Below are 461,373 nucleotides of genomic sequence, written 5' to 3'. Positions count from 1 at the left end.
CAGTGACCAATGTTAATTATGAGCTGTTGTCACAAGCTAATAAGCTTAGCTTTGTGGGTACAGCCACAATTGGCATTGACCATATTGATACGCAATTACTGCATGATAGAGATATCGCTTTTACTAGCGCGCCTGGTTGTAATGCCGTTGCGGTAGCTGAATATGTAATTAGTAGCTTATTTGCATTAAGCCAAGAGAATGCGCGCCCATTGTGTGGTCAAACAATTGGTATAGTCGGGGTGGGTAACATTGGTACGTGTTTAGCTGAAAAATTAAAAGCACTAGATGTTGATGTACTGTTATGCGATCCAATTAAGCACGAACAAGGCTTACTACAAGATCATATAGCGCTTGATGAGTTATTAGCAAAATCAGATGTTGTTACTTTTCACGTTCCCCTTGTTAAAAGTGGCGAGCATAAAACGCTGCACATGATGGGTAAAGAGCGATTAAAAGCACTTAAGCCAGGGCTTACGCTGATTAATGCAAGCCGAGGCGATGTAATTGATAACCAAGCGTTGCTTGAGGTAATGGAAGCGGGAGCTGATCTGGATTTAGTGCTTGATGTATGGGAAAAAGAGCCCAATATTTTAACTGAATTACTAGAACATGTTCGCTACGCCAGTGTGCATATTGCGGGTCATACGCTTGAAGGCAAAGCTCGTGGTACACAAATGCTGTATCAAAAACTGTGTGAACTGAAAAGTGTCGATGCGAGTAAATCGTTGAATGATTTTTTACCTACTCCAGCTATTACACAATCGGTTATTACGTCAAACTTTAATGAGCAGGATGTTGCCCGTTTAGTGCATTTAATTTACGACGTTCGCCGTGATGATGGTATTTTACTTCGCCACTTAGAAAGTGATGGTTTTGATAGTTTACGAAAAAGCTATCCGGTAAGACGAGAATTTAGCACCTTGTCGGTACAAGGTGATAGCTCACAACTAGCTGCACTTAGTCAACTTGGTTTTACCATAGCTAAATAGTTATTTAACTAACGATGTTGTTTTAATGTCGTTTATAGAGGAAGAAATATGTCGCAAAAATATAACGTTGCCGTACTTGGCGCTACTGGTTTAGTAGGCCGTCAAATCATTGAAACGCTAGCAGATCGTAAGTTTCCTGTTGATCAGCTTTTTTTACTTGCTAGCAGCCGCAGCGCGGGTGAAGATATAAAGTTTCGTGGTGAGACCATTGAAGTATTAGACGTTGAAGGCTTTGACTTTAGCCAAGCGCACATAGGTTTGTTTTCTGCTGGTGGCAGTGTATCTGAAAAATATGCACCTATTGCAGCAGACGCCGGTTGTATTGTAATTGATAACACATCACACTTTAGAAATGATTTTGAAATCCCATTAGTAGTGCCAGAAGTTAATGCTTCAAGCCTAGCTGATTTTAGAAATCGTAATATTATCGCTAACCCTAACTGTTCAACTATTCAGATGATGCTAGCACTTAAACCAATTTATGATGCTTACGGAATAGACCGTATCAATGTATCTACTTACCAAGCTGTATCGGGCGCAGGTAAAGAAGCGGTTGATGAACTTGCAAAACAAACTGCTAATTTAATGAATGCTCGTCCTATGGATAATAAAGTTTTTCCAAAGCAAATAGCATTTAACGTTATTCCTCAAATTGATAGCTTTGAAGAGAACGGCTACACACGCGAAGAAATGAAAATGGTAAATGAAACCCATAAAATTTTGGGTGATACGACTATTGCTGTAAATCCTACATGCGTACGTGTGCCTGTATTTTTTGGACATTCTGAATCAATTAATATTGAAACGCGTATGCCTTATGACTTTGAGCATGTTAAGCAACTTTTAAAAGATGCCCCTGGTGTTGAGTTGATTGACGATGAAGGTGATTATCCAACGGCAGTATCTGATGCAAGTGGAAATGACACTGTTTATATTGGTCGTTTACGAGCTGATATCTCGCACCCTCATGGTTTAAATATGTGGGTTGTAAGTGACAACACGCGTAAAGGCGCTGCAACTAACAGTATACAAATTGCAGAAGAACTTATTGCTAATTACATGTAATATTTTATAGCTAACGATTAGTTTAGAAGCGGTAAGCACCAATTGTTTGCCGCTTTTTATTCGGGTTACCGCCATTTTTTTGCCACTTATCTCACGAAGTATATAAACCTACTGATAATCCTCGATAAATTTATATTATTAATAATGTTTTTAGGTATTTATTTTCAATGTGTTGCAATGGATATTACTCCTGAACTGGTTTATAGTTTGTAATTGGAATAGAGCTTGCAACAAAAATAGATTGTAATAACAAATGTGAATCAGTCATTTGACTGATAAAAGCAAGATTAATCAATGTTTATGCACTTAACTTTCTCGGTGCTGCGTTAACATTTAAACATTAAAGGATCAGCATGCGCGGTTTAGCTACACTTATTATATTAGCGTCTGCATTGATAGTAACATCAGTTTACTCTCAAGACAGTACCCAGTTAAAGGGGCCAAAGGGCGCTGACTATGGTGCGCAAGGGCGATCTATTGGGCCAATAAAACCGACGGATACGCTTTGGCGTATAGCGGCTAAGGTACGCCCGGACAACTCGGTTAGCATTTATCAAGTTATGCAGGCTTTGTATAACAAAAATCCTAATTCATTTTTAGAGCAAAACCTTAACCACATGCAAAGTGGTGCCTATTTAAAAATTCCTACTCTAGCTGAAATTAGAAATGTTAATACACAACTCGCTAAACAACGTTCTGAACAAGATGATGCGTTATGGGAAAAGAAAAAAAACGGTACGCTTACGCAAAGTGAAATTAATTCAGCTCAAACTCAAGTTACTCAAGCTCGTAAAGTTGATGTAGATGACGCAAAAAAAGAATTACAAAAAGAAATTAAAGAAATTAAAACAGATCAAACTAGTAAGTTAGTTGAGCTTCAACAACAATTCAAAAGTTCAGTTGATAACGTAGAAGAAATTTTAGTTGAAAATAATAATTTAAAAAAACAGCTTACGGGCATCTCCAAAGAGCTTGAAAATGTGCGTATGCAGCTCGGTCAAGACAGTGAAATACAGCAACAGTTAAAAGAACTAATAATTAAACAAAATGAAATGATAGAACAGCAAAAGGCTGAGAAAATAGAGCCAGAAGCTGAATTTGATCTGGGATCTTTTTTATCTAATCCTTTTGTTCTTGGATTATTGATGGTTATTCCTGGGTTATTGATTGTTTTTGCTGTTGTGATGTTCTTACGCAAGCGGGCTAGTAAAGATGATGTCCAAAGCGACGATGATTTTTTACCACAAACACCTACCTACGCAAACGATGACGATTTAGATACTCAAAATATTGAAGACCCTATCGTCCCGGAACCACTTGATGACTTAAGTATTCAGCTAGATGATAGTTTAGAAAATGATATCTTACCGGACGATGATACCCCATTACCGGATGATGATATTGCTTTTGATGACAGCCTAGAGGACTTTACTGAGTCTGATAGCCTACTTGATCAGGATGAATTAGAAAGTTTATTAAGCGATGATATTGTTTTTGACGATGAAAATATTGAAGACGATGAACTTGATATTTTCATGCAACAAGATTTCGATAAATCACCTGATGATAGCCCAGAAGGTGATATTGATTTAGATTCGCCACTAGAATCATCAAATAGTGATGATATTTTAAGTAATGATGATTTAGATAGTTTATTTAATGAAGATGATGGCTTATCGGAGTTTGACTCACCACAAACAAACGATATAGAAGAAGATAATAGCTTAGAATCGAATGATGAAATGGCCGCCCTTAGCGAAGAACTCGCTGAAGATGATGATTTTGATATTGATGACTTATTAGATCAAACAAATACTGAATCAGATTTAGATAATACAGAAGATAGTCTTTCAAGTGAAAAAGATGATTTTGATTTAGACGATATTGATAGCTTAATTGATCAAGCTACAGACGATAGCGTTGATGAAGTCTTAGTCGAAGAAAGTGATGATTTTGATTTAGATGATATTGATAGTTTAATTGATGACGCTGCGGATGACATTGCACCTGATGCGTTAGTCGAAGAAAAAGATGATTTTGATTTAGACGACATTGATAGCTTAATTGACCAGGCTACAGACGATAGCGTTGATGAAGCCTTAATCGAAGAAAGTGACGACTTCGATTTAGACGATATTGATAGTTTAATTGATGACGCTGCGGATGAAAGTGCTGCTGATGCGTTAGTCGAAGAAAAAGATGATTTTGATTTAGACGATATTGATAGTTTAATTGATGACGCTGCGGATGAAAGTGCGCCTGATGCGTTAGTCGAAGAAAAAGATGATTTTGATTTAGACGATATTGATAGTTTAATTGATGACGCTGCGGATGACAGTGCTGCTGATGCGTTAGTCGAAGAAAATGATGATTTTGATTTAGATGATATTGATAGTTTAATTGATGACGCTGGGGATGACAGTGCAGCTGATGCGTTAGTCGAAGAAAAAGATGATTTTGATTTAGATGGTATTGATAGTTTAATTGATGAATCCGCAGATGAATCCGCAGATGAAGAAGCTGAGACTGAAAAGCGTGACTCTGATATTAATGTGGCATTAGCCGATTCTGCCGATGATTTAGCCGAAGCGCAGGAAGAATTAAATGTTGCTGATGTAGAGTCTCTAGCATCTACATTAATTGAAGAGCCTGAACTTGTAGAAGAGCCTGAACTTGAAGAAGAGCCTGAGCTTGCAGAAGAGCCTGAACTTGAACAAGAGCCTGAACTTAAAGAAGAGCCTGAACTTGAAGAAGAGCCTGAACTTGCAGAAGAGCCTGAACTTGAACAAGAGCCTGAACTTGAACAAGAGCCTGAACTTGAAGAAGAGCCTGAGCTTGCAGAAGAGCCTGAACTTGTAGAAGAGCCTGAACTTGCAGGAGAGCCTGAACTTGTAGAAGAACCTGAACTTGAAGAAGAGCCGGCGCTTTTAGAAGAACCTGAACTTGAAGAAGAGCCGGCGCTTTTAGAAGAACCTGAACTTGTAGAAGAGCCTGAACTTGTAGAAGAACCTGAACTTGTAGAAGAACCTGAACTTGAACAAGAGCCTGAACTTGCAGAAGAGCCTGAACTTGAAGAAGAGCCTGAACTTGAAGAAGAGCCTGAACTTGAAGAAGAGCCAGCGCTTTTAGAAGAGCCAGCGCTTTTAGAAGAGCCTGAACTTGAAGAAGAGCCTGCGCTTTTAGAAGAACCTGAACTTGAAGATGAGCCTGAACTTGCAGAAGAGCCTGAACTTGCGGCAGACCTAGATGATTTTTCAGATACTTCAGAGACCTTACTTGATCCAGAAGATGCACTAGAAGAATACAATGATGACGAACTAAAAAGTGTTGATGAACTCTTAAATGAGTTACAGCAAGTAGAAGATGATTATATTGAAACGCCAGAGTGGTCTTTAGAAGATTTAGATAATGATATTGAAGAAGTTGAAATTGATTTAGGTGATGATCCATTAGCAGATGATGCAAGCACAAATCGATTACCTGAACATTCAGATACCAATATGGTAGTGAGTGATGAAAATTCAGACGAATATACTGAATTAGATATAGACGAACCTTACTCAGGTGCTACTGATGAACAAGATGTTGAGTCTACACAAGATATTGATTTAAAATCTGAGACTAAACAAGTTATAGCAAGTCAAACTGAACAAGATTTAGCGAGTGCACTTGCGCAAGGAAGCGATTTAGATAGCCTCGAGGATGATTTAGACGATGAGCTGTTACTCGATAATGACTTTACTGAACTTGATAAAGATCTAGCAATTGATGCTGAACTACAAAACAGTCAAATAGATGAAAATCTTAACGAATTCGATAACGATGAATTACCGATAAGCTTAGATGATGATATTACGGTTAATGAATCTGAAATTCCAGAGCTTGAAAAAACTCAACCTTTAGAGCCTGACGACGAATTGTTACTTGATAATGATTTTACTGAGCTTGATACAGATAGCGATGAATTACCGATAAATTTAGATGATGCTATTACGGTTAATGAATCTGAAACTCCCGAGCTTGAAGAAACTCAACCTTTAGAGCCTGACGACGAATTATTACTCGATAATGATTCTGCTCAGCTTGATACAGATTTAGCAATTGATGCTGAGCCACAAAATAATTCAAGCGCTGAAATAGATGAAACTCTTAATGTAGAAGATAGCGATGAATTACCGATAAACTTAGATGATGCTATTACGGTTAATGAATCTGAAACTCCCGAGCTTGAAGAAACTCAACCTACAGAGCCGGACGACGAATTATTACTCGATAATGATTCTGCTCAGCTTGATACAGATTTAGCAATTGATGCTGAGCCACAAAATAATTCAAACGCTGAAATAGATGAAGCTCTTAATGTAGAGGGTAACGATGAATTACCGATAAATTCAGATGCTGGTATTTCGGTTAATGAATCTGAAACTCCCGAGCTTGAAGAAACTCAACCTTTAGAGCCGGACGACGAATTATTACTCGATAATGATTCTGCCCAGCTTGATACAGATTTAGCAATTGATGCTGAGCCACAAAATAATTCAAGCGCTGAAATAGATGAAGCTCTTAATGTAGAGGATAACGATGAGTTATCGGTAAATTCAGATGCTGATATCTCGGTTAATGAGTCTGAAACTCCCGAGCTTGAAGAAACTCAACCTACAGAGCCGGACGACGAATTATTACTCGATAATGATTCTGCGCAGCTTGATACAGATTTAGCAATTGATGCTGAGCCACAAAATAATTCAAGCGCTGAGATAGATGAAACTCTTAATGTAGAGGATGATGCTGATAGCGATGAATTATCGGTAAATTTAGATGACGAACCAACACATTCATTACCGAGCCAAACCGAACAAGACTTAATGAATGCGCTCTCAGCTGAAAATGATTTAAATAGCTTAGATGATGATTTTAACGATGAATTATTGCTTGATAATGACTTTGCGGAGCTTAATACAGATAATGATGAATTACCGATAAGCTTAGATGATGATATTACGGTTAATGAATCTGAAATTCCAGAGCTTGAAAAAACTCAACCTACAGAGCCGGACGACGAATTATTACTCGATAATAATTCTGCGCAGCTTGATACAGATTTAGCAATTGATGCTGAGCCACAAAATAATTCAAGCGCTGAAATAGATGAAACTCTTAATGTAGAGGATGATGCTGATAGCGATGAATTATCGGTAAATTTAGATGTCGAACCGACACATTCATTACCGAGTCAAACCGAACAAGACTTAATGAATGCGCTCTCAGCTGGTAACGATTTAAATAACTTGGATGATGATTTTGACGACGAGCTGTTACTTGATAATGATTTTACGGAACTTGATGCTGAATTAGAAAGTACCGCAGGCTCTGAAACTATGATTTCGGAAAACCCAGATGAAGCGCTTTCTAATGAGCTCGCTGGTGAGCAAACGAATGCCGATCGTGAAGCTGAAATAACCCGAACTGAGTTATTTAATGGCAGTGATATAGCATCAGATGATGAGCTTGATGATGAGTTTATGGCTGAGCTAACGGAAACTGATTTTGATTCATTACTTAACGAATTAGCTGAACCAGAAGAATTAAGTGTTGAAGATAGTAGTGAGTTTGACGTTGATTTTGACAGTTTGCTAAAAGAAGACTTAGGAGTTGATGAGGCGTTAGTTGTTGAAGAACCGCTTGTCCAAAGTAACAATGTTGAGCAACTTGATAATGATGAATTTGTAGATATTGATTCATTATTAGAAGAAAGTGACGACGCAGAAATTGAACACGAACCTTACAACGACGTTAATATGGATGTTGGCTTGAGTGAATTTGACGCGTTACTTGCCGGTGATAACCCGACGGATGTTGATGCTGAAAGTGGTGGCTACTCAGCTAAATTAGATTTAGCGCGTGCTTATATTGAAATTGATGATTTTGATTCTGCGCTTAAAGTCATTGAGGATGTTATTAACAAAGGTCCTGAAGAAGTTCAAGAAGAGGCGCTTAGTTTAAAAGCTAAACTAAAATAATTAAAATGTTTATAAGAACCCGTATCTGGCTTAGCTAAATACGGGTTTTTTTATGTGTATTGGTTTGATTACGACAGGTCTCCTTTTATTGCATCGTTAGATAGCATAAAATGCCTCGTTCATTAGCACAGTAGGTAAAGCAGTAATTATGCGAGTAGCACTTGGAGTTGAATACAACGGCGCACGTTATAGTGGTTGGCAACGTCAATCTCATGTAAATAGCGTACAGCAAGAAGTAGAAAAGGCGCTGTCGCGCATTTGTAATCATCCAGTTGAAGTTATATGTGCAGGTCGTACAGATGCGGGTGTACACGGTACAGGCCAAGTAATACACTTTGACACTGAGGCCGATCGCGATATGGTTGCATTTACACTAGGTATGAATACTTTAATGCCTAAAGATATTGCTATTCGTTTTGCTCAACCCGTTGCAGATGATTTTCACGCTCGTTTTAGTGCTACAGCACGTCGTTATCGTTATATTATTTATAACTCGCCTTTGCGAGGAGCTGTACTAAATGAAGGCGTTACGCATTTCCATCATCAACTAGATGAAACCAAAATGCAGGAAGCGTGTCAGTATTTAATTGGCAAACATGACTTTACTTCTTTTAGGGCCATTCATTGTCAAGCGAATACACCGACAAGAACAATTCATCATTTATCGGTACGTCGCCAAGGTACTTACGTTATTATTGATATTAAAGCGAATGCGTTTTTACATCACATGGTGCGTAATATCACAGGCAGTTTAATGGATGTTGGTTTACATAAACACCAACCTATATGGATAAAAGAGCTACTTGATTGTAAAGAACGCGCAAAGGCCAGTGCTACCGCTAAGGCTGCTGGTTTGTATTTAGTGGATGTTGACTACCCTGAGCAATTTGATATTCCTCAAACACCTTTAGGCCCTTTATTTTTGCCGGATATAGATGTTTAATTAAGGTTAGTATAAGTGCTTTTTATGAGCACTTTTAACTACTAAGACCAGTTTTTTATACCGCGTTAGTGTAATTCATGTTTTAATTGAAAAAATTTGTCTGCTAATTGCTATTAGCAGGCTCGCGACACAGAACAGTATTAAGAGAGTTGCAAATGAGTTGGCTAGAAAAAATCTTACCTAAAACGACAAAATCATCAGGTCGTAAAGAAATCCCAGAAGGTGTTTGGGCTAAGTGTACATCGTGTGATTCAATTTTATATAAAGCTGAATTAGAAAAGTCATTAAACGTATGTCCTAAGTGTGACCACCACATGCGTGTTAGTGGCCGTAAGCGCCTAGAGCACTTTTTAGATGAAGGTGATCGTCAAGAGCTTGGTACACAACATGAGCCTAAAGACATTCTTAAGTTTAAAGATTCTAAAAAGTACTCTGACCGTATCAGTGCAGCCCAAAAAGCAAGTGGTGAAAAAGATGCACTTGTGGCGATGAAAGGCCGATTAAAAGGTATTCCAGTGGCAGCGGTAGCATTTGAGTTCTCATTTATGGGTGGTTCAATGGCTTCGGTTGTTGGTGCTCGTTTTGTTGATGCTGTTGATCAATGTTTAGAGCACAATATGCCGCTTATCTGCTTTTCTGCATCAGGCGGAGCACGTATGCAAGAAGCGCTTATGTCGCTTATGCAAATGGCTAAAACAAGTGCTGCGCTTGCAAAAATGACTGAAAAAGGCCTTCCGTTTATTTCAGTAATGACTGACCCAACAATGGGTGGTGTATCTGCATCACTTGCTATGCTGGGCGATATTAACGTTGCAGAACCTAAAGCGTTAATTGGTTTTGCGGGTCCTCGTGTTATTGAGCAAACTGTTCGCGAAACATTACCTGAAGGTTTTCAGCGTAGTGAATTTTTGCTTGAACACGGTGCAATTGACATGATTATTGACCGCCGTGAAATGCGCGATACCCTTGCACGCATTTTAGCTAAATTTATGAACTTGCCTTCTACGGAACAAGAGCATAGAGTAGCGTAAATTTCAGCTTTACTGATTACACGCTATGACAAAAACAATTCCTAGCCAATCATCAAGCCTTGATGATTGGCTTTTTTATTTAGAAAGTGTTCACCCTGCTAACATTGCAATGGGCTTAGAACGAGTTGCTAATGTTGCCAACAATATTGGCCTTTTAAACACTCCAAGTAAAATTATTCTTATTGCCGGTACAAATGGTAAGGGCACCACTGCACGTTGCTTAGAGTCGCTATTACTAGCGCAAGGTTTTAGCGTGGGTACTTACGCATCTCCACATTTAATTCGTTATAACGAGCGTGTACGAGTTAATGGGGAAGAATTAGCAGACCAATTTCATATAGATGCTTTTCACCAGCTTGAGCAAGGCCGTAAAGACACTCCTCTGACTTATTTTGAATATGGTACTTTGGGGGCATTGGCAATTTTTAAACGCTGTAACGTCGATTATGTATTACTTGAGGTTGGTTTAGGTGGGCGCTTTGACGCTACAAATATAGTAACGCCGTATGCAAGTGTGATTACCACTATAGACTTAGACCATAAAGAGTATTTAGGTGATACCCGTGAGTTAGTGGCTTATGATAAAGCCGGTATTTTTCGTGAAAATACGCCCGCTATTATCGGGGATTTAAATATTCCTCATACAATGACTGATTATGGCAAGGAAATTAATGCCAATATGACGTTGTCGGGCAGTGACTTTATTTTCAAAGAAAATGCTGAGAGCTTTAATTGGCAATATAAACAGCATAATCTTGAAATAGATAAGCCAGCAATACCGTGTCAAAATGCAGCCACTGCGCTAACTGCGCTAAGTGTTTTAAACTTATTACCTAGTGTGCAGATAATAAGAGATTGCCTAGCTAATTTAGTTGTAGAAGGGCGGTTTCAGCAGTTAAGTACTGAGCCTTTAGTCTTTACAGATGTGGCACATAACCCTGAGTCGGCGCGTTATTTAGCCAATAAGTTATCAAGCTATAAAGATAAAGGCTTTAAAATTCATGCATTAGTCGCTATGCTTGCTGATAAAGACAAAGTCGGTGTACTTAAAGAAGTAAGCAACCTGGTCGATGAGTGGTCGTTAGCGAGCTTAAGTAGCCCGCGAGGCGACACTGCAAGTAATTTACAAAATGCACTGCAGGAATTGTCTCATCATAATACTATCAATAGCTATGATAGTGTGGCACAGGCACTAAGTGTAATTTTACCAAAACAACAACGTGATACTATGTTGATTGTATTTGGTTCTTTTTTTACTGTGGCCGGCGCTATTAATTACTTTAAAAAATAGAGAGGATGTCGGTGAACTCAAGTTTTATTAATCGCTTAGTCGGAACAAGTATAGTGGTGATCGCAGCAATTGTGTTTATCCCTAATATACTCGATGGCGAAAAAGTGCATTATAAAGAAGGCTTTAAAGCGATTCCTGATCGCCCTGAGTTCAAAACAATCGATCTTCAAGAGTCAATTGATGAAAATGTTGCTAACGCAGAGCCACTAAAGCAAGATGAAATCGAAGATATTCAAGCTGATGATGAGGCTTTTGAGCAGCAAAATGCAATAGTGGAAAGTGATTATGCAGTAGAGGATAAAGTTGTTGAAGCAAGCATAGAGCCTAAAGCAAAACCAACGACTCCTGTTCAAGCTAAACCAAAACCGATTGCACCGCGTAAAAGTGATGAAAACCTAACGAGTATGGCTTATGTTATTCAATTAGGTAGTTTTTCACATGTTGCAAACGTAAAAGCATTACAAGCTAAACTAAAGGTTGAAGGGTTTAAAACGTTTACTAAACCGATTAAAACCCCAAATGGGACATTAACCAAAGTATTTGTTGGCCCTTCACTTGATAAAAGTGAATTACAAAAGCAGCTCCCCCAGCTTAAAAAGCTTACTAAATTAAATGGTAAAGTTACGCAATACGAAGTAACAAAATAATTATAAAAAAGGCTTGTATAACAAGCCTTTTTTATTTATTAATATTTGTTTTTATGATTATCACTCGCCCGCAATACCCATTCTAAAATGTTAATTTTTTGTATTGACTACAACCCAGTATTCTCCCGTTTAAACTTGCATACTAACGATGTTTGGGTATAGAATGCGCCCCAAATTAGCGACTAATTGGTTCTTATGATCTGGGTTGATTACGCCATTATTGGCATCATTGCACTGTCTACCATCATCGGTTTAATACGCGGCTTTGTAAAAGAAGCAATGTCATTAGCGGTATGGGCTGGCGCCTTTATCATCTCTAGCTTGTTTTACCAATATTTAGCTTCCTTCCTAACAACCATTTCTGAACCCCTTTTAAGAAATGCTGCGGCCATAGCCATATTATTCTTTGCGACGCTACTGTTAGGCGGTTTACTAAACTATATTTTAGGTGAGCTTGTACATCGTACTGGTTTATCGGGTACCGACCGTGTTTTTGGCATAGTGTTTGGTGCTCTACGAGGCGTGTTGGTCGTGAGCGCGTTACTCTTCTTTCTTGATGCTTTTACTGGTGCACCCAATACGCACTGGTGGGGCAATTCTATTTTGATTCCAGAATTTGGCTTTGTTGTTGAATGGTTCTTTTCGTACCTAGAAAACAACTCGAGCTTTTTAAATTCAGTAAACCGTTAATCGGCGAGGATAAATTACATGTGTGGTATCGTTGGAATAGTCGGAACATCTCCTGTTAACCAGGCGATTTATGATGGCTTAACTGTTTTGCAGCACCGTGGTCAAGATGCCGCGGGTATCATTACCATTGAGAATAATACGTTTAGCTTACGCAAAGCAAATGGCTTAGTGAAAGATGCCTTTCACACTCGTCATATGAAACGACTACAAGGTACAATTGGTCTTGGCCATGTGCGTTATCCTACCGCAGGATCTTCAAGTTCATCTGAAGCACAGCCTTTTTATGTTAACTCACCGTTTGGTATAGCGCTTGCCCATAATGGTAACCTTACTAATGCAGAAACTTTAAAAGAGCAGTTATTCTCAGAAGCACGTCGTCATGTTAATACAACATCAGACTCTGAAATTTTACTTAATGTTATGGCACATGAATTAAGCAAATCTGATAAGTTGCATTTAGACCCTGAAGATATTTTTACTGCGGTAACCGAAGTAAATAATAAAGTAAGCGGTGGTTATGCAACAATTGCTATGATCATCGGTCACGGTATTGTTGCTTTTCGCGACCCCAATGGTATTCGCCCACTTGTATTTGGTAAACGTGAAACCGAAAAGGGTACGGAATACATGTTTGCCTCAGAGAGCGTTGCGTTAAAGCCTGATGGCTTTGAGTTTATTCGTGATGTTGCGCCTGGCGAAGCTATATATGTTACAGAAGAAGGTGAATTTCATTCGCTTAGTTGTGCTGATAAGGCATCTTACTCGCCATGTATTTTTGAATTCGTTTATTTTGCACGTCCTGATTCAACAATAGACCGTATGTCTGTGTATGCAACACGCGTAAACATGGGGACTAAACTAGGCGAAAAAATTGCACGTGAATGGGCTGACAAAGATATTGATGTCGTTATCCCAATCCCAGAAACGTCATGTGATGTAGCACTGGAAATCGCACGTGTGCTTGATTTACCATACCGCCAAGGCTTTGTTAAAAACCGTTATATTGGTCGTACGTTTATCATGCCTGGTCAAGAGATGCGTAAAAAGTCAGTACGTCAAAAGCTAAATGCAATTGATCGTGAGTTTAAAGGTAAAAACGTATTATTGGTTGATGACTCAATTGTGCGTGGTACAACATCAGCACAAATTGTTGAAATGGCCCGAGAGTCTGGCGCTAAAAACGTTTACTTTGCATCAGCAGCGCCTGAAATACGCTTCCCTAATGTGTACGGTATTGATATGCCTTCAGCAGCTGAGCTTATTGCTCACGGACGTGAAGTAGAAGATATTAATGCAAGTATTGGTTCTGACGGTTTAATCTTTCAATCGCTAAAAGATTTAATTGCTGCGGTTAGCCAAGAAAACCCTGAAATTACTAAGTTTGAAACGTCAGTATTTGATGGCCAATATATTACAGGCGATATTGATCAAAACTATTTAAATCGTATTGATAAGCTACGTAACGATTCTGCAAAAAGCACCCGCGAAAGTGCAATGTCTTCAGGTTTAGAGATACACAACCAAGACGAAAACGAAGCTGATTAATCATTAATAAATATTATACCAATTGCATTAAATAAGTGATCTATTATAGCGCTAAAGAAATAGCACAATAACAAGGCAAAAATTGTGACATATAGTTGTTCTATATGAATAATTTTTAACGCAGTTAGTGAGTTATTTAATGCGATAGAATGATCATGTTTTTAATTAAATTGGTATTATTACACATAAAAAAAGGAGCTAATTAGCTCCTTTTTTGCGAAGGAAAGAAAGGGAACATTTCTATCAAACACGACTCTCTATTAGGTAAACTTTATTAAGTAAACATTGGGCTAACAATCCCATTTGTCCAAAGCATAGCTGTTACAGCTAAAATAATAACCAGTAATATTAATCCACACGTTACTACCGAGCTGGCGTAAATAAAGCCACGCTCTTCTGGGATATGCATAAGTATTGGTACGCCGGTGTAGAGTAAATAAACCGAGTAAGCCAGTGCAATAATTCCAACACACACTACAAACCAAAGTACAGGCCAAAAAGCGGCGAGTGCCGACATAAACACTGGAGTTGCAGTATATGCTGCAAGTTCAAGTGTTTGTGTAAATGTAGGCTTAGAGCCAAATGTAACCGCCATCCAATGAGCTAAATACGCCAATGCGAATACGCCCGCTATTAAAGCAAAATACATCGCGCCTGCAATTAGCAGTGCACTATCATGTGTTAAAAATACCGCATCACCTGCGCCTATACTCCATCCTAAATAAACAGACGAGTAGTAGCCCATTATTGAGGGGAACAGAGCAATTAATAAAATATGTGACAAGCTGTAGGTTAAACTTTCGTGGCGGTTATCGATTGTTTGCCACTCTTCTAGGGGATGAGCATAGATTCCCCAAAGATGGTTTAGTATCATAGTATTTACTCCATAAAGGAACGTATTATTGTTTTGGTTGGTTTATTTTTATACAGTCTATGTACAGTTATGGTTCACTTATTTTGCAAAGTCAAGTTAACTCGCTATTAACACTTTTACGCAAGTTAGGGCTTTGATTTATCCCAAGCAAAATTTCGTGTTAAAATAATGGTCTATCAAATTTATTTAGTAATGAGCAGTCAACGTGCCACACAGCCAACTTTTAGAGCCGATTAATAACTTTTTATTGTGTACCACCCCAGAGCAATGGGTGGAGCAAGCAATTAAAAAAGAAAACCTATCAGTCATTTTAATAGATCACTTAATTTGTGAATTAAAAGCGGCTCAAAGTGCGATGTTTTTAATACGTAAATATGCTGTTGATAAAGAGGGAAGTGATGCCTTACTTGAATGGCTAAAGCCATTTGAAGCACTTATTTATAAGCGTGAAGGTAACTGGCGCGATCTGGCGGCTAAAAATAAACTCACTAAATCAATAATACCTAAATCTAGCTCACAATACGGGCAAGGCCTAATCGATAAAATGGTTTTATTAATAAAAGAAGAGCTGCATCACTTTTATCAAGTGCTCGAAATTATGGACGAGTACGGTGTAGAGTATCAAAGCATTACACCGTGTCGTTATGCAAAAGGTATGCTTCGTCATGTTAAAACATTCGAGCCTGATGCATTAGTCGATAAGCTAATAGTAGGCGCTTATATTGAGGCACGTTCGTGTGAGCGTTTTGCAAAGCTTGCGCCACATGTTGATAAACGTTTAGGTGATTTTTATATTTCGTTATTACGCTCAGAAGCGCGTCATTACCAAGATTATTTAACTTTAGCGCAAGAAATAGCTGATTTTGATATTACCGAACGCGTGAACTTTTTTGGTGAAAAAGAAAAAGAACTAATTTCTACAACTGACACTGACTTTAAGTTTCATAGTGGCGTACCTACAGTGTCAAACTAGTTAATTTTCTTTTAAAAAATTAATGTATTCAGTAATTTTTTCATTGCTGAAATTATGTTTTTTCATAATATCAGCAATACTTCCATTTTCTACTATTGCATCAATCCCCCTATTAAACTTTTGTAAATATTCTTTAGCTCTATAGTTTGATTGAGAAACAACTAAATATAACTTGTGAGTAGCAAGATCGGGTAACAAGTACTCAATTTTATTCTTATCTAAATTAACTTCTGTACTGTACTCAAGCCAATACTTGCCAACCTCTTTAGTGCCTGCGACCAGATCAATACGCCCTTGTTGCAGTAAGTATAAGCTAGTAGGGAGGCTTTTAGTGGACGTGATTGCCAATTCGGTGTTTCTAGTGAATTCTTGGCTTATAAAAGCGCTATCTTCTTTACCAATACTATAAGGTACTAATGATTGAGTGGTGCCATCAAAATTAATTGTACTTTCTTTTCGTTTAAAAATTCCAGTGTGGGCACGTGCAAGTGGACGAGAATAATAAAAAACCTCATTCCGCTTTGCAGAATAAAAAGCGCCTAAAATAGCTGTTTTTCTCTTTTTTTCTAATAATTTTAAAGCGCGATCCCATGTGGTAAATTCTATTTCACTATTAATACCTTGTGTTATAAGGGCCGCGCGGGTTATCTCATAGAGCCAGCCGTTTTTAGGTAAGTCATTACTAAAGTATGGGGGAAAGTTCTCAGTAACAATTTGCCATGTTTGCTCGCATAATGCCTTTGTTGGAATAACAGTCACTAGGATGAAAATTATCAGCTTTATCATTTAGCCCCTCACTTTTATTAAACTTTACTGAACAAGAGTAGTCAGAATTCGAAATTATGCGAAAGGCGTGTTGATTAACTCTTGTGATTTAGGGGTGACCACTAAATAAGAACCTTGGGTATACCAGTCACCTAGCACTGTGCGAGTAAGTGTTTGTTCATTAATTTTATATGTATGAACATTAGGGCGGTGAGTATGACCATGAATCATATTAGTAACGTTATGTTTGGCAAAGGTTGCAAGTACAGCGTCATCGACAACGTCTAAAATTTCGATAGGTTTATCAGCTTGACTTAACTTACTTTTTTCGCGGGCGTTGCGCGCTATTTTTTTACGATACCAAAGCGGCATTGCAAGCATTAGTTTTGGCCACCACCAACCACGGCTCTTTTTTCTAAAGTTTTGATACTCAGTATCTTGAGTGCACATTTCGTCGCCATGTAAAATGACTGTTGGCGTACCATATAAATCAATGACCGTTTGTTCAGCCAGTAATGTCATACCGGCCATGTCTGCATATTGCTTGCGCATAATGAAGTCACGATTGCCATGTATAAAATAAACAGGTGTCCCACCATCATTAACGGCGCTTAAATGCTTTGCTACATCGGCACTCAGCGCTGTAATGTAGTCATCTCCAACCCAAACTTCAAAAAAATCACCTAAAATATAAAGTGCATCTACATTTTTATTTAGTATATGTGTATTTAAAAAGTCAAAAAATGCAGCGCTAATGTCGGGGCGGTTTTCGCTTAGATGTAAATCTGCAATAAAGTAAGTTTGGTGAGTCATAGATCAATCTTTTCGATATAAATAAAGCGGGCGTATACACATTGCGTAAATGCCCGCTGGTACTCCACATTACGTGGGTAAACGTACTATTAGCTAACAGTAACGCTTTCGATGATCACATCTTCAAGAGGTACGTCTTGGTGAAAACCAGTACTACCTGTTGCAACTGCTTTAATCTTATTGACTACGTCCATGCCCTCTACAACTTCAGCAAAAACACAATAACCCCAACCTTGCGATGTTTCGCTGCTGTGGTTTAAAAAGTCGTTGTTGTTCACGTTAATGAAAAACTGTGCTGTAGCTGAATGAGGATCAGGTGTACGTGCCATAGCTAAAGTGCCTATTTTATTAGACAGGCCGTTATTAGCTTCATTCTGAATTGGATCGTTTACTTCTTTTTGTTCCATACCTGGAACAAAACCACCGCCTTGAACCATAAAACCATCGATTACGCGATGAAAGATAGTGCCGTTGAAAAAATCAGCATTTGCATACTCTAAAAAGTTTTTAACTGTGTTTGGAGCTTCTTGCTCAAACATTTTAATGGTGATGTCACCAAAATTAGTGTGTAGAACAACCATGTGTTTTCCTATATCCGGTTTAAATATTGGCGCTATTTTATCGTAGTTGGCTAAGATTAACAAAGTAGATGTTTGGTTTGTTATAAAGCGCTAGAGCAGGGGCTTTTCAAGTGGTAACATAGCTGTTCAAGTAAATAGTCAAGGACTCAAAGTAAATGGTAAATATATACAACACACTCACGCGACAAAAAGAGCAATTTAAACCGATGGTCGAAGGGAAAATCGACATGTATGTGTGTGGTATCACCATTTATGATTACTGCCATATTGGACACGCGCGTACTTTTGTTGGTTTTGACGTTATTGTGCGCTACTTACGTCATATTGGTTACGATTTAAAATATGTTCGTAACATTACAGATATCGACGATAAAATAATTAAACGTGCGAACGAAAATGGTGAGTCAATAAACGACTTAACTGTTCGCATGACTAAAGCGATGCATGAAGATTTTGATAGCCTAAATATGCTACGCCCAGATATTGAACCAACAGTTACAAGCCATATGGATGAAATTATCGTTATGGTTAAGCGCTTGATTGAAAAAGGCCATGCCTATGTCGCAGCTGATGGCGATGTATTGTTTGATGTATCAACGTTTGAGCAATATGGCGCGCTTTCTCAGCAAGATTTAACAATGTTGCAATCAGGTTCTCGCGTTGAAGTGGCGCAAGATAAAGACGATCCACTTGATTTTGTGTTATGGAAAAAAGCAAAAGCAGGAGAGCCATCTTGGTCATCACCGTGGGGAGAAGGGCGTCCTGGTTGGCATATTGAATGTTCGGCAATGAGCTCAAAGCATTTAGGTGAGCATTTTGATATTCACGGTGGGGGGTCTGATTTACAGTTTCCACATCATGAAAACGAAATTGCCCAGTCGTGCTGTGCAAACAACGGCAAGTATGTAAATACATGGATACATACTGGCATGGTACAAGTAAATAAAGAAAAAATGTCTAAGTCGTTAGATAATTTCTTTACAGTGCGTGAAGTTTTAAAAGCATACGATGCTGAATCTGTTCGTTACTTTTTAATTTCAGGTCATTACCGTAGCCAATTAAATTACTCACAAGAAAATTTAGACCAAGCGCGTTCATCACTTGAACGTATTTATACAGCGCTTCGTGATGTTGAGCCAGTAGAATGCGATTTAGAAGGCAATGAGTTTGTTGCTAAATTTAGAAAAGCGATGGATGACGACTTTAATACACCAGAAGCACTACCTGTGTTGTTCGAACTTGCTAAAGAGTTAAACCGCGTAAAAGAAAGTGACGTAGTTCAAGCTGGGCAACTTGCGTTTATATTACGCAGTATTGGTAACGTTTTGGGTGTTGCTCAACAAGCACCGGAAGCCTTTTTACAAGGCGGGCAAGACGATGGCGAAGTTGCGACAATTGAAGCATTAATTGTAAAACGTAATGAAGCGCGTACTAGTAAAGATTGGGCTGCTGCTGATGAAGCTCGTGATGCACTTAATGCGTTAGGTGTAATACTTGAAGATTCAGCCGGTAAAACAACGTGGCGTAAAGCGTAAGCGTTTAAAGTAATTCACGTTCAACTAAAAAAGGGTTGCCAAATGGCAACCCTTTTTTGATTTTTTAACAGCTTAGCTGTGATATTTCTCACACGCTTCAAGTGTGTTTTCAATTAAGCTTGCGACCGTCATCGGGCCAACGCCACCTGGTACAGGTGTAATAAAATGCGCTTTTTGTTCAGCCACACTGTATTGAACATCACCGACTAATTTACCCGTATCTAAACGGTTAATGCCTACATCGATGACTATAGCGCCTTCTTTTATCCAATCTCCAGGTATAAATTCAGGTTTACCGACAGCCACAACTAATAAGTCAGCGCGGCGAACATGCGTTTCTAAGTCTTGAGTAAACTTATGGCATACTGTGGTTGTACAACCGGCTAATAAAAGCTCTAACGACATTGGACGACCCACAATATTTGATGCGCCAACGACAACTGCATGCATACCTTTATAACGTACGCCCGTAGAATCAAGTAATGTAATAATACCTTTTGGCGTACATGGGCGAAGAGCAGGCATACGTTGTGCTAATCGGCCAATGTTATATGGATGAAATCCATCAACATCTTTATGTGGGGTAATACGTTCTAAAATCTTTTCAGCATCAAGACCTTTGGGCAGTGGTAACTGCACTAAAATTCCATCAACTTCGGCATCATTATTTAGCTCGTCAATTAAATCTAAAAGAGTTTGCTCTTGTGTGTCCGCAGGTAAATCAAATGATTTAGAAATAAAACCTACTTCTTCACAGGCTTTACGTTTTGAACCAACGTAAACTTGGCTTGCTGGATCAAGTCCTACAAGTACTACTGCAAGTCCTGGTGCACGTAAACCATTTGCTACACGCTCACTTACGCGTTCTGCTACAGCGCTACGTACTTGTTTTGCGATTGCCTTACCATCAATGATGTTTGCCGTCATGGGTGACCTTTAATTGGGGTTAATTAACTAGATACCGATACTCTAAAAACGAATGCATAATAAAATAGGGGTAAAAATGCTAATAAAGAAAATACAGTCTTTATTTAACTCGTTTTATAATGTGCCTACTATTTTCGCAGAAAAGCATTGCAGCGCCAAGTTGCTTTTAAGTTATATAGTACTTGAGTGGTTAAATAGTTTAAAATTCAGTCTTCTATTATAATATTTAACCATTGTGCACTAAAAATGAACACTTGATTGATTTAATAAAAAAAACGTTTGACCTAACCCCGTCAAATCACTATTATGCACCCCGTTGTCAACGAGGTCACTCGCAAACAATAGTAAGTATCGGCGATTAGCGCAGTTTGGTAGCGCACTTGGTTTGGGTCCAAGGGGTCGCAGGTTCAAATCCTGCATCGCCGACCATTTTTTTATAATTTATTATAATCGAATAGCTTATTGGTAAACTACGAAGTTTTCGATGCGCCCATAGCTCAGCTGGATAGAGCAACGCCCTTCTAAGGCGTGGGTCGAAGGTTCGAATCCTTCTGGGTGCACCATTTGAAAACATGTAAATATAGCGGTGATTGTAGCTCAGTTGGTAGAGCCCCGGATTGTGATTCCGGTTGTCGTGGGTTCGAGCCCCATCAGTCACCCCATTTACAACGAATATCGGCGATTAGCGCAGTTTGGTAGCGCACTTGGTTTGGGTCCAAGGGGTCGCAGGTTCAAATCCTGCATCGCCGACCATTTCTTAAAATGGTCTTAAGCTCTCAGTTTAAGTGTTCAGTATGAAAAAGAAGTTAATTCTTCAATGTCGGCGATTAGCGCAGTTTGGTAGCGCACTTGGTTTGGGTCCAAGGGGTCGCAGGTTCAAATCCTGCATCGCCGACCATTTCTTATCTAGTAAGATTAGTAAATAAAATCCTCTAATATTATAAATCAATACACGTTAACCTATAATTATATTAAATAATTTGTATTTCATTTCATCTAACGCTTAGTTAGTCTGTTTTTTATTCAGTTAGCTTCTATAGTCCCATATCTAGTCCAAATAATTGCGCCCTATACTCGACTATCATAAATATTAGGTTATAATGCCGCGTCTATTGTTTAACATAGTGCCCGAAGGGCAAAGCAGCAATGGTATCTCATGGTAGCGACGGATGCTTTTAAGTGTGAAAAACCGCTTAAACTTTATCAAGACTCATGCAGATCACTTTGTTTGTAAGGAAGGCGAACAATCGCCAAAATTGAATATTGAGGTAAATCATGCAAGTTTCTGTTGAGACGACCCAAGGCCTTGAGCGCCGTATAACTATCACCGTTCCTTCAGAGAACGTTGAGACCGAAGTAAAAAAACGCCTACAACAACTGTCAAAAACACAGCGTATAGATGGTTTCCGTGCTGGTAAAGTTCCAGTATCTGTAATTAACAAGCGTTTTGGCCCTGCAGTTCGTCAAGAAGTTGCTGGCGAAGTAATGCAACGTAATTTTTACGAAGCAATCGTTTCTGAAAAAATCAATCCAGCTGGCGCGCCTACATTCGCTCCTAAATCACTTGAAGCAGGTAAAGATTTAGAGTTTTCAGCAACGTTTGAAGTTTACCCTGAAGTTGAAGTTCAAGGTTTAGATAAGATTACTGTTGAGAAACCAGCGGTAACAGTAACTGACGAAGATTTAGCTAACATGCTAGAAACACTTCGTAAGCAACATGCAGCGTGGGCTGATGTTGATGCAGCTGCTGGCGAAAACGACCGTGTAACAGTTGATTTCGTAGGTACTATCGACGGTGAAGTATTTGAAGGCGGCAAAGCTGAAGACTTCCCATTAGAACTTGGTCAAGGTCGTATGATCCCAGGTTTTGAAGATAACATCGTAGGTAAAAAAGCAGGCGAAGAAGTAGTTGCTGATGTGACGTTCCCTGATGATTACCACGCTGAAAACTTAAAAGGTAAAGCGGCTCAATTCACTATCACAGTGAAAAAAGTTGAAGCGCAAGAATTACCAGAATTAAGCGAAGAGTTTGCAACTAAATTCGGTGTTACCGAAGGCGGCGTAGACGCGCTTAAAGAAGAAGTTAAAAAGAACATGACACGTGAGCTAGACCAAGCGGTTAAAGCAAGTGTTAAAGACCAAGCAATCAAAGGTCTTTTAGCTAACAACGAAATTGAAGTGCCTAAAGCGCTTGTTGATCAAGAAGTTGATGCACTACGTCAGCAAGCGGCTCAACGTTTTGGTGGTGATGCTAAAAATATGCCTGAGCTTCCAGCTGAATTGTTCCATGAGCAAGCTGTAACACGTGTTAAAACCGGCCTTTTATTAGGTGAAGTGATCAAAGCTAACGAGATTAAAGTTGATGATGCTAAAGTTGAAGCATTAATCGCAACAGTTGCTTCTGCATACGAAGATCCAACTGAAGTAGTAGAATACTACAAAGCAAATGATCAACTTATGCAGCAAATGCGTAATGTAGCAATGGAAGAGCAAGCTGTTGAAGCTATTTTAGCTAAAGCAGTTGTAACTGACGTTGAAAAAGCATTTGATGACATCATGAATCCACAGCAAGGTGCTTAATAAGTCATTGACTTAAGCTCTCGCTAACGATTAAATGGCTCGTGCTACTCTGTTTATACAGCGTGCCCGGGCCATTTTAGTTTTTGGCCTTTAATTTGCGAAAAACGATAATTATGCTTTTCTTATAGTAAGGATAAGTATAAGCGCATAAGGAATTAAATAAGTATGAATACTGGTATTACAGATCCCCTAAATGCATTGGTCCCTATGGTTGTTGAACAAACACCTAAAGGCGAGCGCTCGTATGATATTTATTCGAGATTATTAAAAGAGCGTATTATCTTTTTAACAGGTCAAGTTGAAGACAACATGGCAAATCTGATTTTAGCGCAAATGCTATTTTTAGAATCAGAAAACCCTGATAAAGATATCTTTTTATACATCAACTCACCAGGTGGCTCAGTAACTGCAGGTATGGCTATATATGACACTATGAACTTCATCAAACCTGATGTAAGTACAATATGTGTAGGTCAGGCTGCAAGCATGGGTGCTTTTTTACTTACTGCTGGTGCTAAAGGTAAGCGTTTTTGCCTACCTAACTCACGCGTGATGATTCACCAACCATTAGGTGGTTTCCAAGGTCAAGCATCTGACTTTGAAATTCATGCGAAAGAAATTCTGTCTATTAAAGACAAACTAAATCGCTTAATGGCTGAGCATACAGGCCAACCGTTAGATGTGATTTCCAAAGATACTGATCGTGATAACTTTATGAGTGCTTCGCAGGCTGTAGATTACGGCTTGGTTGATTCAGTGTTTACAAATCGCGATAAAAAGTAAGCGCTTGGTGAGCAGGTTATCTGCTTACCACTTAGAGTTACTATGCGAAAACCAATAAATTTTGGTATAGTTAAAGCGTATTGAAATAGCCACCAACAGTTTTGGTGGCCAACGTAATAAAATGAGGTAGCTGAATGTCTGACACTCCTACAGACGGCGACAAAAGTAATAAATTGTTATACTGCTCTTTTTGCGGCAAAAGCCAGCATGAAGTACGTAAATTAATTGCAGGCCCATCAGTATACGTTTGTGATGAATGTGTAGAGTTGTGTAACGATATTATCAGGGAAGAAATTAAAGACATTGCTCCTAAGCATGACACGTCTGATAAACTACCTGTACCAAAAGAAATTCGTAAACACTTAGACGATTATGTTATTGGTCAAGATCATGCTAAAAAAGTATTGTCTGTTGCAGTTTATAACCACTATAAACGACTGCGCAATCAATCGACTAAGCAAGATATTGAATTAAGTAAAAGTAATATTTTGCTTATCGGCCCAACTGGTAGTGGTAAAACATTACTTGCAGAAACGTTAGCGCGTCTACTTGATGTGCCGTTTACTATGGCCGATGCCACTACATTAACCGAAGCGGGTTATGTAGGTGAAGATGTTGAAAACATCATTCAAAAGCTTTTACAAAAGTGCGATTACGATGTTGAAAAAGCACAACGTGGTATTGTATACATCGATGAAATTGACAAGATTTCTCGTAAATCAGATAACCCATCAATTACGCGTGACGTATCGGGTGAGGGCGTTCAACAGGCGCTACTTAAACTGATCGAAGGTACAATTGCCTCAGTTCCACCGCAAGGTGGTCGTAAACATCCACAGCAAGAGTTTTTACAAGTAGATACATCTAAAATTTTATTTATTTGTGGTGGTGCGTTTTCAGGCTTAGATAAAGTAATTGAACAACGTAGTCATAAAAATACCGGTATCGGTTTTGGCGTTAGCGTAAAAGAGTCTGCGGCGAGTCGTTCTTTAAGTGAAACATTTAAAGACGTAGAACCAGAAGATTTAGTTAAATACGGCTTAATCCCTGAATTTATAGGCCGTTTGCCAGTAGTTGCAACGTTAACTGAGCTTGATGAAGCAGCACTTGTACAAATCTTGAGTGAGCCTAAAAATGCGATTACTAAACAGTTTTCAGTGTTGTTTGGCATGGAAGACGTTGAACTTGAGTTCCGCGATGATGCCTTAGCTGCAATTGCCCACAAAGCAATGGAGCGTAAAACAGGTGCGCGTGGTCTTCGTTCAATCGTTGAAGGTGTATTGCTTGATACAATGTACGAGCTTCCTTCAATGGATGATGTAAGTAAAGTGGTTATTGATGAAACCGTTATTAAAGGTGAATCTGACCCAATCTTGATTTATGAAAATAATAAACAAGATAAAGCTGCATCAGAATAGTTTTTAAGCTATTTGAATGAAAAAAGGAGCCTTAGGCTCCTTTTTTTATAATTAATTTAATCGAGTATGGGAAAATTGTTGAACTTTAATTAGGTTATCCCCATATACTTGAGTAATCTTTAAAATAAATGAAGTGCGAAGAGAAATTATAATGACGCTTGAGAGAACCGACCGAGTCGAAATCCCAGTGCTAGCACTGCGCGATGTTGTGGTGTATCCACACATGGTGATCCCGCTTTTTGTAGGCCGTGAAAAATCAATAAAATGCCTTGAAGCGGCAATGGACAAAGATAAACAAATTTTCTTAGTTGCACAAAAAGATGCAACTGTAGATGAGCCAGAACAAGATGATATTTATCGTATTGGTACTATTGCTACTGTACTTCAGTTATTAAAGTTACCAGACGGCACCGTTAAAGTTTTAGTAGAAGGGACGCAACGTGCACAAATTGAAGACTTCGTTGATAGCGAAGACTTTTTTGTTGCTAATGCTCAATTTATTGAATCTGACTTAATTGATGAGCAAGAGCAAGATGTATTTATTCGCAGCGCAATTAGCCAATTTGAAGGCTATGTAAAGCTAAATAAAAAAATCCCACCAGAAGTACTAACGTCAGTTTCAGGTATTGATGATCCTGCGCGGCTAGCCGATACAATGGCTGCTCATATGCCATTAAAGGTACCTGAAAAGCAAAAAGTGCTAGAAATTTCAAGCGTTACAGAGCGTCTTGAATATTTAATGGCGCTTATGGAAGGCGAGATAGACTTACTGCAAGTTGAGAAAAAGATTCGTACTCGCGTTAAAAAGCAAATGGAAAAATCTCAGCGTGAGTATTATCTAAATGAGCAAATGAAAGCCATCCAAAAAGAGCTGGGTGAGCTTGATGATGTACCTGATGAATTTGAAGCACTTAAAAAGCGCATTGAAGAGTCTGGTATGCCAGCAGAAGCACAAGATAAAGCGACCACAGAGCTTAATAAACTTAAAATGATGTCGCCAATGTCAGCAGAAGCGACCGTAGTGCGTTCATACATAGATACATTAATTAATGTGCCGTGGAAAAAGCGCTCTAAAGTTAAAAAAGACTTAGCAGGCGCGCAAAAAATTCTTGATAGTGATCACCATGGCCTTGATAAAGTTAAAGAACGTATTCTGGAGTACCTTGCGGTGCAACAGCGTACTAATAAACTAAAAGGTCCAATCTTATGTTTAGTTGGCCCTCCGGGTGTGGGTAAAACATCACTTGGGCAATCTATCGCACGCTCTACAGGTCGTAAATATATCCGTATGGCGCTAGGCGGTGTGCGTGATGAAGCTGAAATTCGTGGCCATCGCCGTACTTATATTGGTTCAATGCCAGGTAAGTTAATTCAAAACATGACTAAAGTGGGTGTTAAAAATCCATTATTCTTGCTAGATGAAATCGATAAAATGTCATCAGACATGCGTGGCGACCCAGCATCAGCGCTATTAGAAGTGCTTGATCCTGAACAAAACAGCCATTTTGCCGATCATTACCTTGAAGTAGATTACGATTTATCTGACGTTATGTTTGTAGCGACATCAAACAGCTTTAACATTCCTGGTCCATTACTGGATCGTATGGAAGTTATTCGTTTATCGGGTTACACCGAAGATGAAAAACTAAACATCGCAAAAGAGCACTTAATTACTAAACAAGTGAAACGTAATGGCCTGAAAGAGCATGAGATTGAGATTGCTGATAGTGCAATTATTGGCATTATTCGCTACTACACACGTGAAGCGGGTGTACGTAATCTTGAGCGTGAAATTTCAAAACTATGTCGTAAAGCGGTTAGAAATATCTTAATTGAAAAAGACACTAAAACCGTGACTATCAATCAAGATAACCTAGAAGACTTTTTAGGTGTACAGCGTTTCGATTACGGTAAAGCGGAAGATGGCGACCGTATTGGCCAAGTAACTGGTCTTGCATGGACTGAAGTAGGCGGTGACTTACTTACTATTGAATGCGCAGCGGTACCAGGTAAAGGTAAGCTTACTTATACAGGTTCACTGGGCGATGTAATGCAAGAGTCGATTCAAGCGGCCATGACGGTCGTGCGTAATCGTGCAGATACATTTCGTATTAATAGCGACTTTTATGAAAAACGTGATATTCACGTGCATGTGCCTGAAGGTGCAACACCTAAAGATGGTCCGAGCGCAGGTGCTGCTATGGTGACTGGTTTAGTATCTAGTTTAACGGGTAACCCTGTACGTGCGGATGTTGCAATGACCGGCGAAATTACACTACGTGGTGAAGTATTACCAATTGGTGGTTTAAAAGAAAAATTACTCGCGGCGCATCGTGGTGGGATTAAAACAGTCATCATTCCAAAAATTAATGAACGTGATTTAAAAGAGATCCCAGACAATGTGCTGGCGGGCTTAGATATTCACCCAGTTACATGGATTGACGAAGTTTTAAAACTGGCTTTAGTGCATCCGGTTGAGAGTTTTTCAGTCGAAACACCAAAAAAACAGTAAAAAACCGAAAAAAGTGCTTTTTAGGGCTTTTCAAATCTAAACGATATGATAAGTTAAGCACTGGTTTTCAAGCCTAGCCCTTACGGGGCCTAGGCTTAAGAAAAATATAATCATGTGAGCATAATTAGTTTGCTCTAAAATTTTCAAAAAAGTGATGTTAGTTTAAAAAACCATCGCTCTTGATAATAACAATGAAAGAGGATGATATTGTGAATAAATCTCAATTGATCGATCAAATCGCAGCTGATGCTGACATTTCTAAAGCGGCTGCAGGTCGTGCTCTAGATTCATTCATCGAATCTGTATCTGGTGCGCTAAAAGATGGTGACTCAGTTGCACTTGTTGGCTTTGGTACTTTCTCAGTACGTGAGCGTGCTGCACGTGCAGGTCGTAACCCGCAAACTGGTGAAGCTATTCAAATTGCTGCTGCAAATATTCCTGCTTTTAAAGCCGGTAAAGCGCTTAAAGACGCAGTAAACTAATCACTGTTTTCATACAGTTTAGTTATGGCGAATGTAAATTTACTTAATCAATCTAAATGATGAATTAAGTAACTTTACCGCCAATTACTTCAAGTGAAAAAGCGTATCTGGTAAGATACGCTTTTTTTACATGTGACAAGGTAAAAACCTTGATCAAAAAGAGATAAACAAATGCTTGAGAAAATCAGAGAAGGTTCACAAGGACCTGTAGCCAAAATAATTTTAGGCGCGGTGATTTTATCTTTTGCTTTAGCTGGGATTGGTAGTTACCTAGGTCAAACCACGGAACAACCTGTTGCTGAAGTAAATGGAATTAAAATTAGCCAAACTGAATTTAATCGTGCGTTCCAAAATGAGCGTAGTCGATTAGAACAACAATTTGGTGAATATTTTGCACAAATTTCTGCAGATCCAAATTACATGGCACAAATACGTCAAGGTGTAGTTGACCGCTTAGTACAACAAGAATTGCAATCACAGCTAGCGGCTGATTTAGGCCTTCGCGTAAGCGACGAAAGTGTACGTAAAACAATCTTAGAATTACCGTATTTTCAAGTAGGTGAGCAGTTTAATAACGACCGTTACCTACAAGTTATTCGTCAAATGAATTTTCAACCAGATGCATTTCGTGAATACCTTCGTAAAGATATGACGCGCAGTCAACTTGTTACTGCCGTAGCCGGTACTGACTTTGCTCTTGAGAGCGAGCTTAAAAGCGCTATTTCTCTACAGCAGCAAACGCGCAGCATTGATTACTTAGTTGTAAACAAAGAAGCGCTAGCAGCAAGTGTTGAAGTATCAGAGCAAGAAGTATCTGATTACTACGAGCTAAATGCATCACAGTTTTTATCGCCAGAACTTATCTCAGTTAATTATATTGAGCTTAAAGCCACAGATATTACGGTTGAGTCAGTTACTGAAGATGATGTTAAAGCGTATTACGATCAAAATAAGGCACAATACGTTGAGCCAGAAAAACGCCGTGTTTCACATATCTTAATCGATAACAGCGAAGACGATGATGCAGCAAAAGAAAAAGCCAATGCACTTCACGCACAATTAGAGCAAGGTGCAGATTTTGCTGAATTAGCAGAGTCATCATCTGATGATATTGTTAGTGGTGAAATGGGCGGCGACCTTGAATGGATTGAACGCGATGTAATGGACCCTGCATTTGAAGACGCGACATTTGCGCTTAAAAATAAAGGTGACTTTTCAGAGGTTGTAGCATCAGAGTTTGGTTACCACATAATTAAACTTACTGATATTCAGCCGCAACAAGTTAAAGCATATGATGATGTTAAAGCTGATTTACGTGCGGAGCTTGAACAAGCTGAAAAAATAGATGCCTTTTACGAAAAGCAAACTGAAATGGGTGCACTAGCATTTGAAATTTCAGATCGCTTAGACGATGCTGCCGAAGTTGCAGAGGTAGAGATTAAATCAACGCCGCTTTTAGCAATTAACGCATTACCAGAGCCGTTAAATACGCCATCTGTAATTGCTGCGTTATCGTCAGTTGATTTACTGGAAGATAAAGTTAACTCTGAAGTTATTGAGCTTGGCGATGAGCATGCGATTATTGTTCGTGTAAATGAACACAAACCAGCTGCCACTAAGCCACTAAGTGAAGTAAGCGAGCAAATTAAAGCACGTTTAGTTAATGAAAAATCATCTGAGCTTGCTAAAGATAAAGCACGTAGCTTATTTGCAGAAGTAAAAGCAGGTAAGAGTTTAAGTGATGTAGCCAATGAGCAAAGCTTAACACTTCGCCAAGAAGCGCAATTAACACGTCAAAGCTATACTGTTTCGCCAGCAATTGTAACTAAAGCATTTAAAATGGCTCATCCTGCAGGTTCTGCAGTGTTTGAAGTAGTTGATTTAAATAATGGTGATGCTGCAATTGTTGCACTTAAGTCGGTAACAGATGCACAAGTTACAGCTAATATTGACCCACAAGCAAAGCAAAGTATCACTATGGCGCAAGCTAATAAAAACTACATGGTATTTATTGAAGCGTTAAAAGCGAATGCTGAGCTTAACTTACCAACGGTAGCACAACCCGTTGAGTAATTAATTTAGCTCATAAAAAAAGGCGCTTTTAAAGCGCCTTTTTTATTGTCTTCAATATAGTTGGTATTATTTGCCTCTTGCAATAAACTCTATGCGATTACCGCTAGGCTCTCTAATCATCATGTGTTTTGTTGGACCTTTACCTAGGTTTTCGGGTGCAAACTCTATTTCTATATTACTTTGCGTTTTTAGGTGAGTATGTAGTTCAGCTAATTTTTCAAAGCTCTCAACACTCAGTGCTAAATGGTGTAACCCCACATTTTCTGCTCGATTAAACTCCACACGTTTTTCATCATTTTTAACACGCCACAACGTAATCGTTATTTTATCGTTTGATAAAAAGTAAGCTGGGTAACTTGGGTCACTCCCGAGCACTTTAAAACCAAGTACGTCAGTAAAAAAAACTTTAGACGAATCAAGGTCTGACACGGTTAATCCTAAGTGGTCAACTCCGCCAACCCAGTTTTTAACATTTGAACTAGGTGCTACATCGGCGATAACCGTTGTTGATAAAAGTAATAGCGATGAAATGCTAGCGAGTAGTGTCTTTTTTAACATAAATCCTCTTTGTAGTATTAATACCAATTCGCAATAATACTTAATCAGTTTGAGGGATTAAATCTGGCGTTAACAGCGTTAAAAATTTCTGATATAGAACAACTAAATAACGAAATTTTTGCTTTGTTATCGACACGATTTTCTTACTTCAAAATAGATCACTTAATTAAGCGAATTGGTATAACTGTTAAATGCAGTGTATTTAACAAGAGACCTTAATAAACGAGGTTATATTACAAAGCAGAATAGATAACCTGAACGCTGGATAGTAAATCTATCTCGAGCAGCTATTGACGCGTAAATTCGCCTTGTTTTCACTGGAAATTTCTGGCTAGAGAAATTAAATTTAAATATCACCATGATTCAATATGATAGTAAATCTCTTAACCAGAGTTCAGGTTAGATACGAAAAAAATGCTGTTTTAACAGCTTAATAAACGTTGGGTGATTTTCGATTGAGGTGTTTGGAAAACAACTTCAGTGGCGCCATATTCAACGACTTCTCCCTTATCAAGTACAAGAACTTGGTCGCTAATATGACGAACTAAGCTTAAATGATGAGTGATCATCACATATGTCAGGCCTGTCTCTTGTTGTAATTTGAGAAGTAGATTAACTATTTGTGCACGAACAGAAGGGTCTAGTGATGATAGTGCCTCATCAAGTACAACAACCTTTGGATCTAAAATTAACGCACGAGCAAGTGCTACGCGCTGTAATTGCCCCACACTAAACATGTGTGGATAGTAATGTTGGTGATCGACTAATAATCCAACTTTTGACAGCGTAGCGCTAATTTTTTCAGTCCGTTCAGCTTTATCAAAGTCAGTATTATATTGTAGGCAGTCATCAAGCGTATCACCAATGGTTAAACCTGGATTAAGAGAGGCCGCTGAATCTTGAAAAATCATACGAATATAGCGACACTGATTATCACGAATACCGTTATCTTCAATAATATTGCCTTCTAATAAGATCTGTCCGCAGTCTGCGCTGTCAGCGCCTGAAAGCAGTTTGGCAAGTGTGCTTTTACCCGCTCCCGTTTCGCCTATAACAGCAATAGTTTCACCTTTGCCAATGCAAAATGAAATATTTTTAAGTACCGCAAATTTTTTACGACTAAATAAGCCTGCACGAATATTAAATGTTTTAGACAAAGCTTGTACTTTCAATACTGGTTGCATTATCTCATATCCTTAATCAGCGGGAAATGACACGCGTAGCTGTGCCCGTTGTGCTTTGTAAGCTTAGGTGTAACTACGCAGGCTTTTTGAGCCTGTGGGCAGCGTGGCCCTAATCGGCAACCTATCGGTAAATGCTGTAATGTAGGTATGGTGCCTTTTAATGCGTAAAAAGGCTCTTTATGAGCTAGGCCTTGTTCGTAATCAGGTAGGCTTTTTAATAAAGCTTGTGTATAAGGGTGGCGAGGCTGACTAAAAATTTTGTGAGTTGGGCCAGCTTCAACCATTTGCCCGCAATATAAAACATGGATCCCATGTGACCAATGTGCAATTTCTTCGAGTTCATGAGAAATCATCAAAATCGACATGTTTTTTAGTTGGTTTAAACTTTTCAACAACCTAAATACCTGTGCGCGAGTGGTACTTTCTAGTGCCGTAGTGGGCTCATCAGCGATTAAAAGCTTTGGTGTGCGGGCTATGGCCATTGCAATCATTACTTTTTGACATACGCCTTCTGAGAGCTCATGTGGATAGCTATCCAGCACGGCTTCATGATTTTTAATGCCCACTTTATGAATAAGCGCTTTTACTCTGTCTTTTCGCTCGCGGTTACGTTTTAAGAAAAACCCCTTTGTTGGGTTTTCAGGCAAGGTTTCGGCTATTTGATCAAACATTTTTGCTGTAGGGTCAAGACAACGGCTAGGGTCTTGATAGATCATGGCAATATCTTGGCTTACCGTTTTACGGCGTTGTTCGGGTGTTAAGCGCATTAAATCAACACCACGCCAATGCATACGGTCGGCAGTAATATTCCAGCGTTCGTTTAGTACACCCACAATTGCTTTTGCAATTAAGCTTTTACCAGAACCAGACTCACCTACAAGGGCATGTACTTCGCCTTCTTTTAAGCTAAAGCTTACCTTGTCAACGGCTCTAATTATCGTTTCTGAGGTACGCAGCTCAATGGTTAAATTTCGAACATCAAGTAATTGCATTTAATCAGCCTTACGTGCTTTTAACACTTGTCGCAGGCCATCGCCTACTAAATTAGTCGATAACACAGCTAAAAATAACAGTACGCCTGGCAGCGCAACAGTCCATGGTGCCAAATAAATTAGCCCTAAATTTTCGGCTAAAATAGCTCCCCATTCAGTGGTAGGTGGCTGAGCACCAAGCTTTAAAAAACCTAATGCAGAAATATCTAAAATTGCAGTGGAGAGCGCCATCGTAAATATAACTACAATGTGCTCATAAATATTAGGAAAGATACCGCGTGATATAATATGCCAGTTAGACGCACCATCGAGCCTAAACGCGGTAATATAATCTTTGTTTAGTTCATCAACAATTAGGTTTCTGATTGAATGAATAAATTGTGGTAATAGCGCTAAAATAATTGCCCATACCGTGTTCATTAAGCCTGGGCCTAAAATTGCTATGATAATAATAGCCAGTAACAAAGAAGGTATAGAGAGCGTTATATCAAGTAAGTGATTTAAAAAACTTGAGCGAATACCTCGGCTGATACCTGCAAATGTACCTACTAATACACCAATAATAGTTGTAATAAGCGCGGCGACAACAGAGAGGCCAAATGTGTAAGTTGCACCATTCATTAAACGCGAAAGTACATCGCGACCTAAGTCATCAGTACCTAAAATAAAGCGTACATCACCCATTTCCCGCCACGAAGGCGGAATAAGTAATGCATCACTATGCTGTTGGTTAACACCGTACGGTGCTAAAAGTGGAGCACTGGCGGCAAGTAAAGCAAATGCTACAAATATCCACAAGCCAACTAACGCAGGGTGATTATTTTTAAATTTACGCCAAAATCGTGCAAGTGGCGATTTATTCGACTCTTCAGAAAATATATTAAACTTTGCCATGGGCTTGATTCCGCGAGAGTGGATCGAATAGCGTATAAGTAAGCTCTGCAATAATAGTGGCTAATATAACAAATAGTGACACTGCCATTAAGCCGCCTTGTATAGCTGGATAATCGCGTTGATAAATACTATCGATAAGCCAGCGGCCAATGCCGGGCCACGAAAAAATAACTTCAGTAATCATCGCAAGCGTTATTAGCGTACTAAATTGCAAACCAATTTGTTTAATTACCGGTAATAGCGCATTACGCAGTGCATGATGAATTATAAGTTGTCTGCGGTTAAGGCCTTTAGCCCTTGCGGTTTTAATAAAACTTTGGTCCATAACTTTAAGCATAGACTCACGAGTAAAGCGCACTAATACGGTGGTCGGATACATGGCGAGCACAATTGTGGGTAGTGTTAAATGGCGCAGGGCGTCTAAAAATGCCATTCCTTTATATGGAAATCCAGCCAGTGCAATATCAATTAAAATAAAGCCTGTATTGGCGGGGATCTCATAAAGTAACCCCATTCTTCCCGACATCGGAAACCAGCCCAGTTTGAGAGAAAAAACCATAATAAGCAATAGTGCTAACCAAAATACGGGCATGGAATAACCAACCATAGTGGTTGAATTTATAAGTTTATCAGGCCAACGTTTATAGTACGCAGAACCTAAAATGCCAGCGGGTACGCCAACGACAATCGATACAATTAATGCATAAACACTTAGTTCCAGTGTAGCGGGTAATAAATCAACAATATGGCTAAATACATTGTCACCTGATGCAAAAGAAAGCCCCCAATCGCCTTGGAATATTCGTCCTAAAAAGGCTATATATTGAACAAAATAGTTACTGTTATATAAATATTTATCTTCAAGCTCACTGTGTTGAGCAAAGTTACTACTTGGTACACCACTTAAATTACTTAATGGATCGCCTGGGAACAAATAACTAATTGAAAATGTAAAAACACTCAGCATTAGGGTCATAAAAAGCAATAAACCTAAACGACGTAAAATATAATCTAAGATCATTATTTTTTCCTCGCATTAGCTAGTGAAATTGCACCAAATGGGCCAAGCGTTATACCTTCAACGTCTGCGCTACTGGCTTGAAAACGTAAGCCATGTGCAATAGGCAGCAATGGCAACTCGTCAACAATTAAGCTTTGTGCGTCATCGTAGTATTTTTTTCGCATGTTTAAATCAGTCGTATCGAGCGCTTTTGTAAGTAATAAATCAAATTGCGGATTGCACCAGTTAGCAGGATTTTTACCGGTAAAGGTTGCAGTGCAACTTAAAAGAGGGCTAAAAAAGTTATCCGGATCAGGTGTATCAGCGGCCCAACCAAGCAATACACTATCATGCCTGTGCTCGCCAATACGTTGAATAAACGTATTCCATTCATACTCTACAATACTGACATTAACGCCTATTTTACGTAAGTCACTTTGCATTAGTTCTGCCATTTTTCGCGCATTCGGGTTATAAATACGGCTTACGGGCATCGCCCAAATAGTCATATCAAAACCATCTGGTAACCCAGCTTCAATTAATAACTTTTTAGCAAGTTCTGGATCAAAACTTGGCATGTTTGCTTGTGGCTCAAATGCCCATGAGGTTGGCGGTAAAATAGATTGTGCACGTGTACCATTACCATAATATACAGCTTGCATAATTTTATCGATATCAATGGCGTGAGCAAGTGCTTGGCGTACACGTAAGTCGTCAAACGGGGCGCGCTCCGTATTAAAAGCCCAGTAACCAATATTTAAATTTGTTTCTTTTTCAACGTTTATATCGTCGCGTTGCGCTAAAATACTCAATTGCGCACTACTTGGATGAGCCGTTACATCGCACTCTTTAGTCAGCATTTTTGCTATACGCGTAGTGCCGTTAGGCGTTATGTCGTAAACCAATTGTTCAAGTGCGACGTGGTGCTTCCAATAAAGTGGGTTTCGGTAAAAGCGTACGAGGTGATCTCGGCGATATTCTTTATAAATATATGGGCCGGTGCCAATAGGGTACTGATCAAATAAGTTTTCTTGATTATTTTTCTTAAGTTTCATGGCGTATTCTTCTGAAAGCACCACGGCAAAGTCGGTGGCCATATTAGCTAAAAAGCTGCTTTCAGGATTAAACAATTCAAAACGAACTTGATGATCAGTAACACGCACAATTTTACGAATAAGTTGATCAATCCCCACACTTTGAAAATACGGGTAATTGGCATCGCCCACAAAGTGATATGGATTATAGACATCGAATAGTCGGCTAAAGGTAAATATAACGTCGTCGGCGTTAAAATCCCGAGTAGGGGTAAAATAAGCGGTTGTATGAAATTTCACACCTTTGCGCAATGTGAAGGTAATAGATTTACCGTCTTTACTTATTTTCCAATCGGTTGCCAGCTCACTTTGAAACTCTGCCGTAACAGGGTCAATGCTAATTAGGCGGTCGTATAGCTGGTTGGCAATAATATCAATAGTAGAACCGGTGGTCGTAACTTGTGGATTAAACGACACAGGGTTAGCTTCAGCGCAATAAACTAAGCCTTGGTTTTTTTCTTCTATGATTTCTTCTTTGTTATCAATGCAACCTACTAAGGTGACCGCTAGTAAAGTAAGTAATAATTTATGCACCCGCATAACCTCTAACTATTGTTGATCCAACAAATTGTATTTTTTAAGATAACCACGTAATTGATGATACGTTAAACCAAGTACTTCTGCAGTTTTCTTTTGATTAAATTGGCTATGTTCGAGTGCTTTATTAATCATGTTTATTTCAAAGTCGTTTGAACGCTCTTTTAAACTACACGGAAATTGAATATCAACGGCTATATTACTGCTTGCTTGAGCAATCGGCGGCGCAACAACAATAGGCTCGACATTAACAGTTTGGGCCGCTATAGGTGCTTTAATGCGCGCTTTTGGTCTAAATGGGCTATCGAATGGGTCTAAAATAATCTGGTGAACGGGGATATGTTCACTGCCATGGCGATACAAACTACGTTCAACCACATTTTTAAGTTCACGAATATTGCCGGGCCAATCATAACTAAGCAGTGTTTCTGTTGCGCTTCGGGTAAAACCGCTAAACAGTTCCCACTCTAAATCGCGCGCCATATTCATCGCAAACTGCTCAGCAAGAAGCATAATATCGTCTTGGCGTTCGCGCAGTGGTGGCAGGGTAATTACATCAAAGGCAAGGCGATCGAGTAAATCACTTCTAAATTCACCTTGCTCGGCCAAATAAGGAAGATCTTCGTTTGTCGCACACACTAAGCGGGTATCTACTTTTACAGTTTGTTTGCCGCCAACACGTTCAAACTCACCGTATTCTATAACGCGCAGCAGTTTTTCTTGTACCATAGCTGAGGTATTAGCTAATTCATCTAAAAACAGTGTGCCGCTGTTAGCGCGTTCAAAACGACCTTCGTGTCGTTTGCTTGCCCCCGTAAAAGCACCGCTTTCGTGGCCAAATAATTCACTTTCGAGTAGGTTCTCGTTAAGCGCTGCACAGTTAAGCTTTACGTAGTTTTGATCCCAGCGTTTTGATAAAAAGTGTAAGCGTGCTGCTATTAGCTCTTTACCTGTGCCGCGTTCACCAATAATAAGTACCGGTTTATCTAAATTAGCCAGTTGCGATACCTGATCTAATACAGACAGAAAGCTATCTGATTGGCCGAGTAAATTATCCTGTTGGCGATATTGGCTCATATTTCCTAACTCTTGGTCATTTTTACTAACTGTTAGTGTATTTCATAATTAGGGAGAACTAAAGAAATTTGTATATTTAGTTTAACTTAATGAAAATAAAGTGTATTTTATCTTTTAAAAAGTTGGCAAGCATATTGATACTAGTTATAGCAGACTAACTAAGTTTTAATTACAGAGGTAAATGTTATGGGAATTTTTTCACGTTTTGCAGATATTGTTAATTCTAATATCAATGCCATTTTAGATAAAGCAGAAGACCCAGAAAAAATGGTTCGTCTGATTATTCAAGAAATGGAAGATACGCTTGTTGAAGTACGTTCTACATCAGCTAAAACATTGGCTGAGAAAAAAGAAATTGTACGCCGCTTAGATACACTTAAAGCGCAGGTAAGTGATTGGCAAGATAAAGCCGAACTGGCTTTAAGTAAAGACCGCGACGATTTAGCGCGTTCAGCCCTACTTGAAAAGCAAAAGTCGGCAGATGCCGTTGCTTCAGTAGCGAGTGAGCTTGAACATGTAGAGTCTCATATTGAGAAATTACAGCAAGAAGTAACGACGCTACAAGAAAAGCTAGCAGATGCTAAATCTCGTCAAAAAGCGATTATACTTCGCCAACGTTCGGCTGAGTCGCGCCTTGAAGTGAAAAAGACACTTGATAGCTCAAAAGTAGAAGAAGCACTTAACCGCTTTGAACGTTACGAAACCAAAATTGATGGACTAGAATCTCAAATTGAGTCGTACGATTTAGGTAAAAAGACGTTAGCGGATGAAATTGCTAACCTACAAAAAAATGAAAAGATAGATGATGAGCTAGCCGAACTTAAAAAGAAGTTAGCTGATAAATAATTTATAAAGGGGCACTTAAAGTGCCCCACTGCTTAAAAACATCAAAACGGATTGTCAGGAGAGGATTATGTTTGATCCAGAGATATTAGTTGCACCATTTATTTTGTTTATGATTTTTGTTGCTCCGCTGTGGCTAATTTTACACTACCGCAGCAAAAAACAAGTCAACCAAGGTTTAAGTGAACACGAACATCGCCAATTACTTGAGCTTGCACACAAAGCTGAAAAAATGGCTGAACGATTAGAAACACTTGAAGCATTGCTTGATCAAGAGTCACCACAATGGAGACGCAAAATATGAGTGCCAAACGCGAATTATTAAGAGACCCACAACGCGGTAAAATAGCCGGTGTATGTGCGGGATTAAGTGACTACTTTAATATGGAGTTATGGTTAGTTCGCATTATATTTGTTAGTGCGGTACTGCTAACGGGTGGCCCATTATTTGTGGTAGCGTATATTGCAGCCTGGTTCATTTTAGATAAAAAAGAGCCCGCAGCGGCGCAAACAAAAAGCTCAACTAAAACTGACGATCCGCTAGAAGTAAAATTTAAAGTATGGCAAAAAGGCGAGCCACCGCGCCGCGCATTGCAAGATTTAAAAGAGCGTTTAACGCGTGTAGATACTCGCCTTCAAGATATGGAGCGCCATGTAACTTCAAGCGAGTTTACGGTGAGCCGTGAAATTAACAAACTTTAAAGGATTTAATAGCACCTTATTTGCAGCGTGATAAATTACGGCAAATTAGGTGCAAGACACTTTATGAGCCAATCATTTGCAAAAAAGACCTTTAAAAGTATTAAAGGCAAAGCACAAAAAGCCCTTCATCGCAGTTTAGACCAACACGTAAAACTTGCCGTAACAGGCCTAAGTGGCAGTGGTAAAACAGCCTTTATTACCGCGCTTGTTAAACACTTAACAACCCAAGCGGACGATAAAAACTTACCTTTTTTTGATGTAATGCGCGAGCACCGCCATGTGGCCACTAAAGTTGTGCCGCAAGAGGCGTTAAAAGTTCCTACGTTTAATTATACGCGCGCACTAAATTCATTATTTCCAAGCGATGGGATGCCTACATGGCCTGCATCTACCGAGCGGATTAATACGCTGCGCTTGGCAATAAAGTATCAAAGTAATGCAGGGCTGCGCGGCCACTTTTCGCCGCAATCAACGCTTTATTTAGATATTATTGACTACCCGGGTGAATGGCTCCTTGATTTACCTATGCTTGAGCAAAGCTATGCTCAATGGTGCGAGCAGCAATATCCATTATTAACTCAGCCTTCGCGCGTAAACACATCAAGTGACTTTTTAGCGGCCGTTGAGCAACTTGACTTAAACGCTCCCGTTGATGAAAACGCACTTGCTCATATTGCTCAGCTTTATCAAAGCATGTTAGTCGGGCTTAAAAAAGACACCAAACTTGCCATGTTGCAACCTGGGCGCATGCTTATGCCAGGTGATTTACAAGGCGCGCCATTGTTATTGTTTTTTCCGGTATCGGGTGAAATAAACAGTGACGATGTCGTTGCGGGTTCTAATTTAGCGCATTTAATTAAGCGTTTTAACGCCTATATAAAAGAAGTCGTAAAACCATTTTATAATGAGCATTTTAGGCACTTCGATCGCCAAATTGTACTTGTAGATGTACTTAGTGCATTAAACGAAGGGCACGAAACACTCCAAGAGCAAAGCAGTGTAATAAACCAATTACTCGCACACTTTAACTATGGCGAGTCGGGCTTTTTTAAACGTTTATTTAAGCCCAACATAGACAAAATATTATTTGCAGCTAATAAATCAGATCATATAAGTGCAAAACACCATAAAGATTTAGCACTACTACTTGATTCGCTCGTGCATGAGCAAAGTAATCATTTAAAGTTTGATGGTGTAAAAATAGAAACCATGGCTATGTCGTCAATTACAGCAACGCAGCCGCGCCAAGTTACCGACAAAGGCCAAACGCTTGACTGCATTTATGGCAAACCATTACACGAACCTGATTGGCTTACGTATTTACCGCCGCAACCTCCCTCGCGGATGCTTAATAAAAATGAGTGGCCAGCACAGGGATTTGAGTTTTTATCGTTTTCCCCAATGCCGAGCCCCGATAAACAACTAAAACATATTCGATTAGATCATGTCATGCAGTACCTGCTAGGAGACAAATTAACATGAGTGAGTCAAACCAACCATTTCAAGCAGGGCGTCGTATAGATACGCAAAGCATTGAGCAAAACGAACCCGTTTTAGCACCTGCAAAAATTATTCACCACGGCCAAAGTGATTACGAAGAACTTGAAGATGAAGTACTAGAGCCAGAAATAGATCTGGAACCTGTTTATAAAAAGTCAAAGTGGCAAACACTCAAAGGTGTTTTTGCTCTTAGTTTTATAGTACTGGTGCTTTTAGAATTTGCGTACTCGTTATTATTTGCTTTCGAGCAGTCAATTATTTTAGGCAGTGTTTATTTAACCGCAGTTGTAAGTGGCGTGCTGCTAATTGGGCGCTTATTGTGGCGAGAGTACCGGATGCTGCGCAGTTTAAAGCGTAACCAATTGCACCGAGTGGAAGCCGACAGGCTTTTAAACAGCGAGCAAGTAGGCGGTGCATTACCTTGGCTCGAAAAGCTCAATAAACATCAGGAGCTTGATAACTTTGAAACCTTTAAAAACCAAGTAGCGACGCATCACAGCGACAAAGAAATAATGACGCTGTACGCCAACAGTTTATTAATAACCCAAGACACCAAAGCTAAAAAGCTTATAAATCGTTTTGCGACTGAATCAGCTCTACTAGTTGCCCTAAGCCCACTTGCGCTGGTGGATATGATGGCTGTGCTTTGGCGCGGTACTAAGTTAATAGAACAAATTGGTAAAATTTACGGCATTGGTTTTGGCTACGCGAGCCGTATAAAACTGTACCGTATGCTGATAAAACAAGTAATGTTTGTAGGCAGTGCAGAGCTTGTATCTGACCTTGCTGCAACTGCACTAAGTGCTGAGCTTTTAGGTAAGCTTTCGGGGCGGGCAGCGCAAGGGGTCAGTGCTGGTATTTTTACAGCGCGTATTGGTTACAAAGCAATGGAGCTTAGTCGCCCATTACCAAGGCTTGAAAACAAGCGCAGCTTACTAAAAGGCACTGTGCAAAGCATCGCAGGTAAAATTATGAGCCGCAAAAAGGCGGAACCAACGCAGTAAAATACGAGGGCGTGTTGATCTTTGATGGTTGAATTTGCAGCAGTGTGTTTGGTATTTAGGCAAGGCAGAGCCTATGAAGTGTGGTTATTCCCCATAAATAGGCGATAACGCAGCATAAATGCCAAACATGCGCTGCCCGTTGGGTTCTTTCTAGGGACGATTAACTCTTTGTTGCTCGGTTTTTACTTAGCCCACTAGGTTACAAACCTCGCGCCGCGATTTAATCTTCCTTGGATTGAACAAATTTCAATCCGCAAAGGTCAACACGCCCTGGTGGCAATATTTGTGTACAAACGTGCGCTGCATGGTTTTTACACAAATAGCCATCTGAGCATCCGGCATGCTTGCTGTTTGTAAGCGCATACGTTTTGATTGTTGAATCGCAAAAACATAATAATCAAAAAAATGAGCCTACAATGAGCAAGCATCATATAAACACCCAGTGTATTCACGGACCACAAAAAGCAAACGACCCGCACGGCGCACTCACTTCTCCTTTGTATCAAACCTCTACCTTTCATTTTGAAAATGCCGCACAAGGTGCTGCGCGTTTTGCAGGCGACGAACCTGGCTATATTTATACGCGCTTAGGAAACCCTACAACCACAGAGCTTGAACAAAAAGTTGCTCAACTAGAGAGCAGTGAAGCAGCAGCTGCAACCGCAACAGGTATGGGGGCTGTATCTGCCTCAGTACTGAGCTTTTTATCGCAAGGAGATCATCTTGTTGCCTCAAGTGCTTTATATGGTTGTACCTTTGCGTTTTTCTCGCATATGTTGCCGCGCTGGGGAATCGAAGTCACTTTTGTTGATATGACCAACGAGGACGAGCTACGCGCTGCCATCAAACCTAATTCAAAAATGATATTTGTAGAAACGCCAATCAACCCCACTATGGCGGTTATTGATTTGGCACTCATTGGCGCAGTTGCTAAAGAGCACAATTTAATTAGTGTGGTCGACAACACCTTTTTAACGCCGTTACTGCAATCACCCAAAAAATACGGCATCGATATAATAATGCACAGTGCGACCAAGTACTTAAACGGCCACGGAGACGTAGTCGCCGGTATTGTATGTGGATCGCTTGAGCACATAACACACATTAAAATGACCGTATTAAAAGATATTGGTGCAACCATAAGCCCGCACGACGCATGGCTAATTAATAGAGGTCTAAAAACACTCGCTATTAGAATAGAGCACCATTGTCAAAGCGCACAAACAATAGCGCAATATCTAGAAGCGCATCCACAAGTAAGCACCGTATATTACCCGGGGCTTAAATCGCACCCAGGTTATAGGTTTATTGGTAACCAAATGAAAGCCGCTGGTGGTGTTATTGCGTTTGAAATAAAAGGCACACTACAAGATGGCGCACAATTTATTGATAGTATGAAACTTTGTACACTTGCAGTAAGCCTCGGCGACGCTGAAACACTAATTCAGCATCCTGCATCTATGACTCATTCGCCTTATACGCCAGAGGAGCGAGCTGCCGCTGGAATAAGTGATGGGCTGATCAGACTCTCGGTTGGGCTTGAAGATGTTAACGACATTATTAGTGATTTAGACCAAGCTTTTACTAAAATTGGTTAGATGTATTTAATTATATACACTTAAAGATAAGCTGCAGGCCTTTATTTAAAGGTCTGTATTTTTAATGTGCCATGAGTGTAATTTTAACTTTACGATCTAAGTGATCACGCTAAATACTGATGTTAGCCTATCTATTAAACTTTTCTTCACTTTTGCATAGTATGGGGTCATTCGATATTCAATAGGTTTGAGTATCACACTGACACCGATTTAGGGCTCACACCCAAGAAGGTACTTATGGCTAAAGCAAGTAAATACACATCCAAAACACCAGACGAAAATGGTGTTATACACTGGAGTGATGAAGAAAATAAAATTTGGTCTGAGCTTGTAGCGCGCCAACTTGCATGCATTGAAGGCAAAGCCTGCAACGAGTACATGCAAGGGTTAAAAAAGATTAACCTGCCGCACGACCGTATTCCGCAGTTAAGCGAGCTAAACGAAGTGTTACTAGCCACTACCGGTTGGCAAGTTGCACCAGTACCTGCGCTTATCGACTTTGATGAGTTTTTTAGATTACTGGCAAACAAGCAGTTTCCGGTAGCTACATTTATTCGTAGCCGCGAAGAATTTGACTACCTACAAGAGCCAGATATTTTTCATGAAATATTTGGCCATTGCGCCATGCTAACTAACCCTGACTTTGCCGAGTTTACGCATAAGTACGGGCAATTAGGTTACGCAGCGCAGAAAAAGGACCGTGTATACCTTGCGCGTATATACTGGTTTACAGTCGAATTTGGTTTAATGCAAACCGAAGACGGTCTGCGTATTTACGGCGGTGGTATTTTATCAAGCCCAGGGGAGACTCAGTACGTATACTCAAACACGCCAGAAGTTAGCCCAATGAATGTGCTTGATGTACTGCGTACGCCGTACCGTATTGATATTATGCAACCACAGTACTACACCATAAATTCGATTCATGATCTGTTTGATATATCGCAAATGGATATTATGACTTTGGTTGAGCGAGCTAAAGAGCTTGGTTTGCACGACCCAAAATTTCCACCAAAAGAAAAATTAGCCAGTTAAATATTAATGCTAAAAAAGCTAAAAAGTAAGGATTTAGAATGTCTTCATTAAGTGCACAAAAATGCGAAGCCTGTCATGTAGATGCGCCAAAAGTATCTGACGAAGAGTTAGCACAATTAATTACTAAAATCCCAGACTGGGTACCAGAAGTACGCGACGGCATTATGCAGCTTGAGCGTGTTTATAAATTTAAAAATTTTAAACAAGCTATCGCGTTTACTAACAAAGTAGGCGACATGGCAGAAGACGAAGGCCACCACCCTGGTTTATTAACCGAGTGGGGCAAAGTAACTGTAACGTGGTGGAGCCATTCAATTAAAGGTCTGCACAAAAACGACTTTATTTGCGCAGCTAAAACAGACGACGTATTTAACGCGCTGTAATTAAAAATTAATTGAGCAAACCCAAAAGCACTTATTTTATAAGTGCTTTTTTGGTTAGGAATGATGTTGCTTACTCTACTTGATGAATATTTATAAAAAAGCTAATATAAACCCAATATCGGTAAATATCAAGGAAGTGATTTATTGTTTATTTCTACAAATTCAATAAACATATTCAAAGTCAGCGTTTTCAGTTTTTACGTAAGATCTTAATAATGCCTTTTATTTATACTTCCCTCATATTTTCATTAAACTAAGCAGAGGGACAAGCCATGTTTGGTCTATTTAAATCATATACTGTAAAAATGTCGCCGGAGGTATCAGGTCGAATAACTGAAAGAGGCAAGCCATTATCTGGTGTGCGGGTAGAAAGAAGTATGGCATATGATGGATAAAAAGATGGTAAAGAGCAATTAGAACATACAATTACGTTATAAATAAAAATGGTGTATTTTCATTTACAAAAATGATAATGAAAACTAGAAAACTAGAAAACTAGGTAATATCTTCGGACAAAACATGTCTGTAATGCAGGCTACCTATGTTGAGCGTGACGATAATTTGTACCAATCATGGTCTACGAGTAAAGTATGAAAACTAGTTAAACCCTGAAGTGACTTATCAGTTGTGTGAATGCAGAGCTACAAAATAAGGAAATACGCCATGGAGTTGATACTAGGGAATTTGGCGGTATGCGATTTCAAGTAGTCATCTCTATATGTTACTTCCAAGGTAACCAAATAACATCTTATTATAACAATTTACAGATATCTTCATATGCGGATATCGATTAATTTTTAATATCAATTTTTATTAATGTAAGGAAACACTATGCTTGCAATTACACCTAGAATGGTATCTAGTTTGGCGCTAGCTTTATATTCAACTAAAAATGGCTTATTAAAAGAGGCTCGATTGGCAGTGAATAAAACTGATGGGACAGTTTATGTTTGGTTTATTTAAAAAATACGATGTTCACCTATGCCCAGAAGTAAAAGGGAAAGTGTTAGACAATGGGGAACCAGTCTCTAATTTAACGGTTCATCGTTGGTTATGTTATACAGATGAAGTCGAGCGTGAAGATTCAGCTATTACGAATATTAAAGGTGAGTTTTATTTACCAGAATGTAAAATTCGTTCAAAATTACCTGGCCGAGCTTTTGTTGAAAGTATAACTAATCAATTAATTTATATAGAACACAAAGATGAAAAAATCCCATTATGGCAAGCTGTATTGGAAGGGAGGCAGCCTTTAGAAGCTTTTAATTACAAATTGAAAGCACTAAATTGTGATTTGAGTAACCCGATTGTAACCTTCGAGTTTAAAAGTGATTTTTCTCAACGGACATATAGTGCTAGAGGTATATGTCGCTGGGAAAATGATTTTCAGATTTATTAATTATCAAGGATGAATGAAAAATGCATGAAAAACTATCACCACAAGTAGCAGCTGAACTGGCTGCTTTACCATATAAGTTTATTAGAAAAGCACCTATATCTTTCGATATTATTTCCAGGAATATTTCGAATCTATTCGAAGTAAGTCTTTCTGATGGTGCAATTAAAGGTACCTCGGGAGGTTTACCTTTTCAGTTATTTAACAAAACATATGGGTTTGCTATTACTGCGAAAGGAAAAAATGATAATAACAAAGATCATCATGTTATAGCTATTCGCGGAACTAAAGTTATGGTGCCTGACTGGATGAGTAACTTAAATATAGGGTTTGCTACAGGGCCAAATAATAAAGATGTCCATGCTGGTTTTATGAAAGCTTTTAATAGCTTAATTCCCTCTTTTGAAGATTACATCAATAAGCATAATCCTAAACATGTGTATTGTGTTGGTCACAGTTTAGGAGGAGCGCTTGCTACATTAACTGCATCGTGGTTGCAATCTAAGTACGGGATTTCAACCAGCATTTATACTTTTGGTGCACCTAGAGTTGGTAACCAATCATTTGCCATACAAATCAAGGAGTTTATTCCTACGTATAGGGTTACGCATGGTATGGATCCTGTACCATGGATACCATTATGGCCATTTATGCATGCAGATGACGAGTATTTACTTGCGGGTAACAAAGGAGCTAGATTTAGTTTAGGTGCTCATTCCATGGTTGAGCCAACACCTGGCTATATCAATACTGCAGGTTCATATAAAAGTTATGATGATATTGCTAATAAGATATCTTGTTTAAGTGCTCGACAGCGAATTAAATTGGACTATAAAAACCGCACTCAAGCTAGGTTTTCTGCGGAATGGGCTCAGAAAATATCAAACGCATTAATGAGTATACTAGTAGATGCTGGTTACTCAATATCTGCGCTATTGAATGTTGCAGGGTCATGTACTATGACTCTTTACGACGTATTGGCTAGAACAATTCACAAAATTGTGGAAATTTCTAAAAGTAAGAAAGAAGATGTTAAAGGCTTATTAGGACATATGTTGGTATTTGCTGGACAATATCATGATTTAGGTTCATTAACTGTCGCGCTTATACGTTCGGTATTTGAGATAATGACTCGTGCTTTGTACAAAATGGCAGGGCATGCATTACAAAAGTCGATTTAAAATATTTATAGAAAAGCTCTAAATATTAGATTTAGAGCTTTCTATATACAATTAAAGTTTAGCTAAAACACTTTACTTCAAAGTATCGTTGGGTTTCGTTTCACTCAACCCAACCTACGTGTTACTCATCAATTGAGCGTAGTAGGGCGTTGATGCCTACTTTTTCACGTGTTTGCTTATCTACTTTCTTCACGATGATTGCAGCGTACAGGCTGTGAGTGCCATCTTTTGACGGTAGTGCGCCTGGTACAACTACGGCGCCTGCTGGTACGCGGCCATAGTGAATTTCGCCAGTTTCGCGGTCATAAATACGAGTGCTTTGGCTGATGTAAACGCCCATTGAAATTACCGCGCCTTCTTCAACAATTACGCCTTCCACAATTTCAGAACGTGCGCCAATAAAACAGTTGTCTTCAATGATGGTTGGGTTAGCTTGTAGAGGCTCTAAAACGCCGCCTATGCCTACGCCACCAGATAAATGTACGTTCTTACCAATTTGTGCACACGAGCCTACAGTCGCCCATGTATCAACCATGGTGCCGTCGTCAACGTAGGCACCAATATTTACGTACGATGGCATAAGTACGACGTTTTTACCTACAAAGCTGCCTTTACGTGCTACAGCGTTTGGTACTACGCGCATACCGCCTTGCTGAAATTGCTCTGGCGTGTAGTCGCTAAATTTAAGTGGTACTTTGTCGTAAAACTGGTTTACGCCGTCGTTCATTGGTTGGTTGTCGCGAATACGAAACGACAGTAAAACCGCTTTTTTAAGCCACTGGTGTACAACCCATTCACCTGATATTTTTTCGGCAACGCGTGCTGCGCCGCTATCAAGTAAATCAAGTGCGTCGATAATAGCTTGTTTTACGTCGCTTGATACTGTGCTTGGGCTAATGCTATCGCGGTTGTCCCATGCGTTTTCGATCATCGTTTTTAAATCTGACATGTGTGTCCTCTATTCTGTTTCGGCGTTGAATTTTTTACGTAATGCCTGATGAATTTTTGCTTGCTCTTCATCAGTCAGCGCTTGGTATTCGTTATTAGATACAACAAAGAAATCCTCTGCACGTTCACCCACCGTGGTAATACGGGCAGCGTGAATGTGTAGTAAATGCGCTTGGAAAACTTCGGCTATTTTGGTTAGTAAACCTTGTATATCGACGGCTTGAATTTCTATTAAGCTACGGTCTTTGCGTGCATGTGGGCGCAACACAATTTTAGGTTTAATATTAAAATCTTTAAAGCGTTGAGAGCGGCTCTTTTTAAAGCGAATTTTTTTACGTGGATCGCTAAGTGCTTGCTCAAGCCCGCGTTTAATTGATTGCGCTCGACCGCTCGCTATTGGGTCGCCACTTACTTCAAGTATGACAAAGCTAAACAGGACGTAACCGTCTTTGGTGGTCAGTACTTGCGCGTGCTGTATTTGTGCTTTTTTAGAGCCAATGACACTCACTAATCTCGCAAATAGTGCACCAGAGTAAGGGCTGTATACAAATACTTGTGTACCACCATGCATGGCTTTGTTAGATACAATTACACTAGGTTGGCTTAAATCGGTGCTACTTAATAAATGCTCACTTTGCCACGATATTTGCTGTTCGCTAAAGGCGGTAAAGTAATTGGCTTTAAAGCGACTCCAAATTAAATCAATTTTTTCCTCTTGATAGCCCAAGTTAAGTAGACGTTGTTTAGCTTGGTGCTTTTTATCGCGAATTTGATCGCGTTGATCCATTGGGTTTTCGAGCCCTAAGCGCAACGCGCGTTGCGTGTGCAAGTACAATTCACGCAGTAGGGTGTTTTTCCAATCGTTCCATAAGTTGTCGTTGGTTGCACGTATGTCGGCAACGGTTAAACAATATAAATAGTCGAGTTGGCGCTCTGTTTTAATACGTGTTGCAAAGTCTTTTATTACAGCAGGGTCGTTAATGTCTTTACGCTGCGCGGTAACCGACATAAGTAAATGGTTACTTACAAGCCATGCTACTAATTTTGCATCAGCCGATGAAAAACCATGTAATTTAGCAAAGGCTATAGCATCAACAGCACCAAGCTCTGAGTGATCGCCCCCTCGGCCTTTAGCGATGTCGTGAAATATACCGGCTAAATAAAGTAGCTCCGGTTTATCCATGCGAGTGACTATTTCACTGCAAATAGGAAACTCGCTAATGCCTGTTTTATCAAAATATTCGTAAATGTTTTTGATTAATTTGTGAGTGTGCTCATCTACGGTATAAGCATGAAACAAATCGAACTGCATTTGCCCAAATATATTACGCCACTGCGGTAAGTAGGCGGCAAGCATGCCGTGTTTGTGCATTAACGTAAATGCGCGTCCCATACCGTTAGGGTGTTTGACTAAGCGTAAAAATGCTTCACGACAGGCTGCATAATCTTGTAAATCACCCAATAAACGACGGCGTACTTGTCGAATAGTACGAATAGTACTTGGGTAAATATGGGTGATTTCGGGGTTGTCGGCGATGTGCTCAAACAATACAAAGAGCTGGTCACGTCTAAAAAATACGGATGGATCTTTTACGCGTATTTGATGGCCAACACGTTCAAAATTTCTGTCGAGTACTTCTACAACATTTTCACTATTTTGTGGTGAAATGCTTTGCTCAAAATACGAAAGCAGCATTTGGTTAAGTTCGCGTACACGGCTCATTATTCTAAATAAGCGTTTCATCATACGCTCAACCGAGGCTTTACCATCGCTGCCAAAACCTAAAATTTCGGCGGCTTGGGGTTGATGATCAAACAATAAACGGTTTTCTGAACGCCCTGCAGCCAAATGAAGAGCAAAACGAATGTTCCATAGGTTTTCTAGGCACTCTGATAGCTCTTGAAACTCTTCGTGAGTTAGATAACCGTGGCTAATTAGCTCTTGCAGTGTTTCGGCTCTAAAGTGTTTTTTAGCAACCCAAATGATGGTTTGTAAGTCGCGAAGGCCACCGGGGTTTTCTTTAATGTTTGGTTCAAGGTTATACGCAGTGCCGTGGCACTTTCTGTGACGTAAGTTTTGCTCTTGTACTTTGGCAACAAAAAAGTCGCTAGAACCCCAAACAGGGGTTTCTAGTACAAAGGTTTTAAGTTTTTCGAACTCGATATGGTTGCCAAAAATAAGCCGACTTTCGAGCAAACTGGTGGCAAAGGTGACGTCTTCACGTTTTTGCTCAATAGCTTGCTCAATGGTACGCACGCTATGGCCAATCTCTAAGTTGAGATCCCACAGCATAGTGACAAATTGGCCTATTTTTTCGCATATTTCTTCACTGGGTTGTTCAGTGACTAAAAGTAGAAAATCAATATCGGAATAAGGATGAAGTTCGCCGCGTCCATATCCGCCCACAGCAATTAGCGCTAAATCAGGTTCGTGCGATAACTCATAAACATGAAAGAGCTTAATTAATAGGCGGTCAATAAACTCAGCCCGGGCATTAATTAAATTCCCAACCGGTTGCTTAGAAAATTCGTTATGTAGCCATTTATAAAAATAGCTAGAACAATCGCGATAATCACTAAGTTGCTCAGCATCGCTAAGCAACTTTTTTACTTTGTTGGGTAATGCCACGTGGGCTGGCTCCTTGTTGAACCTTTCACACGGATAAGGTTTTTCTTATCAAGTGTTTCGGTTTTATTAGTGTTCTATTATCCTGTCGATAGTATCATCCGATCGTAGCGTTAAAATTTCAACACCATTTTCGGTCACTAATAAAGTATGTTCCCACTGTGCAGACAAACTACGGTCGCGTGTTACTACTGTCCAATCATCTTTAAGAAGCTTACATTGGCGTTTACCCGCATTAACCATAGGTTCAATAGTTAAACACATACCTGCTTTTAAGGCTTCGCCAGTGCCGGCTTTACCATAATGCATTATTTGTGGTTCTTCATGAAACCCTGCGCCAATACCGTGGCCGCAATATTCACGTACGATTGAGTAGTTAAAGCTTTCTGCATATTTTTGAATTGCTGAGCCAATATCGCCTAAGCGCACACCTGGTTTTACCATTTTAATAGCAAGGTATAAGCTTTCTTGTGTTACTTCTGCAAGACGCTTAGCTTGAATGTTTGGTGTACCAACGTGGAACATTTTAGATGTGTCGCCGTGGTAACCGTCTTTAATGACAGTTACGTCAATATTTACGCTGTCGCCTTCTTTTAATGCTTTGTCATTTGGAATTCCGTGACAAATAACGTGATTAACTGACGTACAAACTGATTTTGGAAAGCCATGATAATTTAATGGAGCAGGGATTGCTTGTTGCACATTAACAATATAATCATGACAAAGTGTATTTAGCTCATCGGTGGTAACACCTGGCACTACATGAGGGCCGATCATTTCAAGTACATCGGCCGCTAAGCGCCCAGCTACGCGCATTTTCTCTATTTCTTCAGGGGTCTTGATAATAGCGCTCATTGAGGCTCCAAAGTTGAGTTTTTAACATTTATCGTCGAACAAATTTTGCACGCGACGTTGAGTATTTAATTTTAATATGGTATAAAGCGCGCCGTCTTTTTACAAATAAATTCTTAAATGATTTTTTGTATTTAAGGCAAACACAATTTGATTTTAACACACACACGTATCGTCACATACACTTGGGTGCATTTGAAGTTTAATTACTTCGGTGTTGGTGCTATGGGATATGTGGAGGCCTAACCCTAAACAACTATAGAGGATCTATAAAATGGCAAATGTTTCAATGCGCGATATGCTTCAAGCTGGTGTTCACTTTGGTCACCAAGCACGTTACTGGAACCCTAAGATGAAGCCTTTCATCTTCGGTACACGTAACCGTGTTCATATCATCAACCTTGAGCAAACAGTACCAATGTTCAATAACGCACTTAAGTTTTTAACTGGTGCTGCTTCAAACAAAGGTAAAGTTCTTTTCGTTGGTACTAAGCGCGCAGCAAGCGAAGCAGTTAAAGAAGCAGCTATTGCAAGCGACCAGTATTACGTTAATCACCGTTGGTTAGGTGGTATGTTGACTAACTGGAAAACAGTTCGTCAATCAATCAAGCGTCTTAAAGACCTTGAAGTACAAAGCCAAGACGGTACTTTCGAGAAATTAACTAAGAAAGAAACGTTAATGCTTAACCGCGAAATGGACAAGCTTGAAAAAAGCCTTGGTGGTATCAAAAACATGGGCGGTCTTCCAGACGCGCTTTTCGTTATCGATGCTGACCACGAGCACATTGCTATCCGTGAAGCTAACAACCTAGGTATTCCAGTTGTTGCAATCGTTGATACTAACTCTAATCCAGACGGCGTTGATTTCATCGTTCCTGGTAACGATGATGCTATCCGTGCTGTAAGCCTTTACACTAGCGCTGTTGCAGCTGCTATCACTGAAGGTCGCGAGAATAACATCGTTGCTCAAGCTGAGAAAGACGATTTCGTTGAAGCTGAGTAATTAGCTGTCATCAAGTCTTCATCTTTTTAAGGTGAAGACTTGCTATTCTTGTAGAGCGGGTAACCCGCTTATCTAAACCAGATTTCAGATTTGAGGATTTACTAATGGCTGTAACTACTGCCCTAGTTAAAGAATTACGCGAGCGCACAGGCGCTGGCATGATGGATTGTAAAAAAGCGTTAACTGAGACTGATGGCGACATCGAGTTAGCGATTGAAAACATGCGTAAAAGTGGCGCTGCTAAAGCTGCTAAAAAAGCAGGTAACATTGCTGCTGAAGGTACTATCATCATCAAGCAAAATGCGGGTGTTGCAGTACTAGTAGAAGTTAACTGTCAAACTGACTTCGTTGCAAAAGACGTAAGCTTCTTAGCATTTGCTAACAAAGTTGCTGACGCTGCAATTGCTGACACAATCTCTATCGAAGACTTACAAGCTAAGTTTGAAGAAGACCGTGTTGAGCTAGTTACTAAAATTGGCGAAAACATCAACGTACGTCGCCTGCAGTACGTAACTGGTGAAAACCTAGTTGAGTACCGTCATGGCGATCGTATCGGTGTTGTTGTTGCTGGTGTTGCTGATGAAGAAACACTTAAGCACGTTGCAATGCACGTTGCTGCATCTAGCCCTGAATACTTAACACCTTCTGATGTGCCTGCTGATGTTGTTGAAAAAGAAAAGCAAGTACAAATTGAAATCGCGATGAATGAAGGCAAGCCTGCTGAAATCGCTGAGAAGATGGTTGTTGGTCGTATGAAGAAATTTACTGGTGAGGTTTCTCTTACTGGTCAAGCTTTCATCATGGAACCTAAAAAATCTGTTGGCGATATTCTTAAAGAGAAAAACGCAACAGTTACTAGCTTCGTACGTGTAGAAGTTGGTGAAGGTATCGAGAAGAAAGAAGAAGATTTTGCTGCTGAAGTTGCTGCTCAAATTGCTGCAGCTAAAGGTCAGTAAGATTAACTATTTGTGATGCAAAAGGAAATTAGATGCAATTAAAGTACTATTTGGTTTTGCTTCACAGCTAGAAATTCTTTAAAATAACCGCGCTTTTATGTTTAACATAAGCGCGGTTATTTTTTATCCATAATTCAATAAAAGTTGGCCCCAATACTATGACTATCAATCGTAAACCTATTTTTAGACGTGTTCTTCTCAAATTAAGTGGTGAAGCTTTAATGGGAGACGAAGGCTTCGGCATCGATCCTAAAGTTTTAGACCGTATGGCACAAGAAATTAAAGAGCTAGTAGAGCTCGACGTAGAAGTGGGTTTAGTTATTGGTGGAGGTAACTTTTTACGCGGTGGATCGCTTGCAGAAGCAGGTATGAATCGCGTTGTTGGTGACCATATGGGTATGCTTGCAACAGTTATGAATGGCCTTGCAATGCGTGACGCGCTGCATCGTGCATTTGTAAATTGTCGTTTAATGTCGGCTATCCCATTAAATGGTGTGTGTGATGCATATAACTGGGCTGAAGCAATTAGCTTATTAAAAACGGGCCGCGTTGTTATTTTTGCAGCGGGTACGGGTAATCCATTCTTCACGACTGATTCTGCAGCGTGTTTACGCGGTATCGAAATTGAAGCGGATACAGTAATTAAAGCAACGAAAGTGGATGGCGTGTACAGTGATGACCCTGTAAAAAACCCAGAAGCGACGCTTTATCGCCACTTAAGCTACAATGAAATCATCGATAAAGAATTAAAAGTTATGGATTTAGCGGCATTTACTCTAGCCCGCGATCACAATATGCCGTTGAGCGTATTTAACATGAATAAATCAGGCGCGCTAAAACGCGTAATTATGGGTGAAGAAGAAGGAACACTTATTTCTTCACAAGCCTCAGATGAAATAATCAAATAATTAGGATTAAACCGTGATTAACGATATTCAAAAAGACGCGCAAGCGCGCATGCAAAAAAGTGTAACTGCACTAGGTAGCCAATTATCTAAAATTCGTACTGGCCGCGCACATCCAGCTATCTTAGATGGCATTATGGTGTCGTACTACGGTGCACCAACGCCTTTAAACCAAGTTGCTAACGTGACAATTGAAGATTCTCGTACACTTGCTATTGGTGTATTTGATAAGTCTTTGGCGCAAGCTGTTGAAAAAGCGATTATGGCGTCTGACTTAGGCTTAAACCCTATGTCAGCAGGTACTGTTATTCGTGTACCACTTCCTCCACTTACAGAAGAGCGTCGTAAAGACTTAATCAAAATTGTACGCGCTGAAGTTGAAGGAGGTCGTGTTGCTATTCGTAATATTCGTCGCGATGCTAATGGCGATGTGAAAGCGTTATTAAAAGATAAAGACATATCAGAAGATGAAGCGCGTCAATCAGATGATGCGATTCAAAAACTTACTGATAAGTTTATTAAAGAAATGGATACGCTATTAGCTGCCAAAGAAACTGAATTGATGGAAATCTAGGCAACTAAAATTATTAGTTTTGAAACGCCGTCTGGGGTATACTAGGCGGCGTTTTTTTATGGAATATTCAATATTTATGGTTCTAGACGCTGACACAATTTCACAGCAATGTTTACCTAAACATGTTGCCATCATAATGGATGGTAATGGACGTTGGGCGCAAGCTAGAAATAGACCTCGTGTATACGGGCATAAAAAAGGCGTGGATGCCGTTCGTCAGTCTGTTCAGTTTTGCACTAAGTTAGGGATACAATCGTTAACTTTATTTGCTTTTAGCAGTGAAAACTGGCGCCGACCTGAGGATGAAGTGAATACGTTAATGGAGCTTTTTTTGTTTGTTTTAACAAAAGAAGTTAAAAAGCTTCACAAAAACAATGTAAAACTGACCATTATTGGAGACTTATCACGATTCTCGGAGAGCTTGCGTAGTAAAGTATATTCCGCACAAGCGTTGACTGAGAATAACACCGGGCTGCACTTAAATGTTGCAGCTAATTATGGTGGTCGTTGGGATATGGCTAATGCAGCTAAGCAACTTGCGTTGCAAGTAGAAAAAGGCACACTTAACGCCGAAGATATTACCGAAGAGCGTTTAGCGCAGCATATGAGCATGGCAGATCAGGCAGAACCTGATTTACTTATTCGCACTGGTGGCGATGTTCGTATTAGTAACTTTTTATTATGGCAAGCCGCTTACGCAGAACTTTACTTTACCGACACACTTTGGCCTGATTTTAATGAAGCAGCATTTGCTGAGGCCATTGCGTGTTACGTTGCCAGAGAGCGACGTTTTGGTTGTACGGGCGAACAAATAAAACAATTACTCGCTCAAACCTAAATAGAATAAGGGTCACAATTTTGTTAAAACAACGCATTTTAACCTCGCTCGTGCTAGCGCCTTTAGCATTAGCATTGGTTTTTTATACACCGCTTACGTTATTTAGTTATTTTGCAGGTGCAATAGTATTATTAGGTGCATGGGAATGGTCTGCATTTATGGGCCTGTGTGACAAACTCAAAAGAAGTGCTTTTGTACTTTTAGTTGCGGCTTTACTCGCAGTGCTCAACTTACATTGGCCAATTGAAGCTTTATGGCAAAATGGTAAATTAGTGGGTGATGCAAATTATTTATTTACACTTGCATTTGCTTGGTGGATTGTTGCCAGTTATTTAGTATGGCGTTATCCCGCTATGGCTAAAGCTTGGAATGAAGGCCTCGTGATGCGAGGCATCGCTGGTTTACTAACGCTTGTGCCATTGTGGCTTGCACTTAATACCTTACGTAGTGCGCAGTATGCTGAATCTGCTCATTTTGGTTCTATGCTGATTTTAGTCGTTTTAGGTATTGTGTGGAGCGCTGATGTGGGTGCCTACTTTACCGGGAAAAGTTTTGGTAAGCATAAATTGATGCCTAAAGTGAGCCCAAATAAAACAATTGAAGGGCTCGCCGGTGGTGTCGTTGCTGCTGTTATTTTTGTCTTAATATTTTGTCATTTCACCGATGTTGATTTAGTTGTTTGGCCTGTATACGCCATTATGACCGCTTTGATTGCGTTGTTTTCTGCTGTAGGTGACTTACTCGAAAGCATGTTTAAACGCGAAGCTGGCTTAAAAGACAGTGGTAATTGTTTACCTGGTCACGGTGGGATTTTAGATAGAATTGATAGCTTAACCGCTGCGGCTCCAATGTTTGTTATGTGTTATGCATGGACGCTGAGTTTATGAGCCCAAAGCAACAACTGGTTATTTTAGGTGCAACAGGGTCTATTGGCTTAAGCACATTAGATGTTGTATCGCTAAATAAAGAACTATTTGATGTTTTTGCTTTAACCGCCGGACAAAATGCAAAAAAAATGGCTGCGTTATGCATAGAGCATGAACCTGTATATGCAGTTATGGCTTCGCAAACGGCTGCTGAGCAGTTGTCATCGTATTTAACTAATACTCAGTGTAAAACTAAAGTAAGGCATGGCGAGCAAGCTATGAGTGACGTGTGTGCTTATCCTAATGTTGATGTTGTTATGTCGGCAATTGTAGGTGCTGCTGGTTTATTGCCAACATTAAGTGCAGTAGAAGCAGGTAAAAAAGTACTGCTTGCCAATAAAGAATCACTTGTGATGTCTGGCCAGTTGTTTATTGACAAAGTTAAACAACATAAAGCAACTTTACTACCAATTGATAGCGAACATAATGCTATTTTTCAATGTCTACCTTCTTCGTTACAAAATGCCAAAGGCGATCAAAATTTACAGCAACATGGCGTAAGTAAAATTTTGCTTACCGGTTCTGGTGGCCCATTTTTAACCCGTGATATAAATACGTTAAAAGATGTCACTGTTAGCGAAGCAGTCGCTCACCCTAATTGGTCTATGGGTCAAAAAATATCAGTAGATTCGGCCACTATGATGAACAAAGGCTTGGAGTTTATTGAAGCCAAGTGGTTATTCAATTGTGACACCAGTGATATTGATGTAGTTATTCATCCGCAAAGCATTATTCATTCAATGGTGCAGTACCACGACGGTTCTATTTTAGCGCAAATGGGTAACCCTGATATGCGCACTCCTATTGCCCATGCACTTGCATATCCTGAGCGAATTAATGCGGGTGTAAAGCCTCTCAATTTCTCTGATATTACAGACTTTTCATTTACCAAGCCTGATTACGCCCGTTATCCTAATTTACAACTTGCGGTTGATGCATGTAGTGCAGGGCAAGGTGCTACAACGACAGTAAATGCAGCGAATGAAATAACAGTAAACGCGTTCTTAAATGGTAAAATTGGTTTTACCGATATATACAAAATAAATGCACAAACACTTGAAGCTGCAACGTACACCAATGTGCAAAGCTTAGATGAAATTTTAGAGTGCGATAAATTAGCGCGGATTAGCGCTTTGCAATTTATAACAAAAGTGGCGCATTAATATGTTTGATTTTTTTTGGAACCTAGGCTCATTTATTTTAGCGCTTGGTATTTTAGTGGCCATACATGAGTACGGCCATTTTTGGGTTGCGCGCAAAATGGGCGTTAAAGTACTGCGTTTTTCAATTGGTTTTGGTAAACCACTTATAAGATGGCACGATAAATATAATACTGAATACGTAATTGCAGCAATACCACTAGGCGGTTATGTAAAAATGCTTGATGAGCGTGTTGATGAAGTACCACAAAACCAACGTCACTTATCGTTTAATGCTAAATCGGTTCAAGCGCGTATTGCTATTGTTGCAGCGGGTCCTATGGCAAACTTTTTGTTTGCTATTTTTGCACTTGCTGCCATGTATATGGTGGGTGTGCAATCGGTTAAGCCAGTTGTTGGCAGCGTTACTGAAGGGAGTCGAGCGGAGCAGGCGGGCATAATGCCAAGCCAGCATATTATTAAAATTGGCGATGACGATATAACAACGTGGCAAGATGCTACATTTGCACTAATGTCGAGCTTAGGTGAGGAAAGCGTTGAGGTTACGGTTCGTGATAAAAATCTACAACCACGTATTAAAACGCTTAATTTAGATGGTTGGAAACTTGATCAGCAAGATGTTCCGCCACTGAGTTCGTTAGGTATTGTTCCATTTAGACCTCAGGCAACACTGACTATTGCCGCAGTGACTGAAAATTCAGCAGCAAAACAAGCAGATTTGAAGGTTAATGACACTATTTTGGCTGTAAATGGCGAAACAATAAGCAGTTGGCAGCAATTAGTTAATCTTATTACGCAATCGGCTAACAAATCTTTACAATTTAGTGTAAAAAGACAAGATAGTATAAAAAGCATTACAGTAACCCCGCAAAGCCGCCTTGATAATAGCGGTATTGAACAGGGCTTTTTGGGCGTAGCACCGGTTGTTCAACAATGGCCAGAAGGGTATGTAGAGACTAGACAATACGGCCCTCTTGACAGCATTGTCCGAGGCACAAAAGAAACATGGCGCTTGATTACTCTTAGCTTTGACATGATAGGTAATTTAATTACAGGCCAAGTTTCTGTTAAAAATTTAAGTGGTCCGGTGGGCATTGCAGTCGGTGCTGGAACTAGCGTAAGCTATGGCTTAGTTGCATTTTTAAGCTTCTTAGCCTTGATTAGCGTTAACTTGGGTGTATTTAATTTATTACCCTTGCCAGTGCTTGATGGTGGACACTTAATGTATTACATAATTGAACTTTTTCGTAAAAAGCCAGTCTCTGAAAAGACACAAGAGTTTGGTTTTAAAGTGGGAGCCTTGCTACTCATTTTTCTAACATGTTTCGCTTTGTTCAATGATGTATCACGTTTGTAGCTACAGCGTGACAATTACTAATTAGAACACGATTGTAAAGCATCATTAATTTTAGGTGCTAAGCGGTAATACAGTTGTATAGGATAAAGATAATAAAATGGCTATAAAAAAACATTTGGCAGTTTCAAGTTTATTGGGTGCAAGCTTTGCAGCACTGGGCCAAACTTCCTTTATTGTTGAAGATCTTAAAGTTGAAGGCTTACAGCGCGTAGCACTGGGTGCTGCATTAACGCATATTCCTATCAATGTGGGCGATAATGTTGACGACTATACGATTTCAAAAACAATAAAGTCACTTTACCGCTCTGGTCACTTTGACAACATAAAAGCACTTCGTGATGGCAATAATGTTATTTTTAAAGTAACAGAACGTCCTACGATTAGCTTTATTGAGTTTGAAGGCAATAAAGATATAAAAGACGAGCAACTTAATGAGTCGCTTGAACAACAAGATATTCGCCAAGGTGAACCGCTTGATAAAACTGTTATCGATAATATCGAAAAAGGGTTAGTTGAGTTCTTCCACAGTATTGGTAAATACAACGCTAAAGTTGATATTAGTGTAACTAAATTACCACGTAACCGCGTTAAGCTTAAATTAGAGTTTGATGAAGGTGATGCCGCCTCCATCCGCCAAATAAACTTGGTAGGTAACGAACTTTTTTCTAATGAAGACTTATTAAAGCTTGCCGAGTCACAACAAGATTTACCGTGGTGGCAATTTATGGGCAGCGACCGTTACCAAAAGCAAACGGTTGAAGGCGATTTAGAAAAAATTCGCAGCTTTTATTTAGACCGTGGTTACTTACGATTTAATATCGATTCAACACAAGTGTCAGTAAGTCCAGAACGTGAGTCAGTATATGTTACAGCCAACTTAACTGAAGGCGTAAAATACAAAGTTAAGGGTTTTGATTTTATTGGTGACTTACTTGGCCGCGAAGACTTAATTAAAAGTGTTATTCCACTTCGTGCAGGCGAGTTATATAACGGTTCAGTAGTAACGTCTTCTGAAGAGTTTATTAAAAGTTACTTAGCACGTTTTGGCTACGCAAATGCTGAAGTACGTACTATTCCAGAGATTGACGACGAAAAGCAAGAAGTGCAATTAACGTTGTCGGTTAATCCGGGTAAACGTGTTTATGTGCGTCGTATTATTGTTGGTGGTAACCAAAATACGGCTGATGAAGTACTTCGCCGTGAAATGACACAACTTGAAGGCGCTTGGTTATCTAATCAAAACCTAGAGCGTTCAAAACTACAAATTCAACGTTTGGCCTACATGGAAAAAGTTGATTTTAATGTAGTGCCAGTCCCTGGTGTGGATGATCAAGTAGATGTTGATTTTACAGTAAAAGAGCAATCAGCCGGTAGCTTTAATGCCGGTTTGGCATATGGTTCTTACCAAGGCTTACAATTTAATATTGGTGTGACAGAATCTAACTTTTTAGGTACTGGTAACCAAATTGGATTCAATATTAATACCTCTAAGGGTTCTGAACGTGTAAGTTTATCGTACACTGACCCTTACTTTACGCCTGATGGTGTATCACAAGGTAGTAGTATTTTTTACAGTAACTATGATGCGAGTGCCTTTAGCCTTGTTGACTACAAATCGAAAAGTTACGGTATCGGTACAAATATAGGTTTCCCAATTGATGCGATTAATCGTATTAACTTTGGTGTGCGCTGGATCAAAGAAGAGCTATCGGATATTGCTGAGTATGAGCAAACACGAGTATTGCGTGAAACATTCTTAGATCCGGAAAACCCAGATGCTGGTTTCGATTTTAATAAATATGAGCTAAGTGTAGGTTGGTCGCGCGTTACTGTTAACCGAGGTTTATTTCCAACAGCGGGCTCACGTCAAACACTTAACCTAACTGCGACAACGCCAAATTCTGATCTTCAGTACTTTAAACTGAATTACGATTCACGTTTTTATTGGCCTATATCAAATGACCACCGTTGGGTATTTTCAACGCGTGCAGCGCTTGGTTATGGTAACGGTTACGGTTCAACAAATGGTTATGATCAAACATTACCATTTCAAGAATACTTTCGTATAACTGAAATGGAACTTCGTGGCTTTGACCGTAATACAATATTACCACGTGCTGTATCGCGTATACCGCAGTCTATTCCGGGTACACCGGGCACAGACGGTGCTACAACAGGCACTATAGGCGGTGCGTCTGAGTTTGATGTATTAATACCTCAAGGTCGAATTGGTGGTAATGCTAAAGCGGTAGCTGGAATGGAACTAATTGTTCCTACGCCATTCTTAGATGAAGAAAATACCAGTTCTGTCCGTACGAGTTTCTTTGTTGATGCGGCAAACGTTTGGGATACTGAATTTAATGTAGATCGCTTTCAAAACTTAGGTGTTGATGAGCGTGCCAAATTAGATGATTATTCAGATCCGCTGCGTTTTAGGATTTCAACCGGTTTATCATTACAGTGGATCTCTCCAATGGGTCCTATGCTGATAAGTTTTGCGTATCCATTGCAAAAAGAAGAAGATGACGATACGAAAACCATCAGTTTTAATATTAGTAACACTTTTTAAAGGAGCTTTTTATGAAAAAATTATTTAAATCAACAGCAGTAGCTGTTTTAGCAACACTTATTATGGGAACTTCTGCGAGTGCACTTGCACATAAAGTAGGTATCGTAGATATGCAGGAAATTTATAAACAAATTCCTCAAATGGCAAAAATCGAACAGTCTTTGCAAACCGAGTTTGCTGAGCGCCGTCAAGAACTTGAAAAGTTACAAGGTGATATTCGCTTTGAAGCTGAAAAGTTTAAGCGTGAAAGCACAACGATGAGCCAAGTTCAAAAAGATGCACTACGTGACAAAATTCAAGGTATGCAAAAAAACCTTGCTGAACAAGGTCGTCCTTTAGAGCAAGAAATTAAAGCACGCCAAAACCAAGAACTTGCTAAAGTTCAGGGTGTTATTATTAAAACAATTGAAGAAATTGCTAAAGATGGCGACTTTGATGAAGTTAAAGTAAAAGACACGACAATTTACTTTAACCCTAAAGAAGTTACCGATCTTTCATCTAAAGTTGTAGCCGCTGTTAGTAAGAAATAATCACTCCATGCAAAATTATACGCTTTCGCAAATTGCGGAACTTCTAGGCGCCGAACTTCAGGGTGATGGCGCTTTAGAAATAAAAAAAATAGCGACACTTGCAAATGCCCATTCTGGGCATATTGCATTTTTAGCGAACTCAAAATATCGATCGCAACTTGAGACTACTCAAGCTAGTGCTGTAATAGTAAGCCAAGCCGATGCACAGTACTTTAATGGCAGTAAAATTATTGTTGCTAATCCGTATGTAAGTTACGCTAAATTAGCGCAATTTATGGATACCACTCCACGCTCAGCCTCGACGGGTATTCATCCAAGTGCCACTGTCCATTCAACAGCGATCGTTAGTGACAGCGCGGCTATTGGTGCTAACGCAGTCATTGAAGCTGGTGCAGTGATAGGTGACAATGCGCAAATTGGTCCGAACAGTTTTATCGGGGAACGTGTTAAAATTGGTTCTGGCACTAAGCTTTGGCCTAGTGTGACTATTTATCACGAGGTCGAAATTGGTACAGATTGTTTGTTTCAAGCAAATAGTGTTATAGGTAGCGATGGGTTTGGTTATGCGAACGAACGCGGGCAGTGGGTTAAAATACCCCAGCTAGGTTCTGTGATCATAGGTGACAAAGTTGAAGTGGGTGCTAGCACAACAATTGATCGTGGCGCACTGGACAACACCATCATCCATAGCAATGTTATTATCGATAATCAATGTCAAATAGCGCACAACGTTGAAGTTAATTCAGGCACCGCAATTGCGGGCTGCACTGTACTTGCTGGAAGCGTTACCATTGGCAAAAACTGTCAAATTGGTGGCATGGTTGCAATTAATGGTCACATGTCTGTATGTGATGGTGTTATAATTACCGGCATGAGTATGGTGACAAAATCAATCACCGAACCAGGTATTTACTCATCTGGTATGCCCCATACAACAAACAAAGAATGGCGTAAATCAATAGCTCACTTGCGTAACCTTTCAGATATGAAATCTCGTCTTAAAGCGCTTGAAGCATTGGCTAAGTCATAAACGTTGAACACTAATAAGGATGCTATTTTGGCAAACGAATTAAATAGCCTTGATATTCAAGAAATTTTAGCTTTATTACCGCACCGTTATCCGATGCTATTAATAGATCGTGTTATTGACTTTACTCCTGGTAAATCTTTACATGCTATTAAAAATGTTTCTATAAACGAACCTATTTTTACTGGGCACTTTCCAAATCAGCCTATTTTTCCAGGTGTGTTAATTTTAGAAGCAATGGCTCAGGCAACGGGCTTACTTGGTTTTAAAACGGTTGAAAATCGTAGCGAAAACGAGCTTTACTTGTTTGCAGCAGTCGATAATGCGCGTTTTAAGCAACCGGTAATTCCTGGTGATACAATGCATCTTCATGTTGAGTTCTTAAAGGAACGTCGCAACATTTGGAAATTTTCGGCAGAAGCAAGAGTCGACGGCAAAATAGTATGTAGTGCCGAAATTATGTGTGCTAGAAGAGAGTTTTAATAGTGATCCATTCTACAGCAATAATCGAACCTGGCGCTAAACTAGGCAACAATGTCTCAGTTGGTCCGTATAGTTATATTGGCAATGATGTTGTTATCGGTGATAACTGTATTATTGAGTCTCACGTTGTTGTTAAAGGGCCATCAACTATTGGCGCTGGCAATCATATTTTTCAGTTTGCGTCTGTAGGCGAAGCCTGCCAAGACAAAAAATACAACAACGAGCCAACCACATTAATCATGGGTGATAACAACGTTATCCGTGAATGTGCCACTATTCACCGTGGTACGATTCAAGACCAAGGCGTTACTAAAATTGGTAGTAATAATTTGTTTATGGCTTATACACACGTTGCACATGACGCGGTAATTGGCGATAACGTAATTTTTGCTAACAATGCAAGTGTGGCTGGTCATGTACATGTAGGCGATTGGGTTATCTTAGGTGGTAATTCGGGAGTTCATCAGTTTTGTAAAATCGGCGCACATGCATTTATTGGCATGTATTCTGGTGTTAACAAAGATGTACCACCATTTGTTACTACCATTGGTATGCCAGCAGGCCCTGCAGCTATCAATAAAGAAGGCATGAAACGCCGTGGTTTTGAAAGTGACGAAATTATGGCTGTACGCCGTGCATATAAAGCATTTTATCGTAAGAGCCTAGGTGTTGAAGAAGCTATTGAGTCGCTTAGTGAAGATGCTGCAAAGTATCCTGCAGTGCAGTTGATGATCTACTTTGTTAAAGGTTCTGAGCGCGGTATTGTCAGATAACGGCTTCTTAATTAAAAAAACCACCTTAGAGAAATCGAAGGTGGTTTTTATTATTTAAAGTTTACTGTCGCGTTAGTTCAAACATTTGATTTTCAGAACCAGCGCTGCAAGTCCATTGCAATAGATTTGCCCCGTCATTTGCTTTATTTCCCTCAACATCAAAACAAAGTTCACTATTACGATTTATTATCCGCCATTTTCCTGTACCAGCGGCTTGGAATCTAAATTGTTGATTATAACTACCGGTATATGTGTACAGAGCAATGTTTGCACCATTAACCGTTGAATTAGCGGCTACATCAAGGCCCTTTGATGGAGCATTAACTGGTGAAATTCTATGCCAAATACCATCGACCGTTGATATATTGAATTTTTGACAATCGTTATTTAACCATGACCATTGCGATATGTTAGCACCATTGCTATTTGCACAATTAGCTACATCAAGTGATTTAGCACTGTGCTTAGGTGTAACCCTGTATACGCCATTAACTAGGGTATTAGTGACTGAACTACCTGAGTCGTTATAGCCATTGTAAACCTCAAATTCAGCAACTCTCGGTGTTGAGTTTGAAGAGTTAATAACAAAACTGACTTTTGACAAATTTACACTCGAAAAGGTGATTACATTAGGTACAGCCCCGCCATTAGCGAGCGTTGTGCCTGTATCGTAATTAACCAGCGACCATGAAGTAATATTTCCTTGAGCACCTGACGCTTCAATAATCTTTACAGCATTAATTGTCGTATTTAAGTTTTTAATATTTATTGTGCCAGTAGATGAATTTGGCGACCAGTAAGTGGATGTATCTCCATCTTTAACATTACCATAACTTGTACCGCTGGCTTTAGAGCTGCCATCTACACCTGCAGCCAAAGCAAGATTTTCCCCTGAAGGAGTCGGCTCAGGTGGATTTGTTGGATCCGTAGGCTCAGTTGGATCTGTGGGCTCAGTCGTACCACATTCACCATTTGACTCTTTTAAGCCCTTATTTGCACCTGCGGTTGCTGCAATAATTGCAGGAACACACTGAGTATTATCCAGTTGATAGTTATAAGGTATACTAATAGAAGTAGTTGATGAAGGATTTGGGCCTGCTGGGTGAAGCTTACTTTCATCTTCAGACCAATCAATATTGTCCCAGATATTACCGCTTACTTGCCAATATCCCATATCGTTAGTGTAAAAAGTACCTAGTGGGTCTTTAGAGTCTTGAAAGTAGTTATTTTCAGCACGCATCTTACCACCTATGCGTGGATTCATCCCAGATGACTGTATGCCACTATAGTAGTTATTATAAGCATGGGCTGTTGCGTGTCTGAGTAAAGGTGTTCGTGAATTTATATTTTGATAGTAGTTATGATGAAATGTTACTGGGCCATTAGCATCATCGCTGTCGCTTGAGCCAACCAAACCACCTCGACCTGAATTACGCAAAATACTATAAGATAAAGTTACGTATTTTGTATTATTTTTCATATCAAAAAGTGCATCATAGCCACTGCTTTCACCACCACTTGCTTCAAGTGTTACATGGTCAACCCATACATTTCGAACATTAGATTCCATACCAATTGCATCACCTCCGTTTGAGGTTGGTGAGCCTGATTTTTTTACATTTCGTACATGAACATTTTGAATAATAATGTTTGACGAAGAACGAATATGGATACCGAGTTGGTCAAATAAAGCACCACTGCCAACACCAATAATAGAAACGTTACTAATTTCTTTTAGTTCAATTAAGTCAGGACCAGTGTTACAGCTATCACCAGATACCTTGCTTGTATTACCATGATTAATTGTGCCTTCAACTTGAATGATAATTGGTGTATCACTCGATGCACGATTACATAAAGCTTGGTGTATTTGAGTTCCTGTTGTTGCATATACAACATCACCACCGGCACCACCTGTTGTATTACCGTTTGTTGAAGCATATCCAGATGCATTTGCAGCTAGGGCACTGCCGCCATAAATTGCGGCTAATATTGCAGTTGTGTGTAAAGAGTATTTTAAAATATTAGTTTTTTTCATTTTAACTCCAATTAAAATGGTTTTCAGTGTAAAAACTTTTGTATTTAAGACTGCAGTGATCATTAACAAGTTTTATTCTTGAACTACAAATGCCACCGGTGGCATATTCACTTTAAATAATAATAATAACAATAAGTAAAAAGGATTAGATGAAGCGATCTTTTTTGCAATAATTAATTTACAATAAAATAACATATAAATATCATGCATTTAAAAAAGTGTGTATATTTGTAATCACAGCCTTTTTTTTGTAATCGACTAAGAAATACTTCATTTTGGGCCTGTTTATCTTTCGAGGCTGAACTTGCAGCAGTAAGCTTGGTGTTTAGACAAGACAGGGCCTATGTAGTGCGGTGTTCCCCATAAATAGGCGATAACGTAGAATAAATGCCAAACATGCGCTGCTCGTATGGTTTTGCCCAGGGGCAATTTAATTTGTTGAATTGCTCAAAATTTATGCAGTTTGGTTTAAGCAGTACTGTTTAACTGAAAAAACTAAAAATGGAATTGTTACTTAACCTGAACTCTGGTTAAAGGATTTATTATCCAAAGTTCAGGTGACTTTAACTAAAACCGAGTAGTGAGCGCCACATAGTTGGGATAAGTGCCACTGAGCTCTTTATGAGAGCCTTGCGCAACTACTTTGCCGTCTTCTAACCACACAACATTATCCATTTGAGCAAGTAGAGCGGGATCGTGCGTAATTGTCAGCACGCTCGCGTTATCCATAACATGCATTATTGCTTGCATTACTCCTTGCTTAGATTGATTATCAAGACCTTCTGTTGGTTCATCAAGAACCAAAAAAGCAGGTTTTTTAAGTAATGCTTGGGCAATTGCTATACGCCTAGATTGACCTTGCGACACGTTACGCCCGCCAGTGCCTAATCGTGTTTTTAAACCTTCTTTTAGTTCATTAAACCATGGGCTTAATTGAGCTAATGCGAGCGCTTCAATCATTTGCTCTTTAGTTGCATTTGGCGCGGCATAACGTAAGTTTTCACTTAATGTGCCATCAAAAATATGGTGCTGCTGGGCGAGTATATTTATAACATTTGCGCGTATATCATTATTTAACGAATGTAAGTCAACAACGCTATTTTGATTGTTTAGCGCTATGCTGCCTTGTTGCAAAGGCCATAAACCAGTAAGTAAATTTACAAGCGTCGTTTTACCGCTGCCGCTTCTACCTACAATTGCTACCTTTTGCTGGGGCTTTAGTTCAAAACTGATATTGGTTAGCGCTGTTTGTTCACCATATTGGTAGCTAATATTGTTAAGTACTAACGTGTGGTTTTGCGCGCTAAAGTTTTCATCAACGTCTATATGTGTGCTTTCAATTTGCGAACTAGCAGCCTTATCTTCAAGTGTAAACAATCGCTCTGCTGCTTTTAAAACACTCGGAAGCTCTATAAACGCATTGGGTAGTAGCAATACACTTTCAAAGCTTGCCAGTACAAATAAACTCAACATAGCAAGCTCTACATTTACCATACTGTTTGCGTAAACCAGTGGCACTATGGTTACTATGCTAGCAAGCATGGCTAATTGAACAACCAACAAGCTTAACCCATCAGAGTTTGCCAATGCTTTGTGGCGAATAAATAATTGCTGATTGTACTGCTCGCTTAATTCGTCGCACTTATTAAGCTGCTGCGAACGGGCTTGATAAATACTAAGCTCTCTAAGGCCTGTGAGTGTATCTGAAAGCTCAGAGCGAAGTTGTGCACTAAGTTGTGTTTCTTTGTGGCTGTTTTTAGTGAGCTTTGCGCTAAGTAGGGCAGGTATAACCACACCAATAAGTATAATGCCAGTAAAGCAAATAAGGGCTACGTTACCATTATAGGCCGACATAAACAGCATGATGATTGGCACACTTAAAAGGGCAACCAACATAGGCAGTAAAACGTTTAAATAAAATTTGTCGAGTGCGTCAACATCGTTTTGTAATCGGTTAACTAAATCAGCGCTGCGGCTCATTGCTAAATCAACATTGTTAAGCTTACTTAACGTTGCAAATACATTGTTACGTATTTCACTTAGTAATAAAAACGTGGCGTTATGAGTAACTAGGCGTTCGCCATAGCGCGATGCTGTTCGTACAATGGCTAAAAACCGAATGGTGCCCGCTGGGGTAAAGTAATTCATTTGTACGCCCGCAATACCAGCAGCGGCCATTGATGCTAAAAACCAGCCAGATATAGCCAACAGGCCCACATTAGCTAATACCGTAATCGTCGCTAAAAATGTACCCAATAGCATAGCTTTGTAATGAGGAGCACAAAGCTTTAATAAGCGAATAAAATTACGCATGTGACACCCCTTGTTCAGCCGTTTTTAGTAAGTCAGCAAATGCACCATTTTGCGCTACAAGTGTTTCAAAGTGACCTTGCTCAGCTATTTTTCCATCGTGCATCACAATGATATTGCTGGCATGTTTAACGGTATTTAGTCTATGGGCAATAACTAACACTAAGTTGTTTTTAGCATATTCATTAATAGCATCTTGAATAAGCAGCTCTGTTTGGCTATCAAGGTGCGCTGTGGGCTCATCAAGCACTAAGACTGGTGCTTGTTTTATAAATGCGCGAGCCAGTGCAATACGTTGTTTTTGACCGCCAGAAAGTCCTTCGCCTTGCTCACCTATCAGTGTGTTAAAACCATCGGGTAGGGTATTTATAAATTCAAGCACACTAGCTTGCTCTGCTGCATGTTCAAGCTCTTGCTGTGTGGCAGTGGGTTTGGCCAATTTAATGTTGGCAGCAATGGTGTCGTAAAACAGCGTCGCTTTTTGTGGAATCCATGCAATATTATTTTGCAAGTAAGTAATATCGGTTGCACTTAAACTCTGCTCATTAATAGATAGGTGCTTAATTACCTCAGGGTGAAACCCTAATAGACAATCAAACAATGTACTTTTACCTGAGCCACTACTGCCCACAACGGCAATTAAGCCTTTATTTGGTAGTGTTAAATTTATATTTTTAATGCCTTCGTTACTATCTGGGTATATAAAATTAAGGTCGGTAATACTTATTGAGTTAATTGTATTTAAAGTTAAATTGTTTTCAGGTGTGCTTGTAGCCACTAACGCATTTACGTCACTTGGCAGTGGTGCATTTAAAATTGCAACCATATCGGCCGCCGCACTAATGCCTTGTAAGCGCGCATGATAATGGCTACCCAGCTGGCGCAGTGGTAAATAAAATTCAGGTGCTAAAAGCAGCACGACAAAGCCAGTTGCAAAATCAAGAGTACCAAAAAACAACCTAAAACCAATAATTACGGCAACGAGTGCCACGCTAATGGTAGCTAAAAACTCAAGTGCGAATGATGACAAAAATGCGATTTTTAAAACATCGAGTGTCGCGTGTCTAAAGTCGTCTGAAATTTTAGCTATTTGTTTAAGTTCGGTACGTGTTGCATTAAATAGCTTGAGTTGAGTTAAACCTTGTACGCGGTCAAAAAAGTAATTGCCTAGTACAGCAAGTTGCTTCCAGCGTTTTTGGTTTAAAGCCTCGGCTTTTGAGCCTACCAAAATCATGAAAAAAGGAATGAGCGGGCGGTTAATAAAAATATCAGCCCAGCTTTATAATCTGTCGGAAAAATAACAACCAATATTGCCAGCGGAATAAGCGCACTGTAAGCAACACCGGGTAAGTATTTAGCATAATAGTCGTGGAGTGCTTCAACGCCATTATGCAGGGTATTTAATGTAGCGCCTTGGCCGTGTTGTTCTATATAGCTTGGCCCAAGTAAACTGAGCTTATTTAAAAGGGTTTGGCGCATAGCCGATTTTATTTTAAGTGCAGCAAATGCACTCAAACGTTCACTTAGCGCCAAAAACACTGCGCGTAATAAAATAATGCCTGCTAAGGGCCATAGTAAATAAGTAACTTGGGCTAAGTTATTACCTTCAAACATTACATTATGAATAGCTTGAGCCAGTAAATAAGCACCTGCAATCATTAGTAATGCGTTAAAAGTACCCAATGCAATGCTTAACTTTAACCACACTGCAGCGAGTTTACTTTGACGCTTTAAAAAAGCGCGCAGTGATTGCTGCTGCGCGCGATCTGGTCGGGGGTTAGTCGTCATCTTTGGTCGAGTTATTTTCATTTAATAAATCATGCATAACTTGCTCATCATCAGCAATACTGTTTTTATTTTGATGAAACTCATACCACATTACATTTATTACACCTAAGGTACAGGCCAAAAGTACACCTAAAATCCAAGCGAAATACCACATAGTTTAGTCTCCTTAATAGCTACCGTGAGTGTTGTTTTCAATTTCTTCTACCGTTACTCTGCGCCACATTTTTACGTAACACCAAGTGGTGTAGGACAAAATTAGTGGTACAAAAATACACACTGCAATAAACATTATATTGAGCGTTTTATGGCTCGATACCGCATCCCAAATTGTTAAGCTAATATTAGGGTTGTTGCTAGATGGCATAATAAATGGGAACAGTGAAACACCGGCCGTCATAATTACGCCAATTAACATTAAGCTTGTTGAAATAAGCCCAAGTGCTGGTTTATTTAATTTAGAAAACACAAGTGCACTTAATGCCATTGCAAAGGCTAAAATAGGGAAGGTCATTGTCCACGGACGGGTGCTATAGTTACTTAACCAAGCACCTTGCGCTGTAGTGACCACTTTAGCTAAAGGGTCTGCATGACTTTGTGTATCAGCCATAGATACAATTTGGTATCCCGTTAAATTAGCAACCCAAAAACCAGCTGCAGCAAATAACACGATAAACACAATAAGAGAATAGCGACCATATTGACCCGAACGCTCTGCGACCACACTTGCTGTACGAAGTTGTAACCACATTCCCGCATGCGCAACTAACATGGTAATACTCACTAAACCTGCAAGTAATCCAAATGGGTTAAGCAAGCCAAAAAATGAACCTTGGTAGCTAACACGCATAAGGTTATCAATATTAAACGGTACGCCTAAAAATAAATTACCAAACGCAATACCAAAAACTAATGCTGGAATCGCGCTGCCTGCAAGCAAACCCCAATCCCAGTTATTGCGCCAGCGTTTTGAATCTACTTTACTGCGGTAATCAAACCCAAGTGGTCTAAAAAACAAAGCAAAGAGTACTAGCATCATGGCAAAGTAAAAGCCCGAAAACGCGGCAGCATAAACCATAGGCCACGCTGCAAATAACGCGCCGCCTGCAGTTATAAACCATACTTGGTTACCATCCCAATGCGGGCCAATTGTGTTTATTACTGTGCGGCGCTCTGAATCTGTTTTACCAACGAGGCGAAGTAACATAGCAACGCCCATATCCATGCCATCGGTAATAGCAAAACCAATAAGCAGCACACCAATGATCAACCACCAAAGCATTTTTAATGTTTCATAATCAAAAATCATGATTGCTCTCCTTCAGTTTGATCAGTTTTGTTTGGTAATTCAAAATGATACTTACCAGTATGTAGCGAGCTTGGTCCTTGCTTAACAAAGCGGATCATCAACCAACCTTCAACAATGGCTAAACCAGTATAGAAAATAACAAACCCAGTTAAGCTAATTAAAATATCATTTACTGTTAGTGACGACGTGGCTAAAAAGGTCGGCAGTATTTCAGATATAGCCCAAGGTTGGCGGCCATACTCGGCAACTATCCAGCCAAATTCAATCGCTATCCAAGGTAGTGGAATGCTCAATACGGCAGCCCATAACAACCAGCGTTTTTGCTCAATAACGCGATGTGCGTTGTAGTAAAAAGCCAATATAAATACACCAAGCATGGCTACACCACAGGCAACCATAATCCTAAATGACCAAAACATAGGCCCTACTTTAGGAAAAGAGTCTTTAACTGCTTTTTGAATGTGCTCTTCAGTAGCATCTACAACATCAGGTGTGTAGCGCTTAAGTAGCAAGCCATAACCTAAATCATCTTTTAGAGTATTAAATTTGGCAATATTATCTGGCGTATCTTCACCGTTTCTGAGTTTTGTAAGGTATTCATAAGCAACCATACCGTTGCGAATACGTACTTCATGTTGTTTTTCTAGGTCGTTAATACCCGTTACTTGCTCATCTAGTGAGCGCGTAGCAATTAACCCAAGTGCGTAAGGTATTTTAACCGCCGCATGTGTTACTTGCTCTTCTGAATCAGGAAAACCAAATGCGGTAAACGCAGCTGGAGCTTCTTCTGTGTGCCATTCGGCTTCAATTGTGGCAAGTTTCACTTTTTGGACTTCGCCTACTTCGTAGCCTGATTCGTCACCGAGTAAAATTACACATAAAATTGACGCTAAACCAAAGCCTGATGCGACTGAAAAAGAACGTTTAGCGAATGCTAAATCACGGCCTTTTAATATATACCAACTGCTTATACCTAGCACAAACATAGACGCTGCTACATAACCTGCCGATACAGTATGAATAAACTTAACTTGGGCTACAGGGTTAAACACAAGCTCTGCAAAACTGGTCATTTCCATGCGCATGGTTTGATAGTTAAATTCAGCGCCTACTGGGTTTTGCATCCAACCGTTGGCAATTAAAATCCACAGCGCCGACATGTTAGTACCAATGGCCATTAAAAAGGTTGCACCTAAATGTTGGCGTTTAGAGAGCCTGTCCCAGCCTAAAAAGAACATACCTACAAAGGTCGATTCTAAAAAGAATGCCATTAAACCTTCAATAGCCAGGGGAGCTCCAAAAACATCACCTACGTAATGCGAGTAATAAGACCAGTTAGTACCAAACTCAAATTCCATGGTTAGGCCTGTCGCCACACCAATTGCAAAGTTAATACCAAACAATTTTCCCCAAAACTTAGTCATATCGCGATAAATTTCGCGACCGGTCATAACATAAACCGATTCCATAATAACTAAAATCCAGGTCATACCTATCGTTAACGGTACGAATAAGAAATGAAAGAGAGCGGTAACAGCAAACTGTAATCGCGATAGATCCACAAAGGTTTCATCTATCATTATTGGCTCCTTGAGAGTGACGGATTAACAGGGCAATGTTTAATTGGCAAAGTTAATATTTAATGAACTTTCAGTAATTACTGAAAGTTTGTAATATTATTTACGTTTGTGCAATTTTTGTCAATATGTATATTAGTAAAACTTAATATATTTCCTATGCTACATCAGTATTAAAAACAAACAACATAAAGGCTTAACTTAGGTGATAAAAAACCAGTTATTTAAAGCGTTTAATCAAACAGTAAAACACGGTAAACTAACAAGCATGAACGCCTGGTTTACTTGTGAAATAAAATCAAATGAATAAAGATAAAAAACAACTACGAATTGGTATTGTGGCAGGTGAACTGTCGGGCGATATTTTAGGTGAAGGCTTAATTAAAGCCCTTCAAAAACACTTTCCGGACGCTATTTTTGAAGGGATAGCGGGGCCTAAAATGCAAGCGCAGGGTTGTAAAACACTTTACGACATGGATGAGCTTTCGGTAATGGGGCTTGTTGAAGTGTTAGGGCGTTTACCGCGTTTGCTCAAAATACGTAAACAACTCGTGCAGCATTTTGTAGATAACCCACCTGATGTATTTATAGGTATTGATGCACCCGACTTTAACTTACGAGTAGAAAAGCCGCTCAAAGATGCGGGTATTAAAACGGTGCAATACGTAAGTCCATCTGTTTGGGCATGGCGCGAAAAGCGCATTCATACAATAAGTGCAGCGACTAACTTAGTCCTTGCATTGTTGCCTTTTGAGAAAGAATTTTATGATAAGCATCAAGTACCGTGTACGTTTGTGGGTCATACCTTGGCAGACGATATAGCACTTGAACACGACGACAGCAAAGCGCGTGAAGAACTCGGCTTAAGCCTTGATGACAAAGTACTGGCATTGCTACCTGGTAGTCGAGGCTCTGAGGTTGGTTTACTAAGTGAAACTTACATTAAAACAGCTGAAAAGCTGCAAGCGCAAAACCCAAATCTTAAAATTGTGGTGCCACTGGTAAACGAAAAGCGCAAAGCGCAGTTTACTGAAATATTAAACGCCACCGCGCCTGACCTTAATGTTAATCTGCTTGATGGGCAATCAAAATTAGCGATGCAAGCTGCTGATGCCATTTTATTAGCGTCGGGCACTGCAACACTTGAAGGCATGCTTTATAAAAAGCCAATGGTAGTGGGTTATAAAATAAAGCCTTTGAGCTATTGGATTTTTAAAACTCTATTTACGTTTAATATTAAGTACTTTTCGCTGCCTAATTTATTAGCCGACGAAGAGCTAGTGCCTGAGTTTTTGCAAAGTGAGTGTAACGTAACTAACTTAACAAATGCGCTTACTCCTATGCTCAACACAGATAACAAAGCGCTAAAAGCACGCTTTTTAGCCATTCACGAAAAAATTAGATTAAATGCCAGTGAACAAGCAGCCAACGCTGTGGCGGAGTTAATAAATGCAAATTGATAGACCAAATGTAACCCTAATTGCCGGTGTAGATGAAGTTGGGCGCGGCCCGCTTGTTGGTGATGTAGTTACTGCCGCCGTTATTTTAGATCCCACTAAACCTATTGCTGGCTTAGCGGATTCTAAAAAATTAACGGATAAAAAACGCCAAGCACTGGCAATTGAAATTAAAGAAAAAGCATTGTGTTACGCGTATGGTCGCTGCAGTCCAACAGAAATTGATGAATTAAATATTTTACACGCGACTATGCTTGCCATGACTCGCGCAGTGGAGGCATTAAGTACGCAACCTGAATTTGTATTTATAGATGGTAATCGCTTGCCAAAACTCACTATGCCAGCGCAAGCTGTTGTTAAAGGCGATAGCCTAGTGGCAGAAATTTCAGCCGCGTCTATTTTAGCTAAAGTAGCGCGCGATGACGAAATGCTTGAGCTTGATAAACGCCACCCTGAATATGGTTTTGCAGGGCATAAGGGGTATCCAACTAAAGCGCATTTTGCAGCGCTTGAGCAGTACGGCGCGATTGACGAGCATCGTAAAAGCTTTAAACCTGTGCAGCGTGTATTGGCGCAAGCCAATGGTGAGGGCTAAGCATGGCTGCTCCTGATTTTGTTCATTTAAGAGTTCATTCAGATTTTTCGATGGTTGACGGCCTTGCTAAAACAAAGCCAATAGTCGCAAAAGCGCAAGAGCTGCAAATGCCCGCGATTGCGATTACCGACCAAATGAACTTTTGTGGTTTAGTGCGCTTTTATGGCGCAACACATAATGCCGGTATTAAACCTATAGTGGGTGCTGATTTTTGGGTTCGTAGCCCAGAATTTCCTGATGAGCCAAGCCGTTTAACCATATTAGCCAAAGACAACGACGGCTATAAAAACATTACCTTATTAATATCTAAAGCGTATCAACGTGGGCATGTATTTCATCGCCCTGTGATTGACCGCGAATGGTTAGTTGAGCTAAAAGCAGGCTTAATTATTCTCTCGGGTGCTAAAGACGGTGATTTAGGTAAAGCGTTATTAAAAAATAATCCGAGTGTAATTGAATCGGTTGTTAGTTTTTATAAGCAGCATTTTAGCGATAACTACTACCTTGAGCTTGTTCGCACCAATCGCCCGCTTGAAGAAGATTACTTACACATGGCGGTAGAGCTTGCAGCTAAAGAGCAGTTACCTGTTGTAGCCACCAACGAAGTGGTATTTTTAAAACCTGAAAACTTTGAAGCGCACGAAATTCGTGTTGCTATTTTTGACGGTTACACACTTGATGATAAACGCAGGCCTAAACGATTCTCTGAAGAACAATACCTAAAAACACCAGAGCAAATGGCTGAGCTGTTTAGCGACATTCCAGAGGCGCTACAAAACACCGTAGAAATCGCTAAACGTTGTAATGTAACGGTTCAGCTAGGGACTTACTTTTTACCTGATTACCCAACTGGCTCACTTAAGATTGATGAGTTTTTAGTTAAAGTGTCAGAAGACGGCCTTGAAGAACGTCTACAGTTTTTATTCCCCGATGAAGAAGAGCGAAAAGTAAAACGCGTTGAATACGATGAACGACTTGATATAGAGCTTGGCGTAATTAACCAAATGGGATTCCCAGGTTACTTCTTAATCGTAATGGAGTTTATCCAGTGGAGTAAAGATAACAATATTCCGGTTGGACCTGGTCGTGGTTCAGGTGCGGGTTCGTTAGTTGCGTACGCGCTTAAAATTACCGATTTGGATCCACTTGAATTCGACTTGCTTTTTGAGCGATTTTTGAATCCTGAACGTGTATCAATGCCCGATTTCGACGTCGACTTTTGTATGGATAGACGAGACGAAGTAATTGATCACGTGTCGGCTTTGTATGGTCGAGATGCGGTATCGCAAATTATTACCTTTGGTACTATGGCTGCAAAGGCGGTAATACGCGATGTAGGGCGAGTGCTTGGGCATCCTTATGGATTCGTTGATCGTATCTCAAAAATGATTCCAGGGGACCCTGGGATGACACTTGCTAAAGCGTTTGATATAGAACCGCGCTTGCAAGAAGCCTACGATGGCGATAACGAAGTAAAAGATTTAATCGACATGTGTCGCATCCTAGAAGGGTGTACACGTAACGCCGGTAAGCACGCTGGTGGCGTAGTAATATCGCCAACCACGATTACCGATTTCGCCGCGCTTTATTGCGATGACGAAGGTAAGTTTCCGGTCACACAGTTTGATAAAAATGATGTAGAAACTGCAGGCTTAGTTAAGTTCGATTTCTTGGGTTTACGTACACTGACTATTTTGCAGTGGGCGGTCGATATGACCAACGTGCGCATGGAGCGCCAAGGTAAAGACCCTGTCGATATAAACACTATTCCACTGGATGATAAAAAAAGTATTGAGCTACTACTTCGCGCTGAAACGACTGCTGTATTCCAGCTAGAATCGCGCGGTATGAAAGACTTAGTACGCCGACTTAAGCCCGATTGCTTTGAAGATATGATTGCACTTGTGGCCTTGTTCCGCCCAGGTCCGCTGCAATCAGGCATGGTAGATAACTTTATCGACCGAAAGCTGGGCCGAGAAGAAATCTCATACCCTGATGCGCAATATCAGCACGAAAGCTTAAAACCAATACTTGATCCAACGTACGGCATTATTTTGTATCAAGAACAAGTAATGCAAATTGCGCAAGTACTAGCAGGTTACACGCTAGGCGGCGCCGATATGCTTCGCCGTGCAATGGGTAAGAAAAAACCCGAAGAAATGGCAAAGCAGCGTTCAACATTTGAAGATGGCGCAAGAAATAACGGCATCGACGGCGAGCTCGCGATAAAAATCTTCGACTTGGTAGAAAAGTTCGCAGGTTACGGATTTAATAAATCTCACTCGGCAGCTTACGCACTGGTTTCGTATCAAACATTGTGGATGAAAACCCATCATCCGGCAGAGTTTATGGCTGCGGTAATGTCGGCCGATATGGATAACACCGACAAAATAGTTATTTTGGTGGATGAATGTGAAAACATGAAACTCACCTTATTACCGCCAGACGTAAATGCAGGTGAGTTTAAGTTTACAGTAAACCTTGAAGGTGAAATTGTTTACGGCATTGGCGCAATAAAAGGCGTGGGTGAAGCACCGGTTGAAGCAATTTTAGAAGCGCGTGCAAAAGGCGGCCCATTTAAAGATTTATTTGATTTTTGTGCCCGCGTTGACTTAAAACGCTTAAATAAGCGTGTGACCGAAAAATTAATTTACTCAGGCGCACTTGATAAGCTTGGGCCTGAAAAAACGCAACCTGGACGTGCTACGTTATTGGCTAGTTTAAAAAGTGCAATGCGTGCGGCCGACCAACACAACAAAGCTGAGCTATTAGGGCAAAGTGACTTGTTTGGTTTATTAGCCACTGAGCCTGATGAAGTTGAACAAGCTTTTATTAAAGCCATAGGCCTCACTGATAACGAATGGTTGGATGGTGAAAAAGAGACTCTAGGCCTTTATTTAACAGGGCATCCGATAAATCAATACCGCCGTGAACTTAAGCATTACACCAGTGGGAAAATAGTTGATTTACAGCCTACTAATCGCGATGTGTTTGCCACAGCGGCTGGTTTAGTGATTGCTTCTAGGGTGTTAATTAATAAAAAAGGAAATCGTTGGGCCTTAGTAACTTTAGATGACAAGAGTGCACGCATTGATGTACGCTTGTATTCAGACGAGTTTGAAAAGTACCAAGATATGCTCCAAGTTAATAATATCTTGGTAATATCTGGACAGGTCAGCTTTGATAACTTCTCTGGTGGTATTACAATGACCGCCAGAGAAATAAACACCATTGCTCAGGCGCGTGAAAAGCGTATTAAAGCGATTAAAATGACGCTGAACATGGTGCAAATCGAGGCTGGTTTCTTCGATAAATTACAAAAAGTACTCGAACCCTACAAAATGGGAACGTGTCCGATCAAGGTTTATTACCAACGTCCAGATGCGTTGGCACAATTAACTCTTGGGATCGAATGGTGTGTTACGCCAAGTGATGACTTAATTCATAAGTTATCGCTAATGGCGGCGCAAGATGTAGAACTGGAATTTAACTAATTAGGTAGTTTAGAGCATGAGCCTCAATTATCTTGATTTTGAGCTTCCGATTGCAGAATTAGAAGCGAAAATTGAAGAATTACAAAATGTAAGCCGCGCTGGCGAATTAGACCTTGGATTAGAAGAGGAAGTCAGCAAATTAAAAGAGAAAAGCGACCAGTTAAAAGGGAAGATATTCTCTGAACTTGGCGCTTGGCAAGTATCACAGTTGGCACGTCACCCGTTGCGTCCTTATACTCGAGATTATATCGAGCGTATTTTCACGGAATTTGATGAGTTTGCTGGCGATCGAACTTTTGCTAACGATCCGGCTATTTTAGGTGGTATAGCGCGTTTAGATGGCGAACCAGTAATGGTTATTGGCCAACAAAAAGGCCGCGACACTGCTGAAAAAATTAAACGCAACTTTGGTATGCCAAAGCCAGAAGGTTACCGTAAAGCATTACGCTTAATGGAAATGGCTGAGCGTTTTAAAATGCCAATCATGACCTTTATCGACACGCCGGGTGCATACCCAGGTGTAGGCGCTGAAGAGCGTGGCCAATCTGAAGCAATCGCACGTAACTTAAAAGTAATGGCGACACTTAAAGTGCCGACAATATGTACAGTTATTGGTGAAGGTGGTTCAGGCGGTGCATTAGCGATTGGTGTTGGCGACAGAGTTAATATGTTGCAGTACAGTACTTATTCTGTAATTTCGCCTGAAGGTTGTGCGTCTATTCTTTGGAAAAGCGCCGACAAAGCACCCCTTGCAGCAGAAGCAATGGGTGTAACCGCAGAGCGCGTTAAAAAACTAGATTTAATCAGCAACTTAGTTGATGAGCCACTAGGTGGTGCGCACCGTAATTACGATGCTATGGCACGAAACTTAAAAGTGCGCCTAAAACGAGATTTAGCTGACCTACAAGCTCTTACGCTTGAAGAAATGCTTGATCAGCGTTACAAGCGTTTAATGTCGTTTGGCTATTGCTAAGCACATTAAATGTTAAAAAAAGCCGCTTATGCGGCTTTTTTACTTTAAAATACTCAGAGTTTTTATATTAAAGTGCGGACACATGTATACATCAGCAATTTATCAACAATTAAAAAAATCACTAAGTAGCTATATTGAGCAAGGTAAGACTGTTTTTACAGTTGCGTTATCTGGTGGCGTTGATTCTGTGGTGTTACTGCATTTAATGCGTGAGTTAAAAGAGGATAACCCTGTAATTGATGTATCGGCTATTTATGTTCACCATGGTTTAAGCCAGTATGCTGATGACTGGCAACGCTTTTGCAAAAACGTATGTGTTGAGCTCAATGTGCCTTTTGAAGCTGCGAAAGTGGTAATTGAGCAGCAGTCGCGCACGAGCCTTGAAGCCCAAGCGCGCGACGCCCGTTATAAAGCACTTGATGAACTAAGCCCACAAGGCAGCATTATTTTACTAGGCCAACATTTAAACGACCAAGTAGAAACGTTTTTACTGCGCTTAAAGCGTGGTTCGGGTTTAAAAGGGCTTGGCGCCATGCACCAAGCGCGTTTTCTACAAAGTGGGCGTGTGTGTTTCAGGCCGTTATTGAATGTAAAGCGAAGTGATATAGAAGCCTTTGCGGCGCAGTTTAATATTAAGCATATCACTGATGACTCTAATACAGATGAGCGCTTTGATCGAAACTTTTTACGTTCCAAAGTTATTCCATTATTAGCCGAACGCTTTAATGGGTTTGAGCAATGTACAGCGCGAAGTATTGATCTACTGCAGCAACAACAAACATTACTTGATGAATATACTCAGCTTGATTTAAATAAGTGTATTAACCAGCATCAAGCATTGTGTATTAATAAAATAAGCGAATACAGCACTGCGCGCATTGCAAATATAGTGCGTGCGTGGCTTGCATTATTTACACAAATTATGCCATCGCAAAAACAACTTGAGCAAATTATTAATCAAGCTATATGCGCTAAGAGCGATTCGCAAATGCTTATTGATTTGGCTGGTGGGCAAGTACGTCGCCATCAAGGCTATTTGTATTTTGTGAATCCATATCAAATATTACAAGATCAAATGCTTGTAAGTGATGAGCTTAAATTTAATGATGACCGTTTGCTAATAAAAAAAAATGGCAAGGGTATTCGACCGCCGTTTAAGCATGAACAAGTTACTGTGCGTTTTAACTGTAACAATGCGCGGATCAAACCGGAAAAAAAACCAGGTGGTAATACATTAAAACATTGGTTTAAAGATGCAAAAGTAGCCCCTTGGTTACGTGCTAATGTGCCATTAATTTTTTATAATGACGAATTGGTTCAAGTGGTTGGCTACTTTATGAGTGCCAATCATCTTGACGAAACAGGTATTTTTTGGGAGTGTAAATAATGACAGAACAACCACATGTAGGCTTATCACTAGTAAACAAAGCACCACTGGGGATGTTAGTTACAGCTATCGTTGCGGTATTAGCTAATGCCTTGTTTTCGCTTAACCTAATTACTTTGGGTCACGCTATTGCTGGTGGAATATTATGTGGTGCATTATTACTGGCTTATTGGTTAGGTAAAGGTGGGCTGTTTTTTGTTTTAGGAGTGAGTACGCCGTTAATTTTAGTTTTATTCACGCCAATTGCAAAGAGTGCTGCATTACTTAACTTAGTGAGTGGTTTCTTTTTTGGTTTTTGCTTAGTGCTTGTTATATATAAATTTTTACCAATAAAGTCAGAGCGTTAAGTCATGCTTTTTAGTGTGTTGTCCTGAGTTTTAAACAGGACAATACAGCAAAATAAAAAAGCCTAACGGGGGAAGTTAGACTCTTTTATTTTAAATGTATTTTTAAATTTTAATATGCTTTAGCACAGTTTCTGCCCGAGGCCTTTGCTTTATACAGCCCTTTATCTGCGCGAGCAAATATCTCATTATCACAATCTTGACTGCTTGCTAAGGTAAAACCTATGCTGGTTGTTACGCCATATTGCGACATTAAACTTGATTCTCTAACAAGGCGCATGATCCGTTCAGCAACTACTTTGTTAGTTGTAAACTCAGGGTCTTCGATTAAAATTGAGAACTCATCGCCGCCAAACCTAAATACTGAGTCTGTACCACGAATACTGCTACATAAAACTTTAGCGAATTCTTTCAATGTATCGTCGCCCACTTTGTGACCAAAGTTATCGTTAACTTGTTTAAAGTTATCTAAGTCGAGCAGCATTAAGCTAAAAGGACGTTGGTAGCGGCGACAATTTTCGAGTTTTTGCGACAAAATATCATTAAATTGACTGCGGTTGTTTAATCCCGTTAAGGTATCTTTTGTCGCAAGTTTTAATACTCGGCTATACATCATCGCATTTCGAAGTGGGTAAATTAACGCGGTATGTAAAACGCGTAATTTTTTTTCAATTACAGCACTAAGAGGATATTTACTAAAGTAAATTAGTTGTCCTAAGTGTTCTGCTGCTATTGTTAAGTCAAAAATATAGGGTGTATTGTTTGTATCACTATCTGATGTTTGCGCTGTGCCAAGCGTCGATTGAAACTGTATACCCGAAAAGTTTAGCAATTGTTTTGCGAACTTAGCATACATAGCTAAAACATCTTCAATAACTAAACTAGTTTGTAGTTCAGTAACAAGTTCGTGTGTTTCAGTTGTTTCATCTACACGTGTGTGTTCTGCCGAGAACGGCAAAAAATCACCGCGACCTGATACACGTTGTGTCAAAATATGGACGTTTTCCATTAAAATCTCCCCCGAGGGTGTTGCTTTACAATTACTAAGCTATTTTTATGCCATATTTTAAAACTGGCCGAAAAACAGATGGTTGCTATATTTAATGTAAGTCCCTTGGTTTAATTTAAGCGTGAGGTTCAGTTTGCAGAGTATTAATGTTCAATTTTTTGGCTTATTAGTTGTTGCAGTACTTTTTGTATGGTTTTTTAAGCGCATTGGATTGCCGCCTATTTTGGCGTATCTAGCAACAGGGGTTTTAGCTGGCAGCCATGGTATTGGTTGGGTGGCACACACGCACGAAATCGACTTTGTGGCAGAGCTTGGTATTGTATTTTTGTTATTTAGCTTAGGGTTAGAGTTTTCTATTTCACGTTTAATGGCAATGCGCAATATTGTGTTTGGCCTTGGGTCACTACAAGTAGTTGTGACCAGCCTGATACTTATTGTTGTTTTATATTGCTTAAATTTCAGCTTATTAACTAGCTTTGCTATTAGTATCATTATGGCGCTTTCATCCACTGCCGTGGTGGTTAAGTTATTAAAAGAAACCGGCGAGCTAAACCAGCGTCGTGGACAACTAGCCGTTGGTGTATTGTTATTTCAAGATATAGCGGTTGTTCCATTGCTTATTATCCTTCCTTTATTAGCATCTAGCGATTCACAAAGCATTAGTTGGGCGCTTGCTTTTGCATTAACTAAAGGCGCATTTGTTTGTTTATTGTTATGGGCTATAGGCAAATGGATACTGCCTAAAGTATTTAACGAAATAGCGCTAGTACGCACCGATGAGTTATTTGTGCTTACAACATTACTGGTTGCGTTATTTGCCGCGTTGCTAACATATATGTTTGGTCTATCAATGGCTCTTGGCGCTTTTTTAGCCGGTATGATGTTGGGCGAGAGTCATTACAGACACCAACTAGAGGCTGATATAAGGCCCTTTCGCGATATTTTAATGGGCCTTTTTTTTGTAACTGTCGGCATGCAGCTTGATTTATTATATGTGTTTAGTAATGGCTTATTTATAATTGGTGCGTTACTTGGCTTATTAATTTTAAAAATAACCGTTGTTGCAATAAGCGCGCAGCTTATGGGTGAGCGAAGACAAGATGCATTGGCTTGTGCAATTATGCTTTGGCAAATGGGGGAGTTTGGTTTTGTACTTATTGCCTTAAGTGGACAACAGCAATTATTAACGAGTGATCAAACCTCATTTTTAATTGCATTGGGTGTACTTTCAATGGCCTTTACACCATTTTTAATTGATAAAACACCGCTTATTTTAAAACGTTTAGGCGTATTAAAACGCGCAAGTATGGGATGGGAAAATGAACCTAAAAGTAGCGCGCTTTATAGTAATCATGTTGTTATTTGTGGCTTTTCAAGAGTTGGGCAAACCATTGCGCGGTTTTTAAAACCAGAGGCAATAGAATATGTCGCTATTGAGAGTAACCCAATACTCGTTCAAGAAGGTAAAGCCGCTGGAGAACCCGTAATATTTGGACACGTTAAACAAAAAGACATTTTAAAATGTGCAGGGGTAGAGCGTGCACGCTTAGTCATTATTACCTTTACTGAATTTGAGCAAACACAAATAGTAATAGACGCTATAAAGCAAATAGCGCCCGTAGTTAAAATACTTATACGCACGCGAGATGACAGTCAGCTCGAAAAGTTAAAAGAATTGGGGGTAACCGAAGTTGTGCCCGAAACTTTAGAAGCAAGTTTAATGTTAGTGTCGCATGTTTTATCTATGTCGGGTGTACCCATGAGCCGAATTGTTAGGCGTGTAAGTAAAGAGCGCCGTAATCGCTATAAATTTTTGCAAAGCTTTTTTTCCGGTGAGCACATTGATAGCGATGAAAATAATAGCGATAGATTAGAATACCTGCATGTTATAGCTTTGCCCGATAAAGCGTTTGCTGTAAATAAAAGTATTAGTGAGCTTAATTTAACAAAACGAAGAGTGTTTATAAAAGCGTTACGCAGGCAAGATCGCGAAATAGACGCTCCATCGGATCAAACCTTATTACTGGCTAACGATATATTAGTACTGCAAGGAAAACCAAGGCGCGTTGAGCGGGTAGAGCACTACCTGCTCGACGGAATAGAATAACGTTTCTGTTTGGGCTTAATCTAGTTCTAAAAACTTGCGTATCTCCGGTAATTTTTTCATACCGTCTTCATAGCCAATTTGCATTAAATGCTGGGTGTAGCGTTTTTCAAACAATAGATAACTGGTTAAGCTCGATTGCGAATGCTTTTTTACACCTATGGTACGTAGCAATACTTTAATAGCCCATGGCATATCGTTGTAATACTGCGCTGCAATGGCATTAAAATTTTGCGAAGGGTTAATTACAAACGTATCAATTTGTTTAAGCTCTTGATGTTTATCGCGTGCAGGTAACAGCCCTAGGGTTCGGTTAATACGGTCCAAACGTTCTAAATCCGATTGCATAGTGTCGGTAAATACACTGTCGAGTAAATGCCCTGCAACAGCAGAAAGCCCTGGGTAATGCGCAGAATAACCCGGTGGGTGTAATTCTTTAGGTTGATCTACCCCAATAATAAATATTTTTTCAGCGCCTAAATGAATCGACGGACTAAGCGGTGAAAGCTGATGTATAGAGCCATCACCAAAGTAATGGTTATAAATATTTACGCTAGGAAATACCATCGGAATGGCACTCGACGCCATTAAATGCTCAACATTAATGCGCGTAGCACGACCCTCGCGTTTAGCACGCTGCCAAGATGTTTGCGTATTAGATTGAAAAAATGCAACCGAGTCACCCGTTGTATAACTTGAGGCCGTAATAGACAGCGCATCTAAATAATTACGATGTAAATTGCGTTCAATGCGGTGTAAATCTAAAATTTCGTTCAATAAACTACGAAGAGGGCGATTATTTAGCAAGCTCGCAGGCGGGTGATTAATATGCTCTGACTGAAAGCTTGTTAAAATATTACGCGCAATATGACCAAACACACTTAAAAAGTCGCTTTTGTACACCATAGAGGTTGAAAAGTTTTTCCAAACAGATTCGAGCTTTCGTACAGCTAAATGTGCACACGAGGCGTAACATGCTAACGCTGCAGAATTAATTGCCCCAGCTGAGGTGCCATTTATTACCCTAAATGGTAATGGAGCTGTACGCGGCATGCTATGAGCGAGTGCTTTTAGTACGCCCACTTGGTAAGCAGCGCGTGCGCCACCACCTGTAAGTAACAAGGCTATTTTAGGTTTTTTGGGATCAACTTGCTTGATTTTCATATTGGTGGTTAAACTGTTCTACGTCTTTGCTTTATTTATTCACTGTAAGTCTTTAAGCTAGAAGAATCAAAGGATAACTGCCCTTATACTCATTACATTATTTAACTTTGCAATTTAGCGCTTAACCTTTGAGCTATTATTGCCGTGTTATTAAATGTCATAGTATGTGTGTCAGAATGAATTTAATCCACTTAGCGTATTCTAAGTGATATCGCATTTTAATTTTTTATGGAGTTCGTATGTCAGATAAACCAGAAGTGTCAGATGTTCAAAAACGTCCACCTAATAACAATCTTCTTTTTGCCGTTATTATTCTAATAGTCGTAGCATGCGCGGCTGCCTTCGTATTACTTAAACCAAGTGATGAAAAAGTAACACGCACAGAGGTAGAGCCGCCAGTTAAAGAGCAGCCAATAATGGAGCTTAAACCAGAAATTGCTCCTATTATTGATACTCCTTCTGCAGTAAAACCAGAGGAACCTGAAAAACTTGAAGTGCCAACACAACGCGCTGTTGATCCGGCCCCAAAAGTAGAACCATTAGTGACGCTTGACGAAAGTGACACGGTGGTTGTTGCTAAAATGGATGAGTACTTAAGTGATTCTGTGATGAGCTTAATGGTAACCGACGATGTGATTCGCCGTGGTGTTGTATTTATAGATAACATTGCCCAAGGCAAAATAGCCAAAAAGCATACACCTGTTATTAAGCCAGAAGAGAGTTTTAGCGTAACAGAAGGGGATATTTTAACGATTGATCCTAATAGCTATGAGCGTTATACACCGTATGTAAAAGTATTCACCAGTATGAGTGCAGCTCAAGCAGTGCGTATGTACGAAGAATATAAACCGCTTATTAATAGTGCATATACTGAAATAGGTTATGGCGATGATGAGTTTAATCAAACCCTAACCGATGCAATTGATTTGTTACTTGATACGCCAGAACCTGAGGGCGACTTACCATTACTTCGTAATTCAGTAACATATCAATACGCATTTTCAGAGTGGGAGCAATTACCAGCTGCACAAAAACAATTTTTACGCATGGGCCCTGAGAACATGAAAAAAGTAAAAGCAGCATTACGTAATATTAAAACTCAGTTAGAGAGCAATTAATACGCATTAAAACAGCTAAATGCATCGCGATTGTATATGAAGTATGCAATCGCACTTTCTTTTTAGATTATCCCTTGAATAACAGAGCAAAAGTAGAGATAATCCCCCCGCGCCAACCAAGGCCCTCAATGGTAGTCTTATTGGTCCTCTCGCAACACTAGCAGGCGAACCTGGTCAGGCCCGGAAGGGAGCAGCCACAGTTTGTGACGTGTGTGCCGAGATGTGGCTGGTAAGACTGCCACCCAAATTCCTCATTTGGGTGTTAAACCTCCAATATAATTTAACCTAAAGCACATTAATAAAAATTTATTTTTTATTTCATTACCCATGCCATCACACACTTTAAAATAAACTCAGCAAGTTCTACTTAAATAACATACTGTAAAAGCAATTAAGCGTAGCAAGTTAGCATTCAATACAATCAGTGTCTTTGTATAGTAATTAATGGTCGATTTAGAGCGATCGGCGGACGGTCAAGAATTGCAAAGTATGAAGTCAAGATTTGATCTCGTTGGCTCTGTTTTCTGGAATCACCTCTACAGCTCAAACTGAATAAAATGTCAGACACAGCTAACAATAAGTTTAGCAATCTGCTAACCTAGCAACATTAAACATCTACCTAATTTCTATTTACAACTATCCCCATGCTGTTTACTTCCTTGCCAATGCAATATCTTCATGCCATCGGAACATTCCAAGGCATTTTATTAGCAGCAATGCTTTTGTTTAGTGCTGGCGTTAACAATACTGGGCGCATAATGGGCGTTTGGTGTCTTTTTCAAGCATTTTATTTCTGCAGCCCTTTGATTGTAGTGCATGCTGAGGATACTGTTTTTGCCAATTTAATTGGATGGGGCTACTTTGTTCCCGCCAGCTTTGGTGCATTTTTATATTTATATTTTCGGTCAGCGATAATTAAAAAGTCATTCCATTTAAAGGATGGTATTCACGCTACGCCGTTATTACTTTGTCTTCTCTTAAATATAGATTTTTTATTTTCTACCCCGACTGAAAAAATCAACATCGCTAATAACGCTTTTCACAAAGAAAATATCCAACTGCTGACTCAGATTATTATGTTCGTACAGGCATTTTTTTATTTAGCATTGAGTGTCAAACTGATAACTAAAAGTGGACGCCATGCGCGTGATACGCTTTCCAACTTTAATCCCAAAATATTTACCTTGTTATGGATAGTATTAAATTTGTACGCAGGAATGTTGCTGACAGAAGCTGTCAGCACAATAATCGGTGCAAATTCTACTTTGGCTATTGCTAGTGATCTCATTGCCTTTACTTTGATATACAGCGTTTCGATGGCTCAGTGGCGTGAGCCAAACTTATTTGTCATTGATAACTTGGGTGAAACTCCAGCGGAAGCACTCAACTCGACAACCAAGGCACAATGCTTCGACTCTAATACTAGAGCTAAATTATTAGAAAACATTGTTCAATATATGGAAGAAGAGCAACCTTATCTAGAAAGTGAACTTACCTTAGATGCGCTAGCAAGATATACCAACCTTAGTAGTCATCACTTATCTGAAATCCTCAATCAGCAAGCAAATAAGAACTTTTATCAATTTGTTAACGAATACAGAATAAAAACAGTCTGTTCTCAAATCTCTTCTAATCCAAAAGAGAGACTTATTGATCTAGCTCTATCTGCTGGGTTTTCCTCAAAAAGTACCTTTAATGCCGTTTTCAAGCAATTCAAAGGAATGACCCCAAGCCAGTATAGGAAACAACTGAAACTCGATAGTGAATAAGTGCGAACCGACCGAATCGCACGTCCAACTCGTCAAAATCAGACGCTTTTTCTCATGAACACCTCTTTAATACAGCTCCTAATCGCCGTGGATAAAACGTTTGGTGAATATTTATTAACCTCGGGTACGAGTAGCTACTTTTGCCGCTGTATCAAGCAAACTTGAAAATTATTTGCAAGTGGATAACAAGGTTCATCAGTCGATTTATATAGTGGAAAAGAGAAATGAGGACAAAAAATTGAAGAATATAATTTTAATTTTGCTTATTGCGTTTGTAGTTGGCTGCACTAGCTTGAATGAACCAAAGCCATTTGCAAAAAACACAATAACGCAAGAAGGTAATACTCAGACTAACCTGTCTTCATCTGGCAAGATAGTGAGCATTAAGGCATTAAAAAGCAACCTGACTGAGCTAAGTGAACGCCTTGATACGATCCACCCAGATCCGGGCTTTACTATGGATGTATCTGAAGTTAAATCGCAGATAGAATCCTTGTCAGAAGGTATAACTTCACCCATGACACATTATGAAGCATGGAAGTACTTCTCTCAGCTGAATCCTTACTTTAAAGATGGACACATGCTAATTGCTTCGCCACAGCTTGATGAGCAATTTAAGAGCCACATTCAGAAAGGTGGTCGTCTATTTCCATTTGACGTAATGATAGATGCATCCCAACGTTTGCTTGTGGCGGAAACTCTTGAGGGCTATTCAGATATTAAAATCGGTGATGAGATTACCTCAGTCAACGGAGTTAGGGCATCAAAAATAATTGAAACTATGTTGGCAAGAATGTATGGCGACTCATTAGAGTTTAGGGCTGCTTTTACTGCCAGTCGATTTAACAAAATGTACTGGTTACTGTTTGGTAGTAGCAAAGATTATCAAATTGAGTTTATGCATAAAAATAAGCGCAAGCAATTATCTATAATGGGTGTCAGTGATGACCCAGAAAATCACAATGGTGGTGTGAGGGAATTTGTCCAAAGTCGAATACTAGACAATGACATAGGGTATTTGCGTGTCGATCGCTTTTTTTATTCTCAAGAACAAGAACAACCTTTTTTCACATTTCTAGATGAAACATGGCAGGCGTTTAAAGATGCGAACGTCAAAGATGTGATTATCGACGTTCGCCACAACCCGGGGGGGACCGATCACTATTGGCAGCAAGGTATTGCACCTTACATTGCGAGCAAGCCATTTCCATTTCTGTCAAACTTTAAAATTCGTATGACGGAACGAAATATTAAACTAGGACCTATTCAGGGTAAACAAGGTGAGATTATTGAAGGCACATTTAATCAATTAGTGCCTGTCGACGCGCATAAGGGTTTAAAGATACCTGGACGGGCATATTTACTAATGGGGCCGCTCAGTTATTCATCCACTATTTTGTTTTTAACCTCACTACAGGACTCTCGACAAGCTGTCATTGCGGGTCACTCAAATGTAAGGTCTTGCACTACTGGGCGTATAGAAACTCATGTTTTGTCTGGTTCTAATTTAGAACTAACCATGCCGACACTTATCTTTACTCGCCCATCTGGAAAAGAGCATTGTCAGCAACCTATCGAACCAGATGTTTATTTGTCGAACCAAGTAATAAATTCGAATGAGGCAGTGGAAGACTTAGCAAAATACATTACCGCTAATAGGCAAACGACTATTAACACGCTCCAATAAATATGTCATAAAAGCTTATGACTGTTATATAAACTGAAATCGAATGGAAAATACTATGCAAAATATTGCGAATTTTCAGAAAGCCAGACAAATCCAGACGGGTCAGAATCCAGACTTTAGACGTTATACTCCTGACCGTCTGCAAATAGCACATTGTAGTGGTACAGTGATTTTGGCCACCCATTACTTGAAGGTAAGCCATGAATACACTCATTGAACAAGTAAAAACTGAAATAGTCTACAGTGGTTGCTTATCAAGCCAAATTTAGGTGTAATAAGGACATAATAAACGCTGAGCAATGCAGGGACAGCTTAGATACGATATACACGCCAATTAAATTGGCTAGATATTGGTTAGGCCATAAAAAGCAAATTCCCATAGCATAAACAACACCAACAACACCTACTCTGACACACCGAGCAGGTAGCGCCTCAGCCCAACAAGCGATTATGCAACACAAACTGCGTGTTGCATAAATACTAAAGTGTTATACACACAAGGAGAATTTGAATTGACCGAAAAAATTTATACTTTAACTAAAGCCGGGTTATGGGATTGGGTTAAGGCTATTTGTACTATTACTGTTGTAGGCGTTCTGTCTTACAAGGTGTATTTAACGCCTATTGATTTAACAGTAGACTTTCCAACATTACTTTCGCTTTTATTAGCATTATTTTCTGTAGCGTTAGCTGCTCTTTTTTACTTTAAAGCGACTGAAACCAGTAATACATTCTATGATAATACGAATAATTTCACTAAAAATATTGCTCAATTACTTGCTAAAATGGAGAGTGGCTTTGGTGAGAAATTGAGAAACCTCGATGAAGGTTACTCTTCAATGAGGGATTATTTACAAAACTCTCCCTCTATAAATAGTGAAATTAGTGAAACAAAAGAAAAAATTAAAGACGGAAAAGAAGAGATAGAAAAAGTCATAGAAGAAAGAAATGAAATTGTTAGTAATTTACTAGATAGAGCACAACTTCAAGAAGAAGAAAAAAGTCAAATTCTATCAAAATTAAAAGAAAAAGAAGATGAGCTATCTTCTTCTCAAAAAGAATTGAATAAAATGGGTAAAAGGTTACTCATGGATCGAATGCGTAAAAAAGAAGGCCGAGAGTTTGAAAAAGGATTCGAGGATTACACTTACAACAACATAATTCCTCAAATTGGAGAAAAAGTATTACTTACTTCTAGTACTACTCATGCCATGAGGCGTATCAACGACTTTTTGAGTGAACAACCTCGGGCCTATATCCGAGATTTAGAGGATAACGGCTATTTCGAAGATGGCATTACACTTTCTGGAGTGAATTTCTTTCAGAAGCTTGCTGAAATGCGTGTATAATCGGGTAGCCGGAGGTCTCTAACCTCCAGCCCCCACACCACCCATCATGCGGGTCCGCAATGGGCGGTTCATCTCCCGTAATGAATACCGATCCAAATATCTCTCAATGACACTAAACCTTGTGACGCTAAATAGTCATTGCCTAGCGCAATGTTAATTCCTTTTGTTTTTTGAGCTTCGACAAGGCCCTTTACTGGTGATACCACAGCCTATGGCGAGTCGTTCGCTAACACCCAGTTTTATTAAACTGCGTACTGTCGTGCGTGGTTTACGCCATTGCCGCCAGTAGCACATTCTTATCCTACGGCGGATCCAATGATCTAAATCCACCGTTAACTGATAAGCGTTGGCTATTAGGTAATAGTGTCCCCAGCCACGTAAATACTGCGTGAGTTTATGAATTTGTAGGGTCATTGAGATCCCCCAGTTGCGGTGGTAATCCCCCCGAAAAATAATAGATGCCAAACGTAGAATTTTCTCTTATTGTAAACACAGGAGAAAATTATGAAAAAAGCACATTTTACAGACAGTCAAATCCTCGCCATTTTAAAACAAGCAGAAAGCGGCGTGCCTATTCCTGAGCTATGCCGTGAACATGGTATGGGCAACTCAACCTTTTATAAATGGCGCGCTAAATACGGCGGCATGGATGCGTCTTTAATGACACGAATGAAAGAGCTTGAAGATGAAAATCGCCGTTTAAAGAAAATGTATGCTGAAGAGCGGCTAAAATCTGAGGTCATTCAGGAGGCAATGGCAAAAAAGTGGTAAAGGCTTCTGAGCGCAAAGTCTTGGCTCATGAAGTCGTTAGCACAAATAAAATGAGTATTGCCTTAGCCTGTCGTACTTTCATGATAAGTGAAACATGCTATCGCTATACGCCAAAACTGTCTGATGAAAATGAGAAAATTGCAGCGTTGCTATTGGATTTAAGCCAATGTCAGCGTAATTGGGGATTCGGTTTATGTTTTTTATATTTACGCAATGTTAAAGGCTACACATGGAATCATAAGCGCGTTTATCGTATTTACCGTGAGCTTGAGTTGAATCTGCGAATAAAGCCTAGAAAACGTCTAACAAGGAAGAAGCCTGAACCATTGGCTGTCCCTGAGGCCATTAACGAATGTTGGTCAATGGATTTTATGCACGACCAATTATCGGATGGCAGAGGGTGTCGCTTGTTCAATGTGATTGATGATTTCAATCGCGAAGGACTCACAATAGATGCTGACTTATCACTCCCCGCTGAGCGTGTTATCCGCTCACTCAATCAAATTATAGAATGGCGTGGTAAGCCAAAAGCTATCAGGTGTGACAATGGGCCTGAATATATTAGCCATAAATTAGCAGAGTGGGCGTTAAATAATAATATTGAATTACGATTTATTCAACCAGGTAACCCGCAACAAAATGCTTATGTAGAGCGGTTTAATCGCACGGTTAGGTATGACTGGCTAAGTCATTATATTTACAGTGATATTAGTGAGTTACAAGATAAAGCAACCGATTGGTTATGGACTTATAATAATGAACGCCCTAACATGGGTATAGGTGGCATAACACCCATACAAAAACTGGAAAAGTTAAACAACGGAAATTCTACAGATAACCTCCATTAAAAATGGGGGGATTACCCGGTCAGTGAGTTCTCTTACATTTGCTTTAAATTTCTTTAGCGCCTGTTCGTGGATCTGCACTTGAGCGCAACGGAAGGTAAACCCAAGAAATTTCGAGCCTGATACTGGACCGACTCGACTTTTCGATTCATTCACTTTGAGTTTTAATCGCTGAGTGATAAACGCAGTAATTTCCCGTTGGATTATGAGCCCTTCGCTTTTCGTTTTTACTAAAATGATTATGTCATCAGCGTAACGTGCAAACTTAAGGTGTTTGTAGGTTAGCTTCTTATCTAATTCATCGAGTAAAATATTGGAAAGTAAAGGGGATAATGGCCCACCTTGAGGGACTCCCTTGGTTGACTCAAACCACAGACCTGTTTCGCGCTCTGCGATCCCTGCTCTGTAGTGGTCAACTAATTTTGGCCACAGTTTTAGAACCTTGATATCTAACCTCAGATTCATTTGGTGCTAAACCGGCATTATAATGATGCGGCCTAACATTGTTGTAATATCCATTTATGTAATCACTTACGCTATATTTAGCGTCTATAAAGTTTCCATATCCAATCTTTGGCATCCATTCCGTCTTAAAGCTTCTAAAAAATCGCTCCATTGGCGCATTATCCCAACAATTTCCACGTCTACTCATACTTTGTGTGATTTTATAGCGCCATAAACGTTGGCGATATTTTAAACTTGTATAATGGCTACCTTGGTCTGAATGGAACATGAGTCCTGTCGGTTTCCCTCTGCTTTCATATGCGAGTTCAAGCGCTTTTAGCGTTAAATTAGTATCTGGTGACAACGACATTGCCCAGCCAACCACTTTGCGTGCAAATAAATCAATAACCACGGCTAAATAAGCCCAGCGATTGCCTGTCCAAATATACGTCACATCACCGCACCACACGGTATCCGGCTCAACAACATCAAACTGTCTATCAAGCAGGTTTGGGATTTCAAGGTGTTCATTACCACCACGTTTATATGAATGTTGAGGTACTTGGCAGCTTTCGAGCTTTAATTTAACCATTAGCTTAGCTGCACGATAACGGCTCAATTCAAAATCATTGTTCGTTGCTATCGCTGCGATTGTCCGTGCCCCTGCTGAACCACCACTCATCGCATGTATTGCTTTTACTTCAGCCTCTAACCTTACTTGCTCAGGTGTCGGCGTTGTATCCCGTATGGCCCAGTACTTATAGCTGCTGCGATGCACATTGAATACGCGACATAGCACATTAATTGGATAACGCTCTCGTTGATTTAACTTCTCGATTAACGAGAATTGTTCAGGGAGTCGGACATCAAGAGAGCGGTAGCCTTTTTTAATATATCCTTTTCTAATTCAATGCGTTGGATTTGCTTTTTAAGTTCGCGGATTTCAATTTGTTCGGGCGTCATTGGTGACGCTGATGGTGACTGACCATTGCGTTCTAGCTTTAATTGAGTAACCCATTTACTTACGGTTGATTTACCCACCCCCATCGCTTTTGCTGCGTCTTCTTGCGTATAACCTTGGTCTACTACAAGCTGAGCCGTTTCTAATTTAATTGCCGCTGAATATGTTGCGCGTTTTAATTTCGTCATTTTTTCACCCAAATTTGTATGCTTATTAGCATAACATTTCTTTCTTAATGGGTGGCCAAAATCACTGTACCACTACACTCGGAGGTATTTACCGATTAGGCGCATGAGTGCTTTGTCTTTGATTTTACGAGCAATACGATTCATCAGCATGTAATGGTTTACTTCATCAAAGAACTTAGATAAGTCAATATCAACCGCTGTTTTATAACCTTGTTTAACACAAGATTGAATATGGTTCACTGCTTGACTGGCTCTTTTATGAGGACGATAACCATAACTGTGTGGTGAAAATTGGGGCTCAAAATAAGGGCTAATCACTTGAGCAATGGCTTGTTGGATCACTCTGTCGATAACAGAAGGGATCCCAAGCATTCGCTCACCGCCATCGGGTTTGGGTATTATCACGCGTTTGACTGGCAAGGGTTGATAAGTGCCGTTAAGTAATTGCTGTTTAATACCCAGCCAGTGTAACTTAGCGAAGTGATTAAATTCCTCAATACTCATATTATCAATACCGGCAGCCCCTTTATTGCGCTTAACATGTTGCCATGCTGCAGCAATATTGTGGTTGCTCAGTACCCTTGCCATCAGTTCACGATCTGTTTGGTTGTATTCATTCGAGGTATTATTCACCATAGAACGCTGTTCATCACTATCACAACACGGTGATCTATGTGAATTCAAGTTCAATTGTAGTATCTCCTCTGGTTAAGTGTTCAGGCCTTCACCATGTCTTATCCATTACGATAAGTGCTGGGCTACTATGCCGTCTGCTGACTTCTGATAAATCACTCTAGCGATTACTCGATAAAGCGCGTCTAAACTAATGCTTGTTTACTGCTATTTCGCTCGCTGTAGGTCGCAGCAACCAGAGCGGCTAGGTTTTAAAGACCAGTCCCTAACTGGTAATCTTCAAGCGTTAGCGCGGATGCGTGTTTATCAGATCTCCCCGAATAAGGTGCATCGACTTTCTCTGCACAACTGCATCATTTACGGTGGCCGTTAGATCACATGACTTCGCTATCTTGTGCTAGCTCGTCTCCAGCCTACGCCTCATATGATGTTTTTGTTCATCAGCTCACAGATTTTCTAGCGGCTTCCTCCAGACTATCTCTCACGATTTAGCCCTTGCCATTCGCTAGTAGTTATCGTTTAATAACAGCATGTTATTTAAACGGTGATCTTCCTACAGAGGACTTTCACCTCATAAGTCAATGCCCATGTCGGGCGTACACAAGCAAATTAACAGGACTAAAAACAGCGGGCTGTTCGCTTCGCTCCATTTTAGCCCATTATTTGGGCATTATATTGATCCAATTAATCTTTGAGAGTCATTTACAATGAATAAACTTATATTAGGTATCTTTGCAGTTTTTATCAGTTTTCAATCTATTGGAGCTATAGAAACAACCAATAAAGGAAATATTACAAAGTTGTTTGCATATGATGATTATGGTTCATTGGAAGGAAAAGAGGGAGCTGATATTGCCGTATGGTTCAATACTGGTATTTCTGGGTGCGAACACGGTGTTTGGTTATCACCTTCCGCACCTGGTTATAAAATGATAGCTTCTTTTTTACTTACTGCATATACGTCAAAGCAGCAGGTTAGATTCCAGATATATGATGATAAAGTATGGGCAGGGACTGGAAATAAGCTATGTCAAATAGATGCAATTAGATTCGAATAAACAATATAATCGGGTAGCCGGAGGTCTCTAACCTCCAGCCCCCACACCACCTATCATGCGGTTCCGCAATGGGCGGTTCATCTCCCGTAATGAATACCGATCCAAATATCTCTCAATGACACTAAACCTTGTGATGCTAAATAGTCATTGCCTAGCGCAATGTTAATTCCTTTTGTTTTTGAGCTTCGACAAGGCCCTTTACTGGTGTTACCAAAGGCTATGGCGAGTCGTTCGCTAACACCCAGTTTTATTAAACTGCGTACTTTCGTGCGTGGTTTACGCCATTGCCGCCAGTAGCACATTCTTATCCTACGGCGGATCCAATGATCTAAATCCACCTTTAGCTGACGTGGTTTAATGGATTCGACTACCCCAGTTAAGAGATAATCAACTTAACTGGAGATCGATAATGACAAAACGTAAAAAGTATTCCAAAGAATTTAAACTTGATGCTATCGCATTAGTTGTTGAGCAAAACGACTCACAAGCAGAAGCCTCTAGAAATTTAGGGGGGATTACCATCCCAACATGCTTGGTCGCTGGATAAAAGAAGCTGAAAATGATAATGGGCATGCTTTTAGAGGGAACGGTAATTTAACCCCTGAGCAAGAAGAGATCAGAGAGCTAAAAGCGCAAGTGAAACGCCTAGAAATGGAGCGTGAAATATTAAAAAAAGCGACGGTCTTCTTTGCCAAAGAAACGAAGTGAAATATTCGTTCATAACCCAATACAAGAAGACCTGGCCTGTGGCGACAATGTGCCGAATACTGGGTGTAAAAAGTAACAATTACTATAGTTATCAAAAGCGATTCTCAACTAAATCAGAGGATCCAACACATCAAGAAATGATTGATTGTGTCAAGGACATAGCGCACTTCAGTGATAATACTTACGGTGAAAGGCGTATTCAGAAAGTCTTAAATGCACTCGGTTTTCCGGTGAGTCGTTACAAAACAGCACAGCTAATGAAAGAGGCAAATGTCTGGGTGCGTTATAAAAAGAGATACAAAGTGACAACGAATAGTGAGCATAATAAGCCTATTTATCCCAATGTACTTGAGCAAAACTTCAACGTTGAAGCAGCTGATCAAGCCTGGGTACAAGATATCACTTATGTTTGGACTGCAGAAGGTTGGTTGTATCTGGCGGTAGTGATTGATTTATATTCGCGCAAAGTCGTTGGTTGGAGCATGGGCTCACGAATGAAAGCGCAGCTTGTCTGTGACGCACTGACTATGGCGATGTGGCAACGCCAGCCCAAAACAGGGTTAATTATCCATTCAGATCAAGGGGTTCAATATGCAAGCCACCAATATCGTAAATTGCTCAAGTCAAATGACTTCATTGGTAGCATGAGTAAGAAAGGCTGTTGCTGGGATAATGCTGTTGCAGAAAGCTTCTTCGGTAGTTTGAAGCAAGAGCGCGTGCATTGGAAAAACTACCCAACGCGTTATGAGGCTCAACAGGATGTAATGAATTACATCTGTATGTGGTACAACAGTCGTCGCTTACATTCGTACTTAAATTATCAAAGCCCAAATGACTTTGAAGAACGAATCGAAACATTAGATATGGTTTCTTAACTAGGGTGACTGAATTTAGTTGACCACGTCAAGTGTTTTGAATTAGCTGCAAAGCTTCAGAGGTATTTTTATAATGCGTTTAGCTAAGTTTATTTAAATAGATTATGTATGTATTGATGTTATTAGAGTCGATAATTCAATCTTGGTTACAATTTATCCTCTTGAAAATTAGTTATCTGCCCTAAGCTCTATTTGGTAAATGGTTTATAACATTTCTTAAGGAGAACATTATGAGTAATAACACAGTAAAACCCGCATCAAAACTCTCTGAGCTGATTGTAAGTAATACAGAGCGAGAACAGGTTGATATTACGCAGCGTATAACAGATGCTCCATGGAAAATGATAGTTGTTTATCGAGGTCAGCATTGCCCTATGTGTACGAAGCAATTAAATGCTTTGGCTAAAATGACTCAAGATTTTAAAGATATTGGTGTTGAAGTTGTTGCTGTAAGTGGTGATAGCCATGATCAGTTGGAAGCGCACTTTGAAAAGCTAGACGTTAATTTTCCTCTTTATTATAATTTAACGCTTGAGCAAATGACTGAATTAGGTTTGTATATCAGTGAGCCAAGAAGTAACACTGAGACAGATCATCCGTTTGCAGAGCCTGCAATTATTGTCCTAAACGAGCAAAATCAAGTGCAAGTTTTAGATAAATCAAACAGCCCGTTTTCACGCCCTGATATGCAGCAGTTACTTTCAGGTATTCAATATACACGCGAAAATGATTACCCTATTAGAGGAACATTTTCTTAAGTTGTTATGCATAAATTTAGGCGTGTTTAATAGCGCGCTTAAATTTATATTTTATTTTTTAATAAATTTACTTGAAAACAATTTTACCGTCCATATATAGTTAAGTAGGACGCCTGATGGGTCCTAAATTAAACTTAAACAATTGAAATTTATATTATTAATTATACTTTGCTTGAGCTTGTTCAATAGAAAAGCACATGCAAAATATCGCTTAAATATGAGGATATTATTATGCGTACAGTAGATTTATCACCACTTTATCGTTCATTTATCGGCTTCGAACATTTAGCATCACTTATGGATGCGGCAGCAAGTACAGACAAGCAGCCAAGTTTTCCTCCTTATAACATTGAAGCGCTTGATAAAGACAAATACAGAATTACTATGGCCGTTGCTGGTTTTAGTGATAACGAGTTGACCATTGAGTCAGAAAACAACACGTTGAAAGTCGCCGGTACTAAGGCTAATAAAGATGAGAATAATGAACGTAAGTTTATTCATCAAGGTATAGCGGAGCGTAACTTTGAGCGTAAATTTCAGCTTGGCGATCATGTAAAAGTACTTGGTGCAGATTTAGCTAACGGCTTATTGAGCATAGAGCTTCAGCGTGAAATCCCAGAAGCACTTAAACCTCGTAAAATTCAGATAGGGCAAGGTCATTTAATCGAAGATAAATAAACCCTGTTTAACCTTAGTTTCCCCTGATTGTTTAGCCGTCTCGCTTGAGGCGGCTTTTTTATGCAATAGAGTTTTAAATGGTCTTGAATCTAGAACGCTCTCTTAGTCTTGGCTAATTAACCTGAACTCTGGATAATAAATCTATCTCAAGCAGCTATTTTCAGCGCTAACTACGTTGAATTTACTGGCAATAGGCTAGCTATTGACGCGTAAATTCGCCTTGTTTTCACTGAAAATCTCTTGCTAGAGAAAATAAATTTAAATATCACGATTATTCAATACGTTTGTAAATCTCTTGACCAGAGTTCAGGTTAATTAAGTGCTTTTGTGTTTTTTTCAGCAGAGCAATTTTATCAATCGCTTCTTGAAGCTGCTCTTGCTTCATTCCTTGTTTACGCCCTTTAGCAAGTAAGTTTTCTAGCGTTGCTACTTTGCTATTAACAGCACTTACAAAGCTACTTTCTAGTGCGCGCCGCTTCTCTTGTTGAAATTGTTCGTAGGCTTTATGGTCGTCTAAATCCCCCTTGTATTGAACACTGCTTAGTTTACTTTTATTTAGTGGGGGTAAGTAATTCGGTTCGGTAATTGCCTGTTGAGCATGCTCATTCAAGGTACTTTTTTTAATATTTGAAGAATGTACATCTTCAATTTTTTTTACGGTATGTACTGTTTGCTTTATTGTAGGACGCTCATCTGTTGGTTGTTTAGTCGCTAGTACCATTTTTTTCTGCTCGGTGGAGCCAGATAAGTAGTATATGAGGGTGATGCCTAAAGACATTATAATGAGTGCCGAGAGCTTTATTTTCATAACTTAATCTCATTTTGTGTGTGCCACGCAGCCCACTTTTGCTGGTATTGCTGATGCGCATTTTGTAACGCCACAGACTTAATCGCTTGATAGCGAACTGTTTGGCCCGTTGCTGCAAAATATTTATATTCATAGTCACTAGTTAACACCACAACCCATAATCCCGTTGGCGAACGAATGACTTCAGAAAGCTCATTCTCATTTTGAGTAAATGCAAGTTGTACTACCCACTCTTTTTTATGCTCTCGATTGATATTATTATTAAATTTACTATAAATATCATTCATATTAGCCGCTTTTAAAGCAACTTTGAAAGTACTCTTTGCTACCTCATTTTTAAATTTAACCGCGTCATTTCTGTTTTTAAATTCAGCACCTTGGGCTGTTATTTGGTATAAATATTTGAAGCGACTTTTATTCTTTTGGTAATACTGATTTATTTGTTGTTCGGAAACTTGTTTTTCTAATTGTTCGAGTATCGGGCTTTGTCCATGCATCATGTCTTTTACGCCAAGCCAGCTTTGAATCGAAGGGCGTAAGATGTCACCTTGAGCAATGCTTATTAAATTATCAATGTTGATATCTTTTGCTTTAAACGCGTTGGTCGCTTTTTCTAAATTTATAAAATATTGATGCTTTTTAGCTATTTCTGTATGAAATAACTGGTTATCGCCTTGATGCAATCTAAACCGTATTTGCATAGAAAGTGGTTTAATGAAGTCATAAACAGACATTGCAGGAAACGCAAAATTTTCAAGTTTTACTAAATTTAATGTGTTTTTTTGCGTTTCAGAATATTGTCCATTCGCAGGATATTCACCTAATGTGTTTGTAAGCCAGCTGGCCGTAAAATGTTTAACATTATTAGAAGCTTCGATGCTCGGTGGTAAATGTAGTTGATTTATAAAAAGGTTATTTAGGTAGCGCTCTACATGGTAACCGGTGGTAAAACCGACATCAGACAAACGCGCTACCTTGTTGGGCATTAGGCGTTTTGCTTCACTTAGTAAAAATTGGTTCTCGTATAAACGATAACGTGTTTGCGAAAGACTAATGTCACTATTTTGCTGTTGATATATTTGATGCATCAACTGTATTTCAGCGGGTGTGTACTTTTCAACACTCGTAAATGCTTGGCTGCTGTAAAGCAGCCCAAACATTACTACACATAGGTAGACTAAATACCTCATTAGCGGGCAACCATGGCATGATTTAATAAATGTACAACCATTGCAATAGCATGAGGGATAACTTGTTTTGCGGTATCAACACGGTCGTAATGATCTTCCGAATTAAGCACAATACCGCCTTGAGCGTACGAAAAAGAGCCGCCTTGGGTTAGCAATGGACGTACATCCGTTGAGGCTTTATCTAACGGTGAAAAGGTATTTATTGCTTGACGTATTAAGCTAGGATCATTGAGTTGTTCTTGATCATAATAATCTTTTATCCAGCCTTCCCAGCTAGAGTGATTTAAATCTGAAGTTGTCCATGTGTGATGCGGCTGAAGTAAATCAGTTGTATGAAATACAAAGCCCAGTACCTGTGGATTACCACTGTCTAAATAGCTTTGAAACCAGTATTGGCCTAAGTTATCGATTGGTTGAAAAGGGATTTTTTCAAAATCATTATACATACTATAGTTTGATTGACTATCAATTCGGTAATGAGCTTCGGTAATGTCATAACTATTATATTTTGAAGAGTCAGCATTAAACCAGCCCGTTTCTCTTCCCTTTCCATCATCTAAATAGTCCCCTTTTAACCAAGCCGCAGCTAAGCTATCAATGGTGCCCCATACAGTGAGTTTGTCGTAGTTATAGCCGCCAAAATCATTACCATGCTGATCAGCGCCTTGCGTATGGTTTTGAAAGTGCCAATAGCTAGTATATTTTACAATGCTTTCAGCCGCGCCCCAAAGAGGAGCTTGGACACAAGAGCCTGTAATGGCACCACATAAAAAAGTATCTTCAAAATCATCAACATCATAGGCTGCTTGCCCTAGTAGCTCAGCCAGTTGTGAGACTGACATTTTATTTTGTAAAGCATATTGCGACAGTGCTGCATATTGCGTTGATTGTGGGTTTTGCTCCATATAACTTACAGCGTCAATAACAATCCGCTTATGGGTTTCTTGGCTAAATGCGTGTGCTTGGTTGATACTTGTAAGTAATATAATTGCCGACGTTAATATTTTTTTCATTTTTATCTCATTGCTGTATTTAAAAATTAACGCTATTAAAAGATAGCGCTATTACATTACAATGACAGAAGAATTAAACATTTAATTAACAAGTTTACCTGTTTTATATATCACAAACTTTCTAAATCAATTAAATGCGCAGCAGCTTGTTTTATCAGCGCTTTTTTTTGCTCTTCGGTTTGTCGGTCCCAGTTTTTATAAACCATGCCTATGCGAGGGTTTTTCTCTAATTTACTGCGGTGGGTGTGCATAAAGTTCCAGTACAGGCTATTGAGGGGGCATGCTTTTTCTCCCACTTTTTGTTTAACATCGTATTGGCAACGCTTGCAGTAATCGCTCATTTTATTAATATAGTTTCCGCTTGCTGCGTAGGGTTTTGTAGCAATAATGCCATCATCGGCAAATTGGCTCATTCCTCGAGTATTAGGCATTTCTACCCACTCGATTGCATCTATATAAACACCTAAATACCAATTATCTACGTCATCAGGATTAATTCCCGTGAGCATACAAAAGTTTCCAATAACCATTAAGCGCTGAATATGATGCGCGTATGAGGTTTCTAAACTTTGTGTAAGTGCGTGGCTTAAACAATTCATTTTAGTAGAGCCAGTCCAAAAATAGGATGGCATCTTATTATTGGCTTGTAGTTGATTTTTAGTTGCGTAGTCGGGCATGTTAACCCAATAGATGGCGCGTACGTATTCTCTCCAACCCAGTATTTGCCTTATAAAACCTTCGACTTGTGAAATGGATATTTCGCTGGGTCTTTGTTTATATTCAGTAATTACGCGTTTAATTACATAAAGCGGGTGTAGTATTTTTGTATTTAAAGCAAATGATAAACGGCTATGGTAAAGGCTAGTATTATGCTTACTCTGGTCAGTCATAGCATCTTGAAATTTGCCAAAATTAACGAGCAAATATTCACAAAAGTAATCAAGGCTACTAATTGCTTGCTTTCGCGTTGTTGGCCAAGAGAGTTGATTATCTATACTGCCAAAATAAGCGACTTTATGTTTGTTTAAGCGAGATATAATTGACTTTACATCATTAGTAAATAGCTTTGGAGAGGGGATGTCGTGCATGTCGTTCTTAGAAAATTTATTTCTGTTGTTACTATCAAAATTCCATTTACCTCCTTCAGGCTTACCGGAGTCCATTAAAATATCAAACTGCTTGCGCATATCGCGATAAAAATGCTCCATCGTTACATGTTTATTTTTTACAAAGCGTTTTTTAATTTGTGAAAAGGGGAACAAAAAATGTTCGCTATCCACAGCCCTCACACTTAGCATATGCGTTTTTTTAAATTGTTCTAATTGCGAGTGAAGTCTAAATTCATCAGGGTATTGATACTCTATTGCCGGGCACTGATATTGTTTTGCAATACGGTTAAGCAAATCGGGTAAATTGTTGTCGTTACAAGTCTCATCTAAGGTTAAATGCAATACATTAAAACCAGCCTGGCTTAACGCTGAAGCAAAGTTTTCCATAGCATGGAAAAAAGCACATAATTTTTGGATATGGTGTTTAACATAATGAGTTTCTTGTGCAAGTTCAGCAATAATATAAAGGGTTTCATTATCTTTTTGTTTAAACCAAGAATGCGATGGGTTTAGTTGGTCGCCCAAAATAAGCCTGAGTGTTTTATAGTGTTTCATACTTAGAGCCAAATATGTTTAGTACGCCAAAGTGCCGTAAAACGATCTTTTAAAGGTGTTGTAGTACTGCTTAATTATGCGTGGAGTTTTACAATAGCTGGTGTTTTTAATGCTCGATGAGCTAATTCTAAAAAGGTATTGAGCTTTGCTGGTTTTATAAGGGGCTGTTTTTTACTACTTAATTAAGCTTAACCGGCTCATTATAAACTTGAGTGTTGTTATGCTTAGTTTATATGTATTTCAATACCTACTTATATATAAGCGCATTTGTTATAAAAGAATGAGCAATAAATACAGGTTCTAATTGGTATTATTTTTTGTTTTGCTTATTCGTTGTTGAAGTGAAATAACGTTACTTATATTGAAAAGTGAACTGTTAGTGCAGTTTTCAAAAAAGGTTAGAAATTCTTGCCATGCGGTTTGGCTTTGTAAGCAAAAATGCTGACCAAGATGAGCTTCTAAAGTAGCGTAAAAAATATCACACAATATTTTTATATCAGTTTGCTGAATATTACGTTTATTTAGGTGTTCTAAATAATGTGTTAAAAAAGGAGTGACAGAAGATGGATTATCTAAATGTTTAATTATGCGCTCTAGCACGCAGTAAAACGTATAACTTTTTTCGTTGAATTGATTTGCAGTTGGGTAATTCATTACAATACCTGATTCTGCTAATTTACGATGAAAGCGTGCTGTAAAAGCATGGAAATTCGGCTTAACAATCTGTAGGCTTTTTAATAATACTGATTGGTTTGTGTTCATTAAATACCTCTTTGCATTAAGTGTGATTGTGATTGTTATTGCTTTCGTTGCTTTTATTATAGCTAGAGAAGTTGAAACCGCACGGGTTTATTGGCTTAAATAGAGGGTTTAATTAATAAGTTACTGATTTTATTTATTTTGTTTTTGTTAATGAGATTGATTATCTATTCATTGGGATGGCTGTTTAATATTTACTTCAATGCTACGATTGGGGTTGTTGATCTTTGAGGATTAGATCTGTTTTACCTAAGGACAGCGTATGTTTGGCATTTATGCTGTGCTATCGCTTATTTGTGAGGAATAACCACACATGATCGACACAGCCTTGTGTAGAAGCTAAACGGGTGCTTTAAATTTAGGCTCGCAAGATAATGAGGCCCTAAAGGTTATTACAACAAATGTTAATTTGTAATACATTAAATTAACAACTTGACGAATTGCAAATTTTATAAACTTATTAGTTATTATGGTTGCTAATTATCCCGCACATCCTTATAATAGCCGCCATTGTTTAGTGTGTTGTATAACCGCTAACAGCGATATTAAATTAAGATTTAATATCTATTGGCGCGGGATGGAGCAGTCTGGTAGCTCGTCGGGCTCATAACCCGAAGGTCGTCGGTTCAAATCCGGCTCCCGCAACCAATTCTACTAATAAGTGTAAGCTTATTAATTTATATCGCGCATTCTAAGTAATGCGCGTTTTGCGTTTAGGCTAATGTAGTTTAATTTGGTCAGTTACTGACTCGCAACCAAGCTCGGCCCTCGGCCACACAGTTTTATGCTTTATTGGTGTGACGCCCCGCTTGGTTCGGGGCGTTGTTGTATCTGCACCTTTCGATTTATGGCTTTTGTCATCAAATCAAAACTTAAACTCAGTATTTTAGGGCTATAAGCCCTTTTTTTGTTTGTATGGAGGATTTTCGTGACAAAACTTGAACAAGATTTAGTAACCATGTTATCGCCAGCGGTAGAAATGTTAGGCTTTGAATTACATGGTCTTGAGTTTGTACAAGCGGGTCGCCATTCTACCTTAAGAGTGTATATTGCTCATGAGGATGGGATCTCAGTTGATAACTGTGCGGATGCAAGTCGCCAAATTAGTGCGATTTTAGACGTCGAAGACCCAATTACAAATGAATATGATTTGGAAGTATCGTCTCCTGGTGTTGATCGTCTATTATTCAAACAAGATCATTACGAGCAGGCGCAAGGAGAGGAAGTACGCGTGCGTACTAAACTTCCACAGGATGGTCGCCGTAATTTTAAGGGCGACTTAGTAGCAGTTAGCAGCGATATGATCACACTATCTAGTGATGGTGCAGAGCATCTAATCATGCTTAGTAACATCGAACGTGCGAATTTAATCGCTAAGTTTTAAATTCGAGTGCGAAGGAATAGGGCAAGCGAGGCATTACCCATGGCAAAAGAGATATTATTGGTTGCTGAAGCCGTTTCCAATGAGAAAGCGGTTCCAAAAGAAAAGATTTTTGAAGCTTTAGAGTTCGCATTAGCGACAGCGACAAAGAAAAAGCATGATGGCGAAATTGAAGTACGTGTAGCAATTGACCGTAAGACCGGCGATTACGATACGTTCCGTCGTTGGCAGATTGCAGCAGTATTAGAAGATGGTTCTTTAGAGAACCCATACAGCGAAATTACGTTAGAAGCTGCGCAGGTTGAAGAACCTGATTTGCAGATGGGCGATTACGTTGAAGAGCAAATAGATTCAATTAAATTTGACCGTATAACTACACAAATGGCTAAGCAAGTAATCGTACAAAAAGTACGTGAAGCTGAGCGTGCTTTAGTAGTCGATGCATACAAAGATCAAGTTGGTGAGTTAGTAACCGGTGTTGTTAAAAAAGCAACACGTGATTCTATCGTTCTTGATTTAGGCAATAACGCTGAAGCTGTTATCTACCGTGATGATATGCTTCCACGTGAAAACTTCCGCCCGGGTGACCGTATCCGTGGTCTTTTATACGAAGTTAAGCCTGAAGCTCGCGGCGCACAATTATTTGTAACGCGTTCTAAGCCTGAAATGCTAATGGAGCTATTCCGCATTGAGGTGCCAGAAATTGGCGAAGAAATGATTGAGTTACGTGCAGCTGCGCGTGATCCAGGCTCTCGCGCTAAAATTGCAGTTAAATCTAACGACAAACGCATTGACCCAATTGGTGCATGTGTTGGTATGCGTGGCGCACGTGTTCAGGCTGTATCGTCAGAACTTGGCGGCGAGCGTGTTGATATCGTTCTTTATGACGATAATCCAGCGCAGTTTGTTATTAATGCAATGTCACCTGCAGAAGTTGCTTCAATTGTAATGGATGAAGACACTCATTCAATGGATATTGCAGTTGATGCAGATAACCTAGCGCAAGCGATTGGTCGTAATGGTCAAAATGTTCGTTTAGCAAGCCAACTAACAGGTTGGGAACTAAACGTGATGACTGTTGAAGACATGCGTACTAAAAATGAAGCTGAATCAGATAAGTTGCTTAACTTATTCACTGAAAATTTAGAAATTGATGATGAGTTTGCCTCATTACTTATAAATGAAGGTTTCTCGACACTTGAAGAAGTGGCGTACGTACCAGCATCTGAATTTTTAGAAATTGATGGCTTAGACGAAGAAACAGTTGATCTGCTGCGCTCACGTGCAAAAGATGCATTAACAACTAAAGCACTTAAAACGGAAGAAAGCTTAGAAGGCGCAGAGCCTGCTGAAGACTTACTTGCGCTTGAAGGCTTAGAGCGTCACTTAGCATTTGTTATGGCAAGCAAGGGTGTTGTTACACTTGAAGACTTGGCAGAGCAAGGTATTGACGAATTAGTTGATATTACAGAACTTTCATCTGAAAAAGCGGGTGAACTAATTATGGCTGCACGAAACATTTGTTGGTTTGCAGACGAGTAATTTATTAACGGAGGTATTACACACTATGGCAGAAGTAAATGTTGAAAAACTAGCCGGCGATATAGGTACAACTGTTGATAAATTGCTACAGCAGTTTTCACAAGCAGGTATCACTAAGCAAGCAACTGATAATGTAACAGAAGCTGAAAAAGCAACGTTACTTGATCATTTAAGCAAGCATCATGGCGGTACAGGTTCAGATGGTCCAGCGCGTATGACTTTACAACGTAAGAGCAAAAGCACATTAAGTGTGACTGGCTCTACGGGTAAAGCTAAAGCTGTTCAAGTTGAAGTTCGCAAAACACGTACGTACGTGAAAAAAAGCGCAATGGAACAAGAACAAGAGCAAGCACGCCTAGCCGCTGAAGAAAAAGTACGTCTTGAAGAGCAGCAAAAAGCTGAGCAAGAAGCCGCAGAATTAAAAGCGAAACAAGAGGCAGAGCGCAAAGCGAAAGAAGACGCTGACCGTAAAGCCAAAGAAGAAGCTAAACGCAAAGCAGATGCAGAGCGTAAAGCGAAACAAAAGCAGATGACCCCAGAGCAAAGTGCTAAGTCTGAGAAAGATCGCATAGAAGCTGAGCGTCTGCAAAAAGAAGCAGAAGAGGCCGCATTGAAGAAAGCTGAAGAAGAAGCGAAACGTCAAGCAGAAGAAGCAAGAAAGCTAGCTGAAGAAAACTCGGCACGCTGGAAGAAAGAAGAAGAAGAGCGTAAGAAACGCGAAGAAACAGCGGATCACCATCTTACGACTTCTACTTACGCACGTGAAGCAGAAGATGTTGCCGATGCTCGTGATGAGCAAGGTACACGCCGTGCTAAGAAAAAGAAAAAAGCGCCAGCAAAAGATAAATTTGCAGCGTCAAGAGGCCGTAACAAGTCTAAGTTAAAAGCACCAGCATCGCTGCAGCATGGTTTCCAAAAACCAACTGTTGATGTTAAAAATGAAGTGCGTATTAGCGAAACAATTACAGTAGCTGAGCTTGCATCACGCATGGCTGTTAAAGGCGCTGAAGTTGTAAAAACAATGATGAAAATGGGTGACATGGTTACCATTAACCAAGTGATTGACCAAGAAGCTGCACAATTAGTTGCAGAAGAAATGGGTCACAAGGTTATCATTGTTAAAGAAAACGAATTAGAGCAAACAGTACTTAATGACCGCCATGAAGATGGTAAGTCAGAGCCACGTGCTCCAGTAGTAACTGTTATGGGTCACGTTGACCACGGTAAAACATCGACTCTTGATTATATTCGCTCTGCAAAAGTTGCTTCAGGCGAAGCCGGTGGTATTACACAGCATATTGGTGCATACCATGTTGATGTAAACGGCAATATGATTACCTTCCTAGATACACCAGGACATGCTGCATTTACATCAATGCGTGCTCGTGGTGCTAAAGCGACAGATATCGTAATCCTAGTGGTTGCAGCAGATGATGGCGTTATGCCACAGACTAAAGAAGCGGTACAGCACGCACGTGCAGCTGGCGTTCCTTTAATCATTGCTGTAAACAAAATGGATAAAGAAGGCGCAGATCCAGATCGCGTTAAAAACGAACTAGCTGTACTTGACGTTATTCCAGAAGAGTGGGGCGGCGATACGCAGTATGTTCATATCTCAGCTAAAACTGGTTTAGGTATTGACGACCTTCTTGAAGCTGTGCTTATGCAATCTGAGCTTTTAGAATTAACTGCACCTACTGAAGGTATGGCTGCAGGTGTTGTTATTGAATCTCGTCTTGATAAAGGCCGTGGTCCAGTAGCATCAGTACTTGTTCAATCTGGTACGCTTAACCAAGGTGACATTGTATTATGTGGTCTTGAGTATGGCCGTGTTCGTGCAATGCGCGATGAAAACGGTAAAGACATTAAATCTGCTGGTCCATCTATTCCAGTTGAGATTTTAGGTCTTTCTGGTATTCCAGCTGCGGGCGACGAAGCGACTGTTGTTAAAGATGAGCGTAAAGCGCGTGAAGTTGCTTTATACCGTCAAGGTAAGTTCCGCGATGTTAAACTAGCACGTCAGCAAAAAGCTAAGCTTGAAAACATGTTTACTAACATGACTGAAGGCGATGTTTCTGAAGTTAACGTGGTACTTAAAGCAGACGTTCAAGGTTCTATCGAAGCAATCTCTGATTCACTAACTAAGCTTTCTACTGATGAAGTAAAAGTGAAGATTGTTGGTTCAGGTGTTGGTGGTATTACTGAGACCGATGCAACCCTAGCTGCAGCGTCTAACGCAATTGTAGTTGGCTTTAACGTTCGTGCTGATGCTTCTGCTCGTAAAGTGATTGATACTGAAAACTTAGACCTTCGTTATTACAGCGTAATTTATGCCTTAATCGAAGAAGTTAAGCAAGCCATGTCAGGTATGCTAGCGCCAGAGTTTAAACAAGAAATCATTGGTCTTGCTCAAGTTCGTGACGTATTTAAGTCTCCAAAAATTGGCGCAATTGCTGGTTGTATGGTTACTGAAGGTGTTATCAAACGTAGCGCTCCAATCCGTGTACTACGTGAAAACGTGGTTATCTATGAAGGTGAGCTTGAGTCACTTCGTCGCTTTAAAGACGATGTTGCTGATGTTCGTAACGGCATGGAATGTGGTATCGGCGTTAAGAATTACAATGACGTACGTGTTGGTGACCAAATCGAAGTATTTGAAACAGTTGAAGTACAACGTACTCTATAATTGTTACTAGGGTGTATTGAACGCTTAAGGTTAACGCCCGGGCGTTCTACACGCTCTACGCTAAGATTTTAAATGGGGGCTTAGCCCCCATTTGCATATCCATTATTTAGTTAACTTATTATTTAATTTCAATAAGTTATTATTTTAGGACAAGTATAATGAGAGAATTTTCTCGCACTGATCGTGTTGCACAGCAAATCCAAAAAGAAATTGCTGTAATTTTACAACGCGAAATTAAAGATCCACGCTTAGGTATGGTGACAGTGTCAGCGGTAGAAGTATCGCGCGATTTATCTTATGCCAAAATTTTCATTACTGTGTTTAACACACAAGATGAAGATGCAGCAAAGCAAAGCGCAAAAGTACTAAATGAAGCAACGGGTTATATTCGCTCGTTACTTGGTAAGCGTATTCGTGCACGTATAATGCCTGAGTTAAAGTTTGTTGTTGATAACTCATTAATGGAAGGTATGCGTATTTCTAATTTAGTGGATTCTATTATCCGCGAAGATAACGCAAAGCATGTTGATGAAGACGTAGAAAGTGTTGATGCTGATGAAGTTTTAGATAGCGAAGAAAGTACTGAGCACGTAGACGATACAGATAGCGAAGAAGGCACTGATACAGATGGCAAAGCGCAGTAAAGGCCGTGCAGTTGACGGTATTTTGTTGTTAAACAAACCGCAAGGCATTTCATCAAATAAAGCATTACAGCAAGCAAAAGGTGTTTATTTTGCGCAAAAAGCTGGGCACACAGGTGCTTTAGATCCACTTGCTACAGGTATGCTGCCAATTTGTTTTGGTGAAGCGACTAAGTTTACGCAGTTTTTACTCGATACAGATAAAACCTATATCGTTCGTGCACAACTGGGTGAGCGTACAACAACATCAGATTCTGATGGCGAAATTGTTAGCACTAAAGATGTGAACGTAACGCGTGAACAGCTAACAAAAGAAATTGCTGCTTTTGTTGGTGAGTCTGATCAATATCCGTCAATGTACTCGGCACTTAAGTATCAAGGTAGACCGTTATATAAGTACGCTCGCGAAGGTATTGAAGTACCTCGCAAATGCAGAAAAATAAACGTGTTTAGCTTATCGTTTGACGAATTTGATGAACAAAACAACGTATTACAAATGACGGCTCATGTATCTAAAGGGACGTACATTCGTACAATCGTTGACGATTTAGGCGAAAACCTAGGCTGCGGTGCACACGTTATTATGCTCCACAGAACCGCTGTTGGTCAGTATCCGGCAGATAAAATGGTATCGCTTGATGAAATTGAAGCATTACTTGCTAAAGCGAAAGAAGAAGAGCTTGCGCCTTCAACTTATTTAGACTCGTTGTTATTACCTATAGACACTGCTTTAACTGATTTACCCGTTGTTGAAATCACAAAAGAACAAGGGGGAGTTTTTAGTCACGGGCAAGCTGTAGAATTACCAATCGCTTTACCTGATGGTGCAATTAAAGTTGTTGCGGATAATATATTTATTGGTACTGGTGAACGCAACTCAAATGGACATTTAAAGGTTAAACGTGGTCTTGCTAGCCAGCAAGATGATTACGTAAAGCCGGAATAAGCAACTAATGTGCCCAGTAGTGGCTTATTAGTTGTAGATGGGGATAATTAACTTGTAGTTATTCCCACAGTTGGTAGAATACGCCCGCTTAATCGTTTTGGCTGAATTAGTGATCGGCTAAGACACCTTTTTAAATTTAATTTTTGGAGTTACTATGTCACTAAGCAATCAAGAAAAAATCGATATCATTGCTAAATTTGCACGTGCAGAAGGCGATACAGGTTCATCAGAAGTACAAGTAGCATTACTTACTTATGATATCAACAAGCTTCAAGGTCACTTTGCTGATCACAAGCATGACTTCCACTCACGTCGTGGTCTGCTTCGTAAAGTAAGCACTCGCCGTAAACTACTTGATTACCTTAAAGGTAAAGATATCACTAGTTATACTGCACTAATCAAAGAACTTGGCCTACGTCGCTAAGAACTAGATTATAGAAAAAGGAGCTTTTTAGCTCCTTTTTTTGTGCCTGAAATTTGTGTTTTTAAATTAAGAAAATTCTTAAACCTATTGAATTGCAATATAAAACCCCCATTTCATACCTTACCAAGAGCTATTGTATTTAACCGCTAAATAAGCCCAGCTGAAATCGAGTAGTTAGATTGAACAAATTTCAATCCGCAAAGAACAACACACCCTAGACTCGCATTTTGAAGTAGCTTTGGTATATACTATGCGCGTAGATAAAAAGGTTTATCTACGCTTATCCACATCATTGCCAATTGTAGTACTTAATTGATTTCCAACTGAATACAATTATGTACTGTAATTGGTACTTTGATGACAACTTATTAGAATACATTTAAGGAATATTTTAAGTGCAAGCAATTATTAAAGAATTTCAACTAGGTCAACACACAGTGACACTAGAAACTGGTGCAATCGCTCGTCAAGCCGACGGCGCAGTACTAGTAAGCATTGGCGATACTTCAGTTTTAGTAACTGTTGTAGGTAAGCGTGAAGCACAACCAGGTCAAGACTTTTTCCCATTAACGGTAAACTACCAAGAGCGTATGTACGCTGCTGGTCGTATCCCAGGTGGTTTCTTAAAGCGTGAAGGTCGTCCTAACGATGGCGAAACACTTATTGCACGTCTTATTGACCGTCCAATTCGTCCACTTTTCCCAAGCGGTTTTGTAAACGAAGTACAAGTTATTGCAACTGTTGTTTCTGTTAACCCTGAAATCCAACCAGATATGGTTGCGATGATTGGTACTTCAGCAGCACTTGCTATCTCTGGTATCCCGTTCAGTGGCCCAATTGGTGCAGCTCGCGTTGGTTACATCAACGGCGAATATGTACTTAACCCTACATTAAAAGAGCTTGAAGAAAGCCAACTTGATTTAGTGGTAGCCGGTACTGATAAAGCGGTACTTATGGTTGAATCAGAAGCTAACGTACTTGCTGAAGACGTAATGCTTGGTGCTGTTGTATATGGTCATGAGCAATCTCAAGCGATCATCACTGCAATCGAAGAATTTAAAGCGCAAGCAGGCAAGCCTACTTGGGATTGGACTGCACCTGAGAAAAATGTTGCACTTGAAGATAAAGTAGCAACTATCGCTGCTGATAAGGTAGGCGCAGCTTACTTAATCACTGATAAAGTAGCGCGTAAAGAAGCACTTGGCGAAGCGAAGGATGAAGTTGTTGCAGTATTAACAGCTGAACTTGCTGAAGGCGAGTCTTTAGACAAGCAAGAAATTGGCAAAATCTTCGGTTCACTTGAGAAGAAAATCGTTCGTGGCCGTATCGCTGCTGGCGAAAAACGTATCGATGGTCGTGAACCAGATATGATTCGTGCACTAGACGTAATGACTGGCGTATTACCGCGTACTCACGGTTCTGCTATCTTTACACGTGGCGAAACTCAAGCGTTAGTAACAGCGACACTTGGTACAGAACGTGATTCACAGTTAATCGACGATTTAACGGGTACTCATAAAAACCACTTTATGCTTAACTACAACTTCCCTCCATTCTGTGTAGGTGAAACTGGTTTTGTTGGTTCTCCTAAGCGTCGTGAAATCGGCCATGGTAACCTTGCTAAGCGTGGTATTTCAGCTGTAATGCCTACACTTACTGAGTTCCCTTACTCAATCCGTGTAGTATCTGAAATTACTGAATCAAACGGTTCTTCTTCAATGGCGTCTGTTTGTGGTACTTCACTAGCACTTATGAACGCGGGTGTACCAATTAAAGCATCTGTTGCCGGTATTGCGATGGGTCTAGTTAAAGAAGACGAAAAATTCGTTGTTCTTTCTGACATTTTAGGTGATGAAGATCACTTAGGTGACATGGACTTTAAAGTTGCCGGTACTGCTGCGGGTATTACTGCACTTCAAATGGATATCAAAATCGAAGGTATCACTCAAGAAATCATGCAAATTGCGCTTAAACAAGCAAAAGCTGCACGTTTACATATCTTAGAAGTGATGGATGAAGCGATTTCGGCTCCTTCTGAAGAGCTATCAATGTTTGCTCCTCGCATATACACAATGAAAATCCCACAGAAGAAAATCGCTGAAGTTATTGGTAAAGGTGGCGCAACTATTCGTCAGCTTACTGAAGAAACTGGCACAACGATTGAAATCGGTGACGACGGTACAATTAAAATTGCCGCTACAGATGGCGAAAGTGCAGCTAATGCGATTAGCCGTATTGAGCAATTAACAGCTGAACTTGAAGTAGGTACTATCTACGAAGGTAAAGTTGTACGTATCGTAGACTTCGGTGCGTTTGTAAACATTCTTCCTGGTAAAGATGGTCTAGTACATATTTCTCAAATTAGTACTGAGCGCGTTAATAACGTGGCTGATCACCTTTCTGAAGGTCAAGAAGTTAAAGTTAAAGTACTAGAAGTAGATCGCCAAGGCCGTGTACGTCTAAGTATTAAAGAAGCAATGGAATCAGCAGCACCTGCAGCTGACGCGCCAACTGACGCGTAATTGCTAATACTTCATCCAGATATTTACTGGATAATATAAAAGAGGGGCTGTTTAGCCCCTTTTTTTATGCTTTAATGAGGCTAATTAAATTTAAACAAAGATTATTCAAGGAAGCTAAATTACTCATAAATAGTGTTCAAATTTAAAAGTGACAAACTCACAACATAATTTTACCTAATTACTGAGCAGTTTACCTAGAGCAATAATAGTTCATCAATTGCTATGAACCTATTGAGACATCGTCTGTCATATTGCTACCTATCTTGGTATTAAGGATTTTAATGATACTCAAACATTTAGCTTTGGCATCTTTCGCTATTTTGTCTTTAAGCGCTTGCCAAACTACAACAGAATCAGAACCAACCCCGATTGTTAATGTGCCATTTACTGCACCTTTAGCCTCTGACTTTAGAAGTGAAATTGCTATTGCACGCTACTCAGAGTTATTGAATAGAGCAGATTTAAGCCCTGATCAACAAGCGAAGTTATATTATGACCGTGGTGTGTTATTTGATAGCTTAGGCATGACTACGCTGTCGCGTATTGATTTTAACCGCGCTGTAAAACTTAAGCCTGATTTAGCTGAAGTATATAATTTTTTGGGTATTCAACATACGTTAATGCAACAATATGAAAAAGCTTATGAATTTTTCGATTCGGCCCTTGAGCTTGATGAAGATCATGAATATGCTTATTTAAATCGAGGTATTGCACTTTATTATGGTGATAGGTCTGGTATTGCTAAAACCGATTTTAGTGCATTTTTAGCCCGCTCTCCAAATGACCCTTATCGTGTATTATGGGTTTATTTAGCAGATGCCAAGGTAAATAAGGAGCAAGCTCTTGTTGAACTTAAAACGAATGCAACAGCACTTGACGATTCACAATGGGCGTTTCAACTAATTTCGCTTTTTGCAGGTGATATGAGCGAGCATGCTTTTTTATCTGGCATTAGTGAGGGTGTTAAGTCGGAACAAGAATATGCTCAGCGTTTATGTGAAGCTTATTTTTACTTAGCTAAATTGCATCAGGCTGCTGGTGATAAATACTTAGCCGCTGATTATTTTAGATTAGCTCTAGCAACTAATGTACATGAGTTTATTGAGTATAAATATGCACGTTTAGAACTTGAGTTAATGGCTGGTGACGACGCAAGTTAAGGCATTAAAATTGGCAGGTGTATTACTGTGTAGCCTTTTAATAACAGGCTCAGGTAATCACCTTGACGCGATTGGCTTTTGGCATGTTTTGAACACAAAGGCCAGTGTGTTAAAAGTCTATAGACGCTTCCCTAATTATTTTGCGGTTCATTTACCGCAACTACCAGATACCTCCCTTGCTATATTGGCTAGAAATCACATTCCCTCTGCACAATATGCTTATTCAATAAGACTTTTAAATAATAACGACAGTGATACGGCTAAACAATTTTGGTTGGCAGGTATAAATAAATTAAATGCAATTGAGCGTAAAGAGTTAGCTGTTCAGTTATTAGCTCAATCACGTTGGGATGATTTAAAGCTTTTAGCCGATATAAAGCAGTTACCAGAAGGGGATGTTTTTAATCACCTCAGGTTGCATTTATCTATAGCGGAAAATAATATACCGCGTGAATTTATACAAAATTTGGGCTTTTCTTTTTTAGAGGATATTGATGAGCCTAAAAAGCACTGTATGTTTAATGTAATTGTAATGAGCGATCACCGAAATGGTTTATATAAATTAGGTGACTTTATAACTACATACAATCGGCAGCCAGAGCCACGCGAAAATATATTTTGTTTTTCAAAGCCCGTTTATGTTGCGACTGCGCTCAATTGTAAGAGTAATATCAATAATGCTGCGCAATGTGATTGGCAGGCCTCTAGATTTAAAAATGAGCTTCTTAGCAATTATGATTTTTTAGTAATGATGCCAAAGCATGGCACTGCAAATGTCAGTAAAGGCAAAATGCTTATTAACTCACAGGCAAACTACAGTATATTTTTACACGAACTTATGCACTTTAACCGTTTTGAGGATGAGTATACTTTGCCTATATCAAAACAAGCATGGTTGTGCGCACAAAGTGGGTTTGTAGCACCAAATTTATATATTACACATGGTGAACCTGCACCAGAAGGTTGGCATAAAAGTGAAAGTTGTCAACAAGGAGGTATAGCTTATAAGCCAAGTGAAAAGTGGTCTATTATGCAGTATCAACAATTAGGGCTCTCAACGCAATACAGGGAACTTTGGTTGAAGTATTTAGATATGACTAAGGGGGACTTCTACCGTCACTCAGATGAGCTTACGTCTATAAATAAGGCTATATTAAATTAACAATCGTCAGCAATGCTATATTGATTTTTTAGCTTGAAAAAATTGTTAGTTTTTGTTTTGAAAACATTCATATAACCCCGCTTTATATAGACAAAATTAGTGTTTTTCAGTATAACTATAACTATTAATGTCGTTAAAAAACAGGCAGTAAAAGCATCACTTAATCCTAAAAGAGTGACGCCCTGATAAACTTATGATTATAAAAGGCCCTACATTATGACTTTGCTCTGGATACCCTTGTTATCCTTAATTGGCAGTGTTATTTCTGCATGCACAGGTAAGTTATCCCGCAATTTAAGCACTAGTTTAACGGCTCTCGCGCCTTTGACGGCTTTGGGGATTACTCTATACCATGCACCTGCAGTTTTAGCGGGCGAAACCATTCGTTATTCATTAGCTTGGATCCCGTCAATAGGACTCGATTTATCTCTGCGGTTAGATGGCCTCAGTTTATTGTTTATGTTTATGATTTTAGGCATAGGCTTGCTCGTTATCCTCTACACGCGTTACTACCTAAGCGCTAACGATTCAATGGCCAAGTTATATAGTTACTTAATGCTATTTATGACTGCAATGCTTGGTATTGTTATGTCTAACAACGTCATTCAACTGTGGTTGTTTTGGGAATTAACCAGCATCAGCTCATTTTTATTAATTAGCTTTTGGTGGCATAAGTCCGAAGCACGCAAGGGAGCGCGCATGGCGCTTGCTGTGACTGGTGCTGGCGGTTTAGCATTACTTGCTGGCTTAATGTTATTGAGTGATATTGTTGGTAGTTATGACTTAGATGTTATTCTAGCGAGTAAAGCAATAATTCAATCTCACGATTTATACGAAGTAGCATTGGTATTGGTGCTATTGGGTGCATTTACTAAATCGGCACAATTTCCATTTCATTTTTGGCTTCCTCATGCAATGGCTGCACCTACGCCAGTGAGCGCGTATTTACATTCTGCAACTATGGTAAAAGCCGGCATATTTTTGTTAGCACGTTTTCACCCTGCTTTAGCCGGCACCGATACGTGGTTCTTGCTCGTTGGGTTAACGGGTTTAGCTACGCTGTTGTTTGGTGCTTATATAGCATTATTCAAACATGACTTAAAAGGCTTGTTAGCCTATTCAACAATAAGCCATTTGGGTTTAATAACGCTGTTACTCGGGCTTGATACTGAGCTTGCAACTGTTGCGGCAATATTCCACATCATTAACCATGCCACGTTTAAAGCGTCGTTATTTATGGCCGTTGGTATTATTGATCACGAAACAGGCACGCGCGATATGCGTAAATTAAATGGTATGTGGCGATACTTACCATACACTGCAACGCTTGCGATGGTCGCGGCGGCTGCAATGGCGGGTGTACCATTACTTAATGGGTTTTTATCTAAAGAAATGTTTTTTGCAGAAACGCTGCATCAGCAAGTACTTGGTTCTATGTCGTGGCTAATACCAGTACTGGCAACTGTTGCAGGCGCATTTGCGGTTGCGTATTCCGCACGCTTTATTCACGATGTGTTTTTTAACGGTGATCCAATTAATTTACCACGAATACCTCATGAACCACCACGTTATATGCGTGTACCAATAGAGATACTCGTTGTCATTTGTTTATTAGTAGGGATGTTTCCGCACTTTGCAATTGATGGCATCTTATCTGCGGCATCCTTAGCTGTATTAGGGCAAAAGATGCCACATTACGAATTAGCTATTTGGCATGGATTTAACTTACCTTTACTTATGAGTGCAATGGCTGTTGTTGGCGGCTTATTTATTTATGTTAATCGTAAATATCTATTTCAATTTCAAGCATCGTTACCACCTCTAAACGCTAAAAAAACGTTTGAACGTGTAATATTAAGCGTTATTGCTTGGTGTCAGTCAAAGGTAAGCAGTACAGAAAATGGATCGCTGCAGCGCTACCTTGTAATTATGTTAGCGGTAGTATTACTGTGTGCAGGTTGGCCATTATTTGAAATGCAACAACTTGCCGGTAGCATGCCACTTACGCCTGTTGATGTGCACAATGCAATTGGTGCAGGCTTATTGATTATTGGTGCTCTTGCCACCGTTATTTGGCATCGCTCTCGAATGGTATCGTTGTTAATGCTCTCAATTGTGGGGTTAATGGTGTCGGTTGTATTTACACGTTTTTCTGCTCCAGATTTAGCGCTTACGCAGCTAACCGTTGAAGTGGTTACTATTATTTTACTTATGCTGGCATTGTTTTTCTTGCCCCAACATACGCCAAAAGAATCAAGTTCATTACGTGTACTTCGAGATTTAGCAATAGCCTCTACGTTAGGTGTAGTTATAGCAAGTATTTGTTACGCGTTACTCACACGCCCATTAGATTCAATCTCAGACTTCTTTATTGCTAACGCTAAAATTGGTGGCGGTGGTACTAATGTAGTTAACGTTATTTTGGTCGACTTTAGGGGCTTTGATACGCTTGGAGAAATTACCGTATTAGGCATTGCCGCATTAGGTATATTTAAAGTACTTTCTCGAATTCCATTATTTATGCCTGCAAGTGACAGCGAAGGCCGCCCATGGGCTAAAGAACGTCATCCAATATTATTGGCGAGTATTTCACAAAGTTTATTACCGCTTGCGTTGTTGGTGTCGGCGTATATTTTCTTACGAGGGCATAACTTACCTGGTGGTGGCTTTATTGCAGGACTGGTAACGTCAATCGCGTTTATTTTACAATATATGGCGCATGGTACGGCATGGATAAACGAACGTTTTGATGTTAATTATCGTAAAATCATAGCTTCAGGCATTGGTATTTCACTGTTTACAGGTGTGGGTAGCTGGTTCTTTGATAAGCCATTTTTAACAACTTGGTTTGACTACTTTGATATTCCGTTTGTCGGTAAAACAGAGCTTGCCAGCGCGATTGCATTTGACCTAGGTGTTTACTTAACGGTTGTAGGCGCTACGCTAATGATTTTAGCAAGCTTAGGTAATATGACGGCAGATACCCAGAAAAAAGAGGTAAATATTTAATGGAATTATTGTACGCATCTTGCGTTGGAGTATTGGTCAGTTGCGGTGTGTTTTTACTGCTAAGAGCTCGTACGTTCCCTGTAGTACTTGGGCTTACTATGATTTCATATGCTGTTAATTTATTTTTGTTTTCAGCAGGTCGTCTTACTATTAATAAAGCGGTAGTGCTTGGTACTGGTACAGAATACGCCGATCCTCTACCTCAAGCTTTAGTGCTTACAGCTATTGTTATTGGTTTTGCGATGACCACATTCGTGGTTATTTTGGCAATACGTGGACGCGCCGATTTAGGTAGCGACCATGTTGATGGTTATGTGCCTAATACCTCAGCAGATAACAAGGAGCAAAAATGATCCAACATTTAGCTTCGCTCCCCATTTTATTACCTATGCTTACGGCCGTTATTTTATTACTGCCACCATGTGGTAAAAGCGTCAAAATTCGCCGCTTAGTTTCAATTGTAATGGCAATAGCTACTTTTGCTATTAGTGTATTTTTACTTGTACATATTAATAATACGGGTATTAACGTTTACGCTATTGGTAATTGGTCTGCACCATTTGGAATCGTCTTAGTAGCCGATATGTTGTCAACTTTATTGGTTACGTTAACTTCACTTTTAGGTTTGGGCGCTATTTTATATGGTAGTGCTGGCGATGATGAAAAAGGCAGCTTTTATCATCCACTTGTTCATTTTTTAATATTGGGTGTAAATGGCGCGTTTTTAACTGGCGATTTATTTAACCTATTTGTATTTTTTGAAGTATTACTGATTGCATCATATGCATTGTTAATGCACGCAGGTGATAAACAAAACACCCGTGCTGCGCTGCAATATGTAATATTAAATTTAGTTGGCTCAAGCGTATTTTTAATCGGTTTGGGTATTTTGTACGGTGTACTTGGTACGCTCAATATTGCAGATATGGCGCAAAAAGTATCACAGCTTTCGGGCGATGATGTATACCTAGCAAAAGCCGGTGGTTTATTATTGCTCATTGTATTTGCTTTAAAGGGCGCACTATTACCTCTGCATTTATGGCTTCCAAATACGTATGCAAGTGCTAAACCTGTGGTTGCTGCATTGTTTTCGATTATGACCAAAGTAGGCGTTTACGCCATGCTTAGAGTTTACACGGTGATATTTGGCGAACAAGCAGGAGCGCTTGAACACATGGCGCAGCCTTGGCTTTGGGGTTTAGCAATTGCCACCATTATAGTGGGGGCCATTGGTGTTATTGCAGCGCAAGATTTACGTAAATTAACGGCTAACTTAGTATTAGTATCGGTAGGTACGTTGGTTGCGTTAATCGCATTACAAAATGTAAATGCCACTGCTGCACTTTTATATTATTTAGTGCATTCAACACTTGTTAGTGCCGCACTATTTTTACTAGCAGACTTAGTTTCAATCCAGCGCGGTAAAGTTGGCGATAGGCTTGTGGCGGGTCGCTCTGTTAAACAGCCATTTTTATTAGGTGTGTGCTTTATTATTGCGGCTTTAACGGTAGTTGGTATGCCGCCACTATCAGGCTTTGTAGGTAAAATTTGGATACTTAAAGCGACATTAAACAGTGAGCAAGCTTTACTATTTTGGCCAGTATATTTAGTAACAAGTTTTGCGTTGTTAGTAGCGCTTTCGCGCGCTGGCACAACCTTGTTCTGGGAGCATAAAAGTAAAAATAGCGAAAATGCTGAGTGTGTAAATGCGAACCCATTGCAAGTAATTGTAATTATAGGTTTACTTGCGTGTTCACCATTATTAGTAATTTTTGGCGGGCCTATTAGTGAATATATGTTGGGTGCTGCTGTGCAGTTACATGACATAAGCGGCGGCATTAATGCTGTACTTAAAGGAGGCATGTGATGAGATTACAAGCCCGTTTTCGTTGGTTACCAACGCCATTTCGTAGCTTATTTTTGTTTATGGTTTGGCTATTGTTAAATAATAGCGTGTCGGTAGGGCACTTAGTATTAGCGACTATTTTTGCAATACTTATCCCGATATTAAGTTTTTCGCTTCGCGAGCCTCAGCCGCTAATTTTAAAGCCGGGCTTGGCTCTCAAGCAGTTGCTTATTGTGCTGTACGATATTGTTGTAGCAAATTTACAAGTGGCTTTACTTATACTTGGGCCATCTAAAAATTTGCGTCCGGCCTTTATAAAAGTACCGATAGATTTAACCCATGATATGCCAATTACTATATTGGCCAGTTGTGTATCGCTTACACCTGGTACTGTGAGTGCAGAGGTTTACCCAATTGCTGAATCGTTACTTGAGGGTGAAGAGCCAACGCAACGCTACTTATTAATACATGTGCTTGATCTTAAAGATGAAAAAGCACTTATCAAACAAATAAAACAACGCTACGAAGCTCCACTAAAGGAGATATTTCAATGTTAGATACTGTATTACTCATTGTTTTTTCGATGATTGGCTTATCATTATTACTTAATTTATGGCGATTGATCATCGGTCCGTCAGTGCCTGACCGTGTTTTAGCGCTCGATACTATGTACATTAACGTCATCGCACTGATTATTTTATACAGTATTAGTATGGATACAGGGCTTTATTTTGAAGCTGCACTGCTTATTGCTATGCTCGGTTTTATAAGTACAGTTGCAGTGTGTAAGTATTTACTACGTGGCGATATAATTGAATAAGGTGAAAACATGATCAGCGAATGGGTTGTATCAATATTATTGTTATTTGGTGGTACGTTTATTTTAATTGGCTCAATAGGCTTAATTAAACTACCTGACTTTTTTATGCGTTTGCATGGACCAACTAAAGCAACCACGTTGGGCATGGCGAGTATGTTAATTGCTGCTATGGTTTATTTTGCAAATTCAGGGCATGGCCTAAGTGTTAAAGAAATACTCATTACTATATTTTTACTAATTACGGCACCTATTAGTGGCTACATGTTAATAAAGTCTGCTATCCATCATAAGCTAAAAGCCAAAGAAGGCACTAAAGGCCTAGATAATGTAGAAGACGATTAGCATAAAAATATATTTATAAAAGGCCGAATAAATTTATTTTACTCGGCCTTTTTAATGATTGCTTGTACCCTTTACAATACAAATTATTCATGTGACCATAAGTCCATTATTTATATAAAGGATATTATTATGGGTAAGGTACTACTTTTATCATTACTGATTTTTTCTAGTAGTTTGTATGCTGAACAAAATTCTAAGCAGCAAAAAATAGATGAACTCATTAATGTAATGAACATGGATGCAATGGTTGATTCTATGTACGGCCAGGTTGAAGGTATGATGAAAGGCATGTCAGACCAAATGGGCGTTAAGCCTTCTGAACAGGCTATTTTTGATAAATACTACGGCGACATGACAACGGTATTAAAAACCGAAATGAGCTGGGCTAAAATGCAGCCAATGATGATTAGCGTGTACGACAAACATTTTAGTGAGCAAGAAATTGCTGATATGTTAGCGTTTTATAAAACAGATACAGGGCAAAAAATACTTGAAAAAATGCCTGTTGTAATGCAAGAGTCTATGCAAATGTCACAAAGCTTAATGAAAGATGCTATACCAAAAATTCAAGATATAGCAGGCAAGCTAAGCGAAGAGCTAAAAGCCTCACGCGAGCATGCTAACTAGAGACTGCTGATATTTGCTGGTTAAATTTAACCTTTAAAGAACAATAGATTCAATACTTTTATCTCTCTTATTTAAGCGCTCTAGCCAGAGCGCTTTCACTTTTTCGCTAAATCAGTTTCAGTAAATTTAAATTATGCTTTAATGCTCCTCTCTATTGACCTGTGTGTTGCACATAGGTTTATTATTGATCTATTGAAATTCCACGGGGCTAAATTATGTATGTTAAACAACTTGCCAAATTAATGGGCGTGACTGCCGATACTGTTCGTCATTACACACGTATTGGGTTACTTAACCCAATACGCAGTGAAGAAAATGGCTATCAAGAATATACAAAGCAAGACCAGCAACGTTTAAAGTTTATTATTAGTGCGCGTCAACTTGGTTTTTCACTCAAAGATATTCAACACATTATAGGCGAGTCAGAGCAAGGGAATTGTCCTTGTCCGTTAACGCGAAAACTCATTACTAAACGCCTAGAAGAAACCGAAGCACTATTTCAAGAAACATTAAAACTACGAAACAGGATGCATGCAGCTCTGGATCAATGGGATACATCAGCCGATGGTGCAAATGCCAGTGACGTGTGTAGTTTAATAGAATCTTTTGTTGATCCAATAAACGATTCTGCAAATAAGGAGCAGCGTAATGACGACTAATACAAAAGACACCGCGCAAAACTTTATTATTGAAGGCGCTAATTGCGGCAGTTGTGTGGCTAAAATTGAAAAAGCCCTTAATAGCGTGCAAGGCGCGCAAAACGTGGAAATGAACTTTGCACAGCGTACAGTACGTGTAGAAGGTAAAGCTTGTGAAAGCACGCTTATTAAAGCAGTCGAAAACATTGGTTATTCAGCTAAGCCAATGAGTAATGAGTCTGATCAAGATGCACTTGATGAAAAAGCAAAGTCGGATGAGGCACATTATAAAAAGCTGATGCGTAATATGATATTAGCGTTAGGGGTCGGTGCGCCGTTAATGATATACGGGCTTATTTTTGACATGAGTGTGACCACCGACACACAACGAATAGCCTGGTTTTTAGTGGGTATAGTCACGCTTGTGGTTATGGCTATATCAGGTAAACAATTTTACAACGGTGCATGGCAGGCATTCAAAAACCATGCTGCCAACATGGATACATTAATAGCGCTTGGTACAGGTACTGCGTGGTTGTATTCAATGTTTGTAGTAATAGCACCAAACTTATTACCACAAGTCGCAAGACACGTATATTTTGAAGCATCGTCGATGATCATCGGTTTAATTAGTTTAGGGCTCGCTTTTGAAGTAAAAGCACGTGGGCGCACCTCACAAGCAATTAAACGCTTAATTGGCCTGCAACCAAAAACTGCACGCGTAATTCGCGATGGGCAAGAGCAAGACATCGACATTAGTGATGTTGTAAAAAATGATGAAGTACGCATACGCCTGGGTGAAAAAATCCCTGTGGATGGCGATGTTATTGAAGGCAGCAGTACGGTTGATGAGTCAATGCTTACTGGTGAGCCAATGGCCGTCCGCAAAAAAACGGGCGATAAAGTCGTTGCCGGAAGTATTAATAAAAGTGGCACTTTATTATTTAAAGCCACGTACATTGGTAGCGAAACCACACTTGCCAATATTATCAATATGGTTAAGCGTGCACAAAACTCAAAGCCATCAATAGGGCGCTTAGCTGATGTTATATCTGGAATATTTGTACCAACAGTCATGATTATTGCAGTACTTGCAGGCCTTGCATGGTTAAACTTCGGACCTGAGCCATCAATTGCTTATGCCGTTGTTGCGGTTACCACCGTACTTATTATTGCGTGTCCTTGTGCGCTAGGACTCGCAACCCCTATGTCGGTTATGGTGGGTATTGGTAAAGCTGCAGAGTCAGGAATATTAATTCGAAATGGTGAGTCGCTGCAAACAACATCTAAAATCACCACCATGATTTTAGATAAAACAGGCACTATTACTCAAGGCACACCGCAAGTTACCGATGTAGTTACCTTTAATAACAGTGATGAAAATACAGTAATGCAACGTGTTGCAAGCCTTGAAAGTAGCTCAGAGCACCCACTGGCCCAAGCAATTACGGCATATGCTCAAAAGCAGGGCTTAGCTTTAAGCAAAGTAGCTGACTTTAACGCAATGACAGGTAAAGGTGTCACTGGCAGTGTTGACGGGCAAACATTGTTGTTTGGTAATAAAGCGCTAATGGATAAATACAACGTGGCCGTTGATGATGCAACCGAGCAAGCTCAAGCACTTGCCAGTGATGCTAAAACGCCCATGTATTTTGCAAGCAATAATAAGCTCCACGCTATTATTGCAGTAGCGGATCCTATCAAAGAGGATTCAGTTGAAGCTATTAAACGCCTGCAAGATAAAGGTATCCACCTAGTTATGCTAACAGGTGACAACAAAGCCACTGCACAAGCCGTTGCTAAGCAAGTCGGTATTGATGACTTTATTGCAGAAGTAATGCCCGATGACAAAGTAAACGAAGTAACAAAACGCCAAGCTAACGGTGAAATAGTGGGTATGACAGGTGACGGTATTAACGATGCCCCCGCACTTGCGCAAGCGGATGTAGGGTTTGCAATTGGTACAGGTACCGATGTTGCAATAGAAAGTGCAGACATTACCTTAATGCGTGGTTCGTTACATGGCCTTGCTGATGCAATTGCAGTGAGTAATGCAACTATTTCAAATATTAAACAAAACCTATTTGGTGCCTTTATTTATAACGTGGCGGGTATTCCGATTGCAGCTGGCGTGTTGTATCCATTTTTTGGAATACTACTTAACCCTGTTGTTGCAGGTGCAGCTATGGCACTTTCATCGCTTACAGTGGTAAGTAACGCTAATCGCTTACGTTTTTTCAAACCAAATAAATCGTAATTTAAGCTAAGGAGTACATTATGTTGATGATTAATATAGGCGGTGCACTGTTAATAGCCGCAATTATTTATTGGTTTTGGCTATACAAACCAGAGCAAACACAAAGTGATGACAACAAAGTAACGATAGTCGTTGATAACGGTGTTTATAAGCCAGGACACATTAAAGTGGCAGCTAACAAAGAAGTTGTACTTACCTTTGATAGAAAAGACAGCGCGCCATGCGCCGAAACCGTGGTATTTCCACAGCTTGATATAAGTAAAACGCTGGCAATGGGTGATGGCAATACAGTTAAACTACCTGCGCTTGAAGCCGGTGAATATGACTTTCATTGCCAAATGCAAATGTATAAGGGCAAGCTAGTTGCTCAGTAACCTGAACTAAGTAGGTGTTGGGGTCGTATAGTTGCCTTATATAAGTTACGAGTAAGAGTCGCTATATTAAACCTAGATTCAAATTGTAAGTGCATAACTTGTTTTGACTAGATTAAGTGGTCAGTTGCTCATAAGCTAACTGCTTTTTCTCCGGCAAGAGATTTTACAATGAGACATTACAAACAACTGACCTATGAGCAAAGATGCCAGATCGCTGTTCTAAAGAAAAGCGGTTTTACGCAACAAAGTATTGCTGAGCTAACTAATTTATCGCAATCTACGATTTCAAGAGAGCTTGCTAGAAATACAGGCAAGCGAGGTTACAGATACAAACAAGCTCATGAGCGGGCTTTGTCTCGCCGAAGAAGTGCAAGAAAACCACTTAAGATGACACTTGAAATGATGGCTTTAATTACCCAGAAGCTTAATGAGAAGTGGAGTCCTGAACAAATAACGGGATGGTTGCGCAAGGAAAATAAACAATCTGTCAGTCATGAATGCATTTATCTATATATCTGGGAAGATAAAAAAGCAGGTGGTGAGTTATACCTACATCTGCGCCGACACGGTAAGAAATATCACAAGCGCAGTCATGGTAAGACAAACCGAGGGCAAATAAAAAATCGCGTTAGCATTGAAGAACGTCCACAAATAGTTGATGAGAAAGGCCGTATCGGAGATTGGGAAATAGATACCGTCATAGGTAAAGGTCATCGAGGCGCCCTTGTTACCATTGTAGAGCGGGTCACCCAATTCACTGTATCAACTCAGGTGGCAGGCAAAACAGCACAAGCCGTCACTGCGGCGACGATAGAACTATTAAGACCATATAGGTCAGCGCTTCATACCATCACGGCTGACAATGGAAAAGAGTTCGCTTATCATGAGCAAATCACAAAGGCATTAAGTGTTCCTGTTTATTTTGCTCATCCTTATCACTCATGGGAGCGCGGATTGAATGAAAACACGAATGGATTACTACGCCAGTATTGGCCGAAGAGCACAGATTTTAAGGCGGTAACACCAGCGCAAGTTATACCAGTACTTGAGCAACTTAATAATCGTCCGAGAAAGACACTTGGATTTGAAACGCCTGCAAAATTGATGCAAGATCATTTGGCGGCTAAAGCCGCCTAAACGTTATGCACTTCAGATTTGAATCCGCGAAATGAATAAATTAAGCCCTAAAAAATTATTGAATAGTAAATGGACCGCAACACCTGCTATAAATAAAGAAAAACACTTCATTATTGTTGAGGTGGAGTTTGATGAAGATGGCAACGTAATTGAATGTATTACCGAGGCTGTTATGTCAAAAAATCAATATCCAATTAGTTGGCGAGATTTAAAAGATAACCAAAAGTGGCTACAAGGTTGGAAGTAGTTTAAATCCTGACGAATCCCCACGAAATGAATTTAAAAAAGATGAGTAAAGGGGATCCGACCTTCATGACTAATTGTGATCAAATTACTTCGCCAAAAACAACTTAAAACAATAGCCATGAAGATCACAAATATAATACAGAATGATATCGCTGCTGCCTACTCTGAAATTCACTCTACTCGATTAAACACGTTATTTACCTTCATTGACTCTGGTATTTATGATCAACGTGTGTCTGTAACATATTTAGGTAGGGGATTGAAAAGCCTATCAAAAACAACAAAGAAAAATGATATTAAACGCGATGACCGCTTAATCGGTAACACGCTCTTACACAGCGAGCGTCTTTTCTTTCATGACTATATGTCAGCGCAGTTAATTGGAAATAAAAAGTCCCCCATCATATTAGTCGATTGGTCACCTATTAATGGACAAGGGATGTTTCAAGTATTGCGCGCCAGTATTCCAATGAATGGGAGAAGCTTAACGCTCTATGAAAAAATTCATCCTGAGAGCGAACTGAATACCAATAAAGCACATCAAGCATTTTTAGACACGCTCGAACAAATATTACCTGAAGGATGTATGCCAATCATTGTGTCAGATGCTATCTATCGTGCTCCATGGTTTAAAATAGTAGAAGAAAAAATTGGTATTGGATAGGGAGAGTAAGGGGGGCGAGTATCTCTCTCCCAAGATAAACAAGAATGGAAAACCAGTTATCAATGGTTTGCCGATGCGCGTATTGGTAAGGCTGATAACCTTGGCTCAATTTATTATGGTAAAACGGCAAAGTTCCCGTGCAATGCGGCAATTTATAAGCGAACGCCAAAAGGCCGAAAAGCGAAGAAAAAACGAGGCGGGACGTCACAAAGAACAACAGATAAAATTCATCAAAAAGATGCGAAAGAGCCGTGGTTACTGGTGTTCAACTTGCCTGTAAATTTATGAAGAGTACAAAAAAATCAGTAAACCTTTATAGCCAAAGTATGCAAATAGAAGAAAATTTTAGAGATACAAAAAATAATAAATTAGGGATTGGTTTGGAGTGCGCTAACTCCCGAAGTGTTAACCGATTTGATAATTTACTGCTTATAGCGGCGCTTATTTTATATTTATTATGGTGCATAGGGTGTGCCGCAGTCATGAAAAAGCTCCACTATTCATTGCAAGCGAATACACAAAAAGCGCGAATGGTATTATCAATAATAATGATTGCGCGTGAAATCATTGATGACGATAGGTATTTCATACCATTAGAAGAGTACATTTATGTATTGTCCGAACTCTCAAATTTAACAGTCAATATGGAGGGATTACATGAATAAATATTCGTGGGGATCCCTCAGTACCCAAACCACGTCAAGGTGCAGAATTCAGCGTTTTAGAGGGACTTAATATCAAGTCGTTACTTTGTAACAATGGTAGTCCCTTTTAATAATAACAACGCGAAGAGTAAATACCTGTGTAAAGCCAGTCCAAAGGGCTGGTTTAAATGATTTATACTGCGTTACTTTCATAAAAGACTGACTTTAACAAGAGAATAACCATTATCTACATGCCTAAATTGCTTTTAATTCAAACGACGCTCGCATATTGAGGTGGTTTGGATGCGAACCACATTATCCTTCAAACACTTAGAACATTTCCACATATTTATATGGGTATGAAACGTCGCGATCTCTTCCAAAAACGCTGTAATAACGTGTAATAACTTGCAATAAAATTCTATGCTATTGTTGTTTTTAACAAAACAAGTGGCCCTGATTTTTCACTTGTTCGCGTATTTACACATAAAAATTCATATAAACAAGGAGATTGAAATGACTAAAAAACGGACATTTGGCGGCGTCACCCAAGCAGTATGGTCTTGTGTTAAACGTACGAGCGAACAAGAGCACAGTACTGTTTATGAACCCGCTGATGCACTTCAAGGCACAGCTACAACAGACTCGGTTGTTGGGAAAGTGGTACTCGGCTTCAATTACATGCCAGACAAAGAGTCGATTCAATACACCATAATAAAAAAGCCGATGCTTGTTCCGACAAGTGCTATTTGGGATGGCATTCAAGAGTCAATCGAGCACTGCCAACATCACTAGTTTACAGCTTTCGATTGGAAAATATGTATTCGAATTGGTGTCGATTAAGTCATAGGTCGACACCTTTAGGAGGCTTAACTTTAAAGCCAAACATAAACACAAAGTAGAAAGGAAAGTACGATGACAAACGATACGAATACTGAACAAAAAGATATCACAGTAAAGGCTGGTGATATTTATCCTGTTACAGATAATGATCGCAACTTTGGTACAGTCACTATAGAACAGGGTGGTCAACTCGCAATCCAAACGGCTGCACAGGTCATAATTGAACACCTGGTAAAGCAGTAACTGGGTATTCATGCGTTCACACGCGTCAAATTATTTGAAATCAACCAAACAATATTGAGAGAAATTCAATGGATATTGAAGCACATAACAATTTAATCTCAGAAGCATTAGCTAATGGACAATCTACACCTGACATTACTGTTTTTGCAGATAACGGAAAAAGCGGTACTAATGGTTTAACAGGCCAAACTGGTCAAGAAGGGGCGACAGGTCAAAATGCCAGTTGTAATTGGGCCAGCGGTTGTGACGATGGTTCTAATGGTTCAAATGGTACCGACGGTGGTAGCGGTGGGTTGGCATCGCAAGGTGCTGATGGTGATAATGTGTTACCAGCAAAAATCTACGTTGCTCAATTGACTGGCACAGTATTTGTAGCAGGTGCGGGCGGTAATGGTGGTGATGGTGGAGTAGGCGGCAATGGCGGCGGCGGTGGAGCTGGTGGTGCTGGTGGTAATGGTTCTAGTAGCGGGGCTTATTCAAGAGGTGGCTATTCAGGCGGTAGCGGCGGTAGTGGCGGTAGTGGCGGTAACGGCGGTAAAGGCGGTGATGGAGGCAACGGCAGTAATGTTGACATCACCTACGGTGAAAAAAGTCAAAACAGTGAATTCGTTCCTGTACAAGTCAAAAGCCAACCAGGTAATGGGGGGAGCGGTGGTGTAGGTGGCGCAGGCGGTAGTGCAGGTAAAGGTGGTAGTCCAGGTGGTTCAAACGGCACGGGTGGTAACGCCGGTAATGTCGGTCAATCAGGTGCACCGGGTGATTCAGGCGGCCAATTGAGTACGATTAACGTTAGACAAGGTCAACGTCCAGTATAAGGAGAATACGACATGGTTTCCATACCTAACAGCTCTAAACGTCTAAAACTAAAAGTCGAGGCACTAACCGCAGTGGCTGAAAGCTTATCTTGTAATGCGAGATTAGCGCGGGAGCTATGTCGTGATGTTTTATCCACTCCTCAAAATTTGGATGGACACCTTATTGGAGCATCAGCGTTAAATAACGATGGTGCTCCATTACAGTTATGTCTATCATCATCAGAAAAAGAAGTCGTATTAAGGGTTATTGGAGACCCTTGCTCAGATATTTATGACACTGAGGATCGTTACTTTCAATCAGTAGAAGCCTTAAAACGTGGCGTCATAAAAGGAGGTGCACAGAAGCTACTACCTTTAGTCGAAACAACACTGACCCAAATAATTCCTAATGATAAACGAGTACGTGATAATTACAAAAAAGGGTTTGTTTGGCTAGCGTTAAGTCCAGATAAAGCAGGTGTTGCTTTTTATCTTGAAACCGCTCCCTTGGGCCAAGAACTCGCATGGCAACGTGTTGAAAAATGGCTCGATGCTTTACTGCCAGAGTCTGCAAACGTACAAATATTATTGTCCAATATTAAACAGTGTGCCAATGTTGCGAGTGTTGGTTTAGAAGGTACGACATCTGAAAATACGCGAGCAAAGATATATTTTCGTTTGAAACCACAGGTTTCACTTTCAGATTTAGGTCTTGATTTATACACACATCCATCTATTTTACAATACCTTACTATTGCTATGGGGACACATGGTGTCGATGCAGATGGCTTGCTTCTAGGACTTGGTATTAATCTATCAAACGGTGAAGTAGCAGATATTAAATTGGACTTATGTGGTCACTGTCTAAAATACACAAATGCCGAATGGCAACAAGTCAGTACGCGATTAACGCAAACATTTGGCTTAAAGCCGTTAGATTTAAAAAAGGTTTTAAATCAGCAAGGGTGTAATGTTGCGTTTATTGGTTTTGGCCTCGATAGCAAAGGCAAAAACCGCCTCAATATCTATTTGAATAATTCTAAAAATTATAAATTACCTAGCCAGGACGAAACGCGAGCAGCAATTGATGATGCTATTGATTACCTCATAGGGCTGCAACAGCAAAATGGACTGTGGTCAGATTATAAACTACCTGTAGGAGAATCAACTGAGTGGATCACGGGTTATGTTGGTCTGGCATTAGCTCGAGCGGGCAATCAGCTAAATCATTCCAAAGCGCTAAAAGCGGCGATAAATGCTGCGCAGTGGCTGATAAAAAAGCGCGTATATCACGCAGGCTGGGGATATAACCATACAACAGGTGCCGATGCAGATTCCAGCGCAATGGCAATGGCGTTACTGCGTGAACTGAAACTGCCAATCGATAAGCAAGATCATGATTTTATAGTTGACCATTGGGACCATGAGCTGGGCTTAGCAACATACAAAGAGGCAAATGCATGGGGAGACGCTCATTGGGATGTTACCCCAGTTGGTTACCTGATACTGCCTGAAAAAGAGCAACTTTCCTTCAAACCAGCTTTTATGCAAGGTTTAAAACATAATCATACGGCGCAAGGGTTTTATCGAAGCTATTGGTGGCGAACGCCGTTTTACAGCACCTTTCAAACACTTGAGGTGCTAGAACAATTAAATTTATTGCACTTAGACACACCGATAACAGAGCAACCAAGCATGGCTGTTGACAACGCATTTGATCTTGCATGTGCACTCGGAATTCATTATTTTCGCTCACAACGTAAAAGCCACAATGCGCAAGCACTGCGTACCTTATTAAATTGGCAACAAGCCACTGGTGTGTGGCAGGGCTGCGCAAATTTACGAGTTACTGAAAACACTTGTTATGAGCCTTGGGATCACCCTGAAGGTAAATATTATACTGATTTGAACGGAACGATAACGACCGCGACGATTATTCGGGTGCTTACTCAATTGTTATCAATATTACCGCCATTAAAAGGAAGTATAGATGGATAATTTTTATGCTAAGGGTGTGCCTCGCTATAAATTGCGCTACTGCCACCAATGTCCCCCTTGCCGGCGGTTGTCCGCCATCGTTGTGTTGTTATCTTTGGGTTGTATTCAGCGATACGCAATTGACTCAAAACAAGCACACCGGTTACCCATTAATATCCCTGATTGGAAAGGTCAGTTAGTACTGATCTCACATGAGAAGTATTGGCTTGCTAATGACGTATTTCGCGCAGTGCCGCGTGCAATTATTACTATCTATTGGCACTACATTAAACGAATACTCAAACCCTTGACCAAAATACGCTTTGTAAGGCCTATACGATGACACATACAATATTTAAAAATAACATAGATAATGATTTATTCAGTAAACAAGGTTTTATTATTAAAAAGTTGTTGTCTGATGAAGATGTTTTGCAGTTAAAAGCACTCTATGACAATGTTGCTGATCATCATGCGTTTCCCTTTACCGCAACGGTACTTATCCAAAATACGCCCTTGAGGGAGTATGTTCACCGAGAGATACGCAGTGTGTTTTCGAGTCGAATTCGACCAATTTTGGAAAACTATCGACTAGTAGTAGGAAGCTTTGCGTCAAAAAAAGCGAACTCAGAGCACAGTAAAGTAGCATTGCACCAAGACATCACCTTTATCGAAAACGAAGGCAAGTATGTCGGCTTAAGCATTTGGTGCCCGCTAGTAAGTGTAAATGCGAATAATGGCTGGTTAGGCGTTGTTCCCGGCAGCCATCATTTCAATACTGATTATCGCGATGCGAGTGTATTTGCATACCCAAACCTCGTTGAAACAATAGAAAATGAGTATATGACATACCTCTCGATGCAGCCGGGGGAAGTTCTGCTAATGGACAATAGAATTATTCATGGCTCACCTTCCAACAAGTCGCATCATGATAGAGTGGTTACAGCGGGTGTGGCTGTACCTGTTGAGTCCAATTTAATTTATTGCCACAGAGATTATCAAAATGCGCCTGAGAAAATTGAAATATATGATGTTGAAGAGGATTTTTATATTTCTCACCAATTAGGTTGCAGGCCAAACCATTTAAAACCTAAGTTTATTTTGCCCGTTACAACGCCAACATCCCAGGAAACCCATCATAATTTATTATCCCTTACGGAGAAGGTTTAAAATGAATACACAATCTGTCGCAAATAATCCAGCAGCACAACAACAATCGCAAACCCCTGAAATTCGTTCATTCGAGCTTGATGATAAGGCGATTGGTAACATCAAATCAGGGGTTAATTACTTTCGTGGCAACATTCAACTTCCTATCGATTTTCTGACCTTAACCGGTTATAAGGGCTTAGATATCAAGGTCTCGGCTATGTACGGGAGTAACATTAAAAATAACCTAGATACGTGGAATATCGAAGCGCCGACAGGCGTTCTAGGGCTTGGTTGGGATATGTCGTTTGAGTTTATCTCGGTATACAAAGCAAACAGTCAAAACTCGGGTTCTGATTTATTTTATTTGGTCTCAGGGGGCAGTGCTAACCCGCTTGTAAAAGTGGGCGAACAAGGCGGTATTTGGTTGTTTGAAACGAGAAATTATCAGTTTTGGAAAATTAGTTACGACCCAATAGATGAAAGTTGGCTCATTATAAAAGAAGATGGCACTCAATATCGCTACGGTGGAAACCAAAACGCATGTCAATATGGAGTGCGTTGGGGGAACTGGATTGGTAGCAGTGTTAATGCATCTGAACAAAAACAATATTGCAGCGCATGGAACCTCATTTCAATCGAATCTGCTTGGGGACATAAGGTGCAATATGATTATGAAAACGTAATGCATCGAGTAGGACAAACGGGTCTTGAATTTACACAGGCCTCTTACCTAAAAACGGTGACCGATAGCTTTGGCCGCAAAGTTGAATTTAATTACCAAGAAAAATATGGTGCATTGAATCAAAGTGCGCAAGGGATTGCTGAATATCAAGCCGAAAACGCGCAATCGCCCGAACCAAACGCGTTTCAGAATAAATACGAAACACGTTATCTAGATAGCCTTGATGTAATCAATGCCGATAGCGAACACCTTTACACTATGAAGTATACGTATGACTTCATCAATAACGCATCACCAAGCGACATTGACTATGAACTGCGTTGGAAGCGTGTGCTTAAATCTGTTTTTCAATTTACGCCTGACGGCACATCATTACCTGGCCTGCACTTTGACTATAACGACGGCCAAGCAATATCACCTGGGACACTTAAATCGGTAACCTACCCCACAGGCGGCGTTGCACGGATTACATATAAAGAACTTCAAATTAATTCACCAAAACGCATTGCCATAGATAACCCACTGCCAGGCAGTACTCCCGGAGTTTGGCACGGTGATGATTACGTGGTCTTCACTTTTTGTAATAAAAACAGTGCTGGGTTTAAGGTATTTGTACAGTCATGGCAAGGGCGTTGGGTCGAAGCCGAACTAACATCTTCTGATATGGCTGCTATTACAGCCGATCCACAAAGCGTCCAGGTCGAGGCTCACTCTAGTTACATTTTACTAAGCGTAAGAAATCAGGCCCGTTCATGCGATCAAATCTATGTGTTTATGCGTGACGATAAAAAATTTGGTGAGTGGAATCTTTCTAATGATCAACCATACTTATTTTATGTGCAGGGTGATGCTGGCCCTTCTCTGATCACGTCTGGTAGTGAGTTCTTTGTTGCCCACAACAAAGGTTATACTCAACAGACGTATCAAGTACGCTCATTTCATTGGCAAACAGGCCAGTGGCAAACACCTAATACACTGCCAATTACAGGTGGGGATACGGGCTATGTTGCTGCGCTGCAAAATTACTATGTTAATTGTAATTACACTCATTCAACTCAGTCGCTTAGTTTTGAAATTGTATTTCGAGATTTAGAAGGGAATTGGCAACCAAAACAACAATGGAAAACCAGTGGTATCGAAGTGGTTGAGAATGCAGGGAAGTACCTGTTTTCACTCATCGCTACTCCAACAGGCGTTGCGTTAACCTATATATCAAAAGTCGACGATGCAACAATTTCTTATACCGTCACGTTATACGATTGGGATGAGCACTTTCAAATTCTGAACCCTGCTGGTTCTGTGAGCCAAGATTTAGTTACTCCAGTTGAAAATGGAAAAGCACTGTACGATATTCTTCAAACCATCACTGATGGTACTTTTGTTAACAATAATATTGTTAACCTTCGTAAAGTCGGCACAGGGGCCAATAGTACTTGGTTGTCGAAGCAATTTCTGAATCCAAACAATACAACCGAATTTTCTGTGGCGGCAGCACAAGACACATTTGTTATGTCTTCATCAGACGGTACAATTAACACCAATCAACTACTGACATTCAACCCTAACATCCCTGATAACTCGGCTTGGGAAAAGAAAGATATAACACAAGCTGGAACCTTGCCAACGGTGCAAGCTAATGTTCTCACTATGGGAGCAAGGGTTTACATGCGCGATGTAAATGGTCAATGGCAATCCCAAGCTAACGAAATTATGACCACTGCAGAATCAACCATTCAAAATCGCGGGCCTAATTTTATTGCTTATCAAAACAATCTTAATGCCGACGCTAATAGTTACTTAATCACGACCAATAATGGTCAGATAAGTAACTCTATTGAAATGCCTGGTGGCTCACAAAAAATTACGGTGCCAGAGCACAATGGTGTCCCCTTGGTTGGAAGCAACCTCGTGGGGCCTCGTTTCATCGTGAGTTATACCAGTGCTGAGTTTGACGCAGCTGACCAACTTTTCTTACTCAATGTCGATGACAAAAGTTTAAGCGATAATATAGTTATACATCCCGTAGCCTATATTGAAATTGAAGACGCACACGATAATGAGGCATCTTTTTACCAGTCTTATTTTTACGCTAATTCAAATGAGTCTCAAATCAGCTACAATAGTAAAATTGGGCTCGCACAATTCCCAATAGTAATTGAAGTAGCAGGCGTTAAATCGACCAATAACACACCACCAGAAACACCTGAAGGGCGAACTGAACGTTATTTCTCCAATGGTCTTTCTGGTCACGCGGGGTTATATCCACAAGCAACGTGGACTTATAACTACGCTAATATTCTCAATGGAATGTTGTTAGCCAAAAAAGAGTTTGACTCGGCTAATCGACTGGTTAGAAGTAAGCTTAATTACTGGGAAATCATCAACAATAGCGATGGAAAGCGGCTGTACGGTGCGTATGTGCGATCAAGACAAACAAATAGTGTATTAGATGGCGTAAGAACCAACAATTATGTCACCTATGATGACACAACAGGCCTGCCGGTTAACCACGAACAAGAATATTACGCTAATGATGGCACACGTAAATTAATGCGTACGCATACAAAGTATGCATGGCAAGAGCCTAAGTACCAATCGTTATTTCTATCCGCACACATCCTTAATACCGTTATTGAAGAAACTACCAGTGTCGTCAACAGCGAAGCAAGTACCAGTAACTTCACCAAAAGTACGATAACAACCTATAAAAATTGGTCTGACAATCCAAATAAAATCAAACTTGCCGCACACCAAAAATATGTTTGGACTGCCCCTGGTGCGAGCGCACCTATTTTCGATTATTCTTCAGGGAAAGAAAATGAAAATTGGTTGCTGCTGTCAGAAGTGACAAAGCGCGGTCAGATAGGTGGCGCTATTCACGAACAGCTTAATGTAGACGGTATACCAACGTCCTTTATTTATGATGAAAATGAACGCTATAACATTGCTAAATTCCCAGGAGCCGCTATTTCACAACAAGAAGCGAGCTACTATGGATTTGAATCATATGAAAAAAGTGGTATGTGGCAGTTAGGTAGTAATAGCACTATTATTCCTAGCGTAGGTAATACCGTGATTGATGCACATACTGGGGTAAATAGCCTCCAATTAGCACCTAATACGCAAGATAACTCTGGAATAACAGCAACATTTATCCCACAACTAACGGATCTTAAGTTTATTTTTTCTGCATGGGTCAAAAAGCCAGCCGACTTCAAAAATAACCAAGGTGACGCGGTTTGGTGTATCGAGCTTTCTAGTGGTGACTACGTTCAGCTGGATTTTCCTGAAACGACAGGTGAATGGCTCTATATTCATCAAACATTTGATGTCACCAATGCAAATACGTCAATTTCCATTACCTGTAAAAATAAAAATACCCAAGCACCAGTTTATATTGATAATCTTCGCTTTTCGCCACTTGATAGTACTTATACCGCAAGTGTATATAACAGTAAAAACTGGACTGTAATCGCAGAGTTAGCCGCAAATGGCGAAACGCAGCAATCTACCTACAATGAGCTTGAGCAAGGATCGCTAAGCACCAATGCTGGTGATGTAATGACCGCGGTTAAAAGTCGTTACTATTCATCTCAAGGCAATCAAGGGCAATACTCTACTCAGTCGCCAAATCATGATTTGGCCATTCAAGCTGCCGAGGGTGGAACCCTTTGTAATTTTAAACGCGGTGCACAGTGGCAGAATAGTTGGCAACCAAGTCCCGACGTTTGGCAAGTCGAAGCAGGCAGATTAAGTCAAAAAGCACATAATCAACCGGGTACACTGACCTTATTAAACGCTCCCAATAATAATCGTTATGCGTTAGCTGTGAGGTTTGAAACTGGAGAAGCACTAGATGGTACGCTTGGCATTCAGCTTGATGACAACACTAAAATTCAGTGGAACCCGAGTCTTTTTAATTGGCAACTCATTCAATCAGACTCAACAGAACTTGCAAGCGACCAGTCAATATTTAGTGTACCGAGCATGCCTTATGTAAATGAGCTTAATCAAGGTGAAATCAGTAACAATCTGCTCAATGAGTTTGCTAAATCAGATTACCCGTTAAGCCAAGACGCAAGCGTGGTCACTGGCCCCGTTGACCAAATTAGTTGGACTTTGAACAGTGAGAATACGCGGTACTTATATCAGTTAAACCAAAATGGTGACTCGATTGAGGTTTATCGTCCACAAACAAATTGGGATCTGATTATTGATGACAAAACCCTGTTGTTTTGGGCAAATGGTCAGTTAATATTTAGTTGTCAGTTAGCACATGTGCTAAATAGTGCACCACAATTGTTCTTCAATAACAAAGTTATTATTTCTGAAATTGCTCACCTGATTAGTCCGCAAGCTCAAGTTAAATATAAAGATTCTAGAGGTGTGTTAATTCAAGAGCAAAGCTTGGACGATAAACAAGTTGTGGCACATCAAAAAGTGACCGATAACCTAGGCCGCGCGGCGGTTACATCTAAAAGTGTTTTTGTAAAAAATAGTGAAAACCCACTATTTAAATACGGTTCTAATTTGGCAAGCCTTAATTGGCATACAGGGAAAATGACTGGGCTTGTTGATACTGCCAATCCAGCAGACGGGGGTTACAGCTATACCCGTGAAGTATATGAAACATCGCCACTGGCACGAGTAAATAAAATTGGTAACCCTGGGGCTAAATTTCAGGTAGACGCACATCCGAGTGTTTACCAATATACTAACGTAGACAATAAGTTTTACAAACTTGTCTCTACCGATCCAAACCAAAATGTTTACTATGAAATTAAAAATCAGCGCGATCAGCTTTTAAGTAAAGTGTCGATTAATGGGGAAGGGCAAAACAAAAGTACCACCTTATTTGATGATGCCGGAAACGCAATTAAAATTCAGTCGCCAAACTATTTTTCTCCACCTACAGGCTCCGTTCCTGAAGATTGGGTGATAACTCAAGCGTTTGATTTTAATGGCAATATGATATCGAGCACTCAGCATCAGCAAACAACGAACTATGTTTACGATAAAAGTGGTCGAATTCGCTTCGTACAAGACCAACAGGGGCAACAAAGTGGTAACTACAATTACGTAAAATATAACCGTGTGGGGCGGGATATTGAAAAAGGTTATGTCGTCGGTAGTTGGGATCACACTGCGTTGCAAGCGCATAGCGATGTAAGCCCTAATTGGCCTGCAACGCCTAACACTTGGCGACAAAAACTATGTTACGACGACGCATCTGTCAATGCGATAGGGCGAGCTTATAAAACTGAGTCCAATAATGGTATCGCAGGGCAAACGGACGTTAATGAAACTTTCTCATTTGATGTGTTCGGAAATACAACTTTGCGTACGCTGTCGGTCGCCGATTTTGATGGCAATCAACAACAAAGCGTGCAGTACACGTTTGATAATTTAGGTAATACAGCGAAAACTATCTACCCAGACGGCACTGCAGACGGATACGCTATTTACTTCAATACAAATAGGCAAAACCTCGTTAGCGCGATATCTGACTCCCCGAGTTTTGACAGTCAAATAGCTGGTTTTAGTTATCTGGCAAACGGACAAGTGTATCGAGAGCAAGTGATAACTGAGGCGGGGTTGCAGATAATTCGCGAGTTGAACTACAACTCACCAGAATGGTTAAAAGAAATAAACCAAACTTTGGCTGGTGCAAACAAACCTTTGTTTGAACAAACACTTTCTTATTCTGAGGGCGGATATGAGGGGGCTGCATATTTTGACGGCACCATTGCCTCATCAACCACGGCTATTAACGACAAGCCCACAAGCCAATTTAAATACGCAGTTGATGATGTTGGCGGTATTACCGACGCGAATAGCGAATTAAGCCCAGAGCACACTTTAAAAATAAATGGCAGCCGTGGCTATGACAACAACGGCAATATTAAAAACGTCACCTTTGGCAGTAGTGACTACGTTTATAAATATATTTCTGGCACGCAGCAAGTACAATCCATTACAAACAGCACCAGCAATAATACCGTGTTAGCAGATTATGCGTATGACCTCAATGGCAATGCGACGACAGCGAAATTTAATACTCATTTGTCTTTGCAACCACATGAACTTGGATTGGACTACGATCCCGGTTCCAAAATGACAACACAAATTACCGACACGGGAGGCCCTGAAAGCAATACGTTGCACTTTGCGTATGGGAGAGGTAATCAACGAGTATTAAAAACGGTTCAAGGTGCAAGTGGCGAGTACCAACAAAAATTATATGTCAGGGACTTAAATGGTAAGCCGTTAACCGAGTTCACTAAAATTTCGAGCCAGCAGCACGATGTGGCGACTTCATCTATGATCTACTTTTACGGCCCAACTGGACTAATTGCGTTCAGAAAAGGCAATAAAAATTACAGTGTAGGTAAAGACCATTTAGGCTCGGTACGTACAGTATTTGATGAAAATGCCCAGATAATAGCGCAATACGATTACCTAACATTTGGTGCACTTAGCAAAGCCATAGAGCCTGAACCAGGATTTCTGCCTTATTTGTTCACTGGCCAGGAATTTGATCGCGAAATTGGCATGTACAACTTTGGAGCTCGTTTCTATCATGCGGAATTAGGCCGCTTTATTGCAACCGATCCTGACAAACAGTACTTTAGTCCATACATTTATGCGTCCAATAATCCTGTACTTTACATCGATCCAACAGGTCGTTTTTCAATCTCTAGCCTGTTTAGTGCAATCGCAGGCGCAATTATAGGTGCTGTTGAAATACTGGTCGGAGTAGTCATCGATGTTGTCGCTGGAGTGTTAGAAGTTATCACCGGAGGCCTGTCCACCCCAGCGTCAGCAGCATTAGCCGCAGCTGCAGGGGCTTTTTACGGTGCGGGTGTCTCTGCGATAACTTATTCAGTGTTTAACGCGACCGATTTTAACTGGAAAGAGTACGGTGTTGATATGGGTATTGGTGCGGCCGCTGGCTTTATCACTGGGGGCTTGTCCGTTTTTGCTGGTGAAGCTGCGGGTAGCATTGCGGCGTCGGCTTCTAAAGGCGTAAAAGCATCTACCAGTGAGCTATCCAATGCAGGTAAAGTGCTTAATGGGGCAAAAAAAGGCGTTGTTTGGCTTGGAGAAACCGTTGCCGATACACGTGCTGCTCCGGGTATAAAAGGCTATCTTACCGACGCGACAAAAGCTATTGCTAAAAGTGAAGCAATAGGCATTACCAAAAATACCGCAATGAATCTAGCATCAGGCAATGATTGGGATAGCGGGTTAGGGCAGACTGTGTTTAGTGCAGCACTTTCTGGGGCTGTTTCAGGTGGCAAAGTGAAAAGCCGCGTATCTGGTAATTATTCAGAGTAAATTAGAGATATTTATGCCTTTTGAGTTCTTTTTTCCTAAAACATTTTACTATGAGGATCAGGTATTGTCTGACGAGCAGAATAATCTGCTCGCTCGGGCAGTCATCGCGCTAAAAAAAGAATTACCGCACTCCACGCGCGATAACCTTTATACAACTTACCAAACAATTAACAATATTTTGCAACAAGCGCCTTTTGACTTATTACAAGCGCGTTTAAGTGAAAATATAGGTGCCTATTTGGCTCAAATAGAAACCCGTGAAACGGCAAACCCTATTATCACTAATTCGTGGGTAAGCATTTCATCTAAAGGGAATTATGAACGTATGCACTCGCATCCGGGATCATACATTAGTGGGGTATATTACATAAAAGCACCAGATAACAGTGGCGATATTTATTTTGAGAACCTAGAAGACAATATGTGGTTGTCGCAGAGAACCAAACGTGAAAACTTTAACACTGTTAGTTATCCAGCAATTGAGCGTAGGCTTATCTTATTTAACAGCCAAGTACCGCACCATGTTAGCCAAAACGAATCCGAACATGACCGCATCGCATTAAGCTTTAACGTCGCGTTTAGTTAATTAACCAGAGCAACGAGCGTGGAAACCTTATATGTCAGAATTTGAAAACGTTGTTTTAGTGGATGAGCAAGGAAACGAGACAGGACTTATGCCTAAATTAGAAGCGCATCAAAAAGGGGTGCTACATCGCGCATTTTCTATCTTTATTTTTAACGCAAATAACCAGTTAATGATCCATCAAAGAAGCGCTAATAAATATCACTCAGCAGGGTTATGGACTAATACATGTTGTAGTCACCCACGTAAAGGTGAGTCTGTTGTTGACGCAGGTCAGCGGCGATTAATGGAAGAGATGGGTTTTACTACCCAGCTTACAGAATTAATTCACTTCACTTATATTTGTAAAATGGAAAACGGGCTATTCGAACATGAGTTTGATCATGTTTTAGTGGGCTATTACGACGGTAGTCCAAAAGTTAATCTTGAAGAAGTATCCGATTGGCGCTGGGAAAACCTAGATGATATTCAATCACAATTAGCGACTAACCCCGAGCATTATACTCGTTGGCTACCCATTGCCCTGCAAAAACTACAGCCATTTCTTGTTGGATATTAGCCTTTTAGGATTGAAATTTATTCAATCTATATCCAAACCTGACGAATTCCCACGAAATGAATTAAAAAAAGATGAGTAAAGGGGATCGACCTTCATGACTAATTGTGATCAAATTACTTCGCTAAAAACAACTTAAAACAATAGCCATGAAGATCACAAATATAATACAGAATGATATCGCTGCTGCCTACCCTGAAATTCACTCTACTCGATTAAACACGTTATTTACCTTCATTGACTCTGGCATGCATGATCAACGTGTGTCTGTAACATATTTAGGTAGAGGCTTGAAAAGCCTATCAAAAACAACAAATAAAAATGATATTAAACGCGCTGACCGCTTAATCGGTAACACGCTCTTACACAGCGAGCGCCTTTTCTTCTATGGCTATATGTCAGCGCAGTTAATTGGAAATAAAAAGTCCCCCATCATATTAGTCGATTGGTTACCTATTAATGGACAAGGGATGTTTCAAGTATTGCGCGCCAGTATTCCAATGAATGGGAGAAGCTTAACGCTCTGTGAAAAAATTCATCCTGAGAGCGAACTGAATACCAATAAAGCACATCAAGCATTTTTAGACACGCTCGAACAAATATTACCTGAAGGATGCATGCCAATCATTGTGTCAGATGCTATCTATCATGCCCCATGGTTTAAAATAGTTGAAGAAAAAATTGGTATTGGATAGGGAGAGTAAGAGGGGCGAGTATCTCTCTCCCAAGATAAGCAAGAATGGAAAATCAGTTATCAATGGTTTGCCGATGCGCGTATTGGTAAGGCTGATAACCTTGGCTCAATTTACTATGGTAAAACGGCAAAGTTCCCGTGCAATGCAGCAATTTATAAGCGAACGCCAAAAGGCCGACAAGCGAAGAAAAAACGAGGCGGGACGTCACAAAGAACAACAGATAAAGTTCATCAAAAAGATGCGAAAGAGCCGTGGTTACTGGTGTTTAACTTGCTTGAAAGTTTATGAAGAGTGCAAAAACAGCAGTGAACCTTTATAGCCAACGTATGCAAATAGAAGAAAATTTTAGAGATACAAAAAATAATAAATTAGGGATAGGCTTGGAGTGCGCTAACTCCCGAAGTGTTAACCGATTTGATAATTTACTGCTTATAGCGGCGCTTATTTTATATTTATTATGGTGTATAGGTGTGCCGCAGTCATGAAAAAGCTCCACTATTCATTGCAAGCGAATACACAAAAAGCGCGAATGGTATTATCAATAATAACGATTGCGCGTGAAATCATTGATGACGATAGGTATTTCATACCATTAGAAGAGTACATTTATGTATTGTCCGAACTCTCAAATTTAACAGTCAATATTGAGGGATTACATGAATAAATATTCGTGGGGATCCCTCAGGTTTAAATCTATATAATTTACCTCCCTCCAATATCGGCACTTTTGCAGATAGCTGGCACACGATGTAGGTTTGCTTAACTCAAGCGAACCTATATTTTACAACGCATTAAATTATGAGTTGAATGCTACAACTTAGCTTTCACATTGCAACTTTCCTAGATAAATTCGCCATTTGGCAACAAAACAGTTAATTTCAAAATATCCTTCCAAAATTTTTATAATAAATCTCAAAAACAATGTAACTTACTGATTATAAGCAAATTAATTATTTAATAGTCGCGAATAAATCCTATGTTACTTCCATGTTCATATTCAGTTTATTTTGAAGGCTAACCTAAACTCCCCCTTTATTGGCTTTTTAGCCAAAGTGTGTCTTTTTAATTAAACTTAACAAATTGATTTATAATGGTTTATTCTTTTTAGTTGAATGGCTGTTGCTAAATAGCAACAATAACATCTCCCCAAATTAAGCTTTTCTCGCTTTATATCATTTAAATCATTGTTTTTAAATAATAAATAAAAAGTGGCACCGAAGTTGTAATACCTAGAGTGTATTAAACAAAACGTGATGAAAGCCAAAGGCCTTAATCGCAATAACCCAATGAAGGAATACTATTATGAAAACATTTCAATCAACATTAGTACTAATGGCGCTAGCTTCTTCATCAGCGGCTTTTGCAGCAACAGATTTTGATACGCTAGACGTAGATGGTAATGGCGCAATCAGCCAAGCCGAAGCTTCAGTAGATGCTGAGCTTTTAAGCAAGTTTAATGAACTCGATACAAACCAAGATGGTGAGCTATCTGAAGATGAGTTTTCTAAGGCCTAAAATTAAAGCCTTAAACAGTTAATGCTCTGTAATGTTATCTAAATTCTGAGTTGCCAAAGACAACCTAAGTAGGCAAGGGAGCCTACTAAAAAGAATAACCAGGAAGTGACTAGAGAGCACTATAGAGCAAGTTTATTTAGGACACCGCATACTTTTGAAGGATTAAATTATGAAAAAGCTACAATCAACATTTGTACTTATGGCTATTGTTTCTTCGTCAGTAGTATTTGCAAACACAGACTTTGAAACACGCGATGCAGACGACAACGCTTCAATTAGTCGCTCTGAAGAATCGGCGCAAGTGATAGAGCAATTTGACGAGCTGAATGTTCAAAGTAGCGGTGGCCCGACAGAAAATGATTTTTTTGAATATTAATTTATAGACACTTTACTCCTAAAGGATCTTTGAAAAGGACTTCTTACCCCTAATCAGGTCACCCCTAATCAGGCCCAAAGCCTAAGGAAACGATTATGAAAAAATTACACAAAACTTTAGCTCTTGTAGCCCTAGCTTCTTCTTCAGCGGCGTTTGCTGCGGTAGATTTTGATTCTTTTGATACAGATGGCGACGGCGTAATTAGTAAAACAGAAGCCCAAGTAAACTCGCAACTAGTACAGCTTTTTGATCAATTAGATGCAGATGGAAATGGCGAGTTATCTAAAGAAGAGTTTTCGAAGGTTCAGTAATAAGCTCTATGTAGAACCTTACCAGTCATACTCACAAAGCAGCTAAGTAATTAATACTTAGCTGCTTTTTTGTGCATTTAATTTAATATATTACTTTTTAGTCACCAAAGTGGTGCAAAACTTGAGTTTGAATAGTGTCAAGTTACTGATTATTAAGTTATTTTATTGTTGGTTTTAAACTTGCAAATCTATTTATAACTTAGGTTAATGAGTATTTAAAATGGCGCGAATGAGTTATATCAGTAGTGTTGAGCGCTACCACGAATATGAGCATGTAATACACAGTTTACTTGAATCTATTTTAATGAGTATTGAGGACGGATTAACCAAAGAGCGTGATACCCGCTACCTGATTAAGCAGTACCCATTTTTAGAATTACAATATTGTTTAAATGCAGAAGGTTTGCAGCAGGGTAATAATGTCTGCTTTAAACGAGCATATAGCAAAAAACTAGGTGAAAGTGGTAATCAACAAGATTTAAGCGAGCGACCCTATTTTTTGAACGCTAAAGCAAGTGATAAAGTGTGCTTTACTGATCCCTACATTTCTATAGCGACTAACCATTTATGTATATCGGCGATTAAAGAGCTAAAAAAACCAATTAATAATCAGCATTACTTGGTCGTTGATGTGAGCTTAACGCAGCTTATTGAGTTTGTAATGGGTGATACTGCGCGCGCTAATATGTCGCCTTACTTCAAAGCGGGTTACGGTATTATTGTGGTGTGCTTATTTTGCTTAGTATTATTTTTACTAAATATCGTCTTTAGTGATATATGACGTGGTCAACTAAATTCAGTCACCCTAGTTAAGAAACCATATCTAATGTTTCGATTCGTTCTTCAAAGTCATTTGGGCTTTGATAATTTAAGTACGAATGTAAGCGACGACTGTTGTACCACATACAGATGTAATTCATTACATCCTGTTGAGCCTCATAACGCGTTGGGTAGTTTTTCCAATGCACGCGCTCTTGCTTCAAACTACCGAAGAAGCTTTCTGCAACAGCATTATCCCAGCAACAGCCTTTCTTACTCATGCTACCAATGAAGTCATTTGACTTGAGCAATTTACGATATTGGTGGCTTGCATATTGAACCCCTTGATCTGAATGGATAATTAACCCTGTTTTGGGCTGGCGTTGCCACATCGCCATAGTCAGTGCGTCACAGACAAGCTGCGCTTTCATTCGTGAGCCCATGCTCCAACCAACGACTTTGCGCGAATATAAATCAATCACTACCGCCAGATACAACCAACCTTCTGCAGTCCAAACATAAGTGATATCTTGTACCCAGGCTTGATCAGCTGCTTCAACGTTGAAGTTTTGCTCAAGTACATTGGGATAAATAGGCTTATTATGCTCACTATTCGTTGTCACTTTGTATCTCTTTTTATAACGCACCCAGACATTTGCCTCTTTCATTAGCTGTGCTGTTTTGTAACGACTCACCGGAAAACCGAGTGCATTTAAGACTTTCTGAATACGCCTTTCACCGTAAGTATTATCACTGAAGTGCGCTATGTCCTTGACACAATCAATCATTTCTTGATGTGTTGGATCCTCTGATTTAGTTGAGAATCGCTTTTGATAACTATAGTAATTGTTACTTTTTACACCCAGTATTCGGCACATTGTCGCCACAGGCCAGGTCTTCTTGTATTGGGTTATGAACGAATATTTCACTTCGTTTCTTTGGCAAAGAAGACCGTCGCTTTTTTTAATATTTCACGCTCCATTTCTAGGCGTTTCACTTGCGCTTTTAGCTCTCTGATCTCTTCTTGCTCAGGGGTTAAATTACCGTTCCCTCTAAAAGCATGCCCATCATCATTTTCAGCTTCTTTTATCCAGCGACCAAGCATGTTGGGATTTACCCCTAAATTTCTAGAGGCTTCTGCTTGTGAGTAGTTTTGCTCAACAACTAATGCGATAGCATCAAGTTTAAATTCTTTGGAATACTTTTTACGTTTTGTCATTATCGATCTCCAGTTAAGTTGATTATCTCTTAACTGGGGTAGTCGAATCCATTAAACCACGTCAATATACGCGCTATTAACTCATGTAGATACTTCATCAGACCCACTTGAGCCCTTTAGTATCATTATTTACATCACTTTGGCACTAGCAGTGTTTGATTTAGGTAAAACAATACTCGAAGAAGAAATCCTTATGCATAAGGATATTTTTAGGCACTCGTCTACGCGGCGCACTATTACACGGTTTATCTCTACTGTGTTGATTGCTATATCAATTGAGGCGCTGTTAACTATGTTTAAAGCGGCGTTGGGGCAATCGGAATATTTAATGCCTGCCATAGCGATGATGCTTGCAGTGGTAGGGCTTTTAATTGCACTGGCTATTTATGTTTATTTAGGGGCAAAGGCCGAAACGCTATTAATGCGCGCTCGTTTAAAACAAAAATCCTCCAAGTAGGAGGATTTTTATATTACATAACTCTATTTAATAGCTATTTATTGCTTATCTTGCGCGCGTTTGGCTTTAAAGTCAGACTCGCTCGTCCACTTTGGCCAATCGCCATTATTTGCAAGCTGTGTGGCTATATCAACAATAAGATCTATATCTTGCTTAACACCACCTAACGACCAATCAGCTGAGTAGTCGTCTGCTTCTTTATGGTATTTATGCGCAATGTACTCAGGATCGGTATCACCCAGACTCATAAATAATAAACTAGGCACGCCTTGCTTAGAAAGCGAGAAATGATCAGATCTAAAAAACAAGCCATTTTGCGGGCGAGGATCCATTTTAACAAAACGGCCTTGTGATTTTGCAGCTTTTGCTAAATAGTTTTCCATTGTCGATAAATCTTTACCGTATTGTAAAATGTAGTCAGTGCCATCAAGCACGTTCATGCCATCAATATTTAATAGACCGACCATTTGTTTTGTAGGTACAACCGCACCCGATGCAAATTCTTCAGAGCCAATTAACCCCGTTTCTTCTGCTGTAAAGTTAGCAAAAATAATTGAGCGTTTAAATGGCTTTTGCTTGTTCTTTTTACTCATTATACGTGCTATTTCAAGCGTGGCTGCAGTGCCTGAAGCGTTATCGACCGCGCCGTTATAAATCTTAGGGCCGGTGTCAGTTTGTTTAGTACCAAAGTGGTCCCAGTGAGCGCTAATAACAACGTATTCGTCAGGTGATTCGCTTCCTGTAATTTGTGCAACTACATTATGTGATTTGGCATGTGACACTTCGTTTTTAAAGGCAAGGTTTGCTTTTAAGTTAAGTGGCGTCGCTTTAAAGTCATCACTTAATGCTGCTTGTTTTAAATCTTGATAGTTAAGCTTTGCGGCGTTAAACATTTGCTCAGTCGCATCAAGTGTTAGCCAGCCCATAACCGGTAATTTTGATGCGTTTAAGTTGTTATCCATTAACGTGTATTTAGTACCCGTGTTTGAACTTTCAACTACGCCCCAAGGATATGCCGCAGGTGCGGTTTCATGAACAATAAATACAGCCTTTGCACCTTGGCGAGCGGCTTCTTCATATTTATAAGTCCAACGACCATAGTAGGTCATTGCATTACCAGTAAAAAGGGCGTCGTTTTGAGTAGCAAAACCTGGATCGTTAACGAGCACAACCACTGTTTTACCCGTTACATCAATATTTTTATAGTCATTCCAGTTATATTCTGGTGCATTAATACCATAGCCAACAAATACAATGTCAGAATTGCGTACATCAATTAATGGCTGAAGTTGCTCGGTACGTGCGGTAAAGTCTTTACCTGATTCAAAGCTCAAATCACCTACTTTTAACTGCATATCCTGATTAGCTGTCACCATTGCCATTTTTACAGGCTGTAAGTATTTACCTTTATAAGCACCGGTTAAACCCAGCGCTTTATATTGCTCGCTTAAGTAGCCTACTGTTTTCACTTCACCATGAGTTAGCGGGCCTCGGCCTTGAAAGTCATCAGAGGCTAGCGTTTTAATATGCTGTTTAATATTGCTAAGGCTTACACCTGCTGTATTTTCTAATGGAGTTTGTTCGCTTGCAGGCTCTGAGCAGCCAAAGAGTGCAACTAGCAGGCTTAGGCTAGCGCTTTTTAAAAGAGTAGATGCCATAGTCTTCATATTGTTATTTAATTAGGCTTTCAATATAAAGGAAGCACCGCAGCGATGTCGAATTTTTATAGAGAACTTTTCATTCAATTGCAGATTAACTATCAGTCATTAGTAAAAAACCAGCGCAAGCTGGTTCTTTTAACTTTAAGTAATAAATTATTACTTAAGCATCCGCTAATTTCACGCGGATCTTACTTTTATCAACAGTAGATTGGTTAAGTGCAGTAATTGCGCTTTTACTTTCTATGTCGTTTGGCATTTCTACAAAGGCAAAACCTTTAGATTGGCCAGTTTCTTTATCAAGTACCAAGTTACAGGTAGTCACTTTACCGTGCTCTGCAAATAAAGTACGAAGCTCATGCTCAGTGGTAGCACGAGACAAGTTACGAACTAATAGTTTCATAATGAACCTAAATAATTATGTCAGTACTAATTATCTCAAGTAACTCAGGTTTAACCTAATTTTATTTTAAAACAAATATAAATAAACACTCGATAGAAATAATTTTTTGTATCACTATGAAAATAATAGATTTTATAATTAAATTTGAAATATCAGTAAATTGGTAATGTTAATTGGTAATTGAATTGTGGTTATTTGTACAATAAATTGGTAAATTCATATTTAATTAACTTGCTATTAACCACAGAACTAATCATGTCTAAATATACCCTTAAACCGTGCAATACAGTTACAGCTATACTTCTATCTTGTTTAGTTACTGGTTGTGGCAGCTCAGGCTCTGATCCTACGGTGCAAAATAATGAAGCGATTTCTTCACAAACTCCTGCAACAATTGCTGGTAACACTCTAGGTGAAGTTATTAGCGATAGTAATGATGCAATAACAGGCTCGTTAACTATTGCGGATCAACAATCAGGTGAAGCTGCTTTTGCAGCACAAGAAAATAGCGCTACAAGCTATGGTTTTTTTAGCTTAAATGCTGGTGGAGATTGGTCATACACACTTGACGATTTAAACGCATCAATAACATCTTTAAGTGAAGGTGAAACACTACAAGATACAATAACAGTAAACTCTGTAGATGGTACTAGCGCACAAATTATCATAACAATTGTAGGTGCACCAATAGCTCAAGCTGATGGCTTTGAAAAAATATCACACGTTTTATTGCGATCAGATGGCGTTAATTCGGGGCTTGACGCATACACACTTATTGAAAATGCCTTCGGCGAAGGGTCAATTGAATCTCCAGACTTATACGCTGGCAATCATGAAAGTGTTGTCCATATTATTGAAGATACCGATACGATAATTGGTAACCATTTTGTCTTTTTAGCTCACCGAGATGATGACCAAGATAAAGACAAAGGCGCAAGTGATAGACAACGTAACGAAATAAAAACCTACGATAAATCACCACAAGAAACACTGGCGTTTGAGGGCGAGACATTTCAATATAGCTGGAAATTTAAAGTAAGTAGCGAGCTTGAGCTTACGAGTAAATTTAGCCATTTTTTTCAAATAAAAGCCCGTAACGAGAGTAACGACAACACCAATGGTAATGACGATCAGCCTATTATCACGCTCTCAGGTGCGCAAAAAAATAGTATAGGTAATCAGCTACAGGTTCGATATAGCGCAGGGTTTGATGAAAACGGTAACAGTACGGGTCTTGATAAAAACTTAATTGAAACCGACTGGTCACTCATTACAGATGAATGGGTTGAGGTATTTGTACAAGCTACATTTAGTGAAAGTGGTAAGTTTGATATGACGTTAACGCGCTTAAGCGATAATGCAGATATATTTACTATAAGCGAGCAAAACATAGATATGTGGCGCGGCTTTAGTGATGATGATTTTGCTCGTCCTAAGTGGGGAATATACCGCTCAATTGTTGAAACCGACAGCCTTCGCGCCGATGAAGAACGTGTTAGGTTTGCTGATTTTTCTATTAAAAAAGGTAAGTTAGCGCAGTAAGCTATTTTATCAATTGGCATGAAAAAGCCGTTAATGATTATGCATCATTAACGGCTTTTTTAATTTTTTGAGAAAGTGATTATTTCACTTCTTTACCCGCTGCTTGTTGATCAGCATGGTAGCTTGAACGTACAAACGGGCCAGAAGCCGCGTGAGTAAAGCCAATTTCGTCTGCATACGCTTTTAAGCCGTCAAACTCTACTGGTGGCACGTAGCGCTTAACCGGTAAGTGATGCTTAGAAGGTTGTAGGTATTGGCCTACAGTTAGCATGTCAACGTTGTGTGCACGTAAATCGCGAAGTACTTCTTCAATTTCGCTAATTTCTTCACCTAAACCAACCATTAAGCCTGATTTAGTTTTTACTTCTGGGTGAGCTTCTTTAAAGCGACGAAGTAATTCTAAAGACCACTTATAGTCAGCACCAGGACGAGCTAGTTTGTATAAACGTGGCGCAGTTTCAAGATTGTGGTTAAACACATCTGGTGGCGTCTCGATTAGTATCTCTAGTGCGCGGTCCATACGGCCACGAAAATCAGGTACTAAAATTTCGATAGTGATAGTTGGATTATGTTTACGAATTTCGCGAATACAATCAGCAAAATGCTGTGCACCACCATCACGTAAATCATCACGGTCAACCGAAGTGATTACAACGTAGCTTAGCTTCATATCTTTAATAGTAAGTGCTAGCTTTTCAGGTTCAGTGGCATCAGGTTTTAATGGGCGACCATGAGCAACATCACAAAATGGGCAACGACGAGTACAAATAGCACCTAAAATCATAAAGGTAGCTGTACCGTGGTTAAAACATTCAGATAGGTTAGGGCACGAAGCTTCTTCACAGACTGAGTGTAAGCCATGCTTACGTAGCGCTTTTTTAATGCCGTCAATGCGATCGGTTGATTTAGGTAAGCGAATTTTTAACCATTCTGGCTTACGCAACATTTCAGTTTTTTCTGTAGGTAAAACTTTTACTGGGATCAACGCCATTTTTTCTGCGTCGCGTAGTTTTACACCTGGTTCCATTTTGACTGGTTTATTCATTCGTTTTCAAACCCTTCAGTATGCTTAACCTGTGTTGCATTAAGCTTCTTGATCATGTGTTTCACCAATCCTTCACCCGCACTTTCTAGGTTTTGAGGACCATTTAATTCTTTAGTTTGCACCATATTCATGCCCGCATAACCGCATGGGTTAATGCGTAAAAATGGACTTAGGTCCATGTTAACATTTAATGCTAAGCCATGAAACGAGCAGCCACGACGAACCCTTAACCCAAGGGATGCAATTTTGCTGTCGTTAACGTATACACCTGGTGCATCAGCTTTAGCATAAGCTTCAATACCATACTCGGCGAGTGATTCAATAATGCACTCTTCAAGCCACGTAACCAGTTCACGGACACCAATTTTTAAACGACGTAGATTAAATAATACATACATCATTTGCTGGCCAGGGCCGTGGTAAGTTACTTGCCCGCCACGGTCAACTTTAATCACCTCAATGTCGCCAGGAGCTAGTAAGTGTTCGTCCTTACCAGCCTGACCTTGGGTGAATACACTCTCGTGCTCTACAAGCCAAATTTCATCTGGCGTATTTTCATCACGGGTGTCGGTAAAGTCCTGCATTTTTTGCCAAATAGGCATATAACGCTGACGACCCAGTTGGCGTACGATCAAAGTGTTTTCGTTCACAACAAATCTCAACTATGGATTAAAGCATGTGGCGTACGTCATCAATATTGCTGATCACGTTGTAAATTTCTTCAATGTGTTTGCCACTAGTAACTGTTGCCACAAGGCTTACTGACTCGTAATTACCTTTGCTGCTTGGTTTTACTTTAGGGGCGTAATCGCCAGGTGCTATTGGTTGTAACTTAGCTAAAATTTGATCAGTTAAGTTTACGTTAGCTAAACCCATTATTCTGAATGTAAATGGGCAAGGGTACTCTAAGTACTCATCAAATTTTGTATCTTTAACAGGTTGAACCACGACGGTGACTCCTCAAACAAATAAAGTATTGGCTCTGAGCAAAATGCTAGGCGCTAAACTGAAAGGGTTATGACAATCTTGAGCTAATGCTGCTTTTTTGGAGTGCCAAAAATAACAACTCAATATGATTGCTTTATATGGGGCGCATTCTAGCATTTTTCAAGCAAAAAAAAACGCCTCATAATAGAGGCGTCTCGTTTAACTTTCACAATAGCTGTGAGTTTATTTTTACGTCTACATTATTTGTAAACGTAAGTAGTCATAAATCTTACTAAAGAAGCTGCCTTCTTCCACTTCTTCAAGTGTTACTAGTGGGTATTGAGCAATGTCTTCACCCTCTAATTGTAAGAATAACGTACCTACTTTAGTGCCTTTAGCGAGTGGTGCTTCAAGCGTGTTATCTAGCTCAAAGTTAGCTTTAAGGTTTTTATGTTGACCACGTGGAATAGTAATTGGTGTATCTTCTAAAATACCTAAAGATACATTTTCTTTGTTACCCATCCAAATACGTTGCTCAGCAAAGCTATCGCCGGCCTTGTACGGGGTAATTGTTTCATAGAAACGAAAACCGTAGTTAAGTAGTTTTTTATTTTCCACTTTACGAGCACGTTCGCTTGAAGTGCCCATTACAACGGCAATTAAACGCATACCATTTTTAGTTGCTGAAGTGACTAAACTGTAGCCAGCTTCCGAGGTGTGGCCTGTTTTTATACCGTCTACGTCTAAGCTTTCATCCCATAATAGCGAGTTACGGTTATATTGCTTAATACCGTTATAAGTAAACGACTTTTGTTTATAAAGTGCGTATTCATCCGGTACGTCACGAATAAGTGCTGCGCCTAAGGTTGCCATATCGCGTGGAGTAGTATAATGCTCATTCGTATCAAGGCCGTGGCTATTGATAAAATGGCTGTTACTCATACCTAATTTAGTAGCATGTGCATTCATTAAATCAGCAAATGCGCTTTCACTTCCAGCAATATGTTCAGCCATTGCAACACAGGCATCATTACCAGATTGAATAATAATGCCGTGATTAAGCTGATCAACACTAATTTGCTTACCTACTTCAATAAACATCTTAGACGATTCTGGGAAGTTTTTAGCCCATGCTTTTTCACTCACAGTTACCATATCTGTTGGTGCAATATTGCCGGCTTTAATTTCAGTACCAATTACATAACTGGTCATCATCTTAGTTAAGCTTGCTGGGGCTAGCTGCGTATCAGCTTCACCTTGGGCAATTACTTTACCTGTTGTAAAGTCTACTAAAAAATAACCTTTTGCATTAACTTGAGGTGGTGCCGGGATAATTTGGGCGCTGGCTGAAAATACGGCGGCTGTACAAACTAAGCCGCATACACCTTTGAGGATTTTATGTTTAATAGATTTCATCATACTCATTAATGGTTAAAGTTAAAGATTCGCGTTACGTCATTCTATACCCAAACTACCCCGAGATGCGAGCGTCGTTGGAGTTAAAAACGATTTAGGCAAGGCATTGATTGCAAATAATAGTTACTCTATTGTTCAAATCAATAACGCAGTATAAATCGTTTTTAAACCAACCCTTAGGGCGTTTCACTGGAGCTTACTCTCTGTGTTGTTACTTTTTAAAAGGGATTACCATTTCTACAAAGTAACGCCTAGATATTAAGCCCCAGTGCAACGCTGAATTCTGCATCCTGGGGTAGTTTGGGTATTAGTCTTACTGAGTGTAAAGCAAGAACGCGTTTTGAAATTGATTTTGTTTTAATTTTTTTAATACTTCGTCTGCATGAGGGGTATCTTTTATTGGCCCTAAATGCAGTCTGTAAATAGCGCCTTTTTGCACGATATTTGTTGGTAATTTGTATTGCTCTCGCAATGTACTGGCAAGCGCTTCAATATTAGCAAGTGTACTACCTGCAGCTACCTGAATATAGGTTTGACGGGCAGTTGCGCCCGCAAGCGTAACGGCTTCTAGCTTAACCCTTGCTGTACCATGGGTGTAATAGCCTAGCTTGTAAGCGGCAGCGTACGAAAGATCAATTATTCTATCGTCATGAAATGGGCCGCGGTCGTTCACGCGCACGATTACCGATTTACCGTTCGCTGTATTGGTTACTTTAACAAAGCTAGGTAACGGCAGTGTTTTGTGCGCAGCAGTCATGGCAAACATATCGTAGGTTTCACCATTAGAGGTGTGATAACCATGAAATTTACGACCATACCAAGAGGCAATGCCTTCCTCAGAGTAGCCTGACTCATCAAGCATTGGCGAATAACTTTTACCAAGCACTGTATATGGACGACTTGCACTGGCGCTTTTAGTAACATCAGTGATTATTGCGTCTTGCATTTCAAGTGCAGTTGGGGCTCTAAGTGGTGCTGAATCATGGCGCATATGGTAGCGGTTACTTGGACTACTACATGCACTTAAGGTGAGTATAAAAAAAACAGTTATTAGAACACGCAAAGTGAATTTCATTATTTTAAAAGCATCCTTTTATCTGTCGCTATTGACATAATAATGCCAAAGCCAGCCATGAGCGTCACCATCGATGTTCCTCCATAACTGATTAGAGGCAAAGGAACTCCTACAACAGGCAATAACCCTGATACCATACCTATGTTTACAAATACATAAACAAAAAATGTCAGAGTGAGTGCACCTGCCAGTAATTTACCAAATGCATCTTGCGCATTAACGGCAATGTACAAGCCTCGGCCAATAATAAATAAGTACAGGCTAAGTAAAACACATACGCCGAATAAGCCAAACTCTTCGCTTAAAACCGAAAATATAAAATCAGTATGACGCTCAGGTAAAAATTCTAATTGCGATTGTGTACCAAGCAGCCAGCCTTTGCCTTCAACACCACCAGAGCCTATTGCTATTTTTGACTGAATAATATGGTAACCGGAACCAAGCGGATCGCTTTCGGGGTCTAAAAAAGTAAGTACACGTTGTTTTTGGTAGTCGTGCATACCATAGTGCCAAAATGGCCATGCAGCAAGCGCAACAACAGAACTTAAAAAGCCGATTAAACGCCAGCTTAAACCGGATAAAAACAACACAAATATACCCGAGCTCGCAATAAGTATAGAAGTACCTAAATCGGGCTGTTCTTTAATTAATAATGTCGGAAGCATTACAATCATAAAGCCAATAATTAAATGCAGTGGGCGGGGTGGTAAGTGGTTTCTGCCTATGTACCAAGCCACCATCATTGGGACGGCTAGCTTCATTAGTTCTGATGGTTGAAAGCGAGTGATCCCCAAGTTTAACCAGCGTTGAGCGCCTTTTGAGCTGACCCCAAATAAAAGTACACCCACCAGCATGAGTAAGCCAACACAGTAAAGTGGGATAACTAAACGTTTAAGTGTTGCTGGAGAAAATTGGGCTAGAATAATCATGCCTATAACGGCTCCGCCCATGCGAGTCATATGGCGGATCATCATTGCTGTATCTTGCCCGCTTGCACTATATACAACGGTAATACTGCCAATCATCATGATAAGCAAAGCGATGATTAATGGTAGGTCTAGATGCATTCGCATCCATATGGATCGTTTATCGTGTAAAATGGTCATTATTTTATATTCCCTGCAAGTTCAACAGGATTAGCTGCAAAATAGTAGTCCATTAATTGACGAGCAATTGGCGCACCTACCGAGCTTCCGCCCCCAGTGTTTTCTACAACGATAGAGAGCACAATTTGTGGGTTGTTATAAGGTGCAAAACCAACATAAATGGCATTATCACGCTGACGCTCTTTTAATGATTTAGCGTCGTAACGTTCGCCTTGGGCAATGCTAACTACTTGCGCAGTACCTGTTTTACCCGCCGGATCGTAGCTTACACCTTTAAAAGCTTTGTGTGCGGTACCTGTTACTTTTTTTACCGTGTTATGCATTGCATCAATTGCAATGCGCCAGTTATCAGGGTTTTTAAGTATTACCGGCGGTTTTTCATCACCGTTAATTTGCGTTACTTGATCTTCTTTTTTTGCAACTTGGGCTAAATGCGGTGGATGATTAATCCCTTTATTAACAAGAATATTCGTTGCGTTAGCAATTTGAATCGGGGTTGCCGTCCAATAGCCTTGTCCAATACCTACAGAAATAGTATCACCTCGCCACCATGATTCTTTAAAGCGGCCTTCTTTCCATTCTTTTGAAGGTAAAATTGCAGTGGTTTCTTCATGAATATCAATACCGGATAAATCACCAAAGCCAAATCGCGCCATAAAATCGCTTATTTTAGTAATACCTAAGCGATAAGCTGCATCATAAAAATAAGTATCGCACGACTCTTCAATCGCTTTATATACATCAACATGGCCATGACCCCAGCGTTTCCAATCGCGCCATTTATGTTCCACATTTGGTATTTCAAAAAAGCCAGGATCCCAAATAGAAGTGCTTTCACTTACAATATTTTCTTCAAGGGCTAAAATTGCCATGTGAGGTTTAACAGTCGAAGCTGGCGCGTAACGACCTTGTGTTGCTCGGTTAATTAGCGGGCGATCTTGGTTAAGCAATGCTTTGTAGTTTTTGCTACTTATACCATGTACGAATAAATTTGGTTCGTAGCTTGGATTTGAATAAAGTGCGAGTACGCCACCATCTTTTGCATCCATAACGACGATAGCGCCGCGCATATCCTTAAGCGCATGTTGTGCTATTTGCTGTAGCCCAATATCAAGCGTAAGTACAATATCACTACCAGGCTTAGGTTGGATCATACTGAGTGTGCGAATAACGCGGCCGCGATTATTTACTTCTACGCGCTGGGAGCCTACTTCACCGTGTAATAATTGTTCATAATATTTTTCTATGCCTAATTTTCCAATATCGTATGTGGCTCGATAATTGGTTGCTTGACCTTCTTGATCTAGTTTATTAAGTTCTTTTTTATTAAGCTTTGCCACATAACCGAGTGCATGGGTTAGGGTATCGCCAAAGGGGTAGTAGCGGGCTAGGCGTGCTTCAATACTAAAGCCTGGGAATTTATGTTGATTTACAGAAAACTTAGCGACTTCAGTTTCGTTTAAGCGTGCTTTAAGAATTTGCGATTTGAAACGCCGAGTGTGTTTAATATCTTTTAAAAAATCGTCTTTCTCTTGCTCACTAATAGTAATTATTTTACTGACTTGATCGAGCGATTCGGTTAAATCGTTTACATCTTCGGGAATGACTTCAAGATTGTAAACTGGTTTGTTTTCAGCAAGGAGTACACCGTTACGGTCGTAAATTAAACCACGGTTGGGTGCAATAGGAATAACTTTAATACGGTTGTCATTAGAGCGGGTTTGGTAATCTTGGTGGTTCTCTACTTGAATTTTATATAGATTTGACAGCAAAATAGCCACCATAGCTAATACAAAAACAAAACCCACAAATGCTCGCCTAGCAAATAAATTTGCTTCTGCGGAGTGGTCACGAATAGTGGGTCTATGTTTTAGCATGGCAAGGCATTACTCGCGATGATAAGGATGGTTGTTATTTAAGCTCCAGCCTCTGTAAAGGCTCTCTGCAACAATAATACGCACCAAGGGGTGCGGTAATGTTAAATTAGATAACGACCATTTTTGCTCAGACGCTGCAATGCACTCTGGAGCAAGCCCTTCAGGTCCGCCAATAAGTAAACTTACATCACGACCATCGAGTTGCCATTTTTCCATATTTTTAGCAAGTTGGTGAGTATCCAGTGCTTTCCCTGTTACCTCTAACGTTACAATACGATTGCCTTTTGGAATAGCCGCTAATGTTTTTTCACCTTCAATGTGTAAAATGCGCTTTATGTCTGCGTTTTTGCCACGTTTACCGGCAGGGATTTCAATTAACTCAAGGGCCATATCTTTAGGGAAACGGCGCTGATATTCTGCAAATCCCGTTTCTACCCATGCTGGCATTTTTGTACCAACAGCAATCATTTGTATTTTCACGTATTACTTCCAAGCATTGTCTAAAATGAGTGCGTGTTTAGCCCCACAGTTTTTCTAGATCGTAATAGCTACGTGCTTCGTTTTGCATCACGTGTACAACTACATCACCTAAATCAACCAGTGCCCATTCGCCATCGCCTTCACCTTCATAACCTAATGGTTCTGAATCTGCGTGACGCGCTTCTTTTGCTAAGTGATCGGCAATTGACTGTACGTGACGTTTAGAAGTACCAGAACAAATTACCATGTAATCTGTAATATCTGATGTCTTTGTTACGTCAATATGAACGATGTCACGTGCTTTCATATCGTCAATTTTATCCATTGCAAAGGCGAGTAGTTGTTTTGAATCCAAGGTTTTGTCTCAATTTAAAAATTTAATGGCGCGCATTTTAACACGCTAGGCGTTTTTAAGCATCAATTTGATAGAGCTGATGCTGTTCTATGTAATGACTCACTGCTGCGGGTAATAGTTCATTCTTTTTATTGCTTTTTTTCAGTTGTTCGCGAATTGTACTCGAAGCAGCATCGAGCATTTTACCCGGTAAAAAATAAAGTTTACCAGCAAGTGAGTGCTCAAGTAAGGTTGCTTCGTCTACATTCGCATCTTGCATATAGCCTTTTAGTTCACCACTTGCAGTACAATGTTGAGCAGGGCGCTGATATACCACAATATGACAAAGCTGCGTAATTGCCTTCCACTCAAACCATTTATCGAGATTGTTAAATGAGTCCATACCAATTAAAAATAAGATAGGTGTAGTAGGGTGCTCTTTACGAAGTTCTTGCAAGCTAAGTAACGAATACGATGGGCCGGCTCGGTTAAGTTCTCTTAAATCGAGTTTAAAATGAGGGTAGGGCGCAATAGCCGCGTTTAGCATATTAATACGGTGCTGCGTACTAATACCAGGCGCTGCTTTATGCGCCGGTAATGCACAAGGCATAAAATAAAGCGTGTTTAAATTAAACGTATTAACACATTGCTGCGCCATATTTATATGGCCTAAATGGACAGGGTCGAAAGTGCCACCAAAAATTGCGATCATTTAACACCCATTAGTTAGTTGTTTATTAATTAACCGCGTGGCACGGCATAGGAATGTTGAGCGGCTGGCAAAATTTAATACAAATATGAGCAAGCGCTTGGTAAGGGGCAATTAAATTACCTTGCTTATAACTGGCATCAAACAAAGCTACATCACTATTTATTTGTTCAAGTGTGTGTATGTTTAAGCGGTTAATTGCGTTTTGAACTGGCCCTTGCTGGTTTTTCCAAATAGCATTTTGTTTAAATAAATTAGCGATTGGTTCGCCATTTAATAAACCAAGTTGCACATTTATTAGCGTATTAAGCTCTTTGGTTATAGCCCATAAAATACTCACCACTTCGGTGTTATCGCTGGCAAGTTTGTTTAATACTTTTATAGCTTGTTTAGCGTGGCCATTTAATAGTGCATCGCTTAAATCAAAAATATCAAACTTGGCTTGGTTTAACAGCCCTTGCATTACTAATTGCTGAGTAATTAATGCATTGCCGTGCAGTAGTGAGAGCTTTTCAAGCTCTTGGAAGCACGCTAATAGGTTACCTTCTGTGGCATTTATTAAACTCAGTTTGGCATCGTTCTGCATGTTGAGCGATAAACGTTGGCACTGTTCATCAAGCCATCGTTTTACATGCGTGCCGGTAAGCGGGTAGCAAGGTACAAATACGCCTTGCTTATCAAGGGCTTTAAACCATGCACCGCGTTGTACTTCTTGGCTGGCTTTAGCGCCTTTAACAATTAAAATAGTATCTGGATTAACCAGCTCAATTACTTTTTTAAAGGTGTTGCTGCCAATAACGCCTGGTTTTTGTTGGTTTAAATCAAGCTCAATAATAGTGCGCGCGCTAAACAGTGACATGCTTTGATATTGAGCTATGATTTCTTGCCAATCGAATCCTTGCATTAAAGTAAACTTAATTACTTCGTCAAAGCCTTGTGCTTTAGCACTGTCGCGAATTTGTTGTACGCACTGTGCTTCTTGAAAAGGCTCTTCCCCAAACACTAAATAAAAGGGCTTTAGCCCTTTATTTAATTCACTCGGTAGTTGATTAGCATAACAGCGCATTATAGTTGCGACAGCTCTCTAACAATACGACGACTGGCTTGCTCACGGATCTCGCTAATGAGTAGCTCAAGTTCTTTTGCTTTAGCTAGCGCATGATCTGGATCGTCTTGGTAATTACGGTAAAGCTCAAAGCGCTTTTCAATGGCTTTTTCGCCAGGGCGTTTAACTACATACGATACGCCATAAGCGAGTTCGTATTCAGCTACTTGACCATTTTGAAATAACGATAGTGTTTGACGTTCAATACTTTCTTTATACAAATATAATTGGGCGTTATCTTTAGCTGCTGATATTAGCTCTACATTACTCGCTCTTAGCTCGTTTTTAAGGCTTTCAAATAAGGCTGACTTTTCATCATCACCTACAAGAGTTAGCTGTTTTAGGTTATCAGGCATGCTAGAGGCTTTTTTTAGATGAAACCCGCAGCTAGTTATCAAAAAACAGACTAGCACTAAGGCTAGTCCGTTTTTAATGGCGTTAAATGCAGCCATATTAGTTAGCTACCACGTTAAGTAGCTTGCCTGGTACGTAAATGATTTTACGAATGGTTGAGCCATCAGTAAATTTAGTTACATTAGATTCTGCAAACGCAAGGGTTTCTACTTGCTCTTGCGTTGCATCAGCTGCAACGGTTAACTTAGCGCGGAGCTTGCCGTTTACTTGTACGATGATTAGTTTTTCATCTTCAACAAGTGCCGACTCATCAACTTTTGGCCATGCAGCATCCAAAATCTCACCTTCTTTACCTAACTCCTTCCAAAGCTCGTGCGATAAATGTGGCGTAATAGGTGCAAGCATAATAATAAGCGCTTCTAATGCTTCGTTTGCAATTGCTATATCTTGCTTATCTATTAAAGGTGCTTTTAATAATTTATTAGAAAGCTCCATAATAGCTGCAATGGCGGTATTAAAGGTTTGGCGACGTTCAACATCATCAGTCACTTTAGCAATCGCTTTGTGTAAGTCGCGACGTAATACTTTTTGTGGGTTTGTTAGCGCTGATTTATCAAGTGCTTGGTAACCTACTGTTTTAACGTCTACCGCGTATTTCCATACACGTTTTAAGAAGCGATGCGCGCCTTCAACACCTGAGTCTGACCATTCAAGCGTTTGCTCTGGTGGTGCTGTAAACATCATGAATAAACGCACAGTATCTGCACCATATTGGGCAATTACATGTTGCGGGTCTATACCGTTGTTTTTAGACTTGGACATTTTGCTCATGCCTGATGAGAAAACTGGCTCACCGTCCTCTTTATGCCATGCTTTAGTCACGCGGCCTTTATCGTCGGTTTCAGTGTTTACATCACTTGGCGAAATCCAAATATCGCCGCCTTTTTCATCTTTACGATAAAATGTTTCAGCAAGCACCATACCTTGACAAAGTAAGCGGTCAAACGGCTCGTCTGAATTTACTAAACCAAAGTCACGTAATAATTTATGGAAAAAGCGCGAGTACAATAAATGTAAAATAGCGTGCTCAATACCACCAATGTATTGGTTTACTGGCAACCAGTAGTTAGCAGCCGCGGGATCTAGCATGCCTTCGTCGTAGCGTGGGCTACAGTAGCGTGCGTAGTACCAAGAAGACTCCATAAAGGTGTCAAACGTATCAGTTTCGTGAAACGCAGGTGCACCATTTACGGTAGTTTTAGCCCACTCTGGGTCTGCTTTAAGTGGTGAAGTTACACCGTTCATTACCACATCTTCAGGTAAGCGAACGGGTAGCATATCTTCTGTTGCTGCAAGCTCTTTACCATCTTCGTCGCTAAGCATTGGGATTGGTGAACCCCAATAACGTTGACGGCTAACACCCCAGTCACGCAGGCGGAAGTTTACTTTGCGCTCACCCACACCGAGAGATTCTAATTTATCCGCAATGGCTTTAAAACCAGCGTCAAAATCAAGGCCGTTAAATTCACCTGAATTTACAAGTACGCCTTTATCAGTAAACGCTGATTCTTTAAGGTTTACTTCAAGGTCTGAACCTTCAACCGGTGCAATGACTTGTTTTATATCAAGACCGTAAGCGGTTGCAAACTCAAAGTCGCGTTGATCGTGTGCAGGTACTGCCATTACAGCGCCTGAGCCATAATGCATTAATACAAAGTTAGCGACCCAAATTGGTACTTGCTCGCCCGTTAATGGGTGAGTGGCGTAAAAGCCTGTTGCTATGCCTTTTTTCTCCATTGTTGCCATGTCTGCTTCGGCAACTTTGGTGTTTTTGCATTCTTCAACAAACATTGCAATAGCATCGCTATTTTTAGCGGCTTCTTGCGCAATAGGGTGACCACCGGCAACAGCAACATACGTAACACCCATAAAGGTATCTGGACGAGTTGTGTATACGCTAAATGTTTCGTCGTTATCGGTGCGTTTAAATTCAATATCACAGCCTTCAGAGCGGCCAATCCAGTTGCGCTGCATTGTTTTAACTTGCTCTGGCCAATCTTCCAACTGATCTAAGTCGTCTAGTAGCTCTTGTGCGTAATCAGTAATTTTAATAAACCACTGTGGAATTTCTTTTTGCTCAACCACAGCGCCTGAACGCCAACCGCGACCGTCAATAACTTGCTCGTTAGCTAATACTGTTTGATCCACTGGATCCCAGTTAACTGTCGACATTTTTTTATACACTAGGCCTTTTTCGTAAAGCTTAGTGAAAAACCACTGCTCCCACTTGTAGTATTCTGGGTGACACGTCGCAATTTCGCGATCCCAGTCATAGCCAAAACCTAATTGCTTAAGCTGTGTACGCATGTAATCAATGTTTTCGTATGTCCACTTAGCTGGTGCTGTTTTGTTTTTAATAGCGGCGTTTTCTGCAGGTAAACCAAACGCATCCCAACCCATAGGTTGCATTACGTTTTTGCCTTGCAGGCGCTGGAAACGAGAAACAACATCACCGATGGTGTAGTTACGTACATGACCCATATGCAGTCGACCACTCGGATAAGGAAACATAGAAAGGCAGTAATACTTTTCTTTACTCTCATCTTCAGTGACTTTAAATACCTGGTTTTCTTCCCAGTAGCTTTGTACTTTTGACTCTATATCTTGCGGGTTATATTGCTCTTGCATCTATGGTTCCAGACTTCTTGCAAACTAATAAAAAATTGCCGTTAGGATACCCCAAATAAAACACTATTCACAGCGTCAAAAACATGCTTTTATTAAATTGTAACTTTCAGTGCAGGTTAACCTGCTTTTTTATAATGTAGTTAGCTAAATACATAAGTTACAGACTGATTTAACAGCAATTTTGAAGGAGTAAAAAATGACTGATTACAAAGCATGGCTTAGCAGTTTTACTAGTTGGCTAAAAGATGTAAAAGATCATGGTGTAAAAGATGTAGTTACTGGGTTTGTTGAATCTGAGCAAGCAATCAAAGATTTAAGTCAAGAAAGGTATGAACTTTATAAAAGTTACTTAAAGCATGATATTGAACACATTATTGAGCACGAAGCTTATTACAATTCGCTTGCATGGCAAGAACTTAAAGAATCTTTATGGTTTGAACTCTCGCACATAGAAGATAAAACACAACTAGAGTGGCAATCTTTAAGCCAAGATTTTAAGCACAATGGGGTGTATCACGCAGGCGAATGGATAGCCATGGGCACATTAGTATGTAAGAATTGCAACCATAGCCACGACATTTATCACGCAACGCAAATAATACCTTGCACGCAATGTGATGGAATCTACTTTAGTCGTAAGGCGCTGAACCCTTAAATATTGGTATTAGGTGGCTGCGTGCCACTTAATACGCCCAAAAGCCAGTGAATATGCTGGTAAACAAAGAAGTTAGAATGACGAAAAAATTGCTGCCACTATCTGTTTCAAAGCTCGCACCGAGTATTTCTAGTAATCATGTACATACATGCATGAGTAACCCGTACCCAGAGCAACTTACTTTTATAGGCCAACAACGTGCCCAAAGTGCGCTCGACTTTTCATTAGGTATGGATTTACCTGGCTATAATGTTTATGTAATGGGCGAAGCGGCTCATGGACGTTATACGCTAGTCAAAGATAAACTTAAGCAACACGCAAAAGACAGAGCAACGCCTAATGAATGGTTGTACGTAAATAATTACGCCGATCACCGTGAGCCTATCGCACTTTTTATGCAAGCAGGGCAAAGTAAGCAACTTAGCGACGACATAGACTCATTCTTAGATGAAGTGCTCGACACTTTTCCAGCGGCATTTGATAATCCAGCGTACCAACGCAAGAAAAAATCAATCGATCGCGAGTTTAACGACGCTTACGACAGCGCAATTACCGCAGTTGAAATCGCAGCACTTGAGCAAAGTGTTGCTCTCGTAGAAGAAAAAAGCTCAGTGGGTTTTGCACCACTTGTTGATGGAAAACAATTGAGCGACAGTGAATTTGGTGAGCTTGAAGAAACATTGCGCGAAGAGTTTTTTGAAAAAATCGAAAAGCTAGAAGATGCATTAATAGAAGCGTTAATAGAGCTACCACGGTGGAAACGCGAATCAAAAGAAAAACTTCGTAATCTTAAAAAATCGACCGCAGAGCAAGCCACTAAACCACTTTTAAAAGACTTAGAACATAAGTACGCGACACACATTGGCGTACTGCGTTATTTAAAAGATATTCGCGTTGAAATTATCGACGCGGTACTTGAATGGCTAGATGACGAAGACGAAAGCGAAGAAAGCAAAGAAGACTTTGACCGCAAAGGTATGCTTACCGACTTTTTTGCACCTAACATTTTAGTTGAATTTAAAGAAGACGACGCAGCGCCAGTCGTTTATGAGCCAAACCCAACCTTTGGTAATATATTTGGTAAAATTGAATACGCTACATCCCAAGGTACATTGATTACGAGTTATCGCTCAATTCAGCCCGGTGCATTGCATCGTGCCAATGGTGGTTACTTAATAATGGATGCCGAAAAAATAATGGCTAATCCACAAGTGTGGGATGGTTTAAAGCTGTGTTTAAAAACACATCAAATAAAAAATGATTTACCCTATCAAGACAGCACAGTCGGGACAAGTTTTACGCTTCGCCCGCAACTTATTCCACTTGATGTGAAGATTATTTTATTGGGATCGCGCGAGTTGTACTACACCATAGGTGAATACGACGAAGAATTTGCTGAGCTATTTAGAGTACTTGCCGATTTTGATTACTACTTACCAAGTAGCGATAAATTACAGTACCAGTTTATTACCAAAGTGACTGAGTATTGCGAGCAAACATTAAAATGCACTGCTACAGAGGCTGCTATGGTACGGTTACTTAAATTTAGTTACCGCCAAGCTGAGCATCATAATAAACTCTCGGCGCGCTTTGCTGATGTGCTTGAATTAGTTGCTGAAGCGAGTTATTACGCGAAACAAGATAACTTAACGGTTATTGATGCATACCATATTGACGAAGCCATTGAAGGCAAACAATATCGTACCGGTCAGATCAGCGAAAACATGCTTAGCGATATAAAAGAAGGCCATACACTTATTGCAACCGATGGCCAAGCTATAGGTAAAGTAAATGGTTTAACAGTACTACACATTGGCGATACCTCGTTCGGTACCCCTGCGCGTATTACGGCAACTGTTTATGCAGGCGCCGATGGCGTAATAGACGTTGAACGCGAAGCCGAACTAGGTAAAGCTATCCACTCAAAAGGCGTGATGTTGCTTACCGGCTATTTAGGCAATAAGTACGCACAGCAGTTTAGCTTAACGCTTAGTGCTAATATTGCCATAGAGCAAAGTTATGGTTACATAGATGGCGATAGTGCATCTTTAGCAGAGCTTTGTGCGCTTATTTCATCTATTACAAGCCTCCCTATTAGCCAATCTATCGCGCTGACAGGCTCTATTAACCAACATGGTGATGTACAAGCTATTGGTGGTGTAAACGAAAAAATAGAAGGCTTTTTTAAACTGTGTAAAATGCGTGGTTTAACCGGTTCGCAAGGCGTTATTATTCCTAAATCAAACCAAGTTAACTTAGTACTTGATGACGAGATCCTCAATGCGGTAGAGGCGGGTAAATTTAATATTTACGCAGTTGAAACCGTAGATCAAGCGCTTAACTTATTAATGGATATAGAAGCAGGCGATATTATTGATGACCAGTATCCAGAAAACTCAGTAAACGGTATTGCGCTTGCGCGTCTAAAAGAGATTGCCGACATTGTAAATGGCGATAATGACGACGAAAAAGACGAAGAACTAGATAACGAAAAAGGTTAATAATGATCAATATAATTTTGGCGGTGGTTATCGCCATTTTTTGTTTTTTAATATTTCAAAATAGTAAAAAAGCAAAACAACAAGCAGGCATAAATGCGCAAATAGGGGCAGATTACTTAGCCGCTAATTCAAAAGTAGAAGGTATAGTAGAAACAGCTTCTGGCTTACAGTACAAAGTAATGCATAAAGGTGAGAGTGAAAACACACCAAGCTCAACAAGTATGGTTAACGTGCATTATCATGGCACGCTAATCGACGGCACTGTGTTTGACAGCTCAGTAGAGCGTAAAACACCGATTAGTTTTGGTTTGCACCAAGTGATTAAAGGTTGGACCGAAGGCCTACAGTTGATGAGCCCAGGCGATAAATACACGTTTTATGTACCGCATCAATTAGCGTATGGCGAAAAACGTGTAGGCAGTATTCCACCTGCCTCAGTACTTATTTTTGAAGTAGAGTTACTGGCAATTGAATAGTAATTTTATTTGAAGTAATAAACTACTAAGCCCTACTTTAATAAAGTGGGGCTTTTTGTTTTTAGCTAACAATAAAATTTACTCAAGGATTTTAATACGAGGTCGATACCTATAAAAGAGGTAAGCTATTTTAGGGACAAAATAATGAAGATTTCAGCGGCTCCCATTCCATACCAAGTACACAGCTCAAATATTCAACCTTTAGCGCAATCAGATAAACTAGCTGTTGAAAAAGGAAGTGAGGAAGAGAATGAGGAAGAGCCAAAATATGTGTTATCAAAGTTTTTAGATACCAAAGCGCAAAAATACAGTGAAGATAACGCAACATTTGGCGATCAGTATAAAAATCTCGAAAAAGTATATAAACACTTCACTGGGCGAGTTATTGCGCTGCAAGAACAAATTAATAAACTTAAACAAAGCCCCGTACAACGTAGTTTAACTATAAATACTTCAGCAAGTGAGCTAGATGAAAGTGATGCGAGTTTAACTTTAGACGCTGAGCATTTAGGTTCTAAAAAATATAAAAACACGCAACAGCAAGAGCAAATAGATATGTTAGAGCTGCAATTAGGGGAGTTAAAATCAGAGCAAGCGGCAATAAAGCAACAAATGGTTGAGCTGGTTATTAGTGAAATGAACAGGCGGGGCGATCACGACTATACTGTATAGCGCCACTAACATGCTGGTGGGTTAGCTTTTAAATTCGATTTTACTCACTTCAAGTTTAAATTTACCTTCTTGCTTACCTGCAATCATAAAGCTTAGCTGTTTTATATCACCAAAATCAATAATAGGCTGTTGCTCAAGCACTCGTCCGCGATACGTTAAAGTAAAATCACTAGGGGTAAAGTTGATTTCTACCCATTCGCTTTTTATTGTTTTAAATGAGTGGATGTACGCTGCGCCATCAAGGTAAGTAGTTGTTCTGAGCCTAAGCTGATAGATTTTCCCATCGCCCTTAACACGCAGCGCTATAGTTTTTGAGTTTTGATCTTGCGTGTCAATTTCGGTACGTATTGATGCAAAACCGCCATTATTAGCAAGCGAAACATTGCCTGTAAACAGCAAGCTATCTTGTGTTTTTGTTACTTGGCTATTAGATACGCCGCCCATTACAGAGTCGTTAATAACATACCATTGTTGATTTACATTGGCCTCGCTTGTCGCTAAGACTAAGTTAAATACAAACAGTGACGAAAGCTGTTTAGTGGTCATGGTCGATCCTAATGAATTAACAATTTATTGATACGACTAAAAATATTAATAGTTCACAATGCTGAAAATTAAAAACTAGTATTGATATGCGCGAAATAACTTACTTTTATTTGATTAAGTCAATTTTGTTCAATACCAGCCTCTATTTAATGTAGACACTCACCATCAGTTTGAATTAATTAGAAAGTGAACCATGACTTTATCTTTAATTATGTCAATGTCGTTATTTGCATTAGCTGCGTCTTTATCGCCAGGGCCAGTTAATTTAGTTTCATTGAGCAGCGCACGGTATGGGCTAAGAACTGGCTTAATGTTTATAACCGGTGCAACACTTGGGTTTATTTTTTTGTTTTTAGTTATTGGATGGGGTTTAAACTATCTTCTTGATAAATTGCAATGGATCACTGAAGTATTGCAATGGGCTGGTATTACTTTTTTACTTTATTTAAGTTATCAATTATTTGTAGATAATGGTGAATTAAACTCAGACAGTAATAAAAGTTCACCTACCTTTATTACTGGGGTAATCATGCAATGGCTAAACCCAAAAGCATGGTTAGCATCACTATCGGGAATTGCGACTTACATCCCTAATGCAGAGCTATTTGAAGTGTTTACGTTTGCCAGTGTGTATTTACCAATTTGCTGGTTGTCGCTGAGCATGTGGGTATGGATAGGTATAGTGCTAGGGCAGTACTTTCAAAGTCCTGCAAAAATACGTTTTATGAATAAAGCATTGGCAGTGTTACTTGCCGGGAGTTGCTTTTTATTATAAGTTAATGTGTTTTTATTCTAAATACAGCGTCGATATTGTGCTGGTGTTGCAGCAACCCGCTGTTTAAATACACGTTGAAAATGAGCTTGATCACTAAATCCTGCATTTTGAGCCACCGTTGAAATGGCATCGCCTTGCTTAAGCGCTTGTTGACTTAGTTGTATACGCAGATTTATCCGATAAGCATGTGGACTCATATTGAAGTGGCGTTTAAATGTACGTATCAAGTAGCTAGTATTAAAGCCAAATTTTTTGCTAATAACCTTAATTGGTTCGTCATCCTGACAATAAAGGGCGAGGTAGTTTGCAACTTTATACAGCCTATTAGGAGGTAGGCACGTATTTTCTTTAATATCAGTGCTATCGATGTATTCAAATAACGTAATCAAATACTGGCTAAGTAAAGACTCTTTTTCTAAAGAAGACAGCTTATTCGACATAAGGTTTCGGCAAACTAAAACAAACTGCTGGTAAAATACAGGGGTTGTTAATGTATCAGGTTGGCTATTACACCAGTGGTTACTTGCCCTTATATTAAACTTAACAAGCAATTGAGCTAACCAACTTTTATCTACATGCATCATATAATAAGCCCAGGGCGAGTTTTGGTTGGGGTTGCATGCGTGTACAGCATCGGGGTTCATTAGCACTAAAGTGCCTTTATCTATTTGGTAAAGTTTGTCTTCACAAATAAATTCACTTTGGCCCTCTAAAATAGCACCAATTGACCACTGAGCATGAGAATGGGCGGCGTAAGTTACTTTTCGACCATCCAAAACTTGCCTTAGTTCTACATAAGGTAGGGCGTTATCTCGCCAAAAAAGAGGGTATGTTGAAGGAGTCATAATGAATCTTTTAATGAAGACTTACCGCCAGTATAGCAAAGTTGTAGTATGAAATTCACGCTATATAAAACACCTTTCCATAACTATTAAAAGTATGCTTAATTGCACGCAACTTGTTATGATAACTATTCTTATTAATGGTTAAGATAATAATATGCATGATCTAACTCGTGGCTCCATACCGAAGCATTTAATCAAAATGGCTATTCCTATGATGATAGGAATGATAATTCAAACATTGTATTTTTTAGTTGATTTATATTTTGTAGGTAATTTAGGTGGAAATGCTTTAGCAGGACTCAGCTTAGCGGGTAATGCAATGTTTTTAATTTTTGCACTCACGCAAATTCTTAATGTGGGAACAACCGCGTTGATTTCTCATGCAGCGGGTCGAAAAGATGCCAAAGATGCAAATGCAGTGTTTAATCAAAGTATGATGCTGGCTAGCTTAATGGCCTTGGTTGTCATGTTTTTAGGTTATTTAGGGTCTGATACATACTTAACTAGCATTTCAACAGACCTTGCAACAATTGAAGCGGGACAACGTTATTTGCATTGGTTTTTGCCGGGTATGGCATTGCAGTTTCCTTTAGTTGCAGTTAGTGCTGCGTTAAGAGGAGCCGGTATTGTTAAGCCAACTATGTTGATTCAAACCTTGTCTATTATCGTCAATATTATTTTATCTCCTATTTTAATTATAGGTTGGGGAACTGACTTTCCAATGGGTATAGCCGGAGCTGGGTTGGCAAGTACTATTTCGGTAGTTGTTGCGGTAGTAATGCTATGCGTATACTTTGTTAAGGCTGAAAAGTTTGTTACCTTTAAAGTCAGTTTATGGCGCGTAGATAGCGCTATTATAAAGCGCTTATTAGGGATTGGATTACCCGCAGGAGGTGAATTCTTTTTAATGTTTGCATATATGGGGTTAATTTATTGGTTAATTCAACATTTTGGACCTGAAGCCCAAGCTGGCTTTGGTTTAGGTTCTCGCATAATGCAGTCATTGTTTTTACCTGCAATGGCAATTGCGTTTGCTGCACCAGCCGTCGCGGGTCAAAATTTTGGTGCAAAGCAATTTGACCGTGTCCGAGAAACCTTTTTTTGGTCAGCCCTAATGACATGTAGTTTAATGGCAGTGTTAAGCGTAGTTTGCTTTTTTATTCCAGAATTACTAGTGCAAGGGTTCACTGATGATCAAAATGTTATTTTAGTTGCAGCTACATTTTTACAAATTATTTGTATTAACTTTATTCCTACGGGCATAGTGTTTACGTGTTCGGGGCTATTTCAGTCTCTCGGTAACACACTCCCTTCACTTTATAGTACTACACTGCGGATTATTTTATTTGTTTTACCAGCTCTTTTATTAAGCCAAATGGATGGCTTTAATTTAACGCAATTGTGGTATTTATCGGCAAGCACAGTTGTTGTTCAGGCAGTTATTAGTTTTGTGTTATTACGCAGAGAGTTTAGGTATCGCTTACCTAAAAGTGAGCTTATTGATGAGCGCTTAGTAATTTTAAAGTAAATAAATTTATGTAATATAAAAAAGGAGCTGTATGAAATCATAAAGCTCCTTTTTACTTTATTTATTTACTTTATTGAAGCTATAAATTCTTCATCAGCGTATAGATTCGTAAGCAATTTTTGAACTAATTCTACATAACTTCGCTGCCCGTTTGGTATTGCAATTGCTCCGAGAAAAGAAGAGTCGAAAGTGTGTTCGGCAGATATTACCTTATCAAATAAAGTAATATCGCCATCTGATACAGTAAATTTAACTTTTATAAACGCACTGCCTTCAGAGAAACCTGTTACATCAATGTCTTGCTCAATTACTTTTCCCGAGACTTGCTTTGTTGCAACACCAGACCATAGTTTTGCTAGTTTTAATTCTTGTATCAAAGCGCTCTCAATATATTCACCATAGCTGTTGCCTACTGATGAAACAAGAGGAGAGCCTCGAAGCGATATCTTATTTAATTTTTTCAGATTCAATTTTAAGGATGAAAGAAATTCGAGCATTAATATATGTTCAAGAGGTACATTCGTAAATGATGTTAACCTAATGTTTGTAATTTGAGGTTTATATTTCCTTTTATCCAATTAGCCGAGACGATACTTTTAGTAAACTGGGGTAAAAGTTAATGTTGAGCAAAAAATAAAAAACGCGTAAGTTAACCGGGTTACCTATTTTAATAACAAGAAAATAAATGAAAGCCAAAGAGATAGAACAATTAGAATTATCAAATTCTGAAACCCGAGAAGTTGTTACCCCCTACGCCTTTAAAATTGACAGTGCTTTACTTGGCTTGCCTTTAGCTACGCCAATCCGGCGTGCACTAGCTATTATTATTGATGTTGCACTGATATTTTTAGCAGCCAAGCTTAGCGCTGCTTTAATAGCGTTTGTTGCTGCAATGGCTTTTTATAAAGGTACGGCACAGCAATACCTTCCAAAAATGTCGAATGTGTGGCGAAGAATCTTAAAAATAACGGCAGCAAGTATTTTATTTGTAAGCGCACTTACTGTGCTTTCAATTGGCATTGATTACCTAGAAGACGATAACACTGATCAAGGTTTAGCTGTTCAGGGCGTAAAAATACAAGATGAAATACAGCTTACCGCCACAGAAAAACAACGGGTAAATACTTATTTAGCGCAAACAGCTGATGAAAGCTGTGAGCAACCTTGCCAACAAAACGCGTTTGATAATTTAATAGGGCAAGTTCCCAAATTAGCAGAAATGGACGACCTACAAAGCCCACACCTTGCTACCGTACTTTTACAACTTTTAGTACTCAGTGAAAATAACGAAATAAAGCCTGCGCAGTTAATAGAAGAAAAACCTGCACAAACAACCACAAATAGTATTTTGCAGTGGAGCAAAGGCATTATTCAAGACTTAGGCTTAGGGTTTGGTTGGGCTGCTGTTTACTTTACGTTGTTCTCGCTGCTTTGGCGCGGCCAAACACCGGGTAAAAAGGTTTGTAATATTCGTGTGGTTGCCTTAAGCGGCGAGCCATTAGGTTTATTAGATTGTTTTGGCCGGTACGGCGGCTACGGAGCAGGCTTTGCCACCGGGTTATTGGGATTTTTACAGATATATTGGGACCCAAACAGGCAAGCCATTCAAGATAAAATATCAGCGACTGTGGTTATTAAAGGTAACTTGAATCAAGTTGTGGATGTTGAAACAGTTATAGATGCAGTGAAAGAGTAAAAAAACTAACAAGATTATAAAAAAGAATAGCTATAAATAAAAAAAGGTCTAAAATTAGGGCTTAATTTAGTTCTTTTTGGGTGTTTTATGAGAAAAGTTTTAGCTGACTGTTCGGCAAGTATTTCAGAACTTAAAAAAAATCCAACAGCGCTTTTAAATGAAGCAGATGGCGCTGCAATAGCCATATTAAATCATAACAAGCCTGCTGCTTACTTAGTACCTGCAGCAATGTATGAGCTACTTATGGAGCAACTGGATGATTATGAACTAACTAAAGTTGTTGAGAGCCGCAGAGGCGATTTATCTCAAGCGATTGCAGTTAGTATAGATGACTTATAAGCTAAAGTTTTTACCAGCAGCCTTAAAGGAGTGGGAAAAACTTGCGCCACCACTTAAAAGCCAGTTTAAAAAGAAACTTACTGAGCGCTTAGATAATCCGCATGTGCCAGCCTCTAAATTACGCGGCTTCGATAATGTTTACAAAATAAAATTGCGTACGGCAGGGTATCGCCTAGCTTACGAAGTTATTGACAACGAGGTAGTGGTTTATGTACTGGCAATTGGTAAGCGTAATAAAGATGCAATATATAAAAAGTTAACGTCACGAATTAAGGAGTAGCTTGGCTGCTTAGCAATAAAAGCGGTGTTTTGATTGTTGAAAGAAGGCCAGACGTTCCTTCTTGGTTTGTTATTAATACAAGGATATGTATGAAAGTCTTATCAATAATATTTTTATATTTATTTTTTACAGTAAATGTAAATGCCTCAGAGTCTATTATTTTAGCCAAAACCTATCAGCTAAAATCTAGTATTTTAAATGAACAGCGTAATTATAGTGTTTATTTACCGCTAAGTTACAGTAAAAACCCGAATCAAGTATATCCTGTTATTTACCTGCTTGATGGTGACCCAACCCATTTAAAAGCAGTTGCTGGACTGGTGGAAGCGCTCAGTACAGAGCGGCTAGAGCAGCAAATACAAGAAGCTATTATTGTTGCTATTCCTAACAGTAAAAATGCGATAAGAGAGCGCGACTTTACCCCTACCAATTTCGATTGGACTTTTAACGGTAAGCTACTCGAAAAATTTGAAAACATTGGCAATGCTGCAAACTACACCGCTTTTTTTGAAAAAGAACTTATTCCCTTCATTAATAAAAATTACCGTACATCAAATAAGCGGGTATTAATTGGCGAATCTTTCGGCGGCTTGTTCGCAAGTTATGTACTTTTGACTAATCACACATTATTTACAGATTATTTAATAATTGATGCTACATATATCTGGGATAATAATTATCTAAACCGCTACTTTAAAAGTAACCAACTTGAAAACAAAGAGATGGCAGGGAATGTGTATTTTACCTTTGCGAATAATGCTACGGCGTTTGGTGAAATAGGTAAAACAAATTACAAATGGGGTTTAGCGTTTGCAGAAAAGTTGAGCAATCACCGCAGTAAAAATTTAAAAGTAACACAGCGTTATTTTGAAAGCGAGACGCACGGCACCGTTGCTGGACTTAGTTGGTATTATGGGTTGAGAAAGTTACTTGAACACGCAGCTGTAATTGAGCGTTAATAGAGTTCTATAGAGCAAAACCTAATAACGAACTAAATTTTTAGTTCATTATTGGGTGTTCGAGGACTATTTTACTTTTGTATTTAACAAGACTATAGGGGATAAAATATGTTTAAGTATCCGCTCATATTTATTGTTATCAGTTAAATCCGGGGCATGCAGATCTAGGCCAACCTCATGAAAATTATTTTTTTCAACGTCATCATAATACTGTAGGACAAGACTAATTGCAGGTCTGAATTCAACTGAATTTCTTGATCTTGTCAATACTTGCTGCTCAACACCATTCCAAGTAGCAGTACCATCTACTATTTTAATTGAATTTTCTTTGGGGTGAATAACTAAGAGAGTGTCAATGTTTGGATACGCTTGCTTAATATTGTTAAACGTAAACTGTATAGCTGCTTGTATTCGCTCTGATTCGAGTGTTCCTGTTTTTGTATTAAAAGCGCCTCCTTGCCCAATTACAAAGTCATTAAATAATGTTTGTGCTTGAGGGTTTAAGTTGGTCAATGTATATTTTTTTGAGAAATTGGTAACGTTATTATCAAATGCTTCTCTGTAGAGTGCTTTGTTGCCGGTATTGGCTGTTGGTAACCATATATAGGCTAGGTTGCTATGAGTTGCCGGCTTGGCGAATGTAATTGCATTCGCTGTCACTTTAGGGTCACTGTTGTATTGAATTAGTTTGCAACCGACTAAATTGAGCAAAGCAATGATGATAAAAATGTGCTTTATCATTTTTTCGTCTTCCAGGTGTCAATTGTCTCTAATGCAAATTGTAATGCGCTATTTAATTTTGCAGGATCTTTAAATAGTTTATCGGCATCTTTAACAATAATTTCTTCATCACTGTTAAATTGCGCCACTAACTCAATGCCTCCAGAGCCCATAGTTAAAAGTATGTCTTGCTCATCTCTAATTCGGATATACACTCTGCTGCCTGGCACATAACCTTGTTCGTTTTGAAATAATGATACAAATATATCACCACCATCGGCTCCACCTTCGAGGTAAGACTCTTCTTGGCCATACCATTTGGCTACGTGGCCTAATAAAATACTGTTAGTAAAATGTGCGCGTACGGTATCAACACCTGCAAATACAAATGCATTTATACCTAGTTTAGTTTTTGTAGTGGCAAGCGCTTTTTTCCAGAGTTCATTTCGTAGGTTTTCATTTTCTTGACCTGTAAGTGGGTCATATAAGCCGTCAGCACTATCTAATAATTGATTAAATTCAGTATAAACTTCACTGGCGTCTACTACTTTAAAACCACGCGATTCAAGTGCTTTTTTTATAGGTGCTTTATAATGATTTTTTAATTGTAGTTCAAAGTAAGTGAGATCTTCTTCAACATAAAAACCGCCAAACCCGAGTACCTGATGGTTTGCTTTTAATTGCGCCGTATTCATGTAGTTTGGTGAGGAGTTACACCCACTTAATATGACAAGGATAAGAATAGTAAAAATATATCTCATAATGATTCCTAATAAACGAGTGTAAAACTAAAGTAATTTGATACCAATTTTTGCGAACGATGTGAGAGTAAGTTGTCTATATTCACTTCCCCCGACTTGTGAGCGCCAATTGATTGTGGTTTTTTTATTATTCAAACTGCTATCAGTATAAAAAATTAAGTATTTGGCTTCTTCTGGTAGAGTGAATTGAGTTTTGTAATATAGATTACCCGCTAAATCTAATGTTGTTGGTAAGCCATTTTGCCATGCTTCATAAGGTTTAAGGTGTTTAATAACCTGCTTTGATTTATCTAAAATCAGTAATTGTGGGTAAACCATTGTTGCGGTTTGAATAAAAACACCATTGGCGTAACTGAACACCTGAACAAAGCGACTATTGTTTGGTTTTTCAATTGCAATAAATGGGCTTTTGGCTTCGTTAAAAACTCTAATGGGCTGGTTTTTTAAATCAAAAGTAGTCAGTTTTTTTATTTGCTGGGTTGCAAATGAAATATCGCTCAAGTTAGCACAGCATACAGGGGTACTTTTTAGTGTTGCTAGATCATTTTTAGCTGAATTAGCGCAGCCAAACAATAATATGACTAAGACTGTTATGCTTGTTAATTTTTTCATAAATATTTTAATTATTATCAATATATGAATAGTAACTAATATAAAATAATACTGAAACACATAAGTTTTTAATATGTAACTCAATGTAAATAAAGCTAAGTATGATCAAATCACACAAGTTTAGTCTTTAATTTAACTAATAAAAGCCTCTGATATTTAGTAAGTTTTAGTTTTTAAATCGCATTAAAACACCAACAACTCCCATCAACAACACAAATCCCCACACAAACACATTGCCGTATTGGCTGTACACGCTGTCGCCTTTTATAAGCTTAATATTGGCTTTCAATATGGTAGCTTCAAACTGAGGCATGGTTTGCTGTGTGTGACTTATGGGATCGTATACGGCGCTTACACCATTGTTGGTAACGCGCACTAGAGGGCGCTGTAGTTCGAGCGCCCGCATGCGGGCTATTTGCATATGTTGCAAAGGCCCAATGGAGTCGCCAAACCAGGCATCGTTACTGACAGTAAAGAGTAGATCGGAGTTGCTTTTGTAATTACCGCGTACTAAATCTGCAAATACTATTTCGTAGCAAATAGCAGGGAGTAAGTTATAGCCATTGGTGCGTAAGTTGTTTTGCACTTTGTCGCCACGCGTAAACGACGACATAGGTAAATCGAATAATGGGGCAATAGGGCGCAAAAATTCTTGAAAAGGTACAAATTCGCCAATAGGTAGTAGCTGGTGTTTTTGATAGCGGTTTTTATCAAGGTAATGGTAATGCCCATGCTCGTCGCCGCGCTCTTTATTACCGACAACAATAAGTGTATTAAATATGTTTTTGGTGTCTCGCTGGTAGTCAACAATACCGGTTACAAGGGCGGTTTTATTAAACGAGGCGGCACTGTCTAAATTGGCTAGGTAGGAATCGGCAAGCATTTCTATTTCAGGCACTGCGGCTTCTGGCCATACTATTAAGTCGGCATCCCAATGTGGGCGCGTCATATCTTGGTATTTGCTCATTGTGGTCCAAAACTCACTTGGCTCAAAGCGCAAGTGTTGCTGTATGTTGCCTTGTACAAGCAATACTGACATGTTTTTATCAGTGTAATGAATACTGCCTGTGGTGTTTGCACCTGTAAAAATAAGCGCAACAGCAGAGGCAGTAAGTGCTGGGGTTTTAATATCTTTTTGGGTAAGTCTATACAGTGCAAAGCCAATAGCGACACAGGTAAGTGTTAAGCCAAACTCGCCAATATAAGGGGCAAGCAGCCTAAAAGGTCCATCGGTTTGTGTATAGCCAAAACTTAACCACGGGAAACCGGTAAGTACAGTGCCACGTAAATACTCACTAATTGCAAAGCAGGCAATTAGTAATGCGCCAAAGCTTTTAGGGCCTGTGGCAAAGCGAGTAGTTGCCCAAAAGGCAAGGGCTGGGAATAACGCTAAGTATGAACACAGTAAGGCCATTAACGAGAGCGACGCAATAAGCGGCATGCCGCCAAAGGTGGCAATAGAAACATGTACCCAGCTTATACCTGCACCAAACCAGCCTAGGCCAAATATAAAGCCATACTTAGCGGCGCTTTTTGCGTGTGCTTTACCGGTATTATTTGGGTTGATGCAAAAAATTATGGCTGCAAGGCTAATAAATACGATGGGCCAAATTTCAAAGGGGGCATAGCCAAAAGTTAAAATAAGGCCCGCAACGAGTGCGAGCCATGCTTTTTTATCTTTTGCTAATACGGTAAGCCTAGTTAGCAGTTTCTTCAATGTCGTTATCATCAGCCTTAGGAACGGTGACTTGCAGTTGCAAAATACGACGATTGTCGGCGTTGGTTACTTTAAATTGGTAACCTTCTATATCAATCGTTTCACCACGACTTGGCATATGGCCAAATGCGTGCAGTACAGTCCCGCCAATAGTGTCGGCTTCGTCTGTGCTGTAACCTGTTTTAAAGTGCTCGTTAAAGTCATCTACAGGTGTGAGTGCTTGCACTACGTGAACATGTTTAGCAAGTTGACGAATATCTTGATGTTCTTCTTCTTCGTCGTGCTCATCTTCGATTTCGCCAACAATTATTTCAAGAATATCTTCAATCGTTACTAAGCCCGATACGCCGCCATATTCGTCAATAACAACGGCCATATGGTAGCGTTGCTGACGAAATTCATTTAGCAATGTATCAACACGTTTGCTTTCTGGCACTACCATAGCTGGGCGTAAATAATCGCGTATTGATGGTAAGTGCTCGTCTTTATTTAAGATAAGCGGTAGCAAATCTTTAGCGAGTAAAAAACCTTCTACATGGTCTTTGTCTTCAATCACCACTGGAAAACGTGAGTGAGTTGAATCGACCATCATTGGAATTAGCTCTTCAAGCGGGCTGTCGATCTCAAGAGTGATCATTTGTGAGCGCGGAACCATTATGTCTCGCACTTTAAGCTCAGACACGCCAAGCACACCTTCTATCATCTCTTTTGTTTCTGGATCGATTACGTCTCGTTCTTGCGCATCGGCAATAACTTCGACCAGCTCTTCTCTATTCTGGGGTTCCCCTTGCAACATTTGGGCTATTCTACCCAACCACGTTTTGCCAGAAGAACCCTGGCTAGATTGCGAGTTACCGTCGCTCATTGCGTCTAATTGCTCCGTTAATTTAAATTTCGTCCCGGTATGGGTCTGCTATGTTTAGCTCTGCAAGTAATTGCTTTTCTATGCTTTCCATCTCTAAAGCATCGTCACTCTTTATATGGTCAAATCCAAGCAAATGCAAGCATCCGTGAATAACCATGTGAGCAAAGTGGTCATGAAATGACTTTTCTTGCTCAATTGCTTCAGCTAATACAATGGCTGGGCAAATAATTAAATCACCAACCAAAGGAATATCTATTCCGGGTGGTGCTTCAAATTCAAACGACAGTACGTTGGTTGGTTTATTTTTACCGCGATAGTCGTTATTAAGTTGTTGCGATTGCGCTTCGTCGCTAATAACGATGCTGAGTTCTGACTCGTCACGGTATTGGCTAAGGGCTTTGTCGGCCCATAGTGCAAATTGCTCTTCGCTTGGGAGGTTGTCAAACTCACAGGCTATTTGTAAATCAAGTTCGGTTGTCAAAGTATTACTCTTTAGTAGTAGGCTGTTGAAGAGCAGCGAGTGCGTCTTTTGCATTTTGCTTTTCAATGCGCTTAAGTCGCTCGCTTTCGTCGTTACGCTCGTAGGCTTCAACTATGCGTGCTACAACAGGGTGGCGTACTACGTCGTGGGCTTTGAAGTAGTTAAAGCTAATTTCGTTTACGCCATCAAGCACTTCAATTGCATGGCGAAGGCCTGAGCGTGTGCCACGAGGTAAATCGACCTGTGTAATATCGCCTGTAATCACCGCTTTTGAGTTAAACCCTATACGGGTTAAAAACATTTTCATTTGCTCGGCGGTGGTATTTTGGCTTTCATCTAAAATAATAAAGGCATCGTTTAAAGTACGTCCGCGCATGTAAGCAAGCGGTGCGACTTCGATGATATTTTTTTCGATGAGTTTTTCTACTTTTTCAAAACCTAGCATTTCAAAAAGCGCATCGTAAAGAGGGCGCAGGTATGGGTCTATTTTTTGACTTAAATCGCCTGGTAAAAAGCCAAGCTTTTCGCCCGCTTCTACAGCAGGACGCGTTAATAATATGCGGCGTATTTCTTGGCGCTCAAGGGCGTCAACGGCGGCAGCAACTGCAAGGTAAGTTTTACCAGTACCAGCAGGGCCAATACCAAAGGTAATGTCGTGGTTTAAAATATTAGCCACATAAACACCTTGGTTGTCGTTACGTGGTTTAATAACACCACGGCGGGTTTTAATCACCATTTCTTTGCCATAAGCGCTGCTTGATGCATCTTGCTCTAAGGCTTTTGATTCGGTAATAGCTAAATGAACGGCGTCGGGTTCTATTTCGCCTAAAACACCACGCACTGGTTGAGTATCAACATAAAGGTTTTTTAAGATTTCTACAGCGCCGGCGCAGTTGTGTAGTTTACCGGTTACTTTAAAAAAGTTGTCACGGTGAATTATTTCAACAGCCAGGTGGCGTTCAATTTGTTTGATGTTTTCGTCAAACGGGCCACATAAAGAAGAAAGGCGTTTGTTATCGGCAGGTTCTAAATAAATCTCTAACGTTTTTAACTGATTACTCAAAATTGCTTCCTATCGTACTGCGCCAGCGTTAACTGGCGCTAATTGTGTGACTAAGGAACGAAAGTAGCTACGCCAATTTCGTTAACAGTGTCTGGTTTTGGCTCTGCAGCTGCAGCTTTAGTTAAAATAGCTGAAGGAGCGACTTCACGTCGTAAGTTCATTTCTGATTCTGTACGAATTAAGTCACCACGTAAAGAGTTAGGCAGTGCTTCGGTAATACGTACATCAACAAACTGTCCGATCACTGTGTGCGGGCCAACAAAGTTTACTACACGGTTGTTTTCGGTACGGCCACGTAATTCCATTGGGTTCTTCTTAGAAGGACCTTCAACAAGGATACGTTGCTCTGTATCGAACATTTGACGGCTAATTTGCTGCGCCATTTGTGTAATACGGTTTTGTAGTAAGTATAAGCGTTCTTTTTTCTCTTGCTCTGTTACGTCATCTGGTAAATCTGCCGCTGGCGTACCTGGGCGCGCACTGTAAATAAAGCTAAAGCTCATATCAAAACCAATGTCGCTAATAAGCTTCATGGTTGCTTCAAAGTCTTCTTTACTTTCGCCTGGAAAACCAATAATGAAATCTGACGACATGCTTAAGTTAGGGCGAATTTTACGTAACTTACGAATTGTCGATTTGTATTCAATTGCCGTATGGCCACGTTTCATTAGGTTTAATATACGGTCTGAACCACTTTGTACTGGTAGGTGTAAGTGATCTACAAGCTCTGGTACATCGGCGTAAACCTCAATGATGTCTGGCGTAAATTCTACCGGATGCGATGTGGTGTAACGAATACGGTCAATACCATCAATAGCAGCAATAAGACGAATTAAATCTGAGAAGTAACAAATTTCGCCATCGTGCGTGTCTCCGCGGTATGCATTTACGTTTTGGCCTAATAGGTTAACTTCACGTACGTTTTGCTCAGCAAGCTGTGCAATTTCAAGTAATACGTCATCTACTGGGCGACTAACTTCTTCGCCGCGAGTATAAGGTACAACACAAAAAGTACAGTATTTAGAACAGCCTTCCATAATTGATACAAACGCAGATGGGCCATCAGCTTTTGGCTCTGGCAGGCGGTCAAATTTTTCAATCTCTGGGAATGAAATATCAACAACCGATGAGCCTTTGTCGCCTTGCACTTGTTTAATCATTTCTGGTAAACGGTGTAGTGTTTGTGGGCCAAAAATAACATCTACAAATGGCGCACGTTGACGAATAGAGTCACCTTCTTGTGAAGCAACACACCCACCTACACCAATTATTAAATCTGGCTTGTCGTCTTTTAACAACTTCCAACGACCTAACTGGTGAAATACTTTTTCTTGTGCTTTTTCACGAATTGAACAGGTGTTGAGTAAGATTACGTCGGCATCTGTTGCATCTTCAGTTAGCTGGTAGCCGTTAGTGGCATCTAAAAGTTCAGCCATTTTCTGAGAGTCGTATTCGTTCATCTGACAACCCCAGGTTTTAATATGCAGCTTTTTGCTCATTGAAATATTGCCTCGTGTTCAATTCGATAGTGGCACAAAAATGTGCTAGAAACAGGATTAAGGAGCAAGCATGCTCACTTAAAGGACGCGTATTTTAGCTGGATACCCGCCCAGATCCAAGTATAGTTTTCATGTTTGTGATCTCAAATCAATACGAGGCCAGTTTAATGTGCTGTTAGGGATATCCTCTGGTATAAAACAAATTAATTTTGATACAATCAAAACAGACTCAAGTAATAATAAAATGATGAAAAACATGACTAAAAATAATGTGATAGTGGTTGGTGGGGGCATGGTTGGCGCGGCTATGGCGATAAAGCTTGCCCAGCAAGGCTTTGGCGTACGTATAATCGAAAAACACCTAATAGACCCATCGCACATTTTTAGTAGCGATAAGGTGGATATTAGAGTGTCGGCTATTAATCGTTTTTCAGAAAATTTACTTGATGAATTAGGTGCCATGCCGCTTTTAAGACAAAACCGCATAGCGCCTTATCAACAATTAGAGGCTTTTGAACGCGGTGGTGACAATTTGTTATTTGATTGCGCCGATATAAACACCACGCATTTAGGTCATTTGATTGAAAATAATTTAATTCAAGCCTGTTTATGGCAGCAATTTGATCATTATAAGATTGAGGTTATTGAGCAAGCCACACCGATTACTAAAATAGAGCAAACCAGTGATTTAATTACGCTTGAGTATGGCGCTCAAACCTATACCGCTGATTTAGTAATTGCAGCCGATGGTGGGCAGTCGCAATTGCGTGATAAGGCGAATATTGGTATTACGGGGTGGCAGTACCAGCAGCATTGCATGGGGGTGTTAATTAAACTCGATGCGCCGCAACAAATTAAAACCTGGCAGCAGTTTACGCCAAGTGGGCCACTCGCATTTTTGCCAATGCAGGCACCGCACGCTAATTTAATTTGGTACGACGATGCAAATACACTGCAAGCATTTAAAGGGCTAAGCCCAACTCAGTTAAAAACGCACATACTTAATAAATTCCCAGAGCTTGCTGGAGACTTTGAAGTACAAACCCATGCGATATTTCCGCTTACTCGCCAACATGCTAACAACTATTCGCAAGGGCGTTTGGTTTTAGTGGGCGACGCTGCACATACAATTAATCCGCTTGCAGGGCAGGGGGTAAATTTAGGTTTTCAGGACGTAGTGGCACTTGCTGAGGTTTTAGACAATGCAGGAGATATAGGGTGCCCGTTAATGCTTAAAGAATATGAGCGAGCTCGCCGTAAGGCTAATTTGTTAATGATGAGCATGATGGATGCCTGTTACTTTGGCTTTTCTAACCAAGTAGCGCCGCTTAAATGGGCACGTAGCCAGTTTTTAAAAATGGCTAATAATACAGGGCCAATAAAAAACTGGGTGTTAAAATATGCCATTAGCGGAGAGCTAAGTTAGTTTCTAAAAAGATTACCCCCCTAATAAAGCGATTAACAATGCTGTTAATCGCGCCCTTAAAAGTTATAACCTCTTCATAAAACAACAATCATATTTGGTAAGTGGGCTACCCTGAGCTTTTTAATGTATTTTATTTCGTTATTAGATTTATTAGCCATACTAAATGTATAACAAATTGCATTTAAAGAGTGTCTGTGGATAAGCCATTTATTTTTATGATTATAGTAGGGATATTACTGTTAACTGTAAGTATCAAACCAACAATACAAGTATGCAAAAAAACGAATCGGTTTGCATGGAGCTTATTGCTTATTTTAATTGTGCTGTTTATTTTTGGCTACTGTTGGGTACTTTATTATTTTACTTTTTATGGTGGTGAACCGTTTGTAGCAACTAGTGTTTCATTTATTTTAGTTGGTGGCGGCACATTTGTGTATTTAGTTGTTAGGTTAAGCCTCAAAAGTATCTTAGAGCTAGAGCGATCAGCTCAACACCAACAATTTCTAGCTGAACACGATAGTTTAACTAACCTACCTAAACGTAAAAAATTCTTTAATGTACTCAATGAGAACATAGAATATAACCAACCTTTCATTTTGTTTTTAATAGATTTAAATAACTTTAAACGTGTAAACGATACTTATGGAAATAATTTTGGGGATTTGTTGTTGTGTGCATTTTCCAAAACATTAAGCCAACACTTATCCGAGATTGCTAAGTTATATAGAATTGGGGGAGATGAATTTGCATTGCTTTTAAACTCAGCCACTCAGGATAAGTATGATTTATGTATTCAATTAATAAATAAGTCAGTACAAAAACCTTTTTTAATTTATGAACAAACTATACGCGTTAAGCTAAGAATTGGAGTGAGCTATTACCCCAAACATAGTATGCAAACTAACGAACTATTCAAACAGGCTGATTTAGCGCTGCATGAAGCAAAAAAGACACAGCAACAGATTGTTATTTATTGTAAGGATTTGAGCATTAGGGCGGATAATTTATTTGATATGTCCTTACTTATAAAGCAAGCATTGAAAAATGAAGAGTTTGAGCTTTATTTACAACCAATATTTTCTTCTAACCTTAATGAAATGCATGGAGCTGAAGCATTAATACGCTGGCCACAAAGTGATGGTTCATTTATTAGCCCTGAGGTGTTTATTAAAACAGCTGAGCAAATGGGGTTAATTTTAAATATTTCCAAGTGGGTGGTGTTAGAAACTATAAATCATTTAAAGTCGTTAAAAGCTTTGGGGTTTATCGGGGCTATTCACGTAAATTTATCAACAAGGGATTTAGAGAGCCAAGATTTTTATGAGCTTATTGAGCAATTAATCAGTGTCGATCCGACGTTGAGTGACTCAATAATTTTTGAAATCACAGAGGGTGCTATGATGACAAATATAGAAGCCGCTCGCACTATGATGTACAAGCTTAACGACCGCGGCTTTGAGTTTAGTGTAGATGATTTTGGGACTGGATTTTCTTCGTTATCATTACTAAGAGAGTTACCAATCAACCAAATAAAAATAGACCGGTCATTTATTAAAGATATGCTAACACAACCCGCTGACTATGCGATTGTAGAATCAACGTTATTTTTAGCTAGCAGACTTAATTGTAAAGTAGTGGCAGAGGGCATTGAAAATAAAGCGCTTAGAAATACACTCACAGCAATGAAATGTGATTATTTACAAGGGTATTATTATAGCAAACCTATTAAAATTAATGATTTTATACTGAAGTACTTAAATGAAGAAATAGGTGGGGTAGTTTAACAAATTGGCTGGGATACCAGGATTTGAACCTGGGAATGCCAGGATCAAAACCTGGTGCCTTACCGCTTGGCGATATCCCAACTATAAATTTGCATTAGTTTTAGTTCTTAATAAGAACATGGTGCGGAAGGAGAGACTTGAACTCTCACAACCTAAGTTACTGGAACCTAAATCCAGCGCGTCTACCAATTCCGCCACTCCCGCATCACTAATTTGCTCATTTAAACTCTAAGCGAGAGCTATTCTTTTATCCAACTTTCCTTGGTAGAAGAAGTTGGCTGGGATACCAGGATTTGAACCTGGGAATGCCAGGATCAAAACCTGGTGCCTTACCGCTTGGCGATATCCCAACAAAGAATTATTTGATAGGTTTAGTTCGTATCAAGAACATGGTGCGGAAGGAGAGACTTGAACTCTCACAACCTAAGTTACTGGAACCTAAATCCAGCGCGTCTACCAATTCCGCCACTCCCGCATCAACAATTTGCTCATTTAAACTCTAAGCAGAGCTATTCTTTATGTCCAACTTTCCTTGGTAGAAGAAGTTGGCTGGGATACCAGGATTTGAACCTGGGAATGCCAGGATCAAAACCTGGTGCCTTACCGCTTGGCGATATCCCAACAAAGAATTAATTGATAATTTTATTTCTTATCAAGAAATGGTGCGGAAAGAGAGACTTGAACTCTCACAACCGAAGTTACTGGAACCTAAATCCAGCGCGTCTACCAATTCCGCCACTCCCGCATCGTTTGTGTAATAAAACACAGGTAGTTATTTTAAACTCTTCATTGAGTGCAATTTAACTCTTGCAGAGCCACTTCTAAAATAAGAAATGGTGGCTAAGACGGGATTTGAACCTGTGACCCCATCATTATGAGTGATGTGCTCTAACCAGCTGAGCTACTTAGCCATTGTTGGCTGGGATACCAGGATTTGAACCTGGGAATGCCAGGATCAAAACCTGGTGCCTTACCGCTTGGCGATATCCCAACAATAACAATTGATAGTTTTAATTCTTATCAAGAATTATGGTGCGGAAGGAGAGACTTGAACTCTCACATCCTAAGATACTGGAACCTAAATCCAGCGCGTCTACCAATTCCGCCACTCCCGCACACAAGGTAGTTATTTTAAACTCTTCATTGAGCAACAAAAAAAATAATGGTGGCTAAGACGGGATTTGAACCTGTGACCCCATCATTATGAGTGATGTGCTCTAACCAGCTGAGCTACTTAGCCATCTTTTTTTGTTAGCACTTCATCGCTGAGTGCGGGGCGTATTATGCTGATATGACCCAAATTCGTCAACACCTTTTTTGCAAAAAAACACTTAACAGTGTTTGTTTGCAGGAAAATTAAGCTAAGCGGCTAACTTTTAATAAAAATGATGATTTTTTGACTGCAATTCACATACAAAATTTACAGTTAAATAAAAAAGAGCAAAAGCCTGCAATTTAAAACTGTTTGATAATTAAACAAATTGTTAGGGACTTAACATTAACTTGTCGATGAGGTATTTTTTATTGAGGCGCGGATTCAAATCTGAAGTGCATAACGTTTAGGCGGCTTTAGCCGCCAAATGATCTTGCATCAATTTTGCAGGCGTTTCAAATCCAAGTGTCTTTCTCGGACGATTATTAAGTTGCTCAAGTACTGGTATAACTTGCGCTGGTGTTACCGCCTTAAAATCTGTGCTCTTCGGCCAATACTGGCGTAGTAATCCATTCGTGTTTTCATTCAATCCGCGCTCCCATGAGTGATAAGGATGAGCAAAATAAACAGGAACACTTAATGCCTTTGTGATTTGCTCATGATAAGCGAACTCTTTTCCATTGTCAGCCGTGATGGTATGAAGCGCTGACCTATATGGTCTTAATAGTTCTATCGTCGCCGCAGTGACGGCTTGTGCTGTTTTGCCTGCCACCTGAGTTGATACAGTGAATTGGGTGACCCGCTCTACAATGGTAACAAGGGCGCCTCGATGACCTTTACCTATGACGGTATCTATTTCCCAATCTCCGATACGGCCTTTCTCATCAACTATTTGTGGACGTTCTTCAATGCTAACGCGATTTTTTATTTGCCCTCGGTTTGTCTTACCATGACTGCGCTTGTGATATTTCTTACCGTGTCGGCGCAGATGTAGGTATAACTCACCACCTGCTTTTTTATCTTCCCAGATATATAGATAAATGCATTCATGACTGACAGATTGTTTATTTTCCTTGCGCAACCATCCCGTTATTTGTTCAGGACTCCACTTCTCATTAAGCTTCTGGGTAATTAAAGCCATCATTTCAAGTGTCATCTTAAGTGGTTTTCTTGCACTTCTTCGGCGAGACAAAGCCCGCTCATGAGCTTGTTTGTATCTGTAACCTCGCTTGCCTGTATTTCTAGCAAGCTCTCTTGAAATCGTAGATTGCGATAAATTAGTTAGCTCAGCAATACTTTGTTGCGTAAAACCGCTTTTCTTTAGAACAGCGATCTGGCATCTTTGCTCATAGGTCAGTTGTTTGTAATGTCTCATTGTAAAATCTCTTGCCGGAGAAAAAGCAGTTAGCTTATGAGCAACTGACCACTTAATCTAGTCAAAACAAGTTATGCACTTACAATTTGAATCTAGGAGGTTAAATCTTCGCCGCAGTGTCTTTTTTAGATTAAACGCTGGCTTTTAGCTTGTGATTACATCAATTTTATAAGTTTATAAAGCTGAGGGTACAAAAAAGGCTCGTAAAAACGAGCCTTTAAAAATTATTACCAATCTAAATTGGTTTAATTTGTACTTATACGTTGAACAAGAAGTTCATTACATCGCCATCTTTAACAATGTACTCTTTACCTTCTTGACGCATCTTGCCTGCTTCTTTTGCGCCACTCTCACCTTTAAAGGCAACAAAGTCGTCAAAAGCAATAGTTTGCGCACGAATAAAGCCACGCTCGAAGTCAGTATGGATTTTACCCGCTGCTTGTGGCGCTGTCGCACCTACAGGGATTGTCCATGCACGCACTTCTTTTACGCCAGCTGTGAAATAAGTTTGTAACTGTAGTAATTCATAACCACCACGAATAACAAGGTTAAGACCTGGCTCTTCTAGACCAAGATCAGCCATAAACTCAAGCTTGTCTTCGTCATCTAGCTCTGAAAGTTCAGACTCGATAGCGGCACATACAGGAACAACAATCGCATCTTCAGCTGCAGCAATAGCGCGTACACGATCAAGGTATGGGTTATTTTCAAAACCATCTTCAGCAACGTTTGCAATATACATTGTTGGTTTAATCGTTAAGAAGTTAATAGAGCTGATTGCTGCTTTTTCTTCTTTAGTAAGTGCTAGACCACGTAAAGTTAAGCCTTCATCAAGATGTACTTTTACTTTTTCAAGGACAGCATTTTGCTCTTTAGCGTCTTTATCGCCACCTTTTGCTTTTTTTGCATTACGGAAAAGGGCTTTTTCAGCGCTATCCATATCAGCAAGTACTAACTCAGTGTTGATTACGTCAATATCGTCAGCAGGGTCAATAGTACCTGCTACGTGGATGATGTTTTCATCTTCAAAACAGCGAACTACGTGGCCAATTGCATCGGTTTCACGAATATTAGCTAAAAACTGGTTACCAAGGCCTTCACCTTTAGATGCGCCTTTTACTAATCCTGCAATGTCTACAAATTCCATACTAGTGGTAAGAATTCGTTGAGGATTAACAATTTTAGCAAGTTCGTCTAGACGAGGATCTGGCACAGGTACCACACCTGTATTAGGCTCAATGGTACAAAAAGGAAAGTTAGCGGCTTCAATACCCGCTTTAGTTAGTGCATTGAAAAGCGTTGATTTACCAACGTTAGGCAAGCCAACGATGCCACATTTAAAACCCATAGTAAGATACCTTGTTTAGAATTCGTTTAAACGGTGTACTTGGACCCAAGTTACTAGGGTTTAAACGAATGTAGTCTGTTTTGTGCTTTTAACACACCATCTTTTGCAAGTATTTCCATGCAACGAACTGCTTCATCAACAGCAGCATCCATTTTTTCTTGGTCTTCTTTGGCCGCTTTTCCAAGCACCCAACCAGTTACCATTTCACGATGCCCCGGATGACCTACACCAATGCGCAAGCGCATAAAGTCTTTTTGATTTGCCATTTTTGCAATAATGTCTTTTAAACCATTATGACCGCCATGCCCGCCGCCTTTTTTTAATTTGGCAACGCCTGGGTCTAAATCCAATTCGTCATGGGCAACTAAAATGTCCTCGACAGGGATTTTGAAAAAATTAGCTAAACTACTGACCGCTTTACCACTTAAATTCATGTAAGTAGTGGGGATCAATAATTTGAATTCTTGGCCTTGAATTATCACTTTGCCTGTAAGGCCGTGATACTTAGGATCGTGTTTTAGAGTGCAGTTATAGCGTGCAGCGATTTGCTCGATAAACCAAGCACCTGCATTGTGGCGTGTGTTTGCGTATTCGGGGCCTGGATTAGCCAGGCCCACAAGCATTTGAATAGAATTCAAGGTTGCGAGACCTTAAAAATTATTCTGCTGCTGCAGCGTCGTCTTCAACTGGAGCTGCTTTGTTTGCTTTGATAGTCAGGATAGACTGATCATGGCCTTCGCCTTTACCTAAATCTACAGAGCTAACGCCTTTAGGGAAAGTAAGGTCAGAAATATGAACAGAATCGCCAACAACAAACTTAGAAACATCTACTTCAATGAATTCTGGAAGTGCTTTTGGAAGACACGTAATTTCAACTTCAGTTAACTGGTGAACAACAGTTGCGCCAGCTTTAGTTACAATCTCTTCACCGATGAAGTGTAGAGGAACTTTAGTTTGAAATTTATGAGTAGCATCTACACGTTGGAAATCAAGGTGAGTAAGCTTAGGCTTGAATGGGTGACGTTGGATATCTTTTAAGATTACTTCAATAGCTTCGCCATCTACGTTAAGCGTAAGGATATGCGTGTAAAAGCCTTCGTCTTCTTGTGCTTTGATCATATCTTTATGAGCAAAAGTAAGTGATAAAGCTTCTTTATCAGCTCCGTAAAGGATTGCTGGAACTTTGTCTTCGCGACGTAGGCGGCGGCTCGCACCAGTACCAGTTTCTACGCGAAGTTCAGCGTTATAAGTGTAAGTTTTGTTAGACATGATGTCTCCAATAATTAAATGTGTAGGGCCTTTGCGACCAAGGACCCCAGCCAAAAGGCGCGCTATCATACCACCACACGATTTTAAAATATACATCGCTTACAAAAAAAGCGCCTAAAGGCGCTTTTATATTCAGAAATGTTTGATTTTAGTGCTCGAACATCGCTGAAATAGATTCCTCGTTACTAATACGACGAATAGTTTCCGCTAACATATCTGCAAGCGTTAATACCTTAATTTTATCAAGGGCTTTAAGTTCCTCAGATAATGGAATTGAGTCAGTTACAATAACTTCATCAATTACTGAGTCACGTAAATTTTCTGCTGCTTTACCTGAAAGAATTGGGTGGGTAGCATAAGCAAATACACGCTTTGCACCATGTTCTTTAAGTGCTTCAGCTGCTTTACACAAGGTACCACCGGTATCAATCATATCATCGACGATAATACAATCACGGCCTTCAACGTCACCAATAATATGCATTACTTGAGAAACGTTTGCTTGTGGGCGGCGTTTATCAATAATAGCTAAATCAGTATCATTTAGTAATTTTGCAATAGCGCGAGCTCGTACAACACCACCAATATCTGGAGATACAATCACAACATCATCAAAATGACGCTCTTTCATATCTTCAAGTAATACAGGGCTACCGAATACGTTATCCACTGGTACATCAAAGAAGCCTTGGATTTGCTCTGCGTGTAAATCAACCGTAAGAACACGGTCAACACCAACGCTTGATAAGAAATCTGCAACAACTTTAGCAGTAATTGGTACACGGGCAGAACGTACACGACGATCTTGACGGGCATAACCAAAATAAGGAATGACGGCAGTAATACGACCTGCAGATGCACGACGTAGTGCATCAACCATAACGATAAGTTCCATAAGGTTATCGTTTGTAGGGGCACAGGTTGATTGCAATATAAAAACATCCGAGCCACGAACATTTTCATTTATTTGAACACTGATCTCACCGTCGCTAAAACGGCCAACAACAGCATCGCCTAATTCAATATATAAACGTTTTGCAACTTTTTGAGCTAACTCAGGTGTTGCGTTACCAGCGAAGAGCTTCATGTCAGGCACGGTTGGGTTCCTCAGGCACTGAAATTTTGGACTAACGGGCAATGATAAATACCACTGCGAGTTAACTTATTATTACTTGTACGTTACTTCATTGATCGAATATGGCGGCTAACTCCGTATGAGCAGGGGAGATATTAACGCTTGAGGCGATAAATCCCTGCCAAGTATGGGGGAGATTAGCAAGTACATCTTGTGCTTGAACTTGACTCGCAAATTCTACAAAACAACATGAACCTGTTCCGGTCATCTTCGACGGAGCGTATTTTAGCAACCACTGGAGGGTCTTTTCAACCTCGGGACAGAGCTTTTTAACTAAAGGCTCACAATCGTTGGTCAAAGTATGGTGTTTCCAATCGCCTAAAATTTTTGGTGTATCGCGTTTTAAATCCGGATGCGTAAATATTGTAGCTGTACTTACATGTTGATTTGGGTGTACGACGCAGTACCATTTTTGCTCAAGTTCTACTTGGTGTAATTCTTCGCCAATCCCATGTGCTATGGCGCTTTGACCTCGAACAAATACAGGAACATCAGCCCCTAGTTGTAACCCTAAACGTGCTAATTCATCTAAACTACGATCAATTTTCCAGAGTTTATTTAAGGCCAATAACGTGGTCGCAGCATCAGACGAACCACCGCCAACACCGCCACCCATTGGTAAACGTTTTATTAAATTTATTTTTACACCCAGTCGTGTTTTACTCTGAGTTTTTAATAATAAAGCGGCTTTATAGATTAGATTATCGGTTAATGGTATGCCTTTAGTATCACCTGTTATAAAAATGTCGGGTGTATCTATCAGCTCAAAAGTCAGTTCGTCACCAAAATTTAAAAAAGTAAATAACGTTTCTAACTCATGATAGCCATCTTCACGGCGACCATTAATGTGTAAAAATAAGTTGAGTTTTGCCGGAGCAATAAGTGTAAAAGACGTCGTGTTATTCATATTTAATTAAATTGCCAATCGTAGAGTTGAATTTTGATTTTAATTTTTTGGTGTTTTAATGTTATTTTTGTTGGCAGCCAATATCCTGCACTTTGTATATAGCTGGCATACTCTATTTGCCACTTTTTACCTATGTCATCGAACCACAGTACTTGTGTGGCACGACCAAGTTCATCGACTTTTAAACTTTGCGCGTCAATTGTGCCTTTTAACCAATTTTCAGCATTATTTACAGGGAGAGTAAAACCAGTTAAACGCTTAAGAAGTTGTGCGGCATTTGTGTCGTAATACTTATCGTCATCAAATTCTAGTTCTGCGCCTTCGCTTGTTTGTCTGAGTTGCAAAATACGCGTACCAATAAATGAGGTAAGCACTAAATTGTTATTGTTTTTGGTTTGTTGCCAATTTAAATTTGCAGATTGGCGCTCATCTGGGCTTATAAAAGCCAATTTACCTTTTACATGCCAAGTTTTTTGATCTGCTAGGTGAGCTTTCCAATTGTCATAAAGTATTGTTTTAGATGTTATTTGTTGGGCGCAACCGCCTAAAAATAAAAAAAACATGAGTAAAATAAAATATTGTCGAATCAAATGTTGTTCCTTACTTTCCATATTCCGCTGATTTTTGATAAAATTGCCGCCTTTGAAGTAGGGCTCAGCAATATTTGGCACATATGACCATAATAGCACTCGGTATTAATCACAAAACCGCTTCCGTAGAATTACGTGAGAAAGTGGCTTTTTCGCCTGAGCAAATTTCAGAGGCGTTGCAACAATTAAGTGGCCACGCCGACTTTAATGAAGCTGTAATTGTTTCTACCTGTAATCGAACTGAAGTCTATTGTAGCCTTGCTCAGCAAAATTCCCAAACACTGTTGAGTTGGCTTGCCAGTTTCCATGGTTTGGATGAACTTGAACTGATTAAGAATATATATTGCTATGAAAATAACGAGGCAATAAAGCACTTAATGCGTGTTGCTTGCGGGTTAGACTCTTTAGTTTTGGGTGAACCGCAAATTTTAGGGCAAATTAAGCAAGCCTACAATAGCGCCAAAACGCATGATGCTGTAGGTGTTACATTTGATCGGTTGTTTCAAAAAACATTTTCGGTTGCTAAAGAAGTTCGTACAGAAACCAACATTGGTGCAAGCGCTGTTTCAGTGGCGTTTGCCGCCGTTAACTTGGCAAAACATATTTATGGCAAACTCGACAAAACCAATGTTTTATTAATTGGTGCAGGCGAAACAATTGAACTGGTAGCTAAACACTTATACCAAAATGAGCCGCAAAATATCACCGTTGCCAATAGAACAATTGAACGAGCGCGTAGCTTAGCTGATGAAGTGTCTGCGGATGTTATTGCATTAGCGCAACTGCCTGAACGTTTATATAAAGCGGATATCGTGATTAGTTCTACCGCCAGTACATTACCAATTATTGGTAAAGGGGTTGTTGAGCAAGCGCTTAAACAGCGACGCCATAAACCTATGCTATTTATTGATATTGCGGTTCCGCGCGATATAGAAAGCCAGGTAGGAGAACTTGATGCGGCCTATTTATATTCCGTTGATGACTTACAAACCATTGTAAGCGAGAATATGGCGGCACGAGAACAAGCGGCTGAACAAGCACAAATAATTATTACTGAACGCACCAAAGAATTTGCAATGTGGATGCGCTCACTCGATTCGGTAGATTTAATTCGCCATTATCGAAATGATGTACAAACAATAAAGTCGGAATTAGTAGAAAGAGCCGTTAGTCAGCTTTCTAGTGGTAAAGACGCAGAAAAAGTAATTTTAGAGTTGGCCAATAAATTAACCAATCGCTTAATGCACGCGCCTACCCGTGCAATACAAGATGCAGCGAAAAAAGGTGAAGTGGCGCAGCTAAACCAGTTGAAAAAAATGTTAGGTATTGATCAGGAATAACCGTTAAATGAAAGAGTCTGTTTATAATAAATTAGAAACCTTAGTAGAGCGTTACGAAGAAGTACAAGCGCTGCTAAGCGACCCGTCGGTCATTAGTGATCAAAATCGTTTTCGTGGGCTTTCAAAAGAATACTCCGAGCTTGAAGAGATTGTAAAAACGTTTTTAACTTATAAAGAAACGCAAGACAATTTAGCCAGTGCAGAAGAGATGCTTAAAGATTCTGACCCTGAAATGCGTGAAATGGCGCAAGAAGAATATAAAGAAGCTAAAGCACAAATTTTGGTAATTGAGGATCAAATTCAAGTATTAATGTTGCCAAAAGATCCGCGAGATAACAATAATGTGTTTGTTGAAGTACGCGCTGGAACAGGCGGTGATGAAGCGGCTATTTTTGCTGGCGATTTATTCCGTATGTACAGCCGCTATGCAGAAACTAAAAAATGGAAAGTAGAAGTTGTGAGCACCAATGAAGGTGAGCACGGTGGTTACAAAGAAGTGATTGCGAATATCAGTGGCGAAGGCGTCTACGGTCAATTAAAGTTTGAATCAGGTGTACACCGTGTACAACGTGTGCCAGAAACTGAATCACAAGGGCGAGTGCATACCTCTGCGTGTACTGTTGCGGTAATGGCGGAAGTACCAGAGGCCGAAGCGATACAAATTAATACCGCAGATTTAAAAGTTGATACATTTCGTGCATCAGGCGCAGGTGGTCAGCACGTTAACAAAACCGATTCTGCTATTCGACTTACACATATACCTACCGGTGTTGTGGTTGAGTGTCAGGATCAGCGTTCGCAGCATAAAAACCGCGCTAAAGCGATGTCAGTACTTGCAGCACGTTTGCAACAAGCTGAAGATGAAAAGCGCCATGCGGCAGAAGCATCTGAACGTCGTGACTTAGTTGGTAGTGGCGATCGTTCTGAACGTATCCGTACTTATAACTACCCGCAAGGTCGTATTACCGATCACCGCATTAACTTAACACTTTATCGTTTAAACGAAGTGGTAGCGGGTGATTTAAGCTGCGTTATTGACCCATTAATGCAAGAGTATCAAGCTGACTTATTAGCGGCTATGGGCGACGAGTAATCGTGAGCCAAACTCTTGAACAAGCAATTGCTGCAGGCGCTAATTTATTAGCACCTAGCAGCGAAAGTGCTAAATTAGACGCACAAGTTTTACTTCTACATATTCTTCAAAAACCTCGCAGTTACCTTTTTACTTGGCCAGAGCATGAACTTAACGCTAAGCAACAACAGCAATTTAATACATTTTGCCAACGACGTTTAAACGGTGAACCTGTTGCACATATTACAGGGCAACGTGAGTTTTGGAGTTTATCGCTTGAAGTTAACGCAACAACCTTAATACCTCGCCCTGATACTGAAACATTAGTAGAACAAGCACTTGAAGTGGCTGTTCCTGCTACAGCTAAAGTACTTGATTTAGGCACGGGTACTGGTGCAATTGCGTTGGCACTGGGTAGTGAAATGCCTGATTGGCAAATTATTGCAGTAGATAGAGTAAGCGATGCCGTTGCACTTGCTACACGTAACCAGCAGCGATTGGCAATTAATAACGTGCACGTTAAACAAAGCAACTGGTTTAGTGAGTTGCACGGTGAAAAGTTTAATCTAATAGTCACAAACCCACCTTACATCGAAAGCAACGATGTACATTTGAATCAGGGCGATGTGCGTTTTGAGCCTTTATCGGCATTAGTGGCTGATGATTGCGGAATGTCTGATATTAAACAAATAATTACACAATCACGTGACTATTTGCTATCTAATGGCTATCTTTTAATAGAACACGGTTTTGAGCAAGGTGAAGCTGTTCGTCATTTCTTTGAAAAAATGGCGTTTGTTAATATTAAAACAGTGAAAGACTTTGGTAATAATGACCGTGTAACGCTCGCACAGTGGCCTTAAATAGTAAAAATTGTCTACTTGTGTATTAAAAAATGCTGCGAGGAAATTTTAGCTATGATGGATGATTTCTTATTTTCAGATGAGCCTCAAGAGCCTGTTAGTAAAATAGAACAGGGCACCTGGAAAGTATTAATCGTTGACGACGAACCTGAGGTTCATGCTGTAACAAAATTGGCATTAAGTGATTTTGATTTTCAAAATAAACGATTGGAGTTTGTAAGTGCATACTCTGGTGCAGAAGCGAAAAAGTTAATAGACGAGCATTCTGATGCCGCCATAGTTTTGCTTGATGTAGTAATGGAAACGGATGATGCGGGTTTGCAAGTCGCTAAATACATTCGTGAAACGGCTAAAAACAATCATATTCGAATTATTTTACGAACGGGGCAACCGGGTCAAGCACCTGAAAGACAAGTTATTGTTGATTATGATATTAATGATTATAAATCGAAAACGGAATTAACGGCGCAAAAACTATTCACAGTTATTATGTCTAGTCTTCGTTCATATCGCGATATTATTTCTATTGAACAATCACGCGAAGGGCTAGAGAAAATAATAAAAGCCTCAAGGGATATATTTTCGGCTCATTCAATAGATAGTTTCACTGAGGGCGTAATGCAGCAACTTACCTCGTTATTAGGTATTGCAGATCAAGCAATGTACGCCACTACATTAGTTGCTCAAAATCCAGAAGAAAACAATAACAAAAAGCTTATTGTTCGTTCAGGTACAGGGGACTTTGAACAAAGTGAAGGAAAAGAGTTAGAGCTGGTTCTTAAAAGTGAACAACTTACAGCGTGTCAACAAGCATTAAGTGACAAAACAATCGTATATAAAGATAATTACCTATTTGCTTACTGCAGTAGTCAATATAATCATAACTCAATGTTATTTATATCAGGTATCCCAAAATTATTAACGGATACGCAACGTCATTTAATTGAGATTTTTTCGCAAAATGTGCAATTAGCATTTGAAAATGTGCAGTTACAATCAGAAATAGAAGCAACTCAGCAGGAATTAGTTTATAGATTGAGTGAAGCGGTAGAGCAGCGCTCAAGTGAAACAGGTAATCATGTTAAGCGTGTGGCTAATATTTGTCATATATTGGCTGAGGGTTATGGCTTATCTAAGCGAGAAGCCGATTTAGTTCGATTAGCATCGCCTTTGCATGATGTTGGAAAAGTAGGTATACCGGATGCTATTTTAAATAAACCAGGAAAGCTCGACGGCCAAGAGTGGGAAGTGATGAAAACCCACACAGATAAAGGTTATAGCATTTTAAAAGATTCACCGAGGGAAATTGTTAGTGCTGGTGCAATTATAGCAAAAGAACACCATGAAAAATGGGATGGCTCTGGCTATCCGAATGGATTGAAAGGTGAAGAAATAAATGTATTTGGCCGAATAGTCTCTCTTGCTGACGTTTATGATGCACTTCGCCATAAACGCTGTTATAAAGAACCTTGGTCACTGCAACGAGTGGTTGATGAAATCAATTCACAAAAAGGATCGCATTTTGAGCCTAAACTTGTTGAAGTGCTTAACGATAAGCTTAATGAAATAGAAATAGTATTAACTCGTTTTCCAGATTAATATCAAAAATATAGAAGTCAGGGGCATATGGATTATTTAGCAGTAAAGCACTCACACATGGCAATTGCTATGCTCAGTGTTATTTTATTTTATGTTCGCTCTTTTTCGCGAATTGGTAGTGGCAAAATAGCTAAGAATAAGTTGGTACTTATTGGTAGTCATAGCATAGATACACTACTGTTGGTTTCTGCTCTTACACTTGTTTTTATGGCTAAAATTAACCCTTTTGAGCAGCTATGGTTGTTAGAAAAGATAATTTTAGTTGTTGTGTATATTGCGATAGGGGTTAAAAGTTCAAAGCAAACTAACACCCTAGCTAAAATTATTTACATTGTAATTAATACCGTTGTTGTTTTAGCGATAGGTTATTTAGCGACGTCTAAATCAGCTTTGTTGTTCTAAAGTAAACCTTAACAATTTGAGCTTTACGGTATTGCCTGTAAAGCTCGTTCTTCCACCTCGCTGCAAATATTCAAAAACATCACTATATTGGTATATAGCTTTAAAGTTAGGTAAACTACGCCTTCGTTTTCTAAAATGTTGCAGTATTGATGACCACCCTCGGGTTTGATGAACACGATGAATCTTATGTTGATGATGCTTTTGATGAATTTACCCCTGCGGCAATTTATCGTTGTATTAAAGCTGAGTCTAAATGGGATCCTCAATTAGATTTAACAGCAAGTTTTGACATTCTCACCGACTTTGAGCAACAAATAAATGTTTTGTGCTTAAAAGTGAGCGACGATCACGATCGCTTAGAAAAATTATTAGATACTTTTTATAGTACCTGGCTATTTAGTGCCTCAAGCTTAAAAGTGCCTGAGCATAAACTAAATAGTTTAAGTTATACCTTAACCATGCGCAGTGGCTCCCCAACTACATTAGCTATTTTACTGTGCCACTTTTTACAACACGCTAAACTCGATGCTAGCATGAGCTTAAACCAAGGCGATATTGGTGTGCATGTCGCTATTAGCGATGAGGAAGGCTACATAATTGAACCAAGTAGCGGTCAACAAAGTTGGTATATTATCCCTGAAAATGCGGATGAGGATGATGGGCAAGAACAGGAACCACTAGAACTTATTTTTGATGATGAAGTATATAAATTGTTCTTAGCTCAACAAAAATGGTCTTTTATTAGCGAAAATAAATTTGGCCATGCTTTAACGTGTGTAGAAATGTTGATGGAATTAATTGGCGACGACCCGTATGAAAGACGCGACAGAGGCTACTTATTAAATCAACTCGATTGTCCTAAAATGGCACGAGATGATTTACAATTTTTTGTCGATGAATGTCCTGACGATCCTGCTATTGAGATTATTCAACATCAGATAGAAGAATTAGAAGATAATAATAAAACTCACCATTAAGAATAGGAAAAATTATGGTTGAAACTCAAAGTGCATTAATAACCAATGATGCCGTTGTACTTGGTTTACTTGCTGTTATTTTGGGGTTTATATTTAAAACCTCAAACAGTGAACGCCCAGCACTAAAAAGATTTTATAAATACGTACCTGCCTTGTTACTTTGTTACTTTTTACCGTCACTACTGAATACATTTGGTATAGTTGATGGCAATAAGTCGAATGTTTATTACGTAGCTTCGCGCTACTTACTGCCAGCTTGTTTAATACTTCTTACCATTAGTATTGATTTAAGGGCCATACTTAATTTAGGCCCTAAAGCACTAATTATGTTTTTAGTAGGTACCTTGGGTATTGTTATTGGTGGACCTTTGGCTATTTTAGTCGTCAGTGCTGTTGACCCTAGTATTGTTGGTGGCCATGGTCCTGATGCGGTATGGCGCGGTATGACAACTGTTGCGGGTAGCTGGATTGGTGGCGGTGCGAATCAAGCTTCGATGAAAGAGATGTTTGAAGTTGGCGGCGATATATTTTCGGTGATGGTTACTGTTGATGTAATAGTCGCTAATATTTGGATGGCTGTTTTATTGTTAATGGCAGCAAATCATAAGAAAATTGATGCGGCAACAGGTGCCGATACTAGCGCAATTGAAGATTTAAAACGCCGAGTAGAAACATATCACGCAGAACATGCTCGCATGCCTACTCTTAACGACTACATGACATTACTTGCTATTGCATTTGGTATTACTGGTTTAGCACATTTTTGTGCTGATTTTCTAGGTCCTTATTTTGGCACTACTTATGAGTGGGCAAAAGAGTACAGCCTAAACAGCAAATTCTTTTGGTTGATTGTCATATCGACTACGATTGGTATTAGTTTATCTTTTACTAAAGTGAGACAAATAGAGGCGTTTGGTGCTTCAAAAGTGGCCTCTAGCTTTTTATATATTTTAGTTGCATCGATTGGTTTGCATATGAATGTAACCGCCATTTTTGATAATCCCGGCTTATTTTTAGTGGGTGCTATTTGGATGCTTGTACATGCAAGTTTAATGTTGCTAGTTGCTAAACTAATTAAAGCACCGTTATTTTATATGGCAGTGGGCTCGCAGGCTAATGTGGGCGGTGCAGCGTCTGCACCTGTTGTAGCATCAGCGTTTCATCCGTCATTAGCGCCTGTTGGTGTTCTGTTAGCTGTACTGGGCTATGGTGTGGGTACGTATATGGCTTATATTTGTGGATTAATGATGCAAGCAGTTGCACCGTAAGGAATTTAAATGAAAGACCAAATTATTAAAATTAATGAAATTGAACTAGCAAACAACAAACCGTTTGTATTGTTTGGTGGTATTAACGTATTAGAATCTCGCGATTTAGCTATGCGTGTTGCAGAGCATTACGTAGAAGTAACCGCTAAATTAAATATTCCTTATGTATTTAAAGCGTCATTTGATAAAGCTAATCGATCTTCAATCAATTCGTACCGTGGTCCAGGTATGGAAGAAGGTTTAAAAATATTTGAAGAGATTAAAAAAACGTTCAATATTCCGCTTATTACCGATGTACATGAACCACATCAAGCGGCCCCTGTTGCTGAAGTTGTCGATGTTATTCAGTTACCTGCATTTCTAGCACGTCAAACTGATTTAGTGGTTGCTATGGCAAAAACAGGCGCGATCATTAACGTGAAAAAACCACAGTTTTTAGCACCACACGAAATGCGTCACATCATTACTAAATTTAATGAAGCGGGTAATAACAACGTAGCACTTTGTGAACGAGGCTCTAGCTTTGGGTATAATAATCTAGTGGTTGATATGCTTGGCATGGATGACATGAAAGCAATGGCTCCTGTGATTTTTGATGCAACACATGCGCTACAACGTCCTGGCGGTCGTACAGATTCGGCTGATGGTCGTCGTGCACAAGCAGCTGAGCTTGCCCGAAGTGGTATGGCATTGGGTATTGCTGGTTTATTTATAGAAGCGCACCCAAATCCTAACGAAGCGAAATGTGATGGCCCTTGCGCGCTAGCACTTAGCAAGTTAGAAGGTTACTTATCGCAAATGAAAGCGGTAGACGATTTAATTAAAAGCTTTGAACCGCTTGATACAAGTGCAAATGACTTATAATTAAAAGCTTAACAATTAAGTGAAATGTTAGAAAAGCGACTTAGGTCGCTTTTTTTACACCTTAAATATACTCTTTCTCAGCATAGGTATATAATTCACCGCATAAGAAAAACTAATTCTAAGCTTGGTCATCATGTCAAGACGAGTACCTCCATTAAACGCATTAAAAGCTTTTGAAGCCGCTGCGCGCCATTTAAGTTTTACAAAAGCTGCGGAAGAGCTTTATGTAACTCAAGCGGCTGTCAGTCATCAAATAAAAACACTTGAAGAACATTTAGGTTTGAAATTGTTTTTACGTAAAAATCGTTCGTTATTATTAACAGAAGAAGGGCAAGGCTACTTCCTCGATATTAAAGAGATTTTTACGCAACTAATTGATGCAACCGAAAAACTATTAGCGCGTGGTGCTAAGGGCTCATTAACAGTTAGCTTAACACCAAGTTTTGCAATTCAATGGCTTGTACCTCGTTTAAGCTTATTTAATGAGTTACATCCTGAGATTGACGTGCGGATCAAAGCGCAAGACCAAGACGAAAACTCATTAACAGATGATGTTGATGTGGCTATTTATTACGGGCGAGGTCATTGGAGTGGTGTGCAAGCTTATAAATTACATACCGAGTATTTAGTCCCTTTATGTAGCCCGATGTTGTTAAGTGGGATAAAACCGCTTGACCAACCAAGCGATTTAGTACATCACACTTTACTGCATGACACTACCCGTAAAAACTGGAAAACATGGATGAAAACGGCTGGTGTGCGCAATATTCAAGTTAACCAAGGTCCTATATTTAGTCATTCATCGATGGTGCTGCAAGCAGCAGTGCATGGCCAAGGTGTGGCAATTGGTAACAGCGTGCTGGCAAAGCCTGACATTGACGCTGGGCGCTTAGTGATCCCATTTAATCACAGTCTTGAAAGTAAAAACGCCTATTATTTAGTCCTTAGAGAATCACAAACAGAGCTAGGTAAAATAGTATCCTTTAAAGAGTGGATGTTGAGCTTAGTAGAGCAAGAGCAAGAGTATTAATATGATTGAGTGGGTTAAAAGTAGTCAGCAGCCAGCAATAGCGCAATTTATATTTGCCCATGGAGCTGGTGCCGGTAGTGATTCAGACTTTATGCAGCATGTGGCAAAACTAATCAGTGAACAGGGTGTTGATGTTGGCCTATTTGATTTTGAGTATATGCAAATAGCCAAACAAACGAATAAGCGTAGGCCTCCTGAGCGAGCACCTAAATTACTTAGTTATTACGAGCAAATACTTAACCATACACAGCCAAACGTTCCGCTATTTATTGGCGGGAAATCAATGGGTGGACGAATGGCATCCATGCTTGCTTGTACGACAGAACAACCTGTTTTAGGTGTTCTTGCTTTTGGCTATCCGTTTCATCCACCAGGCAAACCTGAAAAGCTGCGTACCGATCACTTCGCAGATATAGTCTGCCCTTTTTTAGTATTACAAGGTGAGCGAGATACGTTTGGTACTCGCCAAGAGCTTGCAACAATGGTTATGCCGAAACAGCCACAATACATATGGCTTACAGATGGGGACCACTCACTTAAACCTCGTAAAAAAAGTGGTATGACTGAGCTACAAAATAGAGAAACAGCTGCTTTGGAGGCTGTTGAATTTATTAAAAACTGTGTGGATTTAAATTTAGAGGGTAATTAATGATTAAAGTATTTTTAATGATGGGCAGTATTTTTTGTATGCTTTCGGTCATGTTAGGTGCATTTGCAGCACATGGTTTAAAAAGCCGTTTAACAGAGTATTCGCTTGGGGTTTTTAAAACTGCTGCTGAATATCAAATGGTGCATGGACTTGCGCTTATTGCGGTTGCTATTTTAATTAAGTGGGGCATAAATCTGAGCTGGGCTGGTGGTTTTTTTATAACAGGCACACTACTTTTTAGTGGCAGTTTATATTTACTCGCATTAACTGGTATGAAGTGGCTGGGGCCAATAACGCCGCTAGGTGGGCTGTGCTTTATTATTGGTTGGGTAGTTATTTTAGTGCAAGTTGCACGATTTAAGTTTTAAAGAGTTTAAGGGTTAATATGTCTAGTGTTGTGATTTACTGTCGTAGTGGGTTTGAAAACGATGCCGCTGCTGAAATAACGTTTCACGCTGCAGAGCAAGGCTTTGCGGGTTATGTAAAAGCAAAGCCAAATACGGGTTACGTTGTTTATGAATGTTTTGAAGCGCATCACAGCGACGAAATAATCAAAAAAGTTGATTTTAAAAATATGGTGTTTGCACGCCAATGGTTTGCCGGTACATTACTTGAAAACATGCCTGTGGAAGATCGCGTTGGCGCGGTAGTTGAAGCTGCAAAAGAGTTTACATTGTGCTCAGAGCTACGTGTAGAAACCCCTGACACAAATGAAGGAAAAGAGCTTTTAACGTTTTGTAAAAAAATATCAACACCACTTAAAAAAGCCCTCGAAAAACAAAATACAGTATTGCGCGAACCCAAAGCAAACCGTCCTGTAATGCATGTTATGTTTTTAACAAACAACACAGCTTATGTAGGTTACTCATATAGTTTTAATAATTCTCCATTTTTTATGGGTATTTTACGTCTTCGTATGCCAAGCGATGCACCGAGTCGATCAACATTAAAGCTTGATGAAGCGTTTAATGTATTTATTCCTGAACAACAGCGCGAATCTCGTGTTGCAGCAGGTATGCGCAGTGTCGATTTAGGCGCTTGCCCTGGGGGCTGGACATATCAGCTTGTTCGCCGTGGTATGTTTGTAAGTGCAATTGACAATGGTCCGATGAATGATGATTTGATGGAAACAGGCCAGGTTAAACATTTTAGAGCTGACGGTTTTAAATATCGCCCTGAAAAAAGAAATGTTACCTGGTTAGTGTGTGATATGGTGGAAAAACCCACTAAAGTGACGACCTTAATGATTGATTGGGCTGTGAGTGCCTACGCTAAAGAGTTTATATTTAACTTAAAACTTCCAATGAAAAAACGTTTTGACAGTGTCTACGAATGCCTTTCGATGATTAGAAAAGAGCTAGATAAACAAGGTATTAACTACGAGTTGCAAGCTAAGCATTTGTATCATGATCGTGAGGAAATAACCGTTCATTTAAACGTTACTAAGGTGCCACAAAATCTATACAGCTAAGTTTTATTAGTAATAAAAAATGGGTCTGATGACCCATTTTTTGTATATTTAACTTCGATATTTGGGCCTGTAATTATCAACCCATAAACGCGTAGCCCCACACACAGCGACAGGCATTACTATTAAGTTTATAAATGGTATTGCTGTTAATAGCATAACGGCAAAGCCAAACCCATACGATAGACCTTGTTTACTTTTTAAATCGTCTTTCATCTGTTTAAACCCAATTTTATGGTTATCGAACGCATAGTCTTCGTATTGCACTGCGAACATCCAACAGGTAAATAGGACCCATAATATTTGACCAATGACGGGGAGTATCCAAAGCAGTATAAAAAAACCTATAGCGCGAGGAAGGTAATAGCATAACTTTGTCCACTCGCGGGCTAGCATACGAGGTATGTCTTTTACTAATTCAGTAAAGCCATCATCGTTAATCTTTTGGCCTGTTAAATAAAGTTCTACTTTTTCGCTTAACAAAGCGTTGAAGGGGGCTGCGATAAAATTAGTGATCACTGTAAAGAGCATACTGTAGCTAAATAAAACCATTAATATAGCAATTGGCCACATTAGCCATTCAAGCCAACTTAACCATTGTGGCAACATATCATTGATGTAGCTAAAACTGTCACTTAGCCAACCGAATAAGAAAAATAGCGAGCTACCAAAAAGTAAAATATTAATTAATAATGGAATAAAAACAAAACGTTTTAACCCCTTTTGAGTAATTAATTTAAAACCTGAAAAAAAATATTCCATACCTTGTACTATCTGCACAGTAACCTCAATAAATGTTTACCACTGTAGCTAGTATAAATAGCTGAATTTTTTTGAACAGCGTTTTTAGGTAACAAAGTGTTTAAATACTAGGCTTGTTTATCTTTCGAGGTTAAGTTTTCAGCAGTGTGCTTGGTATTTAGGCAAAGCAGAGCCTATGTAGTGTGGTTATTTTCCATAAATAGGCGATAACGTAGAATAAATGCCAAGCATGCGCTGCCCGTAAGGTTCAGCCTAGGGGTAATTTACTCTTTGTTGCCTGCATGGATGTAGGTAAGGGGCGTGAGCAGGACGCGGAAGCTTTACTCGGTTTTTACTTATTCTTACATGGATGTAAGCCAGTAGAGTAATACAGGAGCAGTTACCGAGCCCACTAGGTTACAAACCTCACGCCGCGATTAAATAGCCCATAGATTGAATGAATTTTAATTCTGAAAGGTCAACAGGCACTAATAATGCTATAAAGTGGCTTAACTTAATGGTGATTTATCTATGGCAGGGAATTAAGTTACTTTTTTATATAGAGCTTAGGCTGATTCTGTTCAGCTCCCTAACGCATGCAGTTTTAGTGACATTATTTTAAAAGCGAGTAATTATAGATGGCTAAGATCTTTGTGATTGGGTTGCCCAGAACTGGCACTACTAGCATAAGTGTTGCGCTACTAGAAATGGGCTTTTCGGTGGCGCATACCGCTTTTACAAAGCAAGCATTTGAAATGTCTGATGCAATATCTGACGCACCTTGCTTTAGTGACTACATGCATTTAGACGAGTTATTCCCAAATGCTAAATTTATATACTTAAGTCGAGAGCTAAACAAATGGGTGCCTTCAATTACTATGTTGCTCGAAAAAATGGCGCCTCATTTAGATTTAAATACAGGTAAGTTTAATCCTATTTTAAAGCGTAGTTTTCATCGTACGTTCTCTGATGTATTACCCTTATCATCGACAGCGTTAGCTGGTTGTTACTTAAAGCATGAACAAGCTGTTTTTTCGTATTTCAAAAATAGTGACAATTTTTTAGCAATAGATATTAGTGAACCTGATAGTTTGTTAAAACTAAAACAGTTTTTAGGCGTGGAGATACAAGGAAATACCTGTTTCCCTAAATTAAATATAGGACGTCAAGTCGCCAACTGGAAAGAATATAAACATCCAAATAAAATTAACTCTAATTTAGCTGGAAAAGAACATAGAAAATACTTTGACTATTCGCTGACCCCATTAAAGTGAATACGAAATATGACTTTTCTGTTATTAAAATTTTTGCATCGACCAAATTAAATAAAATAATTGAGCTGGTAGCATGTGCTATTTTTAGAGGCCTACACTGAATTTAGCAAGTAATTGCGTTTAATCATGAGGGCATTCTTTATTCACGTAAATTACTGGGTTTATTTAAACGTTTAAATAAGTAGAACGAGGTTGTTCATTTTTTACAATTCGGTATAGTTTGCCAACACATATTTTTAATATATATTGAGATGTTCTATGCAGTTAGTTGATTTAAAACCGAATGACCAGGATGTGATTAATGTTTTTTCTGATATCGACCGACTAATAAACTCTCTATATCCAGTTGCCACTGCACAGTCTCTTACGTTAAATGAACTAAATGAGCCAAGTGTGTATGCGATTGGTTTAAAGAATGATGATGGTATTATTGCGTGTGGCGCTATTGTAAAGCAGTTTGATAAAACGCCCTATGGTGAAATTAGACGGCTTTATGTAAGCCCTAGTTATCGTGGTAAAGGGTTATCTAGGCGTATTATGCAGATACTTTTACATCACGCAGGTGAGGAGAAAATCCCACTGATCAGGCTAGAAACAGGGCCAAAGCAAATTCAATCGATTAAGCTATATGAAAATCTTGGTTTCAAACGATGTGCTAGTTTTGGGCCTTACCTCGAGAATCCACAAAGTGTATTTATGGAGTTAGGCCTAAGCCAGTAACAAAGCGCATAAAGGTTAACAGCTTCACTCTAAGTGACCACACTAAATTATTTAAGTAGCGATTAATTATAGTTTTTTATAGTGTATAAATTAAACTATAATGAATTGCTACTTTCAAATATACCCAAAGTTCATTAGTACTATTATATATTGTCTGTTAAAGATCATTTCAAAAATGCCCTCTTAAAATTAACAAAAGCAGAATACTGTTTTTGTTGGCTATAATCGTATAAAATCCGTCATTTACTATGCTCCTTAAAATACTTCAAACCATAACGTTTAAATAGCGAGACTTTCTTATCCTTTCTAAAAATGACACTAAACCAATGACAGACATAACAGTAGTAACCCATAACGGTAATTTTCATGCGGATGACGTTTTTAGTATTGCAGTACTTAAACACGTGTTGCCAGCGTTTAAACTGGTACGTACTCGCGATAAAGCGCTTATAGAAAATGCCGACTTTGTAATTGATGTAGGTGGCGAATACGACCCTGAAACGAACCGCTTTGATCATCACCAGCGTGGTGGTGCAGGCGAGCGAGAAAATGGCATTCCTTTTTCGTCGTTTGGTTTAATATGGAAAAAATACGGCTTAGCGTTGTGTGATGATAACCAAGCCGTTGCTGATAGAGTGGATTCAGGCTTAGTTTCAACCATTGACGCCATCGATTGTGGTCATGTTGAAGGGGTATCAAAAGGGATAAGCTTGAGCCAAACAATCTCAATGTTTAACCCTACGTGGGAAGAAGAAAGTAACTTTGATACTTGTTTTGACGAAGCCGTTGAATTTGCAGCTCGCATGCTTATTCGTTTTATCGCTTCAGCTCACGGAAGTGTAAATGCAAAAGAGATTGTCGCCAAAGCAATTGAAAATGCTGAAGATGCCAGAGTAATCGTACTTGAAAAATACACACCGTGGAAAAAAACGGTGCATATTTTATCAAGCGATGCGCTATACATGGTTTACCCATCGCATTCTGGACAATGGATATTACAAACTGTACCCGTTGAGCCTGGCTCGTTTGAAGATAGAAAACCGCTGCCTAAAGCATGGTCTGGTTTATCTGACCAAGCGTTTGTAGATGAAACCGGTATTGACGACGCTGTGTTCTGTCACAATGGTTTATTTATAGCGGGCACTAAGTCGTTTGAAAGCACAATGAAACTTGCCACTATGGCGCTTAGCGAATAACAACTCAGATTCATAACGAATAACAAGCATAACAATTTATATAGATTGTTATGCTTGTTATCTTAGCGCGGAGCATTATGTTTGAATTAAAAACAATCGCACTTTTTACTATTACAGCCTTAGCAGAAATAGTGGGTTGTTATTTGCCCTACCTTTGGCTTAAGCAAGATAAAAGTATTTTACTTTTAATTCCTGCGGCTTTAAGTTTGGCACTATTTGCATGGTTGCTATCTTTACATCCTACTGCAGCAGGGCGCGTGTATGCAGCTTATGGCGGCGTATATATTTGTGTTGCGCTATTATGGTTATGGGTTGTTGATGGCGTAAAGCTTACTATGTGGGATATTATCGGTGGTTTAGTTGCACTGCTAGGTATGGCTATAATTATGTTCGCACCAAAAAGTGCATAGCTGGCTCATACTCAATAAATAAAAAGCGCCTATTTATAGGGGGAAACACATATAGGCCCTGCCTTGGCTAAAAACCAAATGCACAGCTGCAATTTCTACCTCCAAAGATAAACACACCCTAGTGTTGTTTAAAGTCCTACCTCGATTATTTTCAAACTGCCAATAAAATTATAACAACTTCAATACGACAGGTAGTACCTAACGCTACATATGCGCCAAGCAACTATTGAAGCTGGTGGATGTTATGCTGAGCGTTTTAGAAGTGCAAATTATATTTAATTTAAAAATACATGGGTATTACTTGGTCACAACACGTTGGCTAAACTGTAAGTAATTGAGGTGTTGAGAATGCCTTGCTCTAATCCATCAAAAGTAAATTCTATAAAAAAGTAACTCAAGATTAATTTTAGTGAATGAGCTAACTCATTTTTGCTAATAAAATTTATAATGAGTCATTTAAAAACAGCCATTTTTTACAGCTTTTCTTATCTTTAATAATCATCAAAGTCCTATTTTATATACTCTAGCGAGCAATACGTGATTGGTCGTTTTATCAACATTAAAAATCACTCGTTACGAGTAAAAATACTTGTTGGACTTGAATGTCTATTTTTCTTTTAATGCGCGGCACTAGCCGAGTCGGCATTAATTAAATAAAAGAGAAAGATAAATGAAAGAAACAACATCACTAGAACAAGCTCGTACGAGCTACAATGTTCGTCATTGGAGCCAAGGTTTTTTTGGTATTAATGATCAAGGTGATGTGTATGTTGCACCCAAGGCTCATGCACCAGAGCAAACCATTGCATTAACAGATATCGCAAAGCAACTACAAGATAAAGGTTTAAGCTTACCTGCTTTAGTTCGTTTTCCGCAAATTTTACACCATCGTGTACACAGCTTATGCGGCGCATTTAATACTGCGATTGAAAACTATGGTTACCCTAAAGACTACCTATTAGTTTACCCAATAAAAGTAAACCAACAACGTGAAGTGGTTGAAGAAATAGTAGCAAGCCAAGCACAAGTAGAAAAAAAGCAACTTGGTTTAGAAGCAGGCAGCAAGCCTGAACTACTTACGGTACTAGCACTGGCTGAAAAAACCAGCGCGGTTATTGTATGTAACGGCTACAAAGATAAAGAATACGTACGTTTAGCACTTATTGGCGAAAAGCTAGGTCATAAAGTGTATATCGTACTTGAAAAGCTTTCTGAGCTAGACATGGTACTTAGCCAAGCAAAAGAGCTTAACGTAAAACCACGCATTGGTATTCGTGTACGTTTAGCATCGCAAGGTAAAGGTAAATGGCAAGCGAGTGGCGGCGAAAAATCAAAATTTGGTTTATCTGCATCACAAGTTTTGCATGTAGTTAATCGTTTAAAAGACGCAAACCAGCTTGATTTACTCCAGCTAGTACATTTTCACTTAGGGTCACAAATGGCGAACATTCGTGACGTACGTTTAGGTGTAAGCGAAGCGGCGCGTTTTTACTGTGAGCTACGTAAATTAGGCGCAGAAATTGATTGCCTTGATGTAGGTGGCGGTTTGGCTGTTGATTACGACGGCACACGTAGCCAGTCGCATAACTCTATGAATTACAGCTTAGCTGAATATGCAAATAATATTGTGTACACCATTGGTGATACATGTAAGCAATATGAGCAACCAATGCCGACTATTATTTCTGAGTCGGGTCGTGCGCTTACAGCGCATCATGCTGTGCTTATTTCCAATGTTATTGGTACTGAAAGTTACACACCAGAAGAGTTAGTAGCGCCAGCGGCAGATGCACCCCTGTTATTAAAAAACATGTGGGCATCGTTTGTACAATTAACTGATTTAACGGATGACCGTGCATTAATTGAAATTTATCACGACAGCCAAGGTGACTTAGCTGAAGCGCATAACCAATTTGCACTCGGTTTATTAGACTTAGCGCAGCGTGCGTGGGCTGAACAAATTAATATTCGTATTTGTTATGAACTTAACAAGCACATGGATAACAAAAACCGTTTTCATCGTCCTATTATTGACGAGTTAAACGTACGTTTAGCCGATAAGTTTTTTGTAAATTTTTCGTTATTTCAATCGCTTCCAGATGCATGGGGCATTGATCAAGTGTTTCCGGTATTGCCATTAAGTGGCTTAACTGAAGCACCAAAAAAACGTGCTGTATTACTTGATATAACCTGTGATTCAGATGGCGCACTTGAGCATTACGTAGATGGACAAGGTATTGAAAGCACATTACCTGTACCAGAGTTTAGCGCTGATAAACCTTATTTAATGGGCTTTTTCTTGGTGGGTGCTTATCAAGAAATTTTAGGTGATATGCATAACCTGTTTGGCGATACGCACAGCGCAATTGTTAATATGGATGAGCAAGGCGTTGCAAGTATTACCGAGATAAACCAAGGTGACACTGTTGCCGATATGATGCGCTATGTACATTTAGATGTTGAAAGTTTTCAGCAATCATACGAGCAGTTAGTAAGCACTAAAATTGAAAAACACGAACAGCAAAGCGTTTTAGACGAGTTGCAAAGCGGCCTTGATGGCTACACTTATTTAGAAGAGTTATAAGCAATGTCGACTTTGTTTGGTCACGCAGATCACTCATTGTACTCAAATGGGATGACGTTTTTACGTCGTCCTATGGTGCAAAACATTAATGCAATTGATGCAGACGTAGTCGTTTTAGGCTTACCGTTTGATTTAGCGACATCGGGTCGCCCTGGTGCGCGCTTAGGCCCTGATGCAATTCGTCGTGCATCGGTTCATTTAGCATGGGAAGACACTAAATACCCGTGGACGTTCCCGTTGTTTGAGCGCTTAAAAGTGGCAGACGCAGGGGATTTTACTTACCCTGTTGGCGATCCTGAGTATTTTACTGCGCAACTAGAAATGGCTGCTGAGCAAATACTTCGCCAAGGTAAAACGCTATTAGGTTTAGGGGGCGATCACTTTGTGACGCTTCCGCTATTACGTGCTCATGCAAAAATACATGCTAAAATGGCGTTAGTGCACTTTGATGCGCACACCGATACCTATAGCAATGGCTCGCGTTTTGATCACGGCACTATGTTTTATCATGCGCCAATGGAAGGGCTAATTGATGTTGAGCACAGTATACAAATAGGTATCCGTACCGACTTTGATCAAAGTAAACATGAGTTTGCTGTGATTGATGCAATGCAAGCCAACGATTTACATGCAAATGATATTGCAGCGCAAATACTTGAACGAGTAGGTGACCTACCTGTTTACTTAACGTTTGATATAGATTGTTTAGACCCTGCGTTTGCGCCTGGTACAGGCACTCCTGTGTGCGGTGGTTTAACGTCAGATAAAGTACTTAAAGTACTGCGTGCGCTAAAAGGCATAAACATGGTAGGTATGGATGTGGTAGAAGTATCACCTTCGTATGACCAAAGTGAGCTTACCGCAATTGCCGCAGCAACCATTGCGAGCGAATTACTGCATTTGTGGACGCATAAAAATAAGTACTAATTATATAACTTAAGTACTACAAAAAGGGTATGCATTTGCATACCCTTTTTTATTTAGAGATATCGATTATTCAACTGCTTAATTTCTTTTAACCAAATAACGCTTAGCCCAATAAGAGGCAGGTTAGTAGTTACAGGGTTAAATGCTTCAATAAGCAATTGTGGCTGCATTACAACTACAGCAAGTAAAAGCCCCATAAGCGCCAATATATTTAAAGCTACCAAATGCTTATGTTTATAAAACACAAATAAACACAAGCCAAATATAATCTCGCCAACACCCGCCGAACGTGTAATTAAGTCAGACACCTGTTCAGAATAGCCGGCACTGCCAGTCATTAATTTTTCAAGCGGTGCAATATGATAAAGCTTTGGAAAAAAGCCGTGGTATATCCAACTTAAACTCACTATGTAGCGAGCAAGTTGAATATAACCGCGATTATTTCCTAGCATTGTCAATACGCTCTTGTGCACTTGGGTGGCTAGATAAGTACTCTAATAAGTTATTTACTTTTTCGAGGTGCTCGTTTTCGCTAGTATGACTTTCTTGCAGGGCTTCTATTGCATCAGCAAAGTCATTACTCGAATACCCAAGCGACTCTAATTGAGTGAGTGCAAAGCTATCGGCCTCGCGTTCCATATCTCGTGAAAACCCTTGCTGAGCAAACGATGCACCTGTACCTAACGCTACTTCGGCAACCCCCTCTAAATCACCAAATACAACCGCTAACACAATCGTACTTGCGGCAGATTGTGCTGTAATGCGTACGCTATGCTGGTGGACTACATGGCCCATTTCGTGTAGCAATACCGCTTTTAGTGCATTGGGTTTATCGGCAAGTAAATTTGCTAAATCATCGGTGACCACGATACGGCCATGGGGTAGTGCAAACGCGTTAGCACCAAAGCTGCCTGATTTATAAAACGATAATCTATAAACCGATTGATCAAGCGATAACGCATTAAGCATACTTGTAAAATGTGCTTGTACTTTAGCTTGCTGCTCTGCGGGCAGCTCACTTGGGTCAAGCGCAATCTTTTTAATTAGTGTAAAGCTTTGCTCCCCCATTTGTTCCACAACATTACGTGGCAGAGTATCAACACTGTAAACAGCAATGGCGGGTACTGCTTTATAAAGTACTAACCACATAAAAAGTGGTGTAAATATGACTGCGGCTAAAATTACCCATTTACTTTTTTCAAGGCGCTCCATTATGTGATGGTTATTTTCTTTAAATGGCCACCTGTAACTTACATCTTGAGGAATAAAACGACTGCCATCTTCAAAGTTTAGTTCGTCAGCAAGTCCTGCCATCCCCGAGCTTAATTTTAGACTTGAGATTACGTGGCGAGCTATAACGTGTTCATCGTTGATAACCTCAATGTGTGTGTCGCTAATAGTGGCAACACACACTTGATAGTTACTCGATGCGATGGGGAAAAAATGTCCCTTTACATGCATGGTGAGCTCTTAAGTTAGAGAAAGGTCAATATCAAATACGTTTGCAGCTTCTTCAGCAAATGATGATTGCTGCTCTTGCACGGTATCGATTAGGTTTAATGCGCCAGGATAAATAGTGACGTTAGTTACATCAGCGAGCATTTTTGATGTACGTACTTTTGTCCATGGGTATGCAAGCCCTAAAGAAAATACAATAGCCAACATATTAGTTAATAGTAAAACAGCGAAAGGAATTGGTTTTAGCTCTGATTTAAATGTAGCAACGCCTTCAAAATGGCTGTTATCAAAAATGTGATTTCTAATAGCGGCGTGCCATACAGCAGAAACAATGGCAATCATTAGTACATAGGCAATCATCATAAAGATAGGAAGCATAACCATAGCAGCGGAGTTTTCTAAATTTTGTTGATTTTCAACATCTATTAAGTTGAGGCCAAATAACCCTAAAATTCCCATAAAGAGCACCATGGTGATAGAGCTCACTACAAAACAAATAAGCGCTGTTAGGTAATAGGTTTCGCCTTTTAGGTTTACAGTAAGTGGTTTGTCACCGTAACTAATATTGCTATGGATATAGCTATCAATACGTTTTATAACATAAGGCATTAATAAATAAAGTGTAAATATGCTGGCGATAGGCAAAAGTATAAAGTTAATAAAGGCTTCGCCATAACTGCCTTTAAAAGCAAAGCGAACATTACGATGGCGGGTCATACGCAGATTAAAACGTAAACCTTGGTTAATAATCCATGGCATTAAAAAGATAAAACCAAGAGCAATAAACAGGCCTAAAATAGGCATAAAGCTAATAGAGAATGTGTAAATAAAAAATACAACAACCGCTAAAATCCGACCTTTTAAAATTTGTATTGGTGTTGCTAGGTAGTCAAAGCTATGACCATCTATACGAGTGTGGCCGTAAAAATAGCGATGCGTACGTACTTTAGCCCACGCTGAATATATGCCAAGCGTAATAACGCTAAGTAATATATTTACAATCCAAATTCCAAAAAACTCACCGCCTTTACCACTAAATTGCACTTTTCCGCTAAAAATTGGTTCAGCAGGCTCATTTATTGGTGGGCTTGTTTCAGAGAGGGTAGGGTGTATTGATTCCATTAAAATTATGTCCATATTTTTTTTGTTAATTTACCTATTTTTAGTGCAAAATTCAATGTTTATAATTATCTCACCCTTCTGTAAACAGCTATAAATAGGCGTTTTAAGTATTGAGTTAAATACTCTAATACTTTTTTATAAATAAACCTCGCTGGTTTTATTTATTTGGCTGGTAACTGGGAACTTTAGCTTTTTAATATGCGATTTAGCTACTATACATAGTTAATGCTGCTTAAATGTAATGGCATTAATTATGTATTAAGCACACCTACGTACAATTAAGCTAATTGATTTATATGCCAAAATAATAGATTGTAAGAGTAGTGAGGATGTAAATTTATTTAGGTTTTACAGCTTTTATCACCGCTTTAAATAACATTAGGATATTTATTATGTTTCAAGCAGTCGTGTTAGGGGGATTAGAGTTTAGCCCGCTGATTGTTTACTTCCCAATTGCGTTTATTTTAACAGCGCTGACTCGTTTTGTTTTGCATCAATTAGATTGGCATGACCGTATTTGGAAAGTGGCTTGGTTTGAAGTGTCACTATTTGTTTGTTACTTGGCACTGGCCGTCTATTTATACCAATTTGCTTAATTAAGTGAGCTATTTTGAGGTAAGAAAACCGTGTCGATAACAAGGCAAAAATTTCGTTATTTAGTTGTTCTATATCAGAAATTTTTAACACAGTTAGCGTCTGGTTTAAGCCCTCAAATTGCTCAAGTATTATTGCGGATTGGTATTACTAAGTGGAAGATAAATTGAATGATTAAATATCTGCGTATTACTTTTACTATCTTGGTTGTTATAGCTGCGGTTTTTGCTGGGCGTTGGGTATGGACTGACTACATGCATACTCCTTGGACGCGTGATGGGCGTATTCGAGCCGATATTGTCACGGTTGCTCCAGACGTGTCGGGCTGGGTAACTGTTTTAAATATTAAAGATGGTCAAAATGTACAAAAAGGCGAAGTACTTTTTAATGTTGATAAAAAGCGTTATCAAGCAGCGCTTGATAAAAGTAAAGCCAATACAGAAAATGCGCTATATACATGGGAACTTGCCAAGCACAAATACGAAAGACGTGTTGAGCTAAACACTCAACAGGCAATTAGTGAAGAAACGCTAGAATCAACTCGTATTAATACTAAAATTGCTGAAGCAAATTATAACTTAGCCAAGACAGAGCAAACAATTGCGCAGTTAAATGTTGATAGAACACAAGTACTTGCACCTGCATCGGGGCAAATAATTAATCTGAATTTACGCCAAGGCAACTATGTAGCTCAAGGCACACCTGTGTTTGCTATTGTTCAGTCCGATTCGTTTTATGTAACGGGTTACTTTGAAGAGAGTAAAATACCGCTTATTTATCCTGATCAAAAAGCTAAAATAGCCCTTCTAAGCGGTGGTAAGCAATTAACAGGGCATGTAGTGAGTGTAGGTAAAGCCATTGCAAATACGAATACACAAAGTAACGGTCAGCTTTTACCACAAGTACAACAAACATTTAATTGGGTACGTTTATCACAGCGTATACCTGTTGATATTAAGTTAGATTCATTGCCCGAAAATACACAGCTTAGCGCAGGGATGACCGCCACTATACATCTCGCTACGCGCTAAGGGGAATACAGTGGGCGTAGTATTACAAAATTTGTTTTTTCCTAAAAAACAGGCAATTATTTTTGCGACTAAGGGCGTTATAGCCATGGTGATGGCGCTCACTATTGCTATGTCGCTTAATCTTGAAAGGCCTTATTGGGCGTTAGTCTCGGCTATATTTTTGCAATTACGCCCGCAAAGCGGATTGGTTATTGAAAAAGCAATTTGTCAAATAATAGGCACCATAGTGGGCGGTTTATTTGGCATATTGCTTTTAACTCAGTTAATTCTCTACCCTTATTTAGCGCTCGGTGCACTGGCATTATGGTTGGGAGTAAACTCTGCGTTATCGGCAATGGTACGCCAAGCAAACTTTGTGTATGCGTTTGCTATGGCCGGTGTAACAGCCGCCATTATTGTGCTTTTAGTCATGGTTACTCCGGCAATGGTAAGCAGTCAAAGTATATTTGATATTGCACAAGCGCGAGTAAGCGAAATAATAATAGGGTCTGTATGTGCTGGGCTTGTGAGTCATCTATTTTGGCCTGTAAAGGTTAAACATTTACTGCAAACACAAGCGCGGTCGGTTATAAATCAAACGTTACATTATTTAGTTATTGAGCTTGATTCTAAGGGCTCGCACGAAAATCGCCATCAGCAAATAGATGGCATTATGGCAACATTGGGATCAATAAACGAAGATTCCAGCGCAGTAAGGTACGAAGGACCAAAAGGTCCAGGGCGCTCGCGTGCTGCAAATCAGTTGTCGCAAAAAGTACTTTCTTTATTGGCCTTAATTCAAATAATTGGCCGTCTACAGCGAAACCACGAAGATCTTATTACACCTACTTTAGATAAATTAATAAGTAAACTTAAGCAGGTATTTGCGCAAATTAAAGAGTCTGACGATTTTGATTACTGCGCCGAACAAGTTAAAACGCTGCGTAAAGAGCTAACCGACTATAGAGCAAATACGGTGTGTGATTCGCCATTTGAATCTCACATGCTCAATGTGAGCTTAGAAGTAGCAGCCGACTTAACAATTTTACTACGCGCATACAGAGCTTTAGAAGAGCGTGATAAAACATTATTAAATGCACCCAGTATGCTTACATATCGCGACCCATTAGCTGGCATAATTGTTGGATTTAGAACTGCTTTGGTGTTTTCTATCGGCGCATTTATTTGGATTAATACAGGCTCTTCTGCTGCATTATTAATTATGATTTTACCGGTCATATTTTCGATAATGTTGGCGAGAATACCGTTAGCTATTTTACAGGTGGTAATAAAGCGTTTATTGGTAGGCGTGGTGGTTGCTGCTATTGTAACTATTTTTTACGCACTCAATTTATTATCACAAAGTGGTGGGCAATTAGAAATATTACTACTTGTATTAGCAGGGCCTTATTTTCTGGGTTTACTGCTGCTAGCTGATCAACAAACATTGCCATATGGCTTGGGGTTTTGTATCCCATTTACGATTTTGGTAAGACCCAGTACCGATATGAGCCTTGCGTTTTCAATCGATTACACACTTAGCTCTGCAATGGCAATTTTTGCGGGGGTGAGTATTTTATTTTGGATTTTTCAGTTATTTACAGGTCCGAGTGTACAATTACTTGTTCATCGTGTTTTTAAGGCTACTTATAAAGATTTACTCGAAATAAATAACCATCCAACCCCAAGTATTTGGTATAACCGCCGCATGGCCGATAGGTTAATACGCTTAACTAATTACGATCAAGGTTCACACTCACGCGTTATTACAGACCTTGCACTAACCGCTCTAAACTTAGGGCATGCGTCGGTTCGATTAAACTCAATTTGTGAAAATTTGGCTGGTAATACAAAGCTAAAGTATTTAAATGAGTGGCAGCGTACATTAGCCGATGCATTTATGTTGGCAACCAAGGGCAAGTTTAATAATAAGTTTAAGCAAGCGTCAGATAATCTTTATGAGGAATTGGCTCAGACGGTTGACGATTCAAATCAATTAGAGGCAATAAAAGGCATGTTTATTCGAATTAATCTGACCTTCGAAAGAAGTGCGAGTAAGATAAATTAGCCCCATTCGCTGCTTTTCGAGTTCAGATGTTATAGCTAAATCTGTTATACTTGCTGGATAATTTTATGGGGCTGTTATGATTTCAAAAAACCAACTCAAACTTATTCGCCAACTTGGCCAAAAAAAGTACCGAAAGCAATATAATCAATACCTTGTACAGGGTGAGAAAAACGTACTTGAGTTATTAAACAGCCCATTAAATGTGGTTAATATTTTTGCTACAAACGAATTTATAAATGCGTACCAAGGTAAGTATCAGCACGCTAATTTTATTGAAGCTGATGAAGAAGTCCTCACCAAAGCCAGCACGCTAGTTAGCAATAATGCAGCCATTGCTATTGTTGATATGCCAAGGGCAGCTTTACCACAAGCAAGCGGCTTAATACTCGCACTTGATGGCGTATCAGACCCCGGTAACTTAGGCACAATAATTAGAGTAGCTGATTGGTACGGTATTAAACATATAGTAACTAGCACCGACAGCGCAGACCCTTACAACCCTAAAACAATTAGCGCTACAATGGGCTCGTTTGTAAGGGTATCGGTAAGCCAAGTAGATTTACCTGATTACTTACAGTCTTTAAATTTACCTGTTTACGGTGCTTTTTTAGATGGGCAAAGCGTGCATAAAACCCAATTTACGGGCTCAGGCGTTTTACTAATGGGCAGTGAGTCGCATGGAATACGCGAGACATGTGCAAAGTTAGTAACTAATAAAATCACCATTCCCGCTTTTGGCGGTGCAGAGTCGCTTAATGTGGCAATGGCGACCGGTATTATTTTAGATAATTTTAAACGACAAGCTTAACAATTTAACTGTTAATGAGTTAAATTGTTTGTAATCAATAACAATAATAATCGGTAATAACAATAAGATGCGCTTAAGCACTATTAAATTAGCGGGCTTTAAATCGTTTGTAGAGCCCACTAAAATTCCATTTCCTGATCAAATGACGTGTGTTGTTGGCCCCAATGGCTGTGGCAAATCTAACGTTATTGATGCAGTACGATGGGTGCTAGGTGAAAGCTCTGCTAAAAATCTGCGTGGCGACGCCATGACCGACGTTATTTTTAATGGCTCAACTAATCGTAAAGCCATATCACAAGCCTCTGTAGAGCTTGTTTTTGATAACGATAAAGGAAGTCCTTCAAACACATTTGCCGATCGAAACCAAATTGCTATTAAGCGTTTAGTAACGCGCGACGGACAGTCACTGTATTTTTTAAATGGCAGTAAATGCCGTAAGCGCGATATTACCGATATATTTTTAGGCACCGGTCTTGGTCCACGTAGTTACGCAATTATTGAGCAAGGGATGATCTCGCGCTTAATAGAGAGTAAACCACAAGAGCTGCGCGTATTTTTAGAAGAAGCCGCTGGCGTTTCTAAATACAAAGAGCGTCGCCGCGAAACACAAACTCGTATTAAAAGCACTCGCGAAAATCTTGAACGCTTGTTAGATGTGCGTAAAGAACTACAAAGCCAGCTCGATAAATTGGCTGTGCAGTCGGTTGATGCAAAAAAATACCGCGAATTAAAAGCACAAGAACGCATGCTAAAAGGGCAAATTGCGGTTTTAAAATGGCAAAAGTTACATCAGCAGCAACTTGAAAAAAGTGCCCAAATTAAAAAACTTAATGATCAAATTTCGTTTTTTAAAACCGCTAACTCAGGGCATGACGATGTACTTGCAAGCCTAGAAGGGCAAGTACAAGCCCAGCAAGATAAACTAAGCGATGCCCAGCATCAACAACATGTAATACACACAGAGCTTACTCGCGCTGAGCAACAACAAATAAACGTAAAACAACAAACTCAAACGCTTAAGCAAAATTTAATTAAATTACAGCAACGCCAAACACATAGCCTTGAAGTTAAAGCGCAGCAGCAAATTGTGTGCGAGCAACTCAACGAAGCCCTGCAAGAGGCAAGTGAAAATGCCTTAATATGTGAAGAGCAAGTTAGTGGGTTAACGCATGAACTTGAGGAATTATTAGCACTTAAGCAGCGCCACCATACTCATTGGCAAGCTTTGTGTGAGCAACAGCAACAACTTAATAATAATGTGCAACTACATGGTAGTCACATTAAACAAACTCAGCAGCAAATTGATCATGTTAACGAGCAAATTGATCAGTTAACTGTTCAGCTTAGCGAGCTACAAAGTAGTGATGTAGAGCAGCAATTAACGCAGCAAAAACAGCAAACACAAACCTTAACTCAAGAACTTGCCGCTAAACAAACAGCACATACGAAGTGCACTGCTAAGCTTGAAATGCAAAATGAGCTTGTTAATAACTCACAAACACAATATTCGACGCTCACTCAAACAATAAACGAGTTAAAAGCCAGTATAACGGGGCTTAAAAGTACATTAGGGCTTGATGAAAAAAGTGAACGTACTAATGGTTTGTTTAATCAGCTAAGTGTTAAAGAAGGCTTTGAGCTTCTAATAGAGCAAGCACTTAAATCTTTAGAGCATTTAAATGTAAGTGAGCAGAAAACTGATAACAGTGTGTGGCCAAATAGTGATAAAAGCATGCCAACAAATAGCTTAGCTACATATATAACAAGCGGTGTTTATCCAGAGCATTTAGCACGTATTGCTTATAGTGAAAGCGGTGATTTAGAAATACTAAAAGATAGTTTTTATACAGCCGTTATGGATAAAAACGGTGCTCTATATGGTCGTAATTGGCATGTAAGTGCCGAATGTAATGCAGAAAACTCATTACTGTTAAAGCATAAGCAATTGCAAGATAAAGCGCAGCAATTAAATAATACCGAGGAAGAGTTACAACAAGTAACACACACTCGTGACGAACATACAGCTGAGCAAATAAAGTTAGTTAACGAGCAAAGCGAGCTAAAAGAAGCGATACATGAGCTTGCGCAAAATATAGCGGTAGCCAGTACGCGCAGCGACATGCTTGTGCAGCAAGTAGCACAATTTAAGTTACAACTAGAAAAGCTACAACAACAAAAACAGCAATTAACCACTGCGCTTTTACAATTAAATACCGTGCTTGGTGAGCAAACTGCGAAATTTGAAGTGTTAAATGAGCAGCAACTCAACTTAGCGGATGAAGTAGACGCTGCAAATAGCTTGCGCTCACAAAGTGATAAAAGTTATAGCGAAGCATTAAGCATGCTTGAGCAATATAAAACACAAGCACATAAGGCAACGCTATCAGAGCAAAAGGCACGCAGTGAATGGCAGTTAAGCCAAACCAAATTGAGCCATGCAGAGCAAGAGCACGTTAGTGCATCTGAAGGTGCGCAAGAACTACTTAGTGAAATAGAAGAGCTGCTGATACCAGAGCAAGAACTTAGCGATAAAATTACGCAGCTCTTAGCACAGCATCAAAAAGGTGAGCAGGCATTAGTATTGCTACAAAAAGAATTAGCTCAGGCCAAAGAAAGCTTAAACACTAAGCAAGTAAGCCTTAAAAATTCACAAGGTGAGCTGGTGGGCTTGCAACAGCAGCACCAAAAGCTAACAATTGAAGAGCAAAGTTTACTGATAAAAGCACAAGCTGCGCTTGAACCATTAGAAGAGTTGAAACAAAGCTTAAAAGCGATACTTGATGAATTACCAGATTCATTAAATTTGAGCGCAGCGCAAAATCAGTTAACCGGATTTACTAATCAGTTAGATAAATTAGGTGCAGTAAACTTAGCGGCAATAGAAGAGTTTGATTTAGCCAAAGCTCGTAGTGATTATCTTGATAATCAATTAGATGATTTAACAAAAGCGTTAAATACCCTTGAAGGTGCTATTCGTAAAATTGATATTGAGACCAAAACACGCTTTAAAGCGACGTTCGATCAAGTTAACGAAGACTTTGCTGAGCTATTTCCTAAAGTTTTTGGTGGTGGCAGTGCGTATTTAGAATTAACCAGTGACGATTTACTCGAAAGTGGTGTTAGTATAATGGCACGACCACCGGGTAAGAAAAATTCAACAATTCACTTGTTAAGTGGTGGAGAAAAAGCGCTGACCGCATTATCATTAGTGTTTTCTATATTCAGGCTCAATCCAGCCCCATTTTGTATGCTGGACGAAGTAGATGCACCATTAGATGATGCTAATGTTGTTCGCTTTTGCCGTTTGGTTGAAGAAATGTCACAATCAGTACAGTTTATTTATATTAGCCATAATAAGATTGCGATGGAAATGGCGGGTAGATTAACAGGTGTAACTATGGCAGAACCTGGCGTATCGCGTATGGTTGCTGTAGATATAGAACAAGCAGTGCAACTTGCACATGTATAAATTTTTATAACAAGTATATTAGTTTCAATTAATATACAGGCTTTAGGCATATCAAATAAGAAAAGGTGAGGGGATGGCCGAACAATTAAGATGGGTTTTAATCATTATCAGTGTAGTTGTCATTGGTGGTTTATTAATACATGGATTGTGGTCTGTTAGAAAAAAAGACCGCCCAGAAGTGTTAAATAACGAACGGGTTGAACCATTGCAAGAAAGTGCACCAGCTTCATCTAAATCATTTCCTACAGAGGCAGAGCTAAAAGAGCCTGTGGTAGAAGAACGTGATGAACCACAATTCGGTGAGCTTAACTTTGATGAGAATGAGCCACAAATTGATACAAGCGTACCAGCAGTGCCCATTGAAGATGACCTAGAAGTAGCTGATGATCTAGAAGCAAAAGAGCAAAATGATGAAAAATCATCTGCGCAAATGCCTGACTTTGTTATTGTGCATATTCAAATGCCAGAAGGGCTTAGCATGCAGGGCAGTAAATTATTACCAGCCGTTAACACGTTAGGTTTTAAATATTCTGAGGAAGGCTTTTTTAATCGCCACTTAGATCCGGCAGGCCAAGGCCCTGTATTATTTAGATTAGTAAATATGTACAACCCAGGTACGTTTGATATTGATAATATGGAACAGTTTAGTACCGCAGGGGTTAGCTTATTTATGACATTGCCGTGCGACGGTGACGGCCTAGCAGCATTTAACATGTTGCACAGTGCAGCTAAAAAGTTAGCTGACGAGTTTGGTGCGCAAATTTTAGATGCAGAGCGAAATGAAATGACCGTAGAACGCGTCAGGCAGTATGTTGAGCAGGTCCGTTCTTTTTCAGCGTAAATAGCGCACATATTATATTTTTATAAGCCACTGGATGATTATTCATCAAAGTGGCTTTTTTTATGTTTATTGAGGTTTAAATGTCTAGCAGCATTAGTGAGCAAGTTAATCATCTTCGTACTACATTAGAGCAACACAATTATAACTATTATGTGCTTGATACCCCCAGTATTCCTGACTCTGAATACGATAGGTTATTACGCGAACTAAGCGCACTAGAAACCGAGCACCCTGAATCTTTAACCGCCGACTCCCCAACACAAAAAGTAGGCGGTGCAGCACTGAGTAAATTTGAGCAAGTAGCGCACCAAGTACCCATGCTTTCACTTGATAACGCCTTTAGTGAAGAAGAGTTCACTGCGTTTAATCGCCGTATAAAAGAGCGTTTAATGAGTACCGATGAGCTTACTTTTTGTTGTGAGCCAAAACTTGATGGTTTAGCTGTATCAATTATTTATCGTGATGGTGTACTTGTACAAGCGGCTACGCGAGGTGATGGTTTTACCGGTGAAAACATTACTCAGAATGTAAAAACAATTCGTAATGTACCACTTAAGTTACGTGGCGATTACCCAAAAGAGCTTGAAGTGCGCGGCGAAGTATTTATGAACAGCGCCGGCTTTGACAAACTAAATTCGGAAGCGCAAAAACGTGGAGACAAAGTATTCGTTAATCCGCGTAACGCAGCGGCAGGTAGCTTACGCCAACTCGACTCTAAAATTACCGCTAAACGCCCATTGATGTTTTATGCTTACAGTACTGGACTTGTTGCTGATGGCAGCATTCCAGAGGATCACTATCAGCAACTAGAAAAGCTGACTGACTGGGGGTTGCCACTGTGCCCAGAAACAAAATTAGTTGAAGGTCCAAAAGCCGCGCTTGAGTACTACAGCGATATTTTAACGCGCCGTAGCGAGCTTAAATATGAAATTGATGGCGTAGTAATCAAAATAAACCAAAAGGCCTTACAAGAGCGTTTAGGCTTTGTAGCACGTGCTCCTCGTTGGGCTATTGCTTATAAGTTTCCGGCGCAAGAAGAAATAACTCAATTACTTGATGTTGATTTTCAAGTTGGGCGCACAGGGGCAATTACGCCAGTTGCGCGTTTAGAGCCTGTTTTTGTCGGTGGTGTAACCGTATCAAATGCAACACTTCATAATAGCGATGAAATTGCACGTTTGGGTGTAAAAGTAGGCGACACGGTTATTATTCGTCGCGCAGGAGATGTAATCCCGCAAATAACACAAGTTGTACTTGAACGCCGTCCTGATGATGCTAGAGATATTGAATTTCCAGTGACTTGTCCGATTTGTGATTCGCATATTGAAAAAGTGGAAGGTGAAGCTGTAGCCCGTTGTACTGGCGGGCTTGTGTGTCCTGCACAACGCAAACAAGCGATAAAACACTTTGCTTCACGAAAAGCGCTAGACATAGATGGCCTTGGCGATAAGATTGTTGATCAACTTGTAGATAGAGAGCTTATAAAAACGCCCGCTGATTTATTCGTTTTAAAACAAGGGCATTTTGAATCACTTGAACGTATGGGACCTAAGTCAGCTAAAAACTTAGTATCAGCACTTGATGAAGCTAAAGGCACTACGCTCGCTAAGTTTTTATACTCACTAGGTATTCGTGAAGCGGGGGAAGCGACAGCACAAAATTTAGCTAATCACTTTTTAACCCTTGAAAATGTAATTAATGCCAGCATTGATAGTTTAACGCAGGTAAGTGATGTCGGTGAAATAGTTGCAGCGCATGTTCGCGGTTTTTTTGCTGAAGAGCATAATTTAGCGGTAGTAAACGCATTAATAGAGCAAGGCGTAAATTGGCCAGCGTTAAGTGCGCCTTCTGAGGAAGAGCAACCACTCGCAGGACTTACATATGTACTTACCGGCACGCTTAATACACTTAACCGTAATGATGCTAAAGCTCGCTTGCAGCAATTAGGTGCTAAAGTCTCGGGTAGCGTATCGGCTAAAACAGATGCGTTAGTCGCAGGTGAAAAAGCAGGTTCAAAACTAACTAAAGCGCAAGATTTAGGTATCGACATACTCACGGAAGATGAATTAATTGAGCTGCTTAAAAAGCATAATGGCTAGGAAAACGACAATGAGCCGATATGGGCCAGAATACTGGGATAAGTACGGAAGTTACCGAACTCCTATTGCATTTCATTTAAGTTTGCTGGTGCTTTTACGTGGCTATTTTATTTGGGTTATTGCGGCTTTAAGCCGCAGGCCTGAACTGGATTTAATGTCGTTATTTTTTAAAAATAAAAATGATTTTTTTATCGCAATAGCAATTGGAAGTATTGCAATAATACCGACTATTTTATTTTGTTTACGTCGGCCGCGAGACTCCCACAGTGCGAGCGACAGGTTAGCAAAAGTATGGCGACATATGCGCTGGCCTCTTATTTTATGTGCTGTTGTTGATTTAACATGGTTAAGTATTCAAGCCGCGTATAGCCATTATCGATTTTCATCATTTTTAGCAGTACAAATGATGATTGTTTTATGGGTATTGTGGTATTTGGTGAAAAGCCGCTATTTAACCGTTTTTTTTAATGATTGGCCTGAGCCGACAGAAAAAGCATCAGAAGAAAAAAAGCGACTTAAAAGGGATTAGTTATGGACGCTGTAAATAAAAAAATAGCGATAGCTATATCGTTAATAGGGTTAGTGCTTATTATTTTAATGATTAGCACTGAGCTTTTAGAATTTATGTGGTTTAAAGCGTTATTTGGTTTATGGGTATTTGTTTTTTGCTCAAGCGTTTATAGGCTAACGCCTCTATTTAAATCAAGAAACCGGTTAGAGGATTTTATTCAGCGAGACGCCCAACACTTATTACTTTTTAGTTTAATGGGTTTTTTTGATAAAAAGCACGGTCCAGATTGGTTAGTAATTGAGAGTATTGAACGCATAACGACGAAGGATGACGAGCTAATAATTTACAGTAATAACGAGCGCCAAATGAGTGTTAGCTTACCTGCAAAAAAAGCAGAACTAGATAGTTTTATTAAACGAATATTTACCGACTCAGAAAAACAAAATATTACCTTTAGCTAGGAAAATCACCTTAAAACTGAACAAGTTTTAGTTTTAAACGGTCAACACTCTTTAGCTGATCTTTAGTGTATTCAATAACGTAATAACTAACCGTACTTTTTATAATTTTATTAAGTACGGTTAATTAACTATTCAATGAGGTTATCATGTTGAAGTGGAATGATGTTATTAACTTTGCCACCAACGGCAATCCTACTCCAAGTAAAAAAGTAGTCAAAACGGACGAGCAGTGGCGGATGCAACTATCAGAAGATGAGTATTACATAACACGTAAAAAGGGAACCGAACGTCCAAGTAGTTCTGGTAGTTGCACATTATTGGAACCTGGTAAGTATGTGTGTATTTGCTGCGATAATTTATTGTTTGATGCAGATGAAAAGTTCGATAGTGGCACTGGTTGGCCGTCATTTACACAACCGGCGACAATTGAAGCAATTGGCTACGTAAGTGATACAAGTCATGGTATGGAGCGCATAGAGGTGGTTTGCAACGTGTGTGATTCACATTTAGGCCATATTTTCCCTGATGGCCCATTACCGACCGGTCTACGCTATTGCGTTAATGCGGCATCAATGAAAAAGCTTTAACTTCCAATATCTAAATTCATTTCTTTTGCTATGTGCAAAATTTTATCTAACCGCTGCGTCTGATCTGCTGGTAATTGAGTTTTGGTAAGTAAGGCGTAGCATTTTTTAGCAAGTTCAAGGTTAAATGAGCCATTGTGTTGCTTAGTGGAATCAAATAAACACTGCAATAAATTAAGCGCAATACTCTGATTACGAGGCATAACCCTAAATGCTTGCGTAAAAGCTTCAAGTGCAGTGTTTAACTGTCCTCTATTAAATTGAGTAACAGCATGGTTGTTGAGCTCCTTTGGCCCCATTTTAATATCGCGTCGCTCACTTTGCTGTTGCTGGATATAACGTAAGTAAGTTGTGTCGCTAACACTTGGATGGCGTTCACAGTGTCCAATAATTTGAGTGAAGAGAGTTTGCGCTTTTTGATGAAAGCCCAGCTCATGGAACGCTTTCGCTTTATCAAGTGCACCATCGACAGAGCGAATATGTGTATCATCATCTTCGAGTTGCTCAATGAGTTTTTTCGCTTTTTTATGCTCATCTTTTAAATAATGAAGCCGTGCGTTAAGCACATCAATTTGAGCTTGATTGGCATTGTTAGGAAACTGCTTTTTTAAATCGCTTATATATTGATTAGTTTGTCTAGATATTCTCTGTATTTGATCTGTTTGATCTGTTGTTAATGCAAAGTCGATACCGGCACGTGCAGCATTTAAATACACATCGGGGTGGTCATGTATTGAGTGCTTTGCAAAACTTGCAATGTCTTTTTGAGTTAAGTAGCTTTTTTCGTAGTCGTGATTAATTAATGACACATTACTTAGTGATTTTTGGCGTGAAATATTTCGCGGTGCAATGTCGGCTGCTTGGCTTAAAAAACTTTGCGCTAGTTCAAACTGATTAAGTTTTATTTCTAAACGGCCGAGTAAATCAAGCGCAACTAATCGAGTTTCTTGTCGTTCAAGCATCGTCTTTAGCATACGCTGAGCTAAAATATGTTCATTATTTGCTATAAGTGCTTCTACTAAACCTACTTTTGCCCAAGCAAATTTTTGTATATCGAGAACAGATTTAAAAAAGTCTTTTGCATTTTCGCTGCGATTTAAACGAAGAAGAGCATCACCTTTTAAACGCAGTAAGATAGGGCTATAACTATTGTTTTTTTTATTTAGAACGGTGTCGATGTATTTAATTGCTTTTGAATCGTTACCATCATCAATTAGAGTATAAACCGTTTGCAAATCGTGTTTGCGTCTTAAAATACGCTCAATACGTACTTGTAGTTCCTGAACGGTAAAAGGTTTCACTAAAAAATCATCAGGTTGTAACTCAAGAACACTATGAACTAGCGAGCCATTTGTTTCTGCAGATATAAAAATGAAGCCTGTAGAGCCTTTTATGAGGTGCTTAACACGTAACTCTTCGTAAAGTTGGTAGCCGTCTTGCTGTTTGCTTAAATTAAATGAACAAACGATCAAATCAAATTCTTCACTTAAACACTGCTCTTTTGCTGAATTTGCATGATCAGCGAAGTGCAATTGCTGAAAGCCAAGCCTTTCTAACGATTGTTTCATATAGCTTTGAGCAAGTGGTTGCTCCTCGACTATAAGTATTTTTGCTTTTGAATAAATCTTAGTTGGCATTGGCTTAACGGTTATTATGTTTAGTACTGACTATAATCAACACTTTAGCTGCTTACAAGAAAATTCAAATGATAGCAGTATTTATTAGGCATTTAACTTTTCCTAATACGTTTTTGCTAACTATGAAAGCAAGGATCTAAATAACATAATTAAATGATGAGTGTTTTGATATGAAAATTTATATTTTTAAAGAAACTATCGAATGGTATTTATGTGTGATGGTTGATTACTTGGCTTGATACCTGTGACCCTCGCCATGATTTGTAAAGAGTGGCGATGCTCTTTTTCTTACGGCTAAGTTAATTACATACGACGTATACCAACCTACATAAATCTTTGATCAATTTAACGAATTAAATTGCACTATAACGTCGTTAAAAATTTTTTATTTAGAACAACTAGATATAAAAATTTTTGCCTAGTTCTAGCGTAATTTTCTTAACGTTAAATAGACCCCATATATAAGCAGATTGGTATTATATATTGAGTTTTTATGAAGTTATTAAATGTATTTAATATGGGAAGAAAGAGTTATTACTAGAGAAGTTATTATTAAAGGAGTTATCTAATGGTACTTATATGTGATAGTTGATTACTTGGCTTGATACCTGTGACCCTCGCCATTATTTGTAAAGGGTGGCGATGCTCTTTTTCTTACGGCTAAGTTAATTACATACGACTTATATATTGAGTTTTTATAAAGTTCTTAAATGTATTTAATATGGGAAGAAAGAGTTTGACGTGGTCAACTAAATTCAGTCACCCTAGTTAAGAAACCATATCTAATGTTTCGATTCGTTCTTCAAAGTCATTTGGGCTTTGATAATTTAAGTACGAATGTAAGCGACGACTGTTGTACCACATACAGATGTAATTCATTACATCCTGTTGAGCCTCATAACGCGTTGGGTAGTTTTTCCAATGCACGCGCTCTTGCTTCAAACTACCGAAGAAGCTTTCTGCAACAGCATTATCCCAGCAACAGCCTTTCTTACTCATGCTACCAATGAAGTCATTTGACTTGAGCAATTTACGATATTGGTGGCTTGCATATTGAACCCCTTGATCTGAATGGATAATTAACCCTGTTTTGGGCTGGCGTTGCCACATCGCCATAGTCAGTGCGTCACAGACAAGCTGCGCTTTCATTCGTGAGCCCATGCTCCAACCAACGACTTTGCGCGAATATAAATCAATCACTACCGCCAGATACAACCAACCTTCTGCAGTCCAAACATAAGTGATATCTTGTACCCAGGCTTGATCAGCTGCTTCAACGTTGAAGTTTTGCTCAAGTACATTGGGATAAATAGGCTTATTATGCTCACTATTCGTTGTCACTTTGTATCTCTTTTTATAACGCACCCAGACATTTGCCTCTTTCATTAGCTGTGCTGTTTTGTAACGACTCACCGGAAAACCGAGTGCATTTAAGACTTTCTGAATACGCCTTTCACCGTAAGTATTATCACTGAAGTGCGCTATGTCCTTGACACAATCAATCATTTCTTGATGTGTTGGATCCTCTGATTTAGTTGAGAATCGCTTTTGATAACTATAGTAATTGTTACTTTTTACACCCAGTATTCGGCACATTGTCGCCACAGGCCAGGTCTTCTTGTATTGGGTTATGAACGAATATTTCACTTCGTTTCTTTGGCAAAGAAGACCGTCGCTTTTTTTAATATTTCACGCTCCATTTCTAGGCGTTTCACTTGCGCTTTTAGCTCTCTGATCTCTTCTTGCTCAGGGGTTAAATTACCGTTCCCTCTAAAAGCATGCCCATTATCATTTTCAGCTTCTTTTATCCAGCGACCAAGCATGTTGGGATGGTAATCCCCCCTAAATTTCTAGAGGCTTCTGCTTGTGAGTCGTTTTGCTCAACAACTAATGCGATAGCATCAAGTTTAAATTCTTTGGAATACTTTTTACGTTTTGTCATTATCGATCTCCAGTTAAGTTGATTATCTCTTAACTGGGGTAGTCGAATCCATTAAACCACGTCAGTTATTACTAGAGAAGTTATTATTAAAGTAGTTATCTAATGGTACTTATATGTGATAGTTGATTACTTGGCTTGATACCTGTGACCCTCGCCATTATTTGTAAAGGGTGGCGATGCTCTTTTTCTTACGGCTAAGTTAATTACATACGACTTATATATTGAGTTTTTATAAAGTTCGTAAATGTGTTTAATATGAGAAGGAAGAGTTATTACTAGAGAAGTTGTTTAATGGTATTTATATGTGGTGGGTGATACTGGACTTGAACCAGTGACCCTCGCCTTGTAAGGGCGATGCTCTCCCAACTGAGCTAATCACCCACATATAATAGGTATGCCTGTTATTTAATTCTTTATTATCAATTAACCGCTTGATGTAATTTGGTGGGTGATACTGGACTTGAACCAGTGACCCTCGCCTTGTAAGGGCGATGCTCTCCCAACTGAGCTAATCACCCAAATTACATTTTAATATGCACCATTCTAGGAATGGTGGGTCGTACTGGACTTGAACCAGTGACCCTCGCCTTGTAAGGGCGATGCTCTCCCAACTGAGCTAACGACCCATATTAAATTTTAAAACGCGACTATTGATATAATAATAGGTTTATATGTGGTGGGTGATACTGGACTTGAACCAGTGACCCTCGCCTTGTAAGGGCGATGCTCTCCCAACTGAGCTAATCACCCACATATAAATTAAAACGCTACTATTAAAATAAATAGTACTGGACTTTAACCAGTGAACCTCGCCGTTACTTGTAAATAGCGGTGATGCTCTCTTTTTTCTAACTGAGCTAACGACCCATTTAGATTTTTTTGTAATATGCACCATTTAAAAAATGGTGGGTCGTACTGGACTTGAACCAGTGACCCTCGCCTTGTAAGGGCGATGCTCTCCCAACTGAGCTAACGACCCATATTACATGCTACTACCTAGATAGTACTGGACTTTAACCAGTGAACTTCGCCATCTTTTATAAAGGCGGTGATGCTCTCTTTTCTTGTAACTGAGCTAACGACCCATATTACAATTTTAAAACACGACTATTAATATAGTAATAGGTTTTATATGTGGTGGGTGATACTGGACTTGAACCAGTGACCCTCGCCTTGTAAGGGCGATGCTCTCCCAACTGAGCTAATCACCCACATATAAATTAAAACGCTACTATTAAATAAATAGTACTGGACTTTAACCAGTGAACTTTGCCGTTACTTGTAAGTAGCGGTAATGCTCTCTATTTTCTAACTGAGCTTATGACCCATTTAGAATTTAGATGTGAACACTTTAACTAAAAAGTGGTGGGTGATACTGGACTTGAACCAGTGACCCTCGCCTTGTAAGGGCGATGCTCTCCCAACTGAGCTAATCACCCACATCTAAACAACATTGCATTGCTGCGTTGTTGTGGGGCGCTATTATAGATAGAGTTGAAAATGTGTCAACACTTGAATGATAAAAATGTACTGAACGAAGGTTTTATAAACAATAGGATATGGTTGAAGTCTATTTTATCATCAAATTTAAGGTTGCAGTTCAATTAAACACCTAAAAGTGAGCAGGGAATTGTAGTTCTATTAATCTTAAATTTAGTTTTACGATACTCATTGTTTTTTATTGGAGTCGTTTTTATGACTATGAACAAGATGAATTAGCATTAGGGCAAGTTATTTAGAGAGTAGAGCTGACTTTTAAAAATGAATTTAATTTAAACTTCCCAAAACAAATGATATTTACAGCATCCTAAACCCTATTTTTATTTTTGTACTTGCTTTATTTTTATAAGCCAACCTAGCCAATTCGTAAATATCCATTCTTCACTATTAGCCCTTCGGGTTAAAACTAAATAGATCACATATAACTAGGGCGTGTTGACCTTTGTGGATTGAAATTTGTTCAATCTAGGGACGATTAAATCGCGGCGCGAGGTTTGTAACCTAGTGGGCTCGGTAACTGCTCCTGCGTTACCCTAATGGCTTACATCCATGTAAGAATAAGTAAAAACCGAGCAAAGCTTCCGCGTCCTGCTCACGCCCCTTACCTACATCCATGTAGGCAACAAAGAGTTGTTCGTCCCTAGAAAGAATCCAAAGGGCAGCGCATGTTTGGTATTTATGCGGCGTTATCGCCTATTCATGGGGAATAACCACACTACATAGGCTCTGCCTTGCCTAAAAACCAAACATACTACTGCAAATTCACCCACCAAAGATCAACACGCCCTGAAGTTTTGTACATAGAATTACGAAACTGCAATGCTCTTTAAAAAATGTTCTTCAAACAATAATCGAGTTTTTAGTACGAGTGACGCTGGTTAATAAGCAAGTAAAGGCTGCGGGTACTCTCAAATCCACATTTAAGTTTTGGTTATTATAAGCAATTGTAACTTTTAAAAGATTAAGGCGATTGGCGGGGCCTTAATTGGTAGTTTTTAGATAAGTTCAATTTGCATATAAATGTATACCTTTGCTTTGATGCAATTTTGTTGCATTAAATAGGGGAGTAGGGTGTTGTTAAGTATTCGCTGCGATATAGTGATGTTATTATAAGCAGTAGGGCTAGAATCTTATTCAAATTGTATTTTTTAGCACGCTTGATAGCCAGTTTGTTGAAAATTAAACCATTTAAATAAAGCTAGGTAAAAAACTGTTGACTTTATTTTGGGTGGTGCATAGAATGCGCCCCGCACTAAGAGATACACGATGTGTTTATCACGACGGGTATTGATTAAGTTGGGGCCATAGCTCAGCTGGGAGAGCGCTTCGCTGGCAGTGAAGAGGTCTGCGGTTCGATCCCGCATGGCTCCACCAAAAATTAGTGTTTTGTCCTAGGGTAGCAGTTTTCTGTGTCCCCATCGTCTAGAGGCCTAGGACACCGCCCTTTCACGGCGGTAACAGGGGTTCGAATCCCCTTGGGGACGCCACTTAACTTTTATTAGTTAAAGGCGGTTTTACCGAGAAAATAGCGTCACAATTAAAGCTCGAGTCTTTACTTGTATTAAACGCAATTACCTTAAAGCTCATGATGTGAGTTAAACTTATCAACTGTCCTAGTGACACATTTATGTGTCCCCATCGTCTAGAGGCCTAGGACACCGCCCTTTCACGGCGGTAACAGGGGTTCGAATCCCCTTGGGGACGCCACTTACTATTTTTATAGTGGGTAAAGTGTTATCAAGAAAGCTCGCCTGAAACGAGTCTAAAAATTCAGTTGTCCTAGTGACACATTTATGTGTCCCCATCGTCTAGAGGCCTAGGACACCGCCCTTTCACGGCGGTAACAGGGGTTCGAATCCCCTTGGGGACGCCACTTACTATTTTTATAGTGGGTGAAGTGTTATTAAGAAAGCTCGCCTGAAACGAGTCTAAAAATTCAGTTATCCTAGTGACACATTTATGTGTCCCCATCGTCTAGAGGCCTAGGACACCGCCCTTTCACGGCGGTAACAGGGGTTCGAATCCCCTTGGGGACGCCACTTACTATTTTTATAGTGGGTGAAGTGCTATTAAAAAAGCTCGCCTGAAACGAGTCTAAAAATTCAGTTGTCCTAGTGACACATTTATGTGTCCCCATCGTCTAGAGGCCTAGGACACCGCCCTTTCACGGCGGTAACAGGGGTTCGAATCCCCTTGGGGACGCCACTTACTATTTTAAGTATTGTTTAAAGCAGTGTGACACCGCACTCTCTATGCACGACGTTATCAAGAGTACTAATCTCTTGGGGACGCCACTTACTTATTTTTATAGTGGGTGAAGTGTTATTAAGAAAGCTCGCCTGAAACGAGTCTAAAAATTCAGTTGTCCTAGTGACACATTTATGTGTCCCCATCGTCTAGAGGCCTAGGACACCGCCCTTTCACGGCGGTAACAGGGGTTCGAATCCCCTTGGGGACGCCACTTACTTATTTAAGTATTGTATAAAGCAGTGTGACACCGCACTCTCTATTCACGACGTTATCAAGAGTACTAATCTCTTGGGGGCGCAACTTGCTTATTTTTAATAGGAAAGTGTAGTGTTATTAAGAAAGCTCGCCTGAAACGAGTCTAAAAATTCAGTTGTCCTAGTGACACATTTATGTGTCCCCATCGTCTAGAGGCCTAGGACACCGCCCTTTCACGGCGGTAACAGGGGTTCGAATCCCCTTGGGGACGCCACTTACTATTTTAAGTATCGTGTAAAGCAGTGTGACACCGCACTCTATATGCACGACGTTATCAAGAGTACGAATCTCTTGGGGGTTCCTCTTACTTATTTTAAGTATTGTATAAAGCAGTGTTACATAACACTCTATATGCACGATGTTATTAAGAGCATCAATCTCTTAGCTATGTCATTTACTACTTAGATAGGGAAGTGCAGTGTTATTAGAATAAAACCCCAAATTTATACCCTCATTTCAAGCTTCATTTTTATATAAATCTATTTACACTCTGTTACAGAACCAAACCAATAATCGCTCCATATTCCTTGTTGTACTTTTAATTAGTCTTTAAACTCATTGAGTTAATTTAAATATGGACTAAAAAATGAAACTCACAAAAATCGCACTCGCTGTTTTACTTGCATCAGGGTTAACTGCATGTAATAGCTCAACTCAAGCTGTTGATAAAAACATTGTTACAGAAACATCAATTCCTGGCGTTACACTTATTGAATCAGTGAAATCTAATGCAGGTGAAATCAACATACCGTATAAAAAATACAAACTAGATAACGGTTTAACTGTAATTGTGCATGAGGATCATTCAGATCCATTAGTGCATGTAGATGTAACGTATCATGTTGGTTCTGCTCGTGAAGAGTTGGGTAAATCAGGCTTTGCTCACTTTTTTGAGCATATGATGTTTCAAGGCTCAGAAAACGTTGCTGATGAAGAGCATTTCAAAATAATCTCTGAAGCAGGCGGTACTTTAGATGGTACTACTAACTCAGATAGAACAAATTATTTTGAAACAGTACCTGTAAATCAATTAGAAAAGATGTTGTGGCTAGAAGCTGATCGAATGGGCTTTTTACTCGATACTGTAACCCAAGAAAAATTTGAAGTACAACGCGAAACAGTAAAAAATGAACGCGGCCAACGTGTTGATAATCGTCCCTATGGTCGCTTAGGTGAGCGTATTGCTCAAGCAATGTACCCAGATGGTCATCCATATTCATGGCCTGTACTTGGTTTCATGGATGATTTAAATCGCGTAAACGTGAATGACTTAAAAGCATTTTTTTTAAAGTGGTATGGTCCTAATAATGCAACGCTTACCATTGGCGGTGACATCAACGCTAATGAAATACTGCCATTAGTTACTAAATACTTTGCGCCAATCCCAAAAGGCCCTGAAATACCTAAAGTTGAAAAAACAGCGGTAACACTAAATGCTGATAGATATATTTCAATGGAAGATAAGGTACATTTACCTTTATTAAGTATTAGCTTCCCAACGACTTATGCTCGCTCTGAAGATGAAGCGCCTCTTGATATACTTGCAGAAATATTAGGTGGTGGTAATAATTCACTACTATACAAAAACCTAGTTAAAAACCAGCTTGCAGTTCAAGCAGGAGTGAGTCATCCATGCCAAGAGCTTGCATGTTCAATTAATTTTTATGCTTTACCTAATCCTACAGCAGGAAAAACGTTAGCTGATATGGAAAAAATCATTCGTGATTCATTTGTTGAATTTGAAGAGCGTGGTGTTACACAAGATGATTTAGATAAAGTAAAAGCTAAAATAGAGTCAGGTGCAATTTTTGGTCTGCAAAGCGTATCAGGAAAAGTCTCTCAACTAGCCGCATCTGAAACGTTTACAGGTAACCCTAACTCAGCTAAAGATGAGATTGCACGTTATAACAAAGTTACAAAAGCAGATGTTATGCGTGTTTTTAATCAATATATTAAAGGTAAATCTGCCGTTATTATGAGTGTTGTGCCAGAAGGTCAAACTCAACTTATAGCTGCCCCAGACAACTTTACTCCTAAAGCGCATGATTTTGGAGGTCCATCTACAACTTCAGCTGATGATTTAGTGGCACGAAGAGCTGTTGATACATTTGATCGAAGTGTTCACCCTGTAGCCGGCGCAAATCCTGCTGTTGATGTTCCTTCTCTTTGGCAAACTAAGACCGAAAACGGTATTAAAATATTAGGTACGCAAAGTACAGAAACGCCAACCACCGCTATTTTCATTAAAGTTCCGGGTGGCTTGTATAATGAGCAAGCGAGTAAAGTGGGTTTATCGTCAATGACTGCATCGTTAATGAGCGAGTCAACGCAAAACTACACTACAGAGAAAATGAGTAACGCGCTTGAAAAACTAGGTAGCCAGGTAAGTATCTACTCAGATAAAACACATACAAATGTGTATGTTTCTAGCTTAACCAAAAATGTAGATGCAACGCTAAAGCTTGTTGAAGAGAAGTTATTTAAACCAGCATTTAATGCCGATGACTTTGAGCGTAATAAAAAGCAAATTATTCAAAATATTCAACATTCAATGAAGGATGCAGGGTATTTAGCATCTAATACATACAGCAAATTACTATATGGCGACAATATAGCTGCACTTCCAAGTACTGGAACGCTTAATAGTATTGAGGCTATTACATTAGATGACGTTAAAGCTTTTTATAACGCAAACTTTAAACCAGAGGGCGCGCAAGTCATTATTGTTTCTGATTTAAAAGAGTCAACAATTGAGCCAAAGGTTAAAGCTACACTTGCAAGCTGGCAAGGTAAATCGAGCCCAATTACCGTTGATTTCAGCGAACCTAAAGTCGAAACTAATGTCATTTATCTTGTAGATAAACCAGATGCCCCTCAATCAGAAATTCGTATTGGTAAACGCGATATGGTTGAAGACATTACAGGTGAGTTTTTTAAAGCTAACTTAATGAACTTTGCATTTGGTGGCACGTTTAACAGCCGTATCAATCTAAATTTACGAGAAGATAAAGGCTACACTTACGGTGCTCGCTCTCGTTTTTGGGGTGATAAAACATCAGGTGGCTTTACCGCTTCTGCAGCGGTGAGAGCCGACTCAACTGCAGCGTCTATTACAGAGTTTACTAATGAGCTTAATAACTATGCTCAAAACGGTGTCACTGACGAAGAGCTTATGTTTATGCGTAAAGCGATCAATCAAAAAGATGCGCTTAAATACGAAACGCCTAATGCAAAACTTGGCTTTTTAGCACAAATATTAGAGTTCGATTTAAAACCTAGCTTTGTAAAAGAAAGAAATGAGATTGTTAGCAATATTAGCAAAGAAGAAGTTAACGCCTTAGCTAAAAAACACTTAAACACTAAAGATATGATTTATTTAGTAGTGGGTGATGCTAAAACACTTCGCCCAGAGCTTGAAAAATTAGGCATGAAGGTTGTTGATTACAGCCTTTAATATTTAAATAAATAATTAGAATTACAAAGCAGCTTTTTTAGCTGCTTTTTTTTGCCTGATTTTAGAGTGTTGAATTTTTTGAAAAATAGATAATGAGGAACAACTACAGCGTCTTTTCTCCTGCTACGAAATATAACTTCTTAGCTTAAACCTTCAAAGGGCATCACATTTCTAGCTTGTTTATTCAGTACTTATAAAGATTCAATTTGGTAGCATAAATTTAAACATCCAACTTTATTAGGAGGATTTATGGCAAGTGGATGGGCACGAGACGGTGCAATTCAAGATCAAATTGATGCAAGTGTTAACGACGCCGTGCAGTTTGCAAGAAGCAATTTAATATCTGGCGCAAGTGCAGAGCTATGTGATGAGTGTGATGAGAAAATCCCACAAGCGCGAAGGCTCGCGTTACCTGGAGTGCGTTATTGTGTTGCATGCCAAGCTGCAATAGAAGGTAATGGTGCTAGCGCTAAATCGTTTAATAGACGTGGCAGTAAAGATAGTCAGTTGCGTTAAAAAGGTGCTGAAAAGCACCTTTTTATTTAATACCAATCTAAATAAGTATTTGAAATTTATAAAATTAAATCCCTCCATAGTTATACCAACCAGCATGAATCTTTGAACAATTTAACGAATTAAATTGCACTATAACGTCGTTAAAAATTTTCATTTAGAACAACTAGATACAAAAATTTTTGCCTAGTTCTAGCGTAATTTTCTTAACGTTAAATAGACCCCATATATAAGCAGACTAGCATTAAGCAAATTGTTATAACTTGAATTAGTTGGTAGGTAATTTAAGATTCACTCATATTTTTTTCTGAATTAACTCAATTGCATAACCATCAGGGTCTTTTACAAAAGCAATTTCAGTAGTACCACCTTTTACAGGCCCAGGTTCACGGCTTACATTGCCACCGGCAGCTTTAATATCAGCACATGCTTTGTAAATATCATCAAACTCAATAGCAATATGGCCATATCCATTACCAAGGTCGTAGCTATCTTCGTCCCAGTTATAAGTTAGTTCTAACACTGTGTTATCTACTTCATCGCCATATCCAACAAAAGCAAGCGTGTATCTGTATTCACTGTTATCGGCTCTGCGTAATTCCTTCATACCTAGTATTTCAGTATAAAAAGCAATTGATTTATTCAAATCGGCTACACGCAGCATAGTATGTAATAAGCGCATTTTTACTACCTTAGTTTCATTTATTAAGCTGTTATTTACTGCACAGTGTATGAGCTTTATGCGCTTTTGCAATAGATGAAGGCAAGCTAGGCAAATAAAATCGGTTGAGCTAATCCTGTTACAACATTTATTTATTGATTTACTTTATTTTTGTCTAATATAACAAGTTTAACAGTGAAAGTTTGATTATTGGTCAACCTGTGAATGGTTATGAAAACATTTAAATATTTATTGGAAATTATTGCTTGAAATATGGTTTTTATTAACCAAGTTGTTGTTATTAAGTAACTTAGTTGTTTTTGGTTTAATGCATTGTAAATTGACATGTTTTACAAAGTTAACTTATTGGTTGACAAAATTACTGTATGGTAATAAAGTTTTTGCATACCAATTGGTAACCTCTGTTTTCAGGGGGTTAAATATGTTGGTAAATTATCAGAGTAATACTTAGTCGTAGTTAATATATAACCAGTAATGTTTCAGCCAAATAAGACAACTTATTTATAGGTAGAGTTATTTTATATAGCAAAATTGCAGAACATAGATGGTTTATTTCATTAGCTTACTAAGGGTTACTCTACTGAATTAAAATAAAGACAGAGCGTACCTATTTTATGGGGTAAATCATTACTCATACTCATAAAAGTTTGCGCCATCATATCTAGGAGTTATTCATGTCAAAACCTGTTATTGGTTTCATTGGTCTAGGCCTTATGGGCGGCAATATGGCCGAAAATTTACAAAACAAAGGCTATGAGCTAATTGTTATGGACCTTAGTAAAGATGCGGTTGCAGCATGTGTTGCTCGAGGTGCAAAAACAGCAAGCACTGCAAAAGAGCTAGCTGAAGGTTCTGATATTGTTATGTTTTGTCTTACAACGTCTGCCGTTGTAGAAAAAATCGTTTACGCAGAAGACGGTATCCTAGCGGGCATTAAAGAAGGTGCAGTATTAGTTGATTTTGGTACTTCTATCCCATCATCTACGAAAAAAATTGGTGCTGATTTAGCCGCTAAAGGCGCAGGCATGATCGACGCGCCACTAGGTCGTACACCAGCACATGCTAAAGACGGTCTTTTAAACATTATGGCTGCAGGTGATATTGATACATTCAATAAAGTTAAACCAGTACTGGAAGATCAAGGTGAAAACGTTTTCCATCTTGGCGAGCTAGGTGCAGGTCATACAACTAAGCTAATCAACAACTTTATGGGCATGACGACAGTTTGTGCTATGTCACAAGCATTTGCAGTGGCAGAGCTTGCTGGTGTTGACCGTCAACAACTTTTCGACATCATGTCGACTGGTCCATCTAACTCACCGTTTATGCAATTTTGTAAAAACTATGCAGTTGATAATGTTAGCGACCTTGGTTTCTCGATTGCTAATGCAAACAAAGATTTAGGCTACTTCTTACAAATGGTAGAAGACCTAGGTACTGAATCAAAAATCGCTGAAGGTTCATCAGCTAACCTACAAGCAGCGTTTGACGCTGGTATGGGGCAAGGTAACGTTCCTGAAATTTTTGATTACTTCAAAAAGTTAGAAAAGTAATACTTCTCGACCTTATTGAGCGCTTTAAGTTTTTAACTTAAGGCGCTTTAACACACATGACACCAATTGACTAAAGTCTTTGTGCAATGTCAGCTTTTTTAAATTCTGATGAAGCATTACTTTCAGTCACAACGAAAAAGAGTTAACTATGCGTTTGATTAATACAATAAAGCTTAGTCTAGTTCTCATCGGTTGCATATCCACACAAATAGCGGCCAAAGATTATTTTATAGAAAGTAAACAAGCTTTTAATGATATCGCAGCCAATCTAGTTGCTGGCGACAAAGTAGTACTTAAAAATGGTACTTGGTCTGACTTCGAAATCCTACTTGAAGGCCAAGGTACAAAAAACTCTCCTATTATATTAACCGCTGAAACTAACGGAAAAGTAATTCTATCAGGTCAATCTAACCTAAGACTTGCAGGTAAATACCTTGAAGCCTCAGGTTTAGTATTTAAAGACGGCTACACACCGAGCTCAGCTGTAATAGAATTTCGTAAAAATAAAAATGAATTAGCCTACAATTCACGAGTTACTCAAACAGTAATCGATAATTACAGTAATCCAGACAAACGAGAGTCTGATTATTGGGTTGCCTTATATGGACAGCATAACCGCTTTGATCATAGTCATTTAGTTGGCAAACGAAATAAAGGTGTGACAGTTGCTGTTCGTTTAAACACTAAAGCAAGCCAGGAAAACTATCACCACATAGACAACAACTATTTTGGCTACCGTCCTACTTTTGGTTCGAACGGTGGTGAAACCCTGCGTATTGGCACCAGCCACTACTCACTAACTGATTCGCATACATTGGTTGAAAATAATTACTTTGAACGTACCAATGGTGAAGTAGAAATTGTTTCGGTTAAATCAGGCAAAAACATCCTTCGTAATAACGTATTTTATGAAGCGCGCGGTACATTAACGCTGCGCCATGGTAATGGTAATCTTATAGAAGAAAATATTTTTATTGGTAATGGTGTTGATCACACAGGTGGTATCCGCGTTATCAATAAAGATCAAATTGTAAGAAACAACTACCTACAAGGCCTAACAGGCTATCGTTTTGGCAGTGGTTTTACTGTGATGAACGGCGTACCAAATTCATCTATTAATCGTTATCACCAAGTAGAAAATGCGACGATTGAAAACAACACATTTATAAATGTGCGTCATATTCAACTTGCTGCAGGTAGCGATGCTGAGCGTAGCGCAACCCCTAAAAATAGCGTAATGAAAAACAACTTAATCATAAATCAAGATGGTGAACAGCCATTTACCACATTCGACGATGTAAGCGGGCTGGTACTAAGTAACAACATTGCAGATACAAAAGTGCTTTCTGATCTAACTTACGGTGTAAAAAAAGAAAAAATCACGCTTGAAAAAGCAAGTAATGGTCTACTTTACCCAACATCTAAAAGTTTAAATGTAGGTGCAAAGCGCGATTTAAAAGTACTTAAAAAAGAAGATACCGGTGTTAGCTGGTATGCAAAAGTACCTGCTTTAGTTGATTTTGATTCTGGTAAGACACATTTTGTTAAAGCTGATGTAAGTGCATTACTAGACGCTATTGATAATGCAGAGTCTGGCGATGTTCTAGAACTAGCGCCTGGCCAGTATGATGTTTCTAAACTGGTTAAAATTGATAAAACGCTGACAATTAAAGCGAAGCAGAGCGCAAAGTCTAAACTTACTTTTCAACGCTCTACCTTGTTTGAAATACATGATGGCGGCAGCTTAAAACTAGATGGTTTATCAATTTCAGGTGAAAACGCGCCAGATGCAATAGGTAACAGCATTGTTCGTACGCAAAAATGGGGTATGGTTGATAATTACCGCTTTGTAATGACCAACTCACAGTTAAATGCTTTAGATATTAATCATTCATTCCATTTCTTTATCACTGGTAAAGGCGCAATGGCTGACGAAATTATTGTTACAGATAATACCTTTAATGCAGTAACTGGCGATATTTTACGTTTAAATACTGAAATTGAAGACTTAGGTGTTTATAACGCCGAATACGTTATTGTCAATAATAATACATTTAATGATGTAAAAGGCGGCATAGTTAAGCTTTACCGTGGTGGTTCTGATGAAAGTACATTTGGCCCCCATTTTGAAATGACAAATAACACGCTTAATAACGTCGGCCTTGGTAAGCGTAACAAAGAGCAAGCGAGCATTTATGTTCACGGTGTTCAGGTTACTAATATCAAAGATAATAAATTTGTTAAATCTGCTCCTATTGTTGTAGAGCACACAGTAGGCGAGCCTAAAACTGAAATCTCAGACAATACATTTGATGCAACTAAAGCACCAAGTGTTAAAGAACTAAGAGTTAAAGGCCCACACACGGCAGTATTAAAAAACAACAACATTTTAAATAAGGCAGGGTAAATACTATGTACTTATTAAAATGCCAAACAGGTTTTAAAATAGCCGCTGTAGCTGCACTTACATTACTAACATCATTGGGGGCGCATGCAGCGCACCCAAACTTAGTAATTACTACTGATGATGTTAAGCAAATGCGCCAAGCAATTAGTAGCAACGGTAGCACAAAGTTTGCTACTGCGTTTGAATCGCTAAAAGCGCAAGTTGATGAACAAATTGCACAGCCTATAACTGTACCCGTTCCAAAAGACGGTGGTGGTGGTTATACACATGAGCGCCACAAAAAAAATTACCAACTTATGTATAACGCGGGCATTATTTATCAATTAAGCCAAGATGATAAATACGCAAACTATGTACGTGATATGTTGCTTGAGTATGCAAAATTATACCCAACGCTTGGTCTGCATCCAAAACGTAAAATGGACTCGCAAAACCCAGGCAAGTTTTTTTGGCAAAGCCTAAATGAAGCAATGTGGCTTGTGTACACAATACAAGCTTATGATCTAATTCATGACTCGTTAAATGCCGATAATATTAAAACAATCGAGAATGACTTACTCCGTCCTGTTTCGTTGTTCACATCTGTAGGCCAACCTTCTACATTTAATAAAGTACATAACCATGGAACATGGGCAACAGCGGGTGTTGGCATGGCAGGGTATGTATTAGGCGAACCTGAGTGGGTAGAAAAATCATTATACGATTTAGAAAAGTCGGGTAAGGGTGGCTTTATTAAGCAGCTAGAGATGCTGTTTTCACCACAAGGTTACTATAACGAAGGTCCTTACTATCAGCGCTTTGCACTATTACCCTTTGTAACGTTTGCTAAAGCGATTGAAAACAACGAACCACAACGAAAAATATTTGAATATCGCGATGGCATATTATTAAAAGCGATTGATACGACGATTCAACTTAGCTACAACGGTTTGTTTTTCCCAATTAACGATGCAATAAAAAGTAAAGGTATCGATACCATTGAGTTAGTTAATGGTGTAACGGCAGCCTATGGCTTAACCAACGATGCGGGTTATTTAGATATTGCTAAACAACAAGACCAAATAATTCTCTCTGGTGATGGACTAAAAGTAGCTCAAGCACTTGATAACAACATGGCAAAACCTTATTCGTTTAAATCTGTTGCCTTCGGCGATGGTAATGACGGTAAACAAGGTGCTCTAGTTGTAATGAGAACGCAGGTAGGTGGCGATCAAGTACTGCTATTTAAACCTGCCGCACAAGGCTTAGGTCACGGTCATTTTGACAAACTAACATGGCAATTTTACGACCACGGTAATGAAATTGTATCTGATTATGGCGCAGCACGTTTTTTAAATGTAGAAGCTAAATACGGCGGTCGTTATTTACCTGAAAACGAAACTTACGCTAAACACACTGTTGCGCACAATACGGTAGTGGTTGACGAAACAACGCATTTTAATGCAAATGTTGAAGTAGGAAATAGTAATTACCCTACACTTAACTTTTTCGAAACAAATGAATACGGCACGATTTCAAGCGGCGAAATAAGCACAGCTTATAACGGCGTTGATCTTGAGCGTACGCTTGCACTTATTAACTTACCTGAACTACAAAGCACAGTTGCACTTGATATATTTGATGTTGCTGCAAATAAAGCGCATCAACTTGACCTGCCTTTGCATTATAAAGGTCAGCTTATCGATACCAGCTTTGAGTTAAAAGCAAATGCAACACAGCTGTCTGCGCTAGGTACTAAAAATGGCTACCAACATTTATGGCTTAAAGCTCAAGCGCAACCTCAAAGTGGTTTAGCTAAAGTAACGTGGCTAAACGAAAATGGTCGCTTTTATACGCAAACGAGTTTGGTTAAAGGTGATGAGTCTTTCTTGTTTACTCAAATAGGCGCAAATGACCCTCACTTTAATTTACGCAACGAAAACGGTTTTGTTCGTCGTATTGAGGGTCAAAAGCAACATAAGTTTATATCTGTATTAGAGCCACATGGTGAGTACAACCCAAGTAAAGAATATACCCTAGAAGCTGTTAGTCGAGTTACAAAGCTTGAATATAGTCAGCAGGGCGATTTGACACTTGTTGAACTTGATATTAAAGGCAACTCATATTTAGTGGCAATTAATAAAGCACCAACATCAGCTAAAAACACATTCAATTATCAAAATAAAGAGTTCACTTTAAATGGCCGATTAGGCGTTTATATGATGAACAATAATCAGGAGTAAATAGGATGCAAAAGCAAAGCGCAAACTTTTCATTTGGTAACGAGACCGAAATAGAAGACTTAGGAAATGGTCTAAAACGTCAAATGCTAGGTTATAACGAAGAGCTAATGGCTGTTAAAATTTGGTTTGAGAAAGGGGCTATTGGTTATAACCATGCTCACAGACATTCTCAAGTAACGTATGTTGTTGAAGGTGAGTTTCACTTTAACATTGATGGCGTAACTAAAATCTTAAAACCGGGTGATAGCTGCTTAATCCCACCATTTGCTGATCATGGAGCTACCTGTCCAACAGGCGGAATCCTGATTGATACTTTTAGCCCAGCGCGTGAAGACTTTCTTGAGGATTAATTATGCAACTTAAAGGCTTACGTTGGTGGGTTATAGCGCTAATTGCGCTAGCTACCATTATTAACTATATAGACCGCCAAGCACTTAGTGTGCTTTGGCCGGACATTGTTGAAGATTTATTTCCTGATGAATCAGCGCTAGAACGCAAACAAATATACGCTAATATTTCAATTGTGTTTGTATTTGCTTATGCATTTGGTCAAGCCATATTTGGTAAAATATTTGACTGGGTAGGCACACGCTTTGGTTTTGTACTGTCAATAGGTGTTTGGTCTATTGCAACCGTTGCGCATGCATTTGCACAAGGTGTACTTAGTCTTAGTATTTTTCGCGCAATCTTAGGTGTAGCAGAAGCCGGTAATTGGCCAGGTGCAGCTAAAGGTAACGCAGAATGGTTCCCTACTAAAGAACGTGCTTTAGCACAGGGTATCTTCAACTCTGGCGCCGCAATTGGCGGTATTATTGCTATTCCTTTAATTGCCTATTTAACTATCTACTTTAGCTGGCAAATGGTGTTTGTTTTTGTGGGCGTATTAGGTTTTCTTTGGTTAGTGCCTTGGTTAATTTTAGTTAAAGCGCCGCCTAGCTCTCATCCTTGGCTTACAGCTGAAGAACGTGAATACATTTTAACAGGTCAAAGACGTGTTGATGATAATGGCGATGTAACAGGCGAAGAAGAATATAATCCTTCAACTGCTGAGTTACTTTCTCGTAAGCAAAGCTGGGGTGTAATCATTGCCTCTGCCGCAATTGACCCAATTTGGTGGTTATTTGTTTTTTGGATCCCTATTTACCTAAACGAAGTATACGGCATGGATGTTAAATCTATTGGTATATACGGTTGGGTACCTTATGTTGGCGCTATGTTTGGTGCTTGGTTTGGTGGCTTATTGGCTCAAAACAGGCTTAAAGCCGGTTGGAATACAGATAAAACACGTAAGTTAACTATTACGCTAGGTTGTTTAATTATGCTACCAGCGTTACTTGCGATGGCCAATCCTGGCGGACCAACGACAGCGGTGCTTATTATGGCTGTTATTTTATTTGGTTTTCAAACTGCAATTGGTAATGTGCAAACACTACCAAGTGATTTGTTAGGCAAAAAAGCGGTAGGTACATTATCAGGTTTTTCTGGTATGGCGGCAAAACTTGGTGCTGTAGGCCTTACATCGCTTGTGCCTATTCTTACTGCTGATGGTAACTACACGCCAGCATTTGTTATTGGTGCTTCTTTAGCCATTATAGCAATGGCAGCTGTTTGGATTTTAATTCCAAAAATAGAACCTCTTAAAAAGCCTCAATAATCTAGATAATAACTGCTATGCCAACATATTCTGTATAAGCGCATAGCAGTTAACTACATAGGGTAACTTCCAAGATGAAAAATATTTACTTTATCGGTGAATGCATGGTCGAGCTTAGAGCTATGAGCGCAGGCACACTACACCAATCATTTGCAGGCGATGTTTATAATTCTGCAGTGTATTTAAAACGTTGCTTCCCGCAGGTTACTACTTCGGTTGTTACGGCTTTAGGTCAAGATAATTTAAGTAAAAAAATGCTAGAACGCTTTGAAAGTGAAAAAATAAATACACAACTTGTATTTGCTCACGACACCAAAGTACCAGGTATGTACTACATAGAAACCGATGAGCATGGTGAGCGTAGCTTTATTTATTGGCGTAATGATTCTGCAGCTAAAAAGGTTGTTGATTTTTTAGATGCTGATGCACTCGAGCAGCTTAGCCAAGGTGATATGTTTTTCTTTTCAGGAATTTCATTAGCAATAATTGAAGAAAGTGCACGTAAGCACTTTTGGAAAGTTGTAAAGCAGCTTAAAGATGCTGGGGTTAAAATAGTTTTTGATCCTAATTACAGAGCGCGTTTGTGGAATAGTGTAGAGGAAACTAAAGAGCAATATCATTTAGCTTTTACGCTTGCAGATATCACCCTACCAGGGGTTGAAGATTTAACAGCACTTTATGACGTACATAGCGTAGAAGCGGTTGTTGAATATTTAAAACCTTATCAAATTGAAGAAATTGTTGTTAAAAATGGCCCTGAATCGGTAGTGACAAAAGAGGGCGATACGCTTCAAAGCCACACCATAATACCGGTAACAAATGTTGTAGATACTACATCCGCTGGCGATGCCTTTAACGGTGTTTATTTAGGTGCTCGTTTAACTGATAAATCAATTTCAAGTGCTGTACAACTTGCTGCAAAAGCAGCAGGTGCTGTTATACAACAGCCAGGCGCAATTGCTCCAAAAGATATATTTCAGCTAGCAATGGCTGAAGCTGGGAGCTGATACCAATTTTATTAAAAACATGATCACCTTAGCGTATTAAATAACTCACTAACTACGTTAAAAATTATTTATATAGAGCAACTATGTATCATAATTTTAGCCTTGTTATTGAGCTATTTTCTTGTCGCTATAATAGCTCATTAATTTAATGCAATTGGTATAACAAAATAATTAACCTGAACTCTGGTTAAGAGATTTACTAACATATTGAATCATGGTGATATTTAAAATTATTTTCTCTAGCTAGAGATTGTCAGTGAAAACAAGGCGAATTTACGCGTCAATAGCGGGCCTATTGCAAGTAAATTCAACACAGTTAGCGCTGAAAATAGCTGCTTGAGATAGATTTATTATCTAGAGTTCAGGTTAATCAAACATTAAAGGCCGCCATACATAGGCCGCATTACTTTTTATAAAGGAACAACGTTATGACTCGCTTTTCTGAACTTATGTCAGGACAAACACTGCTACCTATAATTCAAGCTGATACGCCAGAGCAAGGTGTTCAAATAGCAAAAGCCATGGCTAACGCGGGCCTTACTCTAGTTGAAGTAGTACTAAGAACAGAGGCATCAATAGAGGCATTAAAAGCTATTAAAGCACAAGTGCCTGAGCTAAAAGTAGGTGCGGGTACAGTCATAAATACTGATATTTTAGAGCAAGCACTTGAAGCGGGTTCTGACTTTATTGTAACGCCAGCGGTGTCTCCTGCATTACTTACAGCGCTTGCTAAATGTAATGTACCGGTACTTCCTGGTGTATCAAACACCGGTGATATTTTAATGGCGCTTGAATATGGCTTTGAAGAGCAAAAATTATTCCCGGCTTCGCTTGCCGGTGGAGCACCTTTTGTATCAGCTGTGTCGTCAGTATTTAGAGCAGTCAGCTTTTGTCCTACAGGTGGTGTTAGCGAAAGTAACAAAATGGACTATCTTTCTTTAAATAATGTATTCGCCGTTGGCGGTACTTGGATAGCGAAAAAAGAATGGGTTGAACAAGAAAATTGGCAAGCAATTACCGATTCTTGTATCCAAGCTTTAAAGTAGAAAGGATCTGATAAATGAATTATTTAGCCCCAACAATACTGCCAGGCGTAATCGTTGGCGACGAAGTAAGTGCTGTGTATGAACACGCACGTACTAACCAATATGCGTTACCAGCGGTAAATGTTGTTAGTACAACATCTATAAATGCGACGCTAGAAGCTGCTAAAAAGAAAAACTCGCCCGTTATTATTCAGCTTTCTAATGGTGGAGCTCAATTTTTTTGTGGTAAAAGCTTATCCTTACCAGAGCAACAATCAGCAGTGCTTGGGGCGGTAAGTGCTGCAAGATATGTACATTCAGTGGCAGCACATTATGAAGTGGCAGTGATGCTTCATACTGATCATGCAGCTAAAAAGCTACTACCTTGGATTGATGGTTTGCTTGATGAAGGTGAGAGACACTTTGAACTGACTGGCAAACCACTGTTTAGCTCGCATATGATTGATCTGTCAGAAGAGCCTTTAGAAGAAAATATCGAAATTTGCGAACGTTACTTAATGCGTATGGCAAAAATAGGTATGACGCTAGAGATTGAGCTTGGCTGCACGGGCGGCGAAGAAGACGGTGTTGATAACTCACACTTAGATAGTTCTGCTTTATATACTCAACCTGAAGATGTTGCATTTGCTTACGAGCGTTTAAGTCGTATTAGCCCTAACTTTATAATTGCGGCATCTTTTGGCAATGTTCATGGTGTATATAAACCGGGTAACGTTGTTCTTACGCCAACTATTTTAAAAGATTCACAAGCTTACGTATCAGAAAAATTTAATCTACCAAGTAACTCAATTAACTTTGTTTTTCATGGTGGTAGTGGTTCTGAGTACAGTAAAATTGCAGAGTCTTTAACGTATGGCGTAGTGAAGATGAATATTGATACCGATACGCAGTGGGCGTGTTGGACAGGTATTTTAGATTACTACAAAGACAAGCAAGCATACCTACAAGGGCAAATTGGTAACCCTGACGGGGATGATAAGCCAAACAAAAAATATTACGACCCTCGCGTATGGCTGCGTCATTCAGAGCAAAGTATGGTTGCAAGGCTAGAGCAATGCTTTGACGATCTAAATTGTGTAAATAGGTATAGCGTATGAAAAGATTAAATACAGTATTGAAAGAAGACGGTGTAAATACCGACCTTATTTTACTTATTCGCACAATTTTAGCGACCAGTAAAGAGATAGCTTTTCGAGTAAGCCAAGGTGAATTAGCCGGTGTTTTAGGTTCAACATTGAATGAAAACGTTCAAGGTGAAGTTCAAAAAAAGCTTGATGTAATCGCAAATCAACTACTTAAAGACATCCTACTTGACGATAGCAGCGTACGAGCAGTTGCATCAGAGGAAGAAGATCATGCGGTAGGTGGCCATCCTGAAGGTCAATTTATTGTTGCTTTTGACCCGCTAGATGGCTCTTCTAATATTGATGTTAATGGGCAAATAGGCACTATATTTACTATTTACTTAGCCCGTGATGATGTTCCTTTTGACAGCGACGAGCAATTTAGTCAGCCCGGTGTAAATCAAGTATGTGCAGGCTATGTGTTATACGGCCCTTCATCATTACTTGTAATGAGTACTGGCGGTCCTACGCGTTGTTATACGTTAGACTCAACACATGGCGGTTACTTACTGACAAATAAGCAGTTAAGTGTGCCAGAGCAAAGTCGTGAATTTGCCGTTAATATGGCTAACTACCGTTATTGGGACGAACCAACACAAGTGTATTTTGATAAATTGCTATACACCTGTGAAAACTTCGAAAAAAGCTCAATCCGTTGGAATGCAGCGATGGTCGGCGACGTTCATCGTATTTTATGCCGAGGCGGTTTATTTTTGTATCCACAAGATAAACGTATCGGTAACGATAACGGTAAAATAAGACTGCTTTATGAAGCAAATCCGTTAGCACTTTTAGTTGAAAACGCAGGTGGCAAAGCAACCTCTAGAGGAGCGCGAATTTTAGATATTGCGCCAACTAGCTTGCATCAACGTGTGCCTGTTGCTTTAGGCTCGAATGAACCTGTGGAATTTTATAATAGCGCTATGTTATAAAACAGCACTCAACAAAAAAGGGGCAAGAAAATTGCCCTTTTTTTACCCTTATTTTTCATTTTCTTTGTAAATAATCCTTTCTATGCAAATTCACTGCATTTCTTAATTTTTTATAGTCTTCAAGTAAGAATACTTCACATATTAAATAAATCTTATTTACTTAATCCCGAGTAAAACCAATTTTTTACTCTAGGGTTATGTATTTTCCTAGTAATTATGCACGATTGAATTCAATTTTTGACTAGAAATAACAGCGTAGGGTTAACTGTATGTTCATTTATTGTTATTTAATTCGGTGGGTATAGTGGAAAAAGTTATTTTATTATGGTTATATTACCAAGTTGGTTAACAATTCATTTGCAATTTAGATGAATTTGGTAATAAGCAGACGATTTATTTGGTAACACACACAATAGATAGCCAAATATTAAAACTATAAATTTGGAGAATAGAGCCACCATGAAATTAAAACACTTTGCACTATGCGCTATTGCGATAGCAATAGTTGGTTGTGACACAGATTCAAACAATAATGACAACAACTTGGGCTCTATTGCTCTAACCGGAACAGTAACAAGTGGGCAAACATTAACAACGGCCGTTAGTGACCCAGATGGGATATCGGGTGAAATTACATATTTTTGGTATGCAGATGGGCAAGCTATTGAAGGGGCTAAAAGTTCATCATTTACATTAACGGATGACCAAATCGGCTTATCTATTACTGCACAAGCACTTTATACCGATGATGATGGCATTAATGAATCACATATCACAGAACCAACCGCAGATGTTGCCGCAATTGCATTCCCTGCAAGCTTAACCATTACGGGTGACGCGCTAGTTGGTTCGCAACTAACTGCCAATGTAGCTGACGAAAATGGTTTTGATGGCGATACAGTAACTTATAAATGGTTTGCGGATGATGTAGAAATTGCAGATGAAGTACTTTCAACGCTCACGTTGACAGACGCACAATTTGGTACGGTTATTACTGTTAGTGCATCTTTTGAAGATGATCGTGGGTTTGCTGAATCTGTTACTTCAGCCAGTACAGAGGTTGTAGCACGAACAAACTCAGAGGGTGAAGTGATAATTAGCGGCACGCCAACTGTTGGAAACACATTAACAGCAGAAATTAATGATACCGATGGAGCATCAGGAGATATTACTTATCAATGGCTTGCTGACGCACAAGAGATAGATGGCGCAATAGAGAGCACCTTTGCAGTTGATGCATCACTTTTAGGTCAAAAAATAAGTGTGCAAGTTGCTTATACAGATGATAATGGATTTATCGAGGATAATACATCAGAGGAAACAATTGCTGTTTCTGCTGTTGCGGTTGACGAAGCCGGTAGCGTAGCCATTATGGGAGTAGTGCCTTATTTAACAAGTGGTGAGTTAACCGCTGAGATAACTGATAACAACGGTGTTGAAGAGGCTAACGTTACTTATACTTGGTCTGCTGATGGCGTTGAAATAGCTGGCAGCAATAGTAAAACATTTACACCTTCTGCTTACGCAGGCTCAATAATGTCAGTTACAGCTACGTATACAGACAACGATGGCTTTGCAAGTAGCGCTACAAACTCACTTGACACAGTGGTTTACACACAATTAGTTAGTAACCCTGAAGCACTCCTTGGTGCTATAAGTGGCGGTTTAGCTGATGGCGATGTTATTGGCTTAAACACCGGTGTTTATGCTGATATGGACGCAATTTTATTAACCAGTGCAGTAACGCTGCGCGCTGTAGAAGGGCAGAATCCGGTACTTAGCGGGGAAGTATGTGTACATGTTGCCAACGGCGTTGACGGCGCTGCATTAACAGGGCTTACCTTTAAAAACATAGACACTAAAGCGGGTGCATTTTGTGAAACCGAAGAAGAAACTGTAATTTACTCAGAGGGCGATAACTTTATATTTTCACAAAATACGATGGATGGAGAAGACACTTCACTTAATAACGCTAAATATAATTGGATAGTGTTAAAAGGTAAAGGCGCACTAGTGGAACGAAACACGTTTACTAACCGAAATACGGTAGAAGAAGGCTCTGTGATTAAAATGTCATCTTCAAGCTCTGATCACACTATTCAGTATAATTTATTCAGTGATAGTAATAATCCAAACTTTGCTGAATCAAGCTTACACCTAATTAATGCTGGTAATACAACGGGCGCTGACGCGGCAGAAAACGCTAATTTTACTATTCAATACAACAGGATAGAAAACTTTGTAACAGGACGTCGTTTAATCAAAGTGCAAACATCTGGTGCAACTATCAAAGGCAATACAATTGTAAATCCTAATGGCGGTATTTCATTAGAAGATGGAGGATTTAACAGTGTCACAGATAATGTGATTATTCGTACTACGGATATTGCTAGCTCAGATGATAGACCGAGCGGTGTGTTAATTACACCACTTGGACATACCGTTATTAATAACTATATTGCAGGTATTCGCTCTGATAATAAAGAAGCGGGTGGCATAGTGTTTACAGCTAATCCCTTTTCGCAAGACGATGGCGGCGTACCAAAGTCAGGAAATCAAGCAGTGCTAAATGCTGCTGGTGACTTTACACTTAACGTTAAGAACAATACGGTATTAAACTCTCAACAACCCATAGTGTTCAGTACTGAGATCGGCTCTAAAGCACCAGCAAGTGATTGTGATGAGTTAACCGCAGTGAATGCGCCAGTGCTATATGGCCTAACCAAAAATGCGTTTGTTATCAACTTTGATGGAAATTTAATCGCAAACGGTTTAGGTGATCAATCTAGTAGCGATACAATTGCCAGTAGTGCATTAACACAAGGTTTATTTTACCCATATACACTTAGTAGTGATCATGCTTTTGAATATGACTGCGACTTAATTAATCATACTTCATCGGTATTAAGTAACAACTTTGGTTATACGGATAGTCGAGTATCAGGTGATGCAAGCGGCGACTGGGTTGAAATCAGAAAACTAAACGGTAATGGTGCATTTGATACTGATGGAGCTATCGACCAAGACCCAGCAACTAATAATAAAGAAGTGCTAGAGTATGTTACAGCAACAAGTACGCTAATAGAAACATCACCAACTGGTGCGCAGGTTTTGGCTGGTGCTAGAGGCCTTCATTATATTCAAACTTCAGAAGTGGGTGTTGGATCTACTTGGAAAATACAAAACGATTAATTTGTAGTAAAACGTTTAATCGGTGTTTTGATTAAAAACTTACTAATTTTTTAGCCCCAATTTTGGGGCTTTTTATTTCCTCCCAAATACCCCCTCAAACCTGCGCAGCAGGTAAATTGACTCCCAATAGATAGACACGGCCAGACGCATGTTGCGTTTATAAGCAAATATTTTATTCGTAATACTTGTACCAACAACCTATTTTACCCCTTGGTAATGCCTATAAAATAGAATTGGTCTTAACGCTGGTAATATTTAAGTGTTAAATTGGTTGATCAAGTGACTTCAGTTGAGTATATTAAATACAGGATTCACATTCTATCTACACAAGCATAACAAGCGACACATAACTAAAACACACTACAACAACCAACGGAGAATTTTAATGTCGTTGAAGTCAGAAAATAATAATTCGATAGCGGGACCATTTGTACTAAGTCCAATAGCAAAATGGGTAAGAACAGCGGTAATTGCTGGTATGGCTGGTTCTTGTGCACTTACTGCGCAAGCTCAAGAAGCTGAAAAAAAGGTTACTGAAGTTGAACCTGATGTTGAAATCATTAGCGTTACAGGTACACGTAAAACAATACAAGATCAGATTGCTATTAAACGTGAGTCTACCACTGTAGTTGATGGCCTTTCATCAGAAGACATTGGTGATTTACCTGCACTGTCTATCGGTGAAGCGCTGGAATCAATTACAGGTGCTGCATCTCACCGTGAAAATGGTGGCGCAACAGAGATTACTATTCGTGGTCTTGGGCCATTTTTAAGTGCCACTCATATCAATGGCCGTGAAGCAACCAATGGTGGTGGTGACCGCTCAGTTAACTTTTCACAGTTTCCATCAGAGCTCGTAAAAAAAGTAGCTATCTATAAAACGCAAGATGCATCAATGATTGAAGGTGGTGTTGCAGGTGTTATTGCTCTTGAAACCGTAACCCCTCTTGATTTTGGTAAGCAACGCGTATCAGGGGAAGTTAAATTAAACTATAACCCTGATGAAAGTAATGTAGAAAACTCATTACAAAGCGATTTAGGTTATCGTGGTACGTTTAGTTATGTGGACCAGTTTGAATTTGATAACGGCCAAGCCGTTGGTGTGTCTTTTGGTGTACAGCGCCAAGATATTAGCCAACCAGAAGCTGAATATAGAAGCTCAAGCCCGTCAGGCTCTTCATTATGGGCGTGTTTAAATGATCCTAATAATACCAATGAAGGTTTTTATCGTAGCAGCGCTGGTGACTGTGAAGATCAGGTCGGTGGCGAAAAATTAAAAAACCAAGGCTATGATACAGATATTGATTCTGAAACCGGTAAAGCAAAAAGTGATGGTACGCCTTATGCGTGGACTGGCAGTAGTCGCAGTTTTCGTCAAAATGAAACATCGGATGAGCGTGACGCAGTATTTTTTGCATTGCAATACCAGCCTTCAGATGCGTGGGATATTAATTTTGATACGCAAATTTCAGACAGAACACAAAAAGAAGCGCGCCACGATTTAATTTTTTTACAAAAACGCGCAACACCAGGTATTACTGGCCCCACACTTGTTACTAACGATGTAGGTGGTATTTTACATTGGGAAGGCGAAGAGCGAATTGAATCAGCAGGTGAGCAATTTGAACGTGAAGAAAATTACCAAGGGTATGGTTTAAACATTGAGCACAATGTAACTGACCGATTAACGGTTAATCTTGATTTAGCGTATTCAAAAACAGATCGTGAAGAACTACAAATTTCAAACCGCGGTAGAACATCGGATCGTAATTTTTTCTCTTGGGATTTGGGCGATGAAATTCCTCATTTCACATTAACGGATTTTGATGTTACAGATATTTCTAATTTTACTGACAGCTTAAGAACACGTTTAGACCGTGAAAATGTTCGCGAAAATGTAATAAAATCAGCGCGTTTGGATTTTGATTATGAATTAGATAGTGGTATGTTCACTAAAATTGAAGGGGGTATCAGAACATCTGAGCTTTCTTTCATACAATTCGGTGGCAGCCAAGGTAATGGTTCAAGAAACGAATACACAGTAGGTGACGATACAGCACTTGAGATTCTGCAAGGCTGTCAAATTGACTTCCCTGAATCAGACTTTTTATCAAGCGTGTCTGATGGCAACATTGTAACCAATGTTGATAGTGATGGTAACGTTATTGGTTCAGGTACAGGTGCTTCGTGGGCAACCTACGACAACGTCTGTTTTTCGCAAGCAGTTGCAGCAACTGATGCCGATTACAACGGTGTGTTCGCCTATCCTGACGTTGAATACCAAAATACTGGTACTGTCGATGTAACGGAAAAAACCACTTCAGCGTATTTAATGGCTAGTTACGATACAGAGATGTTTGGTAAATTTATACGTGGTAACTTTGGCCTTCGTGTAGTAGATACTGAAGTAACATCTGTTGGCTTCAGAACAGATTATTCTGTTGGTACGGATGCAGACACTGGATTTCTTGAATTGGTATCAGATTCTACAACACTTGATAAAATTCAAAGCGGCTCTAGTTATACCAAATATTTGCCTAGCTTTAACTTAGTTGTAGATTATAGCGAAGATATATTATTGCGTGCGGGTATTTACCGTGGTATGTCTCGCGCAGACCCGTCAGATTTGAGCTTTAACCGTGAATTTTCAACGAACAGTAACGATGATGGTGCAGCCACTTCACTTTCTGATTTAGTCGTAGGTGTAAACGGTTCTGGTAACCCTGCCACTCAGCCATTAATGTCATGGAACTATGATGCGGCGGTGGAATGGTATCCGAATGAAGATTCGATTGTAGCGTTTAGTCTATATTACAAACAGTTCCAAGGCGGTTTTGAAAAACAAACTATTTTAGAAGAGTTTATAATAGATGGCGAAAGTATATCTCTGCCTATTACTAACTCTGTTACATCAGACGATGACAGCGAAATAGTCGGTCTTGAAGCTTCGTTTTCTTACCGCTGGGATAATGGCTTAGGTGTAAAGTTTGGTTATAACTTCGCTGACACTGATTTTGAATTTGAAGATAGCTTATACGGTGATACATTCACTACTGACCTTGATGGTAATACAACACAATTAACGGAAGGTATTGTTGAGCCAGGTTCAGTTCCTGGTTTTTCTAAGCATGTATTTAGTAGTCAACTTTACTACCAAATTGGCGACTTCGATACTGCGGTTATTTACAAATACCGTAGTGAGTATTTCCAACCTTATACAAGTAATGGTACCCGTTTACGCTATGTTGACGCTGTAGGTGTGTGGGAAATGCGTGCATCGTATAAAATCAATGAGCACTTTAGAATCAAAGCTGAGGCAATTAACTTATTTAGTGCACCTAAATCACAAGACTTCTTTGTTGAAGATAATTTAGGTGAAGTGAATGATTATGGCCCACGTTTATTCTTAGGCATGAGCTTTAAACTTTAAACTATAAAGTTAGAAATAGAAAAGGCGGTTTACCGCCTTTTTTCTATTTTTATCATTCTAAAGCTAAGTGAGTTTATGTATTAACTAAGCTGAACTCTGGTTAAGAGATTTATTATACCAATCTGCTTATATATGGGTCGGTAATCCCCCCGAAAAATAATAGATGCCAAACGTAGAATTTTCTCTTATTGTAAACACAGGAGAAAATTATGAAAAAAGCACATTTTACAGACAGTCAAATCCTCGCCATTTTAAAACAAGCAGAAAGCGGCGTGCCTATTCCTGAGCTATGCCGTGAACATGGTATGGGCAACTCAACCTTTTATAAATGGCGCGCTAAATACGGCGGCATGGATGCGTCTTTAATGACACGAATGAAAGAGCTTGAAGATGAAAATCGCCGTTTAAAGAAAATGTATGCTGAAGAGCGGCTAAAATCTGAGGTCATTCAGGAGGCAATGGCAAAAAAGTGGTAAAGGCTTCTGAGCGCAAAGTCTTGGCTCATGAAGTCGTTAGCACAAATAAAATGAGTATTGCCTTAGCCTGTCGTACTTTCATGATAAGTGAAACATGCTATCGCTATACGCCAAAACTGTCTGATGAAAATGAGAAAATTGCAGCGTTGCTATTGGATTTAAGCCAATGTCAGCGTAATTGGGGATTCGGTTTATGTTTTTTATATTTACGCAATGTTAAAGGCTACACATGGAATCATAAGCGCGTTTATCGTATTTACCGTGAGCTTGAGTTGAATCTGCGAATAAAGCCTAGAAAACGTCTAACAAGGAAGAAGCCTGAACCATTGGCTGTCCCTGAGGCCATTAACGAATGTTGGTCAATGGATTTTATGCACGACCAATTATCGGATGGCAGAGCGTGTCGCTTGTTCAATGTGATTGATGATTTCAATCGCGAAGGACTCACAATAGATGCTGACTTATCACTCCCCGCTGAGCGTGTTATCCGCTCACTCAATCAAATTATAGAATGGCGTGGTAAGCCAAAAGCTATCAGGTGTGACAATGGGCCTGAATATATTAGCCATAAATTAGCAGAGTGGGCGTTAAATAATAATATTGAATTACGATTTATTCAACCAGGTAACCCGCAACAAAATGCTTATGTAGAGCGGTTTAATCGCACGGTTAGGTATGACTGGCTAAGTCATTATATTTACAGTGATATTAGTGAGTTACAAGATAAAGCAACCGATTGGTTATGGACTTATAATAATGAACGCCCTAACATGGGTATAGGTGGCATAACACCCATACAAAAACTGGAAAAGTCAAACAACGGAAATTCTACAGATAGCCTCCATTAAAAATGGGGGGATTACCGGTCTATTTAACGTTAAAAAATTACGCTGAACTAGGCAAAATTTTTGTATTTTGTTCTAAATTAAAACTTTTAACGACGTTATAGCGCAATTTAATTCGTTAACTTGCTCAAATATTTATGCAAGTTAGTATTATTCAGAGTTCAGGTTATTTAGTTAAGTGAGAAATTGAATAAAGCCCACGAGTTTCATCTGTTTTTCGTCTTACTTCTTCCAATGCTTTAGCTTCACTTGCTTCAAATAATGCATTGATCAATCTATTAAAGTGATTATGCATCGCCTTTCTTGCGGCGGATGGGTTTCGATCAGATATTGCATCATAGATAGTGGTGTGTTCAGCCAAACGCTGATTTATATTTTGCGAACAAACACCTTGGTGAGCTAATAATATTTGTGGTTCTGAGCGTCGTAACTTCCAAAAGTTATTAATGGTGAGTGCTAGCGCTTTATTACGAGTTGCTTGTGCGATAATTTCATGGAAAAGTTGATCTGCTTCATCAGCTTTGTCAGAAAATTCCATGTCTATTAGTGTTTGCTTAAGTGCTTGTAGCTCACTATCTAAAATTTTAGAGGCCGCTAGAGCTGCAGCTTCCGATTCGACTAATGCGCGTGCCTGAGTTAGTTCAAATGCACTTATTGGGGGAGTTAAAGACGCTGTTTTTTTACTACTAGTAACAAATACACCCGATCCAGTTTTTACTTCAACGCGCTTTCTAACTTCCAGCGCAATAATAGCTTCACGAATAGTAGGGCGACTAACATCGTAAACTTCTGCCATTTCACGCTCTGCAGGCAAACGGCCACCTACTGGATAAATACCTTGATCAATTAAGGCTTCTAGTTTTTCTACAACCATCCAGAAACGTCTGCGCTTTTTAACATTTTGCATTACTTAATCTCTCAAAGTGGGGAGGTTTTGTTAACTTTAAACTCAAATTTTATGCTGCTTACAACGTAAAGAAACACAGTTAAAGCTTGGCATAATTAATTTTTATTATAAATACGAAATTTTAGTAGTCAAAATAATAAGTATTAGTCTAACTGTAAGCCAAGGAATTATCTTATTTTTCTTTTAAAACAGAGCATAAGCTAATTTACGATTTTTTGTTATTGATAAAACTTTATTTTATGGCGTTTTGTCTTTAAATTCACATAAATCGTATAATCCGACAACAATCTTGCTTACAGGCAAGAGGGTGTATGGTAAGTACAATACTCATCAGTGTTGTATATAAGCTGGTTAATACTACACAGGCTACTTTGTAAACTTTAACAGCATTTTTACTCAAGGCGAAGTTAGCACGATAAAATGCGAAAATATGCATGTTTCAGTGATTACAGGCCAGTACATAGTCTCAAAATAGCAGTGGATAAACTCATTAACCCGACAGTTAAAACGACTAAAAAGAGTCATGAGTTGTCGGTGGTATCTAAACTTACTAGTTAAACTGAAATTTCCGTAACAACTTCAGTTTTTACAGAATTAGCTATAAAACATTGCTCATGGGATTGATGATGCATTTTCTCAAGTTGCTCCATTGTTGGTTTCTTATCGCCTGAAAACTGAACATGTGGTTTAAGTGTGACTTTAGTCATTGAAATTTTACCATCACTATCTTTTTCCATAATACCAACTGCCTCGTCTACATATGAGTCAACTACATACTTTTTTTTGGCGGCAATAGATAAAAAGAATAACATGTGGCAACTAGAAAGTGATGCAACAAAAGCCTCTTCGGGATCGACATTTTTTTCAATTGAATAAGGTAATGGAACAACATGAGGGGAAGATGAAGCTAGTACGGTTTGACCGCCATCGAAAATCCATTTATGCCCACGGCTATATTTATTATCAATATAACTTTCATTATTTTCTCTTACCCAATTAATTTTGGCAAAATATTCTGACATATACACTCCATGTTGATGGACGTAGCCTAAGGGATAACTTAAATAGCCTCAACGTCTTGTGAATAAAAATTGTAAACATATTTATATAGAACTGAACTCTGAACGGAGTAAGCCGAAGCACTTGAGGTCATGAAATTTATTTTTCCAAAACCCACACTCACGTCGAAGTCCTTCTTCTTTAAATCCAAGCCGCAACAATAATGATTCAGATGCGATATTTTCAGGTATCGTATCAGCCTGAATTCGGTTTAACTTCCCACAAGCTAATATTCCAGAAAAACCAGCATCAACAATTGCGCGGACTGCTTCCACAGTATAGCCACATCGCCAAAATTGAGGGTGTAGCTCGTAACCAATTACAGCATTACGCATTTTACTGTTCCACGAATTAAACCCGCAAGTGCCTATCAATTGTCCTGTTGGTTTTAATCGGATGGCCCATCTGATGCCTTGCTGTTCGTGGTATCTTTTATTAAAAAGGTTAATCAAATTAGCAGCTTGATTGTGTTCACGAAAAACATCTAAATCATAGTATTCGATTACAGATGGGTTAGAAAATAAATTGAACAACTCAGCTTCATCTTCAACACGAAGCTCTGTGAGTAATAGCCGATCAGTTTCAAGTGATGGAAATACCATCTAAATTCCTTTTATAATAAATTAATTGCACATGTATCTGTTGATGCTGCGCTCATGCTTTTAGTTTTCTTTAGTGTCAATATCAGGCCAGTTTTTGGCTGTGTTCACTCGCTGCGAGCTATAACAAGTTTGTGGTTTATACCTACGCATAACCAACCCTGTATGGCTCAGATATTGATCATCCCCAATACGAACCCAGCCAGACTCCCATCTATACATTGAACCGTATACCAAAAGGCATCGATTATGTCGTTAATGACGGTTATAAACGCGAAGTCATAAACATTAATGATATTAAAGAGGAACAACTGTTAATTACGCGCTTGCATTAAATTTTCGGTGTAATCTGGAATTATCACTCATACAATAACGCTTCATACAGCAGCAATGTCTTGCGACATTACTGCCCAGCGATAACGATAGTACTAAACGAATACCGTTACTTCTTAACCTTTCCCTTAAGTACATAAATTTCACCATCAAAACTGCCTTGAATTGTCAGCCCTTGGCTTGCCAATTCCTGCAAATATTCAATGTGATCTTCAGTAATATGCTGGCCCGGCACTAAAAGCGGAATACCTGGCGGATATGGGGTAACTAAACCAGCGCAAATGCGGTTGTTACTTTTGCTAATAGGCACCGATTCGCGCTCGCCATAAAAAGCATCGCTTGGAATACACGCGAGATCGATGGCGGGTAAATTTTCTGGTAAGCGGGCTCTGCGCGTCGATTTCGACAGCTTCACTTTGCCCCCATCTAGCTTTTTCAATGCATTGTACAAACGAATTATTTTCGAACGTGTGCCGCCAAGCGTGAGTAAAACCAAGATAGTGCTGTGCGTGTATTTTTCTATTTCTAGACCAATTTCGTCCAGTAAATATTTATGAATATCTTTTAATGAATAAGGTAGCTCACTAATATCAATGAGTATTTTTAACGGATCGTGACCCATGTTATCACCGCTAAAGTGCGGAAATATATCCATAAAGTCTTGCTTACCTAGCACTTTAATGTGCTTGAGCGACGCCATCTGTTGTTTAAATTCGTCAACATGATTTAGCAGCGCATTGAGCAGCTTATAGCCTTCCATTTCCAATTGCTTTTGGCATACATCAAGAGACGCAATAAGCTGATATTTGGGCGATGTGCTGGCGTAGATACTGTAAATATCTCGAAAAAAATCAGCATCAAAATCGGGGTCGTTAATATGAATATAAGAGGCCTGAGAAAACGCCGACACTACTTTATGTGCAGAGTGGGTAATGTAGTCGGCCCCAGCATGTATAGCAGAATAATAACGAAAGCTAGGATGAAACAAAGAGTATGCAAACCACGCCTCGTCAATAAACACCTTAATACCATATTGATGAGCGTAATCTACGACTTGCTTCAGGTCGCTAAGCAGGCCATCGTAAGTACAACCTGTAAGCACCAGTAATTTAGCATCAGTATTGTTTTCAATTGCTAACTTTATGTCGGCCAACGACGGTGGCGCGAAAATCCCATATTTTGGATTTAAAATACTCGCCAAATAAATGGGGTAACTGGCAGATTGCAAAATGCCATAGTGGACTGATTTATGACAATTACGGTCAACAATTACTTTATCTCCCTTACGCAGGAGTGTTTGTAAAATAATTTTATTTGAGGTAGACGAACCGTTTGTAACAAAGTAGGTGTGCTTAACTTCAAACGTTGCCGCTGCTGATTCTTGAGCGCGACCAATAGTATTCGTGCTGTCTGATAATGAACCTAGCGAATCTACCGACACCGACAGATCGCCAACAAATACATTGCGGCCATAAAACTGATAAAAATCTTTAATATAAGGAGAGTTTCTAAAGCTAGAACCCCCGCTATGACCCGGTGTGTGCCATGAATCGTTCGACTCGCCCACATAACGACGGTACGCCGTCCAAAATGGCGTTTCCGAACGGTCGTCAAAATCGTTGATCATATAACCTAAAATTGCTTCAGGGTCAGAAATCACCTCGTCTTTAAAAAAGAAGGATTCAATTTCTTCTGACTCGTTAACGATTTCCAGCCCTTTGGTGTCGTCGCCAACAACATAAACCGGCAGCTCAAGACGAATAGCCTTTAACTCTTCAATAAAGCGGCTATACATACGCTCACCCACTTTATTGTGCATATCCCAGCTTAGAACCACGGCTTGAATATCACCATCTTCCGCTACATGTTCCAACGCGCGTTTAAGCTCAAGGCATTCAATAATATCGATATGAATATCATCACGCTCAAAGTTAGGAATAGTCTTTGACAGATTCGTTGAAAGCCCATGTAAAGTGGTTGGGTCTTGCTCAATTATCAAGATACGAAGTAGAGGTAGCATAGAGGTTTTCGCAATAAGATTTATAATGCTCAATAGCATAACCAAAGGAGTGAGACTTGTGAAATTAATACTTTGATAATGCCTTGTTATAATTTTTTTAATTCAGTAACAATATACTGTAAATCTGTATCAGTAGCCTCTTCGACAAGTCAATTACCCAACTCAGGGTTTAAGTTAAATCCAGTCGAGACATGTCTAGATTTGGTATTACTGTTGACCAATATACAGCCACTGCCTTGTCAGCAGTAACACCAGAATAATCTTTATTAAGGTAAAATTTAAAGAAAACTAGCAAATCAATGAATAGCACATCAAAAATACAGTTATGAGCAATTGCCTTGGTATATTGTGCTTTCGGTTTTAGTATTTTTCTCGCAAATTTAAAATCAGAACGAGGGCTCTCATATTTACCATGAAATTATAGCGCCGCCATAAACGCCGTTATGCGTCCGATTTAATTGCCTTGTTATATTTTTTATACCATAATCCAATATATATTGGTATTAACTAAACAAAGGTTTAACTATGGCTAAAAATACAAGTGTTACTTTAGGTGATCATTTTGATCAATTTATAAGCCAGCAACTTCATTCGGGTCGTTACGGTTCAGCAAGCGAAGTGCTTAGAGCTGGTTTGCGAGCATTAGAAGATGAAGAAACTAAACTACTTAATTTGCGTAATATGCTAGTTCAAGGTGAACAAAGTGGCACCGTTGAATATAGCTATGATTCTTTAATTGCCGAGCTTGATAAAGAAAATAATTGATGAATAAATTCGCATTATCAGCTAAAGCAAAATCGGATTTAATAAAAATTGCAAAATACACCCAACTCACATGGGGTCAAGCACAACGAAATAGTTATTTAAAAATACTCGATAACTCATTTCAATTATTAGCAAATGATCCCAAAATAGGAATTAACTGCGATTGTATTAGAGAAGGTTATAGTAAATACCCTCATGCTAACCATGTGATTTATTACAAAGGGCATAAAGAAAATCAGATACTTATTGTCCGCATCTTACACAAAAGTATGGATGTGAACCGCGCTCTATGAGAAAAACATAACGAGTCTGTAGATTAACTCGTTTTTTATTTGTTTTTATTGATAAATAAACCATAGCTGAGTTCCTATTTTGGTTCTATCGATTACTGTGTTTTTCATTGAATATAAAAAGCTGGTTTGTAGTGTTATTTCAATTGGCGTTTTGGAAGAGATTACCGGTGTTTGAGTGGCTTTTATTTAGAGTAAAAAGGCTTCCCCTTCTCAGTGCATTGTGTTTTGCAGCTTTTCTATATTCTGAACAAGACAATACAGTTGCTGCAGCGTCAAGTAAGGCATTCACTTTCATTTGACCTCGTAAGGTCAGTTTATTACCCCTTTATTCCTGTAATATACCGCTTTTTATTTAAAGGAAAGCCGGTTCAATACAGCCTAGTCGTTTGCCATTCTTTAATAAACAGCTATCGTCGTGCGATTGGGCTGTCTATTTTTACTTTCATCTAATCAACATAGCACAGCTTTTTAATGATTCATTATTTATAGTAATACACTCTTCATGCTATTTTTGTAGGCTTTTTTCGCAATAATTAGGATGGGTGTCATCCTAATTAGGTCGAATAAGCGAAGCGCCATTCGGCACAGTAAAATACCTTGCCAATTATTATCAATATTTTATGTTGTCGAGTGGCTGAAGAGTGCCATGAGCAGTCATTCATGATCAACTCGTTTCTGCCCTAAAGTGTGTTAACGTAAATACTCTAAGGGCAGCTTTAGTGTTAAATAGCTCTCTCGTTTTTTTAAGCGAGTATTAAGTGGCATGTAAGTAGTCTCGAAAAGCATCTGATATAGAGAATTCATGCAAAAGTGAAGTATCTAATGCGCCTATTCTTAATGGCTCAGATATCTCTTCCCAAGCAGAGAATATTGAGTTTAAGTAGGGTTTATCTTCTTTCCTATTAATTAGTCCTTTGATCTGCTCGGCTTGATCGTTTCTCAAGCCAACTTTTCTTTTGGCATCCTGAAATATTAAAGAATAAAATGACGCTCTTCCACAAATGTGTACGAGATCTTCTCTAGTCATTTCGTGCTTTACGACTTCATCGACTAAATCCATTAACTCGTAAATTTTTGGTAGTGCAAACTCTAAACGAATTAATGCATTAGGATGGCTGCCAACTGGTTCATGTGTAACTTGGTGACTTTTTCCGTCACTAAAAATATAAAAGGTGCAGGACAACCCACACACGAATTGATACAAAGCGACTTTCAGTTCCTTTTTATCATCTTTAAAATGGCGAACTATTTCACTCAAACAACTACTTATGCCATAAGAGTCTGCATACAATTCGGTAATATGTGAAATTGCCGCCTGTTTACCCACTAGTTTATTTTCTCTGTCTATATTGCATTCGTTAATGGTGGAAGTAATGTTATTTCCAAATCGCTCTCTTAAACAAGAGTGACGCTGTAATAAGTGACCTAGCTCGTGAAAAAATACGAATGTTAAAGCTCCTACGAACATGTTAAAGCAGTTCTGTTCGATGGAAAAATATTCAAATAGCAGCGGTTCGTTAGTATAGTTTGGTAATAATGCATCAATCCTTTTATCAGTCAGATGCTGAGAATAAAAATTACAGAAGGACTCGATGTCTCTATACAGAACTTCAACTAATTTATAATTAATACCAATAGTGTGTTGAGGTCGATTGACGTCAATAGAATCATCTCTTGCCCAAGCATTTACGACTTCATCAGTTCCAAACAATAGAGTCAGTTTACCATTCATATTTTGGTAAATACTATCGTTTAAATCGGCTGTGATCATTGTTAGAACATTCGTTGCTTGTTCGTAAATTTCTAAATTAGTCATATTAAAAACTTTATGAAACCTCAATTAATTGACAATGATTTTACGTTGATTGCTCAGGTTTGGAAAGCAAATTGAATTCTGGAGTCAGGTCGTACATCGTGCCAGTCAAGCTCTAAAAGTTAATCTTACTTTCTCAATATAAAACAAAGTCCATTCAACTTTGAAGAGCTTTGTATTACTAGGTAACTCTTTTCTACCCAAAAATGAGTTAAGTATCTAAATCATACAATGGTGCTCAGTCAACTTTGATATACAAAAATGGATAAGAGAAAAAAGTAAGACCTGAACCCTTGCGTTTCACCCCTGCAACTGCTTGAAAATTGCACAGGAATACCCCTTTTTAGAAGGTATCATAGCTAGACAGCTCGATATTCAACAGGTTTTACTTGCATTCATGAAGCATTTGTACAAAATTAATCCTTTCTAACCTTATGGTAAATATGGTAATTTTATTTACTTCGATCTGGAATAGTGGTGAAATTGGTTTCGAGATCAAAACGAAATCGCGAGTTTTTACCAGTGCGCGAAGTTAATGTAGAGTGAATCTAGGAGTAATCGACAGGATGACAGAAGGTTTTGCCAACAACGCTACACTAAAGTATTTAGGCTATGTTTACCAAGTCTTAATCGCCATTGAGAAGTGCTTTGATGCAAAACCCAATGAGACTATTTGGATAGAGTGCTTTGGAGATGTCTATGATGGTAAGACGTTCACAGAGGTAAAACACCACGTAGAAGAGCATAACTTAGCTAGTAACTCAAAAGATTTCTGGAACACTTTGAAAAACTTGGTGGTTGAAGACTCTTCAATGTTTGAGCAAATTGTGTTACACACGACATCTTTCATTTCCGAGAGTTCAATATTTCATGGTTGGAACACACGAAGTGCTGATGAAAAGCTCAACATCATAAAGTCTCACGTACCATCACCTTCAATTAAGTCTCTGTATAACAAAATTTTTGAAGGTACATCGGATGCCGAGCTATTGAGAATATTGTCTCGATTTACAATTGATCAATCTCGGGAGCATGTAGAAGATAAATGGAATAGCTTATTGGAAGCTCGCAAATTGAAGTGCGTGTTGGAGCCATACAGAGATAGCATCTTCCATTGGATATATTCATACGTCAATAAAAATGCAATCGAAGACCACCGACATTGGAAGGTTAATATCAATGATTTTGATGATGCTTTTCAGTTTCAAGTGAACAGATGGAGTGGAGATAGCATTCCTTTTCCTGTAGACCGCACGGATTATGACACGGAGCAGCATGCTGATGGTTATTTGTTTTTATTAGAGTATAAAGATATAGGTTTGAAAGGTAGGGATAGAGGTGTTGCTCTCAATGATTACTTCAAAGCTAAAAACAGTGAAGAGAGCCTTGTAGATCTTAAACCAGACATTATGCCCGAAATTATAGATAACTATTTAGTAGATGCAGTAGAGAAAGCTAAAGGGTTTAAAAGACAATATTCTTATGAAATAGATTGTGAAGATTTAGGTACCTCTAAATCTAACAAGGCAGCACGTGAAGCATATCTTGAATTCCATAATAGTTCGGTGTTAGAAGTACCTGAGGTAAGTGGTACGAAACCTTACTTCATGAGAGGTAAAGTACACGAGGCTATTAATAACACCGCTTATACTTGGAAATATAATAAAGAGGATATTGACTAGTGAATCCTCAGGTTATTAGAGATTTGAAGTACTCTCCCCATTTTGTTGCTGAAATACTATATTCATTTATAGAAGGTGCTAGGCGAGTTGACGAAAGAGGTGCAAAGTTTGAGTTGATTTATCTTGTTGTTCCTTTTGTTATGGATGATGTTTTAAGGAGAAAACTGAATAGCTCTAATGCTAGTAGCACATTTCAAACTGCATTTCTAAAGGATGATGAAATTAAAGAACGATTGTTTTTTATAAATGATAAAGTTCAACACTCAAAGTCTGTGACAAATTATGGTGTGATCTACCTCAGTTCAATTCGTGAAACTAGAATTGATTCTTTCATTTTGAATGGAAATAATTTAGAAAAAGCCTTAATAAAAAATCACTATAAAAAAGAGTTTATAAAGGCATCTTATAACTTAGGTATTATTTTTGCGAAAGAAGGATATGTTAATGTTCTTCTTAAATCTAGGGTCACAAGCATATGAAAGCTTTTTTAAAAAATATAATACTAATTGGTCATGATGGTGATTTGAAAATTCTTGGTTTTGATCGAGGGTTGAATATAATAACAGGTGACTCAAAAACAGGGAAAAGTGCTTTAATAGAGATTGTGGATTTTTGTTTGTTTTCAAAGCGCTCTACAATCCCAGTGGGAAAAGTCACTGATTTCACAGACATATTTTGTTGCGTATTTGAACATGATAATAAAAAGATAATCATTGGACGATCAAATAATCAACCTTCAAAGTGTTATTTTTCTGTTGAATATTCTGCTGATTTCAATGTTGATGATGAAATTAACTCTAACTATTTTAAGTCCAAGAAAAATAGGACTAGATTAGAGGTTCAAAAGGACTTTGAAGAGCACTTAGGATTATCGGTTGAAGATACATCATTGAATAATGATGATTATGAACTTAAGAAAGGGAAAGTCTCAATTCGGAATGCTACTTCACTATTCTTTCAGCATCAGAATTTAATAGCTAATAAACATAGTGACGTGGTCAACTAAATTCAGTCACCCTAGTTAAGAAACCATATCTAATGTTTCGATTCGTTCTTCAAAGTCATTTGGGCTTTGATAATTTAAGTACGAATGTAAGCGACGACTGTTGTACCACATACAGATGTAATTCATTACATCCTGTTGAGCCTCATAACGCGTTGGGTAGTTTTTCCAATGCACGCGCTCTTGCTTCAAACTACCGAAGAAGCTTTCTGCAACAGCATTATCCCAGCAACAGCCTTTCTTACTCATGCTACCAATGAAGTCATTTGACTTGAGCAATTTACGATATTGGTGGCTTGCATATTGAACCCCTTGATCTGAATGGATAATTAACCCTGTTTTGGGTTGGCGTTGCCACATCGCCATAGTCAGTGCGTCACAGACAAGCTGCGCTTTCATTCGTGAGCCCATGCTCCAACCAACGACTTTGCGCGAATATAAATCAATCACTACCGCCAGATACAACCAACCTTCTGCAGTCCAAACATAAGTGATATCTTGTACCCAGGCTTGATCAGCTGCTTCAACGTTGAAGTTTTGCTCAAGTACATTGGGATAAATAGGCTTATTATGCTCACTATTCGTTGTCACTTTGTATCTCTTTTTATAACGCACCCAGACATTTGCCTCTTTCATTAGCTGTGCTGTTTTGTAACGACTCACCGGAAAACCGAGTGCATTTAAGACTTTCTGAATACGCCTTTCACCGTAAGTATTATCACTGAAGTGCGCTATGTCCTTGACACAATCAATCATTTCTTGATGTGTTGGATCCTCTGATTTAGTTGAGAATCGCTTTTGATAACTATAGTAATTGTTACTTTTTACACCCAGTATTCGGCACATTGTCGCCACAGGCCAGGTCTTCTTGTATTGGGTTATGAACGAATATTTCACTTCGTTTCTTTGGCAAAGAAGACCGTCGCTTTTTTTAATATTTCACGCTCCATTTCTAGGCGTTTCACTTGCGCTTTTAGCTCTCTGATCTCTTCTTGCTCAGGGGTTAAATTACCGTTCCCTCTAAAAGCATGCCCATCATCATTTTCAGCTTCTTTTATCCAGCGACCAAGCATGTTGGGATTTACCCCTAAATTTCTAGAGGCTTCTGCTTGTGAGTAGTTTTGCTCAACAACTAATGCGATAGCATCAAGTTTAAATTCTTTGGAATACTTTTTACGTTTTGTCATTATCGATCTCCAGTTAAGTTGATTATCTCTTAACTGGGGTAGTCGAATCCATTAAACCACGTCATAGTTTGTTTTATAGGTTCGATAATTTCATTAAGAGTAGAACAGTAATTGATCAATTTCCTATCTTTATGGGCTGGGTTGATAGCAGATACTACAGATTGAAGAAAAGATCTGAAGATTTAGAAAAACAAATAAAAAAGATAGAGACAGAAAAAAAGAAAGCTTTGCTCGGTATTCAAGAAAAAAGAGAAAAACTACTTATACCAATTAGGCAGTATTATAGAGTGTTAAATCTTAAATTTTTGGATGAAGATGCATCACTGGAAAAGCTAAAAAATTTAGCGAGAAACCTGCCTTCTGTACCATTGAATGCAGAGCAAAATGTTGACTTCAATAAACAGCTAAATGCCTTAGAGAAAGCAAAAGATAAAGAGCTAACGTCTTTATATGAATGTAATCAATTGATAAGTCTTATTAAGGAAAATGAGGAGGAGTCAGTAGATTACTCAAACTCGATGGCACGCCTTGCAGAAGTATCACAAGATGAGTCTGTATCTAAAAACAGTGTTAGTTGCCCGTTATGTAGCACACCAGTAACTAGTCTTGTTTCTAAAGTGGAAGAGGTTAAGCGCTCTAGAGAGCTACTTCTTGATGAACTGTCCCGAGTTGGTAGTTACAAACAGGACAGTTCTAAGTCTCTTAATTCATTACTTTTAAGGCGAGACAAGCAAAAACAGGTCGTAGCTAATATAGATAATGAAATAAGACAATTAAGAAAATTATTCAGAAATAAAGATAACCTAGATATAAGGGACTCACTAAATAATATTCGTGGGAGAATAGAGAGCACCTTAGAGTTCTTTATTGAAGGGCAAAAGTTAGAAAAAACTAGCCACGATCTTTCAGCTATGAAAGAGGAGTTAGAAACCTGTATCAGGCTGATTCGAGGCTATGGTCTTGAGCATAAATTTTCCGAGGCCAATGCAATCATCAATGAGACAATGAATGAGCTTAAAAAAGACTTAGATTTTGAAGATGATTTACGAGATGGTGAGATGAAATTCAAAACAGAAGATTTCACATTCGCTTATTACTTTAAAAAACAAGAAATACTACTATCAGAAATGGGTAGTGGTGCGAACTGGTTGGCTTGTCATCTAGCGGTTTTCTTGTCAATTTTAAAATTAACCTCAAGCTCAAACTCTGTAATACCAGCAATATTATTTCTAGATCAACCTAGTCAGGTATATTTTCCAAAAGTAACAAGAAGATTTTCTTCTAATAATAAACAAGAGTTATTGGGTGAAGAAGAAGTTGATGAGAATATTAAACAAGTAATAAATATATTCAAGGTTTTTGAGCGGTTCTTGAATGAACTTGAAAGAGATCCAAAAATTGGATTTAAGCCACAGATTATAGTTTTAGAACATGCAGATGAACCTGAGTTTGATCAGTATGTTAGATATAGATGGTCTTCAAATGGTCAAAAGTTGATATAATTTTACTAAGGTCAAACAGTAACGTTTGACCTTAGTATTAACTGCCAATGATATCTATGAAATAAAGGCTAACAACACTCGGGGGGATTACCGGATTACCGGCGTTAAAAAACCCACATCCACGTGGGCTTTGAAATCACTAAAATAGAATAGTGGGTTTTAAAGGTCGTTTTTTAGTTTTACACAATATCTCTGAATAAGATTTTATTCACCTAAATTAACTTAATTAGAAAAAATATTATCGAGATCTTCGTCAATATAAACACCCGTCAATCCATTATCTTCTACAGCAGATTTAAACTTATCAGTACAAAACAAACGAGAACCACCTGTAAACTTGCTTTTAAAAACTGGCTTATTTTTTACATCATCATTTATGAAAGCAATCTTGATATAATCTAGAGGATAACCATCTAAATATTCGCGTTCACATTTTGCTTCATCTTCTTGTCCAAATGTACGCAAATTAAAAATTACAATAGGCTCACCATCAGCTTTTGTTTCAATAAACTCACCTAGAGGCGCTAATAAATCTTTTAAAGCTTCATAAGCATTCATCCTAAGAGCGATAAATCCATCCATGATACTTATATCGTAGTTATCTTTTAGGTAACCAGGTAAAAAAGACAACTCATAACTTTGAGGCCAATACTCTAATAAAGAGTCATTATTCATATGGATATCAAGTAGAAACATGCAAGCATCTTGATTAGGTGGCAACATTAGTTGTATTTTTTCAGAAAATGAAAGTATGTCCCACTCAACCATGTCGTAAGAATTAGTAACTGGCTTTAACGAGAACAACTTCATGATTTACCATCCCAATTAGCATCTTTACGCATCATAACGCTGGCTGGCACCATATGATTTTTAATTTTTATTTTCACGCCACGTAATGCATTTACAAAATCAAGTTTATTTACTTTGGTTCTTAAACTAGTAGACACCCAAACTTCATAATTATGACGATGCAACCTTCTATGAGAAACAGTGTCAGGCGTAGCCCAATCATCTGACTTGTTTTTTTCAAAGTTTCTTAGCCATACCCCATTCGTAGGATCATTAATACCAATACCAAACGAATGCATTCTTAAACGTGTGGCATATGTAAGACGTTGTCTATATCGCCCCTTACCACACACAATGTGATGCGCCTCATGATATGAAGTCGGTTTTGGCTCGCCTGCCGCTCGTAAAAACTTAGCAAGTTTTTCCGTCGGATGATGCTCTTCTTCTGCTAGCTCCTTAATAGAGGTACCTTCGCTTTCTGCACGGTAAGACTCTAAGCTTTGTTGTGCAATAAGCAAGTGCTCTAAACGCTTGCGTTCTTTTTGCAAATGGTCGTAATCTCTTTGCAGCTTTTCCTTAGATGCAGGAGATTTACGACGCTTATCGTCATAGTGTTTTTTTGCTAGTAATTCATAATTATAAATAGCCATTTCTAAAGGGCTAGGGTTACTTGGTCGATCTGGCATTGGGTAGCGCTGCAGTTGAATCATCCTTAAATCCTTAAATTTTCCTTCTGTTAGGGCGTAAAATAGCAAATAGATTATCTAGGTGCAATTCTGAACGTTACACACCTAATAACTTCAATCAGTTTATTGCTAACAATGAATAACACAGCGGTAAAATTTTCGTTCATACAACACAAAATTGAGTGACCTCTCATCGCTCAAGGCAGCCTATAGTTACTCTGTTTTATCTTTAAACTCACACAAGTCTTCAATAATACAGCTGCCACACTTAGGTTTACGCGCTACGCAGGTATAACGTCCGTGAAGAATCAACCAATGATGTACGTCTACTTTAAATTCTGCAGGCACTACTTTTTCAAGTTTTTGTTCAACGGCTACAACATCTTTACCCATGGCAAGCTTAGTGCGATTAGAAACACGAAATATATGCGTATCTACTGCTATTACAGGCCAACCAAAGGCGGTATTGAGTACAACATTAGCTGTTTTACGGCCAACGCCTGGTAGGGCTTCTAGGGCTTCACGATTTTCTGGCACTATGCTGTTATGTTCATCTACCAATATTTGGCACATTTTGTAAACGTTGGCCGCTTTTGAATTAAATAGGCCAATGGTTTTAATGTAATCACGCAGTGTATCGTGGCCAATATCTAAAATAGCTTGGGGTGTATTAGCAACAGGGAACAGCTTACGAGTGGCTTTATTAACGCCTACGTCGGTTGCTTGCGCTGAGAGCGTAACGGCAACCAATAACTCAAACGGGCTTGAATATTCAAGCTCTGTAACTGGATGTGGATTATCGTCGCGTAAGCGAGAGAGTATTTGGTGACGTTTTTCTTTATTCATGCAACTTAAAACGCATTAGCTTTTGCTAAGTTAATGCGCTTTCCCCTTAAGTTAAGCTAGTAACACGTGCTCGAGGGCCTTTTTCAGGTTCGGCAGGTGCAACTTGTTTTGATTTTATTTGTGCGTCTATTACGTTTTTAGCCGCAATAAGCAGCCCCAGGCCTAAAAAGGCACCGGGTGGCAAAATGGCCAGTAAAAATTGGTTATCAAAGCTAAATACTTCAATGCGTAAGCTTTGTGCCCACGGGCCTAATAATAAGTCGGCGCTGTCGAATAACGTACCTTGGCCAATGAGTTCACGCATTGCGCCTAAAACGACCAGCACAATCATAAAGCCCAAGCCCATCATTAAGCCATCAAAGGCTGATAAGTGAATTGGGTTTTTAGACGCGTAGGCTTCAGCACGGCCAATAATAGCGCAGTTAGTAACAATCAGCGGGATAAAAATCCCTAAAGACTGATAAAGCCCAAATGTATAAGCGTTCATGAGTAACTGCACTATGGTTACAAAGCCTGCAATGATCATAACAAACACCGGAATACGAATATCTTTTGGTACCCAGTTTCTTACTATTGATACACTAATATTAGAGCCGACTAAAACAAGCAGTGTTGCAAGCCCTAGACCCAGTGCATTTGTAATTGTAGAGGTAACAGCTAATAACGGGCAAAGACCTAAAAGCTGCACTAGGGCAGGGTTATTTACCCATACACCTTCTTTATATAATGTTTTTAATTCGCTCATTTAGTTACCTCTGCACATTTGGCGTTAGGCGCGGCAAAAATAGCATCAAATTCACTCTGTGCGAACAGCACTGCGTTTTTTACTGAGCCAACCACTGCGCGAGGCGTAATGGTGGCTCCTGTGAACTGATCAAATTGTCCCCCGTCTTTTTTAACGGCCCAGCGAGCATCGTCTTCGCCTTGCACTGTTAAACTTTTAAATGTAGTGATCCAAGAGGATTTTTTAACTTCTACCTTATCACCTAAACCAGGGGTTTCTTCGTGTTTAGTGCTGCGCACGCCTGCAATAGTACCATCACTTAAAACGGCCGTTAGCAAGTTAATATCGCCACTGTAACCACTTGGTGTGACATGCCTTACAACAAGAGCAACGGGTTTGTTATTTTTGCGGGCGCGATAAATTATTTGATTAGCATAAGGGCCTAACCGTTCATCTGAAATAATAACGCAATCGGTTGAAAGCGCGTTATCGTAAGTACTCGGGTCAAGCACTTCTTGCAACTGAGACGTTAGGTGTAGCTGTTCTTGTTCGGCAATTTTATCGGCGGTTAATGCATTAATTGACGCAACGAGCCCCGTGGTTACAAGGGCAAATGCCGTTAAAATAGCGCCATTTTTAGCCATAGATGAAATAATCATTTTACTGCTCCATGGCCATAAGTACGTGGTTGCGTGTAGTAGTCAATCAACGGCACTGCAATGTTTAATAACAGTACAGCAAACGCAACGGCATCAGGATAACCACCAAAAGTACGAATTAAATACACTAGTAGGCCAATTAAAGCGCCGTAAATTAAACGACCTTTATTAGTTGTGGCAGCTGATACCGGATCGGTAGCTATAAAAAATGCGCCCATCATAGTAGCACCACTTAATAAGTGAAATATTGTGCCAGGCTCAGTTCCTGGGGCGGCAATATAACCAATGGCGCTGCATATAGCTAAGCTTGCAATAAAGCTCACTGGAATATGCCAGTTAATTATTTTTTCTTTTAATAGGTATAAACCACCTGCTAAAAAGCCTAAATTAACCCACATCCAGCCAAGGCCGGCCCATTCATTAAATAATGTTTTTTGCATGCTTTCGGTAACCGTTAAACCATGGCCAATATCGGTTTTAATGGTGTCTAAAGGCGTTGCCATAGTGATTCCGTCAATACCTGCGCGGACTTGATCTAAACTATAACCAATGGAGGTGAAGTCGGTAAATATTATACGTAGTTGTTCAGTAAACCCTATAACGTTGTTAGATAGTTCAGACACAGGTAACCACGAGGTCATTTGTACCGGAAATGAAACTAATAACAGCACATAGGCAGCCATTGCAGGGTTAAATAAGTTAAACCCTAAGCCACCATATAATTGTTTAACGATAATAATAGAAAATAAACAACCAATAATAATTATCCACCACGGGGCTAAAGGCGGAATACTTAACGCTAATAACACAGCGGTTAGCCATGCACTGCCATCACTTAATGCAGGCCAAACCGGGCGCTTTCGCATCAGCATTATGGCAGCTTCAAAAACTGTTACTGCAGTTAATGCCAGTACTAACTGAATAAGCACGCCAGTGCCAAAAAATACAACTTGAGCAATGAGTCCAGGAATACACGCAGCTATAACGGTAAGCATTAATCGCGTTAACGATTTATGACTGTGGTTATGCGGCGAACTGGCCATGGTTAATTTCATGACTGATCATTTCCTTCTTTTTGTAACTTTTTGGCTTTTGCTCGGGCAATAGCGGCAGCAACAGCTGCTTTTTTCTTATCGTCGCTTGATTTAGGTACGTCAGCGTCAATAGAGCTAGATGAATTGTCGGTATTATCGGGTGCGTTTGGTGCTTCTGCATCTTGAAGTGCTTTAGCTGCTTTTTTAGCTTTGGCGCGTGCAATAGCAGCGGCAACGGCGGCTTTTTTGTCATCAACTGGTGCTTCGGTTTGCGGCGCTTCACTAATGGCTGGCTCTGCATTCTCTAGTGCTTTAGCTGCTTTTTTAGCTTTGGCGCGTGCAATAGCAGCGGCAACGGCGGCTTTTTTATCATCAACTGGTGCTTCGGTTTGCGGCGCTTCACTAATGGCTGGCTCTGCATTCTCTAGTGCTTTAGCTGCTTTTTTATCATCAACAGGAGTTTCGGTTTGCGGCGCTTCACTAACGGCAGGCTCTGCATTTTCTAAGGCTTTAGCTGCTTTTTTAGCTTTGGCGCGTGCAATAGCAGCGGCAACGGCGGCTTTTTTATCATCAACTGGTGCTTCGGTTTGCGGCGCTTCACTAACGACTGGCTCAGTACCTTCATTTGCTTGTGCTGCTTTTTTAGCTTTGGCGCGTGCAATAGCAGTGGCAACGGCGGCTTTTTTGTCATCAACTGGTGCATCGCTTTGTGGCGCTTCACTAACGACTGGCTCAGTACCTTCATTTGCTTGTGCTGCTTTTTTAGCTTTAGCGCGTGCAATAGCAGCGGCAACGGCGGCTTTTTTGTCATCAACTGGTGCATCGCTTTGTGGCGCTTCATTAACGACTGGCTCAGTACCTTCATTTGCTTGCGCTGCTTTTTTAGCTTTAGCGCGAGCAATTGCTGCAGCCACTGCTGATTTTTTATCATCAACAGGTGCAGTATCGGCTGATTCATCTGTTTGAGATTTTTGATCTTTATATTTTCTAGCTTGTTCTTTACGTAGCGCGCGTTCTTTTGCGACTTCACTATTATCAGGTTCTAATTCCGCAGATTGATCACCGAGCTTTTTAGCTTTGGCGCGGGCTATAGCGGCAGCAACAGCTGATTTTTCATCGCCATTATCTGATTTGTTTTTAACGCGGGCTAAAGCATCAGCTACTTTTTGTTTTTCGTCAGCCGATTTAGCAGCAGGTTTACGTTTATGGCGGTTTTGTCTTTCTTCTTGCTCGCGATCTAGGCGCTCTTTACGTGCATCAAAACGCTCTTTTGCGCGATCGGCTTTAATTTTATCAGCCTGTTGTTCTTTTATTTCCACTTTGGCGACACGGTAGTACTGTACAAGTGGGATTTCACTTGGGCAAACATAGGCACATGCGCCACATTCGATACAATCAAATAAATTGTGTTCTTGTAGTTTGTCGTATTCTTTTGACTTAGCAAACCACTGTAATTGCTGTGGCAATAAAGAAGCAGGGCAGGCATCAGCACACGCACTACAGCGTATACAGGCTTTTTCAGGGCCGGGTTCTGCTAGCTCTTTATGATCAGGCGCTAAAATACAGTTAGTTGTTTTAACTATGCCAATCCGCACTGTTGGCAGAGTAAAGCCCATCATCGGGCCGCCCATAACAACGCGTTGCTGTGGTACAGGTGAAAAACCTTGGCAATCAAGTAAATGTTTAATTTCAGTGCCAAGTAGTGCCCACACATTACCAGGTTTATGGATAGTATTACCTGTTACAGTGACTACCCGTTCAATGAGTGGCTTACCTTCGTACACAGCTTGCTGCACGGCAAACAACGTACCTGTGTTTTGTACAAGTACGCCAATGTCAGCCGGTATGCCGGCGCTTGGCACTTCACGATTAGTGAGTAGCTTAATAAGTTGTTTTTCACCACCCGATGGGTAAATAGTCGGGACCGTTTGCACAATTATTTTTTCGTTATGCTCAGCCGCCTTAGTCATAGCAACTATCGCTTCAGGCTTGTTATCTTCAATGCCCACAATACACAACGCTGGATTTAGCAACTGTTGCATGAGTTCAAGGCCTTGAATTACCTCAATTGCATGCTCGCGCATTAAGGTATCGTCGGCTGTAATATAGGGTTCACACTCAACCGCATTGACTATCAAAAACTCAATCGGTTGCTTTGTGTCAGCTTTTACATAAGTAGGAAAACCTGCGCCGCCCATACCGCTAATACCGGCTTGATGAATTATATTTACTAGTTCGTCGTGGGTAAGCGTTGTTGGATTATTAATTGGGTTAAGTGCCACCCATTCATCTTTACCATCTGGTTCAATAACAACACTCAGCTCTGGTAATGCAGAAGGATGCGCAGAAGGCATTGGTGCTATATCAGTAACAATCCCCGAGCTTGGGGCATGTACAGGCACTGACCAGTTTGCAGCAGGGGAGGTTAAAGCTTGGCCTTTAAGTACACGCTGTCCTTTTTCTACAAGCAGCTTACCGTTTGCGCCTATGTGTTGCTTTAGCGCCACTACGAGCTTATCGGGCAATGGTAGGCGCGTAATGCTAGCACTATTAGAGAGTGATTTTTGTTGTGGTGGGTGTATGCCGCCAGGAAATGGCCAAACAACCCCTTTTTTTATTTGTTCAAGTAACTTATCCACTCAAACCTCTAATCTATTTGTGTAACAGGAATAGCATCTAGCTGCCATTTCCAGTTTTGTTTAGTTTCGGCTACAGGCAGCATATCAATGCAATCTACAGGGCAGGGCTCAACACATAAATCGCAGCCAGTACATTCATCAATTAACACCGTGTGCATTTGGCGAGTCGCGCCTAAAATAGCGTCAACAGGGCAAGCCTGAATGCATTTAGTGCAGCCAATACATTCGTCTTCGCGAATGTAGGCTACCGTTTTTATTGGCTCTGCTTGTTCGCCGCCGGCAAGTGGTTTTTCATCAACTCCCATTAAGCCGGCAAGCTTTTTCATGGTAGCTTCGCCACCCGGAGGGCATTTGTTTATTTCATCGCCATTTGCAATTGCTTCAGCATAGGGGCGACAACCTGGGTAGCCACATTGTCCGCACTGGGTTTGCGGTAAAATGGTGTCTATTTGCTCAACAATGGGATTGCTCTCTACGCGAAATCGTATAGCGGCAAATCCTAAAATCAACCCAAAAACCAGCGCTAACGAGCCAAGCGCAATTAAGGCATAAAACAAGGTCATATTAAAATTTCACTAATCCGGTAAAGCCCATAAACGCCATCGACATCAATCCTGCGGTTATCATGGCAATAGAGGCGCCTTTAAAAGGAGTGGGTACGTCAGCTGCTGCTAAACGTTCACGTAATGCTGCAAATAATACCAGCACTAACGAAAAACCAACCGCAGCGCCAAAACCATACACTGCCGATTGTAAAAATGAGTGATCTTCTTTGATATTTAGTAAAGCGACACCTAATACAGCACAGTTAGTGGTTATAAGTGGTAAAAATATTCCTAATAATCGATATAGGGTTGGGCTGGTTTTACGTACCACCATTTCGGTAAATTGCACCACAACGGCAATTACTAAAATAAAGCTCATTGTGCGCAAAAACTCTATGTCGAGTGGGATTAAAATATACTGATTCACTAAATAACTGGTGACGGAGGCGAGCGTAAGCACGAAAGTGGTAGCCAAAGACATACCAATAGCTGTATCAAGTTTTCCTGATACACCCATAAAAGGACATAAGCCTAAAAATTGTACTAATACAAAGTTATTAACCAGAACAGTACCAATCAATAACAAGACATATTCAGTCATGCGAGCCTCACGCTATAAAAATCCTGTGTATTATCCTTTTTTCTGGTGTGATTAACAACATATGCAGTGATTATCATTTAAATAAACAATATTAATTTAAGAGGTAATAACAAAGATGTAAAAATACTGTGATTCGTATGTAACCTGAGCTCTGGATAATAAATCTATCCCGAGCAAGTAAATTAAGCACTAACTGCGGTGAATTTACTTGTATATAGGCTGGCTATTAACGTGTAAATTCGCCTTGTTTTCACTGAAAATCTCTGGCTAGAGAAAATAAATTTAAATATCACCATGGCTCAATACGTTAGTAAATCCCTTAACCAGTGTTTAGGTTATGTAATACTAACCTGCATAAATCTTTGATCAATTTAACGAATTAAATTGCACTATAACGTCGTTAAAATTTTTTATTTAGAACAAGATACAAAAACTTTAGCCTAGTTCTAGCGTAATTTTCTTAAGGTTAAATAGACCCCATACATAAGCAGATTGGTATAGTATTCATTTTACTTTGCAGTTTTAGTGGTGCCACCAAATAACTGTACTACGATTTACAAAGCAAAAAAGAGCAACAAGTGCTCTTTTTAAATTAGTCAATGTTGCTTAATTGGTTTAGATATCTTTAGGTTTTTCTATGTAATAACCTTGCACGCCATCTAAGCACAAGGTTTCTATAATATGTTTTTCTTCTTGGCTCTCAACACCTTCGGCAAAAACATTAACACCAATGCGGTGGGCTAAATCGACCATTAAGCGCATAAAGTACTGATTGTTTTTATCATCTTCTAGGCCGCGAGTATAACTGGCATCCATTTTAATAAAGTCAGGTTTTAAATCGCGGAAAAACTTAAATGAGGTTAAACCAACACCAAAACGTTCAACAGTTACACGTGCGCCCACTCGGTGAACCATATCAATAAAGCGCTTACTTGCTTTAATATTTTGTTGTAAGCCGAACTCGCTCACTTCAAAAATAAGTTTTGATGCAATATGGGTATCTTTTAATAAGCGACGCTCTAACCAAATTACAAACTGATCGTTATGAGCGCTTGAAGCCGTGACATTTAAACCAAAATATTTTTCAGAAAGGTTACGACTTTTAACTTTTTCAAGTGATGAATCGATAATTAATTTATCTATATCAACTGCCATACCAAGCTTTTCAGCCATAGCTAAAAATGAAGCTGTAGGCAGAACTTGATTATCTTCTGTTTTGAAGCGAACTTGAATTTCAGCGTATGCTTTAATACTTTTACCAAGCGGCATAATATTTTGCATAACCAAATGAACTCGTTTGGACTCAATAACCTCGTTAATCACTTTACGCCAGTTTTGATTACCAAACCCAGCACTTACATTATTTACAAGATCGGATTCACGCTGTACATGCCATGCATTAATTTGCTTAGACTGCGCCATACTCATCGCATTATCAACAACTGAGAGAAGTTCGCCTAACGGCTTACCCTTTTCATAACCAACAATACCGGTATTAGCCACTGAGCTTAATTCTTGATTCTGCTGATATTGAGTGAAACGAGATTGTAAGTTTTCGCCAAAGCGTTCGGCTTCTTTAAGTGGTATATGGGGAAGTACAACAGCAAAATCAGAACTATTTAATCTAAATAATTGACTGCCAGCATACGTGCCACTTATATGTTTAATTATATCAGCCACACCCTTTACGTACTCATCACCTTTTTGATAGCCACGGCTTTGATTTATTGCTTGCAGCTCGCTACAGCGAATCATTGCTAATGAGCCAAAAGTACTTTGTTCACTATTTTCAATGTTTTTTTCGTAGTACTCAACAAACATATTACGATTACCTAGCGCGGTAATTACATCTTTATATGCTTCGTGTTTAATATTGAGCGCTTCACTTTGTATATATTCATTTTTTGTTTTAAGAAAGTGCGATAAGCGGTTAAAACTTGGTACTAAATCTTTTCCTAAGCTTTTTAGTTTAGAGCTATCTAGCACTGTTTCTAATTCACCGGCTTGGTTTTGGTTAATATAAACATCGATAACGTCAGAGACGGTCATACTGATACTTTTATTTAGATGATTAAAAATAGATTGCATCAAAATAATAGGAATAATTACTAAAACAGCGGAAATAAAGATAATAATAAAAAGTGATATTTGAAGTTGTTCAGCTAAGTGTTGAATATTAACTGTAAATTCAACTTTTATATCTGCAGCCTTATTTACCGCAAACTGCGGTCGGGCAGAGTTAAAAATAGACTGTATAAAATCTGCAAATAGTGGCAGGTCAATAAGGGAGTTAACGTTAAATACTTCTGCGCCTTGGTAATCTCGTAACGTAAAGCTTGAGAACGTTTTACCATCAGCCAATGATTTTTTTAAATTTTGTACTAAATTATCGTCAAAAGAAAGGTCGTTTATATAGTTGGTAACGCTAGCTTGCGCATTTTTTTGAGCTTCACTTACTGCATTATCAAAGCTTACCGAAATGAAATAGCTTCCAGCTGCAACACATAATAACCAAGAAATTATTTGTATAAAGATAAGTTTTTTAAAGCCAGCCATTTTTTCAGTCTTTTAATAGTTCAAAAGGGAAGGAATGAAATCCTGATTAGTAAATCAGAGCAAATTATTAGCGCGATTTGTTTTTTTATTTATAAAACAGAGGGTAGTGGAATTTAGAATAAATGTCTATGAAATTATTAGAATTGGCTCCCCCTCCCCGACTCGAACGGGGGACCTGCGGATTAACAGTCCGTCGCTCTAACCAACTGAGCTAAGGGGGAACTAAAGTAGAAATTTTATTATGATGATTTGGCTCCCCCTCCCCGACTCGAACGGGGGACCTGCGGATTAACAGTCCGTCGCTCTAACCAACTGAGCTAAGGGGGAACTACATCATAAACATAAACTTGGCTCCCCCTCCCCGACTCGAACGGGGGACCTGCGGATTAACAGTCCGTCGCTCTAACCAACTGAGCTAAGGGGGAATCGTTTATGGTTGAAAAACTTGGCTCCCCCTCCCCGACTCGAACGGGGGACCTGCGGATTAACAGTCCGTCGCTCTAACCAACTGAGCTAAGGGGGAAGCGTCTTGCCTTTCAACGGGGCGAAATATTAATGACCGCGCCGCAAAGTGTCAACATATAAAAGTTATAAATTTAAAAAAGGTGGTTATTCGTTGTTTTTATGTTCGATCTGCGTGTTTTGTGACTTCATTTAAAGAACCTTTTAAAAAATAGAGTTACGATTTTAGACGATATGCCGATTTTTGAGATCGCCTTTCTTAGTTCTTTGAGCAAATAAAATACAATGTTAAACCGCTTAGCTGTAAAAAATACGCACAAAATATAAAAAGTAACGTTTGTATTTTTTATTGTTGGTCTGTTTTGTCAAAAAAGTAAAAGCTTTAAATTGATTTTCGATAATCACAGAAGTGAATTATTTTTTACAACTTATATGTACGATGGTGATTATATTGTCAGAGCTCAAAAATAATACAATCAATACGTTGCGTTATACTTTCATTTTTTTCACAAGAAGATAATCAGGTTAATAAGGCAATTTATATGTCGAGATGGTTTTTGCTCTAAAACCAGAAAAACGCGATAAGTTGAATATTTGTAATAAGTCAGAACTGAGTAAAAAAAGCATCACTCTAAAAGCCTTTGTAAATGCGGGCTTGAATGAGTTATCCACGGTTTCTGTGGATAACTCTGTTTATGAAACTTTAAGAACATCAGCGGCACCAGCATTTTAGAGTGCTACAACGATTTCAAGCTTTTAAATCACTATTTTTATTTTATTAAAAAACAACAGGTTACTATTATCAATTTAAATCATCTAACTCGATGAGAGAATTTTTTCGTTACGATAAAATAAAGCATGTCTTTGTGTGAAAATGCATCAGTAATGAACGGGGGTTTGTAAAGAAAAGTAACTAAAATGTGTTTTAATTGTTTTTTGGCGGCTTAGTGCTCAATTTTAGCAAAAATATCTAAAAATAGATCTTTACTGTTTTGTCGAATAGTTAGTTTTATGTTTCCTTCAAATCTGTTGATAAATCCGTGGCTTGAATTGTCTTGATGCTTTAAAATGATTTGCTCAGTAAAAGAGGCTTATTTATTTCATGCGCGCAATTTCAAAAACTCAGACTCGCCCAGATTTACTAAACGATCCTATCTTGCCTACATTAAAGACCATGACCATTCCGATGATTTTTGGCATGATCACGTTAATGATGTTTAATATTGTTGATACATTTTTTATCAGCTTATTAGGCACAGAGCCATTGGCTGCAGTTAGTTTTACGTTTCCTGTTACGTTTACAGTTATTAGCTTAGCCATTGGGTTAGGTATTGGTACGTCGGCAGTTATAGCTAAAGCTTTAGGTAGCAACAAAATAGATGAAGCGCGTTTTGACGCAAGCGTTTCAATATTGGTTGCTTTTGTTTTAGTGCTTATTTTATCGTTTATTGGCTATTTGCTAATCGACCCCATATTTACGTTATTAGGCGCAGGTGAGCAGGTACTTCCTTTAATACACGAATACATGAATGTATGGTTTATCGGTAGCGTATTTTTAATAACCCCAATGATTGGTAACTCGGTACTGCGTGCCAGTGGCGATACTAAAACGCCCAGTATTGTAATGGGCGGGGCGGGGCTTATAAATGCGGTTCTCGATCCTATGCTTATATTTGGTTTTGGCCCTATTCCTGCGTTAGGTATTCAAGGTGCCGCTATTGCAAGTGTAATAGCATGGGGAGTTGCTGTTGTTATTATTTTATATTTACTAATAGTAAAAAAACGGTTGTTGAGTTTAAAAGCCGGGTCGCAAACGGTGGTAGGCGCTATTCGTAAAATATTAAAAATAGGTTTACCCGCCGCAGGCGCAAACATGTTGACCCCGGTTGCAATGGCTGTGATGACCGCTATGGTTGCACATCACGGACCTGAAGCCGTCGCCGCATTTGGGGTAGGCAGCCGGATAGAATCTATAGCCAGTATTCTTGTACTTGCTTTGTCGATGACATTACCCCCGTTTGTGAGCCAAAACTTTGGAGCGGGTAAATTATGCAGAGTAAAAGATGCTTATATTGGTACCTTAAAATTTGTGATGATTTGGCAATTTGCTATTTATATTTTGCTTATTGTTTTTTCAGGCTTTATTAGTCAAATGTTTGGTAAAGAACAAATGGTAATTGATGTGATAAAACTCTTTATTTACACCATTCCGTTTAGCTACGGTTTGCAAGGGGTGATCATATTATCTAATTCTTCGTTTAATGCTTTACACAAACCAATGAATGCACTGTTTTTAAGTACTATTCGTTTATTTGTTTTTTACCTACCGTTTGCTTATATAGGTAATGAGCTAGCTGGTTTAATTGGATTATTTATTGGTGCGGCACTGGGTAATTTATTTACTGCAATGGTGGCATATAAATGGTTTATGAAAGAGCTCGATGCGTTGAGCAGTCAATCATTACGGGAGTGCAATAGTTGAGCGATCATTTTCAGTTAAAATCACATTTTAAGCCAGCAGGCGATCAGCCTACCGCGATTAAACAACTGTGCGAAGGGTTAGAAGCGGGGCTTGCACACCAAACCTTATTAGGTGCTACGGGTACAGGTAAAACCTTTACCATGGCTAATATTATTAACGATTTAAATCGTCCAACAATAATTATGGCGCACAATAAAACGCTTGCTGCTCAGTTATATGGTGAGATGAAAGAGTTTTTCCCTAAAAATGCCGTTGAATACTTTGTATCGTATTACGATTACTACCAGCCAGAAGCCTATGTTGTATCAAGCGACACATTTATCGAGAAAGATGCTTCGATAAATGAGCATATAGAACAAATGCGTTTAAGTGCGACCAAAGCACTGCTTGAGCGCCGCGATACCATTATTGTGGCATCGGTATCGGCTATTTATGGTTTGGGTGACCCTAAATCATACATGAAAATGATGCTGCTTTTAAAAGTCGGCGAAAAAGTCGATCAACGCGATATGCTACGCCGCCTCGCCGAAATACAATACACCCGTAACGATGTAGATTTTAGCCGTGGTACATATCGCGTGCGTGGCGAAGTGGTCGACATATTTCCTGCCGAGTCAGATACCTATGCCGTACGCGTAGAAATGTTTGATGACGAAATAGAGCGCTTAAGTATTTTTGACCCGCTTACTGGTGCTATCGAAAAGCACATAGTACGCACCACTATCTACCCAAAAACACACTATGTTACCCCGCGTGAGAAAATACTCGGGGCTATCGATAAAATACAAGAAGAACTAAAAGATCGAAGAGCGCAGTTACTCAGTGCTAATAAATTAGTAGAAGAGCAACGCGTAACACAGCGTACGCAATACGATATAGAAATGATGCGGGAGCTAGGTTATTGCTCAGGCATAGAAAACTACAGCCGCTATTTATCGGGTCGCACGCCAGGCGATCCGCCGCCTACGTTGCTTGATTACCTCCCAGACGACGCATTAATGATTATTGATGAATCGCACGTAACCGTATCGCAAATTGGCGCCATGTACAAAGGCGACAGAAGCCGTAAAGAAAACCTTGTTGAATATGGTTTTAGAATGCCCTCAGCAATGGATAACAGGCCGCTGCGTTTTGAAGAGTTTGAAGCCATAGCACCACAAACTATTTATGTATCGGCAACGCCTGGCGACTTTGAGCTAGAGCGTTGCGTAGGCGAAATTGCTGAGCAAGTAATTCGTCCAACAGGGTTGCTTGACCCACTTATAGAAGTGCGCCCAGTAGGGGATCAGGTTGATGATCTTTTATCAGAGATTTATAAAAGTGTAGAGAAGGGCGAACGTGTACTTGTAACTACACTTACAAAGCGTATGTCTGAGGATTTAACCGACTATTTAAGTGAGCATGGCGTAAAAGTGCGTTACTTACATTCAGACATTGATACGGTAGAACGAGTTGAAATAATTCGTGATTTACGTGCGGGCGTGTTTGATGTGTTAGTAGGCATTAACTTACTTCGGGAGGGCCTTGATATGCCAGAGGTGGCACTTGTTGCCATACTTGATGCAGATAAAGAAGGCTTTTTACGCTCAGCTCGCTCTTTGATACAAACTATTGGCCGTGCTGCACGTCATTTAGATGGCCGCGCTATTTTATATGGCGACAGAATTACAAAATCAATGGCAAAAGCCATGGACGAAACTGCGCGCAGACGCGAAATTCAACATGCTTACAACGTTGAGCACGGCATAGAGCCTCATGCTCTGGCTAAAAAAATACTCGATGTAATGGATGTAGGCGAAGAAGCCGGCCCTAAAGACAACCTTAAACTTATTCGTAAAGAGTCTAAAAAGGTACTTAGTGCGAAAGAAATTGCTGTGCAAATTAAGCAGTTAGAAACCAAAATGCATGCATACGCAAGCGACCTAGAATTTGAAAAAGCGGGCTCTGTTCGCGATGAAATACATGAACTACAACAACAGTTGATTAATTAAAAATGACAGCAAACTTTACTCCTCTTATTACTGCGCTTGAAGACGCGCCAATTTTAAAAAATGAACTGTGTCGTGTTTTTCATGGCCGAGGCCACAGCGTCGAAGCGTTAAGTCATATTAATTTAGACTTTTACCCGCCCAGTTTATTTTTAGTTTCGTACGACGAAATTGACGAGCAAACACTAAGCGAGCTTACCGATGTTGTGTGGCAGTGGGCACAAAAAAACCAGCCAGAGCTTATTAGCTCACTTGTGTATCAGCAACGCGCTGGCGTACAAAGCCAAAATACCGTGGTTTATGGGCAATTACCTAACCCGCATGTTGTAACCGAAAATGGCATTCGTTTTTTGGTTGATTTACAGAGCCGTCAAAATACCGGAATATTTCCCGATATGCGCAGCGGCCGTGAGTTTGTAATGGCTAATAGTAAGCATGGCAAAGTGCTTAATTTGTTTTCGTATACATGTGGGTTTTCGCTTGCAGCCATGCAAGGCGGGGCAGATCATGTAATGAACATGGATATGAGCAAAGGCGTGCTAAAAGTCGGCAAGCAAAACCATCAACTAAACGGTTTTGAGCGCGGCGTAAGTTTTTTACCGCACGATATTTTAAAATCGTTTGGAAAACTAAAAAAAGCAGCCCCGTTTGATTTAATAATAGTTGATCCGCCAAGCTTTCAAAAAGGCAGCTTTATATTAACTAAAGACTATCAAAAAGTGCTGCGCAGATTGCCAGAGCTACTTTGCGATACCACACAATTGTTATTGTGTGCTAATAGCCCAGAGCTTAGCGAAGAGGCGTTTAAAGCGTTAATAAACGAGCACACCCAAGGCGCAATTGAATTTGTTGAGCGTCTAGCCCCCACCGAGCGTTTTATTGAAGTAGACAGCAATAAAAGTTTAAAAGCGCTTGTCTATAAAATGTCACAAATACCTGCTTAAATGAAGCTCAGTAAACGCTTAACTGCCATTGATACATTAATTTCGCAGCATCACGATATTATTTGGGATTGTTGCTGCGACCATGGTTATTTAGGCATGGCGCTATTAAAGCGCGCAGCTGCAAGCCAGGTTATTTTTGTAGATATAGTCGCCACTTTAATGAACGACCTAGAAACGCAATTATCATCTATTAATAAATTACAAAAAACCTGTGATAAAAATCCGCAGTGGCAGGTCTTATGTCAGGATGTAGGCAAAATTGAAATTGCTCAAAGAAAAAGCCAAGTAGTTGTAATAGCAGGTGTTGGCGGTGAGCTGTTGTTAAGTTTAGTACAACAAATTATTGCTAATAACGCAGTTGAGCATTTAAATAATGTTCGGTTTATTTTATGCCCAGTGCATCACACTTATAAGTTGCGAGTCGGTTTAAAGCAATTAGGTTTAGGGCTTGTTAGTGAACAAATAGTTTACGACAACAAACGTTTTTATGAAGTGATTGAAGTGAGCTTTAGTACCAATAATGAGATTAGCCATACCGGCAACAAAATGTGGGACTTTGCTAGTACAGAGCATGCTATGTACCAACGGCAACTCATAAATCATTATAATAAAATGCTCAATAAAGATAAGCCATACTATCAAAAAGTTATAACAGACTATCAAGAACTCACCGATAGTTAAAAAAGCCCAAAAGTAGGGCGTACATGTGATCTAATTACGACATTGACGACGTAATGTGTTCATAGTTTATATCGCACAACGCGAGTTTATTTGGTTTATTTATGTCAGATAACAAGAGTCACATTAATCATTTGCTTAGCAATGAGCAAAAATGGCAACACAGTTACGAGCAACCTATTTCTTATGCACCCCTTGTGCAATTAGCTAATAGTAACTGGGTGGTGCCACAGCATTTTTTACGTTACAAGCACACGCTTCAAAGCGTAAACGAAGTACTTGAGAGTATTGAATTTTCGGCTCATTTTAGAGTGCTTGCTGCACAAAAAGGTGAAGAAATTTACCTACAAGTAGCAGTGCTGAGCCCAGATAACTACCAAAAAAGCGCATCTACTAATGAAGCCAAAGCCAAAAAGCTATTATTTGGCAGACGCTGGATAGTAGAGGAAAACTTACCTACCTCAGAGCTTATTCAAACCGCATTTTTAGCGTTAAAAGTAGCGCGAGAACACGAAGTAAGAGAGCTTTTTCAGTTAATGCAAAGCGGCGCAACAAGCACGCCATTTAATAACCATCACGACTTACCGGTAATGGCGCAAAACCCTGAACTTGTTAAAAGCGAAGCGGTTACAAGTAACGTTGATGAAGTGCTTAAACGCATTGTATTTGCAGGAAAAAGCATTGAGCTTAAAAGCCAGCAGCAAGTAGCCGAGCAATATTTATATACTGTTGAGCTGTTGTGTGAGGATTGCCAGCTTAGCGAGTTTAATAAAAAAACAATTGCGTTTTTAACAGCAGATCCATCCGTTAATAGCTTTTTACACGGCTTAATTGCGGCATTGGTGGCCACAAGTAACGACTACGTAAACGAGCAGTTTAAATACAAAGGTTTTGCCCGCTTTAGTAAACACGTTGCGGTTGAACAAATAGGTAACCTAAGTATCGCTATGCGCTCGCCAAGTACCGTAGGGCTTTGCTCTATGGGTAAGCAACATGCTAATCAGTTAAACTTTGAGATAGACAGTGGGCGAGCACCACAGGGCTGCGGGCAAGCTATTGGTGGGTTTTTAGCTGCTCACGGCATTGAGCAGCCAGAAAATGCGCATTTATATCCAAATTACTTATAACAACTTAAAGTTTATTAATTTCATCTTTAACGTTAAAGCTCGAATCAGTAACAATAGCCTCAAGTGTTTGTACACGCTCTTTTAATGCAAGCACTTGTGCGTTTGTTTCAGCTAGTTGTTTATGGGCATCGTTGTTGTTGTTTTGCATTTTATGCTTAAACTCAAGGTGCTTTTTATACATATCGTAAACTACTCCTGAGCCAACCGAAATTAGCACAATAAGTACAATCATCGTAGTTCCAGACATAACCTCATTCCTTATCATTTTATTATTCGTTTATGGTTAAAGTATAACCTTTAAGCGCTTTTGATAAAGCTGACAATTGTAACTTAATTTGTATACTTTATTTAATTCAGCTTTGAGCGTGTTCATCATTTATACACTTCAGATATTGTTTAATAGCTAGGGCGTGTTAATCTTTGTGGATTGAAATTTGTTCAATCTAGGGGCGATTAAATCGCGGCGCGAGGTTTGTAACCTAGTGGGCTAAGTAAAAACCGAGCAACAAAGAGTTAATCGTCCCTAGAAAGAACCCAAAGGGCAGCGCCTGTTTGGTCTTTATGCTGCGTTATCGCCTATTTATGGGGGATAGCCACACTACATAGGCTCTGCCTTGCCTAAAAACCAAACATACTGCTGCAAATTCAATCACCAAAGAACAACACGCCCTAATCACCATATAATAAACATACTTTAGTTAATACAGTGAGTTGCCATGTTAAATAATAAAATACCTCCCGTTATTGTTGTGCTGTTTTTTGCAGGCATAATGGCGCTTATTGCGCATTACAGTGTTATTGATTTCACCGCATTTATTACCTACTTAGCAGCAAGTTTGGTCATTATTGGGTGTGTTTTTTGTATTGCAGGGGTAGCGAGCTTTAAAATAGCAAACACCACAGTAAACCCAAATAAACCTGAGCAAGCGTCAAAACTTATTACGAGCGGCATTTATAAAATTTCGCGTAACCCAATGTATGTCGGTTTTGCATTTATTTTAGCAGGGTGGGGTGTTTGGTTAAGTTCCTTGTGGGCGCTTTTATGTATTATCGGGTTTATTGCGTATTTAACGTTTTTTCAAATAATACCCGAGGAGCGTGCGCTCACTAAATTATTTGGCGAAGAGTTTACCGCTTACAAAGCGCGCGTAAAACGCTGGCTGTAATCAATACCATTGACTTAAAACCTGACAAACAAAAAAGGCTATCGATGATAGCCTTTTTTGTTTGCAGCAATTGTATTACTAATTAATTGCGGCTTATTCGTATTCTAACGGGTCTGTAATGTTATTTAGTGCAAATGCTTCAAGGCGTTCTTGGCACGCGCCACATTTACCACAGGCCTTTTCACGGCCGTTATAACAGGTCCACGTTTGGCTGTAATCTAAACCCATTTCAATACCGTCGGTTAAAATACCAATTTTAGTATTATTTAAATACGGGCTAAAAATTTCTACCGCGTCGTAGTTCGCAATACGACACACATCATCCATTTTTTGCACAAATTCAGGACGGCAATCAGGGTAAATAGCATGATCCCCAGAATGAGCGCCGTAATAAACTTGGCTAGCTTTAAGTGATACCGCGTAGCCAACAGCAAGCGAGAGCAAAATCATATTACGATTAGGTACAATCGTACTTTTCATGCTTTCTTCTTCGTAATGGCCTTCAGGTACGTCAATATCATCAGTAAGTGATGAGCCACCAATAAGTTGGTTAATCGCCGAAATATCAACAATTTTATGTGGAACGTTTAATTTTTCACACACACTTGCCGCTACTTTAAGCTCTTTTACATGACGCTGACCATAGTCAAATGAAAGGGCATATACATCATGGCCTTGTTGCAGGGCTTTATTTAGTACGGTAAACGAGTCCATACCGCCGGAATAAATAACAACTACTTTTTGCGTCATATCTGTTTTGCTCTTAGTTTTAATAGAGGTTTATATCAGGGCGCGATATACTACACGGCCGCAGCTTAAATAACAATTTTTGCACAGCGCTTTTTGGTTTTTTAATAGTAGCAATTTGGCTGCTAGGTAGTAAGTGAGATCTCTTTTGTACAAAATTAATGAAGTGTTTGAAACCATTCAAGGTGAAGCTAGTTTTACCGGCACACCCTCAATATTTTTACGTTTGCAAGGTTGCCCAGTAGGCTGCTCTTGGTGCGACACCAAGCAAACGTGGGATGTTGATAATGTATATAAAGTATCGCTGGATGAAACCGTAGAAAAAAAAGCCGACTCAGATCATTGGGCTAACGCCAGTGCAGAGCAAATTTTAGCGCTGTTTCAATCACGTGGGTATACCGCAAAGCATGTAGTAATTACCGGCGGCGAGCCATGTATGTTCGACTTAAATCCAGTATGTAACTTATTACACGAACACGGCTTTAGCACACAAATAGAAACCAGCGGCACGTTTGAAATACTCGCCCCAGAGCAAACATGGGTAACGGTATCGCCAAAAATCAATATGCGCGGCGGTTATGAAGTACTTACCAGCACCATGAAGCGTGCAAATGAGATAAAACACCCCGTTGCGATGCAAAAGCACGTAGAAGAGCTTGAAGAGTTATTTGCTAAAACAGGCGTTAATCCAAAGCTTGTTTACTTGCAGCCAATTAGCCAAAAAGTATCAGCAACTAAATTAGCAATCGACACCTGTATTGCTAAAAACTGGCGCCTATCAATACAAGTACATAAGTATTTAGGAATTAGTTAAAGCCAGCTTAAAGTTATAGTACGTAGGTTGGGTAGAGCGTAGCGAAACCCAACGAACCTCCAATTTCACACCGTTTTACAACAACGCTCTATAATATTTAAATACACAGGCCGTATAAGCGAAGCGCCATCCGACAGTCCTGTACTTTATAGCCTGAACTTTATAACCTAAGATTACATCTACCCTAAAGCTCATATCTTCTTCGTTAATTGTGCTAATTAGTTTACTATGCGCGACTTAAAAATATTCTACTACTTACCACTAGGCTTATATGTCCGCAAATGCACTCTACACCGACCTTTCTGATTACTACGACTTAATGTGCGCAGATATAGATTATCAAGCCCAAAGCAATTCTATTCACAGGCTGCACCAAATTTTTGGTAATGGCGCAAACACCCATCTAGATTTAGCATGTGGCACCGGCCCGCATGTACGCCACTTTATTGATAACGGCTATAAAAGTAGTGGGCTTGATTTAAACCAGCCAATGCTCGATAAAGCAAAAGTTCGTTGCCCAGAAGCGCAATTTTCGTTGCAAAACATGAGTGAATTTAAAGTCACCGAGCACTTAGATTTAATTACCTGCTTTTTGTATTCAATCCATTACTGCGACGGCATTAATAAGTTAAAAGAATGCCTTGCTAGCGTACACAGCGCATTAAACGTAGGTGGAATATTTTGCTTTAACACGGTTGATAAAAACAAAATCGACAGCGATTCATTTGTAGAGCACACCGCAACAAGCGAAAATAGCTTATTCACATTTCGCTCTGGTTGGCACTATAGTGGCAGCGGCAGTAAACAGTTATTAAAACTCAGCATAGAAAAAACCACCGCAGACAAAACACTTGTATGGCACGACGAGCACCCAATGGTTGCTTTTAGTTATACCGAGCTTAAAGAAGCCCTAAAACCGTACTTCGAAATCCACATATTTGAACATGACTACGACAAAATAACCCCATGGGCACAGCGCTCAGGCAACGCCATTTTCGTCTGCGTAAAAATTTAAGGCGAACATTCATCAAGAAGAGATAAAAGTTTGGGTAGAGCGCAGCGAAACCCAACGAGCTCCAACGAACCTCCAATACCCACGGCCCAATAACCCCGCATTATATATTTGAAAACGTAGGTCGGATAAGCGAAGCGCCATCCGACACAGTAACTTATTTGAGTTTCGGCGAATATAAACAGCTAATTAATTATAATGTATGAAGTCAAAATTTGACCCATTTGGCTTTGTTTAATAAAATAAAATCCCAAAATTATAATTGGTTATTAATACATACAGGAATACATTGAATATGGAAATTGACTGCTCAAGAAAGAAAATTTGTTTTGTCATTATGGGTTTTGGTAAAAAATCTGATCCTGAATCAAAAATGACATTTGACTTAGACAAAACGTATAAAAATATCATTCGTCCTGCTGTAATAGAAGCTGGATATGAATGTGTCAGGGCCGATGAAATATTAGATTCAGGCCTTATTGATAGAAGTATGTATGCTTTATTAATGCAAGCTGATTTAGTTATAGCCGACATTACAACGTATAACCCCAATGCAATATATGAGCTAGGTATTCGACATGGAGTTAGACCCCAATCAACTATTATTCTTAAAGAAGAAAATGGGAAAATACCATTTGATCTCGACCATAATCGAATGTGCATGTATAGCCATATGGGCGAAGACATAGGCTTTGATGAGGTCGAGAGGTGTAAAAAGCATCTTGTAGACTTAATTGAAAATGTTACTAAAAAACAAGAGATTGATAGTCCCTTATATCAATTTATTAACAATCTTAATCCCCCCATTCTTCCAGAAGAAGAATATATGACGTGGTTTAATGGATTCGACTACCCCAGTTAAGAGATAATCAACTTAACTGGAGATCGATAATGACAAAACGTAAAAAGTATTCCAAAGAATTTAAACTTGATGCTATCGCATTAGTTGTTGAGCAAAACTACTCACAAGCAGAAGCCTCTAGAAATTTAGGGGTAAATCCCAACATGCTTGGTCGCTGGATAAAAGAAGCTGAAAATGATGATGGGCATGCTTTTAGAGGGAACGGTAATTTAACCCCTGAGCAAGAAGAGATCAGAGAGCTAAAAGCGCAAGTGAAACGCCTAGAAATGGAGCGTGAAATATTAAAAAAAGCGACGGTCTTCTTTGCCAAAGAAACGAAGTGAAATATTCGTTCATAACCCAATACAAGAAGACCTGGCCTGTGGCGACAATGTGCCGAATACTGGGTGTAAAAAGTAACAATTACTATAGTTATCAAAAGCGATTCTCAACTAAATCAGAGGATCCAACACATCAAGAAATGATTGATTGTGTCAAGGACATAGCGCACTTCAGTGATAATACTTACGGTGAAAGGCGTATTCAGAAAGTCTTAAATGCACTCGGTTTTCCGGTGAGTCGTTACAAAACAGCACAGCTAATGAAAGAGGCAAATGTCTGGGTGCGTTATAAAAAGAGATACAAAGTGACAACGAATAGTGAGCATAATAAGCCTATTTATCCCAATGTACTTGAGCAAAACTTCAACGTTGAAGCAGCTGATCAAGCCTGGGTACAAGATATCACTTATGTTTGGACTGCAGAAGGTTGGTTGTATCTGGCGGTAGTGATTGATTTATATTCGCGCAAAGTCGTTGGTTGGAGCATGGGCTCACGAATGAAAGCGCAGCTTGTCTGTGACGCACTGACTATGGCGATGTGGCAACGCCAGCCCAAAACAGGGTTAATTATCCATTCAGATCAAGGGGTTCAATATGCAAGCCACCAATATCGTAAATTGCTCAAGTCAAATGACTTCATTGGTAGCATGAGTAAGAAAGGCTGTTGCTGGGATAATGCTGTTGCAGAAAGCTTCTTCGGTAGTTTGAAGCAAGAGCGCGTGCATTGGAAAAACTACCCAACGCGTTATGAGGCTCAACAGGATGTAATGAATTACATCTGTATGTGGTACAACAGTCGTCGCTTACATTCGTACTTAAATTATCAAAGCCCAAATGACTTTGAAGAACGAATCGAAACATTAGATATGGTTTCTTAACTAGGGTGACTGAATTTAGTTGACCACGTCAATATATCACTAATTGACGATTTAGCTGAAAAAGAAAGTTTAATATTTGCTGTTGTAGAAAAAGCAAAAAACAAAATGAAAGAAAGTGATTTTGAGTCAGCAGCTAAATATTGGGAAAAGGCACATAAAAGCGCACCTAATGAACCATATTTCATTCAGCAAAGGGCATTAAGTGTTTATAAATCTGAAATCCCTAGCCCTGTAACCGCTCTCACAGATGCATTAAATATTATATCTGAATTGTCGCCTGATGAAGTTGCCACTAGTGATCCTGAAACTCTCGGTATTACGGGGGCTATATATAAAACTCAATGGTTAATAAATGGAGATGTAGCATCTTTAAACCGAGCCATTAGTTATTATGGGAAATGTTTCAACATCCGAAATGACTATTATACAGGTGAAAATTACGCGCTTTGTTTAGATATGAAATCGAATGTTAGTGAAGATCCAGATGAACAAGCTCACTCTAGATTTGAGGCAAAAAAAGTACGCAAAAAAATAATCTCAGCTTTGTTGGATATTATTGAATTTGGAGAGATTGAAACAAGAATTGATAGAAAGTGGATTTATGCAACGTTATCTCACTGCTATTTTGTATTAAAAAGCGATGATAAACATAAAGAATATGAAGCATTGTTTATGATTGAATCACCTGATGAATGGGAAGTTTCTACTTATGAAAAAAATAAACAAAAAATTAATGAATTACATGGAGTGATTAAATAATGGCTAAGCATAAGTGTTTTATTTCATATCATAAAGACGATGAAGATGAAGTTAAGGAATTCATTAAAGAATTCGACAAAGATAAAGATGTTTTCATTACACGAGGGATTGGGAAAGAAATGCCCGGTGATGTAATAAATAGTGATGATTCCGATTATGTTATGAGAAGAATTAGAGAACTATATTTAAAAGATTCGACAGTGACTTTAGTTATGTTGGGTAAATGCACTTGGGCCCGAAAATATGTTGATTGGGAGTTGCAATCAACATTAAGAAACAGTGAAAAGGTTACTCCTAATGGTATGTTGGGAATAAAATTACCTAGCTACAATGGTAATGGCTATCCAAACAGATTGAATTTGAACTTAAAAAAGGACGGTAAGCCAGAAGATTGTTACGCTAGAACTATGGAGTACCCTAAAAGAAAAGACACATTGACGAATGCTATTGATGCCGCATTTGATAGGAGAAAAACCCATATCAAGTGGATAAATAACCCAAGAGATAAGTTTAAAAATAATAGGAGTTGTAGCTAATGGCTAAAAATATATTTGTTTCATATAAATTCACAGATCAAGAGATAGTAAAGGCAGTTAGCTCTATGCTGCAAAATAATGGTGGTAGCATTGATGGGAAATTTGTTTATGTTACAAGAGATGTATCATCGCAGGGTGAAAATGCTATAGACAATGAAATCAATAGTGTAATGGAAGGGTGTGATAAAGCACTTTTTATTATTGGTCAAAATTCTCATAATAGTCCATGGATTAAGCGTGAGGTGCAACTTGCTATTTCAAAAGGATTAAAAGTGGTGGTTACACATATTAATGACACGAACTATGGAATACCAACTGATCTTAATTACACAAATTATACTTCAGCTCAATGGAACATGAACAGCCTAAGCTATAACTTGAATAAACTTTAATCAAGGGGATAAGTCCTGAGGGATCCCCACAATTATTTCTTGGTAAAGGGGATTTTACGTTTACTGGTGACGGTGCAAGAGCCGACATTGGTACTGGCTTGTACTGGTTTAAACGTCGGCTATGCTGCCTATGGTTTTGTAAATCATACATGGCTTATTGGAAGGAAATTCCTTTGATTTTTACAATAGTTTGTGTACTTGGCTTTCTGGTTCTTATGTATTTAGAAGGTATTTTTGCATCTCAGATTTATGCTAGATTAGCACTTCAAGATAGCAAAATAACGTTTGAAGATATCAAGTCAGCAATTAAGTCTGGCAACAAATATAGTGAGCTAATCAGCAGTGAAGAATATAAAAAAATGGCTTTCTTTAAGAGGATAAGGATTTTTCTGATACTTTTATTCTTGATATCTTTCATATTTGAAAACTAAAGGGGTCACCCATTAGAAAATTTCGGTCAAGCAGGCAGCTGTGTTTTCTTGATCTTTTTATTCAAAAACCAAGTGATCTTATTATTTAGACTCAATTTAAATATGACTACGCAACTAGTAATGACGTCGATTGGTGTGAATATGCACCAGTCACCCATATGAATTTAGGCAGTTTAATTAAGCATTATTGATGATTAATTAAGGCCCTTGGCTTTCGCCTCAGTCATCGTTTAGTACCAATGTCAGTCCAGTTTCTGGCTGTGTTTACACACTGCGCTGTAACAAGTCTGTGGTTTATGCTTACACATAACCAACCCTTTGTGGCTCAAACATTGGGCATATCCAGTATTTAAAATATGAGCGGTTAACGTGCAGGCTCAATCAAATCTAATGGTTTTACCAACCCCATTACGAGCTCAACACGTTAACCTAATTTGTTTTATAGACGCTAAGCAAACGCCTTGTGTTCATCGAATGGTACATTGTCTTTAAGCACGTGATAACACGCTCTTGCGAGCTTATGTGCAACCGTTTTAATCGCAACTACCTTGTTTGTTTTAGCCAGTTTTCGTTGATAATATTTTTTAACTGTTGGGTTATAACGAATTGCAAAATTAGCGGCCTCAGTAAAAGCCCACGCTAAATAACGATTACCATTCTTCTGATTCGTAGCGCCTTTTTTCTTTCCATTGCTGTACCTTGCCCCTTTAACACAGCGACAATACGATGAGAAGTTTCCTGGGCTATCAAAACGTCTAATCGTGCCAGTTTCTAACATAATAGTCAGTGCTAAAGTATTTCCAATTCCATCAATACTTGTTAGGTTTATAAACTCAGGGGAGAGTGATGTTTGTTTTAAAATAGCGCCCTCTATTGCATTGATTTGCTGTTGAGCACAGCGTATTAATGAGAGGTTAGAAATGACTGACAGTGCAGTATTCATTGAGCTAAAATCTGCGTGTACCTGCTCAGTATCAACGCCTTTCCTTATAGCTGCCATTTGCTTTATTTTGTTGCTACTGAGCTTATAACCAAGATGACGCATGTAACAACTTTGCACCGATAATAAGTTTTTAGTGGACTGTTGAACAATGTCCATTCGTTTACGCATTAAGTCGCGAACAGCCCTGAGTTCACGGGGGTAAATATAGCCTTCAGGCAGAATATTTAGACGTAGCATTTCAGCTAGCCAACGTGCATCACTATGGTCGTCAGCATGTTTTAAACCTGAATATTGTTGAATTGCAGCAGGGTTCGCTAAGTGTAGTTTAAATTCTGCATCCATTAATGCATCAACTAACCAATACCAATTAAATGTTGATTCGACAACAAGCCCTGTTAACTTGTCTTTATAAGGGGCTAAAAAAGATAAAATGACAGACATGTCATTATTTAAACGCTTGCAGCTAAGCGTTTCACCTTGTTCATTAATGATAGCAATAACACTATTATTTGAATGCAAGTCAATTCCACCATATAGTTTCATACTAAGTTCCTCGAGGTACTGTTTATGTTTTGGTCAACACAACTGTATCGAAAAACTCGAGGAGCTTTCTATATGATTATCAAATCTTGACTTCAAGAACTAAAGGGGTCAAATCTTGACTTCATACATCAAAATTATTGACTACCTATTTATCCCTCGGTCGTGCTTTTACTTAACCAAAATTCTTAATAACTAGCATAAAAAAAGCGTTGCCCTTGAGCAACGCTTTTCTGTATTTTTCTAATAGCTGGTAGTTAACTTACTCAGCCGCTAGTTTATCCTGCTGCGAGATTACTCTGCCGCAAGATAATCCAACACTACTTGATGGTGATCTTTGGTTTTAAACTTATCAAATAGGTGTTTTATTTTACCGTCTTGGCCTACTAAAAACGTCAGGCGGTGAATACCATCGTACTCTTTACCCATAAATTTTTTGTAGCCCCATACACCAAATGCTTCTGCAATGGCATGGTCTTCATCGGCTAATAGGTCAAAATTAAGCTCTTTTTTAGTTTCAAAGTTTTTAAGGCGCTTAATTGGATCTGGGCTAATACCTACAACGCGGGTATTAAATTTAGCAAGCTCTGCTTGTTGGTCACGTAAGTTCTCGGCTTGAACCGTACAACCCGGTGTAGAGGCTTTAGGGTAAAAGTACACAAGCACTTGTTGCTCTTTTAACAGCTCGCTTAATGTTACTGTTTCGTCGTTTTGGTTTTGTAGGCTAAAAGCGGGTGCTGTATCGCCAGCTTGTAATGGACTAATTGTGTTCATGTTTAGCATCCTTAACGAATTCGTTTAAAAATATAATCTACGTTTAGCGTGTGAGAAAGGCTCTCAAAACTAATTTTAAATTGATCTATATCTACATCAACCGGTATATTGAATTCAAGTTCACAACGCATTTTAATGTCGTCCTCTTGAGAGTAGGTATCTGATTTTAGTGAGCAAATGCTAATGTTGCTGTCGGCAAAAAAGCGCGTTACTTTACTTAGTGTCCCCGGTGTGTCGATCCCTGTGTATTCGAGGGTATAACCGGCACAAAATTCACTGGGTGTATGACTGGCGGTGCGCTTCATCATGGTAAGCAGGCCAAGTTCCATGGCTTTAGTAGGGAGTACGTGTTCAATACGGCTAATAGCTGACATGTCGCCATTGAGTAACATTATAAAGGTAAATTCGCAGCCTAAAATAGCGATACGGCTATCTATAATATTACAGTGGCAGTCGCTAACTAATTGTGTAAGTTCGCTCACAATACCCGGCCTATCTTCGCCAATAGCAGTTAACACAATTTGATGATTTGAAAATGCAGTCATGGGTTAAAATACCTAAGTTACTTGGATTATAACAACGCAATGGGCAACGCAACTAAATACACTTGAGAAGTTGCACGGCGGCGAAGTTTAACACAAAACACTCTATAAACTACAATGCGGGCTAATTAAGCGCTTTTAAAGTGCGGTGTTTCTTGTTTTTACTGGCACAGGAAAGTACCATAGCTAAAATTTGCTTATTTGCACTTAGATTTTTTCTAAGTTGAAGTGCTGAACTTTATTGCAATTAGGCAGCCAAATAATAAATGTAAAGTTAATATTGATTTTACACTGAACCAAATCGGCATAACCCACTCATATACTTGTTAAAACAATTAAAGGGTATGCTAAGGAGAAATATCTGTGCAGTATTGGATCCCAAAAGCACTTGCTGTAAGTGTATTGGTAAGTTTATCAGGGTGTAGTGTATTTACTAACGATGCACATAATGAGCGTAATTACCGCACGCATGAGCCAGTTAAAGCGCCAGCGTCTCTATCGCAACCAGCCCAAGATCCCGTTTATAAAATGGATATAGGTCAATACGATAATAACCCTGTGGCTACAAACTATCGTCCACCTGCTCAGGTTCTTACGGTAGCTAAGGGCAGCTGGGTTGAAGAAACAGATAAACTGGCTCGTGTTTATTTTGATAAAAATGATGGCATTGACGATTTAGATGAATTTGTTTGGGATTCAATTAAAGCCGTTTTAGCTGACAATAACGTAAGTGCAACCAAAGAAGATAAACTGTTAGGCATTATTGAAACTGATTGGTATTCAATTATTAAAACAGAAGAAAGCTGGCTTTGGGGCAGTGACGAGAATGCTGATTTAGAAAAATTCAAGTTTACTATTGAAGAAAAATCACATCAGCGAACTGCGTCTTTGCGTGTTGATTTAATTGATTTTAAAGGTGATAACGCACTAACCGATTTACTTAAGCAGCAATTAGAAGTGCGCGCGCTTAACCAAGTAGTGAGTGAATTTGATTACCGTTACCGTCAGTTAGAAGTCGATTTACGTAAACGCCAAGGTATTATTTCACTTGAAATGGGCTTTGATAATAAAGGCAATGCGGCACTGGTTACTGAGCAATCTTACGATGCAGTATTTGACCGTTTCTCTGGCTTTTTAGAGCGTTTGTCATTCACTATTGTTGAAATTAACCAAGATACAGGTTTAATCACAGCTGATTATAAAACACCAGAGAGCAGCGTTTGGGATTCTATTTGGGGCGACGAAGTTACTCAATTACCTATTGATGAAGGGCAATACCAAATTTTAGTGAGTAAAACTAAAGAAGGTGGTACAAGCTTAACGTGGATGGATGATAAAGGCGAAACGCTTGAACCAGGTACTATGAACGGTTTACAACAAGCATTAGAAGCGGCACTCATTCAGCGCGGCATTAAAATTTAAATAAGAATAAATTTTTACTACAAAAAGAGCGCTAAGCTCTTTTTGTGGTTTTTATAGGTTAAAAATATGTCTCAATTACCGACTTCTACGCAGTACGATTGGCGTACTTGGTTTACGTTTTTAGTACCTTCACTAATTGGTGTTTTTTTGTTTATGACACCGGTTTCTACCGGTGAAGTAATGACCATTCCTATCGCTATGATGGCTAAAGCAATGCAAGTTTTTTTTGCAGATTCAGCACAGGCTATTATTACGTTAATTATTTGCGCTACGGGCTTACTTTCATTCGTTGTAAGTGTATTTAAACCGCAAGTTATTTGTAAAATTCCACTTTTAAATCATTTATTCAACGTTAGTTGGATTTGGCTGGTTACGCGTTTATTTGGCACTGTGTTTGTGTTAATGACGCATTTAAAAGTAGGGCCACATGCCGTTATTTCTGAAAATACAGGGGCATTGGTGTTAAATGATTTACTGCCTGTATTGTTTTCGGTATTTATACTTGCTGGCCTGTTACTGCCTTTATTACTTAATTTTGGTTTGCTTGAGCTTGTTGGGACTTTATTAACGAAAGTTATGCGACCTTTGTTTGGTGTACCAGGGCGCAGCGCTGTTAACTGTGTGGCATCGTGGTTAGGTGATGGTAGCGTAGGTATTTTAATGACGGCTCGCCAATACGAAGATAAGCACTACACACAACGCGAAGCCGCTATTATCGGCACTACTTTTTCCGCTGTATCTATTACTTTTTGTTTAGTAGTTATTGGCCAAGTTAAACTTGAGTACTTATTTGCACCGTTTTATTTAACGGTATGTTTAGCGGGTGTTGTGGCTGCTATTATTGTGCCTCGTTTACCTCCATTACGCTTTAAAAAGGATGTATTAATTGATGGCTCAAAGCCTGATGCTAACGCGGAGTTAGTTCCAACGGGTAAAACACTGTTTGGCCATTCTTTAGATGTTGCACTCGCTAAAGCAGATAAAGCCCCAGGTTTTGTCGGTACTGTTAAAGAGGGCGTACATAATGCACTGGATATGGTTTTTGCTGTGTTGCCAGTGGTTATGGCTGTGGGTACTTTTGCGTTAATTATTGCTGAATACACGCCAATTTTTCAGTATTTGGGGATGCCATTCATTCCGTTTTTAGAATTACTGCAAGTACCAGAGGCTGAAGCAGCTGCACAAACTATTATGGTCGGTTTTGCTGATATGTTTATTCCGTCAATATTAGCAGCCGGTACTATTGAGAGCGATGTAACGCGTTTTATTATTGCGGCTATGAGTGTTACTCAACTTATTTATATGTCTGAAGTTGGTGCGTTGCTGTTAGGCAGCAAAATACCGGTTAATATATTTGAATTGTTTGTGATATTTATTTTGAGAACGTTAATTACTCTACCAATTATTGCTTTTATGGCGCATTGGTTAGTTGGTTAAATAGAACGATTTAATGAATTAAAAAGCCCTGATTAATCAGGGCTTTTTTGTATCTGTTGTATTTTTTATATTGGCGTTGGGCTTTTTAAACTCCTTTTTTGCAGAGAGTCTAATCAGCGCAATATTACCAATGATAATGGTAAAAACAACGGCGACAATAATTACAATATGCCAAGTTTGCATCGCAGTATCACTTAATATTTAGTACGTTTAAGTGTGACCGTTTCACGCTATAACATCAATAAAATAACTAAAAAATACAACCAATAAATTGCTTTTAAAAACGCCTAGCGATCGAAAGCGTTAAAAAATTAAGGCCTGGGTTTGGCTCTTTAAATCCTGCGTTTGAATAGTGAATAACTCTAAGTGCCACGTTGGTTTTTCCAAGGTCGGCAACAAGGCCAATACGGTCTTCAAACTGGTAGTGGGTGCTGATGTTTTTACCTGCAAATTGAGTTTCATCAATCAATGACACACCAATACCAGCTTCAACGTAAAATGGTGTGTTATTGAAACTAAACGCCGGAAACTGTAATACAGGCGACATGGCTAAAACTATGTTCGATTGTGTTTCATCGCCGTGCCGATATTCCCACATATTTACACTTGTCTCAAAATAAAATCGCGCATCACCAATGAGGCTTTGCATACTAGGCGCATGGTATTGGTAGGCTATTTTTACGCCATTGACATTACCTTCGCCTTTAAGAAAGTCTACAGCGTAACCGTGATCCGATTGGGCAAAAGCAAGTTTGCCAAAAAACGAAATTACTAATAAAAAAGAGATAAAAAATATTTTAAGTGACGTTTTCATAGATACCAATTCTGTTTAATTCAAAGTGATATCCAAATGATAAGGGCGAGCAGTTAACAAATTCAATGAGGATAAAATGCCGGTTGTTTATGAGGTGTTAATATAAAATAGTAACTACTTGAATTATATTTAGTTATTTTATTGGTGCTGTTTAGGCACTAATAAGTTGCTTATTTGCTTCTTTTTTATTGCGTATAGTTCGCGTAAATTACAATCATCTTAATCACACAGACAAAACTTATTATGAAACTAATTAAACTATTACTGCTAGGCACTGCATTTTTAAGCAGTTCTCTTTTTGCACAAGAACAGCAATCCCCAGATCGACTTTTAGAATCAGTTGCTAATACGTTATTCGCCGATATAGGCAAAGTAAATGCAAAAGGGAATGCAAGTAAAGAAGCAATGTCTGAGATTGTTGAAAAACGTTTAATGCCACATATTGATGTTAAGTTTGTCTCGTTTAAATTATTAGGTAAGCATATTAAAGGGATTGAGCGCGAGCAAGCAGTTCAATTTATAGATGCAGTAGAGCATTATTTAACGGGTACTTATGCTGGTGCATTGATGAAATACACGGGTCAAAAGGTTGTATTTGAACGTAATAATGCAATAAGCGATTCTGAGTATGCAACGGTTAATACACAAATTATAGAGCCTAATGCACCAACAATAGATTTAAGCTTTAAGCTTCGATTAGGTAAAAACAATGAGTGGAAAGTATACGACATTGTTGCTGAGGGTATTTCGTTATTAAGCGCTAAGCAAAAAGAGATTATCCAACGTATTTCAGATGTAGGTTTAGAGCAAGTTACTAAAGAGTTAAAAAATAAATAACGATTTTGTCTGGCTCTGATTAAGCCCAACTCCAACCTCAAAAACAGCCAAGTATTTATGTACTTGGTTGTTTTTATAATTTCATTTATTCATCGACTTTGCTCTAGCGTGGCGATCAAGGTGTGGTAGAATATCAGTTCTTTGATTAAGCGTGGTGTCAGCTAAAAACTGTTATAACTGACCACTCACCCGAGCTACACTGGAGTTGTGTTGTTTTAATGGAAAATGTACTGATTTGGCCAAAGGAATACCCGTTACTGATTAAAGGACTTGTAGAACAAAACGGTGCCTTTATTTTAGATGCGTTAGAAGCTTGGCCTGCTTGTCGTTCTACTAATGAAGATGATGGTGTTTGCACCACTGTTTTGCCGCCTATTTATTATTTGGCGTGGCTAACTCCACTTGAACCTTTTGAAGAGTGCTTTTTTCAACATATTTCTGAATATGATGAAGATGCGCAAGCGTATATTAGTGCAGTTAAAAGCCACTACTACGATAATGAATATACCCCTGAAAGTTTAGTGCTAATGCTTTGCGAGCGATTAGAGCAGTACGCAAGTATTGCCACGCAAAATGATATTAGTACGCCTCTGTCGTTACTCGGTTTGTTTTTTAGTAAGCGTTATTTTACGTTAATTGAACATGCCTTAAATAATGGCAGTAAACTCTCTGCTGTTGACACGCTATCACTCTGGAAAGAAGTTGATTTTAGAGAACGCTTAAGTGCATTTATTCCAGAGTCTATTGCTGATTTAGATGTGCTTTGTGAACTTGCTAGCGAAAAAGTGGCAACGGGTAAAGACTATTTTACGTTGCTTACGCAGGTATCTCCTGACGTTGATTCTGTTGTTCTTTTAGAGAAAGCTTTATTAACTCACTTGCGTAAAAAAACAGCCAAACAAACCATGGCTATGCGCTTTATTGAACAAGGTGCTACCGGTGTTCTTGCCGATGAAAATAATAAAACAGCATTTATGTGGGCAGCTGAAAAAGGCTTTGTAAATGTTGTGGAAACATTACTTTCAAAGCAAGATAAAAAAGCGGCTGACAATTTAGGGAATACAGCATTACATTATGCTGTACTTGCTAAAAATGAATCATTAATGGTGTTGTTACTTAAAAGTGGCTACGACTTTAGAGCGCGTAACAACGAAGGGTTAAGCTGCTACCGTTTGGCCGTTAATATTAAGGCTAATAACTTAGTTAAATGCTTAGAACGTGACTTTGGAATTAAAGAGTTGTCGCCTGAAGGTCAATTTGATCGTATTAAAAAGGTGCATGCTTTACATGCTATCGTGACGTTGTTTTTACCGTTACAATTGTTTTTCTTTTTTGATGAAACAATTACTATAAAAAGCGAACTAACGCTTACGTTAACCATGATTGCAGTGGTGTGTTTTTTCTTTGCAACCACTCTAAAGCGTTGTGCTTTATATCCTCATATAAAACACCCTTGGGGTTTGTTTATACTTAGGGTATTTTCTTTGGTTAGTTTAGTTGCTCAGCTGGGTTTAGCTGGTATTGTGACCCTCACTGCTTTGAGTGATTTAGTTTAGCTAATGCCAACCTATAAAATATTTGAATAAATTGACCTTATATAAGCAGGTTTTTGTAAGTGTAAAAACAGTCAAATTATTTATAAAAAACCGTGTTTAATTAACTTTAAACACGGTTTTTTTGCTTATGGTTTACGCTATTTATTGTGCTCGTTTGCCGCTTTTTCTTCTGCAAGTTCTTCTTTAAGTTTACGGATTTTTAAACCAAGTTCTTGACCGCGATGCCGTGCATAATATGTACAACCAATAAACATGGCGGATGCAAATACAAGCTCCAATAATACCCATATCAGTTCAGCTGGCGCCGCCCAGAGCATGGTAAGCCCGTGAATAAAATACAGCATTACAATAAAGTTAGCCCACGCATAGGTGTAAGTGTTGTCTTTAATAATGCCTCTTAGTGGCAGCAGTAACGGAATGATGGGCAAAAATAAAGATACTAAGCTCGCATTACCGTTTAGAGGGGGTACAAAATACATCCACAATGGAATTAGAACAAGCAAACCTACATAGCCAAATAGTGCGGCACGTTGAAATTTTATTGTAATTGGCTTTTTAGCTGGATTGTCAGCTGTATTCATTTAAGTTTTCTCGCAATGTGAGTAAGGCGTTTACCAACGCTTTGGCATATTTTAATTTCGTCTTTGCTTAGCTGTGCACTGTTAGCGCTGCCAGCGACGTGTGTTGCACCGTATGGTGTTCCACCGGTTTGTGTTGCAAGTAGTTCGGGCACATCGTATGGCACGCCCAGTAGCATCATGCCGTGGTGTAATAATGGCAGAGATAAGTTAAGTAAGGTTGCTTCATTTCCACCATGCATACTACTTGATGACGAAAATACACACGCTGGCTTATCGATTAGTTGGCCTTTTAGCCACAAGTCGCTGGTGGTTTCCCAAAAGCTTTTTGCTTGAGAGGCCATCATGCCAAATCGGGTTGGCGTGCCAAATGCAAGGCCATCGCAATTAATTAAATCATCTTTGGTTATTACGATATCGTGTGCGTTTTTAGCTACAAACGTGCGAAGCAGTGCAGTTGCGCCTTGTTGCTCTACTGACTCAGCTATTTCATGTGCCATAGCTTCAACTGAACCGTGGCTAGAGTGATAAAGTACCACTATGGTTGTGCTCATTATAAAACGCTTAATACGTTTTCGGGTGGACGACCAATAGCAGCTTTACCGTTGTTAACAACAATAGGGCGCTCAATCAGTTTAGGTTTTTTTACCATGGCATCAATAAGTGCATTTTCGCGCGTTTCATCTTTTAGGTTAAGCGCTTTGTAGTCATCTTCTTTGGTACGCATTAGTTCACGTGCCGATGAAAAACCAAGTTGGCTTACAAGGGTTGAAATTTGCTCGTGAGTCAGTGGTGTTTTTAGGTATTCGACAATAGTTGGCTCTACAGATTTACTTTGTAATAAGGCAAGTGTTTCGCGTGATTTAGAACAGCGCGAATTATGGTAAAGAGTAACAGACATAAAATGTATCCAAATATTAAGTTTCGCCTATTTTAGGGCAAGCGCTTGCAGACTTAAAGCCTTGCAAGCTCTTTTTGTAAACGACGATATTGGGTAAGCAAGGCTTTTAATCGTTGCTGCTTTACAAGTTCTGTTGATTCTACGAAGTTAAGTGCTTTTTGGATTTCGTCAGCGGCTTTTAAATAAGCACCATATTGCGATAATACATCGGCATTAGCCTCGTGGTAGGCTGCTAGTTTATCTTGTTTTTTATAAGTGTCGGCAAGTAATTGTTTACCTAGGCTATGATCTGGCTTTTCAAGTAAAAAACTCTTAAGTATGGTCTCTGCTAATTCATATTGTTTAGCTTCCAGTGCCGAATTAGCATAATTAAGGGTAATTACTTGGTTATTAGGGCGGTAATTGTTTAACTCGGCTAAAAATTTAACCGCTTCATCGGCTTTTTCTTGCGCGATGAGTAAGTCGGTCTTTGTATCTATGTAAAATAGGTTTTTAGGATCACTTTGTAACAGTTCATCTAATATAGGTTGTGCTTCATCAAGTTTTTTCTGATCGAGCAAACTTATAGCTAGGCCATATTTTAATGCTGTATTATCGTAATTTTTTTCACGCATTAATTTTCTAAACAGTGCTTCAGCGTTTTCAGGCTTATTGTCGTAGCGAGCTAGTACTCTGCTTTTTGCTAAGTTAAAATTAAGACTCGGTGTTAGGTAACGCACCGGAAATTGCTCAGCACGCAAGCGCACATCAGATACTCGACTTTCAGGTAATGGGTGAGTTAATAAAAATGCAGGTGGCTTATATTTGTAACGAATTTGCGCGGCTAGCTTGGTTAAAAATTCACTTGATGCACGGGCATCAAAGCCTGCATTGTTTAGTGTTTGCATGCCTATACGATCAGCTTCTTGCTCGGCTGAGCGGCTATGGGTTAGCTGGCTAAAAGCTGATTGTGTTTGGCTCGCTGAAATAATAGCAATACCTGCATCAGGTGCAACAACCGTTGCCAATATACCGGCAATCATACCAGCAATGGTCAAGGCACTGTTATCTTGTTGCTGCTGTATTCTACGTGCTAAGTGGCGCTGTGTTACGTGAGCAATTTCGTGCCCGAGTACCGAGGCAAACTGGCTCTCGTTATCGGCTTGAGCAATTAAGCCTGTGTGTACGCCAACGTGTCCGCCATAAAATGCAAACGCATTAATTTCAGGGTTGTTTATCCAAAAAAATGAAAATGGAAAGCGTACGTCATTAGCATTTGCTACAAGTTTGCGGCCAATCGTAGTTAGGTACTCATCAAGTACAGGATCGTTAATTACTGGCGATGAGCCTCTTATTTGCATCATCATTACTTCGCCAATCGCTTGTTCTTTTTCGAGTGGAAGTGCTTGTAATGCTGACGTTCCTAAATCAGGAAGTGTAAAGTTGGTTTGCGCCTTTAAAGGCTCACCTACTAATAGGCCAAATGTAAGTGCGGCACTGCATAAAGTCATAAAGGCTGATTTTAGCTGCATTTTATTCCTTGTTTATTGGTTCACCAATAGCAATTTTGGCAATGTCTATTTCGTCACTACTTGCACGGCTGTCTTTTTCGCACAATTGGTATAGTTCTTTTATTGTGACTCCATCAAGCTTTACAACGTTCAATTCGCGCTGCAAAAAAGTAATAATTTTATGAACTACTTTGTGTGCATGTAATATAAGTGCTTTATCAGCTTTGTCGCCACTTTCAAAATAAAAGCCAACAAATTTATGTAATTGGTTTATTCTGATCAGGCTTTTCATTGAAATAGGATCCCATACTTTAAATTCAACAAAGCGGTTTCCTTTTATATACTGATCTATGACTACGTCTTTTGCATAAGGTTGCGCCCAAAGTTCAAAACCGCGGTCGGTAAACACTTGATGAAGTGCTATTCGAGGCTTATTTTTGGTGTGGATTTCACCTAAGTTATCTTCATAGCCTTCTAATAAGTCTAAATTCCAGTTGCGTTTATTAATAAGCTGTTTAACAGCGTTGTCAAAACCATGCTCTAATATTCCCTCAGATTCGCTGACTGAGGAAGCAACTAAATGATAAAAAGGAGGTAACTCCCCCCAATTTATTTGCTTTTTAAACCAATTAATCTCTTTGAGTGTTGGATTACTTGGTAGTTGCGCTTTATTATGCGTGCCAGGCATTAACTTATCCTTACTACTAACTATGGTATACAGGATAAACCATTGCAGGGGTTGTTTTAAGAAAAAGTTACATTTGTTCACGTGTTATAAAAATAAGACCGTGATTATGTGACTTATTATTCATTTTAATAAATTGGTAAAGCGAGTATGTTACAACAAGATTTGCGAATTTATAGGTGTCCTCAACAGTTTATTCAGTTTAAATTGGGCTTGCGTAAAGCATCATCATTACAACAAAGTATCACTTTTAGTTTAAATAACGATGAAAACGTTGATGATATAGAACGATTTTTGAAAAAATATGCTTATAGTTACAATTTAAATAAACAACAAGGGTTGTTATTAGTGGAGCCATTACGTGTTTGAATATGTAAAAACATGGTACGAAAGAAAGTTTTCGGATCCTCATTCGGTTACCTTATTATTTTTATTATTGGCATCGGTTGCCTTACTTTATTTTTTTGGCTCTTTAATAGTGCCAGTACTGGTTGCTCTTGTAATCGCTTATTTACTTGACTGGCCTGTACTTCATTTAGAGCGCTTTGGTTTAAAGCGTTTTACAGCAACGGTTATTGTGATGTTGGTATTTACCGGCATTATGTTGACGCTTATTTTAGTTATAGGTCCGGTACTTTGGCAACAAACAAGTAATTTAGTACAAGAAACCCCACACATGGTAGAGCAGGGGAAGTCTTACTTGTTGGCTTTACCCGAACAATACCCTAGTTTGATTAATACTGAGCAAGTACAAGCAATTGTTGCAACAGTAGAGGCTAAAGTTATTGAGTTTGGCCAAGTGGTGTTGTCGTTTTCGCTTACTTCTTTAAAAGATGTGGTTGCTTGGTTAATTTATTTGGTACTTGTACCGTTACTTGTATTTTTTATGCTTAAAGATAAGTTAGAGCTTACAGGAAGCGTAGCTAAACTCATTCCTCAACAACGACGCTTAATTTTGCAAGTATGGAACGAAATGAATCAGCAAATCATGAATTATATTCGCGGTAAAGTGTTTGAAATTTTGATTGTTGGTGGTGTGTCGTTTATTGCATTTACCGTTTTAGATTTGCGTTATGCGGCGTTACTAGGTGTGTTAGTTGGTTTTTCTGTGTTAATTCCGTTTGTGGGTGCTGCTCTTGTGACTATACCCGTAGCGGCCGTGGCGCTATTTCAATTTGGCCTAGAAACGCAGTTTTGGACTATTTTAATTATTTACGGAATTATTCAGGCGCTTGATGGCAACGTACTTGTGCCACTGTTATTTTCTGAGGCGGTTGATTTGAATCCGGTGTTTATAATTGTCGCAGTATTATTTTTTGGTGGCTTATGGGGATTTTGGGGGGTGTTTTTTGCCATCCCGTTGGCTTCATTAGTAAAAGCGCTAATAACAGCCTGGTCGTCAACCCATGAAGAGTTAAGTAACCAGGGTTAAGGTTAGGTAAACAGACTTTTAGTTTAAAAAAGAATAGTAAACGCACCTCTAGTGCTAATTGATTATTACTCATTACCTGTAAAGTTATGTACTATTGGTAATAAGATATATTTTTTAGTAATAAGGTGCGTTTTTTAATGTCTGATTTTTTATTGCACGATGAGCCAGTAAAACAAGTTTACCTTGATGCAAACGCAACCACTCCTGTGTTGCCTTGTATTGCTGATGTTGTTTCTCATACTATGCAAATTTGTTTTGGTAATCCTTCAAGTCCCCATATTACAGGCATTCAAGCCAAGCATTTATTAGAACAAACACGTCAAAAAGCACGCACTGTTATCGGCGCAAGTAATGGCGATATTTTATTTACGTCTGGCGCGACAGAAGGCATTCAAACAGCAGTAGTTTCTACGCTTATTAATGCTAAAAAATACCCAGTTAAAAACCCAGTATTATTATATGGCGCAACTGAGCATAAAGCGGTGCCAAATACACTTAAACATTGGAATAGCGTACTTGACATTAACGCTGAAGTGCTTGCTATTCCAGTGGATAGTAACGGTATTTTAGACTTAGATTTTATTGCAGAGCATATTAATAATGCATTGATGATTTGCACCATGGCCGTTAATAACGAGACCGGTGTATATCAAGATTTACCCGCTATTGAGCAGGTAATTCGTAGCCGCAATAAAAATGTATCGTGGATGGTGGATTGCGTGCAAGCGCTTGGTAAACAGGCACTCGCGCTGAGTGACACAACAATAGATTACGCCCCTTTTTCGGGGCATAAGCTTTATGCGCCCAAGGGTATTGGCTTTTTATATATTCGTAGTGGCAGTGCGTATACACCTTTTATAGCGGGTGGCGGTCAAGAGAGTGGAATGCGTTCAGGCACCGAAAATCTACCCGGTATTGCAGGGCTAAATAAGCTATTTAGTCTGTTGCTTGATAAATCAGGCAGCACATTTAAATCAGTTGATGTACTTAATTCCTATCGCAGTCAATTACAAAGTGCAATTGTAGATACCTTTGGCAATATTACATTTAATCACGACTTTGCTTATAGCGTGCCCACTACACTTAATTTTGCTGTTAACGATTTAACAAGCAAAGAGGTGATTGATTTATTTGATGCGGCGGGCATACGCGTAAGTGGAGGCTCGGCTTGTAGTACGGGGGCATCAACAAGTTTTGTTTTAGATGCAATGGGTGCAAGCAAATGGCAAAGCGAAAACGCAATTAGACTTTCGTTTGGACCTGCGGCAACACAGCAAGATATTGATAATGCTTGTGGTCGTATTCGCGCTCTAAGAACAATATTACAAGCAAACTGTTTAATCGTGTCTGACAGTACGACACCACAGCAAGAAGTGTGCGCACTGGGCCTTACTCAATTTAGGCACCAAGGTGCATGTAGTTGGCTTTATGTGAGCGATGATAAACACGCAGTTATAATAGACCCGATTATTGAGCTTATTCCGCGTTTTGAAAAAATAGCCAATACACAAGATCTAACTATTTCAGCGGTGCTTAATACTCATCTTCATCAAGAGCGAGAGTCAGCGACTAATTTGTTAACCAGCGTTCTTGCATCAAGAGTTGTAAAAGGTGAGGTTGATTCGCTAGGTTGGCCCGTAGGCGCAGCAAATATTAGCTTAGCAAATGACGCACTTGAAAAAGTTGCTACACCTGGGCATAGCAAAGATAGCGTAAGTTATTTATTAAAAAACAGTAGTGGCGAAACGCGTTATTGTTTTTGTGGTGATTTAATTCTGCCTGCAGGACTTGGCAATACTTCCCTTATGGGTGGGGATGCAAAAGCTATGGCTCGCTCTATTTTAGCAATAAGCGAGCAACTAAATAACATTAGTATTATTTGCTCAGGGCACGACTACCAACAATGTTTTGCTATGAACTGGGCCGTTCAGCAAAGCCAAACGCCATTACTCAATGCGTTAGTGAGCGGCAGTATTTCAGTTGATGAATTTGTAATTGAAAAGCAGCAGTACGATGCTTCAAAACAAGTGAATAACACACAACTGTGCGGTTATGTAAATGCGCTACCTGAAGTAGATACACTGCAATTAAATTTTGATGACGCTAAAATAATGTTAAACACCAGCGATGTATATTTAATTGATACACGCGAGCCATACGAACACGGCGCAAATAATGTTGCCCAGTTATTTAATATACTCGATGAAAAAACATTAAATATACCGCTTAGCAGAATGGCGAATGCGGTATTTGAAGGACAGTTGAACAAAAATAACAAATACATTTTATTATGCCGCAGTGGTAACCGCTCAAAAATTGCTGCGAGTAATTTAATGCGGCTGGGTTATAAAGCTGTTTATAATTTAAATGGTGGGTTAGCGCTTAGCAATTAAACAAAGATTGTAATTTATACAAAATCGGCTTTAGGGCCGATTTTTTGTTTTTAAGGTCGATTTGATCGCAAGGCAAACAAGTACAGTAATTAGTGAATAACTATATAAAGTAATTATTGTGCTTATGAAAATTCATCAATATTTCATTTTAATCAATTAAGCTATGGCAGGTGCCTTTAAAATTACAGGTAAATTAATTTATAAAATCTTTATGATACCGGTGTCAAAAGCTAAAAATTGCGTTATCATCTGCATCTAAAATTATAAAAACAGCACCTTTTTTGCATTTTTAGTTATACTATCGGCGTTTTATTTTAGTGTGAATAAGCAATTTTTATCGTTTTTATTTTATAAAAAGCATTTTTAAATCAATTGGTTGAAAAATTTAGAGGGTATTCTCATGTCTAACCGAACGCAACTAGCAAGTTGGCAAGCACTCGAACAAAGTGCAGCTAAGATGAAACAAACACATCTGAAAACGTTATTTGCACAAGATGACACGCGTTTTTCTCAGTTTTCTACTCAAGTACCTGGCGTATTATTCGACTATTCTAAGCAACTTATTGATAACGATGTTTTTGCTAACTTAATGTCGCTTGCTAAAGATTGCGATATTGCATCGTGGCGCGATAAAATGTTCAGTGGTGAAAAAATTAATATCACTGAAAATCGCTCAGTACTGCATACGGCACTTCGCAATCGTGCTCATACACCACTCATTGTTGATGGTGAAAACGTGACACAAGCAGTAGATAACGAATTAGCTAAAATTAAAGTGTTTGTTGAAAAAGTTCGTAGCGGAAAATGGCTAGGCTATACCGGCAAAGCGGTAAAAGATGTTGTAAGTATTGGTGTTGGTGGCTCTAACCTTGGTCCGCAAATGGCAACCGAGGCATTAAAAGCACTGGCAGATGATACATTGAATGTTCATTACGTATCTAATGCTGACGGTGTACAAATTTCGTCTGTTTTAAAAGCCATTGATCCTGAAACAACATTATTTGTTATTTCGTCAAAAACATTTACTACGTCAGAAACCATGACAAACGCTAAAACAGCCGTTGATTGGTTTTTACAAACAGCAAAAGATGAAAGTACAATTGCAAAGCATTTTGTTGCAGTAAGTACAAATTTAGAAAAAACGGCAGCCTTTGGTATCAGCGACGAAAACGTATTCACTATGTGGGATTGGGTTGGCGGTCGCTTTTCACTTTGGAGTGCGATAGGCTTACCCATTGCTTTATATTTAGGCTATGACGCCTTTGAAGCAATTTTAGAAGGTGCGTTTGAAATAGACGAGCACTTTAAATCTGCGCCGTTTGAGCAAAATATACCATTAATTATGGCATTGCTTAGTGTATGGAATACGAGCTTTTTAGGTTATACAGCGCAAGCTATATTACCGTACGATCAAGCACTGCATATGTTGCCAGCTTATTTACAGCAAGGAGAAATGGAAAGTAATGGTAAGCATGTTAACTTTGCGGGCGAAACGGTACCTTACACCACGGTTCCAATTATTTGGGGCATGACGGGTATTAATGGTCAGCATGCCTTTTATCAGTGCTTACACCAAGGTAATGTAATTGTACCTGCAGATTTTATTGCATCAGTTAAACCACAAGTGAATGTTGATAAACATCACGATATTTTATTATCGAACTTCTTTGCACAAACAGAAGCGATGATGAGTGGTGTAGATGCAGCGCAAGTTACAGCTGATTTAACCGCTAAGGGTAAATCGCAAGCAGAGATTGATGAGTTATTAAATCATAAAATTCATCAAGGCAATCGTCCTACAACATCAATGTTATTAGATACTGTAGATGCTAAAACAGTGGGTCGTTTAATTGCACTGTATGAACATAAGATATTCTGCCAAGGCATTATTTTAGAAATATGCTCGTTTGATCAATGGGGTGTAGAGCTAGGTAAAGGGTTAGCATCTAAAATTGAAAGTGAACTCACTGATGAAAGCGTAAAACACGCCCATGATAGTTCGACAAACGGCTTAATGGCGTACTACAAGCAAAACCGTACGCAGTAAAAAATTCGCTTACGTAAGTAAGTAAACCGAGTACCTTTGAACGGGTAGCGCTGGAGTGCTTAGGGTCTGTATTTTTGTGAGAGGAGATACAGGGCCCCTAAGGCTCATTTAATAAGCGCAAATGATAAAATAAATAATAATAAATCATCAATACAGAACAATTCAGCAGGCTTTTATTTAAATACAGTTATAAAAGCCATCTAATCTAGCAATAAATAGGCATACCCGCGCATTTATAAAATGTACTGGGTATCACAACGTAGAGAGTAACTATGCTTAATCCTTTTGATATTATAATTTTTGGGGGCGGTGGTGATCTTGCGTTACGCAAATTACTACCTGCAATGTACAGAGCATATCAAGAAGGTAATTTACCTGAAGGCTCACGTATCCTACCAACAGTGCGCGAAGAATCTAAACGTGCTGAATACGTAGAAACAGCGCATAAAGCATTACAAGAATTTTTAAGCAAAGGTGAGTTTAACGCTAAAGATTGGAAAGCGTTTTCTACTTTTTTAGTGCCAGTAGTAAGTAATGTTACAGAAGCGGATGATAATTGGGATGTGCTAAAAGGCATTCTAGATGAGCACGAAAGCACTAAATCGCGTGTGTTTTATTTATCTCTTCCGCCAGCTGTATACGGCACTTGCTGTGAAATACTTTCTACGAAAGGTTTAATTACCCCTACATCACGTGTTGTTGTTGAAAAACCAATTGGCTATTGCGGTGATTCTGCTGAAGCAATTAACGGAAAAATTGCAGAGTTTTTTAATGAAGAGCAAATTTTCCGAATTGATCATTACTTAGGTAAAGAAACAGTACAAAACTTAATGGCGCTGCGTTTTTCAAACTCATTGTTTGAAAATATGTGGGATGCTAAGTCTATTGATAACATCCAAATTAGCTTATCAGAAACGGTTGGCCTTGAAAGCCGCGCTGGTTTTTACGATAAAGCGGGCGCACTTCGTGACATGGTTCAAAACCACTTGTTACAGCTACTGTGTTTAGTTGCAATGGAAGCGCCCAATAAACTTAACGCCAGCAGTATCCGAAATGAAAAGCTAAAGGTATTAGAAGCACTTCGCCCACTGAATGGTAGCGATGTTGATGAAAATATTGTGCGCGGTCAATATGTGCCTGGTGACTTAAATGGTAAAATTGTACCCGGTTATCTTGAAGAACTAAAAGAAGGCTCTAGCAAAACAGAAACCTTTGTTGCGATTCGTGCACACATTGATAACTGGCGTTGGGCTGGTGTTCCATTTTATCTTCGTACAGGTAAACGTATGGCTAAGCGCTGTGCAGAAATTGTGGTTGAATACAAAAAAGTATCTCATAATATTTACGAAGATAACGTAGGTAATATTGAGCCAAATCGCCTTGTTATTCGCTTGCAACCAGAGGAAACAATTCAACTAACGCTTATGTCTAAGCGCCTCGATAATTTGGAAATGCAACTTGAACCAGTAACAATGAATATTGAGCTTTCACAAGCTTACAGTAACGGTTTTCACTCAGATGCATACAAGCGTTTAATGCTTGATGCGGCTGCCGATAACCCATCGTTATTTATTCATCGTGATGAAGTACGTCAAGCGTGGAAATGGATTGATCCAATTATTGACAGATGGCAAGAAAAAGGCAAACCGGCACTTTATCGTGCAGGTAGCTGGGGTCCTGATGATGCCGATGAGTTATTGGCAGAGAAGAGCCATGTGTGGTTTAACGCGGGCGATAAGGCATAAATATGGCAACATTAGTTGAGAAATTTTTTGATAATAAAGATGCGTTGACGAAAGAGCTTTCAGCAACGCTTGAGCAATCACTGCGTGATGGTATTAAAAATGATGGACGTGCTGTATTGATGGTATCAGGCGGTTCATCACCAGCACCTGCTTATAAGCATTTATCAACCCTTGATTTAGATTGGCAACATGTTGATGTTGCTATGGTTGATGAGCGTTGGGTAGACTCAAGCCATGAAAAAAGTAATGAAGCATTTATTAAAAGTACATTATTACAAAATCATGGTAGTGCTGCTAACTTTATTACTATGAAGAACACTGCTGCAACGGCCCAACAGGGCACACAAGAGTGTGAAACGGCTTATAGCGAACTAAAAATACCATATGATGTGACTATTTTAGGTATGGGCCCTGATGGCCATACAGCGTCGTTATTCCCAAATGCAAACGGTTTAAAGCATGGTTTAACAACCACACAATCAGTGTGTGCTATTAACGCGATACAAAGTGAAGTAACAGGTAGTATTACTGAGAGAATGACACTAACTTTAAATGCCATTGCGCAATCTAAAGTAGTTAAGCTTTTAATTAGCGGTGAAGAAAAACTCGCTGTTTATAAGCAAGCAAAAGCGGGGGGCGATGTTAATGATATGCCACTTCGCGCTGTACTTAACCACCCAAGCATAAATATTGAAGTGTATTGGGCGCCTTAAATTAAAGTACCAATGTGATTTTTAAAGGCAGTTTATATAAGCTGCCTTTTTTATTTGCTCAAATTTAAGTCTAAACACTATAAATAAACGCACTCTGAATGTTAATCAATGTGAATGAGTATCCGTAACTTGTATTAAAAACAATCATTAAGTGTATTGTTTTTAATCTGATTTTATGTGTTTTGGTTGTGTGTTTTTTAGCAATGCTTGGATTTAGTTAAATTTTATTTTTTGATGACGACTGTCATAAAAGTTTCCCTTCCTTTTTGGTTTCAAAAGCATTAGCCTTAAGGTATTAAAAATGAAACACATAAACTAAAAATAAACGGAGCAGTAACATGGCGGAGCAACAAGTACAGCCTTTACACAACGAAAAACATGCCAACATTAAAATTAAAAATGGCATCAATGTAGAATTCATGAAAACTCAACATTTAGTGCCAGTAGTTGCACATGAGTTTGCACGTGTAGCAAACGAGTTTCCAATGTCATTCGTTAAAAATAACGAAAATGACACTTACCAAGCTGTCGCTATGTTTGGTCTTGAGCCAGGCGAAAACCTTTTTGTAGAAGATGGTAAATGGACAGCAGCATTTGCACCAATGGCATCTACTCGTTACCCACTGGGTCTAGTTAAGCACCCAGAGCAAGATCAATTCGGCATTGTAATTGATGAAGCAAGTGCGCTTGTTGGTGAAGATGAAGGCAACGCATTATTCGAAAATGGCGAAGAGACTGATTACCTAAAACGTCGTAAAGAAGCGCTTGTATCTTTTATTGAGTTTTCTCAAGTAACTGAAGCGTTCACTAAATTCCTTGCTGATAAAGAGCTACTAATTGCGCAAACGCTTACAGTAGACATTAAAGGCGAGAAAAAAGACATCAACGGTATTTACCTTATCGATGAGAAAAAGCTAAACGAGCTAAGCGATGCTGATTTCCTAGAGCTTCGTAAACGTGGTTACTTAGCACCAATTTATTCTTTCTTAACGTCTACTCATCAAGTAGCACGTTTAGCGCGTTTAAAAGCTCAACAAGCTTAATTATACCAATTGCATTAAATTAGTGTTCTATTATAGCGATAAGAAAATAGCTCAATAACAAGGCTAAAATTATGATACATAGTTGTTCTATATAAATAATTTTCAACGTAGTTAGTGAGCTATTTAATACGCTAGAATAATCATGTTTTTAATAAAATTGGTATTACAAACACGTTAAATTTTGAAAAAGCGCCTTAAGGCGCTTTTTTTATGTCATTAAACTCACTTTGGTTGAAATTAAGCCCGCAACCATTCACATTGGTTTATAACTTCCCCATAAAAGAATTCATTATGAAAACACCATTATTAGCATTTTTTGCGAGCAGCTTTTTTGCTTTAAGTAATAGCGTAGTAGCTGCAGAGACTCCTTTTGCCATTGCGATTCATGGTGGGGCAGGGACAATAGAAAAAGCACGATTTACACCCGCTCAAGAAGAAGAGTATCGGGCAAAATTAACGCAAGCAGTAGAGACAGGTTATAAAGTATTACATCAAGGCGGCGAAAGCTTAGATGCGGTGACTGCAGCAATTGCAGTATTAGAGCAATCCCCTTATTTTAATGCAGGGCGTGGAGCGGTATACACTTACGATGGCGGACATGAGCTTGATGCATCAATAATGGATGGTCGAAACCGTGAAGCAGGTGCAGTTGCGGGTGTAAAGCATATTGAGAGCCCAATTAATTTAGCGCGTTTGGTAATGGATAACTCTGTACACGTAATGCTCAGTGGGCAAGGCGCTGAGGAGTTTGCTAAAGAGCAAGGTGTTGAGCTTATCGAAAATAACTTGTTTGATACCGAATCTCGTTACAAAGCACTTTTAAAAGCAAAACAAAAATTAGATAAAGCCAAAGCAACCAGTAAAGAGTACCAAGCCGCGCACAAAGCATTACCTAACTCTTACAAAATGGGCACGGTTGGCGCAGTGGCGCTTGATAAAAATGGTAATTTAGCAGCAGGTACATCAACCGGTGGTATGACGGCAAAACGTTATGGCCGCGTGGGGGATGCGCCGGTAATTGGGGCCGGAACATTTGCTGAAAATGAATCGTGCGCAGTATCGGCAACAGGGCATGGTGAATATTTTATTCGCTATAACGTAGCAAGCGATATATGTGCGCGCGTTAAGTACCAAGGTAAAACCATAGCCGAAGCAGGGGATGAAGTTATAAACGGTGTGCTTAAGCCCATTGGTGGCACTGGCGGCGTCATTATTATTGATACTAAGGGGAATATTAGCTTGCCGTTTAATACCTCTGGCATGTATCGAGCTAGTAAATCGAATACGCAAGCGACCTACGTGGGCATTTTTAACGACGAATAAGCCAACGTCATTTAATTTATTCAATGTAGTTAGCGCTGAAAATAACTGCTTAAAATAAATTTATTATTCACCGTTTAGTTCAATAACAGCGTTTATATAACAAACAACCTCGCGTTATGCATTTTGTAGGATTAACCCCAGCCGTTTAATTTGATACAATTACGGCTCTTTAACTAATTTTATAAGGTATGCGGGTGGTAAACCTAGGTCAGTTGTTTGGCGAGCTAAAAACGTGCTTAAAAAAAGATCAATTCATTTTCAAAAAACGCTTACATGGCGTAAAAAAAATAACCGATGAAAACAAGCATGCCAACGCGCTTGAAAAAATAGCGGCTGATATAACCCGTAGCCAAGAATTACGCGATAAGCGCCTAGCTGGCCTCCCTAAAGTGACTTACCCTGAGCAATTGCCAGTAAGTCAAAAAAAGGAATTAATTAAAGACGCCATTGCAAATAACCAAGTGGTTATTATTGCCGGTGAGACGGGCTCAGGCAAAACAACTCAAATACCTAAAATGTGTTTAGAGCTTGGTCGTGGTGTTGATGGTTTAATAGGGCATACGCAACCACGCCGATTAGCAGCGCGTACCGTGGCTAATCGTATTGCTGAAGAAATGAAGTGTGAGCTTGGTCAGCAAGTTGGCTTTAAAATACGTTTTAGCGATCAGGTTTCTAATAATACGTATGTAAAACTGATGACTGACGGTATTTTACTGGCAGAAATTCAGCAAGACCGCTTTTTAAATCAATACGACACGATTATTATCGATGAAGCGCATGAGCGTAGTTTAAACATCGACTTTATTCTAGGTTACTTAAAAAACCTACTTCCAAAACGCCCTGATTTAAAAATAATAATTACCTCAGCGACTATTGATCCTGAGCGCTTTTCAAAGCACTTTGATGATGCGCCTATTATAGAAGTATCGGGTCGTACTTTCCCAGTTGATGTGCGCTACAACCCTATTACTGATATTAATAAAGATGATATGGAAGCCGAGGGCGATCAGCTACAAGGTATTTTTGATGCCGTTGATGAGCTGTGCGCTGAAGGCCCTGGCGATATTCTCATATTTTTAAATGGTGAGCGTGAAATACGCGATACCGCTGATGCACTTAGCAAGCGTAATTTAAAACACACCGATGTATTGCCACTTTATTCGCGCTTATCTAACGCAGAGCAAAACCGTATATTTGCGCCACATTCTCGTCGCCATATTATTTTATCGACTAACGTAGCCGAAACGTCACTCACCGTGCCGGGTATTCGTTATGTAATAGACCCAGGTACTGCGCGTATAAGTCGCTACAGCTATCGTACAAAAGTACAGCGCTTGCCAATAGAGCCTATATCACAAGCAAGTGCTAATCAGCGTATGGGTCGTTGTGGACGTGTTGAAGCGGGTATTTGTATTCGCTTGTACTCTGAGGATGATTTTTTATCGCGCCCAGAGTTTACCGACCCTGAAATACTGCGTACTAACCTTGCGTCTGTTATTTTACAAATGTTGGCACTCGGGCTTGGTGATATGGCGCAATTTCCGTTCGTGCAAGCGCCAGATAGCCGTAATATAAGTGATGGTCTATCGTTATTAGAAGAACTACAAGCAGTAAAACCAGACAAACGTGATAACAAAACGAGTTTAACCGCTTCAGGTAGAGAGCTTAGCCGATTACCGGTTGACCCTCGTTTAGCTAAAATGGTACTTACGGCCCATAAACTTGGCGCATTGCGTGAAGTGATTATTATTGTGGCAGCATTGTCTATTCAAGACCCACGTGAACGCCCACAAGAAAAACGTGCTGCGGCCAATGAAAAGCACGGTCGTTTTGACGACCCAGATTCAGATTTTATTGCTTTTTTAAACTTATGGAATTACCTAGAAGAGCAGCAAAGCGAGCTGACTAACGGCCAATTTAGAAAGCTGTGTCAAAAAGACTTTTTGGCCTATATGCGTCTGCGTGAATGGCAAGATATTGTTTATCAAATAAGTACTGTGTGTAACGAAATGGGCATGAAAGCAACCAGCCAAGCGGCTGATGGCGAGCTTGTGCACAAGGCGTTATTAAGCGGGATGCTAAGCCACATTGGCTTCAAAGATGAAAAACAAATATACAAAGGCGCACGTAATAGTCAGTTTCATATTTTTCCGGGTTCAGGTTTATTTAAAAAGAGCCCTAAATGGATCATGTCAGCAGAGCTGGTAGAAACCAGTAAATTATATGCCCGCACAAATGCAAAAATAGACATTAACTGGGTAGAGCCATTAGCACAACACCTAGTAAAACGTAGTTACACAGAACCTCATTGGGAGAAAAAGCCAGGTGCGGTAATTGCGTTTGAGCAGCAAACTTTGTACGGCCTACTCGTTGTAAACAAACGCCGCTGTGTTTATAGCAATATTGACCCTAAAGTGAGCCGAGAGCTTTTTGTACGCACTGCATTAGTTGAGCAAGAACTGGGCTTAAATGAGCGCTTTTTAGCCTTTAACAGTGAGCTAATAGAAGATATTCAAGTTCTGGAAAATAAGTCACGTCGTCGTGATATTTTAGTTGATGAGCAAACGTTATTTGAATTTTACGATAAAAAAATACCCAAAGAAATTAATAACCGCGCTGCATTTTTAAAATGGTATAAAACACAAAAACAACAAAATAAGCATTACTTACACATGACTCGTGAAGAGTTAATGCAGCATGGTGCAAGTAATATAACCGAGTTTGACTACCCTGATACATGGCAACAAGACAATATTATATTGCCGCTTGCTTATCATTTTGATCCAGGCCAAGCAGTTGATGGCGTTGCGGTACAAATACCGGTCGCGCTGTTGAATCAAGTGCAAGAAAGTGGTTTTGACTGGCACATACCAGCATTTAGGCATGAGCTAATAAGTGGACTTATAAAGTCATTGCCTAAATCGCTTCGTCGTAATTTTGTGCCAGCACCAAACTATGCTGATGCAGTGCTGGCAGCTATTGAGCCAATGCAAGGGAGCTTAATTGATGCATTAACGACGCGTTTATTGAGAATGACAGGTGTAAAAGTTGATCCAGAGGCATGGGATTTAACCGCGCTTGCACCGCATTTAAGATTGCAGTTTGAAGTACGTGATGAACACGATAAGTTACTTGCTCGTGGACTTGATTTAGCCAAACTTAAAGCAGAGCTGCAAGGTGAAGTAACCGAAACACTCTCTAAAGTAGCCGATAAAGGCATTGAAAAATCAGACCTAACACAATGGGATTTTGGTGAGTTACCCGCTTCATACGTTAAAAAGCAAGGTCAATATGAGATAAAAGCATACCCTGCGCTGGTGGATAAAAAATCAGCCGCTGCAGTGGAGCTGTTTGATAACGAAGCAAAAGCGCAGCAAGCACATCAACAAGGTTTGCGCCGTTTAGTGTTATTAAATGTGCCATCGCCAATTAAGTATTTACAACAAAACTTACCGAATAAAGCAAAGCTGGGTTTGTACTTTAATCCATTTGGTAAAATAGCTGATTTAATTGATGACTGTATAGCCGCAGGTGTCGATAGCTTATTAGTAAAACACGGTGATATACGCGACGAAAAAGCATTTGAAACAGTAAAAGAGCAAATACGCGGTGAGCTCGGTGATGCTGTTGTGTCGATTGCAACGCAGGTTGAGCAAGTATTAAGTATTGCTCACGCGCTGCATAAAAAAATGAAAGGGCGCGTTGATTTAACCATGATAACGGCGCACGGCGATATAAAATCACAGCTTGAGTCACTTATATTTAAAGGTTTTGTGAGCGCGCATGGCGCAGATAAAATAACGGATTTAATCCGTTACCTAAAAGCCATTCAAAAACGCTTAGAAAAATTACCAGTTGATCCAAACAGAGATAGGTTATGCGTACTTGAACTTGATAAAGTGGCAATTGAATATAAGAAATTAACTAATAAAACACCTAAAGGGTTGCCAATTCCCCAAGAAGTAACCGCTATTTTTTGGATGCAGCAAGAACTAAGAGTCTCTTTGTTTGCCCAAACATTAGGAACTCCATATCCTATTTCATCAAAACGCATTTTAAATGCAATAAAAGAAATAGAATAAAACTTGCATTTTCCATTAAGCTTAGTACCTTAATGGGAGGACTTATTTTTGCTTTGAGAAGGAAACGGCATACCCATGTCCTCATTGATCGAACCTAAAACACGACGGCTGCTAGTCGTCGACGACGAGTATTTTAATTATGAAATTCTTAAAGCAGCACTCACTGCTAAATTTGATGTGAGCTATGCTGATTCAGGTAAAAGTTGTTTAGCATCAGCGGTTGCTAATCCACCTGATATAATTTTACTTGATGTGTGCATGCCAGGACTTGATGGTTACGATACATGTCGTATGCTAAAACATACCCCGGAGACAAAAAATATACCTATTGTTATGGTATCTGGCCTTGAGTCGGAGTTGGAGAAAAAAGCCGGATTTGACGCAGGATGCGACGCTTATGTAGTAAAACCATTTTCAATGAGTGTATTGTTAGAGCAAATTAATACAATAGTATAGAGGGATTTATGTTCACAGATGACAAACGAAACTTTAGGCGTATGCAGGTAAATGCGACTGCAAATTTAACAACAGTGGAGCCAGTAGCTGGCTTGAATTATACGGCAGAGTGTGTTGATTTGAGCGCGACAGGGTTATCATTGCATTTGGATGATTTACTTGAGCCAGATACTATTTTAACAGTTGATATAGCGTCTACTCACCCTAGCATTGCACCGTTAAAAGCAACGGCTAAGGTAATACGTGCCAGCAAAGAAGATGATGGCACAATAACAGCAGGCCTTGAAATCATTCAGTTTAACTAATTAAATTGAATGATTAGATATTAAAAAACCTTACAAATTAAGCCTTTTAAGTAAAAGCCTTCAGGGTAGCTACCCGCAATTGGGTGATCGGCTGCTTGATTTAATCGCTCCATTATAAGTAGATCTTTGCCCGCATCAAGAGCCGCATCAGCAACAACTTTTTGAAATAGGTTTTGCTCCATTAAGCCAGAGCAAGAGAATGTCAGTAGTGTTCCACCTGGTTTTAGTATTTGCATAGCAATCATGTTGATGTCTTTATAACCACGACACGCGCCCGTTAGCTGCGCTTTATTATCAGCAAACTTTGGTGGATCCATTACGATGGTATCAAACTGTCTGCCTTCGTCGCGGTATTGACGCAGCAACTTAAAGACATCTTGCTTCACAAAATCAACTTTATTTAAGTCTAAGTTATTATGCTCAACATTACGTTTAGCAGTATCTAACGCTGGTTGCGATACATCAACGTTAGTGACATGCTCACACCCGCCACGCAAAGCGTACAACGAAAATGTACCTGTGTAACTAAAACAGTTAAGTACCGTTTTGTCTTTTGAAAAACGCTCAAGTGCAGCACGGCTATCGCGTTGATCTAAGTAAAATCCGGTTTTATGACCTTCAATTATATCGACTTCAATTTTTAAGCCGTTTTCTTCAATAAGTACAGGTTGTGTTGGCTCATTACCCCAAAGAACACCTTTAATTGGCTCCAAACCTTCTTTTGTACGTACTTCTACGTCTGAGCGCTCGTATATGCTAGAACCTGGAAAAATAGCCATTAACGCGCCAACAATCTCGCCTTTATGACGCTCGGCACCCGCACTTAGTAACTGACAAACTAGTACATTATCAAATTTATCGATTGTAACGCCTGGTAAGTAATCAGACTCAGCTGCACATAATCTAAAGCCTGTTAATCCGCCTTCTTCTATTACTTGGCTCCGTGCTTCTAATGAGCGACGTAAACGGCGTTCAAAAAAGTTTTGATCGATGATTTCTTTTTCGTCAAAGCTCCAAACACGTGCACGAATTTGTGAATGAGGGCTATAAGCAGCAGTTGCTAAAAACTTACCTTCGCTATCGTGAATCGTTACTGTGTCGCCTAATCCAGGTTTACCTTTAATTTTTTTGATGGCTTTTGAAAATAACCAAGGGTGTTTTCTTTTTAATGATTTATCGCGACCAGCTTGTAGGTAAACGGCAGATGACATAAGGCTTCTCAGTAGTAATAAATAAGCGCTGTATTTTAGTCAAGCAGCGGGCAACATACAATGAATGTTTTGCAAGAGGGCTATAAAGCACGGTAAAGTACTAATAATTCACTTATTAATTAGCTTTTGGAACCTGAAAGTGCCTGACGCCGTTTTAAGCCCCGATTTACAAATACTTAATTCACAATGCAGAGAATTTATAACCTCTTTAGTGCATGCCGATGTGGCTCACGATATTACGCATATAGAGCGAGTGGTGCGCGTTGCAATAAAACTATGTAATGCAGAGCAGGCTAATATGTCAGTTGTATTACCTGCAGCGTGGATGCATGACTGTGTGGCGGTGGCTAAAAACCACCCTGATCGTGCAAAAGCCTCTACTATGGCAGCAGATAAGGCACTGGAATTTTTAAAATCGATTGATTATGACGAGTCACTTTTTGATGATATTCATCATGCTATTGCGGCTCATAGCTTTAGCGCAAATATAGAAATTAAAACAGTTGAGGCGCAAATAGTACAAGATGCTGACAGAATGGATGCACTAGGTGCGATTGGAGTGAGTCGATGTATGAAAGTTGGCGGCTCAATTTCTCGGTTATTGTATAACCCAGAAGACCCTTTTTGTATTGAACGAGAAGCTGATGATAAAAAATATACACTTGATCATTTTTTTATAAAACTATTACATATTGCTCAAAGCATGAATACCCCATCAGCTAAAGCAGAAGCGAATAGGCGTACAGTTTACATGCATGAGTTTTTAGAGCAATTAAAGTCAGAAATTGGTGAGTAACGTGGATAATAAAAATATGCCTAAATTGTCAGGTATTGATCATTGCCATTTGAATGTTGAAAATTTATCGAATGCAGTTAAATGGTATGAGCGCGTTTTAGGTTTTAGTATAGTACCCGAACTTGCTTTTTGGAATGAGGACGGACGAGGACCTTTAACGCTCGAGGATGCTAGTTCAAAGACTCGTTTAGCACTTTTTGAAGGTGAGGGGCGCAGTAAAGGAATTGCATTTTTGGCAACAGGGGAGCAATTTATACAGTGGCTTAGTCATCTTGAAAGTTTAAATATAAAAGCGGTTCTTGCTGATCATGGTGTAACGTTTTCAATGTATTTTAAAGATGACAGTGGTAATAGCCATGAGATCACATCTCATGATTACTCGTATATAAAACTTTACTATCCATCGGTTAACTTAGGTTCGCATTCATCTAAAAAAGCTAATGTAGTTAATCCTATAATTCCCATTATATGAATTTATGTGTAAGTTTTTATCATACTGCTATCACTTTGAATAATATCTAATTGGGGTTTATTCGCTGCTTTTTTGTTTCAAGTGAAACTGTATTTTTTAGCAATTATTTGTGCTTGTACAGTTAACATAAGTGCCAGACATGCGCTGTTTTTAGGATTCAACCTAAAGGTAATTTACGTTTTGTCGCTGCACAAATATAGGTGAAAATCGTGATCAGGACGCAGAAGCTTTGCTAGGTTTTTACTTGTTTTCACATGGATGTAAGTCAGTAAGGTAACGCATGAAAAGTTACCGACCCCACTAGGTGACACACCTCACGCAGCGATTAAATCGCTCTTAGATAAAATGAACTTTAATATTGTAAGGTCAGCAAGGCTTGGTCTTCTATTATCGTTTGAAGCAGTTAGATATAAAGTTTTCACTTAGTTATAGACCTGTTTTTTATTATTAATTAGATCCCATACTTAAGCCTATTGGTATAAAATATTAGAAATTTCGTGTTGGTTAAATGTGGTAGAACTGTTGTTTGAGTATCAATTAAAGCGAAGTGCCCGACGTAAGACTGTTGCTATTAAAGTGCACCAACGGTCAATAACCGTTTATGCGCCTCATTATGTTCCTAAAAAACAGTTGGATTTATGGTTGGTTGAGAAACGAGATTGGGTAAATAGCCAACTTGATAAACAGATTAATATTGCAGACTCAAAGCAATATCCACTCGAAACACATAAAATTCTAATTTTCTCAAATCTTATAGACATAACGTTTGAACACGCTTTGCATTCTCAAGTTATAGAGCATGAGAATACATTAAGCGTATTGTGTTCTTCTCGAGTGAGCCATAAAAAATTGAAGTATAAAACATTACTTGAGGCGTATTTAACTGAAAAATTAGGATTATATATTGATATGCGTCTTGCCCACTTTTGTAAACTAATGGAGGAACCTTTACCGAATGATTTACGAATACGTATCTATAAACGTAAATGGGGGAGTTGTAATAGTAAACGTGAGCTTACGTTTAACTTACTCTTGATTGGAGCCAAAAAATCAATTATAGACTACGTCATAGTCCACGAGTTGGCGCATTTACGTCACTTAGACCACAGTCGTGTATTTTGGCAACGTGTAGCTAAGTTTTATCCGGATCATAAGATAGCATCAGATTGGTTAAAGAATAATGGACAAAGTTTACAGTGGGAATTTTAAAAAATATTGAAGTTTAAAATATAAGGTATTTTAGAAGAAAAGTGGTGGAGGGAGCTGGATTCGAACCAGCGAAGGCTGAGCCGTCAGATTTACAGTCTGATCCCTTTGGCCGCTCGGGAACCCCTCCACACTAATTTTGTTACACTTGGCCCCACTTAACTTAGCGGTAAGAAAAGTGGTGGAGGGAGCTGGATTCGAACCAGCGAAGGCTGAGCCGTCAGATTTACAGTCTGATCCCTTTGGCCGCTCGGGAACCCCTCCAGTGCAACGGCGCTGATAATAGCAAAACTTATATTTAAGTAAAGAAAAAAGCTAAAGAAAAATGAAATAAAGCCGATAAATATCTATTACCTACAATAATCGGCTAAAGTCTATGCAAATCGACGATTTGTTAATCACAGAGAGTCAACTAAGTACACGGTTGAATAAAAGTGTACACGAACAACGTCGAGGAGAGTTTTCTCTTTTATTGGCAATGTTATCCCACGATGCGCTTGATTTTAGTCAGTTCCATTTTCCAAAAACAGATATTGAAAACCCTATTGTTGAAGAAGAGACACTTCGTAAGCAATTTGGTTCGGGTCCGAAGCAGCCTTTAGCACCGGATGAGTTTAATATGTTGATTGGGCAACACAACGCCGCTTTATTATCAAATGTGGGAGAGCATGCAGGTATGAGCGATATTAAGTTACGACACTGCTTAAACCCTGAACCACTTTCAATAAGAAATGATTTAGCTCATATTCCACTCAATGTGCTTGATAATTGTGAGCTAGCTGTGCGCAGACGTATTAAGAACAAAGAGACTCAGCTATCGCATCCGCAAATGGACGTAGCTTCATTCTATGATGGTCTTAATGATGAATCATTACATCAACCGCTTCACTTAGCTACAGCATAATATTGACCTACAAAATAATTTATCTATCTACGATTTCAAATTAGCTTATGTCAGGCCCAGTAAAACAAGCTTTAAATGGTCATTTTTATAATAATGATGGCTAAAAAGAGAGGCTTTGTAGCTATTTATAATGTTAATTGCCTAAAAATTGATTTAGTTTAAAAAAAGCATCCAAAAATTTAATGCAATTGCTATAATGATGTCAAATGGTATGACATGAAATGCCGTTATCATTAAACCAAGGTAATTAGGAACGTAATGAAGAAAACATTCACGCTGAATCACGAGAAAATCAAATACCCTCGTATGGTCGATGCTGCAAAGCACGAAGTGAAAAAATATTTGAAAAGAGAACGTAATAAAACGCTACCTGAAGATGCTGATTACTGGGCATTTGACTGTAAGTTTGGTAATACAGCTGAAGATGCTCAAGTAGTGCACGTTGCAGAGATTAGCAATCATATCAGCGACATCGAAAAGCAAGATTTAAAGTCTTTCTACGTAGAGATTTTAGCAAAGCCGGCACAGCGTCAACAAGCTGATTTAGATGACGACGAGTAACTCTTAAATTTTAAGTACTCGTAAAAGTAGAGATGGACCCAAGTGGTCCATTTTTGTTATGTGTTATGTGGGTTTTAATATCAATCTGAATAATACTAACCAACTAACCAATCCGCAATAATGCTTAATCAGTTTGAGGGATTAAATCTGACGCTAACGGCGTTAAAAATTTCTGATATAGACCAATTAAATAACGATTTTTTGTCTTGTTATCGACACGATTCTGTTATCTAAAAATAGATCACTTAATTAAAAAAGTTGGTATAAGTATTTGAACAATATAAATTATCTAATAACCCTATAATACCAACCTGCATAAATCTTTGATCAATTTAACGAATTAAATTGCACTATAACGTCGTTAAAAATTTTTCATTTAGAACAACTAGATACAAAAACTTTTGCCTAGTTCTAGCGTAATTTTCTTAACGTTAGATAGACCCCATACATAAGCAGATTGGTATAAAAATTTTATTTAGAGACGCTGAGTTTTTTGGAAATAAATAACTTTTCGTGCGTATGCGCCACATTAAGTTAAATAATATGTACAAAACTAGAGTACATATCATTTAACTAATTAGTGTGTTTCAAAATACCTGATGCCTGGGTAAGTTGAGGTTTATAGGCTATGGCACTTTTTATACTTTTTAGTACTGCCACATGGGCAATCATCGTTCCTGCCAATTTTTATATCTGCAACAGGTAATATAACGCCGTCAGAATATTTCCACTGATTTTTTTCTTTAATGAATTTTGATTGTTCGTGCAATTCACAGTATAAATTATCATAAAAGTAGTGCGCTTTAAATTCTACAAAACCCTGACTATCATCGTGCCCTGAGTCTATAATTGTCAGTTTTATAAAGCGGCAACCATCTGCAAATTCTTTAATTTCTTTAACGGGGTTTTCGGGCTGTTTATCTGTTGTATATGTTTGATAAATATACTTAGCATTTTTGAGTGCATAAGCACTATAACGAGAGCGCATAAGTAGCTCTGGTGTTTGAGGATGCTGTATTGCCAAATGAAAAGGTTCGCAGCAGTCAACATAATTTTGTTGGCTGCCACAAAGACATAATGTTTTATTCAGTGAGGTCATAATTTTGGTGTAAAGCTAAAATGTTAGTTTAACAAGATTATTGAGCTAGTAATATCTCTGTGGTTTGTTTGTTTTTCGTGAAGCAATATAACTTTGTATTTGTTTTACTCATATCCAGAGATAAGCTAGTTAATAGCTGGTTATTAACTATATCAGTCCAAGTAATTACAGCTGCAAAATTACCGTTGTGTAAAGCCGAATTTAATACGTACTCTAGATTCACTAAGTGTTTTTGTCTAATAACGAGTAATTTACTCGTATCGATAGAGCACGAATCAAGTAGCGCTTTACTAGGGACGTGATCGGGTGCGATTAATAATGTCCAAGCATTTAAGCTATTGTATTGATGTAATACTTTTAATAGCTCAAATGTTGCCGAAATTTCATCTTCAATTTCAATTAAATTAACACAATCGCTTTTATTGTCTTGTTGGTAGCTTTTAACTGTTCGTACGGTAATTGGTTGTAACATATCGCTTCACTCACTGGGTTTTTATACAGTATTTACATACAGTAGTTTATACAGTGTTTGTGTGCAAGTGTTTTTTGCTATTTTTTTGTACGATAATTTAAGATTTAGACTTTTTTTAAATTGTCATTTTTTTAAGTTATTAATATTTAATGATTTAAATTTACCTTTATGTTGTTGTTTCCAACTGTGCATTATTGTGTTGAATACTGTATACACCTGTTGAAGGTTGATATGGCAGCTTTAAATAATGATTTCATGTGTAAATTACAGCATAGTTTCGTATGTGTAATTTACTCTTCGTTAGCGTTATTTGGTATTAGGTGAGAAAACTGCAATTGGTGAATTTGTTCATATAAACTTGCAGCGTAGCATTGGGCATCTTTAAAGCGTTTAGTTTCAATGTGTTTACGCAAGTCAGTTAATGCAGTAGTTGCTGGCTCGTGACCTTGACTACTTGATAAGCTTAGCCATGCAACAGCATGAAATACACTTTGCGGAACACCTTGGCCTTTTACAAAAAATAGTCCTAAGTAAAATTGTGCTCGAAGTTCTCCAGACATCGCAGCTAAACGCATCCACTTCGCAGCAAGTGCATTTTGATTGTTTTTTAAATAATACAGTGCTTTGTTAAGTGTATTTTGCTGACTATTTTCGTTAGTTGGCGTTGAGTTAGTGTCGCTAGGTTGCGTGACAAAGGACAGTATATTGTCTAACTGCTGCTCTAAATCTTGGCCTGTCGGTGTTGTTTTTATCATGCTCACTCATTCGTTATGTAACTAAGTCAATAGTTTAGTATATCGCAAGGTAAAATGTCCTGTAAAAGATGATTTTTATGTTAAAATATTGCCACTTTTTACAACCATAAGTCTATTATGCTCGAAGCTTTATTTAAAATTAGTGAGAATGGCTCATCAGTCCGCCGTGAATGCATTGCGGGTATTACTACATTTATCACAATGGTTTACATTGTATTTGTTAACCCTGCCATGTTAGCAGAGGCTGGAATGGATCAGGGAGCTGCTTTTGTAGCAACTTGTATTGCAGCTGCTATTGGTTGTTTTATTATGGGGTTGTGGGCTAATTATCCTTTAGCATTAGCGCCTGGAATGGGGTTAAATGCATTTTTTACATATGGTGTTGTATTAGGGATGGGTTACACATGGCAGGCGGCATTAGGTGCTGTTTTTATGTCTGGGTGTATATTTTTACTTCTAAGCCTGTTTAAAGTTCGTGAGTGGATTATTAATGCCATTCCTTTGGTTTTAAAGCGGGCCATTGCAACGGGTATTGGCGCATTTTTAGCTTTAATTGCTCTTAAAAATGCGGGGATCATCGTTGCCAGCCCTGCAACGTTAGTACAATTAGGTGATATAACTTCAGCTGGCCCATTATTAGCTATTTTCAGCTTTTTTATTATTGCTGCGCTTTTATATCGTAACTTTAAAAGTGGTGTGTTAATTAGTATTTTATTAGTGACCGGTATCGCACTGGCTTTAGGGCTTGTTGAATACCATGGAATTGTTGCTACGCCTCCTTCTATTTTACCTACTTTTATGCAGCTTGACTTTGGTGCTGCACTTGAATTGTCTATGTTGAGTGTTATTTTCGCATTTTTGTTTGTGGATTTATTTGATACCTCGGGTACTTTAGTTGCAGTTACTCAAAAAGCAGGGCTTGCTGATGAAAAAGGAAATATGCCTCGGTTAGGAAGAGCGCTAAGTGCTGACAGTACAGCAACAATTGCAGGCGCTATGTTGGGCACTTCTACTACAACATCTTATATAGAGTCTGTTGCAGGTGTATCTGTAGGTGGGCGTACTGGTTTAACAGCGGTTGTGGTAGGTATTTGCTTTTTACTTATGATGTTTTTTGCACCACTTGCGCAAATGGTACCAGCTTACGCAACCGCTGGAGCCATTTTATATGTTGCAGTTTTAATGCTACAAAATCTGAAGTTTGTTAATTGGGATGATATGACCGATGCCATTCCCGTTACAGTCGTTTTACTGATGACGCCATTAACGTTTTCAATTGCTCATGGTATAGCACTTGGTTTTATATCTTATACGGTAGTAAAAGTGTTGTGTGGTAAGCAAGACGAAGTCACAATTAGCGTATGGATTTTAACGGCACTGTTTATTATTAAATTTGCATTTTTGTCTTAAATTTATACAGCTAGATAAAAAAGGCCATACAAATTTGTATGGCCTTTTTTAGTTATTTTTAACATTCAATAATATTAACAGCCAATCCACCGCGAGCGGTTTCTTTGTATTTGGTTTTCATATCGTTGCCGGTTTCAAGCATGGTTTTAATCACTTTATCAAGTGATACCTTTTGCTCGCCACTGCCACGAATAGCTAAACGTGAGGCATTAATTGCTTTAATCGCGCCCATTGCATTGCGTTCAATACATGGCACTTGTACTAAGCCACCAACAGGGTCGCACGTGAGGCCTAAATTATGTTCCATACCAATTTCTGCTGCGTTTTCTACTTGCACAACATTGCCACCAACAATTTCTGTTAATGCGCCTGCTGCCATAGAGCACGCAACGCCAACTTCACCTTGGCAACCTACTTCGGCACCCGATATAGAGGCATTCTTTTTATATAAAATACCAATAGCAGCAGCCGTTAATAAATAACGTGTGGCTATATCGCGGTCTACTTCTTTCACAAATGTGTGATAGTACATAAGTACAGCTGGTAAAATACCCGCAGCACCATTAGTTGGTGCGGTAACTACACGGCCACCTGCCGCATTTTCTTCGTTTACGGCAAGGGCAAATAAATCAACCCAGTCCATTGCACGAAGTGGGTCGTTACTGACTTCTATATTTAGTTTTAAGTATAAGCTAGGCGCACGGCGCTTTACTTTTAAGCCGCCAGGTAAAATACCTTCTGTACGCATACCACGGTCAATACAGGCCATCATTACTTTCCAGATATGAAACAGCGTGTCTTTTATTTCATCTTCAGTGCGCAGTGTTTTTTCGTTCTTCATCATCAAGCTTGAAACACTAAGCCCTGACTCTTTACACATTTCTAGTAACTCTTTTGCGCTACCAAATGGGAATGGGGCTGGGTTTTCTTCTCTAATATCGAGGGCTGCTTGTTTTTCGTTTTCAAACTCTTCGTCAGTAACAATAAAGCCACCGCCAATAGAGTAATATACTTTGCTGTAAACTTTTTCGCCGTTGTTTGAGGCGATAATTTCCATTGCATTAGAGTGCTTAGGCAGCGTTTTGCGACGATGAAAAACAATAGCGCCTTGTTTTGGAAACTTAGCTTTGTGTGTTTTGTTTAAATAAATAACCTGATCTTGTTCGATGGTCGCTAAAATGTCGTCGACTAAATCGGCATCTATAGTTTCAGGGTCGTAACCGGCTAAACCAAGAATTACGGCTTTACCCGAACCATGGCCAACACCTGTTTGACCCAAAGAGCCATAAAGCTCTACTTTAATATCGGTAACATTTGCTAATAATTGTTGTTCTTGTAGGTCATTAACAAATAAGCGTGATGCGCGCATTGGGCCAACGGTGTGTGATGACGAAGGGCCAATACCAATGCTAAACATATCAAATGCACTGATCATAATGTGTGTCTCTACTTTGTTTTATCAGCACGAAGCTGCTCTTTGAACGGTCGAGCATGATAACGTGGAATTGTGATTGTGTAACTATTAATAACGAAGATTTAAACTGGTAAGGCGAGTTGTTTTGTAAAGTTTTTTATAATGTTTGCAGTCGCACCCCAAAGTAAACCATGTGGCGTTTTAAAACCTTGCAAAATAACCGTTTTCCCAAATCGTTGAAAAGGTAAGGGTTGCCAATTAGCTTCGTTATTTAACTCAGTGACAGAGAGTAAAAAGCTCGCTTGTACTTCATTATAGTCATTTTCCCATGTGGTGCCTTTATTAAGTAAACCTACATAGGGGCTAATACTAAAACCCGTTAATGTTGAATACTCAGGTAAGTGACCTAATACATTAACGTTATTTTGGGTAATATTTAGCTCTTCTTTTAGTTCGCGAAGGGCTGTGGTGCGAAGGGTAATGTCGCTTACTTCAAACTTACCCCCTGGCAAACAAATCTCTCCAGGGTGATGGTGTAAATAAGTAGGGCGTTTACACAGTAAAATATGTGCATGGTTATCTATATCAATAATGGGCAGCATAACAGCGCTAGCGCGCTTTTTACGCGTGTCTTTTAACTGGTTTGGCGCAGCTGTAGGGCTTAACAGAAACCGCGCCATAATGTGTTCACTATTCAAAGCGACCTACTGTTTTAATAAAGGGAGGATTTTATTTACTTTATCGTAAGTTTCTTGATATTCCAATTCGACTTTAGAATCAGCGACTATTCCGCCACCTGCCCAGCAGTAAATTTGCGCTTTGTGGCACACCAAGGTGCGAATAGTGATACTCGTGTCCATATTTCCACATGCACTTAAATAACCAATTGAACCACAGTAAATGCTGCGGCGATGCGGCTCTAGCTCTTCAATTATTTCCATCGCTCTAATTTTGGGCGCACCGGTGATTGATCCACCCGGAAAAGCCGCTTTTAGCTGATCGACGGCTGTTTTACCTGCATCAAGTTCAGAGGTTACCGTGCTTACTAAATGATGCACTGCCGGAAAGCTTTCAATAGCAAAAAGAGAAGGGACGTGAACGCTGCCAGGTTTTGCCACTTTGCCTAAGTCGTTACGCAGTAAATCAACAATCATGACATTTTCAGCGCGATCTTTAGCTGATGCTGCGAGTATTTGGGCTTGGCGTTGATCCTCCAGTGCATCCGCTTTTCGCGGCAGTGTGCCTTTAATAGGTTTGGTTTCTACAACGTTATTATTTACAGATATAAAGCGCTCAGGGGAAATTGATAAAATTGCCCCTTGAGGGTGATTTATAAAGCTCGAAAATGGCGCTTTATTTGCTTCACGTAGTTTAATGTAAGCTGCCCAAGGGGAGCCTTCAAACTGAGCGTTGAAGCGCTGCGCTAAATTAATTTGGTAACAATCGCCACTTTTTAAATACTCCTCAATTTGGGCAAACTTTGCAGCGTACTCCGTTTCGCTCATATTTGATTGCCAGTCGCTGTTTAGGGCAAAGGACTGCGTATTAACTTGGGAGTTAACGTGCGTATTTAAATATTGCTCATAAAGCGCTAATCGATCGGTGTTTGGCTGCGATACATAAAACCAGCTTTGTTGCTGTTTGTCGTAAATAAGGGCATCTAAGTAAAGGCCAATAGCCATTTGGGGAAGATTAATGTCTTCAATAGCATGAGTGGGGATGTTTTCAATTGTACGCCCTAAGTCGTAGCCAAAGTAGCCAAGCCAGCCGCCATTAAAGGGTAAATCGTAATCGGCTTTTGTTTTAGCAAGATGCGAAAGCTCATTATTCATAATTTCAAAGCAGTTATCACTACTTTCTATATTATTTAAAAAGCTTTTATTATTTTTTACTTCAAGGGTACTTTGCGGCTCAATAGCAACAATATCAAAACGGCTGTTTATATGATTACTATTTGCAGAATCTAATAGAATTGCATAAGGCAAATGTGAAAAATGCGCAAAAACGTCAATGCAGTTTTGTGTTATGCCTAATTTAATACAATTTTTTTTATTGTTTAGCATTTACTGCCCCTTTAAGAACTGGCTCGAAACGGGCTAGGAGGGTATCATAAGTCAAATTTTTTGGCAGCACTAAGCTGCAAAAAACAGTGCAAACCACCGTCACCGGTTTGATTTAGATTACGCGACAACGCGTAACGGTAACTTAAGGAACCACTATGAGTACAATTTGTCAGCAAGACTTTATTGATAGCATTGAAGATGCATTGCAATATATTTCGTTCTATCACCCACTTGATTTTGTTCAAGCACTCGAAAAAGCGTACAACAAAGAACAAAGTAAAGCGGCTAAAGACGCCATTGCACAAATTTTAATTAACTCACGCATGTCGGCTGAAGGCAAGCGTCCACTTTGCCAAGACACCGGTATTATTACCTGTTTTGTTAAAGTAGGTATGGACGTTAAGTGGGATAAAACAGATTTAACCGTTCAACAAATGGTTGATGAAGGTACTCGTCGTGCATATTTGAATCCAGATAACCCTTTACGTGCATCTATTGTTGCAGACCCTGCTGGTACGCGTAAAAATACTAAAGATAATACGCCTTCGGTTGTGCATATTGATTTAGTAGCGGGTGGAAAAGTAGAAGTAATGGTTGCGGCTAAAGGCGGCGGCTCTGAAAACAAAAGTAAAATGGTTATGTTAAACCCGTCAGATGATGTTGCTGCATGGGTAGAAAAAACACTACCAACAATGGGTGCTGGTTGGTGTCCGCCAGGCATGCTAGGTATAGGTATTGGTGGTACGGCTGAAAAAGCAGCAGTAATGGCTAAAGAGTCGTTAATGGATCCGGTTGATATCCATGAATTAATGGAACGCGGCGCAGAGACAACTGAAGAAAAACTGCGTTTAGAAATTTTTGACCGTGCTAATAAATTAGGTATTGGCGCACAAGGCTTAGGCGGTTTAACAACGGTTGTTGATGTTAAAATTAAAACAGCACCAACGCATGCAGCTTCAAAACCTGTAGTAATGATCCCAAATTGTGCGGCAACTCGCCATGTACATTTTACGCTTGACGGTTCTGGCCCTGCTAATTTAAAAGCACCTAAACTAGAAGATTGGCCACAAGTAACATTTGAAGTGGGCGAAGGCACACGTCGTGTTGATTTAAATACACTGACTAAAAAAGATGTTCAAGAATGGAAAATGGGTGAAACCGTTTTACTTTCGGGTACTATTTTAACAGGTCGTGATGCAGCGCATAAACGTTTGCAAGATATGATCAATTCAGGTGAAGGTTTACCTGAGGGCGTAGACTTTGATAATAAATTTATTTATTACGTAGGCCCTGTGGATGCGGTACGCGATGAAGCAGTAGGTCCTGCTGGCCCTACAACAGCCACTCGCATGGATAAATTTACCGATATGATGCTAGAAAAAACAGGCATTGTAGGCATGATTGGTAAAGCTGAACGTGGCCCTGCAACGGTTGAATCTATTAAAGAGCATAAATCTGTTTATTTAATGGCTGTAGGCGGCGCAGCTTACTTAGTATCTAAAGCGATTAAAAAAGCGCGTGTTGTAGCTTTTGAAGATTTAGGTATGGAAGCTATTTACGAATTTGAAGTAGAAGATATGCCAGTGACTGTTGCAGTAGACAGTGAAGGCGCCAATGCGCATACACAAGGCCCTGCTATCTGGAAAGCTAAAATTGAAGAGCTTGATAGCAAGCTAAAATAACGTACGTTTTGTATTTTTAAAAAGCGAGCCTGGTGCTCGCTTTTTTGTTTTTTTAAATAGAGTTATTAGTAAGTTCACAGCTCTGACCAGTTTGCGAAAAAGCTCACTTTTTACTGAAAACCTATAGGCAGCGGTACGTGGCGGGCAAGTATCACTTGTATATTAAACTTTACACGCAACAATTGTATTACGTTCACGTAAACGTAAGTCGGTGTGGTTGTTATATTTATAGTATTTAAAACTTACAAATGACGGTTTTGTGAATTTTTTATCTATATAAAGCTTTTAATTGGGTTATTTAATTTAAGCTTAATGTTTTCATTGGTTTTATCATCTGTGAGTATAGCGAACACGTATATGAAGTGATAAAGTCTCGGCAATTTCCAGCGCGCATACCCTCTCACGGGTTAACTATTTCGGAGTATTTTAAGTGGCTGTGTTTAATCGAGTTGAATTTGATAACCATGAACAAGTGGTTTTTTGTTCTGATGAAGAGTCGGGTTTAAAAGCAATTATTGCTGTACATAATACTAACCTAGGTCCTGCAGTTGGCGGATGTAGAATGTGGGATTATGCGAACGACGAAGATGCTGTTTATGACGTGCTACGTTTATCAAAGGGCATGACTTATAAAAATGCAGTTGCGCGCTTACCGTTTGGTGGCGGTAAATCTGTAATTATAGGTAATGCGAAAGAAATTAAATCTGAGCAATTATTTCGTGCATTTGGCCGTCAGTTAGAGCGATTAAATGGCAGTTATTACTCAGCAGAAGATGTAAACATCACATGTGCTGATGTAGCTATTATGAATAAAGAAACTAATTACGTACTGGGTCTTGAAGGTAAAAGTGGTAACCCATCGCCATTTACAGCATACGGTACGTTTTTAGGAATTAAAGCAGCGCTACAGCATCAACGCGGTCATCAAGATTTTGCAGGCGTAAAAGTGGCTGTTCAAGGTTTAGGTGCTGTTGCTTATGGTTTATGTAAACATTTACATGATGCGGGCGCTGAGTTGTTTGTAACTGATATTAACCAAGCTGCCATTGACCGTGTAGTAAGTGATTTTGGCGCAACTGCGGTTGGCATTGATGACATTTACGACTTAGATATTGATGTTTATGCACCTTGTGCATTAGGTGCAACCGTTAACGATTTAACGATACCGCGTTTAAAAGCGACTATTATTGCAGGCTGTGCTAACAATCAGCTGGCAGAATCTCGCCACGGTGAAGTTATTCGTGAAAAAGGCATTTTATATGCACCAGATTACGTAATTAACGCCGGTGGTATTATTAATGTTTATTATGAAACAGCGCCAGATGGTTACAGTGCAGCAGCGTCTAATAAACATGTTGAAGGTATTTTTAATACGTTAACTGAAATTTTTGCTCGCAGCGAAAAAGAGCAAAAATCAACGCATTTAATTGCTGACGAATTAGCCCAAGAAATCATTAAAAACGGTCTATAAATTTACGCTAAAATGCAATAAAGGTGTGCAATTGCACACCTTTTGTTTATCTGTAAGTTAAGGGGTGTTGATCTTTGCGGATTTAACCTTGAAAGATCAACAGACCCTAATGCAATTATTACTGAACAGCGGTACACTTTATTTTTAATTTTGTGCGGCAAATTATGACTCCCTCAACTTCTCTCATGCAGCCCATCGATTTAGATAATTGGCCTAGAAAGCAACACTTTGAATTATTTAAACACTTTTCTCAGCCTTATTTTAATGTGTGTGTGCGTTTAGATGCTCAAGCGCTGTATGACTATTGCAAAACCAATCAATTTTCTTTTTTTCAAGCATATGTATATTGCACCTTAAAAGCGTGCCATGAGTACGATTCAATAATGCTACGTATAATAGATAATCAACCATGGTTACTTAATAGTGTTCGCGCAAGTGTGGTTGAGTTGTCTGAAAACGATACGTTTGTTTTTAGTTATTTTAATAGCGCAAGCGATTTTAAAGAGTTTGCAAATCATGCAAGTGACGTAAGCAAAAAAGCGAAATTACAGCCGTTATTTTCTGATGCATTTGCCCAAACAGAAGGGCAGGCAGATTTAATTCATATATCTGTTTTGCCGTGGCTGAATTTTAGTGCGTTTTCGCATGCATTTAGTGCAGGGCAGAGTTTAGGCATTCCTAAATTTGTATTTGGTCAGTTTGATAAACACACCGGCACAATGCCTTTAGCTATCGATGTACACCACTCATTAATGGATGGTTTGCACGTAGCGAAATTTATAAACACATTGCAGGGTACATTTGACTCCTTTTGCAAAGGTTAACTTTAAACACGCCATTTAACGGCAGTGCAAAGCAGTAAACAATTTATAAGTAATCTATAAGTAATCTATAAGTAATCTATAAGTAATCTATAAGCAATGCGATGTGAATTACTTTATATTCAAATACATAACCTTATATGCTTGAAAAGCACGTGCGCTGGACATATTTATATACCATACCTTAGCTCAGGAAATCCCCATGATAAATGGACTGTTAATTGTTGTTTTAATTCTTTTTGTGGTGATTTTCTGGCGTTGGCCATCAATTCAAAACCGATTATGGCGCAGTAAATATAAAGACTTTGCTTTAAATTCGCAGCAAAAAGATATTTTACTGCGTTGCATGCCCATCTATAAAAAAATGACCGACGCCGACAGAGAAAAATTAGAGCGACATATTACGTGGTTTTTAAACGAAAAACGCTTTGTTGGTTGTGATGGTTTAAAATTGACACCCGCAATGAAGTTAATTGTAGCCGCTGATGCGTGTGTATTAGTGCTTAATAAGCCTTGGCCGTTATATAAAAATGTAAAAGAAATTTTATTATACCCAAGTGCTTATTACGCCCCGCAATCAACACGCGATAGTGCAGGACTTGTGAGTTACCACAATACGGTAAGACTAGGCGAGTCATGGCCTGGCGGCACGCTCGTTTTAAGCTGGCATGACGTGCTTGAAGGTAACCGCTTGCCAAGTGATGGACATAATTTAGTTTTTCATGAGTTTGCGCATCAACTCGATCAAGAAACAGGAAAAACAACAGGCACGCCACTTTTAAAAAGCTCAGCAGATTACAAAGAGTGGGGCCGAGTATTTAGCCGCGCGTTTACGCAGTTGAAAAGTCATGTTGCTTATAGCATGCCACACGTTATTCACAGCTATGGTGCAACTAATGAAGCCGAATTTTTTGCTGTTATCACCGAAACCTTCCTCGAAAAACCCGCAGAGCTGCGCCGATACGATCCTGAAATTTATAGTATGCTCGTTAATTACTATCAATTTGACCCTATAGTTTGGCGTTAAACTTATATAAACCGCGCTTTATCATATAACACTGGCAAGTTGTGCTTGTTTTTGTTGCAATTGTGTAAAATAGTTTTACAGCAACAAAAACAAGCGAGAAACGCATGAAAAAAATGCTTCATACAGTATTGGCATTGTCGGTGTCATTAGCGATAGGGCAAGTGAATGCCGCCGAAAAAGACGAACAAAAATGGCAAGTAGATTCACCTAAGAGGCAATTTGTTGACGCTGCAATTAGCGTTGAGCAAGGCACATGGATGAATATAGATATTAGCCCTGATGGTAAAACCGTGGTGTTTGACTTACTTGGCGATATTTACACTATGCCAATGAGTGGTGGTACAGCTACAAAGCTCACCTCTGATATTGCATGGCAAATGCAACCACGCTTTAGTCCTAACGGCAAAAGTATTGCGTTTACCTCCGACCAAGGTGGTGGCGATAACATTTGGATAATGGACTTAAATGGCGAAAATCAACACGCTGTTACCGATGAAACCTTTAGATTACTAAATAGCCCTGCATGGAGTCCTGATGGCGACTACTTAGTTGCGCGTAAACACTTTACAGCTAGCCGCTCATTAGGTGCCGGTGAAGTGTGGTTGTATCATAAAGCGGGTGGCAAAGGCGTGCAGCTTACAAAACGCGAGAACGATCAAAAAGATTTAGGTGAGCCAATGTTTTCACCTGATGGTCGTTATGTATACTTCTCACATGATGCAACACCCGGTAAAACCTTTCATTATTCAAAGGATTCTGTAGCGGGCATTTATAAAATTAAGCGCTACGACCGTGAAACGGGTGAAATTGAAACCATAATCGATACGATGGGCGGTGCCATTAGGCCTACACCGTCACCTGATGGTAAAAAACTGGCGTATATAAAGCGTGATGATTTTCAAACTAGTCTTTATTTATATGACTTAACCAGCGGTGAGCACACTAAGCTTTACGATAAGCTTGAGCGAGATATGCAAGAAACCTGGGCTATTCATGGTGTATACCCAACCATTGCATGGACACCCGATAATGAAGAACTGGTATTTTGGGCTGGTGGCACAATTCACAAGCTAGATGTTGCAGACAAATCTGTTAAAACCATACCTTTTAAAGTGCAAACAAGTAAAAAAATTCAAAAAGCAGTGCGATTTACACAAAACTTAGATACCGACGAGTTTGATGTAAAAATGCTGCGTAATGTGCAAGTAAGCCCAGATGGCGAAACTGCAATTTTTGAAGCGCTTGGGCATATTTATAAACGTGATTTAGAGTCAGGTAAAATTAAGCGCTTAACAAAGCAAACTGATCATTACGAATTATTTCCACAGTACTCTCGCGATGGTAAAAAAATAGTTTACACCACATGGGATGATAACAAACAAGGGTCTGTAAGAGTGGTTTCTGCGCGTAGTGGTCGTGGCGATACAATTACTAAAGAGCCCGGGAAATATGTAGAGCCTACGTTTAGCCCAGATGGTAAAACGGTTGTTTATCGTAAAGCCACTGGCGGCAGTATTTTAAACCCTAAGTGGTCACTTAATCCGGGGGTTTATAGCGTAAGCGCTAAAGGCGGTAAAAGTGAGCTTATTTCAAAAAGTGGTTATCAACCACAATTTGGAGATGCAAACGATCGTGTTTTCATTATGAGTCCTTGGCCAAAACCAACGCTTAGCGTAGTAGAGCTTGAAAGTAAAAAAGTTCGCAAACTATACGAGTCAGAGCATGCGACAGAATTTAGAGTATCACCAGATGGGCAATACCTCGCTTTTGCTGAACGATTTAAAGTATTTGTAACGCCGTTTGTACAAAGTGGTAAAACAATTAATATTGGGCCTAAAGACAGTCAATTTCCAATAGAGCAGTTATCGGTACGTGCTGGTGAAAACATTAGCTGGAGTGCTAAGAGCAACAAACTTTATTGGACATTAGGGCCTGAGCTTTATCATGCAAGCCTTGAGGGGATGTTTGCCATTAACAAAGCCGAAGATGCCGACTTTAAAGTGAAAAGTGGCGATAATATTGGTTTCAGTAAAAAAATGGCAGAGCCTAAAGGCATGATTGCGCTCACTGGTGCAAAAATTATAACGATGGACGGCGAAAAGGTTATTGAAAATGGTGTAATTATCACTGATGGCAAGCATATTAAAGCAATTGGTACAGCCAGCGAGATAAGCATCCCTAAAGGTGCTGAGGTTATTGATGTAACAGGTAAAACTATTATGCCTGGTATTGTTGATGCTCATGCACATGGCTCGCAAGCAAGTGACGAAATTATACCTGAGCAAAACTGGAAAAACTTTGCAGGTTTAGCGCTGGGTGTAACTACAATTCACGATCCATCAAACGATACCTCTGAAATATTTACCGCAAGCGAAATGCAAAAGGCAGGCATGATTGTTGGCCCGCGTATTTTCTCAACGGGTACTATTTTATATGGCGCAAATATGCCAGGTTATACGTCGCATATTGACTCGTTAGACGATGCAAAGTTTCATTTAGAGCGCCTTAAAAAAGTAGGGGCGTTTAGTGTTAAATCGTATAACCAGCCTCGCCGTGAGCAGCGCCAACAAGTTATTGAAGCAGGCCGGATGCTTGAAATGATGGTTGTCCCTGAAGGCGGCTCATTATTACAACATAACTTAAGTATGATTGTAGATGGACACACAGGTATTGAACATTCAATCCCTGTAGAGCACATATACGACGATATAAAGCAGTTATGGTCGCAAAGTGATGTTGGTTATACACCAACACTTGTAGTGGCTTATGGTGGCATTTGGGGTGAAAATTACTGGTATGATAAAACTGATGTGTGGAATCATCCGCGTTTAAGTAAATTTGTGCCAAAAAATCAATTATTACCACGCTCTATGCGCCGCATTAAAGCGCCCGATCATCACTATAATCACTTTAATAACGCACGCGTTGCTGCTGAGCTGCAAGACCTAGGTGTATTAGTTAACTTAGGTGCTCACGGTCAGCGTGAAGGCTTAGGTGCACACTGGGAGATGTGGATGTTTGCACAAGGCGGAATGACACCGCTTGAGGCAATACGTGCATCGACACTCGATCCGGCTAAGTATTTAGGGCTTGATAAAAACGTAGGCTCGCTTGAAGTGGGTAAACTGGCTGATTTAATGGTTATAGATGGCGATCCGCTTAAAAATATTCGAGATTCGGATAAAGTAGATTACACCATGATCAATGGTCGATTATTCAATGCAGAGACAATGAATGAAGTGGGTAAAAAAGAGCGCGAACCACTTTATTTTGAAAAACTGTAATTTATTTTGATCTTTTGGAAGCGGCTATTAGCCGCTTTTTTTAGCTTTGTGTTATGTGTTTTAGCAAAGTAATACTTGGCATAACGAGAGATTGGTTATGCATTACACGTGCTTGGCATATTAATCCCTCTTTGAGAGTAAGTAAGGTATGTGCAATTTCTAGCGCTTTAACTTTATTATTTTTGAGTTCGGGTGTAGCAAGTAATGCAGTTAAAATGATGTCTAATATGGTTTGTTTATGTTGCATACATTGCTTTGCTATAGGGTGTTGAGCATTAGGATACTCTGCTGCAGCATTTATAAAAAAACAGCCATTGAAATGCCCAAGCTTTGGTACTTGGTTGGCAAACCATAGTTTTAACCCAGCAAATAACGAAATAGCGACTTCAATAGCTAGTGGTTTATTGCAGATCTCTTCAAACCAGCTATTAAACTGTGTATCTCTTTTGGTTAAGCACGCGCAAATTAACTCATCTTTACTGGCAAAATGATTATAAAGTGTTTTTTTTGCCACGTTAGATTCTGCTAAAATTTCATTAATGCCAACAGCATGTAAGCCTTTGGTGTAAAACAAAGTAAGTGCCGTATTTACAATATGTTCTTGTTTAGTCATTTAGTCTCCTCAAAAACAAAGGTTGACACAAGTAGACTGACTTGTCTACTCTGTGCATGTAGACAAGTCGGTCTACTTTTGATGTAAGAGATTAAAATGAATTTAAGTGATATCAAATTAGCCTGTGTTGCCGGTGTTTTTTCAGCGCTTGTGCTTGGATTTCTAGCGTGGTTGAACAACATGGGTGATTATGGGATATGGTTAATGGCACCCTTTGGTGCAACAGCAGTACTTGTATTTGGTATTCCAAATAGCCCATTAGCACAGCCAAAAAATGTGATTTTTGGTCATCTTTTAACTGCATTTGTGGGTATCGTTTTTGTAACTTATGTTGGCGATGGCAGTGCATCAATTGCATTGGCTGTTGGTATTGCAATTACACTAATGATGCTCACTAAAACAGTACATCCGGCGGCAGGTGCTAATCCTATTCTGATTATTGCATCAGGGCAGAGTTGGGACTTTTTGATTATGCCTGTATTAGCCGGGACTATGTTTATTGTTATTTGTGGCTTTGCTGCAAAATGGTTACTGGCTTTCTCGGTAAATAGTAGGCATAAAAAAACCGCTTAACGCGGTTTCTTTTAAAAATCATAAATGTTGATTAAACAACACCGCGCGGTAAGCGACAATCATGATCTTTACGAGCTAAAATTACAATCCAAAGCTCTTCCGCTGTGTAGCCTTCTTCATTTTCGGTAACAACAGTGAATGGGGCTTTTTTCTGTGCTTTTACAGGCGCAGCCGCTTTGGTTTTAGTTTTTTTAGCAGGCGCTTTGGGTGTCGTTTTACCAGAGCTTAATTCTTCAGTTAGCTCTACTAAATCAGCTAGGCGTAAGTTTTTACCGCCATCGATGCTGTACCAGCCAGGTTTAGTTGTGATTTCAGGTTTTTTACCATTGGCAGCTTCGTACGCTGATTCAAAGGCAGATAACACTTCTGTTTTGTCTAGTTTGCTCATCAGAGACCCTATACGTTGTGAACACAGATAAAGAAGACGTATTTATACCTATTTTAAAACAGTTTTTCAATTTTTTGCGATTTTCCTTCCATTTTAAACCTATAAACGCCAAAATTTGCACAAAATTCAGTGCAAAGTAAGGTAAGTTATATGCAACGTAGAGAATTTAACCAACTCCTAAATGACATTTTAAAGCCTCATTTAATTAAAGACTTTTGCCCAAATGGCTTACAAGTTGAAGGTAAAAATGAAATTAAAAAAATTGTGACGGGTGTAACCGCGAGTCAAGCATTAATAGATGCTGCTATAGAGCAACAAGCAGATGCTATTTTGGTTCACCATGGTTTTTTTTGGAAGGGGGAATCCCAACCTATAACGGGAATGAAAAAGCGTCGTATAGGCGCGCTACTAGCTAATGATATTAATTTATTTGGCTATCACTTACCACTCGATATTCACCCGGCAATAGGCAATAACGCGCAACTGGCAAAGTTATTAGATATTGAAATAGAGGCTGGGCTTGAGCCAGTTACAAATAGCGTAGCAATGAAAGGACGTTTAAAAACTCCTCTAAATGGTGAAGATTTTGCAAATAAAATAGCAAAAGTACTTAATCGGGCCCCACTCACAAGCTTAGTACGCTCAGCTAAAATTGAAACTATTGCACTGTGCACCGGTGGAGGGCAAGGGTATATTGATTTAGCTGCAGAGCAAGGTATTGACGCGTATTTAACCGGTGAGGCATCAGAGCAAACAATTCATAGCTCTCGTGAGCAAAATATTGATTTTTTTGCAGCAGGGCATCATGCAACAGAGCGCTATGGTGTAAAAGCTTTGGGTGAGTTATTAGTGCAAGAGCATGGTTTTGAGGTGATATTTATAGATATAGATAACCCAGTTTAACTAGGCTATCTATTAGCTAACCTGAACTTTGGTTGAAATAGATTTTATTGTCCAGAGTTCAGGTTAGGATTATATAAGTTACAGCGCCTCTGGATCTATCCAGCGGCGCAAACTTATCCATGTATTTCCTACTACTTCGTGACTATATTGCGTAACCACAAGTAAGGCTTGAGCATTTGGAATAAACTGCTTGCTCCACGGCAGCGCTGCAAAATTATGGTAATCAGTGGCTGCGGTTATGACTTTAATGCCTTGAGCATTAAATAAGTCTTTGGCACGGGGCATGTGCAGTACAGATGTTACTAGTGCAACTTTAAAGTCGACTAATTTTGATGCGAGTAACTTAGCTTCCTCACCGGTATCCATTGCTTTTGGGTTTTGGAATATACGGCTTTTATTAATTCCTAAACTCACCGCTGTTTGATACATAAGCCCGCTATTAGTGGTATTTTGATAGCCCCCGCCTGAAACTATAAGCTCTGCATTAGGGTAGTACTTGGCAAGTTTTACACCTTCGACTAAGCGCGTTAGCGCACAATTACCTAATTGATTATTTGAACTTAAAGCCGAATTTGGGTTTATGTCGCAACCTAGCACGACTATTTTGTCTATTTTAGGGTGCTTTAGGGCATTAAATGCAAGCGACGCAGGTTCATTATTTTGGATAATTAAATTGGCGATAAAGGGTGTACTCAATACAAGTAATACAATTAAGCTTAAAGTAGATAAGAAGAGAGCTGATTTACGGCCTTTAAATGCGAGGAGGAGCATTAGACACGCAAATAAACCAAATAGAGGTAGTGGCATAAGTAAACCACCAATCATTTTTTTAATAACAAACATAATAAGCAACATAAAAACAAGAGTATTGCTTTATGTTACTCATTAGATTGCGATTTATCGACCGTTATTTAGCTTACAGGTATTTAAAAAATGGCGATAAACAGGGTTATCTTTCATATCTTTTTTCATTGCTAAGTACATCGGTCGAGTAAGCCCAAGCGCACCTAGCGGGATGGACTTTATTAAACCTTGGCTTTCATAAGGGGTAACTAGCCAATCAGGTAATGCGGCAACACCCATACCAGCACTCACTAATTGAAAAATAAGGAGTCCTTGATCAACTGTTTTTAAGGTGCCATCGAAACGTGCATTTTGAATAAAGTATTTAAAAATATCTTGGCGTTCGCGCGGGATAGGGTATGAAATAATGGTTTCGTTTTTCAAATCAAGCGCTGTTACATATGCTTTTTTAGCAAGTTCATGATCAGGCGCCACAATAAGCTTCAGTTTAAAATCAAACAAGTGCGCGTATTCTAATGTGTCGGGTTCACGTATATCAGACGTCAAAACTAAGTCGAGTTCATCGTTTAGTAGGTCAGGAATAGCGTCATAACTAAAACCACGCTCGTAATCAATTTTTATATCAGGCCAAAAGTTATTAAATTCTTTGATCGTAGGCAATAACCAATGAAAACATGCATGGCATTCCACACTTAAACGCAGTTGAGAAATAGGCTGGTTTAAGCTTTCTTTTAAACGGCATTTAGTCGCTTCCATTTTTGGTAATATTTCGTGAGCTAACTCAAGTAATAACATTCCTTGGGGCGTGAAGCGGACTGGCTGAGTTTTACGTTCGAATAATTGGCAATCTAATTTATTCTCTAAATCTTTGATTTGATGAGATAAAGCAGACTGTGTTAAAAATAATTCTCGTGCTGTATTAACCAAAGATCCTGTTTCTTTTAGGGTTGCTATGGTTTTTAAATGTTTAATACCAATCATCTTTAAAAATTCTCATGGAAAAAGTGAGTTTAGCTCAGATTAATTACATACTACGCCTATATAAAAAACGTTTCAACGTCTAGATGGCTAAAGTTTTTCTGTTTATTGTCATAAATTTATTAAAAATTTAAATTTCTAATGATAGAAGTCATTTAATACTGACTTTACAAGTTTTATATGAGTTTGCTTCATGTTGAATCAAAGGAAGGAAAAATAATATATATTTTAACTGGACGTAATTTTTAGCGTCGAAAATAACTGCTCGAGATAGATTTATTATCCATAGTTCAGGTTATCTAAGGATGATTTAATCGTGGTGTGAAGTGAGCTCGATAACTACTTCTGCGTTACTTTAGAGGCTTACATCCATGTAAGAATAAGTAAAACCGATTAACAAAGAGTAAAATCGGCTATATTATAGGGGGTTATTTATTAATAATATGGCTTCGTTTGCGCTGACAGGTTTTGATTTCAAAAATCCTTGCCCAAAATCGCATTGCGTCGATTGTAATATAGTTAGTTGTTCTACAGTCTCTATCCCTTCAGCTACGACAGCAAATTTTAATGATTGCGCCAGAGATAAAATGGCCTCAACCAACGGGTTAGTTGAATCTTGAAGGTGGTCAATAAAACTCTTATCAATTTTTAAAACATGAATCGGAAGTTGATGTAAATAGCCTAATGCAGAGTATCCAGTGCCAAAATCATCTAAACAGAGCTTAACTTTTAGAGGGGATAGGCCTTCTATAATTTGCGTTGCTAGATCTAAATTCTCTATTAAACCTGATTCTGTAATTTCTAGGCATAAAGAACCCAAAGGCAATTGATATTTGTTGTAAATAGCATGAATTTGCGCAACAAAATCAAGACTAGCAAAATGCCGAGATGATACATTAACTGTAATTTTTAAGAATCGATGACCTTGCTGGTGCCAGTCTGAAATTTGTTGGGCAGCTAAATCGAGCAAGTGCAAATCAAGGTTTATAATCTGCCCAGTGGTTTCAGCAATAGGAATAAAGTCATTCGGTGAAACAAAGCCTTTTTTAGGGTGATGCCAACGAACTAAGGCTTCAAAACCAATGACTTCACTTTCAGCGATGGTAAAAATTGGTTGAAAATAGAGTTCAAATTCGTTGTGCTCAATACCGTGTTGCAAATCGTTTTCGATATCAGCATGAGTCTTAAGCTTTTTACGCATGGTATTATTAAAAAACTTAACTTGCCCACGACCTGTCGATTTAGCCTCGTACATAGCGGCGTCAGCTTGTTGAAGTAATATATAAGCTTTATCATTTATATTATCACTATATGCAATACCGATACTGGTTGATGCTTGTAATAAATGACCATCAACATCGATTGGTTTTGAAAGTACAGTTTGAATCCGTTTAAGCGCTTCGTTGACTTGGTTCCGATGCGTAATATTTTCCATGAAAATAGCAAACTCATCGCCACCTAAACGGGCAAAGGTATCGGTATTACGAACGGTGGCTTTAATTAATTCACATATTCGAATTAAGAAGTGGTCACCAACTTCATGGCCTAGAGAATCATTAATACTCTTAAATCGGTCAAAATCTAAATATAACAACGCATGGCTGGTGCCTTTTTTGGCACGTGTTAGTCTTAATATAGCGTGCTTCGCACGTTCTATTAATAGTGAACGATTAGCTAGTCCAGTCAATTCATCGTGTAAAGCACGGTGCTCAAGCTCCTGGCGAGCAAGTTGCCTATCTATTGCCATGCTAATTTGACGGCTCACGTACGTTAATAATGAGCTGTCATGCTCACTGTAATGTAAAGACTTATCATAACTTTGAACAACAATAACACCACTGATACGTTCATTTGCTTTAAATGGTACGCCCAACCAAGACTCGGATTGTCGGCCTATCATTTTGAAGTGGCCATCTGCTATTTGTTGTTTGTAATCTTTTTTTGTAAAAAGTAATGGCTGATCTTTTTGTAGTAAATAATATGAGGCAGTGTCTTTAAGTTGCTCTTTTGAAAATTTTTGATGGGTGCTTGTTTGAATACCCTCTTCAACAATGTAGACAATGTCGAGTATATCTACTTGTTTATCGTAAAGTGCAATAAAAAAATTATCTGCACGTAACAAGCTATTAATTATAGCGTGAAGAGATTCAAAAAAAGTATCTAGGTCACTGGCTTTATAAGTTAAGTTAGCTATTTGCAAAAGACTATTTTCAAGCTTTTGCGCATTATTTAATTGCTCAACAGTTTGTTGTAAATTATTGACTGTATTAACTTGGTTTATTTTGGCACTAAGTAAATGTGCGACAGTGGTGAGTATTTCAAGGTGGGCATTAGTAAAATAGTTCTTAATGGGATGTTCACAATCAATTACCCCTAAAATTTGCTCTTTATATATAAGAGGAACACATAATTCTGACTGAGCAGGGCGTTCATCTGCTATATAGCGGCTATCAGTACTTACATCACCAAGCATCACTGCTTCACCGGTGCGTGCAACAAAGCCCGAAATTCCCTCACTAAACTGTATTACCTTTCGTTGCGCTCTATATTTGTAGCGTTGATGGGGGATCCCCATAGATGCAACTTGGTTTAATATAGAAGCTGAGTCATCGGCAAGGTAGATAACACAATCAACAAAGCCAAGTCTATTAACGACTTGAGTTGTTACGTATTCTAGTAACTCTTCTAGAGTATCAAGCTGTAATAAACTAGATGAAAACTGATTAATGATACTAAGCTGTTCAGTTTTTATTTCCAGAGCTTCATTGGTATCGACTTTGTTCGACATAGGCAGCTAATTTTATTCTTTATATTTATAAACACAGCAACTAAGTTAACGTAAACTTTATCTTTCTACAAAATAAAACGATGAATGCTTTTTATGAGCTGTAAAGTTTTATTTAATAGTAGAGCTGACTCCATTATTTTTAATAAGGTCTTTACTCGAAAACCTCCTATGCCTATGATCGGATAAATTCAGCCGTGGAATAAAAAAATGATTAGTAAAACTAAAGATGCAATCACAACACTCACTATAACTCGACCAGATGACTGGCATGTACACTTACGTGATGGCGATCAGCTAAAAGATACCGTTCGCGATATTAGTCGTTATATGGGTCGTGCGATTATTATGCCTAACTTGGTTCCTCCGGCAACATGTACTGATACAGCACTTGAATACCGTGCACGTATTATGGCGGCAGGTCCTCAAGGTGATTTTGAGCCATTAATGGTTTTGTATCTTACTGATAAAACAACACCTGAAGAAATTAAAAAAGCTAAAGAAACAGGTAAAATAGTTGCGGCTAAACTTTACCCAGCAGGCGCTACAACAAATTCTGACTCTGGTGTGACTTCCGTTAAAAATATTTACTCAGTACTAAAAGCAATGCAAGAAGTGGGGATGCTTTTATTGGTTCACGGTGAAGTTACTGATTCGTCGATAGATATTTTTGATCGAGAAAAGGTATTTTTAGATACAATTTTAGGTGATGTTGTTAGCGATTTCCCTGAACTTAAAATTGTACTAGAGCATATTACAACGAAAGATGCGGTAGAGTTCGTAGTAAATGCACCGGATAATGTAGCGGCTACTATTACAGCTCATCATTTACTTTATAATCGTAATCATATGTTAGCAGGGGGGATACGTCCTCATTATTACTGTTTACCAATATTAAAACGTAATACACACCAACAAGCATTAATGGCTGCAGCAATAAGTGGCAATAAAAAATTCTTTTTAGGAACTGATTCGGCTCCGCATTATAAAGACAAAAAAGAAGCTGCTTGCGGTTGTGCTGGGGCATACACAGCTCACGCTGCGATTGAATTATACGCCGAGGCATTTGAAGAAGCTGGTGCACTGGATAAATTAGAAGGTTTTGCTAGTCACTTTGGCCCTGATTTTTATGGTGTTATGCGTAATCAAGATACAATAACACTACAAAGAAATCCTTGGAGAGTTCCCGCTAGCTACTCGCTAGGTGATTCGCATGTTGTTCCCATTAAAGCCGAAGACATGATTGAATGGGAAGTGAGTTAATCATTCAGTAAATCAGCTTAAACTTTATAAATTTTTATGTGATTTTTACTTGCGCTGATCATTGTACAATTTTTGTTTTGATCAAATATTTCGCATTTAAAATACGCGACTGATTCTAAAAAGAGTAACCGAATAGTATTTTTTTGTATTAAAATTAGCCGTTTAGACATTATTTAATAAAAATATATATTTTTAATAAATAATGTCTAATTAATAGAGCGAAATAAAAAATAATGTGTTAATCTTAACTTGCTTTGAGTTTTTGCGTATTGAATTTACGGATATTGTGCTGCGTTTAAGGTTACCGGTTAGGTTATTACTTCTTCCTGTACTATACCTCCATTTTGTGGGCATTGACTCGGGGAGGATATTGCCATAATAATATGGCTGAATTTTAATTATTGACTTACAGGAAAATTTAGTATGTCGGTTACTGGTAAAGTAAAGTTTTTCAACGAAGCTAAAGGCTTTGGTTTCATTGAACAAGAAAATGGTCCTGACGTGTTTGTACATTTCAGCGCAATCACTGGTTCTGGTTTTCGCACTCTTAGCGAAGGTCAAGCAGTGACATTCAGCATCAAGCAAGGTCAAAAAGGCCCTGAAGCTGAGAACGTAGAAGCAGCATAATTTATTATGTGAACCTTCGTTCAACGTGGTGAAACAGTCTATCTGTTTCACCATAATTCCTTTGTTAATACTATTAAATCTTCCTCACTATCTCCTATAAAGCTATCAATTATTACACTGCATACTTAAATTAATTAATTTTAAAGCGCTGATATTTGTTAAATGCATCTTTATTGTTCAAGTAGCAATATTCTTTGAGCATTTGGTTGATCAAGTCGTCAAGCGAAATACCACGTGTATTAAATGACAGGATTATCTTTTTGCTATTAAAGTTTATTATTTTTCTGAGTTAAATTTTATTCTTAGAGATTTTTTTGCGACACGATTTTTTATCTAGTGCTCTCGTTAGCGGCTAAAGCCTTACATTCCTTATAGTCATATCGATCTACATAAGCACTTTATCAATTCAACGAATAAAATAACCATTTAACCTATTTGAAGTTTATTCTTTTTGTCGACACGATTTTCTTATATCAAAATAGATCACTTAATTAAGCGAATTGCTATTATGCAATTTTCTTGGCGTTAAATTGACCCCATTTCTAAGCAGACTTTTATCATAAATCGAACAAGTAAAGCTTCATGTCCTACTTTCAGCCCTTATCTATTTATACAACAAAGAGTCAATTACCTCTAGCAAGACCCTTTGAATAGAATGTATTTGGCATTTATGCATTGTTATCGCCTTTATGAGCACAACGGCACTACAGTAAGCATTGCTGTGTGTGATTGGGCTACGATATTAAAATTAAAAAATTAAACTTCAACAGCTTTTAGTTATTATAAGACTACCTTAAAGCATAGTAGCGAGCTATGTAACGAGGTGAAATGATATAGTTTTCACAGAGCCTACCATAAAAATTGTAATTGAATTAAATAGATCATATTCAAGATAGGTGACTAACGTTGATTGTAGTAACAACTTCAAGCTGCTCAGATTGGAGTATAGTATTTCATTGAAAGCTTGTTCCTAAAATTAGCCATCCCTGATACATGCCCAGCAAAAGATAAATTCAAATATTTGGACAACTTCTGAGAGTAATAAATTAATAACTAATTGCACACTGTGCATCATTTGGTTTGTAACCAACCACTTTACTCTCCATTAATATTGGGTAATGGAAATATTAATATGCGATATTCGAAGTGAATATTAATTCAATATAAAGGCATTTTGTGATGTTTTCTTGTGCGATAAACGGTTTGTTTTTTCAGATGAAGCGTTTAAAACCAGTTAAAAAGGCATAAAGTTAGCCAAAAAAAAACTTATATGAGAAATAAGTATATTTTTTTTTGTTTTTTTTCAGGGCGAATTCATTTTCAATTGAATGTTGCATTTTTGTTGTTTTTATAAGGGCGACACCCAATAAACATACCCCTTAAAAGGCTTTGATAGAAATATTAAGAATAAGACTGGTTACAATATTGTTAACATTTGGTATGCAGTCCTTTAGTGTAAGCTTTGAACCGGCTATTTATTTACTGAGATAAGCAAACATCAAGTTGACAGCGCTTATTGCATTTAGCATTATTGGAAGGTTGATATCTATTAAAAGATATCAGGGTTGTCTTCCTTATGGGTTGATAATTAAATTATAAAAGTAACATTACTTAATTGGTTGGGAACTATGTCTGTTAAAATCAGAAAGAGTCTTGTAGCAACTGCGTTGGTTGGCGCATTTGCATTTGCAAGCAGCAATGTGATTGCAGATCCTTTGAATGACGTGCAAAAAGCAGGTCAACAAATTCAAAAGGCTGCTGTTAAGTCTCAAACTAAAATTGACAATGTATATGGTCAAACTCAAGAGCTAATCGCTGAGTACCGTAGCATCGTTGATGAGACTGAACTTATGAAAGTGTATAACGATCATGTATCACGCTTGGTTGATAGCCAAAATGCGTCTATTGAATCGTTTGATCGTCAAATCGCTACTATTGATAACACTAAACAAAACGTTGTGCCTTTGATGTATCGCATGATCGATACGCTTGAGCAATTCATCAAAGCGGACGTTCCATTTAATCTTGAAACGCGTTTAGGACGTGTTGAAAGACTACGTGAAATCATGGTTTCTGCGTCTGTAACGACGTCTGAAAAATTCCGTCAAGTACTTGAAGCTTACACTATTGAAACAGCATACAGTTCACTTGTATCTGCTTCACAAGGTACATTAGAAGTTGATGGTAAGAGCATTAACGTTGATATCGGTCAATTAGGTCGTATCACGTACGTTGCTCAATCTTTTGACTTGAAACATGCTTGGGTGTGGGATAACAACACTAAACAGTGGAAAGAATTAGGTGAAGAATACCTAAAACCTGTTAAAGAAGTTATTCGTATGGCGCGTAAGCAAGCGACATTAGAACTTGTTAAACTACCTATCTTTGGCGCGGAGTAATCAATAATGAAGAAACTATTTAAAGGTTTTGCTGTTGCAGCAGTACTAACTGTTTCTGCAGGTACCGCGCTTAATGCACATGCAAATACTGGAGCTCTAGATAAAATCCTTGAGCAAGTAAAGCAAGAGCGTATCTCTGAAGGTAAAATTAATAAGCAACGTGAGCAAGAGTTCTTATCTGAACGTGCTGACAAGCAATCATTACTTAACAAAGCTAAAAGCCAACTTGCTTCTGAAAAAGCACGTGGCGTTAGTTTAGCTAAGAAATATGCACAAAATGAAAATACTTTAGCAGAGAAAGAGCAAGCTCTTCAAAGCGCACAAGGTACTTTAGGTGAAATGTTTGGTGTTGTACGTCGTGCAGCTCAAGACGCTATCGGTTCGATCGAAGCATCACTTGTTAGTGCTGAAAAGCCAGGTCGTGCTGAAATATTACGTTCATTAGCTGCTGCTAAAGAACTTCCAACTGTTCGTGAATTAGAAGAACTTTGGATTTCACTACAAACAGAAATGACTGAATCAGCTAAAGTTTCAACATTCGAAACTGAAGTTGCTGGCCTTGATGGTAACCCGTCAATGAAGAAAGTAACGCGTATCGGTAACTTTAACTTAGTTACAGACGATGGTTACTTAATTTATTCACCAGAGACTAAGTCTATCCAGCCTCTAGGTAAACAACCAGATGGTTACATTCTAGACGGTATCACAGCGCTTGAAAATACATCTCCAGATAACTACGCTGGTGTTTATATTGACCCGACTCGTGGTGCTATCTTACGTATCAATACTCAAAAAGCGACCCTTATGGAATACTTCCATCAAGGTGGCGTAGTTGGTTATATCATCACAGCCTTACTAGGCCTAGGTATGCTAATTACTCTAATTCGCTTTGTTGACCTTACGCTTACTACTAGTAAGATTAAGAGCCAACTTAAAAATGTTGCTACACCGAATACAAATAACCCACTGGGTCGTATTCTTAAAGTGTACCATGACAACAAGAACCAAGATGTTGAAAACCTTGAGCTTAAACTTGATGAAGCGATTCTACGTGAAACGCCACGCATCGAAGCTGGTATCAATATAATCAAGATTCTTGCTGCAATCGCACCATTACTAGGTCTACTAGGTACTGTAATCGGTATGATCTTAACGTTCCAAACAATCACATTGTTCGGTACGGGTGATCCGAAGATCATGGCAGGTAACATCTCTCTAGCACTTGTAACTACAGCGCTAGGTCTAATTGCTGCATTACCACTAATTCTACTTCATGCTCTAGTAGCTGGTCGTAGTAAGTCGGTATTACACATCCTTGATGAGCAAAGCGCGGGTATCGTTGCTACTCACGCGGAGAAGGAGAAAGCCTAATGCTAGTCCTGATGGAGATATGGGAATCTATCAGGGATTTTGTTGGCACAGGCGGCCAGGTTTTATACGTGGTCGCGATAGCACTCTTTCTGATGTGGGTTTTAATGATTGAGCGCTATTGGTTCTTACTTGCAGAGTTTCCTCGCACAGCGAAAGAAATTGTAGCAAAGTGGGATGCCCGCCAAGACACTACGTCTTGGTACGCACACAGAATCCGTGAAGCATGGATTTCTGAAGCGTCTGAAAAATTAGATCAGCGTATGTTGTTGATTAAGACATTAGTAGCTGTTTGTCCTTTAATAGGCTTACTTGGTACTGTTACTGGTATGATCTCGGTTTTCGAAACCATGGCCAACCAGGGTACAGGTAACGCACGATTAATGGCATCAGGTATTTCAATGGCAACAATCCCGACAATGGCTGGAATGGTTGCGGCACTATCTGGAGTATTTTTTAGCTCACGTCTTGAGACAAAAGCTAAAATGGTGAAAGCCAAACTTATTGATAGTATGCCTCATCACTAGAGAGAGAATTAAATATGGCACGTAAACAACGTTTTCGTGAAGAAGAAGAAGCAGCGGTTGATATGACGCCAATGCTTGACATCGTATTTATCATGCTTATTTTCTTTATCGTAACTACATCGTTCGTTAAAGAGGCTGGTATCGAGGTCAATAAACCAAAAGCTGCCCAAGCTACTAAGCAAAAAAATGCTAACATTTTTATTGCTATCCGTAGTAACGGCGAAATCTGGATTGATAAACAGCAGGTTGATGTTGAACGTATTTCAGCAAAAATCGAAAGTTTATTAGCAGAACAACCTACTGAAGTTGTGATTTTGCAAGCTGATAAAGAAGCAAAACATGGCGTAGTGGTTAAAGTTATGGACCAGATTAAAGCGACGGGTGATAACCTGAGAATTTCAATAGCTGGAGATCAGTAATGATTCGTTTTCTGTTTTCACTGATTGCAGGTGGGGCAGTTACTTTCGGCTTGTTCTACTTCATGGCTTTCCTCATCTCTGGTGGGGCTGACCGTAATACGGAACAAAAAGAGCAGATCATAGTCGAAATAATGACGAATCCGCCTGAATCTAAGGTGCAGGAGAGGAAGCGTGTACCGCCTCCGCCTCCTCCGCCACCAAAGCAGCCGCCTAAACCGCAGCCGCCACAGCCGGAAAATAACAGTCCAACACCTGGTGCTATGTCATTTAATATGGGAAGCATTGATGTTGGTAGTTCGGCAGGTGGACTAAGTGGTCCTGGTGCATTTGGACGTGATGGTGATGCGACACCTATCGTTCGTATAGAACCAAAATATCCAACGCAAGCAGCACGTGATGGTAAAGAAGGTTGGGTTCAACTTTCGTTCACAATTGATGAGTTAGGTGGAGTGACTGACGTTGAAGTAATTGACGCCGATCCAAAACGTATCTTTGACCGTGAAGCTAAGCGTGCATTGCGTAAGTGGAAGTACCGTCCTAAGATCATTGACGGAAAACCTCAAATACAACCGGGTTTACAAGTTCAATTAGACTTTAAACTTAACCAAGGCAATTAAGGAGGCGAGTAATGAGAAATTTTTCTAAAGTAACTGCTCTTGCGATTCTTATGTCTGTGTCAGGTGCTACATTAACAGCATCTGTTTTAGCGGCGCCAGACTACGCAAAGATTGAAGAGCGTAAGAAAGCAAAAACTAAAATCATGGGCGAGCGTACTGGTAAAAAGGTAATTAAAGCGTTTGATTTGTACGGTGAAGAAAAAGTTGAAGAAGCAATTGTTCTGCTAAAAGATATTGATCCATCTAATGACTTTGATAAGGCGACTGTAAATCGTTACTTAGGTAGCATGTACGCGCAGGTAGAAAAGTATGATGAAGCGATTAAATATACTAAGCAGGCGGTTGCGCCAGATGTTTTAAACTTTGCTGATCAGGAACAATCCCTTAAGTTATTAGGCGATTTACTTATTGGTACTCAAAAGTATCAAGAAGCTAAAAAAGCATATTTAGCATGGATTGATTTTACGGGCGATGAAGATCCGAAAGTTTACACACGTATTGCGCAAGCTAACTACGAGTTGAAACAATTTCGTGATGTTTTCGGTCCAGCAGACAAAGCAATTTCGCTTCAAAAGGAGCCGAACAAAGCTCCTTACCAATTAAAGTTAGGCTCTTATTTCGAGCTTAAAGACTATAATAATATGGTCAAAGTTGGTGAAGAAATTGTTCGTGTTTGGCCTGATGATAAAAAAGCTTGGGTTAGTTTAGGTAAATATTACCTACAAACTGAAAACTACAAAAAAGGTCTTTCGACCATGGAAGTAGCATTCAACCAAGGTTTTTTTGAAGCTGAAGTCGATTACAAAGTATTGTCTAACTTCTATTCTTTAAATGAAATTCCTTTTAAAGCGGCTGTTACGCTTGAGAAGGCTATTAAAGAAAAGAATGTTAAACGTACTAAGCAAAACGTTAGCGCGATTGCTAGTAATTACCATCGTTCTAAAGATCTCGTTAAAGCTGCTAAGTATTATGAAGAAGCTGCTAAATTTGATGAAGACGCTGAGCTTTACCGCAAAGCAGGTTCATTACTTTTACAGTCTGAAAAATTTAGTGCTGCTGTTGTTCGTTTGAACAAAGCATTAGAGCTAGGCTCTGATAAAAAGGGCACTATTTACTCAGATTTAGCTGAAGCATATTATTACCAAGGCAAGTACAAGCAAGCTCATGCTGCTATTACTAAAGCCATGGATGACCCACGCACTCGCAAGTTTGCAAAGGGTTGGGCTACATACATTAAAGATAAAGCCGCTCGCAACGGTGTTAAAATTTAATTTTTATTAGCTAAAGCAACTTTTAAAAAGCCCCTCTGGGGCTTTTTTTATTGGAATTACTATGTATAAAAAGCTCTCTTTTTCATTACTACTGTGTCTATTTTTAGTCGCATGTTCAAAGCAGCCTCAACCTTACGAGTCATTTGAAGATGCACAAGTCGGTTTAAAAACTTTAAACATGGCGCTTGTACTATCAGGCGCTAATAAAACAGATAAAATTACTAAAGAGCAATTGGTCTTTTCTGATGCATATTTAGCTAAACGCCATACTATTTATCAGAACTTAATGGGCATGGAGCTTAATCTCAATCAAATAGCGCAAGTAAATTACTTGGTTATTGCAGAGCGTTTTCCTGAGCGCTATTTTAATTGGCCGGCTCAAGTAGATGTATTAAAGAACATGCTTGCTTTTGAAGGCACAAAAAACACACCGGATAATGTTATTACCTGGCTTAAGTTAACCCAAGAAACGTTAGACAGTGCTAAACAAAGCAATTTAAAACTGAATAAAGTTGAACTTGCATTGTTACAAAGTTATGTATTGAGTGCGATAGGCACTAACGACGTTCAACCAGCGCTTAAGAGCCATATAAGAGCTTTTAGCGATTATTTAGCTAGTTACAGGCCCAGGGGGAGTGTTGGTCTAAGAGGCCTGCCAAATGGAACCCAGTGGTATCAGAGCAAACTTAATTACTTTAGTGGCGAAGTACATTCACCATTAGAATGGGTTACTCTTTTAAATGAAAAAATAAAAGTATTAGATCGTGTTGCATTCGACAGTAAACAGCCAACTTCTCACCAGAAATCGTTTTTAGTTAAGTATTTATCTGATGAAAAATTAATAGAAGGCTTGGATTGGCAGGCTAACTATCAAGACTTACCTGCAATGGCGAGCAATATGGACATGTCTGATAAAGATAAAACATTGATGCTTGCGATGATGGAATCAGATATAGGTATTCACTATCATGCGTGGACTTTGCCTCAAGCAAAGGTGAACCTTGTAAAGCGCCTAAAAATGAGTCCAGAAGAGGCTCAGTATTTAGTTGAAGATATAATTCTCTACCCTGGGCAATCATTTAGTTTTATAAAGCAAATGATGTAATGATGTGAAAGTGCGCTTATGGTGCGCACTTTATACATCGTTGAGTTGCAGGGTCTTGCTCAAGTAACTTTGCTGATATTTTTTCTTCGCAGTCACAACAGTAACCATATTGGCCAATCTCTATTTGGCTAACGGCAGCTTCTAATTTAGTCATGCGACTAATTAAAATAGCATACTCCGGACCTAACTTTTCTGCCGCACAGTCTAACCATTCATTGTTGGCTTTATTATCTAAAATTTGTATTAAATGGTGATGTGCAGGGTAGGCTGATTTAGAAAGCATAGTTAATATATTTAATTTAACTTGCGCTATTTCATCGTTCAGTCTTTGTTGATGATGCATTATCAGTACAACCTTATTAAATTGGCTTTACGTTATACTGATATTATCTATAGGCTTTAAGTTAGCTGTTATGATTTGAATCAAGTTGCGGTGCTTTGGCGTATTTATTTAATACGCTTGCCACATCTTCTTTACTTTTTAAACGTCTGATTTCATCAAATAAATCGATAGCTTGTGGGTATTGGCGTTTTAGGTAACCAAGCCATTGTTTAGTACGTGACGCAAAATATTTTTCATCCTTTGCAGGGTCTTGATGGATAGCAGAGTGGATTAAGTGATAAATAATATGCTCCCACTCAAGTCCATCATATTGTTCATTATTTACATGAGCTTTAATTTTTTTTGCTAAATCAGGGTGCGAAAGGGCGCCACGACCAAGCATTAAATTAGTACATCCACTTCGTTTTTGGCAAAGCATTGCGTCTTCTACTTGCCAAATTTCACCATTGGCAACAACGGCAATATTTTTATCTTTTATTATTGGTGGAATTTTTTCCCAATAAGCAGGCGGATTATAGCCATCACGTTTGGTGCGAGCATGTATTGCAATGCTATTTGCTCCAGCACTGACAACCGCATCTACAATTTCTTGGCTGTTACTATCATCATCAAATCCTAAGCGAATTTTTGCACTAACTTCATGCTGATCATCTACAGCGTCTCGGACTGCTTTAATAATCGTATACATGTGGTCAGGATCTTTAAGCAGCACAGCCCCACCTCGACTACGGTTAACCGTTTTTGCTGGACAGCCAAAATTAAGATCAACACCGTGAGAACCTAATGCAATAGCTCTAATCGCATTTTCTGCTAAAGGGTTCGCTTCTTGTCCGAGTAGTTGGATACGCACAGGCGTTCCTGCTCGCGTAAAACCATTATTATGTAATTCAGGGCAATAGCGGTGAAAAACTTTATCGGGTAAACATGTTTCAACCACTCTTACAAACTCGGTAACGCATAAATCGAACCCACCGATGTCGGTGAGTAATTGACGCATTTTAAAATCGACAACACCTTCCATAGGCGCTAAAACAAGTTTCATAAGGTGATTATTTCTGAGAAAAACAGGACGCATAGTTTACCTGTAAATCTTACATTGATAAATCTGTAATTACCGACCATATTTAATGAAGTAAGTGCAAAAGCAAATATTATGAAAATAATTGAAAGTTTTTATTTTTGTGCGGGTCTACTTAAGCATACAAGCAATTTAAAAATACATTTATATTGCTGAGATTTACAATCCTTGATTAAAGAGAGTCATAAAATGAATACAGTTAGAAAAAATACAATCGCGTTAACTTTAGGTGCAGTAGTTGTTGGCTCTGCAAGTTTTGTATCTGCTGATGTACAAGCTAACCCATTTGAGTTTCAACAATTAGTGACAGGTTATCAACTAGATGCAGCTGAAGGTAAATGTGGCGAAGGCAAATGTGGCGGCGATGCTAAAGGCAAAAAAGAAGGCAAGTGCGGCGAAGGCAAATGTGGCGGCGATGCCAAAGGTAAAAAAGAAGGCAAGTGCGGCGAAGGTAAATGTGGCGGCGATGCAAAAGGTAAAAAAGAAGGCAAGTGCGGCGAAGGTAAATGTGGCGGCGACGCAAAAGGTAAAAAAGAAGGTAAGTGCGGCGAAGGTAAATGTGGCGGCGACGCAAAAGGTAAAAAAGAAGGTAAGTGCGGCGAAGGTAAATGTGGTGGCCGTTAATATCTTATTTTAAATAAGGTATGCTAAAAGGGCCTTAAGGCCCTTTTTTGTTAAGTTAGAGGTAGTTATGACACAAACTAAAAGTATAGATTTCGGAATGGTTGGTCTTGGCCTCCGACGAGAAATGCTTAATGAACTGCTTGAACACGTACCTAATCAAGTAGATTTTTTAGAAGTTGCACCAGAGAATTGGCTAAAATTAGGTGGGCGCTTTAAGAAACAGTTTAAAACATTAACAGATGCAAATAATTTTGTGTGCCATGGATTGTCACTTTCTATCGGCTCGCCTGAGCCACTGGATGTTGAATTTGTTAAATCTTTAAAAGTTTTTTTTAAAGAGCACAATATAAAAATTTTTAGTGAGCACTTAAGTTACTGCTCTGGCGCGGGCCATATGTATGACTTAATGCCTATTCCGTTTACTCAAGATGCGATAGCACACGTTGTACCACGTATTAAGCAAGTTCAAGATATACTTGAGCAACAAATTGCGATAGAAAATGTTTCTTATTATGGTGCTCCTGGGCAGCAATTATCAGAGCTTGAATTTACGAATACTATTTTAGAGCAAGCTGACTGTAAGCTTTTACTCGATGTGAATAACATTTACGTTAATTCGATAAATCATGGCTATAACGCGCAAGCATTTTTAACAGGGTTACCTTCTGAGCGTATTGCTTATGGACACGTTGCAGGGCACTACAATGAGGCTGATGACTTAATAGTTGATACACATGGCGCAGATGTCATTGATCCTGTGTGGAAGCTACTTGATAAGGCGTACGAAGTACATGGTGTGTTTCCAACTTTGCTTGAGCGTGACTTTAATATACCTACTATGAATGTGTTAACCAAAGAGTTGGATATAATTCATGGGCTGCAAGCTAAATACCTTAATTCAAGTGTTTCAAAACAACGAGCTTAATATAAGCCTTTATAAACATTAAAAGAGTGCCTAGTGATGAGCTTTATTGAAATACAAAACGAATTTATGGCGCATATTCGCGAGCCTAAAAAAAATAAACGGCCCAGCGGTATTGAAGATAGACGTATGGCCATTTATCGCGATCTATTTTTTAATAATATTGAAGGTTTTGTATCATCAGGTTTTCCGGTGTTAAAAACCTTATACACAGACAAACAATGGCATTCCCTCGTACGTCAGTTCTTTAGCGAATATGATTGTCATTCGCCGTACTTTTTAGATATAGCAGGGGAGTTTATTAATTACTTATCAAGTGATTATAAAATGAAAAAACACGACCCCGTGTTTATGCTAGAGCTTGCTCATTACGAATGGGTAGAGCTAGATGTATCGATTGCACATGAAGATGAGCAAGCGCAAAAATTACAAACAACAGCACTCACTAGTTCTGCTTTGTATTTATCTAACGCTGCAAGAAATTTAAGTTATCAATTTCCGGTTCAAAATATCAGCACAGAGTTTATACCTAAAGAGCCATCAACTCAGCCTAATTACTTTGTTGTATATAGAGACGAAAATGATGATGTGCAGTTTTTAGCAACAAATGCGATGACAGCTTTGCTATTGTCAATCATAGAGGTAAGTGAAGGTGCGACATTTGACAACGTTTGCCAACAGGTATTAGCTCACGCTCCACAATTTAATGCAGAGCAAATTGCTCAAGGTGCGTTGGTTACCCTTAATGCAATGGTTGAACGCGGTGTCATTGTGACAAAAAATCAAGATTAAGGTCTTTATTGATAATTTTACATCGTCTATTATGACAGCCTTATTTGCCGTGCTTAATAAAAGGTTGTACCAATGTCAGATGATAAAGACTTTAAAGATCCGTTCAACGCTACTTACTTTCTTGCATTTTTAGCTATATTTGCAGGAATTGGTTGTTTAAATGCAATTTTAGGTTGGATCACTAGCTTAACCTAAAATGCATAGCGTTTATTAAGGCTGTTGTTTACTTCAGCCTTGAACCTCTTTATTTTTAATTACCCCGCTTAAACTATAATAACGTCAAACTCGCATTTAAAGGTCAGTTAAGGTTATAATCACCTGCTTTGTAATATAAATAATTGAGCAGTTAAAATTATGACTCAAGTAACACCAGCAATTATCAAAAACAGCATCACTACAATTGCTGATTATCCAAAAGCGGGCATTATGTTTCGCGATGTAACTACTTTAATGGCAAATCCAGAAGCCTTTAAAGCCACAATTGACGCTTTTATCGCTGAATATAAAGATCAAGGTTTTACTAAAATAATTGGCACAGAATCGCGTGGCTTTATTTTTGGTGCGCCGTTATCTTACGCGTTAGGCATTCCCTTTATTCCAGTACGTAAACCAGGTAAGTTGCCGCGCGAAGTTATTCGTCAAGATTACTTGCTAGAATACGGTGAAGATACATTAGAGCTGCATGTAGATGCAATTGTACCTGGCGATAAAGTATTGTTAGTGGATGATTTATTAGCTACTGGCGGTACAATTGAAGCCACTGCTAAATTAGTTCATAAACTAGGTGGCGAAGCTACAGATGCAGCATTTGTTGTGTCATTACCAGAACTAGGTGGCGAGCAGCGCATCAAGAAAATGGGTATTAAAATCCTAAAATTGGTTGAATTCGAAGGCGAGTAATCGATGAGTTATCAGGTTCTAGCGAGAAAATGGCGTCCTCAAACCTTTCATGAATTGGTTGGGCAGTCTCATGTTAAGCAAGCGCTTGTAAATGCGCTTACACAAAATAGACTGCATCACGCTTATTTATTCACTGGAACCCGCGGTGTGGGTAAAACGACCATTGCGCGTATTTTTGCTAAAAGCTTAAATTGCGACGAAGGTATATCTGCAAATCCGTGTGGTCAATGTAGCAGCTGTTTAGATATAGAAGCAGGACGCTATATTGACTTACTCGAAATAGATGCGGCTTCTCGAACTAAAGTAGAGGACACCCGCGAAATACTCGATAACGTTCAATATGCGCCAACGCGTGGACGTTATAAAGTATATCTAATCGATGAAGTTCACATGCTCTCAAAGCACAGTTTTAATGCACTTTTAAAAACGCTTGAAGAGCCACCAGAGCATGTGAAATTTTTATTGGCGACCACCGATCCTCAAAAATTACCAGTTACTATTTTATCTCGCTGTCTACAATTTAACTTAAATGCCTTGTCGCAAAGTGAAATTAAAGCACAGCTTGAGCACGTACTTACTCAAGAACAGCTCAGCTATGACAATGATGCACTTAGTATTATTGCAAAAGCCGCTGACGGCAGTATGCGTGACGCACTGAGCTTAACCGATCAAGCTATAGCACAAACAAATGGTGATATTAATAATCAAGCAGTACAAACAATGCTTGGTTTGATGGATACACATTATAGCCAAAGCCTATTAGCTGCACTACTTGCCCAAGATGGCACAGCTTTAATGAGCGAAATAGCACACGTTGCGAGCAGAAACCCAAACTATATTGCCTTACTTGATGATTTAATTGCGTTAACACATTTAACTCAACTGACTCAATTAGTACCACAGGCAGCAGGGCTTGATGAAACGAACGCTGATTACATAACGCACGTTGCACAGCATACGAGTCCGCAACAAATACAAATTTATTACCAGTTACTTTTAAACGGTAAAAAAGATTTACAATGGGCACCAGAGCCTCGATTAGGTTTTGAAATGCTTATGCTAAGATTATTAGCATTTAAGCCTACAGATGCCCAACAAGTTGTACACACAGCCAACGAAGAGCCCGTCCAAAATAAACAAGGCCGAGCAAATGCACTGCGAGATATATTAAATAAAAACAAAACATCGCAAGACACCGTAGCTAGCCAAAGCAGTGCTCCAGTAAATAATACTAAGCCAGTTAGCAATACAGAACAGCCTAGAGCCGTTGAGATAGAGCCTTTACCTAATGCTGCCGCTCAGACATCAAATAATGACGTCGTGCAAAGTAATAATGAGCCAGCCCAAGTTGCAGTAGTTCAACCAGTTCAACCAGTTCAACAAAGTGAAAACGCTTCAAAGCAACAGGATTCAGCTAATGAGCCACCGCAAACCAATGTTGTTTCGGATGCTCAAACACAGCGTCAAAGTGAAGATGAAGCTTACATGCAACACAGTGATGTAGAGCAAACATTGGCCGCGCAGTTTGATGATGTGATGAGTAGCGCTGTTGATCAGGGGTTTAATCCACAAAAAGATATAAGTGCTAATCAGCAAAATCATTTGCCGGAACACTCAACAAGTATTGAAAAAAATAGTTTTGACCCGCAATCAGATTTGCAAAACCAGCAACAACACGATGAAAATGCTTCGATAGTTGAACGCGAGGCAAAAGCGCAATCGGCTATTGCGCGAATATTGCGTGATCGTAATATATCAGGCTCAGGAAAGCTTTCTGGGACAAACTTAAATACGGCAAAGGCTAGTTCATCAAACGTATCTAACAGTACTGTTACTAACCGTACTCATAATATCGGTGAAGTGCCAAAAAATGAAAATACAGTGGCTCAGTCAGCTGAGCGGCCAAATAGCGCTGTATCACAAAACCATAAGTCAGTACCTACACAGTCAGACAACCCGCCTTGGGCTACTGATACAGTAGGTGAAAGTGAAAAAAAGCCACCGCTCCCAGTAACGGGGAGCCAAACACCGGCTAATAATCAAGGTTTTGACAAACCTGAAAAAATAGATTTTAAAGCAAAGCACCAAACAATTACTGAAAATCTAGCGCCAGAGCTGCTTGAGCAAATAAACCCTCAAAAAGTACCTGAAGCAGCGCCCGAGGAAATTAGCATTCCCGTGCCTGATGATTTTCAAAGTCCAATTAGTGAAATTAGGTTTGCACACCAACAAGATGAGTGGGCTTATTTAATTAAACGTATGGGACTGGGCGGTCGTATGCGCCAATTTGCGTTGCATTCAATATTTACCAAGCAAGGCAACAGTTTACATATAGATGTTGATGAATCTCAAAAGCATTTAGATACACCGATGCTTCGCCAGAGGTTAGATGCCGCATTGTCGAGTATTTATGAGCATAACGTGTCGTTAAGTATTAATTTTGCTAAGGGAGTTATTGATTCTCCTTATCTTATTCAGCAAAAAATTGATGCAGGTCGTCATCAACAAGCAATCGATGTGATCACATCGGATGAAAACATAGTACAATTTCAGCAAGTATTTAGCGCCGAAATTGACGAAAACAGTATTCAGGCATTGTAATTACTTACAATCGCCCTTATGTTCATGTTAATTAATGTATTAAAAGAAAGAGAGAAAGTTATGTTTAAAGGTGGAATGGGCAACATGATGAAGCAAGCGCAGCAAATGCAAGATCGCATGCAAAAAGCCCAAGACGAAATCGCAACTCTTGAAGTTGTTGGTGAAGCCGGTGCAGGTTTAGTTAAAGTAACTATGCTTGGTAACCACAATGTACGTCGTGTTCAGCTTGATGAGAGCTTGATGGAAGACGACAAAGACATGATTGAAGACTTACTTGCAGCAGCATGTAACGATGCTGTACGCCGTGTTGCAGAAGAAACACAAGAGCGCATGGGTAAAGTAACTGGCGGTATGCAATTACCACCAGGTATGAAAATGCCGTTTTAAGTAAATAATGCAACTTTCAGATAGTTTAAATCAGCTTATAGAAGCACTGCGCTGTCAACCGGGCATTGGTCCAAAGTCAGCGCAACGTATTGCCTTTCATTTATTAGAGCGCGACCGAAAGGGAGGCACTCAGCTGGGCAATGCATTGACTAAAGCAATGACCGCCATAGGGCATTGCCAATCTTGTCGCACCTTTTGCGAACAAACGCAATGTGATATTTGTTTAAGTACAAAGCGCCAAGACAGCGGCATATTATGTGTTGTTGAATCGCCTACTGATGTACTCGCTATAGAGCAAACAGGCCAGTATTTAGGGCTATATTTTGTTTTAATGGGTCATTTATCGCCAATTGACGGTATCGGCCCTAAAGAAATTGGCTTAGACGTTTTAGAGCAAAAACTTGCTCAAGGCGGTATTAATGAGGTTATTTTAGCGACTAACCCTACCGTTGAAGGTGAAACTACTGCTCATTATATTGCGCAGCTTTGTCATAAATATAAAGTAGATGCCTCGCGTATTGCTCACGGTATTCCTGTGGGGGGCGAGCTTGATTTGGTTGATGGTAGAACGCTGATGCATGCCTTTAGTGGCAGACGCGCTGTTACTCAAGACTAACTTAAAGTCACTATTTGAAAACATATTGTAAAAGCCTACATGATTAACTTATGTAGGCTTTTTGTTTTTAAGGTAAGCTTAGAAGCAGTCTAATACCAATCCGCAATAATACTTAATCATTTTGCGGGGCTAAACGTGTCGCTACCTGCGTTAAAAATTTCTCAGTTAGAGCAACTAAATAGCGAATTTTTGCCTAGCTATCAACACGTTTTTCAGCCCTAAAAATAGATCATTTAATTAAACGAATTGGTATAATATATTTTGGGGCTATGTCTCTAATTAGTAAGGAATACAATGAAAGATAATCAACCCTACCAAGGTACATTACTGGGTAGTAAGCGTTTTTTACCGCTTTTTATTACGCAGTTTTTCTCAGCAATAAACGATAACGTGTATAAGCAATCAGTGCTTATTCTATTGATATTTCAGGCTGCAACGCTTGCAGATGGCGCACTTTATTCTAATATTGCTGCGGGATTATTTATTCTTCCGTTCTTTTTATTTTCAGGGATGGCGGGGCAGCTTGCAGAGAAAACAGAAAAATCAAAATTGATTAGAATCGTAAAACTATGTGAAATCCCTATTATGGTTGTAGGGGCAGTCTCTATTTTAACGCAGTATGTGTGCTTAATGTTAGCTACAGTATTTTTAATGGGCGTACAAAGTACGTTTTTTGGGCCATTAAAATACTCTATTTTACCCCAGCACGTAGCACCTAGCGAATTAACAAAAGCGAATGCCTTGGTTGAATCGGGCACGTTTGTAGCAATACTGATTGGTACAATTTTTGGCACTTACTATATTACTCAATCGGTAGGTCCTACGCTTATAAGTATAGCAGTATTAGTACTGGCTGTTATGGGTTACGTAAGCAGTCGCTTTATACCCGTTAGTGAGGCGAACGAGCCAAACTTAAAATTTACCTATAATATATTTTCATCCACAAAAAACGTATTTACAGCACTTAATTCGCAAACAGAATCGGTTGGTAAGTCAGTGCTCGGGATCAGCTGGTTTTGGTTAATTGGCGCCATCGTTTTAACGTCCCTACCAAATTATGTAAAACATGTAATGGGCGGCGATGAATTGGTGGTAACCAGTGCACTGGTTGTGTTTTCATTGAGTATTGCTATTGGTTCATTACTGTGTGAAAAGTTATCTCGCTTTCGTATTGAGCTAGGCATTGTGCCCTTTGGCGCTATTTTAATTACCTTGTTTTTATATTTACTGAGCCAAGAGCCCGCTATTAGTACCTATAAACCTCAAAACACTGAATTATTAACACTCGAACAGGTATTGAAAACAGGCGATATGATGTGGCATTTCATATGGATGGCAGGCATAGGCATTGGCGCCGGTTTTTACACTGTACCGCTATATGCGCTTATTCAACAACGGACTGAAGAAGCGAGTCGATCACGAGTAATAGCGGCTAACAATGTATTAAATGCCTTGTTTATGGTCGGTAGTGCTGTTTTAAGTATTGTCACGTTGTCTATTTTTCAGTGGAGTATTTCAGAGCTATTATTGCTACTTGCGGGGCTAAATTTACTTATTTCTGCTTATATTTATACTAAAGTACCTGAATTCTTTTTACGCTTTGTTATTTATATTTTGGCCATTTGTATGTACAGAGTGCGTACAAAAGGTGAAAGTAATATACCTGATGAAGGCGCTGCTGTTATTGTGTGCAACCACGTGAGTTTTGTTGATTGGATGTTTATTTTAGCCGCCTCACCAAGGCCTATTCGATTTATGGTATTTGCCCCTATTTATTATTCGCCAGCTCTGCATTGGTTATTTAAAATGGCTAAAGCTATTCCCATTGATAGTGAAAAAACCAATCCTGAAGCGTTTAAAAAAGCGTTTGATGAAGTGGCTGCTGCGCTTGAAAAAGGCGAGCTTGTTGGTATTTTCCCCGAAGGAAAACTAACCAGTGATGGCTCTATCGATATTTTTCGCCGAGGAATAGAGCGTATTATTGAGCGCTCACCTGTGCCCGTTATTCCTGTGCATTTAGGGGGCTTGTGGGGAAGTATGTTTAGCCGAAAAGCTAAGTGGCAACTACCACGATTAAAATGGTCTTTGGTGTCGGTTGCAGTCGGTGCCCCGATTGCTGCTGATAAAGTAGTAGCAGATGATTTACGTGAAAAAGTATTGGCTTTAAAAGCGCTTCATTCAAAAGATAGTGACTAATTTAATGATTAACTTAATGGCTAACTCAACATCGCAAACACCTTCAGAACAACCCATTATAGTTGATGATTTTGTAGCGCCTAAGTGCGACGGGTTTATTGAAATATTATATCAAGATGACGATATTTTATTGATCAATAAACCCAGTGGGTTATTGAGTTTGTCGGGCAAAAATACGCTTAACTGGGATTCAGTGCATTACCGTTTAGTACATGGTCAAAAAGGGTTAACAGCCGCTTTTGCTGAGGCTAAGTTACCGCATCGGTTAGATTTGGGTACATCGGGCATTATGATTGTTGGATTAAACGCGATTGCGTCAAAGCATCTTAATAAACAGTTTCAGGCGCGCACTATTCAAAAGCGTTATGTAGCCATGTTAGAAGGGTGCTTAGCTGTTGATGAGGGGTCAATTACTGCGCCAATAGCAAAAGATAAACTGCTTTTTCCGCGAGTTAAAATTTGCCAATCGACTGGCAAAACCGCAGTCAGTGAATATAAAGTACTGGAACGGCTAAAACAACCATACAGAACCTTAGTGCAATTTACGCCCGTTACTGGGCGTACTCATCAATTGAGAATACACAGCCAGTTTATAGGCCACCCTATTTTAGGTTGCGATTTATATAAAAGTGCGCAAAGTGAAAATATGGCTGGGCGCTTACAATTACATGCAAGCGATTTATATTTTGAGCACCCCGTCAGCGGCGAGAAAATTCATATTAATTGCCCGCACTCGTTTTAAATAATTTTACTGTTCTTTGTTTTCATTTCACCTTTTTTAAATTTTTCCCTTGAAGTTCTAACACCTCACCCCATATTAAGTGCATAACGCAGACACTTTGCAAATTGGAGATATATAAATGACTGCAGCTCAAAAAGAAACATTAGGCTTTCAAACAGAAGTAAAACAATTATTAAACTTAATGATTCATTCTCTTTATTCTAATAAAGAAATATTTTTACGTGAACTTGTGTCAAACGCATCAGATGCGGCAGACAAGTTACGCTTTTTGGCACTATCTCAAGGCGATCTATACCAAGGCGACGCTGATTTACGTGTGCGTATTAGCGCAGATAAAGAAGCAAATACAATTACCATTTCAGATAATGGTATTGGTATGACGCGCGATGAAATCATTAGCTCATTAGGGACTATTGCAAAGTCAGGCACTGCTGAGTTTTTCAAAAACTTAACAGGGGATCAAAGTAAAGATTCACAATTAATTGGTCAATTTGGTGTTGGTTTTTACTCAGCATTTATTGTTGCCGATTTAGTAACTGTTCGTACACGTAAAGCGGGTGAAACAACAGCTTACGAGTGGGAATCTCAAGGTGAAGGCGAATACACACTTCAAGAAATTGAAAAAGAAGGCCGTGGTACCGATATTATTTTACATCTTCGTGATGAAGAAAAAGAATTTGCTGACGATTACCGCCTACGTGGCATCGTAACTAAATACTCAGACCATATTTCAACGCCGGTACAAATGTTTAAAGCAGAAGTACCAGAGTCTGAAGGCGAAGACGGCGAAAAAATTCCAGCAGTACCAGGTGAATGGGAAAGCATTAACCGCGCAACTGCATTGTGGACACGTGATAAGTCAGAGCTTTCTGATGAAGAATACAAAGAATTTTACAAGCACGTAAGCCACGACTGGGAAGATCCACTTAGCTGGGCGCACAATAAAGTTGAAGGTAAAACTGAATACACCAGCCTTTTATACATCCCTAAAAAAGCACCTTTCGATTTATGGAACCGTGAACGTCAAAGTGGTTTAAAACTTTATGTACAACGTGTATTTGTAATGGATGATGCTGAGCAGTTTATGCCAAGCTACCTACGCTTTGTAAAAGGTTTACTAGATTCAAACGATTTACCGCTAAACGTATCTCGTGAAATTCTACAAGATAACAAAGTAACGCAAGCTATTCGTAAAGGGTGTACATCGCGCATTATTAAAATGCTTGAGCGTATGGCTAAAAACAAAGCTGACGATTACCAAGTATTTTGGAATGAGTTTGGCCAAGTAATGAAAGAAGGCCCAGCTGAAGATGCGGCAAATAAAGAAGCCGTATGTAAGCTACTACGTTTTTCGTCTACTCATACTGATTCAGAAACACAAGATGTGTCGCTTGAGCAATATGTTGAGCGCATGAACGAAGGCCAAGACAAAATTTACTACGTTGTTGCTGATACATTTACTTCTGCGAAAAATTCTCCGCATTTAGAGATTTTCCGCAAAAAAGGCATTGAAGTATTACTACTAAGTGACCGTGTTGACGAGTGGATGATGAGCCACTTAACTGAATTTGCTGATAAGCAACTACAGTCAATCACACGTGGTGATTTAGATTTAGGTAAGCTGGACGACGAAGAGACTAAAAAAGCACAAGAAGAGTCTGAAAAAGAGATGGCTGGCCTTGTTGAGCGTATTAAAACAGCACTAGGTGATGACGTTAAAGAAGTGCGCTTTACGCACCGCTTAACAGATTCTCCAGCATGTGTTGTAAGCGACGACAACGACATGAGCTCACAAATGCAAAAGCTAATGGAGTCTGTGGGCCAAGCAGCACCAGAAGCAAAACCTGTGTTTGAGCTAAACCCAGAGCATCAACTTGTTAAGCACTTAAATGACGAACAAGATGAAGATAAGTTTGCACAGTGGTCACATGTTTTACTAGACCAAGCATTACTTGCAGAGCGCGGTACACTTAAAGATCCAACAGGGTTTGTTACTCGCTTAAATAAACTAATGCTTGAACTAAGCAAATAAGCAAATAGCTATTTACTCAGTTAATAAAGTATAAATTATGTACTTTAAATAAAAGGGAACCTGTGTTCCCTTTTTTAATGCGCTGTAAATACATCAACAACTCATCAATTAGTATAAGTTGCTTGAGTATCGGCGGCGCTTGTGGAAGAATTCAGGCTTTAAAATAAATATCCATACTAGGGGACAATAATATGCGCATTATTCTTTTGGGCGCGCCGGGTGCAGGTAAAGGTACTCAAGCTCAGTTTTTAATGGACAAATACGGTATTCCACAAATTTCTACTGGCGATATGTTACGTGCAGCAATTAAAGAAGGCACACCACTAGGTCTAGAAGCAAAAAAAGTAATGGATGCTGGTCAACTAATTTCTGATGATATTATTATTGGTTTAGTAAAAGAGCGTATTACTAAAGCGGATTGTGAGAAAGGCTTTTTACTTGATGGCTTCCCGCGCACAATTCCTCAAGCCGATGCAATGAAAGAAAATGGCGTAGTGGTTGATCACGTTATTGAATTTGACGTGGCTGACGAAGTGATTGTTGAACGTATGGGCGGACGTCGTGTTCATCCTGGTTCTGGTCGTGTTTACCATGTTGTTTATAATCCACCAAAAGTGGAAGGTAAAGACAATGAAACTGGGGATGACTTAATTGTTCGCGCAGACGATACTGAAGAAACAGTACGTAAACGTTTAGGTATTTACCACGAGCAAACTATGCCGTTAGTTGATTACTACCAAGCAGAAGCGGCGGCTGGTAACACTCAATACCACAAACTAGATGGTACGCAAGCTGTTGAGGCTGTAAGTTCACAACTTGGTGAGCTTTTAGGTTAAATTTAAAAGCCTATTAAAAAACCGCCAATTGGCGGTTTTTTGTTTTAAGTCTAGAATACTTAATCAATTTGAGAGATTAAATATGACGTTAACAGCGTTAAAAATTCTGATATACGACGGCATGGATGCCGAAAGTAGAGCAATGCAGGAGCAATTAGTGATAACAACTCAATAACGAATTTTTTGCCTTGTCATGGATACGATTTTCTTATCTAAAAATAGATCACTTAATTAAGCGAATGGGTATATTAACTTTACAGCGTTTTAAGCTTCTCAATTACGCTGTTGTATTCTGGTTCAGTTGAAAGGCTACTAACGAGTTGTTTATAAATAATGCTGTGGTTTTCGTCTAATATTATTACTGAGCGAGTTAGTAACCCCATATCTTTAATAATTAACCCATATTTTTGGCCAAAATCGCGCCAAACAGAATCAGATAATGTAGTTATTTTGTCTATGTTCTCAGCTTTGCAAAATCTTTTTTGAGCGAATGGCAAATCGGCACTAATAGTAAGCATGACAACTGCAGGAAATTGCGTCGCAACTTTTTCGTTAAAGTGTTTTGTTTGTAGACTACAAATACCTGTGTCTAAACTTGGTACTACACTAATTAAAATAGCTCGGCCCTTATAATTATCCAGTGTGACAGGTGTAAAGTTTCCATCGACAACTTTAAAATTAGGTGCGTTATCACCAACTGATACACCTTTACCGAGTAAAGTAACCGTCTTACCCTGTGCAGAGACTTTACCTATATCGAGAGTGTTTTCTGGGATATCAGAAGCGAAAGCCATAGAACAAAAAATACTTAAGGCAAAAGTTAATGAGCGGAGCATAGGAGTTTCCTTTTTAAATTAACGCAATAGGCGTCAGTGTATTATACTGCGTTGGAGTAACCAAGGTATTATCTGTGTCTCTATAAAATTGGTAATGATTCAGTCATATAAAAAAACTGTAAATAGGCTATACTTTGGTTAACATGCAGTTACAAAAATATCTTCTATAATAAAAATGCGTGTATCACTTTTGGTATGTATAACTGGTTAAAAATAGAGAGATAGTATGTCAACATCTGTATTAATATGTGATGATTCAAAATTAGCGAGGCGTCAATTAGCCCGTTCTCTACCTGATGATTGGGATATTAAAGTTGAATTTGCGATAGATGGTGTTGATTGCATCAAACAAATAAAGTCAACTGAACCTGAAATCCTTTTCCTTGATTTAAACATGCCAGAAATGGATGGCTATGAAGTTTTAATGGCCATGAAAGAGCTTGGGCTCAATATACTTACAGTTGTAGTTTCAGGTGACATACAGCCTAATGCTCATCAAAGAGTGCTTGAACTGGGGGCTATCGATTTCATCCAAAAGCCATGTTCCCCTCAAAAATTAGCCGATATTATTGAACACCATGGCATTAAAGATAAAGCCATGCGTGAACGTCTTTCTCATTCTCTAGGTGAGCAAGTAGACCCAGATGTGCGAGATATATACCAAGAGCTAACTAATGTTGCTATGGGTCAAGCCGGTGATTTACTTGCGCGATTACTTAATGTGTTTGTTGAGCTGCCAATCCCAAATGTGAATATCTTAGAGGTTAGTGAACTCGATATGGCGCTACGCTCTATTGATAATAATGCAACCACTTCGGGAGTTTGTCAGGGATTTATTGGAGGAGGTGTATCTGGAGAAGCATTATTATTACTTAATGACTCTAGCTTTAAAGAGATAGCCTCACTGATGAATTACGATGGTGAGCTTAATGACAAAGTGGAACTTGAGTTACTTATGGATATAAGTAATATTTTAATCGGGGCTATTTTGACTGGTCTTTCAAAACAACTCGATATGTCGTTTAGCCAAGGTCATCCTATCGTACTTGGCCAGCACAGAGATGTATCTGAATTAGTGAAAGCGAATAAGTCGCGCTGGCAGCGTACGCTTGCTATAGAAATTAGCTATGGTATTGAAAATCACGATATTAACTGTGACCTTATGCTGTTATTTACTGAAGATTCACTTAAAACTTTGAAATACAAAGTTGCTTACCTATTAGAAGACTAAGTTATGGCTGCTGATTTAGATATGAATGAAATCCATTGGTTAATGGATATGTTTAACACCGTTGATGTAGGTTTAGTTGTACTCGACAGGGAGTATAAGGTGTGTGTGTGGAATGGTTTTATGGAAAACCATTCGGGGTTATTACCAAGTGCTGTAAAAAATAAAGATTTATTTGATTTATTTCCTGCTATAGATGAAAAGTGGTTTAGAAGTAAATCAGAGCCAGTATTTGTACTAAAAAACCGCTCGTTTACCATTTGGGAACAACAGCCCTATATATTTCGCTTTAAAAACTATCGCCCAATTACTGGCAAAGCTGAGTATATGTATCAAAATGCGACATTTATACCGCTTACTAATATACGAGCAGAAGTTAGCCATATTTGTATCATTCTTTATGATGTAACTGATATTGCAGTTAACAAAAAAGAGTTAGAAGAGCTAAATAAAAGACTTGAGCAAGTAAGCCAAACCGATGCCTTAACGACGTTATACAATCGTGGTTATTGGGAAAGTATGCTTAAACAAGAGTATTTGCGAACAAAACGTAATGCAGGGTGTAGCTCTCTGTTAATGTTTGATATTGATCACTTTAAAAAGGTGAATGATAAGCATGGTCATAGTTGTGGTGATGAGGCGTTACGCCATATTGCAAAGTTATTACGTACCACATTACGTGAAACAGATATTGCTGGACGTTACGGTGGTGAAGAGTTTGTATTAACTCTACTTGATACCGATAAGCAAGGGGCTGAAATATTTGCTGAGCGCTTAAGGGTGTTGATTGAATCAAGCCCTGCCTTTTATAAAAATGTTGAAATCAAGATGACAATAAGTATCGGAGTTGCGTGCTTTAGTAATGAATTTAAAGATCATGAACGCTGGATTGAAGCCGCTGACAGGGCTCTTTACTTTTCTAAAAATAATGGACGCAATAAAGTCACTGTTTTTGATGATATAAAAAATGACGCTTAAGCATCATTCTTATTAATCACTCTTTATACCAATGCGCAATAATATTTAATTAATTTGAGTGATTAAATCTGACGTTAACTGCGTTAAAAACTTCTGATATACGACTGCATGGATGCAGAAGGTAGAGCAATGTAAGAGTAATTAGCGATAACAACTAAATAACGAATTTTTGCCTTGTTATTGATACGATTTTATTACCTCAAAATAAAGCACTTAATTAAGAAAATTGGTATTAGATTGAGTGGGGGGGTAAAATAAGTAAATCAGTTTTAAGTAAGCGCATTATTTTTTCTGCTGTGTTGCCAATAAGCTTTCCCTTAATACCCACGTTGCCTACTGAGCCAATAATCACTAACTCAGCATCAAGTTTTGCTGCCAAGCTTGGTATGACTTGTTCCGCTAAGCCCGCTTTAATGTGTAATTTATCACGCAAGTTGTATTCATTAATCAGATCACGTTGTAGTTCCGGTAATTTTTCGAATGCATTGAGTACTTGTTCATCTGAAAATACAATACCTAAGTCTCTCAAAATAGGTGAGACGTGCACGGTATAACATGCATAAAATTCGCAGCCCTCTGAGTTAGCATAATCTAGGCCACAGTTAATAATAGCTTTATTTAACTGATGCTTAGATGCCTTTTCGCTGCCTAAATCAAGAGCAGCTAACACATTACAGTTATTTCTCCATTTATTATCTGCGGCCAAATAAAGTGGTATTGGTGAAAATCGAATAAGCTGCCAGTCAAGTTCACTAAATTGAGTTTGAGCATCAATATGCCTAGTTTTTATTGCCATATCATAATTAGTTGCGTTTATTTCGTTATTTAACCATTGCTCTGGTGATTCATGCCAAACCGTTTGAAATGTATACTCACAATCAGTTAGCTCTTTTTTTAATAGAGGTTCTAATGTTGCTCTGAGTAATGAAAGTTGTTTGTCTTGAATGGCAAGTACTTGCTCTGGTGATAATGAAAATAATATATTACCAGTGTCTTCATAGCTAAATGCAACAATATCAATATGTTTACTGTCTTGTAGTGCTTTTTGTTTTGCGTGTATTAATGCTGTTTTTGCACAATTTACTGAGTCGATCAGTACGAGAAGCTTTTTCTTATCCATTATATTCACTCTGTTGTATGACGAGTGTCATCTGTTGGACATTGACCAATAGTTGAAATCTCACCAGAATTAGACTCTTCTTCCAGTTTTACCTTAAAGCCCCATAGCCTGTAAAGGTGTTTTAGCACTTCTTCATGTGAGTTTGCCAATGGAATGCAATTATGAGGTACATAGCGAAGTGTAAGTGCTCTATCACCTCTAATATCAACATCATATACTTGAATGTTAGGTTCATGATTACTTAAATTATATTGCGCGGAGAGCACTTCTCTAACTGTTTTATAGCCGCTATCATCGTGTATCGCACCAATCTCTAAATGGGGATTATTAGTATGGTCAATAATAGTAAATAATTTGAAATCACGAATTAACTTCGGCGATAAAAACTGGCTAATAAAGCTTTCATCTTTAAAGTTTTCCATGGCAAAGTGCAATGTATCTAGCCAATTACTGCCTGCATACTCAGGAAACCATTTTTTATCTTCTTCAGTTGGATGTTCACATATTCTGCGAATATCAACCATCATATTAAAGCCTAAAGCATATGGATTAATGCCTGAATAATACTTACTGTTATAAGGTGGCTGATAAACTACGTTGGTATGACTTTGTAAAAACTCTAACATGAATGAGTCGGTGAGCTTCCCTTCATCATATAAGTGATTAAGGATGGTGTAGTGCCAAAATGTTGCCCAACCTTCGTTCATTACTTGAGTTTGCTTTTGTGGGTAAAAGTATTGCGAAATTTTACGGACAATACGTATCACTTCACGTTGCCAAGAGTCCAGTAATGGGGCATTTTTTTCAATAAAATATAAAATATTTTCTTGAGGCTCAGTAGGAAAATGGCGTTCTTTCTTTTTAGTTTCCTGTTGCTGTTCGGGAATCGTACGCCACAATTCGTTTACTTGTGATTGTAAGTATTCTTCACGTTCTTGTTGGCGTTTTTGCTCTTCAAATAGTGATATTTGCTGTGGACGTTTATAGCGATCGACCCCGTAATTCATTAACGCATGACAAGAGTCGAGTAAGCTCTCTACCTGAGTAATACCATATTTTTCTTCACAGCGGCTTATGTAGTTTTTAGCAAATACCAAGTAATCAATAATTGAGCCAGCATCGGTCCAGGCTTTAAATAAGTAATTACCTTTAAAAAATGAGTTATGTCCGTAACATGCATGCGCCATTACAAGTGCTTGCATAGGTAGGGTATTTTCTTCCATTAAGTACGCAATACAAGGGTCTGAATTTATCACTATTTCGTAAGCGAGACCCATTTGTCCGCGCTTATAATTTTGCTCTGTTTGAATGAACTTTTTACCGAACGACCAATGACTGTAGCCAATAGGCATACCAACACTTGAGTAAGCATCCATCATTTGCTCTGCGGTTATCACTTCAATTTGATTAGGGTAGGTGTCTAACCTATAGTGAGCTGCAACACGAGCAATTTCACCTTGGTACTCATCTAATAAATCAAAGGTCCAATCTGGGCCATCACTCAATCGTTTATCATTCATAATGTTACCTCGCTTTTGGCTATGCAGAGTTTTGCTGTTGACGACCTTTTTTAAATAGCTCCCTAAAAATTGGGTAAATATCTTCAACGCTTTGAATATGCTGTATGGCGAAATTATTATGGCTGTGTGTTATAGATTCATATTCGCGCCATAGGCTTTGATGAGCACGAGTGGTTATTTCAATATAAGCAAAATAACGTACTGCGCTTAAGAGCTTATTACGTAATATTTCACCACACTGCGGGGTGTCGTCCGCCCAGTTATCGCCATCAGAGGCTTGTGCGGCGTATACATTCCACTCATTTGCGTGATAACGCTCTTTTATTATTTCGTTCATTAATTTAAGTGCGCTTGAAACAATAGTGCCGCCAGTTTCTTGGGAGTAAAAAAACTCTTGTTCGTCTACTTCTTTAGCTTGTGTGTGGTGGCGAATATAAACAACTTCTATGTCTTTATAACTGCGGGTTAAAAATTGATAGAGCAAAATATAAAAACGCTTTGCCATGTCTTTTGTTGGCTGATCCATTGAGCCTGACACATCCATAATACAAAACATCACGGCTTTGCTGGTGGGGTGAGGGCGCTTTTCGTAATTACGAAAACGTAAATCGTAGTTATCAATAAACGGAACCGACTTAATTTGCACTTTTAATGCTGCAATTTCTTTTTGTAACAAAGCAATTGCCGCTTTATCGTTATGTGGACCAGCAAGCAGCAGAGCAAGTTGTTCTTCGAGCTCTTTTAAACGGCGTTTTTTACCTGCACTCATGGCAACACGCCGTGCAAGCGAGCCTTGAAGAGAGCGTACAATGTCAATATTACTTGGCATGCCGTCGCTACAAAATCCTGCGCGATGGGTTTTCATTTGCACTAACTTATCAAGCTGGTTCTCTTGTAAGTTAGGAAGTTCTAGATCTTCAAACAGTAAATCAAGGTATTCATCTTTTGATATTGAAAATACAAACTCATCTTGTCCCTCGCCCGAATCGCTGGCGTCACCTTCACCGGCACCACCGCCTTGTCCGCCTTTAGGGCGCTCAATTTTATCACCTGTAGAAAACTGATCGTTACCAGGGTGAATTTGCTCTCTATTCCCGCCTTGCCCTTGATGAAATGTAGGTTCGCTGATATCGCGTTGTGGAATAGAAATACTCTCACCAGAGCTTGAATCGGTAACGCTGCGTTTGTTAATCGCATCTGAAACCGCTTCTTTAATTTGCTTTTTATAGCGCCTAATAAAGCGCTGGCGATTAAGCGTACTTTTATTTTTTCCGTTTAAACGCCTATCTATAAAATGCGCCATATTGACCTCCTATATACTACGACTATGAAGGTTATTGCGATTTTCTAACCCGTAAATACCACTCAGAAAGCAAGCGAACTTGTTTTTGTGTATAGCCTTTTTCGACCATACGGTTCACAAAGTCTTCGTGCTTTTGCTGATCCTCTGCAGACGTTTTAGTATTAAACGAAATAACAGGGAGTAAATCTTCGGTATTAGAGAACATTTTTTTCTCAATCACCGTGCGTAGTTTTTCGTAGCTTGTCCATAGTGGGTTTTTACCGTTGTTGTGTGCACGGGCACGCAGTACAAAGTTCACTATTTCATTACGAAAATCTTTAGGATTAGAAATACCCGCTGGCTTTTCTATTTTTTCAAGTTCAGCGTTTAGCGCTGCGCGGTCAAATAGCTGTCCTGTATCGGGGTCGCGATATTCTTGGTCTTGTATCCAAAAATCTGCATAAATAACATAACGGTCAAAAATATTTTGTCCGTATTCCGAGTACGATTCTAGATAAGCGGTTTGCAGTTCTTTACCTATAAACTCGACATATTGTGGAATTAAATAGCCTTTTAAAAAGCTTAAATAACGCTCTTCTATTTCACTTGAAAATTGCTCGCGCTCTATCTGTTGCTCAAGCACATAGAACAAATGCACCGGATTTGCAGCAACCTCAGTGGTATCAAAGTTAAACACACGGGACAAAATTTTAAACGCAAAGCGGGTAGAGAGCCCCGTCATACCTTCATCAACCCCTGCGTAATCACGATACTCTTGATACGATTTTGCTTTAGGGTCGGTATCTTTTAGAGTTTCGCCATCATATACCCGCATTTTAGAATAGATACTTGAATTTTCTGGCTCTTTTAAACGTGATAGCGTCGTAAATTGCGCCAATGTTTTAAGTGTACCCGGTGCACATGGCGCGTTGTATAGCTCGCTGTGCTCAAGTAATTTGTCGTAAATTTTAATTTCTTCAGTTACACGTAAGCAATAAGGGACTTTTACAATATAAACACGGTCTAAAAATGCTTCGTTGTTTTTATTGTTTTTAAAGGTTTGCCACTCAGACTCATTCGAGTGAGCGAGGATCATGCCATTAAAGGGCAGGGCACTAATGCCTTCTGTGCCGTTATAGTTACCTTCTTGGGTTGCGGTAAGTAAAGGATGCAGCACTTTAATAGGCGCTTTAAACATTTCTACAAATTCCATCAGCCCTTGGTTAGCTAAACATAAAGAGCCAGAGTAGGCGTATGCATCAGGATCGTTTTGGGCAAAGTGCTCAAGCTGGCGAATATCGACCTTACCAACCAGTGCTGAAATATCTTGGTTGTTTTCATCTCCTGGTTCGGTTTTGGCAATGCCTATTTGGTTTAAAATAGAAGGGTAGCGTTTAACCACTCTAAACTGGCTAATATCACCATTGAACTCTTTTAAGCGTTTGCCTGCCCAAGGCGACATAATGGTTTTTAAGTAGCGCGGTTTAATACCGTACTCTTTGCTGAGTACGTCTGCATCTTCGATAGGATCAAACAAGGAGAGGGGGTGGTCGTTTACAGGAGACCCTTTAATTGAATAAATAGGCACTTGTTGCATTAAATACTTTAGTTTTTCAGCAATGGATGATTTACCCCCACCTACAGGCCCGAGTAAATAAAGCACTTGTTTGCATTCTTCTAGCCCCTGAGCCGCATGTTTTAAATAAGAGACTATTTGCTCAATGGCGTCTTCCATACCATAAAAATCAGCAAAGGCAGGGTAGCGCGCAACTACTCTATTTGAAAATAATCGACTTAGTCGTGCATCCGTTGCGGTATCTACCATGTGTGGTTCGCCAATTGCCATGAGTAGGCGTTCTGGTGCGCTGGCGTAGGCAGACTTATCGGTTTTACAAATCTCAAGAAATTCAGCGATACTGTATTCTTCTTCCTGTGCCGCTTCGTATCGTGCTTGGTAATGCTCAAAAATCGTCATAATAACCTCCGAAACCCGCTGTAAAAAGGTGCTTACCTTTTAAAGTCTAGTCACGAATTGGTATTTTTGTGCAATAAAATTAAAAATTTAAGTGAAAAAAGATCATGTTGAACTAATGAACACAACAACACGTATAAACGAAAAAGTAAAAGAATAACATACAAAAAAAGACGCCTAAGCGTCTTTTTAAAATTAGCGTTTAAAGGCTAATTAAGCGAAGTTAGCGTTCGCGAATTCCCAGTTAACAAGCGACCAAAAACCTTTAAGGTAATCTGGACGAACGTTACGGTAATCAATGTAGTAAGCGTGTTCCCATAAATCCACAGTAAGGATTGCAGTAACGCCATCATCAGTTAATGGTGTAGCAGCGTTAGATGTATTAACGATGTCTAGTGAACCATCAGCAAGCTTAACTAACCACGTCCAGCTTGAACCAAAGTTATTTACTGCTTTATCGTTTAATGCCGCTTTAAACGCATCAAAAGAACCCCATTTTGCGTTGATTGCATCAGCAACTGCGCCAGTAGGCTCGCCGCCGCCGTTTGGAGATAAGCTGTTCCAGTAAAAAGTATGGTTCCAGATTTGTGCTGCGTTGTTAAATACGCCGCCTTCTGATGAACATACGATCTCTTCTAGAGATTTGTTTTCAAACTCAGTACCAGGGATTAAACCATTAAGCTTAACCACGTAAGTGTTGTGGTGTTTGCCATGGTGAAACTCTAGTGTTTCTTTTGAAATATGTGGCTCAAGTGCGTCGATTGCATATGGTAGTGACGGTAGTTCAAATGCCATTTTTTTATCTCCATCTTCTTTGGTTGATAGTCCATTTGGTAATACGTAATGCCTGTTGAAACAGACCAGTTACCTATACCAAGCGGTAATATAGTGTTACTATAATTGTTGAGTATTTTACTCAAGTTTAAGCAAACAGCAATGCTATTGCGAAAGACTATTTCAATTGCGGCTTTATTTGCCCATTTTAAGTTATATATTTGTGGTCACGATGAGTTATTTTCAAGACCAAAATATATTTAGCTATCGTTACTTTGAGGTTGTAGATGGAAACCATTGATAAAATTAAACAGCAAATTTCAGAAAACCCAATAATCCTTTTCATGAAAGGGTCACCAAAATTACCAAATTGTGGTTTTTCTTCACAAGCATCGCAAGCGTTAATGTCATGTGGTGAACCATTTGCATACGTTGATATTTTACTTAATCCAGACATTCGTGCTGAGCTTCCAGCATACGCAAATTGGCCAACATTCCCACAACTTTGGGTAGATGGCGAATTAGTTGGTGGTTGTGACATTATTATCGAAATGTTTCAACGCGGTGAATTACAGCCGTTAATTACTGAAACTGCTGCTAAATATAAAGAAGCTGACGCAGAGTAATTTATTACTCAACCTGAACTCGGGTTATTAAGCTCTTTAAACACAAAGCCACTTTTTAAGTGGCTTTGTTGTTTTTAATTTGTGTAAATTTACGAATAAGGAAGGCTCACTTGAACGTTTAAGCCGCCCTCTATTTTGTTATGTAAACTTATATGCCCTTGGTGCGCTTCTGCTATTTCTCTGCATAAAGCTAGCCCTAAACCACTCCCCGTACTTTTTGTTGAATAAAAGGGCACTAAAGCATTTGCCATTACTTGCTCGCTCATTCCTTTACCGCAGTCGCTTACATTTATAACACATGCTTGGGGTACAAACTCGACCTGAATATGTATTTCATTGGCGTTGGAGCCTGACTCGTGTGAATTTTTTAATAGGTTTATCAGCAGCTGCTCGAGTTGTGTTTGATCAGCTTGTAATTCATTGTGTGAATTTTTTATTTCGTAGCTAAATTGCCAGTGATTTTTTAAATTCTCGAGTGTGTTTTGCCAGTTAATCCGCGTTTTTTGTGGCTGAGGTAATTTAGCAAACTTGCCATAGCCTTGTACAAATTCAGTTAAGTGACTAATTCGCTCATCAATAGTTGCAAATACACGGGCAAGACGAGGCTCATCAACTTTATTTGCGAGCAATTGTGCGCTGTGTAGCATGGATGACATAGGGCCGAGTGAATTATTTAATTCGTGGCTAATAATGCGTATTACTTTTTTCCACACGGCAACTTCTTGGCGACTAAGTTCACGGGTTAACTGTTTAAATATATATAAATGATGCTTTTGATTATTAAGTAAAAACTCCCCAGTGGCTAAATGCCAAGTTTGCGAGTCTTGATTCTCTATTTCTATATTAAAGAGGCCATCAATACCGTGCTCTATAGCTGCTACTAATTGCAGAGGCGAATTTTCGAGTAACTTGCTTAGTTGCATACCTTCAAGGCGAGATGCGCTATTAAATAAGCTACGGCTAATTAAATTACTAAATACCACCGTATTATTATCATTGACCAGCAGTAGCGCTTGCGGCGAGCTTTGCAATACTTTATCAAGCATTAACTCGCGCTGGTAAATCCATTGTTTTTCTTGGCGAAGCTGTTTTGCGGTTTGATTATAAAGTTGGCATAGCTTTCCAAGTTCATCATTACTTTTATACGCAAGCAAACTGGAGAGCTCACCATCTTTAAAATTAAGTAATCCGGTTTCGAGCGATTGCATGCCAAGCTTTATTGGCTTGGTGATGGCTCTTGAAAGCAAGGTGCTAAATGTAAGCGTTAGTAATATTAAAAGCAGGGTGTAATACATATCAAAGCCACTTAGCGCGGCAATAATAACAACAGGCAGCGCGCTACAAAGCCCGCAAATTAATACAATCTTTTGGCTTAGGGTAAAGTTGCTAATAATGTTTGGCATTAATAATCAATACCCATTTTTTGTAACCGCCTGTAAAGTGCTTGTCGGCTTAAACCAAATTCACGGGCCACTTTGGCTATAACACCTTGATGAGTGCGCATTGCGTGTTCTATTTCCTGTTTGGTCGGCTCTGCTTTTTGTTGGGAAGAGACCGGTGACGAAAGAGCAAAGTCATCGACTGTAAGCGCACCTGTAGGTTTTAGTACCGCTACACGCTTACAAGCGTTTTCTAGCTCTCGAACGTTACCTGGCCATTTGTAGTGTTGAAGTGCTTGCTCTGTGTTTATAGTCAACTCTCGGTGAGGTAAAAAGTGGCTAATAAGCGCTAAAACATCATCTTGTCTTTCGCACAGGGCAGGCACATTGAGCTCAATTACGTTAAGGCGATAATATAAGTCTTCCCTAAATCGACCTTGTTCAATTGCTTGTAGTAAGTTTTCGTTAGTGGCCGATATAACGCGCACATTTACTTTTCGTGTTTGCGTTGAGCCTAAACGTTCAAACTCGCCGGTTTGTAGTACGCGTAGTAATTTTATTTGTCCTGAAAGTGGTAAATTACCAATTTCATCTAAAAATAACGTACCGCCATCAGCTGCTTCAAATCGACCAATACGTTGTTTAGTTATCCCCGTGTATGCGCCAGCTTCAGCGCCAAAAAGTTCGGCCTCTATAAGTTCTTGCGGTAATGCACCTGCGTTTACCTTAATAAAAGGTTGTGATACAAGTGGGGAGTTTTTTTGAATAATATGCGCAATACACTCTTTGCCACTCCCATTAGGGCCTGTAATTAATGCAGATATATCAGATTTAGCCACTTGTAGCGCCATAGTAACCAGTCGTTCCATCGCAGTACTTTTAAATATTAGCCCAGCAAGGTCTGCGCTTTTAAATGTACCTTCACGTTCTTGTTGATGGCGATTATGTGTCGCCACTATTTTTTTAGCACTGCCTAGCTCTATTAAGTTACCGATACAAACTAGTAGTTTTGCATCATCCCAGGGTTTTGGTAAGTAATCGGCAGCACCTGCTTTTACAAGCTCAATGGCGGTGGCAAGTTCGGTCCAGGCTGTAATAAGTATAATAGGGAGGTGTGGGTTTATTTCTCGTAGTTCATAAAACAAGGCTTTACCTTCTTCACCAGAGGTCGTGTCACTGGTAAAGTTCATGTCTTGAATTACAAGCTCAATGCGTTGATAGCGAACTATTTGCAGAGCATCAAACGGATTTGTTGCAGTGACTACCGAAAAGTCGTGGATCTCGAGCAACAATGAAAGTGCGTCGAGTACTGCTTGGTTATCATCAACAATGAGTATTTTATGAGTCATAGGTTATTTTTATAATTTTTTGATGGCTACACTGCCTTACTAAGCAGTGTAGCATAGTGATTTAAATATAATTAAATAGTGCGAGTTGCGATACTGGGCGAAATATTGGCAGCGCGTTTAGCTGGCGCTAATACTGCAAGTAAACTCATTAATAATACGGCAATGGCGGTAACGGCTATATAACTTGGCGGTAGTGCGGCTACAGAAAAATACTGCATTAACATTTTCCCAAGTAGTATTGCTGTTACTACACCTAAGGCTAAACCTAGGCTACAAATTAATGCATTTTCTACTAAAAAGTAGCTAACAATAGCTGACTTTCTTGCGCCAAGTGCTCTGCGTGTACCAATTTGCTTAGTACGTTTGCTAATATTAAATAAGGTTAAGCCAAAAATACCGAGAGCGGTTATAAGCACTAAAATAGTGATTAATACTATGAGCATGCGCATCATAAGGCGATCTTGAGCGGTGTACTCATTTTTTAGTTCATCAAGCCCTTTAATGTTATTAATAACGCGCTTACTGTAATTTGCAAGCATGGCATTTTCTATTTCTTTCATTACAGTTGCTCGCTGACCTGGCTCTGTACGAACGGCAACTTGTGTATAACTTTCTGCTTTAATATAAGGAATAAACGCAAAATTATCGGGTTTACTGTCTTTGAGCCACGGGCCTTTCATTTTTCCGATCACGCCAATAACTTTAAGTGGTAGGTCACCAAAATAAACTATTTTCCCTAAACCATCTCCATCAGGATAGAGCTCATCAAGTAGGGCTTTAGTGACTATAGTGACGTTGGTGCGCTTTTGTGTAATTTCGTTTGTAACGAGCACTTCATCTTCGGTAAAGTTTCGCCCTGCAATTAAGTTAACGCCGTAGGTATTAATAGCATGATCGTCTATAAAAATATAAGCGGCCCTGACACTTAGGCCTTCTTGTGGGGCAGGTTTTAAATTAAAGCTCGAAGCGCTGCCACTCCCTGATAGTGGAATACTACTGCTTAATGCGGCATCGACCACGCCTGGCATTTTTCTAAGCATGCTTTCATCAAGCTCAAACTGCTGACTTAAGTTAATATCAGTACCAAAGGTCATTACATTAAACTTAAATATATCTTGTTCAGGGTAGCCCGTTTCTTGGTTTAAATAACTAATTCTATCTTGAATGATAAATGCAGCATTACTGACTATGGCTGTGGTAATTGCAATTTGAATTAGCAGTAATACAGCGCCCACCTTTGAGCGGCATAAGGCGTTAAATATAGGTTTTATTTCTAACATTGTGACATTCCTTATTGGCTCTTAAGATAAATAGCAGGGTTGGTTTTACACACTAGCCAAGCAGGGTACAAACCAGCCAAAATGCAGGTTGTAATTGCAATCAATGGGGCGCTCAATAGCATGGTTAAATCCATTGTCGCTAAATTTTCATAGTAGTCATAGCTTTGCCCTACGCCCATTAAGCCAAGTTGTGCTAGTACAATTCCTAGCATGCCACCTATAAAGCCAAGCATGGCGACCTCAACTAAGTGCTGTAAAAATATTTGCCTTTTACTCGCACCTAATGCGCGTCTTACACCTACTTCTGGCGCTCTGCGTAAAAACTTGGCTAAAAGTAAACCTAAAATATTGGCTAAGCAGACACCTAAAAACATAAAGCTCAGGCCCACTAAAATTTTATTGTCTTCGGTGACGACGTTGTTGTATTGCATCCATTGGTTTACATCGCGAAGTTTATACTCAAGTTCTTTACGATTAAATCGCCCACGTTTTTGTTGTTCCTGCATATAGGCTAATAAGTAATTTTGATAGGCTTGTTTTTGTTCAAGCGTATTTAGCTCTGCCCAAAACTGGATCCATACTTGCTCAGATTGCAGTTTATCTGCAAAGGTTGGTGTGTTTTCGTGCTTCCATCCATTGCTATTGCCCCAACTTACGAGCTCTTTTGCCTTTATTAAGCTAAAGGGCATAAATAACTCTTCTACTTGATTAAATGCACCGTTATTTAAATCATAATATTTAATATTGAGAGGCCAATGGTTAATAACACCAGCTACTTGGTAGCTTGCATCATCTAAGTAAATCAGTTCTCCGACAGAGTTTTTTCCTGCAAATAGTTTATCGTTTATCTCTTGGGTAATAACAACCACAGGTGCAGCTGAGTTTTCTTGCTCTTTGCTCCAAGCCCCACCGTACAAAAATGACAAATCAAACATGCTAAAAAAGTCAGGCGTTGTCATCCGTGCACTGCCAATAAAGGGTTTTATTTTATCTGAATCTAAATAAACTGAAAAGCCGGTACGCATCATAGCCACTTTTTTCTCTGACGTGGGCGCGTTTAATAAGTTCTCAGCATCTTGATAGGTCAGTTGCAGTGGCATGTTATCTTCTGTCCACCACGTACTACCATCGTCCATTGTTTGTAATTGCACACTGTAAAGTTGGCTGCTTTTTTCTGGGATAGGATCGGCCGACATCATATGATAAACACTAAGGCTGGTCATTGTTATGCCTATACCTATCGCAATGGCAAGTACCATTAAAAAGCTAACCAGTGGGGTGCGCTTGAAGCTGCGCCAACTTAAATCTAAATAATGAATAAACATTAGTTAAACCCCCGATGCTGTTTTTATAGTTTGCGCGCCCTGATAAAGCGTAAAGTCGGCAAGCTGCCCATCAACTACTTGAATATTACGCGGAGCACGGCGGGCTAATTCGCTATCATGCGTTACCATTACAATAGTGGCACCGTCGCGATTGATTTGTTCAAGTAACTCCATAACTTGGCGAGCCATTAAGCTGTCAAGGTTACCTGTTGGCTCATCGGCTAGTAAAAAACGAGGTTCACCAGCAAGCGCACGGGCTATTGCAACACGTTGTTGCTGGCCACCAGAGAGTTGTTGAGGTAAGTGTTTAGCGCGAGATGCTAAACCAACTTGTTCAAGGCATTGCTCAATTCGACGTTTTCGCTCATTTGCTTTAATCCCTCTATAGCGAAGAGGAACTTCTATGTTTTCATATAAATTTAAATCAGGGATTAAATTAAAGCCTTGGAATATAAAGCCAATTTTTTGATTACGTAAATCAGCACGTTGGTTGTCGTTTAAGCTGCCAACATTAACACCATCCAACAGGTACTCACCTTCGTTAAAAGGCTCGAGCATACCTGCAATATTTAAAAAGGTTGTTTTTCCTGAGCCGCTAGGACCGGTAACAGCAATAAATTCGCCTTCGTTTACTTGCAGGTTAAAGTCTCGAAGTGCATGGGTTTGTACCATTTCTGTTTGGTATACTTTACTTACATTGTTCATTTGTAACATGGGTGTTCCTAATTATTTTTAGCGTTGGTTGAGAACGTCTGTTTAATTTAATAAAATCGTGTCGGCTTGTTTAAAGTCGCTGTAGCTTGAAATAATAATTTCATCGTTTTCTTTAACACCGCTTAAAAGTTCAACCGCGTTAATGCTTGTGGCGCCTATAGTAATAGGTATGCGTTTTGCAATATTGCCTTGTACCTTATAAGCAACAATTCCGCCTTGCTGCATAAATGCACCGCGCTTTACTTGCATTACACCTTCTCGGTTGTCGAGTAAAATACGTGCAGTTAAGCGTTGGTTCTGACGAATGTTGTTAGTAACGCCTTTAAATCGGACGCGTGCTGTTACTTCACGGTTATTAACTTCTGGTGATATGGCGGATAAATTCCCTATCACTGTTTCATTGCCTAACTTAAGCTCTACTTCCATACCGAGTCCTAATTCGTTTGCGTAACTTTCAGGTACTTGGAGCTCTGCTTCGAAATTACTTAAGTCGACGAGTGTCATAAGAGGTTGGCTTTGCGTCACTGCGGCTTTTTGTTGCACAAGTAGGTTACCCACGATCCCAGTAACGGTAGCTTTAATAGATAGGTTGCTTACTTTTCTGATTAAATCATCAACAATAAGTTGCTGGCGGGTTACATCACTTTTAGCTGCTTGTAGTTCAAAGGCGAGCGTGTCTTTGGCAAGTAATACCTCTTGTTGTGCATGCTTATATGTGAGCTTTGCACGTGATAAATCATCAACTGCTTTTTCAAGATCAATTTGGCTAATTAAGTGCTTTTGTATTGATAACTGCGCCCGGCGATTTTCGCGCTCAGCGGCGTTAAGCTCAACTTGTGCCATATCAAGTGTTTTATTTAAAGTGAGTGTTTGGCGTCTTGCTTGCAAGTGCTGCCTTTGCTGCTCGCCTTGTAGTCGTTTAAGTACAGACTCCTGTTGCTTTAATTCGTTAGTTAACTCAGGGCTTTGCAGCAGAGCAAGTGTGTCCCCTTGCTTTACTGTATCGCCAGCCTTTACTTTTAAATCTATAAAACCACGTTCTGGGCTGTAGATTTTAGGAGCATTAGCAGCAACAATTTTACCACTGGCGGCAATGTCTCGAATGAGCGCTTTAACGTGTACTTTGGCAACCTGTACTTTTGAGCGGCTAATAGAGCTTTTAGCGCTATGACTCGTTAAAAAAATATAAGCAATTGTCGAGGCTACAATGAAAATAACCGCAGTGATGACCGCGTATTTTTTATAGTTCATAGGTGCCTTTACTTGTACGTCTTGTGCGCTGGTATCTTTAATCATTAGGCTCTCCTACACGGCTTTTATATATTTTTCACACAGTAGAAAAAAAACTGCGGTGCAAATAGCGACAATAGGAGATATCAAAAATAAACTAAGCATAAACATAATTATTCCACTTAACGAATGTGTATAGCTCTATACTATTAGCATGCCAAAGCGTAACTCACTGTAATTAGGTAATTAAATTTTATTTTATGTGTTTTTTATATGTCCGCGGACATAAAAGTGTCCGCAGTGGACGCATTAGTAAATAAAAATTCACTATTAAGAGATTAAAAATGCCACAAATATTAATAACTATACTAATGACCAGTAAAAAGAAGAGAGGTTAAGCCTCAAAATTACGGAAATAGCACAAAACTATCTAAATGTTAACTAACTTTATCGGTGTATGTTGAATATTTATTCACTGAATGAGGGCTTTACGTTTACGTAAGCTGTAGTTTTTTACTTGGTTGTTTTTACAAAATGTTAAACTTGACACCAGTGTCATGAAAAAATAACGCCTAATATACGACTAAATGTTAAAAATAATGATGAAAAAGAAATCTTGCTATGAAGTGAGAAATATTCAAGAATGTGAATATGTATTCAAAATGCTATTGACTCTATTTACGATAGAGGCTAGTTTTGTCCGTCTGTTAGCAAATCGTCGAGCAGTTCATCCACGCTAACAGTGCAGCAAGGGGAGGGGTCTATGTTATACGACTCAAAATTAGAAAAAGAAAATTGTGGCTTTGGCTTAATAGCCCAAGTTAATGGTCAAGCTAGTCATAGGCTTATTCGTACTGCTATTACGGGGCTTGATCGCATGCAGCATCGTGGCGGTATATCTGCCGATGGTAAAACAGGTGATGGCTGTGGTTTATTATTACAAAAACCAGACAGCTTTTTTCGTGCTATTGCGGCTGAGAACAATTGGCACTTAGGTAAAAATTATGCCGTAGGTATGATTTTTTTAAATTCAGATCCTGTTTTAGCACAAGCTGCAAAACAAATACTTAGCGAAGAATTAGAAAAAGAAACGCTAAATATTTTAGGTTGGCGCGTAGTGCCAACCGACCCATCAATGTTAGGTCCTATAGCAGTACAACAATTACCTGGGTTTGAACAAATTTTTGTTAGTGCGCCAGAAGGTTGGCGTTCTAAAGATTTAGAGCGACGCTTATATGTAGCGCGTCGTCGTGCTGAAAAGCGTATTGTTGATGATGAAGCTTTTTATATTGCAAGCTTGTCTGGATTAGTTACTATCTATAAAGGCCTTATGATGCCTGCAGATTTACCTAACTTTTACCTAGATTTAGCTGATATTCGTATGACCAGTGCGATTTGTGTTTTTCATCAACGCTTTTCTACTAATACTCAGCCGCGTTGGCCTCTTGCTCAACCTTTTCGTTATTTAGCACACAATGGTGAAATTAATACCATTGAAGGTAACCGCCAATGGGCACGTGCGCGTTCTTATAAGTTTGCGTCACCACTTATTCCTGATTTACAAACAGCGGCACCGTTTGTAAACGAAACTGGTTCTGATTCATCCAGCCTAGATAATATGCTTGAGCTATTTTTAGCTGGCGGCATGGATTTATTCCGTGCGATGCGCATGCTTGTGCCACCTGCATGGCAAAAAAACCGTGCAATGGACGATGATCTACGTGCATTTTACGACTTTAACTCTATGCATATGGAACCATGGGATGGTCCGGCAGGTATTGTAATGTCGGATGGTCGTTTTGCGGCGTGTAACCTTGACCGTAATGGACTTCGCCCTGCGCGTTATGTAATTACACAAGATGGCTTTATTACGCTTGCATCAGAGGTGGGTATTTGGGATTACACTGCTGATGAAGTGGTTGAAAAAGGTCGTGTTGGTCCAGGTGAATTATTAGTTATTGATACTAAGCTTGGCAAAATTTGGCATTCGGATGAAATCGATCAAGATTTAAAATCTCGCCATCCATACAAGTCATGGCTTGAAGAAAATGTTAAACGTTTAGTTCCATTTGAAGAACTTACTGAGCAAGATGCCGGTAATCGTTCTTTTGATAATGAAACGCTAGCTAAATATCAAAAAATGTTTGGTTATACCAACGAAGAGCTTGATAGCGTTATTCGTGTAATGGGTGAAAACGGCCAAGAGGCAACAGGCTCAATGGGTGATGACACGCCATTTGCTGTGCTTAGTGAAGGGCATCGTTCACTTTATGATTACTTCCGCCAAAAATTTGCGCAAGTAACAAACCCACCTATCGATCCACTGCGTGAAAATCATGTAATGTCACTTGCGACATGTATTGGTAGTGAGCAAAATGTATTTAACGAAACAACAGGCCACGCTAAGCGCCTACAGTTTGATACGCCAATTTTAATGTACGCAGACATGCAGCAATTATTAAATGCTGATGAAGCACATTACAGCTACTGTAAAATTGATATTACGTATACAGTTGAAGAAGGATTGGAAAAAGCAGTATCGCGAATTTGTGATATTGCGCAGAAAAAAGCAGCATCGGGCTGTATTATGCTTGTTCTAACAGACCGCAACTTTGATGAAACGAATTTACCTATTCCAGCAGCTATGGCTGTGGGCGCGGTGCAAAATCGTCTTGTTGATAATAATCTTCGTTGTGAATCGAACATCATTATTGAAACTGGTAGTGTGCGCGATGCACACCAATTTGCAGTTTTATTAGGTTTTGGTGCAACTGCCATTTATCCATACCTTGCGTATGAATCGTTAGTTGCAATGAGCGACAATAAAATTATTGATAAGTCGTATTGCGAAGTAACGCTTGCTTATCGTAAAGCCATTAACAAGGGCTTATATAAAATCATGTCTAAAATGGGCATAAGTACGGTTGCGTCATATCGTTGCTCAATGTTGTTTGAAGCGGTTGGTTTATCTGATGCTATTGTACAAATGTGTTTTAAAGGTGTGGCAAGTCGTATACAGGGTGCCTGTTTTACCGATTTTGATGACGATCAACAGAGCCTACATAAACTTGCTTTAAGTAAACGTAAATTATTAAGCCACGGCGGTTTGTTTAAGTATGTTCATGGTGGCGAATATCATGCTTATAATCCGGATGTAATCCAAACCCTACAAAAAGCAGTTCGTTCTGGTGAATACAGCGATTACAGTGAGTATGCAAAACTCGTTAATAATCGTCCGATTGCTACGCTACGTGACATGCTTTCGCTTAGATTGCCGGAAACCGGCATTAGCATTGATGATGTCGAGCCTGCAGAAAATCTTTATAAACGATTTGATTCGGCCGCAATGAGTATTGGTGCTTTATCGCCAGAAGCGCATGAGGCGCTAGCAATTGCGATGAACCGCTTGGGTGGGTGTTCAAACTCGGGTGAAGGCGGCGAAGATAAGCTGCGTTACGGTACCGAAAAAAATTCACGTATTAAGCAAGTCGCTTCAGGTCGATTTGGCGTAACGCCGCATTACTTACGCAGTGCTGACGTTATTCAAATTAAAGTAGCGCAAGGTGCAAAACCAGGTGAAGGCGGGCAATTACCAGGTGAAAAAGTAACCCCATATATTGCTAAACTTCGTTATTCGGTGCCAGGTGTTACGTTAATTTCGCCACCACCACATCACGATATTTACTCAATTGAAGATTTAGCACAGCTAATTTTCGATTTAAAACAAGTAAACCCTAAAGCACTTATTTCTGTAAAACTGGTTTCAGAACCAGGCGTAGGAACCATTGCGACAGGTGTTGCTAAAGCCTATGCCGATTTAATTACTATTTCTGGCTATGATGGCGGTACAGGTGCAAGCCCACTTACTTCAGTTAAATATGCCGGTAGCCCATGGGAGCTTGGCCTTGCTGAAACACAGCAAGCACTTGTTGAAAATGGCCTTCGTCATCGCATTCGCCTGCAAACAGATGGTGGCTTAAAAACAGGTTTAGATATTATTAAAGCAGCAATTCTAGGTGCTGAAAGCTTTGGCTTTGGTACTGGCCCAATGGTTGCCCTTGGTTGTAAATACTTGCGTATTTGCCACTTAAATAACTGTGCGACCGGTGTTGCAACACAAGACGAAACACTTCGCCAAAAGCATTATCACGGCCTACCAGAAATGGCGATGAACTACTTTAAGTTTATAGCGCAAGAAGCCCGTGAAATTATGGCAAGCTTGGGTGTTGTAAACTTAACTGACTTAATTGGTCGTTTAGATTTACTTGAAGCAATTGAAGGTAAAACAGCAAAACAGAAGAAAATTGATTTATCTTCTGTAGTTGCTCAGCCTAATAACCCAACTGGTGAAACACTTTATTGTAGTGCGCCTAATAGCTCACATTATTTAGGAAAGCTTAATGAAAGCCTACTTGCTAAGGCGCAAGAAGCAATTGACGCTTCAAGCGGTATTTCACTAGTAAGTCGTATTTGTAATACAGACAGATCGGTTGGTGCAATGCTTTCTGGCTATATTGCAGATAAATATGGCAACCAAGGTATGGCTGCGGATCCAGTCGTAATTGAATTACACGGTACTGCGGGTCAATCATTTGGCGTGTGGAATGCAGGTGGCCTTGAAATGACATTGGTTGGCGATGCTAACGATTACGTAGGGAAGGGCATGGCTGGTGGCAAGCTAGTTATTCGTCCACCACTTGGCTCGTCGTTCGAAAGTCATAAAGCTACAATTGCAGGCAACACATGCTTATATGGTGCGACAGGCGGTAAATTGTTTGCAGCTGGATGTGCCGGAGAGCGTTTTGCAGTTCGTAACTCAGGTGTACAAGCCGTTGTTGAAGGCGTAGGTGATAACGGTTGTGAATACATGACTGGCGGCGTTGTATGTGTACTGGGCAACGTAGGCGTTAACTTTGGTGCAGGTATGACAGGTGGTTTCGCTTATATTTTAGATGAGCGAAATGATTTTGAAAAGCGCATTAATCCCGAGCTAGTAGAAGTAGTTACACTTGAAGAATTAGCATCGCATCAAGAACATTTACGCGGCTTAATTGCTGAGCATTTAGAGCTTACGGGTTCATGCAGAGCAGAAAGTATTCTAGCTAACTTTGAATTGTACTTACCGATGTTCAAATTAGTAAAACCAAAATCAAGCGACGTAAAAAGTTTACTCGGGCATCGCGCTCGCAGTAGTGCCGAACTACGTGTTCAGGCGCAATAAGGGGGCAGTATGAGCGAAAATGTATATCAATTTATAGACGTGCAGCGTGTAGACCCACGCAAAAAACCAATCTCGTCACGTAAAAAATCTTTCGTAGAAATTTACGAACCCTTTTCAGAGAATCAGGTTAACTCACAAGCTGACCGTTGTTTAGATTGTGGTAACCCATACTGTGAGTGGAAATGCCCTGTACATAACTACATTCCACAATGGTTAAAGTTAATACGCACGGGCCGTATTATAGAGGCGGCTGAGCTTTCTCATCGTACCAATAGTTTACCAGAAGTGTGTGGCCGCGTTTGTCCACAAGACCGCTTGTGTGAGGGCTCGTGTACGCTCGATGAAGAGTTTGGTGCGGTTACAATTGGTAATATTGAAAAGTACATTACTGATGAGGCATTTAAAATGGGCTGGAAGCCTGATATGTCTTATGTAACATGGACCGACAAAAAAGTAGCCATTATTGGTGCTGGCCCTGCAGGTTTAGGATGTGCTGATATTTTAGTACGAAATGGCGTTAAGCCAGTGGTGTTTGATCGTCACCCAGAAATAGGTGGACTACTCACATTTGGTATTCCTTCTTTTAAACTTGAAAAATCAGTAATGCAAAAGCGCCGTGAAATTTTCACTGAAATGGGCGTAGAATTTAAGTTAAATGTTGAGGTAGGTGTTGATATTACACTTGATCAAATTTTAGCTGATTACGACGCTGTGTTTTTAGGGGTTGGTACGTATCAGAGTATGCGTGCAGGTCTTGAAAATGAAGATGCACCGGGTGTTCACGATGCACTCCCGTTTTTGATTGGTAACACGAACCGTGTAATGGGCTACGACGAGACAAAACAACCGTGTATTGATATGGCTAATCAAAAAGTAGTTGTACTTGGCGGTGGTGATACAGCGATGGACTGTGTGCGTACGTCTATTCGTCAAAATGCTGCAAAAGTAACGTGTGCTTATCGTCGTGATAAAGAAAATATGCCAGGCTCTAAACGTGAAGTTAAAAATGCGAAAGAAGAAGGCGTTATATTTACGTATAACGTTCAGCCTAAAGGCATTGTATTGAACGATAAAGGTAAAGTAACCGGCGTTAAAATGGTTAAAACTAAATTAGGCGAACCTGACGCAAAAGGCAGAAGCCGTGCTGAAGAAGTACCTGGTTCAGAACATGTTATTGAAGCAGACCAAGTTATTATGGCGTTTGGTTTCCAGCCTCACAAAATGGATTGGTTAGAAAAATACGATGTAGAAATAAACAACTGGGGCGGTATTAACGCACCAGAACAAGGTGAGTTTACACATCAAACTACTAACCCTAAAATATTTGCTGGTGGCGACATTGTACGTGGTTCAGATTTAGTGGTAACTGCTATTTTTGAAGGACGTAATGCCGCAGAAGGTATTATGGACTACCTTAAAGTATAACTATTTTTTGGTTACTTTAAATATACGTTAAAGCAAGCTTTCGAGCTTGCTTTTTTTATACGTAATGATGCCTAGACCAACCTGTATAAATCTTTGGGAAATTTAACGAATTAAATTGCACTGTAACGTCGTTAAGGATTTTTTATTTAGAACAATAGGGTATGTTGATCTTTCAGGATTAAAGTTTGTTCAATCTAGGGGCGATTTAATCGCGGAGCGGGGTTTGTAACCTAGTGGGATTGTTGGTAACTGCTCCTGCGTTAGCCAACTGGCTTATATTCATTTAAGAATAAAAAAATTGAGCAAATCTTCCGCGTCCTGCTAATGCACCTTACCTAAATCTATGTAGGTAACAAAGACTTAATCGTCCTTAGAAAGAATCCAAAGGGCAGCGCATATTTGGCATTTATGCTACGTTATCCAAATTTATGGGGAATAATCACACTACATTTGCCTAAATACCAAACATACGGCTGAAAAATCAATCACGAAAGGTCAACACGCCCTAATTATTTATTCTTTATATAAATAATGTAGGCAATTAGGTCTAATATTAGAGAATACTTAACCGTGAAGGTAGGGAGAAAGAATCTAATTCTACTTTTTCCGTATTTTAGTATGGTATTAAGTGTTGATTAATTAACTAAATAAATACAAAATACGCGGCTTATTTACTATTTGCTTACTTTGCGTTCTGGGTTGGCGTCATTTACGAAAAGAAAACTGATAAATTATGCACAAATACTTCGATAAAACAGAAAGAGAATTAATAGTAAGGTTTTTCTCATCAATAGGCTTTATATCCACATTTTTGATGTCGTGTATTGCATTTACTAATAGCGAATATTTTCTTTTTGTGACACTTGTCGGTTCGACACTTATCTATATTTGGGCATTTAATATTTACAAAGAGGTAGAAAAGTCTGCAAATGCGATTTTATATAATCTTTATGGATTGATGCTTTACTTAGTTGTTACTGGCGGCGCTGAAGGTACAGGGCCAATTTGGATATTTATTGTATCACCAGTAACATATTCTATTCGAGGATTAAAGCGAGGGACATTTGATATATTCATATTTTTGCTAGCGATAATGTTAGGCTTTTATTGCGCAGATATGTTTAATATTTATGAATATAAACCAGCACAATTTCCTTATAGAATTGTATTTTCGTTTATTATTGTCGCTTTACTCACAGGCTTTTATGAACAATCAAGAGAGAAGTACAGCAATAAAATAATAGCTTTAAGTCAAAGAAATGAACGATTAGCAACCATCGATCCATTAACTGAGCTTCCTAACCGTCGCCATGCAATGAATAAGTTAAGTGAATTCAAAAAGGAACATGCTTACAAAGGCATACCATTTGTATTGCTACTAGCTGATGTTGATAACTTCAAAAAAATTAATGATAAATATGGACATAACTTTGGCGATGAGGCACTTATTCATTTAGCTAAGATTTTTAAGAAAAATATTCCACAAAATGCTGTTGCTTCTCGTTGGGGGGGAGAGGAGTTCTTAATAGCAATACCTAATGTAAGTGTTACAGAAGGGGTAAATGTAGCAGATAAAATCCATGATTCACTTAAAAAAGCAGCGGTAAGTTTACGTACTAATACTGTAAACTTAACAATCAGTATTGGTGTTGTTCAAAGTGAAGAAAACAGATCAATTGATCTTGATATTAAACATGCTGATCAGCAACTCTACAAAGCCAAAGAGCAAGGTAAAAATAGAACTTGCTCAGCTTAGTAACCATCTATATTTGCTAATCCATAGAGAAGGAGTCAAGAGAAGGTTTCGTTTTGGCCTTTCTTCGTTTTACACTCATGTAGCAAAAGAAATTACAGGTAATTTGGAGCGCAATAAGTATCGTGTAACTCCCTTTTAAGTATTGTGAGTCTCTGTCAAACTCAACAGCTAAATATAAACCGGCGAATAACAATTGAAACACTAAAACTATATTTACAAAGCGTAATAAACGTTGTTTAAATTGAGTATGTTTAAATCGACTTAAAAGCATTAAGAGCACACATACTATTATTAAAAGCCAACTAAAACCTATACACATATAAATGACAGTATTTTGCATTATATTTATCTCTTAGCAATTTGATACATGTTGATTTGTTATAAATCGGTAGCTAAATAGCACTAGGCATGTGCCATTATCAGTTCTTTTGCGTTAGCTTTAGCCGTCTTACTTACGTTGTCTCCAGCTAATAGGCGAGCTATTTCATTAACTCGTCCATCTTTATTTAAAGGCAGCATATGAGTAAATGTTTCACCTTGAGCAATTTCTTTAGCTACAAAGAATTGTTGATGCGCACTGCTAGCTACTTGCGGTAAATGCGTTACACAAATTACTTGAGTTGATTTACCTAACTGACGTAATAGTTTTCCAACTGCCGATGCGGTAGGGCCTGATATACCTACGTCAACTTCATCAAAAATAAGTGTTGGGGTTGTTACTTTTTGTGCAATAATCACTTGAATTGCTAAGCTAATACGCGAAAGCTCCCCCCCAGATGCTACTTTAGCAAGCGGTTGTAGTGGCTGTCCTGGGTTAGTTGAAACTAAAAATGATACATTGTCGTACCCTAAACTGTTGGGTGCACGCTCAACTTCTTGAGTTAATGCTATTTCAAATACACCATTTTCCATTGACAGGTTAGCCATACTCTCACTGATCAAAGTGTTTAGTGTATTTGCGTACTCTTTACGACTTTTGCTTAACTGATCGCTTGCCTGTTGGTATGTCACTCGCGCATTTTCTATTTCGTATTCTAGTTGTTCTAATCGAGCACTATTAGTACTAATTGACTCCAGTTCCTGTGAAATAGATTGATGAAACTCAACTAGGGCTTGTGGTTTTATATGGTGTTTGCGAGCTAAGTCCATTGCACCACTTAGTCTATTTTCTACTTCAACTAAGCGAGCCGGGTCTAAATCTGCTTGCTCAGTGTAATCACGCACTTCGCGACTCGCTTCTTCAACTTGTACAGCGGCTTCGCTAAGCATAGCAGCTACGCTTACTAAACTTTCGTCATATTGAGCCAGTTCGGTAAATTGCTGAGCACTATGTTGTAACAACGAGCACGCATTTTGTTCATCGCTTTCGTAAAGGTGCTGTAGCTCTCGTTGGCAGGCTTCTAAAATGGTTTGGCTATTACTGAGTTTATAATGCTCAGCCTCTATTTGTTCAAATTCATTTTCTTGCAAAGCAAATTCATCTAGTTCTGCAACTTGATATTCTAAAAGTTGTTTTTGAGCCGCTTGCTGTAATTGTTGCTGCTCTAGGTGCTTAAATTCTTTTTGTAAGTTAGCGAACAGCTTATAGTTTTGGCTCACGCCGTTAACTAAATCATTGTGACCGGCATAGGCATCAAGTAATTGTAATTGATGCTCAGCTTTCAAAAGATACTGATGGGCATGTTGCCCATGAATAGAAATTAAATATTGACCAAGTTCTTTTAGCTGTGCGGCGGTTACCGCACTACCATTAATATAACTTTTACTGCGGCCATTTTTACATACCACCCTACGTAATAAGCACTCGTTATCGGCATTTGCTAACATGTGTCGTTCTAAAAAAGCGTTAGCTAGTGGAAGTGCACTTAAATCAAATTGTGCACATACTTCTGCCTTGTCAGTGTTAGGGCGGACCGCTGAGGCTTCTGCTCGCTCACCTAAACACAGTGAAAGCGCATCAATGGCTATAGACTTACCTGCACCTGTTTCACCGGTGATGGCGGTCATACCGTTTTGCCATTCGGTACTTAAATTACTTACTATTGCAAAATTTTTAACTTCTAAACCAATTAACATACTGTTTATCCATCCAGTCAATTAACTGTTAATTTATACAGTGTTTTGGTTTTTTGCAAATTAATTTTTTAGTATTTAAGCAACACTTGCCTCTTCGTTAATAGGAGAGTCATTAGTTTTTTGTTGCAAAAATTCAACTTCTTCTTTTTTATCAATGCGTTGATGGATGTCTTCTGTTTGGATAGTAAATATTAACGAAGGTAGTTCAGTGTCATAAAAAGCTTTGTTATATAAAATACCTTGATGAGGTAGCTCAGCTATAAAGTGCTGTAAGTTATCAATTAAACTTTTAGCCGAATTAGTTTGATAAGTTTTATTTAATTCGTTAGATAAAGTGCTGACGAGTAAATCAGTTACATCTTCTAATTTTTGTAAATTGTCATCATTATGTGCTTGTACTACAAAAAAATTACTAACAATTGCCTGGACTCTAGGAACGTGTTTCGGGCGTATTACCTTAACATCCAACAATTCATTTAGTTTGCTTTTCAAACGTGTACTAATTTTTGAAACTCGATCATTAAAAATTCTCTTCTTGGTTTCGCTTGCTATACGACGATTATTTTCAACTATTAAATAGCTACCTAGTAGCGTAATTAATAACAAAAGTGAAAAAAATACAACATACGTCATTTGCTATAGTTCCTAATAATATTATTTTTTATTTTGCGATATTTTGCTCTAAAGTCTTACACTTGGCAATAAAATTAGTATAAACGACTACCCCAATTTAATTTAGTACGTAAAACGTTGTAGTAAGAATAATTTTTTGGATGAATTAAACGCAGTTTTTTATCTGCTTTCTTAATGACAACCTCATCGCCAGGTAAAACAGCAAGCACAACATGGCTGTCGCAACTTACCTGTAGGCTATCTGTATTTTCTAGGCTTAGCTTTAAGCGTACTTCGTTATCAGCATCAACGACTAATGGTCTGCTCGATAATGTATGTGGGAACATAGGTACTAACGAAATAGCATTAAGCTCTGGTGTCAAAATAGGTCCGCCACCTGAAAGTGAATACGCCGTTGAGCCTGTTGGTGTTGATACAATTAAGCCATCCGAGCGCTGTGAAAATACAAAATCTTTATTAATAAAGGCTTCAAACTCAATCATATGTGCAACTTTATCGGCATGAAGCACTGCTTCATTGACCGCAGAATTAGCGCTTTTTAATTCGTTGTGGCGGTATACCTCTACTTCAAGTAAAAAGCGATTTTCTTCAATAAAATCACCACTTAAAACTTGTTCTAAACTTGGTTCAAAACCTTCAGGGTTTAAATCAGTTAAGAAACCAAGGTTCCCCCTATTAACACCGATTACTGCTACGTTGAAACGAGCTAAAACACGTGCTGCGCCCAACATGTTACCGTCACCTCCAACGACAATAGCCAAATCAGCCAGCTCCCCTAAGTCGACTAACTTAACTAGTTTATCTGTGGGTACATCAACTAACTGGCCACCAGTGCGTTTTTCTACGATAACCTCAAAACCAAGTGCAAGTAAAAATGTATGCAGACGTTGTAGTGTTGCGGCTGCACCAGGGTGGTTTGGTTTACCAATAAGGCCAATGGTTTTAAAAGGAGAATCCATAATGTGTACACTATAAGTTTGAATGTTTGTAGAGTAACCCAAAAGAGAAGTGTTTGAAAATACAGATCTTAGCTTAAATTGGTATGATTAACTTACCTAGGTAATTAATTTAGTTTTATTAGCTACCAGCATACTATGTGACTTGAAATAACTGTAAATGCCCCGATATATCAGACATGCAACAAGATGTAGATAACATGAAATTAAATCCACGAGATCAGCAAATTTTTTCAGCTGTTATGAACATGTACTGTAATGGTGAGGGGTTACCCGTCCCATCAACAAAAATTGCTAAGCTTAAAGGCATGGCTGTGTGTTCGGCTACGGTACGTAATGCGATGGCTCGCTTAGAAAAAGTGGGCTTATTGTATTCACCTCATACATCTGCAGGCCGTGTGCCTACAAATGAGGGGTTTGATTATTGGTTTGACGAGTTCTTTCCACTCGCTGATATTGCTAATTATTGGCAACCAGAGCAATCACAACTCGTTGAACTTGCTCATGGTTTGAGCCAAAAATATCAGGTGTGTTGTTGTGTGGGTTTGCCACAAGCCAGCTCGCAGCAAGTATTTAGAGTAGAGGTACTTGATTTTGATTCTACCGACTGGCTTATTTTATTAATAGACAGAGCAGGGCAGAGCCATAATATTTGTATTGATAAGCCTCATGATTCGTCAGACTCTGTTCGTTATCAGTTTGCAACGTGGTTAAACACCGTCTTTAGTCAACAAACCTTGATGGAAGGTTTATACCGTATGCAAGCTATGGCTAATACCGCGCCTCGAAATTGTCACGATTCGCTTAATCAATGGACGCGACAACTAAGCCAAAAATTAGGCTCAGATAACAGTATTGTTGTTGGTGAAAATTACCTTTACAAACAAATTGATTGTGAACAAAGCTTAAATATTGGTGTCTCATTTTTAAATTATGTAGAAGATAAGCTCGCTTTTAAAAATGGGTTATCGGTACTTAATAGCGAAAAATTACCTTTTACTGAGTGCGATGAATTGATTGTAATAAGTGTCCCGTACTTTCAAAATCAAGAATACCAAAGCCGCTTTTGTATAATTTGCCCTAAATCAGCGCAAATTGAAGAAATAATCCAAGAATTTAAATTAATTGAGACATCTAACTCTTGAATCTTTTTATTCAATCCCCATAATTACCGCAGTTGAAAAGAATTGGAGCACGTATTTTATGTCTGAGCAGACACAAAACCCTGAGCAAGAAGTAGAATTAAACGAAGAAATTTCTAAAATGCAGGCTGATGTAGAAGCAGCAGTAGAAGCCGCTGATCAACATGCAGAACAAGAGCAAAGCCCTGAAGCAGAAATTGCGATGTTATATGCAGAGCTTGAGGCCGCTAAGCAAACTATTGCTGATCAAAAAGATGGTGTTGTTCGCGCAGCAGCAGACGTAGATAATATTCGTCGTCGTGCAGCACAAGATGTAGAAAAAGCGCATAAATTTGCACTAGAAAAATTTGCTAACGAATTACTACCTGTAATTGATAACCTTGAACGTGCTATTGAATTTTCTGATAAAGAAAATGAGACTTTAAAGCCGTTGCTTGAAGGTATCGATATGACGGTTAAGAGCTTTAATGACGCTGTTTCTAAATTTGGTGTTGAAATTGTAAACCCACAAGGTGAGCAGTTTAATCCAGATTTTCATCAAGCAATGTCAATTCAACCAAGTAACGATGTAACACCTAATACAGTACTTGCTGTTATGCAAAAAGGTTACACATTGAATGGTCGTTTATTACGCCCTGCGATGGTTATGGTTTCTAAAGCTGCTGACGCTTAATTAATTTAAGATTATTAGCTTTGATAAAAATGCCTCATATTGAGGCATTTTTTTTGTCTTTTTTATAGTGAATTAACTGTACGAGCATAGTGAGTAACACGGCACTAAACATTAAGCTTGAAAATGGCACTGCGCTTTTTGCATGCATAATAGCGAGTAAGGGGCCAACTAATGCGCCACTACCAAAACGAAGAGTGCCAATTACGGCGGTTGCCGTGCCTGTGTTTTTTTCAAACTTCATTAAAATTAGCGAGTCAGCATTACTTGCTGTGACGCCTAAACTCATCATTAATGGCGCAATAGCAGCCACAATATAATAAAGTGATAAATGCAATAAGCTAAATGTTAATAGCGCAAGCCCCGATACAAACCCACATACAAGCCCAATATAGAGCATCTTTCGAGAGCCCAGCCTTGGTACAATTCGCGTATTTAAAAAGTTACCAAACATCAGCGCCATTACGTTAAAGGCAAATAATACACCAAATAATTGTTCTGACACTTCATATAAATCTAAATATATAAAAGGTACAGAGGTTAAAAAGCAAAAAAATCCAAATGATACAAACATAGAACTGAGTATGTCGGCACGTGCATCTTTATTACTGAGCACTGTTTTATAGCTATCAAAAAATAAAGCGAGACCCTTTTTTTCATTTTTGTGAATAGGAATATCGATTAGATATACTTGTACAAACGCTAATATTAAAAAGCTATATCCAGCAAGCACCAAGAATATGGTTGACCAAACAGAAAACCCTAAAATAAACGAGCCAACTGAGGGGGCAACTAACGGTGCTACCATCATGATCATCGATACATACGACATTCCTTTAGCTGTGTTTTGCTGATAAATATGGCGAATAATACCCGGTACTACTACCGTTGCTGCAGCTCCCGTAAATGCTTGTACTGCTCGAAGAGTCCAAAAGGCATGGATTTCGGTGGTAAATGCAAGTGCAAGTGAGCTTGCGCCAAATAGGGTTAAGCCAATACGGGCGAGCTTACGGCGGCCAATTTGATCGGCAATCGGACCAAAAAATAACATCCCCAATGAATAACCTGCTAAGTAAATACTCAACGATATTTGTACATTTGGCATATTAGTGTGTAAATCGTTTGCAATTACCAGCATGGCGGGCAAATACATATCAATAGCCAATGGCGTAATCGCCACAATACTGGCTAATAAAGGCAATAAAATACGGGTATTAAAAGACGAGGCTGAGGCGTCCATGTGTAAACTCAACAATCACTAAAAACAAGGACTGTAGTGTAACAGGGCATTGTATTTGGATAAACTTAGTTCACCTGCTAAGTTTATCGTCTTATCGCATCTTGTTAATATAGCGCTATATAAAGCAAATATTTTAAATTGGTACTGTGTTTGCTATTCTACAAGCAATAAAAAAATTAATTGCTTAAGAGAATTACCATGAAAAAACTAGTACTTGCAGTATTAGCGACAGCCGTTTTGGCTGGTTGTAAAACGTCGCCAACAGGACGCACACAAATAGCGCTTTATTCAAACCAACAAATGAGTGAAATGGGCACTGCTAGTTTTGCTGATATGAAAAAAAACCAACCAATTAATAAAGATGCAAAAACAAATGCATATGTAAATTGCATTGCTGAAAAAGTAGTGGCTGTATTACCAAAAGAATACGCTTCGCAAAATTGGGAAGTAGTGGTATTTGAAGATGAATCTGCTAATGCTTTTGCACTACCGGGTGGTTACATTGGTGTTCATACTGGCTTATTAAAAATTGCTACTAATCAAGACCAATTAGCAACAGTACTAGGGCACGAAGTAGGGCACGTAATTGCTGAGCATTCAAATGAGCGTGTTTCACAAAGCTCTATTTTAGATACCGGTATGCAACTTGGTAGTGCGGCACTTGAAATGGGTAACATTCAATATCGTAATGAAATTATGCAAGGCTTAGGTTTGGGCGCGCAGTATGGTGTTGTTTTGCCATTTAGCCGCTCGCACGAATCAGAAGCCGATACTATTGGTTTAGATTTAATGGCTGAGGCCGGCTTTAACCCACAAGAGTCAGTAACCCTTTGGCAAAATATGAGTGCGGCAGGTAGTGGTACAACACCTGAGTTTTTATCAACTCACCCAGCGCCAAGTAACCGTATTAAAAACTTACAAGCGCAAATGAGCAAAGCACTTAGTGAGCAAAGTACTGCTAAAGCACAGGGTAAAAACCCACAGTGCACACTGTAGTTAAGCACTTTACTATTTGAAGTAGTGTACGTTTAGTATTAATGCGTAATTAAAATAAAACCCCTGTAAGTATTTTACCTACAGGGGTTTTATTTTAGTTCTTAAGCGTGGTTATTCAGCAGAAAGTGCTTGTTTAAATACATTTTTAAAGCGTTCGAAATCTTCAATGTGCGGCAGATGCCCTAAGTTATCCAGCTCGAATAATTGTGCGTCAGGGATAAGTGTTGCAGCGTGTTTGCCTAATTTATCATATCGACCAAGCTCGTAATTAACACCCTCTTTTTTCCAGTTACGGCCAGGGCCGGTTCTATCCCGCGTACCTATAATTAATTTAACCGGCATAGTTAAATCTTTAAATTCGGTTATTACAGGTTGAGTGAAAATCATATCGTATGTTTTTGCATTCACCCATGCCATTTGTTCTTTATCTGGGCCTTGTATTTGCCCTGTTATGAAGTCAGTTAAGGCTGAATATGTGGCATTCCACTTACCATCGTAGTAATTTTTTTGTTGATATTTTCTTACGCCTTCCGGCGTTTTTGAAAACTCATTTTTATAGAAAAAATTTGTATCTTTGTAATCAACATACTGCAAGTAGTTTTCAAGCCCAATAGGGTTTAATAAAATTAGCTTTTTAGTTGTATTTGGATACATTAATGCAAAACGACTCGCTAGCATTCCACCCATTGAGTGCCCTAATACAATCGACTCTTTTATATCAAGTGAGTCCATTAACGCATGAGTATGATGAGCAAGAGCCGCAAATGAATACTGGTAATTAGTTGGCTTAGACGACTTACCAAAACCAATTTGATCTGGAATTAATACCCCATAACCTAAAGATTGCAGATATTGCGCAGTGGTAGTCCAGTAATCTGCATTAAAGTTTTTGCCATGCATAAGTGTAACTGTTGGCATGTCGGATTTGGTTGGCTTTAAGTAAATATAGGCCATTTTTAATGATTGTTTTTGCGACTCAAGTGCAAAGTAATTTACTTTAAAATCGTATTCGTAATTAGTTAAAAGTGCATCATAAGAAAGGGCAGATGTATCTTGAGAAGTGCCAGCTAAGGCATTGTTTGTTAGTACTAATAAAGTAGAGAAACAAATAACTTTAATCGACGACATTCAGTTACTCCTATTAAAGGCGAGCGCTTGGCTTAAAAATTGGATTAAGAATAAGTACAACAATAACTAAGTATTTACACCTGTTCAATTAAATGTTTTACGTGGACGAAAAGAAGCGAAGCTAAAATAAAGCTTCGCTTATTAATTACTGAGTAAAGAGCTGATTGTTAAAGCTTAAAACGTCCACTCAATATGGATTTGTGGTACCGATTCAGTGACTTCAGTACCTAGTTTATTGTGCCAGTATTGTAATTCCATACCCAACAGGAGTGTGTTTTCTTTCATTTGAAGAGCGTGGCCCATATCCCACACTAAAATAGGCTGTGCGAGTATCCACGCCTCAACATCGTTACCAAATTCATCTTCACGTTCAGCAATGTATTCAGCGTGGCCTTTAAAGCTAAACTTTTGTGAGCCAATAGAGAAAGGATACTCAAAAGCTACATCAAGCATCCAGCTATTAGTTTCAATAGGTGCACCGCCTTTTGCTACACCTTCACTATCGTCAATGTAAGCCGTGAACAACGTTTGAAAAAAGTTAAAACCAGGTACATCCCAGCTTAATTTAACACCTGGTAGGTATTTCATTACTTTTGCATCACCAGCAACGTTAATACCGCCCGTAAGGCCAACATCTAATAATGCACCAGAGCCAATTTTTTCGCCGCTAATGGCCGATAAGCTTACCGTTGAGTACCATTCACCATAAAAATCAGCATCTTGGTAACCATCATCTATATCGTCTTTACTGTAATCGATAAAGAAGAAGTTATCGCCGTAGTCATAGCCCGATACATGTTGAACCGAGTAAACAGTGGTGTCTGACTCTTGCTTAGAAAATGGATTTTTTTGGCTGCCATTATTTATATGTACTGCTGTACTGCTCCAATTGGCAGCAAAAGCCGACGATGATAAAGCGAGAGAAGTAAGGGTAATAAAAGGGAGTAATTTTTTAAATTTCATAACTGTTTATAACTATAATTTTAGTGACACGCGGAAGCGGCAATTATAGCAGAAGAGATTGATTTGTTGATCGCTAATTTAACACATGTTGCAGCCTACTTAATAAGCTGCAACATGTAATGACTCAATTTATTACGCTTTATTACGGCGTAAACAAATAATAGTAATCGCCGTAAATGCTAAAATAAAACAGTAATAAGAAGACGTTGATACTTCCCACGGGCTAATTTTAAACGTAGCACCTAACAGTAGCGCTTGTGCGCCATAAGGAAGTGAGCCTTGCGTTACACAAGCAAATATATCAAGCAAACTTGCAGAGCGTTTACCGCTTATTTCACCATCATCTGCTAGCTTTTTAGCAATAGGGCCAGCAACAATAATAGATACGGTATTATTGGCAATACACATGTTACTTGTCATAACCAATGCTGCAATACCTAATTGATCGGCCACTTTACGGTGCCATTTTGCGATGATTTTAGTTATGGCTTGAATTTTTTGGGCAATGAAATCAAGGCCACCGTTAATCCGAATAAATTCAGATAAGCCACCTATAAACATTGATAGTAAAAATATTTCCTGCATATCGGTAAAGCCTTTGTAAATATCTTTTACAAAGCTTGCGCCTTCATAACTTCCTGTAAAGCCCATTAATGCAGCAAAAATAATACCGCTAAACAACACTACAAATACGTTCAAGCCAGCAACTGCTAACACTAAAATAAAGGCATATGGAAGCACTAACCAAATATCGTAATCCTTGGTTTCAACAACTTGAGCAGCAGGTGTTAAATAAAACAATAAGCCAATAGTCAGTATTGCAGCAGGGACAGCAATTTTAAGATTCTCTTTAAACTTGTCTTTCATTTCACAGCCCTGCGTGCGCGTAGCTGCAATAGTGGTGTCTGAAATAATAGATAAGTTATCGCCAAACATAGCGCCAGATACAATCGTACCGGCCATTAATGCTGGATCTATACCTGTTTTAATTGATACCGCATAAGCGATAGGGCCAATGGCGCCAATCGTACCCATTGACGTACCCATTGCTGTTGATACAACCGCTGCAATTAAAAATAAACCAGGGAGTAACAACGAAGGTGGAATAAGCGATAAGCCTGCATTTACTACCGCATCTACACCACCGGTTGCACTGGCAACGGCAGAAAAAGCACCCGCAAGTAAGTATATTAAACACATGGTAATAATATTGTTGTGTCCGGCACCTTTAATAAAGGTTTCTACACATTGGTTTACCGTGCCTTTATTTAAAATAAACGCAAGCATGATGGCGGGTAATATAGCAACAGGTGCAGGTAGTTGGTAAAAAGCGTAATCAACCCCTTGCGATTGCAAATACAAACCAGAGCCTAAAAATAGCGCTACAAAGGTAAGTAGGGGAAGTAAAGAAAGTATTGCTTTGTTTTTATTAAATGATGGCTGCATCATAATCCTCATAACCAGTAAAATTTATCACAGCCAAAACTCCTCTTTTAGCTGAATTTAGCAGTACAACTTTTAATTTAAAAAGTTGTTAGCCGCAGCGTCCGCAAGCCAAAGACCAAATCGACGCGAAAGGGAAGTTTAAATGTATAGATGGCTAAAGTAAACTGGTATTGTTATTATTATAAAATTAAAAGGTCACCTGACTATTGCATGACTTTTAGATAATATCTACAAAGCAACGCGATTTTCAGCGATTAATATTTATCCAACTGCATAAAAATACCCAGCTGCGTATTTTGCAATGTCCGGATATATGACTAATAAACGGATTCAAATTAAATTAGGTAAAAACCATGACGACAAATCGAATAGGTGTATTTGGTGCTAACGGAAGAATGGGCTTAGCTCTATTAGAAGCTGCGACAATTAAAGAGCAAACACAACTTACAGGCGCATACGTTCGTAGCAGTTCATCGTTATTAGGTATTAATGTAAGCCAAGTAAATAGTGCAGCCGACAGCGCAGTAAGCTTTAGCGTTGAAAGCGAAGTAGATAATGTAGATGTGTTAATCGACTTCACATTGCCGCAAGGTATGCGTAATCATCTAAAAACAGCCGTTGCGCAAAAGCTACCAATGGTTATAGGTACTACAGGCCTAAGCGCCGATGATATGGCGCTTTTGAACGATGCGGCAAAGCACATTCCGATTGTATTTGCCCGCAATTACAGCGTAGGCGTAAACGTGCTCTTAAATTTAGTACAAACAGCGGCTACTAAATTTGGTGATGATTTAGATATAGAAATATTTGAAGCGCACCATCGTCATAAAATAGATGCACCATCGGGTACTGCCTTAGCTATTGGTGAATCAATTGCAGATGCAAAGGGCTGGAACCATGACGAAGTTGCTGTATACGACCGCAGCCAAGTAGAAACGGCTAAATCGCAAAATGAAATAGGTTATTCGGTATTAAGAGGTGGCGATATAGTAGGTGAACATACCGCATATTTTGCAACTATGGGCGAAAGGCTCGAATTAACCCATAAAGCAAGTTCAAGAATGACCTTTGCGCTTGGTGCTATAAGGGCTGCGTGCTGGTTGAAAAATAAACCGGTAGGACTTTATGATATGCAAGATGTGCTTGATCTTAAGTAGTTTAGTTACCTTTTTGCGTGTTTGGGTCTAATTTTACCTAAAACTACTTATTTGTAACAATTTACCAAATAGTGTTAGACCTAAATAGCAACTTAATGTAGAATGCAGCCAATTTGCCAAAAATTACTAAATGCGTGTTTCCAATTATACCCAAGTGGCTAGTAAAACCAGGGGTTTCAGTGGGAATGAAAAGAGTTTTAGGCAAGAAAAAATGATTGAAGGTTTAGCGTTTTATATCGGCATCATTTAAGACTGCGTAAAACAATTTAAGCTCACAAAAATCTGGTTTTGACGATCCCTCTGGGTATTGGCGGGGTGTTAAGCAATTGCTTACTCCCGTTTTTTACTGTTAGGAGGTTTAACTTGACTAAATCCGCTCTGTTAGTCCTAGAAGACGGCACAGTGTTTCGCGGTACTGCAATCGGCGCTGACGGCATGTCAGTCGGTGAAGTAGTATTCAATACGTCTATGACTGGTTATCAAGAAATTTTGACTGATCCATCATACGCGGAACAAATCGTAACTTTGACGTACCCACATATCGGTAATACGGGTACCAACAGCGAAGACGAAGAAGCGAATCAAATATGGGCTAAAGGCCTAGTGATCCGTGATTTGCCACTGCTAGCAAGTAACTTTCGTAACGAGCAATCGTTAGATGATTACTTAAAAGAACGTAATATTTTAGGTATTGCGGACATCGACACCAGAAAGCTAACACGTATTTTGCGCGATAAAGGCGCACAAAACGGCTGTATTATCGCAGGTGACGAATTAGACGAAAACAAAGCGTTACAAGCCGCGCAAGCCTTCCCAGGTTTAAAAGGTATGGATTTAGCAAAAGTTGTCTCAACCAAGGAAAATTTTGAGTGGCGCGAATCAAGCTGGACATTAGGTGAAGGATTTAAAACCCTTGACGCTGCTGATGAAAAGTTTCATGTTGTTGCCTACGACTTCGGTGTAAAGCGTAATATTTTACGTATGCTTGTAGACCGTGGTTGTAAACTTACAGTAGTACCAGCGCAAACCTCTGCCGCTGACGTACTGGCTTTAAACCCTGATGGTATCTTCTTATCTAATGGCCCTGGCGATCCTGAGCCATGTACTTACGCTATTGATGCAATTAAAACCTTTTTAGAAACCGACACACCAATTTTTGGTATCTGTTTAGGTCATCAGTTATTAGCCCTTGCCTCAGGTGCTAAAACAGAAAAAATGAAATTTGGCCACCACGGCGCTAACCACCCAGTTAAAGACCTAGACCGCGATGTAGTTATGATCACAGCTCAAAACCATGGTTTTGCAGCTCAAGAGTCAAGCCTGCCAAGTACGCTTCGTGCCACGCACAAATCGTTATTTGACGGAACGCTTCAAGGTATTCATCGTACAGATAAACCTGCGTTTAGCTTCCAGGGTCACCCTGAAGCAAGCCCTGGTCCGCACGATGCAGCCCCATTATTTGACCACTTCATCGATTTGATGCAAGCGCGTAAACACTAATTTAACTGGAGTAATAATGCCAAAACGTACCGACATAAAAAGCATTCTTATCTTAGGCGCAGGCCCAATTGTAATTGGTCAAGCTTGTGAATTTGACTACTCTGGTGCTCAAGCGTGTAAAGCACTTAGAGAAGAAGGCTACAGAGTTATATTAGTTAACTCAAACCCTGCAACTATCATGACCGACCCTGATATGGCTGATGCAACATACATCGAACCAATTCACTGGGAAGTGGTAGAAAAAATTATTGAAAAAGAAAAGCCTGATGCAGTACTGCCTACAATGGGTGGTCAAACAGCATTAAACTGTGCACTTGATTTAGACAAGCACGGTGTATTGGCTAAGCATGGCGTTGAGCTAATTGGCGCAACGGCTGATGCAATCGACAAAGCAGAAAACCGTGAACGCTTTGACGTAGCAATGAAAAACATTGGTCTTGAATGTCCACGTGCTGAGATTGCTCACACAATGGAAGAAGCAAAAGATACAATGACCCGCATTGGCTTGCCATGTATCATTCGTCCTTCTTTCACCATGGGTGGCACCGGTGGCGGTGTTGCTTACAACATGGAAGAGTTTGAAGAAATTTGTGAGCGCGGTTTAGACTTATCGCCAACAAACGAATTATTGATTGATGAATCACTGATTGGTTGGAAAGAGTACGAAACAGAAGTTGTACGTGATAAAAACGATAACTGTATTATTGTTTGTACCATTGAAAACTTTGACCCTATGGGTGTTCACACTGGCGATTCAATCACCGTTGCACCAGCGCAAACGTTAACCGACAAAGAATACCAAATTATGCGTAACGCCTCTATGGCGGTATTACGTGAAATTGGTGTAGAAACTGGCGGTTCTAACGTGCAGTTTGGTATTAATCCTGAAGATGGCCGTATGGTTATCATTGAGATGAACCCACGCGTATCACGCTCATCTGCACTTGCATCAAAAGCAACGGGTTTCCCAATTGCTAAAATTGCTGCAAAGCTAGCAGTAGGTTATACGCTTGATGAACTTCAAAACGATATTACTGGCGGTAAAACTCCAGCGTCTTTTGAGCCTTCAATCGATTACGTTGTAACAAAAATTCCTCGCTTTAACTTTGAAAAATTTGCCGGTGCTAACGACCGCTTAACTACGCAAATGAAATCTGTTGGCGAAGTAATGGCGATTGGTCGTAACCAACAAGAATCATTACACAAAGCATTACGTGGTCTTGAAGTGGGCGCAACAGGTTTTAACCCAATAGTTGCACTTGATGACCCTAAAGCGAAAGAAAAAATCATCCGCGAATTACGCGAACCAGGTGCTGAGCGTATTTGGTACATTGCCGATGCAATGCGCCACGGTATGAGCGTTGATGATGTTTATGAGCTGACTAAAGTTAATCGCTGGTTCTTAGTACAAATAGAAGATATTTTAAAAGACGAAGCAAAAATTGGTGAAGTAGGTATGGCTGGTTTAAATGCCGACTTCCTACGTAAACTTAAACGCAAAGGTTTCGCAGATCCACGTATAGCTGAAATTGCTGGTGTATCTGAAGCTGAAATTCGTAAAAAACGTCACTTATTAAACATCGTGCCAGTATACAAGCGTGTTGATACGTGCGCCGCAGAATTTAGCTCAGACACAGCTTACATGTACTCATCTTACGATGAAGAGTGTGAAGCAAACCCAACAGATAAAGACAAAATCATGGTTATTGGTGGCGGGCCTAACCGTATCGGCCAAGGTATTGAATTTGATTACTGTTGTGTACATGCCTCGCTTGCGCTTCGCGAAGACGGCTATGAAACCATTATGGTTAACTGTAACCCTGAAACAGTATCTACCGATTACGATACATCAGACAGATTATACTTCGAACCAATTACACTTGAAGACGTACTTGAAATTGTACGTGTTGAAAAGCCTAAAGGCGTTATCGTGCAGTACGGTGGTCAAACACCACTTAAATTAGCACGTGAGCTTGAAGCTAATGGTGTGCCAGTAATAGGTACTTCACCAGATGCGATTGACCGTGCAGAGGACCGCGAACGCTTCCAACAACTTGTTGAGCGTTTAAATTTACTTCAGCCAGAAAACGCAACAGTAACTTCAACTGAAGAAGCACTACTTAAATCAGTTGAGATTGGCTTCCCATTAGTTGTACGCCCGTCGTATGTACTAGGCGGTCGTGCAATGGAAATTGTATACGACGAAGATGATTTACGTCGCTACATGACCGAAGCGGTACAAGCATCAAACGAAGCACCTGTATTACTGGACCGTTTCTTAGATAATGCGATTGAAGTTGACGTTGACGCAATTTGCGACGGCGAGCAAGTAATCATCGGCGGTATCATGGAGCACATTGAGCAAGCGGGTGTTCACTCGGGTGACTCAGCATGTTCATTACCTGCGCATTCTTTATCACAAGAAGTGCAAGATGTAATGCGCAAGCAAGTAACCGACATGGCGCTTGAGCTTGGTGTTGTTGGCTTAATGAATACACAGTTTGCCGTAAAAGATGGCAAAGTGTACTTAATTGAAGTCAACCCGCGTGCCGCACGTACGGTACCGTTTGTATCTAAAGCTACCGGTGTGGCGCTTGCGAAAGTAGCTGCTCGTTGTATGGCGGGCCAGTCTTTAGCAAGCCAAGGCATTACTAAAGAAGTAATCCCTCCTTACTACAGCGTTAAAGAAGTTGTTTTACCATTTGCTAAGTTTCAGGGTGTGGATCCAATCCGTGGTCCTGAGATGCGTTCAACAGGCGAAGTGATGGGTGTTGGTGATACTTTCGCCGAAGCATTCGCAAAAGCACAATTAGGTGCAAGCAACACTTTACCACGCGGTGGTCGCGCGCTATTATCTGTTCGTAATAGCGATAAGCCACGTATTGTTGAATTAGCCAAAATCATGACCGACTTAGGTTTTGAACTTGACGCAACTGGTGGCACGGCACACGCTCTTGAAGAAGCTGGCATTGAAGTACGACGTGTAAACAAAGTATATGAAGGCCGCCCGCATATTCTTGATTATATCAAGAATAAAGAGTACAGCTATATCGTTAATACCACCGAAGGTCGCCAAGCGATCGAAGATTCGAAGGTGTTACGTCGTGGTGCATTGCAAAATAAAACCAACTATACGACAACCTTGAACGCGGCTTTTGCTAACTGTACTGCTAATAAAGCAGATGACCGCAGCAAAGTGACGTCAGTTCAAGAGTTACACCTGCGATTGAACTAAGGAAATGTGCCAAGGCCAACTAGGGCCTTGGTGTTAAGTGAGAAAAGTATGCAATCAATTCCGATGACAGTTCGTGGCGCAGATTTACTGCGTAAAGAGCTTAACGAATTAAAAACAGTTACCCGTCCAAAAATTATCGCCGACATTGCTGTTGCGCGTGAACACGGTGACTTAAAAGAAAACGCTGAGTACCACGCTGCACGTGAGCAACAGGGTTTTTGTGAAGGTCGTATTCAAGAAATTGAAGCGAAGCTTTCAAATGTTCAGATAATCGACGTAACTAAAATGCCAAATACGGGCAAAGTTATTTTTGGCACCACAGTAACTATAGTAAATGTAGATACTGATGCTGAAGTAAAATACCGTATTGTAGGCGATGATGAAGCAGATATTAAAAACAACTTAATTTCTGTTAACTCACCGATTGCACGTGGCTTAATTGGTAAACAAATGGACGACGCAGTGTCTATTGAAACGCCAAAAGGTATCGTTGAGTACGAAATCATTGAAGTTGAGTATCTTTAACGCATAACTCACTTTAACGTTTTAAATAAAAACCGATGTAATTACATCGGTTTTTTTATGCCTTAAATAAATCACTATACTGATAAGAGTGTTCATATTGCATAAAGAGTAAGCATGATGATATAGGTACATAATCACTTTATACCAATCTGCTTATATATGGGGTCTATTTAACGTTAAGAAAATTACGCTAGAACTAGGCAAAAGTTTTTATATCTAGTTGTTCTAAATAAAAAACTTTTAACGACGTTATAGTGCAATTTAATTCGTTAAATTGATCAAAGATTTATGCAGGTTGGTATTATTAAAAAGGAACACTCAATGGCTAATATACTTTACCCAGCGCCTTTGAAAGTAGGATCACAAATAGCAATTTGCTCGCTTTCATCAGGTCTTAAAGAAAAATACCATGCTCGATTAGACATTGTTATAAATGGACTAAAACAACGAGGGTATGATGTTGTTGAAGGGGAGTTTTTACGTCAAAACAAACCACGTGAACAGCTTAACGCAAAAGCGCATGCTCAGCAGCTAATGGTTTTTTTACTTGATGATGAAATAGATGCGATTATGCCGCCGATGGGTGGTGAGCTGGCAATGGAGATACTGCCACTACTTGATTTTAACGCCATTAAAGAAGCAAAGCCTAAGTGGTTAGTTGGTTTTTCTGATGTGAGTACTATTGCATGTGCATTAACAGCTAAGTGCCAATGGGCAACCCTTCACAGCGCTAATCTTATGCAGTTACATCCAGATGAAAAAAATCCGTATAGCTTACAAATATTTGAAACTCTGACCTACGAAGCCGGTAGTAAATTTGAGCAAGGTCCTTCTTCTTTATATCAAAAAAATAAGCCTGATTACGCGCAAAACCCGAACGAATTACTCAGCCCGAGTGAGCCCACAAATTGGCAATGTTTAAACTACACAGATAAACGTACCATAGAAATGTCTGGTCGGTTATTTGGTGGGTGTTTAGATACCGTAGGTTTATTGCTTGACTCGCCATTTTTAGCGCTGCATGAGTTTAAGAAGCACAGCGCACCTGAAGGATTTATTCTATACCTTGAAAACTCAGAGCTTACACCGACAACCGTTGCACGATTTTTACTGTCATTAAAATTAGCGGGCATATTTGACGACATCAATGGTTTGATTTTAGGGCGAAGTGAAATTACACAAAGTCATTACGATGCCTTTGATTATCGCCATGCGTTAGATGTAGCGCTAGGTGGGTGTTTATTTCCTGTAATTATTGATGCCGATATAGGTCATGTTCCACCTAACTTAAATTTAGTAAACGGCGCTACTTGTACAATCACCGCTGAAATAAATGAAGGTAAAGTCATCAAAGCCTCATTAAATACCGAGCTTTGTTAGAAGTGTACTCACTTACCTTTGATAAGTAATTAGGTTAAAGGGTATAATGAGCCCGCTTTTATAGCGCTCTAGTTATAAAAGTGAATTCTCAGGGCGGGGTGAAATTCCCCACCGGCGGTGTGTTTAATGTTTTTTATGACTTAAACGAGCCCGCGAGCGCTTTATTTAACTTATTTTAGGTTAAGTAAAGGTCAAGCAGATCTGGTGAGATGCCAGAGCCGACGGTTACAGTCCGGATGAAAGAGAATATGGCTTATTATACTAATACCGATTTTATTAAAGGCCTGATCATTGTATCGCGTTAAGTGAGCTGTTTTTTTTGCGCTATAATTAATCACTAATTTAATGCAGTTGGTATAACACTGTGCGCTGCATTTTGCGGCGTGCTTTTTGTTATTCTATTTAAGCTATTTTGGTAGTGTTCGCTTTAAATTTAAGTGATGTATTACTGATCCTTTCACAGTCCTGAATCTATTATTTTTATTTGGAATATAATGATGATTCAGTCTCTACTTACTCAATTCGGCGAAAGCCATACCCGCGTACAAAGCGCAATCACTGCACTACAGCAAGGCCAAGGCGTACTTGTTGTTGATGATGAAAACCGTGAAAATGAAGGCGACTTTGTTTTTTCAGCTGAGCATTTAACGACTTCTCAAATGGCCGAGATGATCCGCGAAGGCAGCGGCATTGTTTGCTTATGCTTGGGGGAGGAGCGCATTAAACAGCTCGACTTACCGCAAATGGTAGCTAACAATACGAGTCAAAATAACACCGCTTATACAGTCACTATTGAAGCTAAGCATGGCGTTACAACAGGCGTGTCTGCTGCTGATAGAGTAACTACTATAAAAGCAGCGACAGCGGATAATGCAAAACCAAGTGATTTATCGCGCCCTGGGCATGTATTTGGTTTAAAAGCACAAACGGGTGGCGTATTAGTGCGTCGCGGTCATACCGAAGCATCCGTTGATTTAATGCAACTTGCCGGCTTAAAACCATTTGGCGTAATTTGCGAGCTAACAAATCCTGATGGTTCAATGGCGCGCTTACCTAAGGTGAGTGATTATGCTAATAAACATAATATGACCGTGGTTTCTATTGAAGATTTGGTGCAATACATTCAGGCTGCACAGCGCAAAGTAAGTTAAACTGCTTTAAAGCAAAAAAACCACTTATTTAAATAAGTGGTTTTTTAATATTGTTATCATTTAAGTTTATAACGGATTACTTATAAAACCTGAATAACTTGCTCTTTTGCTAAGCGAGATTTAGGTAATTTAGCATTATAATCTTCAGCGCTATCATGATAGCCAAGTACTAATGCGACGTCGCATACGTAACCATCAAGTTCTTTTTCAAAGACTTCGCCAATCAGCTCGGCATCTACGCCTTCCATTGGGGTTGAATCAATGCCTAAACGTGCAGCGGCATGCATAGTGTTACCTAGCGCAATGTAAGTTTGTGCTTTAGTCCATGTTGCATTGTTACCTTGCTCATCGGTATTCATATCAACAAAGGCAAATGCACCAAAAGCCTGTTCGCGGTTTTCTGCTTTTGTACGACCATTTTTAATGTCAGCATCAATGACTTGTGCGTAATCTTCGCGTGTATATTTAGGGTTGTAAGCAAATAAAATAACGTGCGACGCTGTTTTAATATGAGGCTGATTAAATTGAAACTTATTAGCAAAGGTATTATGCATACGTTCTTTAGCTTCGTCAGACTCAATAACAATAAATTTCCAAGGTTGTGAGTTAATAGATGAAGGAGAAAGACGCATAGCTTCAAAAACTACGTCTAGATCATCTTGAACAATACGCTTGGTTGTATAACGTTTAGTTGTGTAACGTTTTTCTAAATCACTAATAATTGGGTGAGTCATTTGTTTCTCCGTTAAGTGGCCTGTTTGACCGATGTTTATTATATTGAGCCGTTTTATTAAAAACAAAGCCCGTATCACTATTTAATTACTTACTTGTTGAGCCACTGGCGCGTTACGTCATCAAGTACTTGTCGCTCTTTGCTAACTTTATAATCAAGTGCGGCAATTATGTCGTTTGAAAAGTGTAACTTATCAAGAGTGTCTAATTGAGCTTGACTAAAGAGCGCTTGTTTATCATCACGCAGCAATAAAACTGCTCTATCAACGCTGCCAAGTAAACCTTGTGGATCGGCAAGTTCACGTATTTTATGTTTATGGTGTAAAAATTGGGGTTTCCAAAGGGGAACTACGCACCATGTGTGAGTTGCAACGGCGTTTTCAAAAGCGCTAAAGCAATCATCTTCTGTGCCAGTTAAAAATTCATAACCTGCTTGAGATAACCCGTATTCTTTCATCATGTTAATTGAAAAGCGAGTAATGCCAGCACCGGCATTTATGCCCTGAATCGTTTTTTGCATTTTGCCAAGGACATCAGGTTTCAGTAAGTCGCTAATTTGGCTTACGGCATGCTCTGGTATGTAATCGGGCACGCCCCAGTGAGCATAAGGTTGGTAGTGTAAGCCAAGTTCAATAAGTGGCATAACCAGCTCTACATCAGCTTTATAAATACCGTGGCTTGACGGAAGCCACGCAGAAGCGAGTAGGTCTATCTCACCTGATTTTAAATTTTTAAAGTTATCTTGATGCGGCGCGTAAATACGCTCAACGCTAAAGCCCATACCAGTTAAAACATGGCTGATAATTGAAGCGGTAACTCGATGAAATGATAAATCGGTTACACCTAATTTTAAATGTGGTGTACTCATAATGTATTACTCCATTTAATAGAGCAGCCCATGCTAGGTGTTTGCTGCTGAGGGCCTTTGCCTGTTGCGGCAATTTGGCGCATTGCATTAACTAACTCAGGGGTACGATGTGTGGTGTCATTCATTTTTGTATCGTCTAAGCGGCCACGGTATTGCAGTTGCCCATGCTTATTAAAACCAAAAAAGTCAGGTGTGCATACTGCGCCATAGGCTTTGCCTACGCGCTGGTCTTCATCAACCAAATAGGGAAATAAAAAGTCATGTTGTTTAGCAAATTTTTCCATATTGGCAGGAGAGTCTTCGGCTACATATTGGTAGTCGTTTGACATGATAGCTAATACATTAATGCCTTCACTAATAAGTGTAGCGGTGTCTTGGCTCAAGCGATTGGCTATGCGTTGTACATAAGGGCAGTGGTTACAAATAAACATAATGAGTAAGCCATTTTTACCCAGATTATCGACTAATGAAAACGACTCACCTAATGGGCTTTTTAGTGTGAAGCTAGGGGCTTGCCAGCCAAAATCACAAATTGGTGTATCTAATAACATACGTTAAATCCTATAAAGCCAGCCCGTATGGCTGGCTTATAAAAATAATTAATTATTTTTGATTAAAGCGAAAACGCGTTAATACGTAAGGCGGTTTTGCATTACCAAAGCCTTGGCTAAATGCAGGGTGCTGGTGGAGTTGATCTTGTGTTACATAAATCCAACCATTGCTTACTGCTAGACTGTCAGGCCATGATAATCGTTTATCTTGAACAATTATTTCGTAGTGGCCTTTAGTGGTTAAGCCAATCGCATTGTTTTCAAGGTCGGTTACCAAAATGCCGCCGCCAGGAGCGTAGGTCATGCCATCGCTTGGATTTTTAGGGCCAAACACTTCAATATTCTGTGCTTTTTTAGTGTCGGAGTAACTGTTATTAGCCAATACTTTTGCTGGGATACGGTAAACCTTAGTGCCAGTAAATGAGCCAAAGTAAATCCATTCGTTATTGTCATCAATCGTTATTGGGTTTAAGCCAAAGCGAAGGTTATTGGTTTTTCCTTCAGGTGATTTAGATGCAACTGGTGAGGCTTCAATAATGATATCGCGCTCCTCCGGCATTAGTGTGGCACTGCCTTCGAGTACGCGAGTAGACTCACCTGTGTTTAAATCAACCACAATAAAGGCGGGCTTGGTTGCGCCCATAAAATTACCAAATGACATATCAGCTATGTAAATTTTGTTATTAAGTTCATCAATCACAAAGTCTTGTAAAAATGAATTAGCAAGTACCGCTGATTCATTTAGTTTTATTGTGTTTACTAAGCTGTTATTTACGCTATCCCAAGCAATAAGTTTAGGGGCTACTTTTTCGCTCCCCATATCTAAAATCCACACAACGCCTTTACTGTCGCTGTGAATGCCGATAACTGCCGTAAGGCCTACCTTGCCAATTTCTGGGCCGTCTGCCCAATCGATAGTTGGAAACGGTTGCTGCACGCCATTAGCCATAATTTCAACAACGCGTGTTTTTGGGTTATCTAGCGGGTGCATACTTACTAGCATCCTGCCTGCCGGTGTAATCGTAATACCTGCACCGCGATATTTAGTAAACGTAGTGACGGTTTCAAGTGGGCCGACTTCTACGGCATTAGCACTTGTTAAGGCGCTTGCTACTAGTGAAAGTGTTGCTATGGCTAAAGTACTTTTGAATTTTTTCATTTTTTGCTACTCGCTGTATTTATCTGAATTTGAAGTGGTATAAATCACTTGCTCATTTATGAGCAGTTTTATTGCTTGAGGTAATAATAAGCGGGTATTGAAAGGCAATAAACAGCATAATAATTGAATCTTTATCAAATAATAATAGATAATAAGAATGACGAATAAAAAAACACCAATCTAAATTGGTGTTTTTATTAAAATCGCCACTTTTAACGAATAGCGGTTAGTTCATTAATAGTAAAAGAAGCAATGCAGCCTTCAACTTTTGCTAAGTAGTTTTTAATGCTTTGTGCTTCCATATGTTGTTGCCATAGTTCATAACTTTGCCAGTTCTCATAAAACACAAAGTGAGCATCATCTTGATTATTTTGATGCAAGGTATATGTAACACACCCAGGCTCTTTTTGTGTTTGTTCAACAAGCAATAAAAGTGCACTTTTTACCGTGTCTATTTTATCGGTGTTAGCAAAAATATTAGCGATTATAGTAAGCTGAGTCATAACTTCCCTTATAATGAAAAATGGTATTTAAAAGTCTTCAAGTACAATTTTACCGATTGATTTACCCGCTTCTAGCTCTTCGTGAGCAATACGTAAATTGGCCGCATTAATAGTGCCTAAGTTTTTACCAATCGTGGTTTGAATGTAGCCTTGGTCAATCAAATCGGCAACATGATTTAATAACTTACTTTGCTCAATTAAATCTTTGGCATTAAACATTGAGCGGGCAAACATAAATTCCCAATGTAGAGATAAGCTCTTCATTTTTAATTTGCTTACATCGAGTGACTCAGGATCGTCAATCATTGCAATTTTACCAAATGGTGCAAGTACCTCTGTATACGCTTCAAAGTAAGTATCAGTACTGTGCAGGCTTGCTACATGTGTTACCGAGCCAATGTTTAATGCGTCAATTTGAGCAGGTAATGGTTTTGTATGGTCAACGACATAATCAGCACCTAGTTTTTTAACCCATGTTTGCGAGCTTTCGCGCGATGCAGTGGCAATCACCGTTGCGCCAGTAATCGCTTTAGCAAGTTGAATAAAAATAGAGCCAACGCCGCCTGCGGCACCTGTTACTAAAATAACTTCGTCTGATTTTGTTGTTGCATTAGCAGCTTGTTTTACAATGTTTAAATGCTCAAATAATAATTCGTACGCTGTTATTGCAGTAAGTGGTAATGCAGCAGCTTCAGCATCGTTTAAGCTCTGCGGTTTAAATCCTACAATGCGCTCATCCACTAATTGAAATTCTGCATTACTACCTGGGCGAGTAATATCACCTGCGTAATAAACCGCATCACCGAGTTTAAATGCCGTTACAGCATCGCCGATTGCAACAACTTCACCAACGGCATCCCAACCAATAACTTTTACTTCACCCTCAGCAGGGGGCATAGATGCACGCACTTTGTAATCTGCTGGGTTAACTGCAATAGCTTTAACTTTAATTAATAAATCGCGACCTGTTGCAACTGGCTGTGGTAATTCAACATCAATTAACGACTCAGGATTAGTAACAGGAAGAGATTTTTTATAACCAATGGCTTTCATAATAAATGTCCTAATTTGTTTACGTATAAGATGCAAGCCATGCTTTGGCTAGCTGATGGATATATAGTAGACCTTGATTTAATATAGATAAACCGCATAATCGTTGAATCATTATCAAATATAAATAGATAATATGAACATAGAAGATTTAAAACTTATTTTAAAAGTAGCTGAGTTTAGAAGTATTACGCTCGCAGCTGCTAAGTTAGATATGCGTACAGCCACAGCAAGCGCCGCTATTAAACGCGTGGAGTCAGCGCTTGGTAGCGAGTTGTTTGTTCGTACAACACGTCATTTGAGGTTGTCGGCTGCTGGGGAGCGCTACATACCACAATGTGAACAGGCTCTATCAGTGCTTGAACTCGCAAAGCAAAATCTAAAAGGCGAACACGGCGAGATAGAAGGAAGGCTGCGTGTTGCACTTTCATCTGATTTAGGACGTAACTTAGTGATCCCATGGATTGATGAACTCATGGATACTTATCCAAAGCTAAGTTTAAGAACCCATATAAGTGATAGTAATATCGACTTTTATCGCGATTCAGTTGATATAGCACTTCGTTATGGCTCGCCTAGTGATGCAAGTGTTTATGGTTTTAAAATTTGTAATGTACCGCGCTTGTTGTGTGCTAGCGAAGAATACCTGCTACAAAATGGAAGCCCTGTGCATCCCGATGATTTAGCGTCGCATCAAGGTTTGTTTTATCAGTTGCAGGATATTATAAATAATACGTGGGAATTCAGTGATGGTGAGTCAAAATATAAAGTTAAAATGGATGGTAGGCGCGCCTCAAACGATGGCGATTTAGTCAGGCGCTGGTGCGTTGCGGGTAAGGGCTTAGCTGTAAAGTCGGCTCTTGATATGGCCGACGATTTACTCAATGACAGGGTGGTTACTGTAATGCAAGATTATCAACATGTTAATGGTGAACTCTGGCTTATTTGCCCAAGTAGGCAGTCAATAACTCCAGCGGTGCGTTTACTACGTGATGCATGCAGAGCAAAATCCCAAGCTATTTTGCAGCAGTTGGTAAATAAAGGAATTATTGATAAAAGCGTACTGAGCTAATTAAGGAAGAGTTATGCAAGTTGATGATATTAGAATTTTTATTCCCTGTAAAAATTATGAGCAATCTCAGCGCTTTTATAAAGCGCTGGGATTTAAGATTGAAGATGCCTCAAATGATTTATGCGTGTGTACTTTTGGCGAATGTACGTTTTTTTTACAGCGTTATTATAATAAAACGTTTGCTGAAAACTTAATGCTGCAACTTTGTGTGTTAAATATAGATGAAGCATATGAACTCATTAGTAACCTAAACGGTTTTGATATCCGCTTTGAGGGTATAAAACAAGAACCTTGGGGTAGCGTTATTTACTTATGGGGACCATCGGGTGAGCTTTGGCACGTAACTGAATTAAATTAAAAATAAAAAGGAATAAATGTGAAATTTAATAAATATATAATTATTTTTATGGCGACCTTACTTGCTTCTTGTAGTTCGTTTGTGAGTAACAATACAGGTAAAAATACGCAATCTAGTAGCTTAATGGACTTCTTATATCCTGATCAACAAAGCCGCTCTACCTATAAACCTGAGATACCTGTTTTAAAACTCCCTGTTACCGTCGGAATTGCATTTGTACCGTCTAAAAACTGGCAGCCAGACGGGTTAGAGACCCAAAACCAAGTCGAGTTACTCGAAAAAGTAAAAAAGTCATTTCTACAATATGATTACATTGACCGCATTGAAGTTATACCAAGTACCTATTTAAAAGGAGGTGAAGGTTTTGCAACACTCGAGCAAGTCGGGAGGCTTTACGATGTAGATGTAATGGCACTGGTTTCATATGATCAAGTTACGCAATCGTATGAAAATAATGCAGCCTTACTTTATTGGACAATAGTGGGTATGTACGTTATTCCAGGTAATGAAAATACAATTCAAACCTTTGTGGATACAGCTGTTTTTGATATTAAAAGTAGAAAAATGCTATTTAGAGCACCAGGTATAAGTAAACTTGAAAAAAGAACAACAGCAATAGGTATTGATGAAACGTTATCTGAAAAGTCGGCTGAAGGTTTTAATCTAGCAGTTAGTGATATGACTACTAATTTAGATGCAGAGCTATCAAGGTTTAAAACACGTGTTAAAGAAGAAAAAATTGCAAAAGTCGAAAATAAAGATGGCTCTAGTAGCGGTGGCTCTTTGAGTATTTATTTACTCGTTTTGTTGTCGTTATTAGTTATGCGTAGCAAAAAAAATTAAAGTTAATAAAAACCAAGTATTTTTAATAGTGCCACCGGCTTAGAGCTGGTGGCATTATTTTTTATTCGTTAACTTAGCTTTTTATTAAAAAACTCAACGGTACGTTGCCATGCAAGTTCGGCATTGTCTTTATCATAGCGACCTGTCGAGTCGTTATGAAAACCATGATTTGCCCCTTTATACATATGCATAGTGTATTCAACATTATTAGCTTTTAAATCTTGTTCGTACTGTGGCCACGACGCGTTTACACGTTTATCCAGCTCGCCTAATTGAATCATTAACGGTGCTTTAATATTTTTACGTAAACTTTCACTGGCGGGAGTGCCGTAAAAAGGCACGCCAGCGCTGATTAAATTACTATCTACTGCCGCTAAATAATTAACAATGTAGCCACCAAAACAAAAACCGACAGCGCCTAATTTACCGTTACTGTTAGCATGCGATTTTAAAAAGTGCGCTGCGGCAACAAAATCGTTTTGAATTTTAGCGCGATCCATGGTTTTTTGCATAGCGCGTCCTTCATCATCATTACCAGGGTAACCACCCAGAGGAAAAAGCGCATCGGGTGCAAATGCAATAAAGCCTACCTTCGCTAAGCGTCTTGCTACATCCTTTACGTACGGGTTCAAACCACGGTTTTCGTGTATCACAAGTACAACAGGGAGCTTACCTTCTATGTTTTTAGGGGTTGCTAAGTAACCTTTGCCTTTACCGTGCCCATCTGGCGAATCGAATTCTTCGTATGTTGCTTTAATATCATCGTCATTAAACGACACTTGTTCAGCCAATGCGTAATTAGGTAATAATGCTGATGTAAGTACAGCCATCGAAAAGCCAAGTGCAGCAAGGCCACCGAGTTTTTTCATAAAAGTACGTCGGTCCATTAAACCGTGGGCGTATTCGTCATACCAATCAAAGGCTTCTTGAGGAATGTGATCAGAGGGAGATGTATTCATGGCTGTTCCTTAACTTTATTATGTCTATTTATTATTTAAATACCATAACGTATTAGGGATAAAAAACGAGCAATATTTCTCTCAATTATTAGGATTGTTAATAAATCCTGTTTGTTAAACAATGGGTAGTAGAGACAGTATTAGCAAATAGGCGAATATTACCTTTAAGCTAAAAATAAAAAGCTCGGCATATAATATGCCGAGCTTTTTTGGTTGGGATGTTACTTAATTTAGCTATTTGTAGGCGCTGGTTGGGCATCTACTAGTGGCGGCTTGCCACGCATTTTACGAACTAATCGTTTCGCATCTTCTAGTGCAACATACTGGCATGGTATAAGTATCAGTGTAATTACTGTGGCAAATAACACACCAAAAGCAAGTGATACAGCCATTGGGATAACAATTTTAGCTTGTAAACTCGTTTCAAAAATAATTGGCATTACACCAATAAAGGTAGTGATTGAGGTGAGTAGTATTGCTCTAAAGCGACGAGCACCGGCTTGTACTACAGCATCTTTAATCGCAACACCTTCAGCGCGGGCTTTGTTTACAAAATCAACCATAACGAGGGAATCATTTACGACCACACCCGCTACAGCAATTATGCCAAACATCGATAAGCTACTCATAGTCATGCCTAAAATCATATGCCCAAACATAGCGCCCACTACACCAAACGGAATAACCGACATTATAATAAGTGGCTGCGAGTAAGAGCGAAGCGGAATGGCTAACAAGGCAAATATAATCATCATTGATATACCAAAATCACGAAGCTGCTCTGAAGCGCTATCCATTTCTTCTTGAATGCGCCCAGCTACATCACTTGTAACGCCAGGGTAGCTTTTAAGTAATGTTGGTAAGTATTCATCACGAATTTCTTCTGCAATCGCAAATGGTTCGGCTTTGTCGGTATTTACCGCAGCCCATACGTTTACAGTACGTTTAGAGTTTTCGCGGCGAATACGGTTTACACCGTCAACCAGCTTAACTTCGGCTATTTCGCTAAGTGGTACTTCAGCGCCTGTAGGCGTAATAATACGCACACTTGCTATGTCACTTATTGAATTACGTTCGTCTTCTGGATAGCGGATCATGACTTTAATTTCTTCGCCTTCACGCAATATTCGCTGCGCTTCTAAGCCGTAGTAACTAAAGCTAACTTGCGACGCTACATCAGCAAGCGTTAAACCCATGCTGTAAGCGAGTGGTTTTAAATCAAGTTGCACTTCGTCGGTAGCGCTTTGCATTGAATCGTTTACGTCGCCAACGCCTTCCATTGTTTCTAATTTGGCTTTTAATTTACCTGCTACTTCTTTTAGCTCGTCAGCATTTTTGCCTTCAAGTTTAAAACTAACGTCGCCATCATCTCGACCGCCATTCATTATACTGTCTTGAATGGTCATGGTTTTAATGCCTGGCAGGGCGGGCATTTGCTCGCGCCATAACGCACTTAGGGCAAAGGTGTCGATAGGGCGTAAATCAGGCTCTACCAAAATGGCCATAATATTGGCTTGCGTTCGTCCGCGCAGACTTACCGATAAATCGCGGATCATCGGTTTACCGTATTGCTCTTGTAGTTGCTGATCGACCTTTAACAACACGCTTTCTATTTTACGTGCGGTTTCAAGCGTTGCTTGCTCAGATGAAGCAAGGTTCATTTCTATATCAATACGTGGAAAGTCGTGCGGTATTTTAGGGTTTGGTACAAACTTAACTAAACCACCTGCAAACATACCTGCGCTTACAATAAGCAAACACATAAAGCCGACAATCACTGTATAGCGATAATGAATACAGCGGCCAACAAATGGAAGGTAGTAGTTATTCACAAAGCTTTTTAAGCTGCTATCAATCACCATTCGTAAGCGATGTAATAGGTTTTTAGGATTTGGTTTACGTGGGTTCATTGCTGCAATATGCGCAGGTAAAATAAGTTTTGATTCAATGAGTGAAAAAATCAAACATAAAATAATCACGCCACCAATGGCCTTAGAAAAAGCAGCGCCAGGGCCGGTTGCGAGTGTTTGAGGTAAAAATGCCGCAATAGTCGTTAGTACACCAAAGGTTGCTGGCATCGCAACGCGTTTTACACCGCGTACAACGTTATCAAGTGTGTGACCGTATTTTTCTATTTCGGCACTGGCTGACTCGCCCACAACTATGGCGTCATCAACAACAATCCCGAGTACAAGTATAAAGGCAAAAAGAGAGGCTAGGTTAATTGTTACATCTAAAAAGCCAATAGGCATAAACAAAAAGGCGCCCAGAAAAGACACTGGTAAACCCATCATTACCCAAAATGCTAAGCGTAGTGGTAAAAATAGTGCCAGCACTAACATTACTAACAAGCCACCCCAAATCATGTTATCGACCATCATATCGAGTCGACCTTCAAGGTAGTAAGTTAAATCAACAATAGGAGAGAGCTTAACACCTGCAGGTAAAAGTGGCTCTTTAGTTGCCATGTAGCTTTTAAGTACTTTTGCTACATCGGTAATGTCTTGATCTTTTGATGCGTTAACTTCAAACGAGAGTGAGTTTTTACCATTGTATTTTGAATATTGTAGACCTTCTTCAAAGCCATCATTAATAGTTGCAACATCGCCTAAATAAATTTGTGCGCCATCAGCAAGGGTAATAAGTGGCAGTTTTTCAAACTCAAAACCACGGTAGGCTTGTTTTTCAACACGCATCGAAATATAACCATTTTCAGAGCGTATTTGCCCCGCCGACATATTTGCCGAAAAGTTTTGCACCGCGCCTGCAATATCTCTAAATGTTAAGCCATATTCGCGCAGTTTATCGGGGCTGACTTCTATACCAATTTCGTATTCTAAGCCGCCGTTAAAATTAACAAGGTTAACGTGAGGCAGTGCTTGTAACTCGTCTTTTATATCGTTGCCAAGCTCTTTTAACTGGTAGTTACTCATGTCGCCGTAAAGCGCGAGTATCATTACCTCTTGCTCAAACTTATCGCGGCGCACAACAGGGCGCTCCATTCCCGCAGGAAAGGTGTTTATTGAATCAACTTGTACTTTAATTTCATCAAGTACTTCTTGTGGATTGTATTGTTCTTCTATTTCAATCCACGCTTGTGAAAAACCACGGTTAGAGTAAGTAATTAGGCGTTTAATGCCTTCAATACCTTCGAGGTTTTCTTCAACCTTTATGGTTATGCCTTCTTCAACCTCTTGCGGGGCAGCCCCTGGGTAAACTGCTTGTACGCTTATCCAGTTGCTTTCAAACTGTGGGAACATTTGTTTGCGAATGGTCATCGCCATTAAAATACCGCCTACTAATATAAATATCATTAGTAGGTTGGCAGCAACGGGATTTCGGGCAAACCATGCTATTAACCCTGTTTCACGAGTGTTCATGATTATTCCTCTTTCAGCGCAAGTTGAGTTACATCAGTTTTATCAGGCGCAATATCTTCAATTTTTACTGCCATACCTTCAGTTGGGTATTCAAGCGCTGAGGTAACAATTTGCTCGCCATTTTTTAACCCTTGGCTGGCTATAATCATGCCGTTTTGTTCGCGTATAATATTGAGGGTTTTAAACGACAATGTTAAATCGTCATTTAAAATTACAATTTTATTATCTTTAACTAAGTGGTGCGCAACAATAATTGCGTTATCAAGCGGGCGACCTTCAATGGTAGCGTTAATGTATGAACCAAAACGAAGAGGGCGTGTTTTGTCGCCATAAGGTGTTGCAAGTTGTGCTACCAAGTAGCTCATACGGCTTGTTTGATCAACCACACCTTCGGTGCGAATTACTTTGGCTTGCCACATTGTTTGTTTACCTGCGTATTCTGCGTTAAATGTAACATTTGAGCCTACGCCGCCATTTTTTAAATATTGCAGTTCTTGATCGGCAACCGGTAAACGTACCTCTGCAACTGAGGTTGCGCTTAGTGCGCCAAAACTATTACCTGGGTTTACTACTGAACCCAAGCTAATTGTGCGCTCATTAATAATGGCATCATAAGGGGCTTTAATATAAGTACGCTCAAGATTGCGGCTAGCACGCTTAACACTTGCTTGAGCAGAGCGGTAACGCGCTAATTTTTCTGCCAGCTGTGGTTTTCGTAAATAAAGTTCTGATGCAATAGCGTCGCTTGAGTCTGACTTAATACGCTCCCACTCAGCTTGAGCGACATGTGCTTGCGCGCGTTCTATTTCAAGTGCAGAGCTTGCTTGTGCTAAACCTGCTTGCGCTTCAATAAAGTCTGCCTCGTAATCATTTGCATCAATTCGTGCTAAAATATCGCCTTGCTTTACAAACGCGCCTTCAACAAATTGATCTGATACCGAAATAACTTGCCCGCTAACTTGTGCTATTAGCTCGGTACGATACTTTGGTTTAACAATGCCGTACGATTTAACATCGAGCGTTATAGAATCTAAAAGTACGCTTTGTGTTGCTACTAAAGGACGTAAATCTTGCTCTGGCTTTTCTTCGGGTGGTTTTTTCATTGCCATAAAGGCGAAAGCTAAAGCAATACCGCCTGCTAAAACAGCGATTGGGAGTATTATTTGTTTTGTAGTAGCCACAAGGCATTCCTTCATAATTGGTGGTGACAGAGCAATAATACGCAATAAAGTGTTTACAAGCTGTTTTAAGATGTAACAAAGCATTACATGTGTGTGTTACAACTCACTATGTGACTAATTAAGTTCCTAAAAAGAAATTAAAGTAAGTGTTTTTTATACAGAGGAAATTATGAAAACCGAATCGATGAATTGCAGGCTAGGCTGCGGCGCATGTTGTATTGCGCCAAGTATTAGTTCGCCTATTCCAGGTATGCCAAATGGTAAAAAAGCCGGAGAGCGTTGTATTCAGCTGGACGAACGTAATTTATGTAAGTTATTTGGTGATGAAAGTCGACCAAAAGTATGTAGCGATTTTAGTGCCACGCTTGATGTGTGCGGGTCAACAAATGCACAAGCCCTAGCGCTTATTACAGAGCTCGAAGAGCTCACTTAGTGAGCTATTAAAATACACATATATTTACACTTATTTATTACTGTGTTTTTATTTTAAGTAATTAAAAGCTGCGCTTTTCACGCGAGCAAGCTCTGCGTCTACCGCCAAAGTGTAGGTTTGTGTCTGTTTTTGCAGACGTAAAGCTTGCTTACGTAACGGGCATTGCCCGTCAATAAGGTTCACAAAGACGGTAAAAGTCGCTGGACTCTAAATAATTAAAAGCTGCTCTTTTCACGCGAGCAAGCTCTGCGTCTACCGCCAAAGTGTAGGTTTGTGTCTGTTTTTGCAGACGTGAAGCTTGCTTACGTTACTAGTTACCAGCTATACGTTGCGCTTAACGTATATTGCTCACCGCGCCCTGGTGTACCTGGTATTTCTTCAAACGACTCATCCCATAAGTTATCTGCCGCTAGGGTGATAAATAAATTACTCAACTGTGGCGGCGTTATTTTAAGGGTTAGCTGGGTAAATAACGCGTTGTCATTGCCGTTTCTAAGTGCATTTTTGTGTTGTGTACGCCATTCGTTATCTATTCTAAATTCTAAAATATCAGTTGGGTTGTACACGGCGCCAAGTGTTAAACGGTGATCAGGAAAGTTTAACGCGTAAAAACTGGCATCAATATCGGCTGCGCCGTAGTTTTCTGATTTATGTAAATAGGTGTAGCTTGCTATAAGTTTTGCTGTATCAAAGTGCTTAGTCGCTAAAAATTCAACCCCTGCAGTATCAATATCAACTGGGTTTGCAAAGCGCGCTGAAGTTGAATCAAAATTAAAGGTCCAATCGGTTAAGTTATTATCTTTTCGATAAAAAATAGCCGAGTTTAACTGCCAGGTTTGTTCTTCAAGTAATAAACCTAGCTCCAAGTTTGATGTGGTTTCGCGCTCAAGGTTGTAGTTACTTCTAAATAACCCGCCTGAATCACTGCCGCCAATGGCTGTGTAGCCTGCAACTTGACTCGCTTGCGCGTATGATAAGTAAAGGGTTTGTGCTGTGCCGTCACTATTTTGGGTGTTTAAGGTTATGTCACCAATAGCTGATACTTCAGCATCATCACGATTTGTATCGTCATAGGCTGCGCCTAAACGAAAGGTAAGTTGTTTATTATCCTCAAGCGCCATTTTGTATTCAGGCAATACGCTTAATTTATAATACTTACGAGAGGTAAAGTTGTTTTCAAGCGTGGTAGATTCAATTGAGTCGTCAATAAACTGTGCTGAATAATTTACAGCAAATACATCGCTTTGAGCATGATGCCCCGATAGCGCTAACGACTTAACTTCACTTTTGTGAAACGCTTCAAAAGCGCTTGGATTTTCGCGAGAGTAAATATAGTGATCGTCATGGGTACGATAATAAGCAGATACTTCAAAGTTGCTGTTATCAGCGTAGTTTTGCTTGTGATTAAGCATCCAAAGACGGGTTTCTAAATCTTCAGTTTCGTTAACGCCAAAAGGGGTGTACAAATTTGGCCAACCAAAAAACTTATCTTGTGAGCCAAAAAACAAATCTGTTTGGCTGTGCTCGCTTGCTAATTGCACGCGAGCTGAGGCGCGCGAGAAGTCATGATCGCCATTATCAATGGTGCCATCACTTTGCGAATGAGAATACTCACCTTCAAAGCCCAGAGTATAGTTAGCTAAGCTATCAAGTTGTGTGTTTTTAGCAGCGTGAATACTTTGCAAATTAAAGTCGTTTGTACCAGTACCAAGGGATACACTACCGCCAGTAATAATCGGTTTCCAACCAAACGAAACTGTACCTACAGAGCTATTCATACCGTAAAGTGCGTTATCGGCACCGGTTAAAACATCTGGGCCGGTTAGCATTTGCGGTGCAATGGGTATTTCAGCAAAATAATGCCCAGATTGCGGGTCAAGTAGAGTAGCGCTTCCTACTCTAAAACCGGTGTTTTCGAAAATACCGCCGCGTATAGTTACATCAGCTTGCGCCTCAGCCATATTACGCGATTGAAGGTCAACACGAGGGTCATATTCTAAATTAGAAATAGGCGAGTCGAATGTACCTACTGGCAACTTATTTGCAGTGGGTGAGGCCTCAACCGTTATTTTCTCGATTGGTGACTCATCAGATAGCGTATTAGCATTAGCAAATGCAGTAACGCTGTATAATATTGCAGGTATTATAATGTGTGGTTTGCGATTCATGTGTTTCTCGTCATTTTTTATTTGTAGCTGCGGTTACAATTAATTTCAAAGCTTATATTTGAGCATGATAAAATAACTAAATGTAACAGCAGTCATTTTGTGCGCGATTGTACATTAATTTGTTAATAACTGCATTTGATAACCATTTACGTAATACCGGCTTTATTAAAAACATGGTCATTCTATCGTATTAAATAGCGCACTCACTGCGTTAAAAATTATTTATATAGAACAACTATATGTCATAATTTTCGCCTTGTTATTGCGCTATTTTCTTGGCGCTATAATAGAACACTATTTTAATGCAATCGGTATAATTACTTATTAGGTAACATTTATAATGGATACGACACAACAAAATACTATTTACTTTGCTGGTGGCTGCCTGTGGGGTGTACAAGAATTTTTAAAGCACTTACCTGGTGTAATAAGTACTGAAGCAGGGCGCGCTAATGGTACAAGCAAAACCACTAACGGCGAATACGATGGTTATGCCGAATGCGTAAAAGTCATTTTTGATTTAAAAGTCGTTAGCCTAAATAAGCTGTATGACTACTTTTTTGAAATTATTGACCCGTATAGCATTAATAAACAAGGGGATGATGTAGGCCCTAAATACCGCACTGCCATTTATAGCAAAAGCCAAAGCCATTTAGACGCAGCAAGCAATTATATAAACAAGCGCAGTGATGCCGATAAAATTGTGGTAGGGGTAGAGCTGCTAACTAACTACGTGCCAAGCGATCCTGAGCATCAAGACCGATTAACTAATCACCCTGATGATTACTGCCATATACCGCTTGAGTTACTGCATAAGTATAAATCGTAAATTTAACGCGGTGTTTTTTTGTAGACGTGCAGCTTGCTGACGTGACGAGCGCAGCTCGTAATTACTTAAGTCTGTAAGCCCAAAAATACACATCCACAAAAAAGCTCACGAACTGTGAGCTTTTTTAAAACTTACTTATAGCTAATTTTAACTTACTGCTGCTTTTGCGGCGGGAAGTTACTTAAAATTTCGCTCACTGTTTTATTAATTGATGCTTCACGTTGTTCTGGCGATTGATTTTTCTTTAATCGGCCTTCTTTTGCGCCGCGCCATACTAGCTGGTTAGATTCACGATCCACAATATCAATAATCAGTGTACCCACTTCGTATTCACGCGCAGTTGTATCGCGTTGAAAACCAGTACCCCAATAACCCCAATGCGGGCGGTAGTTTACATTAAATGTATCTACTTCAAGCTCTTTGTCTACCGATGCATGATAGTTAACAAGTACATCAGCATTTGCTGCATCAACTAATCTCATACCTAGTGTTTGGCTCAGTTCTGCGTTAACAGCAGTGCGAACACGTTTTTCCATTAGGCCATTAATTTGGTAGTTATTTGTGTCTTTAGTTAGGCTGGCGTTTTCTACCCAAGCAAATGTTTTAAAATTACTAAAGTTGGCTGATTTATCGTAATCCCAATCAGGGGTTTGTGTACAGGCTGTAAGTAGTGCTAGCGCTGCAACAATAAGTATATTTTTCATTACGTTTGCTCCAATAAAATGCATTAATTTAAAATAACACACATCGTTTAAATGTGTATTATTTAAACGTCCTATATTTTAGTTTAGTTGGTTTGCCTTAACGGCCAATTAATTGTGTTCAACTTCAATCCAATCTTTTTCATCCACCCAGTTTTGTGCACCGTCTTTTACCGAGCGAATCGGCACAATGTAGTCACAACTTATTTGTGGCTTAACTGAGGCAAATATAGGCACAAAACCAAAGCTTAGTGCGGTTTCTATAATCGCTTTTTGATTTTGCGGGTCAATGTCGGCCGCTTCATCTATGTAAATAGGTATACGGTATAGGTTTTGTTCTTGATCGCTTAATAAGTAACGAATAAACAACATGCCACACAATAACTTAATCGTAATACGTGTGCCATTTGAACCCGCCGAATCTATTTTTTCAAAGTGTTCGGTTTCACCTGCGCGGTTAACCACTTCAAATCGGATATCAAATAAATCGGTAAGTGTTAAGCCCGCTTTATCTGATGCGAGTTTAATTAAGTGATCTTTCGCTTCGTTTACCGCGCTTTCGCTGTACGGTTCTTGGCTCAGTAAATCAAGTGTGTCACCTTGCTCAAATTGATGCGACGTGCTGATAATGGTGTCTATACTATCAACCAGCATTTTGCGCGGTATGACGTTAATTTTAAACGCTTGCAGGTTTGAAATACGGTGCTGGCTTATGCCTTTATTAAAGCTGTTCATTTCGCGTCGAAGTCGGTCTAAATCTTCTCGCAAGCCTTTAATAGTTGCGGCCACTTCGGTAAGCGCAACGCGTGCTTGGCGCTCAACAGCATCGCGTTCGTTTTCAATATTATGAAAGGCGCTTATTAGCTTTTGGTATTTAGTGTATTCGTCATTTTCGTTGTCGAATTTAGTAATACCCGCGTTATATACATGCAAATAGGTATTACGCACGTTTATGTCAAAATTACGCAGTTCTTGGCAGTCTTTATTAAAGTGATGAACAAGGTCGCTTAAGTTATCAAAGTCGACCGTAATATCAATCATGTACGGGGTTACTTTACCACTGTATAAATCAAGCGTGTGGTCAATTCGCTCGCTTTTAACTTGGCGTAAGCGCTCAGTTTGGCGATTAATTTGCTCTTGTTTCGATTTAATTAACGAGCGACGATCGGCAATTGAGCCACTATTTTTTTGAATATCTTGCAGGTAGTCGTCAACTTGTTCGCGCTCAGCTAATAACTGCTCTTTTAGCATGGCTTGCGCTTCAACCGATTGCTGCATTACATCAAACTGCTCTAAGCGTTTTAGGGCGCTCTCTGCACTCATAAGCTCATCGTATAACGCGTCTTTTTCTTTTTGCTTGTCGGCAACGTTTGCAGCAACATCGCGTTGTTGCTTAAACTCTTTAAGTGAATGCTCAAGTGCATTTAACTGAGCGGTTAATTGCTCTTTATTTTCGCCGCTTTGCATTTGCACAGGCGAGAGCTTTTTAAGCTTAATGCTCGCACCTGGTAGCGTTAATACGCCGCCTTTAACGTTTTCGCTAAGTAGCGATAAAAATTCACCAAACGCGTCTTCGTCATCAATGGTTATATCGCCATTAGTGGTGGTTGCAAACGATAGAATATCTGGGTTTAAAATGCGCGATATTTCTTCTACTTCTTTTAACGAGAGGTCTTCGCGCATGCGGGTAAACAAATTAAATTCAAGATTTTTAAGTTGCAGCTTTAAGCTCTTAATTTGTTTTTGTGTTTCGCTAATGCGGTAGTCAAGCGTGTGCAGGCTTTGCCCTTGTGCGCTAGTTATAGAGTGCGAAAGCGACTCGTAATCTTGCTTTAACTGAGTCAGGCTGGTTTTAAGCGTGGCTTTATTTACTAGTTCAAACTCGCTTTTAAGCGCATCGTAATCTAAAAACCACTGCTCAATTTGAGTTTGTCTACGCTCTATATCACGCGATTGCTGTACGTATAGGCTTTGCTTTTGCTCAAACTCGTGTTTTTCGTGCTCTATATCTTCAAGCGCTATACCCAGCTCATTAAGTTGCGATTCTTGATAGGTATCAAAATCAATCAGTGCTTGGTCAATTTTAGGTGCGTATGCGGCTAATTTACCTTTAAGCACGGTTTGGTTTTCAAGCATTGATTCAAGCGCTGCTATTGGCTCTTGCATTGACTCAAGGGCTTTTAATTCGCGTTTTGAGCGATTTACTTTATCAAACGAGCGACGCCATACTTCATAAAAGTCGACTTTAGAGTTCGACATATGACGTTCAAACACACGCAGCATAAAGCGTTTTACGTCGCTTGCGCCCAATTTATGTAAGTTAAGAATACGTCTAAATATTTCTTTATAAATAGAGGAGTCTTGCACATTATTAAGCGGGATCATTTTTAAGTTAATGTCGCCGTCAAATGGGGTTGCGCCGCCAGTCAATAGCGCGTTTAACTCTTGTGCTTTTAACTCAATAGGGTTGTAGTTAAGCGATTTTAAATGGTTGAACAGCTTGGTAAATTTAATAATAGTTTTACCTTGCGTATACTGCTCTAAATCAAGCTTTCCTTGATAACAAAAGTACTGATGCGCGTAACCGGCAATTTTACCAAGTCCCGCAACGCCTATTACTACCGAGCCATGAGGCAAGTTAGCTTCTAGTAAAATGTACGACTGATCGGATGAAAAATAAAACTTACGGGTTTCATCTAAATCGTGTCCGTCCCATTCTGTTAAGCGTAAATCGTTAATAAGCGGGAACTGCAGGGCGTTAATAACCGAGCTTTTACCTGTGTTATTGGGCGCGCAAATAGAGCTGCTTTTATCAAGCGGGATCACACATTTTGCATAGCCTGCGGTGTTAAGTAGGGCGAGTTTACTTAGTCCGTATAGATTTTTCATTCCTCGTCCTCTGTAATGTAAGTTTCTTCGTTTACTTCCATGAGTGCATCTATGTAGCGGTGAATTGGCGCTTGTAGCAGAAAGCCGCCTTCTACTTCACGGGCTAAACCTAGGCGCACCATGCGCAGGTAAACGTCTTTGCGCAAATCAGATCCCGAAAATATCTCAAGCTGATCAAACAAATGTTTGTTAATTTGCACCAGCGTTTGCATAAGCTCTAAATCGTTTACGTCGTCAAACAATGCACGCATTGGATCTTTACCCGTATTGGCGTAGTGCTCAATTAAAATGTAAATGGTGAGCGCGATAGCGCGAGATATTTTGCCCATATTTGGCGTGCTTTCGTCGCTACCAAAATAATAAAAGCCACGGCTGTCGTGTTTTAAATCGTTACCTAGGGCGGTAAATAGGGCGGTGTAGTCTTCTATGTGCTGGTCAAGCTCTTGCCACATTACGTTGTCTTGCTCGCAAATGTGATAACCCGCTACTAATTTTTTATTAATGGCTTGTAGATGAGTTAGCTCGTCTAAGTTTATGTGTGTCATGGTTTATTTACCTGCCTTTGGATCTGGCTGAGGCTCTGAATTAAATGGATATAAAGAAAAGTGCTGACCGGCAATTTTTACGCGGGCTTTTTCATCGCTTTGAATTATTTTAATATCGCTGTCGCTGACTAATTTTTGATACAAAAATAGCATTTCATCGGCATCGAGATCTGGATAGCTTTCGTCTAAAAATTGCAGCAAGGGCTGCGGCTTTTTGCGTTTTTTATTAAAGCGCTTAGCAAAGCTGGTTTTAACATCGTTGTAGTCAGGAATATTAGGTGTAACAAATGCAGGCACGTCTTGCTGGTCAGGCAATTGGTATTCTTCGTGTTCAAATTCAACCAAGCTTGCCATGTAAGCCACGATATGGCGTTGCTGACCAAGCGAATATCGCTGCGCGTCGCTTACAAAATGTGGTTGCACAGCACTTAGCATATTGTCTACACCATTTTTACGTACAAGCCCAAGTACTTTGGCTGCTTGGCGAGTAATTAAGTTATTACGGCGTAGCTCCTCACGTAGTGGCATAAGCATATCGGCACTTTTACGTAAGCTTTCTCGGCCCATTAAATGCATTTCGAGTATACGGGTACGTAATTGCTCCAACATGCGTTTGTCGTTATACGCTTTACCCGAGCGTTCAATATGAATAATTTGCTTACTTATTTGCTCTTCAATGAGGATAAAACACGCATGAAACTCACCGCGAATATCAACCATTTCAAGCATTGGCTCTATGTATTCGTCAAAGGCTTCTATTACCGCTTTATAACGCTTTTGCAGCGATTGCACCGCATTATTTGATTTGGCTTGTTCAACTATATTTAAAATAGCGTTTTCGTTGTGCGTATAGAGCTTCATTATTTTACGCACCCGATCATCCATAATACGGCTGTAGCGGCGTAAGTCGTCAAAGTCTTCTATTTCGCCAGCGTTATCTAGGCGATTACCTAAACGAGCTAGGTCGTCGACTAATACGCTAATTTCTTGCGCTAAGCCTAAATGCTCTTCTTGCAGTAAAAAAGTAGCAAAATCGGCAATAGCACGATTTATTTCAAGCTGAGAGGATTTAGCCAGCGGAATTAAAATATCTTGGTTTAACAAACGATTTGTTTCTTTATAAATGCGTTCGTTTGACCACGTAGGCTGCTTTTGCTTAATCGCGTTTTGTACGTCTTTTAGGCTAAAGTCAGCCATTTTAAAACGTTTAAATAATAGCGCTAATACACCCCAATGTTCGGTTATGGTGTTTAGCAGCTTTTTAGCTGGGATCATAAGGGGTTACAACATCCTAGTATTTTATTATTGAGTTCTTTTAGAAGACTCATTATTACGTATTTTTAATTAACCTTGTCTGTATATAGTATTCGTTTTTAAGACCATTTAATAATAGTTTTTGCATAGAGGCAGTGCTAAAATTCGCGCCGAAAATAGGCACATGAAATGGAATGTTATTTGTGTGTTCTTTAAAACTATATCAAAGGTTGTTTAACTACCATGGTTTCCTCGATTATTCTAACCCTGATAGCGATTGCATTTTTACTGATCGTTATAGAAGATATAATCCATGTAAATAAAGCTAAAACCACGCTGTTTTTTGGTACGCTTTGCTGGATTCTTCTTTTTATATACCCTCTACACGGGCAAAGCCCCGATACGATTCAACACCTCCTAAACGAAAATATTTTAGAAATTGCCTCTCTATGGCTATTTTTAATGGCTGCAATGACCTTTGTCGCGTATTTAAATTCAAAGGGGTTTATAGAAAATATTGTGCACCGTGTTATGCCAAAAAGTATTAGCGAAAAAAAGCTCATGTTTTTGGTGGGTGGTTTTGCATTTTTGTTTTCGTCGATTTCAGACAATGTAACAGCTACGCTTATATCGCTTGCGGTTGTTATGTCGTTAAAACTTGAACCTAAAAAGCTCATTAAATACGCCACGCTTATTGTATTTGGTGTTAACTCAGGTGGGGTATCGCTAATAACAGGTGACGTAACTACACTGATGATATTTTTAGATGGCAAAGTAACCATTGCTCATTTATTACTACTTATAGCGCCAGCTCTTGCAAGCGTTATGCTGCTAGCTGCGTTACTGTCTATCGGTATGAAAGGGCGTGTTGAGTTTGCTGGTGCAGGTAAAACCCGCATTGAAAAAACCGACATTACCATCGCCGTTATATTTTTATCTACCGTAGTGAGCACACTTATGCTGAGTGTAGTTTACAGCGTACCGCCTTTACTCACCTTCTTGTTTGGCTTATCAGTGATGTTTTTAGTAGCGCAATTTTTAATGCGCAAAAAAGACATTAACAAAGACATAATCGATTTTGTTCGCGATATAGAATACGACACATTATTGTTTTTTGTAGGTGTACTTTTACTTGTAGGCGCATTAAAAGAAATTGGTATGTTGAGTAAATTTACCGACCTATACACGGTAATGGCACCAGAATACGCAAACTACTTAATGGGCATATTATCAGCAGGGGTCGATAACGTACCGCTTACCGCTGCATTATTAAAAGCCGATATAGTAATGAGCCAACAACACTGGTTGTCGTTTACGTATGCAACGGGCGTGGGTGGTTCAATGCTTATTATTGGTTCGGCTGCGGGCATTATTGCCATGAGTAAAGTTAAAGCGCTTACCTTTATGAGCTACTTGCGTTTATCGCTGCATTTATTAATTTGCTATACGGTTGGATATGCGGGCTCGTATTACATGGGCAGTTTTATTTAACTCATAAATTATTAAATGCTTGACAGCTAGACGTCTAAACGATAACTTTCAAAGCCCCGCTACTTAGTGGGGTTTTGTTTTATTAGCCACTGGTTAATAAAGCATTCAGAAGAGGTGCGATACTTAGGTACTTAATGTTAGGCGACGAAAGCCGATGATCATTAAGGAGGGAAGTACTCGCCGAGGAAAATAATGATACGTCGTCATTGTTTTTCGGTTTATGGGGCTGAATCCTCAAAACTGTCACCAATATAGGTGGAGAGCTTCTGGCAGTGGACTTATCTTCAAGCATTCCTTTGCCAAGTTCTTCTTGTTTTATTGCGGTTTGGATACCGCGAAAGGAGACTAAATGACTACCCAATCAGTGCCACAAACTGTATCAGGCGCAAAATCAGATTACATCGTTGCCAAATTTGGCGGAACCAGTGTTGCAAATTTTGAAGCGATGAGTCGCTGTAGCGAAATTATTGTTGCAGATAAAAGCGTACGTATTGTTGCCGTGAGCGCCAGTGCCGGCGTAACTAATCACTTAGTTGCACTGTGTAAATCAAGCATTACCTCAAGTGAGCGCCAAGAACACATAAACGGCGTGCTTGCTATTCAGCAAACTATTTTAGATGAATTATCGCTAGATGCCGATTTAGCGGTTGGCTTTAACGAAACCTTAAAAGCATTTCAAACATTGGCTCAAGAGCCACTAACAACCGATCAGCAACACGACGAGCTACTTAGCTTTGGTGAGCGTTTATCGTCGTATTTATTTGCTCAGGTGCTGCGTTTACAAGGTTTAAATGCCGATCGCTTTGATGTGCGCAAGGTGCTTAAAACCGACAGCCAATTTGGTAAAGCAACGCCCAATGTTGCAGCCACAGCGCAAGCCGCTAAAGAACATTTAATTCCGTTATTAGACGCTCAAGTAATTGTGACTCAGGGATTTATTGGTAGTGACGAATACGGTCACACCACAACGCTAGGACGTGGTGGTTCAGACTACAGCGCTGCATTATTAGCAGAAGCGATTAACGCTAAAAGTGTGCATATTTGGACCGACGTAGTGGGCATTTTTAGCACTGACCCGCGTTTGTGCGCAAAAGCGACGCCTATTGCACGCTTAAGTTTTGACGAAGCCGCTGAAATGGCAACCTTTGGCGCAAAAGTATTGCACCCAGCGACTATTTTACCAGCAAGCCGTAGCCACATTAACGTGTTTGTAGGTTCTAGCCGCGAGCCTGAGCGTGGCGGTACGTGGATTGAGCGCGAAAAATCGCAGCAACCAGGTATACGCGCAGTAACACAACGTAAAAACCAAATTTTGCTTACGCTTAAAAGCCCAGAAATGCTCCTAGCAAGCGGCTTTTTAGCACGCGTATTTACACTATTAAGTGAATACAATATATCGGTAGATTTGGTAACCACATCAGAAATCAGCGTAGCTATAACCCTTGATAATGCGCAAAACGCATCGCGCCCAGAGCTTGATCAAGAATGCCTAGATAAGCTTGCAGAGTTTTGTCATGTTTCGGTAGAAAACAACTTAACATTGGTGGCACTTATTGGCTCTGAGATTCAATTACGCCAACACGAAATGAACTTAATGAGTGTACTAAAAGATTTTAACATTCGATTAATTTGTCACGGTGCAAGTAAACACAACTTGTGCTTTTTAGTAGAGCAAACTGAGTCAGATAACGTAGTACAGTCTATCCATAGCCGTTTATTAGAAAACGATTTTGCTGCGTAAATAACCGTTATTCAGGAAGATTAACTAGTAAAGTTACCTAGTAAAATCACTTAACAAAATCAGTTAATAAAAAGCATCGCCAGTCGGTGCTTTTTTTATGCACCACACTTACATCAAAACAAACATTGCTGTCATTGCTATCAACTACAGTAACGCGATTACTGCTAGCACTCAGCTTTGCACTATTTAATTCGTCAAATACATTGGGGCTAAGTAATTTTGCAATAGGGCGGCTGGTGGCTTTAGCAAGTGACTCTTTTAATGTCCAAATTCTAAAAAACGTATCTGCTTGGGCTTGGGTATTAGTAGGCTTGGTGATAAGTGTAATTTCATCATTATGATAAAAATGCTTAGCGAGCTTTTCAAACGGGCGCTTTAGGCTTACTTTTTCAATATCAAAACCAAACTCACTTTTATCAAGATTTAGCGCGACCCCAACTAAACCATGCGAATGCGAAATACAGGTATTTATAACATTACCATTTACATGTATTTGCAGCTTTGAGCTTGCTTCATCAAATTCGGTACTCATTTTATTAAGGGGTACGTGCGTATGTTGCGGCTGCGTTACTTTAATAAGGTGTTTTAACAATAACCGCGTAGCTAAATACTCTTGCTTAGCTTGTGGGCTTTTGCGGCGGTTTATAATGGTTAACTCAAATGAGCTTAAGCAGTCGGGCAAATTAAAGTCACTAAGCTCAAGTGTTTTAGCATTAAATAATAAAATACTGTTACTCGCTAAAGACAAATTTGCCAATTGAGTTGAAGTAATACTCAAGGCGTTTTTAAAATAGTGTTCAGTCATAAAAGCCCTAAAGCAAAAGAAGTCGCTGATATTGTGAGCGGTTAGTGCCACTAATAAAGGCTGGGTACAATTTTATTACTCAGCTGGCATGAAATATGGTTTAATTCACAATAATCAAAATAATAACAGATTTGTAGATGTATGGCACAAGTGCGTGATGGGTTTCAAAGCCGACTTGGTTTTGTTTTAGCCGCTGCTGGCGCAGCAGTGGGTTTGGGTAATATTTGGGGTTTTCCTACGCAAGCGGCCAACCATGGCGGCGGTGCTTTTTTACTGGTTTATTTTATTGTTATATTTTTACTTGCGCTACCTGCGCTGTATACCGAACTTTATTTAGGTCACAAAGCACAAGCTAATCCTGTAAAAGCATTGGGCGATGCATGGCAAAACACTAGCCGTAAAGTGGGTGCAGCAGCCGGTTATATAGGCCTTGCGGGCGCAGTTGTTATGCTAAGTTTTTACTCAATAGTGGCAGGGTGGATGCTCTCGTACGCTATTGAACCCATAACAACCTTTTTAGGTTTCACAGGCGCAAGCGAATTTTTACATAGCGACTCAGTGCTGCGTAATTTTGTATTTACGCCGCTTATGCTTATTTTAACTGCCAGTATTATTTTAAAAGGGGTTAAATCGGGAATCGAAACCTGGTCGCGCCGTTTAATGCCACTGTTGCTAGTATTGCTTGTTGGTTTAATTGCCTACATTGCAACACTTGATGGCGCAAGCGAAGGTTTTGCCGCGTATTTGATTCCTGACTTTAGCCAGATACTCGACCCTAATTTAATTATTGCCGCAATGGGGCAAGCGTTCTTTTCGCTCTCGTTAGGTGTGGGTTGTATGATGATTTACGGCTCGTATTTACAGCCAGATGCTAATTTACCAAAGCTCACAGCAGGTGTTGCACTACTTGATACTGGCGTTGCTTTTTTAGCTGGATTACTTATTATTCCTGCTATTTATGTGGCGCAGCACAACGGTGTTGAAGTATTTAGTGGCGGTAAACTGATTGGCGAAGGGCAACTAATTTTTGCTATTTTACCTGAGCTATTTAGCACCATGGGCGAAATTGGTTTATTAGTTGGTTTATTATTTTTTGTATTAATGTCTATTGCATCGGTTACGTCAACTATATCGACGACTGAAATTCCGGTAGCGTTTTTAGTCGAAAACCATAACGTTAGTCGCACCAAAGCAACGTGGGCAGTGAGCGCCGTTGTACTTGTGTGTGCAAGCGCAATTATACTAAATTTTGATTGGTTATTTGGCTTAGTTATTATGCTATTTACTCAATACCAATTACCGCTTATGGGTTTATTTTACTTTATTACAGTAGGGTGGATGTGGCAGCGTGGTAATAAATTACACCAAGCAACAACTGGCGTACATTACTGGTTTGCTCAGTATATTCGATTTGTTTGCCCAATATTAATGACCTTAGTATTTGCAAACGTTGCCTTTGGTTAAGCTCTATTTAAAGTGAATTTTTAAACAAAAAAGCGAATAGGGCTCACCTTATTCGCTTTTTTTGTACCGGATATTTAGGTAAAGCCTAGGTCTTTATAAAACCTCGTTAGTCAGAGGCCTATCTTCATTTACTTCAAGCGCGTTAAGTAGGGTTGTGTTTGCTATCTCGGTGAGTGCTTCTTGGGTAAAAAAGCCCTGATGTCCCGTTACTAATACATTTTTAAAGCTCACTAAGCGCGAGAATATATCGTCTTGGTTTATTTCGTCACTGTGATTTTTAAAAAATAGCTCCGACTCTTGCTCGTACACGTCGAGCCCTAAATACCCTAATTTTTTAGTTTTAAGTGCATTAATGCACGCTTTGCTGTTAAGCAGTGCCCCGCGAGAGGTGTTAATAAGCATAACGCCGGTTTTCATTTTACTAAATGCCTCATCATCTATTAAATGATGAGTTTGCTCCGTTAAAGGGCAATGCAAAGAAATCACATCGCTTTGGCTAAGCAAAGTGTTTATATCGGTAATTGTATAATTGCCAGGTTGTGCGTAGGGGTCGCACACTAATACTTTAGCGCCAAAGCCATTTAAAATGTTGCACAGCGCAAGGCCAATTTTACCGCAACCTACAATACCCACTGTTTTATTGTGCAAGTTAAAACCAAGCAATCCGTTTAAATCAAAATTGTCTTCGCGTACGCGGTTATACGCTTTATGGGTTTTACGGCTAAGCGTTAGCATAAGTGCTATACAATGCTCGGCTACGGCCTCAGGGCTGTAAGCCGGTACGCGTAATACTTTAATTTTATGTGCTTTTGCAGCAGGTAAATCAACATTATTAAATCCTGCACAACGCAGCAAAATAGTATTTATGCCTTGGCTTGCCAATTGCTCAATAACCGTGGCGTTTACGGTGTCGTTAACAAATACGCATATGGCATCAAACCCGTTTGCTAAAATAGCCGTTTGTTCGCTCAGAGCTTGCTCAAAATACGTTATTTTAATATCACGGTGATCGCGTGTACTTTGTTCAAAAAAAGGCAGTTCGTACTTTTGAGTACTAAAAAAAGCAATGTTCATGGTAATAGCCTCGACGCTTAATAAGTATCAATACAATAAACTACTTTATAAATCTGTGCTTTAGTAACACGCATTTTATTGATTTAAATTAAGCCTTAGCTGGCGTAAACAAAGGTATTTTTGATGCTACCTTTTTACCACCTCTTGCAGCGCTTAACTTTGCGGCTTGCAGTAAGTTACTTTCTATTACTTGTTTAAGTGTTTCGGGCTTAGTACGCGGTGCATAGCGTGCAACAAGTTGCCCTTGTGAGTTAATTAAAAACTTAGTGAAATTCCACTTAATTGCACGGTTTTGTGAAATACCCCGAGTATGTGATTTCAAATAATTAAACAACGGGTGAGTTTCTGGCCCATTTACCATTACTTTACCAAATATCTCAAACGAGATATTAAATTGCTCTTGGTAAAAGTCTTTAATGGCTAAATTATCAAGCGGCTCATTTTGACCAAACTGATTACATGGAAATGCCAATATTGTAAATCCGCTACTTTTATATTCTTGATATAGTTTTTCAAGCGCACTTAATTGCACCGAAAAATTACACTTACTCGCTGTATTAACAATCAGTATGGTTTTTCCCTGTAGCTTACTAAGAGGAAAGCTTTCGCTGTTGTAAAGTGGTGCATTAAATTGATAAATACTATCCATAGGTTACCTACTTACATTTCCGATTAAGGAAATTTTATAAAGATTTTCATTCGCTTTTTTATCAGCCGGTTGACATAATCTAAGCCTAGTTTCTAAGTTATCAGTTAAATAGGTCATTTTTATGTCAATGAAAGTCGCATTTATAGGTTTAGGCGTAATGGGTTACCCAATGGCGGGGCATTTAGCAAAAGCAGGGCACAGCGTATGCGTTTATAACCGCACTCAAGCTAAAGCACAAGCGTGGACTGCAGAACACTCAGGAAGCTTTGCACCAACCCCGCGCGAAGCTGCCAACAATGCCGACATCGTATTTATGTGTGTTGGTAACGATGACGACTTACGCTCAGTAGTGTATGGCAACGACGGCGTGTTAGCGGGCATGTTGCCGCACACTGTTTTGGTTGATCACACCACAACCTCTGCTGAAGTAGCCCGCGAAGTAGCTGCAAAAGCTGAACTACAAAATGTCGACTTTATAGATGCGCCAGTTTCGGGCGGACAAGCTGGCGCCGAAAATGGCGTATTAACGGTTATGGCAGGTGGCAGTGAAGCCGTATTTGCTAAAGTGCAGCCAGTTATGGTGGCGTTTAGTCGTTTTAGCCAACTGTTAGGCGGCGTTGGCTCGGGACAACTTTGTAAAATGGTTAATCAAATATGTATTGCTGGCGCAGTGCAAGGTTTAGCCGAAGGCTTACATTTTGCCAAGCAAGCTGGGCTTGATGGTGAAAAAGTAATAGAAACAATATCTAAAGGCGCAGCCGGTTCGTGGCAAATGGAAAACCGCTACAAAACAATGTGGGCGGGTGAATACGAGTTTGGTTTTGCCGTAGATTGGATGCGTAAAGATTTAGGCATTGCACTTGATGAAGCTAAAAACAACGGCGCGACTTTACCAATGACCGCAACGGTCGATCAATACTACGCCGACGTACAAGCACTTGGTGGCGGCAGATACGACACCTCAAGCTTACTAGCACGCATTGAAGCACTGCATAAAAAGTAACGCTGTAGACGCGAAGCTTGCTTGCGTATAAAAACGGAGTTTTTAAAATGGTAAATATATTAAAAGCTGCACTTTTTAAGTGAGCAGGCTCGACTCTTACTGCCAAAGTGTAGCTGTGATTTTTACTTGTAGACGCAAAGCTTGCTTGCGTATAAAAAACACAGTTTTTAAAATGAAAAAGATATTAAAAGCTACGCTTTTCACGTGAGCAAGCTCTACGTCTACTGCCAAAGTGTAGCTGCGATTTTTACTTGTAGACGCGAAGCTTGCTTGCGTATAAAAACATAGTTTTTAAAATGATAAAGGTATTAAAAGCTGCGCTTTTCACGTGAGCAAGCTCGACTCTTACCGCCAAAGTGCAGCGGTGAGTTTTACTTGTAGACGCGAAGCTTGCTTGCGTATAAAAACAGAGTTTTTAAAATGGTAAAGATATTAAAAGCTACGCTTTTCACGTGAGCAAGCTCGACGTCTACCGCCAAAGTGTAGCTGTGATTTTTACTTGTAGACGCGAAGCTTGCTTGCGTATAAAAACGTAGTTTTTAAAATGATAAAGATATTAAAAGCTGCGCTTTTCACGTGAGCAAGCTCTACGTCTACACCGAATTACATGCTTTGTGCGTAGTTATACAGTGCCTTTAAAATTGTAAGATTTTTTTCGCTGTCGTCATGTTCATGCGCTAGGTTTTCAAGGGTGATCATAAAATCTTGCGCGTTAATCGATGGTTGATCTTCCCCATGCATTAACTTGTTTTGGCAATACTGGCGCCATTGATCAAGTTCTTGCTGGTTTAGCGTTTCAGGCCAGTTACGGGCGCGGTATCTAAACAACAATGTATTAAACTTTTTATCTTCAAAGTCTAACTTCAACCCAGCCAATTCATCTGGTTTTGCATCACGAATAATCGCAAACTTAGCCTTGTCGGCATGGCTTGTAAACCCATCGTAAAGTAAGTAGTCAACGTTAGTTGTTGCGCTGTAATCACCTTGCTCGTTAAACACTTCCGTTACTTTATCGCGAAGGTCGGTATTGGCTTTTAAAATAGCTAAGTTAGTTAAGCACTGCTCGCGGTTAATCCCAAGGCGGGCGGCGTTTTCAGGCAATAACGTTTTAGCTGGGGCTAAAATAGGGCACTTGTTTAAATGCACTAATTTTAAGCCAACAGGTAATTCACCCTCGGCTAAATCAACACGTTTGGTGTATAAACGTTTGCGTAACTCTTCTATGTTTAAATCAATGAGTACTTGCGGGTTTTGAGTTAAATCAAAACAAATAACCGCGTTTTTATTTACCGGATGAAAGCTCATTGGTGCAACCCAGCTTGTACAGCCTTGTGTTGCAGGTATGCGCGATGTGGTATGCACCAGCGGCGTCATGTTAAATACATCAACCAATTCAGCAAGAGCTTTTTTATTACGCAGCCCAAAAAAGAAGTTATACAGCTTTGGCTGTTTTTCTTTTATTAGCTTAGCCAGTGCAATAGTGGCGGTTACATCGCTTAGTGCATCATGCGCAGCGGCGTGTTCAATACCATTAGCTACCGTTAAATGTTCTAGCTTAAAGCTTGGGCTGCCGTCTTCTTTTAACGGCCATTCAATGCCTTCAGGGCGCAGCGCGTAACAAGCACGTACTAAATCAATAATATCCCAGCGACTATTATTATTTTTGTATTCGCGCTCGTATGGGTCGTAAAAATTACGGTAAAAGCTATAACGGCTTACTTCGTCATCAAACCGAATACTGTTATAACCGGCAACACAGGTGTTTGGCACACTAAACTCAGCATGAATTTTTGCTATAAACTCAGCTTCAACTAAGCCTTTTTTCATCGCTACTTGTGGCGTAATACCCGTAATTAAGCACGCCTCAGGGTGAGGCAAGTAATCCGCTTGCGGCTTGCAATATTCAATAAGCGGCTCGCCAATAATATTTAAATCAAGATCGGTACGAATACCCGCAAACTGGCTCGGCTTATCTTTTTGAGGGCTCGCCCCCCAAGTCTCGTAGTCGTGCCAATAGATTGTTGCTTGATTCTCTTGATAGCTTTCATTATTCATTCTATGTCTTAGCCCTTTATATTTACGGGTTATTAGCGCTACTTAGTTTCTTTTTGTATTTTCGAGTTTCTTGTAATTGGCGCATTGTGTGTATAGTATCGTGTATAAATTTTTTGCTAACTGTGTATAAAAAATTAAATGGCGATCAGTGACACCAAATTAAGAAAGCTGCTAGGTAAAAATCAAACACCGTGTGTATTATCGCATAGAGATAGTTTAAGTGTAAGGGTATCTGCTAAGGGGACTATCACTTGGCAATACCGCTGCCGTGTTGATGCTAAGCAGGTAATTATCACGCTAGGGCGTTATCCAGGGCTTAGCATCAAAGAAGCACAAAACTATATACCGCTGTTTCAAAATTGGTTAAGCCAAGATAAAGATCCACGCCTAGAACTTAAGCTTATGCGTAACAATGCCAAGGGCTTGCCCACAATGGCAGAAGTTGCTGCAAAGTGGCTAGATAAAAAAGTACCCGACCTAAAAGAAAAAA

At 39.3% G+C, this 461,373-nt stretch carries 385 protein-coding genes, 37 tRNA genes, 1 other RNA gene, 9 pseudogenes and 2 riboswitches (2 of these 434 only partly in view); of the genes and pseudogenes, 256 read left to right on the top strand and 176 right to left on the bottom strand.

All coding sequences use genetic code 11. The features are described 5' to 3' along the window. The 9 genes from D172_RS12920 to purF form a co-directional block, all read left to right on the top strand. On the top strand, positions 1–989 hold the 3' portion of the coding sequence (locus D172_RS12920) for a 4-phosphoerythronate dehydrogenase (RefSeq protein WP_007377759.1). It extends 133 nt beyond the left edge of the window; the window shows 989 of its 1,122 coding nt (coding positions 134–1,122); its start codon lies off the left edge, out of view; the stop codon is at positions 987–989. 48 nt (positions 990–1,037) lie between these two features. After that, on the top strand, positions 1,038–2,054 hold the full coding sequence (locus D172_RS12915) for an aspartate-semialdehyde dehydrogenase (RefSeq protein WP_007377758.1): 1,017 nt from the start codon (positions 1,038–1,040) through the stop codon (positions 2,052–2,054). Positions 2,055–2,407: 353 nt separating this feature from the next. After that, on the top strand, positions 2,408–8,074 hold the full coding sequence (locus D172_RS12910) for a FimV/HubP family polar landmark protein (RefSeq protein WP_058230556.1): 5,667 nt from the start codon (positions 2,408–2,410) through the stop codon (positions 8,072–8,074). Positions 8,075–8,222: 148 nt separating this feature from the next. Further along, positions 8,223–9,017, top strand: coding sequence for a tRNA pseudouridine(38-40) synthase TruA (gene truA, locus D172_RS12905; RefSeq protein WP_007376857.1), 795 nt, complete (start codon positions 8,223–8,225; stop codon positions 9,015–9,017). A 155-nt stretch (positions 9,018–9,172) separates the two neighbouring features. Beyond that, positions 9,173–10,048, top strand: coding sequence for an acetyl-CoA carboxylase, carboxyltransferase subunit beta (gene accD, locus D172_RS12900; protein WP_007376856.1), 876 nt, complete (start codon positions 9,173–9,175; stop codon positions 10,046–10,048). Positions 10,049–10,073: 25 nt separating this feature from the next. Continuing rightward, on the top strand, positions 10,074–11,339 hold the full coding sequence (gene folC, locus D172_RS12895; protein WP_007376855.1) for a bifunctional tetrahydrofolate synthase/dihydrofolate synthase: 1,266 nt from the start codon (positions 10,074–10,076) through the stop codon (positions 11,337–11,339). An 11-nt stretch (positions 11,340–11,350) separates the two neighbouring features. Continuing rightward, positions 11,351–11,986 (top strand): SPOR domain-containing protein, encoded by a 636-nt coding sequence (locus D172_RS12890; RefSeq protein WP_007376854.1) that lies wholly within the window; start codon positions 11,351–11,353, stop codon positions 11,984–11,986. A gap of 195 nt (positions 11,987–12,181) precedes the next feature. After that, positions 12,182–12,676: a CvpA family protein gene (locus D172_RS12885; protein WP_007376853.1), complete on the top strand. Its 495-nt coding sequence runs from the start codon at positions 12,182–12,184 to the stop codon at positions 12,674–12,676. Positions 12,677–12,694: 18 nt separating this feature from the next. Then, a complete protein-coding gene (purF, locus tag D172_RS12880; RefSeq protein ID WP_007376852.1) occupies positions 12,695–14,221 on the top strand; it encodes an amidophosphoribosyltransferase in 1,527 nt (508 codons plus the stop codon). A gap of 274 nt (positions 14,222–14,495) precedes the next feature. Here purF and D172_RS12875 read toward each other — a convergent pair whose 3' ends face one another. Then, positions 14,496–15,095, bottom strand: coding sequence for a Yip1 family protein (locus D172_RS12875; RefSeq protein ID WP_007376851.1), 600 nt, complete (start codon positions 15,093–15,095; stop codon positions 14,496–14,498). Between the two features lie 205 nt (positions 15,096–15,300). On the opposite strand from D172_RS12875, the gene miaE reads away from it, so the two are divergent. Further along, entirely contained in the window at positions 15,301–16,068 is a 768-nt protein-coding gene (miaE, locus tag D172_RS12870) for a tRNA isopentenyl-2-thiomethyl-A-37 hydroxylase MiaE (RefSeq protein WP_007376850.1), read from the top strand. Here miaE and D172_RS12865 read toward each other — a convergent pair whose 3' ends face one another. The 3 genes from D172_RS12865 to D172_RS12855 all read right to left on the bottom strand — a co-directional run bounded on the left by D172_RS12865 (position 16,069) and on the right by D172_RS12855 (position 18,227). Then, positions 16,069–16,854 (bottom strand): substrate-binding periplasmic protein, encoded by a 786-nt coding sequence (locus D172_RS12865; protein ID WP_007376849.1) that lies wholly within the window; start codon positions 16,852–16,854, stop codon positions 16,069–16,071. It abuts the gene before it with no gap. Between the two features lie 54 nt (positions 16,855–16,908). After that, positions 16,909–17,646, bottom strand: coding sequence for a UDP-2,3-diacylglucosamine diphosphatase (locus D172_RS12860; RefSeq protein ID WP_007376848.1), 738 nt, complete (start codon positions 17,644–17,646; stop codon positions 16,909–16,911). 89 nt (positions 17,647–17,735) lie between these two features. Then, complete coding sequence (locus D172_RS12855; protein ID WP_007376847.1) at positions 17,736–18,227, bottom strand: peptidylprolyl isomerase; 492 nt, start codon at positions 18,225–18,227, stop codon at positions 17,736–17,738. Positions 18,228–18,382: 155 nt separating this feature from the next. Here D172_RS12855 and cysS point away from each other — a divergent pair, with 155 nt between their 5' ends. Then, complete coding sequence (cysS, locus tag D172_RS12850) at positions 18,383–19,762, top strand: cysteine--tRNA ligase (protein WP_007376846.1); 1,380 nt, start codon at positions 18,383–18,385, stop codon at positions 19,760–19,762. 72 nt (positions 19,763–19,834) lie between these two features. Here cysS and folD read toward each other — a convergent pair whose 3' ends face one another. After that, on the bottom strand, positions 19,835–20,689 hold the full coding sequence (folD, locus tag D172_RS12845; protein ID WP_002958348.1) for a bifunctional methylenetetrahydrofolate dehydrogenase/methenyltetrahydrofolate cyclohydrolase FolD: 855 nt from the start codon (positions 20,687–20,689) through the stop codon (positions 19,835–19,837). Between the two features lie 352 nt (positions 20,690–21,041). Between folD and D172_RS12840 the strand changes: the two genes are divergently transcribed. The 11 genes from D172_RS12840 (at position 21,042) to D172_RS12790 (ending at position 30,537) form a co-directional block, all read left to right on the top strand. Then, positions 21,042–21,118 (top strand) — tRNA-Pro (locus tag D172_RS12840). Between the two features lie 57 nt (positions 21,119–21,175). Beyond that, positions 21,176–21,252 (top strand) — tRNA-Arg (locus D172_RS12835). A 23-nt stretch (positions 21,253–21,275) separates the two neighbouring features. Further along, positions 21,276–21,351 (top strand) — tRNA-His (locus D172_RS12830). A gap of 14 nt (positions 21,352–21,365) precedes the next feature. Further along, a tRNA-Pro gene (locus D172_RS12825) sits at positions 21,366–21,442 on the top strand. 68 nt (positions 21,443–21,510) lie between these two features. Continuing rightward, positions 21,511–21,587: transfer RNA gene (locus tag D172_RS12820), tRNA-Pro, on the top strand. A 377-nt stretch (positions 21,588–21,964) separates the two neighbouring features. Further along, on the top strand, positions 21,965–23,269 hold the full coding sequence (tig, locus tag D172_RS12815) for a trigger factor (RefSeq protein WP_007376845.1): 1,305 nt from the start codon (positions 21,965–21,967) through the stop codon (positions 23,267–23,269). A 165-nt stretch (positions 23,270–23,434) separates the two neighbouring features. After that, positions 23,435–24,052 carry an ATP-dependent Clp endopeptidase proteolytic subunit ClpP gene (clpP, locus tag D172_RS12810; protein WP_007376844.1) on the top strand — a complete coding sequence of 206 codons (618 nt, stop codon included), beginning with the start codon at positions 23,435–23,437 and terminating at the stop codon, positions 24,050–24,052. A 134-nt stretch (positions 24,053–24,186) separates the two neighbouring features. Further along, complete coding sequence (gene clpX / locus D172_RS12805) at positions 24,187–25,470, top strand: ATP-dependent protease ATP-binding subunit ClpX (protein WP_007376843.1); 1,284 nt, start codon at positions 24,187–24,189, stop codon at positions 25,468–25,470. Positions 25,471–25,621: 151 nt separating this feature from the next. Next, entirely contained in the window at positions 25,622–27,982 is a 2,361-nt protein-coding gene (gene lon, locus D172_RS12800; RefSeq protein ID WP_007376842.1) for an endopeptidase La, read from the top strand. Between the two features lie 191 nt (positions 27,983–28,173). Further along, positions 28,174–28,464 (top strand): HU family DNA-binding protein, encoded by a 291-nt coding sequence (locus tag D172_RS12795; RefSeq protein ID WP_157847577.1) that lies wholly within the window; start codon positions 28,174–28,176, stop codon positions 28,462–28,464. Positions 28,465–28,635: 171 nt separating this feature from the next. Then, positions 28,636–30,537, top strand: a complete 1,902-nt coding sequence (locus D172_RS12790; protein ID WP_007376840.1) for a SurA N-terminal domain-containing protein — start codon at positions 28,636–28,638, stop codon at positions 30,535–30,537. A 66-nt stretch (positions 30,538–30,603) separates the two neighbouring features. On the opposite strand, the gene D172_RS12785 is transcribed toward D172_RS12790, so the two are convergent. From D172_RS12785 to pspF, 7 genes are all read right to left on the bottom strand, one after another. Beyond that, on the bottom strand, positions 30,604–31,095 hold the full coding sequence (locus D172_RS12785; protein WP_007376839.1) for a VOC family protein: 492 nt from the start codon (positions 31,093–31,095) through the stop codon (positions 30,604–30,606). Between the two features lie 422 nt (positions 31,096–31,517). Continuing rightward, positions 31,518–32,279 (bottom strand): ATP-binding cassette domain-containing protein, encoded by a 762-nt coding sequence (locus D172_RS12780; protein WP_007376838.1) that lies wholly within the window; start codon positions 32,277–32,279, stop codon positions 31,518–31,520. After that, entirely contained in the window at positions 32,279–33,271 is a 993-nt protein-coding gene (locus D172_RS12775; RefSeq protein ID WP_007376837.1) for an oligopeptide/dipeptide ABC transporter ATP-binding protein, read from the bottom strand. The genes D172_RS12780 and D172_RS12775 overlap by 1 nt, the downstream gene beginning before the upstream one ends. Next, entirely contained in the window at positions 33,272–34,165 is an 894-nt protein-coding gene (locus tag D172_RS12770; protein ID WP_007376836.1) for an ABC transporter permease subunit, read from the bottom strand. Beyond that, positions 34,152–35,186, bottom strand: a complete 1,035-nt coding sequence (locus tag D172_RS12765) for an ABC transporter permease (RefSeq protein WP_007376835.1) — start codon at positions 35,184–35,186, stop codon at positions 34,152–34,154. The genes D172_RS12770 and D172_RS12765 overlap by 14 nt, the downstream gene beginning before the upstream one ends. Next, positions 35,186–36,793, bottom strand: coding sequence for an ABC transporter substrate-binding protein (locus D172_RS12760; protein WP_007376834.1), 1,608 nt, complete (start codon positions 36,791–36,793; stop codon positions 35,186–35,188). The genes D172_RS12765 and D172_RS12760 overlap by 1 nt, the downstream gene beginning before the upstream one ends. Before the next feature lie 15 nt (positions 36,794–36,808). Next, positions 36,809–37,873 carry a phage shock protein operon transcriptional activator gene (gene pspF, locus D172_RS12755; RefSeq protein WP_007376833.1) on the bottom strand — a complete coding sequence of 355 codons (1,065 nt, stop codon included), beginning with the start codon at positions 37,871–37,873 and terminating at the stop codon, positions 36,809–36,811. A gap of 186 nt (positions 37,874–38,059) precedes the next feature. Here pspF and pspA point away from each other — a divergent pair, with 186 nt between their 5' ends. The 11 genes from pspA (at position 38,060) to D172_RS12705 (ending at position 47,515) form a co-directional block, all read left to right on the top strand. Beyond that, on the top strand, positions 38,060–38,719 hold the full coding sequence (gene pspA / locus D172_RS12750) for a phage shock protein PspA (protein WP_007376832.1): 660 nt from the start codon (positions 38,060–38,062) through the stop codon (positions 38,717–38,719). 67 nt (positions 38,720–38,786) lie between these two features. Further along, positions 38,787–39,020: an envelope stress response membrane protein PspB gene (gene pspB, locus D172_RS12745; RefSeq protein ID WP_007376831.1), complete on the top strand. Its 234-nt coding sequence runs from the start codon at positions 38,787–38,789 to the stop codon at positions 39,018–39,020. After that, positions 39,017–39,418 carry an envelope stress response membrane protein PspC gene (gene pspC, locus D172_RS12740; RefSeq protein WP_007376830.1) on the top strand — a complete coding sequence of 134 codons (402 nt, stop codon included), beginning with the start codon at positions 39,017–39,019 and terminating at the stop codon, positions 39,416–39,418. Before pspB ends, pspC begins: the two co-directional genes overlap by 4 nt. A 63-nt stretch (positions 39,419–39,481) precedes the next feature. After that, positions 39,482–40,900, top strand: a complete 1,419-nt coding sequence (locus D172_RS12735) for a YcjX family protein (protein ID WP_007376829.1) — start codon at positions 39,482–39,484, stop codon at positions 40,898–40,900. Further along, complete coding sequence (locus tag D172_RS12730; protein WP_007376828.1) at positions 40,897–41,922, top strand: YcjF family protein; 1,026 nt, start codon at positions 40,897–40,899, stop codon at positions 41,920–41,922. Before D172_RS12735 ends, D172_RS12730 begins: the two co-directional genes overlap by 4 nt. A 416-nt stretch (positions 41,923–42,338) precedes the next feature. After that, a complete protein-coding gene (gene megL, locus D172_RS12725) occupies positions 42,339–43,520 on the top strand; it encodes a methionine gamma-lyase (protein ID WP_033023569.1) in 1,182 nt (393 codons plus the stop codon). A gap of 237 nt (positions 43,521–43,757) precedes the next feature. Beyond that, positions 43,758–44,555, top strand: coding sequence for a phenylalanine 4-monooxygenase (gene phhA, locus D172_RS12720; protein ID WP_007376825.1), 798 nt, complete (start codon positions 43,758–43,760; stop codon positions 44,553–44,555). Between the two features lie 38 nt (positions 44,556–44,593). Continuing rightward, positions 44,594–44,938 carry a 4a-hydroxytetrahydrobiopterin dehydratase gene (locus D172_RS12715; protein ID WP_002958326.1) on the top strand — a complete coding sequence of 115 codons (345 nt, stop codon included), beginning with the start codon at positions 44,594–44,596 and terminating at the stop codon, positions 44,936–44,938. An 831-nt stretch (positions 44,939–45,769) separates the two neighbouring features. Further along, positions 45,770–45,901: a hypothetical protein gene (locus tag D172_RS21865; protein WP_007376824.1), complete on the top strand. Its 132-nt coding sequence runs from the start codon at positions 45,770–45,772 to the stop codon at positions 45,899–45,901. Further along, positions 45,885–46,337, top strand: coding sequence for a DUF6795 domain-containing protein (locus D172_RS12710; protein ID WP_007376823.1), 453 nt, complete (start codon positions 45,885–45,887; stop codon positions 46,335–46,337). Before D172_RS21865 ends, D172_RS12710 begins: the two co-directional genes overlap by 17 nt. A gap of 20 nt (positions 46,338–46,357) precedes the next feature. Next, positions 46,358–47,515 carry a lipase family protein gene (locus D172_RS12705; RefSeq protein ID WP_007376822.1) on the top strand — a complete coding sequence of 386 codons (1,158 nt, stop codon included), beginning with the start codon at positions 46,358–46,360 and terminating at the stop codon, positions 47,513–47,515. Positions 47,516–47,636: 121 nt separating this feature from the next. On the opposite strand, the gene dapD is transcribed toward D172_RS12705, so the two are convergent. From dapD to map, 3 genes are all read right to left on the bottom strand, one after another. After that, positions 47,637–48,464: a 2,3,4,5-tetrahydropyridine-2,6-dicarboxylate N-succinyltransferase gene (gene dapD / locus D172_RS12700; protein ID WP_002958324.1), complete on the bottom strand. Its 828-nt coding sequence runs from the start codon at positions 48,462–48,464 to the stop codon at positions 47,637–47,639. A 9-nt stretch (positions 48,465–48,473) separates the two neighbouring features. Further along, on the bottom strand, positions 48,474–51,092 hold the full coding sequence (glnD, locus tag D172_RS12695; protein ID WP_007376821.1) for a [protein-PII] uridylyltransferase: 2,619 nt from the start codon (positions 51,090–51,092) through the stop codon (positions 48,474–48,476). Between the two features lie 66 nt (positions 51,093–51,158). Then, positions 51,159–51,944 carry a type I methionyl aminopeptidase gene (gene map / locus D172_RS12690; RefSeq protein ID WP_007376820.1) on the bottom strand — a complete coding sequence of 262 codons (786 nt, stop codon included), beginning with the start codon at positions 51,942–51,944 and terminating at the stop codon, positions 51,159–51,161. A 271-nt stretch (positions 51,945–52,215) separates the two neighbouring features. Here map and rpsB point away from each other — a divergent pair, with 271 nt between their 5' ends. From rpsB to lpxA, 13 genes are all read left to right on the top strand, one after another. Continuing rightward, positions 52,216–52,944 carry a 30S ribosomal protein S2 gene (gene rpsB / locus D172_RS12685; protein ID WP_007376819.1) on the top strand — a complete coding sequence of 243 codons (729 nt, stop codon included), beginning with the start codon at positions 52,216–52,218 and terminating at the stop codon, positions 52,942–52,944. A gap of 104 nt (positions 52,945–53,048) precedes the next feature. Further along, positions 53,049–53,900, top strand: coding sequence for a translation elongation factor Ts (tsf, locus tag D172_RS12680; protein WP_007376818.1), 852 nt, complete (start codon positions 53,049–53,051; stop codon positions 53,898–53,900). A gap of 158 nt (positions 53,901–54,058) precedes the next feature. Next, the gene (gene pyrH, locus D172_RS12675; RefSeq protein ID WP_008133874.1) at positions 54,059–54,808 is read left to right on the top strand and encodes a UMP kinase; all 750 of its coding nucleotides are present in this window, start codon (positions 54,059–54,061) and stop codon (positions 54,806–54,808) included. A 49-nt stretch (positions 54,809–54,857) separates the two neighbouring features. Beyond that, positions 54,858–55,379 carry a ribosome recycling factor gene (gene frr, locus D172_RS12670; RefSeq protein ID WP_370587472.1) on the top strand — a complete coding sequence of 174 codons (522 nt, stop codon included), beginning with the start codon at positions 54,858–54,860 and terminating at the stop codon, positions 55,377–55,379. Positions 55,380–55,437: 58 nt separating this feature from the next. Further along, a complete protein-coding gene (locus D172_RS12665) occupies positions 55,438–56,217 on the top strand; it encodes an isoprenyl transferase (protein WP_007376814.1) in 780 nt (259 codons plus the stop codon). Between the two features lie 20 nt (positions 56,218–56,237). Further along, complete coding sequence (locus tag D172_RS12660; protein ID WP_007376813.1) at positions 56,238–57,104, top strand: phosphatidate cytidylyltransferase; 867 nt, start codon at positions 56,238–56,240, stop codon at positions 57,102–57,104. Further along, positions 57,101–58,306, top strand: a complete 1,206-nt coding sequence (ispC, locus tag D172_RS12655; protein WP_007376812.1) for a 1-deoxy-D-xylulose-5-phosphate reductoisomerase — start codon at positions 57,101–57,103, stop codon at positions 58,304–58,306. Before D172_RS12660 ends, ispC begins: the two co-directional genes overlap by 4 nt. A gap of 1 nt (position 58,307) precedes the next feature. Then, the gene (rseP, locus tag D172_RS12650) at positions 58,308–59,660 is read left to right on the top strand and encodes a sigma E protease regulator RseP (protein ID WP_007376811.1); all 1,353 of its coding nucleotides are present in this window, start codon (positions 58,308–58,310) and stop codon (positions 59,658–59,660) included. 97 nt (positions 59,661–59,757) lie between these two features. After that, the gene (gene bamA, locus D172_RS12645; protein WP_007376810.1) at positions 59,758–62,229 is read left to right on the top strand and encodes an outer membrane protein assembly factor BamA; all 2,472 of its coding nucleotides are present in this window, start codon (positions 59,758–59,760) and stop codon (positions 62,227–62,229) included. Positions 62,230–62,240: 11 nt separating this feature from the next. Further along, positions 62,241–62,759 (top strand): OmpH family outer membrane protein, encoded by a 519-nt coding sequence (locus D172_RS12640; protein ID WP_007376809.1) that lies wholly within the window; start codon positions 62,241–62,243, stop codon positions 62,757–62,759. A 7-nt stretch (positions 62,760–62,766) separates the two neighbouring features. After that, a complete protein-coding gene (lpxD, locus tag D172_RS12635; protein WP_007376808.1) occupies positions 62,767–63,789 on the top strand; it encodes a UDP-3-O-(3-hydroxymyristoyl)glucosamine N-acyltransferase in 1,023 nt (340 codons plus the stop codon). A 27-nt stretch (positions 63,790–63,816) separates the two neighbouring features. Further along, positions 63,817–64,269, top strand: coding sequence for a 3-hydroxyacyl-ACP dehydratase FabZ (fabZ, locus tag D172_RS12630; RefSeq protein ID WP_007376807.1), 453 nt, complete (start codon positions 63,817–63,819; stop codon positions 64,267–64,269). Positions 64,270–64,271: 2 nt separating this feature from the next. Beyond that, entirely contained in the window at positions 64,272–65,042 is a 771-nt protein-coding gene (gene lpxA / locus D172_RS12625) for an acyl-ACP--UDP-N-acetylglucosamine O-acyltransferase (protein ID WP_007376806.1), read from the top strand. A 61-nt stretch (positions 65,043–65,103) separates the two neighbouring features. Here the strand turns inward: lpxA and D172_RS12620 are convergent, their stop codons facing one another. The 6 genes and pseudogenes from D172_RS12620 to D172_RS12595 all read right to left on the bottom strand — a co-directional run bounded on the left by D172_RS12620 (position 65,104) and on the right by D172_RS12595 (position 74,064). Further along, positions 65,104–67,080, bottom strand: coding sequence for an RICIN domain-containing protein (locus D172_RS12620; RefSeq protein WP_007376805.1), 1,977 nt, complete (start codon positions 67,078–67,080; stop codon positions 65,104–65,106). A gap of 567 nt (positions 67,081–67,647) precedes the next feature. Next, a complete protein-coding gene (gene cydC / locus D172_RS12615) occupies positions 67,648–69,393 on the bottom strand; it encodes a thiol reductant ABC exporter subunit CydC (protein ID WP_007376803.1) in 1,746 nt (581 codons plus the stop codon). Further along, a pseudogene (cydD, locus tag D172_RS12610) lies at positions 69,386–71,178 on the bottom strand (thiol reductant ABC exporter subunit CydD). Before cydD ends, cydC begins: the two are co-directional and overlap by 8 nt. Then, positions 71,168–71,332, bottom strand: a complete 165-nt coding sequence (cydX, locus tag D172_RS12605) for a cytochrome bd-I oxidase subunit CydX (RefSeq protein ID WP_007376801.1) — start codon at positions 71,330–71,332, stop codon at positions 71,168–71,170. The pseudogene cydD and the gene cydX overlap by 11 nt, the downstream one beginning before the upstream one ends. 12 nt (positions 71,333–71,344) lie before the next feature. Then, entirely contained in the window at positions 71,345–72,484 is a 1,140-nt protein-coding gene (cydB, locus tag D172_RS12600) for a cytochrome d ubiquinol oxidase subunit II (RefSeq protein WP_007376800.1), read from the bottom strand. Then, positions 72,481–74,064, bottom strand: coding sequence for a cytochrome ubiquinol oxidase subunit I (locus D172_RS12595; RefSeq protein ID WP_007376799.1), 1,584 nt, complete (start codon positions 74,062–74,064; stop codon positions 72,481–72,483). The genes cydB and D172_RS12595 overlap by 4 nt, the downstream gene beginning before the upstream one ends. A gap of 299 nt (positions 74,065–74,363) precedes the next feature. Here D172_RS12595 and lpxB point away from each other — a divergent pair, with 299 nt between their 5' ends. The 6 genes from lpxB (at position 74,364) to D172_RS12565 (ending at position 82,314) form a co-directional block, all read left to right on the top strand. Further along, a complete protein-coding gene (gene lpxB, locus D172_RS12590) occupies positions 74,364–75,521 on the top strand; it encodes a lipid-A-disaccharide synthase (RefSeq protein ID WP_007376798.1) in 1,158 nt (385 codons plus the stop codon). Next, positions 75,511–76,113: a ribonuclease HII gene (rnhB, locus tag D172_RS12585; RefSeq protein WP_007376797.1), complete on the top strand. Its 603-nt coding sequence runs from the start codon at positions 75,511–75,513 to the stop codon at positions 76,111–76,113. The genes lpxB and rnhB overlap by 11 nt, the downstream gene beginning before the upstream one ends. Positions 76,114–76,115: 2 nt before the next feature. Then, positions 76,116–79,607 carry a DNA polymerase III subunit alpha gene (gene dnaE / locus D172_RS12580; RefSeq protein ID WP_007376796.1) on the top strand — a complete coding sequence of 1,164 codons (3,492 nt, stop codon included), beginning with the start codon at positions 76,116–76,118 and terminating at the stop codon, positions 79,605–79,607. Positions 79,608–79,623: 16 nt separating this feature from the next. After that, complete coding sequence (gene accA / locus D172_RS12575; RefSeq protein WP_007376795.1) at positions 79,624–80,580, top strand: acetyl-CoA carboxylase carboxyl transferase subunit alpha; 957 nt, start codon at positions 79,624–79,626, stop codon at positions 80,578–80,580. A gap of 82 nt (positions 80,581–80,662) precedes the next feature. Continuing rightward, entirely contained in the window at positions 80,663–81,967 is a 1,305-nt protein-coding gene (tilS, locus tag D172_RS12570; RefSeq protein WP_007376794.1) for a tRNA lysidine(34) synthetase TilS, read from the top strand. Continuing rightward, positions 81,967–82,314, top strand: coding sequence for a hypothetical protein (locus tag D172_RS12565; protein WP_007376793.1), 348 nt, complete (start codon positions 81,967–81,969; stop codon positions 82,312–82,314). The genes tilS and D172_RS12565 overlap by 1 nt, the downstream gene beginning before the upstream one ends. Before the next feature lie 109 nt (positions 82,315–82,423). Here the strand turns inward: D172_RS12565 and D172_RS12560 are convergent, their stop codons facing one another. Then, positions 82,424–83,320 (bottom strand): GGDEF domain-containing protein, encoded by an 897-nt coding sequence (locus D172_RS12560; protein WP_007376792.1) that lies wholly within the window; start codon positions 83,318–83,320, stop codon positions 82,424–82,426. A 133-nt stretch (positions 83,321–83,453) separates the two neighbouring features. Here D172_RS12560 and D172_RS12555 point away from each other — a divergent pair, with 133 nt between their 5' ends. Further along, the gene (locus tag D172_RS12555; protein WP_007376791.1) at positions 83,454–85,427 is read left to right on the top strand and encodes a monovalent cation:proton antiporter-2 (CPA2) family protein; all 1,974 of its coding nucleotides are present in this window, start codon (positions 83,454–83,456) and stop codon (positions 85,425–85,427) included. 15 nt (positions 85,428–85,442) lie between these two features. On the opposite strand, the gene D172_RS12550 is transcribed toward D172_RS12555, so the two are convergent. After that, positions 85,443–86,588, bottom strand: coding sequence for a patatin-like phospholipase family protein (locus tag D172_RS12550; protein ID WP_007376790.1), 1,146 nt, complete (start codon positions 86,586–86,588; stop codon positions 85,443–85,445). 239 nt (positions 86,589–86,827) lie between these two features. On the opposite strand from D172_RS12550, the gene D172_RS12545 reads away from it, so the two are divergent. The 5 genes from D172_RS12545 to D172_RS12530 all read left to right on the top strand — a co-directional run bounded on the left by D172_RS12545 (position 86,828) and on the right by D172_RS12530 (position 92,511). Then, positions 86,828–87,706 (top strand): DUF3014 domain-containing protein, encoded by an 879-nt coding sequence (locus tag D172_RS12545; protein WP_007376789.1) that lies wholly within the window; start codon positions 86,828–86,830, stop codon positions 87,704–87,706. A 138-nt stretch (positions 87,707–87,844) separates the two neighbouring features. Further along, an RNA gene (ffs, locus tag D172_RS21310) (signal recognition particle sRNA small type) lies at positions 87,845–87,941 on the top strand. Between the two features lie 409 nt (positions 87,942–88,350). After that, entirely contained in the window at positions 88,351–89,475 is a 1,125-nt protein-coding gene (locus D172_RS12540; protein WP_007376788.1) for a helix-turn-helix domain-containing protein, read from the top strand. 238 nt (positions 89,476–89,713) lie between these two features. Next, entirely contained in the window at positions 89,714–91,162 is a 1,449-nt protein-coding gene (locus D172_RS12535; RefSeq protein ID WP_007376787.1) for a S41 family peptidase, read from the top strand. A 512-nt stretch (positions 91,163–91,674) separates the two neighbouring features. Further along, positions 91,675–92,511 carry a hypothetical protein gene (locus tag D172_RS12530; RefSeq protein ID WP_007376786.1) on the top strand — a complete coding sequence of 279 codons (837 nt, stop codon included), beginning with the start codon at positions 91,675–91,677 and terminating at the stop codon, positions 92,509–92,511. 68 nt (positions 92,512–92,579) lie between these two features. On the opposite strand, the pseudogene D172_RS21305 reads toward D172_RS12530, so the two are convergent. Next, positions 92,580–92,946: pseudogene (locus tag D172_RS21305) on the bottom strand (group II intron maturase-specific domain-containing protein); the annotation flags it as partial. 69 nt (positions 92,947–93,015) lie between these two features. On the opposite strand from D172_RS21305, the gene D172_RS12520 reads away from it, so the two are divergent. Further along, positions 93,016–94,130, top strand: a protein-coding gene (locus D172_RS12520; RefSeq protein WP_150115561.1) for an IS3 family transposase whose coding sequence is annotated in 2 segments (ribosomal slippage) — positions 93,016–93,268 and positions 93,268–94,130 — 1,116 coding nt in all. Because the reading frame shifts where the segments join, the coding sequence is not laid out codon by codon here. Here the strand turns inward: D172_RS12520 and D172_RS12515 are convergent. From D172_RS12515 to D172_RS12500, 3 genes are all read right to left on the bottom strand, one after another. Next, complete coding sequence (locus D172_RS12515; protein WP_237113677.1) at positions 94,095–94,592, bottom strand: reverse transcriptase domain-containing protein; 498 nt, start codon at positions 94,590–94,592, stop codon at positions 94,095–94,097. The genes D172_RS12520 and D172_RS12515 overlap by 36 nt on opposite strands. Further along, positions 94,540–95,720, bottom strand: a protein-coding gene (locus D172_RS12510) for an IS3 family transposase (RefSeq protein ID WP_150115549.1) whose coding sequence is annotated in 2 segments (ribosomal slippage) — positions 94,540–95,462 and positions 95,462–95,720 — 1,182 coding nt in all. Because the reading frame shifts where the segments join, the coding sequence is not laid out codon by codon here. Before D172_RS12510 ends, D172_RS12515 begins: the two co-directional genes overlap by 53 nt. A gap of 72 nt (positions 95,721–95,792) precedes the next feature. Beyond that, the gene (locus tag D172_RS12500; protein ID WP_033023943.1) at positions 95,793–96,410 is read right to left on the bottom strand and encodes a reverse transcriptase domain-containing protein; all 618 of its coding nucleotides are present in this window, start codon (positions 96,408–96,410) and stop codon (positions 95,793–95,795) included. A 650-nt stretch (positions 96,411–97,060) separates the two neighbouring features. Between D172_RS12500 and D172_RS12495 the strand changes: the two genes are divergently transcribed. Continuing rightward, positions 97,061–97,411: a hypothetical protein gene (locus D172_RS12495; RefSeq protein ID WP_033023942.1), complete on the top strand. Its 351-nt coding sequence runs from the start codon at positions 97,061–97,063 to the stop codon at positions 97,409–97,411. 77 nt (positions 97,412–97,488) lie between these two features. Here D172_RS12495 and D172_RS12490 read toward each other — a convergent pair. Next, positions 97,489–97,749 (bottom strand): annotated as a pseudogene (locus D172_RS12490) (group II intron maturase-specific domain-containing protein); the annotation flags it as partial. A gap of 71 nt (positions 97,750–97,820) precedes the next feature. Between D172_RS12490 and D172_RS12480 the strand changes: the two are divergent. From D172_RS12480 to D172_RS12470, 3 genes and pseudogenes are all read left to right on the top strand, one after another. Continuing rightward, positions 97,821–98,994, top strand: a pseudogene (locus D172_RS12480) (IS3 family transposase). A gap of 230 nt (positions 98,995–99,224) precedes the next feature. Further along, on the top strand, positions 99,225–99,752 hold the full coding sequence (locus D172_RS12475) for a redoxin domain-containing protein (protein ID WP_007378512.1): 528 nt from the start codon (positions 99,225–99,227) through the stop codon (positions 99,750–99,752). A 231-nt stretch (positions 99,753–99,983) separates the two neighbouring features. Continuing rightward, positions 99,984–100,430 (top strand): Hsp20 family protein, encoded by a 447-nt coding sequence (locus D172_RS12470; RefSeq protein ID WP_007378511.1) that lies wholly within the window; start codon positions 99,984–99,986, stop codon positions 100,428–100,430. A 271-nt stretch (positions 100,431–100,701) separates the two neighbouring features. On the opposite strand, the gene D172_RS12465 is transcribed toward D172_RS12470, so the two are convergent. The 5 genes from D172_RS12465 to D172_RS12445 all read right to left on the bottom strand — a co-directional run bounded on the left by D172_RS12465 (position 100,702) and on the right by D172_RS12445 (position 105,867). Continuing rightward, positions 100,702–101,238, bottom strand: coding sequence for a hypothetical protein (locus D172_RS12465; RefSeq protein ID WP_237113676.1), 537 nt, complete (start codon positions 101,236–101,238; stop codon positions 100,702–100,704). Next, complete coding sequence (locus D172_RS12460; RefSeq protein WP_007378509.1) at positions 101,235–102,398, bottom strand: peptidyl-prolyl cis-trans isomerase; 1,164 nt, start codon at positions 102,396–102,398, stop codon at positions 101,235–101,237. Before D172_RS12460 ends, D172_RS12465 begins: the two co-directional genes overlap by 4 nt. 29 nt (positions 102,399–102,427) lie before the next feature. Continuing rightward, positions 102,428–103,441 carry a hypothetical protein gene (locus D172_RS12455; RefSeq protein ID WP_007378508.1) on the bottom strand — a complete coding sequence of 338 codons (1,014 nt, stop codon included), beginning with the start codon at positions 103,439–103,441 and terminating at the stop codon, positions 102,428–102,430. Positions 103,442–103,551: 110 nt separating this feature from the next. Further along, on the bottom strand, positions 103,552–105,105 hold the full coding sequence (locus D172_RS12450; RefSeq protein WP_007378507.1) for a cryptochrome/photolyase family protein: 1,554 nt from the start codon (positions 105,103–105,105) through the stop codon (positions 103,552–103,554). A 300-nt stretch (positions 105,106–105,405) separates the two neighbouring features. Then, positions 105,406–105,867 (bottom strand): globin, encoded by a 462-nt coding sequence (locus tag D172_RS12445; protein ID WP_007378506.1) that lies wholly within the window; start codon positions 105,865–105,867, stop codon positions 105,406–105,408. Between the two features lie 568 nt (positions 105,868–106,435). On the opposite strand from D172_RS12445, the gene D172_RS12440 reads away from it, so the two are divergent. From D172_RS12440 to D172_RS12245, 36 genes and pseudogenes are all read left to right on the top strand, one after another. Continuing rightward, positions 106,436–106,512: transfer RNA gene (locus tag D172_RS12440), tRNA-Met, on the top strand. Between the two features lie 280 nt (positions 106,513–106,792). Further along, on the top strand, positions 106,793–107,248 hold the full coding sequence (gene rimP / locus D172_RS12435) for a ribosome maturation factor RimP (RefSeq protein ID WP_007378505.1): 456 nt from the start codon (positions 106,793–106,795) through the stop codon (positions 107,246–107,248). A 39-nt stretch (positions 107,249–107,287) separates the two neighbouring features. Further along, positions 107,288–108,787 (top strand): transcription termination factor NusA, encoded by a 1,500-nt coding sequence (gene nusA, locus D172_RS12430; protein ID WP_007378504.1) that lies wholly within the window; start codon positions 107,288–107,290, stop codon positions 108,785–108,787. A 25-nt stretch (positions 108,788–108,812) separates the two neighbouring features. Next, complete coding sequence (gene infB / locus D172_RS12425; RefSeq protein ID WP_007378503.1) at positions 108,813–111,473, top strand: translation initiation factor IF-2; 2,661 nt, start codon at positions 108,813–108,815, stop codon at positions 111,471–111,473. 158 nt (positions 111,474–111,631) lie between these two features. Next, positions 111,632–112,117, top strand: a complete 486-nt coding sequence (gene rbfA / locus D172_RS12420; RefSeq protein WP_007378502.1) for a 30S ribosome-binding factor RbfA — start codon at positions 111,632–111,634, stop codon at positions 112,115–112,117. After that, the gene (gene truB / locus D172_RS12415; RefSeq protein WP_007378501.1) at positions 112,101–113,060 is read left to right on the top strand and encodes a tRNA pseudouridine(55) synthase TruB; all 960 of its coding nucleotides are present in this window, start codon (positions 112,101–112,103) and stop codon (positions 113,058–113,060) included. The genes rbfA and truB overlap by 17 nt, the downstream gene beginning before the upstream one ends. A gap of 154 nt (positions 113,061–113,214) precedes the next feature. Beyond that, the gene (gene rpsO / locus D172_RS12410; protein ID WP_002958490.1) at positions 113,215–113,484 is read left to right on the top strand and encodes a 30S ribosomal protein S15; all 270 of its coding nucleotides are present in this window, start codon (positions 113,215–113,217) and stop codon (positions 113,482–113,484) included. Between the two features lie 395 nt (positions 113,485–113,879). Next, positions 113,880–116,006: a polyribonucleotide nucleotidyltransferase gene (gene pnp / locus D172_RS12405; RefSeq protein ID WP_007378500.1), complete on the top strand. Its 2,127-nt coding sequence runs from the start codon at positions 113,880–113,882 to the stop codon at positions 116,004–116,006. 281 nt (positions 116,007–116,287) lie between these two features. Beyond that, the gene (gene nlpI, locus D172_RS12400) at positions 116,288–117,166 is read left to right on the top strand and encodes a lipoprotein NlpI (protein ID WP_007378499.1); all 879 of its coding nucleotides are present in this window, start codon (positions 116,288–116,290) and stop codon (positions 117,164–117,166) included. A gap of 10 nt (positions 117,167–117,176) precedes the next feature. Then, on the top strand, positions 117,177–118,328 hold the full coding sequence (locus D172_RS12395; protein ID WP_007378498.1) for a hypothetical protein: 1,152 nt from the start codon (positions 117,177–117,179) through the stop codon (positions 118,326–118,328). A 216-nt stretch (positions 118,329–118,544) separates the two neighbouring features. Further along, positions 118,545–121,337 carry a monovalent cation/H+ antiporter subunit A gene (locus tag D172_RS12390; protein ID WP_007378497.1) on the top strand — a complete coding sequence of 931 codons (2,793 nt, stop codon included), beginning with the start codon at positions 118,545–118,547 and terminating at the stop codon, positions 121,335–121,337. Beyond that, positions 121,337–121,690: a Na+/H+ antiporter subunit C gene (locus D172_RS12385; RefSeq protein WP_007378496.1), complete on the top strand. Its 354-nt coding sequence runs from the start codon at positions 121,337–121,339 to the stop codon at positions 121,688–121,690. The genes D172_RS12390 and D172_RS12385 overlap by 1 nt, the downstream gene beginning before the upstream one ends. After that, positions 121,687–123,204, top strand: coding sequence for a monovalent cation/H+ antiporter subunit D (locus D172_RS12380; protein ID WP_007378495.1), 1,518 nt, complete (start codon positions 121,687–121,689; stop codon positions 123,202–123,204). The genes D172_RS12385 and D172_RS12380 overlap by 4 nt, the downstream gene beginning before the upstream one ends. Further along, positions 123,204–123,740 carry a Na+/H+ antiporter subunit E gene (locus D172_RS12375; RefSeq protein ID WP_007378494.1) on the top strand — a complete coding sequence of 179 codons (537 nt, stop codon included), beginning with the start codon at positions 123,204–123,206 and terminating at the stop codon, positions 123,738–123,740. The genes D172_RS12380 and D172_RS12375 overlap by 1 nt, the downstream gene beginning before the upstream one ends. Next, positions 123,734–124,003, top strand: coding sequence for a K+/H+ antiporter subunit F (locus D172_RS12370; protein ID WP_007378493.1), 270 nt, complete (start codon positions 123,734–123,736; stop codon positions 124,001–124,003). Before D172_RS12375 ends, D172_RS12370 begins: the two co-directional genes overlap by 7 nt. A 9-nt stretch (positions 124,004–124,012) precedes the next feature. Beyond that, positions 124,013–124,345 carry a Na+/H+ antiporter subunit G gene (locus D172_RS12365; RefSeq protein ID WP_007378492.1) on the top strand — a complete coding sequence of 111 codons (333 nt, stop codon included), beginning with the start codon at positions 124,013–124,015 and terminating at the stop codon, positions 124,343–124,345. Between the two features lie 129 nt (positions 124,346–124,474). Beyond that, the gene (locus D172_RS12360; protein ID WP_007378491.1) at positions 124,475–124,972 is read left to right on the top strand and encodes a DUF2059 domain-containing protein; all 498 of its coding nucleotides are present in this window, start codon (positions 124,475–124,477) and stop codon (positions 124,970–124,972) included. Positions 124,973–125,187: 215 nt separating this feature from the next. Then, positions 125,188–125,631, top strand: coding sequence for a MerR family transcriptional regulator (locus D172_RS12355; protein WP_007378490.1), 444 nt, complete (start codon positions 125,188–125,190; stop codon positions 125,629–125,631). Then, on the top strand, positions 125,621–127,867 hold the full coding sequence (locus D172_RS12350) for a heavy metal translocating P-type ATPase (protein WP_007378489.1): 2,247 nt from the start codon (positions 125,621–125,623) through the stop codon (positions 127,865–127,867). Before D172_RS12355 ends, D172_RS12350 begins: the two co-directional genes overlap by 11 nt. 20 nt (positions 127,868–127,887) lie before the next feature. Next, entirely contained in the window at positions 127,888–128,241 is a 354-nt protein-coding gene (locus D172_RS12345; protein WP_007378488.1) for a cupredoxin domain-containing protein, read from the top strand. A 168-nt stretch (positions 128,242–128,409) separates the two neighbouring features. After that, a complete protein-coding gene (locus tag D172_RS12340) occupies positions 128,410–129,378 on the top strand; it encodes an IS30 family transposase (protein ID WP_007377509.1) in 969 nt (322 codons plus the stop codon). Between the two features lie 31 nt (positions 129,379–129,409). Next, the gene (locus D172_RS12335) at positions 129,410–129,625 is read left to right on the top strand and encodes a TIGR02450 family Trp-rich protein (protein ID WP_007378775.1); all 216 of its coding nucleotides are present in this window, start codon (positions 129,410–129,412) and stop codon (positions 129,623–129,625) included. Between the two features lie 117 nt (positions 129,626–129,742). After that, a pseudogene (locus tag D172_RS21300) lies at positions 129,743–130,953 on the top strand (IS4 family transposase). A gap of 495 nt (positions 130,954–131,448) precedes the next feature. Further along, positions 131,449–131,727, top strand: coding sequence for a hypothetical protein (locus tag D172_RS12315; RefSeq protein ID WP_007378771.1), 279 nt, complete (start codon positions 131,449–131,451; stop codon positions 131,725–131,727). 120 nt (positions 131,728–131,847) lie between these two features. Continuing rightward, positions 131,848–132,018, top strand: a complete 171-nt coding sequence (locus D172_RS21590) for a hypothetical protein (protein ID WP_007378770.1) — start codon at positions 131,848–131,850, stop codon at positions 132,016–132,018. Positions 132,019–132,086: 68 nt separating this feature from the next. Beyond that, a complete protein-coding gene (locus D172_RS21585; RefSeq protein WP_007378769.1) occupies positions 132,087–132,833 on the top strand; it encodes a hypothetical protein in 747 nt (248 codons plus the stop codon). A 12-nt stretch (positions 132,834–132,845) separates the two neighbouring features. Then, entirely contained in the window at positions 132,846–134,810 is a 1,965-nt protein-coding gene (locus D172_RS12305) for a hypothetical protein (protein WP_007378768.1), read from the top strand. A 318-nt stretch (positions 134,811–135,128) separates the two neighbouring features. Continuing rightward, positions 135,129–135,959, top strand: a complete 831-nt coding sequence (locus D172_RS12295; RefSeq protein WP_007378767.1) for a phytanoyl-CoA dioxygenase family protein — start codon at positions 135,129–135,131, stop codon at positions 135,957–135,959. A gap of 1 nt (position 135,960) precedes the next feature. Further along, positions 135,961–143,961 carry an RHS repeat domain-containing protein gene (locus D172_RS12290; RefSeq protein ID WP_058230555.1) on the top strand — a complete coding sequence of 2,667 codons (8,001 nt, stop codon included), beginning with the start codon at positions 135,961–135,963 and terminating at the stop codon, positions 143,959–143,961. Between the two features lie 13 nt (positions 143,962–143,974). After that, positions 143,975–144,547 (top strand): TIGR02466 family protein, encoded by a 573-nt coding sequence (locus tag D172_RS12285; protein WP_007378764.1) that lies wholly within the window; start codon positions 143,975–143,977, stop codon positions 144,545–144,547. 31 nt (positions 144,548–144,578) lie between these two features. Continuing rightward, positions 144,579–145,103, top strand: a complete 525-nt coding sequence (gene idi / locus D172_RS12280) for an isopentenyl-diphosphate Delta-isomerase (protein WP_007378763.1) — start codon at positions 144,579–144,581, stop codon at positions 145,101–145,103. 146 nt (positions 145,104–145,249) lie between these two features. Further along, positions 145,250–146,459 (top strand): annotated as a pseudogene (locus D172_RS21295) (IS4 family transposase). A 638-nt stretch (positions 146,460–147,097) separates the two neighbouring features. After that, the gene (locus D172_RS12260) at positions 147,098–147,310 is read left to right on the top strand and encodes an EF-hand domain-containing protein (protein WP_002958507.1); all 213 of its coding nucleotides are present in this window, start codon (positions 147,098–147,100) and stop codon (positions 147,308–147,310) included. A 169-nt stretch (positions 147,311–147,479) separates the two neighbouring features. Then, on the top strand, positions 147,480–147,686 hold the full coding sequence (locus D172_RS12255) for a hypothetical protein (protein WP_007378760.1): 207 nt from the start codon (positions 147,480–147,482) through the stop codon (positions 147,684–147,686). A 95-nt stretch (positions 147,687–147,781) separates the two neighbouring features. Further along, complete coding sequence (locus tag D172_RS12250) at positions 147,782–147,997, top strand: EF-hand domain-containing protein (RefSeq protein ID WP_007378759.1); 216 nt, start codon at positions 147,782–147,784, stop codon at positions 147,995–147,997. Between the two features lie 229 nt (positions 147,998–148,226). Beyond that, positions 148,227–148,775: pseudogene (locus tag D172_RS12245) on the top strand (PDC sensor domain-containing protein); the annotation flags it as partial. Between the two features lie 31 nt (positions 148,776–148,806). Here D172_RS12245 and D172_RS12240 read toward each other — a convergent pair. Continuing rightward, positions 148,807–149,975 (bottom strand): IS3 family transposase gene (locus D172_RS12240; protein WP_420713787.1). Its coding sequence is split into 2 segments (ribosomal slippage): positions 148,807–149,729 and positions 149,729–149,975, totalling 1,170 coding nucleotides; the frame shifts between segments, so codons are not numbered across the junction. 64 nt (positions 149,976–150,039) lie between these two features. On the opposite strand from D172_RS12240, the pseudogene D172_RS12230 reads away from it, so the two are divergent. Then, positions 150,040–150,432: pseudogene (locus D172_RS12230) on the top strand (general glycosylation pathway protein); the annotation flags it as partial. Between the two features lie 38 nt (positions 150,433–150,470). Here D172_RS12230 and D172_RS12225 read toward each other — a convergent pair. Together D172_RS12225 and D172_RS12220 are read right to left on the bottom strand one after the other, a co-directional pair. Next, a complete protein-coding gene (locus tag D172_RS12225; RefSeq protein WP_007378247.1) occupies positions 150,471–152,090 on the bottom strand; it encodes a M28 family metallopeptidase in 1,620 nt (539 codons plus the stop codon). A 163-nt stretch (positions 152,091–152,253) separates the two neighbouring features. Further along, positions 152,254–152,493: an RNA recognition motif domain-containing protein gene (locus D172_RS12220; protein ID WP_002958513.1), complete on the bottom strand. Its 240-nt coding sequence runs from the start codon at positions 152,491–152,493 to the stop codon at positions 152,254–152,256. A gap of 255 nt (positions 152,494–152,748) precedes the next feature. On the opposite strand from D172_RS12220, the gene D172_RS12215 reads away from it, so the two are divergent. Beyond that, a complete protein-coding gene (locus tag D172_RS12215) occupies positions 152,749–154,035 on the top strand; it encodes a VCBS domain-containing protein (protein WP_007378248.1) in 1,287 nt (428 codons plus the stop codon). Between the two features lie 79 nt (positions 154,036–154,114). Here the strand turns inward: D172_RS12215 and lipA are convergent, their stop codons facing one another. From lipA to leuS, 13 genes are all read right to left on the bottom strand, one after another. Further along, a complete protein-coding gene (gene lipA, locus D172_RS12210; protein ID WP_002958515.1) occupies positions 154,115–155,080 on the bottom strand; it encodes a lipoyl synthase in 966 nt (321 codons plus the stop codon). Further along, on the bottom strand, positions 155,077–155,730 hold the full coding sequence (lipB, locus tag D172_RS12205; protein WP_033015251.1) for a lipoyl(octanoyl) transferase LipB: 654 nt from the start codon (positions 155,728–155,730) through the stop codon (positions 155,077–155,079). Before lipB ends, lipA begins: the two co-directional genes overlap by 4 nt. Before the next feature lie 19 nt (positions 155,731–155,749). Continuing rightward, on the bottom strand, positions 155,750–156,028 hold the full coding sequence (ybeD, locus tag D172_RS12200; protein WP_002958517.1) for a DUF493 family protein YbeD: 279 nt from the start codon (positions 156,026–156,028) through the stop codon (positions 155,750–155,752). Between the two features lie 234 nt (positions 156,029–156,262). Continuing rightward, positions 156,263–157,423: a serine hydrolase gene (locus D172_RS12195; protein WP_007378250.1), complete on the bottom strand. Its 1,161-nt coding sequence runs from the start codon at positions 157,421–157,423 to the stop codon at positions 156,263–156,265. Between the two features lie 313 nt (positions 157,424–157,736). Then, entirely contained in the window at positions 157,737–158,498 is a 762-nt protein-coding gene (locus D172_RS12190) for a septal ring lytic transglycosylase RlpA family protein (RefSeq protein ID WP_007378251.1), read from the bottom strand. Then, on the bottom strand, positions 158,498–159,604 hold the full coding sequence (gene rodA / locus D172_RS12185) for a rod shape-determining protein RodA (RefSeq protein WP_033023803.1): 1,107 nt from the start codon (positions 159,602–159,604) through the stop codon (positions 158,498–158,500). Before rodA ends, D172_RS12190 begins: the two co-directional genes overlap by 1 nt. Then, positions 159,604–161,481, bottom strand: coding sequence for a penicillin-binding protein 2 (gene mrdA, locus D172_RS12180; protein WP_033023804.1), 1,878 nt, complete (start codon positions 161,479–161,481; stop codon positions 159,604–159,606). The genes rodA and mrdA overlap by 1 nt, the downstream gene beginning before the upstream one ends. Before the next feature lie 9 nt (positions 161,482–161,490). Further along, positions 161,491–161,961: a 23S rRNA (pseudouridine(1915)-N(3))-methyltransferase RlmH gene (rlmH, locus tag D172_RS12175; protein ID WP_002958522.1), complete on the bottom strand. Its 471-nt coding sequence runs from the start codon at positions 161,959–161,961 to the stop codon at positions 161,491–161,493. Between the two features lie 37 nt (positions 161,962–161,998). Then, on the bottom strand, positions 161,999–162,316 hold the full coding sequence (rsfS, locus tag D172_RS12170; protein WP_007378254.1) for a ribosome silencing factor: 318 nt from the start codon (positions 162,314–162,316) through the stop codon (positions 161,999–162,001). A 55-nt stretch (positions 162,317–162,371) separates the two neighbouring features. Beyond that, a complete protein-coding gene (gene nadD / locus D172_RS12165) occupies positions 162,372–163,007 on the bottom strand; it encodes a nicotinate-nucleotide adenylyltransferase (RefSeq protein WP_007378255.1) in 636 nt (211 codons plus the stop codon). A 25-nt stretch (positions 163,008–163,032) separates the two neighbouring features. Further along, positions 163,033–164,070 (bottom strand): DNA polymerase III subunit delta, encoded by a 1,038-nt coding sequence (gene holA, locus D172_RS12160; RefSeq protein WP_007378256.1) that lies wholly within the window; start codon positions 164,068–164,070, stop codon positions 163,033–163,035. Then, on the bottom strand, positions 164,070–164,561 hold the full coding sequence (gene lptE, locus D172_RS12155; protein WP_007378257.1) for an LPS assembly lipoprotein LptE: 492 nt from the start codon (positions 164,559–164,561) through the stop codon (positions 164,070–164,072). The genes holA and lptE overlap by 1 nt, the downstream gene beginning before the upstream one ends. Before the next feature lies 1 nt (position 164,562). Continuing rightward, positions 164,563–167,151, bottom strand: a complete 2,589-nt coding sequence (gene leuS, locus D172_RS12150) for a leucine--tRNA ligase (RefSeq protein WP_007378258.1) — start codon at positions 167,149–167,151, stop codon at positions 164,563–164,565. A 196-nt stretch (positions 167,152–167,347) separates the two neighbouring features. Here leuS and D172_RS12145 point away from each other — a divergent pair, with 196 nt between their 5' ends. The 4 genes from D172_RS12145 (at position 167,348) to D172_RS12130 (ending at position 171,455) form a co-directional block, all read left to right on the top strand. Beyond that, entirely contained in the window at positions 167,348–167,806 is a 459-nt protein-coding gene (locus D172_RS12145; protein WP_007378259.1) for a zinc ribbon-containing protein, read from the top strand. A gap of 77 nt (positions 167,807–167,883) precedes the next feature. Further along, positions 167,884–170,307, top strand: coding sequence for a Lon protease family protein (locus D172_RS12140; RefSeq protein ID WP_007378260.1), 2,424 nt, complete (start codon positions 167,884–167,886; stop codon positions 170,305–170,307). 2 nt (positions 170,308–170,309) lie between these two features. Beyond that, on the top strand, positions 170,310–170,783 hold the full coding sequence (locus tag D172_RS12135) for an FKBP-type peptidyl-prolyl cis-trans isomerase (protein WP_007378261.1): 474 nt from the start codon (positions 170,310–170,312) through the stop codon (positions 170,781–170,783). A gap of 144 nt (positions 170,784–170,927) precedes the next feature. After that, positions 170,928–171,455 carry a hypothetical protein gene (locus D172_RS12130; RefSeq protein ID WP_007378262.1) on the top strand — a complete coding sequence of 176 codons (528 nt, stop codon included), beginning with the start codon at positions 170,928–170,930 and terminating at the stop codon, positions 171,453–171,455. A gap of 21 nt (positions 171,456–171,476) precedes the next feature. Here the strand turns inward: D172_RS12130 and D172_RS12125 are convergent, their stop codons facing one another. Further along, the gene (locus D172_RS12125) at positions 171,477–172,001 is read right to left on the bottom strand and encodes a CIA30 family protein (RefSeq protein WP_007378263.1); all 525 of its coding nucleotides are present in this window, start codon (positions 171,999–172,001) and stop codon (positions 171,477–171,479) included. Positions 172,002–172,194: 193 nt separating this feature from the next. On the opposite strand from D172_RS12125, the gene D172_RS12120 reads away from it, so the two are divergent. Further along, a complete protein-coding gene (locus tag D172_RS12120) occupies positions 172,195–172,776 on the top strand; it encodes a LysE family translocator (RefSeq protein ID WP_058230554.1) in 582 nt (193 codons plus the stop codon). A 17-nt stretch (positions 172,777–172,793) separates the two neighbouring features. Here D172_RS12120 and D172_RS12115 read toward each other — a convergent pair whose 3' ends face one another. Next, positions 172,794–173,621: an AraC family transcriptional regulator gene (locus tag D172_RS12115; RefSeq protein ID WP_007378265.1), complete on the bottom strand. Its 828-nt coding sequence runs from the start codon at positions 173,619–173,621 to the stop codon at positions 172,794–172,796. A gap of 154 nt (positions 173,622–173,775) precedes the next feature. Here D172_RS12115 and D172_RS12110 point away from each other — a divergent pair, with 154 nt between their 5' ends. Further along, on the top strand, positions 173,776–175,149 hold the full coding sequence (locus D172_RS12110) for an MATE family efflux transporter (protein ID WP_033023806.1): 1,374 nt from the start codon (positions 173,776–173,778) through the stop codon (positions 175,147–175,149). Positions 175,150–175,214: 65 nt separating this feature from the next. Here the strand turns inward: D172_RS12110 and D172_RS12105 are convergent, their stop codons facing one another. Then, positions 175,215–175,646 carry a hypothetical protein gene (locus tag D172_RS12105; RefSeq protein WP_205986636.1) on the bottom strand — a complete coding sequence of 144 codons (432 nt, stop codon included), beginning with the start codon at positions 175,644–175,646 and terminating at the stop codon, positions 175,215–175,217. A gap of 188 nt (positions 175,647–175,834) precedes the next feature. On the opposite strand from D172_RS12105, the gene D172_RS12100 reads away from it, so the two are divergent. The 4 genes from D172_RS12100 to D172_RS12085 all read left to right on the top strand — a co-directional run bounded on the left by D172_RS12100 (position 175,835) and on the right by D172_RS12085 (position 178,423). Then, positions 175,835–176,845, top strand: coding sequence for an RDD family protein (locus D172_RS12100; RefSeq protein ID WP_007378268.1), 1,011 nt, complete (start codon positions 175,835–175,837; stop codon positions 176,843–176,845). 87 nt (positions 176,846–176,932) lie between these two features. Beyond that, complete coding sequence (locus D172_RS12095; RefSeq protein WP_007378269.1) at positions 176,933–177,184, top strand: type II toxin-antitoxin system Phd/YefM family antitoxin; 252 nt, start codon at positions 176,933–176,935, stop codon at positions 177,182–177,184. Beyond that, positions 177,174–177,464 (top strand): type II toxin-antitoxin system RelE family toxin, encoded by a 291-nt coding sequence (locus D172_RS12090; protein ID WP_007378270.1) that lies wholly within the window; start codon positions 177,174–177,176, stop codon positions 177,462–177,464. Before D172_RS12095 ends, D172_RS12090 begins: the two co-directional genes overlap by 11 nt. Before the next feature lie 89 nt (positions 177,465–177,553). Then, positions 177,554–178,423: an alpha/beta hydrolase gene (locus tag D172_RS12085; RefSeq protein WP_007378271.1), complete on the top strand. Its 870-nt coding sequence runs from the start codon at positions 177,554–177,556 to the stop codon at positions 178,421–178,423. A gap of 66 nt (positions 178,424–178,489) precedes the next feature. On the opposite strand, the gene D172_RS12080 is transcribed toward D172_RS12085, so the two are convergent. The 8 genes from D172_RS12080 to miaB all read right to left on the bottom strand — a co-directional run bounded on the left by D172_RS12080 (position 178,490) and on the right by miaB (position 186,141). Continuing rightward, positions 178,490–179,164, bottom strand: a complete 675-nt coding sequence (locus D172_RS12080; RefSeq protein WP_007378272.1) for a hypothetical protein — start codon at positions 179,162–179,164, stop codon at positions 178,490–178,492. Continuing rightward, positions 179,161–179,904 (bottom strand): lipoprotein, encoded by a 744-nt coding sequence (locus D172_RS12075; RefSeq protein ID WP_237113674.1) that lies wholly within the window; start codon positions 179,902–179,904, stop codon positions 179,161–179,163. The genes D172_RS12080 and D172_RS12075 overlap by 4 nt, the downstream gene beginning before the upstream one ends. A 27-nt stretch (positions 179,905–179,931) precedes the next feature. After that, positions 179,932–180,516 carry a MalM family protein gene (locus D172_RS12070; protein WP_007378274.1) on the bottom strand — a complete coding sequence of 195 codons (585 nt, stop codon included), beginning with the start codon at positions 180,514–180,516 and terminating at the stop codon, positions 179,932–179,934. A 166-nt stretch (positions 180,517–180,682) separates the two neighbouring features. Continuing rightward, entirely contained in the window at positions 180,683–182,233 is a 1,551-nt protein-coding gene (gene lnt, locus D172_RS12065) for an apolipoprotein N-acyltransferase (protein ID WP_007378275.1), read from the bottom strand. Continuing rightward, entirely contained in the window at positions 182,214–183,098 is an 885-nt protein-coding gene (gene corC / locus D172_RS12060) for a CNNM family magnesium/cobalt transport protein CorC (RefSeq protein WP_007378276.1), read from the bottom strand. Before corC ends, lnt begins: the two co-directional genes overlap by 20 nt. Before the next feature lie 22 nt (positions 183,099–183,120). Next, positions 183,121–183,579 (bottom strand): rRNA maturation RNase YbeY, encoded by a 459-nt coding sequence (gene ybeY / locus D172_RS12055; RefSeq protein WP_007378277.1) that lies wholly within the window; start codon positions 183,577–183,579, stop codon positions 183,121–183,123. 4 nt (positions 183,580–183,583) lie between these two features. Continuing rightward, a complete protein-coding gene (locus D172_RS12050; RefSeq protein ID WP_002958543.1) occupies positions 183,584–184,642 on the bottom strand; it encodes a PhoH family protein in 1,059 nt (352 codons plus the stop codon). A 50-nt stretch (positions 184,643–184,692) separates the two neighbouring features. Then, positions 184,693–186,141 carry a tRNA (N6-isopentenyl adenosine(37)-C2)-methylthiotransferase MiaB gene (miaB, locus tag D172_RS12045; protein WP_007378278.1) on the bottom strand — a complete coding sequence of 483 codons (1,449 nt, stop codon included), beginning with the start codon at positions 186,139–186,141 and terminating at the stop codon, positions 184,693–184,695. Between the two features lie 244 nt (positions 186,142–186,385). Between miaB and D172_RS12040 the strand changes: the two genes are divergently transcribed. Both D172_RS12040 and D172_RS12035 read left to right on the top strand, forming a co-directional pair. Further along, on the top strand, positions 186,386–187,567 hold the full coding sequence (locus D172_RS12040; protein WP_033023809.1) for an FAD-dependent monooxygenase: 1,182 nt from the start codon (positions 186,386–186,388) through the stop codon (positions 187,565–187,567). A gap of 194 nt (positions 187,568–187,761) precedes the next feature. Then, positions 187,762–189,351, top strand: coding sequence for a putative bifunctional diguanylate cyclase/phosphodiesterase (locus tag D172_RS12035; protein ID WP_007378280.1), 1,590 nt, complete (start codon positions 187,762–187,764; stop codon positions 189,349–189,351). A gap of 5 nt (positions 189,352–189,356) precedes the next feature. Here the strand turns inward: D172_RS12035 and D172_RS12030 are convergent. The 17 genes from D172_RS12030 to lolB form a co-directional block, all read right to left on the bottom strand. Beyond that, positions 189,357–189,431: transfer RNA gene (locus D172_RS12030), tRNA-Gln, on the bottom strand. Positions 189,432–189,470: 39 nt separating this feature from the next. After that, a tRNA-Leu gene (locus D172_RS12025) sits at positions 189,471–189,555 on the bottom strand. Between the two features lie 71 nt (positions 189,556–189,626). Next, positions 189,627–189,701 (bottom strand) — tRNA-Gln (locus D172_RS12020). Positions 189,702–189,741: 40 nt separating this feature from the next. Continuing rightward, positions 189,742–189,826, bottom strand: a tRNA-Leu gene (locus D172_RS12015). Between the two features lie 71 nt (positions 189,827–189,897). Next, a tRNA-Gln gene (locus D172_RS12010) sits at positions 189,898–189,972 on the bottom strand. Positions 189,973–190,011: 39 nt separating this feature from the next. After that, a tRNA-Leu gene (locus D172_RS12005) sits at positions 190,012–190,096 on the bottom strand. 89 nt (positions 190,097–190,185) lie between these two features. Continuing rightward, positions 190,186–190,262 (bottom strand) — tRNA-Met (locus D172_RS12000). Positions 190,263–190,267: 5 nt separating this feature from the next. Next, positions 190,268–190,342: transfer RNA gene (locus D172_RS11995), tRNA-Gln, on the bottom strand. Positions 190,343–190,381: 39 nt separating this feature from the next. Further along, positions 190,382–190,466, bottom strand: a tRNA-Leu gene (locus tag D172_RS11990). A gap of 48 nt (positions 190,467–190,514) precedes the next feature. Further along, positions 190,515–190,591: transfer RNA gene (locus D172_RS11985), tRNA-Met, on the bottom strand. 319 nt (positions 190,592–190,910) lie between these two features. Next, on the bottom strand, positions 190,911–191,879 hold the full coding sequence (locus D172_RS11980) for an IS30 family transposase (RefSeq protein WP_007377509.1): 969 nt from the start codon (positions 191,877–191,879) through the stop codon (positions 190,911–190,913). A gap of 256 nt (positions 191,880–192,135) precedes the next feature. Continuing rightward, positions 192,136–193,227 carry a redox-regulated ATPase YchF gene (gene ychF, locus D172_RS11975; protein WP_007378123.1) on the bottom strand — a complete coding sequence of 364 codons (1,092 nt, stop codon included), beginning with the start codon at positions 193,225–193,227 and terminating at the stop codon, positions 192,136–192,138. Positions 193,228–193,280: 53 nt separating this feature from the next. Then, positions 193,281–193,865, bottom strand: coding sequence for an aminoacyl-tRNA hydrolase (gene pth, locus D172_RS11970; protein WP_002958548.1), 585 nt, complete (start codon positions 193,863–193,865; stop codon positions 193,281–193,283). A 19-nt stretch (positions 193,866–193,884) separates the two neighbouring features. Beyond that, positions 193,885–194,496 (bottom strand): 50S ribosomal protein L25/general stress protein Ctc, encoded by a 612-nt coding sequence (locus D172_RS11965; RefSeq protein WP_007378122.1) that lies wholly within the window; start codon positions 194,494–194,496, stop codon positions 193,885–193,887. Between the two features lie 148 nt (positions 194,497–194,644). Beyond that, positions 194,645–195,592, bottom strand: a complete 948-nt coding sequence (locus D172_RS11960; RefSeq protein WP_007378121.1) for a ribose-phosphate pyrophosphokinase — start codon at positions 195,590–195,592, stop codon at positions 194,645–194,647. Between the two features lie 88 nt (positions 195,593–195,680). Next, a complete protein-coding gene (gene ispE, locus D172_RS11955) occupies positions 195,681–196,538 on the bottom strand; it encodes a 4-(cytidine 5'-diphospho)-2-C-methyl-D-erythritol kinase (RefSeq protein ID WP_007378120.1) in 858 nt (285 codons plus the stop codon). Positions 196,539–196,540: 2 nt separating this feature from the next. Further along, positions 196,541–197,128, bottom strand: a complete 588-nt coding sequence (lolB, locus tag D172_RS11950; protein ID WP_007378119.1) for a lipoprotein insertase outer membrane protein LolB — start codon at positions 197,126–197,128, stop codon at positions 196,541–196,543. Positions 197,129–197,211: 83 nt separating this feature from the next. Here lolB and hemA point away from each other — a divergent pair, with 83 nt between their 5' ends. The 12 genes from hemA (at position 197,212) to rlmM (ending at position 208,663) form a co-directional block, all read left to right on the top strand. Beyond that, positions 197,212–198,468, top strand: coding sequence for a glutamyl-tRNA reductase (gene hemA / locus D172_RS11945; RefSeq protein ID WP_007378118.1), 1,257 nt, complete (start codon positions 197,212–197,214; stop codon positions 198,466–198,468). Between the two features lie 7 nt (positions 198,469–198,475). Further along, positions 198,476–199,561: a peptide chain release factor 1 gene (gene prfA / locus D172_RS11940; RefSeq protein ID WP_007378117.1), complete on the top strand. Its 1,086-nt coding sequence runs from the start codon at positions 198,476–198,478 to the stop codon at positions 199,559–199,561. Positions 199,562–199,563: 2 nt separating this feature from the next. After that, complete coding sequence (gene prmC, locus D172_RS11935; protein ID WP_007378116.1) at positions 199,564–200,403, top strand: peptide chain release factor N(5)-glutamine methyltransferase; 840 nt, start codon at positions 199,564–199,566, stop codon at positions 200,401–200,403. A gap of 54 nt (positions 200,404–200,457) precedes the next feature. Then, positions 200,458–202,002 carry a DUF3369 domain-containing protein gene (locus D172_RS11930; RefSeq protein ID WP_007378115.1) on the top strand — a complete coding sequence of 515 codons (1,545 nt, stop codon included), beginning with the start codon at positions 200,458–200,460 and terminating at the stop codon, positions 202,000–202,002. Positions 202,003–202,029: 27 nt separating this feature from the next. Then, complete coding sequence (locus tag D172_RS11925; RefSeq protein WP_007378114.1) at positions 202,030–202,404, top strand: SirB2 family protein; 375 nt, start codon at positions 202,030–202,032, stop codon at positions 202,402–202,404. 149 nt (positions 202,405–202,553) lie between these two features. Further along, positions 202,554–203,381, top strand: a complete 828-nt coding sequence (locus tag D172_RS11920; protein WP_007378113.1) for a tetratricopeptide repeat protein — start codon at positions 202,554–202,556, stop codon at positions 203,379–203,381. A 14-nt stretch (positions 203,382–203,395) separates the two neighbouring features. Then, a complete protein-coding gene (locus D172_RS11915) occupies positions 203,396–204,649 on the top strand; it encodes a DUF819 domain-containing protein (RefSeq protein ID WP_007378112.1) in 1,254 nt (417 codons plus the stop codon). A 9-nt stretch (positions 204,650–204,658) separates the two neighbouring features. After that, positions 204,659–205,513, top strand: coding sequence for a 3-deoxy-8-phosphooctulonate synthase (gene kdsA, locus D172_RS11910; protein WP_007378111.1), 855 nt, complete (start codon positions 204,659–204,661; stop codon positions 205,511–205,513). Positions 205,514–205,646: 133 nt separating this feature from the next. Next, positions 205,647–206,543: a transcriptional regulator GcvA gene (locus D172_RS11905; protein ID WP_007378110.1), complete on the top strand. Its 897-nt coding sequence runs from the start codon at positions 205,647–205,649 to the stop codon at positions 206,541–206,543. Position 206,544: 1 nt separating this feature from the next. Then, positions 206,545–207,192, top strand: a complete 648-nt coding sequence (locus tag D172_RS11900) for an alpha/beta family hydrolase (RefSeq protein ID WP_007378109.1) — start codon at positions 206,545–206,547, stop codon at positions 207,190–207,192. After that, positions 207,192–207,560, top strand: coding sequence for a DUF423 domain-containing protein (locus D172_RS11895; RefSeq protein WP_007378108.1), 369 nt, complete (start codon positions 207,192–207,194; stop codon positions 207,558–207,560). Before D172_RS11900 ends, D172_RS11895 begins: the two co-directional genes overlap by 1 nt. 17 nt (positions 207,561–207,577) lie before the next feature. Continuing rightward, entirely contained in the window at positions 207,578–208,663 is a 1,086-nt protein-coding gene (gene rlmM / locus D172_RS11890) for a 23S rRNA (cytidine(2498)-2'-O)-methyltransferase RlmM (RefSeq protein ID WP_007378107.1), read from the top strand. Positions 208,664–208,711: 48 nt separating this feature from the next. On the opposite strand, the gene cysZ is transcribed toward rlmM, so the two are convergent. Next, positions 208,712–209,422: a sulfate transporter CysZ gene (gene cysZ / locus D172_RS11885; protein ID WP_007378106.1), complete on the bottom strand. Its 711-nt coding sequence runs from the start codon at positions 209,420–209,422 to the stop codon at positions 208,712–208,714. Between the two features lie 617 nt (positions 209,423–210,039). Between cysZ and D172_RS11880 the strand changes: the two genes are divergently transcribed. The 6 genes from D172_RS11880 to speB all read left to right on the top strand — a co-directional run bounded on the left by D172_RS11880 (position 210,040) and on the right by speB (position 216,512). Then, entirely contained in the window at positions 210,040–210,675 is a 636-nt protein-coding gene (locus D172_RS11880; RefSeq protein WP_168157899.1) for a sulfotransferase, read from the top strand. Between the two features lie 258 nt (positions 210,676–210,933). Then, entirely contained in the window at positions 210,934–211,395 is a 462-nt protein-coding gene (locus tag D172_RS11875; protein WP_007378104.1) for a GNAT family N-acetyltransferase, read from the top strand. A 326-nt stretch (positions 211,396–211,721) separates the two neighbouring features. Next, entirely contained in the window at positions 211,722–212,591 is an 870-nt protein-coding gene (locus tag D172_RS11870; RefSeq protein ID WP_007378103.1) for an MYG1 family protein, read from the top strand. Between the two features lie 77 nt (positions 212,592–212,668). Then, positions 212,669–213,001, top strand: a complete 333-nt coding sequence (locus D172_RS11865) for a YnfA family protein (RefSeq protein WP_007378102.1) — start codon at positions 212,669–212,671, stop codon at positions 212,999–213,001. Between the two features lie 670 nt (positions 213,002–213,671). Next, positions 213,672–215,585 (top strand): biosynthetic arginine decarboxylase, encoded by a 1,914-nt coding sequence (speA, locus tag D172_RS11860; protein WP_007378101.1) that lies wholly within the window; start codon positions 213,672–213,674, stop codon positions 215,583–215,585. A gap of 3 nt (positions 215,586–215,588) precedes the next feature. After that, positions 215,589–216,512 (top strand): agmatinase, encoded by a 924-nt coding sequence (gene speB, locus D172_RS11855; protein ID WP_007378100.1) that lies wholly within the window; start codon positions 215,589–215,591, stop codon positions 216,510–216,512. Between the two features lie 53 nt (positions 216,513–216,565). On the opposite strand, the gene D172_RS11850 is transcribed toward speB, so the two are convergent. Genes D172_RS11850 through D172_RS11840 form a run of 3 tightly spaced genes read right to left on the bottom strand, consistent with a single transcriptional unit; the run spans position 216,566 to position 219,092 of the window. Next, positions 216,566–216,964, bottom strand: coding sequence for a DoxX-like family protein (locus D172_RS11850; protein WP_033023788.1), 399 nt, complete (start codon positions 216,962–216,964; stop codon positions 216,566–216,568). Continuing rightward, entirely contained in the window at positions 216,951–217,973 is a 1,023-nt protein-coding gene (locus tag D172_RS11845; protein WP_033023787.1) for a M48 family metallopeptidase, read from the bottom strand. The genes D172_RS11850 and D172_RS11845 overlap by 14 nt, the downstream gene beginning before the upstream one ends. Positions 217,974–217,982: 9 nt before the next feature. Next, on the bottom strand, positions 217,983–219,092 hold the full coding sequence (locus D172_RS11840; protein WP_007378097.1) for a YjgN family protein: 1,110 nt from the start codon (positions 219,090–219,092) through the stop codon (positions 217,983–217,985). 392 nt (positions 219,093–219,484) lie between these two features. Here D172_RS11840 and D172_RS11835 point away from each other — a divergent pair, with 392 nt between their 5' ends. From D172_RS11835 to msrB, 10 genes are all read left to right on the top strand, one after another. After that, positions 219,485–219,688 (top strand): DUF1656 domain-containing protein, encoded by a 204-nt coding sequence (locus tag D172_RS11835; protein ID WP_007378096.1) that lies wholly within the window; start codon positions 219,485–219,487, stop codon positions 219,686–219,688. 168 nt (positions 219,689–219,856) lie between these two features. Then, positions 219,857–220,717 carry an HlyD family secretion protein gene (locus tag D172_RS11830; protein ID WP_007378095.1) on the top strand — a complete coding sequence of 287 codons (861 nt, stop codon included), beginning with the start codon at positions 219,857–219,859 and terminating at the stop codon, positions 220,715–220,717. A 10-nt stretch (positions 220,718–220,727) separates the two neighbouring features. Beyond that, on the top strand, positions 220,728–222,764 hold the full coding sequence (locus D172_RS11825; RefSeq protein ID WP_007378094.1) for an FUSC family protein: 2,037 nt from the start codon (positions 220,728–220,730) through the stop codon (positions 222,762–222,764). Positions 222,765–222,840: 76 nt separating this feature from the next. Beyond that, entirely contained in the window at positions 222,841–223,572 is a 732-nt protein-coding gene (locus D172_RS11820; protein ID WP_007378093.1) for an RNA methyltransferase, read from the top strand. A 67-nt stretch (positions 223,573–223,639) separates the two neighbouring features. Continuing rightward, complete coding sequence (locus D172_RS11815; RefSeq protein WP_007378092.1) at positions 223,640–227,041, top strand: chromosome segregation SMC family protein; 3,402 nt, start codon at positions 223,640–223,642, stop codon at positions 227,039–227,041. 73 nt (positions 227,042–227,114) lie between these two features. Then, on the top strand, positions 227,115–227,882 hold the full coding sequence (zipA, locus tag D172_RS11810) for a cell division protein ZipA (RefSeq protein ID WP_007378091.1): 768 nt from the start codon (positions 227,115–227,117) through the stop codon (positions 227,880–227,882). Between the two features lie 80 nt (positions 227,883–227,962). Then, positions 227,963–229,981, top strand: a complete 2,019-nt coding sequence (gene ligA, locus D172_RS11805) for an NAD-dependent DNA ligase LigA (RefSeq protein ID WP_007378090.1) — start codon at positions 227,963–227,965, stop codon at positions 229,979–229,981. A 10-nt stretch (positions 229,982–229,991) separates the two neighbouring features. Further along, the gene (locus tag D172_RS11800) at positions 229,992–230,510 is read left to right on the top strand and encodes a DUF2919 domain-containing protein (RefSeq protein ID WP_007378089.1); all 519 of its coding nucleotides are present in this window, start codon (positions 229,992–229,994) and stop codon (positions 230,508–230,510) included. Between the two features lie 2 nt (positions 230,511–230,512). After that, positions 230,513–230,953, top strand: a complete 441-nt coding sequence (locus D172_RS11795) for a hypothetical protein (RefSeq protein WP_007378088.1) — start codon at positions 230,513–230,515, stop codon at positions 230,951–230,953. Positions 230,954–231,099: 146 nt separating this feature from the next. After that, entirely contained in the window at positions 231,100–231,540 is a 441-nt protein-coding gene (gene msrB / locus D172_RS11790; protein WP_007378087.1) for a peptide-methionine (R)-S-oxide reductase MsrB, read from the top strand. Here msrB and D172_RS11785 read toward each other — a convergent pair. The 9 genes and pseudogenes from D172_RS11785 to D172_RS11740 form a co-directional block, all read right to left on the bottom strand. After that, the gene (locus D172_RS11785; protein WP_007378086.1) at positions 231,537–233,174 is read right to left on the bottom strand and encodes a response regulator; all 1,638 of its coding nucleotides are present in this window, start codon (positions 233,172–233,174) and stop codon (positions 231,537–231,539) included. The two genes, msrB and D172_RS11785, sit on opposite strands and share 4 nt — an antisense overlap. Positions 233,175–233,942: 768 nt before the next feature. Further along, positions 233,943–235,116 (bottom strand): annotated as a pseudogene (locus D172_RS11780) (IS3 family transposase). 305 nt (positions 235,117–235,421) lie between these two features. Continuing rightward, positions 235,422–235,497, bottom strand: a tRNA-Val gene (locus tag D172_RS11770). A gap of 61 nt (positions 235,498–235,558) precedes the next feature. Beyond that, positions 235,559–235,634, bottom strand: a tRNA-Val gene (locus D172_RS11765). A 32-nt stretch (positions 235,635–235,666) separates the two neighbouring features. After that, positions 235,667–235,742 (bottom strand) — tRNA-Val (locus tag D172_RS11760). Between the two features lie 48 nt (positions 235,743–235,790). Next, positions 235,791–235,866 (bottom strand) — tRNA-Val (locus D172_RS11755). A gap of 153 nt (positions 235,867–236,019) precedes the next feature. Then, positions 236,020–236,095: transfer RNA gene (locus D172_RS11750), tRNA-Val, on the bottom strand. A 156-nt stretch (positions 236,096–236,251) separates the two neighbouring features. Continuing rightward, a tRNA-Val gene (locus D172_RS11745) sits at positions 236,252–236,327 on the bottom strand. 152 nt (positions 236,328–236,479) lie between these two features. Next, positions 236,480–236,555, bottom strand: a tRNA-Val gene (locus D172_RS11740). Between the two features lie 1,359 nt (positions 236,556–237,914). Between D172_RS11740 and D172_RS11735 the strand changes: the two genes are divergently transcribed. The 10 genes from D172_RS11735 (at position 237,915) to D172_RS11690 (ending at position 243,091) form a co-directional block, all read left to right on the top strand. After that, positions 237,915–237,990, top strand: a tRNA-Ala gene (locus D172_RS11735). Between the two features lie 37 nt (positions 237,991–238,027). Next, positions 238,028–238,103 (top strand) — tRNA-Glu (locus D172_RS11730). Between the two features lie 144 nt (positions 238,104–238,247). After that, a tRNA-Glu gene (locus D172_RS11725) sits at positions 238,248–238,323 on the top strand. A 90-nt stretch (positions 238,324–238,413) separates the two neighbouring features. Beyond that, a tRNA-Glu gene (locus D172_RS11720) sits at positions 238,414–238,489 on the top strand. Between the two features lie 90 nt (positions 238,490–238,579). Then, positions 238,580–238,655: transfer RNA gene (locus D172_RS11715), tRNA-Glu, on the top strand. A gap of 90 nt (positions 238,656–238,745) precedes the next feature. Next, positions 238,746–238,821, top strand: a tRNA-Glu gene (locus D172_RS11710). A 180-nt stretch (positions 238,822–239,001) separates the two neighbouring features. Further along, positions 239,002–239,077, top strand: a tRNA-Glu gene (locus D172_RS11705). A 182-nt stretch (positions 239,078–239,259) separates the two neighbouring features. Then, a tRNA-Glu gene (locus tag D172_RS11700) sits at positions 239,260–239,335 on the top strand. A gap of 372 nt (positions 239,336–239,707) precedes the next feature. Then, the gene (locus D172_RS11695) at positions 239,708–242,575 is read left to right on the top strand and encodes a M16 family metallopeptidase (protein ID WP_007378597.1); all 2,868 of its coding nucleotides are present in this window, start codon (positions 239,708–239,710) and stop codon (positions 242,573–242,575) included. Between the two features lie 249 nt (positions 242,576–242,824). After that, positions 242,825–243,091: a DksA/TraR family C4-type zinc finger protein gene (locus D172_RS11690; protein ID WP_007378596.1), complete on the top strand. Its 267-nt coding sequence runs from the start codon at positions 242,825–242,827 to the stop codon at positions 243,089–243,091. Between the two features lie 292 nt (positions 243,092–243,383). Here the strand turns inward: D172_RS11690 and gloA are convergent, their stop codons facing one another. Continuing rightward, positions 243,384–243,770 carry a lactoylglutathione lyase gene (gene gloA, locus D172_RS11685; protein WP_007378595.1) on the bottom strand — a complete coding sequence of 129 codons (387 nt, stop codon included), beginning with the start codon at positions 243,768–243,770 and terminating at the stop codon, positions 243,384–243,386. A 674-nt stretch (positions 243,771–244,444) separates the two neighbouring features. Between gloA and D172_RS11680 the strand changes: the two genes are divergently transcribed. From D172_RS11680 to D172_RS11620, 12 genes are all read left to right on the top strand, one after another. Beyond that, entirely contained in the window at positions 244,445–245,323 is an 879-nt protein-coding gene (locus D172_RS11680) for an NAD(P)-dependent oxidoreductase (protein ID WP_002962960.1), read from the top strand. A 148-nt stretch (positions 245,324–245,471) separates the two neighbouring features. After that, positions 245,472–247,730 carry a polysaccharide lyase 6 family protein gene (locus D172_RS11675; RefSeq protein WP_007378594.1) on the top strand — a complete coding sequence of 753 codons (2,259 nt, stop codon included), beginning with the start codon at positions 245,472–245,474 and terminating at the stop codon, positions 247,728–247,730. A gap of 5 nt (positions 247,731–247,735) precedes the next feature. Beyond that, positions 247,736–249,952, top strand: a complete 2,217-nt coding sequence (locus D172_RS11670; protein ID WP_007378593.1) for a heparinase II/III domain-containing protein — start codon at positions 247,736–247,738, stop codon at positions 249,950–249,952. Between the two features lie 5 nt (positions 249,953–249,957). Next, entirely contained in the window at positions 249,958–250,302 is a 345-nt protein-coding gene (locus D172_RS11665) for a cupin domain-containing protein (protein ID WP_002962963.1), read from the top strand. 2 nt (positions 250,303–250,304) lie between these two features. Beyond that, entirely contained in the window at positions 250,305–251,606 is a 1,302-nt protein-coding gene (locus D172_RS11660) for an MFS transporter (RefSeq protein WP_007378592.1), read from the top strand. Positions 251,607–251,680: 74 nt separating this feature from the next. Next, positions 251,681–252,613, top strand: coding sequence for a sugar kinase (locus D172_RS11655; RefSeq protein WP_007378591.1), 933 nt, complete (start codon positions 251,681–251,683; stop codon positions 252,611–252,613). 428 nt (positions 252,614–253,041) lie between these two features. Continuing rightward, positions 253,042–253,659, top strand: a complete 618-nt coding sequence (gene eda / locus D172_RS11650) for a bifunctional 4-hydroxy-2-oxoglutarate aldolase/2-dehydro-3-deoxy-phosphogluconate aldolase (RefSeq protein WP_007378590.1) — start codon at positions 253,042–253,044, stop codon at positions 253,657–253,659. Positions 253,660–253,673: 14 nt separating this feature from the next. After that, a complete protein-coding gene (gene fbaA / locus D172_RS11645) occupies positions 253,674–254,756 on the top strand; it encodes a class II fructose-bisphosphate aldolase (protein WP_007378589.1) in 1,083 nt (360 codons plus the stop codon). Then, positions 254,753–255,715, top strand: a complete 963-nt coding sequence (locus D172_RS11640) for a class 1 fructose-bisphosphatase (protein WP_007378588.1) — start codon at positions 254,753–254,755, stop codon at positions 255,713–255,715. Before fbaA ends, D172_RS11640 begins: the two co-directional genes overlap by 4 nt. Positions 255,716–256,174: 459 nt before the next feature. After that, positions 256,175–258,907 (top strand): hypothetical protein, encoded by a 2,733-nt coding sequence (locus tag D172_RS11635; RefSeq protein WP_007378587.1) that lies wholly within the window; start codon positions 256,175–256,177, stop codon positions 258,905–258,907. 385 nt (positions 258,908–259,292) lie between these two features. Next, complete coding sequence (locus D172_RS11630) at positions 259,293–262,337, top strand: TonB-dependent receptor (protein ID WP_007378586.1); 3,045 nt, start codon at positions 259,293–259,295, stop codon at positions 262,335–262,337. 209 nt (positions 262,338–262,546) lie between these two features. Next, positions 262,547–263,661 (top strand): IS3 family transposase gene (locus tag D172_RS11620; protein ID WP_150115560.1). Its coding sequence is split into 2 segments (ribosomal slippage): positions 262,547–262,799 and positions 262,799–263,661, totalling 1,116 coding nucleotides; the frame shifts between segments, so codons are not numbered across the junction. 163 nt (positions 263,662–263,824) lie between these two features. On the opposite strand, the gene D172_RS11615 is transcribed toward D172_RS11620, so the two are convergent. The 4 genes from D172_RS11615 to D172_RS11600 form a co-directional block, all read right to left on the bottom strand. Further along, complete coding sequence (locus D172_RS11615; RefSeq protein ID WP_007378954.1) at positions 263,825–264,565, bottom strand: FadR/GntR family transcriptional regulator; 741 nt, start codon at positions 264,563–264,565, stop codon at positions 263,825–263,827. Positions 264,566–265,119: 554 nt separating this feature from the next. Beyond that, positions 265,120–265,587 carry an OsmC family protein gene (locus tag D172_RS11610; protein WP_007378953.1) on the bottom strand — a complete coding sequence of 156 codons (468 nt, stop codon included), beginning with the start codon at positions 265,585–265,587 and terminating at the stop codon, positions 265,120–265,122. Between the two features lie 81 nt (positions 265,588–265,668). After that, complete coding sequence (locus D172_RS11605; protein ID WP_007378952.1) at positions 265,669–266,226, bottom strand: GNAT family N-acetyltransferase; 558 nt, start codon at positions 266,224–266,226, stop codon at positions 265,669–265,671. Between the two features lie 439 nt (positions 266,227–266,665). Further along, positions 266,666–268,576: an aminotransferase class V-fold PLP-dependent enzyme gene (locus tag D172_RS11600; protein ID WP_033023881.1), complete on the bottom strand. Its 1,911-nt coding sequence runs from the start codon at positions 268,574–268,576 to the stop codon at positions 266,666–266,668. A 525-nt stretch (positions 268,577–269,101) separates the two neighbouring features. On the opposite strand from D172_RS11600, the gene D172_RS11595 reads away from it, so the two are divergent. Together D172_RS11595 and D172_RS11590 are read left to right on the top strand one after the other, a co-directional pair. Continuing rightward, positions 269,102–269,341, top strand: a complete 240-nt coding sequence (locus D172_RS11595) for a type II toxin-antitoxin system ParD family antitoxin (RefSeq protein WP_007378950.1) — start codon at positions 269,102–269,104, stop codon at positions 269,339–269,341. Beyond that, positions 269,341–269,634 (top strand): type II toxin-antitoxin system RelE/ParE family toxin, encoded by a 294-nt coding sequence (locus D172_RS11590; RefSeq protein WP_033023880.1) that lies wholly within the window; start codon positions 269,341–269,343, stop codon positions 269,632–269,634. The genes D172_RS11595 and D172_RS11590 overlap by 1 nt, the downstream gene beginning before the upstream one ends. 754 nt (positions 269,635–270,388) lie before the next feature. On the opposite strand, the gene D172_RS11585 is transcribed toward D172_RS11590, so the two are convergent. Next, positions 270,389–271,450, bottom strand: coding sequence for a hypothetical protein (locus D172_RS11585; protein WP_007378949.1), 1,062 nt, complete (start codon positions 271,448–271,450; stop codon positions 270,389–270,391). A gap of 563 nt (positions 271,451–272,013) precedes the next feature. Here D172_RS11585 and D172_RS11580 point away from each other — a divergent pair. Genes D172_RS11580 through D172_RS11570 form a run of 3 tightly spaced genes read left to right on the top strand, consistent with a single transcriptional unit; the run spans position 272,014 to position 274,135 of the window. Beyond that, positions 272,014–273,129, top strand: coding sequence for a hypothetical protein (locus D172_RS11580; RefSeq protein WP_007378948.1), 1,116 nt, complete (start codon positions 272,014–272,016; stop codon positions 273,127–273,129). Beyond that, the gene (locus D172_RS11575; protein ID WP_033023879.1) at positions 273,129–273,608 is read left to right on the top strand and encodes a three component ABC system middle component; all 480 of its coding nucleotides are present in this window, start codon (positions 273,129–273,131) and stop codon (positions 273,606–273,608) included. The genes D172_RS11580 and D172_RS11575 overlap by 1 nt, the downstream gene beginning before the upstream one ends. Continuing rightward, positions 273,605–274,135, top strand: a complete 531-nt coding sequence (locus D172_RS11570; protein ID WP_058230553.1) for an AAA family ATPase — start codon at positions 273,605–273,607, stop codon at positions 274,133–274,135. Before D172_RS11575 ends, D172_RS11570 begins: the two co-directional genes overlap by 4 nt. 15 nt (positions 274,136–274,150) lie before the next feature. On the opposite strand, the gene D172_RS11565 is transcribed toward D172_RS11570, so the two are convergent. Continuing rightward, positions 274,151–275,319, bottom strand: a protein-coding gene (locus D172_RS11565; RefSeq protein WP_420713787.1) for an IS3 family transposase whose coding sequence is annotated in 2 segments (ribosomal slippage) — positions 274,151–275,073 and positions 275,073–275,319 — 1,170 coding nt in all. Because the reading frame shifts where the segments join, the coding sequence is not laid out codon by codon here. A gap of 161 nt (positions 275,320–275,480) precedes the next feature. Between D172_RS11565 and D172_RS11555 the strand changes: the two genes are divergently transcribed. Next, positions 275,481–276,821 carry a DUF3732 domain-containing protein gene (locus D172_RS11555; protein ID WP_205986634.1) on the top strand — a complete coding sequence of 447 codons (1,341 nt, stop codon included), beginning with the start codon at positions 275,481–275,483 and terminating at the stop codon, positions 276,819–276,821. 222 nt (positions 276,822–277,043) lie between these two features. On the opposite strand, the gene D172_RS11550 is transcribed toward D172_RS11555, so the two are convergent. The 14 genes from D172_RS11550 to D172_RS11485 all read right to left on the bottom strand — a co-directional run bounded on the left by D172_RS11550 (position 277,044) and on the right by D172_RS11485 (position 288,423). After that, positions 277,044–277,631 (bottom strand): imm11 family protein, encoded by a 588-nt coding sequence (locus D172_RS11550; protein ID WP_007379028.1) that lies wholly within the window; start codon positions 277,629–277,631, stop codon positions 277,044–277,046. Further along, positions 277,628–278,320 (bottom strand): AHH domain-containing protein, encoded by a 693-nt coding sequence (locus tag D172_RS11545; protein ID WP_007379029.1) that lies wholly within the window; start codon positions 278,318–278,320, stop codon positions 277,628–277,630. The genes D172_RS11550 and D172_RS11545 overlap by 4 nt, the downstream gene beginning before the upstream one ends. A gap of 189 nt (positions 278,321–278,509) precedes the next feature. Next, positions 278,510–279,142 (bottom strand): endonuclease III, encoded by a 633-nt coding sequence (nth, locus tag D172_RS11540; RefSeq protein ID WP_007379030.1) that lies wholly within the window; start codon positions 279,140–279,142, stop codon positions 278,510–278,512. A 46-nt stretch (positions 279,143–279,188) separates the two neighbouring features. Next, positions 279,189–279,887: an electron transport complex subunit E gene (locus tag D172_RS11535; RefSeq protein ID WP_007379031.1), complete on the bottom strand. Its 699-nt coding sequence runs from the start codon at positions 279,885–279,887 to the stop codon at positions 279,189–279,191. After that, positions 279,884–280,525, bottom strand: a complete 642-nt coding sequence (gene rsxG / locus D172_RS11530; protein ID WP_007379032.1) for an electron transport complex subunit RsxG — start codon at positions 280,523–280,525, stop codon at positions 279,884–279,886. The genes D172_RS11535 and rsxG overlap by 4 nt, the downstream gene beginning before the upstream one ends. Next, entirely contained in the window at positions 280,522–281,580 is a 1,059-nt protein-coding gene (gene rsxD, locus D172_RS11525; protein ID WP_007379033.1) for an electron transport complex subunit RsxD, read from the bottom strand. The genes rsxG and rsxD overlap by 4 nt, the downstream gene beginning before the upstream one ends. After that, complete coding sequence (gene rsxC, locus D172_RS11520; RefSeq protein WP_058230552.1) at positions 281,577–284,198, bottom strand: electron transport complex subunit RsxC; 2,622 nt, start codon at positions 284,196–284,198, stop codon at positions 281,577–281,579. Before rsxC ends, rsxD begins: the two co-directional genes overlap by 4 nt. An 8-nt stretch (positions 284,199–284,206) precedes the next feature. Then, positions 284,207–284,761 carry an electron transport complex subunit RsxB gene (rsxB, locus tag D172_RS11515; protein WP_007379057.1) on the bottom strand — a complete coding sequence of 185 codons (555 nt, stop codon included), beginning with the start codon at positions 284,759–284,761 and terminating at the stop codon, positions 284,207–284,209. Between the two features lies 1 nt (position 284,762). After that, positions 284,763–285,344 (bottom strand): electron transport complex subunit RsxA, encoded by a 582-nt coding sequence (gene rsxA / locus D172_RS11510; RefSeq protein WP_008134172.1) that lies wholly within the window; start codon positions 285,342–285,344, stop codon positions 284,763–284,765. A 615-nt stretch (positions 285,345–285,959) separates the two neighbouring features. Next, positions 285,960–287,900: an EAL domain-containing protein gene (locus D172_RS11505; protein WP_007379058.1), complete on the bottom strand. Its 1,941-nt coding sequence runs from the start codon at positions 287,898–287,900 to the stop codon at positions 285,960–285,962. A 144-nt stretch (positions 287,901–288,044) separates the two neighbouring features. Then, positions 288,045–288,121 (bottom strand) — tRNA-Asn (locus tag D172_RS11500). Positions 288,122–288,150: 29 nt separating this feature from the next. Then, positions 288,151–288,227: transfer RNA gene (locus tag D172_RS11495), tRNA-Asn, on the bottom strand. A 21-nt stretch (positions 288,228–288,248) separates the two neighbouring features. After that, positions 288,249–288,325: transfer RNA gene (locus D172_RS11490), tRNA-Asn, on the bottom strand. Positions 288,326–288,346: 21 nt separating this feature from the next. Continuing rightward, positions 288,347–288,423, bottom strand: a tRNA-Asn gene (locus D172_RS11485). A gap of 1,041 nt (positions 288,424–289,464) precedes the next feature. Between D172_RS11485 and D172_RS11475 the strand changes: the two genes are divergently transcribed. The 5 genes from D172_RS11475 (at position 289,465) to D172_RS11455 (ending at position 295,581) form a co-directional block, all read left to right on the top strand. Further along, positions 289,465–290,844, top strand: coding sequence for an MATE family efflux transporter (locus D172_RS11475; protein ID WP_007378929.1), 1,380 nt, complete (start codon positions 289,465–289,467; stop codon positions 290,842–290,844). Then, complete coding sequence (uvrB, locus tag D172_RS11470) at positions 290,841–292,835, top strand: excinuclease ABC subunit UvrB (RefSeq protein ID WP_007378930.1); 1,995 nt, start codon at positions 290,841–290,843, stop codon at positions 292,833–292,835. Before D172_RS11475 ends, uvrB begins: the two co-directional genes overlap by 4 nt. Positions 292,836–292,837: 2 nt before the next feature. Then, positions 292,838–293,776: a class I SAM-dependent methyltransferase gene (locus D172_RS11465; protein WP_007378931.1), complete on the top strand. Its 939-nt coding sequence runs from the start codon at positions 292,838–292,840 to the stop codon at positions 293,774–293,776. After that, entirely contained in the window at positions 293,777–294,457 is a 681-nt protein-coding gene (locus tag D172_RS11460) for a tRNA (adenine(22)-N(1))-methyltransferase TrmK (RefSeq protein WP_007378932.1), read from the top strand. Between the two features lie 101 nt (positions 294,458–294,558). Then, positions 294,559–295,581: a hypothetical protein gene (locus tag D172_RS11455; RefSeq protein WP_007378933.1), complete on the top strand. Its 1,023-nt coding sequence runs from the start codon at positions 294,559–294,561 to the stop codon at positions 295,579–295,581. Between the two features lie 4 nt (positions 295,582–295,585). Here D172_RS11455 and D172_RS11450 read toward each other — a convergent pair whose 3' ends face one another. Next, positions 295,586–295,828, bottom strand: coding sequence for a hypothetical protein (locus D172_RS11450; RefSeq protein WP_007378934.1), 243 nt, complete (start codon positions 295,826–295,828; stop codon positions 295,586–295,588). 469 nt (positions 295,829–296,297) lie between these two features. Between D172_RS11450 and D172_RS11445 the strand changes: the two genes are divergently transcribed. Next, positions 296,298–296,747, top strand: coding sequence for a methyltransferase family protein (locus D172_RS11445; protein WP_007378935.1), 450 nt, complete (start codon positions 296,298–296,300; stop codon positions 296,745–296,747). Between the two features lie 93 nt (positions 296,748–296,840). Here D172_RS11445 and queC read toward each other — a convergent pair whose 3' ends face one another. Next, on the bottom strand, positions 296,841–297,497 hold the full coding sequence (gene queC, locus D172_RS11440; protein WP_002960416.1) for a 7-cyano-7-deazaguanine synthase QueC: 657 nt from the start codon (positions 297,495–297,497) through the stop codon (positions 296,841–296,843). A 145-nt stretch (positions 297,498–297,642) separates the two neighbouring features. Here queC and queE point away from each other — a divergent pair, with 145 nt between their 5' ends. From queE to D172_RS11400, 7 genes are all read left to right on the top strand, one after another. Continuing rightward, the gene (gene queE / locus D172_RS11435) at positions 297,643–298,308 is read left to right on the top strand and encodes a 7-carboxy-7-deazaguanine synthase QueE (protein ID WP_002960417.1); all 666 of its coding nucleotides are present in this window, start codon (positions 297,643–297,645) and stop codon (positions 298,306–298,308) included. A 271-nt stretch (positions 298,309–298,579) separates the two neighbouring features. After that, entirely contained in the window at positions 298,580–299,323 is a 744-nt protein-coding gene (locus tag D172_RS11430; protein WP_007378936.1) for a class I SAM-dependent DNA methyltransferase, read from the top strand. A gap of 292 nt (positions 299,324–299,615) precedes the next feature. Beyond that, positions 299,616–300,182, top strand: a complete 567-nt coding sequence (locus tag D172_RS11425; RefSeq protein ID WP_205986632.1) for a hypothetical protein — start codon at positions 299,616–299,618, stop codon at positions 300,180–300,182. 29 nt (positions 300,183–300,211) lie between these two features. Then, positions 300,212–301,380, top strand: a protein-coding gene (locus D172_RS11415; protein WP_420713787.1) for an IS3 family transposase whose coding sequence is annotated in 2 segments (ribosomal slippage) — positions 300,212–300,458 and positions 300,458–301,380 — 1,170 coding nt in all. Because the reading frame shifts where the segments join, the coding sequence is not laid out codon by codon here. 105 nt (positions 301,381–301,485) lie between these two features. Next, positions 301,486–302,139, top strand: coding sequence for a tetratricopeptide repeat-containing protein (locus D172_RS11410; protein ID WP_007379108.1), 654 nt, complete (start codon positions 301,486–301,488; stop codon positions 302,137–302,139). Beyond that, on the top strand, positions 302,139–302,675 hold the full coding sequence (locus D172_RS11405) for a TIR domain-containing protein (RefSeq protein WP_033023938.1): 537 nt from the start codon (positions 302,139–302,141) through the stop codon (positions 302,673–302,675). Before D172_RS11410 ends, D172_RS11405 begins: the two co-directional genes overlap by 1 nt. After that, the gene (locus tag D172_RS11400) at positions 302,675–303,067 is read left to right on the top strand and encodes a toll/interleukin-1 receptor domain-containing protein (protein ID WP_007379107.1); all 393 of its coding nucleotides are present in this window, start codon (positions 302,675–302,677) and stop codon (positions 303,065–303,067) included. Before D172_RS11405 ends, D172_RS11400 begins: the two co-directional genes overlap by 1 nt. A gap of 879 nt (positions 303,068–303,946) precedes the next feature. Here D172_RS11400 and D172_RS11390 read toward each other — a convergent pair. The 3 genes from D172_RS11390 to D172_RS11380 all read right to left on the bottom strand — a co-directional run bounded on the left by D172_RS11390 (position 303,947) and on the right by D172_RS11380 (position 306,300). Beyond that, complete coding sequence (locus D172_RS11390; protein ID WP_007379114.1) at positions 303,947–304,984, bottom strand: IS110 family transposase; 1,038 nt, start codon at positions 304,982–304,984, stop codon at positions 303,947–303,949. Between the two features lie 291 nt (positions 304,985–305,275). Next, positions 305,276–305,755: a thioredoxin-dependent thiol peroxidase gene (bcp, locus tag D172_RS11385; protein WP_007375925.1), complete on the bottom strand. Its 480-nt coding sequence runs from the start codon at positions 305,753–305,755 to the stop codon at positions 305,276–305,278. Between the two features lie 11 nt (positions 305,756–305,766). After that, positions 305,767–306,300 (bottom strand): glycine cleavage system protein R, encoded by a 534-nt coding sequence (locus D172_RS11380; protein WP_007375924.1) that lies wholly within the window; start codon positions 306,298–306,300, stop codon positions 305,767–305,769. 360 nt (positions 306,301–306,660) lie between these two features. On the opposite strand from D172_RS11380, the gene bamC reads away from it, so the two are divergent. Both bamC and D172_RS11370 read left to right on the top strand, forming a co-directional pair. Continuing rightward, positions 306,661–307,719, top strand: coding sequence for an outer membrane protein assembly factor BamC (bamC, locus tag D172_RS11375; RefSeq protein WP_007375923.1), 1,059 nt, complete (start codon positions 306,661–306,663; stop codon positions 307,717–307,719). 66 nt (positions 307,720–307,785) lie between these two features. After that, on the top strand, positions 307,786–309,156 hold the full coding sequence (locus D172_RS11370; protein ID WP_007375922.1) for a YjiH family protein: 1,371 nt from the start codon (positions 307,786–307,788) through the stop codon (positions 309,154–309,156). 36 nt (positions 309,157–309,192) lie between these two features. On the opposite strand, the gene D172_RS21285 is transcribed toward D172_RS11370, so the two are convergent. Continuing rightward, positions 309,193–309,339 (bottom strand): DUF2897 family protein, encoded by a 147-nt coding sequence (locus tag D172_RS21285; RefSeq protein WP_007375921.1) that lies wholly within the window; start codon positions 309,337–309,339, stop codon positions 309,193–309,195. A 94-nt stretch (positions 309,340–309,433) separates the two neighbouring features. Continuing rightward, a complete protein-coding gene (locus tag D172_RS11365; RefSeq protein WP_007375920.1) occupies positions 309,434–309,970 on the bottom strand; it encodes an acyloxyacyl hydrolase in 537 nt (178 codons plus the stop codon). A gap of 243 nt (positions 309,971–310,213) precedes the next feature. Between D172_RS11365 and D172_RS11360 the strand changes: the two genes are divergently transcribed. Continuing rightward, positions 310,214–310,807: an MlaC/ttg2D family ABC transporter substrate-binding protein gene (locus D172_RS11360; protein WP_007375919.1), complete on the top strand. Its 594-nt coding sequence runs from the start codon at positions 310,214–310,216 to the stop codon at positions 310,805–310,807. Positions 310,808–311,025: 218 nt separating this feature from the next. Next, on the top strand, positions 311,026–312,363 hold the full coding sequence (locus D172_RS11355) for an ankyrin repeat domain-containing protein (protein ID WP_007375918.1): 1,338 nt from the start codon (positions 311,026–311,028) through the stop codon (positions 312,361–312,363). 137 nt (positions 312,364–312,500) lie between these two features. Here D172_RS11355 and D172_RS11350 read toward each other — a convergent pair whose 3' ends face one another. The 5 genes from D172_RS11350 to D172_RS11330 are packed head-to-tail and all read right to left on the bottom strand — an operon-like array spanning position 312,501 to position 316,020. Further along, entirely contained in the window at positions 312,501–312,944 is a 444-nt protein-coding gene (locus tag D172_RS11350; protein WP_007375917.1) for a DUF2069 domain-containing protein, read from the bottom strand. Beyond that, positions 312,941–313,495: an NAD(P)H:quinone oxidoreductase gene (gene wrbA, locus D172_RS11345; protein WP_007375916.1), complete on the bottom strand. Its 555-nt coding sequence runs from the start codon at positions 313,493–313,495 to the stop codon at positions 312,941–312,943. Before wrbA ends, D172_RS11350 begins: the two co-directional genes overlap by 4 nt. Next, positions 313,495–313,842, bottom strand: coding sequence for an arsenate reductase (glutaredoxin) (gene arsC / locus D172_RS11340; protein ID WP_007375915.1), 348 nt, complete (start codon positions 313,840–313,842; stop codon positions 313,495–313,497). Before arsC ends, wrbA begins: the two co-directional genes overlap by 1 nt. A 53-nt stretch (positions 313,843–313,895) precedes the next feature. After that, complete coding sequence (locus D172_RS11335) at positions 313,896–315,353, bottom strand: M48 family metalloprotease (protein WP_007375914.1); 1,458 nt, start codon at positions 315,351–315,353, stop codon at positions 313,896–313,898. Between the two features lies 1 nt (position 315,354). Further along, positions 315,355–316,020 (bottom strand): hypothetical protein, encoded by a 666-nt coding sequence (locus D172_RS11330; RefSeq protein WP_007375913.1) that lies wholly within the window; start codon positions 316,018–316,020, stop codon positions 315,355–315,357. 147 nt (positions 316,021–316,167) lie between these two features. Here D172_RS11330 and D172_RS11325 point away from each other — a divergent pair, with 147 nt between their 5' ends. From D172_RS11325 to D172_RS11275, 11 genes are all read left to right on the top strand, one after another. Then, on the top strand, positions 316,168–316,386 hold the full coding sequence (locus D172_RS11325; protein ID WP_007375912.1) for a hypothetical protein: 219 nt from the start codon (positions 316,168–316,170) through the stop codon (positions 316,384–316,386). After that, complete coding sequence (locus D172_RS11320; RefSeq protein ID WP_007375911.1) at positions 316,379–317,449, top strand: AI-2E family transporter; 1,071 nt, start codon at positions 316,379–316,381, stop codon at positions 317,447–317,449. Before D172_RS11325 ends, D172_RS11320 begins: the two co-directional genes overlap by 8 nt. A gap of 137 nt (positions 317,450–317,586) precedes the next feature. Beyond that, positions 317,587–319,842, top strand: a complete 2,256-nt coding sequence (locus D172_RS11315) for an aminotransferase class V-fold PLP-dependent enzyme (protein WP_007375910.1) — start codon at positions 317,587–317,589, stop codon at positions 319,840–319,842. Positions 319,843–320,242: 400 nt separating this feature from the next. Continuing rightward, positions 320,243–321,889: a glucose-6-phosphate isomerase gene (gene pgi, locus D172_RS11310; RefSeq protein ID WP_007375909.1), complete on the top strand. Its 1,647-nt coding sequence runs from the start codon at positions 320,243–320,245 to the stop codon at positions 321,887–321,889. A 272-nt stretch (positions 321,890–322,161) separates the two neighbouring features. Continuing rightward, a complete protein-coding gene (gene zwf, locus D172_RS11305; protein ID WP_007375908.1) occupies positions 322,162–323,634 on the top strand; it encodes a glucose-6-phosphate dehydrogenase in 1,473 nt (490 codons plus the stop codon). A gap of 2 nt (positions 323,635–323,636) precedes the next feature. Continuing rightward, entirely contained in the window at positions 323,637–324,347 is a 711-nt protein-coding gene (gene pgl / locus D172_RS11300) for a 6-phosphogluconolactonase (protein ID WP_007375907.1), read from the top strand. 338 nt (positions 324,348–324,685) lie between these two features. Next, positions 324,686–325,390, top strand: coding sequence for a SapC family protein (locus tag D172_RS11295; protein WP_007375906.1), 705 nt, complete (start codon positions 324,686–324,688; stop codon positions 325,388–325,390). Positions 325,391–325,681: 291 nt separating this feature from the next. Further along, on the top strand, positions 325,682–326,713 hold the full coding sequence (locus tag D172_RS11290) for an isoaspartyl peptidase/L-asparaginase family protein (RefSeq protein ID WP_033023212.1): 1,032 nt from the start codon (positions 325,682–325,684) through the stop codon (positions 326,711–326,713). Positions 326,714–326,907: 194 nt separating this feature from the next. After that, positions 326,908–330,795 (top strand): ATP-dependent RNA helicase HrpA, encoded by a 3,888-nt coding sequence (gene hrpA, locus D172_RS11285; protein WP_007375904.1) that lies wholly within the window; start codon positions 326,908–326,910, stop codon positions 330,793–330,795. A 75-nt stretch (positions 330,796–330,870) separates the two neighbouring features. Continuing rightward, entirely contained in the window at positions 330,871–331,251 is a 381-nt protein-coding gene (locus tag D172_RS11280) for a response regulator (RefSeq protein WP_007375903.1), read from the top strand. Positions 331,252–331,259: 8 nt separating this feature from the next. Next, positions 331,260–331,556 (top strand): PilZ domain-containing protein, encoded by a 297-nt coding sequence (locus D172_RS11275; RefSeq protein ID WP_008135574.1) that lies wholly within the window; start codon positions 331,260–331,262, stop codon positions 331,554–331,556. Positions 331,557–331,576: 20 nt separating this feature from the next. Here the strand turns inward: D172_RS11275 and D172_RS11270 are convergent, their stop codons facing one another. After that, positions 331,577–332,767: a class I SAM-dependent methyltransferase gene (locus tag D172_RS11270; RefSeq protein ID WP_007375901.1), complete on the bottom strand. Its 1,191-nt coding sequence runs from the start codon at positions 332,765–332,767 to the stop codon at positions 331,577–331,579. A 64-nt stretch (positions 332,768–332,831) separates the two neighbouring features. Here D172_RS11270 and D172_RS11265 point away from each other — a divergent pair, with 64 nt between their 5' ends. The 3 genes from D172_RS11265 to D172_RS11255 all read left to right on the top strand — a co-directional run bounded on the left by D172_RS11265 (position 332,832) and on the right by D172_RS11255 (position 335,244). After that, positions 332,832–333,563: an HD domain-containing protein gene (locus D172_RS11265; RefSeq protein ID WP_007375900.1), complete on the top strand. Its 732-nt coding sequence runs from the start codon at positions 332,832–332,834 to the stop codon at positions 333,561–333,563. A 16-nt stretch (positions 333,564–333,579) separates the two neighbouring features. Next, on the top strand, positions 333,580–334,035 hold the full coding sequence (locus D172_RS11260; RefSeq protein WP_033023210.1) for a VOC family protein: 456 nt from the start codon (positions 333,580–333,582) through the stop codon (positions 334,033–334,035). Positions 334,036–334,545: 510 nt separating this feature from the next. Continuing rightward, positions 334,546–335,244: a M48 family metallopeptidase gene (locus D172_RS11255; RefSeq protein WP_007375898.1), complete on the top strand. Its 699-nt coding sequence runs from the start codon at positions 334,546–334,548 to the stop codon at positions 335,242–335,244. A gap of 42 nt (positions 335,245–335,286) precedes the next feature. Here the strand turns inward: D172_RS11255 and D172_RS11250 are convergent. Beyond that, positions 335,287–335,371: transfer RNA gene (locus D172_RS11250), tRNA-Tyr, on the bottom strand. A 49-nt stretch (positions 335,372–335,420) separates the two neighbouring features. Further along, positions 335,421–335,505 (bottom strand) — tRNA-Tyr (locus tag D172_RS11245). Between the two features lie 112 nt (positions 335,506–335,617). Between D172_RS11245 and D172_RS11240 the strand changes: the two genes are divergently transcribed. Both D172_RS11240 and D172_RS11235 read left to right on the top strand, forming a co-directional pair. Continuing rightward, on the top strand, positions 335,618–336,145 hold the full coding sequence (locus tag D172_RS11240) for a VC2046/SO_2500 family protein (RefSeq protein WP_033023203.1): 528 nt from the start codon (positions 335,618–335,620) through the stop codon (positions 336,143–336,145). Positions 336,146–336,403: 258 nt separating this feature from the next. Next, on the top strand, positions 336,404–336,706 hold the full coding sequence (locus tag D172_RS11235; RefSeq protein WP_007375896.1) for a DUF6172 family protein: 303 nt from the start codon (positions 336,404–336,406) through the stop codon (positions 336,704–336,706). Positions 336,707–337,325: 619 nt separating this feature from the next. Here the strand turns inward: D172_RS11235 and D172_RS11230 are convergent. From D172_RS11230 to D172_RS11220, 3 genes are all read right to left on the bottom strand, one after another. Next, positions 337,326–337,805, bottom strand: coding sequence for a YchJ family protein (locus D172_RS11230; protein WP_007375895.1), 480 nt, complete (start codon positions 337,803–337,805; stop codon positions 337,326–337,328). A gap of 37 nt (positions 337,806–337,842) precedes the next feature. Further along, positions 337,843–338,277 (bottom strand): SulA-like leucine-rich domain-containing protein, encoded by a 435-nt coding sequence (locus tag D172_RS11225; RefSeq protein ID WP_007375894.1) that lies wholly within the window; start codon positions 338,275–338,277, stop codon positions 337,843–337,845. 290 nt (positions 338,278–338,567) lie between these two features. Continuing rightward, a complete protein-coding gene (locus D172_RS11220) occupies positions 338,568–339,032 on the bottom strand; it encodes a tetratricopeptide repeat protein (RefSeq protein WP_007375893.1) in 465 nt (154 codons plus the stop codon). A gap of 117 nt (positions 339,033–339,149) precedes the next feature. On the opposite strand from D172_RS11220, the gene D172_RS11215 reads away from it, so the two are divergent. Continuing rightward, positions 339,150–340,442 carry an NCS2 family permease gene (locus D172_RS11215; protein ID WP_007375892.1) on the top strand — a complete coding sequence of 431 codons (1,293 nt, stop codon included), beginning with the start codon at positions 339,150–339,152 and terminating at the stop codon, positions 340,440–340,442. Between the two features lie 58 nt (positions 340,443–340,500). On the opposite strand, the gene D172_RS11210 is transcribed toward D172_RS11215, so the two are convergent. From D172_RS11210 to pabB, 3 genes are all read right to left on the bottom strand, one after another. After that, a complete protein-coding gene (locus tag D172_RS11210; RefSeq protein ID WP_007375891.1) occupies positions 340,501–341,877 on the bottom strand; it encodes an L-serine ammonia-lyase in 1,377 nt (458 codons plus the stop codon). A gap of 101 nt (positions 341,878–341,978) precedes the next feature. Next, positions 341,979–342,554: an NUDIX hydrolase gene (locus D172_RS11205; protein ID WP_007375890.1), complete on the bottom strand. Its 576-nt coding sequence runs from the start codon at positions 342,552–342,554 to the stop codon at positions 341,979–341,981. Between the two features lie 6 nt (positions 342,555–342,560). Then, complete coding sequence (gene pabB / locus D172_RS11200) at positions 342,561–343,919, bottom strand: aminodeoxychorismate synthase component I (protein WP_007375889.1); 1,359 nt, start codon at positions 343,917–343,919, stop codon at positions 342,561–342,563. 155 nt (positions 343,920–344,074) lie between these two features. On the opposite strand from pabB, the gene D172_RS11195 reads away from it, so the two are divergent. The 5 genes from D172_RS11195 (at position 344,075) to D172_RS11175 (ending at position 352,204) form a co-directional block, all read left to right on the top strand. Beyond that, on the top strand, positions 344,075–345,601 hold the full coding sequence (locus tag D172_RS11195) for a fumarate hydratase (RefSeq protein ID WP_007375888.1): 1,527 nt from the start codon (positions 344,075–344,077) through the stop codon (positions 345,599–345,601). A 430-nt stretch (positions 345,602–346,031) separates the two neighbouring features. Then, positions 346,032–347,072: a Leu/Phe/Val dehydrogenase gene (locus tag D172_RS11190; protein ID WP_007375887.1), complete on the top strand. Its 1,041-nt coding sequence runs from the start codon at positions 346,032–346,034 to the stop codon at positions 347,070–347,072. Positions 347,073–347,257: 185 nt separating this feature from the next. Continuing rightward, complete coding sequence (locus D172_RS11185; protein WP_007375886.1) at positions 347,258–347,896, top strand: chloramphenicol acetyltransferase; 639 nt, start codon at positions 347,258–347,260, stop codon at positions 347,894–347,896. A 199-nt stretch (positions 347,897–348,095) separates the two neighbouring features. Next, positions 348,096–348,920, top strand: a complete 825-nt coding sequence (locus D172_RS11180) for a M90 family metallopeptidase (RefSeq protein WP_007375885.1) — start codon at positions 348,096–348,098, stop codon at positions 348,918–348,920. Between the two features lie 104 nt (positions 348,921–349,024). Next, entirely contained in the window at positions 349,025–352,204 is a 3,180-nt protein-coding gene (locus D172_RS11175; RefSeq protein WP_007375883.1) for an amidohydrolase family protein, read from the top strand. Between the two features lie 40 nt (positions 352,205–352,244). Here the strand turns inward: D172_RS11175 and D172_RS11170 are convergent, their stop codons facing one another. Then, positions 352,245–352,817 (bottom strand): TetR/AcrR family transcriptional regulator, encoded by a 573-nt coding sequence (locus tag D172_RS11170; RefSeq protein ID WP_007375882.1) that lies wholly within the window; start codon positions 352,815–352,817, stop codon positions 352,245–352,247. 96 nt (positions 352,818–352,913) lie between these two features. On the opposite strand from D172_RS11170, the gene D172_RS11165 reads away from it, so the two are divergent. Then, complete coding sequence (locus D172_RS11165) at positions 352,914–353,390, top strand: HPP family protein (RefSeq protein ID WP_007375881.1); 477 nt, start codon at positions 352,914–352,916, stop codon at positions 353,388–353,390. 31 nt (positions 353,391–353,421) lie between these two features. On the opposite strand, the gene D172_RS11160 is transcribed toward D172_RS11165, so the two are convergent. Further along, complete coding sequence (locus D172_RS11160) at positions 353,422–353,778, bottom strand: hypothetical protein (protein ID WP_007375880.1); 357 nt, start codon at positions 353,776–353,778, stop codon at positions 353,422–353,424. 150 nt (positions 353,779–353,928) lie between these two features. Here D172_RS11160 and D172_RS11155 point away from each other — a divergent pair, with 150 nt between their 5' ends. Then, entirely contained in the window at positions 353,929–354,681 is a 753-nt protein-coding gene (locus D172_RS11155) for a Nif3-like dinuclear metal center hexameric protein (RefSeq protein ID WP_007375879.1), read from the top strand. Positions 354,682–354,759: 78 nt separating this feature from the next. Here the strand turns inward: D172_RS11155 and D172_RS11150 are convergent, their stop codons facing one another. The 3 genes from D172_RS11150 to D172_RS11140 all read right to left on the bottom strand — a co-directional run bounded on the left by D172_RS11150 (position 354,760) and on the right by D172_RS11140 (position 359,251). Next, positions 354,760–355,524 (bottom strand): YdcF family protein, encoded by a 765-nt coding sequence (locus D172_RS11150; RefSeq protein WP_198022389.1) that lies wholly within the window; start codon positions 355,522–355,524, stop codon positions 354,760–354,762. 54 nt (positions 355,525–355,578) lie between these two features. Next, the gene (locus D172_RS11145) at positions 355,579–356,466 is read right to left on the bottom strand and encodes a LysR family transcriptional regulator (protein ID WP_007375877.1); all 888 of its coding nucleotides are present in this window, start codon (positions 356,464–356,466) and stop codon (positions 355,579–355,581) included. A gap of 415 nt (positions 356,467–356,881) precedes the next feature. Beyond that, positions 356,882–359,251, bottom strand: a complete 2,370-nt coding sequence (locus tag D172_RS11140; RefSeq protein WP_007375876.1) for an EAL domain-containing protein — start codon at positions 359,249–359,251, stop codon at positions 356,882–356,884. A gap of 207 nt (positions 359,252–359,458) precedes the next feature. Here D172_RS11140 and pyrC point away from each other — a divergent pair, with 207 nt between their 5' ends. The 9 genes from pyrC (at position 359,459) to D172_RS11095 (ending at position 368,844) form a co-directional block, all read left to right on the top strand. Next, a complete protein-coding gene (pyrC, locus tag D172_RS11135) occupies positions 359,459–360,511 on the top strand; it encodes a dihydroorotase (protein ID WP_007375875.1) in 1,053 nt (350 codons plus the stop codon). A gap of 423 nt (positions 360,512–360,934) precedes the next feature. After that, positions 360,935–361,138, top strand: coding sequence for a cold-shock protein (locus D172_RS11130; RefSeq protein WP_002961702.1), 204 nt, complete (start codon positions 360,935–360,937; stop codon positions 361,136–361,138). A gap of 1,628 nt (positions 361,139–362,766) precedes the next feature. Then, positions 362,767–363,537: a DUF3450 domain-containing protein gene (locus D172_RS11125; RefSeq protein ID WP_033016274.1), complete on the top strand. Its 771-nt coding sequence runs from the start codon at positions 362,767–362,769 to the stop codon at positions 363,535–363,537. A gap of 6 nt (positions 363,538–363,543) precedes the next feature. Next, positions 363,544–364,908 carry a MotA/TolQ/ExbB proton channel family protein gene (locus D172_RS11120; RefSeq protein WP_007375872.1) on the top strand — a complete coding sequence of 455 codons (1,365 nt, stop codon included), beginning with the start codon at positions 363,544–363,546 and terminating at the stop codon, positions 364,906–364,908. Then, positions 364,908–365,432 (top strand): MotA/TolQ/ExbB proton channel family protein, encoded by a 525-nt coding sequence (locus D172_RS11115; protein WP_002961709.1) that lies wholly within the window; start codon positions 364,908–364,910, stop codon positions 365,430–365,432. Before D172_RS11120 ends, D172_RS11115 begins: the two co-directional genes overlap by 1 nt. A 14-nt stretch (positions 365,433–365,446) precedes the next feature. Then, the gene (locus D172_RS11110; RefSeq protein WP_002961710.1) at positions 365,447–365,851 is read left to right on the top strand and encodes an ExbD/TolR family protein; all 405 of its coding nucleotides are present in this window, start codon (positions 365,447–365,449) and stop codon (positions 365,849–365,851) included. Then, positions 365,851–366,468, top strand: coding sequence for an energy transducer TonB (locus D172_RS11105; protein ID WP_033016273.1), 618 nt, complete (start codon positions 365,851–365,853; stop codon positions 366,466–366,468). Before D172_RS11110 ends, D172_RS11105 begins: the two co-directional genes overlap by 1 nt. A gap of 11 nt (positions 366,469–366,479) precedes the next feature. Continuing rightward, positions 366,480–367,739, top strand: a complete 1,260-nt coding sequence (locus tag D172_RS11100; protein ID WP_007375869.1) for a tetratricopeptide repeat protein — start codon at positions 366,480–366,482, stop codon at positions 367,737–367,739. Between the two features lie 61 nt (positions 367,740–367,800). Further along, a complete protein-coding gene (locus tag D172_RS11095) occupies positions 367,801–368,844 on the top strand; it encodes a hypothetical protein (RefSeq protein ID WP_007375868.1) in 1,044 nt (347 codons plus the stop codon). 16 nt (positions 368,845–368,860) lie between these two features. On the opposite strand, the gene D172_RS11090 is transcribed toward D172_RS11095, so the two are convergent. Continuing rightward, positions 368,861–369,187 carry a TraR/DksA family transcriptional regulator gene (locus tag D172_RS11090; protein ID WP_007375867.1) on the bottom strand — a complete coding sequence of 109 codons (327 nt, stop codon included), beginning with the start codon at positions 369,185–369,187 and terminating at the stop codon, positions 368,861–368,863. Between the two features lie 61 nt (positions 369,188–369,248). After that, positions 369,249–370,229, bottom strand: coding sequence for a tRNA-dihydrouridine synthase (locus D172_RS11085; RefSeq protein ID WP_007375866.1), 981 nt, complete (start codon positions 370,227–370,229; stop codon positions 369,249–369,251). A gap of 225 nt (positions 370,230–370,454) precedes the next feature. On the opposite strand from D172_RS11085, the gene D172_RS11080 reads away from it, so the two are divergent. The 12 genes from D172_RS11080 to adk all read left to right on the top strand — a co-directional run bounded on the left by D172_RS11080 (position 370,455) and on the right by adk (position 382,913). Further along, positions 370,455–370,889, top strand: coding sequence for a hypothetical protein (locus D172_RS11080; RefSeq protein WP_007375865.1), 435 nt, complete (start codon positions 370,455–370,457; stop codon positions 370,887–370,889). Positions 370,890–370,986: 97 nt separating this feature from the next. Next, complete coding sequence (locus tag D172_RS11075; RefSeq protein ID WP_420713810.1) at positions 370,987–371,814, top strand: DUF692 domain-containing protein; 828 nt, start codon at positions 370,987–370,989, stop codon at positions 371,812–371,814. A gap of 36 nt (positions 371,815–371,850) precedes the next feature. Then, positions 371,851–372,603, top strand: coding sequence for a DNA-binding domain-containing protein (locus D172_RS11070; RefSeq protein WP_007375863.1), 753 nt, complete (start codon positions 371,851–371,853; stop codon positions 372,601–372,603). A 72-nt stretch (positions 372,604–372,675) separates the two neighbouring features. Then, on the top strand, positions 372,676–372,798 hold the full coding sequence (locus D172_RS21860; RefSeq protein ID WP_007375862.1) for a hypothetical protein: 123 nt from the start codon (positions 372,676–372,678) through the stop codon (positions 372,796–372,798). 159 nt (positions 372,799–372,957) lie between these two features. Further along, on the top strand, positions 372,958–373,503 hold the full coding sequence (gene apt / locus D172_RS11065) for an adenine phosphoribosyltransferase (protein WP_007375861.1): 546 nt from the start codon (positions 372,958–372,960) through the stop codon (positions 373,501–373,503). Positions 373,504–373,506: 3 nt separating this feature from the next. After that, a complete protein-coding gene (dnaX, locus tag D172_RS11060) occupies positions 373,507–376,104 on the top strand; it encodes a DNA polymerase III subunit gamma/tau (RefSeq protein WP_007375860.1) in 2,598 nt (865 codons plus the stop codon). Positions 376,105–376,164: 60 nt separating this feature from the next. Next, entirely contained in the window at positions 376,165–376,491 is a 327-nt protein-coding gene (locus D172_RS11055) for a YbaB/EbfC family nucleoid-associated protein (protein ID WP_002962306.1), read from the top strand. 7 nt (positions 376,492–376,498) lie between these two features. Further along, the gene (recR, locus tag D172_RS11050; RefSeq protein WP_007375859.1) at positions 376,499–377,107 is read left to right on the top strand and encodes a recombination mediator RecR; all 609 of its coding nucleotides are present in this window, start codon (positions 376,499–376,501) and stop codon (positions 377,105–377,107) included. Between the two features lie 294 nt (positions 377,108–377,401). After that, positions 377,402–379,303 (top strand): MFS transporter, encoded by a 1,902-nt coding sequence (locus tag D172_RS11045; RefSeq protein WP_007375858.1) that lies wholly within the window; start codon positions 377,402–377,404, stop codon positions 379,301–379,303. 4 nt (positions 379,304–379,307) lie between these two features. After that, complete coding sequence (locus tag D172_RS11040) at positions 379,308–380,045, top strand: RluA family pseudouridine synthase (RefSeq protein WP_007375857.1); 738 nt, start codon at positions 379,308–379,310, stop codon at positions 380,043–380,045. A 118-nt stretch (positions 380,046–380,163) separates the two neighbouring features. Next, the gene (gene htpG / locus D172_RS11035) at positions 380,164–382,077 is read left to right on the top strand and encodes a molecular chaperone HtpG (protein ID WP_007375856.1); all 1,914 of its coding nucleotides are present in this window, start codon (positions 380,164–380,166) and stop codon (positions 382,075–382,077) included. 191 nt (positions 382,078–382,268) lie between these two features. Then, entirely contained in the window at positions 382,269–382,913 is a 645-nt protein-coding gene (gene adk / locus D172_RS11030) for an adenylate kinase (RefSeq protein ID WP_007375855.1), read from the top strand. 254 nt (positions 382,914–383,167) lie between these two features. Here the strand turns inward: adk and tpx are convergent, their stop codons facing one another. Beyond that, positions 383,168–383,749, bottom strand: a complete 582-nt coding sequence (gene tpx, locus D172_RS11025; protein ID WP_007375854.1) for a thiol peroxidase — start codon at positions 383,747–383,749, stop codon at positions 383,168–383,170. A gap of 226 nt (positions 383,750–383,975) precedes the next feature. On the opposite strand from tpx, the gene D172_RS11020 reads away from it, so the two are divergent. Continuing rightward, the gene (locus D172_RS11020; RefSeq protein ID WP_007375853.1) at positions 383,976–384,980 is read left to right on the top strand and encodes a response regulator; all 1,005 of its coding nucleotides are present in this window, start codon (positions 383,976–383,978) and stop codon (positions 384,978–384,980) included. A gap of 3 nt (positions 384,981–384,983) precedes the next feature. Further along, positions 384,984–385,955 (top strand): sensor domain-containing diguanylate cyclase, encoded by a 972-nt coding sequence (locus tag D172_RS11015; protein ID WP_007375852.1) that lies wholly within the window; start codon positions 384,984–384,986, stop codon positions 385,953–385,955. A 232-nt stretch (positions 385,956–386,187) separates the two neighbouring features. Here the strand turns inward: D172_RS11015 and D172_RS11010 are convergent, their stop codons facing one another. The 5 genes from D172_RS11010 to D172_RS10990 form a co-directional block, all read right to left on the bottom strand. Beyond that, entirely contained in the window at positions 386,188–387,075 is an 888-nt protein-coding gene (locus tag D172_RS11010) for a universal stress protein (RefSeq protein WP_007375851.1), read from the bottom strand. A gap of 5 nt (positions 387,076–387,080) precedes the next feature. Beyond that, entirely contained in the window at positions 387,081–388,595 is a 1,515-nt protein-coding gene (locus tag D172_RS11005) for a SpoVR family protein (RefSeq protein ID WP_007375850.1), read from the bottom strand. Positions 388,596–388,614: 19 nt separating this feature from the next. Further along, on the bottom strand, positions 388,615–389,898 hold the full coding sequence (locus D172_RS11000) for a YeaH/YhbH family protein (RefSeq protein WP_007375849.1): 1,284 nt from the start codon (positions 389,896–389,898) through the stop codon (positions 388,615–388,617). Positions 389,899–389,929: 31 nt separating this feature from the next. Further along, positions 389,930–391,852 carry a PrkA family serine protein kinase gene (locus D172_RS10995; RefSeq protein WP_007375848.1) on the bottom strand — a complete coding sequence of 641 codons (1,923 nt, stop codon included), beginning with the start codon at positions 391,850–391,852 and terminating at the stop codon, positions 389,930–389,932. 210 nt (positions 391,853–392,062) lie between these two features. Beyond that, positions 392,063–392,644, bottom strand: a complete 582-nt coding sequence (locus tag D172_RS10990) for a superoxide dismutase (protein ID WP_007375847.1) — start codon at positions 392,642–392,644, stop codon at positions 392,063–392,065. Between the two features lie 266 nt (positions 392,645–392,910). Between D172_RS10990 and D172_RS10985 the strand changes: the two genes are divergently transcribed. Continuing rightward, complete coding sequence (locus tag D172_RS10985; protein WP_004335359.1) at positions 392,911–393,249, top strand: Grx4 family monothiol glutaredoxin; 339 nt, start codon at positions 392,911–392,913, stop codon at positions 393,247–393,249. Between the two features lie 89 nt (positions 393,250–393,338). Here D172_RS10985 and D172_RS10980 read toward each other — a convergent pair whose 3' ends face one another. The 6 genes from D172_RS10980 to D172_RS10955 all read right to left on the bottom strand — a co-directional run bounded on the left by D172_RS10980 (position 393,339) and on the right by D172_RS10955 (position 400,592). Next, positions 393,339–394,652, bottom strand: coding sequence for a sensor histidine kinase (locus D172_RS10980; protein WP_007375845.1), 1,314 nt, complete (start codon positions 394,650–394,652; stop codon positions 393,339–393,341). Further along, positions 394,652–395,977: a sigma-54-dependent transcriptional regulator gene (locus D172_RS10975; protein WP_007375844.1), complete on the bottom strand. Its 1,326-nt coding sequence runs from the start codon at positions 395,975–395,977 to the stop codon at positions 394,652–394,654. Before D172_RS10975 ends, D172_RS10980 begins: the two co-directional genes overlap by 1 nt. A gap of 71 nt (positions 395,978–396,048) precedes the next feature. After that, positions 396,049–397,257, bottom strand: coding sequence for an ABC transporter permease (locus D172_RS10970; protein WP_007375843.1), 1,209 nt, complete (start codon positions 397,255–397,257; stop codon positions 396,049–396,051). Between the two features lie 11 nt (positions 397,258–397,268). Further along, the gene (locus D172_RS10965) at positions 397,269–398,582 is read right to left on the bottom strand and encodes an ABC transporter permease (RefSeq protein WP_007375842.1); all 1,314 of its coding nucleotides are present in this window, start codon (positions 398,580–398,582) and stop codon (positions 397,269–397,271) included. A gap of 3 nt (positions 398,583–398,585) precedes the next feature. Next, entirely contained in the window at positions 398,586–399,296 is a 711-nt protein-coding gene (locus tag D172_RS10960; protein ID WP_004335374.1) for an ABC transporter ATP-binding protein, read from the bottom strand. A 42-nt stretch (positions 399,297–399,338) separates the two neighbouring features. Further along, positions 399,339–400,592: an efflux RND transporter periplasmic adaptor subunit gene (locus D172_RS10955; RefSeq protein ID WP_007375841.1), complete on the bottom strand. Its 1,254-nt coding sequence runs from the start codon at positions 400,590–400,592 to the stop codon at positions 399,339–399,341. 697 nt (positions 400,593–401,289) lie between these two features. On the opposite strand from D172_RS10955, the gene gltB reads away from it, so the two are divergent. The 3 genes from gltB (at position 401,290) to D172_RS10940 (ending at position 408,928) form a co-directional block, all read left to right on the top strand. Then, positions 401,290–405,747 carry a glutamate synthase large subunit gene (gltB, locus tag D172_RS10950; RefSeq protein ID WP_007375840.1) on the top strand — a complete coding sequence of 1,486 codons (4,458 nt, stop codon included), beginning with the start codon at positions 401,290–401,292 and terminating at the stop codon, positions 405,745–405,747. Positions 405,748–405,756: 9 nt separating this feature from the next. Beyond that, positions 405,757–407,172: an FAD-dependent oxidoreductase gene (locus D172_RS10945; protein WP_007375839.1), complete on the top strand. Its 1,416-nt coding sequence runs from the start codon at positions 405,757–405,759 to the stop codon at positions 407,170–407,172. 733 nt (positions 407,173–407,905) lie between these two features. Further along, positions 407,906–408,928 (top strand): GGDEF domain-containing protein, encoded by a 1,023-nt coding sequence (locus tag D172_RS10940; protein WP_237113673.1) that lies wholly within the window; start codon positions 407,906–407,908, stop codon positions 408,926–408,928. Between the two features lie 402 nt (positions 408,929–409,330). Here D172_RS10940 and recN read toward each other — a convergent pair whose 3' ends face one another. The 3 genes from recN to nadK form a co-directional block, all read right to left on the bottom strand. Then, a complete protein-coding gene (gene recN, locus D172_RS10930; RefSeq protein ID WP_007375837.1) occupies positions 409,331–411,004 on the bottom strand; it encodes a DNA repair protein RecN in 1,674 nt (557 codons plus the stop codon). Positions 411,005–411,079: 75 nt separating this feature from the next. Then, a complete protein-coding gene (locus tag D172_RS10925) occupies positions 411,080–411,637 on the bottom strand; it encodes a hypothetical protein (RefSeq protein ID WP_007375836.1) in 558 nt (185 codons plus the stop codon). Positions 411,638–411,711: 74 nt separating this feature from the next. Beyond that, a complete protein-coding gene (nadK, locus tag D172_RS10920; protein WP_007375835.1) occupies positions 411,712–412,596 on the bottom strand; it encodes an NAD(+) kinase in 885 nt (294 codons plus the stop codon). Positions 412,597–412,772: 176 nt separating this feature from the next. Between nadK and D172_RS10915 the strand changes: the two genes are divergently transcribed. Then, complete coding sequence (locus D172_RS10915; protein WP_007375834.1) at positions 412,773–413,738, top strand: hypothetical protein; 966 nt, start codon at positions 412,773–412,775, stop codon at positions 413,736–413,738. Between the two features lie 58 nt (positions 413,739–413,796). Further along, a complete protein-coding gene (gene grpE / locus D172_RS10910) occupies positions 413,797–414,408 on the top strand; it encodes a nucleotide exchange factor GrpE (protein WP_007375833.1) in 612 nt (203 codons plus the stop codon). A gap of 34 nt (positions 414,409–414,442) precedes the next feature. Here the strand turns inward: grpE and D172_RS10905 are convergent, their stop codons facing one another. Then, on the bottom strand, positions 414,443–415,645 hold the full coding sequence (locus D172_RS10905) for a Bcr/CflA family efflux MFS transporter (RefSeq protein ID WP_004335389.1): 1,203 nt from the start codon (positions 415,643–415,645) through the stop codon (positions 414,443–414,445). 198 nt (positions 415,646–415,843) lie between these two features. Here D172_RS10905 and D172_RS10900 point away from each other — a divergent pair, with 198 nt between their 5' ends. Then, complete coding sequence (locus D172_RS10900) at positions 415,844–416,641, top strand: M48 family metallopeptidase (protein WP_007375832.1); 798 nt, start codon at positions 415,844–415,846, stop codon at positions 416,639–416,641. A gap of 111 nt (positions 416,642–416,752) precedes the next feature. Here D172_RS10900 and D172_RS10895 read toward each other — a convergent pair whose 3' ends face one another. From D172_RS10895 to D172_RS10885, 3 genes are all read right to left on the bottom strand, one after another. Then, the gene (locus D172_RS10895; RefSeq protein ID WP_007375831.1) at positions 416,753–417,769 is read right to left on the bottom strand and encodes an alpha/beta fold hydrolase; all 1,017 of its coding nucleotides are present in this window, start codon (positions 417,767–417,769) and stop codon (positions 416,753–416,755) included. A 174-nt stretch (positions 417,770–417,943) separates the two neighbouring features. Further along, positions 417,944–418,732 (bottom strand): hypothetical protein, encoded by a 789-nt coding sequence (locus D172_RS10890; RefSeq protein WP_007375830.1) that lies wholly within the window; start codon positions 418,730–418,732, stop codon positions 417,944–417,946. A 132-nt stretch (positions 418,733–418,864) separates the two neighbouring features. Next, positions 418,865–420,178: a Na+/H+ antiporter NhaC family protein gene (locus D172_RS10885; protein WP_007375829.1), complete on the bottom strand. Its 1,314-nt coding sequence runs from the start codon at positions 420,176–420,178 to the stop codon at positions 418,865–418,867. A gap of 353 nt (positions 420,179–420,531) precedes the next feature. Between D172_RS10885 and dapB the strand changes: the two genes are divergently transcribed. The 6 genes from dapB (at position 420,532) to ribB (ending at position 429,126) form a co-directional block, all read left to right on the top strand. Then, complete coding sequence (gene dapB, locus D172_RS10880; RefSeq protein WP_007375828.1) at positions 420,532–421,335, top strand: 4-hydroxy-tetrahydrodipicolinate reductase; 804 nt, start codon at positions 420,532–420,534, stop codon at positions 421,333–421,335. A 363-nt stretch (positions 421,336–421,698) separates the two neighbouring features. After that, positions 421,699–422,835: a glutamine-hydrolyzing carbamoyl-phosphate synthase small subunit gene (gene carA, locus D172_RS10875; RefSeq protein WP_007375827.1), complete on the top strand. Its 1,137-nt coding sequence runs from the start codon at positions 421,699–421,701 to the stop codon at positions 422,833–422,835. Between the two features lie 16 nt (positions 422,836–422,851). Further along, entirely contained in the window at positions 422,852–426,070 is a 3,219-nt protein-coding gene (gene carB / locus D172_RS10870) for a carbamoyl-phosphate synthase large subunit (RefSeq protein WP_007375826.1), read from the top strand. A 48-nt stretch (positions 426,071–426,118) separates the two neighbouring features. Continuing rightward, positions 426,119–426,595: a transcription elongation factor GreA gene (greA, locus tag D172_RS10865; RefSeq protein WP_007375825.1), complete on the top strand. Its 477-nt coding sequence runs from the start codon at positions 426,119–426,121 to the stop codon at positions 426,593–426,595. Positions 426,596–426,916: 321 nt separating this feature from the next. Then, positions 426,917–427,975 (top strand): S66 family peptidase, encoded by a 1,059-nt coding sequence (locus D172_RS10860; protein WP_007375824.1) that lies wholly within the window; start codon positions 426,917–426,919, stop codon positions 427,973–427,975. An 80-nt stretch (positions 427,976–428,055) separates the two neighbouring features. Next, positions 428,056–428,227: riboswitch (FMN riboswitch) on the top strand. 245 nt (positions 428,228–428,472) lie between these two features. Continuing rightward, a complete protein-coding gene (ribB, locus tag D172_RS10855; protein ID WP_007375823.1) occupies positions 428,473–429,126 on the top strand; it encodes a 3,4-dihydroxy-2-butanone-4-phosphate synthase in 654 nt (217 codons plus the stop codon). A gap of 80 nt (positions 429,127–429,206) precedes the next feature. Here ribB and D172_RS10850 read toward each other — a convergent pair whose 3' ends face one another. The 6 genes from D172_RS10850 to D172_RS10825 all read right to left on the bottom strand — a co-directional run bounded on the left by D172_RS10850 (position 429,207) and on the right by D172_RS10825 (position 433,992). Further along, positions 429,207–429,860 (bottom strand): nitroreductase family protein, encoded by a 654-nt coding sequence (locus D172_RS10850; protein WP_007375822.1) that lies wholly within the window; start codon positions 429,858–429,860, stop codon positions 429,207–429,209. A gap of 89 nt (positions 429,861–429,949) precedes the next feature. Further along, positions 429,950–430,726, bottom strand: a complete 777-nt coding sequence (locus D172_RS10845; protein WP_007375821.1) for a glycine betaine ABC transporter substrate-binding protein — start codon at positions 430,724–430,726, stop codon at positions 429,950–429,952. Next, positions 430,723–431,277 carry a thioredoxin family protein gene (locus tag D172_RS10840; RefSeq protein ID WP_007375820.1) on the bottom strand — a complete coding sequence of 185 codons (555 nt, stop codon included), beginning with the start codon at positions 431,275–431,277 and terminating at the stop codon, positions 430,723–430,725. The genes D172_RS10845 and D172_RS10840 overlap by 4 nt, the downstream gene beginning before the upstream one ends. Positions 431,278–431,329: 52 nt before the next feature. Beyond that, positions 431,330–432,436, bottom strand: a complete 1,107-nt coding sequence (locus D172_RS10835) for an L-dopachrome tautomerase-related protein (RefSeq protein WP_007375819.1) — start codon at positions 432,434–432,436, stop codon at positions 431,330–431,332. 212 nt (positions 432,437–432,648) lie between these two features. Then, positions 432,649–432,939 (bottom strand): putative quinol monooxygenase, encoded by a 291-nt coding sequence (locus tag D172_RS10830; protein WP_007375818.1) that lies wholly within the window; start codon positions 432,937–432,939, stop codon positions 432,649–432,651. Positions 432,940–432,966: 27 nt separating this feature from the next. Continuing rightward, positions 432,967–433,992 (bottom strand): zinc-binding alcohol dehydrogenase family protein, encoded by a 1,026-nt coding sequence (locus tag D172_RS10825; protein ID WP_007375817.1) that lies wholly within the window; start codon positions 433,990–433,992, stop codon positions 432,967–432,969. 133 nt (positions 433,993–434,125) lie between these two features. Between D172_RS10825 and D172_RS10820 the strand changes: the two genes are divergently transcribed. From D172_RS10820 to rhlP, 3 genes are read left to right on the top strand one after another with little or no spacing between them, the layout of a single operon-like run. Next, complete coding sequence (locus tag D172_RS10820) at positions 434,126–435,061, top strand: LysR family transcriptional regulator (RefSeq protein WP_007375816.1); 936 nt, start codon at positions 434,126–434,128, stop codon at positions 435,059–435,061. A 13-nt stretch (positions 435,062–435,074) separates the two neighbouring features. After that, on the top strand, positions 435,075–435,419 hold the full coding sequence (locus tag D172_RS10815; protein WP_007375815.1) for a hypothetical protein: 345 nt from the start codon (positions 435,075–435,077) through the stop codon (positions 435,417–435,419). A gap of 48 nt (positions 435,420–435,467) precedes the next feature. Beyond that, positions 435,468–436,262, top strand: coding sequence for a rhombotarget lipoprotein (rhlP, locus tag D172_RS10810; RefSeq protein WP_050482403.1), 795 nt, complete (start codon positions 435,468–435,470; stop codon positions 436,260–436,262). 68 nt (positions 436,263–436,330) lie between these two features. Here the strand turns inward: rhlP and D172_RS10805 are convergent, their stop codons facing one another. From D172_RS10805 to D172_RS10795, 3 genes are all read right to left on the bottom strand, one after another. Next, positions 436,331–437,221 (bottom strand): dienelactone hydrolase family protein, encoded by an 891-nt coding sequence (locus D172_RS10805; RefSeq protein WP_004335418.1) that lies wholly within the window; start codon positions 437,219–437,221, stop codon positions 436,331–436,333. A gap of 230 nt (positions 437,222–437,451) precedes the next feature. After that, positions 437,452–440,601: an efflux RND transporter permease subunit gene (locus D172_RS10800; protein ID WP_007375813.1), complete on the bottom strand. Its 3,150-nt coding sequence runs from the start codon at positions 440,599–440,601 to the stop codon at positions 437,452–437,454. A 2-nt stretch (positions 440,602–440,603) separates the two neighbouring features. Continuing rightward, entirely contained in the window at positions 440,604–441,782 is a 1,179-nt protein-coding gene (locus D172_RS10795) for an efflux RND transporter periplasmic adaptor subunit (protein WP_004335425.1), read from the bottom strand. A 169-nt stretch (positions 441,783–441,951) separates the two neighbouring features. Between D172_RS10795 and D172_RS10790 the strand changes: the two genes are divergently transcribed. Continuing rightward, a complete protein-coding gene (locus D172_RS10790; protein ID WP_007375812.1) occupies positions 441,952–442,215 on the top strand; it encodes a YkgJ family cysteine cluster protein in 264 nt (87 codons plus the stop codon). A gap of 314 nt (positions 442,216–442,529) precedes the next feature. Here D172_RS10790 and D172_RS10785 read toward each other — a convergent pair whose 3' ends face one another. After that, positions 442,530–444,383, bottom strand: coding sequence for a TonB-dependent receptor plug domain-containing protein (locus D172_RS10785; protein ID WP_007375810.1), 1,854 nt, complete (start codon positions 444,381–444,383; stop codon positions 442,530–442,532). Between the two features lie 340 nt (positions 444,384–444,723). Here D172_RS10785 and D172_RS10780 point away from each other — a divergent pair, with 340 nt between their 5' ends. Further along, the gene (locus D172_RS10780; protein WP_007375809.1) at positions 444,724–445,212 is read left to right on the top strand and encodes a peptide-methionine (S)-S-oxide reductase; all 489 of its coding nucleotides are present in this window, start codon (positions 444,724–444,726) and stop codon (positions 445,210–445,212) included. A 152-nt stretch (positions 445,213–445,364) separates the two neighbouring features. On the opposite strand, the gene D172_RS10775 is transcribed toward D172_RS10780, so the two are convergent. The 4 genes from D172_RS10775 to D172_RS10760 form a co-directional block, all read right to left on the bottom strand. Continuing rightward, positions 445,365–445,916, bottom strand: coding sequence for a DUF4136 domain-containing protein (locus D172_RS10775; RefSeq protein ID WP_007375807.1), 552 nt, complete (start codon positions 445,914–445,916; stop codon positions 445,365–445,367). 108 nt (positions 445,917–446,024) lie between these two features. Beyond that, positions 446,025–448,802 (bottom strand): chromosome segregation ATPase, encoded by a 2,778-nt coding sequence (locus D172_RS10770; RefSeq protein WP_007375806.1) that lies wholly within the window; start codon positions 448,800–448,802, stop codon positions 446,025–446,027. Beyond that, the gene (locus D172_RS10765; protein ID WP_007375805.1) at positions 448,799–449,347 is read right to left on the bottom strand and encodes a condensin complex protein MksE; all 549 of its coding nucleotides are present in this window, start codon (positions 449,345–449,347) and stop codon (positions 448,799–448,801) included. Before D172_RS10765 ends, D172_RS10770 begins: the two co-directional genes overlap by 4 nt. Before the next feature lie 3 nt (positions 449,348–449,350). After that, a complete protein-coding gene (locus D172_RS10760) occupies positions 449,351–450,622 on the bottom strand; it encodes a hypothetical protein (RefSeq protein WP_007375804.1) in 1,272 nt (423 codons plus the stop codon). Positions 450,623–450,844: 222 nt separating this feature from the next. Between D172_RS10760 and nhaD the strand changes: the two genes are divergently transcribed. Both nhaD and lysC read left to right on the top strand, forming a co-directional pair. Next, positions 450,845–452,092, top strand: coding sequence for a sodium:proton antiporter NhaD (gene nhaD / locus D172_RS10755; protein ID WP_007375803.1), 1,248 nt, complete (start codon positions 450,845–450,847; stop codon positions 452,090–452,092). Between the two features lie 101 nt (positions 452,093–452,193). Continuing rightward, positions 452,194–452,366, top strand: a riboswitch (Lysine riboswitch). 75 nt (positions 452,367–452,441) lie between these two features. Continuing rightward, on the top strand, positions 452,442–453,833 hold the full coding sequence (gene lysC, locus D172_RS10750) for a lysine-sensitive aspartokinase 3 (RefSeq protein ID WP_007375802.1): 1,392 nt from the start codon (positions 452,442–452,444) through the stop codon (positions 453,831–453,833). 46 nt (positions 453,834–453,879) lie between these two features. Here the strand turns inward: lysC and D172_RS10745 are convergent, their stop codons facing one another. Then, positions 453,880–454,638, bottom strand: coding sequence for a 4'-phosphopantetheinyl transferase family protein (locus D172_RS10745; RefSeq protein WP_007375801.1), 759 nt, complete (start codon positions 454,636–454,638; stop codon positions 453,880–453,882). A gap of 141 nt (positions 454,639–454,779) precedes the next feature. Here D172_RS10745 and D172_RS10740 point away from each other — a divergent pair, with 141 nt between their 5' ends. Further along, the gene (locus D172_RS10740) at positions 454,780–456,102 is read left to right on the top strand and encodes a sodium-dependent transporter (protein WP_007375800.1); all 1,323 of its coding nucleotides are present in this window, start codon (positions 454,780–454,782) and stop codon (positions 456,100–456,102) included. Between the two features lie 93 nt (positions 456,103–456,195). On the opposite strand, the gene D172_RS10735 is transcribed toward D172_RS10740, so the two are convergent. Together D172_RS10735 and D172_RS10730 are read right to left on the bottom strand one after the other, a co-directional pair. Beyond that, positions 456,196–457,176 (bottom strand): 2-hydroxyacid dehydrogenase, encoded by a 981-nt coding sequence (locus D172_RS10735; protein WP_007375799.1) that lies wholly within the window; start codon positions 457,174–457,176, stop codon positions 456,196–456,198. 88 nt (positions 457,177–457,264) lie between these two features. After that, on the bottom strand, positions 457,265–457,825 hold the full coding sequence (locus tag D172_RS10730; RefSeq protein WP_007375798.1) for a glutathione peroxidase: 561 nt from the start codon (positions 457,823–457,825) through the stop codon (positions 457,265–457,267). Positions 457,826–457,946: 121 nt separating this feature from the next. Here D172_RS10730 and D172_RS10725 point away from each other — a divergent pair, with 121 nt between their 5' ends. Further along, entirely contained in the window at positions 457,947–458,828 is an 882-nt protein-coding gene (locus D172_RS10725) for an NAD(P)-dependent oxidoreductase (RefSeq protein ID WP_007375797.1), read from the top strand. 603 nt (positions 458,829–459,431) lie between these two features. Here the strand turns inward: D172_RS10725 and sbcB are convergent. Further along, positions 459,432–460,883, bottom strand: a complete 1,452-nt coding sequence (sbcB, locus tag D172_RS10720; protein ID WP_007378174.1) for an exodeoxyribonuclease I — start codon at positions 460,881–460,883, stop codon at positions 459,432–459,434. A gap of 138 nt (positions 460,884–461,021) precedes the next feature. On the opposite strand from sbcB, the gene D172_RS10715 reads away from it, so the two are divergent. Continuing rightward, positions 461,022–461,373 carry the beginning of a tyrosine-type recombinase/integrase gene (locus D172_RS10715; RefSeq protein WP_007378173.1) on the top strand. 866 nt of this gene lie beyond the right edge of the window, so the window shows 352 of its 1,218 coding nt (coding positions 1–352); its start codon is at positions 461,022–461,024; its stop codon lies beyond the right edge, outside the window.

Origin of the sequence: Pseudoalteromonas sp. Bsw20308, assembly GCF_000310105.2 — a bacterium.
GTDB classification, from domain to species: domain Bacteria; phylum Pseudomonadota; class Gammaproteobacteria; order Enterobacterales; family Alteromonadaceae; genus Pseudoalteromonas; species Pseudoalteromonas fuliginea.
Note: the sequence above shows the minus strand (reverse complement) of the source record. Positions and strands in the feature narration are given on the sequence as shown.

Bases quoted from the DNA above. Each gene is read 5' to 3' on its own strand.
- D172_RS12915 (WP_007377758.1), top strand. From the start codon at position 1,038: ATGTCGCAAAAATATAACGTTGCCGTACTTGGCGCTACTGGTTTAGTA.
- D172_RS12910 (WP_058230556.1), top strand. From the start codon at position 2,408: ATGCGCGGTTTAGCTACACTTATTATATTAGCGTCTGCATTGATAGTA.
- truA (WP_007376857.1), top strand. From the start codon at position 8,223: ATGCGAGTAGCACTTGGAGTTGAATACAACGGCGCACGTTATAGTGGT.
- accD (WP_007376856.1), top strand. From the start codon at position 9,173: ATGAGTTGGCTAGAAAAAATCTTACCTAAAACGACAAAATCATCAGGT.
- folC (WP_007376855.1), top strand. From the start codon at position 10,074: ATGACAAAAACAATTCCTAGCCAATCATCAAGCCTTGATGATTGGCTT.
- D172_RS12885 (WP_007376853.1), top strand. From the start codon at position 12,182: ATGATCTGGGTTGATTACGCCATTATTGGCATCATTGCACTGTCTACC.
- purF (WP_007376852.1), top strand. From the start codon at position 12,695: ATGTGTGGTATCGTTGGAATAGTCGGAACATCTCCTGTTAACCAGGCG.
- D172_RS12875 (WP_007376851.1), bottom strand. From the start codon at position 15,095: ATGATACTAAACCATCTTTGGGGAATCTATGCTCATCCCCTAGAAGAG.
- D172_RS12865 (WP_007376849.1), bottom strand. From the start codon at position 16,854: ATGATAAAGCTGATAATTTTCATCCTAGTGACTGTTATTCCAACAAAG.
- D172_RS12860 (WP_007376848.1), bottom strand. From the start codon at position 17,646: ATGACTCACCAAACTTACTTTATTGCAGATTTACATCTAAGCGAAAAC.
- D172_RS12855 (WP_007376847.1), bottom strand. From the start codon at position 18,227: ATGGTTGTTCTACACACTAATTTTGGTGACATCACCATTAAAATGTTT.
- cysS (WP_007376846.1), top strand. From the start codon at position 18,383: ATGGTAAATATATACAACACACTCACGCGACAAAAAGAGCAATTTAAA.
- folD (WP_002958348.1), bottom strand. From the start codon at position 20,689: ATGACGGCAAACATCATTGATGGTAAGGCAATCGCAAAACAAGTACGT.
- tig (WP_007376845.1), top strand. From the start codon at position 21,965: ATGCAAGTTTCTGTTGAGACGACCCAAGGCCTTGAGCGCCGTATAACT.
- clpP (WP_007376844.1), top strand. From the start codon at position 23,435: ATGAATACTGGTATTACAGATCCCCTAAATGCATTGGTCCCTATGGTT.
- clpX (WP_007376843.1), top strand. From the start codon at position 24,187: ATGTCTGACACTCCTACAGACGGCGACAAAAGTAATAAATTGTTATAC.
- lon (WP_007376842.1), top strand. From the start codon at position 25,622: ATGACGCTTGAGAGAACCGACCGAGTCGAAATCCCAGTGCTAGCACTG.
- D172_RS12795 (WP_157847577.1), top strand. From the start codon at position 28,174: ATGAAAGAGGATGATATTGTGAATAAATCTCAATTGATCGATCAAATC.
- D172_RS12790 (WP_007376840.1), top strand. From the start codon at position 28,636: ATGCTTGAGAAAATCAGAGAAGGTTCACAAGGACCTGTAGCCAAAATA.
- D172_RS12785 (WP_007376839.1), bottom strand. From the start codon at position 31,095: ATGTTAAAAAAGACACTACTCGCTAGCATTTCATCGCTATTACTTTTA.
- D172_RS12780 (WP_007376838.1), bottom strand. From the start codon at position 32,279: ATGCAACCAGTATTGAAAGTACAAGCTTTGTCTAAAACATTTAATATT.
- D172_RS12775 (WP_007376837.1), bottom strand. From the start codon at position 33,271: ATGCAATTACTTGATGTTCGAAATTTAACCATTGAGCTGCGTACCTCA.
- D172_RS12770 (WP_007376836.1), bottom strand. From the start codon at position 34,165: ATGGCAAAGTTTAATATATTTTCTGAAGAGTCGAATAAATCGCCACTT.
- D172_RS12765 (WP_007376835.1), bottom strand. From the start codon at position 35,186: ATGATCTTAGATTATATTTTACGTCGTTTAGGTTTATTGCTTTTTATG.
- pspF (WP_007376833.1), bottom strand. From the start codon at position 37,873: ATGAGCCAATATCGCCAACAGGATAATTTACTCGGCCAATCAGATAGC.
- pspA (WP_007376832.1), top strand. From the start codon at position 38,060: ATGGGAATTTTTTCACGTTTTGCAGATATTGTTAATTCTAATATCAAT.
- pspB (WP_007376831.1), top strand. From the start codon at position 38,787: ATGTTTGATCCAGAGATATTAGTTGCACCATTTATTTTGTTTATGATT.
- pspC (WP_007376830.1), top strand. From the start codon at position 39,017: ATGAGTGCCAAACGCGAATTATTAAGAGACCCACAACGCGGTAAAATA.
- D172_RS12735 (WP_007376829.1), top strand. From the start codon at position 39,482: ATGAGCCAATCATTTGCAAAAAAGACCTTTAAAAGTATTAAAGGCAAA.
- D172_RS12730 (WP_007376828.1), top strand. From the start codon at position 40,897: ATGAGTGAGTCAAACCAACCATTTCAAGCAGGGCGTCGTATAGATACG.
- megL (WP_033023569.1), top strand. From the start codon at position 42,339: ATGAGCAAGCATCATATAAACACCCAGTGTATTCACGGACCACAAAAA.
- phhA (WP_007376825.1), top strand. From the start codon at position 43,758: ATGGCTAAAGCAAGTAAATACACATCCAAAACACCAGACGAAAATGGT.
- D172_RS12715 (WP_002958326.1), top strand. From the start codon at position 44,594: ATGTCTTCATTAAGTGCACAAAAATGCGAAGCCTGTCATGTAGATGCG.
- D172_RS21865 (WP_007376824.1), top strand. From the start codon at position 45,770: ATGCTTGCAATTACACCTAGAATGGTATCTAGTTTGGCGCTAGCTTTA.
- D172_RS12710 (WP_007376823.1), top strand. From the start codon at position 45,885: ATGTTTGGTTTATTTAAAAAATACGATGTTCACCTATGCCCAGAAGTA.
- D172_RS12705 (WP_007376822.1), top strand. From the start codon at position 46,358: ATGCATGAAAAACTATCACCACAAGTAGCAGCTGAACTGGCTGCTTTA.
- dapD (WP_002958324.1), bottom strand. From the start codon at position 48,464: ATGTCAGATTTAAAAACGATGATCGAAAACGCATGGGACAACCGCGAT.
- map (WP_007376820.1), bottom strand. From the start codon at position 51,944: ATGAGCGCTATTATCAAGACCCCTGAAGAAATAGAGAAAATGCGCGTA.
- rpsB (WP_007376819.1), top strand. From the start codon at position 52,216: ATGGCAAATGTTTCAATGCGCGATATGCTTCAAGCTGGTGTTCACTTT.
- tsf (WP_007376818.1), top strand. From the start codon at position 53,049: ATGGCTGTAACTACTGCCCTAGTTAAAGAATTACGCGAGCGCACAGGC.
- pyrH (WP_008133874.1), top strand. From the start codon at position 54,059: ATGACTATCAATCGTAAACCTATTTTTAGACGTGTTCTTCTCAAATTA.
- frr (WP_370587472.1), top strand. From the start codon at position 54,858: ATGCAAAAAAGTGTAACTGCACTAGGTAGCCAATTATCTAAAATTCGT.
- D172_RS12665 (WP_007376814.1), top strand. From the start codon at position 55,438: ATGGAATATTCAATATTTATGGTTCTAGACGCTGACACAATTTCACAG.
- ispC (WP_007376812.1), top strand. From the start codon at position 57,101: ATGAGCCCAAAGCAACAACTGGTTATTTTAGGTGCAACAGGGTCTATT.
- rseP (WP_007376811.1), top strand. From the start codon at position 58,308: ATGTTTGATTTTTTTTGGAACCTAGGCTCATTTATTTTAGCGCTTGGT.
- bamA (WP_007376810.1), top strand. From the start codon at position 59,758: ATGGCTATAAAAAAACATTTGGCAGTTTCAAGTTTATTGGGTGCAAGC.
- D172_RS12640 (WP_007376809.1), top strand. From the start codon at position 62,241: ATGAAAAAATTATTTAAATCAACAGCAGTAGCTGTTTTAGCAACACTT.
- lpxD (WP_007376808.1), top strand. From the start codon at position 62,767: ATGCAAAATTATACGCTTTCGCAAATTGCGGAACTTCTAGGCGCCGAA.
- D172_RS12620 (WP_007376805.1), bottom strand. From the start codon at position 67,080: ATGAAAAAAACTAATATTTTAAAATACTCTTTACACACAACTGCAATA.
- cydC (WP_007376803.1), bottom strand. From the start codon at position 69,393: ATGCGTAATTTTATTCGCTTATTAAAGCTTTGTGCTCCTCATTACAAA.
- cydX (WP_007376801.1), bottom strand. From the start codon at position 71,332: ATGTGGTATTTCGCTTGGATTTTAGGTGTACTTTTGGCCTGTACCTTA.
- cydB (WP_007376800.1), bottom strand. From the start codon at position 72,484: ATGATTTTTGATTATGAAACATTAAAAATGCTTTGGTGGTTGATCATT.
- D172_RS12595 (WP_007376799.1), bottom strand. From the start codon at position 74,064: ATGATAGATGAAACCTTTGTGGATCTATCGCGATTACAGTTTGCTGTT.
- lpxB (WP_007376798.1), top strand. From the start codon at position 74,364: ATGAATAAAGATAAAAAACAACTACGAATTGGTATTGTGGCAGGTGAA.
- rnhB (WP_007376797.1), top strand. From the start codon at position 75,511: ATGCAAATTGATAGACCAAATGTAACCCTAATTGCCGGTGTAGATGAA.
- dnaE (WP_007376796.1), top strand. From the start codon at position 76,116: ATGGCTGCTCCTGATTTTGTTCATTTAAGAGTTCATTCAGATTTTTCG.
- accA (WP_007376795.1), top strand. From the start codon at position 79,624: ATGAGCCTCAATTATCTTGATTTTGAGCTTCCGATTGCAGAATTAGAA.
- tilS (WP_007376794.1), top strand. From the start codon at position 80,663: ATGTATACATCAGCAATTTATCAACAATTAAAAAAATCACTAAGTAGC.
- D172_RS12565 (WP_007376793.1), top strand. From the start codon at position 81,967: ATGACAGAACAACCACATGTAGGCTTATCACTAGTAAACAAAGCACCA.
- D172_RS12560 (WP_007376792.1), bottom strand. From the start codon at position 83,320: ATGGAAAACGTCCATATTTTGACACAACGTGTATCAGGTCGCGGTGAT.
- D172_RS12550 (WP_007376790.1), bottom strand. From the start codon at position 86,588: ATGAAAATCAAGCAAGTTGATCCCAAAAAACCTAAAATAGCCTTGTTA.
- D172_RS12545 (WP_007376789.1), top strand. From the start codon at position 86,828: ATGTCAGATAAACCAGAAGTGTCAGATGTTCAAAAACGTCCACCTAAT.
- D172_RS12540 (WP_007376788.1), top strand. From the start codon at position 88,351: ATGCTGTTTACTTCCTTGCCAATGCAATATCTTCATGCCATCGGAACA.
- D172_RS12515 (WP_237113677.1), bottom strand. From the start codon at position 94,592: ATGAATCTGAGGTTAGATATCAAGGTTCTAAAACTGTGGCCAAAATTA.
- D172_RS12495 (WP_033023942.1), top strand. From the start codon at position 97,061: ATGAATAAACTTATATTAGGTATCTTTGCAGTTTTTATCAGTTTTCAA.
- D172_RS12475 (WP_007378512.1), top strand. From the start codon at position 99,225: ATGAGTAATAACACAGTAAAACCCGCATCAAAACTCTCTGAGCTGATT.
- D172_RS12470 (WP_007378511.1), top strand. From the start codon at position 99,984: ATGCGTACAGTAGATTTATCACCACTTTATCGTTCATTTATCGGCTTC.
- D172_RS12465 (WP_237113676.1), bottom strand. From the start codon at position 101,238: ATGAAAATAAAGCTCTCGGCACTCATTATAATGTCTTTAGGCATCACC.
- D172_RS12460 (WP_007378509.1), bottom strand. From the start codon at position 102,398: ATGTTTGGGCTGCTTTACAGCAGCCAAGCATTTACGAGTGTTGAAAAG.
- D172_RS12455 (WP_007378508.1), bottom strand. From the start codon at position 103,441: ATGAAAAAAATATTAACGTCGGCAATTATATTACTTACAAGTATCAAC.
- D172_RS12450 (WP_007378507.1), bottom strand. From the start codon at position 105,105: ATGAAACACTATAAAACACTCAGGCTTATTTTGGGCGACCAACTAAAC.
- D172_RS12445 (WP_007378506.1), bottom strand. From the start codon at position 105,867: ATGAACACAAACCAATCAGTATTATTAAAAAGCCTACAGATTGTTAAG.
- nusA (WP_007378504.1), top strand. From the start codon at position 107,288: ATGGCAAAAGAGATATTATTGGTTGCTGAAGCCGTTTCCAATGAGAAA.
- infB (WP_007378503.1), top strand. From the start codon at position 108,813: ATGGCAGAAGTAAATGTTGAAAAACTAGCCGGCGATATAGGTACAACT.
- rbfA (WP_007378502.1), top strand. From the start codon at position 111,632: ATGAGAGAATTTTCTCGCACTGATCGTGTTGCACAGCAAATCCAAAAA.
- truB (WP_007378501.1), top strand. From the start codon at position 112,101: ATGGCAAAGCGCAGTAAAGGCCGTGCAGTTGACGGTATTTTGTTGTTA.
- rpsO (WP_002958490.1), top strand. From the start codon at position 113,215: ATGTCACTAAGCAATCAAGAAAAAATCGATATCATTGCTAAATTTGCA.
- nlpI (WP_007378499.1), top strand. From the start codon at position 116,288: ATGATACTCAAACATTTAGCTTTGGCATCTTTCGCTATTTTGTCTTTA.
- D172_RS12390 (WP_007378497.1), top strand. From the start codon at position 118,545: ATGACTTTGCTCTGGATACCCTTGTTATCCTTAATTGGCAGTGTTATT.
- D172_RS12385 (WP_007378496.1), top strand. From the start codon at position 121,337: ATGGAATTATTGTACGCATCTTGCGTTGGAGTATTGGTCAGTTGCGGT.
- D172_RS12380 (WP_007378495.1), top strand. From the start codon at position 121,687: ATGATCCAACATTTAGCTTCGCTCCCCATTTTATTACCTATGCTTACG.
- D172_RS12375 (WP_007378494.1), top strand. From the start codon at position 123,204: ATGAGATTACAAGCCCGTTTTCGTTGGTTACCAACGCCATTTCGTAGC.
- D172_RS12370 (WP_007378493.1), top strand. From the start codon at position 123,734: ATGTTAGATACTGTATTACTCATTGTTTTTTCGATGATTGGCTTATCA.
- D172_RS12365 (WP_007378492.1), top strand. From the start codon at position 124,013: ATGATCAGCGAATGGGTTGTATCAATATTATTGTTATTTGGTGGTACG.
- D172_RS12360 (WP_007378491.1), top strand. From the start codon at position 124,475: ATGGGTAAGGTACTACTTTTATCATTACTGATTTTTTCTAGTAGTTTG.
- D172_RS12355 (WP_007378490.1), top strand. From the start codon at position 125,188: ATGTATGTTAAACAACTTGCCAAATTAATGGGCGTGACTGCCGATACT.
- D172_RS12350 (WP_007378489.1), top strand. From the start codon at position 125,621: ATGACGACTAATACAAAAGACACCGCGCAAAACTTTATTATTGAAGGC.
- D172_RS12345 (WP_007378488.1), top strand. From the start codon at position 127,888: ATGTTGATGATTAATATAGGCGGTGCACTGTTAATAGCCGCAATTATT.
- D172_RS12340 (WP_007377509.1), top strand. From the start codon at position 128,410: ATGAGACATTACAAACAACTGACCTATGAGCAAAGATGCCAGATCGCT.
- D172_RS12335 (WP_007378775.1), top strand. From the start codon at position 129,410: ATGAATAAATTAAGCCCTAAAAAATTATTGAATAGTAAATGGACCGCA.
- D172_RS12315 (WP_007378771.1), top strand. From the start codon at position 131,449: ATGACTAAAAAACGGACATTTGGCGGCGTCACCCAAGCAGTATGGTCT.
- D172_RS21590 (WP_007378770.1), top strand. From the start codon at position 131,848: ATGACAAACGATACGAATACTGAACAAAAAGATATCACAGTAAAGGCT.
- D172_RS21585 (WP_007378769.1), top strand. From the start codon at position 132,087: ATGGATATTGAAGCACATAACAATTTAATCTCAGAAGCATTAGCTAAT.
- D172_RS12305 (WP_007378768.1), top strand. From the start codon at position 132,846: ATGGTTTCCATACCTAACAGCTCTAAACGTCTAAAACTAAAAGTCGAG.
- D172_RS12295 (WP_007378767.1), top strand. From the start codon at position 135,129: ATGACACATACAATATTTAAAAATAACATAGATAATGATTTATTCAGT.
- D172_RS12290 (WP_058230555.1), top strand. From the start codon at position 135,961: ATGAATACACAATCTGTCGCAAATAATCCAGCAGCACAACAACAATCG.
- D172_RS12285 (WP_007378764.1), top strand. From the start codon at position 143,975: ATGCCTTTTGAGTTCTTTTTTCCTAAAACATTTTACTATGAGGATCAG.
- idi (WP_007378763.1), top strand. From the start codon at position 144,579: ATGTCAGAATTTGAAAACGTTGTTTTAGTGGATGAGCAAGGAAACGAG.
- D172_RS12260 (WP_002958507.1), top strand. From the start codon at position 147,098: ATGAAAACATTTCAATCAACATTAGTACTAATGGCGCTAGCTTCTTCA.
- D172_RS12255 (WP_007378760.1), top strand. From the start codon at position 147,480: ATGAAAAAGCTACAATCAACATTTGTACTTATGGCTATTGTTTCTTCG.
- D172_RS12250 (WP_007378759.1), top strand. From the start codon at position 147,782: ATGAAAAAATTACACAAAACTTTAGCTCTTGTAGCCCTAGCTTCTTCT.
- D172_RS12225 (WP_007378247.1), bottom strand. From the start codon at position 152,090: ATGGCATCTACTCTTTTAAAAAGCGCTAGCCTAAGCCTGCTAGTTGCA.
- D172_RS12220 (WP_002958513.1), bottom strand. From the start codon at position 152,493: ATGAAACTATTAGTTCGTAACTTGTCTCGTGCTACCACTGAGCATGAG.
- D172_RS12215 (WP_007378248.1), top strand. From the start codon at position 152,749: ATGTCTAAATATACCCTTAAACCGTGCAATACAGTTACAGCTATACTT.
- lipA (WP_002958515.1), bottom strand. From the start codon at position 155,080: ATGAATAAACCAGTCAAAATGGAACCAGGTGTAAAACTACGCGACGCA.
- D172_RS12195 (WP_007378250.1), bottom strand. From the start codon at position 157,423: ATGAAATCTATTAAACATAAAATCCTCAAAGGTGTATGCGGCTTAGTT.
- D172_RS12190 (WP_007378251.1), bottom strand. From the start codon at position 158,498: ATGAAATTCACTTTGCGTGTTCTAATAACTGTTTTTTTTATACTCACC.
- rodA (WP_033023803.1), bottom strand. From the start codon at position 159,604: ATGACCATTTTACACGATAAACGATCCATATGGATGCGAATGCATCTA.
- mrdA (WP_033023804.1), bottom strand. From the start codon at position 161,481: ATGCTAAAACATAGACCCACTATTCGTGACCACTCCGCAGAAGCAAAT.
- nadD (WP_007378255.1), bottom strand. From the start codon at position 163,007: ATGATCGCAATTTTTGGTGGCACTTTCGACCCTGTCCATTTAGGCCAT.
- holA (WP_007378256.1), bottom strand. From the start codon at position 164,070: ATGCGCTGTTATGCTAATCAACTACCGAGTGAATTAAATAAAGGGCTA.
- lptE (WP_007378257.1), bottom strand. From the start codon at position 164,561: ATGGCTGCATTTAACGCCATTAAAAACGGACTAGCCTTAGTGCTAGTC.
- leuS (WP_007378258.1), bottom strand. From the start codon at position 167,151: ATGCAAGAGCAATATAACCCGCAAGATATAGAGTCAAAAGTACAAAGC.
- D172_RS12145 (WP_007378259.1), top strand. From the start codon at position 167,348: ATGACTGATTACAAAGCATGGCTTAGCAGTTTTACTAGTTGGCTAAAA.
- D172_RS12140 (WP_007378260.1), top strand. From the start codon at position 167,884: ATGACGAAAAAATTGCTGCCACTATCTGTTTCAAAGCTCGCACCGAGT.
- D172_RS12135 (WP_007378261.1), top strand. From the start codon at position 170,310: ATGATCAATATAATTTTGGCGGTGGTTATCGCCATTTTTTGTTTTTTA.
- D172_RS12130 (WP_007378262.1), top strand. From the start codon at position 170,928: ATGAAGATTTCAGCGGCTCCCATTCCATACCAAGTACACAGCTCAAAT.
- D172_RS12125 (WP_007378263.1), bottom strand. From the start codon at position 172,001: ATGACCACTAAACAGCTTTCGTCACTGTTTGTATTTAACTTAGTCTTA.
- D172_RS12120 (WP_058230554.1), top strand. From the start codon at position 172,195: ATGACTTTATCTTTAATTATGTCAATGTCGTTATTTGCATTAGCTGCG.
- D172_RS12115 (WP_007378265.1), bottom strand. From the start codon at position 173,621: ATGACTCCTTCAACATACCCTCTTTTTTGGCGAGATAACGCCCTACCT.
- D172_RS12110 (WP_033023806.1), top strand. From the start codon at position 173,776: ATGCATGATCTAACTCGTGGCTCCATACCGAAGCATTTAATCAAAATG.
- D172_RS12105 (WP_205986636.1), bottom strand. From the start codon at position 175,646: ATGCTCGAATTTCTTTCATCCTTAAAATTGAATCTGAAAAAATTAAAT.
- D172_RS12100 (WP_007378268.1), top strand. From the start codon at position 175,835: ATGAAAGCCAAAGAGATAGAACAATTAGAATTATCAAATTCTGAAACC.
- D172_RS12095 (WP_007378269.1), top strand. From the start codon at position 176,933: ATGAGAAAAGTTTTAGCTGACTGTTCGGCAAGTATTTCAGAACTTAAA.
- D172_RS12090 (WP_007378270.1), top strand. From the start codon at position 177,174: ATGACTTATAAGCTAAAGTTTTTACCAGCAGCCTTAAAGGAGTGGGAA.
- D172_RS12085 (WP_007378271.1), top strand. From the start codon at position 177,554: ATGAAAGTCTTATCAATAATATTTTTATATTTATTTTTTACAGTAAAT.
- D172_RS12080 (WP_007378272.1), bottom strand. From the start codon at position 179,164: ATGATAAAGCACATTTTTATCATCATTGCTTTGCTCAATTTAGTCGGT.
- D172_RS12075 (WP_237113674.1), bottom strand. From the start codon at position 179,904: ATGAGATATATTTTTACTATTCTTATCCTTGTCATATTAAGTGGGTGT.
- D172_RS12070 (WP_007378274.1), bottom strand. From the start codon at position 180,516: ATGAAAAAATTAACAAGCATAACAGTCTTAGTCATATTATTGTTTGGC.
- corC (WP_007378276.1), bottom strand. From the start codon at position 183,098: ATGAGCGACGGTAACTCGCAATCTAGCCAGGGTTCTTCTGGCAAAACG.
- miaB (WP_007378278.1), bottom strand. From the start codon at position 186,141: ATGAGCAAAAAGCTGCATATTAAAACCTGGGGTTGTCAGATGAACGAA.
- D172_RS12040 (WP_033023809.1), top strand. From the start codon at position 186,386: ATGATGAAAAACATGACTAAAAATAATGTGATAGTGGTTGGTGGGGGC.
- D172_RS11980 (WP_007377509.1), bottom strand. From the start codon at position 191,879: ATGAGACATTACAAACAACTGACCTATGAGCAAAGATGCCAGATCGCT.
- ychF (WP_007378123.1), bottom strand. From the start codon at position 193,227: ATGGGTTTTAAATGTGGCATCGTTGGCTTGCCTAACGTTGGTAAATCA.
- D172_RS11965 (WP_007378122.1), bottom strand. From the start codon at position 194,496: ATGTCTAACAAAACTTACACTTATAACGCTGAACTTCGCGTAGAAACT.
- ispE (WP_007378120.1), bottom strand. From the start codon at position 196,538: ATGAATAACACGACGTCTTTTACACTTATTGCTCCGGCAAAACTCAAC.
- hemA (WP_007378118.1), top strand. From the start codon at position 197,212: ATGACCATAATAGCACTCGGTATTAATCACAAAACCGCTTCCGTAGAA.
- prfA (WP_007378117.1), top strand. From the start codon at position 198,476: ATGAAAGAGTCTGTTTATAATAAATTAGAAACCTTAGTAGAGCGTTAC.
- D172_RS11930 (WP_007378115.1), top strand. From the start codon at position 200,458: ATGATGGATGATTTCTTATTTTCAGATGAGCCTCAAGAGCCTGTTAGT.
- D172_RS11925 (WP_007378114.1), top strand. From the start codon at position 202,030: ATGGATTATTTAGCAGTAAAGCACTCACACATGGCAATTGCTATGCTC.
- D172_RS11920 (WP_007378113.1), top strand. From the start codon at position 202,554: ATGACCACCCTCGGGTTTGATGAACACGATGAATCTTATGTTGATGAT.
- D172_RS11915 (WP_007378112.1), top strand. From the start codon at position 203,396: ATGGTTGAAACTCAAAGTGCATTAATAACCAATGATGCCGTTGTACTT.
- kdsA (WP_007378111.1), top strand. From the start codon at position 204,659: ATGAAAGACCAAATTATTAAAATTAATGAAATTGAACTAGCAAACAAC.
- D172_RS11905 (WP_007378110.1), top strand. From the start codon at position 205,647: ATGTCAAGACGAGTACCTCCATTAAACGCATTAAAAGCTTTTGAAGCC.
- D172_RS11900 (WP_007378109.1), top strand. From the start codon at position 206,545: ATGATTGAGTGGGTTAAAAGTAGTCAGCAGCCAGCAATAGCGCAATTT.
- D172_RS11895 (WP_007378108.1), top strand. From the start codon at position 207,192: ATGATTAAAGTATTTTTAATGATGGGCAGTATTTTTTGTATGCTTTCG.
- rlmM (WP_007378107.1), top strand. From the start codon at position 207,578: ATGTCTAGTGTTGTGATTTACTGTCGTAGTGGGTTTGAAAACGATGCC.
- cysZ (WP_007378106.1), bottom strand. From the start codon at position 209,422: ATGGAATATTTTTTTTCAGGTTTTAAATTAATTACTCAAAAGGGGTTA.
- D172_RS11880 (WP_168157899.1), top strand. From the start codon at position 210,040: ATGGCTAAGATCTTTGTGATTGGGTTGCCCAGAACTGGCACTACTAGC.
- D172_RS11875 (WP_007378104.1), top strand. From the start codon at position 210,934: ATGCAGTTAGTTGATTTAAAACCGAATGACCAGGATGTGATTAATGTT.
- D172_RS11870 (WP_007378103.1), top strand. From the start codon at position 211,722: ATGACAGACATAACAGTAGTAACCCATAACGGTAATTTTCATGCGGAT.
- D172_RS11865 (WP_007378102.1), top strand. From the start codon at position 212,669: ATGTTTGAATTAAAAACAATCGCACTTTTTACTATTACAGCCTTAGCA.
- speA (WP_007378101.1), top strand. From the start codon at position 213,672: ATGAAAGAAACAACATCACTAGAACAAGCTCGTACGAGCTACAATGTT.
- speB (WP_007378100.1), top strand. From the start codon at position 215,589: ATGTCGACTTTGTTTGGTCACGCAGATCACTCATTGTACTCAAATGGG.
- D172_RS11850 (WP_033023788.1), bottom strand. From the start codon at position 216,964: ATGCTAGGAAATAATCGCGGTTATATTCAACTTGCTCGCTACATAGTG.
- D172_RS11845 (WP_033023787.1), bottom strand. From the start codon at position 217,973: ATGCATGTAAAGGGACATTTTTTCCCCATCGCATCGAGTAACTATCAA.
- D172_RS11840 (WP_007378097.1), bottom strand. From the start codon at position 219,092: ATGGAATCAATACACCCTACCCTCTCTGAAACAAGCCCACCAATAAAT.
- D172_RS11835 (WP_007378096.1), top strand. From the start codon at position 219,485: ATGTTTCAAGCAGTCGTGTTAGGGGGATTAGAGTTTAGCCCGCTGATT.
- D172_RS11830 (WP_007378095.1), top strand. From the start codon at position 219,857: ATGATTAAATATCTGCGTATTACTTTTACTATCTTGGTTGTTATAGCT.
- D172_RS11820 (WP_007378093.1), top strand. From the start codon at position 222,841: ATGATTTCAAAAAACCAACTCAAACTTATTCGCCAACTTGGCCAAAAA.
- D172_RS11815 (WP_007378092.1), top strand. From the start codon at position 223,640: ATGCGCTTAAGCACTATTAAATTAGCGGGCTTTAAATCGTTTGTAGAG.
- zipA (WP_007378091.1), top strand. From the start codon at position 227,115: ATGGCCGAACAATTAAGATGGGTTTTAATCATTATCAGTGTAGTTGTC.
- ligA (WP_007378090.1), top strand. From the start codon at position 227,963: ATGTCTAGCAGCATTAGTGAGCAAGTTAATCATCTTCGTACTACATTA.
- D172_RS11800 (WP_007378089.1), top strand. From the start codon at position 229,992: ATGAGCCGATATGGGCCAGAATACTGGGATAAGTACGGAAGTTACCGA.
- D172_RS11795 (WP_007378088.1), top strand. From the start codon at position 230,513: ATGGACGCTGTAAATAAAAAAATAGCGATAGCTATATCGTTAATAGGG.
- msrB (WP_007378087.1), top strand. From the start codon at position 231,100: ATGTTGAAGTGGAATGATGTTATTAACTTTGCCACCAACGGCAATCCT.
- D172_RS11785 (WP_007378086.1), bottom strand. From the start codon at position 233,174: ATGCCAACTAAGATTTATTCAAAAGCAAAAATACTTATAGTCGAGGAG.
- D172_RS11695 (WP_007378597.1), top strand. From the start codon at position 239,708: ATGAAACTCACAAAAATCGCACTCGCTGTTTTACTTGCATCAGGGTTA.
- D172_RS11690 (WP_007378596.1), top strand. From the start codon at position 242,825: ATGGCAAGTGGATGGGCACGAGACGGTGCAATTCAAGATCAAATTGAT.
- gloA (WP_007378595.1), bottom strand. From the start codon at position 243,770: ATGCGCTTATTACATACTATGCTGCGTGTAGCCGATTTGAATAAATCA.
- D172_RS11680 (WP_002962960.1), top strand. From the start codon at position 244,445: ATGTCAAAACCTGTTATTGGTTTCATTGGTCTAGGCCTTATGGGCGGC.
- D172_RS11675 (WP_007378594.1), top strand. From the start codon at position 245,472: ATGCGTTTGATTAATACAATAAAGCTTAGTCTAGTTCTCATCGGTTGC.
- D172_RS11670 (WP_007378593.1), top strand. From the start codon at position 247,736: ATGTACTTATTAAAATGCCAAACAGGTTTTAAAATAGCCGCTGTAGCT.
- D172_RS11665 (WP_002962963.1), top strand. From the start codon at position 249,958: ATGCAAAAGCAAAGCGCAAACTTTTCATTTGGTAACGAGACCGAAATA.
- D172_RS11660 (WP_007378592.1), top strand. From the start codon at position 250,305: ATGCAACTTAAAGGCTTACGTTGGTGGGTTATAGCGCTAATTGCGCTA.
- D172_RS11655 (WP_007378591.1), top strand. From the start codon at position 251,681: ATGAAAAATATTTACTTTATCGGTGAATGCATGGTCGAGCTTAGAGCT.
- eda (WP_007378590.1), top strand. From the start codon at position 253,042: ATGACTCGCTTTTCTGAACTTATGTCAGGACAAACACTGCTACCTATA.
- fbaA (WP_007378589.1), top strand. From the start codon at position 253,674: ATGAATTATTTAGCCCCAACAATACTGCCAGGCGTAATCGTTGGCGAC.
- D172_RS11640 (WP_007378588.1), top strand. From the start codon at position 254,753: ATGAAAAGATTAAATACAGTATTGAAAGAAGACGGTGTAAATACCGAC.
- D172_RS11635 (WP_007378587.1), top strand. From the start codon at position 256,175: ATGAAATTAAAACACTTTGCACTATGCGCTATTGCGATAGCAATAGTT.
- D172_RS11630 (WP_007378586.1), top strand. From the start codon at position 259,293: ATGTCGTTGAAGTCAGAAAATAATAATTCGATAGCGGGACCATTTGTA.
- D172_RS11615 (WP_007378954.1), bottom strand. From the start codon at position 264,565: ATGCAAAATGTTAAAAAGCGCAGACGTTTCTGGATGGTTGTAGAAAAA.
- D172_RS11610 (WP_007378953.1), bottom strand. From the start codon at position 265,587: ATGTCAGAATATTTTGCCAAAATTAATTGGGTAAGAGAAAATAATGAA.
- D172_RS11605 (WP_007378952.1), bottom strand. From the start codon at position 266,226: ATGGTATTTCCATCACTTGAAACTGATCGGCTATTACTCACAGAGCTT.
- D172_RS11600 (WP_033023881.1), bottom strand. From the start codon at position 268,576: ATGCTACCTCTACTTCGTATCTTGATAATTGAGCAAGACCCAACCACT.
- D172_RS11595 (WP_007378950.1), top strand. From the start codon at position 269,102: ATGGCTAAAAATACAAGTGTTACTTTAGGTGATCATTTTGATCAATTT.
- D172_RS11590 (WP_033023880.1), top strand. From the start codon at position 269,341: ATGAATAAATTCGCATTATCAGCTAAAGCAAAATCGGATTTAATAAAA.
- D172_RS11585 (WP_007378949.1), bottom strand. From the start codon at position 271,450: ATGACTAATTTAGAAATTTACGAACAAGCAACGAATGTTCTAACAATG.
- D172_RS11580 (WP_007378948.1), top strand. From the start codon at position 272,014: ATGACAGAAGGTTTTGCCAACAACGCTACACTAAAGTATTTAGGCTAT.
- D172_RS11570 (WP_058230553.1), top strand. From the start codon at position 273,605: ATGAAAGCTTTTTTAAAAAATATAATACTAATTGGTCATGATGGTGAT.
- D172_RS11550 (WP_007379028.1), bottom strand. From the start codon at position 277,631: ATGAAGTTGTTCTCGTTAAAGCCAGTTACTAATTCTTACGACATGGTT.
- D172_RS11545 (WP_007379029.1), bottom strand. From the start codon at position 278,320: ATGATTCAACTGCAGCGCTACCCAATGCCAGATCGACCAAGTAACCCT.
- nth (WP_007379030.1), bottom strand. From the start codon at position 279,142: ATGAATAAAGAAAAACGTCACCAAATACTCTCTCGCTTACGCGACGAT.
- D172_RS11535 (WP_007379031.1), bottom strand. From the start codon at position 279,887: ATGAGCGAATTAAAAACATTATATAAAGAAGGTGTATGGGTAAATAAC.
- rsxG (WP_007379032.1), bottom strand. From the start codon at position 280,525: ATGATTATTTCATCTATGGCTAAAAATGGCGCTATTTTAACGGCATTT.
- rsxD (WP_007379033.1), bottom strand. From the start codon at position 281,580: ATGAAATTAACCATGGCCAGTTCGCCGCATAACCACAGTCATAAATCG.
- rsxB (WP_007379057.1), bottom strand. From the start codon at position 284,761: ATGACCTTGTTTTATGCCTTAATTGCGCTTGGCTCGTTAGCGCTGGTT.
- rsxA (WP_008134172.1), bottom strand. From the start codon at position 285,344: ATGACTGAATATGTCTTGTTATTGATTGGTACTGTTCTGGTTAATAAC.
- D172_RS11505 (WP_007379058.1), bottom strand. From the start codon at position 287,900: ATGGCTGGCTTTAAAAAACTTATCTTTATACAAATAATTTCTTGGTTA.
- D172_RS11475 (WP_007378929.1), top strand. From the start codon at position 289,465: ATGCGCGCAATTTCAAAAACTCAGACTCGCCCAGATTTACTAAACGAT.
- D172_RS11465 (WP_007378931.1), top strand. From the start codon at position 292,838: ATGACAGCAAACTTTACTCCTCTTATTACTGCGCTTGAAGACGCGCCA.
- D172_RS11460 (WP_007378932.1), top strand. From the start codon at position 293,777: ATGAAGCTCAGTAAACGCTTAACTGCCATTGATACATTAATTTCGCAG.
- D172_RS11455 (WP_007378933.1), top strand. From the start codon at position 294,559: ATGTCAGATAACAAGAGTCACATTAATCATTTGCTTAGCAATGAGCAA.
- D172_RS11450 (WP_007378934.1), bottom strand. From the start codon at position 295,828: ATGTCTGGAACTACGATGATTGTACTTATTGTGCTAATTTCGGTTGGC.
- D172_RS11445 (WP_007378935.1), top strand. From the start codon at position 296,298: ATGTTAAATAATAAAATACCTCCCGTTATTGTTGTGCTGTTTTTTGCA.
- queC (WP_002960416.1), bottom strand. From the start codon at position 297,497: ATGACGCAAAAAGTAGTTGTTATTTATTCCGGCGGTATGGACTCGTTT.
- D172_RS11430 (WP_007378936.1), top strand. From the start codon at position 298,580: ATGTCCGCAAATGCACTCTACACCGACCTTTCTGATTACTACGACTTA.
- D172_RS11425 (WP_205986632.1), top strand. From the start codon at position 299,616: ATGGAAATTGACTGCTCAAGAAAGAAAATTTGTTTTGTCATTATGGGT.
- D172_RS11410 (WP_007379108.1), top strand. From the start codon at position 301,486: ATGAAAGAAAGTGATTTTGAGTCAGCAGCTAAATATTGGGAAAAGGCA.
- D172_RS11405 (WP_033023938.1), top strand. From the start codon at position 302,139: ATGGCTAAGCATAAGTGTTTTATTTCATATCATAAAGACGATGAAGAT.
- D172_RS11400 (WP_007379107.1), top strand. From the start codon at position 302,675: ATGGCTAAAAATATATTTGTTTCATATAAATTCACAGATCAAGAGATA.
- D172_RS11390 (WP_007379114.1), bottom strand. From the start codon at position 304,984: ATGAAACTATATGGTGGAATTGACTTGCATTCAAATAATAGTGTTATT.
- bcp (WP_007375925.1), bottom strand. From the start codon at position 305,755: ATGAACACAATTAGTCCATTACAAGCTGGCGATACAGCACCCGCTTTT.
- D172_RS11380 (WP_007375924.1), bottom strand. From the start codon at position 306,300: ATGACTGCATTTTCAAATCATCAAATTGTGTTAACTGCTATTGGCGAA.
- D172_RS11370 (WP_007375922.1), top strand. From the start codon at position 307,786: ATGTCTCAATTACCGACTTCTACGCAGTACGATTGGCGTACTTGGTTT.
- D172_RS21285 (WP_007375921.1), bottom strand. From the start codon at position 309,339: ATGCAAACTTGGCATATTGTAATTATTGTCGCCGTTGTTTTTACCATT.
- D172_RS11365 (WP_007375920.1), bottom strand. From the start codon at position 309,970: ATGAAAACGTCACTTAAAATATTTTTTATCTCTTTTTTATTAGTAATT.
- D172_RS11360 (WP_007375919.1), top strand. From the start codon at position 310,214: ATGAAACTAATTAAACTATTACTGCTAGGCACTGCATTTTTAAGCAGT.
- D172_RS11355 (WP_007375918.1), top strand. From the start codon at position 311,026: ATGGAAAATGTACTGATTTGGCCAAAGGAATACCCGTTACTGATTAAA.
- D172_RS11350 (WP_007375917.1), bottom strand. From the start codon at position 312,944: ATGAATACAGCTGACAATCCAGCTAAAAAGCCAATTACAATAAAATTT.
- wrbA (WP_007375916.1), bottom strand. From the start codon at position 313,495: ATGAGCACAACCATAGTGGTACTTTATCACTCTAGCCACGGTTCAGTT.
- arsC (WP_007375915.1), bottom strand. From the start codon at position 313,842: ATGTCTGTTACTCTTTACCATAATTCGCGCTGTTCTAAATCACGCGAA.
- D172_RS11335 (WP_007375914.1), bottom strand. From the start codon at position 315,353: ATGCAGCTAAAATCAGCCTTTATGACTTTATGCAGTGCCGCACTTACA.
- D172_RS11330 (WP_007375913.1), bottom strand. From the start codon at position 316,020: ATGCCTGGCACGCATAATAAAGCGCAACTACCAAGTAATCCAACACTC.
- D172_RS11325 (WP_007375912.1), top strand. From the start codon at position 316,168: ATGTTACAACAAGATTTGCGAATTTATAGGTGTCCTCAACAGTTTATT.
- D172_RS11315 (WP_007375910.1), top strand. From the start codon at position 317,587: ATGTCTGATTTTTTATTGCACGATGAGCCAGTAAAACAAGTTTACCTT.
- pgi (WP_007375909.1), top strand. From the start codon at position 320,243: ATGTCTAACCGAACGCAACTAGCAAGTTGGCAAGCACTCGAACAAAGT.
- zwf (WP_007375908.1), top strand. From the start codon at position 322,162: ATGCTTAATCCTTTTGATATTATAATTTTTGGGGGCGGTGGTGATCTT.
- pgl (WP_007375907.1), top strand. From the start codon at position 323,637: ATGGCAACATTAGTTGAGAAATTTTTTGATAATAAAGATGCGTTGACG.
- D172_RS11295 (WP_007375906.1), top strand. From the start codon at position 324,686: ATGGCGGAGCAACAAGTACAGCCTTTACACAACGAAAAACATGCCAAC.
- D172_RS11290 (WP_033023212.1), top strand. From the start codon at position 325,682: ATGAAAACACCATTATTAGCATTTTTTGCGAGCAGCTTTTTTGCTTTA.
- D172_RS11280 (WP_007375903.1), top strand. From the start codon at position 330,871: ATGTCCTCATTGATCGAACCTAAAACACGACGGCTGCTAGTCGTCGAC.
- D172_RS11275 (WP_008135574.1), top strand. From the start codon at position 331,260: ATGTTCACAGATGACAAACGAAACTTTAGGCGTATGCAGGTAAATGCG.
- D172_RS11270 (WP_007375901.1), bottom strand. From the start codon at position 332,767: ATGTCATCTGCCGTTTACCTACAAGCTGGTCGCGATAAATCATTAAAA.
- D172_RS11265 (WP_007375900.1), top strand. From the start codon at position 332,832: ATGTTTTGCAAGAGGGCTATAAAGCACGGTAAAGTACTAATAATTCAC.
- D172_RS11260 (WP_033023210.1), top strand. From the start codon at position 333,580: ATGCCTAAATTGTCAGGTATTGATCATTGCCATTTGAATGTTGAAAAT.
- D172_RS11240 (WP_033023203.1), top strand. From the start codon at position 335,618: ATGCAAATCGACGATTTGTTAATCACAGAGAGTCAACTAAGTACACGG.
- D172_RS11235 (WP_007375896.1), top strand. From the start codon at position 336,404: ATGAAGAAAACATTCACGCTGAATCACGAGAAAATCAAATACCCTCGT.
- D172_RS11230 (WP_007375895.1), bottom strand. From the start codon at position 337,805: ATGACCTCACTGAATAAAACATTATGTCTTTGTGGCAGCCAACAAAAT.
- D172_RS11225 (WP_007375894.1), bottom strand. From the start codon at position 338,277: ATGTTACAACCAATTACCGTACGAACAGTTAAAAGCTACCAACAAGAC.
- D172_RS11220 (WP_007375893.1), bottom strand. From the start codon at position 339,032: ATGATAAAAACAACACCGACAGGCCAAGATTTAGAGCAGCAGTTAGAC.
- D172_RS11215 (WP_007375892.1), top strand. From the start codon at position 339,150: ATGCTCGAAGCTTTATTTAAAATTAGTGAGAATGGCTCATCAGTCCGC.
- D172_RS11210 (WP_007375891.1), bottom strand. From the start codon at position 341,877: ATGATCAGTGCATTTGATATGTTTAGCATTGGTATTGGCCCTTCGTCA.
- pabB (WP_007375889.1), bottom strand. From the start codon at position 343,919: ATGCTAAACAATAAAAAAAATTGTATTAAATTAGGCATAACACAAAAC.
- D172_RS11195 (WP_007375888.1), top strand. From the start codon at position 344,075: ATGAGTACAATTTGTCAGCAAGACTTTATTGATAGCATTGAAGATGCA.
- D172_RS11185 (WP_007375886.1), top strand. From the start codon at position 347,258: ATGCAGCCCATCGATTTAGATAATTGGCCTAGAAAGCAACACTTTGAA.
- D172_RS11180 (WP_007375885.1), top strand. From the start codon at position 348,096: ATGATAAATGGACTGTTAATTGTTGTTTTAATTCTTTTTGTGGTGATT.
- D172_RS11175 (WP_007375883.1), top strand. From the start codon at position 349,025: ATGAAAAAAATGCTTCATACAGTATTGGCATTGTCGGTGTCATTAGCG.
- D172_RS11170 (WP_007375882.1), bottom strand. From the start codon at position 352,817: ATGACTAAACAAGAACATATTGTAAATACGGCACTTACTTTGTTTTAC.
- D172_RS11165 (WP_007375881.1), top strand. From the start codon at position 352,914: ATGAATTTAAGTGATATCAAATTAGCCTGTGTTGCCGGTGTTTTTTCA.
- D172_RS11160 (WP_007375880.1), bottom strand. From the start codon at position 353,778: ATGAGCAAACTAGACAAAACAGAAGTGTTATCTGCCTTTGAATCAGCG.
- D172_RS11155 (WP_007375879.1), top strand. From the start codon at position 353,929: ATGCAACGTAGAGAATTTAACCAACTCCTAAATGACATTTTAAAGCCT.
- D172_RS11150 (WP_198022389.1), bottom strand. From the start codon at position 355,524: ATGTTTGTTATTAAAAAAATGATTGGTGGTTTACTTATGCCACTACCT.
- D172_RS11145 (WP_007375877.1), bottom strand. From the start codon at position 356,466: ATGATTGGTATTAAACATTTAAAAACCATAGCAACCCTAAAAGAAACA.
- D172_RS11140 (WP_007375876.1), bottom strand. From the start codon at position 359,251: ATGTCGAACAAAGTCGATACCAATGAAGCTCTGGAAATAAAAACTGAA.
- pyrC (WP_007375875.1), top strand. From the start codon at position 359,459: ATGATTAGTAAAACTAAAGATGCAATCACAACACTCACTATAACTCGA.
- D172_RS11130 (WP_002961702.1), top strand. From the start codon at position 360,935: ATGTCGGTTACTGGTAAAGTAAAGTTTTTCAACGAAGCTAAAGGCTTT.
- D172_RS11125 (WP_033016274.1), top strand. From the start codon at position 362,767: ATGTCTGTTAAAATCAGAAAGAGTCTTGTAGCAACTGCGTTGGTTGGC.
- D172_RS11120 (WP_007375872.1), top strand. From the start codon at position 363,544: ATGAAGAAACTATTTAAAGGTTTTGCTGTTGCAGCAGTACTAACTGTT.
- D172_RS11115 (WP_002961709.1), top strand. From the start codon at position 364,908: ATGCTAGTCCTGATGGAGATATGGGAATCTATCAGGGATTTTGTTGGC.
- D172_RS11110 (WP_002961710.1), top strand. From the start codon at position 365,447: ATGGCACGTAAACAACGTTTTCGTGAAGAAGAAGAAGCAGCGGTTGAT.
- D172_RS11105 (WP_033016273.1), top strand. From the start codon at position 365,851: ATGATTCGTTTTCTGTTTTCACTGATTGCAGGTGGGGCAGTTACTTTC.
- D172_RS11100 (WP_007375869.1), top strand. From the start codon at position 366,480: ATGAGAAATTTTTCTAAAGTAACTGCTCTTGCGATTCTTATGTCTGTG.
- D172_RS11095 (WP_007375868.1), top strand. From the start codon at position 367,801: ATGTATAAAAAGCTCTCTTTTTCATTACTACTGTGTCTATTTTTAGTC.
- D172_RS11090 (WP_007375867.1), bottom strand. From the start codon at position 369,187: ATGCATCATCAACAAAGACTGAACGATGAAATAGCGCAAGTTAAATTA.
- D172_RS11085 (WP_007375866.1), bottom strand. From the start codon at position 370,229: ATGAAACTTGTTTTAGCGCCTATGGAAGGTGTTGTCGATTTTAAAATG.
- D172_RS11080 (WP_007375865.1), top strand. From the start codon at position 370,455: ATGAATACAGTTAGAAAAAATACAATCGCGTTAACTTTAGGTGCAGTA.
- D172_RS11075 (WP_420713810.1), top strand. From the start codon at position 370,987: ATGGTTGGTCTTGGCCTCCGACGAGAAATGCTTAATGAACTGCTTGAA.
- D172_RS11070 (WP_007375863.1), top strand. From the start codon at position 371,851: ATGAGCTTTATTGAAATACAAAACGAATTTATGGCGCATATTCGCGAG.
- D172_RS21860 (WP_007375862.1), top strand. From the start codon at position 372,676: ATGTCAGATGATAAAGACTTTAAAGATCCGTTCAACGCTACTTACTTT.
- apt (WP_007375861.1), top strand. From the start codon at position 372,958: ATGACTCAAGTAACACCAGCAATTATCAAAAACAGCATCACTACAATT.
- dnaX (WP_007375860.1), top strand. From the start codon at position 373,507: ATGAGTTATCAGGTTCTAGCGAGAAAATGGCGTCCTCAAACCTTTCAT.
- D172_RS11055 (WP_002962306.1), top strand. From the start codon at position 376,165: ATGTTTAAAGGTGGAATGGGCAACATGATGAAGCAAGCGCAGCAAATG.
- recR (WP_007375859.1), top strand. From the start codon at position 376,499: ATGCAACTTTCAGATAGTTTAAATCAGCTTATAGAAGCACTGCGCTGT.
- D172_RS11045 (WP_007375858.1), top strand. From the start codon at position 377,402: ATGAAAGATAATCAACCCTACCAAGGTACATTACTGGGTAGTAAGCGT.
- D172_RS11040 (WP_007375857.1), top strand. From the start codon at position 379,308: ATGATTAACTTAATGGCTAACTCAACATCGCAAACACCTTCAGAACAA.
- htpG (WP_007375856.1), top strand. From the start codon at position 380,164: ATGACTGCAGCTCAAAAAGAAACATTAGGCTTTCAAACAGAAGTAAAA.
- adk (WP_007375855.1), top strand. From the start codon at position 382,269: ATGCGCATTATTCTTTTGGGCGCGCCGGGTGCAGGTAAAGGTACTCAA.
- tpx (WP_007375854.1), bottom strand. From the start codon at position 383,749: ATGCTCCGCTCATTAACTTTTGCCTTAAGTATTTTTTGTTCTATGGCT.
- D172_RS11020 (WP_007375853.1), top strand. From the start codon at position 383,976: ATGTCAACATCTGTATTAATATGTGATGATTCAAAATTAGCGAGGCGT.
- D172_RS11015 (WP_007375852.1), top strand. From the start codon at position 384,984: ATGGCTGCTGATTTAGATATGAATGAAATCCATTGGTTAATGGATATG.
- D172_RS11010 (WP_007375851.1), bottom strand. From the start codon at position 387,075: ATGGATAAGAAAAAGCTTCTCGTACTGATCGACTCAGTAAATTGTGCA.
- D172_RS11005 (WP_007375850.1), bottom strand. From the start codon at position 388,595: ATGAATGATAAACGATTGAGTGATGGCCCAGATTGGACCTTTGATTTA.
- D172_RS11000 (WP_007375849.1), bottom strand. From the start codon at position 389,898: ATGGCGCATTTTATAGATAGGCGTTTAAACGGAAAAAATAAAAGTACG.
- D172_RS10995 (WP_007375848.1), bottom strand. From the start codon at position 391,852: ATGACGATTTTTGAGCATTACCAAGCACGATACGAAGCGGCACAGGAA.
- D172_RS10990 (WP_007375847.1), bottom strand. From the start codon at position 392,644: ATGGCATTTGAACTACCGTCACTACCATATGCAATCGACGCACTTGAG.
- D172_RS10985 (WP_004335359.1), top strand. From the start codon at position 392,911: ATGGAAACCATTGATAAAATTAAACAGCAAATTTCAGAAAACCCAATA.
- D172_RS10980 (WP_007375845.1), bottom strand. From the start codon at position 394,652: ATGCCAAACATTATTAGCAACTTTACCCTAAGCCAAAAGATTGTATTA.
- D172_RS10975 (WP_007375844.1), bottom strand. From the start codon at position 395,977: ATGACTCATAAAATACTCATTGTTGATGATAACCAAGCAGTACTCGAC.
- D172_RS10970 (WP_007375843.1), bottom strand. From the start codon at position 397,257: ATGTTAGAAATAAAACCTATATTTAACGCCTTATGCCGCTCAAAGGTG.
- D172_RS10965 (WP_007375842.1), bottom strand. From the start codon at position 398,582: ATGTTTATTCATTATTTAGATTTAAGTTGGCGCAGCTTCAAGCGCACC.
- D172_RS10960 (WP_004335374.1), bottom strand. From the start codon at position 399,296: ATGTTACAAATGAACAATGTAAGTAAAGTATACCAAACAGAAATGGTA.
- D172_RS10955 (WP_007375841.1), bottom strand. From the start codon at position 400,592: ATGATTAAAGATACCAGCGCACAAGACGTACAAGTAAAGGCACCTATG.
- gltB (WP_007375840.1), top strand. From the start codon at position 401,290: ATGTTATACGACTCAAAATTAGAAAAAGAAAATTGTGGCTTTGGCTTA.
- D172_RS10945 (WP_007375839.1), top strand. From the start codon at position 405,757: ATGAGCGAAAATGTATATCAATTTATAGACGTGCAGCGTGTAGACCCA.
- D172_RS10940 (WP_237113673.1), top strand. From the start codon at position 407,906: ATGCACAAATACTTCGATAAAACAGAAAGAGAATTAATAGTAAGGTTT.
- recN (WP_007375837.1), bottom strand. From the start codon at position 411,004: ATGTTAATTGGTTTAGAAGTTAAAAATTTTGCAATAGTAAGTAATTTA.
- D172_RS10925 (WP_007375836.1), bottom strand. From the start codon at position 411,637: ATGACGTATGTTGTATTTTTTTCACTTTTGTTATTAATTACGCTACTA.
- nadK (WP_007375835.1), bottom strand. From the start codon at position 412,596: ATGGATTCTCCTTTTAAAACCATTGGCCTTATTGGTAAACCAAACCAC.
- D172_RS10915 (WP_007375834.1), top strand. From the start codon at position 412,773: ATGCAACAAGATGTAGATAACATGAAATTAAATCCACGAGATCAGCAA.
- grpE (WP_007375833.1), top strand. From the start codon at position 413,797: ATGTCTGAGCAGACACAAAACCCTGAGCAAGAAGTAGAATTAAACGAA.
- D172_RS10905 (WP_004335389.1), bottom strand. From the start codon at position 415,645: ATGGACGCCTCAGCCTCGTCTTTTAATACCCGTATTTTATTGCCTTTA.
- D172_RS10900 (WP_007375832.1), top strand. From the start codon at position 415,844: ATGAAAAAACTAGTACTTGCAGTATTAGCGACAGCCGTTTTGGCTGGT.
- D172_RS10895 (WP_007375831.1), bottom strand. From the start codon at position 417,769: ATGTCGTCGATTAAAGTTATTTGTTTCTCTACTTTATTAGTACTAACA.
- D172_RS10890 (WP_007375830.1), bottom strand. From the start codon at position 418,732: ATGAAATTTAAAAAATTACTCCCTTTTATTACCCTTACTTCTCTCGCT.
- D172_RS10885 (WP_007375829.1), bottom strand. From the start codon at position 420,178: ATGCAGCCATCATTTAATAAAAACAAAGCAATACTTTCTTTACTTCCC.
- dapB (WP_007375828.1), top strand. From the start codon at position 420,532: ATGACGACAAATCGAATAGGTGTATTTGGTGCTAACGGAAGAATGGGC.
- carB (WP_007375826.1), top strand. From the start codon at position 422,852: ATGCCAAAACGTACCGACATAAAAAGCATTCTTATCTTAGGCGCAGGC.
- greA (WP_007375825.1), top strand. From the start codon at position 426,119: ATGCAATCAATTCCGATGACAGTTCGTGGCGCAGATTTACTGCGTAAA.
- D172_RS10860 (WP_007375824.1), top strand. From the start codon at position 426,917: ATGGCTAATATACTTTACCCAGCGCCTTTGAAAGTAGGATCACAAATA.
- ribB (WP_007375823.1), top strand. From the start codon at position 428,473: ATGATTCAGTCTCTACTTACTCAATTCGGCGAAAGCCATACCCGCGTA.
- D172_RS10850 (WP_007375822.1), bottom strand. From the start codon at position 429,860: ATGACTCACCCAATTATTAGTGATTTAGAAAAACGTTACACAACTAAA.
- D172_RS10845 (WP_007375821.1), bottom strand. From the start codon at position 430,726: ATGAGTACACCACATTTAAAATTAGGTGTAACCGATTTATCATTTCAT.
- D172_RS10840 (WP_007375820.1), bottom strand. From the start codon at position 431,277: ATGTTATTAGATACACCAATTTGTGATTTTGGCTGGCAAGCCCCTAGC.
- D172_RS10835 (WP_007375819.1), bottom strand. From the start codon at position 432,436: ATGAAAAAATTCAAAAGTACTTTAGCCATAGCAACACTTTCACTAGTA.
- D172_RS10830 (WP_007375818.1), bottom strand. From the start codon at position 432,939: ATGACTCAGCTTACTATAATCGCTAATATTTTTGCTAACACCGATAAA.
- D172_RS10825 (WP_007375817.1), bottom strand. From the start codon at position 433,992: ATGAAAGCCATTGGTTATAAAAAATCTCTTCCTGTTACTAATCCTGAG.
- D172_RS10820 (WP_007375816.1), top strand. From the start codon at position 434,126: ATGAACATAGAAGATTTAAAACTTATTTTAAAAGTAGCTGAGTTTAGA.
- D172_RS10815 (WP_007375815.1), top strand. From the start codon at position 435,075: ATGCAAGTTGATGATATTAGAATTTTTATTCCCTGTAAAAATTATGAG.
- rhlP (WP_050482403.1), top strand. From the start codon at position 435,468: ATGGCGACCTTACTTGCTTCTTGTAGTTCGTTTGTGAGTAACAATACA.
- D172_RS10805 (WP_004335418.1), bottom strand. From the start codon at position 437,221: ATGAATACATCTCCCTCTGATCACATTCCTCAAGAAGCCTTTGATTGG.
- D172_RS10800 (WP_007375813.1), bottom strand. From the start codon at position 440,601: ATGAACACTCGTGAAACAGGGTTAATAGCATGGTTTGCCCGAAATCCC.
- D172_RS10790 (WP_007375812.1), top strand. From the start codon at position 441,952: ATGAAAACCGAATCGATGAATTGCAGGCTAGGCTGCGGCGCATGTTGT.
- D172_RS10785 (WP_007375810.1), bottom strand. From the start codon at position 444,383: ATGAATCGCAAACCACACATTATAATACCTGCAATATTATACAGCGTT.
- D172_RS10780 (WP_007375809.1), top strand. From the start codon at position 444,724: ATGGATACGACACAACAAAATACTATTTACTTTGCTGGTGGCTGCCTG.
- D172_RS10775 (WP_007375807.1), bottom strand. From the start codon at position 445,916: ATGAAAAATATACTTATTGTTGCAGCGCTAGCACTACTTACAGCCTGT.
- D172_RS10770 (WP_007375806.1), bottom strand. From the start codon at position 448,802: ATGAAAAATCTATACGGACTAAGTAAACTCGCCCTACTTAACACCGCA.
- D172_RS10765 (WP_007375805.1), bottom strand. From the start codon at position 449,347: ATGACACACATAAACTTAGACGAGCTAACTCATCTACAAGCCATTAAT.
- D172_RS10760 (WP_007375804.1), bottom strand. From the start codon at position 450,622: ATGATCCCAGCTAAAAAGCTGCTAAACACCATAACCGAACATTGGGGT.
- nhaD (WP_007375803.1), top strand. From the start codon at position 450,845: ATGGTTTCCTCGATTATTCTAACCCTGATAGCGATTGCATTTTTACTG.
- lysC (WP_007375802.1), top strand. From the start codon at position 452,442: ATGACTACCCAATCAGTGCCACAAACTGTATCAGGCGCAAAATCAGAT.
- D172_RS10745 (WP_007375801.1), bottom strand. From the start codon at position 454,638: ATGACTGAACACTATTTTAAAAACGCCTTGAGTATTACTTCAACTCAA.
- D172_RS10740 (WP_007375800.1), top strand. From the start codon at position 454,780: ATGGCACAAGTGCGTGATGGGTTTCAAAGCCGACTTGGTTTTGTTTTA.
- D172_RS10735 (WP_007375799.1), bottom strand. From the start codon at position 457,176: ATGAACATTGCTTTTTTTAGTACTCAAAAGTACGAACTGCCTTTTTTT.
- D172_RS10730 (WP_007375798.1), bottom strand. From the start codon at position 457,825: ATGGATAGTATTTATCAATTTAATGCACCACTTTACAACAGCGAAAGC.
- D172_RS10725 (WP_007375797.1), top strand. From the start codon at position 457,947: ATGTCAATGAAAGTCGCATTTATAGGTTTAGGCGTAATGGGTTACCCA.
- sbcB (WP_007378174.1), bottom strand. From the start codon at position 460,883: ATGAATAATGAAAGCTATCAAGAGAATCAAGCAACAATCTATTGGCAC.